The sequence below is a fragment of the Modestobacter versicolor genome, from assembly GCF_041028285.1.
GTDB classification, from domain to species: domain Bacteria; phylum Actinomycetota; class Actinomycetes; order Mycobacteriales; family Geodermatophilaceae; genus Modestobacter; species Modestobacter versicolor_A.
Genome location: NZ_JABGDB010000003.1, coordinates 168166 through 620767, shown reverse-complemented (window position 1 = coordinate 620767; position 452602 = coordinate 168166). Strand labels below are relative to the sequence as shown.

Genomic DNA, 452602 nt, shown 5'->3' with positions numbered 1-452602 from the left:
CGCGGTTGCCCAGCGCGAGGTCGGCGGCGAGCGCCAGGGCGCTCAGCACCGCCAGCGGCACCGTGTACTGCAGCCACCAGGTGCGCCGGTCGATGCGCCCGCGCCGCACGTACCACTGCCAGAAGGTCACGCGCCCAGTCTCCCTGTTCCGTGCCCCCCACGGCGAGAGCGGTCCGTGGCGGGCGGGTCAGCCCCCGACCGTCTCCCGGCAGCCGGTGGCCAGGGCCCGCTGCGCGGCCGCCAGCACCCGGACGACGTCCCGGCCGAAGGCGGCGTCGCAGGGGTGCGCGCCGCCGGTCAGCGCCGCGGCCCGCAGCTCGTCGACGGCCACCCGGTGCGCCTCCACGGCGGTGCCGGACTCCGGCAGCAGCACCAGCCGGCCGGCGTCGCCGTGCACCCAGGTCTCGATGCCGGCGGCCAGGGGGGCGGCGGTCGCGGAGACCGTGACCGTGCTCGCCCGGCCGTCGGGGTGGTCGAGCACCAGGTGGACGGTGTCGCCCCGGCCGCGGCCGGCCTGCACCGCGGTCACCGGGCCCAGCGCCGGCACCAGCAGGGACAGCGCGTGCGGGCCGACGTCCCACAGCGCGCCGTGCTCGTGCCGCCAGGGCGAGTCGTCGAACGGCGAGCCGGCCAGCGAGCCGAGCCAGGTGACCGCACCGCCGGCCAGCGTGGTGCGGGCGGCCTGCTCCAGCCAGGTGGAGGTCGCCGTCCGGAAGCGGTTGGTGAAGAAGACCACCGAGGCGACGCCGGCCGCCTCGACGGCGTCGACCACCCGGTCGGCCGCGGCGGTCGTCAGCGCGACGGGCTTCTCCAGCAGCAGGTGCCGGCCGGCCGCGGCGGCGCGCTCGGCCAGCGGGGCCTGCACGTCGGGCGGCAGCGCGAAGCTGACCGCGTCGACGTCGGCGAGCAGCGCGTCGACGTCGTCGGTGCCCGGGACGTCGAACCGGGCACCGACCGCCTTCGCCTTGGCCAGGTCGCGCCCCCACACGCCGACGAGCTCGGCGTCGGGGTGGCCGGCCAGCGAGGTGGCGTGCACCTCGGCCGCCCAGAAGCCGGTGCCCAGGACGGCGAAGCGCACCGTCAGACCGAGCCGAACTGGCGGTCGCCGGCGTCGCCGAGGCCCGGGACGATGTAGGCGTGGTCGTCGAGCCGCTCGTCGACGCTGGCGGTGAACACCCGCAGCGGCAGGCCGCTCTCCTCCAGCCGCCGCAGCCCCTCCGGCGCGGCCAGCGCGCACAGCACGGTGATGTCGGTGGCGCCGCGGTCGGTGAGCAGGGTGCAGCAGTTCACCAGGGAGCCGCCGGTGGCCAGCATCGGGTCGAGCACGAACACCGCGCGGCCGACCAGTGACGCCGGCAGCGAGGCCATGTAGGGCTCGGGCTCGAAGGTGACCTCGTTGCGGGCCAGGCCGACGAAGCCCATCTGCGACTCCGGCAGCATGCCGTGCGCGGTGTCGGCCATGCCCAGCCCGGCCCGCAGCACCGGCACGATCAGCGGCGGGGACGTGAGCCGGTAGCCGGTCGTGTCGGTGACCGGGGTGGTGATCGGCTCCTCGGTGACCTCCAGGTCCCGGGTGGCCTCGTAGACCAGCATCTGGGTCAGCTCGCGCAGCGCCGCCCGGAAGGCGGCGTTGTCCGTGCGCTCGTCGCGCATCCGGGACAGGCGGGCGCGGGCGATCGGGTGGTCGACGACGGTCAGCTGCACGCCGCACACCGTATCGGCCCCGCCGGCCGGCGCCCCTCCCCCGCGGGACCGGGGCCCGCGGGGCACCCGGACCGGCCCGGGTCAGGGGCGGGCGTCGCCGGCCACGCGCTCGGCGTGGTGGCACCGCTCCTGGTAGGCGAGCAGGTCGGCCAGCTGCACCCGGCGGTGCCGGCGGGGCTGGTCGTAGGGGATGACGCCGGAGTCCAGCAGGCGCACCAGGGTGGGCCGGCTGACCCCGAGCAGGTCGGCGGCCTCCTGGGTGCTGAGCACCGGCTCGTGGCAGGACAGCGCCACCGGCCGCCCCTCGGCGAGGGCGGCCGCGGCCAGCCCGAGCACCTCGAGCAGCTCGGCGGGCAGCGGCAGGCGGCCGCCGGCCCCGTCGTCGACCGTCCAGGGTGCGCCGGCCGGCAGCGCCGCGACCAGCGCCCGCAGCTGCTCGGTGACGGCGGGGTCGGTGGGCGGGTCGACGGCGTGCTCGGCGGCGGCTGCGGAGTGCACGCCGGGAGCATAGGCCGGTTCGCTCACCAAATCGAACAAATCGAAAGGGGCTTGGTAGGGTGGCCGTGTCGCCGCGTCGTCCCCGACGGCCGAGGTGTCCCCCCGAGCCGCTCCTCCGTTCGACCCCGGGAGACGCATGACCGCACTGCTCGCCCTCCACCTGGTGGCCGCGCTGGCCGCACCCCTGCTCGTGCGCTGGCTGGGACGCTCGGCGTTCCTCGCCCTCGCCCTGGTGCCCGGCGCCTCCTTCGGCTGGGCGGTGGCGCAGCTGGGCTCGGTCACCGACGGCCGCGCCGTCACCGAGACGACGCCGTGGGTGCCCACCCTGGACCTGGCCGTCACGCTCCGGCTGGACCAGCTGTCGCTCACCCTGGCCGGGCTGGTCACCGGTGTCGGCGCGCTCGTGCTGGTCTACTGCTCCCGCTACTTCGAGCCCGGCGACGAGGGCCTGGGCCGGTTCGCCGGCAACCTGACCGCCTTCGCCGGCTCCATGCTCGGCTTGGTCCTGGCCGACGACATGCTCCTGCTCTACGTGTTCTGGGAGCTCACCACCGTCTTCTCGTTCCTGCTGATCGGTGGCTCCGGCCGTCGGCTCGCCGGACGACGGGCGGCCAGCCAGGCGTTGATCCTGACCACGGCCGGCGGGCTGGCGATGCTGGTCGGGGTGATCCTGCTGGGCGAGGCCACCGGCAGCTACCTGCTCTCCGAGGTCGTCGCCGACCCGGGCAGCGGACCGCTCGTGGTCACCGGCGCGGTGCTCGTGCTGGTCGGGGCTGTCACCAAGTCGGCGATGGTGCCCTTCCACTTCTGGCTGCCCGCCGCCATGGAGGCCCCGACACCGGTCAGCGCGTACCTGCACGCCGCGGCGATGGTGAAGGCCGGCATCTACCTGGTCGCCCGGCTGGCCCCCGGCCTGGCCGACGTCCCGGGGTGGCGGCCGATCGTGATCGGCCTGGGCCTGGCCACGATGCTGGTCGGCGGCTACCGGGCGCTGCGGCAGAACGACCTGAAGCTGCTGCTGGCCTTCGGCACGGTCAGCCAGCTGGGCTTCCTGATGGTGCTGGTCGGCGCCGGCAGCGCCGAGCTGGCCGCCGCCGGGCTGGCGATGACCATCGCGCACGCGCTGTTCAAGTCCACCCTCTTCCTCACCGTCGGCGTCATCGACCACGCCACCGGCGTCCGCGACCTGCGCCGGTTGTCCGGGCTGGGCCGGCGGCTGCCGGTGCTCGCGGTGATCGGGACGCTGGCCGCCGCCTCGATGGCCGGCCTGCCGCCGCTGCTGGGCTTCGTCGGCAAGGAGGCGGCCTTCACCGCCCTGTGGGACGGCGGGCTGCCCGACCGCACCGCCGCGGTGCTGGTGCTCGCCGGCCTGGTCACCGGCTCCGTGCTCACCGTGGCCTACTCCGCCCGGTTCCTGTGGGGGGCGTTCGCCCGCAAGCCCGGACTGGCCGCCACCGAGCCGGCCGAGCTCGTGCACCCGCCCGGCGCGCTGTTCCTGGCCGCGCCCGCGGTGCTGGCGCTGACCGGTCTGGTCGCCGGACCGGCGAGCCCGCTGCTCGACCCGCTGGTCAGCGGGTACGCCGGGTCGCTGCCGCTGGTCGCGGCGGAGGCCGAGCACCTGGCGCTGTGGCACGGCGTGCAGCCGGCGCTGGCGCTGTCCGCGCTGACCGTGCTCGGCGGCCTCGCGGTGTTCGCGCTGCGCGCCCGGGTCGGCCGGCTGCAGCAGCGGCTGGCCGTGGGCGCCTCCGCCGACGAGGGCTACTGGAACACCATGCAGGCGCTGGACCGCTTCTCGGTCCTGGTCACCGGCACCACCCAGCGCGGCTCGCTGCCGGCCTACCTCGGCACCATCCTCGTCGTCGTGCTGGCCCTGCCCGGCTCGGTGCTGGTGTTCCGGGCGCCGTGGCCGGACGAGTGGCGGGCCTGGGACACCCCGGTGCAGGCGCTGGTCGGTGCCGCCGCGCTGATCGCCGCGGTGCTGGCCATCCGGATCCGCCAGCGGCTGTCCGCGGTGCTGGTCGTCGGGGTCACCGGCTACGCGCTGGGCGTGCTGTTCATCCTGCAGGGCGCGCCCGACCTGGCGCTGACCCAGTTCCTGGTGGAGACCCTCACCCTGGTCACCTTCGTCCTGGTGCTGCGCAAGCTGCCCAAGGACATCACCGAGCGGCACCGCCCGCGGGAGCGCGCCGTCCGCGGGGTCATCGCCGTCTGCGTCGGGGCCTTCATGGCCGCCGTCGGGGCGGTCGCGCTGGCCAGCCGCACCGCCGAACCGGTGTCGGTCGACTACCCCGCCGAGGCCTACGAGTTCGGCGGCGGGCAGAACATCGTCAACGTCACCCTGGTCGACATCCGCGCCTGGGACACCCTCGGCGAGCTCTCGTTGCTGGTCGTGGCCGCTACCGGGGTCGCCAGCCTGGTCTTCCTGCGCCGCCGCACCGGCGCGGTCGAGCGCGCCGGTGACCAGGTCGCGCAGCCGCAGCCGCAGCCCCGGGCCCGCTGGGCGCCGCGCAGCCGCTGGCTCGCGGCCAGCGAGCTGCTGCCGCCGCAGCGCCGGTCGGTGGTGCTCGAGGTCGTCACCCGGATCCTGTTCCACACGATCGTCGTGTTCTCCCTGTACCTGCTGTTCACCGGGCACAACCAGCCCGGCGGCGGCTTCGCCGGCGGGCTGGTGGCCGGGCTGGCCCTGGTGCTGCGCTACCTGGCCGGCGGCCGGTACGAGCTGGGCGAGGCCGCTCCGGTCGACCCCGGGCTGCTGCTGGGCGCCGGGCTGCTGTTCTCCGGTGTCACCGGGGTCGGTGGGCTGGTGCTCGGGGCCGAGGTGCTGCAGACCGCGATCCTGGAGACGACCCTGCCGGTGCTCGGCGACGTCAAGCTCGTCACCTCGCTCTTCTTCGACATCGGGGTCTACCTGATCGTGCTGGGCCTGGTGCTCGACATCCTGCGCAGCCTGGGCGCCGAGCTGGACCGCCAGGTCGACGAGGACGACCCCATCGACTCCACCCCCGAGGAGGTGATCGTCCGATGACCCCCACCGTCGTGCTCCCGGTGGTCATCGGTGGCCTCTACGCCGCCGGCGTCTACCTGCTGCTGGACCGCAGCCTCACCCGGGTGCTGCTCGGCTTCGTGCTGCTGGGCAACGCCACCAACCTGCTGCTCTTGTCCTCCGGCGGGGTCGCGGGCCTCGCCCCGATCCTGGGCGTCGCCGAGCCGGAGGAGATGAGCGACCCGCTGCCGCAGGCCCTCGTGCTCACCGCGATCGTGATCACCTTCGGCATCTCGGCGTTCCTGCTGGCGATGATCTACCGCTCCTGGCGGCTGGTCCGCCAGGAGGTCGTGGGCATCGACGAGGAGGACCGCCGGGTCGCCGCCCGCGAGGCGATGGACGCCGACGACCTCGACCCCGACGACCTGGACCCGGACGACCGGCCGGCCGCGCACGCCGACAGCCTGCACCCCGGCCGCACGGACACCGAGCACGTCGACGCCGCGCTGCGCCGGCGGCACCCCGGCATCGCCTCGGACGACGTCGACCTGCCCCCGACCCAGCGGAGCCGCTCGTGACCAGCGTCCTGACCCCCCTGCCGGTGCTGCTGCCGCTGCTGGGCGCCGCCGGTGCGCTGCTGGTCGGCCGGCACCCCCGCACCCAGCGGACGCTCAGCATCCTGGTGCTGACCGCGGTGCTCGCCGTCTCGGTGGCGCTGCTGCTGCTGGCCGACGAGAACGGCGCCGAGGCGGTGTCCGTCGGCGGCTGGCCGGTGCCGCTGGGCATCGTGCTGGTCGTCGACCGGCTGTCGGCGCTGATGCTGGTGGTCGCCAGCACCGTCGCCCTCGGGGTGCTCGTGTTCGCCGTCGGGCAGGGCTCGGCCGACGGCGACGAGGAGACGCCGCTGTCGATCTTCCACCCCACGTTCCTGGTGCTGATCGCCGGCGTGAGCAACGCCTTCCTGGCCGGCGACCTGTTCAACCTCTACGTCGGCTTCGAGATCCTGCTGACCGCCAGCTACGTGCTGCTGACCCTGGGCGGCTCGGCGCCGCGGATCCGGGCCGGCATCACCTACATCGTGGTCAGCCTGCTCAGCTCGCTGCTCTTCCTGGCCGCGATCGCGCTGGTCTACGCCTCGACCGGCACGGTCAACATGGCGCAGCTCGCCGTCCGGCTGGCCGAGCTGCCCGAGGGCACCCAGCTGCTGCTGCAGTCGATGCTGCTCATCGCCTTCTGCATCAAGGCCGCGGTGTTCCCGCTGTCGGCGTGGCTGCCCGACAGCTACCCGACCGCCCCGGCGCCGGTCACCGCGGTGTTCGCCGGCCTGCTCACCAAGGTCGGTGTCTACGCGGTCATCCGCACCCAGACGCTGCTGTTCCCCAGCGGCGCGCTGGACGACGTGCTGATGTGGGCGGCGCTGGCCACGATGGTCATCGGCATCCTCGGCGCGGTCGCGCAGACCGACATCCGGCGGATCCTGTCGTTCACCCTGGTCAGCCACATCGGCTACATGGTGTTCGGCATCGCCCTCGGGACGACGGCCGGGATGGCCGGGGCGGTCTTCTACGTGGCCCACCACATCGCCATCCAGACGACGCTGTTCCTGGTGGCCGGACTGGTCGAGCGGCAGGGCGGGTCGACGTCGGTCGACCGGCTCGGCGGGCTGGCCAGGTCCGCGCCGCTGCTGGCGCTGCTGTTCTTCGTGCCGGCGATGAACCTCGCCGGCATCCCGCCGCTCTCGGGGTTCATCGGCAAGCTCGGGCTGCTGGAGGCCGGGGTCGACGAGGGCAGCTGGCCGGCGATGGTGCTGGTCGGGGGCGGCGTGCTGACCAGCCTGCTCACCCTGGTCGCCATCTCCCGGGTGTGGACCCGGGCGTTCTGGCGGCCCGCGGCCGCCGAGCCCGCCGCCGACACCGCGCGGGCCGCCGCCTCCGACGCCGGCCCGGACACCACGCCGGACACCACGCCGGACACCACGCCGGAGCCCGCGCCGGAGCCGGTCGGGGTGGCGGCGGCGAACGGGGCGGCGTCCCCGGCCCCGTCGGCCGGCCGGGGACGGCGCACCCGGGCCGCCGCGCGGGAGCGGGCCTGGGCCCGGCACACCGCCGTCGCCACCGCGACCACGCCGAGCGAGGACGGGTTCGGTGACGGCTCCCGGGGCCGCCGTCCCGGCCCGGAGCAGCCGCTCCCCGGGGTGATGCTCGGCGCGACGATGGCCATGGTCGCGGTGACCGCCGCCCTGACCGTCGTCGCCGGCCCGCTCTACGGCTACACCGACCGCGCCGCCGCCGACCTCTGGGACCGCACCCCGTACCTGGAGTCGGTGCTCGGCGAGCGGAACGCGCCGTGACCGCCCCCGAGGTCGCGCTGCGCCGGCTCCGCGACCAGGTGCCGCTGCTGGTCGGCCTGGTGCTGGTCTGGAACCTGCTGTGGGGCACCTGGTCCTGGGCGAACCTGATCTCCGGCACCGTCGTGGCGCTCGCCGTCACCTGGCTGCTGCCGCTGCCCCCGGTCACCGGGGGCGTCTCCTTCCACCCGGCCGGGGTGCTGCGCTACCTGGGCCGGTTCGTGCTCGACCTGGCGGTGTCCAGCGCCCAGGTGTCCTGGGACACGCTGCGGCCCAGCGGGCTCCGGTACGGCGCGATCATCTCGGTCCGGCTGCGCACCGACTCCGACCTGCTGCTCACCATGGTCACCGAGACGCTGTGCCTCACGCCCGGCTCCATCGTCATCGACCTGGACCGGGAGGCCCGCACCATCGCGCTGCACCTGCTGTCCGTGCGGGACGAGGCGGAGGTCGAGGCGCAGCGCGCGGCGGTGCTGGCCACCGAGGACCGCGTGGTGCGCGCCTTCGGCTCGGCCGCCGACATCGCGGCGCTGGACGCTGACCCCGACCCGCAGCCCGACCCGTCGGGACGCCGTCCGGACCGGAGGACCACGTCATGATCGTCGTCTCGGCACTGGTCTTCGCGATGCTGGGCACCGGCGTGCTGCTCGCCCTGGTGCGCCTCGCGCGCGGTCCGTCGCTGCTGGACCGGGTGGTCGCCACCGACGCCCTGCTGGTGATCATCTCCGCGGGGCTGGCGGTCTACGCCGCGCTCACCCGCAACCCCACCGTCGTCCCGGTGCTGGTCGTGGTCGCGCTGCTCGGCTTCGTCGGCTCGGTGTCGGTGGCCCGCTACATCGGCGGCATGCTGCTGGAGTCGGCGGACGACGGCCAGGACGTCGGGCTCCCGCCGGCGGCCGAGACCGCAGTCGAGAGCCGGACGACGTCCGAGGGAGGACCGACGTGAACGACGTGGACTCCGTGGCCGACGTGGTCGCCATGGCCTGCCTGCTGGTCGGGGCCTTCCTCTGCCTCACCGCGGGGCTGGGGCTGGTGCGCTTCCCGGACGTGCTGTCCCGGATGCACGCCGGCACCAAGCCGCAGACCGCCGGCGTGCTGCTGATCATGGTCGGCGCGGCCATCCGGCTGACCGGCGCGTCGGTCACCTGGATGCTGCTGCTGGTCGCCCTGTTCCAGCTGGTCACCGCGCCGGTGAGCGCCCACATGGTCAGCCGGATCGCCTACCGCCGCCGGCACGTCCGCCGCGACCTGCTGCTGGTCGACGAGCTCGGCCTGGTCCCCGACCAGGCCGGCGCCCCGCGCGGCGACGAGCCGGCCGACGGCGACGCCCGGACCGGGCGCTGACGCACGGGTCGTCCGGCCACCGCCGCCGGGAGTGGAGAATGCCGGCATGACCCACGTGCTGGACCCGGGCGCGCTGACCGGTGGGGGCAGCCTGACCGGCCCCCTCCCGGACCCCTTCGCCGACGTGACCCGCTCGAACGACGCCTTCCGCGCCTTCCTGCACGGGCTCCCCGGCGTCGACCAGGTGGGCGCCGAGGCCCGGGTGAAGGTGCTCGCCACCCGCTCGATCAAGACCACCGCCAAGGCCTGGGCGATCGACACCGCCATCTCGATGGTCGACCTGACCACGCTGGAGGGCTCGGACACCCCGGGCAAGGTGCGCTCGCTGGCCGCCAAGGCCCGCCGCCCCGACCCCGAGGACCCCGGCTGCCCGGCCGTCGCCGCGGTCTGCGTCTACGGCGACCTGGCGGGCGTGGCCAAGGAGGCGCTCGCCGGCACCGGCATCAAGGTGGCCGCGGTGGCCACCGCCTTCCCCAGCGGCCGGGCCAGCCGGGCGGTGAAGCTCGCCGACGTCCATGACGCGGTGGGCAACGGCGCGGACGAGATCGACATGGTCATCGACCGCGGCGCGTTCCTCGCCGGCCGCTACCTCGACGTCTTCGACGAGATCGTGGCGGTCAAGGAGGCCTGCGGGTCCGCGCACCTGAAGGTGATCCTGGAGACCGGCGAGCTGGTCACCCTGGACGCCGTCCGCCGCGCGTCCTGGCTGGCCATGCTGGCCGGCGGCGACTTCATCAAGACCTCCACCGGCAAGACCTCCCCCGCCGCGACCCTGCCGGTCTGCCTGGTGATGCTGGAGGCGGTCCGCGACTTCCGCGCCGCGACCGGCCGCCAGGTCGGCCTCAAGCCCGCCGGCGGCATCCGGACGACGAAGGACGCCGTCAAGCACCTGGTGCTGGTCAACGAGACCGCCGGCGCCGACTGGCTGTCCCCCGACTGGTTCCGCATCGGCGCCTCCAGCCTGCTCAACGACCTCCTCCTGCAGCGCCAGAAGCTCCGCACCGGCCACTACAGCGGCCCCGACCACGTGAGCGTGGACTGAGATGAGCACCGTGTTCGAGTACGCCCCCGCGCCCGAGTCGCGTTCCCTCGTCGACATCCGGCCCAGCTACGGCCTGTTCGTCGACGGCGAGTTCACCGACGGCACCGGCACGCCGCTGAAGACGGTCAACCCGGCCACCGAGGAGGTGCTCAGCGAGGTCGCCACCGCCGGCGACGAGGACGTCGACCGCGCCGTCCGGGCCGCCCGCCGCGCCTTCACCCGCGTCTGGGGGCCGATGCGCCCGGCCGACCGCGGCAAGTACCTGTTCCGCATCGCCCGGCTGCTCCAGGAGCGCGCGCGGGAGTTCGCCGTCCTGGAGACGCTGGACAACGGCAAGCCGATCCGGGAGTCCCGCGACGTCGACGTGCCCCTGGCCGCGGCGCACTTCTTCTACCACGCGGGCTGGGCCGACAAGCTCGAGCACGCGGGGCTCGGCCCGGCCCCCCGCCCGCTGGGCGTGGCCGGGCAGGTCATCCCGTGGAACTTCCCGCTGCTGATGCTGGCCTGGAAGGTCGCCCCGGCGCTGGCGGCCGGCAACACCGTCGTCCTCAAGCCGGCCGAGACCACGCCCCTGACCGCGCTGCTGTTCGCCGAGGTGTGCCGGCAGGCCGACCTGCCCCCCGGCGTGGTCAACATCGTCACCGGCGCCGGCGAGACCGGGCGGGCGGTGATCAGCCACCCCGACGTGGACAAGGTCGCGTTCACCGGGTCCACCGAGGTGGGCCGCTCGATCGCCCGGGCGGTCGCCGGCACGAGCAAGCGGCTGACCCTCGAGCTGGGCGGCAAGGCGGCCAACATCGTCTTCGACGACGCCCCGGTCGACCAGGCCGTCGAGGGCATCGTCCGCGGCATCTTCTTCAACCAGGGCCACGTCTGCTGCGCGGGCTCCCGGCTGCTGGTGCAGGAGTCGGTGCACGACGACGTCGTCGCGGCGCTCCAGCGGCGGATCGGCACGCTGCGGGTCGGCGACCCGATGGACAAGAACACCGACCTGGGCGCGATCAACAGCGCCGAGCAGCTGGCCCGGATCCGCGAGCTGACCGCGTTCGGCGAGGCCGAGGGCGCGACCTGCTGGCAGCCCGAGGGCGAGCTGCCCGGCCGCGGGTGGTGGTTCAAGCCGACCGTCTTCACCGGCGTCTCCCCCGCCCACCGGATCGCCCGGGACGAGGTCTTCGGCCCGGTGCTGTCGGTGATGACCTTCCGCACCCCCGACGAGGCGGTCGCCAAGGCCAACAACACCACCTACGGGCTCTCGGCCGGCATCTGGTCGGAGAAGGGCTCCCGCATCCTCGCCGTCACCGACCAGCTGCGGGCCGGCGTGGTCTGGGCCAACACCTTCAACGAGTTCGACCCCACCTCGCCGTTCGGCGGCTACAAGCAGTCCGGCTACGGCCGGGAGGGCGGCCGCCAGGGGCTCGCGGCCTACCTGCAGGGAGACTCCCAGTGACCGACCGCCTGGCCGTGCGCAAGACCTACAAGCTGTACCTGGGCGGGGCCTTCCCGCGCTCGGAGTCCGGCCGCACCTACGAGGTCACCGACGCGAAGGGGCACTTCCTGGCGAACGCCGCCTGGGCCTCCCGCAAGGACGCCCGGGACGCCGTCGTCGCCGCCCGGAAGGCGTTCGGGGGCTGGTCCGGCGCCACCGCCTACAACCGCGGCCAGGTGCTCTACCGGGTCGCCGAGGTGATGGAGGGCCGCGCCGCCCAGTTCGCCGAGGAGGTCGCGGCCGGTGAGGGGCTGTCGTCGTCCAAGGCCCGGGCCGAGGTGGACGCCGCGATCGACCGCTGGGTCTGGTACGCGGGCTGGACCGACAAGCTGGCCGCGGTGCTCGGCAGCACCAACCCGGTGGCCGGCCCGTACTTCGGGTTCTCCGTGCCGGAGCCGACCGGGGTGGTGGCCGTGCTGGCGCCGCAGCGCAGCTCGCTGCTCGGCCTGGTGAGCGTGCTCGCCCCCGTGCTGGCCTCGGGCAACACCGCCGTCGTGGTGAGCTCCAAGGACCGGCCGCTGCCGGCGATCACCCTCGGCGAGGTGCTGGCCACCTCCGACGTCCCGGGCGGGGTGGTCAACCTGCTCACCGGGGACGCCGCCGAGATCGGTCCCTGGCTGGCCGAGCACGCCGACGTCGACGCGGTCGACCTGGCCGGCGTCCCCGCGCCGCTGGCGATGGAGCTGGAGCGCTCGGCGGCCGGCACGATCAAGCGCGTGCTGCGCGGCACCGCCGTCGAGCCGGACTGGACCGCCGACCCCGGCCTCTCCCGCATGCGCCCGTTCCTGGAGACCAAGAGCGTCTGGCACCCGATCGGGTTCTGACGGCGGCCTCCGCCGTCCGGAACCGGCCTGCGGGCTCCCGGGCCCACCGGGCAGGATGGGCGCGTGTCCCGGCCGAGCATCGTCCCCATCGCCCTGACCCTCGACGACCGCACGGGCTACACGCTCTGGGCGCCGCCCTGGGAGGAGGACGGCGAGGAGTGGCAGGCGTTCCTCGGCAGCACCGTCGAGGTGCGCGCCGACCTCAACGACGACGACCCTGAGCCCCCGCGGCCCACGGCCGTCGTCCACCTGTTCCCCTCCCCCGCCGCGCTGGCCGCGTTCTGCCGGACCGGCACCGACCACGACCTGGCCGACCACCCGGTCTGGCCGGTCGTCGCCGGGCTGGCCGCCGCCGACCTCACCCCGGACGAGGACCACCGCTTCGACCTCGACGGCGTCTACGACGTCGTGGCCGAGGACCCCGACCGCTGGGCCGTCGACGAGCTGGCCGCCGTCCTGGACATCGTGGGCCGGCTCGCCGAGTGCTGCGACGCCGCCGGGGACGACGACGAGGACGACGACGAGGACGACGAGGACACCGGCTTCGAGTCCGTCGCCGACCTCGTCTCCCGGCCGGAGGCCGCCGCCCTCGGGCTGGGCATCGACGCCTTCCTCGGCCGCGACGGCGAGGAGTCCTGGGCCCGCCTGGGCACCGCGGTCGACGAGCTGTGGGAGGACGTCCTCGAGGAGCTCGACGAGCACCTGGACTGGACCGGCGCGGGCACCGTCGCGGTCGAGGACTACCCGTCCGCCGCCGAGGAGGCCGAGGCACGGGCCGCCGATCCGGAGGACGACGACCGGGACGCGGACGACGACGAGCTCGTCGATGACGACGTCGAGGTCGTCGCGGCCGGTGGCGCCACGGCCACCACCGCCGCGCCGGCCGCGGGCATCCGGACCATCCGCGGGGACGGCCTCAGCGCCACCCCGGCCGCCGTGGCCGCCGCCCAGGAGTTCTGGGAGGCGGTGGGGATCCTGCCGGTGGAGGTGGTCGTCCCCGAGGGCGCCGGGCTGACCCTGCGCTGCTACGTGGAGGACCGGGCGCGCTTCCTCGGCCGCGAGGGGCAGGTGTTCCTCTTCCCGACCCCCGCCGAGCTGTCCCGCTTCTGCGCCGGCGACGAGGCGCACGACCTCACCGAGATCGCGTCCTGGCCCGAGGTCGCCGACACCGACACCCCGCCGCTGCCGGCCGAGCAGGACCGCTACGACCTGGTGGAGATCTCCGAGGTGCTGGCCGAGGTCGCCCGGGGCGCCGGTGGCCTGGTGGAGCACCGCGCGCTGCTGCAGCCGGTCGAGGGGGTGCTCGACCTCGCCGAGTACGCCCAGCTGCCGCGGGTGCAGCAGCACCTTGCGCCCGCCGCGCCGCTGGGCCGGGCGCTCACCCGCGCCGAGGCCGACCCGCGCGCCCCGCTGGCCGCCGAGGAGGCGCCCGCGCTGGTCACCGCGTGGGAGCAGGTGGTGGAGGACGTCGGCACCGCGCTGGTCTTCCGCAGCGCGGTCGACGCCCGGTAGGCGCTGACCCCCTCCGCGGAGGACACCCCCCGGACGCGACTTCGGCCGGCCCCCGCAGTGCGGGGACCGGCCGAAGTCGTGTGCTGCTGCCTAGAAGCTGCGGGCCGGGCGCGCGGGGCGGGCGCCGGGGCGCTGCCCCTCGCTCGAGCCGCGGTACCCACCGGGACGACGGTCCCGGTCGCCACCGTAGGAGCGATCCCGGTCGCCGTAGGAGCGCTCGCCCGAGGGGCGGTCTCCGTACGAGCGGCTGCGGTCGCCACCGGAGGGGCGGTCACCGGCAGTGCGATCCCGATCGCCGTAGGAGCGCTCGCCCGAGGGGCGGTCTCCGTACGTGCGCTCGCGGTCGCCGGCCGGACGGCGCGGCCCGCTGCGGAACCCACCGGGACGGTCACCGGAGGGGCGACGCCCGTCGCGGCCACCGGACGGCCCACGCGAGGAACGCACGGGACGGACGATCGGCTCGACGAACGTGCCACCGGCGACCAGGTCGACGATGGGCTGGTCGCCCGGACGGATCCGGGAGACCTGCGGGTCCAGCTTGGCCTGGCGGAACCGGCGCTTGGCCTGTCCCACCTGGTCGGGCAGCAGCAGGGAGACCACGACGCCCGCGGCACCGGCGCGCGCGGTGCGGCCGGAGCGGTGCAGGTAGGTCTTGTGGTCTGCCGGCGGGTCGTAGTGCAGCACCAGCGACACGTCGTCGACGTGGATGCCCCGCGCGGCGACGTCGGTGGCCACCAGCACCGGGCTGCGGGCGTCGGTGAACGCCTCCAGCGCGCGGCGGCGGGCCGACTGCGGCAGCCCACCGTGGATGGCCTCGGCCTGGATGCCGACGTGCTGCAGGTTGTCGGCGAGGCGGTCGGCGCCGTGCTGGGTGCGCACGAAGATGATGATCCGGCCCGGGCGGGCGGCCATCGCCTCGGCGATCTTCAGCTTGTCCGGGAAGGACACGCTGTAGGCCAGGTGCTCGGCCTGGGGGCCGCTGTCCTCGGCCTTGGCGACCTCGTGGCGCGCCGGGTCCTTGAGGTAGCGGCGGACCAGGGTGTCGACCTCGCCGTCCAGCGTGGCGGAGAAGAGCAGCCGCTGACCGTCGGACTTGGTCTGGTCGAGCAGCTCCTTGACCACCGGCAGGAAGCCCAGGTCGGACATGAAGTCCGCCTCGTCGATGACCGAGACGACGACCTCGGAGAGGGTCGCCTCGCCCTGGTTGATCAGGTCCTGCAGCCGGCCGGGGGTGGCGATGAGGACGTCGACGCCGCGACGCAGCTGCTGGATCTGGCGGTACATCGAGGCGCCGCCGTAGACGGCGGCCAGCTGCACGCCGTTGCTCTGGCCGAGGGGGGCCAGGTTGTCGTGCACCTGCTGGGCCAGCTCGCGGGTCGGCACCAGGATCAGGCCGCGGGGTGCGCGGCGACCGTGCTGCACGTCGGCGCCGAGGCGGGCCAGCAGCGGCAGCCCGAAGGCCAGCGTCTTGCCCGAGCCGGTGGCGGCCTTGCCGAGCACGTCGCGCCCGGCGAGGGCGTCCGGCAGGGCGGAGGTCTGGATGGCGAACGGGTGGCGGATGCCCTTGCGCTCCAGCGCGGTCACCAGGAGCTGGGGCAGGCCCAGCTCGGCGAACGTCGGGCCGGTCGGCTCGGGGGTCTCCTCGACCACGGGGGCCGTGGTCTCGGGGAGGTCGGACTCAGGTGCGGTGTTCTGGACGTCGACAGAGCCGAACGAGGACAAGCGGGAACTCCGATACAGATCGGTGCGCGTCCCGTGGTGATGCTGACCGCCGGATGCCCGGCGTCCACACTGGTGATCGTCGCCGTCTGCGATGACGCGTGATCTGCACGGATGCGCTGCCCGGACAGGACCGTCCGGGAGGATGACCGGCACTCACCGGCACGTCCAGGTTAGCAGCGCAGCGCCCGGAAAGATTCCCGAGCCCCGGTGACCTGCCTCGCCCAGGTCATCCGGCCAGCGCGGCGAAGCCCGGGCGGACGACGTCGGCCAGCAGCCGGGCCCGCTCGGTGGGGTCGGTGAACGCGCCGCCCAGCGCCTGCTCGGTGACCGCCTGGACGTCGGCCCAGCCCCACCCGAAGGTGGCCGCCACGCCGGTGAGCTCGCTGCTCACCGACACCCCGCTCATCAGCCGGTTGTCGGTGTTGAGGGTCACCGCGAAGCCGGCCCGGTACAGCCGGTCGACCGGGTGGTCGGCCAGCGACGGGTACGCGCCGGTCTGCACGTTGGACGACGGCGCCACCTCCAGCGGCACCTGCGCCTCGAGCACCCGGCGGGCGACCGGGCCGAGCGGGCCGTCCAGCGGCAGTTCGTCGGCGACCCGCACCCCGTGCCCCAGCCGCTCCGCCCGGGCGCCGTCCAGGGCCGCCCGGATCGACTCCGGCCCGGCCGCCTCGCCGGCGTGGATGGTGCGGTGCGCGCCGGCCCGGTCCAGCAGCGCGATGGCCTCCGGGATGCGGTCCGGCGGGAAGCCGTCCTCCGGCCCGGCGAGGTCGAAGCCGACGACGCCCGAGTCCCGGCTCCGGACGACCTGCTCGGCGACCTCGACCCAGCGGTCGGCCTGGCGCATCGCGCACAGCAGCGCGCCGACGACGATCGGCCGGCCGGCGGCCGCGGCCTCGCGGCAGCCCTGCGCGTACCCGTCGAGCATCGCCTCGACCGCGGTCTGCAGGGGCATGGCGGTGAGCAGCTCCGGGGCCATCCGGACCTCGGCGTAGACGACCCCGTCGGCGGCGAGGTCCAGCGCGCACTCCCGGGCGACCCGCTGCACCGCCTCGGGGTGCTGCATCACCGCCACGGTGTGCGCGAAGGTCAGCAGGTAGCGCTCCAGCGAGCCCGAGTCGGCCGCCTCGCGGAACCAGCGGCCCAGCGCCTCGGGCTCGTCGGCGGGCAGCTCGCGGTAGCCGAGCTCGTCGGCCAGCTCCAGGATCGTCCGGGGCCGCAGGCCGCCGTCCAGGTGGTCGTGCAGCAGCACCTTGGGGGCACGGCGCAGGGAGTCGGCGTCCAGTGGTGCGGCGGGCATCCCCGCACGCTACCCAGCGGGGCGCGCGGCGTTCCGGGGAGCTACTTGACCCCGCGGTCCTGCCAGGTGAAGGTGCGCACGCACAGCACCAGGCCGACGACGCACCAGACGGCGAGCACCAGCGCGACCCGGCCGAGCTCCCAGGTGCCGGCGGGCTCCTGGGCGGCCAGCGCGTCGGGCAGGAACACCGAGCGCAGGCCCTGGGCCATCCACTTGAGCGGGAAGACCGCGGCGACGGTCTGCAGCCAGGTGGGCACCTCGCTGAACTGGAAGAAGACGCCGGAGATGAACTGCAGCACCAGCGCCACCGGGGTCACCGTCGCCGACGCCGAGCGGCCGTTGCGGGCCAGGCTGGAGACGGCGATGCCGAGCAGCGTGCACGCCGCGGACCCCAGCGCCGCGACCCAGGCGAAGGTGAGCCAGCCGGTGCCCGAGGGCAGGTCGATGTCGTAGAACACCGACCCGATCGCCAGCAGGATCGCGATGATCAGCACGGTGACGGCGAAGACCTGCACGACCTTGCCGACGAAGTAGGCGCTCTTGGGCATCGGGGTGCCCGCCAGGCCCTTCAGCGTGCCGTCGGAGCGCTCGGTGGCGATGCCGATGGCCATGTTCTGCAGGCTCGCGCCCAGGATCCCGGCGGCGATCACCCCGGCCATGAAGTACTGGGTGAACGAGACGCCGCTGCCCAGGTCGTAGTCGAGGACCGCGCCGAAGACGAGCAGCAAGATCACCGGGAAGAACAGCGTGAAGACGACGGACTCGCGCTGCCGGAAGAACTCCTTGAGCTCCACCCCGGCCCGGGTGCGGCAGACCGACACGATCGAGGGCAGCTGGCGTTCCGTGGTCGTCGTCATGCGGGTTCGCCGATCATCTTCAGGTAGACGTCCTCCAGGGTGGGGCGGGCCACGGCGAGGTCGGGCACCTCGCCGGGGAACCGGGCGGCCAGCTGCGCGACGAAGGCCGTGGGGGTGGCGGTCTCGGCGGCGCGCCGGACGCCGTCCTCGGTCCAGTGGACGACGGCGGGGGCGGTGCCCCGGCCACCCAGCTCGCCGGGGACGGCGACCTCGACCAGCCGGCCGCGGGCGATCACCCCGACCCGGTCGGCCAGCTCCTCGGCCTCGTCCAGGTAGTGCGTGGTGAGCAGCATCGTGGTGCCCAGGTCGCGCAGCGAGCGGATCAGCGACCAGAACTGCCGGCGGGCCTCCGGGTCGAAGCCGGTGGTCGGCTCGTCCAGGAACAGCAACCGCGGCCGGCCGACGATGCCCAGCGCGACGTCCAGCCGGCGCCGCTGGCCCCCCGACAGCGTGCGGCCGCGGGCGCCGGCCTTCTCGGTGAGCCCGACCAGCTCCAGCACCTCGGCCGGGTCGCGGGCGTCGGGGTAGTAGGCGGCCTGCGCCCGGAGCAGCTCCAGGCAGGTCAGCTGGCTGTCGCCGGCCCCGGACTGCAGCACGATGCCGAGGTCGGACTTCCAGCGGCGGCCACCGCGGGCCGGGTCGACGCCGAGCACCCGCACCTCACCGCCGTCGCGCTCGCGGTAGCCCTCGAGCACCTCGACGGTGGTCGTCTTGCCGGCGCCGTTGGGGCCCAGCAGCGCGAAGATCTCACCGCGCGCGATGTCGAGGTCCAGACCGTCGACGGCGTTGCGGTCGCCGTAGCGCTTGACCAGGCCCCGCACCGAGATGGCGGCGTCGGGGTCCAGCGGGCTCAGGACCGGCGCGGACACGGTCGACGGGCGGCTCACGAGCCGACAGTCTCCTCCACCGGCCTGTGGCCCCCTCGCAGGGTCCCGCCGCGAGCGTGCGAGTGGTGGGGGGCGAGGGGGTCCTCCGTCAAGAGATCCGGTCGATGACCAGCGGCAGCGGCTGGTCGTCGGTGTCGACCCCGATGGCCCCCTCCAGCGCCTCCAGCGCCCGCGGGATCCGGGCGGCGTCATCGGTCTGCAGCTCCAGCAGCGGCTGGCCGGCGGTCACCCGGTCCCCCACCCCGGCGGTCCAGACGACCCCGGCAGCGGCGGACACCGGGTCCTCCTTGCGCGCCCGGCCCGCCCCCAGCCGCCAGGCGGCGACGCCGAGCGCGTACGCGTCCAGCCGGGTCAGCGTGCCGGTTGCCGGGGCGGTCACCACGTGCCGCTCGGCGGGCTGCGGCAGCGCGGCGTCGGGGTCCCCGCCCTGGGCGGCGATCATCCGCCGCCACACGTCCATCGCGCGGCCGTCGGCGAGGGCGTCGGCGGGGTCGACGTCGTCCCGCCCGACGCCGGCCAGCATCTCCCGGGCCAGGGCGAGGGTCAGCTCGACGACGTCGGCCGGCCCGCCCCCGGCGAGCACCTCGACGGACTCGGCGACCTCGACCGCGTTGCCCGCGGCCCGGCCCAGCGGCCGGTCCATCGCCGTCACCAGGGCCACGGTGCGCACCCCGGCCGCCTCGCCCAGCCCGACCATCGTGCGGGCCAGGGTCCGGGCGTCGTCCGGGTCGCGCATGAACGCCCCGGAGCCGGTCTTCACGTCCAGCACCAGCGCGTCGGCGCCCTCGGCGATCTTCTTGCTCATGATCGAGCTGGCGATCAGCGGGATGGACTCGACCGTGCCCGTGACGTCGCGCAGCGCGTACAGCACCTTGTCGGCCGGGGCCAGGTCGTTGCCGGCGGCGCAGATGACCGCACCGACGTCCCGCAGCTGGGCGACGTACTCCTCGTCGGTGAGCGACGCCCGCCAGCCCGGCACCGCCTCCAGCTTGTCCAGCGTGCCGCCGGTGTGGCCCAGCCCGCGGCCGGACAGCTGTGGCACCGCCACCCCGCAGGCCGCGACCAGCGGGGCCAGCGGCAGGGTGACCTTGTCGCCGACGCCGCCGGTCGAGTGCTTGTCGGCGGTGGGCCGGCCCAGCGAGGAGAGGTCCTTGCGGACACCGGAGTCGATCATCGCCTGGGTCCACACGGCGAGCTCGTCGGCGGACATGCCGCGGAAGAACACCGCCATCAGCAGCGCGCTCATCTGCTCGTCGGGCACCTCGCGCCGCGTGTAGGCGCCGATGACCCAGCGGATCTGCTCGGCCGACAGCGGGGCGCCGTCGCGCTTGGCCCGGATGACGTCGATGGCGTCGAACGGCGCGGTCACCGGATTACCGGCTCGCTCCCGCGGGGCGCTCCGCTCCTCGCTCGTTCCTCGCTGCGATGCTCACGCCCCTGTCCGCTCGGGCGCTCCGCCGCGGCGACGAGGTCGTCCGGGCCGAAGGCGTCGGGCAGCACCTCGCGCATCGGCACGATGCCCAGCGACACCGTCTCGATGAGCATCTCGGCGCCGCCGTGCTCCCACAGCAGCTGCCGGCACCGCCCGCACGGCATCAGCGGCCGCCCGTCACCCCCGACGCAGGCCACCGCCACCAGCCGGCCGCCACCGGTGCGGGCCAGGTCGCTGACCATGCCGCACTCGGCGCACAGCCCCAGGCCGTAGGAGGCGTTCTCCACGTTGCAGCCGGTGACCACCCGGCCGTCGTCGACCAGGCCGGCCACGCCCACCGGGAACTGCGAGTAGGGCGCGTAGGCGTGGGTCATCGCCTCGCGCGCCGCAACGCGCAGCGCGTCCCAGTCGAGGTCGGGCACCGCGGCCGCCCGCGTGCGCCGGTCGGCTGCCATCAGTGTTCTCCTCGTCGGTAGACCAGGCCGTCGGCCTTGGGCGGGCGCAATCGCTGGGACGCCAGCGACAGGACCAGCAGCGTGATCAGGTGCGGGGTGAAGAAGACGATCCCCTCGGGCAGCCGCTCGATGGTCAGGAAGCCGACCAGGGCAGCCACGCCGAAGGCCGCCGCCAGCACCGCCGGCACCACCTTCCGGCGCATGGCCTGCCAGACCGCGACCGCCGCCAGGAGCAGCGCCACCAGCAGCAGCAGTGCGACCACCGCCGTCCGGCTGCGCAGCTGCAGGGCGTCGGCGAAGCCGAACAGCCCGGCACCGGCGGCCAGGCCACCGGGGCGCCAGTTGCCGAAGATGAGCGCAGCCAGGCCGATGAAGCCGCGGCCGCCGGTCTGCCCCTCGCGGTAGATGTTGGCGATGAACACCAGGAACACCCCGCCGAGCCCGGCCAGCGCGCCGGAGATCACCACGGCGATGTACTTCATCCGGTAGACCGGCACGCCGAGGGAGTCCGCGGCGGCCGGGTTCTCCCCGCAGGACCGCAGCCGGAGACCGAACGCGGTGCGCCACAGCAGCAGGTAGGCCGCCGGGATCATCAGCACGGCCAGCAAGGTCAGCACCCCGACGCCGTTGGTGAGGCCGCGCAGCAGGCCGGCCAGGTCCGACAGCAGGAACCAGTGCCGGGACTCCAGGTCGCCGAGCAGGTCCGGCCCCGAGGACAGCACCGGCAGCGAGAAGCTCGGCGGCCGGGACGACAGCGGCGGGGACTGGGTGACGCCGCCACCGGCCTCGTTGTCGGTGTAGAGCAGCTCGGACAGGAAGCGGACGACGCCGGCGGCGAGGATGTTGATCGCCACACCGGACACCACGTGGTCGACGCCGAAGGTCACCGTGGCGACCGCGTGCAGCAGGCCGCCGAGGGCGCCGCACACCGCCCCGCCGACGAGCGCGCCGGCCCAGCCCCACTGGTAGCCGGCGAACCCGGCGCCCCAGGTGCCCAGGATCATCATGCCCTCGAGGCCGATGTTGACCACGCCGGCGCGTTCGGAGAACAGGCCGCCGAGGGCCACCAGCGCCAGCGGGACGGCGAGCAGCAGCGCCGCGGCGAAGGTCGACGACGAGGTGAGCGCCTCCTCGCCGGACACCACCCGGACCACGGAGAAGACCAGCAGCAGGCCGACGGCGAGCACCAGCAGGCGGCGCGAGCGGTTGCCGCCGAGCAGCCGGTCGGTCAGCGCGCCGCGGCCGGCCGCCGGTGCGATCGCGGTGCTCATGCCTTCGCTCCCTGCGGCTGGTCGGTGCGGCCGGCGTCCCCGGTCGCCGTGCGGAGCCCGGGGCCGGTGCCCGAGCCGGGGCCGTCGTCCGGCGGCGGGCCGCCACCGGGGCCCTGGCCGCCGCCGGTGCTGCCGTCGCCGGTGGTCGGCGGGGCGACCGCGTTGCCCCGCTCGGCCTGGTTGCGGGTCAGCCGGCGGGCGATCTCGTTGGCGACGACCACGGCGAGCACGATCGTGCCCTGGATGATCGTGACCACCGAGGCGGGGATGTCGGCGAACTGCAGCGGGATCGCGGCCCGGTCGAGGAAGGCGAACAGCAGCGCGCCCAGCGCGATGCCGACCGGGGTGTTGCGCCCGAGCAGGGCCACCGCGATGCCGAGGAAGCCCAGCCCCGCGGTGAACTCGGTGCCGTAGCTGTACTGCGCCCCGAGCAGGTCCGGCAGCCCGATCAGCCCGGCGATCGCGCCGGAGATGAGCATGGTCTTGACCACCATGCCGCGGGCGTCGACGCCGCTGGCGGTGGCCGCGGACGGCGACAGGCCGCTGGCCCGCAGGTCGAAGCCGAACCGGGTGCGCTTGATCAGCACCGCGACGACCACGCCGACGACCACCGCGACCAGCAGGAACCCGTACAGCTCGGTGCGCGGCTCGGCGAGCCCGAGCGCACCCAGCACGCCGTTGAGGTCGGGGAACCGGCCGGACTCCGGGACCTCCTCGGTGGTGATGATCGACGAGCCCTCGCGGCTCCCCCGCAGCGGCCCGGTGAGCAGGAACGACGCCGTCCCGAGGGCGATGAAGTTCAGCATGATCGAGCTGATCACCTCGCTGACCCCGCGGGTGACCTTGAGGACGGCGACGATGCCGGCCCAGAACGCGCCGACCAGCATGGCCACCACGACGATCAGCGCGACGTGCAGCGGCGCCGGCAGCGAGACGGCGGCACCGGCCGCGGCGGCCAGGATCGTCGCCAGCCGGTACTGGCCCTCGACGCCGATGTTGAACAGGCCCATCCGGAAGGCCACGGAGACGGCGAGACCGGCCAGGAACAGCGGCACGGCGCGGTTGAGGACGACCACGATGGCCTGGGTCTGCTGGCTCGGGCTGTCACCGAAGTCGACCATCACCCGCAGCGCGGCGAGCGGGTCCTCGCCGATGAGCAGGATGACCAGCGCGGAGATTGCCAGCGCGACGACGATGGCCAGCAGCGGGGCGAGCAGCGCCAGCCGCGCGCGGCGGAGGACGTTCACGCGGCACCCACGGCGTTGTCCCCGGCACCGGTCATGTGGCTGCCCAGCTCCTCCGGGGTCAGGTGGCCGGGGTCCAGCGTCGCCACCAGCGCGCCGCGCAGCATGACGTGCAGCGTGTCCGACAGGCCGATGAGCTCGTCCAGGTCGGCCGAGATCAGCACGATCCCCATCCCCTCCGCACGGGCGTCCTTGAGCAGTTCCCAGATGACCGACTGGGCGCCGACGTCGACCCCCCGGGTCGGGTGGGCGGCGATGAGCAGCCGCGGCCGGGCGCTCATCTCCCGCCCGACGATGAGCTTCTGCTGGTTGCCGCCGGACAGGGCGACGGCCAGGGTGTCCGGCCCGGGGGCGCGGACGTCGTAGTCGCGCATGATCCGCTCGGTGTCCGACCGGGCGGCCTTGCGGTCGATGAAGGCGCCCTTCACCGCCGGCGGCCGGGTCTGGTGGCCGAGGATGCGGTTCTCCCAGAGCGGGGCCTCGAGCAGCATGCCCTGGCGGTGCCGGTCCTCGGGGATGAAGCCGAGCCCCTCCTCGCGGCGGCGCCGGGTGCTCCACGAGGTGATGTCGTCCGTGCCCAGCACGACGGTGCCGGCGGCCAGCGGGCGCAGTCCCATGATCGCGTCGACCAGCTCGGCCTGGCCGTTGCCCTCGACGCCGGCGATGCCCACGACCTCGCCCTCGCGGACGGTCAGCGAGACGTCGTCGACCGCCGGCCGGCCGCCGGGCGTGGCCACGGTGACGCCGGTCAGCTGCAGCACCGCGGTGTCCCGGACGGTGGCGGTGCGGGTCTGCGGGGTGGGCAGCTCGGAGCCGACCATCATCTCGGCCAGCTGCTTGGCCGTCGTCGTCCGCGGGTCGGCCTCGCCGACGGTGGTGCCGCGCCGGATGACGGTGATGGCGTCGGCGACCTTGCGCACCTCGTCGAGCTTGTGCGAGATGAAGATGACGGTGAGGCCCTCGCGCTTGAGCTCGGCGAGGTTGCCGAACAGCTCGTCGACCTCCTGCGGCACCAGCACGGCGGTCGGCTCGTCGAGGATCAGCGTGGTGGCGCCGCGGTAGAGCACCTTGGCGATCTCGACCCGCTGCCGGTCGCCGACGCCGAGGTCCTCGACCAGGTCGTCGGGGTCCAGGCCGAGCGCGTAGCGGTCCGAGATGTCCCGGATGCGGCGACGCGCCTCGGCGCGGTCCAGCCGCATGCCCCTGGTCGGCTCGCTGCCGAGCACGACGTTCTCCAGCACGGTGAAGTTGTCGGCCAGCATGAAGTGTTGGTGCACCATGCCGACGCCGGCGGCGATCGCGTCGGCCGGGCTCCGGAAGCTGACCGGCCGGCCGTCGAGCAGGATCTCGCCCTCGTCGGGGCGGTGCATGCCGTACAGCGTCTTCATCAGCGTCGACTTGCCGGCGCCGTTCTCGCCCACGATGGCGTGCACCTCACCGCGCCGGACGCGCAGCTCGATGTCCTTGTTCGCCACCACGCCGGGGAAGCGCTTGGTGATGCCGCGCAGCTCGACCGCCAGCGGTGCCGACTGGTTCAACGGGTCCTCCTGGGTGCCGGGTGGGTCTCGGGACCGGGGTCGCGGGACCGGAGGTCTTCCTGCCGCGCGGGCGTCGGGCGGTGTGGTCGTCCGACGCGGAGACGGTACACACGGAAAACGGCGGGCCCAGGGGCGTGTACCGCCCCCGGGCCCGCCGCGTCCGTGCTGCTCAGGACGAGCGGGTCACGGGGTCGTGGGGACCTCGATGGAACCGTCGGTGATCTGGGTGGCGTACTCGTCGATCTGGGTCTTGATGTCGTCGATGAAGCCACCTGAGTAGGACAGGCCGACGCCCTCGGTGCTGAGGTCGTTGACGATGTCGGTGCCGCCCTCGACCGAGTCCTCGCTGTAGCTGGTGATGAACGCCTCGACGGCGTTGTCGACCCGCTTGAGCATCGAGGTCATGATCACGGCCTGCAGCGCCGGGTCGCCGACGGTCTCGTACTGGTCGGAGTCGACGCCGATGGCGCGCTTGCCGGCGGCGGCCGCGGCCTCGAACACGCCCTGACCGGAACCACCGGCCGCGTGGTAGACGATGTCGGCGCCGCCGTCGAACATGCCCTGGGCGACGATCTGACCGCGGGCCGGGTCGCTGAAGCCGGAGAAGTCACCGGCGGGCGAGATGTACTGCCGCTGGACGACGATGTCGGGCTTGACCGCCTGCGCACCGGCGACGAAGCCAGCCTCGAACTTCTGGATCAGCGAGGTCTCGACACCGCCGACGAAGCCGACCTGGTTGGTCGTGGTCTTCAGCGCCGCGGCGACGCCGGCCAGGAACGAGCCCTGCTCCTCGGCGAACAGCAGCCCGGTGACGTTGTCGCCCTTGAACTCCGGGGAGTCCACCGAGCCGTCGACCTGCGCGAAGGTGGTGTCCGGGTAGTCGGCCGCCACCTCGGCGATGGTGTCGTCGTAGGCGAACCCGACCGCGATGACCGGGTTGTAGCCGGCCTCGGCGAGCTGGGCGAGGATCTCGGCGCGGTCGGAGCCGTCGTCGTTCGGGCTGACCTCCTCGATGTCCTCCGCGGTGTCGCCACCCAGGGACTCGACGGCCGCCTCGACGCCGGCGTAGGCGGAGTCGTTGAACGACTTGTCGCCGCGGCCGCCGGTGTCGTACGCGAGACCGACCTGCAGGTCGCTGCTGGCGCTGCTGTCGCCGCCGCCGCCGCCGCTCGCGCTGTCGTCCTCGTCGCTGGCGCAGGCCGCCAGGGCCATGCTCCCGGCCAGCAGCAGGGCTGCGGCCTTCATCCCACGCACTCGGCGCAAGACGGTCTCCTCTCTGAGAGGGCGCCGCCGGCCGTCGGCCGGCCGCGCCCCGGTGCGGTGTGTTCCAGGCTTCCCCCGCCGTCCGGCGTTCCCGCTCGGGGCGGGCCGGCCAGGCAGCGGCGACCCCGGCACGCTAACCGCGGCCCCGGCGCCCGCGGCAGCCCCGGAGCGGATAGAGACCCGATCGTTGCCAACGGGCAACACCGCCCACACGCTGCCGGGACACCGCTGAGACCGCCGCCACGCCGCTCCCCGAGAACTCCCCCGTCCGGCGGGTTAGCGTCCGGGGGTGCGCCGACACCTCCCGCTGCGCCGCCCGGCGGCTGCGGTGCTCGTCGCGGCGACCCTGCTGCTCGGCACGCCGGGCCCGGCGCTCGCCGACGGCGCCCGGCCGACCGTCGACCCGTCCGCGCCCACCCCGGCCGCGCCCTACGCCGGGCCACCGCCGCAGGGCAGCGCGCCCGACGGCAGCACGGTCGGTGGCGAGGCGCTGGACACCCGCGGCCTGGTGACCGCCAGCGGCACCCCGGCGCTGCCCGCGGGCATCGACGCGAAGGGCTGGCTGGTGGCCGACCTCGGCACCGGGGCGGTGCTGGCGGCGCAGGACCCGCACGGCCGCTACTACCCGGCCAGCACGCTCAAGACGCTGACCCTGCTCACCCTGGCGCCCACGCTGGACCCGGCCCTGGTGGTGGCGGGCACGGTGGAGGACGAGGCCATCGAGGGCAGCCGGGTGGGCCTGCTGGCCGGCGGGCAGTACTCCGTCGACCTGCTGTTCCGGGCGCTGGTCATGCAGTCGGGCAACGACGCGGCCAACGCGCTGGCCCGCGCCGCCGGCGGGGTCGACGCGACGCTGGCGGCGATGAACGCCACCGCCGAGCGGCTGGGCGCCTACGACACCGTGGCGGGCACGCCGTCCGGGCTGGACGTCGCCGGGCAGTCGTCCTCCCCCTACGACCTGGCGCTGGTGCTCCGTCAGCTGGTGGCCGACCCGTACACCCTCGGGGTGCTGCAGACCCCTTCGGCCTTCGTGCCCGACGTCGCCGGCCGGGCGTGGGGCTACCAGATCCAGAACCACAACACCCTGCTGTCGACCTACCCCGGGACCCTCGGCGGCAAGACCGGTTTCACCGACGCCGCCCGGCACACGTTCGTGGTCGCCGCGGAGCGCGGCGGCCGGCGGCTGGTGGTGAGCCTGATGCAGGCCGAGCGCCGTCCGGTGCACGAGCTGGAGCAGGCGACCCGGCTGCTGGACTGGGGCTTCAGCACCGCGCCCGGGGCCGGCGGCATCGGCCGGCTGGTCGACCCCGGCGAGGTGCCGGCGACCCCCGCACCGACGCCGACCCCCGCCGCCACGACCGCGCCCGCGCCGGCCGACGCCGCCCCGGCCCCCCGGTCGACGGCCCCGGCCGCGGCGCCGCCCGCCGACGACGACGGCCCGGTGCCCCTGCTGCCGGTCGCGCTCGGCGGCGGGGCGGTGCTGGTCGTGGCCGCCACCGTGCTGGGCCGCCGCAGAGCGCTGCGCCCGGTGCCGGTCGACCCGGCGGTCACCGGCCCGCCGTCGGACGGCGGTCGGCCCGCCGGCGCAGCAGCGCCCGCGGCAGCAGCCGGCTCGCCGCCGCACCCGCCAGGGCACCGGCCGCCAGCAGGACCCCCGCCACCCGCAGCGGACCCGGCCCCGCACCCCGCTCCCTGACCAGGGCGACGTCCGGCAGCGGCGTCGGCCCGGCCGGTCCGTGCGGGACCAGGGCGGTGGCGTGCTCGATCGCCGGGATCGTCGCCGTCCACGCCGCCGTGTAGAAGGCGAACCGGGCCACCACGTTGATCCACACGATGAGGCCGACGAAGCCGCCGAGGGTCTGCGCGGTGACGTTCTCCCCGATCCGGGTCAGGTACCAGTTGCCGGCGAGCTTGAGCACCTCGAAGCCCACCGCGCCGAACACCGCCCCGGGCAGCAGCTGACGCACGCCGAAGGGGTTGCCGGGCACGCCCTTGAGCAGCCACAGGAACACCAGGGTGTCCCCGACGAGCGCCAGCGCGATGGCCACCGCGGCGGTGAGCAGGAACGTGCCCGGCGCGTCGGCCAGGCCGAGCAGGTCCAGCACCCGGGACGACGCGCCCGTGGCGCTGGTGGTCAGCGCGATGCTCACCGCCGCCGCGGCACCGAGCCCGAGCAGCGCTCCGAGGTCCTCGACCCGGTCGGCCAGGAAGTCCGGCGGGTCCGGCCGGCCGCGCCAGACGACGTCCATCCCGACCCGCAGCTTGTCCATCGCGCCGAGCCCGACGAACAAGAACCCGGCCAGGCCGATCAGCCCGAAGGTGGTGGCCCGGTCGATCGCCCCGCTGGCCTGCTCGGCGAGGTCGGCGCCGGTCGAGCCGGGGACGGCGTCCCGGATGCCGGTCACCAGCCGCTGCTCCAGCGCCGCGTTCCCCGACAGCACGAACCCGGCGATCGAGGCGACCAGCAGCAGCACCGGGAACAGCGCCAGGAACACGTAGTAGGTGACCCCGGAGGCCAGCAGGTCGCCCTGCACGCGGTTGTAGTGCCCGCCGGCGTGCACGAGGTGGTCCAGCCACGGGCGCCGGTCCCGCTGGGTGCGCAGCCGTCGGCGGGCCGCGGCGACGAGGCGGCCGACCGGGTTGCTCACCGGGTCGAGTCTGGGCGGTCGTGATCGTCCCCGCCCGGCGGGCGGGACGGGGCGCCGACGGCTACGGCCGGGAGGGGGCGCCGGTGAGCGGGTACTCCCGCGCCACCGCCCAGGCCCCGTCGGGCAGCTGCTCGAACTCGGTGAACGAGGCGACCCGGAACTGGGCCTCGAGGTCGGACAGCCCGGCGTGGGCGAGGTCGAGCATGTCCGCGGGGACGTCGTGGGCCACGGTGACGTGCGGGTGGTACGGGAACGCCAGCTCGCGGGCCAGCGGGCCGGTGCGGACGTCGGTGGCTATCCGCGCGCACTCGGTCGTCCCCCCGGCCACCGCGACGTAGACGACCTCGGACACCGGCCGGAACGTGTCGGTGCCGGCCAGGTGCATGTCGAAGGGCGGGTGGCCGGCCGCGACCCGGGCCAGGTGCGCGCTGATCGCCGGCCGGCGGCCGACGGGCACCTCGGTGGGCGGCAGCAGCGTCACGTGCGGCGGGACGAGGGAGGCCTGCGGGTCCCCGCACTTGCCGCGCCACTCCACCAGCAGCTGGGCCCAGGGGTCGGGGATCGACACGACCACGCCGAGGACGGCGGTCTCCGACGGCGTCCGCAGCGCTCCGACGGGGCGGTGGACGAACGTGTCGTCCGCGCGGAGCGGCCGGCCGGTCATGCCCGCGGTCCTCCACCGGCCGGCAGGAAGCCCACCCGGTCGTACACCGCGGCCAGCGTCGGGGCGGCCACCTCGCGGGCGCGCGCGGCGCCGGCGGCCAGCACCCGTCCCAGCTCGGCGGGGTCGGCCAGCAGCTCGGCGGTGCGCGCCTGGACCGGGGCCAGCGCCTCGGTGACCACCTCGGCCAGCTCCTTCTTGAGGTCGCCGTAGCCCCGGCCGGCGAAGTGCTCCTCCAGCTGCGGGACGGTCTGACCGGAGAGCGCGGCGTGGATCGTCAGCAGGTTGGTCACCCCCGGCTTCCCGACCGGGTCGGCGACGACCTCGCGCCCGGTGTCGGTGACCGCCGACCGGATCCGCTTGGCGGTGACCTTCGGGTCGTCGAGCAGGTTGATGCAGCCGGCCGGGGGCAGGCTCTTGCTCATCTTCTTGTCCGGCGACTGGAGGTCCAGGACCTTCGCCGCACCCGGCGGGATGTAGGCCTCGGGCAGGGTCAACGTGTCGCCGTACCGGCTGTTGAACCGGGTGGCCAGGTCGCGGGTCAGCTCCAGGTGCTGGCGCTGGTCCTCTCCCACCGGAACCCGCTGGGCCTGGTACAGCAGGATGTCGGCGGCCTGCAGCACCGGGTACGTGAACAGCCCCACGGACGTCGTGCCGGCGCCCTCCCGCTGGCTCTTGTCCTTGAACTGGGTCATCCGGCTGGCCTCACCGAAGCCGGTCAGGCACTCCAGCACCCAGGACAGCTGGGTGTGCTCGGGGACGTGGCTCTGCACGAAGAGCGCGCTGCGGTCGGGGTCGACGCCCAGGGCCAGCAGCTGGGCCGCCGAGACCAGCGTGCGCTGCCGGAGCACCGCCGGGTCGGGCTGCTCGACGGTGATCGCGTGCAGGTCGACGACGCAGTAGAAGGCCTCGTGGTCGTCCTGCAGGGCCACCCACTGCTTCAGCGCACCCAGGAGGTTGCCGAGGTGGAAGGAGTCCGCCGTCGGCTGGATGCCGGACAGCACGCGGGGAAGTGGCACGTCGGACATCGAACCACGCGCCCCACGCGTCCCGGCTCAGGTGCTCGGCCGTCCTGCAGGCTCGCTGGTCAGGACGGCGTCCAGCGCGCCGAGGAAGACGTCGTCCTCCTCGGGTGTGCCGATCGACACCCGCAGCCCCTCGCCGGCGAAGGGCCGGGTGATCACCGCCCGCGCCTCCAGGGCGGCGGCGACCTCGGCGGTGCGCTCCCCCAGCGGCAGCCAGACGAAGTTGGCCTGGCTGTCGGCCACCGGCAGGCCGCGGCGGCGCAGCTCCTCGGTGAGCCGGCCGCGCTCGGCCACCACGGCGGCGCAGCGCTGGCGGACCTCGTCCTCGCTGGCCAGCGCGGCGACCGCCGCGGCCTGCGCCAGGCTGGAGACGCTGAACGGCACCTGGGTGCGGCGGACCGCGTCGGCCACCGCGGGGTCCTCGGCCAGCAGGTAGCCGACCCGCAGGCCGGCCAGGCCCCAGGCCTTGGAGAACGTGCGGAGCACCGCCACGTTGGGCCGCCCCCGCATCAGCTCCACGCCGTCGGGGACGTCGGGGTCGGTGACGAACTCGCGGTAGGCCTCGTCCAGCACGACCAGCACCGTGTCCGGGACCGAGTCCAGGAACCGCTCGAGCCCGGCCCGCCGCACCGCCGTCCCGGTGGGGTTGTTGGGGTTGCAGACGAACACCAGCCGGGTGTCCTCGTCGACGGCCGCGGCCAGCGCGGTGAGGTCGTGGGTGTCCGGCGAGCCGCCGTCGGCGCCCGGGACGAGCGGCACCGGCCGGGTGCCGGCACCGGCGACCTGAGCGAGCAGCGGGTACATCTCGAAGGACCGCCAGGCGAAGGCGATGCTGGAGCCCGGCTCGGTGTAGGCCTGCGCCAGCTGCTGGCAGACGGTGACCGCGCCGCAGCCGACGGCGACCTGCTCCGGGGCCACCCGGTACCGCTCGGCCAGCGCCGCGGTGAGCACGGTGGCACCGTTGTCGGGGTACCGGTTGGTCTCCCCCGCCGTCGTGGCGACGGCCTGCAGCACGGCGGGCAGCGGCGGGAACGCGACCTCGTTGCTGGCCAGCTTCACCGCCCGGTCGACGCCGATCTCCCGGGCCAGGTCGGCGGGGTTGCGGCCGGGCCGGTACGCCGGCATCGCGGCGACGGCGGGGCGTGCGCTGACCACGGTGATCCCTCCTGCGACCGGTCGGCGGGGGCCTGGACCGGCGTAACTAGGCTGGCGACATGCGCGTTCTCGTCACCGGCGGCGCCGGGTACATCGGCAGCGTAGTCACCGCGGCCCTGCTCGAGGCGGGGCACGAGGTCACCGTGCTCGACGACCTGAGCACCGGCCACCGGGACGCCGTCCCGGCCGGGGCGCACTTCGTGCAGGCCTCGCTGCACGACTCGGCCCCGGTGCTCGCGGAGGTCTCCCCCGAGGCGGTGCTGCACTTCGCGGCCAAGAGCCTGGTCGGGGAGAGCCAGCAGTCCCCGGAGCTGTACTGGCAGAACAACGTCGGCGGGTCGCTGGCGCTGCTGGAGGCGATGCGGGCCGCCGACTGCCGCCGGATCGTCTTCTCCTCCACCGCGGCCACCTACGGCGAGCCCGACGAGGTGCCGATCCCGGAGACCGCGCCGACCCGGCCGACCAACACCTACGGGGCCAGCAAGCTCGCCGTCGACGCGATGCTCACCTCCTACGCGGTGGCGCACGGCTTCGCCGCGGTGAGCCTGCGGTACTTCAACGTCGGCGGGGCCGCGTTCGGCCGCGGCGAGCGGCACGCCACCGAGACCCACCTCATCCCGATCGCGCTGCAGGTCGCCGCCGGCACCCGCGAGGCGCTCACCGTCTACGGCGACGACTACCCGACGCCCGACGGCACCTGCATCCGTGACTACGTGCACGTGTCCGACCTGGCCGCCGCGCACCTGCTGGCGCTGCCCGCGCCGGCCGCCGGCGAGCACCGGGTCTACAACCTGGGCAGCGGCACCGGCTTCTCGGTGCAGGAGATGGTCGACGCCGTCCGCACCGTCACCGGGCACCCGCTGCCGGTGGTCGTCGGCGAGCGGCGGGCCGGCGACCCGGCGCGGCTGGTGGCCAGCTCCGCGCGGATCCACGCCGACCTCGGCTGGGCGCCGGTGCACACCGAGCTGGCGACGATCGTCGCCGACGCCTGGGAGTTCACCCGGCGCTGACGGCGCCCTCCGCAGAGATGGCCATGTTCGCCCCCCACTGGGGGCGAACATGGCCATCTTCGGCGTCCGGGGGTCGTCAGGGGGCGCTGGTGCCTGCGGGGGCGTCGGCGTCGGCGTCCGCCGGCTGGGGGGCGGCGCTGACCGAGATCCGGGCGATCCGCCGGCCGTCGAGCTCGAGCACGGTGAGCGTGCGGCCCTCGACGGCGACCGTGTCGCCGACCACCGGCAGCCGGCCGAGGTGGGCCAGCACGTACCCGGCGACCGTCTCGTAGGGCCCCTCGGTCAGGTGCAGGCCGGTCGCCTCGGCGAAGTCGTCGAGGTTCCACAGGCCGTCGACCTCGTGCGGGCCCTCCGCGGGCTCCTCGTTGTCCGGCGTCACGTCGGCGTCGTACTCGTCGTAGATGTCGCCGATGACCTCCTCGATGAGGTCCTCGAGGGTGACGATCCCGTCGGTGCCGCCGTACTCGTCGACCACGATCGCGAAGTGCCGGTTCTCCTTGCGCATCTGGGACAGCGCGGTGAGCACCCCGGCGGTGCCGGGCAGCTGCTTCACCTCGCGCACCAGGTCGCCGACGGTCGCGGCGCGGCCGGCCGGGTGGTTGGGCAGCAGCAGGTCGCGCACGTGCACGAAGCCGACGACGTCGTCCTCGTTGCGGCCGGCGACCGGGTAGCGCGACCAGTTCGAGTCCGCGACCTGCTTGGCCGCGCGGCTGGCGGTCATGCTCGCCTCGAGGAAGTGCACCTCGGTGCGCGGCGTCATCACTTCGCGCACCTCGCGGTCACCGGCCCGGAACACCTCGTCGATGAGCCGGCGCTCGTCGCTGGACAGCGACTCGTGCGCCGCGACCAGGTCCCGCAGCTCCTCCTGGCTGATCGACTCGCCGCTGGCCTTGGGGTCGCCGCCGAGCAGCCGCACCAGCACGTTGGTCGACTGGGACAGGAACCAGATGATCGGCCGGAACGCCTTGGCGATGGCGTTGAGCGGCGCGGCAACGACCAGCGAGAAGCCCTCGGCCCGCTGCAGGGCCAGCCGCTTGGGCGTCAGCTCGCCGACGACCAGCGACAGGTAGCTGATCGCGATGGTGACGGCGACGAAGGCCAGCGGGTCGGCGAGGTTGCGGGACAGGCCGAGGCCGTCGACGCCCCAGTCGGCCAGCGGCCCGGACAGCGTGCTGGCGCCGAACGCGGCCGAGAAGAAGCCGGCGAGGGTGACGCCGACCTGGACGGCGGCGAGGAACTGGTTGGGGTCGCGCAGCAGCTTGTCCAGCGCCTGCCCGCGGCGGCCGGTCTCGGCCAGCGCGCGGACCTGGGACTCCCGGAGGGACACCAGTGCGATCTCGGCGCCGGAGAAGGCGCCGCCGATCAGCACGAAGGCGACCACCATGACGATGTTGAGCCATACGTCGCTCACGAGCGGCGTGCGCCTCCCAGCTATGGTGCTCCGACGGGACCGTCCCGTGGCGGACAACGGTAGTGGCTGCGGCAGGGCGCAGACCTCGGTGGACCAACCGCAGCCACCCGGCCGGGTGTTCCGCCGCCGGCGCCGCGGTGACCGAACGCACCCGGGCACCCTCGCCGGGCGACCACCGCCGTCCCGCGGGGGGAGGATGACGGGGTGTCCCCCCGCCCCGCCCGGTCGCCCGCACCCGGGCGCCGGTCCTGGGCTCCGCTGGCGCTCTCCGGCACGGTCGCCGCGGTCGCGCTGACCGCCGCGCTCGGTGGGGCCGGGCTGCCTGGCTCGCCCGACCCCGCGTCCGGGCAGGCCGGCGCCGCGTCGACGTCGTCCGGCCCGCTCGCGGCGGTGCCCGCCCCGTCGGTCGTCGTCCCGCCGCCGGTCGTCCCGCCGGTCGTCGTCCCGCCGCCCGTCCCGTCGCCGGTGACCCCGTCGAGCAGCGCGCCGGCCACGACCCCGCCCCCCGCTCCCCCGGCGGCACCGGAGGCCCCGGTCACCGCCCCTGCTCCCGCCCCGGCTCCGCCGGCGTCCCCGGCACCCGCTCCCCCGCCGGCGGCTCCCGCCCTGCCGCCCGCCCCCGGTCCCGGTCCCGAGGGGCAGGTGCTCGCCCTGGTCAACGTCGAGCGGACGGCGGCCGGGTGCGGTCCGCTGGCCGCCGACGCCGCGCTGGCCGCGGTCGCCCGGGCGCACAGCGCCGACATGCGCGACCGCGGCTTCTTCGCGCACACCGACCCGGGCGGCGTGGACCCCTTCGCCCGGGCGCGGGCGGCGGGCATCGGCTACGCGCGGGCGGAGAACATCGCCGCCGGGCAGCCGGACGCCTCGGCGGTGATGGCGGCGTGGATGGCCAGCCCGGGCCACCGGCAGAACGTGCTCGACTGCTCGCTGGGCCGGCTCGGGGTCGGGGTGGCCGAGGGCGCCGGCGGCCCGTGGTGGACCCAGCTCTTCGGCAGCTGACACCCGCGCCGGACGCGCGACGGCCCCCTCGACCAGTGGGTCGAGGGGGCCGCCGGGCCAGGCCCCGTCCAGAGGCTCACCGCGAGCGTGCGAGGGGTGAGGAGGACGGGGTCCTTGATCAGGCCATGGCCTTCTTCAGGTTGCCGTCGATGGCCGCCAGGAAGTCCTGGGTGGTCAGCCACGGGCTGTCCTTGGAGATCAGCAGCGCCAGGTCCTTGGTCATCTGGCCGCTCTCGACGGTGTCGATGCAGACCTTCTCCAGGGTCTCGGCGAACCGGGTGACCTCGGGGGTGCCGTCCAGCTTGCCGCGGTGGGCCAGGCCCCGGGTCCAGGCGAAGATCGACGCGATGGGGTTGGTCGAGGTCTCCTTGCCCTGCTGGTGCTGCCGGTAGTGCCGGGTCACCGTGCCGTGGGCGGCCTCGGCCTCGACCGTGCGGCCGTCCGGGGTGGACAGCACCGAGGTCATCAGGCCGAGCGAGCCGAAGCCCTGGGCCACGGTGTCGGACTGCACGTCACCGTCGTAGTTCTTGCAGGCCCAGACGTAGCCGCCCTCCCACTTGAGCGAGGCGGCGACCATGTCGTCGATGAGCCGGTGCTCGTAGGTGATGCCGGCCTCCTTGAACTTCCCGGCGAACTCGGCCTGGTAGACCTCCTCGAAGATGTCCTTGAACCGGCCGTCGTAGGCCTTGAGGATCGTGTTCTTCGTGGACAGGTACACCGGGTAGCCGCGGTCCAGGCCGTAGTTCAGCGAGGCACGGGCGAAGTCGTAGATCGAGGCGTCGAGGTTGTACATCGACAGCGAGACGCCGGCACCGGGGGCCTGGAAGACCTCGTGCTCGATCGGCTGCGAGCCGTCCTCCGGGGTGAAGGTGACCGTCAGCCGGCCCGCGGACGGGAAGGTGAAGTCGGTGGCCCGGTACTGGTCGCCGTAGGCGTGCCGGCCGACGATGATCGGCTTGGTCCAGCCCGGCACCAGCCGCGGCACGTTCTGCATGATGATCGGCTCGCGGAAGATGACGCCGCCGAGGATGTTGCGGATCGTGCCGTTGGGCGAGCGGTACATGCGCTTGAGGCCGAACTCCTCGACCCGCGCCTCGTCCGGGGTGATCGTGGCGCACTTGACGCCCACGCCGTGCTGCTTGATCGCGTTGGCCGCGTCGACCGTGACCTGGTCGTCGGTGGCGTCGCGGTGCTCGATGCCGAGGTCGTAGTACTCGAGGTCGACGTCGAGGTACGGGAGGATCAGCTGGTCCTTGATGAACTGCCAGATGATCCGGGTCATCTCGTCGCCGTCGAGCTCGACGACCTTGCCCTCGACCTTGATCTTGCTCACAGACTTCTTCTCCTTGTGCTCTCGTGGCCCTGCTGCGGGGTCCCCGTGCGAGCGGTGGGGGGCAGGAGGGTCCTTCTTCAGAGGTCGGCCACGTCGGCCTGCTTGGCGCGCACGGCTTCCGCCGCCTCGCGCAGGCCCGCCAGCTCACTGTCGGACAGGTCGCCCTCGACGACCTTCCGCACACCTGCACGGCCGATCTCGGCCTCCACGCCCAGGTAGACCCCGGAGATGCCGTACTCGCCGTCGACCCAGGCGCAGACGGGCATCACCGCGCCGGAGTCCTCGATCACCGCACGCGCCATCCGGGCCGCCGCCGCCGACGGGGCGTAGTAGGCCGACCCGGTCTTCAGCAGGGCCACGACCTCGGCGCCGCCGTTGCGGGTGCGCTGCACCAGATTCTCGATCCGGTCGGCGGGCAGCACGTCGACCAGCGGCCGGCCGTCGACGGTGCAGCGGGACGGCACCGGCACCATCGTGTCGCCGTGCGAGCCGAGGGTCAGGGTGCGCACCGACGCGACCGGGACGCCGAGCTCGGAGGCGACGTTGTCGGTGAACCGGGCGGTGTCGAGCATCCCGGCCTGGCCCATCACCCGGGCCTTCGGGAAGCCGGTGGCCAGCTGGGCCAGCGCCGTCATCTCGTCCAGCGGGTTGGACACCACGATGACGACGGCGTCCGGGGAGGTCTGCGCGACGTTCTCGGCGACCTGGCGGACGATGCCGGCGTTGGTCTCGATCAGGTCCATCCGGCTCATGCCGGGCTTGCGGGGCAGGCCCGCGGTGATGACGACGACGTCGGAGTCCTCGGTGCCGGCGTAGGAGCCGCCCCCGACCCCGACCACCCGGGTCTCGAAGCCCTCGATCGGCCGCGACTGGTTGATGTCCAGCGCGAGGCCCTCGGGCCTGCCCTCGACGATGTCGGTCAGCACGACGGTGTCGAACACGTCGTACTCCGCCAGCCGCAGCGCGGTGGTCGAGCCGTAGAAACCGGCGCCGACGACGGTCACCTTGCCGTTCCGGGCCCGCTCTGCCATGCCCCTGAACCTAGCCCCGCGCGCCGTCGTCCGGCCATCGGGGGCCCGGCACCGCTGGTCAGTCGGGTGGGATGGCCAGCACGACGAGGGCCAGGGCGAGCCCGGAGCCGAGGCTGAGGGCGACGTCGACCGGCCGGCTGCGGACGGCGAGGAAGCCGATCCGGCGCACCGGCAGGAGCACCCGGAACGCCCCCGCGACGAGCATCCCCAGCGCGACCAGGAGCAGGCCGCTGCGCCACCGCTCGACCGCGACGAGCAGCAGACCGACGCCGACGGTGACGATCACCACCAGCAGCGGCCACTGCCGCAGGAAGCCGGCGAGCAGGGGACGGCGCAGGTACAGCGGCGGGCGCTGGGACGGCAGCGGGCGCGACGGCTGCGACGGGCGGGCCGGTCCGGTCGCACCGTCGGCGCGGCCCGCGCCCAGCTCGCCGTCCGGAGTCCTCGCCGCCACGCGGTGCAGTCTGCCCGACGACCGCCCCGGCCCTAGGCTCGACGGACCGAGAGACGCACGGACCGCCGGTGTCCGTGCGCGGAGGAGGCCCCCGATGAGCGAGCCCGACCGCCGGTCCGACCCCCCGCACGGCAGCACCGCGTACCCCGCCGGCCCGCTGACCGACCAGCCGACCGAGGTGGTGCACACCGGCGCACCGGACCCCCGGCAGGACACGGTGGTCGGACCGACCCTCTACCCGTCGCCCCGGCCGCCGGACGACGGCGGGCGGCCCGGGCCCTGGGACGACGGGCCGGGCGACCGGCAGGTCGACGACGGGACCGCGACCCGGCCGGAGTACCGGGACGCGCCGGTGGTCGTGCGCCGGGCCGACACGCTGGCCGGGCTGCTGCTGCTGCTCGCCGGGATCGCCGCCGGGGTGAGCCTGCTGGTGGTCTGGGTCAACGGCGGGGACACCGGGCTGGACCTGGTGCGGGGTGGGGTCGACGACCTGGGCGAGCCGCAGCGGCTGCTCGACCGCGACAGCTGGCAGCCGCTGGCGGTGGTGTTCGGCGGCGCGGCGCTCTTCCTGCTCGGGCTGCTGCTCTTCGTGCCCGCCCGCGCGCACCGGTTCCTCGGCGCGCTGGCCCTGCTGGTGACCCTGGTGGTCGCCGCGGGCGTGCTGGTGCCGCTCGCAGATGCGGACTGGGACCTGCAGGACTGGGCGGTCGGCGGGTGGTTCACCGCCGCGGTGGCCGGCCTGGGGTTCCTCGGCGCGCTCAAGGCCCTGATGACGCACCCGAGGCCCGGCCGCCGCTGCTGACGGCGGCCTTCCGACCGGTCGAACCGGCAGGACGGGAACGCCACGGAGGACCCCGCTGCCCCCACGCCTCGCGAGCTCGCGAGGGGTGGGGGCAGCGGGGTCCTCCGTCAGTGCGCGAAGTGCCGGGTGCCGGTCAGGTACAGCGTCACCCCGGCGGCCTCCGCGGCAGCGACGACCTCCTCGTCGCGCAGCGAGCCGCCGGGCTGGACGACGGCCTTGACCCCGGCGTCGAGAAGCACCTGCAGGCCGTCGGCGAAGGGGAAGAACGCGTCGGAGGCCGCGACCGAACCGGCCGCCCGCTCCCCTGCCCGGGAGACCGCGAGCCGGGCAGAGTCGACCCGGTTGACCTGGCCCATGCCGACGCCGACGGTGGCCTTGTCGCTGGCCAGCAGGATCGCGTTGCTCTTCACCGCGCGCACCGCCCGCCAGGCGAAGACCAGGTCGTCCAGGCCGGCGGCGTCCACCGGCTGACCGGTGGCCAGCGTCCAGCTGGTCGGGTCGTCGCCGGGGGCGTCGATCCGGTCGGCGGTCTGCAGCAGCAGCCCGCCGCTCACCGGCCGCAGCTCGATCGACAGCCGCGGGGCCTCGGGCATCTGCAGCAGCCGGATGTTCTTCTTCTGGGTCAGCACCCCCAGCGCGTCCTCGGTGAACGACGGTGCCACGACGACCTCGGTGAACACCTCGGAGACCTGCTCGGCGAGGGTGAGGTCGACCTCGCGGTTGGCCGCGATCACGCCGCCGAAGGCCGACACCGGGTCGCAGGCGTGCGCCTTGCGGTGCGCGGCGGCGATGTCGGCGCCCACCGCGATCCCGCACGGGTTGGCGTGCTTGATGATCGCCACGCAGGGGTCGTCGTGATCGTGCGCGGCCCGCCAGGCGGCGTCGGTGTCGATGTAGTTGTTGTAGGACATCGGCTTGCCGTGCAGCTGCTCGGCGTCGGCGAGCCCGGGCTGACCGCTGCGGTACAGCGCGGCGCCCTGGTGCGGGTTCTCCCCGTAGCGCAGCACGTCGGCGCGCTCCCAGCTGCCGCCGACCCACGCCGGGAAGCCGCTCTCGTCGTCCGGGGCCAGCACGTTGCCCATCCAGGAGGCGACGGCCACGTCGTAGGCGGCGGTGTGCCGGAACGCCTCGGCGGCCAGCCCCTGCCGCTGGGCCAGCGAGAACCCGCCGGCGGTGACGGCCTCGACGACCTCGGCGTACCGGCCCGGGTCGACGACGACCGCGACCGAGGGGTGGTTCTTGGCAGCCGCCCGCACCATCGCCGGGCCGCCGATGTCGATCTGCTCGATGCACTCGTCGGGCGAGGCGCCCGAGGCGACCGTGTCGCTGAACGGGTACAGGTTGACCACGACCAGGTCGAACGGCGCGATGCCGAGCCCCTCGAGCTGGCGCAGGTGGTCGGGCTTGCGCCGGTCGGCCAGGATGCCGGCGTGCACCGCCGGGTGCAGGGTCTTCACCCGGCCGTCGAGCGCCTCGGGGAAGCCGGTGACCTGCTCCACCGGGGTCACCGGCAGTCCGGCGGCGGCGATCCGGGCGGCGGTGGCGCCGGTGCTGACCAGCTCGACGCCGGCCGCGGCCAGCCCGCGGGCCAGCTCTTCGACACCGGTCTTGTCGTACACGCCGAGCAGCGCGCGGCGGACGGGGATGCGGTCGGTCATCGGGGGCTCTCCTCGGGAGGGACGACGGTCGGGGGCGGTCCGGCGGCCACCAGGCCGGCCAGGGTGGCGACCAGGAGCTCGCGCTCCACGGTCTTGATCCGCTCGTGCAGGGTCGCCTCGTCGTCGCCGGGCAGCACGGGCACCGGCTGCTGAGCGAGCACCGGGCCGGTGTCGACGCCGGCGTCGACGAGGTGGACGGTGGCGCCGGTGGTGCCCACCCCGGCGGCCAGCGCGTCGCGGACGGCGTGCGCCCCGGGGAAGGCGGGCAGCAGTGCCGGGTGGGTGTTGAGCACCCGCGCGGGGAAGGCGCCGAGGACGGCGGGACCGAGCAGCTTCATGAACCCCGCGGACACCACCCAGTCCGGACGGCGGGCGGTGAGCTCGGCGGCGAGCGCCCGGTCCCAGCCGGCGCGGTCGGGGTGGTCGGCCAGCGCCGTCACGAAGGTCGGCACGCCGAGCCCGCCCGCGGTGGCCAGGCCCGCGGCGTCCCGGCGGTCCGAGCCGACGGCGACGACCTCGAACGGGGCGTCCGGCGCGGCGGCCGCCGCGAGCAGTGCGGCGCAGAGCGAGCCGGTGCCGGACAGCAGGACGACGACCCGCGCCCGGGCGGGGCGGGCCCCGGGGACGGCGGGCGCGTCGACGGGCACGTCCAGGAACCCTAGCCGCGCCCACCCGGCGGCTCGCCGCGCGCCCTCCCGCCGGCTCGCCGCCGCCTCAGCCGCGGTTGCGCCAGCGGGTGACCGCGGCCACCGGGGCGGCGACCAGGCCGGCCTGCGCGGCGACGGCCAGCCCGGTCGCCAGCGCCGGGGCGCCGATCTCCGCGAGCCCGCCGTCACCCAGCCGGCCGCCGGCGACCCAGACCAGGGCGCCGGACAGCACGCCCACCCCGACGCCGCCGACCAGCCCCCACAGGGCCGCGGTCAGCGCACCGCCGTCGGCGTCGCCGAGCCGGCGGCCGACCACCAGGCCGGCGACGAGCCCGGCCAGCGCCGGCAGCGCCTGGGAGAGGAAGGCCAGCAGCGGCACCGCCTGGGTGTCGGGCAGCGCCGCCATCAGCGGGAGGGCGGGGACGCTGCCCAGCGTCACCCCGCCGACCGACACCAGGGTGCCGGCGCCGACCAGGAACCCCGGGCCGGCGGCCAGGCCTACCACGGCGGCCGCCGCGTTGGGCAGCAGCAGCACGCTCAGTCCGACCTGTCCCGCCGCGCCGGCGCTCGCGCCGCCGAGGCCGGTGACCAGCCGGCCGACGCCGTCGACGTCGTCGGCGAGGGCGACCGCGACCACCGCGGTGCAGCAGGCGGCCAGCGCGAGGGTGCCGGCGACGGCGGCGCGGACCAGCACCCGGCCGGGGCCGGGGAAGCGGTCGGCGACCTCGGCGCTGAGCCCGGAGTCGCGCAGCGCCCCCAGCCCGCCGGCGACGAGGGCGAGCACCAGCGCGCCGAGCATCGTGCGGAGCCACCCGACGTCGGCGCCCGGCGTGCGGACGAGCAGGGCCAGGGCGGCGGTGAGCGCGGTGTGCACCGCGACGACGACGGCGAGCACCCGGCCGACCGGCCCGGGGTCCCCGAGCTCCCGGACCGCCACCACCGAGCCGGCCGCCCGGCTCAGCCCCCAGGCGATGCCCGCGGTGAGCAGCAGCGGCGCCAGCCGGAGCGGACCGGAGGGCAGCACCAGCTCCCCGCCCTGGCCGAGCAGCCAGAGCTGACCGGCCAGCCGGGCCGAGGAGCCGACCGGCAGCCCGCCGTCCGGGTCGAGGGTCTGGACGACGACGAGCGCCAGTCCGAGGCCGAGCAGGCCGGTGAGCGTGACGGCCAGCGTGGTGGCCACCGCGAGCACGGGGGCGGCCGGTCCGCGCCGCTCCGTCGACCGTCCCGGCCCGAGGGACGGCAGGCGGGCCAGCAGGGAGGTCACCCCGCCACTCTCCCAAGCGCCGATCGCCAGTGCGCGGCGCACGCGCCGGGCCGGCTCAGGTCACGCCCCGAGCCGCCCGCGGCGGTGCGGTCAGACCGGCGGGGGCCCACCCGGCGTGGGCGGCTGATGACCGTACGGAGGCTGGGCCGGACCGGGGTGCTGCCCCTGACCGGGAGGCGGAGCCCAGCCGGGCGCAGCCTGCCCGGAGGCAGCCTGCCCCGGCCCGGGCTCCGACGCCGCGGCGCTCGCGCTGCCCGCGGACCGGCCGAGCGGCCGGTCGGCCCACCGCGCCACGCCGGCGAGCCCGCCGGGCAGCGTGCCGCCGGGCCGGAGGTCGGGCAGCACGCGGAGCACCGCGACGGCGAGCAGCGCCGCCGAGGTGAGGAAGGTGAGCAGCCCCGCGAACGTGAAGCCCGCCTCGAAGGTGCTGAGCCACTCGACCAGCGTCAGCACGAAGGCCAGCGCGACGAGGCCGGCGGTGAGGTACCACCGCGGGAACGGCACGGCGACGTCGGCGACGGCCGGCAGCAGCGCCCAGGCCGAGGCCAGCAGCAGCAGCACGAAGGCCAGCGTGAGGGCGCCGGAGTCGAAGCCGTTCACCGAGACGCCGGGGATGCTGTAGCCGGACCCGAGGTCGAAGCCGTCGATGCTGAACCACGGGATCACCATGAAGACCAGGTACAGCAACGTGCCGGCGGCGATGGCCACGTCGGCCAGCCGCAGCGCACCCCGGTCCACCCCGCGCGACCCCGGTGCGCCGGTCGGCGGCTGCCCCGGTCCGGTCGGCGTCCCCTCGGTACCGCTGGCTGTCATCGCGACACTCCTCCTCAGTTGATCACTGGGGGGCAGTGTCGGGGTACGCAGCGTCATGCACCAGTCCCCCGAACGTGGCGCAGCGTCCGATTCCGTCCGGCTCCGGGGACGGCACTGCCCGGCCCCCGCGAGGAGGGACCGGGCAGCGGGCTGCCTGCTCAGGCGCCGAGTTGGATGGGCGCCCTCCGGCCCCGTTCCGCTCCTCGGTCGCTGGCGCTCCCTGCGATGCTCGCGGAGCCGTCAGGCGCCGAGTTGGATGGGCGCCTTCCGGCCCCGTTCCGCTCCTCGGTCGCTGGCGCTCCCTGCGATGCTCGCGGAGCCGTCAGGCGCCGAGTTGGATGGGCGCCTTCCGGCCCCGTTCCGCTCCTCGGTCGCTGGCGCTCCCTGCGATGCTCGCGGAGCCGTCAGGCGCCGACGATCTCCCGCATGAGGCGCGCGGCCTCCGACGGGGTCTTGCCCACGCGCACGCCGGCGGCCTCGAGGGCCTCCTGCTTGGCGGCGGCGGTCCCGGCCGAGCCGGAGACGATCGCGCCGGCGTGGCCCATGGTCTTGCCCTCCGGTGCGGTGAAGCCGGCGACGTAGCCGACGACCGGCTTGGTGACGTTGGCCTTGATGAAGTCGGCGGCCCGCTCCTCGGCGTCGCCACCGATCTCGCCGATCATCACGATCGCCTCGGTCTCCGGGTCCTCCTGGAAGGCCTGGAGGCAGTCGATGTGCGTCGTCCCGATGACCGGGTCACCGCCGATGCCGACCGCGGTGGAGAAGCCGATGTCCCGCAGCTCGAACATCATCTGGTAGGTCAGCGTGCCGGACTTGCTGACCAGCCCGATCTTGCCGGCCTGGGTGATGTTGGCCGGGATGATGCCCGCGTTGGACCGCCCGGGGCTGATCAGCCCGGGGCAGTTGGGGCCGATGATCCGGGTCGAGCCGCCCTGGGCGTGCGCCCAGAAGAAGGTCGAGTCGTGCACCGGGATGCCCTCGGTGATGACCACGGCCATCCCGATCTGCGCGTCGACGGCCTCCAGGACGGCGTCCTTGGCGAACTTCGGCGGCACGAAGACGACGCTGACGTCGGCCCCGGTCTCCTTCATGGCGTCGGCGACGGAGCCGAAGACGGGCACCGAGGCGCCGTCGAAGTCCACGCTCTGGCCGGCCTTGCTGGGGTTCACGCCACCGACGACGGCGGTGCCCGAGGCGAGCATGCGCTGGGTGTGCTTGCGCCCCTCGGACCCGGTCATGCCCTGGACGATGACCTTGCTGTTCTCACTGAGGAAGATCGACATGTTGCTCAGTCCGTTCTTGGCTGGCCGCTGGAACGGCCCCCTTCAGGGGCCCGCGCCGAGCTTGCGAGGTGTGGGGGGAAGGGGGTCCTTCGTCTGTTCGCTAGGGCTTAGGCGGCGAGCTCGGCGGCGCGGCGCGCGGCGCCGTCCATGGTGTCCACCACGGTCACCAGGGGGTGGGCGGCCTCGGCGAGGATCCGCCGGCCCTCCTCGACGTTGTTGCCGTCCAGCCGGACGACCAGCGGCTTGGTGGCCTCGTCGCCGAGCTGTCCCAGCGCCGCGACGATGCCGTTGGCGACCTCGTCGCAGGCGGTGATCCCGCCGAAGACGTTGACGAAGACGCTCTTCACGGCCGGGTCGGACAGGATGATGCCCAGGCCGTTGGCCATGACCTCGGCCGAGGCGCCGCCACCGATGTCGAGGAAGTTGGCCGGGCGGACCCCACCGAACTCCTCACCGGCGTAGGCCACGACGTCCAGGGTGCTCATGACCAGGCCGGCACCGTTGCCGATGATCCCGACCTCGCCCTCGAGCTTGACGTAGTTGAGGTCCTTCTCCTTGGCCGCGGCCTCCAGCGGGTCCGCCGACGCGGCGTCCTCGAGGGCGGCGTGGTCCGGGTGCCGGAAGCCGGCGTTCTCGTCCAGCGTGATCTTGGCGTCCAGCGCCAGGACGGTGCCGTCGGGGGCCTTGGCCAGCGGGTTGACCTCGACCAGGGTGGCGTCCTCCTTCGCGAAGACGTCCCACAGCTGCACGGCGATGGCGATCACCTGGTCGCGCACCTCGGCGGGGAAGCCGGCGGCGTCGACGATCTCGGCGGCCTTGACGCTGTCCACGCCGATGCTGGCGTCGACGGGGATGCGGGCCAGCGCCTCGGGGCGCTCGACGGCGAGCTGCTCGATCTCCACGCCGCCCTCGACCGAGGCCATCGCCAGGAACGTGCGGTTGGACCGGTCGAGCAGGTAGGAGAAGTAGTACTCCTCGGCGATGTCGCTGGCCTGGGCCACCATCACGCGGTGGGTGACGTGCCCCTTGATGTCCAGCCCGAGGATGTCCTGGGCGCGAGCCCGGGCGGTCTCGGGGTCGTCGGCGAGCTTCACGCCGCCGGCCTTGCCGCGGCCGCCCACCTTCACCTGCGCCTTCACGACGACGGGCGCAGCGATCTCCCGCGCGATCGCCTCGGCCTGCTCAGGTGTCTCGGCGACGCCGCCGGGGAGCACGGGAACGCCGTGCGAGGCCAACAGGTCACGGGCCTGGTACTCGAAGAGATCCACGAACAGGCACCGTAGCTCTCCGGTGACCCGACCGCCGCACGCGCCTCGGGCAGGGTGGGTCGTATCACACGTCTCTTCCGCTCACCGGCCGCCGGGGCGCCCAGCTCAGACCGGGGTGCCGACGTGCTCGCGCACCCAGCTGACGATCTCCTCGGTGGTGGCGCCGGGGGTGAACACCCGGGCGACGCCCAGCCGGGCCAGCTCGGGCAGGTCGTCGTCCGGGATGATCCCGCCGCCGAAGACCACGACGTCGTCGACCTCGCGCTCCCGCAGCAGCTCGGCCAGCCGGGTGAAGAGCGTCATGTGCGCGCCGGACAGCACCGAGAGGCCGACGGCGTCGGCGTCCTCCTGCACGACGGTCTCCACGATCTGCTCCGGCGTCTGGTGCAGGCCGGTGTAGACGACCTCCATGCCGGCGTCCCGCAGCGCGCGGGCGACCACCTTCGCACCGCGGTCGTGCCCGTCGAGACCGGGCTTGGCGATCACCACCCGGATGCGTTCGGCTGCCACGCCGCCGACCCTAGGCCCGGACGTGGCGCCGGTCACCCCTGGACGGTGCGCACCCCGCGGGCCCGCCACCGCCAGGCGAGCACGGTGAGCCCGGCGAAGGCCAGGGCGACCACCAGCAGGCCGGCCCCGGGCACCGTCCACTCGACGTCGGAGCTCCGGGCGGCGTCCCGCAGCCCGGTGAGCGCGGCGGCCAGCAGGAAGACGGTGACGCCCAGCAGCCCGCCCACCGCGCCGAGCCGGGGCCGCAGCGAGGGGGCGATGACCGCGCAGAGCAGCAGCGCCCCGGCGAGCAGCAGCCCGCCCAGCAGGGCCAGCCCCGGGCGCTCGAGCAGCGCCTGCGGGCCCTCCTGGGCGACCACCGTCTCCAGACCGGTGACCGGGTCGGTGACGATGCGGTCGGGCACGTCGGCGGCCGGCAGCGCCAGGCAGAGCACCGCGCCGACCCCCAGGACGGCGGCGGCGCCGGCCAGCACCGGCCGCAGCGGGTCGAGGGCCCCGCCGTCGTCCATCACCGTGCGGCCCCACGCCACCAGCGCGACGACGCCGGCCAGCACGGTGGCCGCCAGCGAGACGACGCCGAGCACCCAGCCCGCGCCGATGTCCACGGAACTGGTGAGGACCCGCTCCCCGGCGAGCACCTCCACCGCGGGGCGGGCGGTCGACCCGTGGCCCTGGTACAGCTCGATGAGCAGCCGGCCGACCGCGAGCGAGCCGGCCACGGCGGCGTAGCCGAGCCCCAGCCGCGGCACCCGGCCCAGCAGCAGACCGGCGCCCACGGCGGTCGTGGCGAGCGGGGCGACCAGCGCGACCAGGGCGTCGAGGACGCCGCGGACCGGGGACACCCCGGTGCCGCCCACGACCAGGTAGGTGGGGAACACCGCGGCCACCGCGACCAGCCCGGCGAGGACGAGCAGGGCACCGGTGACCCGCGCCGGCGGCGGGACGGGGCCGACGACCAGCACCTCGGCGGGCACCTCCCCCGCGCCCGGGACGCTGCGGCGCCCCGCGCCGGCCGGCTGCGCGGGGCGACCCCGGGAGCCGGACGTCGCGCCTCCTCCGCCCCTGGTCCGGCGGGCGGGAGCACGGTCACGGGCGGGCACGGTCGCCTCCTCCTGGGGTGGTCCTGGTCGGTCGTGGGCCGGGGGCGTGTCGTGTGTCCAGTGTGTGACGTCCAGCACACCGGGGCATTACCGTCCGCACACCGAGCACAGAGGTGTCGGACCCCGCCGCCCGGTGTGGGCGGCGACGGACGGGGAGGGGACCGGCATGAGCACCACCGGCCTGCCCTCCGCACCAGCGTGGCACGCCCCGGCGGCGGAGCCCGGGAGCGACGTCCCGGCGCCGGTCCGTGCCACCGTGCGCGGACTGCGGGCCCTGGTCTCCCCCGCCGCGCTCACCGGCAGCCTCACCGAGCTGGCCTGGGTCGGTGCGCACGCCCTCCTGTACCCGCTGGGCACCCGCACCGAGCGACTGCGGCTCGACGGCCGCTACCGGCCCGGCGCCCAGCCGCCCGTCGTCCGGGCGCTGTTCGCCGACGACCCGCTCGCCGCGCACATCCCGGTGGTGCTGGTGCACGGCATGGTGGACAACCGGTCGATCTTCACCGTGATGCGCCGGGCGCTGCGCCGGCGCGGCTTCGCGCAGGTCTGCACCTGGAACTACAGCCCCTTCCAGCGCGACGTGCAGAGCGCCGCGGAGGCGCTGGGCCGGCACGTCGAGCGGGTCTGCCGGGAGACCGGGCACGACCGGGTGCACGTCGTCGGCCACAGCATGGGCGGACTGGTCGCCCGCTACCTGGTGCAGCGGCTGGGCGGTGACGACCGGGTCGAGTCGCTGGTCACGCTGGGCACCCCGCACGGCGGGAGCCGCTGGGCGCACGTGCTGCCCACCCCCCTGGTCCGGCAGCTGCGGCCCGGCTCGGCGCTGATCCGGGAGCTGGCCCAGCCGGCGCCCGGTTGCCGCACCTCGGTCACCGCCGTCTACAGCGACCTCGACCAGATGGTCGTGCCGTCGGCCGCCGGCCGGTGCGAGCACCCCGATCTCCGGGCCCGCAACGTGCTCGTCCGCGGCGTCGGCCACATGTCGCTGCCGATCCACCGCGCCGTCGTCGACGAGGTCGCGGCGACCCTCGCCGGTCACCGCGGCCGGCTCGAGCCGGCTCCCGTCGCGGCGGCCTGAGCACCACTCCAGACCCCACCCGTCACCCCTCTCCCAGCGGGTGTCGCTACACAGCGCTCATGTCTGCGACACGCGCTGTCAGGTGATTGAACCGCTCCCGGGCCGTGGTTAGCGTCCGGAACGACACCGATGAGATTCGTCGTCATGTCGATCGACACGTAGAGCGCACCCGCCGGCCACCCGGCCGGCAGGTGCCCGCGCCACCCCACGGCTCCCCCCGTGGGTGCCCCGCTCGGAAGGTGCCCGTTGTCCCGTCTCCGCGAACTCGTGGGCCGAACCCGGTCCGAGGACGGCCCCGCTGCCGACCTCGCCGTCGCCCCCGACCCCGCGGAGTGGGACTGGGACGCCGCTTGGGCGGCCAGCCAGGACGACGACACGGACGACGACGACACGGACGACGAGCCGGACGAGCCGCAGGACGACGCGGACGAGGTCCCGGCTGCACGCGCGGGCCGGCTGCGGCTGGCCCGCCCCACGGTGTCCCTCCCCCGCCCGCCCGGCCGCCGCGCCCCGGTGCTGCTGGCCGCCGCCGTCGTCGGTGCGGTGCTGACCGGCCTGCTCGGGAACTGGGGCGGCAGCGAGCCCGCCCCGGTCGCCTCCGGCCTGGACTACGGACTGGGCGTGGCGGACGCCAGCTTCTCCGGCGGCATCGACGTCGCCGGCGCCCGCGGGGAGATCAGCCAGGCCGAGGCGCAGGCCCGGCTGGGCGAGATCGCCGCCTCGCGCGCCGCTCGCGAGCCCGACTTCGTGGTGCCGACCGACGGCCGGCTGACCACCTGCTTCTGCCAGCGCTGGGGCACCATGCACTGGGGCCTCGACCTGGCCGCCCCGCTGGGCACCCCGATCTTCTCGGCCGCCGACGGCGTCGTGCTCCGCGCCGGTCCCGCCTCCGGGTACGGCAACGCCGTCTACATCCAGGACGCCGACGGCAACGTGCAGATCTACGGCCACATGAAGTACTACGACGTGGAGGCCGGCGAGGTCGTCTCCGCCGGCCAGCAGATCGCCAAGGTCGGCAACCAGGGCCAGTCGACCGGGCCGCACCTGCACTTCGAGATCCACGCCGGCGGCATGAACGGCCGGCCGATCGACCCGGAGGACTGGCTCGCCGAGCGCGGCCTCTCCGTCGGCTGACCCACCCCGCGGCCCGGGACCCGGCCCTACGCTCCGGGCGCATGACCGCTCCGACGCCGTACCTGCACCTGCCCGGCACCGCGCGCGACGCGCTGTCGTTCTACGGCAGCGTCTTCGGGTGCGGGGTGACCGCGCACTCCTTCGCCGACTTCGGCCGGCAGGACGGCCCCGCCGACGCGGTGGCCCACGGCCACCTGGTCGAGGGGCCGGTCGCCCTGTTCGCCGCCGACGTGGCCGGTGACCAGCCCCCGCTGCGCAGCGAGGGGCTCATGTTCTCGCTGCTGGGCGCGGCCGACCCGGCCACCCTCGACGCCTGGTTCACCGGCCTGGCCGCCGGCGGGCGGGTCGTCGAGGACCTGCAGCGACGCCCCTGGGGCGCCTCCGACGGCCAGGTCGTCGACCGCTTCGGCGTCCACTGGCTCATCGGCTACGAAGTCGACGCCCCCGCCTGACCCCCGGCCCTGCTGCAGGGGCCCGCACCGAGCTTGCGAGGTGTGGGGGGCAGCAGGGTCCTTCCTCAGAGCTTGACGAGCGGGGCGTAGCGCAGCACCAGGCGCTTGGTGCCGCCGGAGCCGAAGTCGACGGTGGCCTGCGCCTTGTCGCCGATGCCGTTGAGCTCCACCACCGTGCCGAGGCCGAACGCGTCGTGGCTGACCCGGTCGCCGACCTCGACGCTGATCACCGCGCGGTTGCCCGCGCCGCCGCGCAGCCCGCCGGTGGACAGGCCGGTCGCCGCCACCCGCGCCTGCGCCGAGCTCATCGGTGTGGTGTGCGCCGGCTCGGTGCGCGCCCAGTGGACGGCGTCCGTCGGCAGCTCGTCGAGGAACCGGGACGGCGGGTTGTACGCCGGCTGGCCCCAGCTGGTGCGCACGGTCGCCCGGGACAGGAACAGCCGCTTCTGCGCCCGGGTGATGCCCACGTAGGCCAACCGTCGTTCCTCCTCCAGCTCCCTCGGGTCACCCAGCGCCCGCAGGTGCGGGAAGACGCCGTCCTCCAGCGCGGTGAGGAAGACGACCGGGAACTCCAGCCCCTTCGCGGTGTGCAGGGTCATCAGCGTGACCACCCCGGCCTCGTCGCCGGTGACCGGGATCTGGTCGGCGTCGGCGACCAGCGACACCTGCTCGAGGAAGTCGGTGACCGTGCCGCCGGGAGTGCCGGCCTCGAACTCCGCGGCGACCGAGATGAGCTCGTTGAGGTTGTCCACCCGCCCCTCGTCCTGCGGGTCGGTGCTGGCCGACAGCTCGGTGAGGTAGCCGGTGCGGTCGAGGATGCTCTCCAGCAGCGCCGCCGGGCCCGAGCCGGTCTCGACCAGCTGCTCGAACTCCTCCAGCAGCGCCACGAACTCGCCGATCGCCTTCGCCGAGCGGGTGGCCAGCTCACCGATCTCGGTGACCCGCCGCAGCGCGCTGGCGAACGGGATCCGCTCCCGGTCGGCGAACCGCTCGACCGCGGACTCGGCCCGCTCGCCGATCCCCCGCTTGGGGGTGTTCAGCACCCGGCGCAGGCTCACCACGTCGGCCGGGTTGGCGACCACCTTGAGGTAGGCGAGCGCGTCCCGGACCTCGCGCCGCTCGTAGAAGCGCACCCCACCGACGACCTTGTAGGGCATGCCGACCCGGATGAACACCTCCTCGAACACCCGGGAGGCGTTGTTGGTCCGGTAGAAGATCGCGATGTCCTTGGGCTGCGCGAGCCCCTCGTCGGTGAGCGCGTCGATCTGCTCGGCGACCCAGGCCGCCTCGTCGTGCTCGTTGTCGGCGACGTAGCCCTCGATGAGCTCGCCGTCGCCGGCGTCGGACCACAGGTTCTTCGGCCGGCGCGAGGTGTTGCGGGCGATGACCTGGTTGGCCGCCCGCAGGATGCGCTGCGTGGAGCGGTAGTTCTGCTCCAGGACGATCGTGGTCGCCTCGGGGTAGTCGCGCTCGAACTCGTCGATGTTGCGGATCGTCGCGCCGCGGAAGGCGTAGATCGACTGGTCGGCGTCGCCGACGACGCACAGCTCGGCCGGCGGCACCGGGCCGCCTGCCGTGCCGACCAGCTCGCGGACCAGCACGTACTGGGCGTGGTTGGTGTCCTGGTACTCGTCGACCAGCACGTGCCGGAACCGGCGGCGGTAGTGCTCGGCCACGTCGGGGAAGGCCTGCAGCAGGTGCACCGTGGTCATGATCAGGTCGTCGAAGTCCATCGCGTGGGCCTCGCGGAGCCGGCGCTGGTAGAGCGTGTACGCCTCCTTGAGGACCTTCTCCGGCGCCGTGACGGGTGCGAAGGACTCCTCGTCGACCAGCTCGTTCTTCAGGTTCGACACCTGGTTGGCGAGGCTGCGGCCGGGATACCGCTTGGCGTCCAGGTCGAGGTCGCGGGCCACCATCGTCATCAGCCGGACCGAGTCGCCCTGGTCGTAGATGGTGAAGGAGCTCTTCATCCCGAGCTTGGCGGCCTCGGCCCGCAGGATCCGCACGCACATCGAGTGGAACGTCGACACCCACATCGCGCGGGCGCGCGGGCCGACCAGCGCGGCGACCCGCTCCTTCATCTCCCCGGCGGCCTTGTTGGTGAAGGTGATCGCCAGGATCTCGCCGGGCTGCACCCCGCGGGCGCCCAGCAGGTAGGAGATCCGGTGGGTGAGCACCCGGGTCTTGCCCGAGCCGGCGCCGGCCACGATCAGCAGCGGGCTGCCCTCGTGGACGACGGCGTCGCGCTGCGGGCCGTTCAGGCCGGCCAGCATCCGGTCCAGCTCGCGCCCGGTCTGACCGGAGGTGTGCCGGGGGAGCGCGGCGGTGCCGGGGAGGGTGTGCTGCGGGCTGCTCATGACCCCGCCACTCTAGGCCGGGACACCGACAGGCCCGGGTCGCGCGTGTCGTCGCGGCGGGCGGCGCTCCCGCCCGCGGCGGGGATGTGGCAGACTCCCCGACGTGCAGCGACAGCGGGAGTTTTCCTACGGCCACCGGGTTCCGGTGTCCGTACTCGCTGGCTGAACAGCCACCGCACACGACGCCCCGGGCCCACGGCCACGGGGCGTCTTCCGTCTCCGGGGTCCGTCGGCCTCCGACCACCCCGGAGGACACCATGAGCACGACCCTCTCCCCCAGCGCCACGACCGGTGACGCCGCCGACCCGGCCGCGCAGATCGACGCCCTGCGCACCTCGATCGACGAGTGCGACGCGCAGATCATCGAGCTCGTGCAGCGCCGGGTGGCCATCTCCCAGGAGATCGGCGCGCTGCGGACCGCCTCCGGCGGCATGCGGCTCTCCCTCGCCCGCGAGCAGCGGGTGCTGGACCGGTTCCGCGCCGCGCTCGGCCCCGACGGCGCGGCCCTCGGGATGATGCTGCTGCGCCAGGGCCGCGGCCGCCTCTGACGGCCCCCGTGCAGGGACCCGCCGCGAGCGAGCGAGTGGTGGGGGGCACGGGGGTCCTTCTTCTAGGCTGCCCGGCGTGATGCCGCTCCCCTCGCAGCCCGCCGACCACGTCGACCGCGCGCTGTGCGTGCTCGCCCACCCCGACGACGTCGACTTCGGCAGCGCCGGGACGGTGGCCACCTGGACCGCCGCGGGCACCGAGGTCACGTACTGCATCGTCACCGACGGGGACGCCGGCGGCTTCGACGAGACGCCGCGCGAGGAGATGGGACCGCTGCGCCGGGCCGAGCAGCGAGCCGCCGCGGCCGCCGTCGGCGTCACCGACGTCCGGTTCCTGGGGTACCCCGACGGCCGGCTGGAGCTCGGGCTGGACCTGCGCCGCGACATCAGCCGGGTGATCCGGCAGGTCCGCCCGCAGCGGGTGCTGACCAGTTCCCCCGAGCGGTTCTACGAGCGGATCGGCGCGAGCCACCCCGACCACATGACCGTCGGGGAGTCGACCCTGCGGGCGGTCTACCCCGACGCCCGCAACCCCTTCGCGTTCCCCGAGCTGCTGGCCGACGAGGGCCTGGACGCCTGGACGGTGTCCGAGGTCTGGCTCGGGGCCAGCCCGCGCACCGACCACGCCGTCGACGTCACCGACGTGGTGGACCGCAAGTTCGCCGCGCTGCTCAGCCACGTCACCCAGGTCAGCCACCAGCCCGAGGGGCAGCTGCAGGAGTTCGTCACCGGCTGGATGCGGCAGACCGCCCGGGCCCACGGGCTGCCGGACGGCCGGCTCGCCGAGGCGTTCCACGTCGTGCACACCGCGTGACCGCCGCTCCCGCGGAAACCCGCCCGCAACGTCGGGGCAGGACCGCCGCACAGGGGTAACACCGCTCACGTAGACCTCCCCGGGACCGTCCACCCAGGCACCGGGAGAGCGCATGACCGAGGGACCCCACCAGCACCCGCGACCGGACCCGGAGGTGGCCGCCGCCCTGCTGGAGCGCGGCCTGGGCCGGCGGGCGTTCGTGCAGGCGGCGCTCACCACCGGCGCGGTCATGGCCGCCGGCGTCGCCGCCGCGTCGTCGGCGTCCGCGTCGGGCCCGGGCGACGTCCGGATGCCCGGCGAGGTGCTGCAGCCGGGCGTGGGCCCGATCGACGGCGACGTCTACCTGCCCTCCCGCACCGAGGAGGTGCTCTGGGGGTACCTGCCGCGCACCACCGACGCACCGGTCGCCCGGGTGCGCTCGGGGCAGACCATCACCATCGACACGGTGAGCCACGAGGGGCTGCTCGAGGACCAGGGCCGCGACCCGGTGGCCTGGTTCGCCGGGAAGGGCGTGCCGCGCGAGCAGGTGCTCGACGACGCCGTGGCGATCGCGGCCGGCTACGCCCGGCACCTGCGCGACTTCGACGCCGACGGCCCGCACGTGGTCACCGGCCCGGTGTACGTGGAGGGTGCCCGGCCCGGTGACGTGCTGAAGATCGAACCGCTGTCGGCGATGCCCCGTGTCCCGTACGGCGTGATCTCCAGCCGGCACGGCAAGGGCGCGCTCGCCGCCCAGTTCGCGCCGGACGGCGGGATCAGCGCAGCCGAGGCGATGCCGCAGACGCCGGACGGCCGGTCGACCAAGGACCCGCTCCGCTACGGCAACGTCTCCGTCTTCACCCCCGTGCGGGCCGGCCGGCGCGGGGTGCCCACCGCCCACCTCCCGGCGGGCACCAGCGGCGAGGTCAGCTGGCCGCTGGACCCCTTCGCCGGGCTGATGGCGGTCGCCACCGTCGGCGACGCCACCGGGCTGAGCGACCCGCTGGTGAACTCGATCCCGCCGACCCTGGGCGGCGGCAACATCGACGTGAAGCACCTGGCCGTCGGCTCGGCGTTCTACGTCCCGGTGGTCGCCGAGGGCGCGCTGTTCTCCACCGGCGACCCGCACCACTCGATGGGCAACGGCGAGGTGGCCCTGACCGCCATGGAGGGCTCGCTGCGGATCACCTACCGGCTCACCGTGTGCCGGCCGGGCGCCGGTGACGCACCGTCGGTGGCCTTCCGGTACCCCTTCGGCGAGACGCCGGACGCCTGGGTGCCGATCGGGCTCTCCGACCCCGACGGGTCCCGCAACGGCCAGCTCAGCGACCTGGACGTCGCCTCGCGGCGCGCGGTGGTCAACGCGCTGGACTTCCTCGTCACCGACCTCGGCATGGCCCGCGACGTGGCGTACGCCTACCTGTCCGCGGCCGCCGACTTCGAGGTGTCGCAGGTGGTGGACCGCACCGTCGGCGTGCACGGGCTCATCCCGAAGGCGCACTTCCGGTAGTCAGAGCAGGCGGTTGGTGGCCGCCCAGCGGGTGAGCTCGTTGCGGTTGGACAGCTGCAGCTTGCGGAGCACGTTGGAGGCGTGCGACTCCACCGTCTTCACCGAGATGAACAGCCGGCCGCCGATCTCCCGGTAGGTGTAGCCGCGGGCCAGCAGCTGCATCACCTCCCGCTCCCGGGCGGAGAGCAGGTCCAGCCCGGGGTCGGTGGCCGGGTCCTCGGCGGGCGCCGGCGCGACGGGTCCGCCGGCGGCGAAGGCGTCGAGCACGAAGCCGGCCAGCCGGGGGCTGAACACGACGTCGCCCTCGGCGACCCGGCGGACGGCGTCGCGCAGGTCGGCCCCGGAGATGGTCTTGGTGACGTAGCCGCGAGCGCCGGCGCGGATGACGGCGATGACGTCCTCGGCGGCATCGGAGACCGACAGCGCCAGCCAGCGGGTGGCCGGCAGCTCGGTGCGCAGCGTCTCCAGGACGGCGTGCCCGCCACCGCCGGGCAGGTGCACGTCGAGCAGCACGACGTCGGGCTGCGTCGTCCGGATGCCGGTGACGGAGGTGGCCACGTCGGCGGCCTCGCCGACCACCTCGACGTCGTCCCCGAGCTCGGCGCGCACGCCGGCCCGCACCATGGCGTGGTCGTCGACGAGGAACACCCGGACGCGGCCGGTTCCGTCCGCGGTCACGCCCCCGCCTCCACGTGTGCGCCGCGCGGGAGGCAGAGCTCCACCTCGGTCCCCTCTCCTGGTGCCGAACGCACCGTCGCCGTGCCGCCGAGCCTGGTCAGCCGGCCGACCACGGAGTCCCGCAGGCCGCGGCGGTCGGTCGGCACCGCCGCCGGGTCGAAGCCGGTGCCGCGGTCGCGGACGAACACCGTCACCGACCCGTCCCCCACCTCGCTGTAGAGGGAGACGGTGGTCGCGCCGGAGTGCTTGGCCGCGTTGACCACCGCCTCCTTGGCCGCCTGGCCGAGGGTCGCCACCGGTTCGTCGACCGGCAGGTCGCCGACGACGACCGGCTCGACGGCGACCGCGTGGTCGGCCTCGACCTCCGACACCAGCCGGGCGACGAGCCCGGCCCAGGTGCCGCCGGTGGCCACGGTCGGCTCGTAGAGCCAGGCCCGCAGCTCCCGTTCCTGGCTGCGGGCGAGCCGGCCGACCACCGTCGGGTCGTCGGCGTGCCGCTGGATGAGCGCGAGGGTCTGCAGCACCGAGTCGTGCAGGTGGGCGGCGACCGCCGCGCGCTCCTCGGACCGGATCAGGGCGGCGCGCTCGGTGGCCCGGGAGTCCAGCCACCGGCGCCACAGCGGGGCGGTGGCCAGCGTGATCCCGACCAGGATGACCACGGTCGCGGTGAACCCGTTGCGGGCGTTGGCGAGCTGGCCGGTGGTGGCCAGCAGCATGCCGACGCCGGCGACGCCGAGCACGACCCCGGCGGCGAGCCCCCAGCGGCCGGTGCTGCCCAGCGCGGTGGAGTCGGAGTCGAACTGCCGCCAGATGACCGCCATCCCGGCGCCGGCCAGCAGCAGCGGGAGCACGACGTCGCCCCCGCCGAAGGTGGCCAGCCGGGAGACCGCGCCGGCGGCGACGAAGGCCAGCAGCGCCAGGCCCAGGAGCTGGCGGCGGCTGGGTCGCTGCCCGACGACCTCGGTCTCGGCGGTCCCGTCGTCCCGGGCGACCGGCATGGTCAGCCACAGGAGCGCGTAGGCCACCACGCCGATGCCGGTGAGCGAGAGTCCGACGACCACGACCCGCACGACGATGGGGTCCAGCCGGAGGTGCGCCGCGGTCCCGCGGGCCACGCCGGCGAGCAGCCGGCCGGAGCGGGGACGCACCAGCGGCGGTCGGTCCGCCCGGCCCGGAGCCGGGACGGCGCGTCCGTCCGGCGGCGCGGTGCTGGTGGTCACGGCACCGATGGTGTCACCGACGCGTCCTCCGGCACACCGGTGATCACCCGGACTGCTGGACCGGCCGCAGGTCAGGGTCCGGTCCGGGCGTCCCCCGATGCGCCCGGCCCACCGGACGGCGCAGCGTGGTGGCATGACCTCGACGACCGCCCCCGCCGCCCTCCTCCCCGCTCCGTCCCCCGCTGCTGCGGCGGCCGCCCCGTCCCGCCGCCGGCTCACCCGCAGCGCCACCGACCGACGCCTCGGCGGGGTGGCCGGTGGCCTGGCCGACCACACCGGCGTGGACGCCGTCCTGTGGCGGGTGGGCTTCGTGGTGCTCACGCTGGCCGGTGGCTCGGGGATCGCGGCCTACGGGCTGCTCTGGCTGCTGATGCCGCCGGCGGACGCCGCCTGACCGCTCCCCCAGCACCCCCCGGACCGGGGACGGACGCCGCGGCGTCCGTCCCCGGTCCGCTGTCGTGCCCGGTCCGCCGTCGTGAGGGGGCCGGCAGAGATCAGGGTCGGTCCAGGGGGTTCCCTGATACCGCCGGGGCGCCGCGGTGGGCAGGCTCGTGGCATGACCTCAGCACTGCCTCCCGTCCTCCCCCCGGCGCCGCCGTCGGCCGCCGACCAACCGGCGAGCTCGTGGCCGCCGCCTCCCCCGCCGACCGGGCCGGCTCCCCGCCCGCAGCTGCGCCGCAGCCGCAACGACAAGGTGATCGGCGGCGTCGCCGGTGGCCTCGCCGAGTACACCGGTGTCGACGCCCTGCTCTGGCGGGTCGGCGCCATCGCGCTCACCCTCGCCGGGGGCAGCGGCATCGTCATCTACGTGCTGCTGTGGCTGCTCATGCCGTCCGCCCCGGCGGTGCAGCCCGGCGCCGCCCCGGTCGTGGAGCGGGAGCGCGAGCCGCGGTCCCCGGTGCCCGGCGTGACCGTCGCGGCGCTGCTCATCCTGGCCGGCCTGGCGGTGCTGCTCACCCAGTTCACCGACGTCGACCTCACGGCCCGCTCGGTGCTCGGCAGCGCGCTGCTCGTCGTCGGCGTCGGGCTGGTCGTCGCGGCGCTGACCGGGGTGGGGCGCGCCGCCAAGGGCGGGCTGATCACCCTGGGCCTCGTTCTCTCCGTCGCGCTGGTGGCCGCCTCGACCATCGACGTCCCCGAGGGCGAGGTCGGCGACCGCAGCTACCGGCCCACCACCGCGGCCGGGGTCGACCGGGAGTACACCCACTCGATGGGCGACCTGGACGTCGACCTGACCGCCGTCGACCTCACCGGCGCCCGGACCCCGATCGTCACCACGATCGACCACGGCCTGGGGGACGTCGAGGTGCTGGTGCCGTACTCCGCCGACGTGCAGGTCAGGGTGGACGTCGGGATCGGTGAGGTGGAGGTGTTCGGCGACAGCACGGACCGGGGCTTCTTCCCCGGTGTGGGCGAGGCGTGGTCGGGCGACGACGACGCCGAGTTCGAGATCACCATCGACTCCGGTGTCGGCAGCGTGGAGGTGCGTCGTGGCTGAGCCCTTCGAGCGTCAGCAGACCGAGGTGTTCCCCGAGGGCGCACTGCCGGCCGGTTCGTCCGCCGCCGGCGTGCCGGCCGAGGAGGAGACCACGCGCCGCCGCGAGGTGGCCCCCGGGTCCCTGGTCGTCGGCCTGCTCTTCGTCCTGCTGGCGGTGCTGCTGATGACCGGCGTCGACGTCCCGGCCGACTGGTTCGGCCACGGCGTCTCCTGGGTCCTCCTGATCGGCGCCGGCATCGCCCTGCTGGTCAACGAACTCCGCAGGTCCCGCCGCAAGCGCTGACCCCCGGCGCCGGCTGGGTCACCCGGCACCGACAGGGCCCGGAGCACAGCTCTCCGGGCCCTCGCCATGTCAAGACCAGGACCAGCTCACCGCAGGAAGAGGCGAGATCCGAGCTCACCCACGTGGCTCTGGTGCCCGGTCCCGAGCGCCAGCGAGGGCCCGGTCAGGCCCCCTCCAGGGCCCCACCCTGAGCTTGCGAAGGGTGGGTGGGAGGGGGTCCTTACTCCCACTCGATCGTGCCCGGCGGCTTGCTCGTCACGTCGAGCACGACCCGGTTGACCTCGGCCACCTCGTTGGTGATCCGGGTGGAGATCTTCGCCAGCACGTCGTAGGGCAGCCGGGTCCAGTCCGCGGTCATCGCGTCCTCGCTGGACACCGGGCGCAGCACGACCGGGTGGCCGTAGGTGCGGCCGTCGCCCTGGACGCCCACCGACCGGACGCCGGCCAGCAGCACCACCGGGCACTGCCAGATCTCGGTGTCCAGGTGGGCGGCGGTGAGCTCCTCGCGGGCGATGGCGTCGGCCTGGCGGAGCACGTCGAGGCGCTCGCGGGTGACCTCGCCGACGATCCGGATGCCGAGGCCGGGGCCGGGGAAGGGCTGGCGCTGCACCAGGGTGTCGGGCAGGCCGAGCTGGCGGCCGACCTCGCGCACCTCGTCCTTGAACAGCGTGCGCAGCGGCTCGACCAGGGTGAAGGTCAGGTCCTCGGGCAGCCCGCCGACGTTGTGGTGGCTCTTGATGTTCGCCGTCCCGGTGCCGCCACCGGACTCGACGACGTCCGGGTAGAGCGTGCCCTGGACCAGGAAGTCGACGCTCTCGCCGTGCTCCTCGGCCTCGGCGACGACGTCGAGGGCGGCCTGCTCGAAGACCCGGATGAACTCGCGGCCGATGATCTTCCGCTTCTGCTCGGGGTCGCTGACCCCGGCCAGCGCGGCGAGGAACTGCTCGCTGGCGTCGACGACCCGCAGGTCGGCGCCGGTGACGGCGACGAAGTCCCGCTCGATCTGCTCGGTCTCGCCCTGCCGCATGAGGCCGTGGTCGACGTAGACGCAGGTCAGCCGGTCGCCGATGGCCCGCTGGACGAGCGCTGCGGCCACGGCGGAGTCGACCCCGCCGGACAGCCCGCAGATGGCCCGCCGGTCGCCGATCTGCTCGCGGACGAGCGCCACCTGCTCGTCGACGACGTTGGCCATCGTCCAGCTGGGCTCCAGCCCGGCGATGTCGAACAGGAAGTGCTCGAGCACCGTCTGGCCGTGCGGGGTGTTCTTCACCTCGGGGTGGAACTGCACCCCGGCCAGGCGCCGGTCGACGTCCTCGAACGCCGCGACCGGGGCCCCGGTGGAGGTGGCGGTGACGGTGAACCCGGGCGGTGCCGCGCTCACGGCGTCCCCGTGGCTCATCCACACCGACTGCTCCAGGGGCAGCTCGCCGAACAGCTTGGCCTGGGTGGTGACGGTCAGCGGGGTGCCGCCGTACTCCCGGTCGCCGGTGCGGGCCACGGTGCCACCGAGGCTGGCCGCCATCGCCTGGAACCCGTAGCAGATGCCGAAGGCCGGGACGCCGGCCTCGAACACCGCCGGGTCGACCTGCGGGGCGCCCTCGCTGTAGACGCTGGACGGACCGCCGGACAGCACGATCGCCGCGGGCTTGCGGGCCAGCAGGTCGGCCACCGGCACGTCGGAGCCGACGAGCTCGGAGTAGACGCCCGCCTCCCGGATCCGGCGGGCGATCAGCTGGGCGTACTGGGCGCCGAAGTCGACGACCAGGACGGTCGGGAAGTCCATCGTCATCCGACCAGGTGCCCCGGGCCCACGGCGCTCCCGCCGTTCCCACCGAGCACCAGGTCGACCCGCTGGAACTCCTTGAGGTCCCGGTAGCCGGTCTTGGCCATCGTCCGGCGCAGCGCGCCGAACAGGTTGGTGCGCCCGTCCGCGGCCTCGGCGGAGCCGTTCAGCACGTCGGCCAGCGACCCGCGGGGCTCGACGGGCGCGGACGTGCCGCCACGGGGCAGCCGCGGGTGTGCGGCGACCGAGTCCCACCACACGCCACCGGCCGGGGCCTCCTCGGCGACCCGCAACGGCTCCCCGAGCTGGACGGCGTCCGCCCCGCAGGCCAGCGCCCGGGCGATGGCGCCGCTGGTCTCGATCCGGCCGTTGGCGATCACGTGCACGTACCGGCCGCCGGTCTCGTCCAGGTAGTCGCGGCGGGCGGCGGCCGCGTCGGCGATCGCGCTGGCCAGCGGCACCCGGATGCCCATGACGGCGTCCGCGGTCGACCAGCTGTCGGCGCCGACGCCGACGATGACGCCGGCCGCGCCGGTGCGCATCAGGTGCAGCGCGGTCTGGTAGTCCGCGGCCCCGCCGACGATCACCGGGACGTCGAGGTCGGCGATGAACTCCTTGAGGTTCAGCGCGTCCCCGGCCGTGGTGACGTGCTCGGCGGAGACGATCGTGCCCTGGATGACGAGCAGGTCGACCCCGGCGGCGAGCACGGTGGGGGCCAGCGCCACGGTGTGCTGCGGCGACACCCGGACCGCCGTGGTCACCCCGGCGGCGCCCATCTCCTTGATCCGGGCGGCGATCAGGTCGGGCTTCACCGGCTCGCCGTAGACCTGCTGGAGCAGCGCGGTGGGCGGGCCGGAGTCGGTCCCGGCGGCGTCGCGAAGCTGCCGGTAGACCTCGGTCGGGTCCTCGTACCGCGCCCACAGGCCCTCGGCGTTGAGCACGCCCAGGCCACCGGCCTGGCCGACGGCGATCGCCGTCGCCGGGCTGACCACGGCGTCGCTGGGGCTGGTGATCAGCGGGATCTCGAACCGGAACGCGTCGATCTGCCAGGCGGTCGAGACGTCGTCGTGGTCGCGGGTGCGCCGCGAGGGGACGATCGACACCTCGTCGAGGTCATAGCCCCGGCGGGCGAAGCGGTTCAGGCCGATCTCGACGTTGTCGCGTACGGGCAACGGGTCACCGACCTCGGTAGTTGGGGGCTTCGACGGTCATCTGGATGTCGTGCGGGTGGCTCTCGGTGAGCCCGGCGGCGGTGATCCGGGTGAGCTGGCCGCGGTCCTGCAGGTCGGCGACGGTGGCCGTGCCGGCGTAGCCCATCCCGGCCCGCAGGCCACCCACGAGCTGGTGGGCGACCCCGGACAGCGGCCCACGGTAGGGCACCTGGCCCTCGATGCCCTCGGGGACGAGCTTGTCGTCGGAGAGGACGTCGTCGGCGAAGTAGCGGTCGCGGCTGAAGGACTGGTTGCCGCGCTTCTGCATGGCACCCAGCGAGCCCATGCCGCGGTAGGTCTTGTACTGCTTGCCGTTCATGAAGACCAGCTCGCCCGGCGCCTCCTCGACCCCGGCGAACAGGCCACCGATCATCACGGTGTCCGCGCCGGCGACCAGCGCCTTGACGATGTCGCCGGAGTACTGCAGGCCGCCGTCGGCGATGACCGGGATGCCGGCCGGACGGGCGGCCAGCGATGCCTCGTAGACGGCGGTGACCTGCGGGACGCCGACGCCGGCGACGACGCGGGTGGTGCAGATGGAGCCCGGCCCGACGCCGACCTTCACCGCGTCCACCCCGGCGTCGATGAGCGCCTGGGCACCGGCCCGGGTCGCGATGTTGCCGCCGACGACCTGGACGCCGTGGCCGACGGTGGCGAAGTCCTTCTTCACCCGGGCGACCATGTCCAGCACGGCCCGCTGGTGGCCGTGCGCGGTGTCCACGATGAGCACGTCGACGCCGGCGTCCACCAGCAGCCCGGCGCGCTTGTAGGCGTCCTCGCCCACGCCCAGCGCGGCGCCCACGGTCAGCCGGCCGTCGACGTCCTTGGTGGCGTGCGGGTACTGGTCGCGCTTGACGAAGTCCTTGACCGTGATCAGGCCGCGCAGCCGCCCGGCCTCGTCCACCAGCGGCAGCTTCTCGATCTTGTGCTGCTTGAGCAGCGCCAGCGCGCGGTCGGGGTCCACCCCCACCGGGGCGGTGACCAGCGGCATCGGCGTCATCACGTCGCGCACCAGGCGGGTCTGGTCGGTCTCGAAGCGCATGTCGCGGTTGGTCACCATGCCGACCAGCACGCCCTCGGCGTCGACGACGGGGGCGCCGGAGATGCGGTAGCGGGCCGACAGCGCGTCGACCTCGGCCAGGGTGTTGTCCGGCGAGCAGGTCACCGGGTTGGTGACCATGCCGGCCTCGGAGCGCTTCACCAGGTCGACCTGGCCGGCCTGGTCCTCGGCCGAGAGGTTGCGGTGCAGGATGCCGATGCCGCCGGCGCGGGCCATGGCGATCGCCATCCGCGACTCGGTGACGGTGTCCATCGCGGAGGAGACCAGCGGGATGGCCAGCCGGATGCCGGTGGTGAGCCGGGTGCTGGTGTCGACCTCGGTGGGGACGATGTCCGAGGCGCCGGGCACCAGGAGCACGTCGTCGTAGGTCAGCCCCAGCGGGGCGAACTTGGCCGGCAGTTCGGGGACGCGCTCGTCGGGCTGCATGTGCCGCTTCCCTCTCGACTTCTCACCTGGCAGCGCCTCCGAGGCGCACGGGATCCACCACCATGCTAGGCGGAGCACCCGGCGCGCCCTCGCCCCGTTACCGTGGTCCGGTGGACGGGCGTGCCCGTCCTGCTGCTGGCACCAGCAGCGCCGCACCAGGCCGGCCGTGCCGGCGAGGAGGACACGTGGACGCGTGGGACGACGCATTCGGCGCATCCCCGGACCGCGACCCGGACTTCGGGCCGGACGACCGGGTGGCGCAGCCGCCCCTGACCATGGAGGAGCGCGCCGGGGTGCTCGACGACCTCGCCGAGCTCGAGGTCTTCCGCACGCTGCTGGAGCCCACCGGTGTCAAGGGCATCGTCGTCGACTGCCCGGACTGCGACGAGGAGCACCACGTCGACTGGGCGCTGATGCAGGCCAACCTGCGCCAGCTGCTCGACGAGGGCCAGACCGGCCGGCACGAGCCGCCGTTCGACCCGGACCCGGACGACTACGTCAGCTGGGACTACGCCAGCGGGTACGCCGACGGGGTGGCCGCGCTGGCCGAGCGCGAGGAGCCCAGCGGCCGGCACGGCCAGTCCGGCCGGCACGCCCGCGACGAGTAGGCACCCACCCTCACCCCGAGGTCGAGCCGCCTCGCCGCCCGTGAGACCGGGTCACGGCGCGGCTCGACGGACGGCGGGTCGGCTCAAGGTCTGCCTGGCGGCCGCCCGGACCCGTCCCACGTCCCGCGGGACCGCTGTGAACGACCGGTCGACCGGCCCGGGGACGGCGAGCTCCCGCCGGACGCGGGACTCGACCGGGGGCCACCCGCGGCCGAGGTCGTCGTCGACCAGGCGGACGAACCGGACGCCGATCGAGCGCAGCAGGTCCTCGCGCCGCTCCTCGTCGAACAGGACGTCCTCGGGGCGCCCTCCGTAGGCGGGCCGCTCGTACTTCACCCGCCCGTCGAACTCCACGACCAGGGCCGCCTCCTGGTACCAACCGTCGGCCACCTTCACCAGCCGGCCGTCCACCCGGAGTTCGACCTGGGGCACGAAGGGCGGGAGTCCGGCGGCCCGGAAGCGCAGCCGGCCCTTCGTCTCGAGCCAGCTCTCCGACCTCCCGTCCGCGGCAGCGACCGCACGCGCCGCCCGGGGGACCCGCGGGGTGGAACGGTGGCGCGCCAGGGTCGCGGCCAGCTCCTCCGGCGTCACCAGGCCGCGCAGCAGGGCGGCGTCAAGAGCGGCCACGGCCGCGAGCTCGGACCACTCGCGCGCTGCGTCGACCAGCGTCCGGGCCGGGGTGGTCAGCCGGTGACCCCGCAGGGTGGTCACCTCCGGCTCGGGCAGCGCCGCTCTCGTCATCACGTACCCCGGTCCGCTGCGCCACCGGTCCGGGTCGGTCAGCCGGACGTCCCGCGGGAGGTCCCGAGGCACCGGCAGGCCCCACAGCCAGGCGGCCGTGCCGTGGCTCAGCGCCGCCCCGGCCCGGTCCAGGGCCGTGGAGACCACCAGGGCGTCCAGCTCGCGACGACGCCCGGACGCCTCGGTCCGGGCCAGGTCCTCCATGGTGACGAACAGCCCGCGCCGCAGCCGGACCCAGTGCCCGGACCGGACGGCGGTGCGGACCTCCTTCTCTGTCACGCCGGCCGCCGTCAGCTCGGCGGTGGTGAACAGGCCGGCTCTCGACGCGGCGGAGGCCCGGACGGGGCCGGGCGGGGGGACGGGCACCGACCGATCGTCGGGCTCTGGGAGCTCGACGGGGTCCGCGCCGGCGGATCTGTGGACACAGCCGCCGACGTGGAGCCGCCCCGCCGACCGTCGGGCCACGACGTGACGTGGTCCGACGGTCGACGGGGCGGCTCAGCCTCGCCGGAGCGACGAGGTCAGGTCATCATCCCGCGGCGGAAGCCGGTGGCGACGGCCTCGGCCCGGTCCTTGGCGCCGAGCTTGCGGAACAGCCGGCGGGCGTGGGTCTTGATGGTGTCCTCGGACAGGTAGAGCTCCCGGCCGATCTGGGCGTTGCTCTTGCCCTGGCTCATCCCGGTGAGCACCTGCATCTCCCGCATGGACAGGTTCACCTGCGGGGTCTCGGGCACCGTGGAGCGCACCGTCGTGGGGGCCATGCCGGCCAGCGGGCTGGCGCCGTTCCACCCCGAGGGGCCGGACGACGGCCCGGGCGCACCGGCCATCGCGACCGCGTGCTGCGGGCTGCGCGGCGGCGGGGCCATCTGCGGACGGCCGACCTCCGGGCGCATCCCGGTGCGGGACAGGCCGAGGCCGAGCTCGAGGGGGCTGGCGTCCCAGCGGAGGTAGCCGCGGGCGCCGAGGGCCACCGCGGCGCGGACGGTCTCCGCGTCGTCGGGAGCACCGAGCATGAGCACCGGGACCGAGGCGTGCGTGCGCAGCACCTGGGTGGCCACGGACAGCCCGCTGTCGGTGGCGCGCTGGGTGCCGACGAGGAGGACGTCGGGCACCCGGTTGTCCAGCCGCGTCATCAGCGAGGCGGCGTCACCGACGGCCTCGACCCGGCTGACGAAGGGCAGCGCGAGCAGCCGCCCGGCCACGTCGTCACGGACCCGGCGACGCTCGTCGAACACCCAGACCACGGCTCCGCCGCTGCCGGTCCCGCGCATCCTGTCCTCGATCACGAGGTGCTCCCGTCTGCGCCGGCACGGGGCCGGCGGCCTGCTGACCGGGCGTCGCCCGGTCGGGTGTCCTGAGCGGGCTGGTCACCCGCTCTCGGGAGGGTTCGACGCCGTCCGGTCTCCCGGACGGGTGTCGGGTGTCCCCCACACCTCCGTGGTCGGCACTCCCTGTGACCACCTTGAAGCCCCGCGTAGTCATTGGACAGCGGCTGTCACCCCGCCGGGTGAGCCCTCGAGGGGTGGCCACCGACCGTCCCGGTGGGGCAGCACACCCGCGGCGATCTCGCAGCCCGAACGGGGACGGTCGTGTTTGCGCCCGAGCGGCAGCGGGCATCGGCCCGGAAGTGACCGGGCAGACCCCCCGGTGCACCCGAGCCGAGGAGGTCCAATGGCTGACATCCGCCGACTGCCCAACCCCGTCGCCGAAGTCTGGGACTGGCAGTTGCACGGCGCCTGCCGGGGCGAGAGCACGTCGCTCTTCTTCCACCCCGACGGCGAGCGGGGTCCGGCCCGGGCCCGGCGCCAGGCCGCCGCCAAGGCCGTCTGCGGACGTTGCCCCGTCCTCGAGTCCTGCCTGCAGCACGCCCTCTCCGTCCGCGAGCCCTACGGGGTCTGGGGCGGGATGAGCGAGGAGGAGCGGACGCGCCTCATCGCGGCCGAGCCTGCCGCGATCGCCGCCGGGGTCTGAACGGGCGGCGGGAGGACCTCCACCGCCACACCTGCCGAGAGGGCCGGTCCGACGAGTCGTCGGACCGGCCCTCTCGGCGTCTGCGGGGTCAGTCGAGGTCGCCGACGACCCGGTTCCGACCCCGCCGCTTGGCGCGGTACAGGTGCGCGTCGGCGCGGCCGAGCAGGTCCACCGGCGACGGGTGCGGGACGGCGACCGAGCTCGCCGCACCCACGCTGAGGGTGACCGCGAGACCGTCCACCAGCTCCCCCCACGGGTGCGCGGCCACCGCCGCGCGCAGGTCGTCGAGCTGCTGCAGCGCCGCGGCCGGCTCGACGCCCACCAGCACCAGCAGGAACTCCTCGCCGCCCATCCGGGCCGCGAACGAGCCGGCCGCGGCGGCCCCGGCGTCCAGGCCCTGGAGCAGCTCCCCCAGCGTGCGCAGCACCTCGTCGCCGACCTCGTGGGAGAAGGTGTCGTTGACGGCCTTGAAGTGGTCGAGGTCCAGCAGCGCGACGGTGACCGTCGCCGACCGGCCGCCCGCCGTCCCGGGGAGCGCGCCGAGCAGCCGGGGCAGCTGCTCGTCGACGTAGCGCCGGTTGTAGAGGCCGGTGAGCGGGTCGCGCAGGGACAGCTCGCGGTAGCGGCGGCTCTGCCGGCGGGCCTCGGTCGTCTCGTACATCGCCTGCAGCGCCCGCGCCCGGGCGTCGCGCTGCGCGGACTGCTGGTCCAGCGCCTCCTGGCTGTAGAGCTTGTGCTCCTCGAAGGCCGCCCGGAAGTCCTCGGCCGCGGCGTGCAGCTCGGCCTGCTCCCGCCGCGCCCGCACCCGGATCGAGGCCAGCCCGTGCTGGTCGCAGCGCCGGACGCACTCGTCGAGGGTCTCCTGCGCCTGCGCCACCCGGCCCAGGCGGCGCTGGATCTCGGCGAGGGTGAGCAGGAAGTCGGCGCCGGCGTCGCCGTCCGGGGAGGCGTCGAGCACCGCCGGGTCGCGACCGGGCAGCAGCACCTCCTCGGCCTCGGCGAGCCGGCCGAGGCCGATGAGCGCTCGGGCGACGGTGTCCAGCCGGCCGATGCTCAGCGCGATCCCGTGCTCGGTGGCCAGCGCCTGCAGCCGGGTGGCCAGCGCCAGCGCGGTCCCGAACTCGCCGGCCAGGCCCTCGACGTAGGCGCGGTTGTTCAGCACCAGCAGCTGCCGGTCGACGTCCCCGAGCCGTTCGGCGAGCTCCAGCACCTCGGTGTAGCGCTCCCGCGCCCCGAGGTCGCCCTGCAGGCCGAGGCAGTCCGCCATCCGGGCCACGTGGTCGATCCGCAGCGCGGGGTGGGCGTCCTCCCCCAGCAGGTCGACGGCCTGGACGGCGTGCTCGAGGGCGACGGACAGGTCGCCGAGCTCCTGGTAGACGGCGGCGAGCAGGAAGTGGCTGCGGGCCAGCAGGTGGCGGGAGTCGTGGTCGGCAGCCCAGCGGCGCACCTCCTGCGCGACCCGCCCGGCGGCGGCGACGTCACCGCGCCGGCGCACCACCTCGGCCTGCACCAGCCGGGCCCGCAGCTCGAGCTCGGCGAGCCCGAGGTGGGCGGCCGCGGCGACGGCCCGGTCGGCCTGCTCCCCGGCGCGGTCGGAGTCGAAGCGGGAGAGGCGTTCGAGCTCGTCGACCGTCACGCCGAGGAGCGCGGCGTCCGCGTCCTCCGCGACAGCCGCGCGCTGCTCCGGGGTGCCCTGGGCACCGACCTCCACGTCCCCCACACCTGCCCATCGACACCCGGGGCGGCAGCTTGAGCGCCGGCCGCCTGCTCGTGCCCCGCCGGGGGGACCCGGCCATCCTCCCCCGGAGACGGGTCCGCCCCCGTCGCCGGGTGGCGACGGGGGCGGACATCGCCCTGCTCAGCGAGCCGGGGTGAGCCGGCCGGGGGACGCGCTCAGTGCGAGTGACCGTGGCCGTGCGAGTGCCCGTGGGTGTGGTGACCGCCGTCGGCGGACTCCTCCTCGGCGGGCTTCTCCACGATCGCGGAGTCGGTCGTGAGCACCATGGCGGCGATCGACACGGCGTGCGCCAGCGCGGCCTTGGTGACCTTGACCGGGTCGATGACGCCCTGCGCGGCCAGGTCGCCGAACTCGCCGGTGGCGGCGTTGAAGCCCTGCCCGATGCCGAGCTCGCGGACCTTGCCGACGACGACCGGGCCCTCGAAGCCCGCGTTGGACGCGATCAGCGCCAGCGGGGAGTCGATGGCCTTGCGCACCGACCGGGCACCGACCAGCTCGTCACCGCTGAGGTCGAGCGCGTCGATGGCGCCGGCGGCGTGCACCAGCGCGGAGCCGCCACCGGGGACGACGCCCTCCTCCACCGCAGCGCGGGTGGCGGCGATGGCGTCCTCGATCCGGTGCTTCTTCTCCTTCATCTCGACCTCGGTGGCCGCGCCGACCCGGATGACCGCGATGCCGCCGGCCAGCTTGGCCAGCCGCTCCTGCAGCTTCTCGCGGTCCCAGTCGGAGTCGGTCGCCTCGATCTCCTTGCGGATCTGCGCGACCCGGTCGGCGATGCCCTCGGAGGTGCCGCCGCCGTCGACGAGCGTGGTGTCGTCCTTGGTGACGGTGACCCGGCGGGCGGTGCCCAGCACCTCGAGGCCGACGGCGTCCAGGGACAGGCCGACGTCCTCGCTGACCACCTGGCCGCCGGTGACGACGGCGAGGTCGGCCATGAACGCCTTGCGCCGGTCGCCGAAGAACGGCGACTTCACCGCGACGACCTTGATGGTCTTGCGGATGGAGTTGACGACGAGGGTGGACAGCGCCTCGCCCTCGACGTCCTCGGCGACGATCAGCAGCGGGCGGCCGCCGGTCGACAGGACCTTCTCCAGCAGCGGCAGCAGGTCGGCCAGCGCGCTGACCTTGCCCTGCACGAGCAGCACGAGGGCGTCCTCGAGGACGGCCTCCATCGACTCGTTGTCGGTGACGAAGTAGGGCGAGAGGTAGCCCTTGTCGAACTGCACGCCCTCGGTGACGTCGAGGTCGGTGGTCATCCCGTTGGCCTCTTCGACGGTGATGACGCCGTCCTTGCCGACCCGCTCCATGGCCTCGCCGATCAGGTCGCCGACCGTGGCGTCCTGGGCGGAGATGGTGGCGACCTCGGCGATGGCGCTGCGGTCGTCGACCGGGATGGCGACCTTGTCCAGCGCCTCGTGGACGGCGTCCACGGCGGCGCGCATGCCGCGGCCGACGGCCATCGGGTTGGCGCCGGCGGCGACGTTGCGCAGCCCCTCGTGCACGAGCGCCTGGGCGAGCACGGTGGCGGTGGTGGTGCCGTCGCCGGCGACGTCGTTGGTCTTGGTGGCGACGTTCTTGGCGAGCTGGGCGCCGAGGTTCTCGTAGGGGTCCTCGAGCTCGATCTCGCGGGCGATCGTCACGCCGTCGTTGGTGATCGTCGGGGCGCCGAAGTTCTTGTTGATGACGACGTTGCGGCCGCGGGGGCCGAGGGTGACCTTGACGGCGTCGGCGAGCTTGTCGACGCCGCGCTCGAGGGCGCGCCGGGCGTCCTCGTCGAACAGGATGATCTTGGCCATTGCCAGACCTCTCTCAGAGGGTGTTCGAGGGGCGGACGACGACCGCCCCGGGACCCGGTGTCTCGGGTCGCCGGGGCGGTTGAAGGACCCCGTCCTCCTCACCCCGAGCAAGCTCGGGGTGAGCCTCTGGACGGGGCCGTCGTCGCTGAGGTGGGTGCTTCTGTTACTTCTCGACGACGGCGAGCAGGTCGCGCGCGGAGAGGACGAGGTAGTCCTCGCCGCCGTAGCGCACCTCGGTGCCGCCGTACTTCGAGTAGATGACCACGTCGCCGACGTTGACGTCGAGCGGGACACGGTTGCCGTTGTCGTCGACGCGGCCGGGGCCCACGGCGATGACGGTGCCCTCCTGGGGCTTCTCCTTGGCGGTGTCCGGGATGACCAGACCGGAGGCGGTGGTGGTCTCGGCCTCGTTGGCCTGGACCACCACGCGGTCCTCGAGCGGCTTGATGTTGACCTTGGTAGCGGTCGTCACGTGGTGACGCCCCCTTCACTGTCGGACGGGCTCTCGATGGATGGTTCTGGTGGTGCTGATGCAGGTGGCACGGGGGTCGGAGCTGCCGTCGCGGGGGTCAGGCCCGACCCGTGTCGATTGGCACTCTACCCATCCGAGTGCCAGCCGATCAACCGGGTCCCCGGGGTGCTGCCGGCGGGGCATGGGCCAGGCTGTGCGGGTGCCCACCGGGAGCGAGCAGCCGGACCCGCAGCCCGCCGAGACCGTCCGACAGCTGCAGGCGCTGGCGACGACGGCCGGCGCGGCCGCGCTGACCCGGGCCGCCGAGCTGCTGGCGGCCCGCACCGACGCGGTGACGGCGCTGAGCCGGCTGCGGGCCGAGGTCGGCGTCGAGCTGGCCGGCCCGGCGTGGGGCACGGCCCGGCAGCGGGAGAAGGCCCGGCCGGTGTTCGGCGCCGACACCGACCTGCTGCTGTTCACCGGCGACACCCTCGAGCAGGCCGGCCGGCCGGCGCTGGCCGACCGGCGGGCGCAGCGCCTGCTGGCCGGCGGCGCGGGCTCGGTCGCCGACCTGGGGTGCGCCGCGGGCACCGACACGGTGGCGCTGGCCCGGGCCGGTGCGCGGGTGGTCGCCGTGGACCGCGACCCGGTGGCCCGGACGCTCACCCGGCTCAACGCCGCCGCGCTGGGGCTCACCGGTGTGGCGGTCCAGGACGCCGACGTCGTCGACCTGGTGGCCGCCGCGGCCGACGGCCGGGTGGCCGGGTGCGACGCGGCCGTGCTGGACCCCGCCCGCCGCGCCCGTGGCCGCCGGCTGCTCGACCCGGACCGCTGGTCGCCCCCGTGGTCGACGGTGGCGGCGCTGCTGGACCGGGTGCCGCAGTGCGTGGTCAAGGTGGCCCCCGGGCTCGACCACGACCGGGTCCCGCCCGGCGTCGAGGCGGAGTGGGTGTCGGTCGGCGGCTCGGTCGTGGAGGCGCTGCTGTGGGGCCGCGCGCCGTCGGCCACCTGGCGGCGGGCGACGGTGGTCGGCCGGGACGGCGGGGTCGCCGAGCTCACCGCCGACGCCGACCCCGGCACCGCCCCGGACGGCCCGGTGCGCGCCTGGCTGCACGAGCCCGACCCGGCGGTCATCCGCTCCGGCCTGGTCGCGGTGGCCGGCGAGCAGCTCGGCGCCACCCTCGTCGACCCGACGATCGCCTACCTGACCAGCGACGCCCCCGCGACGTCGCCGTGGGTCAGCTCCTACCCGGTCACCGACGTGGTGCCGTTCAACCTGAAGAAGCTCAAGGCGCTGCTGCGCGCGGCCGGCGTCGGCCGGGTGGTCGTCAAGAAGCGCGGCTCGCCGATCGAGCCGGAGGAGCTGGCGCGCCGGCTGCGGGGGCCGGGCGACCGCAGCGCCGTGGTCGTGGTGACCCGGGTGGCCGGCGCCCCGACGGTGCTGGTCTGCGGGCCGATGGCCCCGGCGGGCTAGTCCCGCCGGGGCGACCGCGACGTCAGCTGTCGTGCAGGACGACGCCGCGGATCAGCTTGCCGTCCTCGAGGTCCTGGTAGCCCTGGTTGATCTCGTCGAGGGAGTACCGGCGGGTGATCAGCTCGTCGAGCTTCAGGTGCCCGCTGCGGTAGAGGCCGAGCAGCTTCGGGATGTCGGTGAGCGGGTTGCACATGCCGAAGATGTGGCCCTGGATGTTGCGCTGGTAGCCCACCACGCCGCCGTTGGCGGCCAGCTGGATCTGCACGTCGGTGCTCTTGCCCACCGAGGTGACCGTCACCTGCGCGCCCTTGCCGACGATGTTGGTGGCCTGCGTGACCACCTCCGGCGACAGCACGCCGACGGTGATGATGGCGTGGTCGGCCAGCTGGCCGCGGGTCATGTCGACGACGGCCTCGTGCGCCGAGCCGGCGTCCGGGAAGACGTGCGTGGCCCCGAACTCGAGGGCCTTCTCGCGCTTGAAGGCCACCGGGTCGACGACCACCAGGTTCTTCGCACCGGCGAAGTGGGCGCCCTGCACGGCGTTGCTGCCGACCCCACCGGCGCCGAAGACGACGACCGTGTCGCCCGCGGCGACCTTGGCGGCGTAGACCGACGCCCCCCAGCCGGTCGGCACCCCGCAGCCCACCAGGGCCGCGACCTCGAAGGGGATGTCCTCGTCGATGCGCACGCACGAGGCCTGGGAGACCACGGCGCGCTGGGAGAACGTGCCGAGCATGCAGAAGCCGCCGAGGTCCTCGCCGGCGTCGTCGTGGAAGCGGAAGCTGCCGTCGGCGAGCATGCCGGTGGCCATCTGCGCGCCCTGGTCGCACAGGTTCTGCCGCCCGGTGGAGCAGTAGCGGCAGACGCCGCAGGCCGGGATGAACGAGCAGACGACGTGGTCGCCCACCTCGACGCGGGTGACGCCCTCGCCGACGGCCTCCACGATCCCGGCGCCCTCGTGGCCACCGACCATGGGCAGCCGGGCGACCGAGTCGCCGGTGCGCAGGTGCTCGTCGGAGTGGCACATGCCCGAGGCCACGAACTTGAGCCGGACCTCGCCCGTCCGCGGTTCGTCGAGCTCCAGCTCGGTGAGCTCGAAGGGCTTGCCCGTCTCGCGGATGACCGCCGCCGTCGTCCTCATGTCGGCACTGTGACGCAAGCGACACCGGACGGCAGCACGTTTGCCGTCAGCCGGAAGACCGGCTCAGCGAGACGACGTCGATGGGCAGCGAGCTGTCCGCGCCGAGGTCGGCCCCGGACGGCGCCACCCCGGCCGCCACCAGCCGGGAGCCGAGCGCGGCGACCATGGCGCCGTTGTCGGTGCACAGCCGGCGGCTGGGCACCCGCAGCACGATCCCGGCCGCGTCGCAGCGCTCCTGGGCCAGCGCCCGCAGCCGGGAGTTCGCCGCCACCCCGCCGCCGATCACCAGGTGGTCGACGCCGGCGTCGCGGCAGGCCCGCACCGCCTTGGCGGTGAGCACGTCGACGACCGCCTCCTGGAAGGCGGCGGCGACGTCGGCCACCGGCACCGGCTCCCCCGCCCGCTCGCGGGCCTCGACCCAGCGGGCGACCGCCGTCTTGAGCCCGGAGAAGGAGAAGTCGTAGGCCGCGTCCCGGGGCCCGGTGAGGCCGCGCGGGAAGGCGATCGAGCCGGGGTCGCCGTCGGCGGCGGCCCGGTCGATGGGCGGCCCGCCGGGGAACGGCAGGCCGAGCACCCGGGCGACCTTGTCGAAGGCCTCACCGGCGGCGTCGTCGATGGTCCGGCCCAGCTCCTGCACGTCCTGGGCGAGGTCGGGCACCAGCAGCAGCGAGCTGTGCCCGCCGGAGACCAGCATCGCGACCGACGGCTCGGCCAGCGGCCCGTGCTCCAGCTCGTCCACCGCCACGTGCGCGGCGAGGTGGTTCACGCCGTACAGCGGGACGTCGAGGGCCAGCGCGTAGGCCTTGGCCGCGGCGACGCCCACCAGCAGCGCGCCGGTCAGCCCGGGTCCGGCGGTCACCGCGATCGCGTCGACGTCGCGCAGCCCGACGCCGGCCTCGGCCAGCGCCCGGTGCACCGTGGGGACCATCGCCTCCAGGTGCGCCCGGCTGGCGATCTCCGGGACGACGCCGCCGAACCGCTCGTGCTCGGCCATGCTCGTGGCGAGCGCGTCCGACAGCAGCGTGTGCCCGCGCACCAGGCCGATGCCGGTCTCGTCGCAGGAGGTCTCGAACCCCAGCACCAGCGGCTGCTCAGCCACGTCGCATCACCACCGCGTCCGCACCGCTCAGCGGGTAGTAGCCCGGCCGCACGCCGATCGGCGCGAAGCCCCGGCGGGCGTAGAAGGCCTGCGTGGCCTCGTCGTCCGCACGCACCTCAAGGAGCACCACCGGGCACCGGCGGTCGGCCTCGGCGAGCAGCGCGTCCAGCAGCGTGCCGCCGATCCCCTCGCCCTGCCGGGCGCCGGACACCCCGATGGTTGCGACGTGCGCCTCCTCCGGGTAGACGATCAGTCCGGCGTACCCGACCACCTCGTCCCCGTCGGCGGCGACCAGGTAGTGCCGGGTGTCGCGCATCCCCAGCTCCTCGACGTACATCGACCGGGTCCAGGTGTCGGGGGCGAAGAGCTCCTCCTCCAGCCGCATCACCGCGTCCAGGTCGGCCCGGGCCATCTCCCGCAGCTGCACGGTCACTGGCTCACCGCCTTGCGGGCCGGTGGCGGCACGGCGTCGGGACGGCGCAGGTACAGCGGCTCGAGCGGCGCCGGCGGGGCACCGAACAGCGGCACCGCGGCGCGGAGCAGCCCGGCGGTCGTGACGTCGGCGCCGGCGACGTCACGGCCCAGCCGCTCGGCGAAGCGGACGTCGCCCACCACCGGCTCGACGACCGGGGCGTCCTCGGGGCGGTCGACGCCGGGACCGGCCACCCGCTCCCCCGCGGCGTCGTAGACGGCCCAGTGGACCTCCTTGCGGCGGGCGTCGGTGACCACCGACCGCGCGCCGTCGCCGACCGCGTCCAGCGAGCAGACCCCGTACACCGGTCCGACGACGTCGCCGAGCGCGGCCGCGGTGACGACCCCGACCCGCAGCCCGGTGTACGGCCCGGGCCCCAGCCCGACGACGACCGCGTCGAGGTCCCGCACGCGCACACCGGCCGCGGTGAGCACCTCGTGCGCGGTGGGGGTGAGCAGCTCGGCGTGCCGGTTGCCCGAGGGCAGCGACCGCTCGGCGAGCACCTCGGCGCCCCCGTCGGCCGACCAGCGCGCCACGCCGACGACGAGGGTCGGGGTGGCGGTGTCGAGCGCGAGGACGAGCACGGGAGGCCAGCCTAGTGCGGTGGGCCGTGGCCTTGCGCCGGGCCGCCGGGGTTGATCGACTCCACCGGCCCCGCCCCCTCGTCCCCCGCCCCCTCACGACAGGAACCCGATGCCTCCCACCCTGGTCCTCGTCCACGGCGCCTGGCACGGCCCCTGGTGCTGGCAGCCGCTGGTCGACCAGCTGCCCGGCGTCGACGTCGTGACCGTCGCGCTGCCCAGCTCCGGGACCGATCCCGGTTCGCTGGGCGACCTCACCGCCGACGCGGACGCCGTCCGGGCCGCGCTCACCGGCGTCGAGGGGCCCGTCGTGCTGGTGGGGCACTCCTACGGCGGCATCCCGGTCACCGAGGTGGGCGCGGCCGAACTGGGCGTGGCCCACCTGGTCTACCTGTGCGCCTTCCAGCTGGACGTCGGCGAGTCGCTGGTGAGCAGCCTCGGCGGCGCCGTCCCGGCCTGGCAGGAGCTGCACCCGACGCACATCCGGGTCACCACGCCCGAGGCGGTCTTCTACAACGGGGTGTCCCCCGAGCTCACCGCGCAGGCGGTGGACCGGCTCGGGTGGCAGTCCACCAGCTCGGTCACCCAGCCGCTGAGCCGCGCGGCCTGGCGCGAGCTGCCGAGCACCTACGTGGTGTGCGAGCAGGACCAGGCGATCCCGGTGGCGGCGCAGGAGGCGATGTCCGGCCGGGCCGGGTCGGTGCTGCGGATGGACACCGGCCACTCCCCCTTCCTGGCCGCGCCCGCCGAGCTGGCCGCGCTGCTGCGGGGGGTGCTCGACCGGGTCGGCTGAGGCCTCAGGCCAGCCGCTGCTCCCAGCCGGGGCCGACGGGCACCAGCCGGGCGGTGCGCACGTCGTCGTCCCGGCGGTCGAGCTCGACCACGAGGTGCTCGTCGGCGAGCTGCTCGACCAGGCCGTGGCCCCACTCGACGACGGTCACCGCCTCGTCGGTGGTGGCGTCGAGGTCCAGGTCGTCGACGTCGGCCATGCCGGACAGCCGGTAGGCGTCCACGTGCACCAGCGGCAGCCGGCCGCCGCGGTGCACCCGGGCCAGCACGAACGTGGGCGAGGTGACCGGTCCGCGCACGCCCAGGCCGGCCCCGATGCCCTGGGTCAGCGCGGTCTTGCCGGCCCCGAGCGGCCCGGCCAGCACCACCAGGTCGCCGGCGCGCAGCAGGTCGGCGAGCTCCCGGCCGAGCTGCTGGGTGTCGGCCGGGGTGGGGAGCACGTGCTCGCGCCTCACAGCGCCGCCCGCACCGCGGTCAGGTCGGCCAGCAGGGCGGCGCGGGGGGCGCCGGCCGGGCCGAAGCGGATCGCGGCCGAGGGGTGGTAGGTCGCCCACACGGCCCGACCGCCGACCTCGTGCGGCCGCCCGCGCACCTGCCCCAGCACCGTGCGCGGGCCGAGGAACCACTTGGCCGAGGACAACCCGAGCGCGACGACCACCCGGGCGTCGAGCAGGTCGAGCTGGCGCCGCAGCCAGCCGCTGCACCGGGCGACCTCCGCGGTCTTCGGCGTCCGGTTGCCCGGCGGGCGGCACTTCACGATGTTGAGCACCGCGGTGTCGGCGCGGTCCAGCCCGGCCTCCCCCAGCAGCTGGTCCAGCAGCGCACCGGACCTCCCGACGAACGGCCGGCCGGTCTCGTCCTCGGTGGCCCCGGGCGCCTCCCCCACGAGGACCAGGCGCGGCCGGCCCGACGCGGGGACGTCGCCGACGACGACGTGCTGCCGGGTCGCGGCCAGCTCGGGGCAGGCGACGCAGGAGCGGGCGACGGCGGCCAGCGCGTCCCAGTCGGGGGCCGCGGCGGCGGTGCGGGCCACCTCGTCGGCGGCCGCGTCGGGGCGGGGCGGTCGGAGGGCGGCCACGCCAGCACCCTACGGCGGTCAGCCCGGCCGCACGGACCCCCGCTCGGCGGCGACCCGGCGGAACAGCCCGGCCAGCGCGTCGGTGACCTGCTCGGGCTTCTCCAGCAGCACCAGGTGCCCGGCCCCGGGGACGACGACGAGCTCGGCGTCCGGCAGCTCGCCGGCCAGCTCCTCGCTGTGCGCCCGGGGGATCATCTTGTCCGCGTCACCGGTGAGCACCAGCGTCGGCACCCGGCGCAGCGGCTCGACCGCCCCACCGGCGTCCAGCCCGGCGATGGCGGGGTACAGCTCGGCGATGACGTCGACCGGGGTGCCGCCGATCATCGCGTCGACGTAGCGACCCAGCGCCGGGTCGACGTCGGTCGAGGCGAACGACAGCGACCAGGTGGCCGCCGAGACGATGCCGTGGGCCAGCTTGCGGGTGTGCTCGGCGAACGCCGGGCGGCGGCGCATGGTCCAGGCGGCCACCGGCAGCACCGCCGTCCGGAGCCGGGTGAGCAGCTGGGGCAGGCCGAAGTCCAGCTCGGCGAGGTTGCCGCTGGAGGTGGAGACCAGCGCGACGCCGGCGATCCGGGTGCCGAAGAGCTCGGGCCGCCGCTGGGCCAGGGTGAGCACCGTCATCCCGCCCATCGAGTGGCCGACGAGCACGACCGGCCCGCGGGGCACCCGGGCGTCCAGCACCGTCTCCAGGTCGGTGGCGAGCTGGTCCAGCGTGGCGTGGGCGGCGTCGCCACGGCCGGAGGCGCCGTGCCCGCGGTGGTCGTAGAAGACCAGCCGGGCGCTGGGCCGGTGCCCGTTGGCGGTGGCCAGCTGGGCGGCGAGGTCGCGGCGCTGGAAGGTCCACGACGCCATCGACAGCGCGTAGCCGTGCACGAAGACGGCGGTCAGCGGGGCGTCGGCCGGACCGATCTCCTCGACCGACAGCAGCACCCCGTCGTCGGTGCGGACCAGCGCCGTCCGGTCGGCGGTCCGGCTCGCCGCACCCAGCGGGTCCTCCTGGCGCAGCTCCCCGGCCGGGACGTCGGCGACCTGCCGGCCGTCCCCGACCTCCCCCGCGAGCTGGTTGGCCCGGACGGCGGAGGTGGCCGAGCGGGTGACCGCGACGCCGATCGCCGTGCCCGCGGCGGCCAGGCCGACCGCGGCGCCGATCAGCCCCGCAGTCCGGCCGAGGTGGTGCTGGCCGGAGGGGTGGGCGCTCCGGGCCATCAGGCGACCCCGGCCGAGCCGACGTGGCGGCGGGTGAACCGGCCGCCGACCCGGGTGACCAGCTCGTAGTGGATGGTGTCGAGCACGTCGGCCCACTGCTGGGCGGTCGGCTCGCCGTGCTCGCCGGGGCCCCACAGCACCACCGGGTCGCCGGGCTCGATCGGGTCGTCGCCGACGTCGAGCACGAACTGGTCCATGCACACCCGGCCGGCGATGGTGCGCTGCGCGCCGGCGGCGAGCACCGGGGCGCGGCTGCCGGCGGCGCGCGGCACGCCGTCGGCGTACCCGACCGGCACGAGCGCCAGCGTCGTCTCCGCGCCCGTGGCGTAGGTGTGCCCGTAGGAGACGCCGGTGCCGGCCGGCACCCGCTTGGTGAGCGCGACCCGGGCCCGCACCGTCATCGCCGGGCGCAGCCCGTACTGAGCCGGGTCGCCGCCGAGCGGGTCCAGCCCGTAGACCGCGACCCCCGGCCGGACCAGGTCGTACCAGGTGCCGGGCAGGGCGAGGGTGGCCGCGGAGTTGGCCAGGTGCCGGCGGGCCTCGGTCAGCCCGGCCCGCCGGGCCAGCGCCACGGCGTCCTCGAAGACCGCCACCTGCGCGCCGATCGTCGGGTGGGTGGGGGCGTCGGCGTAGGCCAGGTGGCTCCACAGCCCGGTGACGACGACCTCACCGTCGGCCTGCGCGCGGGCGGCCGCGGCGACCAGCCCGGGCCAGGCCGCCGGCGTGGCGCCCTCCCGGGAGAGCCCGGTGTCGGCGAAGAGCTGGACCCGGGCGGTGCGACCGGTCGCGCGGGCGGCGGCGACCAGCTCGGCCAGCGCCCACTCGGCGTTGACCGAGAGCTCGACGTCGGCGGCGAGCCCGGCCGCGTAGTCCTCCCCCGGCGCGTGCTGCCACGACAGCAGCGGGGCGGTGACGCCCGCCGCCCGCAGCGCCAGCGCCTCCTCCAGCACGGTCACCCCGAGCGCGTCGGCGCCCCCGGCCAGCGCCGCGCGGGCCGCCGGCACGAGGCCGTGCCCGTAGGCGTCCGCCTTGACCACCGCCATCAGCGGCCGGCCGACCCGCTCGCGGAGCGCCGCCACGTTCGCCGCGATCACGTCCAGGTCGACGACCACCTCGGCCCGGCTGTCGAGCCCCTGCTCCACCGTCGTCACGGTCCCACTCTCCCAGGCGGCCGGGGTCAGGCCGCGCCGCCGCGCAGCCGGGCGATCGTCGCGGGCAGGTGCCGCACCAGGTCGCCGGCGACCAGCGGTCCCCCCGCGGCGGCCAGCTGCCCGGCCCGGCCGTGCACGTGGGCGGCCACCGCGGCGGCCTCCGCGGGCGGCGTCCCGGTGGCCAGCACCGCCCCCAGGACGCCGGCCAGCACGTCGCCGGTGCCCGCCGTCGCCAGCCAGGAGGTGCCGGTGCCGTTGACGAAGGCGGTGCCGTCGGCGTCGGCGACCACGGTCGCGTCGCCCTTCAGCAGCACGGTGCAGCGGAGGTCGGCGGCGCCGCGGCGGGCGGCGGCCACCCGGTCGGGGCCGACCTCGCCGAACAGCCGGGCGAACTCGCGGTCGTGCGGGGTGAGCATGGTGGGGGCGGTGCGGTCGCCGACCAGCTGCCGGTGCCGGGACACCAGGGTCAGCGCGTCGGCGTCGACGACCACCGGCAGGTCGGTGGCCAGCACCTCGGCCAGCACGCTGCGGGCGGCGTCGTCGGTGCCCATGCCGGGGCCCACGACCCATGCCTGCACGCGCCCCGCGGCGCCAGGCCGGCCGGCGGTGACGACCGCCTCCGGCCAGGCCGCGCGGACGCCGTCCGCGGCGGTGCCGGCGTACCTGACCAGGCCCGGCCGGGTGCGCAGCGCGGCGCCGGTGCAGAGCACGCCAGCACCGGGGTAGGTGGCCGAACCGGCGATGACGCCGACCACGCCGCGGGAGTACTTGTCGTCGTCCGGGTCGGGGGGTTCGAGGTGCGCCGCGACGTCGGCGTCGGTGAGCTGCCGGACGTCGGGGTCGGGCAGGTGTGCTCCCAGCCCGATGTCGACCAGGTGCACGGTGCCGGCACGGTGCCGCCCCGCGCCGACCAGCAGACCGGTCTTCACGGCGCCGAAGGTCACGGTGTGCTGGGCCGGGAAGGCCTCGCCGGGCACCTCACCGGTGTCGGCGGCGACCCCGCTCGGGACGTCGACGGCGACCAGCAGCCCCGGCCCGGCGGTGGCGGCGCGGACGAGCTGCACGGCGTCGTCCCGCAGGCCGCCGGAGCCGCCGATGCCGACGATCCCGTCGAGCACCAGGTCGGCCCGCTCCAGGCCGGGCTCCCCCGGCGCGGCCACCCGGCCACCGGCCCGGCGCAGCGCGGTGAGGCCGTCGGTGTGGGCGCGGTCCGGGGCGAGCAGGACGGCGGTCACCTGCGCGCCGCGGGAGGCCAGCAGCGCACCGGCGAAGAGCGCGTCCCCGCCGTTGTCGCCGGACCCGACCAGCAGCACGACCCGGACGCCGTGCGCCCGGCCGAGCAGCCCGAGGCAGACGGTCGCCAGCCCGGTGGCGGCCCGCTGCATGAGGACGCCGGGGCGCAGGCCGGTCGTCGCGGCCTGCTCGGCGGCGCGCACCTGGGCGCTGGTGAACCCGCCGATCACGAGTGCTGCCGGCCCTGCGGGTGCACTCCACCCTCGGCGATGACCACGGCGGAGGCGATGCCCCCGTCGTGGCTCAGCGACACGTGCCAGGAGGTGACGCCGAGCTCTGCGGCCCGGGCGGCGACGGTGCCGCGGACCTGCAGGTGCGGGCGGCCCCGCTCCCCCACGGTCACCTCGGCGTCGTGCCAGTGCAGGTCACCTGGCGCGCCGAGGGCCTTGGCCAACGCCTCCTTGGCCGCGAACCGGGCGGCCAGCGACTCCCCGGTGCGCTCGGCGCCGGCGGGGGTCACCTGCTCGGCAGCGGTGAACAGCCGGTCCCGCAGCGCCGGGGTGCGCTCCAGCGACGCCGCGAACCGCTCGACCGGACAGACGTCGATCCCGACCCCGATGATCACGACGCCAGTCTGCCCGGCGCCGCCCCCGCACGACGACGTCCCCCCGCACGACGACGTCCTACCGCACCAATGACCGTCCTACCGCACCAATGCTGGTGCGGGAGGACGGTCTTCGATCAGGTGACCTGATCAAAGCCCCGGCAGCGGGGCGCGTTACTCGACGGTGACGGACTTGGCCAGGTTGCGGGGCTGGTCGACGTCCAGGCCCCGGGTGGCGGCGATCTCGCACGCCAGCACCTGCAGCGGCACGGTGGTGACCACCGGCGCCAGCAGCGTCGGCGTGCGCGGCACCCGGATCAGGTGGTCGGCGTAGGGGACGACGTCGTCGTCGCCCTCCTCGGCGATCACGATCGTGCGCGCCCCGCGGGCCCGCACCTCCTGGATGTTGCTGACCACCTTGCCGTGCACCGACCCGCGGCTGCGCGGCGACGGGACGACCACGACGACCGGCGTCCCCTGGTCGACCAGCGCGATCGAGCCGTGCTTGAGCTCCCCGGCGGCGAAGCCCTCCGCGTGGATGTAGGCGAGCTCCTTGAGCTTGAGGGCGCCCTCCAGGGCCACCGGGTAGCCGACGTGCCGGCCCAGGAACAGCATCGTGTCCTCGCCGGCCAGCGACCGGGCCAGCTCGCGCACCGGCTCCATGTCGGCCAGCACCGTGGCGACGGCCTCGGGCAGCGCGCGGAGGTCCTCGACGATGGCGGCGACCTCGTCGGCGTACTTGACCCCGCGCACCTGGGCGAGGAACAGCCCGACCAGGTAGCAGGCGACGACCTGGGTCAGGAAGCCTTTGGTCGAGGCGACGGCGACCTCCGGGCCGGCGTGGGTGTAGAGGACGGCGTCGGACTCCCGCGGGATCGTCGACCCGTTGGCGTTGCAGATCGCCAGCACCCGGGCCTTCTGCTCCCTGGCGTGCCGCAGCGCCATCAGGGTGTCCATCGTCTCGCCGGACTGGCTGATCACCACGACCAGCGTCGACCGGTCCAGCACCGGGTCGCGGTAGCGGAACTCGCTGGCCAGCTCCACCTCGACCGGGATGCGGGTCCAGTGCTCGATGGCGTACTTGGCGATCAGGCCGGCGTGGTACGCGGTGCCGCAGGCGACGACGAAGACCTTGTCGACGTCGCGCAGCTCCTGGTCGCTGAGCCGCACCTCGTCCAGCACCAGCTCGCCGTCGACGCCGAGCCGGCCGAGCAGGGTGTCGGCGACCGCCTGCGGCTGCTCGGCGATCTCCTTGAGCATGAACCAGTCGTAGCCGCCCTTCTCGGCGGCCTCGGCGTCCCAGTCGACGGTGCGGCGGGTGGGCTCGACCACCTCGCCGTCGAAGGTGGTCACGACGACGCCGCGCTCGCGGTCGAGCAGCACGACCTGGTCCTGGCCGACGTCGAGCGCCTGCCGGGTGTGCGCGATGAACGCGGCGACGTCGGAGCCGAAGAAGTACTCCCCGTCGCCCTCGCCGACCACCAGCGGGCTGTTGCGGCGGGAGGCGACCAGCCGGTCGGGCTCGGCGGCGTGCGAGGCGACCAGGGTGAAGGCGCCCTCGAGCCGGCGGCTGACCACCCGCATCGCCTCGGCGAGCCGGTCGGGGCCCTCCGCGGTGCCGGCGTAGACGGCGGCCAGCAGGTGCGCGACCACCTCGGTGTCGGTCTCGGAGGTGAACTCGACGCCGGTGGCCTCGAGCTCGGCGCGCAGCGGCGCGAAGTTCTCGATGATCCCGTTGTGGATGACCGCGACCGAGCCGTCGGCGGAGACGTGCGGGTGCGCGTTGCGGTCGGTCGGCCCCCCGTGGGTGGCCCAGCGGGTGTGCCCGATGCCGATCGTGGAGGCCGGCAGCGACTGCTCCGCCAGCACCTTCTCCAGGTTGGCCAGCTTGCCGGCCTTCTTGGCGGTGCTCAGGGAGCCGTCCGCGAGGACGGCCACCCCCGCCGAGTCATATCCCCGGTACTCGAGCCGGCGCAGGCCCTCGAGGACGACGTCCAGGGAGTCCTGCGGGCCGACGTACCCCACGATGCCGCACATTCGCCCGACGATACCGGCGCGCGGGCCGGCCCAGCCTCACCACGACGGAGGACACCGGGGTTCAGCTGGTGGCGGCCACCACAGCGGCCAGCCGGGCGGCGACCGCGTCGGCCTGCTCCTGGGTGGGCGCCTCGACCATGACGCGCACCAGCTGCTCGGTGCCCGAGGGGCGCAGCAGCACCCGGCCGGTGTCGCCGAGCTCGGCCTCGACCTCGTTGACCGCCGCGGCGACCTCGTCGCTCTCCGCGACCGCGAGCCGGTCGGTGACCGGCACGTTGACCAGCGTCTGCGGCAGCTTGTGCACCACGGAGGCCAGCTCGGCCAGCGAGGCGCCGGTGGCGCTCATCCGGGAGAGCAGGGCCAGGCCGGTCAGCAGCCCGTCGCCGGTGGTCGCCCAGTCCAGGAAGACGAGGTGCCCGCTCTGCTCACCGCCCAGGGACAGCCCGCGGGTGCGCAGCGCCTCCAGCACGTAGCGGTCGCCGACCGCCGTCGTCTGCACCGCGATGCCGGCCTGGCGCATCGTGTGGTGGAACCCCAGGTTGCTCATCACCGTGGCCACGACGGTGTCGGAGGTGAGGTTGCCGCTCTCGTGCAGCGCGAGGGCGCAGATGGCCAGGATGGCGTCGCCGTCGACGACGTCGCCGTCGGCGGTCACGGCCAGGCAGCGGTCGGCGTCGCCGTCGTGGGCGATGCCGATGTCGGCCCCGTGCTGGGCGACCGCCTCCTTGAGGGGGCCCAGGTGGGTGGAGCCGATGCCGTCGTTGATGTTCCAGCCGTCGGGCTCGCCCCCGATGACGTGCACCTGGGCGCCCGCGCGGCGGTAGACCTCCGGCGCGCAGCGGGAGGCGGCGCCGTGCGCGCAGTCGACGACGACGCGCAGCCCGCGCAGCGGCTCGCGCAGCGCGGACAGCACGTGCGCGGTGTAGTCCTCGGCCGCTCCGGCCAGGTCGCGGACCCGGCCGATCCCGCCGCCGGTGGGCCGGTGGTCGCCCTCGACGTGCCCGACCACCCGGCGCTCGATGGCCGCCTCGACCGCGTCGGGCAGCTTGTGGCCGCCGCGGCTGAACAGCTTGATGCCGTTGTCGGGCATCGGGTTGTGGCTGGCCGAGATCATGACGCCGAGGTCGGCGTCGGTGCGGCCGGTCAGGTGCGCGATCGCCGGCGTCGGGAGCACCCCGACGCGCAGCACCTCGGCACCGGCGCTGGCGAGGCCGGCCACGACCGCGGCCTCCAGCATCTCCCCGCTGGCGCGCGGGTCACGGCCGACGACCGCGACGGGACGCGAGGTCCCGTCGCGGTCGGCGAGCACGCTGGCGGCGGCACGGGCCACCGAGAGCGCCAGCTCCGGCGTCAGGTCGGCGTTGGCACGACCACGGACGCCGTCGGTCCCGAAGAGGCGACCCATGAGCGGACTCGGACGTCCCGGGTCAGCGCTTGGAGTACTGGGGCGCCTTGCGGGCCTTCTTCAGGCCGTACTTCTTGCGCTCGGTGACCCGGGGGTCACGAGTCAGGAAGCCAGCCTTCTTCAGCGCCGGGCGGTCGTCGGGCTCGATCTCGATGAGGGCCCGGGCGATGGCCAGGCGCAGCGCGCCGGCCTGACCGCTGACGCCGCCGCCGTGCAGGATCCCGACGACGTCGTACTGCTCGCCCTTCTCCAGGATCACGAACGGCTCACGGATGAGCTGCTGGTGGACCTTGTTGGGGAAGTACTGCTCGATGGTGCGGCCGTTCAGCTTGAACTGGCCGGTGCCGGGCAGGAGGCGCACCCGGACGATGGCCTCCTTGCGGCGGCCGACGGTCTGGATGGGACGCCCGTCGGCGTCGGTCACGGCGCTGGTCACTGTGCCACCTGCTTGATCTCGAAGGTCTGGGGCTGCTGGGCGGCGTGCGGGTGCTCAGGCCCGGCGTAGACCTTGAGCTTGGAGAGCATCTGCCGGCCCAGCGTGTTGTGCGGCAGCATCCCCTTGACGGCGCGCTCGATGACGCGGTCGGGGCGGGTCTTGAGCTCGTCGCCGACGTTGATCGACCGCAGGCCGCCCGGGTAGCCCGAGTGCCGGTAGGCGGTCTTCGCGTCGCGCTTGGAGCCGGTGAGGGCCACCTTGCCCGCGTTGACGATGACGACGAAGTCGCCGGCGTCGACGTGCGGCGCGAACTGCGGCTTGTGCTTGCCACGCAGCAGGATGGCGGTCTGGCTGGCCAGTCGACCGAGCACCACGTCGGTGGCGTCGATGACGTGCCAGGCCCGGGTGATGTCACCGGGCTTGGGGGAGTACGTGCGCACGAGGCTCACTGTCCTTCGTCAGTCGGGCGGGTGGCTGGTGGGATCGCCTCACCGAGCACGGGAGACTTGGGCGGACCCGACGAGATCGGGGGCCCCGGACACGCGCGCACCAACCGGCATCGCGCACCAACGAACGACGATACCAGCGGACGTCAGCTATTCGGCTCCTGGCCCCGCTTCAGGGGCCCGCCGCGAGCCGGCGAGTGGTGGGGGCAGCGGGGTCCTGCCTCACTCCACCTCGTACAGCCGGCCGGTCGCCACGTCGTAGACGGTGCCGCGGACCTCGTGGGACAGCAGGTAGGGGCTCTCCCGGACCAGGCGCATGGACTCCCGGACGTCGTCGTCGACGTCGGTGAAGGCGCGGGCGGCCCACGGCGGGCGGCGGCCGGTGGCCTTCTCGACGGTCTCGGCGAAGGTGATGTCGTCGGTGGCCAGCAGCCCGCAGTCGGTGTGGTGGACCAGGACGACCTCCCGGGTGCCCAGCGCGTGCTGGCTGATCGTCAGTGACCGGATGACGTCCTCGGTGATGACCCCGCCGGCGTTGCGGATGACGTGCGCGTCCCCGATGTCCAGGCCGAGCACCCCGAACAGCGGGATGCGCGAGTCCATGCACGCCACCACCGCGACCTTGCGTGCAGGGCGCACGGGCTTGCTGCCCGGGAACTGCTGCGCCCACCGCTCGTTCGCCTCGAGCATCCGGTCGATCTCGGCCACGCGTCCTCCTCCGGTGATGGGTTGCCGCCGGAACGCTAACCGCCGTGCCCCCGCCCGTGCCCGTCGGTCAGGATGGGCGGGTGCGCACCGTCGAGGAACACCAGTCCGTCGTGGGCGCGCTGCTGCCTCCGCTCCCCGTCGAGGTGGTGCCGGTGACCGCGGCCGCCGGCCGGGTGGTGGCGCGCGACCTGCCGGCGCTGGTGTCGCTGCCCGGCTTCGACAACTCCGCGATGGACGGCTACGCCGCCCGGTACGCCGAGGTCGGGACGGCGTCGGAGGCGCGTCCCGTGCGGATGCCGGTCGCCGCCGACATCCCGGCCGGCCGCACCGACGTGCCCCCGCTGCAGCCGGGCACGGTGCACCGGATCATGACCGGCGCCCCGCTGCCCGAGGGCGCCGACGTCGTCGTCCCCGTCGAGCGGACCGACGGCGCCACCGACGTCGTCACCCTCACCGGCTGCCCGGACGCCGGCACCCACCTGCGGCACGCCGGCGAGGACATCCGCGCCGGTGACCTGGCGCTGCCCGCCGGCACGGCGCTGGGGGCGGCCCAGCTCGGCCTGGCCGCCGCCGTGGGCCACGCGTCGGTGCCGGTGCGCCGCCGCCCGCGGGTGCTGGTGCTGTCCACCGGCAGCGAGCTGGTCGAGCCGGGCCGGCCGCTGCTGCCCGGCCAGATCTACGAGTCCAACTCGGTGCTGCTCGCCGCCGCGGTCGCCGAGGCCGGCGGCGAGGCCCGCACCCTGCACTTCGTCCCGGACGACGTCGAGCAGTTCCTCGCCACGGTGCGCGCCGAGCTGGCCACCGCCGACCTGCTGGTCACCAGCGGCGGGGTGAGCGCCGGCGCCTACGAGGTGGTCAAGGACGCCTTCCGCGGGCTGGGCACCGTCGAGTTCACCAAGGTCGCCATGCAGCCCGGCGGGCCGCAGGGCGCCGGCACCGTCGACGGCGTGCCGGTGGTCACGCTGCCGGGCAACCCGGTCAGCTCCTTCGTCTCCTTCGAGGTCTTCGTCCGCCCCGCGCTGCGCCGCGCGCTCGGCCACGCCACCCCCGACCGGCTGCGCACCAGCGCCCGGCTGACCGCGGGGCTGCGCTCCCCCGCCGGACGCCGGCAGTTCCTGCGCGGCCGGTTCGACGGCGAGGTCGTCACCCAGGTCGGCGGCCCCGGCTCGCACCTGGTCGCCCACCTCGCCCGTGCCAACTGCCTGGTCGTCGTCCCCGAGGACGTCACGGAGCTGCCCGCGGGCGCCGAGGTGCCCGTCGTCCTGATCGAAGGAGCGTTCCAGTGAGTCGACGCCGGCGCGAGCACCGCAGGGAGCGCCGGCGACCGAGGAGCGGAACGCCGGCCGAGACGAACGGATGTGCACCGTGAGTCGACGCCGGCGCGAGCATCGCAGGGAGCGCCAGCGACCGAGGAGCGGAACGCCGGCCGAGACGAACGGATGTGCACAGTGAGCGATGCCCGCCTGACCCACGTCGACGAGACCGGCGCCGCCCGGATGGTCGACGTCACCGCCAAGACGGTCACCGACCGGGTGGCGACGGCGGCCGGCCGGGTGCTGGTCAGCCCCGAGGTGGTCGCGCTGCTGCGCGGCGCCGGGGTGCCCAAGGGCGACGCGATCGCGGTCGCCCGGATCGCCGGGATCATGGGTGCCAAGCGGACGCCGGACCTCGTCCCGCTCTGCCACCCGATCGCGCTGCACGGGGTGACCGTCGACATCACCGTCGCCGACGACGCCGTGGAGATCACCGCCACCACCCGCACCGCCGACCGCACCGGGGTGGAGATGGAGGCGCTGACCTCGGTCGCCGTTGCGGGGCTCACCGTCATCGACATGGTCAAGGCGGTCGACCCGCGGGCGGTCATCACCGACGTCCGGCTGCTGGCGAAGTCCGGCGGCAAGAAGGGCGACTGGGTCCGATGACCTCCGCCCTGCCGGCCGACGCCCGCGCCGTCGTCGTCACCGCCTCCAACCGGGCCTCCGCCGGGGTCTACCCCGACCGCAGCGGGCAGGCCCTCGCCGAGGGGCTGGCCGACCTCGGCTTCACCGTCGACGGGCCGCACGTCTGCCGCGACGAGGTGGAGTCGCTGGCCGAGGTGCTGCGCGAGGCGGTCGCCTCCGGCGCGGACGTCGTGCTCACCACCGGCGGCACCGGCCTGTCCCCCACCGACGTCACGCCCGAGGCGACCCGCAGCGTGCTCGAGCGGGAGGCCCCCGGCATCGCCGACGCCGTCCGCCGGTACGGCCAGGCCGCGGTGCCGACCTCGGTGCTCTCCCGCGGCATCGCCGGCACCGCCGGCCGGACGCTGATCGTCAACCTGCCCGGCTCCACCGGCGGCGTCCGCGACGGCCTGGCGGTCCTCGGCCCGCTGCTCCCGCACGTGGTCAGCCAGCTCCGCGGCGGCGACCACTCGGCCTAGTCGGGCAGGACCAGCCGCTCGGGGTGGGTGTAGACGTTGCAGCCGTCGCCGCGGAGGAAGCCGATCAGGGTGATGCCGACCTCCTGGGCCAGCTCCACCGCGAGCGAGCTGGGCGCCGAGACCGCCGCGAGCACGGGCACCGCGGCCATCGCCGCCTTCTGCGTCAGCTCGAACGACGAGCGCCCGCTGACCATCAGCACGTGCCCGGCCAGCGGCACCCGGCCCTCGCGGACGGCGTCGCCGACCACCTTGTCCACCGCGTTGTGCCGGCCGACGTCCTCGCGCAGCGCGACCAGCTCGCCGTCGGCGGTGAACAGCCCGGCGGCGTGCAGCCCGCCGGTCTTGTCGAACACCTGCTGGGCCGCCCGCAGCCGGTCGGGCAGCGCGAGCAGCGTCGCCAGGGTCAGCCGGGCGCCGTCCCCGGCCACGTCGTAGGCGGTCTTGGTGCGGATGGCGTCGATGCTCGCCTTGCCGCAGACCCCGCACGAGCTGGTCGTGTAGAAGTTCCGGTCCAGCGCGGTGTCCGGGGCCTCGACGCCGGGCGCGAGGTCGACGTCGACGACGTTGTAGGTGTTGCGCCCCTCGTCGTCCACGGAGTTGCAGTACCGCAGCCCGGCGATGTCGGCGGCCGACCGGATGACCCCCTCGGTGGCCAGGAAGCCGTGCACCAGGTCGAAGTCGTCGCCGGGGGTGCGCATCGTGACGGCCAGCGGCGTGCCCCCCAGCCGGATCTCCAGCGGCTCCTCGGACGCGACGGTGTCCGGACGCCGGGTGTGCACGGACCCTCGGATGCGCAGCACCGGAGTGCGGCTGGTGACTCGACCCACCAGGACGACGGTACTCAGCGTCAGCGCCCTACCGTTCCGGCCATGGACCCGCTCCCGCCCTTCGCCGCGGTCGTGCTGGCCGGGGGGCGGGCGGCCCGGCTGGGTGGGCAGGCCAAGCCGCAGCTGGACGTCGGCGGGCGCAGCATGCTCGACGCCGTGCTCGCCGCCCTGGCCGGCGCCGCCCCCCGGGTCGTCGTCGGGCCGCCCCAGCCGGTGCCCGACGGGGTGCAGCGGGTGCGCGAGGAGCCGCCGGGCGGTGGGCCGGTGCCCGCGCTCGCGGCCGGCATCGCCGCGGTGGGCGGGGCCGGGGTCGTCGCCGTCCTCGCCGCCGACCTGCCGTTCGTGACCGCCGGCCTGGTGACGGCGCTGCGCGAGCGGCTGACCGGTGACGGCGTGCTGGTGGTCGACGACACCGGCCGTGACCAGCTGCTGCTCGGGGTGTGGCGGACCGCGGTGCTGCGGGACGCGCTGGCCGGGGCCCGGCCGCACACGCCGCTGCGCGCGGTGCTGTCCCCGCTCGCGGTGCGCCGGTACCGCCCGCCGGTGCTCCCCGGTGTGCCGGCACCGTGGACCGACTGCGACACCCCCGCCGAGCTGGCCCGCGCCCGCGCGGCCGCCGCCCGACTGCCCGGCCCGGTCACGGGGTAGGCGGGGAGCATGCGCGTCGTCATCGCAGGAGCCCACGGTCAGATCGCCCGTCGCCTCGGCCGGCTGCTCAGCAGCCGCGGGGACACCGTCGCCGGCATCATCCGCAACCCCGACCAGCAGGCCGACCTCGAGGCCGACGGCGTCGAGCCGGTGGTGCTGGACCTCGAGCAGTCGTCGCTGGACGACGTCACCGCGGTGGTCACCGGCGCCGACGCGGTGGTCTTCGCCGCCGGCGGCGGGCCGGGCAGCGGGGTCGCCCGCAAGGACACCGTCGACCGGGGTGCTGCGGTGCTCCTCGCCGACGCGGCCGCGGCCGCCGGCGTCCGCCCCTACCTGCTGGTCTCCTCGATCGGCGTCGAGCAGGTCGCCGGCGGGGCCACGCCGGAGGGGATGGACGAGGTCTTCGTCGCCTACCTGCGGGCGAAGCTGGCCGCGGAGGAGCACGTGCTGTCCCGCGAGGGCCTGGCGCCGATGGTCGTCCGCCCCGGCGGCCTCACCGACGACCCGGGCACCGGCCGGGTGCGGCTGGAGCACACCAGCGACAGCGGGCAGGTGCCCCGGGACGACGTGGCCGCGGTGCTGCTGGCCCTGCTCGACGACCCGAAGGACGGGCTGGTCGTCGAGCTGCTCGCCGGGGACACCCCGGTCACCGACGCGGTCGCCGCGCTGCCCTAGGACCGCCTGGCGCGGGTGACCAGGGCCCGGGCGGCGAGCTCGTCGTCCGGCGGGTAGTCGACCCGGACCAGGGTGAGCCCGCCGGCCGGCGCCACCGGCACGTCGTCGGCCCGGGACGTCCTGGTCAGCAGCGACGCCGGCCACCCCGCCGGACGGCGCCCCTCCCCCACCGCGGTGAGCGCGCCGACGAGGCTGCGCACCATGGAGTGGCAGAAGGCGTCGGCCGAGGCGCGGACCTCGACCACGTCACCGTCCCGGGCCACGTCCAGCTCCAGCAGGGTGCGGATGGTCGTCGCGCCCTCGCGACGGCGGCAGTAGGCGGCGAAGTCCTGCTGGCCGAGCAGCAGGGCGGCGGCGACCCGCATCGGGGGGACGTCGAGCCGCCGCGCCCAGGCGGCGGTGTCGGCGCGGCGCAGCGGCGGCGGTCCCGCGTCGGCGTCGCTCAGCCGGTAGACGTAGTGGCGGGCCAGGGCGCCGAAGCGGGCGTCGAACGCCGCCGGGACGGCGCGGGCACCGGTGACGGCCACGTCCGGCGCCAGGACGCCGCGGAGCCGGCGCAGCAGCCGCCCATCGTGCGCGGCGAACAGCTCGGCCGGCAGGTCGGTGTGCGCGACCTGGCCGGTGGCGTGCACGCCGGCGTCGGTGCGCCCAGCGACGGTGAGGTCGACGTCGTGCCGCAGCACGGTCGACAGCGCGAGCTCCAGTTCGCCCTGGACGGTGCGCAGCCCGGGCTGGCGCGCCCAGCCGTGCAGCGCCGTCCCGTCGTAGGAGATCTCGAGGCGGACGCGGACGAGCCCGCCACCGGTGGCGGTGGCGGGCTCGTCGACGTGCGGGTGCTCCACGGAGCGGACCGTCAGGAGACGGTCGAGGTCACTTGGGGTCGACCTCGGGCTCGCCGCCGGGGGCCTGGACACCCGCGGTCGCGGCGTCGCTCAGCTCGGCGGCCTCGACCTCGGCGGCAGCCGCGGCAGCCACGTCGGGCGAGAGGGTCGGGTCGTCGACGACGGCCAGGTTCTCCGAGCGCGGCTCCGGGGTGACGTCGCCGTCGTCCTGGCGCTCACCGTCGGGGTTGTAGACGTCGGTGACGACCTGCTCGGCCTCCTCGAGGCCCTCGGCGTCGGCGACCACGGCGGGGCTGGTGTCCCCGCCCGGGCCGGTGGTGACGTCCTCGTCGACCAGGCCGGGCTCGGCCGTGTCGGCGTTGACCTCGCCGGAGGCTGCGGAGGCACCGGCGCCCACGGCGGAGGACCCGGTACCCGCGAAGCGGGTGCCACGGGCGCGCTCGGCCTCGCCGACGGCCTCCTGGGCCACCGTCAGGGCCTCGACGAGCTCTATGACGGCCATCGGCGCGTTGTCGCCCTTGCGGGGACCGACCTTGGTGATCCGCGTGTAGCCACCGGGGCGGTTCTCGTAGCGCGGGCCGATCTCGGCGAACAGGTGGTGGACGACGTCCTTGTCGCGGATGACCGTCATCACCTGCCGACGGGCGTGCAGGTCACCGCGCTTGGCGAAGGTGACGAGCTTCTCGGCGTACGGGCGCAGCCGCTTGGCCTTGGTCTCGGTGGTGGTGATCCGCCCGTGCTCGAACAGCGAGGTGGCCAGGTTGGCCAGCATCAGCCGCTCGTGCGCGGGGGACCCGCCGAGACGGGGGCCCTTGGTGGGGGTGGGCATGTCGGTCCTTCCTCAGGCGGCCGGGCGGGCGGTTGCCGGCTGCGTCGTCCATCGCGGTGCTTCGTCGAGCTGGCCACCGTGGGATGGCCGACGTGCGGGGTGTCGGGTGCCGGCGCGGCCGGCGGGGTCTCCCCCACCGGCCGGCTCGGCGAGCCCGAGCAGCCTGTTACAGCTGCTCGGTCTCCTGGAACGCGGTCTCGTCGTACTGGGCCGGGTCACCGTAGGTGGCGTCGCCCTGGTAGGCGTCGGTCTCGTAGCCCTCGTCGTAGCTCTCCACCGAGGTGGGGACGAACCCGGGCGGGCTGTCCTTGAGCGCGAGGCCCATTGCCGCGAGCTTCAGCTTGACCTCGTCGATCGACTTGGCACCGAAGTTGCGGATGTCGAGCAGGTCGGCCTCCGAGCGGGTGACGAGCTCCCCGACGGTGTGCACGCCCTCGCGCTTGAGGCAGTTGTAGGACCGGACGGTGAGGTCCATGTCCTCGATCGGCATCGAGAAGTTCGCGATGTCGGCGGCCTCGGCCGGGCTGGGCCCGACCTCGATGCCCTCGGCGTCGACGTTCAGCTCGCGCAGCAGGCCGAACAGCTCGACCAGGGTCGAACCGGCACTGGCGATGGCGTCGCGGGGCTCCATCGACGGCTTGGTCTCGACGTCGACCACGAGGCGGTCGAAGTCGGTGCGCTGCTCGACGCGGGTGGCCTCGACGGCGTAGGTCACCTTGAGCACCGGGGAGTAGATCGAGTCGACGGGGATGCGACCGATCTCCTGGCCGGGCTGCTTGTTCTGGGTGGCCGGCACGTAGCCGCGGCCGCGCTCGACGACCAGCTCGATCTCGAGCCGGCCCTTCGCGTTCAGCGTCGCGATGTGCAGGTCGGGGTTGTGCACCTCGACACCGGCCGGGGGCGCGATGTCGGCGGCGGTGACCTCACCGGGGCCCTGCTTGCGCAGGTACATGGTGACCGGCTCGTCGGAGTCGGAGCTGACCACGAGGCCCTTGAGGTTCAGGATGATCTCGGTGACGTCCTCCTTGACGCCCGGCACGGTGGTGAACTCGTGCAGGGTGCCCTCGATGCGGATGCTGGTGACAGCAGCGCCGGGGATCGAGGACAGCAGGGTGCGACGCAGCGAGTTGCCGAGGGTGTAACCGAAGCCCGGCTCCAGCGGCTCGATGACGAACCGCGAGCGCTGGGCGTCGATGGTCTCCTCGGTGAGGGTCGGACGCTGTGCGATGAGCATGGTGGTTCTCCTTCGTGTCCTCCGGCACCCGCCATATGACGCCGTGAGGGGGGTGGTGCCGGCGGGGCGGACATCGGTCCACCCGCCCCGCCGTGGAGCGGCCCCCTTGCCGGGTCCCGCGCCGCGCGGAGCGTGGCGTGGGGGGCAAGGGGGTCCTTCTGCCTACTTGGAGTAGAGCTCCACGATCAGCTGCTCCTGGACCGGGGTGTCGATCACCTGACGGGCCGGGATGTTGTGCACCAGGACGCGCAGCTGCGTGCTGATGACCTCGAGCCACGGCGGCACCGGGCGGGAGCCGGCCTTGGCCTGCGCGAGCTGGAACGGGACCATCTCGGTGGACTTCGCGGCCACCTCGACGATGTCGTTCGCGGTCACGCGGTACGAGGGGATGTCCACCTTGCGGCCGTTGACCTTGATGTGGCCGTGGCGCACGAGCTGGCGCGACATGTCGCGGGACTCGGCGAAGCCGGCCCGGTACACGACGTTGTCCAGGCGCGACTCGAGGATCTGCAGCAGGACCTCACCGGTCTTGCCCGACTTCTTGTTGGCCTCTTCGTAGTAGCCGCGGAACTGCTTCTCCAGGACGCCGTAGATGCGGCGGGCCTTCTGCTTCTCGCGCAGCTGGAGGAGGTACTCGCTGTCCTTGGTGCGGCCACGGCCGTGCTCGCCCGGCGGGTAGGGCCGGATCTCGATCGGGCACTTCGGGGACTCGCACTTGCTGCCCTTGAGGAAGAGCTTCATCTTCTCGCGCCGGCAGAGGCGGCAATCGGCTCCGGTGTAACGGGCCACGTCAAATACTCCTGTTTCGTCTCGTCAAGGACCGGTCAGACCCGGCGGCGCTTCTTGGGCCGGCAGCCGTTGTGCGGCTGCGGCGTCACGTCCTGGATCTGCCCGACCTCGAGGCCGGTGGCCTGCAGGGAGCGGATCGCGGTCTCCCGACCAGAACCCGGGCCCTTCACGAAGACGTCGACCTTGCGCATCCCGTGCTCCTGGGCCTTGCGCGCGGCGTTCTCGGCAGCCATCTGCGCCGCGAACGGCGTGGACTTGCGCGAGCCCTTGAACCCGACGTGGCCGGCCGAGGCCCAGCTGATCACGTTGCCCGTGGGGTCGGTGATCGACACGATCGTGTTGTTGAAGGTGCTCTTGATGTGCGCCGCGCCGTGAGCGACGTTCTTCTTCTCCTTGCGGCGCACCTTCTTGGTGCCAGCTGCCGCGCGAGCCCTGGGAGGCATCTCTCTCCGGTCTGAGTCTGTGTTCGTGGCCTGGGTGGTGCAGGGGTGCGCGTCGATGCGCGCTGGCGCTCCGCCGGTCCGGCCCTCTCGGACTCGATGGGCAGCGGGGCGCCGTCGTGCTCAGGTCAGCGGGCCTTCTTCTTGCCCGCGATGGTCTTGCGCGGGCCCTTGCTCGAGCGCGCGTTCGTCTTGGTGCGCTGCCCGTGCACGGGCAGGCCGCGACGGTGGCGGATGCCCTGGTAGCAGCCGATCTCCACCTTGCGGCGGATGTCGGCGGCCACCTCGCGGCGCAGGTCGCCCTCGACGCGGAAGTGCTCGTCGATGTAGTCGCGCAGCTTGAGGAGGTCCTCGTCGGACAGGTCCTTGGCACGCAGGTCCGGGCTGACGCCCGTCGCGGCCAGGGTCGCCTTGGCCGAGGTCGGCCCGATCCCGTAGATGTAAGTGAGTGCGATCTCCATCCGCTTCTCGCGGGGGAGGTCGACGCCAGCCAGACGTGCCATGTTCAGGTACTCCCTCAGCCCTGGCGCTGCTTGTGCCGGGCGTTCTCGCAGATGACCATGACCCGGCCGTGCCGGCGGATCACCTTGCACTTGTCACAGATCTTCTTCACCGACGGCTGGACCTTCACCGGTGCCGCCCTCATTCCTGTAGTTCGTGGCCGGCCCCGGGCGTCCGCGAGGACGCCGAGCCGGCGGGGGTCACTTGTAGCGGTAGACGATGCGGCCGCGGGTCAGGTCGTAGGGCGACAGCTCCACGACCACGCGGTCCTCGGGCAGGATGCGGATGTAGTGCTGCCGCATCTTGCCGCTGATGTGGGCGAGCACCCGGTGCCCGTTCTGCAGTTCGACTCGGAACATCGCGTTGGGCAGTGGTTCGACGACACGACCCTCGACCTCGATGGCCCCGTCCTTCTTCGCCACGCCTACACGGCCTCCTCGTTCGATCGACCTGCATGCGCCCGTGCCGGATCCGGCAGGGCGGTGGTACTGGGGGTCAGCACTGGGACAGTGCTCGATGCGGTGGTGCGGGCGATCTCGCAGAGGGCGCCCGGCTCCCTGCGGCCACAGCAGGACGACGGACGACGCGAACGCCAACGGCCACTGTACTCCCAGGAGCCCCCGCACTCCAACCCGGCCCTGGTGAGCGCCACCACGACGTCCGCAGCGCGGTCCGGGGTCCCGGCGTGCCGCCGGGCGCTGCCGTCAGGGGTGGGCGCGGACGCCGAACGGGGCGAGGCCCGCGAGGCCGCCGTCCTCGGCGGTGAGCACCCACGGCCCCTCGGGGGTGATCGCCACGGTGTGCTCGAAGTGCGCGGCCCGCGACCCGTCCTTGGTCACGACGGTCCAGCCGTCGTCGAGCTCGGCGGTCGCCGGGTCCCCGACGGTGACCATCGGCTCGATGGCGAGCACCAGCCCGGGCACCAGCTTCGGCCCGCGGCCGGCCCGGCCGTAGTTGAGCACGTGCGGGTCCTGGTGCATCTCGGTGCCGATGCCGTGGCCGCCGTAGTGGTCGACGATGCCGTACGGGTGCGCGTGCGCGGTGATCGACTCCTCGACGGCGTGGCTGATGTCGGTCAGCCGCCCGCCGGCGACGGCCCGGGCCAGCCCGGCCCACATCGACCGCTCGGTCACCTCGAGCAGCGCGGCGTCCTCAGGGCTGGGCTCCCCCACGGTCACCGTGACCGCGGAGTCGCTGTGCCAGCCGTCGAGGACGGCGCCGCAGTCGATGGAGATGTTGTCGCCCTCGGCGAGCACGCGGTCGGCAGCCGGGATGCCGTGCACGACCTCGTCGTTGACCGACGCGCAGATCGTGCCGGTGAAGCCGTGGTAACCGAGGAAGTTCGGCACCGCGCCGTGGGCTCGGATGTGGGCCTCGGCGATCGCGTCGAGCTCACCGGTGCTCACCCCGGGGCGGACGGCCGCCTTCACCGCGGCGATCGCGCCGGCGGTGACGAGCCCGGAGGCACGCATCAGCTCGATCTCGTGTGCGGTCTTGATCTGGATCATGCGTCCACTCCACTTCGCCAGCAGCGGCAGCCGGCCCAGCAGGGCGGCTCCGCGTTCGCCGTGCACCGTGACCCCGCGGTCTCAGTCCTCGGTGGGACGGTCGTCGTCCGCGGCACCGAGGGCCTCGAGCGCCCGCCGGGTGACCTCGTCGATCTCGCCGATCGCGTCGATCCGGGTCAGCTGACCGGCCTGCTCGTAGAACCCCGACAGCGGCGCCGTCTGTTCCCGGTAGACCTCCAGCCGGTGCCGGACGGTCTCGGGCTTGTCGTCGTCGCGCTGGACCCAGGCGCCGTCGACGAGCATGCGCCGGCCGGAGAGCCGGCGGACCAGCTCGTCCTCGTCGACGACGAGCTCGAGGCACCGGTCCAGCGAGTGGCCCATCTCGGCCAGCGAGTCACGCAGCTGCTCGGCCTGGGCGATCGTCCGCGGGAACCCGTCGAGCAGGAAGCCGGCCTTGGCGTCCGGGTCGGCCAGCCGGTCGGAGACCATCGCCACGGTGATCGCGTCGGGGACGAGGTCCCCGGCGTCCATGTAGGTCTTCGCCTTCTGGCCCAGCTCGGTCTGCCCGCTGACGTTCGCGCGGAAGATGTCGCCGGTGGAGATCGCGGGCACCCCGAGCCGGCCGGCGATGATCTGCGCCTGGGTCCCCTTGCCCGCTCCGGGGGGGCCCAGCAGGACGATGCGCACTAGCGGAGGAACCCTTCGTAGCTGCGCTGGTTGAGCTGCGTCTCGATCTGCTTCACCGTCTCCAAGCCCACTCCCACCATGATCAGCACCGCGGTCCCGCCGAACGGGAAGTTCTGGTTCTGCCCCTCCTGCGTGACGGACAGGAACAGGTTGGGCAGCACGGCCACCAGACCCAGGTAGATGGCGCCCGGGAGGGTGATCCGGGACAGCACGTACTGCAGGTACTCGGCGGTGGGACGGCCGGGGCGGATGCCGGGGATGAAGCCGCCGTAGCGCTTCATGTCGTCGGCCCGCTCCTCCGGGTTGAACGTGATCGACACGTAGAAGTACGTGAAGAAGACGATCAGCGCGAAGTACACCGCGATGTGCACCGGGCTGCTCTGGTTGACCACGTAGTTCTCGAAGAACCGGCGGACGGGGCCGGTCGAGTCGCCCTGCAGCTGGGTGATCAGCTGCGGCAGGTACAGCAGCGACGAGGCGAAGATGACCGGGATGACGCCGGCCTGGTTGACCTTCAGCGGCAGGTAGGTCGACGTCCCGCCGTACATCCGGCGGCCGACCATGCGCTTGGCGTACTGCACCGGGATGCGGCGCTGGGCCTGTTCGACGTAGACCACCGAGGCGATGATCAGCACCGCGAGCACGCAGATGAGGGCGAAGACGAAGCCGCCGCGGCTCTGCAGGATGGCGCCGCCCTCGGCCGGGATGCGGGCCGCGATCGAGGTGAAGATCAGCACGGACATGCCGTTGCCGATCCCCTTCTCGGTCAGCAGCTCGCCCAGCCACATGATGACGGCGGTGCCGGCGGTCAGCGTGACGACCAGGACGACCGTGGTCCACACCGAGTCCGACGGGATGATCTCCTGCTGGCAGTTCGGGAACAGCTGCCCGCTGCGGGCCAGCGCGATGATGCCGGTGCTCTGCAGCACGGCGAGCGCGATCGTGAGGTAGCGGGTGTACTGGGTCAGCTTCGCCTGACCCGACTGCCCTTCCTTCTTCAGCTGCTCGAACCGCGGGATCACCACGACCAGCAGCTGGACGATGATGCTCGCGGTGATGTACGGCATGATGCCGAGCGCGAACACCGACAGCCGCAGCAGCGCCCCGCCGGAGAACAGGTTCACCAGCGAGTAGACGTCGCGCTGGTCGGAGGCGTTGGCCTGGTCGAGGCAGCTGTTGATCGCCTCGATCGAGACGCCGGGGCCGGGCACGCTGGCGCCCAGCCGGTAGACGGCGATCAGCGCCAGGGAGAACAACAGCTTGCGCCGGAGGTCTGGCGTCCGGAACGCCGCGGCGAACGCCTGCAGCACGTGCCCTCCCCGAGTTGGTCGGTCGACATTAGCAAGACGCGGCCCGGCGGTCTCAGAGGCCGCCGGGCCGCGTCAGGTGCCAGGTGGTCCCTGGCGTCCACCCCCCGGGCCCACGCCGGGCGCGGGCGGGGGGTGGTCCTAGCTCAGAGCTGGGTGGTCGAGCCCCCGGCAGCGCCGATCTTCTCCTCGGCGGAGCGGGAGAAGGCGTGCGCCTGCACGTCGACCTTCACCGCGCCGAGCTCGCCGGTCCCGAGGACCTTGACCGGGTGGCCACGCCGGACGGCGCCGGCGTCGGCCAGCGTGTCCGGGTCGATGCGGCCGCCCTGCGGGAACAGCGAGGCGATCCGGTCCAGGTTCACGACCTGGAAGACCACCTTGTTGTTGTTGGTGAAGCCCGAGAGCTTCGGCAGCCGCATGTGCAGCGGCGTCTGGCCGCCCTCGAAGCGGGCCGAGACCTGCACGCGGGCGCCGGAGCCCTTGGTACCGCGACCAGCCGTCTTGCCGCGCTTGCCGCCCTCACCGCGACCCACCCGGGTCTTCTTGGTGTGGGCGCCGGGAGCCGGACGCAGGTGATGCACCTTGAGAGTCATGTCAGTGTTCCTCCTCGCCCAGTCTCAGACGATCTCTTCGACGGTGACCAGGTGCGGCACCGTCGCGACCATCCCGCGGATCTCGGGACGGTCCTCCTTGACGACCGAGTCGTGGAGCCGCTTCAGCCCGAGCGAACGCAGCGTCTGGCGCTGGTTCGGCTTCGTGCCGATGGCCGACCTGGTCTGGGTGACCTTCAGCTGAGCCATCTCAGACCCCCTGACCGGCCCGCGCGCGCAGCATGGCGGCCGGGGCGACGTCCTCCAGGGGCAGACCGCGGCGAGCCGCGATCTCCTCGGGACGGACGAGGTCCTTGAGCGCCTGCATGGTCGCGTGGACGATGTTGATCGGGTTCGAGGAGCCGAGGCTCTTCGAGAGGATGTCGTGGATCCCCGCGCACTCCAGGACGGCGCGCACCGGACCACCGGCGATGACGCCGGTACCCGGGCTGGCCGGCTTGAGCAGCACGACGCCGGCCGCCGCCTCACCCTGCACGGGGTGCGGGATGGTGCTGGCGATGCGGGGCACCTTGTAGAAGTGCTTCTTGGCCTCCTCGACGCCCTTGGCGATGGCCGCGGGCACCTCCTTGGCCTTGCCGTAGCCGACGCCGACCATGCCGTCGCCGTCACCCACGATCACCAGCGCGGTGAAGCTGAAGCGCCGACCGCCCTTGACGACCTTGGACACGCGGTTGATCGCCACCACGCGCTCGATGAACTGGCTCTTCTCGGCGGGCCCGCCGGGGCCGCGGCCGCCGTCACGACGGTCACGGCGGTCGTTGCCGCCGCCGGCGTTACCGGGGCCACCCGTCCCGCCGGCGCCACCGCCGCGTCGCTGTGGTCCTGGCATCAGACGTCCCTCTCGATCTCGTTCATGGTGGTCATCAGAAGTCCAGCCCGCCCTCGCGGGCGCCGTCCGCCACGGCGGCGATGCGCCCGGCGTACCGGTTGCCGCCCCGGTCGAACACGACCGCGGCGATGCCGGCGGCCTTGGCGCGCTCGGCGACCAGGGCACCGACCTGGCGGGCGAGGGCGGACTTGTCGCCCTCGGCGCCCTTCAGGCTGGCGTCCATGGTCGACGCGCTGGCCAGGGTACGGCCCACGGTGTCGTCGACGACCTGGACGTGGATGTGCCGGGAGCTGCGCTTGACGACCATGCGCGGACGCTCCGGCGTGCCACCCACCCGCTTGCGCAGGCGGTTGTGACGGCGCAGCCGCGAGACGCGGCGCGCAGTGCTGACGTCGGTGCCGACGGGCTTGTGCACCCGTGCACCCTTCTCGGTCTTGGCTGCCTGTGCCATCACTTGCCCGTCTTCCCGACCTTGCGCTTGACGACCTCGCCCTGGTACCGCACGCCCTTGCCCTTGTACGGGTCGGGCTTGCGGATCTTGCGGATCTTGGCGGAGACCTCACCGACCTGCTGCTTGTCGATGCCGCTCACCCGCAGGCGGGTCGGCGCCTCGACGGTGAAGGAGATCCCCTCGGGGGCCTTCACGATGACGGGGTGGCTGAAGCCGAGGGCGAACTCGAGGTCCGACCCGCGGGCCTGCACGCGGTAGCCCACGCCGACGATCTCCAGGGTCTTGTCGTAGCCCTGGGTGACGCCGGTGATCATGTTGGCGATGAGGCTGCGGGAGAGGCCGTGCAGGGCACGGCTCTCGCGCGCGTCGTCGGGCCGCTGCACCAGCAGCGTGCCCTCCTCACCGCGCTCGACGGTGATGGGAGCGGCCACCGTGTGGCTGAGCTTCCCCTTCGGGCCGGAGACGTTGACCGTGCGACCGTCGATCGCTACGTCCACACCGCTCGGCACCGGAATCGGGAGTCGTCCGATCCGTGACATGTCTGCTCGCTCCTCTTACCAGACGTAGGCGAGGACTTCCCCACCCACGCCCTTCTTGTTCGCCTGCTTGTCGGTCAGCAGCCCGGTGGAGGTGGAGATGATCGCCACCCCGAGACCGCCGAGGACCTTGGGCAGGGAGGTCGACTTCGCGTACACGCGCAGGCCGGGCTTGGACACCCGTCGGACGCCGGCGATGCTGCGCTCGCGGTTCGGGCCGTACTTGAGGGTGACCACGAGCTCCTTGCGGACGTGGCCGTCCACCTCGACGTCGTTCACGGTCCAGCCGCCGATGTAACCCTCCTTCTGGAGGATCTCGGCGATGTGGGTCTTGAGCTTCGACGACGGCATGGCAGCTGCGTCGTGGTACGCCTGGTTGGCGTTCCGCAGCCGCGTGAGCATGTCCGCGATCGGGTCGGTCATCGTCATGTGTCGGTGTTGCCTCTCTCACCGCGGTTCCGCACGCGCTGGGTCACGTGGACTTGGCGCAGGGCCTACGGCGATCGGTGGTGCATCGGTGGGTGGTGACGTGCTGGTCCGGGCCTGGACCCGGGGTGGCCCCGGTGCCGCCGACGACGTGTGTCGCGGGTGGCACCGGGGTCCTTCACCAGCTGGACTTGGTCACGCCGGGCAGCTCGCCGGCGTGCGCCATCTCGCGGACGCAGATCCGGCACAGGCCGAACTTGCGGAAGACGGCGTGCGGACGCCCGCAGCGCTGGCAGCGGGTGTAACCCCGCACCTTGAACTTGGGCGTGCGAGCCGCCTTGTTGACAAGAGCCTTCTTGGCCATCTCTGGGTCTCCTCGCCCGCGCTCAGCGGGTCGCGTTCACGACGGTCTGGCCGGCGAAGGGGAAGCCGAGCAGGCTGAGCAGCTCGCGACCCTCCTCGTCGGTGGTGGCGGTGGTCACCAGGGTGATGTCCATGCCGCGCGGCCGGTCGATCTTGTCGACGTCGATCTCGCGGAACATCGACTGCTCGGTCAGACCGAACGTGTAGTTGCCGTGCCCGTCGAACTGCTTCGGGCTCAGACCACGGAAGTCACGGATGCGGGGCAGGGCCAGCGACAGCAGCCGGTCCAGGAACTCCCACATCCGGTCGCCGCGGAGGGTGACCTTCGCGCCGATCGGCATGCCCTCGCGCAGCTTGAACTGCGCGATGGACTTGCGGGCGCGGACGACGGCGGGCTTCTGGCCGGTGATGGCGGTGAGGTCGCGGACCGCGCCGTCCATCAGCTTGGCGTCACGGGTGGCCTCGCCGACGCCCATGTTGACGACGATCTTGACCAGGCCGGGGATCTGCATGACGTTCGGGTAGCCGAACTCCGACTGCAGCGCCGGCGCGATCTCCTCGCGGTAACGGGCCAGCATGCGGGGCAGCTCGCGGGTGGGTGCGCTCATGGTCAGAGGTCCTTACCGGTGCGCCGCGAGACCCGGATGCTGCGGCCTTCCTCGTCCTTGCGGTAACCGACCCGGGTCGGCTTGTCCTCGGAGTCGATGACCATCACGTTGCTCACGTGGACGGCGGCCTCCTGGGTGACGATGCCGCCCGACTGGGCACCGCGCTGGCTGGTGCTGATCCGGGTGTGCTTCTTCACCCGGCCGATGCCCTCGACGAGGACCTTCTGGGTCTTGGGGAAGGCGGCGATGACGCGGCCCTTCGCACCTCTGTCCTTGCCGGACAGGACGACGACCTGGTCGCCCTTCTTGACCTTCATGGACGGGGTCTTCCCGCTCTGCACCTGCTTGGCCGGCCGAGCCATGGTCACAACACCTCCGGGGCGAGCGAGATGATCCGCATGAAGCGCTTGTCGCGGAGCTCCCGGCCCACGGGGCCGAAGATGCGCGTGCCGCGCGGGTCGCCGCTGTCGCGGATGATGACCGCGGCGTTCTCGTCGAAGCGGATGTAGGAACCGTCGGGACGCCGACGCTCCTTGACCGTGCGGACGATGACGGCCTTGACCACGTCGCCCTTCTTCACGCCGGCGCCGGGCAGCGCGTCCTTGACGGTGGCGACGATGACGTCACCGATGCCCGCGTAGCGCCGCCCCGACCCGCCGAGCACGCGGATGCACAAGATCTCCTTGGCCCCGGTGTTGTCGGCGACTCGCAGTCGCGACTCCTGCTGGATCACTTCCTGCTCCTGAATCTCTGTGGCGACAGCCGGACCGGATCGGTGAACCGGCTGTCCGGTGCCCACGTGCGGACGCACCGGCAGCAGAGCCGCCGGTGCGTCCGAGCACGGGAACCGGGATGCGGCGCGCACCCAGGGGGCGCGCCAGTGGTCCAGGGTACTCCTGGACCACCGGCCTCGGGAGGCCGGTGCCGAACTGCTTACTTGGCCTTCTCGACGACCGACACCAGGCGCCAGCGCTTGGTGGCGGAGAGCGGGCGCGTCTCCATGATCTGCACCCGGTCGCCGATGCCGGCGGTGTTGTCCTCGTCGTGCGCCTTGAGCTTGCTCGTGCGGCGCAGGACCTTGCCGTACAGGCCGTGCTTCACGCGGTCCTCGACCTCGACCACGATCGTCTTGTGCATCTTGTCGCTGACCACGAGGCCCTCACGGACCTTGCGGTAGCCACGGCCGGCAAGACCCGGGCCGCTGGCGGTCTGCGTCAGCTCGCTCTCGCTCATGCCACACCCTCGTTCGGGGCGACCGAGAGACCCAGCTCGCGCTCGCGCATGATCGTGTAGATCCGGGCGATGTCACGGCGGACGGTCTGCAGTCGCCGGTTGTTGTCCAGCTGGCCGGTGGCCACCTGGAACCGCAGGTTGAACAGCTCTTCGCGCGACTCACGCAGCCGGGTGGCCAGTTCGTCGGCGGACAGCTCGCGCAGCTCGGGCGCGGACAGGCCGGCGGCCATCACACCTCTCCTTCGCGAGTGATGAAGCGGCACTTCATGGGCAGCTTGTGGATCGCGCGGCGCATGGCCTCGCGGGCCACGGGCTCGGCCACACCGGACAGCTCGAACATGATCCGGCCCGGCTTGACGTTGGCCACCCACCACTCCGGCGAGCCCTTGCCCGAGCCCATGCGGGTCTCGGCCGGCTTCTTGGTCAGCGGACGGTCGGGGTAGATCGAGATCCACACCTTGCCGCCACGCTTGATGTGGCGGGTCATGGCGATACGGGCGGACTCGATCTGGCGGTTCGTGACGTACGCGGGCTCGAGGGCCTGGATCGCGTAGTCACCGAAGTTGATCGCGGTGCCGCCCTTGGCAGCACCCGAGCGGCTCGGGTGGTGCTGCTTGCGGTGCTTGACCCGACGGGGGATCAGCATGATCAGGCCTCCGTGTTCTCGGCACCGGCGGCCTGGGCCGTCGCGGTGCCCTCGGCGCCGACGGCCTCGCCGACGCTCTGCTCGGGAGCGGCCTCACCGGAGGTGGCCGCCACGGCAGCTGCCGTGGCGTCCTCCACCGGACCGGCCGGGACCTCTGCCGCGGCGCGACCGGCCTCGGTCCCACCGGCGGTGGTGCCGGTCGAACCCGACCGGCGCTGCGGGCGCTGGGCCCGCTCACGGCGCTGCTGACGCTGGGCGAGGGCCTCGAGGGCCTCCCGCTCGGCGCGCGAGCCGCTGGCGTCGCCCTTGTAGATCCAGACCTTCACGCCGATGCGGCCGAAGGTCGTGCGGGCCTCGTAGATGCCGTAGTCGATGTTCGCGCGGAGCGTGTGCAGGGGCACCCGGCCCTCGCGGTAGAACTCCGACCGGCTCATCTCCGTGCCGCCGAGGCGACCGGAGCACTGCACCCGGATGCCCTTGACCTGCGGGCTGCGCTGCGCGGACTGCATCGCCTTGCGCATGGCCCGGCGGAAGCTGACCCGGCTGGAGAGCTGCTCGGCGACGCCCTGGGCGACCAGCTGCGCGTCCGACTCGGGGTTCTTGACCTCGAGGATGTTCAGCTGCACCTGCTTGCCGGTGAGCTTCTCCAGCTCGCCGCGGATGCGGTCGGCCTCGGCGCCGCGGCGGCCGATGACGATGCCCGGGCGCGCGGTGTGGATGTCGACACGGACCCGGTCACGGGTGCGCTCGATCTCGACCTTCGAGATGCCGGCGCGCTCCATGCCCTTGCCCATGAGCTTGCGGATGGCCACGTCTTCCTTGACGTAGTCGGCGTACAGCTTGTCCGCGTACCACCGGGACTTGTAGTCGGTGGTGATGCCGAGCCGGAACCCGTGCGGGTTGACCTTCTGACCCACTAGCGGGTCCCTCCCCTCGTGTTGCTCTTCTGCTGCTGGGTGGCGGGGCCGGACTGACCGGTGTCCCGACGTGCCTTGCGCGACCGCTGCGCGAGCTCCGCGCTGGTGGTCACCTCGCTCACCTCGACGGTGATGTGGCTGGTCCGCTTGTTGATGCGGAACGCCCGGCCCTGCGCACGCGGACGGATCCGCTTGAGCGTGGGGCCCTCGTCGACGTAGGCGGCCGAGACGACGAGCGCTGCCGGGTCCAACTGCAGGTTGTGCTCTGCGTTGGCGACGGCGCTCGCGACGACCTTGGCGACCGGCTCGCTCGCGCTCTGCGGCGCGAAGCGCAGCAGGGCGAGTGCCTCGTCGGTCGGCAGGTAGCGGATCAGGTCCACCACTCGGCGTGCCTTCATGGGGGTGACGCGGACGAACCGGGCCGTGGCCCGGGCGACCGGCGTCTCCTGTCCCAACTGGGAAGTCATCAGACTCTCTTCTCTACCTGGTCAGCCGCGCCGCGACCGGCGGTCGTCCTTGACGTGCCCACGGAAGGTGCGCGTGGGCGCGAACTCGCCGAGCTTGTGCCCGACCATCGCCTCGGTGACGAACACCGGGACGTGCTTGCGGCCGTCGTGCACGGCGATCGTGTGCCCGAGCATGTCGGGGATGATCGTCGAGCGACGCGACCAGGTGCGGATGACGTTCTTGGTGCCCTTGTCGTTCTGGGCGTCCACCTTGGCGAGCAGGTGGTCGTCGACGAACGGGCCCTTCTTCAGGCTGCGTGGCATGTCTGTCGGCTCCTCTACCCGCTCAGCGCTTCTTGTTGGTGCGCCGGCGGCGCACGATCAGGGCGTCACTGGCCTTCCGCTTGCGCGTCCGGCCCTCCGGCTTGCCCTTCGGGTTGACCGGGTGCCGGCCACCGGAGGTCTTGCCCTCACCACCACCGTGCGGGTGGTCGACCGGGTTCATGGCGACACCGCGGACGGTCGGGCGCTTGCCCTTCCACCGCATCCGGCCGGCCTTGCCCCAGTTGATGTTGGACTGCTCGGCGTTGCCGACCTCGCCGATGGTGGCGCGGCAGCGGACGTCGACGTTGCGGATCTCGCCGGACGGCATGCGCAGCTGGGCGAAGCGGCCCTCGCGGGCCACCAGCTGGACGCTGGTGCCGGCCGAGCGGGCGATCTTCGCGCCGCCACCGGGCCGCAGCTCGATGGCGTGGATGACCGTACCGACCGGGATGTTGCGCAGCGGCAGGTTGTTGCCCGGCTTGATGTCGGCCGCGGGGCCGCACTCGACGGTGTCGCCCTGCTTCAGCTTCGCCGGGGCGATGATGTAGCGCTTCTCCCCGTCAGCGAAGTGCAGCAGCGCGATGCGCGAGGTGCGGTTCGGGTCGTACTCGATGTGCGCGACCTTGGCCGGCACGCCGTCCTTGTCCGCCCGGCGGAAGTCGATCAGCCGGTAGGCGCGCTTGTGCCCGCCGCCCTGGTGGCGCGCGGTGACGCGGCCGTGGACGTTGCGTCCACCGCGGCCGTGCAGCGGCCGGACCAGCGACTTCTCGGGGTGGTCGCGGGTGACCTCGGCGAAGTCGGCGACGGACGAGCCGCGGCGGCCCGGCGTCGTCGGCTTGTACTTACGGATGGCCATGGTTCCTCAGAGTCCTCTGGTCCGATCGGTGGTCCGGGGCCGTCAGGCGCCCGGGCCCCCGAAGAGCTCGATGCGGTCGCCGGGAGCCACGGAGACGATGGCGCGCTTGGTGTCCTTGCGCTTGCCCATCACGGCGCCCTTGGAGCGCTTCCGCTTGCCCTGACGGTTGATCGTGTTGACGGCGAGGACCTTCACGTTGAAGACCTGCTGCACAGCGATCTTGATCTGCGTCTTGTTGGCGTCGGGCCGGACGATGAACGTGTACTTGTTCTCGTCCAGGAGCCCGTAGCTCTTCTCCGAGATGACCGGGGACAGCAGGACGTCCCGGGGGTCGCGGACGCTCATGCCTTCTCCTCAGTGGTGTCCTCGGTGGTCGCCCCGTCAGCAGGCAGGACGATCGAGGGAGCGGACTCCTCGACCTCGGTGGTGCTGAGGTCGGGCAGCTCGGCCGAGCTGGCCTCGCCGGTGGCACCCGCGCCGGGGCCGGAGACGAACTCGGCCAGCGCGGTCTCGGTGAAGACGACCTCGTCGGCCACCAGCACGTCGTAGGTGTTGAGCTGGCCGGCCTCGATCAGGTGGACCCGCGGCACGTTGCGCAGGCTCACCCAGTTGAGGACGTCGTCCCGGTCGAGGACGACCAGCACGCGCTTGGCGGCGGTGACGGCGTCCAGGACCTTGATGGCGGCCTTGGTCGACGGGGCATCGCCCTCGACGAAGGCGCTGACCACGTGGACGCGGTCCTCGCGGGCCCGGTCGGACAGGGCGCCACGGAGCGCGGCGGCCTTCATCTTCTTGGGGGTCTTCTGGTCGTAGCTGCGCGGCTGCGGCCCGTGCGAGACGCCACCGCCGGCGAACTGCGGCGCACGCAGCGAACCCTGACGGGCGCGGCCGGTGCCCTTCTGCCGGTAGGGCTTGGCGCCCGTACCGCTGACCTGCGCCCGCGTCTTGGTCGAGTGCGTGCCCTGGCGGGCCGCAGCCAGCTGGGCCACGACGACCTGGTGCATCAGCGAGACGTTGGCGTTGGCGTCGAAGAGGTCTCCGGGCAGCGTCACGCTGCCGGTGGTCTCACCGGACGGGGTCCGGACGGAGACCTCACGGTCGGTCCGCGACTGCGCCTTCTGGGCGGCGATCGACTGGCTCACTTGGTGTCACTCCCCACGGGGCCGCCCTTGACCGCGGAACGGACGAGCAGCAGCCCGCCGCGCGGGCCGGGAACGGCGCCCTTGATCAGCACGAGGCCCTTCTCGGCGTCGACCGCGTGCACCTTCAGCGACAGGGTGGTCGTGGTGGCCACGCCCATCCGGCCGGCCATGCGCATGCCCTTGAAGACACGACCCGGGGTCGAGGCCCCGCCGATCGAGCCCGGCGCGCGGTGCTTGCGGTGGGTGCCGTGTCCAGCGCCGAGGCCCTTGAAGCCGTGACGCTTCATGACACCGGCGGTGCCCTTGCCCTTGCTGGTGCCGATGACGTCGACCTTGGTCACGCCCTCGAACACGTCGGTGGTCAGCTCCTGGCCGACCGTGTAGTCGCCGGCGTCCTCGGTGCGCAGCTCGACCACGTGCCGCCGGGGGGTGACGCCCGCCTTGGCGAAGTGCCCGCCTTCGGGCTTGTTCACCTTGCGGGGGTCGATCGCCCCGAACCCGAGCTGGACGGCGGAGTAGCCGTCCTTCTCCGGGGTGCGGACCTGGGTGACCACGCACGGGCCCGCCTTGACGACGGTCACCGGCACGATGCGGTTGTTCTCGTCGAAGACCTGGGTCATCCCCAGCTTCTCGCCGAGGAGACCACGGAATGTGCTCGCCATGTCTGGAACAGCCCTTACTGGATGTTGACGTCGACGGACGCCGGCAGGTCGATGCGCATGAGCGCGTCGACGGTCTTCGGCGTCGGGTCGAGGATGTCGATGAGCCGCTTGTGGGTGCGCATCTCGAAGTGCTCGCGCGAGTCCTTGTACTTGTGCGGCGAACGGATGACGCAGTAGACGTTCTTCTCCGTCGGCAGCGGCACCGGGCCGACGACGCGCGCTCCGGTCTTCGTCACCGTGTCCACGATGCGCCGCGCCGAGGCATCGATCGCCTCGTGGTCGTAGGCCTTCAGCCGGATGCGGATCTTCTGTCCCGCCATCGGTGTCTTCGCTCCTGCCGATCGGTTGTGAAAGTTCAGATGGGTCTGCTGACCCGGGGTCGGCTCTCCCGACCCGGCTGACGGGCGGCGGCCTGGTGAGGCCGCCGCCCGTCAGGGTGTCACTTGTTGATCTTGACGACCCGGCCGGCGCCGACGGTGCGGCCACCCTCACGGATCGCGAAGCGCAGGCCTTCCTCCATGGCGATGGGCTGGATCAGCTCCACCGTCATCTCGGTGTTGTCGCCGGGCATGACCATCTCGGTGCCGGCAGGCAGCGTGACGACGCCGGTGACGTCCGTGGTGCGGAAGTAGAACTGCGGGCGGTAGTTGTTGAAGAACGGCGTGTGCCGGCCACCCTCGTCCTTCGAGAGGATGTAGACCGAGCCCTCGAAGTTCGTGTGCGGGGTGATCGAACCCGGCTTCACGACGACCTGGCCGCGCTCGACGTCCTCGCGCTTGATGCCGCGCAGCAGCAGACCGACGTTGTCACCGGCCTGGCCCTGGTCGAGCAGCTTGCGGAACATCTCGACGCCGGTGACCGTGGTCTTCGACGAGGTCGGGCGGATGCCGACGATCTCGATCTCCTCGGAGACCTTGACGATGCCGCGCTCCACGCGACCGGTGACGACGGTGCCGCGACCGGTGATGGTGAAGACGTCCTCGACGGGCATGAGGAACGGCTTGTCGATCTCACGCTCGGGCTCGGGGATGGCCGAGTCGACGGCGTCCATGAGCTCCATGAGCTTGTCGGCCCACTCGGCGTCGCCCTCGAGGGCCTTCAGCGCGGACACGCGGACCACGGGGAGGTCGTCGCCCGGGAACTCGTACTCGCTGAGCAGCTCGCGGACCTCGAGCTCGACGAGCTCGAGGATCTCCTCGTCGTCGACCATGTCGGACTTGTTGAGCGCCACGACGATGTAGGGGACGCCGACCTGGCGGGCCAGGAGGACGTGCTCCTTGGTCTGCGGCATCGGGCCGTCGGTCGCCGCAACCACCAGGATCGCGCCGTCCATCTGCGCGGCACCGGTGATCATGTTCTTGATGTAGTCGGCGTGCCCGGGGCAGTCGACGTGCGCGTAGTGGCGGTTCTCGGTCTGGTACTCGACGTGGGCGATCGAGATCGTGATGCCGCGGGCCTTCTCCTCGGGCGCCTTGTCGATCTGGTCGAACGCGGACGCCTCGTTGAGGTTCGGGTACTTGTCGTGCAAGACCTTGGTGATCGCCGCGGTCAGCGTCGTCTTACCGTGGTCGATGTGCCCGATGGTGCCGATGTTGACGTGCGGCTTGGTCCGCTCGAACTTGGCCTTGGCCACTGGGATCCTCTCTCCGTGTCTTTTCGCAGTCGTGCGCGAGTCTGGGGAACGGGCGGTGCAGGCCGGTCGCGGGTTGCCCCGCGACCGGCAGGGTGACTATTCGCCGGTCGCCTTGGCGATGATCTCCTTGGCGACGTTGGCCGGGACCTCGGCGTACGAGTCGAACACCATGGTGTAGCTCGCCCGTCCCTGGGTGCGGCTGCGCAGGTCACCCACGTAGCCGAACATCTCCGACAGCGGGACCAGGGCGGTGACGACCCGGGCGCCGGAGCGCTCGGTCATCGCCTGGATGGTGCCGCGGCGGGAGTTGAGGTCGCCGATGACGTCGCCCATGTTCTCTTCCGGGGTGACGACCTCGACGGCCATCAGCGGCTCGAGCAGGGCCGGGCTGGCCTTGCGCGCCGCCTCCTTGAAGGCGATCGAGCCGGCGATCTTGAAGGCCATCTCCGAGGAGTCGACCTCGTGGTACTGGCCGTCCAGCAGCGAGGCCTTGACCCCCACCATCGGGTAGCCGGCGAGGACACCGAACTGCATGGCGTCCTGCATGCCCTGGTCGACCGACGGGATGTACTCCCGCGGGATGCGACCACCGGTGACCTTGTTCTCGAACTCGTAGGTCGCCGAGTCACCGCTCATGGGGAGCGGCTCGAGGGCGATCTGCACCTTCGCGAACTGGCCGGAACCACCGGTCTGCTTCTTGTGCGTGTAGTCGTAGCGCTCGACGGTCTTGCGGATCGTCTCGCGGTAGGCCACCTGCGGCTTGCCGACGTTGGCCTCGACGTTGAACTCACGCCGCATGCGGTCGACCAGGATCTCCAGGTGGAGCTCGCCCATGCCGGAGATGACGGTCTGGCCGGTCTCCTCGTCCAGGCGCACCTGGAAGGTCGGGTCCTCCTCGGCCAGCTTCTGGATGGCCGTGCCCAGCTTCTCCTGGTCGCTCTTCGTCTTCGGCTCGATGGCCACCGAGATGACCGGCGCCGGGAAGGTCATCGACTCGAGGATGACCGGCTTCTGCGGGTCGCAGAGCGTGTCGCCCGTCGTCGTCTGCTTCATGCCGTTGACGGCCACGATCTCGCCGGCACCCACGCCCTGGCGCTCTTCGCGCTTGTTGGCGTGCATCTGGTAGATCTTGCCGACCCGCTCCTTGCGGTCCTTGGTGCTGTTCAGCACCGGGGACCCGGCGTCCAGCTTGCCGGAGTACACGCGGATGTAGGTCAGCTTGCCCAGGTGCTGGTCGGTCTGGATCTTGAAGGCCAGCGCGGAGAACGGCTCGTTCTCGTCGGCGTGCCGCAGGACCTCGGTCTCGCCGTCGAGCGCGGTGCCGACGATCGCCTCGATGTCCAGCGGGCTGGGCAGGTAGTCGGTGACGGCGTCGAGCATGGGCTGGACGCCCTTGTTCTTGAACGCCGAGCCGGTGACGACCGGGTTGACCTGGCCGGCGATGGTCGCCTTGCGGATGGCCGCCTTCAGGCGGTCGATGGCGATGTCCTCGCCACCGAGGTAGTCCTCCATCAGCGAGTCGTCGAAGTCCGCGATGTTCTCGAGCAGCTTCTCGCGGTACTCGGCGGCCTGGTCGGCGAGCTCGGCCGGGATCTCCTCGACCGCGTAGTCCTCGCCCAGCTTGGTCTCGCCGCGCCACGTGAGGGCCTTCATCTGGACCAGGTCGACGACGCCGATGAAGTCGGCCTCGGCACCGATCGGCAGCTGCAGCACCAGCGGGTTGGCGTTCAGCCGCTCGACCATCATGTCGACGCAGCGGAAGAAGTCCGCGCCGGTGCGGTCGAGCTTGTTGACGAAGCACATGCGCGGGACGCCGTACTTCTCGGCCTGCCGCCAGACCTGCTCGGTCTGCGGCTCCACGCCGGCGACACCGTCGTAGACCGCGACGGCACCGTCGAGGACGCGCAGCGAGCGCTCCACCTCGACCGTGAAGTCGACGTGCCCGGGGGTGTCGATGATGTTGATGTCGAAGCCGTTCCAGGAGCACTTCGTCGCGGCGGACGTGATGGTGATGCCGCGCTCCTGCTCCTGCTCCATCCAGTCCATCGTGGCCGCGCCGTCGTGGACTTCACCGATCTTGTAGTTGATACCGGTGTAGAAGAGGATCCGCTCGGTCGTCGTCGTCTTGCCGGCGTCGATGTGCGCCATGATCCCGATGTTGCGGGTCTTGGCGAGTTGGGCCTCGTTCTGGGCCATTCCCTTACTCCTCTTCCTTCTCGTCCGTGCGCGGTGCCCGGGGGTCGCCCGGGTACACCGCGGGCAGCGGCTGCTGGGGGACTGACGTCACCAGCGGTAGTGCGCGAAGGCCTTGTTGGACTCGGCCATCTTGTGGGTGTCCTCGCGGCGCTTGACCGCGGCGCCCAGACCGTTGCTGGCGTCCAGCAGCTCGTTGGTGAGGCGCTCGGTCATCGTCTTCTCGCGACGGGCCCGGCTGTACTGGATGAGCCAGCGCAGGCCGAGGGTCGTGCTGCGGGAGGGACGGACCTCGATCGGCACCTGGTAGGTCGCACCACCGACGCGGCGGCTGCGGACCTCGAGGGCCGGCTTCACGTTGTCCAGCGCACGCTTGAGCGTGACGACGGGGTCGGTGTCGTTCTTGGCGCGCACGCCCTCGAGGGCGCCGTAGACGATCGCCTCGGCGATCGAGCGCTTGCCGTCGACGAGCACCTTGTTCACGAGCTGGGTCACCAGCTGCGACTGGTACACCGGGTCGACGACGAGCGGACGCTTCGGCGCGGGGCCCTTGCGCGGCATTAGCTCTTCTCCTTCTTCGCGCCGTAGCGGCTGCGAGCCTGCTTGCGGCCGCGGACGCCCTGGGTGTCCAGCGAGCCACGGATGATCTTGTAGCGAACGCCGGGGAGGTCCTTCACCCGGCCGCCGCGCACGAGCACCATCGAGTGCTCCTGCAGGTTGTGGCCGACGCCCGGGATGTAGGCGGTCACCTCGATGCCACTGGTCAGCCGGACGCGGGCGACCTTGCGCAGCGCCGAGTTCGGCTTCTTGGGGGTCGTGGTGTACACGCGAGTGCACACCCCGCGGCGCTGGGGGGAACCCTTCAGCGCCGGGGTCTTGGTCTTCTCGACCTTGTCCTCGCGGCCCTTGCGGACCAGCTGGTTGATCGTGGGCATGGGTGGCCTGGATCTCCTACCTGCGCTGGGTCGTGCTGTGGATGTGGTGCGTGCTGTGGTGTGCCCGGTCGCCCGGCCCGTCCGATTCTGACCGTGGACCATCGTCCGGCCCCCGCGTTCGGGCGTGTCGCCCTCCGCGAGAACCGGCCAGCTGGTCGGGCCGGACTCGTCGCCCCTCGCCTCTCGGAGCGGCCACCCCGCCTTGCGGCGGGCCCCGCCGGAGGCGGGAGTGACCCCTGGTCAGCGTCCGGTCCAGAGGACCGGAGGACACCCAGGTGCACCACGAACGGGAGCAGGCCCAGGACACCCTGGGCACAGCTGACCACAGTACCCGGCCCTCTCGACCCGGTCAAAGCCGGGTCGACATGTGGGCCGTGCGCCGGGCCAGCCGGTCTGCTCGGTACCAACCGCGGTCGTGTGGAGGGCATTCCCCGGGGGCCGGGCAACCCTCCGGGAGACGTGTGCCGGGGACGGTACCGGAGCGCGGCACCGATGGGGAGGACCCGCGGGCACGTCGGCGGGACGCGGTCACGTCGCTCCTGTCGGCCCCCCGCCCTACCGTCGGTCCCTGACCGCTCACGTCCCGCTCCCCCGGAGGTACCGCCGTGCTCCCCGACTCAGCTCGCGAACTCAAGGCCCGGTTGTCGCAGCGGCTGACCGAGTCCCCCGGCTCCGCGGCGAGCGCGCTCGGCGTCCCGACGCGCTGGAGCGGGGTGGCCCTCGGCCTGGCGCCCGTCGGCCCCGACCAGGTGCACCTGGCCATCCGGCTGATCGACCGCGCCGACGCTGACGTCGTGCTGGCCGGCCTGGACGACGCGGCCCGCGAGGAGGTCGACGTCCGGGTGATCGGGCCGGTGCGGCCGCTGCGCTCCCCCGGCGGCTGGACGCCGGAGGAGCTGCAGCAGCGGGTGCGGCCGCTGCGCCCCGGGCTGTCGGTGAGCCACCCGGACGTCACCGCGGGCACACTCGGCGGGGTCGTCCGCCGGCGCGGCACCGACGGGCTGCTCGTGCTGTCCAACAACCACGTGCTGGCCGCCAGCGACGCGGCCACCGAGGGCGACCCCGTCCTGCAGCCCGGGGTGGCCGACGGCGGCACCCCCGCCGACCGCGTCGGCACGCTGATCGGCTGGGTCCGGTTCACCGACGCGCCCGGCAACCTCGTCGACGCCGCGGTGGCCGCGCTGGACGCCGGCGTGGACGCCGACCCGGGCGCCCTGCCCGGCGGGCCGCTGGCGGCCGCCGTCGCCGCCGTGGACGACGTGGACCCGGACGAGCTGGTGGAGAAGGTCGGCCGGACGACGGGGCACACCCGCGGCCGGATCACCGCGGTCGAGGTCGACGGCGTGGGCGTCCAGTACGACGACGGCGTGCACACCTTCGACGACCAGGTGGAGATCGAGGGCCTGACCGGTGCGTTCAGCGCCGGCGGCGACAGCGGCTCGGTCATCTGGCGCAGCAGCGACCGGGCACCGCTGGGGCTGCTGTTCGCGGGCTCCACCGAGGGCGGCAGCAACGGTGGCGGCGTCACCTTCGCCAACCCGCTGGCCACGGTGCTGCGCCTGCTCGACCTCGACTGGGTCGCCCGGTAGGGGCGCAGACCCGCCACGGAGCGGCTGTCGGGGGCACCATGGGCCCATGACCGACCGTGCCACCGCCCGGGCCGCCAAGAGCGCGCTGGCCGCGCGCCTCGCCGCCGACCCCGGCATCGCCGCGGTCGGGCTGTCCCGGCAGGACACCGAGTACGTCGTCCGGGTGGACCTCACCGACGCCCGGGCCGGCGTCCGGGTGCCCCACGACGTCGACGGCGTCCGCGTCGTCACGCACGTGATCGGCACCGTCCGCCCGCTCTGAGACGGGCCTCGCGGCGGGCCGGGTGACCGGTAGCCTCCGCGGATGCGCATAGGCATCCAGGCCAGTTACAGCGGGGACTTCAAGCAGACGGCGGCGGAGATCCGCGACCTGGAGTCCGCCGGGCTCGACGTCGCGATGGTCGCCGAGGTCTACACGTTCGACGCGGTGAGCCAGCTGGGGTACCTGGCGGCGGTGACCGAGCGGGTCGAGCTGATGAGCGGGATCTTCCCCATCTACAGCCGCACGCCGGCGCTCATCGCGATGACCGCGGCCGGGCTGGACTTCGTGTCCGACGGCCGGTTCACCCTGGGGCTCGGCGCCTCCGGGCCCCAGGTGATCGAGGGCTGGCACGGAGTCCCCTACGACGCCCCGCTGCAGCGCACCCGGGAGATCGTGGAGATCTGCCGGCAGGTGTGGCGCCGCGAGCGGCTGGTCCACGAGGGCAAGAAGTACACCGTGCCGCTGCCGGCCGAGCAGGGCTCCGGACTCGGCAAGCCGCTCAAGCTCATCAACACCCCCGTGCGCGAGCGGGTGCCGGTGCTGCTGGCCGCGCTGGGGCCGAAGAACGTCGAGCTGGCCGCGGAGATCGCCGAGAAGTGGGAGCCGATCTTCTTCCACCCCGAGCGCGCCGACGACGTGTGGGGCGCCTCGCTCGAGGCCGGCAAGGCCAGGCGCGACCCCGCCCTCGGCGAGCTGGACGTCGTCGTCGGCGTCCCGGTCGCCGTCGGTGAGGACGTCGACCACCTGGTGCAGGCGGTCCGGCCGGGCATCGCGCTGTACGTGGGCGGCATGGGCGCCAAGGGGAAGAACTTCTACAACGACCTGGCCCGCCGCTACGGCTACGAGCAGGAGGCGGAGGCCATCCAGGAGCTGTACCTGGCCGGCCGCAAGGACGAGGCAGCGGCCGCCGTCCCGGAGGACCTGGTGCGCGCCACCTCGCTGATCGGGCCGGAGTCGTACGTGGCAGAGCGGATCGCCGCTTTCGCGGCGGCCGGGGTGACCACGCTCAACCTCCAGCCGCTCGACGACAGCCGCGAGGGCCGCCTCCGCACGGTGGAGACCATGCGCCGCCTCGCCGGCTGACCACCGGGCGCCCAGGCGCCGTCCTGGCTCACCCCCGGTGCTCCTGGCTCACGTCCTGAGGTGAGCTAGGAGCACCCGGGATCAGGTCACCTGATCCCGGGGCAACCCGCATCCTGCCGGCAGTTGCGTCACGTGACGCCAGGTCGGCTCCTGGACACGCAGAAGGGCCCCGCAGGCGACTCGCCTGCGGGGCCCTTCCGTCACTCACTCACCGGCGCCTCAGCGCCAGTCGTACTCCTCGAGCCGCACTGCCTCGCCCGTGCCCTGACCGAAGACGTCGGGGCTGTAGTACTGCCCGTCGTCGTAGCCGGCCATGGTGTAGACGGCGGCACGCGCCTCCTCGGTGGGCTCGACCGTGATGTTCCGGTAGCGGCTGATCCCGGTACCGGCCGGGATGAGCTTGCCGATGATCACGTTCTCCTTGAGCCCGAGCAGGCTGTCGCTCTTGCCCTGGATCGCCGCGTCGGTGAGCACCTTGGTCGTCTCCTGGAACGAGGCCGCGGACAGCCACGATTCCGTCGCCAGCGACGCCTTGGTGATCCCCATCAGCACCGGGCGCGCCGAGGCGGGCTCGCCGCCCTCGGAGACGACCCGACGGTTCTCGGTCTCGAAGATCGTCCGCTCGACCAGCGCACCGGGCAGGAACTCCGTCGCGCCCGAGTCGATGATGGTCACCCGCTTCAGCATCTGGCGGATGATCACCTCGATGTGCTTGTCGTGGATCGACACGCCCTGGCTGCGGTAGACCTCCTGGACCTCGCGCACCAGGTGCAGCTGCACCTCGCGCGGGCCCATGATCCGCAGCACCTCGTGCGGGTCGACCGCACCCTCGGTCAGCTGCTCGCCGACCTCGACGTGGCCGCCGTCCTCGACCCGCAGCCGCGAGCGACGCGACAGCTTCTCGTAGACGACCTCGTCGGAGCCGTCGTCCGGGGTGATGGTCAGCTTGCGGAACTGCTCGCTGTCCTCGATCCGGACCGAACCGGCCAGCTCGGCGATCGGGGCCTTGCCCTTGGGGACACGGGCCTCGAAGAGCTCCACCACACGCGGCAGACCGTGCGTGATGTCGGCACCGGCCACACCACCGGTGTGGAAGGTGCGCATCGTCAGCTGGGTGCCGGGCTCACCGATCGACTGGGCGGCGATGATCCCGACCGCCTCGCCGACGTCGACGAGCTTGCCCGAGGCCAGCGACCGGCCGTAGCAGGTGGCGCAGGTGCCGAGCAGCGACTCGCAGGTGAGCACGCAGCGGACCTTGACCTCGGACACGTTGGCGTCGACCAGCTGGGCGATCAGCACGTCGCCCAGGTCGGCGCCGGCCTCGGCGATGACCGTGCCGTCGGAGGCGACCACGTCAGCGGCCAGCGCACGTGCGTACACGCTGGTCTCGACGTGGGCGTCGCGGGTGACCTTGCCGTCCAGCACGGTGCCGATCGGCATGATGACGCCGCGCTCGGTGCCGCAGTCCTCCTCGCGGATGATGACGTCCTGCGAGACGTCGACCAGCCGTCGGGTGAGGTAGCCGGAGTCGGCGGTCCGCAGCGCGGTGTCCGCCAGGCCCTTGCGGGCACCGTGCGTGGAGATGAAGTACTCCAGCACGGACAGACCCTCCCGGAAGTTGGCCTTGATCGGCCGCGGGATGATCTCGCCCTTCGGGTTGGCCACCAGGCCACGCATGCCGGCGATCTGGCTGATCTGCATCATGTTGCCGCGGGCGCCGGAGTTGACCATGACCCAGACCGGGTTGGTGGTCGGGAAGTTGTCCACCATGGCCTGGCTGACCTCGGCCCGCGCGCGGGTCCAGATCTCGATGAGCTCCGAACGACGCTCGGCGTCGGTGATGACGCCGCGCTCGTACTGGCGCTCGATCTTGCGGGCCTCGTCTTCGTGGCGCTCCAGGATCGCCGCCTTCACGGGCGGGGTCACGACGTCGTCGATGGCGATCGTCACGCCGGAACGGGTCGCCCAGCGGAAACCGGCCGCCTTGAGGGCGTCCAGCGTCGCCGCCACCTGCACCTTGGGGTAGCGCTCGGCGAGGTCGTTGACGATCGCGCCCAGCGCCTTCTTCGGCACCTGGTAGTTGACGAAGCGGTAGTCCTCGGGCAGGGCCTCGTTGAAGAGCACCCGGCCCAGGCTGGTGGAGACGAGCGCCGGCTGACCGGGCTCCCAGCCCTCGGGGGCCTCCCACGGGTCGTTCGGGCCGTTGTCGACGCCGAAGACCTCGTCCATCCGGATGAGCACGCGCTCCTGCAGCCCGAGCACGCCCTTGTCGTAGGCCATGACCGCCTCGGCGGTCGTGGAGTAGGACTTGGGGCGCTCGCCCTCGGGCACCTCGGCCGAACCGGCCAGCGACGTCAGGTGGTACAGGCCCAGCACCATGTCCTGGGTCGGCGCGGTGATCGGACGACCGTCGGCCGGGCTCAGGATGTTGTTGCTGGACAGCATCAGGATGCGGGCCTCGGCCTGGGCCTCGGCCGACAGCGGCAGGTGCACCGCCATCTGGTCACCGTCGAAGTCCGCGTTGAACGCGGTGCAGACCAGCGGGTGGATCTGGATGGCCTTGCCCTCGACCAGCTGGGGCTCGAAGGCCTGGATGCCCAGGCGGTGCAGCGTCGGCGCCCGGTTGAGCAGCACCGGGTGCTCGGTGATGACCTCCTCGAGCACGTCCCACACGACCGGCCGCGCGCGCTCCACCATCCGCTTGGCGGACTTGATGTTCTGCGCGTGGTTGAGGTCGACCAGCCGCTTCATGACGAAGGGCTTGAACAGCTCCAGCGCCATCTGCTTGGGCAGACCGCACTGGTGCAGCTTGAGCTGCGGGCCGACGACGATGACCGAACGGCCGGAGTAGTCGACGCGCTTGCCCAGCAGGTTCTGACGGAAGCGGCCCTGCTTGCCCTTGAGCAGGTCGCTCAGGGACTTCAGCGGGCGGTTGCCCGGACCGGTGACCGGACGGCCGCGACGGCCGTTGTCGAACAGCGCGTCCACGGACTCCTGGAGCATCCGCTTCTCGTTGTTGACGATGATCTCCGGCGCGCCCAGGTCGAGCAGCCGCTTGAGCCGGTTGTTCCGGTTGATCACCCGGCGGTACAGGTCGTTCATGTCGCTGGTGGCGAAGCGGCCACCGTCGAGCTGCACCATCGGGCGCAGGTCCGGCGGGATGACCGGGACGCAGTCCAGCACCATGCCCATGGGCGAGTTCTGGGTCTGCTGGAACGCCGCGACGACCTTGAGGCGCTTGAGGGCCCGCAGCTTGCGCTGGCCCTTGCCGCTGCGGATGGTCTCGCGCAGCGAGACGGCCTCCGCGTCGAGGTCGAAGCCGGCGAGCAGCTTCTGCAGCGCCGCGGCGCCCATGCCGCCCTCGAAGTACTCACCGAAGCGGTCGCGCAGCTCGCGGTAGAGGCCCTCGTCGGCGATGAGCTGCTTCACCTCGAGCTTGCGGAAGGTGTCCATCACCTCGTCGAGGCGGTCGATCTCGCGCTGGGCGCGGTCGCGGAGCTGGCGCATCTCGCGCTCGCCACCCTCGCGGACCTTGCGGCGCACGTCGGACTTGGCACCCTCGGCCTCGAGCTCGGCGAGGTCGGCCTCCAGCTTCTGCTGGCGGGCCTCCACGTCGGCGTCGCGGCGGGACTCGAGGTTGTGCTTCTCGGCGCTGATCTCGGCCTCGACGGTCGGCAGGTCGCGGTGACGCGCCTCGTCGTCGACGGTGGTGATCATGTAGGCCGCGAAGTAGATGATCTTCTCGAGGTCCTTGGGCGCCAGGTCGAGCAGGTAGCCCAGGCGCGACGGGACGCCCTTGAAGAACCAGATGTGGGTGACCGGCGCGGCCAGCTCGATGTGGCCCATCCGCTCACGACGCACCTTGGCGCGGGTCACCTCGACGCCGCAGCGCTCGCAGATGATCCCCTTGAAGCGGACGCGCTTGTACTTGCCGCAGTAGCACTCCCAGTCCCGGGTGGGACCGAAGATCTTCTCGCAGAAGAGACCGTCCTTCTCCGGGCGGAGGGTGCGGTAGTTGATGGTCTCGGGCTTCTTCACCTCACCGTGTGACCACTGGCGGATGTCGTCTCCGCTGGCCAGACCGATGCGCAGTTCGTCGAAGAAGTTGACGTCGAGCACTCGATGTACCCCTTTCCGGGGCTAGTTCTTCGCTTCTTTTCGAAAAGGTGTGGTGCCGGCCGGCCCTGACTGGTCAGGGCCGGCCGGCGACCGGTCAGACGTCTTCGACGGACGACGGCTCGCGGCGGGACAGGTCGATGCCCAGCTCCTCCGCGGCCCGGAAGACCTCGTCGTCGGTGTCACGCAGCTCGATCGCGTTGCCGTCGCTGGAGAGGACCTCCACGTTCAGGCAGAGCGACTGGAGCTCCTTGAGCAGCACCTTGAACGACTCCGGGATGCCCGGCTCGGGGATGTTCTCGCCCTTGACGATGGCCTCGTAGACCTTGACCCGGCCGAGGATGTCGTCGGACTTGATGGTGAGCAGCTCCTGCAGCGCGTAGGCCGCGCCGTAGGCCTGCATCGCCCAGCACTCCATCTCACCGAAGCGCTGACCACCGAACTGCGCCTTACCACCGAGCGGCTGCTGCGTGATCATCGAGTACGGCCCGGTCGAACGGGCGTGGATCTTGTCGTCGACGAGGTGCAGCAGCTTCAGGATGTAGACGTAGCCCACCGAGATCGGCTCGGGGAAGGGCTCCCCGGAGCGGCCGTCGAACAGCCGCGCCTTGCCGGTCTCCTTGACCATCCGGTCACCGTCGCGGTTCGGGATCGTCGAGCCCAGCAGGCCGATGATCTCCTCCTCGCGGGCGCCGTCGAAGACCGGCGTCGCGGTGCGGGTGTCCGGTGCGGCCGAGCGGGCGGCGCCGGGCAGCTTCGCGGCCCAGTCCGGGGACCCCTCGACCTGCCAGCCCTGCTTGGCGATCCACCCGAGGTGGGTCTCCAGCACCTGGCCGACGTTCATCCGGCCGGGCACGCCCAGCGGGTTGAGCACGATGTCGACCGGCGTGCCGTCCTCGAGGAACGGCATGTCCTCCTGGGGGAGGATCTTGGAGATGACGCCCTTGTTGCCGTGCCGACCGGCCAGCTTGTCGCCGTCGCTGATCTTGCGCATCTGGGCCACGTAGACCCGGATGAGCTCGTTCACGCCGGCGGGCAGCTCGTCGCCGTCCTCGCGGGAGAAGACCCGGACGCCGATGACCTTGCCGGACTCGCCGTGCTTGACCTTGAGGCTGGTGTCGCGCACCTCGCGGGCCTTCTCGCCGAAGATCGCCCGCAGCAGCCGCTCCTCGGGGGTCAGCTCGGTCTCGCCCTTGGGCGTGACCTTGCCGACGAGGATGTCGCCGGGGACGACCTCGGCACCGATGCGGATGATCCCGCGCTCGTCGAGGTCGGCGAGGACCTCCTCGGAGACGTTCGGGATGTCCCGGGTGATCTCCTCGGCGCCCAGCTTGGTGTCCCGGGCGTCGACCTCGAACTCCTCGATGTGGATCGAGGACAGGACGTCGTCCTGCACGAGGCGCTGCGACAGGATGATCGCGTCCTCGTAGTTGTGGCCCTCCCAGGGCATGAAGGCGACGAGCAGGTTCTTGCCCAGCGCCATCTCGCCCTCGTCGGTGCACGGGCCGTCGGCGATGACCTGACCGGCCTCGACGCGCTGCCCCTCCTCGACGACCGGGCTCTGGTTGATCGAGGTGCCCTGGTTCGAGCGCTGGAACTTCAGCAGCCGGTAGGTCTGCCGGGTCCCGTCGTCGGCCATGACGGTGACGAAGTCGGCGGTGGAGTCCTCGACCACACCGGCCTTCTCGGCCACCACGACGTCACCGGCGTCGACGGCGGCACGCAGCTCCATGCCGGTGCCGACCAGCGGCGCCTCGCTGCGCAGCAGCGGGACCGCCTGACGCTGCATGTTCGCGCCCATCAGGGCCCGGTTCGCGTCGTCGTGCTCGAGGAACGGGATCATCGCCGTCGCGACCGAGGTCATCTGCCGCGGCGAGACGTCCATGTAGTCGACGTTCTCCGGGGCGAGGTCGGTGGTCTCCCCGCCCTTGGTGCGGACCAGGACCAGGTCCTCGGCGAAGCGGCCCGTCGCGTCCAGCGGCGAGTTGGCCTGGGCGACGACGAAGCGGTCCTCCTCGTCGGCGGTCAGGTAGTCGATCTGGTCGGTGACGGTGCCGTTCTCGACCTTGCGGTACGGCGTCTCGATGAACCCGAAGGGGTTCACCCGGCCGAACGAGGACAGCGACCCGATCAGGCCGATGTTCGGGCCCTCGGGGGTCTCGATCGGGCACATCCGGCCGTAGTGGCTCGGGTGCACGTCGCGGACCTCCATGCCCGCACGCTCACGGGACAGACCACCCGGGCCCAGCGCCGACAGGCGGCGCTTGTGGGTCAGGCCCGCGAGCGGGTTGGTCTGGTCCATGAACTGCGACAGCTGGCTGGTGCCGAAGAACTCCTTGATGGAGGCGACGACCGGCCGGATGTTGATCAGGGTCTGCGGCGTGATCGCCTCGACGTCCTGGGTCGTCATCCGCTCGCGGACCACGCGCTCCATGCGGGAGAGGCCGACCCGGATCTGGTTCTGGATCAGCTCGCCGACGGTGCGCAGGCGACGGTTGCCGAAGTGGTCGATGTCATCGACGCCGTGGTCGGGCTCGCCGGCGTGGAGACGCACGACGTACTCGATGGTGGCGACGATGTCGTCCTCGGTCAGCGTCGAGGTGCCCTTGGGCACGTCGACCATCAGCTTCTTGTTGACCTTGTAGCGGCCGACCTTGGCGAGGTCGTAGCGCTTTGGGTTGAAGAAGAGGTTCTCCAGCAGCGCCTGCGCGGACTCACGCGTCGGCGGCTCGCCCGGGCGCAGCTTGCGGTAGATGTCCAGCAGCGCCTCGTCCTGGCCGGCGATGTGGTCCTTCTCCAGGGTGGCCAGCATGGTGGGCGACCACTGGAAGTGCTCGCGGATCCGGTCCTCGGTCCAGCCGAGGGCCTTCAGCAGCACGCTGACCGGCTGGCGGCGCTTGCGGTCGATGCGGACACCGACGGTGTCGCGCTTGTCGACGTCGAACTCCAGCCACGCACCACGGCTGGGGATGACCTTGGCGCTGTAGACGTCCTTGTCCGACGTCTTGTCCAGGGTCTTGTCGAAGTAGACGCCGGGCGAGCGGACGAGCTGCGAGACGACGACGCGCTCGGTCCCGTTGATGACGAACGTGCCCTTGCTCGTCATGACCGGGAAGTCGCCCATGAACACCGTCTGGCTCTTGATCTCGCCGGTGGTGTTGTTCATGAACTCGGCGGTGACGAACAGCGGCGCCGCGTAGGTCATGTCCTTGTCCTTGCACTCCTCGAGGGACGCCTTGACGTCCTCGAAGCGCGGGTTGGAGAAGGACAGCGACATCGAGCCGCTGAAGTCCTCGATCGGGGAGATCTCCTCGAGGATCTCGGCGAGACCGCCGACCGCGCCGGCCTGGTCCTCGGGGGCGAGGGTGGCCTTCCACTGCGGGGCGCCGACGAGCCAGTCGAACGAGGCGGTCTGCAGCGCGAGCAGGTCCGGCACCTCGAGGGGCTCGCGGATCTTGGCGAACGAGACGCGGAGCGGCGCGCCGGGGATCTTCTGCTGGTCGGTGCCACCGGTGCGGGGACCGGGCTGGACGTCGACCGGGGTGGTGCTGGGATCAGTGGTGGTGGTGCTGGTGGGGCGAGAGCCTGCCAAGATGCGTCCTTCCAAGGACCTCACGACGTGCGGGCGGGTGCTTTTCGTCCTGGGTCGTCGTCGGTATCGGCGAGGCTGACCGCGGATGCCGGCCCCGTCGACGACGTCAACACGGGATGCCCCTGGACCGTTCCCCGGGCACCCCTGGTGACCCGTGTCGGCGGGTTGGCAGTCAGAGGGCAGCGCAACAGGAGACCCTACCCCTGCTCGACGCCGGTGTCCACGTCGGGAGGCCGGAGCGGTCAGGGACACACTCCGACGCGTGGACGGCGCACGTCCGGCACCGAGGGCCCCTGCGCCCGGGGAGGGGCGCCGGACCACCGCGACCGGCTCGAGCGGGGTGGTTCGCAGCACGATGATGCCAGTGACCCGGCTGTGCGGCAGCCGCCACGCCGGTCCTGTGGACGCGTCCGCCCGGGGTGGGGACGCAGCAGGGGCCGCCCTCCCGGAGGAGGACGGCCCCTGCTGTGCGGTGCGGGTGGTGCGGTGCCCGGTCAGCCGACCGGGCGGGGTGTCACTTGACGGTGACGGTGGCGCCGGCGCCCTCGAGAGCGGCCTTGGCCTTCTCGGCGGCGTCCTTGGCGACCTTCTCCAGCACCGGCTTCGGCGCGTTGTCGACCAGGTCCTTGGCCTCCTTGAGGCCGAGCGAGGTCAGGCTGCGCACCTCCTTGATGACCTGGATCTTCTTGTCGCCGGCAGCCTCGAGGACGACGTCGAACTCGTCCTGCTCGACCGGGGCCTCGGCAGCGGCGCCACCGGCGGCGGGGCCGGCAGCGGCAACGGCGACGGGGGCAGCGGCGGTGACCTCGAAGGTCTCCTCGAACTGCTTCACGAAGTCCGACAGCTCCAGGAGGGTCATCTCCTTGAACGCGTCGAGCAGGGCGTCGGTGGACAGCTTGGCCATGTTGGTCTCCTTCTAGGTCAGTCGGTGCCGGCTGCGGAGTCCGCAGCAGCATCCGTGGTCTCGGGGGTGGTGTCAGCAGCAGCGGCGTCGGCCGCGGGAGCCTCGGCGGCGGGCAGGCTCTCGCCGGCCGCCTCCTTCTTCTCCTGCAGCGCGGCAGCCAGCCGGGCGACCTGGGACAGCGGGGCCTGGAACAGCCCGGCGGCCTTGGTCAGGTTGCCCTTCATCGCGCCGGCCAGCTTGGCCAGCAGGACCTCACGGGGCTCGACGTCGGCGAGGCGCGAGACCTCGGCGGCGTCGACCGTGCGGCCTTCGACCACGCCGCCCTTGATGACGAGCAGCGGGTTGGCGCGGGAGAAGTCGCGGATGGCCTTCGCAGCCTCGACCGGGTCGCCCTCGACGAAGGCGATCGCGGTGGGGCCGGTGAGCAGCGGGGCCAGGTCGGTGTGTCCGACCGAGTCCGCCGCCCGCTTCGTCAGGGTGTTCTTGACGACGGCGTAGCTGCTGCCCGCACCGAGGGAACGACGCAGCTGGGTCAGCTGCGCCACGGTCAGCCCGCGGTACTCGGTGAGCACCGCTGCGCTCGAGTCCTGGAAACGCCGGCTGATCTCCTCGATCGCCGCGTTCTTGGCCTGAGTGGGCATGGGCCCTCCTCTCGTGTGTCGGGCGACCGCGGCCGGCGTACGTGCCTGCGATCGGGGCCCGGAGACGAGGAACGCCCCGGCGCAGAGCGCACGGGGCGAAGGACGGGCCGGGTCCGGGTGCAACCCGGGCCACGACGCGTTCGTCGTACCGTCCACCTGCGCGGGTCGCCCGGTGATCCGGGACCTTCGATCGCACGCGGACGTGCGACGACCAGCGGTCTTGGGGGGAACAGGGGCAAGGGTACACGGCCGCGGACGCCGAACGGCGCCGCCCCCGGAGGGGCGACGCCGTTCGATGGTCCGGCCTCGCTGCAGGGGCCCGCGCCGAGCCTGCGAGGCGTGGGGGCAGCGAGGTCCTCCGTCAGGCGGAGGGCTCGTCCACGGTCAGGTTGCGGGTGCGGTTCGGGTCGACCGGGATGCCCGGGCCCATGGTGGTCGAGATGGTGACCTTCTTCAGGTACCGGCCCTTGGCGGCCGACGGCTTGGCGCGGAGCACCTCGTCCAGGGCGGCGGCGTAGTTCTCGACCAGCTTCTCCTGCTCGAAGGAGGTCTTGCCGATCACCAGGTGCAGGTTGGCCTGCTTGTCGACGCGGAAGTTGATCTTCCCGCCCTTGATGTCGTTGACCGCCTTGGTGACGTCGGGGGTCACGGTGCCGGTCTTCGGGTTCGGCATCAGGCCACGGGGGCCGAGGATGCGGGCGATCCGGCCGACCTTGGCCATCTGGTCCGGGGTCGCGATCGCGGCGTCGAAGTCCAGGAAGCCGCCCTGGATGCGCTCGATCAGGTCCTCGGCGCCCACGACGTCGGCGCCGGCGGCCTCGGCCTCGGCGGCCTTGTCACCGGTCGCGAAGACGATGACGCGGGCGGTCTTGCCGGTGCCGTGCGGCAGGTTGACCGTGCCGCGGACCATCTGGTCGGCCTTGCGCGGGTCCACGCCGAGCCGGATGGCGACCTCGACGGTCGCGTCGTAGGACGTGGTGGAGGTCTGCTTGGCCAGACCGGTCGCCTGCAGCGGGCTGTACAGCGTGTCCGCGTCGACCAGTTCGGCGACCTTGCGGTAGTTCTTGCCGTGCTTGGCCATGGTGGTGCTCCTTCCCCCCGGGGAACGGGGGTCATGTGGTGAACGGGCCGGCGAGGCCCTCCCACGGGTGCTGGGTGGTGCTGCTTACTTGACGGTGATGCCCATCGACCGGGCGGTGCCGGCGATGATCTTCTCGGCCTGGTCGAGGTCGTTGGCGTTGAGGTCGGCCATCTTGGTGGTGGCGATCTCGCGGACCTGGTCGCGGGTGATCGTGGCGACCTTGGTCTTGTGCGGCTCGCCCGAGCCCTTCTCGACCCCGGCGGCCTTGAGGATCATCCGCGCCGCCGGCGGCGTCTTGGTGACGAAGGTGAACGACCGGTCCTCGAAGACCGAGATCTCGACCGGGATGACGTTGCCGCGCTGGGACTCCGTCGCGGCGTTGTACGCCTTGCAGAACTCCATGATGTTCACGCCGTGCTGACCGAGGGCGGGGCCCACGGGCGGCGCGGGGGTGGCCGCACCGGCGTTGATCTGGAGCTTGATGACCGCGGTCAACCGCTTCCTGGGGGGCATGACTTCTTCCTTCTGTCTGTACGGGGCGTCGTGTGGTCAGGTCTGGGAGGTCCCGGTGCCGGGCGGCACCCGGACCTCAGATCTTGGCGACCTGGGTGAACGACAGCTCGACCGGCGTCTCGCGGCCGAAGATGGAGACGAGGACCTGGAGCTTCTGCTGCTCGGGGTTGATCTCGTTGATGGTGGCGGGCAGCGTCGCGAACGGGCCGTCCATGACGGTGATGCTCTCGCCGACCTCGAACTCGACGACCGTGCTGGGCCCGGCGGTCGGGGTGGCCTCGTCCGCGGTCGCCGCGGGCTTGGCGGTGGTGGCCGGGACGAGGAGGTTGACCACCTCGTCGATGCTGAGCGGGGAGGGCCGCGAGGTGGCCCCGACGAAGCCGGTGACACCGGGGGTGTTGCGCACCGCGCCCCACGACTCGTCGTTGAGGTCCATCCGGACCAGCAGGTACCCGGGCAGCTTCTTGCGGTTGACCTGGACCCGCTTGCCGTTCTTGATCTCGGTGACCTCCTCGGTGGGCACCTCGATCTGGAAGATGTAGTCCTCCATGTCGAGCGAGGTGATCCGGGACTCGAGGTTGGTCTTCACCTTGTTCTCGTAGCCGGCGTAGGAGTGGATCACGTACCAGTCGCCGAACTGGTTGCGCAGCGTCTTGCGCAGCGCCTCGGCCGGGTCCTCGTCCGCCTCGGCGGCAGCCTCGAGGGTCTCGGTCACCAGCGGGTCGTGGTCGGGCGCCGGCTCGGCGAGCGGGTCGCCGACCAGGACGTCGTCCACGGAGCCGCGGGAGTTCCCGCTGCCGGAGACGGACGCCTCGCCCACCGGGTTGTCGGCGGTCAGGTCCGAGGTGTCGAGGGAACCCTCGGCGGCACCCGTCTCGCGGACACCGGTCTCGACGTCGACGGTGCCGGTGACGGCAGCGGCGTCGTCGAGGTCGGTGTCCTCGACCGCGCTGTCGGTCTCGAACGGCTCGCGGGGGTCAGTCACAGGGTCTCTTCCTTCTCGGGTGTGGTGCAGTCGCAGGGGGCGGTCAGCCGAAGACGGCGAGCACGCCCTGGGCGAAGAGGATGTCCAGGCCGGCGACCAGCGCCACCATGACCGCGACGAAGACGATCACCACGGTGGTGTAGGTGATGAGCTCCTTGCGACCGGGCCAGATCACCTTGCGCAGCTCGGCGACGACCTCGCGGAGGAACCGGCCGATGCTGCGCTTCTCGCGCAGCTCGGCGGCGCGGGCCCGCTCGGCGGCGGCCCGGGTGCGGGTGCCCTCGCCGGGCCGGTCGGCGTCGGCCGCCCGGTTCGCGGGACGGCTGCCGGTGCGACGACGGCGGGGAGGCGTGGCGACGACCTTGTCCTCGTCCGCCGCGGCCTCGTCGGCGACCTGGTCCTCGGCGGCCTCGAGCTCCGCGGCGTCGTCGACGCCCGGGGTCTCGGCGTCGATCTGCTCGGCGGTCAGCTCGTCGTCGGCGGGAGCGCCGTCGGTCGGCTCGCCGTCCTTCTCGCTCACAGCGCCTCGCTCTTCTCGGTCGTCGGACAGGTGGTGGCAGGGGTGACAGGACTTGAACCTGCAGCCTGCGGTTTTGGAGACCGCTGCTCTGCCAATTGAGCTACACCCCTAGGGGACGCCGGGCCGCGCCGCGGCGTGACCGGTCACCTCGAGAGGAGCCCCGGGGCACGCCGGTGGCGGGGTCCCACAGGCCCCAGGGCATCGAGTGTACGGGACCGCCCGCGCCGTCGGCGAACACGGCAGGCGCCGCCCCCGACGGGAGGGTCGCGCGCGGCGGCGACCGCGCCCGCGGGTCTGACACGATCGCCGCCATGACCACCGCTCCCGTGCCGGGCTCGCCGCCCCCCGTCCCGGCACCGCCGCCGGCCGGGCGCCGGGTCTCCCGGCGGGCCGCCGCGGTCCCGCCGTCGCTCGCCGAGGCGGTCGAGGCCCGGGCGGCCGCGCTGCGGGCCGCCGGCACCCCGGTGACCAGCTTCACCGCGGAGCCGGACGGGACGCCGGCGCCGCACGTGCTGGAGGCGGCGCGGGCCGCCGCGGCGGACACCGCGTCGGCCCGGCGGCCACCCGCGGGCGGCCTCCCGGCGCTGCGGGAGGCCGTCGCCCTGGCGACCGCCCGCGACTCGGGTCTCTCGGCCCGCCCGGCCGACGTGCTGGTCACCAACGGCGTCGAGCAGGCCCTGGCCGAGGCGCTGGCCACCCTGCTCGACCCCGGCGACGAGGTGCTGCTGCCGACGCCGTACCGCCCCGCCCACGCCGACGCCGTCCGGCTGGCCGGCGGGGTGCCGGTGCCGGTCGTGGCGGACGAGGCCAGCGGCTACCTGGTCTCGGTCGGCCAGCTCGACGCCGCCCGGACCCCGCAGACCCGGCTGCTGCTGTTCTCCTCCCCCGCCGAGCCGACGGGGGCCGTCCAGCCGGCCGAGGCGGTCGCCGAGATCGGCCGCTGGGCGCTGGACACGGGCCTGTGGGTGCTCACCGACCAGACCCACGAGCAGCTGGTCCACGGCGGGGCCACGGCGCCGTCGCTGCCGGCGCTGGTGCCCGAGCTGCAGTCCCGGTGCGTCGTCGTCCAGGGGGTGGCCGCGGGGCACGGGACGGCCGGCTGGCCGGTCGGCTGGCTGCTCGGCCCGGCCGACGTGGTCGCGGCGGCCACCGCGGTGCACACCCGGTGCAGCGCGGAGGCGGCCACCGTCGCGCAGTGGGCCGCCGTGGCCGCGCTGACCGGCGACCAGTCCGGCGTCGCCGCGCTGCGGGCCGACCTGGACCGGCGGCGGCAGACCGCGGTCGCCCTGCTCCGGCAGGTGCCGGGGGTCGCCTGCCCCGAGCCGCAGGGCGGCTGGTCGCTGTTCCCCTCGGTCGAGGCGCTGCTGGGCCACAGCATCGCCGGGCGCACCGTGCACAGCAGCGCCGAGCTCGCCGAGGTGCTGCTCGACCGGGCGCACGTCGCCGTGGTGCCGGGCGAGGCGTTCGGCATGCCCGGGTACCTGCGGCTGTCCTACGCGCTGACCGACGACGAGCTCGTCGCGGGGCTGACCCGGGTGCAGCAGCTGCTCGGCTCGGCGGGCTGAACCAGCCGGTCGCCCCGGGCAGGTCAGCCCGGCAGGTCCTCGGCGTCCAGGGCGCCGGCCTGCTGCAGCACGGCGAGCGCGGCGGGCAGGTCCGCCAGGGCAGCCGCGACGTCCGCCGGCGTGGCGATGGACCAGGCCGTCGCGTCCACGAAGCACCGCACCGCTGCGTCGAAGGCCTCCGCGCCGGCCTGCTCGCGGGCGGTGAGCAGCATCGCCGCGCCCTTGCCGTAGACGGCGGTGACGTACCGGCGGTCGTCGGCGAAGGAGGCCATCGAGCCGCCGACGTCGCCCTCGGCCGCCAGCAGCCGGGACACCCGGTCGGCGTCCGGCTCGCCGGTCACCGACTCGGCGTAGCTGGCGAAGGACTCGTCCAGCCACGGGTCGCGGAACTGGGAGTCGCCGACCATCCCGTAGAACCACATGTGCGCGACCTCGTGCACCAGCACCACCTCCGCGTCGCTGGCCAGCAGGATCGACGACGGGTACTCGATGCCGCCGCCGAAGTCCGGCAGCCACGGCACGGTGAGCGTGGCGTAGGGGAAGTCGCCGAACCGGGCGCCGAGCTGCTCGATCGCCTCCGCCGTGGCGCGCGCCAGCCGGGCCGGGTCGCGGCCCGAACCGGGCAGCACCCCGGTGGTGACGCGGACGCCGGCCACCTCGGTCTCGGCGGTGGTGAAGCGGCCCACGGCCACGCTGACGTCCCGGGCGACCGGCTCGTGCGACGTCCAGGTCCGCCGGCCCTCCCGGGCACGGGTCGGCTCGTCCTGGTCCCCGGTCATCAGCACGGTCAGGTCCGCCGGCGCCTCGACGGCGATCGTGGTGTCGCTGACCGGGCTGCTGGCCGTCTCGCCGGTCAGCGCGACGAACGGGTCGCGGGCCCAGCCGACACCGGGCTCCCAGGCGAGCAGCGGTGCGCCGCTGGCGAACCAGGACACGTCCGCCGCCGTGCCCAGCCGCTCGAAGCCGCCGTCGCCGAGGGACAGCGTGAAGTCCAGCTCCACCGCGGTGGACTCCCCCGCGGCCAGCTGCTCGGCCAGGGTGAGCACGTAGAGCCCGCCGGGCGCACCCGCGCCGGCCGACTCGTAGCCGCCGGCCACCACGTCGTCGCCGCGCGCCGCGTCGACGGTGAGCCGGTTGCCCACCGCGGTGGCGTCGGGCCCGTTGGGCACCAGGCGGAACACCAGCTCACCGGTGGGCCGGTCGGGGGTGAAGACGACGGACTCGGTGCCGGTGACGGTGCGCAGGTCCTCGGCGAGGGAGAACTCGAGGTCGACGACCGGCCGGTCGGGGTCCGGCGCGGCGCGCTCGGCGGGGCACCCCGCGGCGCCCGTGGCCGGCGCTGCGGCGGACGGAGCCGGTGCGGCGCTGCCGGGGGTGGCGCCGGTGCAGGCCGCGGTCGGCAGCAGCACCAGGCACAGCTCGGCCGCCAGGGCCGCAGGACGGCGACGCACGGAACGGCCCGACCGGCTGGGTCAGCCGAGCGCGACGACGGCGCGGGCGAGGGACAGGACCTTGTCCCCGCCGCTGGTCACGGTCAGGTCGACCCGCACCCGGCCGTCGTCGCCGACGGCGGCGACCCGCCCGCGGACGGTGAGCTCGGCGCCCTCGTCGTCGTCCGGGACGACGACCGGGCGGCTGAACCGCACCTGGTAGTCGACGACCGCGCCGGGGTCGCCCACCCACTGGCTGACGGCGCGGACGGCGATGCCGGCGGTGAGCATGCCGTGCGCGATGACACCGGGCAGGCCGACCTCGCGGGCGACCCGGTCGCTCCAGTGGATGACGTTGAGGTCACCGGACGCGCCGGCGTAGCGGACCAGGTCCGCGCGGGTGACCCGGGAGACCTGCTCGGGCAGGGCGGTGCCGACCTCGACGTCGGTCAGGCGGAGGGTCACGACGCGCCCCGGGCGACGAGCATCGAGCGGGTGGTGCAGACCAGCTCGCCGTCCTCGGTGGCCAGGTCGACCCGGGTGGTGAGCATGTCGTTGCCGGCCACGGTCCGGACCGCGTCGACGGTCGCGGTGGCCACCAGCCGGTCGCCGGCGCGGATCGGCCGGTGGTGGGTGAAGCGCTGCTCGCCGTGCACCACCCGGCTGTAGTCCAGCCCCACGTCGGGGTCCTCCACGACGACGTCGGCCGCCTGCAGGCTGAGGACGACGGCGAAGGTGGGCGGGGCGATCACGTCGGGGTGGCCGGCGGCGCGGGCGGCGGCCGGGTCCAGGTGGACCGGGTCGGGGTCACCGAGCGCCCGGGCGAACTCGGCGATCTTCTCGCGCCCCACCTCGTACACGGCAGAGGGCGGGTAGCCGCGCCCGACCAGTCCTGCGTCCAGCGCCATGCTCCCCGCCCTCTCGCCCTGCCTGTGTCGCGGCGACCGCTCCGGTCAGCGCGTCTCGCGGTGCAGCGTGTGCTTCCGGTCGGTCGGGCAGTACTTCTTCAGCTCGATCCGGTCGGGGTCGTTCCGCCGGTTCTTGCGGGTGATGTAGTTGCGGTTCTTGCACTCCTGGCAGGCCAGGGTGATCTTCGGACGGACGTCTGTGGCTGCCATGAGCGCTGTCCTCGCCTTGTTCTCGACTTCTCGGGTGGTGCACGCGGGTGGCGGGTGCCACACACGCCGACGGACCCCGCGAGCGGGGTCCGTCCGGGGTAGCGGTGACCGGACTTGAACCGGTGACACAGCGATTATGAGCCGCTTGCTCTACCAGGCTGAGCTACACCGCCGGGTGACCGCGCGGCCCGGTCTCTCGACTGGACCGGTGGTCTGTCCTACGAGCCCCTTTACGGAATCGAACCGTAGACCTTCTCCTTACCATGGAGACGCTCTGCCGACTGAGCTAAAGGGGCCTTGCTCGGGAGCAGGAGAGACTCTACCAAGCCGCTGTCGGCGGCCTGCCGACCCCCCTGTCACCGTGCCGGACGACTGTAACAGCCGGCGGGTGACGCCCTGGAACGGCCTCGCGGTCCTTCGTCAGGTGCGGACGAAGAGCCGGCGGTGCCGGGCGCCGGGAGTGGCGCTCCGGACGCCGGTGCGGGCCAGCAGCCAGGCCTCCAGGCGGTCCTCCGGCAGCGGGCGGCTGACCAGGAAGCCCTGCAGCTTGTCGCAGCCCATCTGGGCCAGCAGGTCGCGCGTCACCTCGTCCTCGACGCCCTCGGCGACGACGCGCAGCCCCAGGTTGTGGGCGAGCTCGACGATCGAGCGGGCGATGAAGGACTCGTTCTGGCTGGTCGACATGCCCAGCACGAAGGACTTGTCGATCTTCAGCTCGTCGATCGGCAGCAGCCGGAGCTGGGACAGCGAGGAGTACCCGGTGCCGAAGTCGTCCATCGACAGCCGCAGGCCCAGCGCGTGCAGGTCGGCCAGCACCGTGCTGTTGCGCACCGTGTCGTCGACGACGCTGCCCTCGGTGAGCTCGAGGGTGAGCAGCTCACCGGGCACCCCGTGGTGCCGCAGCGCGTTGCGCACCCGGGCCACCAGGTCCGGCTCGGACAGGCACCGGGCGGACAGGTTCACGGCGACCGACAGCGCGATGTCCTGGTCCAGCCAGCGCCGGCACCGGTCCAGCGCCCGGTCCAGCACGTGGTCGGTCAGCGACCCGATCCGGCCGATCTGCTCGGCCAGGCTGATGAAGTCGTCCGGGGGGATGTCGCCGTACCGCGGGTGCGCCCAGCGGACCAGGGTCTCCACCGAGACGATGTCCGCGGTGCGGGTGTCGATGATCGGCTGGAAGACCACGGTGATCTGGCCCTCGACCATCGCGGTCTCCAGCTCGGTGCCCAGCTGCAGCCGGCGCAGGCTCTGCTGGTCCAGGACCGGGTGGTAGGTGGCCACCCCGCCGGAGCTGTGCGCGGCCAGCAGCGCGACGTCGGCGCGCTGGATGAGCGTCCCGGAGTCCGAGCCGTGCACCGGGGCGGCCGCGACGCCGATGGTCAACGAGACCTCGAGGTCCAGGCCGGCGACCTGGGCGCGGGTGGAGGCGGCCTCGCGGAGCCGCCGGGCGGCGCGCTCGGTGGCCGGCAGCGACAGCCCGGGCAGCAGGACGGCGAACTGACCGCCCTCCATCCGGGCCACGACGGCCTGCGGCGGCGCGTGCTCGCGGAGCAGCCCGGCGGTGACCACCAGCAGCTCGTCGCTGGCCGCGTGGCCGAGGGTGTCGGTGACGTTGGTGTAGCCGTCCAGCGCCGCGAGGACCAGCCCGGCCCGGGCCGTCGACGGCTCGCCGAGCAGCAGCGCGTCGATCTCCGCGGCCAGCCGCTGGCGGTTGGGCAGCCCGGTCAGCCGGTCGTGGTCGGCGTCGTGGCGGATCTGGCTGAGCAGCTGCTGCTGCCGGATGGCGGCGTTGACGTGGGTGAGGACAGACTCCAGCGCGCCGCGGTCGCCCGGGGTGAAGCTGACGATGTCCGACCGCCGGTCGCAGACCTCGAGGTAGCCGGGCTCGCCGGCGGCGGTGGTGACCGGGGCGCCGAGCACCTCGCGGGCGCCGCGCCGCTGCAGCGCGGCGAGCTCCGGCTCGTCGGCGCGGGCGTGGGAGACCAGCACCGGGCCCTCCCCGTCGGCCTGCAGCGCGCGCCGGCGGATCAGGTCGTCCGGGTCGCCGGGGCCCTCGTACCACTGCGGCGAGCCCTCCCCGTCGACGACGAGCTGCGGGCCCTCGTCCAGGTAGGGCGGCAGCCAGAGCGCGACCCGGTCGGCGTTGAGCAGCTCGCGGACGGCGCGGACGATCTCCCGGGTGCCCTCCTCGTCGGGGCTCACCAGCTCCACCCGCCGGGCGAAGTCGTACACCCGCTGGACGGTCCGCCGCTCGCGCGAGGCGCGGCTGGACAACCGGAACAGCGCGACGAAGCCGAGCAGCAGCGGGATGATGAGGGTCCAGGCCCAGGCGTCGTCCTCGATGAGCAGCATGGCGATCACGCCGACGACGACGCTGAGCGGACCGACCACCGTGTTCGGCAGCGCGGCCACCCAGAACGACCAGCCGGGGAAGCCCTGGCTCAGCGTGATGGCGACCCCGACGCCGGCCATGCCCACCACGTGGGTGACCAGCGTGGCGATCGCCAGGGAGATCCAGGTCACCGGGTCGGTGACGTCCAGCGGGGGGAAGAGGGAGAGGACCGCGAGGGCCGCGGCGAGCTCGGCGACGCCGAGGGCGGCGTTGAAGGCCAGCTTCGCGCCCGGGTACCGCTGCCACGACCCGACGGCGACGATCGCGACGACCCGGGCGATGGCGGTCCAGGTGCCGCCGACCTCGACCAGTCCGACGACCACGGCGATCTCGGTCGGCGAGAGGGAGATCGTCTGCTTGCCGACCTCGAGGTCGAGCTGGACGGACTCGGTGAGCACCAGCACGGCCAGCAGGAGCAGGACCATCCACGGCGACGGCGTGGTCCACGCGGAGGGGAAGGTGGGCACCCCCACGGCGACGGTCACGGCGATCGCCAGCGCGGCGATGGTCCATGGCCGTCGGATCAGTGATGCTCCCGGCGGCTCGGGAGCCGCGAGCTGGGCCACGGTCAGCCTGTCTGTCGATTCGGCGTTCACCGAAGGTAACAGTGGCCAGGCACCGTGGACACGCGGCTCACCCTGACGGAGCAGACCGGTCCCGGGACCGCTCCGCCAGGGACACCGCGGTCAGGTCAGCGACCCCACTTCCAGCCCCGGCCCCACTTCCAGCCCCGGGCGGAGGAGTCGGCGGTGGCGAGGACGACGGCGCTGCGTGCGGACATGGGGATTCTCCTCGAGACGTGGCGAACGGATCGCGGCAGCCGCCCTCGCGGGGGCAGAGCGATGTCCGGCACAGACCGCAACCATGAGAGTGCAGGGGGTCACCCACACGGGGCAAGCGTTGACACGGCGTGGTGAAGTGATCTTCGCCGTGTCGTCACTCTCCGTGGCTTTCAGCGGATTCCCGGTATCGATCGAGTGAGCGTTCGCACCCGCACGGTCACCTCAACGCCTCGACCGGTGGGTCAGGTCCGGCAGGTCGACGTCGCCGAGCCGGTCCAGCAGCGTCTCCTCGGGTGCGGCCGGCCCGCCGAGGAGCCGGGTCGTGCGCTCGAACCCGGTGCGGGCGTCCGGGGCGGCGGAGGCGCCCAGGGTGCCGGTGGCGAACGCGACCACGTCGTCCCGGGTGCGCACGACGCCGGTGTCCGGCCCGATCTCCACCTCGCCGTCGGCCCCGAGGGCGTCGGCCAGCACGTCCTCGACCGCGCCGGCCACCTCGCCGGCCCCACGGGGCAGCAGCGCCACCGGCAGGCTGACCCCGAGCGTCCAGACGATCTGCCCGTCCACCGCCGCGCTCTGCGCCCGGGCCCAGTCCACCGCGTACCGGAGCCGCTGGCCGTACTCGAGCACCGCGACGTGCGCGCCGGCCACCGCGCCGGCCGTGACGCCGGCCGTGACGTCGGCCGTGACGTCGGCCGTGACGTCGGCCGTGACGTCGGCCGTGACGTCGGCCGTGACGCCGTCTGCTGCCCCGGCGTCGGCGGCCCGCACCGCGGCCCGGACCGCCCCGGTCAGCTCCTCGGCCGCTCCGGCGTCGGCCACCAGGTACCCGAGCCCGCGCAGCGCCGGGTCCCCGTCGGCGTCCGGCGCCCCACCCGCGACGGCGGCGCCCAGCACCGGCAGCACGACGTCGGGCCGGCCGGCCACCAGGGCGGTGAGCGCGGGCCGCAGCCCGGCCATCGCGCCGCGGTCGTCCACGACCCGGGCGGCGCTGCCCGGTGCCAGCCCCGCCCCCAGCGACACCAGCAGCGAGCGCGCCACCTGACCGGCCGCCGGCGCCGTCGCGGCGAGCTCCACCACCGCGGCGAGCGAGCCGGTGCCGCCGGGCCACGGCCGGCCGAGCAGGGTGGTCCAGGCGCCGGGGTCGGCCAGCAGTCGGGCCGCCCGGCTCGCGTCCCCGGACCGGGCCAGCGTCGCCAGCGCCGCCTCCACCGGGTCGGCGAGCAGGGCGCCCGCGGTGCCGCCCGCCCCCGCCCGGACCCCCTGGACCGCCTCCCGGTCCAGCAGCTGCCGGCCCCAGGTGGCGGCGAGCGCGGCCCCCGCGCCGGGCGCGGCCAGGACCAGCCCCATCGCCACCGCCAGCCCGTCGGCGGCGTCGTCCGGCGCGACGGGGTCGAGCCGGACGGCGGCCAGCACCTCGGCGGTGCTCCCGCCCGGGCTCCCGAGCGCACCGGCGAGCAGGCCGGCGAGCGGCTGGTCGGCCGCCTCCGCGCCTTCCGCGGCCGAGGCAGTCAGCGCCGTCAGCAGCCAGCGGACGCCGTCGGCGCCGAGCCGGTCGACCAGCGCGTCGGCGACGCCCGGGACCGCCGCGTACCGCTGCCACCGCACCGCCGCCGCGTCCAGGGCGGCGGCTGTGCCGGCGCCGGTGAGCTCGTCCGCCGCCCGGCGGCCCAGGTCGGCCAGCGCACCGCTCCCCCACCCGGGCAGCAGCCCGGCCAGCCGGACGGTGACCGCGGCGGCGTCGCCCGGGCGTCCGGTGCCGCCCAGCGGCCGGCCCGCCGCGGCGAGCACGGCCGCGGTGGCCCGGGCGTCGTCGTCCAGCGCGCCGAGCAGCGCCCGGTGCTCGGCGGCCGCGGCGGCCTCCTGCCCGGTGACGTCGGCGACCAGCCGGTCGGCGGCGGCCGACGTCACCGGCCCGCCGGCCTCGACCGCCGTCCCGACGAGCACGCCGAACCGTTCGGCGGCCGCGGCGAACCGGGCGCGCTGCTCCGCGCGCAGCTCCTCGACCCGCGCGGCCACGGCCAGCCACAGCTCCCGGTGACCGGCCAGCCGGCCGGCGGCCACGGTCAGCGCGTCGTGCAGGTCGGCGGCGACGGCGAGCGCCGCGGCGACCTCGCCGGCCGCGACCGTGGCGTCGGCCCCCTGCCACCCCGGGAGCGCGGCCGCCGGCCCGAGCAGGTGGCTGGTCAGGCCGGCGGCGTACCCCGCGGTGGCCAGCTGGTCCAGCACCGCGCCGAGCGCCTCGACCGAGCCCGGCGGGAGGGGTAAGGACGCCGGTGGCGGCAGGGAGGGCGTCACCGGGCGACCCCGCGGCCGGGCACCGGGAGGAGCCCGCCGTCCAACCCGAGCCACGAGTCGGCAGCGGCCGCGACGGCCCCGCCCAGCCAGCGCAGCTCGCCGGCCAGGCAGCGGCCCGCTGCGCCGGCGGCCTCGCCGAAGGCGGTGACCGCCCCGCCGAGCGGCCCGCCGACCGGGTCGCCGGGCAGCGCGGCCGCGACCCGGTCCGCCGGGGTCGACGCGGCGTCCAGCACGCCGGCGAGGGCGTACAGCTGCTCGGGCACCACCTCGATCGCCATGCGCCGAGTCTGTCGGCTCCGGCGGCCCTCCCCGGCCGTCGTCCACAGGGGCGGTGCGCACCGTCCGGGCCCTCACCCGACCGGTGGACGACGCACCCGGAGACCACCGGACGAGCTCTACGCTGCGCGCGTGCGACCGGTCAGCCAGGACACCGCCGACCCCGAGGCCGGGTCGACGCTGCCCTTCGTGCTGGTCTGCTGGCTGGTCGCCGCGCTGATGGCCTTCGGTGCCATCGCCGCCTCCGACGCCTTCCTGGAGCAGCAGGAGGTGCAGTCGATCTGCGACGGCGCGGCCCTGGCGGCGGCCAACGAGGCCGACGAGGCGGCGCTCTACGCACTCGGCGTGGGCGCCCAGCTCCCGCTGACCCGGGCGGCCGCCGAGGCCGCGGTCGCCGACCAGCTGGCCGACGCCGGCGTCCGGCTGGACTCCTGGTCGGCGGAGACAGACGGCGCCGAGGTGACCGTGCGCTGCACCCGGTCGGTGCAGATCGCCTTCGACTGGCTGTTCCTCGCCGGTGAGCCGCTGGAGCGGACCGCGGTGGCCAGCGCACGCGCACCGACGGCCCCGTGACGGACGACGGCCCCCGACCGTGAGGTCGGGGGCCGTCGCACCACGTGTGGCGGGTGAAGGATTCGAACCTTCGTAGGCTAAGCCGACGGATTTACAGTCCGCTCCCATTGGCCACTCGGGCAACCCGCCGCGTGCTGGTGCCGGATGAGCTTACAAGACGGTGGTCGGCGGACCGGGCAGGGCCCGACGAGCCGGTCCACCCGACGAGAGACAGGAGACAGTCATGGCCGATGCGTCCTTCGACGTCGTGAGCAAGGTCGACCGCCAGGAGGTCGACAACGCGCTGAACCAGGCGGGCAAGGAGCTGTCGCAGCGCTTCGACTTCCGCGGGGTCAACGCCACGATCGCCTGGGCCGGCGAGGAGGCGGTGACCCTGCAGGCCGACACCGAGGAGCGGGTGGCCGCGGCACTCGAGGTCTTCAAGGAGAAGCTCGTCAAGCGGGGCATCTCGATGAAGGCGCTGGACGCCGACGACCCGCAGCCCTCCGGCAAGGTCTACAAGATCTCCGCGCGGATCCAGCAGGGCATCGCCTCGGACAAGGCCAAGGAGATCTCCAAGGCCATCCGGGACGAGGGTCCCAAGGGCGTGCAGGCGCAGATCCAGGGCGACCAGCTGCGGGTCAGCGGCAAGAAGCGCGACGACCTGCAGGCGGTGCAGCAGCTGCTCAAGAGCAAGGACTTCGAGATCGCGCTGCAGTTCGACAACTACCGCTGAGCTCCCGCGGACGCGGAGGCGCCCCGGCCGGCCGTCAGCCCGCCGGCCGGGACGCCCGTGCGGTCCGCGGCAGCACCAGCAGCGTCACCAGGGCCGCGGCGGCGTAGAGGCCGGCCTGCACCTCCATCAGCGGCAGCGTGCCGACCACCTCCTGCAGCGCGCCGCCGGCGAGGATGCCCACCGCCTGCCCCAGGGCCTGGCCGAGCCCGAGCGCCGCGAAGACGCTGCCGCGCCGCCCGTCGGGGGCCGCCTGCTGCAGCAGGCTGGTCAGGCCGGCGCCCATGAGCACGGCCGGCGCGCCGATCACCCCGAAGAGCACGGCGTAGACGGTCATGGCCTGGGTCAGGAACGAGGCGTTCCAGGCGATCGCCGTGATCACCGCGAACCCGAGGGCGCCGGCGAGGGTGAGCCGCAGGACGTCGAGTCGCGCGCCGAGCACGCCGAGCACCGCGCCGGCGGCGATCGCACCGACCGCCTGCACCCCGCGCAGCAGGCCGACGTCCGCCTCGTCCCCGCCGAGGACGTCGGTGACGAAGAAGACGAACAGCACCAGGAAGAGCCCCTGCGCCACGGCGGCGAGGACCACGACCGCGATCGGGACGCCGGTGCCCGGGTCGCGGAACGCGCGGACCACACCGCCACCGCGGCGCACCCCCGGTCCGGGGCTGGACCCCGGGCCGCGCACCGCCCGCTGCCGGGGCAGGGTCGCGACGAGGCCGGCGGCCACCAGGTAGGTCGCGACGTCGACGAGGGCCACACCGCCGAGTCCGGAGACGGCGAGCAGGACGCCACCGAGCGGACCTCCGACGACCCGGCCCAGGTCGTTGTTCAACCCGACGAGGGCGTTGGCGGACACCACCCGCTCCGGCCCCACCAGGGTCGGCAGCACGGCGTTCTTGGCCGGTTCGAACACCGTCGCGAAGGTCGCCTGGGCGACGATGACGCCGAAGACCACCGGCAGGTCGGACCGGTCGTGCACCGCGAGCAGCGGCAGCAGCGACCCGGCCTGGGCCAGCAGCGCCCCGACCATGACCCCCCGGGCGGGCAGCCGGTCGACCAGCCGGCCCACCAGCGGGGCGAGGAGGACCGGGGGCACCAGCTCGAGCAGGAAGGCGATCGCGGTGCCGAAGGCGGACCCGGTCAGCTGCAGCACCACCAGCGGCAGCGCGATGAACATCAGCCAGTCCCCGGCGTCGGAGACGATGCCGGCCACCCACAACCGGCGGAACGCGGGCACGGCCAGCGCCGACCCACCCCTCGGGCGGCCGGTCGCCACCTCCTCGGTCGGGGCGCCGGCCCCGCTCACGACCGCGGGCCGAAGGGCAGCCGCGGGAACGCCGTGACCGCCAGGTGCACGTGCTCGGCGTCGGCCGGCGCGTCGGTGCGGGTGGCCTGGATGTAGGGCCGGACGACGTCGTCGATGCGCTGGACCACCTCGGCGAGCTCGGCCGGCGACAGCGCGAGGCCGTAGGTCTCGTGCGCGTCCACCGCCCGCCACTCCGCCGGGGCGTCCTCGCGCCCGCGCAGGTACTCCCGCGAGAGGTGGTGGTCGAGCTCCACCGACGCCGCGAGCATCCGGGTGACCCCCGCCTCCGCGTCCGGGTCGTCGGCGCCGACGGAGAACCCGGTGAGGGTGGCCCGCCACGGCCGGGACCTGCCGTCCCCGGACCCGTCCGGCTCGACCAGGCCGTGCGCGGCGAGCACGCGCAGGTGGTAGCTGCAGTTCGACGGGGTGTCCCCGACGGCGCGGGCGCACTGGGAGGCGGTGGCCGGGCCGGCCGACATGAGGTAGCCCAGCACGTCCAGCCGCACGGGGTGGGCCAGCGCGTCGAGCACGGCGGGGTCGGTGAGGCGGGCGCGACGTCCCTGCACGGTGGGTCCCCCGATCTGAAAGGTCTTTTCAGGACCCTAGGACGGGACGGCGCGACCTGCAAGGCTCTTTCAGGTCCGGGCCGGCGAGATCCGCCGGCTACTGCTCGCGGGCCAGCTGCTGCAGCCGGGCGATCCGCTCCGCCATGGGCGGGTGGGTGGCGAACATCGACGCCATGCCCTGACCTCGGAACGGGTTGGCGATCATCAGGTGGCTCTGGGTCACGAGCCGGTCGTCCTGCGGCAGCGGCCGCGCGGCGACTCCCCGCTCCAGCTTGGCCAGGGCGCTGGCCAGCGCCAGCGGGTCGTGCGACAGCTCCGCACCCGAGGCGTCGGCCTGGTACTCGCGGCTGCGGCTGACCGCCATCTGCACCAGGCCGGCGGCGAGCGGGCCGAGCACGATCAGCAGCAGGCCGCCGACCATGCCACCGCCCTCACGGTCCTCGGAGCGGCCGCCGAACAGCGAGGCGAACACCGCCATGTGCGCCAGGTAGGTGATCACCGTGGCCATCGCGCCGGCCACCGAGCTGATCAGGATGTCCCGGTTGTAGACGTGCGACAGCTCGTGGGCCAGCACCCCGCGCAGCTCGCGGCGGTCCAGCAGCTCGAGGATGCCCTGGGTGCAGCAGACCGCGGCGTTGCGCGGGTTCCGGCCGGTCGCGAAGGCGTTCGGCTGCGTGGTCGGGCTGACGTAGAGCCGCGGCATCGGCTGGCGCGCCTCGGTGGCCAGCTCCCGCACGATCGCGTACAGCTGCGGCGCCTGCGTCTCGGTCACCGGGAAGGCCCGCATCGCACGCAGCGCCAGCCTGTCGGAGTTGAAGTACGCCCAGCCGTTGACGCCCAGGGCGACCACCAGGGCGATCAGCAGGCCACCACGACCGAAGGCGCTGCCGACGAGCAGGATGAGGCCGCCCATGAGGCCGAGCAGCACGGCCGTCTTCAGCCCGTTGGTCCACCGTTGCACGCCGGGTAGAACGTGGCCTGGCCGGTCCCCGTTCCCCGGTCGACGTGCACCACCCCGGCAGGGAAGGGCACCCTGTGTGGGTTGCCTCACGTTCACCGATCGCCGGGTCGGGGCCGGGGGCGCGCACGTAACCTGGCGGGTCGGAGGTACCTCACACAGATGACTGGCACCACAGGCACCGATCCCGGAATCAGCCCCGCCGCAGGCGGCGTTGGCCCCGGCATGGACCGTGCAGCCCACAGCTCCGCCCCCGGCGGCCTCGTCAAGAGCGTCATCGAGCTCGACCGGGTCGTCATCCGGCTGGCCGGTGACTCCGGCGACGGCATGCAGCTGACCGGCGGCCGCTTCACCAGCGAGACCGCGTCGTTCGGCAACGACCTGTCGACGCTGCCCAACTTCCCCGCCGAGATCCGGGCGCCCACGGGCACCCTGCCGGGGGTCAGCTCCTTCCAGCTGCACTTCGCCGACCACGACATCATGACCCCGGGTGACGCACCCGACGTGCTGGTCGTGATGAACCCGGCCGCGCTCAAGGCCAACCTGATGGACCTGCCCGGCGGCGGCCTGCTCATCGCCGACTCCGACGAGTTCACCCCGCGGAACCTGGCCAAGGTCGGGTACGCCGAGAACCCGCTCGAGGACGGCTCGCTGGACAAGTGGCAGCTGGTCAGCGTGCCGCTGACCTCGATGACCACCGACGCGCTCGCGGACTCCGGCCTGGGCAAGAAGGAGGCCGAGCGGAGCAAGAACATGTTCACCCTCGGCCTGCTCAGCTGGATGTACCACCGGCCGACCGAGGGCACCATCCGCTTCCTCGAGCGCCAGTTCCGCCGCAAGCCGCAGATCGCCGCGGCCAACATCGCCGCCTTCCGGGCCGGCTTCAACTACGGCGAGACGACGGAGGCCTTCGCGGTCTCCTACGAGGTCAAGCCCGCGCCGATGGCCCCGGGCAAGTACCGGCACATCTCCGGCAACCAGGCGCTGTCCTACGGGATCGTCGCCGCCGGACAGCGCTCGGGCCTGCCGGTGTTCCTGGGCGCCTACCCGATCACCCCGGCCAGCGACATCCTGCACGAGCTGTCCAAGCACAAGTCCTTCGGCGTCCGCACGTTCCAGGCCGAGGACGAGATCGCCGGCATCGGGGCCGCCCTGGGCGCCTCGTTCGGCGGGGCGCTGGGCGTGACGACGACGTCCGGCCCGGGGGTCGCGCTCAAGGCCGAGACCATCGGCCTGGCCGTGATGACCGAGCTGCCGCTGCTCATCGTCGACGTGCAGCGCGGCGGCCCGTCCACCGGGCTGCCCACCAAGACCGAGCAGAGCGACCTGCTGCAGGCGCTGTTCGGCCGCAACGGCGAGGCGCCGGTCCCGGTGATCGCGCCCCGCTCCCCCGGTGACTGCTTCGACGCGACGCTGGAGGCGGTGCGCATCGCGCTGACCTACCGGACGCCGGTCATCCTGCTGTCCGACGGCTACCTGGCCAACGGCGCCGAGCCCTGGTCCATCCCGGCCGTCGACGAGCTGCCCGACCTCCGGGTCGAGTTCGCCACCGCGCCCAACGGCGACGACGGCGAGTTCCTGCCCTACCTGCGCGACCCCGAGACGCTCGCGCGTCCGTGGGCGGTGCCGGGCACCGCGGGGCTGCAGCACCGCATCGGTGGGCTGGAGAAGGCCGACCGGACCGGCAACATCTCCTACGACGCGGACAACCACGACTTCATGGTCCGCACCCGGCAGGCCAAGATCGACGGCATCGCCGCGTCGATCCCGCCGACCGAGGTCGACGACCCCACCGGGGACGCGTCGGTCGCGGTCATCGGCTGGGGCTCCACCTACGGCCCCATCGGGGCCGCCTGCCGGCGGATCCGCGCCTCGGGCCGCTCCATCGCCCAGGTCCACCTGCGCCACCTCAACCCGCTGCCGGCCGACCTGGGCGAGATCCTCGCCCGGTACGACCGAGTGGTCTGCCCCGAGATGAACCTGGGCCAGCTGGCCATGGTCCTGCGGGCGAAGTACCTGGTGGACGTGCACAGCCACACCCAGGTGCGCGGGCTGCCGTTCCGCGCCGCGGAGCTGGCCGCCGTCTTCCAGGACGTCATCGACGGCACCACCGGGACGGTCGCCACCCTCGACACCGGCTCCGACACCCCTGCACAGACGGGAGCGGCCCTGTGACCGCCATCGAGTCCACGAACGCGCACGTGCACGACCTCGGCATGCCCGGCGGCCCGGACGTCACCACGATCTCCGGCGCCATCGACGCCTCCATCGCGGCCAGCGGTCCCAAGCAGACCGATCTCAAGGCCCGCGACCTCAAGACCGACCAGGAGGTGCGCTGGTGCCCCGGGTGCGGTGACTACGTCATCCTCAACGCGGTCCAGAGCTTCCTGCCCAGCCTCGGCATCGCGCGCGAGGACATGGTCATCATCTCCGGCATCGGGTGCTCGAGCCGTTTCCCGTACTACATGAACACCTACGGGATGCACTCGATCCACGGCCGCGCCCCGGCCATCGCGACCGGCCTGGCGGCGTCCCGGCCGGACCTGTCGGTGTGGGTCGTCACCGGGGACGGCGACGCGCTGTCCATCGGCGGCAACCACCTGATCCACACGCTGCGCCGCAACGTGAACCTGACGATCCTGCTGTTCAACAACCGGATCTACGGGCTCACCAAGGGGCAGTACTCGCCGACCAGCGAGGTCGGGAAGGTCACCAAGTCCACCCCGATGGGCTCGATCGACGCCCCGTTCAACCCGGTGTCACTGGCCCTGGGCGCGGACGCCACCTTCGTGGGCCGGGCCATGGACTCCGACCGCAAGGGGCTCACCGACGTGCTCCGGCAGGCCGCCGAGCACCAGGGCACCTCCCTGGTCGAGATCTACCAGAACTGCAACATCTTCAACGACGGCGCGTTCGAGCTGCTCAAGGACCCGCACACCGGCCCGATGTGGACCATCCCGCTGGTGCACGGCCAGCCGCTGGTCTTCGGTCCCGGTGGCGCGTCGTGCGTCGTCCGGGACGACTTCGGGGGCCTGCGGATCGCCGAGACCAACCAGGTCGACGCGTCCCAGATCGTGGTCCACGACGCGCACCGCGAGGACCCCTCGTACGCGTTCGCGCTGTCCCGGCTGTCCAGCCAGGACCTGCGCTACAGCCCGATGGGCGTCTTCCGGAAGGTCGTCAAGCCCAGCTACGACCGGATGATGGCCGACCAGCTCGAGGACGCCGCGGCGCAGGAGCCGGCCGACCTCGACGCCCTGCTCGCCGGCAACGACAGCTGGACGGTGAGCTGAGCACATCGTGATCCTCCGGATCACACCGCGGCCAGGAGCCGTGCCCGGCCGGCCCTGAGCCCATTCCCGTGCCACCTCGGGAGGGCCTCCGGCCCCCCGCTCGGCGTCACCCGCTGCGCGGTCCGTACCGGCCCGTCCCCGACTCGGGGGCGGGCCGGTCTGCGGTCAGCCCGGCGTGACCCGCAGGATCCTGTCCTCGCCGTCGCCGTTGTCGGTGGTGACGTAGAGGACGCCGTCCTCGCCGGCCTGGGGGGAGCGCAGCCGGCCGAAGGTGTCCTCGAGCTCGGGCACCCGGAACTGCTCCTGCACCGTGCCGTCCTCGGCCAGCCGCAGCGCCAGCAGGCCGGTGTCCTTCTGCACGCCGGCGACGAGCAGCCCGTCGTAGCTGCCCCAGGCCTCCCCGGTGAGCACGCCCAGCCCGGAGACGGCGATGGTCGGGTCGCCGGAGGACCAGACCGCGTCGACCACGTCCGGCCGCTCCAGGTCGGTCATCGGCACGCTCTCGTCGTAGCCGCCGTCGTCGCCGTCCGGGTCGTAACCGTAGTCGCCGCCGGGCACCGACCGGTTGACCTCGTCGTCCCGCTCGGTGCCCTGCTCGGCGGTGTAGACCTCGCCGGTCGCCGGGTGCACGGCGATCCCCTGCACGTTGCGGTGGCCGTAGCTCAGCACCAGCCGGGTCGCGGGGTCCGCGGCGTCGGCGAACGGGTTGCCGGCGGCGGGGGCGCCGGTCGCCGGGTCGACCCGCAGCACCTTCCCGGCCAGGCTGGTGAGGTCCTGCGGGTTGCTGCCGACGGCGTTGTCGCCGGTGCCCACCAGCAGCGCGCCGGTCGGGTCGAACCGCAGCCGGCAGCCGCCGTGCCGGCCGGACTCCCGGTTGACCGGGATGCCGCCGAGCAGCGGGTCGGCCACCCGGGTGGCCGTGGTCCAGTCCTCGTCGACGGTCCAGGCGATGACCTGCACCTCGGCGCCACCGGCCTCCTGCACGCCCTGGCAGCTGAAGAAGCGCCGGCTGTCGGCGAAGTCCGGGGCGAGGACGAGGCCCATCAGCCCGGTCTCACCGCGGGCGAAGAGGTCGTCGAGGTCGGCGCGCACCGGCTGCACGGAGCCGTCGGGCCGGACGGCGGTGAAGCCCCCGGAGCGCTCGTCCAGCAGCAGCGTGCCGTCCGGGGCCACCGCCACGTCCCACGGGCGGTCGAGGCCGTCCAGCACCGTCTCCACGGTCAGCGTGGGCGCCTCCGCCGGGGGCTCGGCGGTCGGGACGGCGGACGACGGGGACGGGTCCGCACCGCAGCCGGCGAGCAGCAGGACGAACGCCGTGCAGGGCCCCAGTGCGCGCGCGCGAGTGCTGGGGGGCATGGGGGTCCTTCCTCAGCTCGTGCGGGTGACCACGTACGTGCAGAGCGCGGACAGCGCCTCGCGCACCGGACCGTCCGGGACGGCGTCCAGCCGGGCGCGGGCCCGGTCGGCGTACTCGCCGAGCACGGCGGTGGCGCGGGCGAGGGACGCGGAGCTGCGCAGCAGCGCGAGCGCCTCGGCGTGGTCGGCCTCGTCGACCACCGGGCCGGCGACCAGCTCGCGCAGCCGGGCCTCGGCCGGGTCGTCCCCGGCGAGGGCGAACAGCACCGGCAGGGTGGCGATGCCCTCGCGCAGGTCGGTGCCGGGCGACTTCCCGGAGGCACCGCCCTCGCTGACGATGTCCAGCAGGTCGTCGGAGAGCTGGAAGGCGACGCCGACCTCCTCGCCGAAGGCGGCCAGGGCGGTGACCAGCGCGGGCTCGGCGCCGGCGAAGGAGGCACCGAACCGGGCCGAGGTGGCGACCAGCGAGCCGGTCTTGTCGGCCAGCACGGCGAGGTAGTGGTCGACCGGGTCCTCCCCCGGGCCGGCGCCCACGGTCTCCCGGAGCTGACCGGTGACCAGCCGCTCGAAGGTCTGCGCCTGCACCCGCACCGCCTCGGGCCCGAGGTCGGCCAGCCGGTCCGACGCCCGGGCGAAGAGGAAGTCGCCGGTCAGGATGGCGACGCTGTTGCTCCAGCGGCTGTTGGCGCTGGGCGCCCCGCGGCGCACGGACGCCTCGTCCATCACGTCGTCGTGGTACAGCGTGGCCAGGTGGGTCAGCTCGCAGACCACGGCGGCCTGGACGACCTCGGGGGCCTCGGCGTCGCCGAGCTGGGCGGCGAGCAGCGCCAGCATCGGGCGGAAGCGCTTGCCGCCGGCGGCCATCAGGTGACCGGCGGCCTCGCTGACGAACGAGTGGTCACTGGCGACCGCGGTGGCGAGCTCCGCCTCGACCCGGGCCAGGCCGTCGGCCAGCGCGCTGCCCAGCTCACCCTCGGGCAGCCAGGGCCCGATCGAGGAGGCCGGGGTGGAAGGCCGGTGCCACAACGGGGACTCCTGGTGGTCTCTGCGTCCACGGGCCCGCGGGCTGGTGGTGCCGGCTCCGGTCATCGCGGCCGAAGATACAGCCCCGCTTGACAGGAGCTCGCCGACGACCTCGCGCGCGGGCCGCTCAGCCGACCAGCACCGCCGCGGACTCGGCCAGGTCGAGCACCGCGCCGGGCAGGATGCCCAGCACCAGGGTCGCCGCGGCGGTGACCGCCAGCACGATGGTGGTCGGCAGGCCGGGGACGCCGACGGTCGGCCCGTCGGGCGCGGGCTCGGAGAAGTACATGAGCACGATGACCCGCAGGTAGAAGAACGCCGCGATCGCGCTGGCGATCAGCGCGACCAGCGCCAGCGGCCAGGCCCCCTCCTCGATCGCCGCCCGGAAGACGGCGAACTTGCCGGTGAAGCCGCTGGTGAGCGGGATGCCGGCGAGGGCGAGCAGGAAGAAGCTCATCAGCGCGGCCACGACCGGCGACCGCCGTGCCAGGCCCGCCCACTGGGACAGGTGGGTGGCCTCGCCGTCGCCGTCCCGGACCAGGGTGACCAGCCCGAAGACGCCGAGCGTGGTGAGCGCGTAGGCGAGCAGGTAGAACATCGTCGCGGCCAGGCCGTAGCCGGTGCCCCCGGGACCGAGGCCGATCACGCCGGTGAGCAGGAAGCCGGCGTGCGCCACCGAGGAGTAGGCGAGCATCCGCTTGACGTCGGTCTGGGTGAGCCCGAGGACGGCGCCGACCACCATCGAGGCGATCGCCAGCGCGTAGACCAGCGGCCGCCAGGTCCAGTCGGCGGTGCCGAAGGCGACGTAGAGCAGCCGCAGCACCGCGCCGAACGCGGCGACCTTGGTGGCGGCGGCCATGAACGCGGTCACCGCGGTCGGGGCGCCCTGGTAGACGTCCGGCGTCCAGGTGTGGAAGGGCGCGACGCTGGCCTTGAACATCAGGCCGACGATCAGCAGGCCGAGGCCGAGGACCACCAGGGTGCTGCCGCCCTCGGTCACCGAGGCGTCCCGGATCGCCGACAGCCGCACGCTGCCGGTGGCGCCGTAGACCAGCGCGAGGCCGTAGAGGAAGAACGCGGAGGCGAAGGCGCCGAGCAGGAAGTACTTGAGCGCCGCCTCCTGGGACAGCAGCCGCCGGCGGCGGGCGAGGCCGGAGAGCAGGTACAGCGGCAGGCTGAGCACCTCGAGCGCCACGAACATGATCAGCAGGTCGTTCGAGGCGGTGAACAGCATCATCCCGCCGACGGCGAAGGTCGCCAGCGGGTAGACCTCGGTCTGCACCCGCTCGGAGGTGGCCAGCTCGCGGTCGCGGACGCTGCCGGCCGGCACCGCCGCCGTGGCGACGAAGGCCGACCGGGCCGGGTCGAGCGCGCGCTCGCTGAACAGCAGCACCGACAGCGCCCCGACGGCGGCGATGGTGCCCTGCAGGAACAGCGCCGGGCCGTCGACGGCCAGCGCACCGCCGGCGGTGACCTCGTCGTCCCTGCCGGCCAGCACCACGGTGCTGACGAGGGCGCCGAGGGTCCCGACCAGCGCCAGCGCCACCTGCACCGGGTGCCGGACGGCGCGGGGCGCGAAGGCCTCCACCAGCACGCCGACCGCGGCGGCGCCGAAGACGAACAGCAGCGGCGCCAGCGCTGCGTAGGACAGGTCGGGAGCGTCGATCGTGCCCATCAGTCGGTGCCCTCGTCTGTGGTGGCCGGGGTCGTGCCGCCCGGGTCGGCGCCGACGTCGGTCATCGTCGCCTCCACCGCCGGGGTGACCAGGTCGATCAGCGGCTGCGGGTGGACGCCCAACCCGATGACCAGCGCCACCAGCGGGGCCACGACGGCGAGCTCGCGCCGGGACAGGTCGCGGACCCGCAGCGAGCGGGTGGCGGCCGGGGCGGTGCGGACCGCGGTCGCGCCACCGCCGTGCGCGTCATCCGCGCCGTGTGCGTCGTCCGGCCCTGAGCCCTCGGCCACCGGGTCGTCCCGCAGCAGCACCCCGCGCGGGGGCCCGTGGAACACGCGCTGGTACATGAGCAGGACGTAGAGCGCGGCCAGCACGATCCCGGTGGTCGCGATGATCGTGAACACCGGCTCCTCCGGGAACGAGCCGAGGAGCACCAGGAACTCGCTGACGAAGCTGTTGGTGCCCGGCAGCGCCAGCGACGCGAGCCCGGCCAGCAGGAAGACCCCGGCCAGCAGCGGCGCCGCGGCCGCCAGCCCGCCGTAGTCGCGGATCTGCCGGGAGCCGCCGCGCACGATGACCATGCCGACGACGAGGAACAGCAGGCCGGTCGCGATGCCGTGGTTGACCATGTAGAGCACCGCGCCGGTGGCCGCCTCGGTGCTGAAGGCGAAGATGCCCAGCGCGATGAAGCCGAAGTGCGCGATGGAGGTGTAGGACACCAGCCGCTTCATGTCGCTCTGACCCATCGCCAGCAGCGCGGCGTAGAGGATGCCGACCACCGCGAGCACGAGCACCCACGGCGCCAGGTCGCGGGAGGCGTCGGGGAACAGCGGCAGGCAGTAGCGCAGGAAGCCGAAGGTGCCGACCTTGTCCAGCACGCCGACCAGCAGCACCGCGCTGCCGATGGGCGCCTCAGCGCCGGCGTCGGGCAGCCAGGTGTGGAACGGCACCAGCGGCGCCTTGATCGCGAAGGCCACGAAGAAGCCGAGGAACAGCAGCTTCTGCACGCCGGGGTCGATGTCCAGCTGCCGCAGCGCGTCGAAGGCGAAGGTGCCCTCGCCGAGCTGGGAGTTGCTGACCACGTAGAGGCCGATGACGGAGGCGAGCATGACCAGCCCGCCCAGCAGGCTGTAGAGGAAGAACTTGACCGCGGCGTACTGCCGGTTCGGGCCGCCGAAGCTCCCGATCAGGAAGTACATCGGGACCAGCATCGCCTCGAAGAAGACGTAGAAGAGGAACACGTCGGTGGCGGCGAAGACGCCGACCATCATCGACTCGAGCACCAGCAGCCAGGCCCAGTAGGTGCGCATGGACCGGGTGCCGGCGGCGGTCTCCCGCCACGAGGCGCCGACGACGACGGGCACCAGCACGCCCACGAGCAGCAGCATCGACAGCGCGATGCCGTCGACGCCGAGGGCGAAGTCGACGCCGAAGTCGGGGATCCAGGCCACCGAGGTGGTGAGCTGGAAGCGGTCGCCGCCGACGTCGAAGGCGACGGTGGCCAGCACGGCGAGCAGCAGCACGACCAGGCTGACGGCGAGGGTCAGCTGCCGGGCCAGCGCCTCCCGCGCGGGCGGCAGGGCGGCGACGACGGCGGCACCCACCAGGGGCACTACGACCATCGCGAGCAGGAACGGGAAGTCAGCCACGGTGCCGCTCCTCCTCGGTCGGTGCGGTGGTCGGGGTGGTGGTCGAGCGGGTGGTCGGGGTGCCGGCGCCGCTCATGCCGACGTCACCGCGAGCAGGGCGCCGGCGATGAGCACGGCACCGCCGAGCATCCCCAGCGCGTAGCTGCGCACGAACCCGGTCTGCGCCCGGCCCAGCCGGGACGACGAGCCGCCGAGCGCCGCCGCCGTCCCGTTGACCACGCCGTCGACCCCGCGGGCGTCCAGCCAGACCAGCGCGCGGGTCAGCCACATGCCGGGCCGCATGAACAGCGACTCGTTGACGGTGTCGGCGTACAGCGCGCGGCGGGCGGCCACCACGACCGGCGACACCCGGGCCGGCGCGGTGACCGGCACCTCGCGGCGTCCGACGAACAGCCAGGCGGCCGCGGCGCCGAGCAGCATCACCACCGTCAGCCCGATGCTGACCACGATCGGCGGGACCACGTGCGCGGCCTCCTCCGGCTCGCCGAACACCGGCTCCAGCCACTCGGTGAGCGGGAACGCCTCGACGAGCAGGAACCCGGCGGCCACCGACCCGATCGCCAGCACGACCATCGGCGCGGTCATCACCGTCGGCGACTCGTGCGGGTGCACGCCGTCCTCCCAGCGGGCCCGGCCGGCGAAGGTCATCAGCATCAGCCGGGTCATGTAGAAGGCGGTGAGCCCCGCACCCAGGACGGCGACCCCGCCGAGCAGCCAGCCCGACGCCCCGCCGCGGTCGAACGCGGCCTCGATGATCGCGTCCTTGGTCCAGTAGCCGGACAGGAACGGGAACCCGATCAGCGCCAGGTAGCCCAGCCCGAAGGTGACGAAGGTGACCGGCAGCCGCTTCGCGAGCCCGCCGTAGCGGCGCATGTCGACCTGGTCGCGCATCGCGTGCATGACCGAGCCGGCGCCGAGGAACAGCCCGGCCTTGAAGAAGCCGTGGGCGAGCAGGTGCGCGATGCCGGCGGCGTAGCCCACCGGGCCGAGGCCGACGGCCAGGAACATGTAGCCGATCTGGCTGACCGTGGAGTAGGCCAGCACCTTCTTGATGTCGTCGTAGGCGCAGCCCACGATCGCGCCGATCATCAGCGTCAGCGCGCCGATGACCAGGACGACGGTGCGCGCCGTCGCCGTCTCGTCGAACACCGGGGCGCTGCGGGCGATCAGGTACACCCCGGCGGTGACCATGGTCGCGGCGTGGATCAGCGCGGAGACCGGGGTCGGGCCCTCCATCGCGTCGGGCAGCCAGGCCTGCAGCGGGAACTGGCCGGACTTGCCGCAGGCGCCGAGCAGCAGCAGCAGCCCGATCGCGGTGACCGTGCCGCCGGCGAGCAGGCCCACCTCGCCGAAGACGCCGGCGTAGGACGTCGTCCCGAGCTGGGCGAACATGAGGAAGATCGCCAGGGCGAGGCCGACGTCGCCGACCCGGTTCATGATGAACGCCTTCTTCGCCGCCGTGGCGGCGGCCGGGCGGGTGTACCAGAACGCGATCAGCAGGTAGGACGCCAGCCCGACGCCCTCCCAGCCGACGTAGAGCGCGACGTAGCTGTTGCCCAGGACCAGCAGCAGCATCGCCGCGACGAACAGGTTCAGGTAGGCGAAGAACCGCCGGCGGGCGGGGTCGTGCGCCATGTAGCCGATCGAGTAGACGTGGATCAGCGCGCCGACCCCGGTGATCAGCAGCACGAACACCGCCGACAGCGGGTCGAACAGCAGGCCGGCCTCGACGTCGAGGTTGCCGGTCCGGATGAAGGTGAACAGGTCGACGCTGGCCGAGGGCTCGTCCAGGCCGCTGAGCTGGAAGGTGCAGAACAGGCCGATCACGAACGCCGCGGCCACCGTGCCGGTGGCCAGCAGGTGGCCCCACCGGTCGGTGCGGCGGCCGCCGAGCAGCAGCACCGCGGCGCCGGCCAGCGGCAGCGCGATGAGCAGCCACGAGGCGCCGAGCAGGCCGGTGGCGGGGATGGTCTCCATCAGTCGGCTCCGGTCAGTACTTCAGCAGGTTGACGTCGTCGACCGAGGCGGAGCGGCGGGTCCGGTAGACGCTCATGATGATCGCCAGCCCGACGACCACCTCGGCCGCCGCGACCACCATCACGAAGAAGGCGATGACCTGGCCGTCGACGGTGCCGGTGGTGCGGGCGAAGGTGACCAGCGTCAGGTTCACCGAGTTGAGCATCAGCTCGACGCACATGAACACGACGATCGCGTTGCGCCGCACCAGCACCCCGACGGCGCCGATGGTGAACAGGACAGCGGCCAGCACCAGGTAGTTGGAGATGTTCACGCGGGGTCCCCTCCGCTCGTGCCGAGTGCGGCGTCCGGTCCGCCGGCGTGGCCGAGCCCCTCGCGCTCGGCGCCGGTCGAGCCCGAGGGCGGCAGCTCGTCGACGACCTGCGGCTCGACCCCCGTGGCGAAGCTGCGCGGCGCGGGGCTGCCGTCGGGCAGCCGGCCGGGGGCGGCGATCGAGTTGGCCCGGGCGTAGACGCCGGGGCCGGGGAGCGTCTGCGGGTGGTCCTCGGCGAGGAACCGCGCCCGGGAGAGCTCCTTCTGGGTCTGCCGGCTGCCGGGCTCCCGCTCGATGTGCGCCAGCACCATCGCACCGACCGCCGCGGTGATCAGCAGGGCGCTGGTGATCTCGAAGGCGAGCAGGTAGCGGGTGAACAGCAGCTCGGCGATCGCCGGGACGTTGCCGTCGGCCGCTCCCCCGGCGCCGCCCTGCACCGCCTCCAGCCCGGTCACCGGGGTGTCCCGGGTGGCCTCGGCGATGCCGGCGCCGACCAGCCCGGCGAACCCGATGCCCAGCACGATCGCCGCGACCCGCTGCCCGCGCAGGGTCTCGACCACCGAGTCGGAGGTGTCCCGGCCGACCAGCATCAGCACGAAGAGGAAGAGGATCATGATCGCGCCGGTGTAGACGATGATCTGCACCGCGCCGAGGAACGGCGCCTCCTGGACGACGTAGAACACGCCGAGCGCCAGCATCGTGTTGATCAGCCAGAGCGCGGAGTGGACGGCGTTCTTCGACAGCACCATGCCCAGCGCGCCGGCGAGCGCGATCGGCCCGAGCACCCAGAAGACGATCGCCTCCCCGGTGCCGATCTCGACCGGGGTCACGCCAGCTCCTCGAGCACCGGCTCGGCCGCCTGCCGGTTCGGGGGAGCCGCCTTCGGGTCGCGCACGTAGTAGTCCTTCTCGTCGTCCCCGAGGCGCATCGGGTGCGGGGGCTGCTCCATCCCGGGCAGCAGCGGGGCCATCAGCTGCTCCTTGGTGTAGATCAGCGCCTGCCGGTCGTCGTCGGCCAGCTCGAAGTCGTTGCTCATGGTCAGCGAGCGGGTCGGGCAGGCCTCGATGCACAGGCCGCAGAAGATGCAGCGCAGGTAGTTGATTTGGTAGACGCGGCCGTACCGCTCACCCGGGGAGAACCGGGCCTCCTCGGTGTTGTCGCCGCCCTCGACGTAGATCGCGTCGGCCGGGCAGGCCCAGGCGCACAGCTCGCAGCCGACGCACTTCTCCAGCCCGTCGGGGTGCCGGTTGAGCACGTGCCGGCCGTGGTAGCGCGGCTTCGTCTGCTTCGGGACCTCGGGGTACTCCTCCGTGGTCACCTTCTTGAACATCGTGGCGAAGGTGACGCCGAAGCCCTGGGCGGGGCCGGGCAGCCAGCTGGTGCGCTTGCCGGCCGGGGTGGGCGGCGCGCCGGTCTGCCGGGCGACCGCGCCGCCCTCGCGGCGGGCCGGGGTGTGCTCAGACATCGTCGTCCTCCTGCTGCTGGACGGGGGTCGGGCTGCGCCGTCCGGTGCCGACGACCGTGCCGGCGCCGACCGCCTCGCGGCTGCGCAACCGGGGGGACGGCGGGACCCGCAGGTCCATCGGCGGCACCGGGAAGCCACCGGCGGCCCGGTCCCGGCTGCGCGAGGTCGGCGGGAGCACCTCGGGCTCGGTCGGGTTGATCGAGCCGGCCGCCGCGGCGCGGGCGGCGACCCGGGTGTCCCGGTTGCGCATCCGCGAGGCGACCAGCAGCCCGGCGAGCACCAGCAGCGCGATCGGCACCCCGACGAACACGGCGACCTCACCGCCGTCGAGGTCGGCCTCGCGGGAGATGGTGCGCATCGTGGCGACGACCAGGATCCAGACCAGCGCCGTCGGCACCAGGACCTTCCAGCCGAAGCGCATGAACTGGTCGTAGCGCAGCCGGGGCAGCGTGCCGCGGAGCCAGATGAAGACGAAGAGCGCGACGACCACCTTGGCGAAGAACCACAGCAGCGGCCACCAGCCGGTGTTGGCGCCGTCCCAGATCGAGATCGGCCACGGCGCCCGCCAGCCCCCGAGGAAGAGGGTCGCGGCCAGCGCGGAGACGGTGACCATGTTGACGTACTCGGCGAGGAAGAAGAGCGCGAACTTCAGCGACGAGTACTCGGTGTGGAAGCCGCCGACCAGCTCGCTCTCGGCCTCGGGGAGGTCGAAGGGCGCCCGGTTCGTCTCGCCGACCACGGCGATGACGTAGATGACGAAGGAGACCGGCAGCAGGACGGCGTACCAGCTGGGGCCGGTGAACTCGATGCCGAAGAAGGACAGGTCGGTGCCGTCGGCCTGCCCGGCGACGATCTCGCTGGTGGACATCGACCCGGCGTAGAGGAACACCGCGACGATCGACAGGCCCATCGCGATCTCGTAGCTGACCATCTGGGCGGCGCTGCGCAGCCCGCCGAGCAGCGGGTACGTGGAGCCGGACGCCCAGCCGCCGAGCACGATGCCGTAGACGCCCATCGCCGAGCAGGCCAGCACGATCAGCACCCCGATGGGGGCGTCGGTGAGCTGCAGCGGGGTGCGCTCGCCGAAGATGCTGACCGTCGGCCCGAGCGGGATCACCGAGAAGGCCAGGAACGCCGGGATGGTGGCGATGACGGGGGCCAGGAAGTACACCGGCCGGTCGGCCAGCGCCGGCATGATGTCCTCCTTGAACGCCAGCTTCAGGCCGTCGGCGAGGCTCTGCAGGTAGCCGCGGGGGCCGACCCGGTTGGGGCCGACCCGCTGCTGCATCCGGGCGACGACCTTGCGCTCGAACACGATGGCGAACAGCGTCATCAGCACCAGCACCGCGAAGATGCCGACGATCTTGACGAGCACGATCCACCAGACGTCGTTGCCGAAGTCCTCCAGCGTGGGCTGGTCGCGCGCCGCGAGGGGGGTCACCGGGCACCGCCTGCGCTGAGCGTGACGACGGTGCCGGGCCCGGTGCCGAGCCCGGTGCGGACCGCGCTGCCGGGTGAGCGCATCGGCAGCCAGACCACCCGGTCCGGCATCTCCACCAGCTGCACCGGCAGGGTGACCGCGCCGGCCGGGCCGGTGACGGTGAGCAGGTCGCCGTCGGCCAGGCCGAGCCGGCCCGCGGCGTCCGTGCCCAGCCGGGCCACCGGCGGGCGGGCGGTGCCGGCCATGGCCGGCTCGTCGCGCTGCAGGGTGCCGTCGTCGAGCAGCTGCCGCCAGGAGGCCAGCACGGCCTGCTCGCCGCGCAGCTCCGGTGCGGCCGCCGGGGCGACGTCCAGCCCGCCGCGGGGAGCGCCGCCGGTCGAGCCGCCGAGGGCGATGAGCTCCCGGCGGGCCTCGACCACGGTCGGCAGGCCGAGCCGGACGCCGAGGTGCTCGGCGATGCCGTGCAGCACCCGGCCGTCGGTCAGCTGGCCGGTGCCGTGCAGGGTCGCGTCGAACGGACGCACCCGGCCCTCCCAGTCCAGGTAGGCGCCGGCCTTCTCCGGTGCCGCGGCGACCGGCAGGACGACGTCGGCGTGCGCGGTGACCGCGCTCGGGAACAGCTCCAGGCTGACCACGAACCCGGCGGTGGCCAGCGCGGCCTCGGCCAGCGCCGGGTCGGGCAGGTCGTGCGGGTCGACGGAGCCGACGAGCAGGCCGCCGAGGGCGCCGTCCCGGGCGGCGGCGAGGATGCCGGTGAGGTCGCGGCCCGGGGTCGCCGGGACCGGGGCACCCCACAGCTGCTCGACCTGGGCGCGGGCGGCGGGGTCGGTGACCAGCCGGCCGCCGGGCAGCAGCCCGGGCAGCGCGCCGACCTCGACCGCGCCCCGCTCCCCCGCCCGCCGCGGCACCCAGCCGACCCGGGCGCCGGTGGACCGGGCGAGCCCGGCGACGGCGGAGAAGCCTCCGGGCACCTCGGCCAGCCGCTCACCGACCAGGACGACGGCACCGGGCAGCCGGAGCGCCTCCACCGCGGGGCCGCCCCAGGTGCCGGCCGCCAGGGCGGTCAGCGAGCGGGCCTCGTCCCCGGGCACGGTGGCCAGCAGCGTCGCCTTCAGCTTCTCCGCGGCGCGGGTGGCGAAGGGGGCGACGTCGAAGACCTGCATCCCCGTGGTCCGGACGGCCCGGCGCAGCCGCAGGAAGACGATCGGCGACTCCTCCTCCGGCTCGAAGCCGACCAGCAGCACGGCCGGGGCCGCGGTCAGCTCGTCGTAGGTGACCGCGCCGGCGCCGGGCGCCGTCCCGGCCACGTGCGAGGCCAGGAACGCCAGCTCCTCGGCGGAGTGCGCGCGGGCCCGGGCGTCGACGTCGTCGGTGCCCAGCACCACGCGGGCGAACTTGGCGTAGGCGTAGGCGTCCTCGACGGTGAGCCGCCCCCCGGGCAGCACCCCGACCCCGCCGGCCTGCTGGGCCGCGCGCAGCCCCTCGGCGGCCGCGGCCCACGCCTCCGGCCAGGAGGCCGGCTGCAGCACGCCGTCCCGGCGGACCAGCGGGGTGGTGAGCCGCTCGTTGCTGCTGGCGTAGCGGAAGCCGTAGCGGCCCTTGTCGCAGTTCCACTCCTCGTTGACCGCGGGGTCCTCCCCGGCCAGCCGGCGCATGACGGAGCCGCGGCGGTAGTCGGTGCGCTGGGCGCAGCCGCTGGCGCAGTGCTCGCAGACGCTGGGCTCGCTGCGCAGGTCGAACGGGCGGGAGCGGAAGCGGTAGGTGGCGCTGGTCAGCGCCCCCACCGGGCAGATCTGGGTGGTGTTGCCGGAGAAGTAGGACTCGAACGGCTCGTCCTCGTAGATCGCCACCTGCTCCAGCGCGCCGCGCTCGAACAGCTCGATGAACGGGTCGCCGGCCACCTGCTGGCTGAACCGGGTGCAGCGGGCGCACAGCACGCAGCGCTCGCGGTCCAGCAGCACCTGGGTGCTGATCGGCAGCGGCTTGGGGTACGTGCGCTTGGTCTCGACGAACCGGGTCTCGGTGCGCCCGTTGCTCATCGCCTGGTTCTGCAGCGGGCACTCGCCGCCCTTGTCGCAGACCGGGCAGTCCAGCGGGTGGTTGACCAGCAGCAGCTCCATCGTGCCCTGCTGCGCCTTGTCGGCGACCTCGCTGGTCAGCTGGGTGTGCACCACCATGTCCGGCGTCACCGGGGTGGTGCAGGAGGCGACCGGCTTGCGCTGGCCCTCCACCTCGACCAGGCACTGCCGGCAGGCGCCGATCGGGTCGAGCAGCGGGTGGTCGCAGAACCGCGGGATCTGGACGCCGATCTGCTCGGCGGCCCGGATGATCAGCGTCCCCTTGGGCACCGCCACCGCGAAGCCGTCGATGGTGCAGTGCACGGCGTCCGGGGGCGTGTGCGGACCGGGGACCGCCGGCGGGGTGGCCGGCGCCGGGGTCGGAGCGGTCGTCGTCATGCCATGGCCCCCACGGGCTCGATGCGGAGCGACCGGCCCAGCCGGCTCTGCTCCTCGGCGGGCAGGAGGGCGACGTAGTCGTCCCGGAAGTACTTCAGCGAGCTGGCGATGCAGCTGGTGGCGCCGTCGCCGAGGGCGCAGAACGACCGGCCCAGGATGTTGTCGCAGGTGTCGGTGAGCAGGTCCAGGTCGGCGGCCCGGCCGTGCCCGTGCACCAGCCGTTCCAGGATCTGGACCAGCCAGTAGGTGCCCTCCCGGCAGGGGGTGCACTTGCCGCAGCTCTCGTGGGCGTAGAACTCGGTGAACCGCAGCGTCGCCTCGACGATCGAGTCGGTCTCGTCGAAGACCATCAGCGCCGTGGTGCCGAGCATCGAGCCGGCCGCGGCGACCGAGTCGAAGTCCAGCGGGACGTCGAGGTGCTCCGCGGTGAAGTACGGCGTCGAGGAGCCGCCCGGCGTCCAGAACTTGAGCTCGTGCCCAGGGCGCACGCCGCCGGCCATGGCCAGCAGCTCGCGCATCGTCGTCCCCATCGGGGCCTCGTACTGGCCTGGCCGGACGACGCGACCGGACAGCGAGTAGATCTTGGGTCCCGGCGACTTCTCCGGGCCCATCGCCTTGAACCAGCCCGACCCGCCGCGGACGACGTACGGGACGCTGGCCAGCGTCTCGACGTTGTTGATCACGGTCGGGGCGCCGTAGAGGCCGGCGACGGCCGGGAACGGCGGCTTGAGCCGGGGCTGCCCGCGGTAGCCCTCCAGGGAGTCCAGCAGGGCGGTCTCCTCGCCGCAGATGTAGGCGCCGGCGCCGGCGTGCACGACGAGCTCCAGGTCGTAGCCCGAGCCCAGCACGTCGGTGCCGAGGTAGCCGGCGGCGTAGGCCTCGGCGACGGCGGCCACCAGCCGGCGGTGGGCGTGCACCGCCTCGCCGCGGACGTAGATGACGGCGAAGTGCGAGCGGATCGCGTACGCGGAGATGATCACGCCCTCGACCAGCGAGTGCGGGTCGGCCATCATCAGCGGCACGTCCTTGCAGGTGCCCGGCTCGCCCTCGTCGGCGTTGACCACCAGGTACTTGGGCGCCGCGGCCGGGCCGGTCGGGGTCTCCCCCGGCTTGGGCTGCGGGATGAAGCTCCACTTCATGCCGGTCGGGAAGCCGGCACCGCCGCGGCCGCGGAGGCCGGAGTCCTTGACCAGGCCGACCAGCTCGTCGGGGGTCATGGCCAGCGCGGTGCGCAGCGCGCGGTAGCCGTCGAGCCGCTCGTAGGTCTCCAGCGTCCAGGAGCGCGGCGCGGCGTACCGCGAGGTCAGCACGGGGGTGAGCGGCACGGCGTCAGACCTCTCGCTCGACGGAGCTGTTCGTCCCGCCGGTGGTGCCGGTGGGTGGGGTGTCGGTGCCCTCGTGGCCGCGCTCGGCCGGCTGCCGGCCGGCGGGCTCGGGGGCGTCGGTGTGCACCTGCTCGGCACCGCTCTTCTCGGCGGGGTTGCCGGCGGCGGCGACGGTGGCGTCGCCGGCCCGCTCGGCACCGGTGCCACCGGACGACGGCGCCTCGGGTGCCGGGGTGCCGGCGTCGGTGTCCGGGCGGCCTCCCGCGTCCATGGCCGGCGCCTGCTCGCCGCGCTCGGCGGCCAGCCGGACGCCGATCAGCGTCGGGGCCCCGGCCGAGGGCCCGTCGACCGCGGCCTGCGCCGCGGCGGCGTCGGTGAACTGCGAGAGGCCGGCGAGCTGGCGGGAGACGCCGCGGAAGTCGGTCAGGGGCGCGCCGCGGGTCGGCGGCGGCTTCTCGCCCCGGCGCAGGGCGGCGACCAGCTCCCGGGCGCTGTCGACGTCCTGCTGGTCGTAGAACTCGTAGTCGACGGTGACCACCGGCGCGTAGTCGCAGGCGGCAAGGCACTCGGCGTGCTCGAGGGTGACCGAGCCGTCGGCCGCCGTCTGGTCGTGGCCGACGCCGAGGTCGGCGGAGACCGCGTCGTAGATGCGCTGCCCGCCCAGCACGGCGCACAGCGTGTTGGTGCAGACGCTGACCAGGTGCCGGCCGGTGGGGTGCCGCTTGTACATCGTGTAGAAGGTCGCGACCGCGCCCACCTCGGCCTTGGTGAGGCCGAGCAGGCGGGCGCAGAAGCCGACGCCCTCCGGGGACACGTAGCCCTGCACCGACTGCACCAGGTGCAGCATCGGCAGCAGCGCGGAGCGGGCCTGCGGGTACCGGGCCATCAGCTCGCGCGCCTCGGCCTCGTGCTGCTCGGTGAGCAGCGGCAGGTCCGGGGCGGCGGGCTCGACCGGGCTGGAGTCCAGCCCGGTGACCGCCGTCCCCTCGAAGGAACCGGGCAGAGCACTCATCGGTCCACGCCTCCCATGACCGGGTCGATGGAGGCGATCGCCGCGATGACGTCGGCGATCATGCCGCCCTCGCTCATGGCCGCGGTCGCCTGCAGGTTGGTGAAGCTGGGGTCGCGGACGTGGACGCGGAACGGGCGGGTGCCGCCGTCGCTGACCACGTGGTAGCCGAGCTCGCCGCGGGGTGACTCGATGGCCGTGTAGACCTGCCCGGCCGGCACCCGGAAGCCCTCGGTGACCAGCTTGAAGTGGTGGATCAGGGCCTCCATCGACTGGCCCATGATGTGCCGGACGTGGTCGAGGGAGTTGCCCATCCCGTCGGCGCCGAGGGACAGCTGCGCGGGCCAGGCGATCTTGGCGTCCTCGACCATCACCGGGCCCGGCTCGAGCTTGTCCAGCGCCTGCTCGACGAGCTTCAGCGACTCACCGATCTCGGCGACCCGGACCAGGTAGCGGCCCCAGGCGTCGGCGGTGTCCGCGGTCGGGACCTCGAAGTCGTAGGTCTCGTAGCCGCAGTAGGGCTCGACCTTGCGCAGGTCCCAGGGCAGGCCGGCGGACCGGAGGACCGGGCCGGTGACGCCGAGGGCGAGGCAGCCGGTGACGTCGAGGAAGCCGACGTCCTTGAGCCGCCGCTGCCAGATCGGCTGGCCGGTGAGCAGCCGGTGCATCCCGGTGATCCGCTCCGGCATCACCTCGAGGAACTCGCGGATCCGGCCCTCGACGCCCTCGGGCAGGTCCTGCGCCAGGCCACCGGGGCGGACGTAGGCGTGGTTCATCCGCAGGCCGGTGATCTCCTCGAGCAGGTCGAGCACCAGCTCGCGCTCGCGGAAGCCGTTGGTCATCCCGGTGAGGGCGCCCATCTCCATGCCGAAGGTGGCCAGCCCCACCAGGTGCGAGGCGATCCGGTTGAGCTCCATGACCAGCACCCGGATGGTCTGGGCGCGCGGCGGGGCCTCGACGCCCAGCAGCTTCTCCACGGCCAGGCAGTAGGCGGTCTCGTTGAACAGCGGGGCCAGGTAGTCCATCCGCGTGACCAGGGTCGTCCCCTGGGTCCAGGTCCGGTACTCCGTCGTCTTCTCGATGCCGGTGTGCAGGTAGCCGATGACGACGCGGGCCTTGGTGACCGTCTCGCCCTCGAGGTCGAGCACCAGCCGGAGCACCCCGTGGGTGGAGGGGTGCTGCGGGCCCATGTTGACGACGAGCCGCTCCTCCTCGTGCGGGTCCGCACCGAAGGTCTGGTCCCAGTCGCCACCGGTGACGGTGTAGACCCGGCCCTCGGTGGTGTCCCGCGAGCCGGCGTAGGGGTCCTGCGTCGTGGTCATGCTGCGCTCCCGGTCATCGGTAGCTCCGGCGCTCGTCGGGCGGGGGGATCTGCGCGCCCTTGTACTCGACCGGGACGCCGCCGAGCGGGTAGTCCTTGCGCTGGGGGTGGCCCTCCCAGTCGTCGGGCATGAGGATCCGGGTCAGCGAGGGGTGGCCGTCGAAGACGACGCCGAACATGTCCCAGGCCTCCCGCTCGTGCCAGTCCGCGGTCGGGTAGACCCGCGTCACCGAGGGGACGTGCGGGTCCTCGGCGGTGACGGCGACCTCGAGCCGGATGCGGCGGCGGTAGGTCATCGACGTCAGGTGGTAGACGACGTGCAGCCGCGGCCGGTCGGGGGTGGCGACCGGGCCGCCGCTGTCCTCGTAGTCGACGCCGGAGACGCTGCTGCACAGCTCGAAGCGGAGCGCGTCGTCGTCCCGCAGGGCCTGGACCAGGGTGAGCAGGTGCTCCCGGACGACGAACCAGGTGATCTCGCCGCGGTCGACGAGCACCCGCAGCACGGCGGCGTCGTAGGTGGCCTGGCCGACGGCGTCGATGAGGGCGTCGGTGACCTCGTCGAACCAGCCGCCGTACGGGCGGTCGGTGGAGTGCAGCGCGACGGCGCCGCCGGGCTCGACGCGCACGAGCCCGCCGAAGCCGGAGGTGTCACCGCTGCCGGTGACGCCGAAGGCACCCTTCCGGAAGCCGCCGGACGGCGCGGCCGCGGCCCCCGGCCCGGCCTCGGTCATCGCGGTGCCCCGGGCAGGACGACGGCGTTGCCCCCGCGCTGCTCGATGGCGAACTGGCCGGTGCGGCCGGCGGCGGCGGCCTGCTCGTAGGCGCGACGGGCGGCCGGGTCGGCCCGGACGCTGGAGGGCATCTCGACGTGCAGGTCAGGGGCGGTGCCGTCGGCGCGGGCGGCGGCCTGCTGGGCGGCGCGCTTGGCGCCGAGGGGCTCGTGCTGGATCTTGTGGTGCAGCTTGAGGATGGCGTCGGTGAGCATCTCCGGCCGCGGCGGGCAGCCGGGCAGGTACATGTCCACCGGGACGATGTGGTCGACGCCCTGGACGATCGCGTAGTTGTTGAACATGCCGCCGGAGCTGGCGCAGACGCCCATGGCGAGCACCCAGCGCGGCTCGGGCATCTGGTCGTAGATCTGGCGGAGGACCGGGGCCATCTTCTGGCTGACCCGGCCGGCGACGATCATCAGGTCGGCCTGGCGCGGCGAGGCGCGGAAGACCTCCATGCCGAAGCGGGCGAGGTCGTAACGGCCGGCGCCGGAGGCCATCATCTCGATCGCGCAGCAGGCCAGCCCGAAGGTGGCCGGCCACAGCGAGGACTTCCGGGTCCAGTTGACCAGCTTCTCGACGCTGGTGAGCAGGACGCCGCTGGGCAGCTTCTCCTCGAGGCCCATCAGGACTCCCCGTCCCTCGGTGCGCGCACGGTCACTCCCACTCCAGCCCGCCGCGGCGCCAGACGTAGGTGTAGGCGATGAAGACGGTGAGGATGAAGACGGCCATCTCGACGAGGCCGAAGACCCCGAGCCGGTCGTTGGCGACGGCCCACGGGTAGAGGAAGACGATCTCGATGTCGAAGACGATGAACAACATCGCGGTCAGGTAGTACTTCACCGGGAAGCGGCCACCGGTGAGCGGCTGGTCGACGGGCTCGATGCCGCACTCGTAGGCCTCGAGCTTGGCGCGGTTGTACCGGCGCGGGCCGATGAACGGCGCAGCGGTGACCGAGAAGAGCGCGAACCCGGCGGCGAGGACGAACAGCCCGACCAGGGGCACGTAGTTCGACAGCATCAGTGCCCGCCCACCGCCCGGGCGGCAGACGCCGGGGCGGCCGGGGACCCGCCGGTGACCGGCGTGCACCTCGTCGCGCAGACCACGGGAGGACCTCCAGACCGACCCGGCGACCCGGGTGTGACGCTTGTGAACAACTTCACAAAGTCGAGCGGTCGAAGCCTATGCCCGAGGGGTGCCAGAAAGCCAGGACCCCCGGTGACCGAGTTCACACAGCGGGTCCTGACGGGCACACGACCTGCGCATTCGGTGCTGCGGGGCGTGCGCCGACGCCGTCGGGGCGGTCGGGTGCGGCAGCCCCCTCAGAAGTCGGCGCCGGTGCGCCAGGCCATCTCCTGCAGGGTCCAGCCGTTGCCGTCGGGGTCCGCCAGGGCCGCGTACCGGACCCCGCCCCCCACGTCGACGACCTCGCCGACCTCGACTCCACGGTCGACGAGCTCGGCGCGGGCCGCCTCGATGTCGGCGACCACCAGGTGCAGGCCGCGGACCGACCCCGGAGCCCCCTCGTAGACCGGCAGCCCGGTGCCGAAGCTGATCGAGCAGGCCGACCCCGGGGGCGTCAGCTGCACCACCCGGACCCCGTCGGCCGGGCGCACGTCCACGTCGGCGTGGAAGCCGAGCAGGTCGGCGTAGAACGCCTTGGCCCGTTCGACGTCGCTGACCGGGATCGGCACGAGTTCGAGCTTCATGTCCATGGCGTGCTCCTCCGGCTGGGGGCGACGACCGCCCGCGGCGCCGACCCTGTCAGAACGGCGGGGTGTCATGCTCGTCGTCGGGCGCCGGTGCGTGGATCTCGGGCAGGCGGGAGCCCGGTGGTCGGGTGGTGCGGGTGACGCCTGAGGGCGTGGTGACGGTCAGCGTGCCGTCGTCGGTCATGGTGAACCGCCAGCCGGGGGCGTGGGTCTTGAGCCGGTGGTGCCGGCGGCACAGCGAGCACAGGTTGCCGCAGTCGGTCGGTCCGCCGTCGGCGTGAGCGGTCACGTGGTCGGTGTCGGTCCACCGCGCCGGCCGTCGGCAGCCGGGATGCCGGCAGGTGCGGTCGCGGGCCTTGACGAAGCGTTGCTGCGCCGGCGTCGGGGTGTACCGGTCCACCGGCGGTGGAGCGGTCAGCACTGCACAGCCGCAGTCACCGGCCGGGTGCACGCGGCAGCCGCGGCGGACCAGCCGTTCCAGCTCCGGACGGCTCACCGTCGCGCGCAGCGCACCGCTGGCCGGGTCGGTCAGGTCGATGCCCAGACTGCCGCCGACCGGAGCCTGCAGGCCACCCGGGCACAGCGCGTCGAGCTGCTCCAGCAGGGCGCGGAGCTGCCCGGCGGTGATCGGGGCGCCCTCGACGCTGGCGGCATCGTCGTCGGTGGGCACCCGGACGTCAGCACCGGGCTCCCGTTGATCTCCGAGCACCGGGAGCGGGGCGATCACCCGCAGGTGCGCGGTCACCGGCTCCCGGCTGGTGTCCCACGGCCGGAGGATGAGGTCAGCCATGATCTGCGTGCGCAGCTGGCCGATCGGCCGGGTGTCCCCGTCGGCCTTGGCCATCCGCGCGTACCCGTCCACCGCCTCGCGGCAGGCGGCGGCGACCGGCATCGGCAGGTCCGCGATGAGCTGCCCCATCCCGTCGGCGGTCGCGCGGGTGACCACGTCGGCGTTGGCCTCGGCCTTCTTCCGCCGCCGATCCGCCGCCGCCTCGTCCAGCGCGATCAACGCCGCTGCCGTCCGCTCCTGCAACCGGCGCGGCGTCTCCCCCGCCAGCGCCCACTCCAGCGCCTGCGCCTCGACCTCCGCGACGACCCCTGGCGCGACCTTGCCGCCGGCCGCGACGGACTGCCCGCCCAGGGCCCGGGCGATCGCCGCCGCCCGCGGCGGGTCGACCAGCCCGTCGGCCAGCGCACCCCAGGTGTCGGGCAGCTCGTGGACCAGCACCAGCGAACGCTCCAGCAGCCGCGACGCCGCCGTCACCGAGATCCCCCGCGCCAGCGCCAGCTCATCGACGAAGAACTCGCTCACCTGCACCGGCGGCGGCTCCCCCGGTGTCCACCCCGCCACCCGATGACCGGGCTGATCCGGGCTCCGGTCCGCCGACGCCGGCCGGCGCGCGGCCATGCTCGCCACCATCGCCGCCTCGTAGGCAGCCAGCTTCGCCGCACCGACCGCCAGCGCCGACATCTCCCGCGCCCACTCGACGTCGTCGAACCCGTCGGGGTCCAGCACGTCGGTCAGCCGCGACCGCCGCCGCGTCACCCCGGCAGGCGGTGGCTCCATGCTCCGGTCCCGCGGCTCCGAGACAGGCGCGACAGTCAGCGCCACCCCGTAACCCGCCGCCTCGAACACACCCCGAACCTAGAGAAGGGGTACGACAGTCCTGCCTGCTCAGCACGGCGATCCGTCGGGCCGGCTCCCGTCCAGCGGGCAACGCGACGACCCCGCCGGCGCGGTGGACGACACCCCTGGCTGGGTGCGCACGCTGCCAAGGTCAGACCGCGTCGCCGACCGTGGAGCCGTGCCACGACGCGGCTCCACGGACGCCGGAGCGGCTCAGGCGGGCGAGGACGCCTACAGCCGGGTGCCGCGGTGCAGCGCCACGACGCCGCCGGTCAGGTCGCGCCAGGCCACGTCGGCCCAGCCGGCCTCCTGCAGCCAGCGCGCCAGCTCCGGCTGGGCCGGCCACGCGCGGATCGACTCCGCCAGGTAGACGTAGGCCTCGGGGTTGCTGCTCACCGCCCGCGCGATCACCGGCAGCGCGCGCATCAGGTACTCGGTGTAGACGGTGCGGAAGGGCCGCCAGACCGGGCTGGAGAACTCGCACACCACGAGCGTGCCGCCGGGGCGGGTGACCCGGGCGAACTCGCGCAGGGCGGCGACGGGGTCGGCGACGTTGCGCAGGCCGAAGGAGATGACGACGCCGTCCACGCTCTGGTCGGCCAGCGGCAGCGCCATCGCGTCGCCGGCGACCTTGGGCACCGGCCGCGACGCCGCGGCGCGCAGCATCCCCTGGGAGAAGTCGCAGGCGATCGCGTGCACTCCCCCGGCGGCCAGCTCGACGGTGGAGACCGCCGTCCCGGCCGCGACGTCGAGCACCGTCGAGCCCGGCCGGGCGCCCAGCGCCTCACGGGTGGCCCGGCGCCAGCCGGCGTCCAGACCGCCGGAGAGCACGGTGTTCGTCACGTCGTAGCGGCCGGCCACCCGGTCGAACATCGCCGCGACGTCGGCCGGGTGCTTGTCCAGCCCCGCCCGCGTCCCCGCTGCCGCACGTCGTCCACCGGTCGCCACGTCGGCGACGCTACCTCCGGGCCTCCTACCCTGGAGCGGTGACCATCGCAGCCGACCCGACGGACGTGGCCGTCGTCACGACCACCCCGTTCGGTCCGCGCCGCACCCCGCTGCTCACCCTGCTTCCCGCCGAGGGCGCCCTCGCCTGGGTCCGCCGGGGCGAGGGCCTGGTCGGCTGGGGCGAGGCCGACCGCCTCGAGGTCACCGGCCCGGACGCCCTCACCGAGGCCGCCGCCTGGTGGGCCGACCGCTGCGCCGCCACGGAGTCCGACGACCCGCTGCGCGTCCCCGGCTCCGGCCCGGTGGTCTTCGCCTCCATCGCCTTCGACCCCGCGGCCGGGACGTCGGTGTTCGTCGTCCCGGAGGTCGTCGTCGGCCGCCGGGACGGGCAGACCTGGGTCACCGTCACCGGCGAGGCCGACGAGGCCCGTGCCGTCGTCGAGAGCTCACCGCAGGAGGCGGCCACCTCGATCGGCCGGCTGGCCTACGCCGACGGGGCGCTCGACCCGGTCGCCTGGTGCGGCGCGGTCGCGGCCGCCGTCGCCCGGATCGACGCCGGTGAGCTGGACAAGGTGGTGCTCGCCCGCGACCTGCTGGTCAGCGCCGACCGCCCGCTCGACCCGCGGCGGCTGCTGCTCCGGCTGGCCGAGCGCTTCCCGGACACCTGGACCTTCGCCGTCGAGGGCATGCTCGGCGCCACCCCTGAGCTGCTGCTGCGCCGCACCGGCCGCCGGCTCGACGCCCGGGTCCTCGCCGGCACCGCCCCGCGGGGCGCGGGCGCGGACGACGACCGGCTCGCCGCCGGGCTCGAGGCGTCGGTCAAGGACCACGCCGAGCACAGCTACGCCGTCACCAGCCTCGCCGACGCGCTGCGCCCGTTCGTCGACGACCTGTTCGTGCCCGACCGGCCCGACGTGCTCACCCTGCCCAACGTCCGGCACCTGGCCAGCGACGTGCACGGCACCCAGCGGGACGGCGACCCGACCGGCCTGCTCGAGCTGATCCGGGCCGTGCACCCCACCGCGGCGGTCTGCGGCAGCCCCACCCCCGCCGCCGCCCGGGTCATCGGCGAGCTCGAGGGCATGGACCGCGGCCGGTACGCCGGTCCGGTGGGCTGGCTGGACTCCCGCGGCGACGGCGAGTTCGGGCTGGCGCTGCGCTGCGCCCAGCTCACCGGCGCCGACGACGGCCGCCAGGCGCGGCTGTTCGCCGGCTGCGGCATCGTCTCCGGCTCCGACCCGATCGCCGAGCTGGCCGAGACCCAGGCGAAGCTGGCCGCCTTCCAGGCCGCCCTGGAGGACTGAGACCGCCCGCGGCGTGGTCTCACCCGTAGGTGTCGATCCGGTCCGGCCGGGTCAAGCCCGCCCACGTCCAGGCCGAAGCTGTCCGGGTGAGCAGGCCCCGCGTGTCCGTCGGCGGGCACCGCCCTCGGACGGACCCGTGGGCGGTCGGCTGCGCGCTGCTCGTCGCCGTCCTGCCGCTGCTGCTGGCGCTGACCGTGCTCCGGCCGCGCACGGTCGTCGGCGGTCTGGCCGCCGTCGGCGTCGCCGTGCTCGCCGCCGTCATCGGCTGGGTCGCGGTCGCCTCCCGCCCGTCGAACCGCGGCTCGGTCCCCTGGGTGCCGCTGGCCCTGACCTGCACCGCCCTGGCCGACGTCGCCGCGCAGGTCGTCGAGCGGGGCACCGGCACCATCCACTCGGTGTCGGTCCCCGACCTGCTCCGGCTGGCCGGCATCGCGGCGCTGGCCGGGATGCTGCTCCTCCCCCGGCTCGGCGGCTCGCGGCTGCCGCGCGCGTCGCTCCAGTCCCTCCTGGACGGCGCCGCCGCGCTCGTCGTCGCCCTGCTGGTGACCTACCAGAGCGGGGTCGCCCGCCTGCTCGAGGAACGCGGTCACGACCTCCTCGACCGGGTGCTGTGGATGGCCTACCCGGTGCTCGACGCGGTCGTCATCGGCCTCGGGGCCTGGCGCGTGGTGGTCGGCGGCCGGGTCCGCGGGCCCGCCCTGCTGGGCCTGCTGGCCGCGTGCTGCTGGCTCGGCGCCGACGTCGGCCGGCTGGTGCTCGTGTCCTCCGGCACCGACAGCCCCTGGCCGCGGGTGGCCCACCTGGTCGGCATGCTGCTGCTCGCCCTCGTCCCGTGGACCCGCGTGGCTCCCGGCGACCGGGACCGCGGACGGCGGTCCGGCCACGGACCGTGGCGGATGACGCTGAACGTGCTGCCGTTCACCGCGCCGGCGCTGGTCGAGCTCGCGGCGTGGCAGCGCGGCGTCGACGTCCACCCGGGCCCGGGGCTGGTGGTCTGGGGCGTGCTGCTGGTGCTCACCACGGTCCGCACCCGCGTCCTGGCCCTGGACGCCGACCGGGCCTGGGCCGCCGTGCGCTCGCAGGCCCGCCGCTCCGAGGCGCTGGCCGTGCACTCCTCCGACGCGGTCGCGGTGGTCGACGGCACCGGGCTGCTCACCTCCGACTCCCGCACGCTCACCGAGCTGCTCGGCCGGCCCGCCACCGGCGGGGTCTCCCTGCCGCACCTGCTGACCGCGATCGGGGTGGCCCCGGACCAGGTCACCGCGGCGCTGCAGCAGGCCCAGCGGGACCCCGGTGCCCCCGTCGAGCTGGAGCTGCTCGGCGGCTCCGGGACCACCGGACCGGTGTGGCTGGGCGGTCGCGCGGTGGACCTCCGGCACGACCCGGACGTGGCCGGCATCGTGGTCAGCGTCTACGACATCACCGCCCGCAAGCTGGCCGAGCGGGAACTGGCCCACCAGGCGTTCTACGACGGGCTGACCGGGCTGGCCAACCGCTCGCTGTTCCTCGCCCACACCGAGCAGGCGCTGCGGCGGGCCGGCCGCACCGGCAGCCCGCCGGTCGTGCTGTGCCTGGACCTCGACGGCTTCAAGGACGTCAACGACAGCATCGGCCACCTGGCCGGTGACGACCTGCTGTGCACCGTCGCCGAGCGGCTGCGCGGCGTCGTCCGGGCCGCCGACACCGTGGCCCGGTTGGGCGGCGACGAGTTCGCCGTGCTGGTCGACGACACCACCGGCGGTGTGCCCGCGGCGGCCGCCCTCGCCCAGCGGCTGCTCGAGGTGATCAGCGCCCCGGTCGACCTGGGCGGGCACACGGTGGCCGTGGCCGCCAGCATCGGCATCGTCGTCGCCGAGCCCGAGGCCACGCCGCTGTCGCTGTTCCGCGACGCCGACATCGCCATGTACCGCGCCAAGGCCGCCGGCCGCGCCCAGTGGGTCGTGTTCGACCTCGGGATGCGCACGGCCGCCCTGCAGCGGATCGAGCTGGAGCGGGAGCTGGCCGGCGCGCTCGCCGCCGGGCAGCTGCGGCTGGCCTACCAGCCGGTCGTCGACCTGCGGACCGAGCAGGTCACCGGCTTCGAGGCGCTGCTCCGCTGGCAGCACCCGACCCTCGGCGCCGTCGGCCCGGAGCGCTTCGTCCCGGTCGCGGAGGACTCCGGCGAGATCGTCGCCATCGGCCGCTGGGTGCTGTCCCAGGCCACCGCCACCGCCGCCCGCTGGCAGCGCGCCCACCCGGGCACCCCGCTGTCGATGGCGGTCAACGTCTCCGCCCGGCAGCTGGTCGGCGGCACGCTGCTGCAGCACGTGGCCGAGGCGCTGGCCACCAGCGGTCTCGCGCCCTCGGCGCTGGTCCTCGAGGTCACCGAGACCGCCCTGGTCACCGACCCCGACGCGGTCGCCGAGCGGCTGGCCGAGCTGCGCGCCCTCGGCGTCCGGCTGGCGCTGGACGACTTCGGCACCGGCTACTCGTCGCTGAGCTACCTGCGGCAGTTCGACGTGGACGTGCTCAAGATCGACCGCTCCTTCGTCACCCTGCTCGACGGCTCACCGGACGACGCCGCGATCGTGCACGGCCTGGTCCAGCTGGGCCGCACGCTGCGGCTGGAGGTCGTCGCCGAGGGCGTGGAGACCACCGGCCAGCGCGACCGGCTGCGCGCCGAGCACTGCGACTCCGCGCAGGGCTGGCTGTTCTCCCCCGCGCTGGAGGAGGCCGACGCCGAGCTGCTGCTGCTCGGCCGGCCGCACCCGGTCGCGCTCCCTCAGGCCTGACCCAGCGCCGCTGCCGCGACCTCGCGCAGCCGCACCGCCAGCGCCGCGTCGGCGGCGGCGTCGGTGCGGACTACGACGACCCGCGGCCCGCCCGCCGCCAGCGCCGCCGGGAGCTGCCCGGGCTCGTCCACCGCCGTCGCGGCCCAGCCCAGCGCCCGGGCGACCGCGACCAGGTCGCGCCCGTGCGGTGTGCCGAACACCCGGCGGTAGGACGACGCGTGCTGCGGCTGCCCCGGCTCCAGCTGGGCGAAGATGCCGCCGCCGTCGTTGTCCGGGACGACGACGGTCAGGTCGGGCACCGCCTCGCCCTCGCCGGTGAGCAGACCGGTGAGGTCGTGCAGGAACGTCAGGTCGCCCATCAGCGCGAACGCCGGCCCGCCGCCGGGGTGGGCCAGGGCGGCGCCCACGGCGGTGGAGATGGTGCCGTCGATGCCCGCCACCCCGCGGTTGGCCAGCACGGTGAGGTCGCCCCGCGGCACCGCGAGCCGGTCGACGTCGCGCACCGGGGTCGACGAGCCGACGACCAGCAGCGCACCGGCGGGCAGCGCCGCCACCACGTCGCGGGCCAGCCGAGCGGCGGTCAGCCCGTGCGCCGGGTCGTCGAGCTCCGCGTCCACGGCTCCCCCGACCCGGGTGGCAGCGGCTGACCAGTCCGCCACCCACGCCTCGTCGCTGGGCCCGGCGTCGTCCGTCCCCGGCCGGCCCGCGCCCACGACGGCGCTGCCCCGGCCCGGGTCGGCCCAGCGCGGGGTCGCGGCGACGGTCTCCACCCGTACCGCCGGGTCGGCCAGCAGCGCCGACACCGGCCGGGACAGCGTGGGCCGGCCGACGACGACGACCCGCTCGGGCCGGTGCGCGGCCAGCCAGTCCGGGGCGGCGAGCAGCAGCGCGGCACCGCGCACCGCACCGGCCGCGCCCCACGCCCCGCTGCTCGGCTCGGCCAGCACCGGCCACCCGTGCCGGTCGGCGGCGGCCGCGGCAGCCCGGCCGAGGGCAGCGGGCGCGTCCCCGGCGACGACGAGCGTGCGGCCGGCCGTGCCCACCAGCGCCGGCGGGGCGCCGGCGCCCGGGGCCGCCACGGTCCACGGCGCGCCGTCCGGGCGGCCGGCGAGGTCGCCCGAGGGCAGCGGCGCGGGCGTGCCGGGCGTGCCGTCGTCGGGCAGCAGCGGCTCGCGCAGGCCGAGGTTGAGGTGCACCGGGCCGGGGTCGCCGGAGACGTCGCCGCGGGCGACCAGCAGCGCCTTGGCCACCACCGACCGCCAGTACCGGTTCTGCGCCGCCTCGCGCCCGGCCTCGGGCACGCCGACGTCGACCGCCCAGCGGACCGCGCCGCCGTAGAGGCCGGGCTGCTCGATGGTCTGGTTCGCCCCGGTCGAGCGCAGCTCCGGCGGCCGGTCGGCGGTGAGCGCCAGCAGCGGCACGCCGCTCGCGGCCGCCTCGAGCACGGCGGCGTGCAGGTGCGCGGTCGCCGTCCCGGAGGTGGTGAGCACCGGCACCGGCCGGCCCGCCGCCCGGGCCAGGCCGAGCGCCAGGAAGGCGGCGGTGCGCTCGTCGATCCGCACGTGCAGCCGCAGCCGGCCGGCGGTCTCCGCGTCGGCCAGCGCGAGGGCCACCGGCGCGGACCGGGACCCGGGCGCGACGACGGCGTCGGTGACCCCGCCCCGGACCATCTCGTCGACGAGCACCCGGGCGAAGGCGGTGGCGGGGTTCACTGGCCCCTCCTGCTCACGGGCCCAGCACGGCGGCGAGCCGCTCGCGCCACCGCCGGTCGGTGGCGGCGTCCGCGGTCACCTCGGCCAGCCGGTCCGGCGCCGGGCGGGCGACCGGCAGCGCGCCGTCCACGGGCAGCAGCGGCTCGCTGGTGACGTCGCCGGTGAACAGCGCCACGGTGGCCAGCCCGCAGGCGAACGGCAGCTCGGGCAGCGCCGCCGCCAGCGCCACCCCGGCGGCGATCCCGACCGAGGACTCCAGCGCCGAGGACACCACGCACGGCAGCCCGTGCGCCTCGGCCACCTCCAGCGCGGCCCGCACCCCGCCCAGCGGCTGCACCTTGAGCACCACGACGTCCGCGGCCCCGGCCAGCGCCACCCGGCGGGGGTCGGCCGCCCGGCGCACGACCTCGTCGGCGGCGACCCGGACGTCGATCCGCCGGCGCACCGCGGCGAGCTCCTCGACCGTGGCGCAGGGCTGCTCGACGTACTCCAGGCCGTAGCGGTCCAGCGCGGTGATCCGGCGGACCGCGGTGTCGACGTCCCAGGCGGTGTTCGCGTCCACCCGGATCGCGCCGGCCGGGCCCAGCGCGTCCCGCACCGCCTCCACCCGGGCGTCGTCGTCGGCCTCGGTCTGCCCGGGCTCGGCCACCTTCACCTTCGCCGTCCGGCACCCCGAGGCGCTGACGATCGCGTGCGCCTGCGCGGGGCCGACCGCGGGCACCGTGACGTTCACCGGCACGCTGCCGCGCACCGGGTCGGGCCAGCCCAGGACGGCGGCCTCGTGGGCGCTCCGCCACCAGCGGCGGCTCTCCGCGACGTCGTAGTCCCAGAACGGCGAGAACTCGCCCCAGCCGGCCGGGCCCTGCACCAGCACGCCGTCCCGGACGTCGAGGCCGCGGAACCGGGTGCGCATCGGCACCGACCAGACGTGCGCCTCCAGCTGCCCGGGGGCGCTGGCCGGGGCGTCCTCCCGGCTGGTCGTCGGCACGGGTGACAGCCTAGGCGTGCTGCTGCGGGAGACTCGGGCCCTGACCTGGTGCGCCCCCGGGGCAGACCCATAGCGTGCACGCGGCGCCGACCGGCGCACCCGAACCCCCGGAGGTCACCGTGGCCCACCAGACGGCACCCCGGCCGGCCGGCGACCTCACCCCGCGCCGGCCCGGCCTGCCCGCCCGGTGCGGCGTGCGCGGCTGCGGCTGCGAGGACCCCCGCCAGCTGCTCAACGCCGCCAACGCGGCCACCGTCGTCCGGACCGTCGCCTCGCTGGTGCTGGTGACCGTCGCCGCCGTCCAGCACTCCTGGCCGTGGCTGCTGGCCGCCTACCTCGTGTACTGGGTCGGGGACTCCGCCGACGGCAACATCGCCCGCTGGCGGCACCAGGAGACCCGGTTCGGCGCGGTGTTCGACGTGGTCTGCGACCGCATCAACTGCATCAGCTGCGCGCTGGTGCTGCTGCTGTTCATCGACGCGCCCTGGCCGGTCGCGGTCTTCCTGTTCCAGTTCGTCGTCGTCGACCTGCCGCTGACCCTGCTGCCGATGCGCTGGCCGGTGCTCTCGCCCAACTACTTCTACCTGATCGACCCGCTGGCCTACACGCTCAACTGGCACGTGGTCGCGAAGGTCACCAACACCACCCTGCTGATCACGCTGCTGGTCTTCGTGCCCGACCAGCGGGTCGCGCTGGTCGCCGCCTCCACGGTGCTGCTGGTCAAGGTCTGGTCGCTGGGCCGGGTGCTCCGGCTGACCGTGCCCACCGACACCCCGCACGTGCCGCAGGGCGCCGCCGCCGCCCGTGCCTGACGCCGGCACGATCGGCCTCGTCGCGCTGGGCCTGCTGGTCGGCGCGGTCTCCGCGGTCACGCCGTTCCTGCCGGTCGAGGCCTACGTCATCGGCGTGGCCGTCACCCGGTCGCCGACCGTCGCGGTGGCCTCCGCGCTCGCCGCCGCGGTCGGGCAGACCGTGGGCAAGGTGCTGCTGTTCTACACCGCCCGCGGCGCGGCCAGCTCCCGCTGGCTGGAGCGGCTGCGCGAGCGCGGCGCCAAGGAGGCCGCCGAGATCACCGCGGCCGAGGAGGCCGGGGTGGAGCCGCCGGGCGGGCCGGTCCGGCGGGCGCTCCGGCCGGTCGGGCGCTGGCTCAAGCGGGTCAACGCGCTGGGCATCGCCCTGCTGTCGGGCCGCTGGGGACCCGCCGTGGTGCTGCTCAGCGGATCGGTGGGCATCCCGCCGCTGCTGGCGATCGCCTTCTACGCCGGGACGTCGAAGATGAGCGTGCGGGCCTTCGTCGTCGCCTGCCTCGTGGGCCGGGCGATCCGGTTCGTCGCCCTGGCCCTGGTGCCCGACCTGTTCTGACCGGCGCCCGCGCCGCGCGCCGTAGCCTGACCCCTTGTGGCCCGGCAGCTGACCCTCGTGCCCGCGCCGCCCCCCGAGGACGCCGCGGGCGTGCTCGGCACCGTCTGGCCCGCCCTTCGGCGCGCCCTGGACGGCGACGCCCCGCTGGCCGTGCTCCCCGCCGGCCCCGGGCCCGCGGACGCCGCCCGTGCGGTGCTCCGGGCCGACGAGCCGCTGGAGCCGGGCACGGACCTGGTCGTCGTCACCTCCGGCTCGACCGGCGGCGGGCGGGGCGTGCTGCTGTCGGCCACCGCGCTGCGCGCCTCGGCCGCCGCCACGCACGACCGGCTCGGCGGGCCGGGCAGCTGGCTGCTGGCGCTGCCCGCGTCGGCGGTCGGCGGCCTGCAGGTGCTGGTGCGCACCGCGCTGGCGGACCGGGAGCCCGTGGTGCTCGGCCGCGGCGAGCCGCTCGCGGCCGGCCTGGCCCGGCTGCCGGCCGGCGACCGCCGGTACCTCTCGCTGGTGCCCACCCAGCTGCGCCGGTCCCTGGCCGCCGAACCCGGGGCGCTCGCCGCCTTCGACGCGGTGCTCGTCGGCGGGGCCGCCACCGACCCCGCGCTGCTCGCCGACGCCCGCGCCGCCGGCGTGCGCGTGCGCACCACCTACGGCATGAGCGAGACCGCCGGCGGCTGCGTGTACGACGGGCGCCCGCTGGACGGCGTCGCGGTCCGGGTGGCCGAGGGGGTCGAGCTCACCGGGCCGCTGCTGGCGCACGGCTACCGGCTCGACCCGGCCGGCACCGCGGACGCCTTCGTGGACGGCTGGTTCCGCACCCGGGACGCCGGCTCGCTCTCCCCCGACGGCACGCTGACCGTGCACGGCCGGCTGGACGACGTGGTCGTCAGCGGCGGCGTCAACGTCTCCCCGCAGGCGGTGGAGGCTGCGCTCCGCGAGCACCCCGCGGTCGTCGACGCCGTCGTCACCGGCCTGCCCGACCCGGAGTGGGGGCAGCGCGTGGTCGCGGTCGTCGTGCCGGCCGCGGGCGCCGTGCCGCACCTGGCCGAGCTGCGGCCCTGGGTCGCCGCGCGGCTCGGCGCCGCCGCCGCCCCGCGCGAGCTGTCGCTGGTCGACGCCGTCCCGACCCTGCACACCGGCAAGCCCGACCGCCGCGCAGTCCTGCGCACCCTTGGAGGACACCCGTGACCACCGCAGCCGAATGGCTGGAGGGTGCCCGCCCCCGCACCCTGCCGGCCGCCGTCGCCCCGGTCCTCGTCGGCACCGGCGTCGCCGCCGCCCTCGACGGCTTCCGGCTCGTCCCGGCGCTGCTGGCGCTGCTCGTCGCGCTCGCCCTGCAGGTGGCGGTGAACTACGCCAACGACTACTCCGACGGCCGGCGCGGCACCGACGCCGACCGGGTCGGGCCGATGCGGCTGGTCGGCTCCGGGGCGGCCACCGCGCGCCAGGTCCTGGTCGCCGCCGGGCTGGCGTTCGCCGTCGCGGCGCTGGCCGGCCTGGCGCTGGCCGCGGTCTCCAGCTGGTGGCTGGTCGCGGTCGGCGCGATCAGCATCCTGGCCGCCTGGACCTACACCGGCGGGCCGATCCCCTACGGCTACCGGGCGCTGGGCGAGGTCTTCGTCTTCGTCTTCTTCGGCCTGGTCGCCGTGGTCGGCACCACCTTCGGCCAGACCGAGTCGCTCGACGGGCTGGCCTTCGCCGCCGCCGTCCCGATCGGGCTGTGCTCGGTGTCGCTGCTCGTGGTCAACAACCTGCGCGACGTGCACGGCGACGCCGCCGTCGGCAAGCGGACGCTGGCCGTGCTGCTCGGCGAGGACCGCACCCGCGTCGCCTACGTCGGGCTGCTCGTCGTCGTCTTCGGCACCATCGCGGCCATCGGCGTCGCCCGGCCCTGGGCCCTGCTCGGCCTGCTGGCGCTGCCGCTGGCGGTGCCGCCGGTGCGCACGGTCACCGGTGGCGGCCGCGGGCCGGTGCTGATCGGCGCCCTCAAGGCGACCGGGCAGCTCACCCTCGCCGTCGGCGTCCTGCTGGGCGCCGGCCTCGCCCTCAGCTGAGGCCGTCGGTCTCGGTGCCGCGCAGCTGGGTGCGCAGCACCTCCTTGCGCTCCTGCCGCGCCACGAGCGCGCTGGTGAGCTGCGTGCGCACCCGGCCGAGCACCAGGAACGACACCGGCATGGACAGCAGCACCCCGAAGAGGAAGCCCGGGGTGCCCGGCAGCCCCAGCACCCACAGCAGGGCGATCAGGGCGGCGGCGATGACCAGCCGCCCGAGCGTGTAGAGCAGGAACCACTTCAGCACCTTCGGCTGGTCGTCCCCGCCCGGCCCGATCGGTTCAACCACGACGGCCCTCCCACTTGGTCGACAGCACGACGGTGGTCCGGGTGCGTGCGACGCCCCGGACCCGGTTCAGCGCGCTGATGGTGTCCTCCAGCGCCCGGATGTCGGGCACCCGGACCTTGAGCACGTACCCCTCGCTGCCGGCGACCCGCCAGCAGTCCTCCACCGACGGGAGCGCCGCGAGGGCCTCCTCCAGGCCGGTGTCGTCGACCTGGTCGCTCTCGATCACACCGACCAGGGCGGTCACGCCCAGGCCCACAGCCGCCGGGTCGACGACCGCCTGGTAGCCGGTGATCACGCCGGCCGCCTCGAGCTTGCCCACCCGCTCGTGCACCGAGGGGGCCGACAGCCCGACCTGCCGGGCGAGCTCGGCCCAGCTGGCCCGCCCGTTGGCCCGCAGCAGGCTGATCAGCTGCTCGTCCACCGCGTCGATGACGCCCCTCCGGTCCTCGCGCCCGCCCGGACACCGGCCCGGACGGCGATCCGACCCCGGTCGGGCGGGATCACCGCCCCCGAGTATCGCCGCGGTCGTACATTGGGGGACGACGAGGGGGGTGGCCTGATGGTCTTCCTGGTGATGATGCTGATCGCGGTGGCCGTGGTCGTGCTCGTGATGCGTGCTGCAGCCGCCCAGAGCGGTGGGCAGGGGGGCATCGGCCGACCTGAGCGCCCGCCGCGGCGCCCGCGGGCACAGCGGCCCACCACCCGGCCGCTGGCGCCCGACGACGACCCGGAGTTCCTGCGCGAGCTGGAGCGCCGCACCCGCCGGGACGACGGCTCCCCCGCGTAAGGCCGCTCACGCCCCCGCTGCCGGGCCCCGCCGCGAGCTCGCCCGTGGTGGGGGGCAGCGGGTCCTCGTTCAGGCGGCTCTGCTCGACCCGCCGAAGAGCCGCCGCCAGCCGGTCCGGCGCGGGGCGGGGCTGCGCACCGACTGCCCGCTGGCCGGCCGGTCGCCGGGCCAGCCCAGGCCGGTGCCGTCGGCCGGGTCACCGGGCCAGCCGAGGCCGCCCTCGGTGCCGGTCGCGGTGAGCGCCCGCGGCTCCCGGCCGTGCCGTGCGGCCCCGGCCGCCGCGGTGGGGAGCCGGTCCAGCGCGGCTGCCACGAGGGGGTCGACAGCCGCGCCGTCGTCCGCCGCGTGCCTACCCACGGTGATCACCACAGGGCTCGGTCATGCGCCCAGGATGCCACGGGCCAGGGCGCGCCGGGCGGCCCCGCGGCTGGCCGGCGGCCGGTGTCACCCGGACGTGACCGACGGTGAGGGCCCCGCCTCACCCGGACGACGTCAGCTGACGCCGCCGTAGCTGTGCAGCCCGGTGGACACGAAGTTCACGTACAGCAGGTTGAAGACCATGACCGCCAGGCCGACGACGTTGACCCACGCCGAGGGCCGGCCGCGCCAGCCGGACGTCGTCCGGGCGTGCAGGTAGGCGGCGTACACGACCCAGGCGATGAAGGCCCAGGTCTCCTTCGGGTCCCAGCCCCAGAACCGGCCCCAGGCGCTCTCGGCCCAGATGGCGCCGGCGATGACCGCGAAGGTCCAGATGGGGAAGCCGAAGACGGCGGTGCGGTGGGCCGTGCGGTCCAGCGCCGCGGCCGACGGCAGCCGGTCCAGCAGGGAGGGCGCGAGCGGGCCCTCGGCGGCGGCGCGGTCCTCGCGGCGGCTCTGCACCAGGTACAGCACCGAGACGATGCCGCTGACGAAGAAGATGCCGAAGCCCAGCGTCGCGGTGCTCACGTGCACCGCGAGCCACCAGGACCGCAGCGCCGCGACGAGCGGGCCGGTCTCGACGTAGAGCACCATCCGGATCAGCGCCATGGAGACCACGACCGGGCCCATGACGAACAGCCCGATGTGCCGCAGCTCCGGTGCCCGGACCGCGAGCACGACGTAGGCGACGACGGCCACGAGCACGACGACCGTCGTGAACTCGTACATGTTGCCCCAGGGCAGCCGGTCGGCGGCGAGCCCGCGGGTGACCACCACGGCGGCGTGGGTGAGCAGGCCGGCGCCGGTCAGCAGCATGGCGACCGCGCCCAGCCGGCGGGCGCGGGGCGGCTCGGGCAGGGCGTCCGCGTCGGCCGGCGACGCGCCGCCGGCGGCGACCAGCTGCCGCTCGCGGGCCGGGCGCCCGAACGCCAGCTCGGCGCAGAACGCGACGACGGCCAGCGAGTAGACGACCACCGTGATCGTGAAGAAGGTGTCGGACAACCGGGCGAGCGACTCGTCGATCACGACGGCGGTGCCTCCTCGTGGGCAGTGGGTGCGGCGGCGGCAGTGGGTGCGGCGGCGGCCGCGGGAGCACGGGCGGCCAGCGCAGCCCGGACGTCGTCGGCCAGCGCGGTGAACCGAGGACCGGTGTCGGCGCTGCCGCGGGTCAACGAGCCGATCGACAGCACCGTACCCCCGCCGTCGGAGGCCGGGCCGGGGCGGGCGAACACCCGCTCGCGGCGGACCATCAGCATGCCGATCAGGCCCAGCAGCACGGCGATCGACGCGGCCAGCACCCACACCTGACCGGGGTCGTGCGACAGCTGCATCGCCGCGAACTCCTGGTAGCCGCTGAAGGTGACGACCGTGCCGTCGGGGAGCGTCAGCGACTCCCCCACCGCCAGGTTGCCCGAGGCCTGCTCGGTCAGCAGGCCTCGGTCGATCTGCCGCTGGTCGAGGGAGTACACCGACTGCGGCAGCCCCGAGTCCAGGCCCAGGTAGCCGGTGTAGACGACGACGGCGACCTGCGGGTCGAGCGGCCGGGGGTCGACGGAGGTGAGCACCCCGCCGCTCTGCAGCACCCCGGTCGGCGCGAAGAAGCCCTCGATCGCCAGCTGGTCGGTGGAGCCCGCCCCGAGGTCGGGCACCTTGAGCACGCCCTGGCTGGCGAGGGTGCCCTGGTCGGCGGGCAGGAACGGCGCGGACAGGTCGGTGAACGCCGTCCCGTCGGGCAGCGTGATGCTGAACTCGGGGCTGTAGCCGTGGCCGGTGACGTAGACCCGCTCGCCGTCGGTGCGCAGCGGGTCGTTGACCCCGATCGTGGTCTCCCGGTCGCTGCCGCCGCCGGCCGGGCCGTAGCCGATGTCGGCGGTGTAGGACGACGCGGTGAGGTCGTCCTCGTAGGTGGCCTGGAAGTCCGTCAGGTCGACGCACAGGTCGGCCATCGAGTCGCTGTCGACCAGCGGCCCCGAGGAGTAGGTGTCGTACTGCTGGAAGGAGTTGCAGAAGCCCTGGCCCTCGGTGACCAGGATGCTGCCCTCGTAGCCCCACAGCTTGCCGCCGGCCAGTCCGAGCAGCAGGGCCAGCAGGGAGAGGTGGAACAGCACGTTGCCGGTCTCGCGCAGGTAGCCCTTCTCCGCCGACACCTCCGGTCCGGCGCGGCCCTCGCGGCGCACCACCCGGAACCGGCGGACCCGCAGCTCCTCCTCGACGACGTCCAGCGCGGTGGCGCCGGGCAGCTCGGTGGGCAGCTCGGCGTGCTCGGGCAGCCGGTGCAGGTGCCGGGGCGCGGCCGGCGGCGGGGTGAACAGCGTGCGGCCGTGCTCGATCGCCCGCGGGACGACGCAGCCGATCAGCGAGAGGAACAGGAGCAGGTAGATGGCGGCGAACCACGGCGAGCTGAAGACGTCGAACAGGTAGAGCCGGTCGAGCCACTCCGCCAGCGTCGGGTTGTCCACGAAGTACTGGGCGACGTTGTTCTGCGACAGCGAGCGCTGCGGCAGCAGCGAGCCGGGGATGGCGGCGACGGCCAGCAGGAACAGCAGCACCAGCGCGGTGCGCATGGCGGTGAGCTGCCGCCACCAGCGGAGCAGCCGGGCGAGCACCCGGCGGCCGGGCGAGGGGCGGGACGGCGGGGTGGCCGGCGCCGCAGGCCGCGGCGGCGCGACGGTGCTCACAGCACCTCCTCGCCGGCGCTCGTCGGCACTGCGAGCAGTGCTGCGGTGCACCTCGGTGATCTCGCGAGCTCGATCACAGCGGCGCCCCCTCTCCGAGCCCGGTCGCGGCCAGCCAGCCGCGCAGCCACTGCATGAGCTCGGTCCAGGCGCCGGTCACCAGCATCAGCCCGACGGCGACCAGCACGACGCCGCCGACCCGGGTGACCGTGCGGGCGTGGGTGCGCAGGAACGAGGTGGCGCCGACGGCCCAGCGGGCGCCGAGGGCGACGAGCACGAACGGCACGCCCAGGCCGAGGCAGTAGGCGACGCCCAGCAGCGCGCCCCGGCCGGCGTTGGCCTCGGTGAAGGCCAGCGAGTTGACCGCAGTGAGCGTCGGCCCGAGGCACGGGGTCCAGCCCAGCCCGAACACGACGCCGAGCAGCGGCGCCCCGGCGAGGCCGACGGCGGGCCGGGCGCTCATCCGGGCGGTGCGCTGCAGCAGCGGCAACCACCCCAGGAAGCCCAGGCCGACGACGATCGTGACCACGCCGAGCACCCGGGTGATCGTGTCGTTGTGCTGCAGCAGCACCCGGCCGAGGCCACCGACGGCGGTGCTCAGCACGACGAAGACCACCGTGAAGCCGAGCACGAACAGCAGCGCCCCGGTGACCATCCGGCCGCGGCTGGGCCGCTCGTCGGTGCGCACGGCGGTGGCGACCGAACCCGCCCCGGCCGGCGCAGGGGCCGTCGTCCGGGTGCCGGCCGGGGCGCCGCTGCCGACGAGGCCGGTGACGTAGGACAGGTAGCCGGGCACCAGCGGCAGCACGCACGGCGAGGCGAAGCTGATCAGCCCGGCCAGCATGGCCACCGCAGCCGCGAGCAGCAGCGGACCGTCGGTCACCAGGTCGGTGATGCCCTCGGCCACGTCACCCCTCCCCGAGCAGCTGGTCGATCGTGGTGCGCAGGTCGTCCTGCCGGACCTCTCCGGTGTACACCGCGGCGACGCGGCCGTCGGGGTCCAGCACGATCGTCGAGGGGATCGCGGTGGCCGGGAACCCCCGGAACGCCAGCGCGACCTCGCCCTTGGGGTCGAACAGCGAGGGGAAGGTGATCGCCTTGCTGTCGAAGAAGGCCACCGCCTGCTGCAGCTGGTCCTTCACGTTCAGCCCGAGGAACTGCACGCCGTCGTCGGCGACCTCGCTGTAGACCTCCTGGAACTGCGGGGTCTCCACCCGGCAGGGCGGGCACCACGAGCCCCAGAAGTTGAGCACGGCCACCTCGCCGGCCAGCTCGGCGGAGGAGAAGTCCGCGCCGTCGAGCAGGGTGCCGGAGAAGTCCGGCGCGGTCTCCCGCTCTCCCGCGGGGATCAGCTCGCCCGCGGGGGTGCCCGCGACGAAGCGGAACTCGCCGCCGTTGTTCACGTCGACGGCCTCGCCCTCACCGCTGGCGCACCCGGCGAGGGCGGCACCGGCGGCGAGCAGCGCGAGCAGCGACCTACGCACCGGGCACCGCGTCCGGGTCGGTGGCCCCGGCTGGCTCGGCGTACTCCAGCCGGACGAGCTGGTCGCCGGAGTAGACCAGCGAGGTGACGCTGGCCAGCCCGCACTCGCGGCGGCGGGGGTCGTGCAGGTAGCGCCGGCCCTCCAGGTGCAGCCGCACGGTCCAGATCGGCAGCTGGTGGCTCACGCAGACCGCCTCGTGCCCGCGGGCGGCGTCCCGGGCGGTGGCGATCGCGCCCAGCATCCGGGCGGCGATCTCCCGGTACGGCTCGCCCCAGGACGGCTTCCACGGGTTGCGCAGCCGCCACCAGTTCTCCGGGTGCTTCATCGAGCCGTCGCCCACACCGAAGGTCTTGCCCTCGAAGGAGTTGCCGGCCTCGATCAGCCGCTCGTCGGTGGCGGTCGTCAGGCCGAGGGCCTCCGCGATGGGCTGCGCCGTCTGCTGCGCCCGCTCGAGCGGACTGGCGACCAGGTGGGTGACGTCGCCCCGGTCGGCGAACCAGGCCGCGGCGGTGCGGGCCATGGCCTCGCCGGCGTCGGAGAGCCGGTAGCCGGGCAGCCGGCCGTAGAGCACGCCGGCCGGGTTGAAGACCTCGCCGTGCCGCATCAGGTGGACGACGGTCGTCTCGCTCACGGCTGCAGCTCCAGGGCGTCTCGTGCGGCGGGCGGGGCCGAGCCGCCGGCGGCGGCCGCGGCGGCCTCGGCGGCGGCGGGCAGGGCGGCGAGCACGTGCGCCACCGCCTCGTCGTCCAGCGCGGCGCTGACGAACCACGCCTCGAACGCCGAGGGCGGCAGGTAGACGCCGCGGGCGAGCATGGCGTGGAAGAAGGCGGTGTGCGCGGCCACGTCCTGGCTGCGGGCGTCGTCGTAGTCGCGCACCTGGCGCTCGTCGGGCACGAAGAAGACCGAGAACATCGAGCCGGCCTGCTGCACCCGGTGCGGGACGCCGGCGGCGAACAGCGCGGCGCTGGCCGCACCGCGCAGGGTGGCGGCGACCTGGTCGCAGTGGGCGTACACGTCGTCGGTGCACAGCCGCAGCGTGGTCAGCCCGGCGGCGACCGCGACCGGGTTCCCGGCCAGCGTGCCGGCCTGGTAGACCGGGCCGGACGGCGCCAGCTGCTCCATCACGTCGGCCCGGCCGCCGAAGGCCGCCGCGGGCATCCCGCCGCCCATGACCTTGCCGAAGGTGAACAGGTCGGCGTCGACCGGGTCGAGGCCGTACCAGCCGGACCGGGACACCCGGAAGCCGGTCATCACCTCGTCGACCAGCAGCAGCGCGCCGGCGGCGGCGGTGATCCGGCGCAGGTGGGCGTTGAAGCCGTCCAGCGGCGGGACGACCCCCATGTTGCCCGCGGCCGCCTCGGTGACGACGCAGGCGATCTGGTCGCCGCGCTCGGCGAACACCGCCTCGACCGCGGCCACGTCGTTGTACGGCACGACGATGGTGTCGGCGGCGGCGCCGGTGGTGACGCCGGGGGTGTCCGGCAGACCCAGGGTGGCCACCCCGGAGCCCGCCGAGGCCAGCAGCGCGTCGACGTGGCCGTGGTAGCAGCCGGCGAACTTCACGACCAGCGGCCGGCCGGTGTACCCGCGGGCCAGCCGGACGGCGGACAGCACCGCCTCGGTGCCGGAGTTGACCAGCCGGACGCGCTCGACCGGGGCGACCCGGCCGGCGATCTCCTCGGCCAGCTCCGCCTCGGCGGCGGTCGGGGTGCCGAAGGTGAAGCCGTTGCGGGCGGCGGCGGTGACCGCGGCGACGACCTCGGGGTGCCCGTGGCCCAGGATCATCGGGCCCCAGGAGGCGACCAGGTCGACGTAGCGGCGCCCGTCGGCGTCGGTGAGCCAGGCGCCGGACCCCGACGCCATGAACCGCGGGGTGCCGCCGACCGCGCGGAAGGCGCGCACCGGGGAGTTCACCCCGCCCGGGGTCACCCGCTGCGCCCGGGCGAAGAGCTCGGCCGACGCAGGGGCCTCGTACGGGTAGGGCTCGGTCACGGTCCCACTCTCCCAGGCGCTGCTGTGCGGCTCGCGCGGTGCTGGACGGCCCCCTTGCAGGGTCCCGCCGCGAGCTTGCGAGTGGTGGGGGGCAAGGGGGTCCTTATCGCACCCACCGGGCGGCCTCGACCGCCCAGTAGGTGAGCACCGAGCCGGCGCCCGCCCGGCGGATGGCGGTCAGCGTCTCCAGCACGGCCCGCCGCCGGTCGATCCAGCCGTTCGCGGCGGCCGCCTCGACCATCGCGTACTCGCCGCTGACCTGGTAGGCGCTCACCGGCACGTCGACGGCGTCGGCGACCTGCCGGACGATGTCCAGGTACGGCAGCGCCGGCTTGACCATGACGGCGTCGGCGCCCTCGGCCAGGTCCTGGGCGACCTCGCGCAGCGCCTCGGCGGCGTTGGGCGGGTCCATCTGGTACGTCGAGCGGTCGCCGAACTGCGGCGCCCCCTCGGCGGCCTCGCGGAACGGGCCGTAGAAGCCCGAGGCGTACTTGGCCGCGTAGGCCAGCACCGGCGTCTCGGTGTACGCCGCGCTGTCCAGCCCGGCCCGGATCGCGGCGACCTGACCGTCCATCATCCCGCTGGGGGCGATGACGTGCGCCCCGGCCCGGGCCTGGGCGATCGCCACCGCGGCGTAGCGGTCCAGCGTCGGGTCGTTGTCCACGACGCCGGCCGGGGTGACCACGCCGCAGTGCCCGTGGTCGGTGTACTCGCACAGGCACAGGTCGGCCATCAGCACCAGCTCGTCGCCGAGGTCGGCCCGCAGCTGCTGCAGCGCGACGTTCACGATCCCGTCGGCGGCGTCGGCCTGGGAGCCGACGGCGTCCTTCTCGGCGGGGATCCCGAACAGCATCAGCCCGCTGATGCCGGCCTCGGCCGCCTCGTGCGCGGCCTTCCGCAGCGAGTCCGTCGTGTGCTGGACGACGCCGGGCATCGAGCTGATCGGGACCGGCTCGGTGATGCCCTCCTTGACGAAGACCGGCAGCACGAAGTCAGCCGGGGACAGCCGGGTCTGCGCGGTCCACCGGCGCATCGCCGGGGTCGAGCGCAGCCGGCGGCCCCGGGCGAAGCCGGGGTCGGCGCCGCCGGTCACTGGCCCTCGCCGCCCTCCGCCTCGGCCCGCCGCGCCTGGGCGAACTCGGCCAGGGCGTCGACCAGCGGGCCGACCGCGGCGACCTCGGGCTGCACGTCGACGCGCAGGCCGAACTCGGTGGCGCTGGCCGCGGTGGCCGGGCCGATCACCGAGACGACGGTGCGCGCGTGCGGCTTGCCGGCGATGCCGACCAGGTTGCGCACGGTGCTGGAGGAGGTGAAGCAGACGGCGTCGAAGCCGCCGCCCTTGATCGCCTCGCGCACCGCGGCCGCCGGCGGCGCCGCCCGGACGGTGCGGTAGGCGGTGACGTCGTCGATCTCCCAGCCGCGCTCCTTGAGGCCGGCGGCGAGGGTCTCGGTGGCGATGTCGGCGCGGGGCAGCAGCACCCGGTCGATCGGGTCGAACACGTCGTCGTAGGGCGGGAAGTCGGCCAGCAGGCCCTCGCTGGTCTGCTCGCCGGTCGGCACCAGCTCCGGCACGATGCCGAACTCGCGCACGGCGTCGGCGGTCTGCTGGCCGACGCAGGCCACCTTGACCCCGGCGAACGCGCGGGCGTCCAGGCCGAGCTCGGTGAACTTCTCCCGGACGGCCCGCACCGCGTTGGTCGAGGTGAAGACGATCCAGCCGTAGCGGCCGGTGACCAGGCCCTTGACCGCGCGGTCCATCTGGGCCGGGCTGCGGGGCGGCTCGACGGCGATGGTCGGCACCTCGACCGGCACGGCGCCGTAGGCGCGCAGCCGGTCGCTCATGTCGCCGGCCTGCTCCTTGGTGCGCGGCACCAGCACGCGCCAGCCGAACAGCGGCCGGCTCTCCCACCAGGAGAGCTTGGCGCGCTTGTCGACGACCGCGCCGACGGTGACCACGACCGGACCGGTGAGGGTGTCCATCCCGGCGGACTTCTCGGCGACGGCGCCGAGCTTGCCGGCCACGCTCTTCTGCGCGGTGCCGGTGCCCTCGGTGGTGACGACGACCGCGGTGTTGCCCGACAGCCCGCCCTCGACCAGCGCGGCCGCCGTGGCGGCCAGCTGGTCGGCGTTGGCCTGCAGCACCAGCGGGCTGCCGGTGCCGGTCACGGCGGCGGCGAGCGCGGCCAGCTGACCGGCGCTGTCCACCGACGCGTCGACCGCACGCAGGTCGGCCTGGATGGAGCCCGCGCCCAGCGGCACGCCGGCGTAGGCGGGCACCGCGGTGCCGATGGCGACGCCGGGGACCACGTCGAAGGCGACGCTGGTGCGGGTGACCGCGAGCGCCTCCTTGACCACGGCGTCGCTGGTGAACGGGTCACCGGCGACCAGCCGGACGACGACGTTGCCGTTCTTCGCCGCGGCCACGGCGCCCTTGGCGACCTCGGCGGGCTCCCCGCTGACGGTGGTCAGCTCGAGGTCGGGGTGCGCCTCGCGCACGGCCTCGACGACGGCGGTCGAGACGTCGGCGTCGACGAGGACCACGTCGGCGCCGGCGATCGCGGCGGTGGCGCGGCCGGTCAGCAGCTCCGGGTCGCCGGGACCGGCGCCGACGAAGACGACCGTGCCCTTGCCGTTGCCGTTCTGCTTGCGTGAGCGCGTCATCGCGTGCTCCTGTTCCTGCCCCGGGTGGGGGTCGCTGCGGGTGGTGCGGGACGGGTGGGGGCGGGCCGGGCGGCCCACCGGGGGGAGCTCACCGGGCACCGGCCATGAGGGCGGCGGCGCCCCGGTCGAGCAGCTCGGCGGCCAGCCGCCGGCCCAGGGACTCGGCCTCGGCGGCCGGTCCGGAGATCGAGTCGCGGACCGCGTCGCTGCCGTCGATCGCGGTCACCGAGGCGCGCAGCCACAGCTCGGCGCTGCCGTCCTCGGCCTCGGCCAGCTCGGCGTAGGCCGCGACCGGCGCGCTGCAGCCGGCCTCCAGCGCCGCGAGCACCGAGCGCTCGGCGGCCACGCACGAGCGGGCGGCGTCGTCGTCGAGGGCGGCGAGCAGCTCCACGACGCGGGGGTCGTCGCTGCGGCACTCCACCGCCAGGGCGCCCTGCGCCGGCGCGGGCAGCACCTGGATCGGGTCGAGCACCTCGGTGACCGCCGACAGCCGGCCCAGCCGGGACAGCCCGGCGCGGGCGAGCACGACGCCGTCCAGCTCGCCGGAGGTGACCTTGCCCATCCGGGTGTCGACGTTGCCGCGGATCGGCACGACCTCCAGGCCCAGCCCGAGGGCCAGCAGCTGGGCCGTGCGCCGCGGGGCGCCGGTGCCGATCCGGGCGCCGCGGGGCAGCTCGCCGAGGGTGAGGCCGTCACGGGCGACCAGCACGTCGCGCGGGTCCTCCCGCGGCGGGACGGCGGCCACGGTCAGCCCGGGGGTGGGCGCGGTCGGCAGGTCCTTGAAGCTGTGCACGGCCAGGTCGACGGTGCCGGCGTGCAGGGCGTCGCGCAGCGCGCTGACGAACACCCCGGTGCCGCCCAGCTGGGCGATCGCCTCGGTCGACCGGTCGCCGTAGGTGCTGACGTGCACCAGCTCGACCGGCAGCCCGCTGGTCGCGGTGAGCGCGTCGGCGACGTGCTGGGACTGGGTGAGCGCGAGCTGGCTGGCCCGGGTGCCCAGGCGCAGCGTCGCCGTCTGCAGGCCGGTCACTCCGGGCTCCCCTCGACCGAGAGGACGTCCAGGGCCGACAGCGTCGTCCCGGCGGGCAGCTCGGGGTCGACGGTGACGGCGCGGGAGAGGCTGGCGGTGTCGCCGTCGAGCCCGAGCCCGAACAGCGCCCGGAGCGCGTCGGCGTAGTCGGTGCCGCCGGGGGCGCCGGCCAGCTCCTTCACCCGCACGGTGGGCTCGTGCAGCAGCTTGTCGACCACCCGGCGGACGGTGCGGGCGATCTCGCTGCGGGCCTTGGCGTCCAGGTCCGGGAGCCGGGTCGACAGCCGCAGCAGCTCCGCGTCCACCACGTCGGCGGCCTGGCTGCGCAGCGCGGAGACCGTCGGGGCCACGGTGGCGGCCTGCCGCTCGGCCCGCAGCAGCGAGGTCTCCAGCTCGACCAGGGCGTGCGCGGCGGCGATGTCGTCGGCGGCGACCGACCCGGCGACCGGGCGGCCGGGGTCGGCGGCGCGCTCCCCCTGCAGCATCGCCAGGTCCACGACGTGCACGCCCGGCAGGCCGGCGACCGCGGCGTCGACGTCGCGGGGCAGGGCCAGGTCGACGATCGCCAGGGGCCGGCCGGCCCGGCCGGCGAGCGCGGTGGTGACGACGTCGGTGCCGATGACCGTGCCGGTGGCACCGGTGCAGGTGACCAGCACGTCGGCGGCGGTGAGCTCCGCGGCCAGGTCGTCGAGGTCGGCCTGGCGCCCACCGACGGACTCGGCGAGGCGGGCCGCGCTGGCCGGCGTCCGGCTGCTGACGGTGACGGCGGCGCCGCGGCGGGCCAGGGTGGTCGCCGCCAGGGCGCCCATCGACCCCGCGCCCACGACGAGGACCGGCCGGCCGGCGAGGTCCCCGAGGGTGCGGGTGACCCGGTCCAGCGCGACGGAGACCAGCGAGGCGCCGGCCTTGTCGATGCCGGTCTCGGCGTGCACCCGCTTGCCGACCCGGAGCGCCCGCTGGGCGATCGGGTGCAGCTCCCGCCCGACGGTGCCCTCCTCCTGGGCCAGCGCGTAGGCGGCCCGGAGCTGGCCGAGCACCTGGGTCTCGCCGACGACCATCGAGTCCAGTCCCGCGGCGACGGTGCACAGGTGCCCGATCGCCTGGTCCTCGTAGTAGACGGTGACGTACGGGGAGAGCTCCTCCACCGTGGCGCCGGCGTGCCGGGCGAGCACCCGGCTGACGTCGGTGATCCCGCCGTGGAACCGGTCGACCTCGGCGAAGACCTCGATCCGGTTGCAGGTGGCGAGCACGAGGGCCTCGGAGACGTGCTCGGAGTCGACCAGCTCGTGCAGCGTCTTCACGGTGTCGTCACCGGACATGCTGACCTGCTCGAGCAGCGCGACCGGCGCGGTCTGGTGGCTGATCCCGACGGCGAGGAGGCTCATCGCGCACCGCCCGTGGCGCGCAGCGCCGCCACCACCGGCGCCGAGCCGTCGCGCTGCTGGTCCAGGAAGGCCAGCACCTGCAGCTCCACCGAGAGGTCGACCTTCCGGACGTCGACGCCCGCAGGCACCGTCAACGCCACCGGCGCGAAGTTCAAGATGCTCCTCACCCCGGCCGCGACCAGCCGGTCGCAGACCGACTGGGCCACCTCGGCCGGTGTCGTGATGACCCCGATGGAGGCCCGGGTCTCGGCGACGACGGCCTCCAGGTCCTCCACGGGGCGGACGGTCAGGCCGCCGACCTCGCTGCCCACCGACCGCGGGTCGCTGTCGAGCAGCCCGGCGAACTGGAAGCCGCGGCTGGCGAACCCGCTGTAGTCGGCCAGCGCCGAGCCGAGCCGGCCGATGCCGACCAGCACGCACGGCCGGGACCGCTCGCCGCCGAGCACCTCGGTCAGCCGGTCCCGCAGGCCGTTGATCGAGTAGCCCACGCCGCGCACGCCGCAGGGGCCCAGGTAGGACAGGTCCTTGCGCAGCCCCGCGGGGTTGACGCCGGCCGCGGAGGCCAGCTCTCCCGACGAGACGTGACTGCGGCCGCCGTCGGCGAGGCCGGCCAGCACCCGCAGGTACACGGCCAACCGGGCAACGGTGGCCTCCGGGACGATCCGGGGCCGCGACTCCGACACGGGCAGACTCCACAGCGATCCGAACGCGCTCCGGCCGGGGCCGGGGACGCTCGGGAGGGACTTCGGGACGCGGGCGCGACGGCGCCCGGCGAACCCCACGGTAACCGCTTGTGAACTCCTGAACAAAGTCGCCGACGCCGTCCGTGCAGGTCGGGGCGCTCTGCTGTGTCCAGGACCACGCTACCCGGCCCCCTCTTGGGGCCCGCAGGGCGGCTCCGGCGGGGTCAGGCCGGGGGGAGCCCGAGGTCGCGCCGCAGCCGGACGACGTCCACGGTGAAGTGGCTGTGCTCGCGCCCGTCGAGCAGCACGACCGGCACCCGGTCGCCGTACTCGGCCTGGAGCTCGGGGTCGGCGTCGACGTCGACCAGCTCGACCGGCGCCCCTGCCTCCGCGGCGACCCGGCCGAGCGTCTCCTCGGCGACCACGCACAGGTGGCAGCCCTGCCGGGTGAGCAGCTGCACGGTGACCGGCTCAGCCACGGGGCGCCTCCTCGTCGGCGGCGGCCGCCGCCGCCCGCTCCAGCCCGAGCTCGCGCAGCCGCGCCCGGCTCACCTTGCCCGCCAGCGAGTGCGGCAGCTCGGGCACGAAGTGGACCGCGACCGGCACCTTGAACCGGGCCAGCGACCGGCCGGCGTGCTCGCGGAGCGCCGCCTCGGTCACCTCCGGGGCGCCGGGGGCGCGGACGACGACGGCGTGCACGGCCTCGCCGGTGCGCGGGTCCGGCACCCCGATGACCGCGCTCTCGGCCACCCCCGGGTGCTCGCCCAGGACGCGCTCGACCTCACCGGGGTACACGTTGAAGCCGCTGACCAGCACCAGGTCGCGGCGCCGGTCGACGAGCTTGAGGTCCCCGTCGGCGTCCCGGTAGGCGATGTCACCGGTGAGCAGCCAGCCGTCGGCGTCCGGCCCGTCGGCGCCGTCGGGCCAGTAGCCGCGGAACAGGTTCGGCCCGCGGGCGCACAGCTCGCCGGCCTCGTCGCCGTCGTGGTCGTCGTCGGCGAACGGGTCGCCGAAGACGTCCTCGCGGACCCGGGTGCCCGGGTCGGGTCCGGCGGTCGGGCCGCCGGCGGTGTCGCGCAGGGTGAGCTCGACGCCGGGCAGCGGGCCGCCGATGCACTCGGGCTTGGCCCGGCCGGTGGCCAGCGTGCTGGCCAGCACCGGTGCGGCCTCGGTGAGCCCGTAGCCCTCCCAGACGGTGACCGCGGCCCGGGTGCGCATCGCCTCGAACAGGGCGCCGGGCATCGGGGCGGCGCCGCAGCTGGCGGTGCGCACGGCGGCGAACCCGCGGCGGAGCACCGCGTCGCTCCCGGCGGCGTCGGCGACCGCCAGCCAGGCGGCGTACATCGGCGGGGCGCCGGGGACGGCGGTGACGTCCTCGGCCGCCATCAGCTGCAGCGTGGCGACCGGGTCGAACTCCTCGACCAGCACGGCGCAGGCGGCGGTCTCGGCCACCAGCCCCCAGCCGCTGTTGAAGCCGTAGACGTGGAAGAGCGGCAGCACCAGCAGCACCCGGTCGCCGGTGCGCACCGGCGGCGGGTCCAGCGCCAGCAGCTGCTGCTGGTTGGCCAGCAGCGCGGCGTGGCTGAGCATCGCCCCGCGCGGCCGTCCGGTGGTGCCGCTGGTGTAGGCCAGCAGCGCCAGGGCGTCGGCGTCGTCCGGGTCGTCGGGCGCGGCGTCAGCGGAGTGCGGCGGGCCGACGCTCACCGGCACCCCGGCCAGCTCGGGGCGCTCGGCGGCGACCACCAGCAGCCGCGCGCCGGAGTCGGTGAGCAGGTGGGTGACCTCGGGGTCGGTGTAGGCGGTGTTGACCGGCACCACGACCAGCCCCGCCCGCAGCGCGCCCATCACCGCGACCACCCAGTCGACGGTGTTGCCCAGCTGCACCGCGGCCCGGTCGCCGGGCGCCAGCCCCCGGGCGCGGTAGCCGGCGGCGGCCCGGTCGACCCGCTCGTCGACGTCGGCCCAGGTCAGCCGGGTGCCGCCGGCGACCAGCGCGGGTGCGTCACCGGCGGCGCGGGCCGCCCGGCGCACCAGCGCGGAGAAGGACCGGACCTCACCGGGACCCGCCGCCGGCAGCCCGTGGGCCGGCACCTCGTCGACCGGCACGGGAGACCTCCGCAGGGAGCAGGACGACCGCCGGAGACGGAGGTCGCGTGGACGCAGCGCCCCGATGTTGTCACCATGGGCCCTGGGCCGCAGCCTCCCCGCGCGCAGTCGCCGGGACGGGCACAGGGACCGGGCCACCGGCTCGGACGGCGTGGAGGAGGTGGGTACCGGCATGACCAGCCCGCGGCTCGACGTCCCTGCTGCGCTGCGCACCGCCGCCGCGCCGGGCCGCGCCGCCGTCCCGCGACCCCGGACCGCCCCGGTGGTCCCCCCGTCGGCTCCCCCGGGTGCCGCCCTCGCCGTGGGACACCTGGACGTCTGGGAGCTCGTCCGCCGCACCCAGGCCGGTGACGCCGAGGCGTTCGGCGAGCTCTACGACCGCTACGCCGAGGTCGTCCTCCGCTACCTGCGCCACCGGGTCGGCGACCGGGCCACGGCCGAGGACCTCACCAGCGAGACCTTCGTCCGCGCGCTGCGCCGGATCGACTCGCTGACCTTCCAGGGCCGCGACGTCGGTGCCTGGCTGGTCACCATCGCCCGGAACCTGGCGCTGGACCACGGCAAGAGCAGCCGCCAGCGGCTGGAGGTCCCCACCGCCGACATGCGGGACGCCGACCGGGCCACCGAGGGGCCGGAGGACGCGGTGCTGCAGCGGCTGGCCGGCGCGGAGCTGCGGGCCGGGGTGCAGCAGCTGTCCCCCGACCAGCGCGAGTGCCTGGAGCTGCGCTTCCTGCAGGACCTCTCGGTCGCCGAGACCGCCGCGGCGATGGGCCGCAAGGACGGCGCGGTCAAGGCGCTGCAGCACCGGGCCGTGCGCCGGCTGGCGGCGCTGCTGCCCGAGGGCCTGCGGTGACCCTGGTCACGGTCGGCTGCTGACCCGGTACGGCGCGTCCGGCCGGCGGCGCTAGGGTCGCGGACGACGGTGCAGCCGACGCCGGGAGGGTGGTGCGGAGTGGTCCGGGTGCCCTTCCGCGGCCGTGCGGCGCGCACGCGGGCCGAGCTCGCCGACCCCGAGACGCGCGCCGTCGTCGCCGGCGAGGCGTCGGCCGCGGCGGCCGAGACCGAGGTGCCGGAGGCGCCCGCGCCCGACCGCACCGCGGCGGCCTTCTTCGACGTCGACAACACGATGATGATGGGCGCCTCGCTGTTCTGGTTCGCCCGCGGGCTGGCCGCCCGCAAGTACTTCACCGGCCGGGACGTCGCCTCGTTCGTCTGGCAGCAGGCAAAGTTCCGGGTCGCCGGCACCGAGAGCAGCATCGACATGCACACGGTGCGGGACAACGCGCTGGCGTTCGTCGCCGGCCGGTCGGTCGTGGAGATTCACGACGCCGGCGAGGAGATCTACGACGAGCTGATGGCCGACCGGATCTGGTCGGGCACCCGGCTGCTCGCCCAGCAGCACCTCGACGCCGGCCAGCGGGTCTGGCTGGTCACCGCCACCCCCGTCGAGCTGGCCTCGATCATCGCCCACCGGCTGGGGCTGACCGGCGCCCTCGGCACGGTCTCGGAGGTGGTGGACGGCAGGTTCACCGGCCGGCTCGTCGGTGAGCTGATGCACGGCGAGGCGAAGGCGCAGGCGGTGCGGGCGCTGGCCGAGCGGGAGGGGCTGGACCTCACCCGCTGCACCGCCTACAGCGACTCGACCAACGACATGCCGATGCTCAGCCTGGTCGGCACCGCGGTCGCGGTGAACCCCGACTCCGAGCTGCGCGCGGTCGCCCGCTCGCGGGGGTGGACGGTCAAGGACTTCCGCACCGGGCGCAAGGCCGCCAAGATCGGCGTCCCGACGCTCGGGGTCGCGGCGCTGTCCGGCGGGGTGGTGGGCGGGCTGGTCTCGCTCCGCCGCCGCAACCGCTGGCCGTTCTGAGCCGCCCGGCCGTGTCCTCCGCCGCCCGGGCGTGGGCGTCCCTGGGGCTGGACCGGGCCCTGCTCGCGCTGCTGCACACCTCCCCCGTGCCGCTGCCCTCCCGGCTGGCGGTCGGGGAGCTGGCCGCGGGCAGCGTCGGGGCCGCGTCGCTGGCCGCCCAGCTGGTGCTGGCCGACCGGCGGGGCACCCGGCCCGGGCCGGTGCGGCTGGACGGCGTCCGGGTCGCCGCCTCCTTCCGCGGCGACCGGCTGCTGCGCATCGACGGGCGTCCGGTGCAGGGCTTCGCCCCGCTGTCCGGGTTCTGGCCGACCGCTGACGGCTGGGTGCGGACCCACGGCAACTACCCGCACCACGCGGCCCGGCTGCGGGACGTGCTGGACCTGGCGGCCGACGCCGGCCCGGACGCGGTGGCCGCGGCGCTGACCGGCGGGACGGCCGCCGAGCTCGAGGAGCGCGCCGCCGAGCGCGGTGCGCTGCTGGTCGCCGTGCGGGAGGCCGACGCCTGGCGGGCGCACCCGCAGGCGCGGGAGCTGGCCGGCTCGCCGCTCGTCGTCCGGGAGGAGCTCGGCGCCGCCCCGGCGCGCGGCTGGACGGCCGGTCCGCAGCGGCCGCTGGACGACGTCCGGGTGCTCGACCTGACCCGGGTGATCGCCGGCCCGGTGGCCGGCCGCGACCTGGCGATCGCGGGCGCCCAGGTGCTCCGGGTCGACCCGCCCGTGCCCGCCGAGATCCCCTGGCAGCACGTGGACGTCGACCAGGACAAGCGCTCCGCGGTGCTCGACCTGGCGCAGCGGCGACCGGAGTTCGAGGAGCTGCTCGCCGGCGCCGACGTGGTCCTGCTCGGCTACCGCCCCGGGGCGCTGGACCGGTTCGGGCTGTCCCCGCGGCAGCTGGCCGAGCGGCACCCGGGCATCGTGGTGGGCAGGGTGAGCGCCTGGGGCGAGTCAGGACCGTGGGCGCACCGGCGCGGCTTCGACAGCCTGGTGCAGGCGGTGTCCGGGATCGCCCGGATGGAGAGCGCGGACGGCCGGACGCCCGGCGCGCTGCCGGCGCAGGCCCTGGACCACGCGACGGGGCACCTGCTGGCCGCCGGGGTGCTGGCCGCGCTGCGGGCGCAGCGGTCCGGCGGCGGCACGCCGGGGGTCGCGGTCTCGCTGGCCCGCACCGCCGGTGCGCTGCTCGACCTGCCGGGCGGGACGGCCGCGCCGGACGCCGAGCCCGACTGGCCGCTGGTGCACCACGGCGCGGTCACCTGCGTGCCGCCGGTGCTCGCCTTCGACGGCGCACCCGCCGACTACACCCGCGTCGGCACCCCCTGGGGAGCGGACCCCGCCACCTGGTGAGCCCTCCCCGGTCTCGGCTCCGCTGCAGGGGCCCGCCCCGAGCGGAGCGAGGGGTGGGCGGCAGCGAGGTCCTTCGTTCAGCTGAAGACGGACCGCCGCTGCAGCAGGAGCCGGTAGAGCGAGTGCTGGATGGTCTCGCGCACCTGGTCGGTCAGGTTGAACACGACCATCGGGTCGTCGGCGGCCGCCGACCCGTAGGACGCCGTCTCGATCGGCTCGCCGAAGGCGATGAACCACTTCGACGGCAGCGGGACCGCGCCCAGCGGGCCCAGCAGCGGGAAGGTCGGGGTGATCGGGAAGTACGGCAGGCCGAGCAGCCGCGCGGCGGTGCGGGCGTTGCCCAGCATCGGGTAGATCTCCTCGGCGCCCACGATGGCGCAGGGCACGATCGGCACCCCGGTGCGCAGCGCAGCGCTGACGAAGCCGCCGCGGCCGAAGCGCTGCAGGGTGTACCGCTCGCTGAACGGCTTGCCGACGCCCTTGAAGCCCTCGGGGAAGACCCCGACCAGCTCACCGGCGGCCAGCAGCCGCTCGGCGTCCTCGTTGCAGGCCAGCGTGGTGCCGAGCTTGCGGGCCAGGGCGCCGATGAACGGCACCTGGAAGACCAGGTCGGCGCCGAGCAGCCGGAGCCGCCGGGACGAGGGGTGCTCGTCGTGCAGCGCGACGGTGGCCATCAGCGCGTCGACCGGCACGGTGCCGGAGTGGTTGGCGACCACCAGCGCGCCGCCGGTGTCCGGGACGTTCTCCAGCCCGAGCGTCTCGACCCGGAACCAGCGCTCGAACCAGGGCCGCAGCAGCGGCAGCAGGACGTGGTCGGTCAGGTCGGGGTCGAAGCCGAACTCGTCGGTGCCGTACTCGCCGGTCAGCCGGCGGCGGAGGAACTCCACCCCACCGGCCAGCTGCTCCTCCCACGTGGGCGCGGGCGGCTGCCGCGGCGGCACCGGGTCGTCGTCCGGGCGCAGCGGGATCACCCGGGCCTCAGGCATCGTGCACCGCCCGCAGTCCGGGTACCGCGGGCGCGGGACGGTGCCGGTCGCCGGCGATCGACCGGACGACGGCTACGCCACCGGCCACCCGGCCCAGGAGGGTGCGGGCCGACGCGGCGGCCTCGTCGACGAGCTCGGGGCGGAGCACCGGGGGCAGGGTGCGGGCGTAGTCGGCGAGCGCCTCCTCGGTGGAGTACTGCGGCGTGTAGCCGAACTCCTCGCGGAGCACCCGGGTGTCGACCACGCGGCCGAAGTTGAGGAACCGCATCTGCTCGGGTGACCAGTCGACGGAGCCGCCGACGAGGCCGGCGCGGCGGGTCAGCCGGCCGACCGCCCCCATCGCCTGCTCGGGCACCGGCAGCGCGACCCGCCCCAGCCGGCGGATCGCCTGGGACAGCAGCACCGTGCCGGTCGAGCCGACGTTGACGGTGCCGACGAAGTCGCCGGTGGTGGCCTGCCGGAGCACGGCCACGGCGTCGTCCTCGTGCAGCAGCTGCACCCGGGCGTCGTAGCCGAGCGCGGTCGGCACCACCGGCATCCGGAGGAAGCCGGACAGCAGCGAGTCGATGCGCGGGCCGATCAGGTTGGTGGAGCGCAGCACCGCGACGCCCACGTCGGGGCGGCGGCGGGCGTAGGAGCGGACGTAGCCCTCGATGTCCAGGCTGTCCTTGGCGAACCCGCCGGAGGGGACACGGCGGGCCTGCATCGTCTCGGTGAAGACGGCGGGGTCGCGGGAGCTGGCGCCGTAGACGGCGCTGGTGGACTTGAGCACCAGCCGCCGCAGCGACGTGGAGCGCTGGCAGGCGGCCAGGAGCTGCATCGTGCCGATGACGTTGAGTTCCTTCATCGACGCCCGCCCGCCGGCCGAGGCCGGGGTGGCGCTGATGTTCATGTGCACGACGGTGTCCACCGACGCCGACTCGATGACCTTCCCGATCAACGGGCTGCGGATGTCGGCGCGGACGAACTCGGTGCGCCCGAGGCGGCGGAGCACCTCGGGGGGCGGGGGGACGGTGTCCACCCCGATGACCCGGTCGATGGCCGGGTCCGCCGCGAGCTCGGCCGCCAGCGCGCCGCCCAGCCACCGGCTGACGCCGGTGACGAGGACGACCGCGGGCGGCACGAGCGTCAGCTCACTTCTTGTTGCGGCGCTGCACGCGGGTCTTCTTGAGGAGCTTGCGGTGCTTCTTCTTCGCCATCCGCTTGCGGCGCTTCTTGATGACCGAACCCATGTCCTGCTCCCGACGTCGAGTCCGCTCGGTGGCCGGGGCGGTGACCGGGTCGGTCACGCCGGGCACCGGGCGAGGTGATCAGCTCGTGCGCGGCCCGCCCCGCGAGGGGCGGCACCGCTCAGCGCCCGAGACTACCTGGGAGGCGAGAGGATGGAACGGCCCCCTTGCAGGGTCCCGCCGCGAGCGACGTGACGGGATGGAACGGCCCCGCTGCAGGGGCCCGCGCCGAGCCTGCGAGGCGTGGGGGGCAGCGGGGTCCTTCCTCAGGCGATGTCGGTGTAGGCGTCGCGCAGGTAGTCGTGCACGGCGCGCTCCGGGACGCGGAACGAGCGGCCGACGCGGACGGCGGAGAGCTCGCCGCCGTGGACCAGGCGGTAGACGGTCATCTTCGAGACCCGCATCAGCGCGGCGACCTCGGCGACGGTCAGGAAGGCGACGGCGGCGCGGGGGGCCGGCACCTGGGCGGGACGACCGACGGGCATCGACGCCGGGTGGGCGGCGGGCACGGGGCGCGACAGCGAGGCAGCCGAGATCGGCCGGCCCACCGGACGCGGTGCCGGGACACCCGGGCGGGAAGTCTGGATGGTGGCGCGCTGGGGCATGGTCACGTCGATCGTCTCCGGTCTCAGCACTGGCGCGGCCACCGGCTTCCCCACCGGCGGGCGTGTCACGTTCGTGCTGGAAAAGACCATATGGGGACCGGAGTGACAGAAGCGATGGGTGAAACGGACAGGCGGACCGGTCCGTCCTGGGCACAAGTGGACATAAGCACCGCGTGACACACCCGTCACGGCGTGTTGTCCCCAAGTCGACTCGGTCCGGGCAGGGCCCGTCCACAGGTTTCTGTGGAAAAACACATGCGTGTGATTCACCTGCGCGCCCTGGGGCACACGGGGCGCCCCCCGCCGCAGGACCGTCCGAGCGGGCCGGTCAGCCTCCTGCGCGGCCGAGCTCGACCGAGCGGTCGTGCGCCGCCTCGATCGCGGCGATCAGCGCAGCGCGCACCCCGTGCCGCTCCAGCTCGCGGATCGCGGCGATCGTCGTCCCCCCGGGGCTGGTGACGGCCTCGCGCAGCTGCACCGGGTGCTCCCCGGACTCGCGCAGCATCACCGCGGAGCCGTAGGCGGTCTGCACGATCAGGTCGGCGGCCACCGCGCGCGGCAGGCCGAGCAGGATGCCGGCGTCGATCATCGCCTCGACCAGGAAGAAGAAGTAGGCCGGACCGCTGCCCGACAGCGCCGTGACGGCGTCCTGCTGGCCCTCCGGCACCCGGCGGACCTCGCCCACCGGCGACAGCAGCGCCTGGGCCTCGTCCAGGTGCGCCTCGGTGGCGTGCGCGCCGGCCGAGATGACGCTCATCCCGGCGTCGACCAGCGCCGGGGTGTTGGGCATGACCCGCACCACCGGGGTGCCGTCGGGCAGCGCCGCCTCGATCCGGCTGGTCGGCACGCCGGCGGCCACGCTGACCACCAGGTGCTCGGTGGTCACGTGCGGGGTGAGCAGGGCCAGCAGCGCGTCGATGTCCTGCGGCTTGACCGCCAGCAGGAGCACCCGCGCCGCGGCCGCGGCGCCGGCCAGGTCGACCGCCGCGACACCGTGCCGTGCCGCCAGCTCGGCCGCCCGCTGCGGGCTCCGTTCGACGACGACCACGCCGTCCCCGGTGCCGGCCTGCCGGACCAGACCGGCGAGCAGCGCCTCACCGATCTTGCCGCCGCCGATGATGGCCAGGCCGGTGCGCCCTGCGGTGGTCATGCCCGCGACCGTAGTGCCCGGCCGTGTGCCCCGCGGCCGGCACCCTCACCGCGTACGACCACGTCGACGAGGGCGGCACCCGGACCGTCGACGACGCGGACCCGGGCGCGTTCGACGCCCTCGTGCTGCCCGGCGGGGTGGTCAACGGCGACGTCGTGCGCGCCGACGCCGGCGCCGGCGCGTTCGTCAGGGCCTGCTCCGACGCCGGCGAGCCGGTGGCGGCGACCTGCCACGCACCGTGGGTGCTGGTGGAGGCCGACGTCGTCCGCGGCCGCCGGCCGACCTCCTGGCCGTCGCTGCAGACCGACCTGCGCAACGCCGGCGCGGCGGTCAGGCGGCGAGCAGGCCCGCCGCCGGGGCGATGACCAGGACGGTGCCGGCCAGCACGAGCAGCCCGAGCAGCCGCACCCCCAGCTCGCCCTGGCCGGTCTTCCGCCGCCAGGCCGCCACCCCGGCCACCAGGCCGGTCACCGCCACCGGCGCCGCCACCAGCGCGACGTAGGGCATCAGCTCCCAGAGCACGGTGAAGCCGAAGTACAGGCCGATGCCGACGGCGAGGGCCACCACCAGCTCACCGGCGAACCGGGCCCAGGCCAGGGCGCTCTCCCGGCCGGTCAGCGGCTCGTCGTCGACGTCCTGGGCCGGCTCGGCCGGGCGTTGCACCGGGATCGGCCCGGTCACCGGGTGGGCCTCCCGGCGGCGGGCCGCCGCGGCCGCGGCCGCTGCCGCCGGGATGGCCGAGGTGGTGGGGCCGCCTGCCGCGGACGGGGTGTCGCCGGTCGGGGTGTCCCGGTCGCTCTTGCGCCGGGTGGGCCGCAGCGGCGCCCGGTCGGTGCGGCCGCCGACGCGGCCGGTGGACGACAGCCGGTCGGCCTGGTCCTCGCGGTCGCCCGGCTCGGCGCGGGCCGGGGCGGCGGGGCGCACCGGCGCCGGGTCCCGGGCCGGCTCCCGCGGCGGGGTGACCGGACCGGCCAGCCCCGCGGCCGGCCGGGAGGCGGCGGGTTCGTCGGCCCAGGACGGCGCCGGGTGCCGGACCTGGGGCGTGGCCGGTGCGGCCGGTGGGGTGCGGGTGCCTCCGGCCGCCGGCGCGGGCCCGCGCGCCGGCGGTGCGTTGCGGGCGGCGGGAGCCGGGGCGGCCGGTGGGGTCGTGCCGGGCCGAGGGGCGCGGACGGCCGGCTCCACCCGCGGCGAGCGGCCGGTGACCTCCGGGTCGTCCGAGGTGCGCCGGCGCCGGCCGGGGCGCGTGCCCAGCTCGGTCTCCAGCCCGTGCTCGCGCAGGATCTCGGCGAGCGAGCGGACGCTGTACTCACCCGAGTCCGGCTCCGACATCACGCTCCCTCCAGCTGGTCCAGGCGACGCAGGATGACTCCTTCGCGGAGCGCCCAGGGACAGATCCGCACGCACGGTACGTCCACGGCGCGCATCGCGGCCTGCGCCACGACGGCACCGGCCGGCACCTGGTGCGCGCGTTGCACCGACACGCCCTGCAGCTCGGCCAGCGCCGCGGACTCGATCCGGGAGACGAAGCCGATCACCTGGGACAGCCCGATGTCCGTCAGCTCCCGCGGCACCCGCAGGCCGGCGGCGTACGGGGCGGCGCCGGCGAGCCGGGCCAGGGTGCGGAAGGTCTTCGACGTCGCCGCCACCAGGTCCGGCGCCCCCGCCCCCCGCAGCTTGCGGCCGGGCGAGGCGAGGACGTCGTCGGCGTGCTCGGCCAGCGCGTCCAGGGCGGCGAGGTCCGGGCGGCCCCCGGTCTGCGCCTGCGGCAGGAACCGGCGGGTCATCCGGCCCGCGCCCAGCGGCACCGACAGCGCGACGTCCGGGTCCTCGTCCACGCCGGTCGCCAGCTCCAGCGAACCGCCGCCGATGTCGAGCACCAGCAGCCGGCCCGCGCTCCACCCGAACCACCGGCGCACCGCCAGGAAGGTCAGCCGTGCCTCGTCCTCGCCGCTGAGCACCTGCAGGTCGACGCCGGTCTGCTCGCGGACCCGCCGGAGCACCGCCGAGCCGTTGTCGGCCTCGCGGATGGCAGAGGTGACGAAGGCCAGCAGCTCGTCGCAGTGGCGGTCGGCGGCCTGGCGCTTGGCCTGCTGGACGGCGTGGAGCAGCGCCTTCTCCCCCGCCTTGGACAGCCGCCCGTCGTCCCCCACGTGCTCGGACAGCCGGAGCAGCCAGCTGTCGTCGTGCATCGGCGTGGGGTGCGCGCCGCGGTGGGCGTCGACCACCAGCAGGTGCAGAGAGTTCGAGCCGACGTCCAGCACCCCGAGTCGCATGGCGGAGAGTCTGCCGTCTCGGAACCGGAGCTGTCTCGGCGCCTACGCTCGCCCGGTGGACCCGAGCACCCCCGCCGGCCCCCCGCCCGAGGTGGAGCTGGACTTCGCCCGCGAGTGGATCGAGTTCTACGACCCCGCCGACCCCGCCCACCTGGTCCGCGCCGACCTCACCTGGCTGACCAGTGCCTGGACGTGCGTCTACGGCCGGGGCTGCGCCGGGGTGGTCGAGGGCCGCGCCGACGACGGCTGCTGCAACCACGGCGCCTTCTTCACCGACGAGGACGACCTGGCCCGGGTGGAGGCTGCCGTGGCCGGCCTGACACCGCAGGACTGGCAGCGCCACCCCGGGACGCCGGTGGGCCGGGCCGACTGGACCGAGCCGGACACCCTGACCGAGCCGGCGCCCGGCGAGGAGGCCGAGCAGGCGCTGCGCACCCGGGTGGTCGACGGCGCCTGCCTGTTCCTCAACCGGCCCGGGCACCCGGCCGGCGCCGGCTGTGCGCTGCACGCGGCCGCCCTCCGGCAGGGCCGGCACCCGCTGGAGACCAAGCCCGACGTCTGCTGGCAGCTCCCGGTGCGGCGGGAGCAGGAGTGGGTGGACCGGCCCGACGACACCCGGGTGCTGGTCTCCTCCATCGGCGAGTTCGACCGGCGCGGCTGGGGCCCGGGCGGGCACGACCTGCACTGGTGGTGCACCGGCTCGCCGGCGGCGCACGTCTCGGCCGAGCCCCTGGTGGAGACCTACGGCCCCGAGCTGACCGCGCTGCTCGGCCCGGCGGCCTACGCCGAGCTACGCCGGCTGACCGAGGCCCGCCTCGACGCCGGTCTCGTCGCCCCGCACCCCGCCAGCCCCCGGCCAGTGCCGGTGCAGCTGCACCGGCGCCGGCCCGGCTGAACCGCCGGTGCGGCCGGCCCGGAAGGTCTGCCGGTAGGTGCGCGGCGACACCCCGCGGCGCCGGGCGAACTGCTCGCGCAGCCCGGCGGCGGTGCCGAAGCCGACCAGCCGGGCGACCTCCTCGACCGGCGCGTCGGTGTCCTCGAGCAGGGCCTCGGCGGCGGCCAGCCGCTGGGCGAGCAGCCAGGCGTGCGGCGTCGTCCCGGTCGTGGCCTTGAACCGGCGGGCGAAGCTGCGCGGGCTCATCAGGGCGCGGCGGGCCAGCAGCTCGACGCTGATGTCCTCCGCCAGGTGCGCGCGGGCCCACTCCAGGACGACGCCGAGCAGGTCGTCCTCGCAGCGGGCCACCGGGGTGTCGATGAACTGCGCCTGGCCACCGTCGCGGTGCGGCGGGACGACCATCTCCCGGGCGAGCGCGTTGGCGGCGGCCGCACCCCACTCGCGCCGCACCAGGTGGAGCATCGTGTCGACGCCGGCGGCCGTGCCGGCCCCGGTGATGACCTGGCCGTTGTCGACGTAGAGGACGGCGGGGTCGACCTGCACCGCGGGGTACCGGGCAGCCAGCTCGCCGGCGTACCGCCAGTGCGTGGAGGCCCGCTTGCCGTCGAGCAGCCCGGCACGCGCCAGCACGAACGCGCCGGTGCAGTGGCTGATGATCACGGCCCCGCGTGCGTGGGCCGCGCGCAGGCCGTCGAGCAGCTCGGCCGGAGGCTCGTGGTCGAACAGCTCCCAGGCGGTGACCAGCACGATGTCGGAGGACGCCAGCCGGTCCAGGCCGTGCTCGACGATCATCGCGATCCCGGTGTCGGTGCGCAGCACGCCGGGGTGCTGGGAGACGAGGGCGAAGTCGAACGGCGGGAGCCCCATGGCGCGCCGGTCGTAGCCGAAGACCTCGGCGGCCACCCCGACGCCGAAGCTGCCCACCAGCCCGTCGGCGACGACGGCGCTGACGACGAGCGGGCGGTCCGGTGTGGTCATGGACACCATGATGGCAGGAAAACTGCGGTAGCGGTCGGTCCTGCCACTCGTCTGATCCAGCGCCGCTGAGCAGGCTCGTCCCATGTTGCTGATCACCTGTCCCGTGACCCGGACCGACGAGCTGGTCGCTGACCGGCGCATCCGATCGGTCGCCAACCACGCCACCCACGTGGCCCTGCACGTCGAGTGCCCGCAGTGCGGGGCGGTGCACGTCTACCGCACCGGCCGCCGCTGGGAGGAGGCCCGGGTGCGCGCCGCCGACCGCGCCGCGGCGCAGAGCGCGGTGGACGCAGCGGTCGTCACCGCTCGAGCTGCACGGGTCGGCATCCCCGCGTAGCTTCGAACACATGAGCGAAGCCAACGTCAACACCGGACAGGCCGGCGACCCCACCGCCGAGAAGGACCCCTCGGACTGGGTGACCGGCGACGAGCCCGCCACCGGCGCGCAGAAGAGCTACCTGAACACCCTCGCCCGCCAGGCGGGGGAAGAGGTGCCCGACGACATCACCAAGGCCGACGCCTCGGTCAAGATCGACGAGCTGCAGGAGGAGACCGGCCGCGGTCAGTGATCCGCTGGGCGGGCCCGCAGGGCCCCCCAGCAGATCACTGGAGGTGACGTGCAAGGACGGACGGCGAAGCCGGTCACGCCGGACGGCGGCCCCGCAGGGGTCACCTCCGGCGTGACGGGAAACGGCTCAGCGCAGCCCAACCACGCTCGTGGTCGCGGTGTCGTCCGGAGGACGACGATCAACTACGCCTCGAACTTGTAGCCCAGGCCGCGGACGGTGACCAGGTAGCGCGGGTTGGCCGGGTCGGGTTCGAGCTTGGCGCGCAGCCGCTTGACGTGGACGTCGAGGGTCTTGGTGTCGCCGACGTAGTCCGCGCCCCACACCCGGTCGATGAGCTGGCCGCGGGTGAGCACCCGGCCGGCGTTGCGCAGCAGCAGCTCGAGCAGGTCGAACTCCTTGAGCGGCAGCGAGACCGGCTGCCCGTCGACGGCCACCACGTGCCGGTCGACGTCCAGCCGGACCGGCCCGGCGGCCAGCGCGGACTCGGCGGACACCTCGGCCTCGGTGCCGCGGCGCAGCACGGCCCGCATCCGGGCGACCAGCTCGCGGGCCGAGTAGGGCTTGGTGACGTAGTCGTCGGCGCCCAGCTCGAGCCCCACGACCTTGTCGATCTCGGTGTCCTTGGCGGTCAGCATGATGATCGGCACGGAGCTCCTGGCGCGCAGTGCCCGGCAGACCTCGGTGCCCGACAGTCCGGGCAGCATGAGGTCGAGCAGGACGATGTCGGCCCCGGCCCGGTCGAACTCGGCGAGCGCGTCCGTCCCGGTGGCGGCCACGACGGTGTCGTAGCCCTCCCGCCGGAGCATGTAGGACAGCGCGTCGGAGAAGGACTCCTCGTCCTCCACCACGAGCACTCGGGTCATGACCGTCCCTTCTCCATGTTCTCGTGCGGTGCCCCGGCGGGGCCCTCGTCGTTCTGCCGGCCGTGCAGCGGCGGCACCGGCGGCCGTTCGGGGAAGTCGTCGTCGGCCGGTTGGTCGGCGTCGACGGCCATCGGGATGCGGAGGGTGAAGGTGGACCCCAGACCCTCCTCGCTCCACACGGTGACCGCGCCGCCGTGGTTGCTGGCGACGTGCTTGACGATCGCCAGGCCCAGGCCGGTGCCCCCGGTGGAGCTGGCCCGGGACTGGTCGACCCGGTAGAAGCGCTCGAAGACCCGGGAGCGGTCCGAGCGCGGGATGCCGATGCCGGAGTCGGTCACGGCGATCTCGGCGAAGCCCGACCGCGCCCGGGCACCGACGGCGATCGTCGTCCCGGGCGGGCTGTAGGCGACGGCGTTGGCGAGCAGGTTGGTGAGCGCGGTGGCCAGCTGCGCCTCCACCCCGCGGACGACGAGGCCCGGCTGGGCGGCGACGGCGAGCTGGATGTCCTTGGCGGCGGCCGCGGCCCGGGTCCGGTCGACCGCTTCGGCGACGACGGTGCCGACGGCGACCGGCACCAGCGCGGGCAGCGGCTCGGCGCCCTGCAGCCGGGAGAGGTCGATGAGCTCGCGGACCAGCCGGGCCAGCCGGTCGGCCTCGTGGCTCATCCGGGCGGCGAAGCGCTGCACGGTCTCCGGGTCGTCGGCGGCGCCCTGCACCGCCTCGGCCAGCAGCGCGAGCGCACCGACCGGCGTCTTGAGCTCGTGCCCGACGTTGGCCACGAAGTCGCGGCGGACGGCCTCCACCCGGCGGGCCTCGGTGACGTCGGTGAGCACCAGCGCCACCGGTCCGGGCGCGACGACGGGGCCGCTGCCCAGCCGGATGCCGTGCACGCCGACCATCCGCGGGCCGGTGCCGACCAGGTCGCCGGGGAGGGCGACGTCGGACCGGCGGCTGCCGCTCACCTGCACGTTGCGGGCCACCTCGAGCAGCCCGGGCACCAGCAGCCGGTCGCCGCGCAGGATGCCCAGCGCGCGCGCCGACGGGTTGGCCAGCAGCACCGCGTCGTCCGGGCCGACCAGCACGACGGCGGGGTCCATCAGGTCGACCAGCCGCCGGCTGAGCGCTGCGTCGGAGTCGGCGCGCGGCTCGAAGGCCGCGGCGCGCAGGCCGGAACCGCCCTCGTCGACGGGCCGGTAGCGGGCGCGGACGACCGTCAACGCCAGCAGCAGGCCGATCACGAGGCCCGCGATCAGCGCGAGCAGGGGTTCCACGGGGTCGATGCTAGGCGGGTCACCCACCCTGACCAGCCGCTCGCGGGCCCCTCACCCCGTCGGGGCAGCACTGTTCACCGCTGCGTGCCCGCTCGTTCACCTGCCAGCCCTCTCGTCCGCAGCCGCGGCTCTCTACCCTCGGACTCATCCGCGTGCCGCGGCCGTCGGCCCGAGACGCCCCGCGCGGTGCAGCGTCGCCCGGCGTCCCCGGGACCGGCGACGTGACGAGGGAGGAACCGTGTTGCGGGAGAGCTACCGCGAGGAACTGGACGACATCAACGCCTGCCTGGTGGAGATGTCCAACTCCGTCGGGTCGGCGATGAGCACCGCGACCACGGCGCTGCTGGACGCCGACGTGGCGCTGGCCGACCTGGTGATCGCCGGCGACGAGCGCATCGACGCCGTCCGGGAGAGCATCGAGGAGCGCTGCTTCACCCTGCTGGCCCGGCAGCAGCCGGTCGCCACCGACCTGCGCGCGATCACCACCGCGATGCGGATCGTCGGTGACCTCGAGCGGATGGGCGACCTGGCCGAGCACATCGCCAAGGTGGCCCGGATGCGCTTCCCCGAGCACGCGGTGCCGCAGGAGGTGCGGCCGGTCTTCCTCGAGATGGGCCACGTCGCGGAGAGCCTGGTGACCAAGGCCGGCACCGTCATCGCCAAGCGCGACATCGAGGCGGCCGCCGAGCTCGAGGCCGAGGACGACGTGATGGACGAGCTGCACAAGCAGCTGTTCCGCGAGCTGCTGCTGCCCACCTGGGGCCACGGCATCGAGGCCGCGATCGACGTCACCCTGCTGGGCCGCTACTACGAGCGGTTCGCCGACCACGCCGTCAGCGTCGCCCGCCGCGTCGTCTACCTGGTCACCGGGGAGAAGGGCTGAGCCCACCGGCAATCCCACGGAGCCCCCGGCAGCCTGGCTGCCGGGGGCTCCGTCGTCCGTCAGGCCTCGTCGCAGGGGCCCGCGCCGAGCGTCAGCGAGGGGTGGGGGGCGACGAGGTCCTTCACTTCTTGCCCTGGTTCTTGACGGCCTCGATGGCCGCGGCCGCAGCGGCAGGGTCGAGGTACTGGCCGCCCGGGTTGGTCGGCCGCAGGTCGGCGTCCAGGTCGTAGCGCAGCGGCACGCCGGTCGGGATGTTGAGCCCGACGACCTCCTCGTCGCCCATGCCGTCGAGGTGCTTCACCAGCGCGCGCAGGCTGTTGCCGTGCGCGGTCACCAGCACGTTCCGGCCGGCGCGGAGGTCCGGGACGATGGCGTCGTACCAGTAGGGCAGCATCCGGACGACGACGTCGGCGAGGCACTCGGTGGCCGGGCGGGCCTCCGGCGGCAGCGCGGCGTAGCGCGGGTCGGCGTCCTGGCTGTACTCGCTGCCGGCCTCGATCGGCGGCGGGGGCGTGGCGTAGCTGCGCCGCCAGGTCATGAACTGCTCCTCGCCGTACTCGGCCAGGGTCTGCGCCTTGTCCTTGCCCTGCAGCGCGCCGTAGTGCCGCTCGTTGAGCCGCCAGGAGCGGCGCACCGGGATCCACTGCCGGTCGGCGGCGGCCAGCGCCAGCTCCGCGGTGCTGATGGCCCGCTTCAGCAGCGAGGTGTGCAGGACGTCGGGCAGCAGGTCCTGCTCGGCCAGCAGCTGCCCGCCGCGGGCCGCCTCGGCCCGGCCCTTCTCGGACAGCTCGACGTCCACCCAGCCGGTGAACAGGTTCGCCTTGTTCCACTCGCTCTCGCCGTGGCGGAGCAGGATGAGGGTGCCGGAGTTGGTCGCGTCGCTCACCCGGCTCATCCTGCCCGACCGGCGCCGCGCGGGTGTCCCCAGGCCGGACCGGGTGCCCGCGGTCAGGCCACGTACCCGGCCAGCTGCGTCGTCTCCGGGCTGCGCACGCTCCGCACCGCGGCGGCGACGACCTCGCCGGCCAGCCGGACCTGCTCCTCGGTGTGGGTGGCCATCACCGCCAGCCGCAGCACCCCCTTGCCGCGCGGTACGGCCGGGTGGCAGACGGCGTTGGTGTAGACGCCGGCCTCGTGCGCGACGGCCCAGGCGGCCCGGGTGACCTCGTCGTCCCCGGTGAGGACGGCGATGACCGCGCCGCGGCCCGGCAGCGGGGCCACGCCGTGCTCGGTCAGCACCCGGCGCAGCAGGTCGCCGTTGGCCTGCAGCCGCTGCCGCCGCTCCGGCTCCCGGCGCAGCACCCGCAGCGAGGCGAGCGCGGCGGCCACGGCCGCGGGGTCGCCGGAGGCGCTGAACACGTAGGGCATGGCGGTGCCGCGGATGCCGTCGGCGACGGCGCGCGAGGTCATCACCGCACCACCCACGCTGGCCAGCGACTTGCTGAAGGCGACGGTGACCGCGTCGACCCGGGCCAGCACGCCGGCGGCCTCGGCGGCGCCCCGGCCGCCCTCGCCGAGCACGCCCAGCCCGTGCGCCTCGTCGACCACCAGCCGGGCCGAGAACCGCCCGCAGAGGCCGGCGATCGCGGCCAGCGGCGCGGACTCCCCGCTCATCGAGTAGACGCCGTCCACGACGACGACCGCACCCGCCTCGGGGTCGAGCCGGCCCAGCCGGCGCTCCAGCGAGGCGGTCGAGTTGTGCGTGAACCGCTGCACCGTGCCGCGGCTGCCGGCGGCCGCGGTGTGCAGGCTGGCGTGGGCGTGCGCGTCGACGAGCAGCACGTCGCCGGGTCGGCAGCTGGTGGAGAGCACCGCGACGTTGGCGTTGACCCCGGAGGAGACGATGACGGCGTCCTCGGTGCCGTAGTGCTCGGCGAGCTCCTGCTCCAGCGTCAGGTGCAGCCGGGTGGTGCCGTTGAGGATCCGGCTGCCCGCGGCGCTGGTGCCGTACTGGCGGAGCGCGGCGACCGCGGCCTCGACCACCTGCGGGTCGCCGGCCAGGCCGAGGTAGTTGTTGCTGCCGAGGTTGACCCGGGCGCGGCCGTCGTCGAACACGGTCACCGGCTGCGGGGCGCCCCCGGTGGGCACCGAGTGGGTGGCCACCCCCTCGCGGACGTGCCGCCGCATCATCTCGGCCCGATCGCTGTCCAGCAGGGGCGCGAAGGGGTCGCGGCGGGTCGGGCGGGTCGGGGGCGTCACCGGGCGGGCGTCGTGCACTGGGGGCTCCTCCTCGTCGGCGCCGGCGTCCGACGTCGCAGTCCCCCGACACTGACGATCAGCACGCTCCGTGGTCAACGGCATCCGCACAGTCCGGTCGAGTGTCGCTCACCCGGGTGTCGGACGCGGTGCTCCTGACCCGGCGTGGCGCACTCGGGCACCGCGGCCGGCGCGTCCGGGCACACCGGCCGCGCGACGGCTCAGCGGGTCCGGCGGCCCGGCAGCCAGACCAGGACGACGACCATCGCGACCAGCGCGCACCCCGCGGTGCCCACCGCGGTCAGGTGCATGGCGCCGATGAACGCCTCCCGGGCGGGGTCGACGACCGCGGCGGCCGCGGTGGCCGCGTCCCCGCCGGCCCGCTCGGCGTCCTCGACGGCCGCCAGCGTGCCGACGATGGACTCGCCGGCCTGCTCCCGCGCCGGGGCCGGCAGCCCGTCGACGGCGTCCCCGAGCCGGCGGGCGTAGGTGGCGGCGAGCACGGAGCCGAGGATGGCCACCCCCAGGGCTCCCCCGACCTGCCGGACGGCGTTGTTGACCGCCGCGCCCGCGCCGGCCTTCTCCCGGGGCACCACCGACATGATCGACTCGGTGGCCGGCGCCAGGATGCAGCCCATGCCGATGCCCTGGAAGGCTAGGTCGACCAGCACCAGCCACACCGGTGCGTCGGCGTCCAGCAGCTGGATGCCCGAGAAGGAGACCGCGATGAGGGCGAACCCGGTCGCGACGACGGCCTTGGCGCCGAACCGGTCGGCCAGCGCCGACGAGCGCGGCGCCATCAGCGCGATGCCCAGCGCGACCGGGATGAGCATGGCGCCGCTCTGCAGCGGCGAGAAGTCCCGGACTCCCTGCAGGTAGTAGACGAGGTAGAACGTCGCCCCCTGCAGGGCGAAGAAGTTCAGCGCGAGCGCCCCCGCGGCGGCGGAGAAGCCGGGGTTGCGGAACAGCGACACGTCCAGCGCGGGGTGCGTCGTCCGGCGCTGCCACCAGACGAAGACCGCCAGCAGGACCAGGCCCGCGGTCAGCGGGCCCCAGGTCTGCGGGGCGCCCCAGCCCTCGGAGCCGCCGCGGATGATCCCGTAGACCAGCGCGACCAGCGCGGCGATGGACAGCAGCACGCCGGGGAGGTCGAGCCTGCCCGGGTCGGGGTCCTTGGACTCAGGGACGACGAGCAGGATCCCGGCGACGCCGACCAGCGCGACCGGGACGCCGATCAGGAAGACCGCGCCCCACCAGAAGTGCTCCAGCACCAGGCCGCCGGCGAGCGGGCCGCCGGCCACGGCCAGCCCGGAGCCGCCCGCCCAGAAGCCGATGGCCCGGCCGCGCTCGCCGGGTGGGAAGACGTTGGTGATCACCGCGAGCGTGGCCGGCTGCACCGCCGCGCCGCCCAGGCCCATCAGCGCCCGCCACCCGATCAGCTCCAGCGCCGACCCGCTGAAGGCCGCGAGCACCGAGGCGACGGCGAAGATGCCCAGCCCGGCGAGCAGCACCTTGCGCCGGCCGATCCGGTCGCCGATCACGCCCCAGCTGAACAGCAGGCCGGCGAACACCAGGATGTAGGAGTCGATCGCCCACTGCAGCTCGCCCTGGGTGGCGTCCAGCTCGCGCTGCAGGGTGGGCAGCGCGACGTTGAGGATCGTGTTGCCGCTGATGACCATCAGCAGGCAGACCATCATCGTCGCCAGCACCCACCAGCGGCGCTCGTAGCCGGCCGGGCGCTCGGTGGTCTCCTCGGCTGCGCGTTCGGTGGTGCTCACGCCGTCCCGCTCACTCCGGCGGCCGGCGGGCCGGGTCGGCGAAGGCGGCGAACGCCTCGAGGTTGCGCAGCGACTCCCCGCGCTTCACCCGCCAGTCCCACTCGCGGCGGATCGAGGTGCCGAAGCCGATCTCCAGGATGGTGTTGAAGTGCTCGTCGGCGTAGGTGAGCACCGTGCCGAGCAGCCGGTCGATCTCCGCCGGGGTCACGGTCTCGTGCGGCAGCCGGCCGGTCAGCCAGACGTCGCCGACGGTGTCGATGGAGTAGCTGACGCCGTACGTGCGCGCGTTGTGCTGCAGCAGCCAGGCCCACAGCTGCTCGCGGTTCTCGTCCGGCTGGCGGCAGACGAAGGCCTCCACCCGGAACGCGTGGTCGCCGACGGTCAGCCCGACGACGGTCTGCAGCTTCTTCACCCCGGGCAGGGTGACCAGCCAGCGCCCGGCAGCGGGGTGGTCGAACTCGAGCTCGGCGGCGCGCAGCGTCTCCCCGATCACGGCGTCGAGCTCGGGGACGGCGCGCCGGCTCATCGAGCGCGGGCCCCCACGGCGCGGAGGGACCGCGCGGCCGGCCGGGCCGACGGCCGCGTCGCGCGCATCTCGGCCATCGCGGCGGCGTAGGCGGACACGAGGGAGTCGGTGGTGCGGTCCCAGCTGAAGGCGGCGGCGTGCCGCCGGGCGCCCGCGGCCAGCAGCTCGCGGCGCTCCAGCACCAGCCGGATCGCCCGGGCGTAGTCGGCCGGGTCGCGGCGGGCGACCAGCAGCCCGGACACGCCGTCGTCCACGGCGGTGCACAGCCCGCCGACGGCGGCGGCCACCACCGGCGTCCCGCAGGCCTGCGCCTCGAGCGCGACCAGCCCGAAGGACTCGTTGTGGCTGGGGACCACGGCGACGTCGGCGGCCCGGTAGTGGTCGGCGAGCTGCTCGCCCGCCTGCGGCGGGACGAACCGGACCACCTCGGCGACGCCGAGGGACGCCGCGAGCTCGTGCAGCCGCTGCGGCTCGGTCAGCCCGGAGCCGCTGGGCGCGCCGACCACCAGCACCTGCAGGCGGGCGCGCAGCGTCGGGTCGTCGGCGAGCATCCGGGCAGCTGCGTGCAGCAGCATGTCCGGCGCCTTGAGCGGCTGGATCCGGCCCACGAACAGCAGGACGACGGCGTCGGCGGGCACCCCCACCCGCTGCCGGGCGCGCAGCCGGTCGCCGGGGCGGAAGCGCTGCAGGTCGACGCCGGGCGGGACGACCAGCGTCCGGCGGGGGTCGGCGTCGTAGAAGTCGACGAGCTGCCGGGCCTCCTCGGCGGTGTTGGCGACCAGCCGGTCGGCCTCCGCGACGACCTGCTGCTCCCCGATCACCCGGGCCCGCGGCTCGGGGACGTCGCCCTCGGCCAGCGCGGCGTTCTTCACCTTGGCCAGGGTGTGCGCCGAGTGCACCAGCGGCACCCCCCAGCGGTCCCGGGCGAGCCAGCCGACCTGGCCGGAGAGCCAGTAGTGGGAGTGCACGACGTCGAAGTGGCCGGGCTCGTGCTGGGCCTCCTCGCGCAGCACCGCCGCGGTGAAGGCGCACATCTGCGCGGGCAGCTCGTTCTTGCCCAGCCCCTCGAACGGGCCGGCGCTGACGTGCCGCACCGTCACCCCCGGCGCCATCTCCACGACCGGCGGCTGCTCGGAGGAGGTGGCCCGGGTGAACACGTCGACGGCGATGCCCCGGGCGGCCAGCCGGCGGGACACCTCGACGACGTAGACGTTCATGCCGCCGGCGTCACCGGCACCGGGCTGCTCCAGCGGGCTGGTGTGCACCGACAGGGTGGCGACCCGGCGCGGGAGCAGCGGGAGGGCCGGCTGGGCGGCGGGCCCGACGCCGGCGCGCCACGGCGTCGGCTGGCGGGGGTGGCGACGGGCGGGCACGTCACTCCTCCCCGTTCGGGCAGCGTCGGCTGGTCCGTCGAGCGCCCGGTCGGGACACCCCTGTCGACTGCCCAGTGTCCTACAGCGCCAGGATGGGCACATGTCCAGCCCTGTGATCCCGCCCTCCACCAGCGAGCCCTCCGCCGGCGCCGGCCGCGTCGCCGTCGTCACCGGGGCCTCCAGCGGGATCGGTGCCGCGACCGCCGAACGGCTGGCCGCCGAGGGGTTCGACGTCGTCCTGGCGGCCCGCCGGCTGGACCGGCTGACCGAGCTCGCCGACCGCATCGGCGGACGCGCGGTGGAGCTCGACGTGACCGATGCCACATCCGTCGCGGCGTTCGCCGCCGGGCTGGACCGGGTCGACGTCCTGGTCAACAACGCCGGCGGGGCCTTCGACGCCAACCCGGTGGCCGACGCCGACCTGGACTCCTGGCAGCGCACCTACGACGTCAACGTGCTGGGCACCGTGCGGGTGACCAAGGCCCTGCTGCCGGCGCTGCGCGCCGCGGGCGGCGGCGACGTGGTCTTCGTCGGCTCCACCGCCGGGCTGGTCAGCTACGAGGGCGGGGCGTCGTACACGGCCGCGAAGCACGGGGTGCACACGCTCGCGGAGACGCTGCGGCTGGAGCTCGTCGCCGAGCCGGTGCGCGTGGTGGAGATCGCGCCGGGCATGGTGAAGACCGAGGAGTTCTCGCTCAACCGAACCCGGTCGCAGGAGAAGGCCGACGCCGTCTACCGCGGGGTGAGCGAGCCGCTGGTCGCCGCCGACGTCGCCGACTGCATCGCCTGGACGGTCACCCGGCCGCGGCACGTCAACGTCGACCTGCTCGTCGTCCGCCCCCGCGCGCAGGCCGCCCAGCACAAGGTGCACCGCGAGCCCTGAGCCCGCCCCTGCCCTGCCCGCCGAGATGCGCCGGGACGCGGTGTCCCACCGTCCCGACACCGCAGTCCGCCGTATCTCGGCGGCCCGGCCGGGAACGGCCTACTCGGCGTGCCGGTGCAAGAGGTCGTAGGCGCGGGCGACGCGGGCCGGGTCGGCGGCGGTGCCGAGCCGGTCGAACAGCGCCTGCGCGTCGGTCACCTCGGCGGTGGTCGCGGTGCCGGAGTGCAGCACCCGGGAGATGAGCCCGCTCAGCGCGGCGTCCGCCTCGACCCGGGCCAGCCAGCCGGTCATCGCGGCGGGGTCGGCCGGCATCGGGGCCGGCGTGCGCAGCGCGTCGTACAGCGAGCCCAGCTGCAGCGACTCGGCCGGGTTCACGGGCGCACCGCGGTCGGCTCGGGCACCAGCGTGACGCCGAACCGCTCGCGGACGGCGGCGACGACCTGCCCGGCGAACGCCATCAGCTCGGCCGCCGTCGCCCCGGGCTCGGTGGTCAGCGCCAGGCTGTGCCGCGAGGAGGTGCCGACCCGGCCCACCCGGGTGCCGCGCCCGAAGCCGGCGTGCTGCACCAGCCAGGCCGCGCTCAGCTTCAGCTGCGCGGCGCCGTCGGCACCGGTGCCGGCGGGCCAGGACGGGCAGCCCTCCACCGCCGCGCCGACCGGGACGACGGGGTTGGTGAAGAACGAGCCGGCGCTGCGCGAGTCGGGGTCGGCCGGGTCCCAGACCATGCCCTTGCCGCGGCGCAGGCCCAGGACGGCGTCCCGGACGGCGGCCAGCGGCGCGGTCTCCCCCAGCTCGACGCCCAGCGCCTTCGCCAGCTCCGCGTAGCCGACCGGGCTGGACTGCTCCGACGGGCGCAGCGCGAAGGTCACGGCCAGGACGACGTGGGCGCCGGGCTGCTGCTTGAGCCGGCTGTCCCGGTAGGCGAAGCCCAGCTCCTCGGGCCCCAGCGTGCGCTCCACCCCGGCCGCCCGGTCGTACACCTGCACGGCGGTGACCAGCGCCGCGACCTCCTGGCCGTACGCGCCGACGTTCTGCACCGGCGTCGCCCCGGTCGAGCCGGGGATGCCCGACAGCGCCTCCATGCCGGCCAGCCCCTGCGCGACGGTGACCGCGACCAGGTCGTCCCACGGCTCGCCGGCCTCGACCTCGAGCTGCACGGCGTCCCCGGCGTCCCGGCGGGCGATGCCCCGGGTGCGCACCAGCACGACGTCGCCCGGCCAGCCGGCGTCCGGCGCCACGACGTTGGACCCGCCGCCCAGCAGCAGCAGCGGCCGCCCGGCGCCGTCGGCGTCCCGTACGGCGGTGACCAGCTCGTCCCGGGTGGTCACCTCGACCAGCCGTTCGATCGGCCCACCGACCCCGAGGGTCGTCAGGTCCGCCAGTCGGGCGTCTCGGCGTTCCTGCACGGCACCACGGTAATCGGCCGCCCGGCTAACCTCGGGGACCGTGAGCGACCACACCCAGCGTGCGTCGCTGCCGCCGTCCCGCAAGGCCCCCCGGCTGGCCGCCGGCCGGGCCCGCGCGCTGGGCCTGCCGACCCGCGGCACCACCAACGCCAACCGGCTGCGGCGGGTCGACCGGTGGCTGGTCGCCACCCAGGTGGCCCGGCTCCGGGACGCCGCCCGGCCGCTGGTGGTCGACCTGGGCTACGGCGCGTCGGCGGTGACCACGCTGGAGCTGGTCGACCGGCTGGCCCCGGAGATCGACCGGCTGGAGGTGGTCGGCCTGGAGATCGACCCGATGCGGGTCGACGCCGTCGCCGAGCACCGGGACCCCCCGCGGGTGGACTTCCGGCTCGGCGGCTTCGAGCTCGCCGGGCTCCGGCCGGTGGTGGTACGGGCCTTCAACGTGCTCCGCCAGTACGACGAGGAGTCCGCCGCCCGCGCCTGGGACACCATGCGCGGCGCGCTGGCCCCGGGCGGCCTGGTCGTGGAGGGCACCTGCGACGAGTGGGGACGCCGGGCGACGTGGGTGGCGCTGGACGAGGACGGGCCGCTGACCCTCACCCTCGCCGCCCGGGTGTCGGACCTGGACCGACCGTCGGACCTGGCCGAGCGGCTGCCCAAGGCGCTGATCCACCACAACGTCCCCGGCCAGCCGGTGCACGCCTTCCTCACCGCGTTCGACGCCGCCTGGGCCTCGGCCGCCGGGCTGTCGACGTTCGGCCCGCGGCAGCGCTGGGCGGCGGCCTGCGAGACGCTGGCCGCCGACGGCTGGCCGCTGGTCGGGCCGACCCGGCGGTGGCGGCACGGCGAGGTCAGCGTCCGCTGGTCGGCCGTCGCCCCGGTGCCCCGGTGAGCCGGCGGGACCGGGCCCACCTGGCGGCGCTGCCGGGCAGGACGGAGGTCGCCGGCGGGACGGCGGAGCTGCTGGCCGACGCCGACCGGGACGGCTCCTGGGAGCTGCAGCTGGACGGCGTCCCGCAGTCGCACGTGGACCTGGTCGACCCCACCCACCTGGAGTTCGAGTACGTCCGCCGGATGGGGCACGTGCTCGACCTCGCCGCCGAGCCCGGGCAGCCGCTGGACGTCGTCCACCTCGGCGGCGGCGCGCTGACCCTGGCCCGCTACGTCGCGGTGACCCGGCCCGGGTCGCGGCAGCGGGTGGTCGAGGTCGACGAGGCGCTCACCGACCTGGTCCGCCGGGAGCTGCCGCTGCCCCGCGGCGCCCGCGTCCGGGTCCGGGCCGCCGACGCCCGGGCCGGCCTGGCGGCCCACCCCGACGCCAGCGCCGACGTCGTCCTGGTCGACGTGTTCGCCGGGGCGCGGACCCCGGCGCACCTGACCACGGTCGAGTTCGCCGCCGACGTCGCCCGGGTGCTCCGGTCCGGCGGGGTGACCGCGTGGAACGTCTCCGACGGGCCGCCGCTGCGGTTCGCCAAGGCCGAGGCCGCGACCCTGCGGGCGGTGTTCGGTCACGTCGCCCTGCTCGCCGAGCCCGGCACCCTGCGCGGCCGCCGGTTCGGCAACACCGTGGCCGTGGCCTCGGCCGCCGAGCTGCCGGTCGCCGGGCTCACCCGCCGCTGCGCGGGCGACCCGATGCCCTCCCGGGTGGTGGCGGGCGACGAGCTGGACCGCTTCGTCGGCCAGGCCGCCCCGGTCGCCGACGCCGACGCCGAGCCGTCGCCGGAGCCACCTGCCGGGATCTTCGGCTGACGGCTAGGTTCGGGCCATGACCTCTCCCGCCGCCGGCCGGCTCACCCGCGACACCCGCCACCGCGTCATCGCGGGGGTCTGCTCGGGCCTCGCCCGCCGCTGGGGCCTGTCCCGCACCGGACTGCGGGTGGCGTTCGTGGTGTCCTGCGTCCTGCCCGGCCCGCAGTTCATCGCCTACGTCGTGCTGTGGGTCGTCATGCCGGCCGACGACCGGTTCTGAGCCCCGACCCGCAGGTCACCAGCTGGAGTTGCCCCGGCGCAGCCCGCGCACGGCCGGCCGGACGTCGACCAGGTAGACGACCGCCGCGATCACCGCGGGCAGGCCCAGGAAGCTGAGCGGCCCGAAGGCGTAGAGGACCAGCGCGGCGATGCCGGTGATGGCCAGCCAGGCCGGCTTGGTGAGCTTGCCGGCGGCCACGAAGGCGGGCGCGGGCCGGATGACCGCGTCGACGAACGCCCACACCACGAGGGCGAGGGTGCCGAAGCGCACCACGTCGAAGACCAGCGAGTCGAAGCCGAACATGCCGCCCACGATAGGCGCGTCGGGCGAGCTCGGGGCCGGACGCGCCCCCGCCCCCCTCATCCGGGGAACGACAGCGCCCCGGCGCCGCTGACGCGGGCCGGGGCGCTGTGCTGCCGGGGACCTACTCGGCGGGGGTGCTGCTCTTCGCCGGGACGGCGGTCGGGTCCGGCACCGGGGTGCTGGCCGGCGCGGTCGCCGGGGTGGACTTCTTCGCGGTCGCCTTCCGGGCCGGCGCCTTGGGCGCCGTGGCCTCGGCCTTGGCGGCCTTCGCAGCCGGGGCCTTCGCAGCCGGGGTCTCCGCGGCCGGGTCGGACCCGGTGGCGGTCTCGGCGACGGCGCGCTTGGCGGAGCGGGCGGCCGCGCGGGTGTCCTTGGTCGCCTGGTCGACGGCCTTCTCGGTGCGCGACTTGGCCTTCTGCGCCACCGAGGTGACCTCGTCCGACGCCTCGGCGACGGTCTCGGCGGTCTCGGCCAGCACGTCCTCGAGGGCGTCCTCGACGGTGTCGACGGCGCGCTCGGTGCGGGCCACGACCCGGCGGAACGCGGGCTGGGTGCGCAGGTCGCCGAGGACCTTCTCGCCCCGGCCGGCCAGCTCCTCGATCGCTGCCTGCGCCTGGGTGCGGGCGGCCTCGACCAGGCCGGTGACGGTGCCGAGCACCGTCTCCGGGCGGACGGTGGAGGCGGCGCTGCTCACCGCGGCGCGGGCCTGGGTGGCGGCGTCCTCGGCCTGGGTGCGGGCCTGGGCGGCCCGAGCACGGGCCTCGGCCGCGGCGCGGGAGGCGCGGGCACGGGCCAGCTCGGCGCGGGTGCGGGCCTCCTTGGCGGCCAGGTCGGCCTGGACCTGCGCCTCGCCGGGCAGCGCCTCGGCCCGGGTGCGCACGGTGCCGAACACCGAGCGGGCGCGGTCGACGGCGGCGTCCACCGCGACGTCGCCGGCGCCGATGGCGGCCAGCAGGCCGGTCCGGCCGGTGTCGACGAGGGTCTCGCCGTAGGACTTCAGGGTGTCGGTGCGGCTCATGCCGTCTCCTCCTGGGTCGTGGGGGTGGGGTGCGGGGTGGTGGCCTGCGCACGCGCCTCGGCGGCTGCGTGTTCGCGGGCGTAGGTCTCGTAGAGCTCCAGCAGCACGGCCTTGTGCCGCTCCGAGATCGCCTCGTCGGCGCGGATCGCGGCGACCGTGCCGGCGGTGCCGGACCGGCGGTCGAGGATCCCGGCCTGCTCGTAGAGCGTCTCGGCGGAGATCTTCAGACCGCGGGCGATCTGGCCCAGGATCTCCGCGGACGGCTTGCGCAGCCCGCGCTCGACCTGGGACAGGTAGGGGTTGCTGACGCCGGCGGCCCGGGCCAGCTCGCGCAGCGACACCTGGGCGGCGCTGCGCTGGTGGCGGATGAACTCGCCGACCTGCGAGCCGACCGCCGGCACGGACGACGCCACGCCGGCCGCCGAGGTGGTCGCGCCGGCGGCCGCGGTGGCCACGGTCTCGCGGACCGCCGTCACCTGCTCCCGGACGAACTCGGTGGGCCGCTGCATGAACCCACCGTAGCCCGTACTGCTAGCTCCTGCAAGCAGACTGCTAGCAGTCCGCCCGCGCGGGCCTCAGCGCAGGACGGCGGCCGCGCGCACCGCACCGACGACGGCGCCACCACCGGAGACCGGGGTGGTCAGCCAGCGCTCGAGGGCCGCGGCCGGGACGCCGAGCCGCAGCAGGCCCGCGGACAGCGCGGGCACCCGGCCCCGGTCGCCGCCGTCGTCCAGCTTGAGCGCGACCGCACCGGCGCCGGGCAGCGCGGCCACGTGCACGCCGTCCGCCCCGCCCTTGACCAGCAGGCCGTCGACCGCCTGCATCAGGTCGGTGTCCTCCCGGCCGGTGCCGGCCACCAGCCAGGGGTGGGCGCGCATCGCGTCGGCCACGAGTCGACCCGGGGTGCCGGGCTCGGCCTGCACCAGCGACAGGACGCCGCGGGCCAGCGCGGTCAGCGACAGTGCGTGCTGCGGGGCACCGCAGCCGTCGACCACGACCGCGGCGACCGGCTCGCCGCCCGCCTCGCCCAGCCGGGCCTCGACCGCCTGCTGCAGCGGGTGCTGCGGGTCGAGGTAACCCTCGGTGGGCCAGCCGGCCGCCACGCAGGCCGACAGCATCGCCGCGTGCTTGCCCGAGCAGTTCATCGCCAGCCGCTCCGGCGCCCGGCCGGACACCAGCCACTGCGCGCGGGTCGCCTCGTGCTGCGGCAGCGCCGGCGGGCACCCGAGGTCGTCCGGGGAGAGCCCGGCGGCGGCCAGCACGGAGCGGACGACCTCGACGTGCCCGTCCTCGCCGTTGTGCGAGGCGGCGCCGATCGCCAGTTCCCGGTCGTCGCCCGGGGTCCAGCCGGCGGCCAGCAGCGCGGTGGCCTGCACCGGCTTGTTCGACGAGCGCGGCAGGACCGGGCGGGTGACGTCACCGACGGCCAGCACCGGCGCACCGGCGGCGTCCAGGACCACGAGCGCGCCGCGGTGCACCGACTCCAGCACGTCCACGCCGAACCCGGCCCGCCAGACCTCGACCAGCACCGGGTCGTCGTCCGGCCACGTCGTGAGCTCCGGCATCAGGCGCGGTGCCGGGACTCGTCGGCGAGCAGCTGCGCCACGTCGGCCAGGCCGTCGCGGTAGCGGCGGGCGAGCTCACCGGCGACGGCGTCCATCACCTGCTGCACCCCGCGGCGGCGCTCGGACAGGCTGCGCTCCCCCGCGCCCAGCGACCGCGCGGCGTCCTCGAGCGCGCCGTCCGGCAGCGAGGGGACGTCGGACAGGTCGACGCCGGGGGACAGCCCGTTCACCCACGTCTCGAACTGCTCCGGCGAGGTGGGCTGCACGGTCTGGTGCCGGCCGAGGCCGTGGGCGGGGCCCCGGCCCTTCTCCGACAGGATCTCCGGCAGCAGGTCGACCAGCGAGCGGCCGTCGTGCTCGGCCCGGCGCTGCAGCTCGCGGCGGACGATGTCCAGCCGGCCCTGCAGCAGCCGCCGGGTGTAGGAGAGGTTGACCTCCTCCTGCTCGGCCCGGTGCCGCAGCGCCCGGACCTCCGCCATCGGCAGCTCCTCCACGCCGTCCAGGAAGGACGGGTCGAGCAGCTCGTCGACGGCCGCGCCGCCGGCGGCAGGGGTGGGGGCAGTCATCGCGGGACCTCCACGGGGGTGGGGACGGGGATGCCCAGCAGCTGCCGGGCCTCGGTCGGGGTGATCGGGGGGCGCTGGGCGATCCGGGCCAGGCCGGCCGCCCTGGCCACCAGCTGCGCGTTGTCGCGCACCGGCTCGCCGGGCGCGTACGTGAGCGTGTCCTCCATGCCGACCCGGAGGTGGCCGCCGGCGGACAGCGCGGCCAGCATCACCGGCAGCGACGTGCGGCCCACCCCGGTCGCGGCGAAGGTGGCGCCCGGCGGCAGGGCGGGCAGGCAGGCGGCCAGCGCGGCCGTGGTGCCGGGCATCCCGCCGGGGACGCCCATCACCAGGTCGACGTGCACGTGCCCACCGTGCGGGAGGCCGTGCCGGTCGAGCAACCGGGCCAGCGTGGCCAGCTGGCCGAGGTCGAAGACCTCGTACTCGGGGACGATCCCCTGCTGCTGCATCCGGGTGTGCAGCTCGACGATGAGGTCCCACGGGTTGTAGAAGACGTCACGGCCGAAGTTGACCGTGCCCAGCGAGAGCGACGCGGCGTCCGGCCCGGCCTCGAGCACGGCCAGCCGGGCCTCGGCCGGGTCGGTGACCGCCCCGCCGGTGGACAGCTGGACGACGAGGTCGGTGGCCTCCCGCACCGCCGCCACGACCTCGCGCACCCGCAGCAGGTCCAGCGTCGGGCGGGTGTCGGTGCCCCGGACGTGCAGGTGCAGCACGGCCGCGCCCAGCGCGGCGCAGTCGCGGGCGGTGGCCACCACCTCGTCGACGGTGACCGGCAGCGCGGGGACGTCGGCCTTCGCCGACTCGGCGCCGGTCGGTGCGAGGGTGATCAGGGTGCCCTCGGCGCCGACCGGTCTGCTCACCCGTGGATCGTCGCAGACCGGACCGCGCGGATGCGGTCGCGGGCCGCCGCCTGGGTGTCGTCCAGGCCGGCGGGGGTGTCGTCGGGGTCGATCGCGGCGGTCGCCTCGCCCACCTTCAGCGGCGTCTCCGGCGTCACCGACTGCTTGACCAGGGCGAGCGCGACGAAGCCGTACTCGTGGTGCCGGACGGCGGTGCCGACCCGGCCGACCTCACGGGTGCCGGAGGTGACCGGCGTGCCGGCGGCGGGCAGCGCCTCGCTCATCCCGTCCAGGTGCAGCAGCACGAGCCGGCGCGGCGGGCGGCCGAGGTTGTGCACCCGGGCGACCGTCTCCTGCCCGCGGTAGCAGCCCTTCTCCAGGTGCACGGCGGTGCGCAGCCACTCCAGCTCGTTGGGGATCGTGCGGTGGTCGGAGTCGACGCCGGCGCGCGGCCGGCGGGCCTCGACCCGCAACGCCTCGTAGGCGTCCAGCCCGGCCAGCACGGCGCCGGCGGCCAGCAGCTCGTCGGCCCGGGCCGCCAGCTCGACGCGCGGCACCAGCAGGTCGACCACGGCCGCCGTCCCGTCGCCGATCGCCGGCATCCGGCGCACCCAGCCGCCGCCGGGCAGCGGCGTGACGGCGTACGGCTCGGCCGGCACCGGCCAGCCCGCCGCGGTCAGCACGGCGTCGCCGCGCGGGCCGACGAGCGACAGCAGCGCCCAGCCGGCGGTGACCAGCTCGGGGTCGACCCGGAGCATGAAGCGCATCCGCTGCAGGAAGCCGACCAGCGCCGCACCCGTACCCGGCTCGACGTCGCCCCAGGTGGTGCCGGCCAGCTCGGTGAGGACGACGTGGTGCTCGACGTGGCCCTGCGGCGACAGCACCAGCGCCTCCGAGCCGGAGGCGTCGCCGAGCCGCTCGAGGTGCTGGCTGGTCAGCGAGTGCAGCCAGCTGAGCCGGTCGGCACCGGGGACGACGAGCACGTCGCGGTCGCTGCGGTCGACCAGCCCGGCGCCCTCGGCCAGCCGGCGCTGCTCGGGGAACGGCTCGCCGTAGTGCGCGGCCACCGTGGGCGAGTGCTCGTGGGCGACGGCACCGGGACGGCCCAGCAGCGGCGAGATCATGTGTTCTCCTTCTCCGTGCAGGCTCGGCAGGTGCCGGACAGCGCCACGTGGCCCACGTCCACGGTGAAACCCAACTCGGCCGCCAGACGTTCCGCCGCCCCGTCGAGCAGCCCCGGGTCGACCGAGTCGATCTGCCCGCAGGCCTGGCAGACGACGTGCAGGTGCGGGTGCTGCGCGGCGTGGTAGACCGGCGCGCCCTTCCCCAGGTGGGTGTGCCAGACCAGCCCGAGCCGTTCCAGCAGCTCCAGGGTGCGGTAGACGGTGGAGGTGTCCGGTGCGGCGCCGTCGGGGCCGGCCTCGTCGCGCAGCCGGGCGTGGATCTCCTCGGGGGTGCCGTGCTCGAGGGCGGCGACCGCGGCGAGCACCCGCTGGCGCTGGCTGGTCAGCCGGAGTCCGCGGGCCCGCAGCTGGGCGGCCAGCGGCGGCGCGTTCTCGGGTCCGGGCACACTGCGAGCCTAGAGCGCCGGTACGGCAGGGTGGTGCCCGTGACAGCTCCGCAGGCAGTGCGACGGGTGGCGGTCTGGGCCGATGGCGACGTCCGGGCGGTCGACCCGGACGAGCCGGTGGTCACCGCCTTCGACCAGGGCCTGGGCCGCGGCGACGGCGTCTTCGAGTCGGTGCTGGTCACCGGCGGACGCACCCCGCGGCTGGAGGCCCACCTGGCCCGGCTGCACCGCTCGGCGCAGCTCACCGCGCTGACCCACCCCGGTGACGACGCGGTGCGCGCCCTGGTCGCCGCGGTGGTCGCCGGCTGGCCGGCCGACGTCGAGGGCGCCTGCCGCGTCTTCCTCACCCGCGGCCTCGGCGACGGCAGCCCGCCCACCCTGCTGGCCCTCCTCGCCGCCGTCCCGGCCGAGACGGTGCGGCAGCGCAGCACGGGCATCGCGGTGGTCACCCTGTCCCTCGGCGTCCCGGCCGACTTCCGGGCCACCGCCCCCTGGCTGCTGGGCGGGGCCAAGACGCTGTCCTACGCGGTCAACATGGCCGCGCAGCGGCACGCCCACGCCGCCGGCGCGGACGACGTCGTCTTCACCTCGCTGGAGGGCCGGCTGCTCGAGGGCCCCACCTCCACCGTGGTCTGGGCGGCCGGCGGCCGGCTGCACACCCCGCCGCCGGGGACCGGCATCCTGGCCGGGACGACCCAGGCCCGGCTGTTCGCGCACGCCGAGGGCGACGGCTGGCCCACCGCGGTCACCCCCGGGACGGTCGAGGACCTGACGGCCGCGGACGCCGTCTGGCTGCTGTCCGGCATCCGCGGCGCGGCGCCGGTGACCCGGCTGGACGGCGTGCCGCGCGGCGACGCCGGGCTCACGCAGCGGGTGCAGGAACTGCTCACCAGGTAGGGTCGCCGCTGGTGCGCCGGGAAGTCTGGTCGGCAGTCCCTGACCCGACCCCGCACCCTGGAGCCGCCCCGTGACCCCTCCCACCCGTCTCTTCAGCCGGGGGTCCTACCTCGAGGCCACCCGGATCACCGAGCTGCTGCGCCGGGAGACCGTCGGCGGCATCCTGCTGATCATCGGTGCGGCGATCGCCCTGGTCTGGGCGAACTCGCCCTGGTCGGCGGCCTACGAGACGCTGCGGGACACCCGGGTCGGGCCGGCGTCGCTGCACCTGGACCTCACCCTGGGCACCTGGGCGGCCGACGGGCTGCTCGCCATCTTCTTCTTCGTCGTCGGCCTCGAGCTCAAGCGCGAGTTCGTCGCCGGCGACCTGCGCGAGCCCCGCCGCGCGGTCCTCCCGGTCGCGGCCGCGGTCGGCGGCATGGTCGTCCCCGCGGTGCTGTTCGTGCTGGTGAACCTGGGCACCGGCGACGGCGCGCTGCGCGGCTGGGCCATCCCCACGGCCACCGACATCGCCTTCGCCCTCGCCGTGCTGGCAGTCATCAGCACCCATCTGCCCACCGCGCTGCGCACGTTCCTGCTCACCCTGGCCGTCGTCGACGACCTGCTGGCGATCACCGTGATCGCGATCTTCTACACCTCGTCGCTGTCGGTGGTGCCGCTGCTGCTGGCCCTCGTCCCGCTGGCGGTGTTCGGCTTCCTGGTGCAGAAGCGCATCCGCTCCTGGTGGTTGCTCCTGCCGCTCGCCGTGCTGACCTGGGTGCTCATGCACGAGTCCGGCGTGCACGCCACCGTCGCCGGGGTGCTGCTGGCCTTCACCGTGCCGGTGGTGCGCAGCCAGGCCGCCGGCGGCCCGGACGCCGGGCCAGGGCTCGCCGAGCACCTCGAGCACCGCATCCGCCCGCTGTCGGCCGGGTTCGCCGTCCCGGTCTTCGCCTTCTTCGCCGCCGGGGTCACCATCGGCGGCTTCTCCGGGCTGGCCGACTCGCTGTCCGACCCGGTGGCGATCGGCATCGTCGTCGGGCTGGTCGCCGGCAAGACGATCGGCATCACGCTGGCCACCTGGCTGGTCTCCCGGTTCACCCGCGCGCAGCTCGACGAGTCGCTGGGCTGGCCCGACGTCGTCGGGCTGGCGATGCTCGCCGGCATCGGCTTCACCGTCTCGCTGCTGATCGGCGCGCTGGCCTACGGCGAGGGCTCGCTGCGCGACGAGCACGTCAAGGTCGGCGTCCTGGTGGGCACGCTGACCGCCGCGCTGCTGGCCTCCGTCCTGCTCCGCCTGCGCGACCGCCGGTACCGGCTGCTGGCCGAGGAGGAGGCCCGGGACGACGACGCGGACGGCGTCCCGGACGTCTACCAGCGGCCGTCCGCCGAGGGCTGAAAAAGGGCGTTGCCGACCTCGCGGAGCCGTCGTACCGTCGTGGCACACGAGAGAGGAGGTGGTCCCGAAGTTGATGACTTACAGGACGCGTGAGGTGGCTGTCCGCTAGCCGCCGTCCAGATGGGCCGCCCGTTCAGGCGTTGTGGAAGACCCACAGCAGCTGAGCGACGGCATCCCGCCCGTCCGTCGATGGCGGCGAGCGAGAACCGGACAGTCACCCGACCCCCGGGCTGCCGACCAATGTCCAGTCGGCCCGTGTGCAGCTCCCCCACTACGGTGGGGTACAGCGCCACGGAGCAGCCCGGGGGTTGTCCGTTGTCTGGGGGGTGATGACCGTGCAGTTCGCCGGCCGGTCGGTCGCCCTGGACACCTCCGCGGGCATCTGGCTCGCCGAGTCCGCGCAGCTCGCCAAGCCCGACACCGTGGCCTCGCTGGTGCCCTCCCGGTTCGAGGCGGTCGCCCGGGTGTTCCACCCCGCCGTCCGCTACGTCGGGGACGACGACGTCGAGGTCCGCTGGTCCTCCGTCGCCGCCGCGAACGGCGCCACCGCGCACCCGCTGATGCAGTGGGGCTCGGTCACCGGGTCGATGGAGTACTTCGAGAACGACGACCAGTCACCGCTGTGGCACGGCGCGCCGGCCCGCGGCCACCTGCCGGCCCCGGTCGCCGAGCGGCTGGTGCAGGTGCTCACCCGGTGGACGACGACGCCCGACGTCTGCTGGTTCGCCGTGGCCGAGGGCGGGGCGGTGATCACCGACCACCCGACGCTCAGCCTGCCCCGCTGCGAGTACTGGGTGATCAACGGCCCGATCCAGCTGGCCGCGGCGAACATGGCCGCAGAGCCGTTCGAGCAGAGCGCCAACCTGTGGTGGCCCGCCGACCGGGCCTGGTGCGTGGCCACCGACGTCGACCTGGTCACCAGCTACGTCGGCGGCAGCGCCGGCTGCATCGCCGAGCTGCTCGCCGCCGAGGACGTGGAGGCCGCCCCCGCCGAGTTCGGGCAGCGGATCACCTGGGACGCCGACCAGGTCAACCCGCACCCCGCCGACGCCCCCGACTGAAGAAGGACCCCCGTCCCCCTCACTCCTCGCACGCTCGGAGCGAGCCTCTGGACGGGGGCCGAACAGCGGGGCCGGGGGCGAACATGGCCATCTTCGCGCCGTTCCGCCCGCCGAAGATGGCCATCTTTGGGAGCGTGGGAACGCCGGAGATGGCCATCTTCGGCGGGCTAGAGGAGGGCGAGCTCGGCGGCCAGGTCGTCGAGGCCGAGGCTGCCCTGGGACAGCGCCGCCATGTGCCAGGCCTTGAGGTCGAAGTCCGCCCCCCGGGCCCGCTGCGCCGCCGCCCGGCCCTCCAGCCAGGCCCGCTCCCCCAGCTTGTAGCTGATCGCCTGCCCGGGCATGCCCAGGTAGCGCACGAGCTCGCTGTCGAGGAAGGCGGCGTCCCGGCCGCAGTTCTCCCCGAAGAAGGCACGGGCCAGCTCCGGCGTCCACGGCTTCCCGCGGTGCGCGGCGACCGCGCCCTCGGCGTCGTCCGGGATCGGCAGCTCCAGGTGCATGCCGATGTCGACGACCACCCGGACGGCGCGCATCTGCTGGGCGTCCAGGTAGCCCAGCCGGGCGCCCTGCGCGGTGAGGTAGCCGAGCTCGTCCATCAGCCGCTCGGCGTAGAGCGCCCAGCCCTCGACGTTGGCGCCCACCGAGCCGAGCGACGTCTGGTACGTCGACAGGTCCGCCGAGACCCAGGCCCACTGGGCCAGCTGCAGGTGGTGGCCGGGGACGCCCTCGTGGTACCAGGTGGAGACCAGGTCCCACAGCGGGAAGCGCTCCTGCCCGAGCGTCGGCAGCCAGGTGCGGCCGGGGCGGGAGAAGTCCTGCGCCGGCCGGGTGTAGTACGGCGCGGCGGCGCTGCCCGGCGGCGCGATCATGGCCTCGACGGTGCGGACCGGGCCGGCGATGTCGAAGTGGGCGCCGTCCAGGGCCTCGATCGCCTCGTCCATCATCGCCTGCAGCCGGAGGCGGATCTGCTCCACGCCCTCGACGGCCTCGCCGTTCGCCTTGAGCCAGGTCATCGCCTCCATCGGCGTCGCCCCCGGCCGCACCCGCTCGGCCTCCGCGCGCTGCTCGGCCAGCAGCCGCTTGTGCTCGGCCCAGCCCCAGGCGTAGGCGTCCTCCAACCCGGTGCCGGTGCCCAGGTCCGAGCCGTTCCAGGAGCGGGCGAAGCGGGCGTACCGCTCGCGGCCCACGGCGTCGGGCGTGCCCTCGGCCTGCGGCCCGTACGTGTCGCGCAGGAAGTCGCGGACCTCGGCGACGGCGGCGTCGGCAGCCGCTGCGGCGGCGTCCAGCTCGGCGCGCACCTCCGGCGGCCCGGCGGCCACCAGGCCGGCGAAGTAGGGCCCGGCCAGCCACTCGTCGAGCTGGCCGACGACGGTCTGCACCTGGCGCGGCGCGGCGAACAGGCCCCGCTCGGCGCCGGCGGTCAGCGTCTCCCGGTAGCCGCGGTAGGCCGCCGGCACGCGGGCCAGCCGGCGGGCCAGCACGGCCCAGTCCTCCGGGCTGCCGGTGGGCATCATCGAGAAGACCTGCCGGATCGAGTGCACCGGGGAGAACAGGTTCGACACCTGGCGCAGGTCCTCACCGGCCTCGTGCAGGTCGAGGGCGGCGGTGAGCCGCTCGCGCAGCAGCCGGGCGCACCGGCGCTCCACCGGGTCGTCGTCCAGCGCGGGGTCGGCGGCCAGCACCCGGTCCAGCTCGGCCAGCGTGGTGCGCAGCAGGGCGGCCTCCGCCGCCAGCCCGGCGGGGCTGGTGTCGGGCAGCCGGTCGTCGCCCGGGCGGGTGCCCAGCGAGGTGGCGACGATCGGGTCCAGGTCGCAGACGGCGTCGACGTAGGCGTCGGCGACCTGCCGGGGCGTGGTGGGGGTGGTCATCGGATCCGTTCCAGTCGGGCGGACATGGTGGGCGCCAGCGGCTGGTCGCCGGCGGCCCGGTCGATCGCGTAGAGCAGCGCGCCGTCGACGATCCCGTAGAGCCGCTTGGCGCGGCTGGTGTCGGGGTGGTCGGGGGTGCGGGCGAGCACGTCGGTGTCCAGCTCCCAGCTGGTCGTCGTCAGCGCCCGGCCGACGTAGATCTCGACCAGCCCGGCCGGCGAGCTGACCAGCAGCTCGACCTCGTCCTCGCCGCGCGGGCGCAGGAAGCCCGACTCGCGCTGGTCGGGGCCCACGACCCGGCCGTCGTCGGACAGCCGCCAGCTGCGGGACTCGTAGGTGAGGAAGTCCCGGCCGTCGTGCGCGAAGCGCACCCACTGGCCGAACCGGTGGTCGCCGCCGGCGCCGGCGGCCTGCCCCTCGCCGTGCCACTCGCCCAGCAGCGGGAGCACCGACAGCAGCTCGTGGGCCACCTCGGGCCCCTCCCGGACGTCGACGGTGTCGACCACCGGCAGCTCGGTCGGGCCGGCGACCGGCCCGGTCGGCAGCCCCGGCGGCACCGGGGCGGTCACCGGGACCGCCCCGGCCGGGCGGGGACGACGTCGCGGCGCGTCAGGCGCCAGGCGGAGGCGGCGAGCCCCAGCGCGGCGAGCGCGGTGAGGGTGACGAGCACCCAGGCGGAGACCAGACCCATGCGGCCACGGTAGTGCGGGCCCCCGGCGGGCACCGGGCGTGGTCCCGGCTCACCCCGCGGAGGGGGCGCTGCGGGCATCCGCCGGGGTCCCGGCTCAAGTCGGGGTCCGGTCCGGCCGACATGGGCAGTGCGCAACGGATCTCCAACCCGGCGGATCCGCTCGTCGGACTGAGGTGCTCGAAGGTGTTGATGGACGCGGCCACCCGGCCGGTCGGCCCCGGCCGAGGAGCCGTCGCGGCACGGCTCAACGTGACCAGCACGGGCCCCGTGGACGCCCCGGTGCTGCTGCTCGCCCACGGCTTCGGCTGCGACCAGGGCATGTGGCGCGGGGTGCTCCCGCACTTCGCCGCGGACCACCGCGTCGTCCGGTACGACCTGATGGGCGCGGGCGGGTCGGACACGACGGCGTACGACCCGGAGCGGTACGCCACGCTCGACGGCCACGCCGGGGACCTGCTGGCCGTCTGCGCCGAGCTCGACCTCCGCGACGTCACCGTCGTGGCGCACAGCGTGAGCACGATGATGGCGGTGCTCGCCGCCGTCCGGGAACCCGGCCGCTTCCGGCAGCTGGTGCTCGTGGCGCCCAACCCGTACTTCCTGGACGACCCCGCCAGCGGGTACTCCGGCGGCTTCTCCGCCGCGGACCTCGCCGAGGTCTCCGCCGCCCTGGACAGCAACTACTTCACCTGGGCCGAGGCCTTCGCACCGCTGATCATGGGCGTGCCGGACGAGCCCGGGCTCGGCGAGGAGCTGACGGCGAGCTTCTGCCGGGTGGACCCCGACATCGCCCGCCAGCTGCTGCGCACGATGTTCACCACCGACTTCCGGCCGCTGCTGCCGGAGGTGACCACCCCGACCCTGGTGCTGCAGTGCCGGGCCGACGCGATGGTCCCGCCGTCGGTCGGTGACCACCTGCACGCCCACCTGGCCGGCTCGACCCTGGTGCAGCTGTCGGCCGTCGGCCACTGCCCGCACATCAGCGCCCCGGCGGAGACGGCCGCCGCGATCCGCGCCCACCTGCTGACCCTGCGGTGAGGGACTACGCGGAGCTCTGGGAGCACGCGCCCAGCGGGCAGCTGCTGCTGGACGACGACGGGCTGATCACCGCGGTCAACGCCACCTTCGCCAGCTGGACCGGGCACGCCGTCGCGGACCTGCTGGGGACGCCGTTCCCGGCGCTGCTGCCGATCGGCGACCGCGTCCTCTACACCACGCACTCGCTGCCCCAGCTGATGGTGACCGGCCGGGTCGCGGAGGCCTCGGTGCAGGTGAACGGGGCCGACGGGCGACGCCACCCGGCCCTGCTCAGCGCCACCCGGGTCACCGCCGGCTCGTCGGGCGCCGAGACGAGGATCGTGCTGGTCGACGCCCGGCAGCGGCGCCGGTACGAGGAGGAGCTGCTGGCGGCGCGGCGGCGGGCCGAGGAGTCCCAGGCCCTCATCGCGCAGGCCGAGGCCGAGCTCACCGCGCTGGTGCACCACGACTCGCTCACCGGGTTGCTCAACCGCGCCGGGCTGCTGCACGCCCTGCTCGGCCGGCTCGGGGAGGGCCGCACCGACCGCGCCGACGGCGCCGTGCCGACGGTCCTCTTCCTCGACCTCGACGGCTTCAAGACCGTCAACGACGCCCTGGGGCACACCAGCGGCGACGAGCTGCTGCAGGTGGTCGCCCGGCGGCTGCGCCGGGCCTCGCGGGCCGGCGCGGACGTGGCGCGCTTCGCCGGGGACGAGTTCGTCGTCCTGGACGACGTCACGCCGTCGGCCGCCGGTGGTGTCGCCGACCGCCTGCTCGACGTGCTCGCCGAGCCGGTCGTGCTGCAGGGGGTGGAGCTGGTCCTCGCGGCGAGCGTCGGCATCTGCTCCGCCGAGGTGCCGGTGGCGCCGGCGGACCTGACCGACGCCGCCGACCTGCTCCTGCGCCGGGCGGACACCGCCATGTACCGCGCCAAGGCCCAGGGCCGGGGGCGCTGGGAGGCGCACCGCCCGGGCACGGCCGACCCGGGTGCCGAGCGGCTGGTGCTGCTCGAGCAGCTGCGTGCCGCGATCCGGGGCGACGAGCTGCGGGTGCACTACCAACCCCGCCAGCACCTGGCCAGCGGAACGATGAGCGGCGTCGAGGCCCTGGTCCGCTGGCAGCACCCCACCCGCGGCCTGCTCCAGCCGGCGGAGTTCATCGACGCCGCCGAGGAGTCCGGGGTGATCCGCGACCTCGGTGCCTGGGTGCTCACCGAGGCGGTCGCGCAGGCCGTCCGCTGGGACGCCGCCGGGGGGCCGCCCGGCCTGCAGGTGGCGGTCAACCTCTCCGCCCGCCAGCTCGCCGACCCGGACCTGGTGCCGCGGGTGGCCGGCGTCCTGGCCCTGGCCGGGCTGCCGGCCTCCCGGCTCGTCCTGGAGATCACCGAGACGGCGCTGATGAGCGACCCGGACGAGGCGTTGGGCACCCTGCAGGAGCTGCGGTCGCTGGGCGTGCTGCTGGCCGTCGACGACTTCGGCACCGGGTACTCCAGCTTCACCTACCTCAAGCAGTTCCCGGTGGACGAGCTCAAGATCGACCGCTCCTTCGTCACCGGCATGACCACCGACGCCGGCGACCGGGCGATCGTTGCCAGCTGCGTCCACCTGGCCCACGCCATGGGCCTGGTCGCCGTCGCCGAGGGCGTGGAGACCGCCGACGAGCGCGACGCCCTGCGCGCACTGGGCTGCGACCAGGCGCAGGGCTACTTCTTCAGCCGGCCGGTGCCGTCGTCCGAGCTCCCGGTACCGGGCGGCGTCGTCCCGACCTGACCTGCCCCGGCGGTGGCCGCGACGACCTCGTCCCAGGGCGTGGGCCGCAGGCCGAAGACCTCCGTGGTCTCGGTCGAGTCCATGACGAAGGGCTGGTCCCACTGGTGCCGGATGCCGACGAGCTCACGCATCTGCGACTGCACCACGCCCAGGGCCCGCAGCGCCGGCCACGGGATGCCGCTCACCGCCGCCGGGGGGGCGCCCATCGCCCGGGCCAGGTCGGTGAGCGCCTGCCGCTGCGTCCGGGGCGGCGTGGTGGGCACCAGCCAGGCGCGCCCCTCGGCGCGGGGGTCGGTGGCCAGCGTGCTGAGCGTCGCGGCGACGTCGGGGACGTAGGACCAGCTGTGCGGGGCGTCCGGGTCCCCGACGACCCAGGCCCGCCCACCGCGGCGCAGCGTGTCCAGCTGGCGCACCAGGTGGGACTGCGGCGCCGGCACCGTCGGGCCGACGAAGTCTGACGCCCGGGCCTCGGTGACCCGGATCCGGCCCGCGGCCCGGGCGGCCAGCGCGTCGGTCCACATCCGGGCCTTGAGGCGGCCCTTGACGTCGGTGGCGGCCAGCGGGGTGGCGGCGGCGATCGGCCCGCTCGGGCGCCCGTGGCCGTAGAGGCTGCCCATCACGACCAGCAGCGCCCCGCTGCGCTCGGCCGCACCGAGCATCGCGGCGGCGATCGGCGGCCAGTCGCGGGTCCACCGGTCGTACAGCGGCGGGTTCACCGCGTTGTAGAGCACGTCGGCCCGGCCGACCGCCGACGCCAGCGCACCGGCGTCGGACGCGTCCACCGCCCGGTGCTCGATCGCGTCGGTGCCCCGGCCGCCGCTGCGGGACAGCACGAGCACCTCGTGCCCCTGCTCCGCCAGCAGCTGGGCCGTCGCCGAGCCGACCGGCCCCTTGCCCACGATCACGTGTCGCGCCATGTCGATCTCCTCGAACGGGGGGTGAGAGCACTGCTCTCGGACGACGCCCACGGTGCGCCGCCGACTGCGACGTTGTCAAGAGCGCTGCTCTCGTTTGCGCGCACCGATCTCGGAGTGCGATCCTGCGGGGGTGCCACCGACCACCGCCCGGGAGCGGGCCCGCGCCGCGCTCACCGCCGAGATCACCGACCTGGCCCGCGCCCAGCTGGCCACGGTGGGGGCGGCCGGGCTGTCGCTGCGCGCCGTCGCCCGCGAGCTGGGGATGGCGTCCTCGGCGATGTACCGCTACTTCCCCAGTCGCGACGACCTGCTGACCCGGCTGATCATCGACGGGTACGACGCGCTGGGCGCCGCCGCGGAGGCCGCCGACGACCCCACCGCGGCCCCGGCGGAGCGCTGGCTCCGCGTCTGCCGGGCGGTGCGCGGCTGGGCGCAGGCGCACCCGCACGAGTACGCCCTGCTCTACGGCTCGCCGGTGCCCGGCTACTCCGCGCCGCGGGACACCGTGCCGGCGGCCGTCCGGGTCGGGGTGGTGCTGGGCCACGTGCTCGGCGACGCCGCCCGGGACGGCGCGCTGCCGGCGGCGGCCGGGGGGACGACCGGGACCGTCGAGCCCGCGCTGGCCGGGATGCTCGGCGGCGACCACCCGGCGATCGACGACCGGGTGCGCGCCCGGGCGCTGCTGGCCTGGAGCGGCCTCTACGGGACGATCAGCTTCGAGCTGTTCGGCCACTTCGCCGGGGTGGTGCTCGACCCGGACGCCTTCTTCGACGACGCGATGCGGGACCTCGCCGGGCTGCTCGGCCTCTGACGCACCCGGGTCGGGTCACCGGTGGCCCGGACACGGCAGCGCCCGCCCCGGGCGGACCGGGACGGGCGCTGTGCTGGGCGTGCTCAGGCGATCGCGAGCGTCGTCTCGTTCAGGCCGACCTCGGCGGCGAGGCTGCGCTCGGCCCGGCCGATCGGGGACAGCGACCGCAGGGTCCAGGTCCCCGGTGCGGCGAAGAACCGGAACTCACCCTCCGGGCTGGTGACCACCTCGGCGGTGAACTCGTCGGTGGCGTCCAGCAGGCGCACGTAGGCGCCGGCGACCGGCGACCCGTCGTGCCAGACCGAACCCTGGATCACCGTCTGCGTCGTCAGGTCGATGCCGGCCAGGCCACCGCCCTGCTTCGGGGCTCCGCACATGTCAGCTCACTTCTCGATCGGGACGCCGACGAGCGAGCCGTACTCGACCCAGCTGCCGTCGTAGTTCTTCACGTCGGGCTTGCCGAGCAGCTCGTGCAGCACGAACCAGGTGTGGCTCGAGCGCTCGCCGATCCGGCAGTAGGCGATGGTCGCCTTGGCGTCGTCGTAGCCCTGCTCGGCGTAGAGCGCGGCGAGCTGCTCGTCGGTCTTGAAGGTGCCGTCCTCGTTGGCCGCCTTGCTCCACGGGATGTTGATGGCGGTCGGGACGTGCCCGCCCTTCTGCGCCATCTCCTGCGGCAGGTGCGCCGGGGCGAGGATCTTGCCGGAGAACTCGTCGGGCGAGCGCACGTCGACGAGGTTCTTGCTGCCGATCGAGGCGACGACCTCGTCGCGGAACGCGCGGATGGAGAGGTCGGGCTCGCTGGCCTCGTAGTCGGTGGCCGGGCGCTCGACGACGTCCTTGGACAGCGGGCGGCCGTCCAGCTCCCACTTCTTCCGGCCGCCGTCGACGAGCTTGACGTCGGAGTGGCCGTAGAGCTTGAAGTACCAGTACGCGTAGGCGGCGAACCAGTTGTTGTTGCCGCCGTAGAGCACCACGGTGTCGTCGTTGCCGATGCCGCGGGAGGACAGCAGCTGCTCGAAGGCCTCGCGGCCGACGAAGTCACGCCGAAGCGGGTCCTGCAGGTCCTTCTTCCAGTCCAGCTTGACGGCACCCTCGAGGTGGCCGCCGTCGTAGGCGCTGGCGTCCTCGTCGACCTCGACGAAGACGATGCCGGGCTGGCCGAGGTGCTCCTGGGCCCAGTCGGCGGTGACGAGCACGTCGTTGCGGCTCATGGGATGGCTCTCCTTGGTGGTCGTGGGCGGGGTCAGGACGTGCGGGCGGTCTGCGCCCGCCGGACGGTGGGGTACAGCTCGCAGCCCAGGCAGGAGCCGGTGGCCGCGTTGAGCAGGGCTGCCACCAGCGCGAGGCCGGTGGCGACGGCGCCGAGGACCGGCGCCCCGGACAGGTACCCGGCCGCGCCCACCGCTGCGAACAGCAGGCCGACCAGCTGGGCGAAGCCCGGGCCCCCGACGTCGACCTGCGGGAGAGCTGCCTCAGCCGGGGCGGCGGGCACGGGACGAGCAGGGGATGTCATGAAGAGCAGGGCCTCCGGACGGCGGACAGGGCGCGTCTGGGCGAACGGTTCTCGCCCTCAGGAGGCCGGACACAGGCAGCTGCCGACGCGGCACAGGTCGACTGTGCGGCGCGAGGTCAGCAGGGTGCCCACGGCGCGAGGGTAGCGGATCACGAGGACACGCCCGCGTGCGCGTCCACCAGGGCGGTCAGCTCGTCCGGGCGGGGGGCGCCGCTGCTGCGCCCGATCAGCGCACCGTCCCGGCCCAGGTAGAACAGCGTCGGGGTGCGCCGGACGTCGAGCGCGCGGACGGCGTCCAGGTGGCTCTCCGCGTCGACGTGCACGTGGCGCAGGCCCGGCCGGGTGGTCTGCAGCTGCTGCAGCCGGGCGCGGGTCGCGCGGCACGGGCCGCAGAAGGCGGTGGAGAACTGCACGACGGTCAGGTCGGCCTCCTCCGGGCGGACACCGAGCCCGCGCAGCACGGCCAGCTCGCCCACGACGTCCTCCTCGGTGCCCGACGGTGCGGCGACCGCCCCGTCCCCGGTGCGCAGCCACCAGGCGGCGACGGCGGTGAGCAGCAGCGCAGCCGCCAGGACCACGAGCCCCGCCGCGTCCACGACCTGGTGAACCCGGCGTCCGGCGGGGGCATTCCGCGGCGGCCGGATCAGCCGGACAGCACCGTGTCCCGGGCCGCGACGTCGATCGTGACGCCGTCGGCGGTGGGGGTCAGGGCGGTCAGCTGGAGGCCGAAGGGGAGCGCCGGCACCGGGTAGCGGAAGTCGAGCAGCTCCTCGGCCTGGCGCACGACGGCGTCCGGGACGTCGACCGCACCGGCGGTGGCGTCCTGGACGTCGACCACGACGTCCCCACCGTCGAGGGCCACGGTGCCGGTCGCGACCAGGTGGAAGTCGAAGCCGAGCACCTCGACGGACTTGGTGAGCCGGATGCCGTCGCCCTCGGGGCTCAGCGTGGTGTCCCCGCCGAGCTGGGCGGCGAGCAGCGACCAGGACAGCGTGGCGGTGCCGTCGACCCGGTCGACCGGGATCTGCTGGACCGACCCGCCCAGCGCGTCCGACAGCGGCACGTGCACGCCGCGCAGCGAGACGTCGGCGGAGGTGCCGGCGGGCTGGCCCAGCTCCTCGGCGGTCAGCCGGATCCGCACGTCCTCGTACTCCCCGGACAGCGCCTGGGTGAGGAACGGGAACCCGGCGATGTCGACGGCCGGCCGGCCGGCCAGGCCGCCGCGGCTGGCGATCTGCTCGGCCACCCGCTCCTCGGCGATCCCGACCCCGACCCGGTCGACGACGACGAGCACCCCGCCGGCGATCAGCAGCAGGACCACCAGCGCGACCAGGCACCCGCTGCGCCGGCGGCTCACCGGAGGCCGTTCAGGGCGAGCGCGTAGGCGATCGGCGCCGCGGCCGCGAGCGGCAGGACCGCCTGCACCACCGGCAGCGCCCAGCTCGCCTGACCCCGCTCGGCGACGACGTAGGAGGCGCCCACGGCCATCAGCGCCGCGACGCCGCCGAGCGCGGCGCCGAAGGTGCTGGCCGACAGCGCGGACACCAGCGTCGTCCCGTCGCGGCGCAGCAGGGCGACCGCGACCGCGGCGGCGACGGCGAGGACCAGGCCGACGAGCCCGCGCGGCACCCCGGGGGCGATCTCCGGGCGCGGCAGCACCAGGTCGACCAGGTGCCCGACGAGCAGCGCGGCGGCGACCGCGAGCACGGCGGTCACCAGGGCCTGCTCGCCGTCGTCGATGCGGCCCAGCCCGAGCAGCACGGCCAGAGCGCAGACCGAGCACAGCAGCAGGACCACGCCGGCCAGCGACGCGACCAGGTACAGCCGGGGCGCCGGCCGGGTCATCTGGTGCACGACGGCGGCGAGGAAGCCCAGGCCCAGCACCGGGAGCAGCCAGTCCAGCTCGGGGCGCTCGGGCAGCAGCATGGCGGCGTCGGCGCCCGCTGCGGCGGCGACGCCGAGGGCCACCGAGCCGACCGCCCCGCGGATGCCGGTGGCGACCACCCAGGCGGCGACCAGCACCACCTGCAGCGCGACGACCGCGGCGAGCCGGCCGGCGTCCCCGGCCTCCACGGTCAGCCCGACGGCCGCGCCGGCGGTCAGCACCACCAGCGCGGCGGCCGGCAGGTGGTGCACCCGCCGGGACAGCTCCTGGTCCAGCGCGGCGGGGGTCACCGGGCGATCGTCCCAGAGCCGGACGCCGGTGCCCGGGTGCCCGGCGCGGCCGTGTCGCCGCCAGCGCCGGCCGGCGCCCCGCCGCCGTGAGCTCGGACACGGATCGTGCGGTGCGTCACGACAGGGGCGGAACGGCCGTGCACGTCGGCTATCCTGCCCTCTCACCTCGACAGCGCGGTCGACGGCCTGGGACACCCCAGTGAGGAGACGACATGCGGCTCGTGCTCATGACCTCGGCCCGGCAGGCCACCACCGAGGTGCTGCCGGCCCTGGGGCTGCTCGCCCACCAGGTGCGCGTGGTCGCCCCGGAGCTGTCCAGCCTGCTCGACGGGGACGCCGGCGACGTCGTCCTGGTCGACGCCCGGCACGACCTGGTCTCCGCCCGCACGCTGTGCTCCCTGCTGTCCTCCACCGGCGTCGCCGCGTCGCTGGTCGCCGTGCTCTCCGAGGGCGGCCTGGTGGCGCTGTCGGCCGACTGGGGCGTGGACGACGTCGTGCTCGACACCTCCGGGCCGGCCGAGGTCGACGCCCGCCTCAAGTGGGCCACCGCCCGGCGGCTCGCCGCGGCCGCCCCGGCCGACGGCGGCGACGGCGGTGTGACCAAGGCCGGCGAGCTGGTCATCGACGAGCACAGCTACTCCGCCAAGCTCCGCGGCCGCCCGCTCGACCTCACCTACAAGGAGTTCGAGCTCCTCAAGTACCTCGCCCAGCACCCGGGCCGGGTCTTCTCCCGCGCCCAGCTGCTGCAGGAGATCTGGGGCTACGACTACTTCGGCGGCACCCGCACCGTCGACGTCCACGTGCGGCGGCTGCGCGCCAAGCTCGGCACCGAGCACGAGGCGCTGATCGGCACCGTCCGCAACGTCGGCTACAAGCTCGACCAGCAGGTCGCCGACGCCACCGCGGCGGCCACCCTGGCCGCCAGCGACGCGGGCTCCCCGCGCTCCTGAGCCCGGTCCGCTGAGCACCGCCCCCGGCGCAGCCTCCCTCGAGGTCACCGACCGGCTGCCGCCCGCCGCTGTCGCGGAGGTCCGCGCGCTGCTGACCGCCGCACTGGCGGCCGACGGCGTGCGGCCGGTCTCCGAGGAGTCCGAGCTGCGGCTGCAGCACGGCGGCCCGCCCGGCGGGACGGACGTGACCGCGCGCGACGCCGACGGCGAACTGGTCGGCTACGCCCGGCTGGAGCTGCCGGCCGGTGAGCCGGAGGCCGAGGCGGAGCTGGTCGTCGCCCCCACCGCCCGCCGGGCCGGCACCGGCACCGCGCTGCTCGCCCGGCTCGAGCAGCTGGCCGGCGGGCGCCCGCTGCGGGTGTGGGCGCACGGGGAGCTCCCCGGCTCGGCCGAGCTGGCGCGGGCCCGCGGCTACGACCGCGCCCGGGTGCTGCTGCAGATGCGCCGTCCGCTGGCCGGGGTCGACCCCGACCCGCAGCCCTCGCTGCCCGACGGGGTGACCGTCGCGACGTTCCGTCCGGGCACCGACGAGGACGCCTGGCTGCGGGTCAACGCCCGCGCCTTCGTCCACCACCCCGAGCAGGGCCGCTGGACGCGCGCCGACCTGACCCTGCGCGAGGCCGAGGAGTGGTTCGACCCGGCCGGCTTCTTCCTGGCCTGGCGCGGCGACCAGCTGCTCGGCTCGCACTGGACCAAGGTCCACCCCGCCGGCGAGGTCGGCGACGACCCGGTCGGCGAGGTGTACGTGCTCGGCATCGACCCCGACGCCCAGGGCATGCGGCTGGGCCGCGCGCTGACCGACCTGGGGCTGGCGCACCTGCGCGCCCGCGGCCTCGCCGAGGTCCTCCTGTACGTCGAGGAGGACAACACCGCCGCCGTCTCGCTCTACGAGCGCAGCGGCTTCACCCGGTACACCGTCGACGTCTCCTGGCGGCGCGCGCCCGCTCGCTGAGCGCACACAGACGGTCACTACGCGCTCACCCCCGCCGTCGTTCACCCGCTGGACGTCGCCCGTCGGCCGAGTCGTGACGCAAGCCTCAGGGTGCGTTCACCTCTCGTTCACCGGTGGAGCCGGATTCGTCCACCTCTCCTCCTTAGCGTCCTCGTCGTTCGATCCCCGCTGCCCGGCTACGACGTCCGGGCACACCAGTCGAAAGGCCCTGAGTTGAAGCTCAGCACCACGACGCGCGCCGCGGCCGTGTCCGCATCGCTCGCCGCCGTACTCGCCCTCGCCGCCTGCGGCGCCTCCAACGAGGGCGGCGGCGACAGCGGCTCCGGTGGCGGTTCAGGCGAGGCCGCCGAGCTCAGCGGCAGCCTCGTCGGCGCCGGCGCCAGCAGCCAGCAGTCCGCCATGGAGGCGTGGCAGGCCGGCTTCGAGGGCGAGTACCCCGACGTGCAGTTCAGCTACGCCCCCGAGGGCTCCGGCGCCGGCCGCGAGCAGTTCCTCAACGGCTCGGCGGACTTCGCCGGCTCCGACGCCGCCCTGGACGACGAGGAGCTCGCCACCGTCGCCGACCGCTGCGCCACCGGCGACGTCTTCGAGCTGCCGAACTACATCTCGCCGATCGCCGTCGCCTTCAACGTCGAGGGGGTCGACGAGCTCAACCTCACGCCGACCACGATCGCGGGCATCTTCGCCGGCACCATCACCACCTGGAACGACCCGGCCATCGCCGCGGACAACCCGGACGCCACGCTGCCGGCCACGGCCATCACGCCGGTCCACCGCGCCGACGACTCGGGCACCACCGAGAACTTCACCGACTACCTGTTCCAGGCCGCCGGTGACGTGTGGACCTCCGAGCCCGACGGTGTCTGGCCGCTCCAGGGCGGCGAGTCCGCGCAGGGCACCTCCGGTGTCATCGAGGTCGTCACCAACACCGACGGCGCGATCACCTACGCCGACGCCAGCCGGGCCAGCGAGCTCGGGGTGGCCAACGTGTCCGTCGGCGGCGACTTCGTCGCCCCGTCCCCGGAGGCCGCTGCCGCCGTCGTCGAGAACTCCCCGGCCGTCGAGGGCCGCGGCGAGTACGACTTCGCCATCGAGGTCAACCGGCTGACCGAGGGCTCCGGCGAGTACCCGATCGTCCTGGTCAGCTACCACATCGGTTGCGTCGAGTACGACGACCAGGAGAAGGCCGACAACGTCAAGGCCTTCATGGAGTACGTGATCAGCGAGGACGGCCAGGCCACGGCCGCCGAGAACGCCGGCAACGCGGAGATCTCCGACACGCTGCGCGAGCAGGCGCAGACCGCGGTCGACGCCATCACCACCGCCGGCTGACACCGGCACACCGCGCCGGCCCGGGACGTCGATCGACGTCCCGGGCCGTCGTACCGCCCGGACCCGGGCACCCGCAATCCACGAACGACCCCCACGGAGCACCGGTGACCGCCACGAAGGCCCCGACCGAACCACCGTCGCCGCGCACCGTCCGCCGGCCCGGTGACCGCATCTTCTCCGGCGCCGCCAGGGGCTCCGGCATCTTCATCCTGCTGGTCCTGGCCGGTGTCGCCGCGTTCCTGATCAGCGAGGCGCTCCCCGCCCTCACCGCGCCCTCGGACGAGATCCCCGGCGGCGAGGGCCTGGCCGGCTACGTCGGCCCCCTCATCCTCGGCACGCTCCTCGGCGCCCTCATCGCACTGATCGTGGCCACGCCGCTGGCGGTCGCCATCGCGCTGTACATCACCTACTACGCGCCCCGGCGGATCGCCGCCACGATGGGCTACGTCATCGACCTGCTGGCCGCGATCCCCAGCGTCGTCTACGGCTTCTGGGGCCTGGCCGTGCTCGCACCGCAGCTGGTGCCCTTCCACACCTGGCTCGCCGACACCCTCGGGTTCATCCCGTTCTTCGCCGGGCCCGCCTCCACCAGCGGCCGCACGATGCTCACCGTCGGCATCGTCCTCGCGGTGATGATCCTGCCGATCATCTCGGCCATCTCCCGCGAGGTGTTCAGCCAGGCCCCGGCGCTGCACCGCGAGGCAGCCCTGGCCCTGGGCGCCACCCGCTGGGAGATGATCAAGATGGCGGTGCTGCCCTACGGCAAGTCCGGCATCATCGCCGGCGCGATGCTGGGGCTGGGTCGCGCCCTCGGCGAGACGATGGCCGTCGCGATCATCCTCTCCGGCGGCGCCGGGGCGACGGTGAACCTGATCAGCAACTCGAACCCCTCGACGATCGCCTCGAACATCGCCCTGTCGTTCCCCGAGGCCACCGGCATCGACGTCAACACGCTGATCGCCAGCGGGCTGGCGCTGTTCCTCATCACGCTCGCCGTCAACATGCTCGCCCGCTGGGTCGTCAACCGGCGCGCCGACTTCTCCGGAGCCAACTGATGAGCACCGAGACCCCTCTCGCCCCGGCCCCCAGCCGCCCGAACCCGGGCCCGGTGCACACCCAGCGCCGGCTGCCCCGCTTCGCCGCCACCGGACTGTTCGTCGGCGGTCTGGCCGTCGGTGCGCTGCTGTCCGCGCTGACCGGTTTCAGCCTCGTCCTGACCGTCGTCTACGGGGTCGTGCTCGGCACCCTGGCCGTCTACGTCGTCTCCCGCGCGGTCGAGGGCCGGCGCAAGGCCACCGACCGGCTGGTGACCAGCCTGGTGACCACGGCGTTCCTGATCGCCATGGTGCCGCTGCTGTCGCTGGTCTACACGGTCCTGGACAACGGCCTGCCCCGGCTGGACGGCGCGTTCTTCACCAACTCGATGTACCGGGTGGTCGGCGAGGGCGGCGGCGCGTACCACGCCATCCTCGGCACGGTGATCATCACGGCGCTGGCCACGATCATCTCGGTGCCGATCGGCCTGCTGACGGCCATCTACCTCGTCGAGTACGGCACCGGCCGGCTGAAGAAGGCGATCACCTTCTTCGTCGACGTGATGACCGGCATCCCCTCGATCGTGGCCGGTCTGTTCTCCTTCGCGCTGTTCACGCTGGTCTTCGGCAACTCCGTGCGGCTCGGCATCATGGGCGCGGTCGCGCTGTCGGTGCTGATGATCCCGGTCGTCGTCCGGTCCTGCGAGGAGGTGCTCAAGCTCGTGCCCAACGAGCTGCGCGAGGCCTCCTACGCCCTGGGCATCCCGAAGTGGCGCACCGTCGTCAAGGTGGTCCTGCCGACCGCCATCGCCGGCCTCGGCACCGGCATCACCCTGTCCGTCGCCCGCGTGGTCGGCGAGACCGCACCGCTGCTGGTGACCGTCGGCCTGATCACCGGCACCAACCTCAACCCCTTCGACGGGCGGATGGCGACGCTGCCGGTGTTCGCCTACTTCCAGCTCACCCAGCCGGGCACCGCGACGCAGGCGTTCATCGACCGGGCCTGGACGGCAGCGCTCGTCCTGATCATCCTGGTCATGGCGCTCAACGTCGTCGCCCGCCTGATCAGCCGATTCTTCGCTCCCAAGACCGGTCGCTGACCGGACCGACCAGGAGGACACAGCGTGGCCAAGCGCATCGAGGTCTCCGACCTCAACATCTACTACGGCAACTTCCGCGCGGTGGAGGGCGTCAACGTCTCCATCGAGCCGCGCAGCATCACCGCGCTGATCGGGCCCTCGGGCTGCGGGAAGTCGACCTTCCTGCGCTCGCTCAACCGGATGCACGAGGTGCTGCCCGGCGCGCGGGTCGAGGGCAAGGTCGTCATGGACGGCCAGGACCTCTACGGCGCCGACGTCGACCCGGTGGACGTCCGGCGGTCGATCGGCATGGTCTTCCAGCGCCCCAACCCGTTCCCGACGATGTCGATCTACGACAACGTCATCGCCGGCAACCGGCTGAACAGCAAGCGCATGCGCAAGGCCGAGTCCGACGAGCTCGTGGAGAAGTCGCTGCGCGGCGCCAACCTCTGGAACGAGGTGAAGGACCGGCTGGACCGCCCCGGTTCGGGCCTGTCCGGTGGCCAGCAGCAGCGTCTCTGCATCGCCCGCGCCATCGCCGTCGAGCCCGACGTGCTGCTGATGGACGAGCCGTGCTCCGCGCTGGACCCGATCTCCACGCTGGCCATCGAGGACCTGATGACCGAGCTCAAGGAGCGGTTCACCATCGTCATCGTCACCCACAACATGCAGCAGGCCGCCCGGGTGAGCGAGTCGACCGGCTTCTTCAACCTCAACGGGGTCGGCCAGCCGGGCCGGCTGATCGAGTTCAACCCGACCGAGAAGATCTTCAGCAACCCGGACGAGAAGGCCACCGAGGACTACATCTCTGGCCGCTTCGGCTGACGAAGGACCCCGACCTCAACTGCAGGACGCGGCCCCGGCCTCCCCTTCGACGGGGGCCGGGGCCGCCGTCGTCGGTACGGCGGTGCCGAGCGCGACCGGGGCGAGCCCGGTGTAGTCCGGGCCGACGACCAGCTGGACGGCGGTGCCGACCTCGTCGGTCTCCAGCAGCAGCGAGCCCGGGACGGCGGCGGCGACGGTGCGGGCCACCTCGAGCGAGGCGGGGGCGTAGCGGACCACGGTCCGGTCGACGGCCGCCGGCTCGACCCCGCGGGCGCGCACCTGGAAGCCCAGCGACGCCAGCCCGTCGGCCACCTCGGCGGTCCGGGCCCCGCCCGTGGCGTCCAGCACGTCGACGGTGACCCCGGCCGGCTCGACGCTCACCACGGTGCCCGCGGGCACCGGTTCGGCGGCCACCGGCTGCGGCAGCGCGTCGGCCGGTGCGTCGGCAGGCGCGGCACCGGCCGCCGGGTCGGGCACCTCGGCGGTGGCGGCGACCGGCAGCCGCCCGCCGTCGATCACCGCGTCGAACAGCTCCCGGGTGGCGGCCACGTCGACCACGACGGCGGCCCGGTCGCTGCCCACCGGGAAGTAGCCGACCTGCGCCACCGGGATCTCCGCGCGGTCCACGGCGGAGCCGGACAGGTCGCCGAGGGTGGCGCCGAGCGCCCGGACGTCGCCCAGCGTGGTGTCGGCGTCGACGGTGAAGGCGTCGGCGGCCCGGGTCAGGAAGCGGGTGAGGGTGAGCGGGTCGGCGAGCGTGCCGCCGGAGAGCGCCGTCCGCAGCGTCGAGGTGAGCACCAGCTGCTCGCGCTGGGCGGACGCCGACCCGGTGACGTCGGAGCCGGTGCCGCGCAGGAAGTCGGTGACGTCGGAGCTGGTGAGCGCGTTCTGCCCGGCCGGCAGGTCCAGCCGTGCGCCGGTGGTGGCCGACGGGCGGGTGAGGCAGACCGGCACCTCGCCCAGCGCGTCCACCATGTCCGGCAGCCGGTCGAGGTCGACGGCCAGGTAGTGGTCGACCCGCAGGCCGGTGAGCTGCTGCACCGAGCGGACCAGGCAGGAGGGGCCGCCGTCGAGCAGGGCCGCGGCGAAGGGCTCGGTGACCGCCGGCCGGACCTCGCCGTCGCCGTCGCGGCAGGTGGGGGTGTCGCTCAGCGCCGTCGGCGGGACGCTGACCAGCACCGCCTGCTCGCCCGCCCCGGACACGTGCGCGATCAGCGTGCTCACCGCGGCCGGGCCGGAGCGGCCCGGCAGGCCGGTGCCGACCACCAGGTAGGTCTGCGCGTCCTCCTGCAGCTGCGCGGCCAGCACCTCCGGGCCGTCGACGACCAGGGCGTCGACCCGGTCGATGGACCGGTCGACGTAGAAGTACAGGCCCACGTAGTAGGCGGCCACCAGGCCGAGCAGGGCGACCAGCGCGAGCGCCGCCCGGGTCAGCCGGCGCCGACGCGGGCTGGCCGGCGCACGGGGCGGCGGAGGTGCCGCGGCCGTCACCGGCGGCGGGAGGTCGCGGCCGGGGATGGGCGGCAGCGGCTGGCTGCGCCGGACCCCGGGCACCGGGACGGAGGCGTACGGCGGCGGCACCGGCGGCGTTCCCGGGAGGGCCGGGGGCCCGCTCGGGGCGGCGGGCGTCACCGACAGCGGCGGGACGACCCGCGGCGCGGGCAGCACGACCGGGGTGAGCACCGGGGCGGCCGCGGCCGGCCGGGGCGGGGCCGGCGGGACGACGGGCGGCGGGACGACGGGCGGCGGGGTGGGGGCCGGGGTCGGTGGGACCGGGGCCACCGGGGCCACCGGGGCAGCCGCGGGCCGGGGCCCGGCGGCAGCAGCGGGGCGGGGCGGCACCGGCGGCGGGCCGGCGGCCGGCGGGGTGGCGGGGGCCTGCTGTGCCGGCCGGGGCCGAGAGGCCGGCGGCTGCGGCCACGGTGGCTGCGCGGCCGGTGGCTGTGCGGTCGGTGGCTGTGCGGCCGGTGCCGGGCGGGCGTCCTCGGGACGGCGGACCGACAGCCCGGTCGGCGGCCCGGCCGGCATCGCGGGCTGATCGGCGGGCTGTTCGGCGGGCATCGCCGGCTGCCAGCCGGTGGCCGGCACCGGGGCGGACCCGCCGGTGGGCGGGCCGACGGAGTCGCGGCGGACCCCGCCCCGCAGCGGTGGCCGGTCGCCGACCGGGCGGCCGTCGGCACCGACGGCCTGCTGGCGACCGGTGGCCTCCGCGGTCTCCCGGCGCTCGGCCCGGCGCCGCGACACCGGGGCCGCACCCGAGCGGGCGAGCAGCTCGGCCACGGTCAGCGGAGCGCTGGGGGTGTCCTCGCCCCCGCTCCGCGTCGGCTCGTCCGCCACCGGTCGATGATCCCGTCGTCGTGGTCCTGGGGCCCCCGGGGAGGCCGCTCGTCTGGTGCCGCGGACCGGCTCGGCCGTCGTCCACGGAGATGTCCACGATACGGGTGGAGCCCGCCCGGGACGGGCAGCCGCGCGGGTCGGCGGGGCGGCAGCCGGGGCGGCCGCGGCGGTCTCGACCGGCAGCAGCGGCCGCCGGACCGTAGCGTCGGGCGGGTGAAGCTGCCCTTCCCCGGTCCGTCCGACGTGCTGTCCGCGGCCGGGGGCCTCCGCGACGGCGTCACCGAGGCGCTGGCCCTGCTCCCCCGGGTGGTGGGCGCGGTGGGTGACGCCGAGCGGCTGCTCGGGCGGCTCACGGTGCTGCTGGACCGGGTGGAGCGGATCGCCGACCGGGCCGAGGTGGCCGTCGCCGGCATCGAGGTCACCCGCGCGCACGCCGACGAGGCGATGGAGCGGATCAAGGGCAGCCAGGCCGCCGCCGACGAGGCCATCACCGCCGTCCAGGCCACCCGGGCCCGGGCCGACGAGGCCATCGGGTCGATCAGCCGCACCCAGGCTGCCGCCGACGAGGCCGTCGAGTCCATCGGCCGCACCCAGGCCCGCGCCGACGAGGCCGTCGGCGCCATCGGCCGCACCCAGGCCCGCGCCGACGAGGCCGTCGGCGCCATCGGCCGCACCCAGGCCCGCGCCGACGAGGCCGTCGGCGCCATCGGCCGCACCCAGGCCCGCGCCGACGAGGCCGTCGGCGCCATCGGCCGCACCCAGGCCCGCGCCGACGAGGCCGTGGACGCGATCGGGCGCACCCAGGCCCGCGCCGACGACGCGGTCGCCCGGATCGGGGCCACGAACGACGCCGCCGACGCGGCGGTCGCGCGGATCGGGACCACCTCCGACGCCGCGGACCAGCTGGTCGGCGCGGTGGCCGGGACGACCGTCGCCGCCGACGGCGCACTGGACCGGGCCGAGGCGATGCTGGCCGCGGTGCAGCCGCTGCTCGACGCCTACCGGCCGGCGCTGGCCGCGCTGGCCCCGGTGGTGGACCGGGTCGTCGCCCACCTCGACGAGGACGAGGTCCAGGCGCTGATCCAGTTGATGGACCGGCTGCCGGTGCTCGTCGTCCACCTGGACGAGGACGTCGTCCCGGTGCTGTCCACCCTCGGCGACGTCGCGCCCGACGTGCACGCCCTGCTGGACACCGTGCAGGACATGCGGCAGGTGGTGAAGGGCTTCCCGGGGTCGAAGCTGTTCCGCCGCCGCGGCGCGGAGGAGATCGCCGAGGAGGAGCAGGACACCGGGGGCGCCGCCCGCTGAACGCGCGACCGGCGCCGTCCCCGCAGGGACGACGCCGGTCGGGAGCCCCGCTCGGGTCCCGCCGCTCAGGTCTCGGTCGGGTACCCCAGCGCCCGGACCACGTCGCCGATCCGCTCGAAGACCTGGCCGTCCGGCAGCCGGGACAGCTCGTCGGCGACGGCGTCCGGGGCGCGGTGGTCGCGGGCGGCCTCGACCAGGTCCGGGCCGGTGCTGGGGAAGTCCGCGCGGTCCAGCCACCGGGCGAGCTCCGCCCGGGCGACCACGGCGTCGGGCGTCATGCCCTGCGGCACGCCGCCGGTGAGGGTGTCCGCGGGCGAGGAGTCGACGTCGGGTTCCCCCTCCGCGGTGGGCTCGGGGTCGTTCCACTCCTCGGCGTGCGTGGAACGGCCGGCGCGGATCATCCCCTCGACCTCGTGGGCCAGGGCGTCGTCCTCACGCGCGGAGTGCTTGGTGCTCCGCGCGGACGTCCCCGCGAAGGTGTCCTCGGTCTCGCTCATCTCTGCCTCCTCCGTCCGCACCTGGCGGCGGGACTCAGTCCTTCTCCAGCGCGCCGGGCTTGTGCACGGCGGTGCCGCCGCTCTTCTCGCTCTTCACCTCGTACTGCGGGTCGTCCGGGCTGGCCCGGACCGTGCGACCGGCCGCCTCGGTGTCCTTCGTGATCTTCTCCTCGACGGTGCCCTCGGCCTCGCCCCCGTGGCTCTTCCAGGTGACGTGGTCGCCCTTGCTGAACTCCTGCGCCATCGCGGGGTCCTCCACTCCGTGGTCGGTCCTGCCTGCCTGCCCGGGCCGGCCGCGTGGCACACATCGGTCCCGCGGGGCGCTCCCGGGACGCCCGCGGCGCCAGCGGTGTCACCCGTAGGGGTCGACTCCGCCCGGATGAGCTGTACCGGCGGGTGACTCGTCACGTAGCGTGCTCACTGCACGGGGGAAGCACGGAGAGCGACCTGGCCAGCGCAACGGGCCGGTGACGCAACGTGAGCACCTCGTCCTGAGACGCCGGCCCGGTCGGCCCCATTCCCCCGGGGCCGGCCGGGTCGGCCCCGTTCAGCACCGGCCCGTCCCGCTGCGCCGCCGCCCGGCCCGGCGGTCGTTACGCTCGGCCCCCGTGGAGCCGACCGAGCACGTCACCGCCGACGCACCCGACGTCCGCCCGGTCGACGTGCTCACCGTGACCGCGGTCCGCGACGTCACCCCCGCCGTCCGCCGGGTGACCCTGACCGCGCCGGCCCCCGTCGTCGCCGCGGCCGGCCCGACCCTCGCGCTGCTGGTCCCGCGCGTCGGCGACCCGGCCCCGCGCTGGCCGCAGGTGGCCCGCGACGGGCGCATCGTCTGGCCGCAGGGCAGCCACGGGGTCGCCCTGCGCAGCTACACCTCCCGGCGGCAGGACCCTGCCGCCGGCGAGCTGGACGTCGACTTCGTGCTGCACGGCGACGGTCCCGCCGCCGCGTGGGCCGCGGCGGCCGCGCCCGGTGCCGTCCTCGGGGTCGCCAGCTCGGCGCCGCTGGGCGACGCGCCGGCGGGCTGGCTGCTGGTGGCCGGGGACGAGACGGCGCTGCCGGCGATCAGCCGGATCCTGGCCGCGGCCGACCCGGCGACCTGCGGGGTCGCGCTGCTGGAGGTCGCCGGGCCCGAGGAGGAGCAGCCGCTGGTCGCCCCGGCCGGCATCGAGGTGCGCTGGCTGCACCGGACCACGGCAGCGCCGGACGCCGACCTGCTCACCGACGCCGTCGCCGCGCTGCCCCGGCCCGACGGGGAGGACCTGTTCGCCTGGGTCGGGGCGGAGTCCGCGACCGTGCGCGCCGTGCGGGCGGACCTGCGCGGCCGGTGGGGGCTCCGCCGCGCCCAGCACCACGCCATCGGCTACTGGCGCCGCGGGCGGGCGATGTCGCCGGCCGGCTGACGGCAGCGCCACACCCAGCGTCCTCACAGGTAGCGTCCAGCCCAGCAGCAGCCCGGTGTCGCAGCCTGACGGCATGACGACGACGGCCGCACAGGGCTCATCGGGAGGGCTCGTGTCCAGCTCCAGCACCCCGGCAGCGGGCACCGGGAAGCCCGAGGCGCGGCTGCTCGTCGTCGACGACGAGCCGAACATCCGCGAGCTGCTGTCGGCCAGCCTCCGCTACGCCGGCTTCGAGGTCGCCACCGCGCCCGACGGCCAGCAGGCGCTCGCGGTGGCCGAGCAGTTCCGCCCCGACCTGCTGGTGCTCGACGTGATGATGCCCGGGCTGGACGGCTTCGGCGTCGTCCGGCGGCTGCGCCAGAACGGCACGCACACGCCGGTGCTGTTCCTCACCGCCCGGGACGCCGCCGACGACAAGGTGACCGGGCTGACGCTGGGCGGCGACGACTACGTCACCAAGCCCTTCAGCCTGGACGAGGTGCTGGCCCGGATCCGGGCGGTGCTGCGCCGCAGCCAGGGCGTGCAGCGGGCCGCCGAGGCCCCGCGGCTGACCTTCGCCGACATCGAGCTGGACGAGGAGTCGCACGAGGTCCTCAAGGCCGGGAAGCTGGTCAGCCTCTCTCCCACCGAGTTCAAGCTGCTGCGCTACCTGATGACCAACGCCGGCCGGGTGCTGTCCAAGGCGCAGATCCTCGACCACGTGTGGAACTACGACTTCAACGGCGAGGCGAACGTCGTGGAGTCCTACATCTCCTACCTGCGACGCAAGGTCGACACCACCGAGCCCCGGCTGCTGCACACCCTGCGCGGCGTGGGGTACTCCCTGCGCCTGCCGCGCGGCACGTGACGACGGCGTCGCCGCCGGTCGACCCGGCGGCCGCGCCGGCACCCGGGTCCGAGCCCGTCCCCGACCGGGCCGACCCGGTGCACCCCGGCCCGCGGGTCCCGCTTCGGGTCACCCTCGTCGCGCTGCTGGTCCTGCTGGTCACCGTCGCGCTGACCTCGACCGGGTTCGCGGCCACCTCGCTGCTGCGCGGCTACCTGCTCGACCAGCAGGACGAGCAGCTCGGCGAGGCGATCTCCGAGGTCGCCTCGCAGGACGCCGCGACGCTCGGCGTGGTCTGCAGCCAGCCCCGGATCGCCATCCCCGGCGCGTACCTGGCCTGCCTCGGGCCGGGCGGGGTGGAGCGCGAGTACGTCGTCCGCGGCTCGTACTCCTCGCTGCCCGACCTCGACGACCTCGACGCCGGCAACGCCGGCGACTACGGCAAGAAGACGTTCACCGTCGGCTCGCAGGACGGCAGCACCAGCTGGCGGCTCGTCGTCGCCCCGGTCAGCGACGACCTCGCCATCGTCGTCGGCAGCGACCTGGGCGAGGACAAGGCCGTCGTCACCCGGCTGGTGCGCATCCAGCTGGTGATCGGGCTCCTGGTGCTGGCCGCGATGGCGCTGGCCGGCCACCTGCTGGTGCGCAACAGCCTGCGGCCGCTGCAGGAGGTGGAGGACACCGCCCGGGCGATCGCCGCCGGTGACCTGTCGCGCCGGGTGCCCGGGGGCGACGAGCGCACCGAGGTCGGCCGGCTGTCCCGCGCGCTCAACGGGATGCTCGGCCGGATCGAGAGCTCCTTCCGCGCCCAGCAGGCCTCCGAGGAGCAGGCCGTCGCCTCCGAGGCCCGGATGCGCCGGTTCGTCGCCGACGCCAGCCACGAGCTGCGCACCCCGCTCACCTCCATCCGCGGGTTCGCCGAGCTGCACCGGCAGGGCGCCGTCCGGGGTGCGGAGGAGACCGGCCGGGTGCTGTCCCGGATCGAGGCCGAGGCGACCCGGATGGGCCTGCTGGTCGAGGACCTGCTGCAGCTGGCCCGGCTGGACCAGCAGCGGCCGCTCACCCTCGGCCCGGTCGACCTCGCCGAGCTCGCCGGGGACGCCGTCCACGACGCCCGGGCCGTGCAGCCCGACCGCCCGGTCTCCCTGCTGCTGGACGAGTCCCTCACCGACGTCCCGGTGGTCAACGGCGACGAGGCGCGGCTGCGCCAGGTCGTCGGCAACCTGGTGACCAACGCGCTCACCCACACCCCGGTCGACGCCCGGGTGACGGTGCGGCTGTCGGAGGACCCCGTGGACCCCGGCGTCGTGGTGCTCGCGGTCAGCGACGAGGGCCCGGGGCTCGCCCCCGGGGACGCCGACCGGGTCTTCGAACGGTTCTACCGGGCGGACGCCTCCCGCACCCGCGCGGCCGGCGGCACCGGGCTGGGGCTGTCCATCGTGGCCTCGCTGGTCGCGGCGCACGGCGGCACCGTCGAGCTGTCCACCGCTCCCGGCGAGGGCGCGACGTTCGCCGTCCGGCTGCCGCGGTCGGGCCCGCCGGCCCCGCCCCCGGAGACCGGGCCGGCAGCCTCCTGACCGGCCCCACACGACGGCCCGCCCGGGGCCATGACGGACACTGGTGCCGGGAATCCCCATCACCCTGATCGGGTTGCCCTGCTCGAACCCGTCGCCGTCCGGCGGCACCTGCCGCCGTCCCCGACTCCCGGGAGCCCCTCAGCGTGACCACCGTCGACCACCGGCTCACCCAGCTGCAGACGCTGGAGGCCGAGTCCATCCACGTGCTGCGCGAGGTGGCCGCCGAGTCCGAGCGGCCGGTGCTGCTCTTCTCCGGCGGCAAGGACTCCATCGTGATGCTGGAGCTCGCCCGCAAGGCCTTCGCGCCCGCCCGCATCCCCTTCCCGGTGATGCACATCGACACCGGGCTGAACTTCCCCGAGGTGCTCGAGTTCCGCGACAAGCGGGTCGCCGAGCTGGGCGTGGAGCTCGTCATCGCCTCGGTGCCCGATGCGATCGCCGCCGGCACGGTGCGCGAGGAGCCCAACGGCTCCCGCAACCGGATCCAGACCCCGGTGCTGCTGGACGCCGTCGAGCAGCACGGCTTCACCGCCCTGTTCGGCGGCGCGCGGCGCGACGAGGACAAGGCGCGGGCCAAGGAGCGGGTGTTCTCCTTCCGCGACGAGTTCGGCCAGTGGGACCCGAAGAACCAGCGCCCGGAGCTGTGGGACCTCTACAACAGCCGCACCCACCTCGGGGAGTCGATCCGGGTGTTCCCGCTGTCGAACTGGACCGAGCTGGACATCTGGGGCTACATCGCCCAGGAGGAGATCGCGATCCCGCAGCTGTACCTGGCGCGCGAGCGGGGCGTGGTCGACCGGCAGGGGATGCTCTACGCGGTCAACGAGTTCATCACGCCCCGGGACGGCGAGCAGGTGCTGCACGAGAGCGTCCGCTACCGCACCGTCGGCGACGCCAACCTGACCGCGGCGGTCCGCTCCACCGCCAGCAACGTCGAGGAGGTCATCGCCGAGATCGCGGTGACCCGGCTGACCGAGCGCGGCGCCACCCGTGGCGACGACAAGGTCAGCGACGCCGCCATGGAGGACCGCAAGAAGGAGGGGTACTTCTGATGGCCGCCCCCATCGACGTCCACTCCGCCGCCGCCGAGGCCGCCGCGGAGATCGCGCACGCCCGCAAGGACATGCTGCGGATCGCCACCGCCGGCTCCGTGGACGACGGCAAGAGCACGCTGATCGGCCGGCTGCTGTTCGACAGCAAGGCCGTGTTCGAGGACCAGTACGCCGCGATCGAGCGGGCCAGCCGCGGCGACTACGTCGACCTGGCGCTGCTCACCGACGGGCTGCGGGCCGAGCGCGAGCAGGGCATCACCATCGACGTCGCGTACCGGTACTTCACCACGCCGCGGCGCACCTTCATCCTCGCCGACACCCCCGGGCACGTGCAGTACACCCGGAACATGGTCACCGGCGCCTCCACCGCCGACCTGGCCATCGTGCTGGTCGACGCGCGCAAGGGCATGGTCGAGCAGAGCCGCCGGCACGCCTTCCTCGCCTCGCTGCTGCGGGTGCCGCACCTGGTCGTCGCGGTCAACAAGATGGACCTCGTCGACTGGTCGGAGGAGGTCTACGAGCGCATCCGCGACGAGTTCTCCGCCTTCGCCGCCAAGCTCGACGTCCCGGACCTCACCGTCGTGCCGATCTCCGCGCTGCAGGGCGACAACGTCGTCACCCGCTCGGCGAACATGCCCTGGTACGAGGGCACGTCGCTGCTGCACCACCTCGAGCACGTGCACGTGGCCAGCGACCGCAACCTCGTCGACACCCGCTTCCCGGTGCAGTACGTCATCCGCCCGCAGTCCGACGCGTTCCACGACTACCGCGGCTACGCCGGCCGGGTCGCCGCCGGCGTCCTGCGCCCCGGCGACGAGGTGCAGGTGCTGCCCAGCGGCCTGACGACGACGATCGCCGCGATCGACGGCCCGGACGGGCCGGTGGACGCCGCCTTCCCGCCGATGTCGGTGACCGTGCGGCTCACCGACGACCTCGACGTGTCCCGCGGCGACCTGATCTGCCGGCCGCACAACGCCCCGCACGTGACCCAGGACCTGGACGCGCTGGTCTGCTGGATGGCCGACACCCCGCTGGTGCCGCGGATGCGGCTCGCGGTGAAGCACACCACCCGCACGGTGCGCGCGATGGTCAAGGAGCTGCAGTACCGGCTCGACGTCAACACCCTGCACCGGGAGACCGACGCCCCGAGCCTGGGGCTCAACGACATCGGCCGGGTGCGGCTGCGCACCACCCAGCCGCTGTTCGTCGACGACTACCACCGCAACCGGGTCACCGGCCGGTTCATCCTCGTCGACGAGGCGACCAACGCCACCGTCGGCGCCGGGATGCTCACCCCCGCCGGCTGACCCCCGACGCGAAGATGGCCATCTCCGCCCCCACGGGGAGGGCGAAGATGGCCATCTTCGCGTTGGAGCGTTGGGTCAAGCGGCGGCGCGCTCCAGGGCGCGGCGGGTGAGCAGCCGGGCCAGGTGCCGGCGGTACTCGGCGTCCCCGTGCATGTCCGACCCCGGGGAGGTGCCCTGGTCGGCCAGCGCGGCGGCCTCGGCGATGGACGCGCCGCGGGCCAGCGCCTCCTCGGTCGCGGTCGCCCGGACGACGGCGCCGGCCATGTTGGCCAGCGCGACCCGGCCCTGGACGGCGGCCGCGGCCACGATCGGCCAGTCGTTCTCCCGGCGGGTGAACTTCTCGTACCCCCAGCCGTCGGCACCGGTCCGCGGGACGCGGACCTCGATGACCAGCTCGTCGGGGGCCAGCGCGGTCTCGAAGAAGCCGAGCCAGAACTCGGTCACCGGGATCTCCCGACGGCCGCCCGGGCCCTGCACGACCACGGTGCCGTCCAGCGCGAGCAGCGCCGTCGGCAGGTCGGAGGCAGGGTCGCTGTGCGCGACCGTGCCGCCGATCGTGCCGCGGTGCCGCACCTGCGGGTCGCCGACCCGGCCGGCGACGTGCGGCAGGATCGACACCTCGGCGCGGGCGACGTCGGAGCGCTCCAGCTCGTGGTGCCGGGTGAGGGCCCCGATCGCCACCTGGTCGCCCTCGACCCGCACGTAGGACAGGTCGGTGATGCCGCTGATGTCGACCAGCGTCGAGGGCACCGAGAGCCGCAGCTTCATGATCGGCAGCAGCGAGTGCCCACCGGCCAGGAACTTGGCGTCCTCACCGTGCTCGGCCAGCGCCGACAGCGCCTCGTCGACCGAGCGCACCTTCACGTACTCGAACGGCGAGGGGATCACTGGCCCTCCTCGCTGACGCTCGTCGGGTCAGCGACCCGGGATGCTGTGTCTTCCCATGACCTCGCGAGCTCGGTCATGCTTCCACCTCCTGGGCCTGCGGGACCTGGCCGGCGGCCGGGCCGGCCTTCGCCGCGGCCTGCACCGCGCGCACGATGTTGTGGTAGCCGGTGCACCGGCAGAGGTTGCCCTCCAGGCCCTCGCGGACCTCGCGGTCGGAGGGGTCCGGGTTGTCGGCGAGCACCCCGATCGCGGCCATCACCATGCCCGGCGTGCAGAACCCGCACTGCAGGCCGTGCTCGGCGCGGAAGGCGGCCTGCATCGGGTGCAGCTCGCCGTCCGGACCGGCCAGGCCCTCCAGCGTGGTCACCTCGCCGCCGTCGGTCGAGGCCGCCAGGACCGTGCACGACTTCACCGACAGCCCGTCGACGACGACCGTGCACGCACCGCACGAGGTGGTGTCGCACCCGATGTTGGTCGCGGTGAGCCCGCAGGTCTCCCGCAGGTAGTGCGCCAGCAACAGCCGCGGCTCCACCTCGTCGGTGCGCTGCTGTCCGTTGACGGTGATCGAGACCTGCATCAGTTGCCTCCCTGGCCTGCGGCCTGCTGGATCGCCCGCCACACCCGCATGGGCGTGGTCGGCATGTCGACGTGCCGGACGCCGAGGTGGGCGACCGCGTCGATGACGGCGTTCTGGGTCGCCGGCGTCGACCCGATGGTGCCTGCCTCGCCGATGCCCTTGGCGCCCAGCGGGTTCATCGGCGTGGGCGTGGCCATGTCGACGAGCTCGAAGCTGGGCAGCTCCGTGGCGGAGATGAACGGGTAGTCGGCCAGCGTCGAGGTGGTGGGGTTGCCGTCCTCGTCGTAGAGGACCTCCTCGAGCAGCGCCTGGGCCACGCCCTGGGCCAGCCCGCCGTGCCGCTGGCCGTCGGCCAGCAGCGGGTTGAGGATCGTCCCGGCGTCGTCGACGGCGACCACGCGGACGACCTCGGCCTTGCCGGACTCCACGTCCACCTCGACGACGACGACGTGCGCCCCGAAGGGGAACGTCGGCGCCGCGGCACTGAAGGTCGTCTGCACGAGCAGCTGCTCGTCGGCGGCCAGCTCGGCGAAGGTGACGCCCACGCCCGGGGTGCCGCGCACCGCCAGCCCGGCCAGGCCCAGGTCGACCACGAGGTCCTCCGGGTTGGCCTCGAGCTTCTCGGCCGCGCGCTTGCGGGCCAGCTCGACGAGCTCGCCGGCGGCCTGGTGCACCGCCGCGCCGCCCTGCTGCAGGCTGCGGGAGCCCATCGTCCCGCCGCCCTTGGGCACCAGGTCGGTGTCGCCGTGCAGCACGGTGATCTTGTCCAGCGGGATGCCCAGCTGGTCGCTGGCGATCATCGCCCAGGCGGTGGCGTGCCCCTGGCCGTGCGGCGAGGTGCCGGTGAGGATCGTCGCCGTCCCGTCGGGGTGGACCTCGACGGTCGCGTCCTCGGTCGGCGCACCGGACTCCCCGCCGGCGCCGGTGATCTCGACGTAGACCGACAGCCCGATGCCCAGCTGGCGGACGTCGCCGGCCTCGCGGCGGCGGGCCTGCTCGGCCCGCAGCTCGTCGTAGCCCGCCGCGGCCAGCGCCTTCTCCAGCGCGGCGGCGTAGTCGCCGTTGTCGTAGGTGGCGCCCATCGACGTGGTGTGCGGGGTGTCGAACGGCGGGATGAGGTTGATCCGGCGCACCTCGGCCGGGTCCATCCCGATCTCGGCGGCGAACAGGTCGACCGCCCGCTCGACCGCCGCGGTGGCCTCCGGCCGGCCGGCGCCGCGGTAGGCGCCGATGGAGGTGGTGTTGGTGGCCAGCACCCGGGCCTGGGCGTGCACCTTGGGGAAGGCGTAGACCCCGGCGGTCATCAGCATCGTCAGCGTCGGCAGCACCACCGCGAACCGCGGGTAGGCCCCGGCGTCCTGGTCGGCGATGAGGCTGTAGGCCTCGATCGTGCCGTCCCGGCGCCCGCCGATGGCGATCTGGTGGTCCTGGCCGCGGCCGTGCAGCATCCCCACCAGGTTCTCCGAGCGGCTCTCCGCCCAGCGCACCGGGCGCTGCACGAGCTTCGAGACCTGGGCGACCAGGGCGAACTCGGGGTCGGCACCGATCTTCGCGCCGAAGCCGCCGCCGACCGCGGGCGTGATCAGGTGCACCAGGGCCGGGTCGAGGCCCAGCCACGCGGCGACCTGCGCCTTGGCCATCTGGGCACCCTGGTTGGAGCACCACAGGGTGACCCGGCCGTCGGCGCCCCAGACCGCGGACGCGGCCCGGGTCTCCAGCGGCACGGGCGCGACGCGCTGGTTGATGATCCGCTGGCGGACCACCACCTCGCAGCCGTCGAAGAAGTCGTCCGGGGCCGGCTCGCCGAAGGAGGCGATCACGTTGGTGCCGACCTCGGGGAAGAGCACCACCTCGTCGCTGGCCGAGGCGACCGTGCCGACGACGGCCGGCAGCGGGTCGATGTCGACCGCGACCATCTCCGCGGCGTCCTCGCCCTGGTAGCGCTCCTCGGTGAGGACGACGGCGATGATGTCGCCGACGAAGCGCACCACGTCCGAGGCCAGCCAGGGGCGGGTGTACTTGGCGTCGACGAACGGGAAGCCCGTGGGGATGGGCGTGAGGTCGGCGAGGTCGGCCGCGGTGACCACCGCGACGACGCCGGGGGCCTCCAGGGCGGCCGACGTGTCCACCGACAGGACCCGACCGTGCGCGACGGTGGAGCGCACCAGCGTGGCGTGCAGCGCCCCGGTGAGCCGTTCGTCGGTGAGGTCGTCGGTGTAGACCGCCCCCTGGGTGAGGAACAGCGGGTCCTCCGTGCGGACCACCCGGGTACCGAGGATGCTCATGCGCTCTCCTGCCTGCGTCGACCGTGACAAGGCAGACTGTGCCAGACGATGTGATCGTGGCCACTCGACCCCCCGTGGGGCGGAAGGCACACCCGTCCGACGGCCTCCACCGGCGCCCTGCGGCGCCGTCCGGACCTCTCGCCGGGCGGTCGGACGGCGTCGCGCCGGGCCAGGTCGAGAGGTCAGGCGGAGGGGTCCGTCGCGGCGCCCGGCTGGGGGGCCTCCGCGGCCTCGCCGTTCCAGTCCTTGCCGGCCTTGTCGGCGTTCTCCGAGGCGCTGTCGGTCGAGCCGGCGACGGCCTCGACCATCTCCCCGTCGGTCAGCTTCTCGCCGGCTGCTTCGACGTCGTGGCTGTCGGGTGCGGTCATCGAGGACTCCTTCGTCGATCGGTGGGTGTCCCCGCGACCGTCCCCGCCGGTCGGACCCGGCAAACCAGACCGGTCAGCCGGGCTCGCCCACCAGCGTCGGCGAGAGCTCGACCCACACCCGCTTGCCGCCCTCGTGGTCCTCGGCACCCCAGCGGTCGGCGATCGCCGCGACCAGCTGCATGCCGCGGCCACGCTCGTGGGCGGTCGACAGCTCGCGGAGCACCGGACGGACCGCGTCGCCGTCGACGACCCCGATCCGCAGCCACGCCCCGGCCAGCGCCAGCTCGAGGGTCAGCACGTCGACCCGGGCGTGGTCGACGACGTTGGCCACCAGCTCGGTCACCAGCAGCTCGGCGTCCAGCCGGTCCTGCGGTGCCGCCCAGGTGTGCAGCACGTTCCTCACCAGCTGCCGTGCCAGCGGCACGCTGCTGGGCACGGGCGGCAGGTCGATGCTCGCGCTGAAGGAGGCCACGTCCTCCTTCTCGGCAGTCGGCGGCGCCGTCGGCACGTCCTCTCAGGCGGTCAGCTGGTCGATCGCCTTGAACACCCGCTGCTCGGACACCGGCCGCGGGGTGCCGATGTGCTGGGCGAACAGGCCCACCCGCAGCTCCTCGATCATCCAGCGCACCCGGGCCACCGGGTCGTCGGGCGCCCCGGTGGGCGGCAGCTGCGCGCGCAGCTGCTCGTACTCCGCGGTGACCGCGGCGACCTGGGCGGTCCACAGCGCGTCGCGGGCGGCGGTGGCCGGCAGCTTCTCCAGCCGGTGCGCCATCGCGGTGAGGTACCGCACCAGGTCGGGGAGCCGCCGGCGGCCGGTGGTGGCCACGAACCCCCGGTGCAGCAGCCCGGTCATCTGCCGGCGCAGGTCCGCGATCGCGGCCTCGGGCACCCGTCGTCCCGGGGCCGCGCCGATGGCGACGGCGACCTCGCGGGCCTGGGTGAGCACCGCCTCCACCCGCCGGACGGCGTCGGCGGTCAGCGGAAGCAGCTGCTCGCGCGCCGCGGCGACGAGCGCGGTCGCGGCCGCCTCGGTGCGCGGCGGACCGCCGGCCGCGGCGACCAGCTCGTCGGCGGCCGCGTCCGCGCAGTCGGCGACCAGGTCGGGGATCTCGCCGTCCGGGTTGAACTGGAGCGCCAGCCGGGAGCGCGGGGACAGGCCCTTGACCACCTGCTTGACCGGCGACGGGGTGGTGACCAGCACCAGCCGGCGGGCGCCCCGCCAGGCCAGCCGGGTCGCCTCCGCCTCGGTCGGGACGACGCGGACGCCGACGGTCTGCCCCTCGTCGACCAGCGCCGGGAAGGCGGTCACCGGGTGCCCGCCGCGGTCGACCTCGACGGTGGCCGGCAGGTCGCCGAAGGTCCAGCCGGTCTGCCCGGTGCGCTCGTAGGTCGAGGCCGCGCGGGCCAGGCTGGCCCGGGCCTGCGGGGCGACCTGGGCCCGCAGCGCGGCGAGGTCCTTGCCCTGGGCGAGCGGCCGCTGCTGGTCGTCGAGCACCCGGTAGGTGGCCCGCAGGTGGGCGGGCACCTCCGCGGGGCGCCAGGCGTCCCGCGGGACGGTGACGGCGGTGGCCCGGCGCAGCTCCCGCTCCAGCGCCGGCAGCAGCGGCTCGGTCGGGTCGATGTGCGGCAGCACCTCGCGCACCCGGTCCGGGATCGGCACCAGCCCGCGGCGCAGCTGCTTGGGCAGCGACCGGAGCAGCTCGGTGACCAGCTCCGCGCGCTGGCCGGGCACGGTGAAGGCCAGCGACTCCCCCGACGTCCGCTCGGCGACGGTGTCCAGCACGCCGAGCGGCACGTCGACGGTGACGCCGTCCTCGGCCGCCCCGGGCGCGAACGCGTAGGACAGCGGCAGGGTCAGGCCCTGGGTCAGGTGCACCTCGTCGGGGTAGTCGGCCTCCTGCACCTGGCCGGCCGCCGCGGCGTTGGTGAGCATCTCCGGGGTGAAGGTGAGCAGGTCCGGCGTGCTCCGCCGGGCCTCCTTCCACCAGCGGTCGAAGTGCCGGGTGGAGACGACGTCGGCGGGGAGCCGGGCGTCGTAGAGCTCGAACAGCGTCTCGTCGTCGACCCGGATGTCCCGGCGGCGGGCGCGCTCCTCCAGCTCGGCGACCCGCTCGATGGCCCGGGCGTTGTCGGCCCAGAAGCGGTGGTGCGTCGTCCACTCGCCCTGCACCAGGGCGTGCCGGATGAACAGCTCGCGGCTCACGACCGGGTCGATCGAGCCGTACTGCACCCGCCGGCCGACGACCAGCGGCAGGCCGTAGAGGGTGACCCGCTCGGTGGCGACCACCGAGCCGCGCTTGGCGTCCCACCGCGGCTCGCTGTACTGGCGCTTGACCAGGTGGTCGGCCAGCCGCTCGACCACCTCGGGGTCGACCCGGGCGACCGTGCGGGCGAACAGCCGGCTCGTCTCGACCAGCTCGGCGGCGACCACCCAGCGCGGCGGCTTCCTCGCCAGCGGGGTGCCCGGGGCGATCACGAACCGGGTGCCGCGGGTGCCCAGGTACTCGCGCACCGGACGGCGGTCGCCCTTCGCCGGCTCGGTCTGGGTGCCGATCTGGGAGAGCAGCCCGGCCAGCAGGGACGCCGTCACGCCGCGTTCGTCCGGCGCCGGGGCGAGCGCGCCGGTGGTCATGCCCAGCCGGCGGGCGGTGCTGCGCAGCTGGCCGTGCAGGTCCTGCCACTCGCGGATCCGCAAGTAGTGCAGGAACTCCCGCTTCACGGTGCGCCGGAACTGGTTCCCCGACAGCTCCCGGGCCTGCTCCTCCAGGTACCGCCACAGGTTGAGCAGCGCCAGGAAGTCGGAGTTCTCGTCGGCGAACCGCTTGTGCAGCTCGTCGGCGGCCTGCTGGTGCTCGGCCGGGCGCTCGCGGACGTCCTGCACGGTGAGCCCGGCGGCGATGACCAGCACCTCCTCGAGCACGCCGCGGCGGTCGGCCTCGACCACCATCCGGGCGATCCGCGGGTCCAGCGGCAGGGCGGCCAGGGACCGGCCGGTGGGGGTGAGCGCCCCCTCGGGCGTCAGCGCGCCGAGCTCCTCCAGCAACGCCACGCCGTCGGCGACCGCGCGCCGGTCCGGCGGGTCGATGAAGGGGAACTCCGCGACGTCGCCCAGCTCGAGGGAGGCCATCTGCAGCAGCACCGACGCGAGGTTGGTGCGCAGGATCTCCGGGTCGGTGTACTCCGGCCGGCCGTCGTGGTCGGCCTCGCTGTACAGCCGGATCGCGATGCCCTCGCTGGTCCGGCCGCACCGGCCGGAGCGCTGCCGCGCCGACGCCTGGCTGATCGGCTCGATCGGCAGGCGCTGGACCTTGGTGCGATGGCTGTACCGGGAGATGCGGGCCGTGCCGGGGTCGACCACGTACTTGATGCCGGGCACGGTGAGCGAGGTCTCGGCGACGTTGGTGGCCAGCACGATCCGCCGCCGGGTGTGGGCCTGGAACACCTTGTGCTGGTCGGCGGCGCTGAGCCGGGAGTACAGCGGGAGCACGTCGATCGGCGCCCCGCCGCGCTCCGTCGTCCCGCCCAGCGCCTCGGCGGTGTCCCGGATCTCGCGCTCGCCGGCGAGGAAGACCAGCACGTCGCCGGGGCCCTCGGCGACCAGTTCGGCGCAGGCGTCGACGATGGCGCTGACCTGGTCCCGGTCGGGGTCGGCGGCCGGGTCCTCGGGGTCGACGACGGGCCGGTAGCGCACCTCGACCGGGTAGGTGCGCCCGCTGACCTCGACCACCGGCACCTCGGCGCCGCCGGTGGAGAAGTGCGCGGCGATCCGGTCGACGTCGATGGTCGCCGAGGTGATGACCAGCTTCAGGTCCGGGCGGCGGGGCAGCAGCCGGGCCAGGTAGCCCAGCAGGAAGTCGATGTTGAGGCTCCGCTCGTGCGCCTCGTCGATGATGATCGTGTCGTACTGGCGGAGCATCCGGTCGCGCTGCACCTCGGCCAGCAGCACGCCGTCGGTCATCAGCTTCACCAGCGTCCGGTCGCCCACCTCGTCGGTGAACCGGACCTTCCAGCCGACGACGTCGCCCAGCGGGCTGTCCAGCTCCTCGGCGATCCGCTCGGCCACCGTGCGGGCCGCGATCCGCCGCGGCTGGGTGTGCCCGATCCGGCCGCGGACGCCGCGGCCCAGCTCCAGCAGGATCTTGGGCAGCTGGGTGGTCTTCCCCGAACCGGTCTCGCCGGCGACCACCACGACCTGAGAGCCGCGCAGCGCGGCGGCGATGTCGTCGCGCCGCTGGCTGACCGGCAGCTCCTCCGGGTAGCGGACGACCGGGACGGCGGCGCGCCGGCGGGCGATGCGCTCCTCGGCGACCGCGACGTCCGCGGCGATGCGCTCCTGCTGCTTGGCGCGGGCCTCGGCGTCCCGGGTGCGGCGGGTGCCGTCCAGCCGCCGGCGGAGCCGGTGCTCGTCGGTGAGGGTCAGCGCGGACAGCCGCGACCGGAGGTCGTCGTGCGGGGTGGTCACGGGGTGCTCGCAGTTCCTTCCACGGGTCAGGCGTCCAGGGTCCCATCCGGGCCGGCGGGAGTCCGTTGCGTGCACGGCGCAACGGGTTGTACCGTGCACGGGTCTCCGGCGCACCGTCGCGCCCGCCGCCGACCTCCGGAGCCCGTCATGCCCGACCGCCCCACCGCCGACCCGCCGTCCGACGTCTCGCTGTCGGACGAGCTGGTCCGGCTGGTCCGGGTGATGCACGTGCTGAAGGCGCAGATGACCGACAGCGGGCAGGGTCCCGAAGCACGGGAACGCGCCGCGCACGTGCTGCTGTTCCCGCTCACCCGGCTGGGCCCGCTGCGGCAGGGCGCCCTGGCCGAGCAGGTGCACGCCGACCCGTCCACCGTCAGCCGGCACGTCACCCTGCTCGTCGAGCGCGGCCTGGTCCGCCGGGTCGCCGACGAGGCCGACGGCCGGGCCAGCCGGCTCGTCGTCACCCCGGCCGGTGAGCGCGAGCTGCAGCAGATGCGGCGCGAGCGGGACGACGTCCTGGCCCGGGTCACCGCCGGCTGGACACCGGAGGAACTGACCACCTTCACCCGTCAGCTGCACCGCTTCGTCAGCGACCTCACCGACCACGTCGCCCCCGCCGGCACCGCCCCGGACGGCGCCGTGGACCTCCCCGAGAAGGACCGATGACCCAGACCACCGACCGCGGGGCAGCCGGACGCCGGGGCCCCCGGGCCGCCGCCGTCCCGGACGCCTCCGGGACGTTCAGCCACCGCCAGATCATGACGATCCTGGTCGGCCTGCTGCTCGGCATGTTCCTGGCCGCGCTCGACCAGACCGTCGTCTCCACCGCGATCCGCACGATCGCCGACGACCTGCAGGGCTACGACCTGCAGGCCTGGGCGACGACGTCGTTCCTGATCACCTCGACGATCGCCACCCCGCTGTACGGGAAGTTGAGCGACATGTACGGCCGGCGGGGTTTCTACCTCTTCGCCATCGCCGTGTTCGTCGTCGGCTCGATGCTCTGCGGGCTCGCCGACTCGATGTACCAGCTGGCCGTCTACCGGGCGATCCAGGGCATCGGCGCCGGTGGCCTGATGTCGCTGGCCCTGGCGATCATCGCCGACATCGTGCCGCCGCGGGAGCGGGCCAAGTACCAGGGGTGGTTCATGGCCGTGTTCGGCACCTCGAGCGTGCTCGGGCCGGTCATCGGCGGCTTCCTGTCCGGCCAGGACTCGATCCTGGGCATCACCGGATGGCGCTGGATCTTCTACGTCAACGTGCCGCTGGGCATCCTCGCCTTCGCCGTCGTGTTCAAGGTGCTGCACCTGCCGCACACCAAGCGGGAGCACCGGATCGACGTCCCCGGTGCGCTGGCCCTGATCACCTTCCTGGTGCCCCTGCTCGTCGTCGCCGAGCAGGGCCGGATCTGGGGCTGGGGCTCCACCGGCGCGGTGGTCTGCTACGTCGTCGCGGCGGTCGGGTTCGTGCTGTTCGTGCTGGCCGAGCGGGCCTACGGGGACGACGCCCTGCTGCCGCTGCGGATGTTCGGCAACCGCACCTTTGCCGTCAGCAGCGTGGCCAGCATCGTGCTGGGCGCCGGCATGTTCGGCGGCATCCTGCTGCTGCCGCAGTACCTGCAGATCGTGCACGGCTCCAGCCCCACCGAGGCGGGCCTGCAGATGATCCCGCTGGTGATGGGCATCATGGCGGGCTCGGTGGTCGCCGGTCAGACCACGTCCCGCACCGGCAAGTACAAGATCTTCCCGCTGGTCGGCACGGTGTTCATCGTCGCCGCCCTGCTCGCGCTGTCCGTCGTCGTCGGGGCCGACACCTCGGTGTGGACGCTCGTGCCGTTCATGCTGCTGATGGGCGTGGGCCTCGGCTTCAACTTCCAGCCGGTGATCCTGGCCGTGCAGAACGCGGTCAGCCCGCGGGAGATCGGCGTCGCCACGTCCTCGGTCACCTTCTTCCGGCAGATGGGCGGCACGCTGGGGACGGCGGTCTTCCTGTCGGTGCTGTTCAGCGCCCTGCCGGGCCGGGTCGAGGGCGCCTACGGCGCCGCGCAGGGCGACCCGGCGTTCCAGCAGGCCGCCGCGGCCGACCCCGGCCAGCTGCAGCAGCTCAGCGACGCCGGCAGCGACCTGGGCGACACGTCGTTCGTGCAGACCATCGACCCGGTGCTGGCCGAGCCGTTCAAGGCCGGCTTCGCCGACACCCTGGACCTGGTCTTCCTCATCGCGGCGTGCGTGGTGGCGATCGGCTTCTTCGTGCTGCTCTTCCTGCCCCAGCTGGCGCTGCGCACCCAGTCCGGCATCCAGGCGGCGCAGGCCGGCGACGGCGAGGCCGGCGACTCCCCGGCGGCGGCCGCGGCGCACGCGGCCGGTGCCGCCGCACCGACCTCGGTGGAGCCGCCGGTCGACGGCGCCGACCGCACCGGCGAGGTGCCGGGCGGCACCGGGCAGCCCGTCGGGACGCCGGCCGACGCCGGTGGCACGCCCGCCGGTGGCACGCCCGCCGGTGGCACGCCCGCCGGTGGGCGGCACGAGGCGGCGGCGCACCAGCCCACGGGCCTCGACAGCGTGCCGGCCGACCACCTGCCCGACGGGGTCCGCCCGCGCGACTGACGGAGCCCCCTCGGGAGGCCGTACGACGCAGGGTCGGGCGGCGGGCCCGCCGTGTCTGGACTCCAGCCAGCCAGGACTGGGGCCGGAGGCGGCGGTGACTCCTGTGCGGCCAACGCCCACGGCCCCGGCGTACACCTCGTGGGTGCGACCGCCGGGGCCGTGGGTCAGGTGGTGCGGGTCAGCCGGTCAGAGCTGCGCGACCTTGCGACGACGGGACGCCACCAGGAGCAGACCACCGCCCAGCAGAGCGCCGCCACCGAGCAGCGCCGGGACCAGCGGCTCAGCGCCGGTGTAGGCCAGCGACCCGTCGGCCGAGGTGGTGTTGACGACGACCGCGCCGACCTGGTCGACGGTCACGTCCAGGCGGACGAACCGCTCGGCACCGCTGGAGTCGACACCGGAGGCCACGAGGGAGTGGTTGCCGGCCGGCAGGTCCGCGGGGATGGTGACCTCGACGGAGAACGAGCCGTTGGCGTCGGTGAGGACGGTGGTCAGGACCCGCGGCTCGGAGTAGATGATCACCGAGACGCTCGTCAGGGGCTTGAAGCCCTCACCGGTGACGCGGACCTTCTCGCCGACGGTGAGCTGGGTGTCCGCACCCTGATCGGTGGTCAGCAGGAACGGCGTGGTCGGGACCGTCTGGGGCACGACCGGCGTGGCCTGCGGGGTGCCACCGTTGTCCGGGACCGTGGTCACCGGGGGGGTCGTCACCGGGACGTCGACCGGAGGCGTGTCGCCGCCCGTGTCGCCACCGGTCTCGCCGCCCGTGTCGCCACCGGTCTCGCCACCGGTCTCGCCGCCCGTGTCGCCACCGGTCTCGCCGCCCGTGTCGCCACCGGTCTCGCCGCCCGTGTCGCCACCGGTCTCGCCACCGGTCTCGCCACCGGTCTCGCCGCCCGTGTCGCCACCGGTCTCGCCACCGGTCTCGCCACCCGTGTCGCCACCCGTGTCGCCACCCGTGTCGCCACCGGTCTCACCGCCCGTGTCGCCACCGGTCTCACCGCCGGTGTCGCCGCCGGTCTCGCCGCCGGTGTCGCAGGCGTCGTCCAGGACGAGGACGGGGTACTCGTTGCTGTCGACGCTGTCGGTGTCCCCGGCGCGCGCCTCGATGGTGATGACGTAGCCCTCGCCGGCTGTCAGGTGACCGATCTGGGCGCGGAGCCCATCCCCGAACGCGACGACGTCCAGCTCCGTCCACTCCTCGGCCGGCGGCTCCTCGGCCGGCGGCTCCTCGGCCGGGGGCTCCTCGGCCGGGGGCTCCTCGGCCGGGGGCTCCTCGGCCGGGGGCTCCTCGGCCGGGGGCTCCTCGGCCGGGGGCTCCTCGGCCGGGGGCTCCTCGGCCGGGGGCTCCTCGGCCGGGGGCTCCTCAGCCGGGGGCTCCTCGGCCGGGGGCTCCTCAGCCGGGGGGTCCTCAGCCGGGGGCTCCTCAGCCGGCGGCTCCTCAGCCGGCGGCTCCTCAGCCGGCGGCTCCTCAGCCGGCGGCTCCTCAGCCGGCGGCTCCTCAGCCGGCGGCTCCTCAGCCGGCGGCTCCTCAGCCGGCGGCTCCTCAGCCGGCGGCTCCTCGGCCGGCGGCTCCTCAGCCGGCGCCAGGACCGGCTCGTCGGCGTCGGGCTCAGCACCGTCCGAGACGGCAGCAGCTGCCTTCACCCAGTAGGTGAGGGCCTCGCCACCGTCGTAGGTCACCGGATCGAAGTCGATTGTGACCGTGGACTCACACGAGAACGCGTCGGTGATGACCGGACCGGCCCAGCTGCCGTCCTCTGCAGCGGCCGCGATGCCCGGCAGGAGCAAGGAACTGCCCAGCGCCAGCGACAGACCAGTCGCTCCTGCGGCGATCTGCCATGTGACCGACCCACGGCCGTCCGTTCCTACCGACATCTTGATCTTCCTCCCCGTTTTCGACCCCCTGTGGGCCCGCTCGTTGTAGATATCTTCGGCATAGCGAGACGGGTGGAGTATGGTACGAAACTGCCATAGTCCTAGCCGGGGATTTGTCATCATTGCCAAACTGATGTCCCGAGCGAGCCTCGACTACCGCTGAAGCTGCCACACACCGCGCACATGTCTCAGCAATGCCACGAGCGTCGGACGGGGTGGGCATCGAAGCCGGCAGCAATGCGACGCGATGAGCTGGGCAGGCGTCCGTCACCCGGTCGGATCGGGACGATCGCCGCCATGTCGCCGCTGGGACAGGCCGTGCCAGGCGGACCGGGTGGAGGCGGTGCACGACGGCGCGGTGCGACCTCAGCCGGGGGCGGGGTCGGGCCGCCGCCCTCTGGTGGACGGCACGAGGCGGCGGGAACCAGCCCACCGGACCGGAGAGCGTTCCCGCCGAACACCTGCCCGACGGCGTCCGCCCCGCGATCGACCGCACGGCGGCCGACCCGGTCGGTCACCGGCAGCGGGCCGCCGTCAGGCAGGCCAGCTGACGATGACCGACAGCGGGGGTCTTCAGCTACCGGGCTCGAAGACGGCGCGCACGCAGCCGTCCTCCTTGTCCTTGAACATCTGGTAGCCCTTCGCCGCCTGCTCCAGCGGCATCACGTGGGTGGCCAGGTGCTCGGTGGTCAGCTCGCCGCGCGCCATGTGGCCGAGGATCCGCGGCATGAAGCGCTGCCCGTGCACCTGGGCGCCGCGGACGGTGAGCCCCTTGTTCATCATCGCGCCGAGCGGGAACTTGTCCACGGCCGCGGCGAAGACCCCGAGGACGAAGACGCTGCCACCCTTGCGGCAGGCCATGATCGCCTCGCGCAGCGCGGTCGGCCGGTCGGTCTGCAGCCGCAGCTGCTGCTTGACCTGGTCGTAGACCCCGGGCACGCCTGGGCTGTGCGCCTCCATGCCGACCGCCTCGATGCAGACGTCGGGCCCCCGCCCACCGGTCACCTCCCGCAGCTCGGCCAGCACGTCGGTCGCCGTGTAGTCGATGGCCTCGGCGCCCACGTGGTCGCGCACCTGGGCCAGCCGCTCGGGGAACCGGTCGATGACGTACACCCGCTCCGCACCGAGCAGCATCGCCGCCCGGGCCGCCATCTGGCCCACTCCACCAGCGCCCCAGACGGCGACGACGTCACCGGGCTTCGTCCCGGCCAGCTCCGCCCCCATCCAGCCGGTCGAGACCGCGTCGGAGGCGAACAGCGCCCGGGTGTCGCTGACCTCCTCGGGCACCACGAACGCACCGACGTCGGCGTAGGGCACCCGGATGTACTCCGCGTGGCTGCCGGCGAACCCGCCGACCGCGTGCGAGTAGCCGAAGCACCCGCCGGGGCTCTGGCCCCACAGGCCCTCGGTGATCCCCGGGTTCGGGTTGCCGTTGTCGCACAGCGAGTACAGCTCCTGCTTGCAGTACCAGCAGTGGCCGCAGGCGATGAACGAGTTGACGACGACGCGCTCGCCGACCTTGCGGTCGCGCACGCCCTTGCCCACCTCGACGACCTCGCCCATGAACTCGTGACCGAGCACGTCGCCGGCCCGCATGAACGGGATGTAGCCGCCGAGCAGGTGCAGGTCCGAGCCGCAGCTGGTGGTCTTGCGCACCCTGATGATCGCGTCGTGGTCGTTGAGCAGCGTCGGGTCGGGCACCGTCTCCACGGACACGTCGTTCACGCCGGTCCAGGTCGCCGCCCTCACGATGCCTCCCTGCTCCCGCGGTCGCTCCGCTCCTCGCTCGCAGACCTCGCTGCGATGCTCACTCCCTGTCCGCTCACAGGACGCCCTCCTTCGGTGCCGCCTCGGTCATGCCCTCCAGCGCCGCGCCCTGCGGTGTCGCCGGGCGGTGGCCGTGCGGCTGCGGGTCGACCCGGAGCACCTCGCCGACCTCGGCGAGCGCCTTCGCCTCGCGCAGGGCCGCCCGCAGGTCGCCGATCTCGTCCTCGGTGACCGGACCGCGGAACCGGGCGGCCAGCTCGGCGCCCCGCTCGCCGGGGGCCTGGGTCACCCGGACCTCCAGCCGGTCGCCGAAGGCGGCCAGCGGCGCGGGCGTCGACGACCGGAGCTGCGCGGGGTCGGTGAGCACCGTGACGGCGCGCCACCGGCGGGCCGCGGTGCGCGGGTCGTCGGTCACCGACGACTGACCGGCGCCGGGCAGGCGCAGGTGCTGGAGCTGCTGGAGGGCCTTGCCGCCGGCGCCGCCCGCCAGCCCGGCGGCGCGGGAGACGATCTTCGGTAGGGGCATGGGCCCGCAGTACCCGCCGGCCCCGCGCCGAACACCGGGCCGGGGTGCGCAGCGCTGCGCGGGCCGGGGGCGGCGTTGGTCGGTCAGCCCCACCGGCACGGCGCCGCCGCGCCTAGCCTGGGACCGACACCGCCGTCCACCGGAGGAACCCCGTGCGCTCGTCGCTGATCCTGTCCCCGCGCGACCTCGAGTTCCTGCTGCACGAGTGGCTGGACGTCGAGACGCTGACCAAGCGGCCGCGCTACGCCGAGCACTCGCGGGAGACCTTCGACGCGGTGCTGGAGCTGGCCGAGCAGATCGCCACCGAGCACTTCGCCCCGCACAACCGCACGGCCGACGAGCACGAGCCGCACGTGGTCGACGGCAAGGTCGTGCTGGTGCCCGAGGTCGCCGCCGCGCTGCGGGTGTTCGCCGAGGCCGGGATGAACGCGGCCATGCTGCCCGAGGAGCTGGGCGGTCTGCAGCTTCCGGCGGTGGTGAACCAGGCGGTGCACGCCTGGTTCCAGGCGGCCAACATCGGCACCTCGGCCTACCCGTTCCTCACCATGGCCAACGCCAACCTGCTGGTCGCCCACGGCACGCCCGAGCAGGTGCAGACCTACGTGCCGCCGATGGCCGAGGGCCGTTGGTTCGGCACGATGGCGCTGTCCGAGCCGCAGGCAGGCTCCTCGCTGGCCGACATCACCACCCGCGCCGTCCCGCAGGACGACGGCAGCTACCGCCTCACCGGCAACAAGATGTGGATCTCCGGCGGCGACCACGAGCTGACCGAGAACATCGTCCACCTGGTGCTCGCCAAGGTCCCCGGCGGTCCGCCCGGCGTGAAGGGCATCTCGCTGTTCGTCGTCCCCAAGTTCCTGGTCGCCGAGGACGGCACCCTCGGCGAGCGCAACGACGTCGTGCTGGCCGGCCTGAACCACAAGATGGGCTACCGCGGGACGACGAACACGCTGCTCAACTTCGGCGAGGGCGGGCACACCCCCGGCGGGCGGCCCGGCGCGGTCGGCTTCCTGGTGGGCGAGCTGCACCGCGGCCTGACCTACATGTTCCACATGATGAACGAGGCCCGGATCGGCGTCGGGATGGGCGCGACGGCGCTGGGTTACACCGGCTGGTTGCACGCCGTCGACTACGCCCGCACCCGCACCCAGGGCCGGGCGCTGGCCGGGAAGGACCCCGCGTCGGCGCCGGTGCCGATCGTCGAGCACCCCGACGTGCGCCGGATGCTGCTGGCCGGGAAGTCCTACGTCGAGGGCGGGCTGGCGCTGGGGCTCTACTGCGCCCGGCTGGTCGACGAGGAGCGGACCGCGGAGACCGAGCAGGAGCGGGCCCGGGCGCACCTGCTGCTGGAGACGCTGACCCCGATCGCGAAGAGCTGGCCCTCGCAGTGGGGCCTGGTCGCCGACGACCTGGCCATCCAGGTGCACGGCGGCTACGGCTACACCCGCGACTACCCCGTCGAGCAGTTCTACCGGGACAACCGGCTCAACCCGATCCACGAGGGCACCCACGGCATCCAGGCGCTGGACCTGCTCGGCCGCAAGGTGGTGCAGCAGGGCGGCGCCGGCCTGGCGCTGCTCGGCGAGACCGTCACCGCCACCACCCGGCAGGCCGCCGGCACCGAGTGGGCCGACCTCGGCGCGACGCTCGAGGACCTGGTGCAGCGGGTCGGCGCGGTGACCGCCGCGGTGTGGGCGCCGGGTGACCCGGAGGCGGCGCTGGCCAACGCCACGGTGTACCTGGAGGCGGTCGGCCACGTCGTGGTCGGCTGGCTGTGGCTGGAGCAGGCGCTGGCCACAGCAGGCCGGGAGGGCGACTTCTACGCCGGCAAGCGGCAGGCGGCGCGGTACTTCCAGCGGTGGGAGCTGCCGAAGGTCGGGCCGCAGCTGGCCCTGCTGGCCTCCCTGGACGACACCGTCCGGGAGATGCGCAGCGACTGGTTCTAGAGGACGGCGGTGGCGGTCGCCGTCGCGCGGGCGGACTCGGCGGCCGTGGCCCGCGGGCGGGTGGTCGACGCCGCCCGCTTCTCGGCCTCGTAGCGCGCGGTGGACGAGGTGCCCATCACGATCACCAGCGCCGTCAGCACCAGGAAACCGAGCAGGGCCACGGTCGGCCACATCACCATCTGCATGCTCCACGTCGTCCTCGGGGTCCGCCGTGAGGAAGCCGGCGGATCTCGTCCGCGACCTCTCCTTCCCGGGGGGTCGCGCGGTCAATCCTGCAGTGACGCAGTCGTTACGTGAACAGCGTGTGACGGTCGTCGCGCCAGCCCGGCAGGCGACCGGACGCCGGCGGCTGGTCGCCCACGCGACCGGTTCGTGACCGGATTGCAGCCGTGGGCAGGCGTGGACCGGACTCGGCCGGGGAACCGGGGAGAGGACCACCTCGCGCCACACCCCCGGAGGCCCCGCATGGCCGGAGCAAGTGCACGCGCCCCCCACGAGGGCGCGAGCAGCGGCACCTCGAAGCACGGGGAGCCCGACGTCACCGGCGACCCCGCACCGGACGACGACAACATCAACGGCAAGCGCGCCGACTACGCCCCCACCGGCGCGGGCGGCAAGGCCAACACCGGCGGCACGATCAAGCGGACCCTCAAGGAGTTCAGCGAGGACGGGCTGACCGACTGGGCCGCCTCGCTGACCTACTACGGCATCCTCGCCCTCTTCCCCGCCCTCACCGCGCTGCTGTCGATCGTCGGTCTGCTGACCGACCCCCAGCAGCTCACCGACGCGATCACCGCCGTGGTGCCGGCGCAGGCCGCCGACACCCTCAACCCGGTGATCGAGCAGATCGCCGGCAACTCGGGCGCGGCCAGCCTGGGTCTGATCATCGGTGTCGCCGCGGCGGTGTGGTCGGCGTCGGGCTACGTCGGCGCCTTCACCCGGGCAGCCAACGTCGTCTACGAGACGCCGGAGGGCCGCAAGGTCTGGAAGCTCAAGCCGCTGCAGCTGCTCATCACGCTGGTGGGCATCCTCTTCGCCGCCCTGATCCTGGCGATGCTGGTGCTCAGCGGCCCGGTCGTGGAGGCCATCGGGCAGTCGATCGGGCTGGGCGACACCGTGCTGTCGGTGTGGAGCTGGGTCAAGTGGCCGGTGATCCTGGTGCTGCTGGCGGCGATGATCGCCGTCCTCTACTACTCCACCCCGAACGTGAAGCTGCGGGGCTTCTCCTTCATCAGCCCCGGTGCCGTCGTCGCCATCCTGGTGGCGGTCGTCGCCTCGGCCGCCTTCGCCTTCTACGTCGGCAACTTCGGCAGCTACAACAAGACCTACGGCGCCCTGGCCGGCGTCGTGATCTTCCTGATCTGGTTCTGGTTGATCAACCTGGCGCTGCTCTTCGGCATCGAGCTCAACGCCGAGATCGAGCGGACCAAGGAGATGAAGGACGGCGTGCCGCGGGCTGACAAGGAGATCCAGCTGGACGCCCGGGCCACCCCCAAGGACCAGCAGACGACCTGACGCACCCCGCTCCACGACGGGCCCGGCTCCGACAGGAGCCGGGCCCGTCGCACGTCCCCCAGCCCTCCCCCACGGTTTCGCGCGTCCCCCGCCCCTTCCCCACGGTTTCGCGCGTCTTCCCACGCGTGGGAAGGCGCGCGAAACCGCATTCGGGTGCGTGGGGTCAGGGGGTGGGGCGGCGCATGGACCACATCTGGGCCGGGCGCTCGAACTGGGTGGCGATCTCCCAGCTCACCCCGGGCGGGCCGGTCTCCTTGCGGAAGTTGACCACCGCGGCACGGGCCAGCGCCGGGTCCGCGGCGACCCGGGCGGCCAGCTCCATCGCCCGGCCCTCGACCGCAGCGTCGTCGTGCGTCTCCCAGGCCAGGCCGAGCCGGACGGCGGTCTCCCCGTCGACCTCCTCGCCGAACAGCGCCATCGCCGCGGCGGCCTCCCGCCCGACCAGCCGGGACAGCAGCACGAAGTGCCCGCCGCCGGGGTGGATGCCGCGCTTGAGGAACCCGCAGATCAGCCGGGCGTCCCGGGCGACGATCCGCAGGTCGGCGGCGAGCAGCATGTTCATCCCGGCACCCACCGCCGAGCCGCGGACGGCGGCGACGGTCGGCACCTGCACCTGGCCGAGCCGGTAGAAGGAGTCGTAGATCGCGCCCATGCCGGCGTAGGCCTCCGGTGCGGCCGGGTCCCGGCCTGCGTCGGTGAGGGTCTGCACGTCCCCGCCCGCGCAGAACGACCGCCCCTCCGCCCGGACGACGAGCGCCCCGACGTCGTCCCGGGCGTCGACCTCGTCGAAGGTGGCGATCAGCTCGCCGGCCATCGCCGGGGTCAGCGCGTTGCGCCGCTGCGGCGCGTTGAGGGTGACGACGGCGACCCCGTCGGCCACCTCGAGCAGGACCTCGGCTGAGCTGCCGGACATGGGGCTCCCTCGCGTCGTCGGCCGGCGACGGTGCCGGCCGGGTCGCAGCGATCAGACCACGGACCGGCCGGCCCGGTCAGGGCGGAGGGGCGACCGGGTGGGCCAGGTCGGCCAGCACGGCGTCCAGGGTCACCCACGGCCCGGCGGCGGCGCCCGCGGCCCGCTCGCGGACGTCGGCCTCCTCCCCCAGCGCGTCCCGGAGCGCGGCGTCGAGCTGGTCGCCGAGGGACTGCAGCAGCGGCCAGACCACCAGCCCGAGGGCCGCCCGGGCGGCGGCCGCAGCGCCGGCGGCGCGGGCCGCGACCACCGGCCGGCCGGACGCCAGCGCCAGCGCCGACAGCCCGTCCAGGCAGTAGGCGGTGCCCTCCTGGTCGTGCAGCCGGCGGTGCAGCCCGGCCGCCGTGGTCAGCCGGGCGTGGGCGGCGTCGAGCTCGCCGGCGAGGAGGTCGTCGAAGGCCAGCTGGTCGAGCACCGTCGCCGTCAGGTGCTCGTCGCCGATCTGCCCGGCCAGCCCGAGCGCCTCGGTGTGCAGGCGCGTCGCGGTGGCCAGGTCGCCGCCGACCAGCGCGACGTCGCCCCGGGGCACCAGTGCGTAGGCCACCGACCAGGCGTCACCGCTGCGGCGGAGCGCGGCGACCCCCTCCTCCAGCAGCCCGGCGAGCTCCGGGTCGGCGGCCGGCCGGGTCATCGCCAGCCCGGTCAGCCCGTGCCCGAGCAGCCAGTGGTCGTCCCGGCCCCGGGCGTCGTCGACCAGCGCGGTCAGGAGCGGCGCACCCTCGGCGACCCGCCCCTGCGCGATCCGGGTGAGGCCGCGCGCCCAGAGCAGCAGCGCCGCGGCGTCCGGCGGCAGGGCGCGTGCCGAGGGCAGGTCGGCGGTCCGGTCGGCGATCTCGGCCATGGTGCTGAGCTGCCCGCGGGCCCACCACCAGCGGGCCAGCGGTGCCGCGAGCCGGACGGCCAGCTCGGCGGCGTCGGTCTCGACGGCCCAGCGCAGCGACCCGACCAGGTCCGCGGACTCCGCGTCGAGCCGGCCCTGCCACAGCAGTCGGTCCACGCCGGAGAGCCCGGCGCCCGCCGCCGCGCTGGTGGCGGCGAGGTGCCGGGCGAGCCGCTCCCGGGTCGCCGCCTCCTCGCCGGCCTCGCGGAGCCGCTCCAGCGCGAACGCCCGCACCAGCTCCAGCATCCGGAAGCGCGGCCCGCCCTCGTCGCCGCCGCCGGGCGCCACCAGGCTCTGCCCGACCAGCGCCGACAGCCCGTCGAGGACGTCGAGGTCGTCGTCGACCGCGCCGACGGCCTCGGCCGTGTCCAGGGTGAACCCGGCCGCGCACACCGCCAGCCGGGCCAGCAGGGTCCGCTCCGCCGGGGCGAGCAGGTCGTGGCTCCAGCCGATCGTCGCGCGCAGCGTGCGCTGCCGATCCGGGGCGTCGACCTCCCCACCGCGGAGGTCGAGCACGGGGTGCCGGCTGCCGGCCAGCGCGTCGCCGAGCCGGCGGAGCAGCGCCTGCGGCGGCAGCGTGCGCACCCGCGCGGCCGCCAGCTCCACGGCCAGCGGCAGCCCGTCCAACCGGCGCACCAGCTCGGCGACCGCCCCGGCGTTGGCCGCGGTCAGCTCGAAGGACGGGTCGGCCGCCCGCGCCCGGTCGACGAACAGCCGTACGGCGTCGGCCGCGCCCACGGTGGCCGGGGACGAGTCGCCGTCCGGCGGGGTGCCCAGCGGCCCGAGCGGGACGTCGTGCTCACCGCGCAGCCGCAGCACCGTGCGGCTGGTGGTCAGCAGCTGGGTGTGCGGGCACCGGGACAGCAGCCGGCCGAGCTCCGGGGCGACGCCGGCCACCTGCTCCAGGTTGTCCAGCACCAGCAGCGCCCGCAGCCCGGCGAGCCGGTCGGCGACCAGGTCGAGCAGCGGCCGGGTGCCCTCCGCGGGCACCCCCACCGCCGCAGCGACCGCCGCGGGCACGTCGGCGGGGTCGCCGACCGGGGCGAGGTCGACGAACCAGACGCCGTCCCGCTCGGCGACCAGCTCGGCGGCCGCCGCCAGCGCCAGCCGGGTCTTGCCCGTGCCGCCCGGACCGGTCAGGGTCACCAGCCGCACCGACTCGTCGGCCAGCAGCCCGGTCAGCGTCGCGAGCTCCGCCCGCCGGCCGACCAGCGGCGCCGGCGGGGTGGGCAGCCAGCCGCCTGCCAGCCCCGGCGGCGCCGCCCGGGGCCGGGTGAACCGCTCGGTCAGCAGCACCGCCAGGTCGTCGGCGACCCGCTCGGCCAGCTCCGCCGGCGTCCGGAACGGCGTCGTCGACGACCCGCTCTCGGCCTGCACCCGCCGGACCAGCCGGTCGAGCTCCGGCTCGCGGTCCGGCGCCGGGGTGCGCACGTACAGCAGCCGCGGCAGGCCCGCCGACAGCTCGAACTCGTCCTCCAGCCCGGAGGTGCCCATCCCGGGGGCCACCCAGCCGTAGCGGTCGCCGTAGACGCCGACGAACACGTCGCTCTGGTCGAGGTAGGCGCGGTACAGGTCGCGCGGCGGGTGCGCCCGGGCCCCGGCCTCGAACATGACCGGGGTGAGCCGCAGCCCGGTCACCGCCGCCCGGACCGCGGCGCGTTCGGGCGCCAGCTCCTCCAGCGTCGAGGAGATGAACACCCGGAGCCGCCGGTCCGGCGTCGCGATGACGGGCGGCCCGTCCGCGGGCTCCTCCGTCGTTGCCGGCACCGGCCACCTCCCGGTCCCCCGGTCACCGTGTCCCGAGAACCCCGCGGCGGAGTCTAGGGACGGCGCCGCCGTGGGGAAAGGCGGTGACAGCCGCCCGCGACCGGTGGTTCGATGAGCGCGCTCGACGTCCGTGCACGGGGGCCAGACCGCACGGGAGGTCCCGTGGACCCCGCTTCTGCCCCTGTGCCGACGCCCCCCGCGCCGGGCCTGCCCCCTGCCGACGACGTCCGCCGGCTGCGACCGGCGATGCGCGCCCTGCTGCTGGCCTTCAGCGCCCTGACCGCGCTGGCGGTCGTCGCGCTGTTCGTGCTCGCCACCGCGACGGACCGGTTCTTCGCCTGGACGATCCAGCCGCCGCTGACCGCGGCCCTCCTCGGCGCCGGGTACGCCGCGGGCTGCGTGCTCGTGGTCCTCTCGCTGCGCGACCCGGTCTGGGCGCACAGCCGACTCGCGGTGCTGACCATCCTGGCGTTCACCCTGCTCACGCTGGCCGCGACGGTGCTGCACCTGGACCGGTTCCACCTGCAGGCGGAGTTCGCCGCGCTGACCTGGCTGGCCCGGGCGGCGGCCTGGTTCTGGCTGGGCGTCTACGTGGTCGTCCCGCTGGCGATGGTCGGCGCCCTGGTGGTCCAGGAGCGGGCACCGGGCCGGGACCCCGCGCCGGGTCACCCGGTGCCGGTGCCGCTGCGGGCGGCGCTGGGCGTCGAGTCCGCGCTGCTGCTGGCCGTCGGCGCCACGCTGTGGGTCGCGCCGTCCACCGCGGCCTCGCTGTGGCCGTGGCCGCTCACCCCGCTGACCGCCCGGGTGGTCGCCGCCTGGCTGGTCGCCTTCGGCGTGGCCACCGCGCTCGCCGCCGTCGGGGGCGACCTGGCCCGGCTGCGCACCTCGGCCATCGCGTACGCCGTCTTCGGGCTGCTGGTGCTGGTCTCGCTGGCCCGCTTCCCGGACACCGTCGACTGGTCCGGTGCGCCGGCCTGGGTGCTGCTGGGCACCGTCCTGGCGATCGTGGCGACCGGCGCCGCCGGCTGGCGGCTGGCGCCGGTGCCGGACGTCGACCACCGTGCCGACCACCGTGCCGACCACCGGACCGCGCACCGGACCGGTGACCGGCGATGACCACCGGACGCCGCGCCGCGGTGGTCGTCGTGACCCGGGACGAGTCGGTCCGCCGGGCCACCACCCGCGAGCTGGACCGCCGCTACGCCGGCGACTACGCCGTGCTCGACTGCCCCGACCCCGACGACGCCGGACGACGGCTGGCCGGGCTCGACCTGCCGGTGGCCCTGCTGCTCGGGGGGCTCGGCGGGGCGGACCCCGAGGGGCTCGCCGAGCTGCGCCGGCTGCACGCCGCGGCGCCCGGGTCGCTGACCGTGGCGCTGGTGCGCTGGGGTGCCTGGGAGACCGCCCGGCCGATCTTCGAGGCGCAGACCGTCGGCGAGCTCGACCGCTGGATGAGCGCCCCGGAGCAGCCCGGCGACGAGGAGTTCCACCGCGTCGTCAGCGAGCTGCTGGAGGAGTGGTCGGCCCGGCAGGGCGGCGGCTTCGAGGCGGTGCGGCTGATCGGCGACCGCTGGTCGCCGCGGGCGCAGCAGCTGCGGGACATGTTCACCCGCAACCGGATCCCGCTGGGCTCCTACGAGGCCGACTCCCCCGACGGCGCGGCCCTGCTCGGCTCCCTCGAGCTCCCCGAGCCCCGGCTGCCGGTGGTGGTGCTCCGCTTCCGGCCCGAGCACCCGGTGCTGCAGGACCCCTCCGACCTCGAGATCGCCGACGCGTTCGGGCTGTTCACCCCGCTGGCCACCGACGCCGAGTTCGACGTCGCGGTGCTGGGTGCGGGGCCGGCCGGGCTGGGCGCCGCCGTGTACGCGGCCTCGGAGGGGCTGTCCACGCTGGTCGTGGAACCCGAGGCGGTCGGCGGCCAGGCCGGCACCAGCTCGCTGATCCGCAACTACGCCGGCTTCCCGAACGGGGTGAGCGGCAACCGGCTGGCCTTCAACGCCTACCAGCAGGCGTGGGGGTTCGGCACGACGTTCCACTTCATGCGCCGGGCCACCGCGCTCACCCGCGCCGACGGGCTGCTGCAGCTCGCCCTCAGCGACGGCGCCACGGTGCGCGCCCGGTCGGTGGTGGTGGCCACCGGCGCGAGCTGGCGGCGGGTCGGCGTCCCCGAGCTCGAGGCGCTCGCCGGCCGCGGCGTGTTCTACGGCGCCGCGGTCAGCGAGGCCCCGGCCATGCGCGGCCGGCACGCGTTCGTCGTCGGTGGCGGGAACTCCGCCGGGCAGGCGGCGGTGCACCTGTCCCGCTACGCCGAGCAGGTGACCGTGCTGGTCCGGCGCGCGTCGCTGGCCGAGACGATGTCGGACTACCTGGTCCGGGAGCTGGCGGCCCTGCCGAACGTCGACGTCCGGCACCGGGTGCAGGTGGTCGGTGGCAGCGGCACCGAGTTCCTCGAGTCCTTCGTGCTCCGCGACCTGGACACCGGGGCGGAGACGACCGAGACCGGCGTGCTCTTCCTGCTCATCGGCAGCGAGCCGAGGACCGAGTGGCTGGCCGGCACGCTGGCCCGTGACCGGTGGGGCTTCCTGCGCACCGGCCCGGACGCCGTCGCCGGCGACCCCGGGGGGTGGCCGCTGGACCGACCACCGGGGCTGCTGGAGACCAGCCTGCCGGGGGTGTTCGCCGCCGGCGACGTGCGGTCCGGGTCGGTCAAGCGGGTCGCCTCCGCGGTGGGCGAGGGAGCCCTCGCGGTCACCCTCGTGCACGCCCACCTGGCCGGGCTGGCGACCGCCCCGGCCTGACCGTCAGCGGCTGGTCGGCCGGTCGTCGTCCCCCCGGCGGGCCAGCGGCACCCGCTCGACCCACCCGGCGAGGGCGGCCAGGCCGCGGCTGACCGTCTGGCCGGCCGGCGCCAGCCGGCCGGGCGCGTGCTGCACGCCGGCGTCGACGAGGTCCCGCGAGCGGTCGAGCAGGCTCAGCGGCAGCCCGGAGACGGCGTTGCCCGGCGGACGGCGGGAGACGGTCGGGTGCGGCCGGGTCGGGGAGACGCGGCGGGCCACCTCCCACTGCAGCCCGAGCCGGCGCAGCGCCTTGCCGTCCAGCGCCTCCTGCAGCCGCGGGAAGAGCACGTCCTCCTCGTCCCGGACGTCCTCGCGCAGCACCTCGACGAGCCGGGCCAGCCGCTGCGCGCGCCGCGGGTCGTCGTGCGGCAGCGTCTCCAGCTCGGCCACCAGCTCGTTGACCTCCTGGTGCTCCTCCTCGACCCGGCCGGTGAGCGCGTCGCCGTCGGGCAGCACCCGGCGCAGCACCGGCCAGAGCACGGTCTCCTCGGCGAAGGCGTGGCTGAACACCAGCCGGTCGATCCTCCGGAGCACCCGCTCCTGCTCGGTGCCGGTGCTGCCGTCGAGCTCGTGCAGCAGCCGGTCGAGCTGGACGTGGTCGTTGCGCTGCCGGACGAGGACGCTGGTCGGGCCGCCGAGCTCCTCGACGGTCTGGTCGGCGATGGAACGGGGCATCGTCGGACTCCTGGGTGGTGCGGAGGTGCGGCGTCCACGGCTCGGACGCCACGACTCCCTGCCCCGGACCGGTCCGTCCCACTCCTCAGCCGGACGACTCGTGCATCGCGAACAGCAGCCGGCGCAGCACCGTCCGCGCCTGGTCCAGCTCGGCACGGCTCACGCCCGCCCGGCGGAGCAGCTCGCCGCGGTCGGCGTCGGACCGGTGGACCAGCCGGTCCAGGGTCGCCGCGCCCGCGCCGGTGAGCCCGACGAGCGGCGCCCGGACGTGGTCGGGGTTGGGCCGGAGCTCCAGCTGCCCGGCGGCGACCAGGTCGTCGACGACCCGCTGCACGCTCTGCCGGGTCAGCCCGAGCCGGCGCGCGGCGCCGGCCACCGTGCGCGGTCCGTCGGAGACGACGCTGAGCACGTGCCAGCGGGCGGCGGAGTGCCCGGCCTCCCGCGCCAGCCCCTCGCTGGTGCGCCGCGACTCCCCGGCCAGCTCGTACACGTCGGCGATGAGCAGCCGGTAACCGGTCAGGTCGTCCATGGTTGACAGCTTACTGTCAACTCGACACCATGCTGTCATCGGCGCACGGAGGCGAGGAGGTCCCGGTGATCCTGCGACTGTGGCGTGGCTGGACCGACCCCGATCGGACAGCGTCGTACCAGGAGCTGCTGACCGGGCGGATCGCCCCGGGCATCCTGGCGCGCGACGTCCCGGGGCTGCACGACCTCGCGGTGCTGCGCCGTGCTGCGGTGGACGGGGGCGCGGGGCCGGGCACGGAGTTCCTCACCGCGATGACCTTCACCGACCTGTCCGCGGTGGCCGCCTTCACCGGTGGTGACCCGAGGACCTCCGTCGTCCCGCCGGAGGCGCGGGCCCTGCTGAGCCGGTTCGACGAGCACTCCCGGCACTACACGACGGTGCAGCGCTTCGGCAGCTGAGCGCTGCGTCAGCCCAGGGCGGCCAGGTGGGCGGCGACCAGCCCGGGGTCGCGCATGACCGGTCCCATCACCGCGACGCCGTACGCCCCGGCGGCGCGGCAGGCCGCGACGTCGTCCGGCGACACCCCGCCCAGGGCGAAGGTGCGCAGGCCCGGCCTGATCAGCGCAGCCAGCCCGGCCGGTCCCAGCGGCGGGCCGTAGCCGGGCTTGGACGACGTCGGGAAGACCGGCGACAGCAACACCCAGTCGCAGCCCTCGGCCTGCGCCTGGTCCAGCTCGGCGGCGGAGTGGCAGGACCGGCCGACCAGCGCCGGTCGCGGCACCGGGAACGGGTCGGCGGCCGCCAGGTGGACGGCGGGCGCGGCCGCCGCCCCGGCCCGCACGAGCAGCCCGCCGACCGGCGCCAGCACGGCGGCCAGCTCCTCAGCCAGCGCGTCCCGTTCGGGCTCGGGGAGGTCCTTCTCCCGCAGCACGACCGCCCGGGCGCCGGCGTCCACCGCCGCGGCCACCGTCCCCACCAGCGGTCCGGCGGCCTGCGTGCGGTCGGTGAGCACCAGCAGGCGGGGCAGGCCGGCCGGCGGCGGCGCGGTCACAGGTCGGGCAGCCCGGCCATGCTGGTGGAGGCCTGCGCGTGCCAGCGGCGCGGGATGCGGCCCGCGCCGTGGGCCAGCCGGCCGCCCTCCACCGCCTGCCGCATCGCCAGCGCCATCTGCACCGGCTTGCGGGCCCGGGTCACCGCCGAGGCCAGCAGCACCGCGTCGCAGCCGAGCTCCATGGCCAGCGCGGCGTCCGAGGCGGTGCCGATGCCGGCGTCCAGCACCACCGGGACGTCGACCTCCTCGCGGAGCAGCGCGATGTTGTACGGGTTCCGGATGCCGAGCCCGCTGCCGATCGGGGAGCCCAGCGGCATCACTGCCGCGCAGCCGACGTCGGCCAGCCGCCGGCCCAGCACCGGGTCGTCGGTGGTGTAGGCGAGCACGGTGAACCCGTCGGCGACCAGCTGCTCGGCGGCGTCCAGCAGCTCGACGGCGTCCGGCAGCAGGGTGCGGTCGTCGCCGATCACCTCGAGCTTGATCCACGGCGTCTCGAACGCCTCGCGGGACAGCTGCGCGGTGAGCACCGCCTCCCGGGCGGTCATGCACCCGGCGGTGTTGGGCAGCAGCCGGACGCCGCAGCGGCGCAGCACCTCCGTCATCGAGCTGCCCGCCGCCGCCTCCACCCGGCGCAGCGCCACGGTGACCAGCTGGGTACCGGAGGCGCGGACGACGTCCTCCAGCACCTCCAGGCTCGGCAGCCCGCCGGTGCCCAGCACCAGCCGGGACGTGAAGGTCTCGCCGCCCAGGGTGAACGGGTCGGCGGCCTCCTCCTGCTCGAGCGCGTGCGACACGTCGGTCGTCGACATCGTCATCCTCCTGCGGTGGGGGCGAGCACCTCGAGGCGGTCGCCGGGGGAGAGCGCGGTCGCCGTCCAGCGGCTGCGCGGGACGACGTCGCCGTTGAGCGCGACCGCCACCCGGTCGTGGCCGCTGCTGCGGTCGGCGACCAGCGTGGCGACGGTGCTCTCCTCGGCGACGTCGGCGGGTGACCCGTTGACGGTCACGGTGATGGTCATCGGTGCGCGGACCTCTCGACGGTGAACGGGGCGGCGAGCTCGGGCAGCTCGCCGGTGGCCAGCAGCTCGGCGACCAGGTCGGCGGTCACCGGGGTGAGCAGCACGCCGTTGCGGTGGTGGCCGGTGGCCAGCACCAGCCCGGGCAGGCCGCTGGGGCCGAGCAGCGGGGCGTTGTCGGCGGTGCCCGGGCGCCAGCGGGCGAGGGTCTCGACCAGCTCCAGCTCGGTGACGCCGGGGACGACCTCGATCGCGTCGTGCAGCAGGTCGTGCACGCCGCCGGCGGTGACGGTGGCGTCGAAGCCGCGGTCCTCGACGGTGGCGCCGACGATCAGCCCGCCGTCGCCGTGCGGCACCAGGTAGACGTGCCGGCCGCGGACCAGGGCGCGCACCGTGCCCGACAGCAGCCCCTGCGCGCCGGCCAGCCGCAGGATCTGCCCCTTCACCGGCCGCAGCGGCAGCGGCGGCACGCCGGGCAGCCCGCCGCTCCAGGCGCCCAGCGCGAGCACCACCGTGCCGGCGTCCACGGTCGTCCCGCCGGCGAGCTGCAGGCCGGTCGCGCGGCCGCCGGTCACCTGCACCGCGGCGACGCGCTCGCGGACGACGCGCACCCCGGCGGCGGCCGCCGCGGCGGCGAGGGCGGCGTGCAGCGCGCGGCCGTCCACCGAGTGGTCGCCGGCGACCGCCAGCCCGCCGCGCACCCGCGGGGTCAAGGACGGCTCGCGCTGCCGGGTGGCCCGGGGGGTGAGCCGTTCGGCGTCCAGCCCGAGCTCGAGCTGGTAGGCCAGCAGCGCGTCCAGCGCCGCGACGTCGTCGGCGTCGAAGCCGACGACCAGCGTGCCGGCGGTGCGCAGCCCGACCGGCAGCCCGCCGGCGGCCTCCAGCTCGGCGACGAAGGCGGGGTAGCGCGCCAGCGACGCCTGGCACAGCCGGAGCAGCGCCTCCTCGCCGTAGCTGGCCTCGGTGACCGGCGCGAGCATCCCGGCGGCGGCGGCAGAGGCGCCGCTGCCGGGGGCGTCGTCGACCACGGTCACCGACAGCCCGCGCTGCGCGGCGCGCCAGGCCACGGCCAGGCCGATCAGCCCGCCGCCGGCGATCGCGACGTCCATCAGCCCAGCGCCTGCAGCAGCTCGCGGGTCGCGGCGCCGGGGTCGGCCGCGCCGGACACCGCACCGACGACGGCGACCCCGGTGGCGCCGGCGGCCAGCAGCTCGGCGACCCGGTCGGCGGTCACCCCGCCGATGGCTATCACCGGGACGTCGACGGCGTCGGCGACCGCCCGGATGCCGGCCGGGCCGAGGGCGTCGGGCAGCCCGGTCTTGGTCGTCGTCGGCCAGGCCGGCCCGACGCCGAGGTAGTCCGCCCCCTCGGCGACCAGCCGGCGGGCCAGCTCCGGCTCGCGCGCCGTGCCGCCGAGCAGGTGCCCCGGGCCGGCCACCCGCCGGGCCGCGGCCAGCGGCAGGTCGCCGGCACCGAGGTGCGTGCCGTGCGCCCCGACCGCCAGCGCGACGTCGACCCGGTCGTTGACCAGGCACGTCGTCCCGGTCGGGGCGCACAGGTCGACGACGGCCCGGGCGAAGTCGTACAGCTCCCGGTCGGTGCAGCCCTTGGCGCGCACCTGGACGACCGGCGCGCCGGCGGCCACCGCGGCGGCGACGGTGTCGAGGGCCGACTGCCCACCACGGGCGTCGGTGAGCACGTGCAGCCGGCCGAGGGCCGTCCTCACGCCGACCGCCGCGCCCGCCGGGCAGCGGGCAGCACGAGCAGCGCGGTGAGCACGGCGGCGACGGCCAGGCTCACCAGCGACGCCGACCACCCGTTGGCCGGGTCGATGCCCAGGTCGGCCTGCCGCGCGGCCCACCACGACGTCCAGCCCGCGCCGACGCCGGAGAAGAACGTGGGCAGGGTGAGCTGGTAGGCGACGAAGCCGGCCAGCCAGGGCAGCAGCAGCGGCAGCCGGGCCGGCGCGCTGTCCGAGGTGTCCCAGCGGCCCTGCGGCAGCAGCCAGTAGGCGACCACGAACACGCCCACCAGCGGCACGAACACCGCGCCGATGAGGAAGAGGAACGGTTCGTAGCTGGCGATGTCGAAGGTCAGCGCCAGCACGGTGGCGACGGTGCCGACGACGACGGCGAGCACCCGGCGGTCCCAGCGGGCGACGACGTTCTGCGCCGACACCGCCGTCGAGTAGAGGTTCGCGAACGCCTCGTCCAGCTCGACGGTGACCAGCACCAGCACGGCGAGGGCGCCCAGCGGCACGGCGAGCAGCGCGTCGACGACGTCCAGCCCGGCGCTGCCGTAGGCGGCCAGCGCCAGCACGCCGAGGGTGAACATGACGAAGGTGGCCAGCCCGTAGCCGACCGTGGCCCCGGTGAAGGCGCCCCTGGCCGAGCGGGCGTGCCGGGTGTAGTCGGCGGCGAGCGGGAACCAGGAGATCGGCAGGGCGATGACGATGTCCGCCGCCGTCCAGAACGACGTCCCGGCGCCGCCGGTGAGCGGCGGCAGCGGCTCGCGGAGCACCTGCACGTACAGGTAGACGATCGCGGCGAGCGCGGCCCACACGGCGTAGCGGGACAGCAGCCGGACGACGCCGAGCGGGCGCAGCGCCATCGCGGTGGCGAGCACCCCGGCGCCCAGCGCGAACGGCCAGCGCGGCGCGTCGAGCACCCGGGAGGCCGCCTCGGCGATGATCACGATCTCGAAGGTGGCCCAGCCGACGCACTGCACCAGGTTGAACGCGGTCGGCAGGTAGGAGGCCCGCCGGCCGAGCAGGCCGCGCAGCAGCACCATCGCCGGCACGCCCTCGCGGGCCCCGGCCGCGGCGCCCAGGCCGAGCAGCACCGCGCCGATGACCGCGCCGACGGCGACGGCACCGAGGGTCACCGCCAGCGGCCGGTCGGGCAGGACGACGAAGACGGCGGCGACCGGCAGCAGCAGGCTGATGCCGAGGTTGCCGAACAGGCCGAGGGTGTCGCGGGTGCCCAGGGTGCGGGCCGGCGGCTCGCCGAGGGTGAGCGGCGCGTCGCCGGCAGGCGTGCGGACGGATTCCGACGTGCTCATCTGCGTTGCTCCCTACGCCGGCATTACCCGGTCAGGTTCCAGCGGTCGGCGGCGTGTCAGCCGCCCTCTCAGCCCGGTCCTCCGAGCTCCCGCACATGGCCTCGAGCCATGACGCGGCCACCATAGGCCCTCTCGTAGAGTCCCGCCCGTGCCGGTCGCCGAGCTGCTCGAACGCCACGCCGAGGCCTGGCGGGGCGCCACCGCCCATCCGTTCCTGGCCGCCGTCCGGGACGGCGGCCTCTCCCCCGCCGCCTTCGACACCTGGCTGGTGCAGGACGCCCGGTTCGTCGCCGACCTGCTGCGCTTCCAGGCCCGGCTGCTGGCCCGCGCGCCGCGGCCGGCCCAGGCGGTGCTCGCCGGCGGGCTGGTCGCGCTGGTCGAGGAGCTGGCCTGGTTCGAGGAGCAGGCCGCCGTCCGCGGGCTCGACCTGACCGCCGCGGCACTGCCGGCCACCGCCGCCTACGCCGACCTGCTGGCCCGGCTGGACGCCGCCGACGTGCCCACCGCGCTGCAGGCGCTGTGGACGATCGAGCGCACCTACCTGGACGCCTGGTCGACGGCCCGCCCCGGCGCGCCGGCGTACCGCGAGTTCGTCGAGCACTGGACCGTGCCGGGCTTCGCCGGGTACGTCGCCGGGCTGGAGCAGGCCGCCGACGCGGTGGGCGGCCCGGTGGACGACGCGGTGTTCGTCGAGCTGGTCGCGGCGGAGACCGCGTTCTGGGACATGGCGACCGAGGCGGCGGCGTGAGCCTGTCGGCGGCGCTGTGGGCGGCGAACGCCGACCTGGCCCAGCGGGCGCTGACGCACCCCTTCGTCAGCGGCCTGGCCGCCGGCACGCTGCCGGTCGACCGGTTCGCCGGGTACGTCGCCCAGGACGCCTTCTTCCTGGAGGCGTTCGCCCGCGCCTACGCCCTCGGGGCCGCGCACAGCGACGACCGGGCCGGCCTGGACGCCTTCGCCGACCTGCTCGTCGGCGTCCGGGAGGAGCTGCGGCTGCACACCACCTACGCCGGGCGCTGGGGCATCGACCTGGCCGAGGTGGAGCCGCTGCCGGCCACGCTGGCCTACACCGACTTCCTGCTCGCCACCGCCTTCCGCGGCGACACCGCGCTCACCTGCGCCGCGATGGTCCCGTGCATGCGCCTCTACGCGTTCCTCGGGCAGTCGCTCGCGCCGGAGGCGGCCGGTGCCGGCGACTACGCCGAGTGGATCACCACCTACGCCGACCCGGCCTTCGAGGAGCTGGCCGGCACGCTGGAGGCGCTGCTGGACGGCGCCCCGGCCCACCCGGAGCTGCACCGGGCCTACCGGCGGGCCATGCAGCTGGAGGTCGGGTTCTTCGACGCGGCGTGGTCGGCGGGCTGACGCCGACCGTCACACCCCTGCCGGACACTGACGCCGTGACGGAACGGCCGGCTGCCCGGGTGCTGGTCGTGCGCCGCCCCGGAGACGTCGTCGAGGTCCGCGAGCTGCCCGACGGCGCGGTGCAGCGGGTGCCGGCCGGCGAGCTGCCCGCCGTCGTCCGCGCCCGGGAGCACGACCGGCCGCGCTGGGTGTGGGACGACACCACCCGCTGGTACCCGCAGCTGCTCGACGCCGGGGTGCGCGTCGAGCGCTGCGTGGACCTGCGGCTGTGCGGCGCGGTGCTGCGCCGGTCGCCGTTCGTCGACCCGTCGCTGCTGCGCGGGCCGGACGCCGCCGGCTGGCTCGGCCTGGAGCCGGTGGTGCCCGGTGAGCCGGCGCTGTTCCCGCTCGCCGACCCCGCCGACGCCCTGGACCCGGCCGCCGAGCACGCTCGGCAGCAGGCGGCCCTGGCCGCGTCGCCGCACCGCGGCCGGCTCGGGCTGCTGCTGGCCGCCGAGTCCTCCGGTGCGCTGGTCGCCGCGGAGATGACCCACGCCGGGCTGCCGTGGCGGGCCGACGTGCACGACCGGCTGCTCACCGAGCTGCTCGGCCCCCGGCCCGCCCCCGGCCAGCGGCCCGCGGTGCTGGAGCAGCTGCTCGCCGCGATCCGCACCGCCCTGCGGGCGCCGGACCTGAACCCCGACTCCCCCACCGGGCTGCTGGGCGCGCTGCAGGCCGCCGGGCTGCCGGTCGCCGACACCCGGTCCTGGACGCTGGAGCAGCTCGACCACCCCGTGATCGGCCCGCTGCTGGAGTACAAGAAGCTGTCCAGGCTGCTGCAGGCCAACGGCTGGAACTGGCTGGAGACCTGGGCCCGCGACGGCCGGTTCCGGTCCTGGTTCCTGCCCGGCGGGGTGGTCACCGGCCGGTGGGCGTCCAACGGCGGCGGGGCGCTGTCGGTGCCGCTGCAGGTGCGCCCCGCGGCGGTCGCCGACGCCGGCTGGCGGTTCGTGGTCGCCGACGTCGCGCAGCTGGAGCCGCGGGTGCTGGCCGGGATGAGCGGCGACACCGCGATGGCCGAGGCGGCCCGGGCCACCGACCTGTACCAGGGGATGGTCGACAGCGGCGCCGTGCCGACCCGGGCGGAGGCCAAGGTCGGGATGCTCGGGGCGATGTACGGGGGCACCCGCGGCGAGAGCGGCCGGATGATGCCGCGGCTGACCCGCCGGTACCCCCGGGCGATCGGCCTGGTCGAGGAGGCCGCCCGGGCCGGGGAGCGCGGCGAGGTGGTGCACACCCTGCTGGGCCGCGGCTCGCCGGTGCCGACCGGCGCGTGGGCCGAACGCGCCGCCGAGCTGGGCGAGCCGCCGGAGCTCGGCGGCTCCCGCGAGGACCACGACCGGCACCGCCGCGCCTGGGGCCGGTTCACCCGCAACTTCGTCGTCCAGGGCACCGGTGCGGAGTGGGCGCTGTGCTGGCTGGCCGACCTGCGCAACCGGCTGTGGCGGCTGGGTGCCGGTGCCCTGGCCGACCGCCCGCACCTGGTCTTCTTCCTGCACGACGAGGTGCTGGTGCACACCCCGGCGGAGCTGGCCGACGAGGTCGGCGAGGCGGTGCGGGCGGCGGCGGCCGAGGCCGGCCGGCTGCTGTTCGGCGGCTTCCCGGTCGACTTCCCGCTGGACGTCGCCGTCGTCGGCTCCTGGGCCGACGCCGGCTGACCAGCGGGCCGGTCAGCCCGGCAGCCGGGCCGGACCGCCCGCCGTGCTCACCACCAGCGCTCGGCGGCGGTGACCAGCGAGCACCCGGAGTCGCCGAACGCCTCGGCCTCGAAGCCCATCTGGCGCAGGCAGGTCGTGATCGCGGCGTTCATCGTCTGCTGCACCGCGCCGTCGGTCTCCGCGCCGCGCACCTGCTCCCGGCTCATCCGGTCGTGCTGGTGCCAGCTGACCAGCACCCCGCCGCGGCCGGGCTCGGGGGTCAGGCACACCCCGCCGGCGACGCCGTCCCCGGCGCAGTCGTGCAGCGTCAGCCCGGCCTCGACCAGCGCGGCCGCGACCTCCACGACCAGCGTGACCAGCTCGTCCTCGTCGGCCAGCGGCCCGTCCCAGTCCTCGGGCAGCCGGTCGAGCTGCTCACCGAGCTCGGCCAGCCAGGCCTGCTCCTGCGGCGACTGCCGGCGCACCAGCCGGCCGTCCAGCCGCAGCACGCCGTAGACGGCGTTCCCGGCCGGCGCTCCGGCCTCCCCGCCCAGGGCGGCCCAGTCGGCCTCCATCCGGTCGTGGAAGGGACCGTCCAGGACGCGGTCGATCCCGCCGTTCGCGTCCTCCTGCACCAGCCACCAGGCCGGCGGCGTCACCGGCTCGGCGACCCGGGTGCCGGCCGGGTGCCCGCTCGGGTGCCCGCTCGTCCCCGCCTGGGCCGGACGCTCCGGCAGTGCCGGGCCCACCGGCACCGGACGCGTCGCCTCGGCCGGCGCGCCGGCCGCGACCAGGGCCGCCTCGGCGGCGGCGGGCACCGCGGCCTGCTGGCGCTGCCCCTGCACCTTGTTGCGCTCGAACTCGTACCGCGCGGTCGAGCTCTGCGCCAGCGCCACCACCAGCGCGGCCAGCACGACGAAGCCCAGCACCGCGACCACCGGCCAGACCAGCATCACTCCGACACCCCCCGGACCGCGCCCCAGCGGGCAGCGCGACGGGTCGAGTCCTGCGCCCACTCGAGCAGCCGGACGCCGGACGCCCGGAGCGACTCGCGCGCCGACGTCTCGCCGTCCTGCGCCGGCTCGAAGAGGTCGAGCAGCTCGTCGAGCCCGAGCTCCTCCTCGGCGGGGACGGGTCGGGGGTGGGGGACCAGGTCAAGAGACGACTTCACGCGGGGGCTCCTCGGTGCTGTCCGTCACGGCGGGGGAAGTACCGCGACACGAGGAAACGTAGGGCCCCGGGGGCCGCCGGCAGGCCGCTGTGACACCGCCGCCGGGGCCCCGTCATCCAATCGTTGTGCAGGCCCGTCCGCCGGTCGACGACCCGCCCCCCGGCTGCCGTCTTGTCGACAACACCACCCGCGCCACCTGGGCTTTCGTCCTCAGCGGACGGTCACCGTGCGTCCGGGGCGGAGATCGTCCGGCGGCGCGGGGCGCGCCGGGTCAGGGCCGCGGGCGGTGGTAGCCGCGCACGTCCGCGGCCGGGGCCGGGTCGACCCAGCGGAACCCCGCGCAGCGGCAGCCCTGGCCGGTGCCGGACCCCGTCCCGGTGGTGCAGGCCGGCCGGTGCGCTGCGTACCCGTGGCCGCAGCGGTGGCAGACCACCGCCTCCAGGGACGTCATCCCGGCGCCTCCCGAGGCTCGACCGGCAGCCCCCGCGGCACCGTCCGGGCCCAGCCTGGCCCACCGTCCCCGGCCGTGCCAGCCGGCGGGCGACCGACCGGGCCGGCCGACCGTGGTTCAGAGGTCCTTGCGGGCGAAGGACAGGGCCGCCAGGCCCCACACCATGGCCACCCAAACGGCGGCCCACAGCAGGTAGGCGGTCGTCAGCGGGGCCTCGCTCAGGAACGGGAAGCCCTCGAACGCCGGGCCGAGCTGCGCCAGCGCCCCCGGGTCCTGGAACGCGTGCATCGCGCCGCGCCACAGCCCGTCGGTCGGCATCACGATCCGCGAGACGGTGCCGACCCGGGCGACGCCCTCGTTGCCCAGCGCGCCGCCGACGCCGCCCACGACGCCGGCGATCCAGGTGGCCCCGAACAGGCCGACCGCGACCACGCCGGACGCCATCGGCGAGATGACCGTCGACAGCAGCAGGCCCAGGGTCAGCAGCACCACGGTCTGCCCGGCGAGCAGCGCCAGCGCGGCCGCCGGCTGCGGCGGCCAGTAGTCGACCACCGCGTAGACGACGAGACACTGGGCGAGACCGGCCAGCACGACGAAGCCGCTGCCGAAGGCCACCAGGCCGAGCCACTTGCCCAGCAGCACCGTCGACCGGCGGACCGGGCGGGCCAGCACCGACAGCGAGATGCCGGACTCGATCTCGCCGGACAGCGTCGGGCCGGCGAGGAAGGCGGTGCCCAGGGCGGCGATCAGGCTGAGGCCGAACATCACCAGGTTGAGCACCTGGGAGGCCACCAGCCGGGCCTGGCCGCTGGTCAGCTCGCCGATGTCGGACTCGGCCGCCAGCCGGGAGAAGCCCCAGCCGCTGAGCACGAGCAGCACCAGGGTGAGCCCGGCCAGCGCCCAGAGCACCCGCCGCCGGGAGGCCTCGCGGAGGGTCAGCGCGGCGATCGTGAGCACGGTGCGGGCCGTCGTCACGACGCGTCCTCATGGCCGGCCCGCAGGATGCCGAGCAGGCGCTCCTCCAGGCTGATCCGGGCGGGCTCGACGGCATGCACGCGGACGCCGAGCGCGACGAGGTCGCCGACCAGGTCGGGGATCGCCGTCCCGGAGTCCTCGGCCAGCGCCACGGTGAACCACTCCCCGGCGCGGTGCACGCTGCCCGAGGCGGCCAGCCGCTGCTCGGCTCCGGCGGGCAGGTCGGTGAGGTGCAGGTGCACCTCGCGCTGGCCGAGCAGCTCCTCCAGCGTGCCGGAGGCGGCGACCCGGCCGCCGTCGAGGATGACCACCCGGTCGCAGACCCGCTCGACCTCACCGATCAGGTGGGAGTTGAGCAGCACCGCCACGCCGCGCTCGCGCAGCGACAGCACGATGTCCCGGACGTCGACCCGGCCCAGCGGGTCCAGGGCGCTGGTCGGCTCGTCGAGGACGACGAGCTCGGGCCGGGCGACCAGCGCGACGGCGAGGCCCAGCCGCTGCTGCATGCCCTTGGAGAAGCCGCCGACCCGGTCGTGCTCGCGGGCGGCCAGCCCGACCAGACCGAGCACCTCCCGCTGGTCGGCCGGGGGGACGGCCATGCCGGCCAGCCGCACGTGCAGGGTCAGCACCTCCCCCGCGGTCAGCCAGGGCTGGTACCGGAAGAGCTCGGGCAGGTAGCCGACCCGGGCCCTGGACGCCGGGTCCGCCGACGGCCGGCCGAGCAGCATGACCTCACCGGCGTCCGGGCGGACCAGGCCGAGCAGCATCTTGATGACGGTGGTCTTGCCGGCGCCGTTGGGGCCGAGCAGGCCGACGACCTGCCCGCGGTCCACCTGCAGCGACACGTCGTGCACCGCCGTCCGCTTGCCGTACCGCTTGCGCAGTCCGGTGCACCAGGCGGCGGGGGTCGGGGGCAGACCGGCCACCAGGTCCGCCGCAGCGCGCACGGCGGACCCGGTGCCGACCTCGGGGGCGTCGGTGCTCACGTCAGCCGAGGTCCCGCGCGATCGACAGCACCTCGTCGGTGTCCAGCGGGCCGGCCACCGCGGTGAGCACGCCCTCGTCCACCCAGACCACGGCGGCCAGCGAGCGGTCGCGGGTCTCCAGCACGGTGGCGGTCACCCCGTCGACGTCCGCCGTCGAGGTGCTGACCTGGTCGGCGGGCACCGGCAGCGGCAGGGTCGAGCCGTCGGCGGTGAAGGTCGCCAGCTGCGCGGCGACGTCGTCGGGCAGGCCCGGCAGCGACAGCAGGTAGTCGCGGACGGTCTCGAACGGCACCCCGGAGGAGTACGCAGTGGGGGCGACGGCCCGGCCCACGACGAGCGCGGGGATGCCGGTGCTCTCCTGGGTCCAGACTGCGGCCACACCCGGCCCGGCGTCCAGCCGCACCTGGCTCCCGTCGAGCCCCGGCGGGGGCGGCGGCAGGGTCTCCCCCGCCTCGGCGGCGGCCTGGGCGGCGCGGTCGGCGGAGAAGGTGAAGGTCGCGCTCAGCGGCCCGGCCACCCGGTAGGCCGGCTCGCCGGTGACGCCCTGCGGCAGCGCGTCGACCTCGGGGACGGCCAGCCCGGACGCCTCGGCCGCGGCATCGGCGTCGGCGACCTCGCGCGGGTCGCCGTCCCCGGTGACGACGACGTCGCCGTAGGCGGTCAGGTCGGGCAGGCCGACCAGGTCGGCGGTGTCGAAGCTGACCGCGGCCACCTGCTCGGTGCGGAAGATCGGCAGCCAGTCGTTGGCCGCTGCGGTGCCGGCGCCGGCCAGCACGACGGCGAAGGCGGCGGCGGCCACGGCGGGACGGCGGAGCAGCCCGCGGGAGCGGCGGGCCCGGCGCGGGGCGGGCGCGACCGCCGGCGCCGGTGCCGTGGCGCGGGCGGCGGCCGAGAGGCGGTGCCACGCGGCGTCGACGTCCGGGCTGGCCGTGCTGGTCAGCGCGGCGCCGACCAGGGTGGCGTCCTCGCGGGCGGCGGCCAGCGCGGTGAGGCACTGCTCGCAGTGGGCGACGTGCCGGCGGTCAGGGTCGGCGACACCGGCCGGCTCGTCGATGAGGCGGCGGAGAACGCCCTCAGTCGGATGACGCATGACGGTCCAACTCCTTGCGCAGTGCGGATTCGGCGCGCCGGACGGTGGTGCCGACGCTCCCGGGGGACAGGTCGAGGGCTGCGGCGACCTCGGCGTAGCTGAGGCCGCTGTGCCGCAGCACGAGGGCGACGGCCTGCTTGTGGGGCAGCTGGGCGAGCGCGGCGCGGACCCGGCCGCGTTCCTCGCGGGTCACCACCGCGTCGGCGACGTCGGGGACGACGACGTCCTCGGCCAGCGCGGCGACCTCCTCCCGCGACGAGCGGCGGCGCCCGGAGCGGAGGAGGTTGAGGGCGGTGTGGGCGGCGGCGACCGAGAGCCAGCCGGGGGCCTCGGCGGCCGGCACCGAGGAGTGCCCGAAGGAGAGGAAGACCTCCTGGGCGACGTCCTCGGCCTGGTCGCGGGAGCCGAGCACCCGGGCGGCGACGCCGACGACCTGCCGGTAGTCGCGGCGGAAGACCTCGGCGAGGTCGGCGCGGACGGCGCCGCCTGCTGAACGCGACACCGCCACGCGCGCCGTCCTCTCGTCCCGCCTCCCGGCGACCCCGACGGGGGCTGCCAGGACGGCCGCGGGTGCGGCCCGTCCGTGCCTGACCAGGTCCATGTCCTTACAGCACCGCCGACCCCGCGGATGTGACATCCCGCTCGGGACGTCCGCTCAGGAGACGTCGACGTCGGTGAGGTCGCGCGCGTGCGGCAGCGGGACGGCGACGCCCTCGCCGGCGAAGACCTCCAGCTCCAGGAGCCGCCCGTGGGCGACGTGCAGGACGACCTGCACCCCCGCAGGTGCACCGGCGGAAACCCGGAACCAGTCCGGCCGGCCGCGTCCGGAGAGCTCGACGACCCGCGCCTCCGGCACCGGCGGCCGGTCGCTGCCCAGCCGGACCGACGGGCACCCGCAGCGGCACACCGCCGTCACCGTCGCCGTGACGACCTGCGCGTGCAGCAGCGGCTCGTCGACCGCCGACCCCAGCCGGCTCAGCAGTCCGCGCTCGCCGTCAGACGGCGCTCGCGGCTCGGGCAGCTCCCGCCAGATCGGCTCACCGATGTCCATCGGCTGATGCTCCCGCACGGACGCCAACGGGTTGCCCTCGCAGGCGGCCGCTACTGGCTCGGCTGCGGGAGGTCGCAGTCGACCTGCGGGTTGACGCCGACGTAGTTCAGCGGCCCGGCCAGGACGGTGACGACGACGGTGACCGCAGTGGCGCAGCTGGCCTCGGAGCCGTCGGAGAAGTACCCGCGCTGCCCGGCCGCGACCGCACCGATGACGAGCCAGACGAGCAGGAGCACTGCCCCGATGCTCGTCCCCCTGCTCCTTCGTGTCCTCATCCACCGAAGCTACGGGTGGCGGGCGTCGCGCGGCCGCTCCCACGCCGCCCCTTCCGCCCGGGTCCTGGTGTCGACATGTCGACGTCAGCCGTCCGAGGCGCGGGGCTCCAGCAAGAGCACCGGGATGCGCCGACCGGCCCGGCTCTGGTAGCCGACGTAGGACGGGAAGACCGTGCAGGCCAGCGACCACCACCGGCTCCGTTCCGCGCCGGTGGCCTCCCGGGCGACCAGCTGCAGCACGCGGTCCCCGTCGCGGAGCTCCACCTCCGGCCGGGCGAGCACGTTGGCGTACCAGTCGGGGTTCCGGTCGCCGCCGCGCGTCGAGGCGACCGCGGCGTAGACGCCCCCGAGCTCGACGCGCATCAGCGGGGTCTTGCGGACCAGCCCGGTGCGCGCGCCGATGGTGGTGAGCAGGACGACGGACCGTCCGCGCAGACCGGTGCCGGTGCGCTCGAGGTGCTCGACCTCCTCGCGCACCCACGGCACCGGGCTGGGCGAGTACTCCCCGGATGCCATGGCCCGAGTCTCCCCGACGGCGGCCGGGTGTCACGTGGGCCCCGTGGGGATCGAACCCACAACCCGCGGATTAAAAGTCCGCTGCTCTGCCAGTTGAGCTAGAGGCCCGGGGCCCGCCGGGGCCCGCGGAGGCGAGCCTACGGGGACCCCGGCGCCGTCCGCCGCGGACGACCGTCAGTCGCCGACGGTGCTGCTGAGCACGGCGAACCCGGCGTCCAGGTCGACGTCCCACTGCTGCCCGTCGGCGCCCCGGACGTCCACCTCGTAGGCCACGTCGCCGTCGTCGCCGGCCTCCACGCCGGTGACCGTCCCGCCGCCGACGGCCTCCAGCGCCGCCTGCTCCGCGGACCCGCGCTCGCCGTCCGCCAGCACCCGGTCGTCGTCGCGGTCGTCGTCACGGGAGTCGTCACGGCGGTCGTCGTCGCGGGCGTCGTCGTCCCGGCCGATCACGGCGAGGTCGGCGTCGAGGGTGAGGTCGACCTCGGTGCCGTCGTCCTGCCGGACCTCGACCTCGTAGGCCTCACCCGGGTCGTCGCTGGAGTCGACGTCGACCACCGTGCCGGGCACCACCTCGGTGGCGGCCTCGGCCACCCGGTCGCGTTCGCTGCCCGAGACGTCGGCGCTGGCTCCCGACGCCCAGACCACCCCACCGATCCCGAGGGCGGCGACGCCGGTGACGGCGGAGACGAGGACGCGCGTGCTGCGGAGCCGGGCGGTGTTCATGGGGTGCCTTCCTCAAGGGGGTGCTGGACGGGACGGGCCCACCCTCCGACGCCCTCGCTGAAGCTCCGCTGAACGCCGCTGAAGGACCGTTCAGCCGGGCAGCCGGACGACGAACCGGGCCCCACCCAGCGCGGACGACGACACCGCGACCGTCCCGCCGTGCGCCGCGACGATCTCCCGGACGATCGCCAGGCCGAGCCCGCTGCCGCCGGCGTCGCGGGCCCGCGCCTCGTCCAGCCGCACGAAGCGCTCGAACACCCGCTCCCGGTCCGCCGCGGGCACGCCGGGTCCGTCGTCCTCGACCACCAGTTCCGCGCCGCTGCCCATCCCCCGGACGGTGACCGCGAGGGCCGCGTCGGCGTGCCGGGCGGCGTTGTCGACGAGGTTGCGCACCACCTGCCCCAGCGCCGCCCGGTCCCCGCGCACCCGCCCGGCCCCGACCGCCGAGGTGTCCACCGCCAGCCCGGACCGGCGGACCCGCCGCGCCTCGGCCAGCGCCAGGTCGTCGAGGTCGACGTCGTGCTCGGTCCGGACGGCGGCGCCCTCGTCCGCCCGGGTGAGCACCAGCAACTGCTCGACCAGCCGCTGCATGCGGTCGGACTCCTCCAGCACCGCCTCGGCCAGCTCGCCCTCGGGCAGTGCGCCGGGGTGCGCCCGGGCCACCTCGGCGGTCTGCCGGATGCTCGCCAGCGGCGACCGGAGCTCGTGCGAGGCGTCGGCGACGAACGCCCGCTGCCGGTCCCGGGAGTCCTGCAGCCGGCCGAGCATCTGGTTCACCGTGCGCGCCAGCCGGTGCACCTCGTCCCGGGCCCGCGGCTCGGGCACCCGCCGGTCCAGCCGGTCGCCGGTGACCCGCTCGGCCTCGCGGCGGATCCGCTCGACCGGCGCCAGCGCCCGGGTGACCACCACCCAGGTGGTGCCGCCCACCAGCAGCAGCACCAGCGGGACGCCGACCAGCAGCGGCGGGAGCAGCGCCGCGGTGGAGTCCTCGACCTCCTCCAGCGAGACGGCGACCGCGACCTCGTAGGAGTCGCCGCCGTCCTCGGTCACCACCAGGTACGGGTGGTCGGCGCCGGGCAGCTCCACCCGGTCCTCGTCCCCGGTGGGCAGGGCTCCGGCGAGGGGCTGGGAGGCCGCCACCACCGTGCCGCCGTCGTCGGTCACCTGCCAGACCAGGTCCTCCGGCTCGTCGTCGGCATCGCCGTCCGGTACCAGCGCCGCCGGGCCGCCGGTCTCCAGCTGGTCGGCCAGCGCCGACGCGCGCTGCTCGGCGGTGGTCGCCAGCCCGTCGCGCAGCGAGCCGCGCACCAGGAGCACCAGGGCGACCGCGCCCAGCACCAGCGCCAGCGCCACGACCAGCACCGCGCCGGCGGTCGTCCGGACCCGCACCGACGCGCGGCCGTCAGCCACCGTCGCTGCCCAGCCGGTACCCTGCGCCGCGCAGCGTCTGGATCGCCGCCCGGCCGAACGGCCGGTCGATCTTGTTGCGCAGGTGCCGGACGTAGACCTCCACGATGTTCGGGTCGCCGTCGAAGTCGACGTCCCAGACCGCCTCGAGGATCTGCCGCTTGGAGACGACCTCGCCCGGGTGCCGCGCCAGGAAGGCCAGCAGCGAGAACTCCCGGGCGGTCAGCTCGACCTCCACCTCACCGCGCCACACCCGGCGCGCCGCCGGGTCCAGCCGCAGGTCACCGGCCACCAGCTCGGTCGGCCGCGCCCGCGCGCCGCGGCGGGCGACCGCGCGCAGCCGGGCCACCAGCACCGGGAAGGAGAACGGCTTGGTCAGGTAGTCGTCGGCGCCGGTGTCCAGCCCCTCGACCTGGTCCCACTCGCCGTCCTTGGCGGTCAGCATCAGGATCGGCGTCCAGTCCTGCTCGGCGCGCAGCGTGGCGCAGACCTGGTAGCCGTTGACCCCCGGCAGCATCAGGTCCAGCACGATCGCGTCGTAGCTGTGCTCCCGGGCCAGCCACAGCCCGTCGGTTCCGTCGGCGGCCACGTCGACCGCGAAGCCCTCGGCCTCCAGCCCGATCCGCAACGACTGGGCGAGCCGCTGCTCGTCGTCGACGACGAGGACGCGCATGGGCTGCCTCCGCACAGGTGGGGAGGTCAGTCTCCCGGACGCCCGCTGAACGCCGACGACGCAGCTCAGAGCACGGTGAACAGCACGAACAGCAGCGCGGTCAGCAGCAGCGACACCAGCAGCGACCCGAGGCAGCCCAGCCGGCTGGTGAAGAGGAACACCTGCGCTGGATGCCCACCCGGGCAGCGGGTGAACCGTGCTCAGCCCGCGCACACGCGGTCCAGCAGCCCCTGCAGCGCGGCGCGCTGCGCGTCGTCCAGCGGCAGGTCGACCGGCACGCCCGCGCGGTCGCCGACGGCGACCGTCAGCGGGAAGACGAACGGCTTCTTGACCTCGGCCAGCGCGTGCGGGTCGCAGCGCTCGGCGTCGAAGGTCACCGGCACCCGCAGCTCCCGCGCCCCGGCCGCCAGCGTCACCGGCAGGTCGCCGTCCGGCACGGGCTCGAGCACCACGCTGCCACCCAGCCGGCTGACCTCGACCGGTTCCTCGCCCGACCGCCGGGTCAGCACCACCTCGCCGGTCACCGTCCGGCCCGCGTCGGCCAGGTCCTCGACCGCGATCCCGACGACGGCCAGCACCTCCTGGGCCGCGCACGCGCCGGCATGCACCCGCGCCATCGTGTCGCCGGTCAGCGGCACCTGGAGGTCCTCGACGGCGCCGTCCGGGCGCAGCACGGTGAGCCGGGCGCCCAGCGGGTCGACGCCGGCCGAGCAGTCCACGTCCCCGAACGGGGTGGGCAGGTCGATCGTCTGCCCGGGCGCGAACCGCGCGGTCACCCCGCGCGGCGGCAGCGGGGCGAAACCGGGTGAGTCCAGCTGCACCGCCGTGACGGTGAACGGCTCCGCGCCGGTGTCGGTGACCCGCACCTGCACCTGCCCGCCGATGGCGGCGTCCGTGCGCTGCTGCACCGCCTCGGCGGTGATGCCCGGCACGTCCGGCAGCACCTCGACCGGCGCCCCGGCCGACGGGACGGCCGACGGGACGGCAGACGACGGGACGGACGACGGCGCGGAGGACGGGGGCGCCGCCGGGCCGCAGCCGGCCAGCACCAGCACCAGCACCGCCGCTGCCCGCCGCACGGTCGCAGCGTAGGAGCGCCGCCCGCCCCCGCGGTTACTTCGAGGTGTGCCGGTCGGGCAGCCGGCCGAAGACGCGCCCGGCCTCGTACTTCACCTCGAGCTTCTCCTGGGCGCTGGCCGTCGGGCCGCGCCGCGGCTGGCCGTCGTCGAGGTCGAAGGCCGACTCGTGCCACGGGCACACCAGGCACTCGGCGCCGCGCACCTCCTCCACCCGGCCGTCGGACAGCGGGCCGCCGACGTGCGCGCAGGCGTTGACGAAGGCGTCGACCCGGGCGCCCCGCCGGACGACGGCCAGGCCGATCTCGGTGCCCTGACCCGCCCCGGTGCGCAGCGTGGGCCGCCCCTCGGGCAGGTCGTCGAGCGGACCGAGGTCGATCCAGTCGGTGGTGAGCTGGCGGGCGTCGACCACCGAGTGGTTGGCGCCGGAGGACTGGGCGTAGGACATGTGCCCGCCGATCGAGGCCGACGCCGTGGCCAGGCCCAGGCCGCTGTAGGCCAGCGCCCGCCCGAGACCGCCGTTGCCCTTGCCGCGGGCGACCAGCGAACCGACGTACAGACCGAGGGCGGCCACGTTGGTGACCGCGTGCACGGCACCCAGCCGGCGCACCGCGTCGTCCTGCTCGGACCAGTCGGCCGCCCCGGCGAGCGCGGCGGGCAGGCTGGCCGCGACCCCGGTGGTGATCAGCGCGGTCGCCGCCGGCCGGGTCGGCGGGGCGATGTCCAGCAGCCCGGCCGACAGCCAGGTGCCGACCGGCACCATGGCCAGGATCGGGTGCAGCGGGTGGCCGAGCCAGCTGCCGTGCAGCAGGTCCTTGAACGCCTGCGGCCGCAGCACCTTGTTCACCGCCGTCCGCGCGGAGTCCAGCGACTTGTCGAAGGACGAGACCTCGGAGAGGCGGTCCAGGACCGCGAGCAGGCTCATGGGAGCGCCCATACCCGTCGCGACCGGCCGACACCCCTCAGCCGGTCGTCCAGTCCGCGCCCTCGGCCAGCACGGCGATCGCCGCGGCGCCCACCTCGTCCAGCTCCCCGGCCAGGTCGCCGACGGCACGGCTGAGCGGGCCGGCCACCCCCTCCTCCGGCGAGCACAGCCGCAGCGCCAGCCGGTCGGCCGCGGTGCGCAGCCGCACGGTCGCCGGGGCCTCCGGGCTCGTCGCCCCCGGCACCGCGCCCGGCCAGTCGACCCCGGCCTCGCGGCACAGCCCGGGCAGCCGGCGCAGCAGCCCGGCCGCCGTGGCAGCGGTGCGCCAGGCGGTGCCGGCGCGCAGCTCGGGCGGGCAGCTCAGCGTCGCGTCGGCCCAGCGGAGCACGCCGAGGACGTCGCTCCACACCACGTCGGAGACGACGATGCCGGCCGCCCCGGCCGTCGGGGACCGGTGCGACCGGACCAGCACACCGCCCAGTGACGGGTCGTAGAGCCAGGGACGGCGGTGCCCGGGTGCGCTCATGCCGTCACCGTGCCGGACGACCCCGACAGTCCCCTGCCCACCGGCTGTGATCATCCTGTGACCACTCTCCGTGATGAAGTTCACGGACAGTGCACACGCCGCGCGGGAATCCAGGTGCGGTACGCGCACTTGGTGCCGGAGCATGGGACCGTCCGTGCACCACTGATGCCCGAGGAGACCGCTGTGACCTGCCCGTCCCTGCTGCGCCGCGCCGCCGTGTGCGGACCGCGCGAGACGGGCGACGTGGTCACCGCCGAGGTCCCCCGGTTCGGCGCGACGCTGTGGCACCGGCTCCGCCAGGACGACGCCGGCGCCCAGTTCGCCCGGTTCGTCGTCGTGGGTGGGGTCTCCAGCGCCCTCTACGCGCTGCTGTTCATCGGACTCGGCGGCTTCGGCGACCAGGCGGCGAACCTGGTGGGTGCGGTCGCCTCCACACTGCTGGCCAACGAGATGCACCGGCGGCTGACGTTCCACGCCGGGCAGCAGGTCTCCTGGTTCACCGCCCAGTGGGAGGGCGGGGGCCTGGCCGTCGTCGGCCTGGTGGCCACCTCGTTCGCGCTGGCCGGCGTGCACATGCTCGTCGGCGACGTCGGCACCATCGCACAGCTGGCCCTGATCGCCGCGGTGACCGGGGCGATCGGCCTGGTCCGGTTCATCGCCCTCCGCAGCTGGGTCTTCTCCCCCGCCGCCGTCCACCGCGACTGACCTCCCGCGTGGCGCGCCCACGGGCGTCGGGGCGCACCTACGCTCGCAGCATGGCCGACCTCCTGCACCGCCGCACCCGCCTGGCTGCCGGCGCCGCCGCCGGCGTCCTGCTCCTGCTGCCGCTGGCCGCCTGCAGCTCCAGCAACGTCGACTGCTCCGGCACCTCGTGCACCGCCTCGCTCAGCGGGGACGACGCGAAGGCCAGCATCCTCGGCAACGACCTGGCCTTCGCCGGCACCCAGGACGGCCGGGCGAGCCTGTCGGTCGGCGACAGCAGCGTGTCCTGCGCCGAGGGTGAGAGCGTCTCCGCCGGCCCGCTGTCGATCACCTGCACGTCGGTCACCGACGACGGCGTGGAGCTCACCGCCACCGTCGGCTGACCCGCCCCGCGCCGCGCCGCTCAGCCGGTGTGGGCGACCTCGACCACGACCCGCGAGGGACCGGTGAGCGCGTAGACCCGGAAGGGCGCGCGCTCGCCGGTGCCCACCCAGGCCACCGAGGTGCCCTCGAAGGTGGCGTCGTAGACGACCCCGGCCACCGTCCGGGTGCCGGAGACGGCGACCGCGCCGCGGGCCAGCTCGGTGGCGCCGGACTCGTACGGGTAGCTCGTGCCCTGCAGCGTCACCTGCAGGGCGACGGCCCCCGGGACGTCGACCGCCTCGCCGCTGCCCTGGGACGACGGGCTGTCCGCGTACTCGGCCGTCCAGCCCGGGGTGCCGCTGCCGGAGAGCTCGAAGACCACCCGGTCGTACCCGTCGTGGGCGGCAGCGCGGACGGTGGTGACCGTCAGCCCGTCCGGCGAGACGGCGTCGGCGACGTCGGTGTTCGTGTCGGCGGGGAACGGGCTCGCCCCGTTGCCGGCGTCGGGGTCGGCGGTGTCCTCGGCCGCGGGCGAGGAGCTCGCCGGGGCCGAGGACGAGCTGGTGGTGGAGGCGTCGCCGGACGAGGAGGCGTCGGCGGTCTCGGTCCGCGAGCCGCAGCCGGCCAGCAGGAGGACGGCGGCGGCGAGGCCCAGGGAACGGGTCATCCGGGTCGGACGGCGGGTGTGCACCCGCCGATGCTGGCACGCGGGAGCCCCCTTCCCGGTGCCCGCCACGCGGGCCCGGAGGACCGGGTGCAGAGGACCCCTGCGGGGCCATGTATCGTTCTCCCTGCCTCCAGCGACCACGAGCCCCCATCGTCTAGCGGTCCAGGACGCCGCCCTTTCAAGGCGGTAGCACGGGTTCGAACCCCGTTGGGGGCACGCAGCACCACAGCAGGCAGCACGACTGCACGACCAAGCAAGGCCCTGTAGCGCAGTTGGTTAGCGCGCCGCCCTGTCACGGCGGAGGTCGCGGGTTCGAGTCCCGTCAGGGTCGCCATCCGGCACCAGCACCCCACTGGTCCGGCGCTGGGGCCAGGTAGCTCAGTCGGTACGAGCGCTCGCCTGAAAAGCGAGAGGTCGGCGGTTCGACCCCGCCCCTGGCCACCCTCACTCTCCTCGCAGGTCCCCGGCCCACGCCCAGCGTGTTCCTGACCGGGGCACAGGGAACTCCCAGGATCGGCTCGCACAGTCGTGTCATGACGTCGACGACCAGCTCCCGCGCCCAGCTCACCCGGCCGGACGGCAGCGCCCTGCGGGTGCTGGTCGTCGACGACGAGCCGTCGATCTGCGAGCTGCTGTCCATGGCGCTGCGCTACGAGGGCTGGGACGTCCGCACCGCCGCCGACGGCGCCGACGCGCTGCGCGCCGCCCGCGAGTTCCGCCCGGACGCCGTCGTCCTCGACGTGATGCTGCCCGACCTGGACGGCTTGGAGGTGCTGCGCCGGCTGCGCGCGGACGCCCCGCTGGTGCCGGTCGTCTTCCTCACCGCGAAGGACGCCCTCGAAGACCGCATCGCCGGGCTCACCGCCGGCGGCGACGACTACGTCACCAAGCCGTTCAGCCTGGAGGAGGTCGCGGCCCGGCTGCGCGGCCTGCTCCGCCGCACCAGCCGCGTCGTCGCCGACGACGGCCTGCTCGTGGTCGGCGACCTGACGCTGGACGAGGAGAGCCACGAGGTGACCCGCGGCGGCGACGACATCCGGCTCACCGCCACCGAGTTCGAGCTGCTCCGCTACCTGATGCGCAACCCCAAGCGGGTGCTGTCCAAGGCGCAGATCCTGGACCGGGTGTGGCAGTACGACTTCGGCGGCCAGGGCAACATCGTCGAGCTCTACATCTCCTACCTGCGCCGCAAGATCGACGCCGGGCGCGCGCCGATGATCCACACGCTGCGCGGCGCCGGGTACGTGATCAAGCCCGCCGCATGACCTCTCTCCCGCCCCGGTGACCCGCCCCGAGGGGCGGCCGGCCGCCGTCCCCCGGTCGCGCCGCTCGCTGCGCACCCGGCTGCTGGTCGCCTTCGTCGTCCCGCTGGTGGTCGTGCTGGCGCTGGTCGGCGTCGTCTCGGTGACCGCGCTGCGCGCCCAGCTCGTCAGCCAGGTCGACACCCGGCTGGACGCGACCACCGACCGCTCCAAGGGCTACGCCGAGCCGTCCTACGGCCCTCCCGGCGGGCCCGGCGGCGACCGCTCCGGCGGCCCCGGCTTCCTCGGCGCCCGCGGTCAGGGCGAGGGCACCCTGGGCGCCAGCGTCGCCGGCGGGGAGGTGACCGACTCGGGCGTGATCGGGGCCGACGGGGAGACCCTCGACCTGACCGACGCGCAGGAGCGGCTGCTGGTGGCGCTGCCGACCGACGGCGAGCCGGTGACCCGCGACCTCGGCGGCGACCTCGGCGACTACCGGCTGGTGGCCAGCACCCTGCCCGGTGGCGACGTGCTGGTCGCCGGGCTGCCGCTGCGCGGAGCGGCCGACGCCGTCCGCCGGCTGGTCGCGGTGGAGCTGGTCGTCGGGCTGCTCGCCCTGCTCGGCGCCGCGCTCGCCGCCGTGCTGGTCATCCGGCGCACGCTGCGCCCGCTGGACCGGGTGGCCGCCACCGCGACCCGGGTGTCCCGGCTCCCGCTGGCGACCGGGGAGGTGCGGCTGGCCGAGCGGGTGCCGCCGGAGGACACCGACCCGGGCACCGAGGTCGGCCAGGTGGGCACCGCCCTGAACGCGATGCTCGACCACGTCGAGACCTCGCTGACCGCGCGCCAGGAGTCCGAGACCCGGGTGCGCCGGTTCGTCGCCGACGCCAGCCACGAGCTGCGCACGCCGCTGGCCTCGATCCGCGGCTACGCCGAGCTGGTCCGCCGGCAGGGCGGGTCGGTGCCCCCGGACGTCGGACACGCCGTGCGCCGGGTGGAGTCCGAGGCGCTGCGGATGTCGGCGCTGGTCGAGGAGCTGCTGCTGCTGGCCCGGCTGGACGCCGGCCGCGAGCTGGCCACGGAGGAGGTCGACCTGACCGCCCTGGTGGTCGACGCGGTCAGCGACGCCCACGTCGCCGGCCCCGCGCACCACTGGCAGGTCGACCTGCCCGACACCCCGGTGCTGGTGCCCGGCGACGCCGCCCGGCTGCACCAGGTGCTGGTCAACCTGCTGGCCAACGTGCGCAGCCACACCCCGGACGGGACGACGGCGACCACCCGGCTGGCGACGGTGGGCGACGAGGCGGTGCTGCAGGTCGTCGACGACGGTCCGGGCATCCCCGCCGAGCTGCGCCCGCACGTCTTCGAGCGGTTCGCCCGCGGCGACGCCTCCCGCTCGCGCACCGCGGGCAGCACCGGGCTGGGGCTGGCGATCGTGCAGGCCGTGGTCGCCGCGCACGGCGGGGTGGTCGAGGTGGCCGCCGAGCCGGGGCGGACGGCGTTCACCGTCCGGCTGCCGCACGCGACCACCGGCGGCTGAGAAGAGCGGTCAGGCGGCGGCGTGGTCGCCGGCGACCTGCCGGTACACCTGCGCGTGCACCCGGCGGACGGCGGCGAGCTGCTCGGCCCGCCAGCGCGGGTCGACCCGGGCCGGGGCGGGCCGGGTGAGCGCGGCGACCACGGCCGAGGTGAGCGAGGCGGCGTCCAGCCCGCCCGCCGCGTCGTTGCCGTAGAGCACCACGTCGGACCACTGCTCCCGCGGGTGCCCACCGCCGGGCACGACGGCCCGGGTGCCGGCGTCGCGGCACAGCTCGATCCACGCCGAGTGGGTGCGGGCGCGCTGCGGGACGACGGAGACGTGCAGCTCTTGCAGCTGCCGCACCCAGTCCGCGGGGTCCGCCGGCCGGCTGCGGACCAGCTCCAGCTCACCGGCCTCGGCCAGCTCGAGCAGCGCCGGCAGCCGGGCGGCCAGGTCGACGTCGGGGTCCACGTCGACCCGCAGCCGGCCACCGCCGGAGACCGCGCCGGACAGTGCGCCACGCACGAGGTCCAGCGGTTCGGCGACCTCGGGACCGAGCGCGGCCAGGTGCAGACCGACCAGCCGGGTCTCCCGGCCGATCCCCGGCGTCGGGGCGGCCAGCGACGGGTGGGCCACCACGATGGCGGTGCGGCCGAAGCGCTCCGCGATGTCGTCGGCGGCGCCCGGCGTGAGGGTGAGCACGACCTCCGCGGTCGCCAGCAGCGCGCGCAGGTGGGCCCGGGCGCGGGTCCTCGCCGCGCCGGGGTGGGTGCCGGTGTCTGCGCCGTCCACGGCGGTGAGGTCGTGCACCGTGACCACCAGCGGGACGTCGCAGCGGCGGACGGCGGCGGTCCAGGCGTCCATCTCCGGCACGGTCAGGTGCGCGTAGCCGCCCTGCAGGTGCAGCACGTCGACCTCACCGGCGTGCGCGGCGAGGTGCCCGACGTCCAGCCACGGGCTCGGGTCGGCGTCCGGACCGACCCGCACGACACCGTCGGGCACGACGGCCTCGCCGTACGGGGTGGCGAACGGGACGGTGGCGACCCGCAGCGGTCGCTCGGTCGCCCCCTCGGGCAGCGCGGTCACGCGGCGGCACACCTCCTGCGGTCGAGCACTGCGACGCGGCAGGGGGCGGTGCTCCGGACGGACGGGCTGCGGGTACGACCACCCGCCGGTCGCCCCTACCCACGGTGTCGGCGCGCGAACCGACGGCCGTCCTGCCCGCTCACCCCGGAGGGGGACACGCCGGGCGGTCCGCCCCGGCCTGCAGCGCCGGGCGGTCCGCTACCGTCCCAGCGCCGGTGCGGAGGCGGGCCGGGGACGGCACGGCAGCGGAGGTCGAGTGGACGGGCAGCCCCTGGACGCGGCGCCCGTCGAGGCCCCTCCGGCTCAAGCCCCACCGGCGGGCCGCCGTCGCCGCCGGCTGCGCGGCCCCTGGCTGGTCAGCGCGGCGCTCGTCGTCGTCCTGCTGGTCGGCGCCGGGCTCTACCTGTCCCGGGGCGAGCCGCTCACCTCCGGCGGCCGGTACGTCCGCGACCCCGGGGCGGTGCTGGCCGCCGCCGACGAGCAGCTGACCGGCTACGTCGAGCAGCGGAACGGGGTCGCCGGCCCGGACAGCCGGTGCTGGTTCGAGCTGGCCGCCGCCGACGGCGTCGAGGTGCGCGATGCCCTGCTGTGCGGGCCGGTCCTCTTCGTCGACGGCGACCCCGGCCGCGCCTGGCTGCGCTTCCCGCTGACCGCCACCGCCGACGGCGGCGACGTGCGGCTGTCGGTCGCGGCGCTCCCGGCCGACCCCGCACCCGACCGGCCGGCCGACCCCGGGCTGCTGCACCGCCCCGACGGGGGCCGTCCACCTGCGGGGTCCGGCGGGCTCGCCGTCCCCGCACCGCCGCCGGCCGAGCCCGGGTGGACGGCGACCGGCCCCTTCCCCGGCGTCCCCTGGTCCGCGCCGGCCGGCCCGGCCCGGCTCTCCGGCCCGGCCGCCGCCGTCACCGTCACCGGGCTGGCCGCGCCCGAACGGGTCGGCACCGGCGACGACGCGCGCCGGGCCGCGGACGGCGAGCGGCTGCTCGCCGTCCGGTACGAGGTCGCCTCCGGCGAGGGGAGGTCCGCCACCCCGCCGTCGCTCAGCTACGTGGTCGACGGCGCGGACCCGGTGCCCGTCGCCCCCGGCCTGGTCGCTCCCGGGAGCACCGTGGAGGTGGTGCTGTCCGTGCCCGCGGACACCGCGGCGGCCGACCTGGTCGTCGACGACGCCGGCGTGCAGCAGCGGTTGTCCCTGCTCACCGGGGCCCCGGGCAGCGGGAACCTGGCGGTGCTGGCCCGCACCAACCGGACGGCGGAGGTGGACGCCTCCCGCCGGCTGGACGGCACGCTGAGCGCCCCCGGCCGGGTCCCCGCGGAGCTCCCGTTCACCGTGGCGGTCACCCGCGGGACGCTGACCTGGTGGGCCGGGCCCGACGGCGCGAGCCGACCGGCCGACCCGAGCCGGGCGCTGCTGGTCCTCGACGCCTCGCTGGCCCTCCCCGGGACGGCGCCCGGCGGCATCCCGGCCGACCTGCTCTCGCTGCGGCTGCCCGACGGGACGGTGCTCCGCGCCCTCGACCTCGCCGACGACCCGGACCGGGTCCTGCTCGCCTTCGACGTCCCCGCCGACCTCACCGCCGCGGTGCTGCGCGTCGGCGGGTCGGCCACCTTCCCCGACGGCGCGGTCGTCGACCTCGGCACCGGCCGGCTGGACGTGCCGATCGCCGTCCCGGCCGGCTGACCCACCACGGTCCGTCGACCCGCGCACAGCGGACTGTGAGCTGGCTCACAGCGGAGCGAGCTGCCCGGACGCCGGAGCGTGACGCCCTGCCCAGGCGCCCTGACCGGGGCACGAGCGGGCACCCTGCCGCCCCCGTCCGCGGTCCTACCGTGCGCCGACCGCCGCAGCGACCAGCCGCGGCGGAAACGGGAGCAGGAGGCAACACCATGCGCAGGTCCGCAGCCCACGCCGGAGTGTCCGTCCTCGTCCTGGGAGCCGCGGGGCTGGCGTTCGCCCCCTCCGCCGCCGCCGGTGAGAGCCCACCGGACGACGGCCCGGTCGTCGTCGCCACCGGCCTGGACAACCCCCGCCAGCTCACCTGGGGGCAGGACGGCGAGCTGCTGGTGGCCGAGGCCGGTTCCGGTGGCGACACCTGCGTGACGCTGCCCGCACCGCCGGGGGCCCCGGCCGAGGAGCTGGCGGAGACCGTCTGCGCGGGGACCACCGGCGGGGTGACCGTGATCGAGCACCCCGGGCACGGCGGCTCGGCGCACCGCGTCGTCGACGGGCTGTTCTCCATCGCCGGGGCCGACGGCTCCTTCGCGGTGGGCTCCAACGGGGCCGACGCCACCGACGTGCCCGGGGAGTACGTCGTCGCGGAGACCTACGTCGCCATGGGCCTCCCGCCGGAGCTCGCCGCCGCCCCGGGCGCGGAGCAGCTCGGGCACCTGCTGGTGGTCGGGACCGGTGGCGGGGAGCAGTTCGTGCTGCCCTACGCCGACATCGCCGCCGCCGAGGCCGCCCAGAACCCGGACGGCGCCCAGGTCGACAGCAACCCCTACGCCGTCCTCTTCGTCGACCCCACCCCCGACAGGGCGACCGGCACCGACGGCTACGCGCTGGTCGCCGACGCGGCGGCCAACGCCGTCTGGAAGGTGCAGCCGGACTTCGCCGGCGTGCCCGCCGACTGCGTCGACGCGGCCTGCATCCCGACCTACGCGATCACCGTCTTCGCGGCCTTCCCGACGCCGCCGGACGACGACCTGACCCCGGAGTTCGTGCCGACCTCGCTGGCGACCGACGACGCCGGCAACGTCTACGTCGGCGGCCTCGGGTCCGAGGTCACCGGCGCCGCCGAGGTGCGCCAGTTCGCCGCCGACGGCACGGAGACCGGCGGCTGGGGCGGCTTCACCGGGATCACCGGCCTCGCGGTCGACGGCTCGGGCGAGCACCTCTACGTGTCGCAGCTGTTCGGGTCGGCCACCCCGGCCGGGCCGCCCAGCGGACCGGTCGGCAACGTGGTCGCCGTCGACGTCGCCGCGGGCACCTACCGCTCGGTCGACGTCCCCTTCCCCGGCGGCGTCGCGGTCGACGACCACGGCCGGGTGTACGTCGCCGCGCTGAGCGTCGCCCCCGCCGAGGGCGTCGCGGCCACGCCGGTGTCCCCGGCCTCCGAGGGCGGGCAGGTCTGGCAGATCAGCTTCGGCGGCAGCGCGGACGTCGGCCTGCCGGTCGCCTTCCCGCTGGACACCGGGGGCGAGTGGGTGACGGCGGAGCCCACCGCGACCCCGCTGCCCGACGTCTGCGGCGGCCTGCTGCTCTCCCCCGGTGACGTGACCGGCGAGTGGCGGGTCACCCGGGACGAGACCGGTGACCGGATCGAGTACCGCGGTGCCTCCACCGTGGACCTCGTCGGGCCCGACGGCACCGTGCTGGTCGACGAGCTCGACATCGGCGGGTCCGGCGAGGAGTTCTACGCCGCCGACGGGTCCGCGGCCTTCACCGTCAACGGCCCGGACCTGATCTGGGCGTTCCCGGAGGAGGTGGCACCGCTGGCCGAGCTGGGCCTGCCGGCCGCCTTCTACTGGACCTCGGGGACCTTCGCGGACACCATCTCCGCCGAGGGGGTCGTCGAGATCACCAGCGTCCCGGCCGACGCGGTCGACCTCTGCAGCCTGCTGCCCTAGGTCGCCCCCGGACCCGGGCCGTCCCGCGACGGCCCGGGTCCTCCGGTCGGTCCGCCGACGGGCTCAGCCCTGGGCGCGCAGCTCGGCCAGGATGGGCTTGGCCACCGCGAGGGCGTGGTTGGCCGCCGGCACCCCGGCGTAGACCGCGGTGTGCAGGCACACCTCGGCGATCTCCTCGTCGGTGAGCCCGTTGTGCACGGCGGCCTTCACGTGCAGCGCGAACTCGTCCCAGTGCCGCAGCGCCGCGGTGATCGCCAGGGTCAGCATGCTGCGCTCGCGCCGCTGCAGGCCGGGCCGCTGCCACAGGTCGCCCCACGCCACCCGGGTGATGAAGTCCTGGAAGTCGGCGGTGAACGGGGTGACCGCCGCGACGGCCCGGTCGACGTGCGCGTCGCCCAGCACCTCGCGGCGCACCCGCATGCCGGCGGTGCGCCGCTGCTCGTCGGTCTCCAGCGGCGTCGCGTCCTCGGTCATGCGGGGCCTCCGGTGGCGTGGGCGATCAGTGCGTCGGTGACCTGGTCGGCCTGCTCCAGGTTGGCCAGGTGGGCCGCCGGGCTCAGGGTCAGCAGCCGGGCGCCGGGGACGCCGTCGGCGATCAGCTGCTGGTGCTCGGGCGGCAGCGCGGGGTCCTCGGCGCCGGACACCACGAGGGTGCGCGGGGTGACCCGGCCCAGGTCCGGGCGCAGGTCCATCCCGGCGATCGCCGCGCAGCAGCCGGCGTAGCCCTCGTCGTCGCTGGCGGTGATCATCGCCCGCAGCCGGGCGACCAGGTCCGGGTGCGCGGCGGCGAAGGCCGGGGTCAGCCAGCGGCCGGCCACCGCCTCGGCGAGCACGCCGGTGCCCTGGGTGCGGGCGGTCTCGGCCCGCTCGCGCCAGGTCTGCTCGTTGCCGGTGTGCGCCGAGCTGCACAGCACGGCGAGGCTGGCCACCCGCTCCGGCTCCCGCACCGCCAGCCGCAGCCCGGTCATCCCGCCGATGGACAGGCCCGCCACGTGCGCCTGAGCCACGCCGAACCGGTCCAGCAGCGCCACGACGTCGTCGGTCAGGTCGTCGATCGTGGCGTCCCCGGCGGGGGCGGGCGAGGAGCCGTGGCCGCGGGTGTCGTAGCGGACCACCCGGAAGCGCTCGGTGAGCCGGGGCAGCTGCGGGTCCCACATGGTGTGGTCGGCGCCCAGCGAGTTGGACAGCAGGAGCACCGGCGCGTCGGCCGGGCCCTCCACGACGGCGTGCACCTCGGTGGCGGTCACGGGTGTCCTCCCTGGACGGCGACGGTGTGGGCGGCCAGCGCCGCGTCGACCTGGGCCCCGGCCTCGCCGACGTCCGGTGCGCTGTCGGCGACCAGCGCGGCGCCGTCGACGTCGCCCCGCGCCAGCACGACGTCGGCCAGCGGCCGGCCCTCCTCGGCGGCGGTGCGGACAGCGGCGGCCGCGGCGTCGTGCGCGGGGCCTGCGCCCAGGGTCGGGGTGAGCGCCTCGGCCAGCGCGCGGGCCAGCTGCGGGTCGCCCGCGCCGGCGACGGCGGCCGCCATCCGGCCGGTGTCCAGCCGCAGGTCGCCCAGCGACTCGGCCAGCCAGGACGCCGCCGAGCCCACCGTGCCCAGCAGGTCGGTGAGCGCCGGCCACTCGACGTGCCAGGTGCCGGCGCCGCGCTCGTGCTCCTGCTCCATGGCGGCGAACAGCGTCGCCACGAGCCCGGGGGCGCGGCGGGCGCAGGCCCGCGCCGAGATCGCCGCGACCGGGTTGTTCTTGTGCGGCATCGCCGACGACCCGCCGCGGCCGGCCGACACCTCGGTGGCCTCGGCCACCTCGCTCTGCGCCAGCAGGACGACGTCGACGGCGATCGTGGCCACCACCCCGGCGGCGGCACCGAGCACCCCGGCGACGTCGGCGATCGGCAGCCGCACGGTGAACCACGGCACCTCGCTGGAGGCCAGGCCCAGCTCGGCGGCGAGCTCGCGGCGCAGGTCGACCCCGGAGCCGGAGCTCGCGGCCAGCGTGCCGACCGCGCCGCCGTACTGCACCGGCAGCCCGGCGCCGACGGCGGCGATCCGCGCCCGGACGCCGTCCAGCCCGGCCAGCCAGGTGGCGGCCTTGAGCCCCACGGTGATCGGCAGCGCCTGCTGCAGGAGGGTGCGGCCCATCAGCACGTCGTCGCGATGCGCGGCGGCCAGCCGGGCGCAGGCCTCGGCGGCGGTCGCGAGGTCGGCGTCGACCAGCTGCAGCCCGCGGCGGGCCAGCAGCACCGCCGCGGTGTCCATGACGTCCTGGCTGGTGGCGCCCACGTGGACGGCCCGCGCGGCGTGCGGGCCGACGGCGTCCTGCAGCACCCGCACCAGCGGTGGCACCGGGTTGCCGGCGTCCGCCGCGCGCTCGTACACCGCGGCCAGGTCCAGTGCGGCCGGGTCGGCGCAGACCCGGCTGACCTCGTCGGCCGCGGTCCCGGCCACCAGCCCCACCCGGGCGGCGGCGCGGGCGAGCGCCCCCTCGACCTCCAGCAGGGCCACCAGCCAGGGGTCGCCCGCCGGGCCGGCGGCGGCGCCGGCCGAGACGGGACCGCGGGCGAACGTCGCGTCGAGGAGTGTCACGCCGGCAGCTCGTCGGGTGTGGTCGTCACACCGCGAAGAAGACGGTCTCGACCATGTCCTTGGCCGTGCAGTCCTGCAGGTGGATGTCGAGCGAGTAGCCGTCGTCGGTGCGCTGGGCGATCAGCGTCTGCCGGGAGGCGTCGTCCGGCAGGCTGGTCAGCACCGGGTCGGCGGCGTTGGCCTCGGCCTCGTCGGCGAAGTAGATCCGGGTGACCACCCGGTCCAGCAGCCCCCGGGCGAAGACCGAGACGTCGACGTGCGGCGCCTGCAGCCCGCCCTCGCCGTCCGGCACGGGGCCGGGCTTGAGGGTGTGCACGGCGTACTGGCCGCCGTCGCGGGTGTCGGAGCGCGCGAAACCGCGGAAGCCCGGGCGGGCCACCGCGCCCCGCGGGTCGTCGGGGTGCGCGAAGCGCCCGTCCGGGTCGGCCTGCCAGGTCTCGACCATGGCGTCGGGCACCAGGTCGCCGTTGCCGTCGAACACCCGCCCGCGCAGCCAGAGCGCGCCCTCGGTGCCCTCGGCGACGGCGTACGGGCCGTCCGGCCAGGTCAGGCCGATCGCCAGGTACGGCCCGACGGTGGCGCTGGGGGTGGTCCCCCAGCGCAGCGGCTCGTCGAGGAAGCCGCTGCCACGACGGGGGATGCCCGGGACGCGGTCGTTGTCCTCGATCGCGGCCTGCACCAGCGGCGAGATGTGGGGGGCGCTCATGCGACATCTCCGTCGTCGTCGGTCTCGAACGGGGTCTGGTCCTGGCCGCGCAGCACGATGTCCCACTGGTAGGCCAGGGCCCAGTTGTCCTGGGTGCGGTCGAGGTCGAACCGGCTGATCGTCCGGTACCGCGCCGCCGGCGGGATCGCGTTGAAGATCGGGTCCTGCTCGAACAGCGGGTCGCCCGGGAAGTACATCTGGGTGACCAGCCGCTGGGTGAAGGCCTGACCGAAGAGGCTGAAGTGGATGTGCGCCGGACGCCAGGCGTTGTGGTGGTTGCCCCACGGGTAGGCGCCGGGCTTGATCGTGGTGAACTCGTAGCGCCCGAGGCTGTCGGTCACGACCCGGCCGAGCCCGTCGAAGTGCGGGTCCAGCGGCGCCGGCCAGTTGTCGACCACGTGCCGGTACCGCCCGCCGGCGTTGGCCTGCCACACCTCCACCAGCGCGTCGGGCACCGGCCGGCCGTCGCTGTCGAGCACCCGCCCGAAGACGATGATCCGCTGGCCCTGGGCCTCGCCGCCCATGCGGAGGGTGAGGTCGGCGTCGGTGGGCACCACCCGGTCCTCGCCGAGCACCGGGCCGGTGACCTCGGTGAGCCGGTGCGGCAGGTCGACCGGGGTGCGCAGCGGTGCGCGCAGCGCGGTGCTCTTGTAGCCGGGGTAGGCCAGCGGCGTGCGCTGCTCCTCCGGGTCGCGGAGGTAGCGCGGCAGCACCAGTGCGCTCTCCGACGCGTCGCGCGGCGGTCGAGATGTGGTCCCGGTCATGCCCCGGACGGTACGACGCAGCACTACTCTCCCCTAGCGGACCTTCCGCTGGACGAAAGGAGCGCCACGGTGGCGGGTGGAGCGGGCACCGCGGGCCGGTCGGTCACCTCCCGGGCCCTCGGCGTGCTGGACGCCTTCGACTCCGGGCACCCCCGGCTCACCCTCTCCGAGGTCGCCGAACGCTCCGGCACCCCGCTGACGACGGCGCACCGGCTGCTCGCCGAGCTCACCGCCTGGGGGGCGCTGTCCCGCCGGTCCGACGGCCGCTACGAGATCGGCCGCAAGCTCTGGGACCTCGGCCTGCTCGCGCCGGTGCAGCTGGAGCTCCGGCAGGTCGCCTCCGCCTTCATGCTCGACGTGCACACCGCCACCCGGGACACCGTGCACCTCGCCGTCCGGGAGGGCCTGCGGGCGCTCTACGTCGAGCGGATCTCCGGCCGCGAGTCCGTGCCGATCGTCAGCACCGTCGGCAGCCGGCTGCCGCTGCACGCCACCGGCGTCGGCAAGGTGCTGCTGGCCTCGGCACCGGACGACGTCGTGGAGCAGGTGCTGCGGCAGATGACCCGGGAGACCCGGCACACCGTCACCGACCCCGGCGTGCTCACCCGCGAGCTCGGCGAGGTCCGCCGCCGGGGCTGGGCCCGCACCGCCGAGGAGATGTCCCCCGGCACGGCGTCGGTCGCCGTCCCGGTCACCGTCGACCGCCCCGCCGGCCCGGTGGTGGTGGCCGCGCTCGGCATCGTCGTCCCCGTCCAGCGGCGGGACCTCGGGCGGCTGGCCCCGGTGCTGCAGGTGGCGGCGCGCGGCATCGGGCGCGAGCTGGCCCGCTCCGACCAGTTCCGCTGAGCGGGAGGAACTGCTGGCGTCCTGAGCGGCCGGCGTCACACTCGGCCCGTGCGCACCCAGGTCGGGATCATCGGCGCCGGCCCTGCCGGCCTCCTGTTGTCACGTCTGCTCCAGCTCCAGGGCGTCGACACCGTGGTGCTCGAGAACCGCTCCCGCGACTACGTCGAGGCACGGATCCGCGCGGGCATCCTCGAGCAGCACACCGTGCAGACCCTCGTGGACGCCGGCGTCGGCGAGCGGCTGCAGCGGCAGGGCCTGCCCCACGACGGCGTGCACCTGCAGTACCCCGGCACCCGGCACCACCTCGACTTCGCCGAGCTGTGCGACCGGAAGGTGTGGCTCTACGGCCAGTCCGAGGTGGTCAAGGACCTCATCGCCGCCCAGCTGGACGACGGCCCGCCGCTGCTCTTCGAGGTGTCCGACGTCGTGCCCGAGGACGTCGACGGCGACTCCCCGCGGATCCGGTTCACCGACGCCGACGGCACCGCCCAGGTGCTCGAGTGCGACGTCATCGCCGGCACCGACGGCTTCCACGGGGTCTCCCGCCCGGTCGTCACGGCCGCCGGCGGCCGCACCTGGGAGCGCACGTACCCCTACGCGTGGCTGGGCATCCTGGCCGACGTCGCACCCTCCAGCGAGGAGCTCGTCTACGCCTGGCACCCCGACGGCTTCGCGCTGCTGTCCATGCGGTCGCCGTCGGTGTCCCGGCTCTACCTGCAGGTCGACCCCACCGAGAAGATCGAGGACTGGTCCGACGACCGGATCTGGGAGGGGCTGTCCACCCGCCTCGCCCTGGACGGCTGGGACCTGGAGACCGGCCCGGTCACCGAGAAGTCCATCCTGCCGATGCGCTCGTTCGTGTCCGCCCCGATGCGCCGCGGCCGGCTCTTCCTCGCCGGCGACGCCGCGCACATCGTCCCGCCGACCGGCGCCAAGGGCCTGAACCTGGCCGTCGCCGACGTCACCCTGCTGGCCGGCGCCCTGGTCCGGCTGCTGCGCGAGGGCCAGGCCGACCTGGTCGACAGCTACTCCGACCGCGCGCTGGCCCGGGTCTGGCGGTGCACCCACTTCTCCTGGTGGATGACCTCGATGCTGCACCGCTCCGGCGACGACTTCGACGCCGAGCTGCAGCTGTCCCAGCTCCGCAGGGTCTGCAGCTCCGAGGCCGCCGCCCGCGAGCTCGCCGAGAACTACACCGGCCTCCCCCTCGACCTGTAGCCCCCGCCCGAGCCGCGCTCCCGCCCCCCACGCTTTCGCGCGCCTTCCCACGCGCGGTTTCGCGCGCCTTCCCACGCCGCGGTTCCGCGCGCCTTCCCACGCCGCGGTCCCGCGCGCCTTCCCACGCGTGGTCCCGCGCGACGTTCCACGCGTGGTCCCGCGCGACGTTCCACGCGTGGTCCCGCGCGACGTTCCACGCGCGGTTTCGCGCGTCTTCCCACGCGCGGTTTCGCGCGCCTTCCCACGCGCGGTTTCGCGCGCCTTCCCACGCGCGGTTTCGCGCGTCTTCCCACGGTGGGCACCGACTGCCGGGCTGGTCGATCGCGGGCAGCGGTGACCAACGGCCTCGCCGGACCGCGGTCCGTACTGGCAGACTCTGCCCACCGGAGAGCGGGTCACCGCGCCCCAGGTCGCCATGTCGACCTCGTCAACGGTCAGAGTCCCCCACTCTGGATGGCCAGCTTCGGTGGAATGTGCCCAAGGGGGCGCCGGACACGGACCGGTCCGCACCACTAACTTCCTGTGCATGGTCTCGACGCTCATGGTCATCGCTGGCGTGTTCGTGGGGCTGCTCGTCCTGCTCTCCCTGATCGTGCACCTCAGTGCCCGTCCGGCGACCCGCGGCCGGACGGCGGCTCCGCGCACGCCGTCCTGGGTGGTGGACGCCGGCCAGCCGCACCCCGACGCGTGGTCGCCGATGTCCACCACGAGCACGCAGATCCGCGCCGTCCGCTGACCCCGGGAGGACAGCTCGCCCCGCCGGCCCGGGACTGCCCGGCCCCCGGCCGGCTCCGGCGTCCCCCGGCTAGGCTCCCGCGGTGACCAGCGACTCGCCCCCGCTGCAGGTCTACCCGATCGGTCAGCTGATCCGGGTCCGGGCGGCGCAGGACGAGTTCCACGTCCGGGTAGCGGCCGAGCTGCAGCGGCTGACCTCCACCGACTTCAGCGTCTGGGCGATGGCGCACGGCCCCGCCGACCACGTGCCGCGCCCGTGGACGGTCGCCGAACTGGCCGCCCAGGCCGCCGGCATCGGCCTGCCGGACGCCCCTGAGCGGCTGGCCCGGCTGGAGCAGCTGGGCCTCGTCGCACTGGCCGCGCCGGGCACCGCGAGCGCGGTCGAGCTGGCCCGCCGGGTGCGGATGGTGCCGCTGGTGCTCGGGCTGGGGAACTCGGCGGACAACCCGGACACCTACTCCGTGGGGCTGCCCGGCCGGCCGCTCGCCGTGCTGTCCGCGGCCGCCTACGACCTGTTCGAGTGGGCGACCATGGAGACCAGCCTCTGGCGCGCCTGCGAGGGCGCGGCCGCCACCGCCGCCCGGGTCGGCATCGACGACCCGCAGGCCAGCGACCCCGGCGCGCTGCTGACCTCGCTGCTGGCCGACCTGCACCGGCTGCTGACGCCCAACGCCGTCTGCCTCGACACCTGGGCGGTGAGCTGATGGCCGCCGCCGAACCTCTGGTCTTCCCCCTGGGCCACGCGATGGGCCCGTTCCACCAGCAGCGGGACGCCCCGCCGGCCTACTGGGTGGTGCGGCTGGGGTGGGACAGCCCGCTGCTGCCCGACCGGGCGACGGCCGACGTCTGGGCGCTGGCCCACGGGCACCCGGAGACGGCCGGTCGCACGCCGTGGACCCGCACCGAGCTCTGCCGGGCCGCCAGCGCGGCCGGCGTCAGCGACCCGGACGCCGTGCTCGGCGGGCTGCTGGAGCGCGGGCTGGTCGCCGAGGTGACGCCGGGCACCGACGACGCCGCCACCTTCGCCGGCACCCACCGCGTGCAGTCGCTGCTGCTCGGCCTCGGCGAGCTGCCCGACCGGCCCGGCGTCGACGGCATCGGCCTGCTCGGCATGCCGGCGCTGGCCCAGGTGCCGCTGGGCACCTACGAGTTCTGGCAGTGGGGGCACCTGTGGCCCACGCTGACCGAGGCCGCCGCCGGGCTGGCCGAGATGGCGGCCCAGGCGCCCGAGCACGCGCCGGAGGAGGCCGACCCGGTGCAGGTGCTGGACCGCGTGCTGCACGAGCTGCACCGGCTGCTGTCCGTGCACGCCGTCTACCTCGACCGCTCGCTCGCCGTCGCCGACGCCCAGCGCTGACCCCCCGTCCCGGAGATGGCCATCTCCGGCGTCCGTCCAGGGGCGAAGATGGCCATCTTCGCCCGGGTGGACGGGCCGTGCCGCGGGTCAGGCGGCGGGCCAGAGCTCGGCGGCGCGCTCGCCGATCATCACCGCGGTCGCCGCGGGGCCGCGCGAGGTCACCTGCGGCATCACGGAGGTGTCCGCCACCCGCAGGCCCTCGACCCCGCGCACCCGCAAGAGCTGGTCGACCACCGCGCCGGCGTCGCCGTCCGGGCCCATCCGGGCGCTGCCGGCCAGGTGGATCGCGGTGGCCAGGTGCCGGCGGGTCCAGCGGTCCAGCTCGCGGTCGTCGGCCAGCACCTCCTCGGGGAGCCCGGTGCGCTCGGCGACCAGCGGGGCGAACGCCGCCGTCCGGAGCAGCTCGGCGGCCAGCCGCACGCCCTCCCGCAGCCGGCGCCGGTCGGCGTCCTCGGTGAGGTAGCGGTGCTCGATGCGGGGCTGGACGAGCGGGTCGGCGCTGGTGAGGGTGAGCCGGCCGCGGCTCTCCTCCTGCTGCAGCGCGACCGCCAGGTAGAGGTCGTCGCGGCGGCGGGCCTGGTCGAGCAGCCGGTGCAGCGAGGCGCCGCGCAGCGCCCGCAGCGTGCCGGCCGACCGGCGCAGCGCCTCCCCCACCCCGGCCAGCGGTGAGCCCGACGACCGGTCCAGCAGCACCTTCCGGAACGGCTTGAGCCAGGGCATGACCTCGAGGTCCGCGACCTCCCCCGACCCGGTGGCCGCGGTGTTGAGCGCGGTGGCCAGGGGCATCAACCCGCGCGGCATCGGCAGCCGGCGGCTCGGCTGCCAGGTGACGTAGAGGTCCGGGTGGTCGCTGAAGTCCGCGCCCACCCCGGGGGCGTCGACGAGCACCGGCACCCCGGCCGCCCGCAGTTGCTCGGCGGGGCCGATGCCGGACAGCATGAGCAGGTGCGGCGAGGCCACCGCGCCGGCGGCCAGCACCACCTCGTCGGCCCGGACGACGCCGTCCGCGGTCTGCACGCCGACGGCCCGGCCGCCCTCGACCACCACCCGGAGGACCCGGGTGCCGCCGCGCACCGTCAGCAGCGGCGAGCCCCGGCGGGGCGACAGGTAGGCCATCGCGGCGTTGACCCGCACCCCGTCGGCCACGTTGACCGGGATCGGGCCGTGCCCGGCCTGGCCGCCGGCGTTCTTGTCCGGCTCGGCCGGGAAGCCCAGCTCGTCGCAGGCGGCGGCGAACGCGTCGGTCACCGGGTGCGCGGTGGAGCTGCGGGTCACCGGCACCGGCCCGTCGGCGCCGTGCCCGGGCAGCTGCCCGAAGTCGGCGTCGGACTCCGACCGGCAGAAGGCCGGCAGCACGGCGGCGGCCGACCACAGGTCGTTGCCGGCGGCGGCCCAGCCGTCGAAGTCGGCGGGCGTGCCGCGGACGAAGTAGCTGCCGTTGATCGCGCTGGAGCCGCCGAGACCGCGCCCGCGGACCACCGGGTAGCTGACGTCCTCGGCCAGCTGCGCCGCGTAGGTCCAGTTCGCCGGGTGCCCGGGGGTGGCAGCGCCGAGGGTCGCGGCGTCCCGCAGGGTGGCGGGGAAGTCGGCCGGCTGCGGGTGGTCCGCGCCGGCCTCCAGCACGAGCACCCGGCGGCCGGCGTCGACCAGCCTGGCGGCCAGCGCGCAGCCGGCGGACCCGGCGCCGACCACCACGACGTCCCAGCTGCTCACCGTGGGTCGGCCAGCGCGACGACGTCGCCGTCCGCGGGCCGCACCCGGCCCTCGGCGGCGAGCTTGGCCAGGGTCGCCCGGGTCGACTGCGCGGCGGCCGGCCACAGCGCGGATGGGACGGCGGCGTAGACCTGCGCCACCAGCTCGTCGACGGTGCGCGGCCCGGCGGCGAGGCCGGCGAGCAGCTGCGCCTCGCGGTGGGCCCGGTGGGCCAGGTAGAAGTCGAGGACCGCCGCGGGGTCGACGGTCAGCTCCGGCCCGTGCCCGCAGTACAGCGCCGCCGGGCCCAGGTCGTGCACCCGGCGCAGCGACTCCAGGTAGGCCACCACGTCGCCCTCCGGGTGGGTGACCACCGAGGTACCGCGGCCGAGCACGTGGTCGCCGACGAGCACCGCGCCGGACTCCAGCCGGAACGCCAGGTGGTCGGCGGTGTGCCCCGGGGTGCCGACCACCCCGATCGTCGTCCCGGCCAGGCGCAGCTGTTCGCCCGGCGCCAGGAGCCGGCCCGCCGGGCCGGCGACGTCCGCCGCCGCGGCCGCGACCGGCGCGCCGAACCGCCGGCCCCACGGCAGCGCCGCCTCGGCGTGGTCGCCGTGGTGGTGGGTGACCAGCACGGCCACCACCCGGGCGTCCCGGGCGGTCAGCACGGCCTCCACGGCGGCCAGGTGGGCCGGGTCGGCCGGACCGGGGTCCACGACGACGGCCTGCCCGCTGCCGGGCTGGCCCACGACGTAGGTGTTCGTGCCGTCCAGCGTCATCCCCGACGCGTTGGGGGCCAGCACCCGGACGACGAGCGGCTCGAGCTCCGCCGTCCGCGGCATCGCGCCGGGGGCGGGCAGGTCCCAGCTCGTCCGCGGGTCCACCGGTGCGTCCACCCCCGGGACGCTAGCGTCCTGGGCATGCGAGCACCCGCGACCCTGCTGAAGGGCGGCATCTCCGCCGCCGCTGCCCTGCTCCTGCTCACCGGCTGCGGCGGCTCCGACGACGAGCAGACCGAGGCCACCCCGAGTTCGTCCGCCGCGTCCGGCTCCGCCGAGTCCGGCGGCACCTCCGACGAGGACGTGCAGGCCTTCTGCACCGAGGCCGAGTCCATCTTCACCGAGCTCAGCAGCGGCCTGGACGCCGCGCAGCCCGAGCAGCTGTCCGCGACCCTGGACCAGGGCGTGAGCGCACTGGGCGAGCTCGAGCCGCCGGCCGAGATCAGCGCGGACTGGGGCGTGCTGCAGCAGGCCTTCACCGGCCTCCGCGACGCCGTCGCCGGCGCCGACCTCACCACCCCCGAGGGCCAGGCCTCGGTGCAGCAGGCCGTCACCGACCTGAGCGCCTCCAGCGGCGAGGCCCAGACCAACCTGGACACCTGGGTCACCGAGAACTGCGACAACGCCTGACCGCTCTCCCCGGACGACGACGGCCCGGCTCCTCCCCCGCGGAGGAGCCGGGCCGTCCGCTCAGCAGCGGCCGATCGAGATGCCGCGGGCGCGCAGCCAGGGCACCGGGTCGACCTGGCCGCTGTACATCGCCCCGTTGGGGTGCACCTCGAAGTGCAGGTGCGGGCCGGTCGACTGGCCGCGGTTGCCCACCTCGGCGATCTGCTCACCGGCCGAGACCCGCTCCCCGGCGCTGACGAAGTACCGGTTGACGTGGCCGTAGACGGTGACCGCCCCGTCGTCGCCGCGGATGTAGACGGCGTAGCCGAAGCCGGTCGCGGTGCCGGCCCGCTGGACCACCCCGGCCGTGGCCGCGTACACCGGCGTCCCGATCGGGGCGGCGATGTCGACGCCGAAGTGGGTCACGCCCCAGCGGGAGCCGTAGCAGCTGCTGGTGACGCCGCGGGCGGGCCGGGCGTAGCCCCAGTCCCCGGTGTCGGCCTGCTGCTCGGCGGCGGCGGCCGCGCGCGCCTGCCGCTCGGCCTCCCGGGCGGCCGCCTCCTCGGCGGCCTTCTGGGCGACCCACGCCTGGTAGGCGTCCCGGGCGCCCTGCAGCTCCAGCAGGCGCACCTGGGCTGCCTGCAGCTGCTGCTCCAGGGCGGCCTTCTGGGCGGTGACCTCGGAGACGGCGACCTCCTGGGCGGCCAGCTGCGCCTCGGCCGTGGCCTTGGCGGTCGCGGCGGCCTCCTCGGTGGCCACCTTCTCGTCCCGGGCGGCCTGGGCGGCGGCGTCGGCGGCCGCCTGCTGCAGCTGCGCGGACTCCAGCGCGCCCAGGACGTCGATCTGGTGGTCGGCGACGTAGTCCAGCAGCGCCGCCTTGCGCACCAGCTCCGCGGGGCCCTCGGCGTCCAGCAGCGCCATCTCGGTGGCCAGCGTGGTGCCGTTCTTGTAGCTGTTGCGGGAGAAGTCGGCCAGCCGCAGCTGCGCGGCGGCGGTGGCGTCGGCGGCCACCTGCAGGTCGCGGGCGGTCTGCTCGGCCGCGGCCTCGGCCGCCAGCCGGGCCTCCTCGGCCAGCAGGTACGCGGTGCCGGCCGCCTCGGCCTGGAACTGCACCTGCTCCAGCTGCCCCTCGGCGGCCGCGACGAGCCCGGCGATCCGGCCGACCTCGGCGGCGGCGGCGTCCTGGGCCACCCGGGCGTCGCCGAGCTGCTGGTCGCTGGGGTTCTCCGGCGCCGCGAGCGCCACGCCGCTGCCGGTCAGCACGGCACCGGCCACCACCGCCGCGAGGGCAGCACGGAACAGGCGCGCGGGCACCGGTGACGAGCGCAGCGGACGCTGCGGCATGGTCGCTCCCTGGGGAAGAGGGACGGGCGGATGAGCCCAGCGAGAGTCGCACCCCGCACCGTGAGTCACAAAGGCAACACGCGGCGCAACCGCAACACGAATGGGTCACCCCCCGGCGGGGCGCTCCAGCTCCTCGGCGAGCTCGGCCAGCTCGTCGCCGCCGGCCATCATGGCGGTCAGCTCCTGCCGGGACAGCTCGCCCTTGGCGAAGTCGCCCATGCTCCGGCCGCGGTTGAGCAGCAGGAACCGGTCGCCGACCGGGTGCGCGTGGTGCGGGTTGTGGGTGATGAAGACGACGCCCAGCCCGCGGTCGCGCGCCTGCGCGATGTAGCGCAGCACCACCCCGGCCTGCTTCACGCCCAGCGCCGAGGTCGGCTCGTCGAGGATGAGCACCCGGGCACCGAAGTGCACCGCCCGGGCGATGGCGACCGACTGCCGCTCGCCGCCGGACAGGGTGCCCACCGGCTGGTCGGCGTCCCGGATGTCGATGCCCATCGCGGCCAGCTCGCGCCGGGTGACGTCCTTGGCCGTGGCGCTGTCGAAGCGCCGGAACGGCCCCCACCCGGTGGTCGGCTCCGAGCCGAGGAAGAAGTTCCGCCAGATCGCCATCAGCGGGATCATCGCCAGGTCCTGGAAGACCGTGGCGATGCCGGCGTCCAGCGCCTCGCGCGGCGCCCCGAAGTCGACCGGCCGGCCGTCCAGCAGCAGCTCCCCGCGGGTCGGCCGGTGCACGCCGGAGAGCACCTTGATCAGCGTGGACTTGCCGGCGCCGTTGTCGCCGAGGACGCAGGTGACCTCGCCGGCCCGCACCGTGGTGGAGATGCCGTCGAGCGCGATGACCGAGCCGAAGTCCTTGCCGATGCCGCGCAGCTCCAGCAGCGGGACGTCGCCGGTGCGGTCCACCGCGGTGCTCATCGCCGGGCCGCCTCGGCGTAGCGCCGGACCAGCCGGTTGGCCAGCACGGCGAGCAGCAGCATGGCCCCGAGGAAGAAGTAGAACCAGTCGGCGTCCCAGCGCAGGTAGACGATCCCCTGCTGGGTCATGCCGAAGACCAGCGCGCCGAGCGCCGCCCCGATCGCCGACCCGAACCCGCCGGTGAGCAGGCAGCCGCCGATGACCGCCGCGACGATGTAGATCAGCTCCTGCCCGGTGCCGGTGTTGGCCTGCACCGAGGTGAGCCGGACGGCGGTGATCGAGCCGACCAGCCAGGCCGCGGCCGCGGTGGTCATGAACAGGGTGATCGTCGTCCGGGCCGCGGGGACGCCGACGTTGCGGCTGGCGACCTCGTCGCCGCCGGTGGCGAAGACCCAGTTGCCGAACCGGGTGCGCAGCAGCACCCAGCTGGCGACGGCGGTGGCCAGCAGCCACCACACCACGGCCACCCGGAACGGCTGCCCGAAGACGCTGATCGTGGAGGCCAGCAGCAGCTCGGCCGAGTGGTAGCCGGGCGCCTCGGCGATCCCCCGGACGACGACCGTGCCGGTGAACAGCTTGGTCAGGCCCAGGTTCAGGCCCTGCAGCATCAGGAAGGTGCCCAGCGTGATGATGAAGCTGGGCAGGCCGGTGCGGGTGACCAGCCAGCCGTTGAGGAAGCCGATCGCCAGGGCCAGCACCAGCGCGGCGGCGATCGCCACCCAGATGTTCTGGCCGAGCTCGGTGGCCACCACGCCGACGGTCAACGCCGTCGTGCCGGTCAGCACGCCGGCGGACAGGTCGAAGTGCCCGCCGATCATCAGCAGCGCCACCGCGACCGCCATGATGCCCAGCGTCGAGGCGACGTCCAGCCAGTTCGCGATCCCGCTCAGCGAGCGGAAGGTCGAGGACTGGACGGAGAAGAACGCCAGGATGACGACGGCGCCGATCAGCGAGCCGAGCTCGGGCTTGACCAGCAGCCGCCGCCACAGACCGACGGCGGCGAGCCGCTCGTCGGCGCGCGCCGGCCCGCTGACCGGCGCCTCCCGGGTGGCACTCATGGGGTCTCCAGCGTGGTCAGCGGGTGCCGGCGGAGGCGAGGTCGGCGATCTCGTCGACGTTGGCGGCGTCGACGATCCCCGGCCCGGTCAGCACCGGCTGGCCACCGCCGACGGTGTTCAGGTTGTCCGCGTACAGCTTGAGCATCACGACCGGCAGGTAGCCCTGCTCGTACTGCTGCTGGTCGACCGCGAAGGAGATCGAGCCGTCCTGGATCGCGGCGATGACGTCGCCGTTGAGGTCGAAGGTGGCGATCTCGGCCTCGGAGCCGGCGTCGGAGGCCGCCTGGGCGGCGACCGAGGCGACCCCGGAGTTCAGGGTGAGCACGGCGTCGATCGACGGGTCGCTCTGCAGCTGCGAGGCGATCGTCGACTGCGCGGCCTGCAGGTCGTTGATGTCGACCTGCAGCAGCCGGACCTCGCTGCCCAGCCCCTGCGAGGCGCCGTCGCAGCGCTGCTCGAGGCCGATGTTGCCGGCCTCGTGCACGACGCAGAGCACGGTGGTGGCGCCGTCCTCGGCCAGCCGCCGGCCCGCACCCTGACCGGCGATCGTCTCGTCCTGGCCGACGTGGCCGATGGCGCCGAACTGGGCGGACTCGGCGGCGCCGGAGTTGATGGTGACGACCGGGATGCCGGCGGCGACCGCGGCCTCGACCGAGTCCTGCAGCGCGTCGGGGTTGGCCATCGAGACGACGATGCCGTCGACGTCCTGGTTCACGGCGGCCTGGATCAGCTGGGACTGGCGCTGCGGGTCGCCGTCGCTCTGGTAGTCCACGGACACGCCGAGGTCCTCCCCGGCAGCCTGGGCGCCCTTCTGCACGACGTCCCAGAAGGCGTCGCCGGCGGAGCCGTGGGTGACCACCGCGAAGCTGAGGTCGCCGTCGGCGGCGGCGCTGCCACCGCTGTCGCCGCCCCCGCCGTCACCGGAGCCGGCGTCGTCGGTGGAACAGGCGCTCAGCAGCAGCGGGGCTGCCAGGGCGAGCGCGAGCAGGCGCGTACGTCGGGCCATCGTGTGCCGTTCCTCCACTGTGGTCACTCCTGGGTCACGGCGCAGGACTGCCTCGCCGGGTCCACCCCCTGGGCAGGCCCTGGACTGAGGCCCCGACGGGGAGTGTGCGGCACCGGTCTGACCCGGCGCCTGTCGTCAGCCCCCGATCATGCCTGGCCCCGGCCCGGACCACGGCATCCGCCTCCGCGTCGGGTCCTTGTCGTCCGGCCCGGTCACCCGTCCGGGGGCTGCCCGGCGCAGCTCGCGCGCACCGGTCGCCGGCGCCGCCGGCGCGCCTAGGCTGCCGACCGTGGACGTGATGGCCTCCGGGCACGAACAGGTCGTCTTCTGCTCCGACCCCGAGTCGGGACTGCGCGCGGTGATCGCGGTCTACTCGACGGCGCTGGGTCCGGCACTGGGCGGCACCCGTTTCTTCCCCTACGCCTCGGAGGAGGCGGCGGTGACCGACGCCCTCGCGCTCTCCCGCGCGATGGCCTACAAGAACAGCCTCGCCGGGCTGGACCTGGGCGGCGGCAAGGCGGTGATCATCGGCGACCCGCGGACGGACAAGACCGAGGCCCTGCTGCGCGCCTACGGCCGCTTCGTCGAGGCGCTCGGCGGCCGCTACCTGACCGCCTGCGACGTCGGCACCTACAACGCCGACCTGGACGTCGTCGCGCGGGAGACCCGGTTCGCGCACGGCCGGTCGGAGGTGCACGGCGGCTGCGGCGACTCCTCGGTGCTCACCGCCTTCGGGGTGTTCCAGGGCATGCGCGCCGCCGCCCGGCACCGCTGGGGCACCCCGACGCTGGCCGGGCGCACGGTCGCCGTCGCCGGTGTGGGCAAGGTCGGCTCACACCTGGTCGACCTGCTGGTCGGGGACGGCGCCGACGTGGTGGTCACCGACGTGGACCGGGCGGCCGTCGACCGGGTGCTCACCCGGCACCCCGCGGCGCGGGCGGTGGCCGACACCGCCGAGCTGGTGCGCACGCCGCACGACGTCTACGCCCCCTGCGCCCTGGGCGGCGCGCTGGACGACGAGACCGTCGCGGTGCTGCCAGCCGAGATCGTCTGCGGCGGGGCGAACAACCAGCTGGCCCACGCCGGCACCGCCCAGCTGCTGGCGGACCGCGGCGTGCTCTACGCCCCCGACTACCTGGTCAACGCCGGCGGCGTCATCCAGGTGGAGGACGAGCGGCACGGGTTCTCCTTCGCCCGGGCGGAGGCCAAGACGACCACCATCTACGACGTCGCCCTCCGGGTCTTCGACGCCGCCGCCGCCGAGGGCGTCTCCCCCGCCGTCGCGGCGGACCGGCTCGCCGAGGAGCGGATGCGCTCGGTGGGCCGGCTGGCGACCATCCGGCTGCCCCGCTGACCCCCTCCGGAGGCCCGCCGGGGTGAGACCCCGGTCACCTGTGGCCTCCGGACGGGTGGCCTGGGGGATGCGACGCGTGCCCGCGCCCCATCCGTGTCGTAAGCTCGCTCCAGGACACAGTCACTCAGTCGGGGTCGCCACACGGGCCGTCCAGCCCAGTGCTGGACGACCCGCACTCCGTCACGAGGGGGTCGAGCCATGGGGCGCGGCCGAGCGAAGGCCAAGCAGACACGCGTGGCCCGTGAGCTCAAGTACAGCTCACCCAACACCGACCTCACGGCCCTCCAGCGCGAACTCGCTGGTCAGCCGTCGTCGTTCCCCAGCCGGGGTCCGAAGGACGACGACGAGGACGACCCGTTGGCCACCTGGTCACAGGACGACGAGGACGACGACTGGGCAGCCAGCCGTTGAGCTGGGCCTGACGGCCCAGTCCTCGTCCACGACGACACCGCCGCTCCCCCGGGAGCGGCGGTGCTGTCGTGCTGTCCGGACACGTCACAGCGGGCACGCCAGCAGCTGGTGACGCGCTGGAGCGGCCCCCTGCAGGGTCCCGCCGCGAGCCTGCGAGCGGTGGGGGGCAGGGGGTCCTTCCGCTAGCGGTAGGTGCCGACCAGCCGGGCCGAGGCCTCGCCGTCGCCCGTGCCGACCGTGCCGGCCACCCAGGCGGGCACCCCGCGGGCGGTGAGCAACGCCACCGCGGCGTCGGCCTGCTCCGGGGCGACGGCGGCGACCATGCCCACGCCGCAGTTGAAGGCGCGCTCGGACTCGGTGCGCGGCACGCCGTGCTCCTCGAGCAGCCGCACGGCGGCCGGGAGCGCCCAGGTGCTGCGGTCCAGCACGGCCGCAAGCCCGGCCGGGACGACCCGCACGGTGTTGCCCGCCAGCCCGCCGCCGGTGATGTGCGCGAAGGCGTGCACCGCCTCCACGCCGAGCTCGCGGACCAGCGCCAGGCAGTCCAGCGCGTAGATGCGGGTCGGCTCGAGCAGCTCCTCGCCCAGCGGGCGGTCCAGCCCGGCCGGCGTCGCGGCCAGGTCGAGCCCGGCCCGGTCGACGACCCGGCGCACCAGGGAGTAGCCGTTGGAGTGGAAGCCGGACGACGCCATGGCGACCACCACGTCGCCCGCCCGCACCCGCTCCGGGCCCAGGACGGCATCGGCCTCCACGACCCCCACCGCGGTGGCTGCCAGGTCGTACTCGTCGGCGCCCATCAGGTCGCCGTGCTCGGCGGTCTCCCCGCCGACCAGCGCGGCACCGGCCTGCGTGCAACCGGCGGCGATGCCGGTGACGATCGCGGCGATCCGCTCGGGCACCACCCGCCCGCAGGCCACGTAGTCCTGCAGGAACAGCGGCTCCGCGCCGCAGGCGACCAGGTCGTCGACGACCATCGCGACCAGGTCGATGCCGACCGTGTCGTGCCGGTCCAGCGCCCGGGCCAGCGCGATCTTGGTGCCCACGCCGTCGGTGGAGGACGCCAGCAGCGGCTTGCTGTACTTCGCCGTGTCCAGCGCGAACAGCCCGGCGAAGCCGCCGAGGCCGCCGACGACCTCGGGGCGGTTGGTCTTCTCCACCGCGGCGCGCATCAGCGTGACCGCGCGCTCCCCGGCGTCGATGTCGACGCCGGCGGCCGCGTAGGTCAGGTCGTCGGTCACGGGCGGGCCAGGGCGTCGGCCGCGCCCCCCGGCACGGTCGCGCTGCCGGCCTGCTGACCGGTCCAGCCGGTGACCGCGGCCTGCTCGTCGGCGATCGTCCGGCGGCCGATGCCCTCCAGCACGTGCTTTCCGAGCACCTCCGGCTCGCCCAGCGGGATCGGGTACTGGCCGGTGAAGCAGGCGGTGCACAGCCGGTTGGCCGGCTGCTCGGTGGCGGCGATCAGCCCCTGCTCGGAGACGTAGCCCAGCGAGTCGGCGTTGATGGAGGCGCGGACGCCGTCGACGTCCAGGCCGTTGGCGACGAGCTCGGCGCGGCTGGCGAAGTCGATGCCGTAGAAGCACGGCCACTTCACCGGCGGCGAGGCGATCCGCACGTGCACCTCGAGCGCGCCGGCCTCGCGGAGCATCCGGATCAGCGCGCGCTGGGTGTTGCCGCGGACGATCGAGTCGTCGACGACGACCAGCCGCTTGCCGCGGATGACGTCGCGCAGCGGGTTGAGCTTCAGCCGGATGCCCAGCTGCCGGATGGTCTGGCTCGGCTGGATGAAGGTGCGCCCCACGTAGGAGTTCTTCACCAGGCCCAGGCCGTAGGGGATGCCGGAGGCCTCCGCGTAGCCGACCGCGGCCGGGGTGCCGGACTCGGGCACCGGGATGACCAGGTCGGCCTCGACCGGCCACTCCTTCGCCAGCCGGCGGCCGATCTCCACCCGCGCGGCGTGCACGGTGCGGCCGGAGATCGTGGTGTCCGGGCGGGCCAGGTAGACGTACTCGAACACGCAGCCCTTGGGCTGGGCGACGGCGAAGTGCTGGCTGCGCAGCCCGTCCTCGTCGATGGCGATCAGCTCGCCGGGCTCGACCTCGCGCACGAACGACGCACCGCAGATGTCCAGCGCGGCCGTCTCGCTGGCGACCACCCAGCCGCGCTCGAGGCGGCCGAGCACCAGCGGGCGCACGCCCTGCGGGTCGCGGGCGGCGTAGAGCGTGTGCTCGTCCATGAAGGTGAGGCTGAAGGCCCCGCGCAGCCGCGGCAGCACCTCCATCGCGGCGGCCTCGACGGACATGTCCGGCTTGGCGGCGATCAGCGAGGTGATCAGGTCGGAGTCGGTGGTCGCGGCGAAGGCCCCGGCCACGCCCTCGTCCGCGGCGGCGCTGGCCAGCTCGGCGGTGTTGACCAGGTTGCCGTTGTGGCACAGCGCCAGCCCGGTGCCGGCCCCGGTGGTGCGGAACGTGGGCTGGGCGTTCTCCCAGATGGAGGCCCCGGTGGTCGAGTACCGGGTGTGGCCCACCGCGATGTGGCCGCGCAGACTGCCCAGCGTCGCCTCGTCGAAGACCTGGCTCACCAGGCCCAGGTCCTTGTAGACCACGACGGAGGAGCCGTCGGACACCGCGATGCCGGCCGCCTCCTGACCGCGGTGCTGGAGGGCGTACAGGCCGAAGTAGGTCAACTTCGCGACCTCTTCACCCGGTGCCCAGACCCCGAAGACGCCACAGGCGTCCTGGGGACCAGGGGACTGGGGATCGAGGTCGTGCGTCAGCCGTCCATCACCGCGAGGCACGGGTCGAGACTACCGGCTCGACGGGTCCTCCCGAGGTGGCACCGCTCACCCCGGGAGGACGACGTCGTCCGGAAACCCCAGCTCAGGAGATGTTCGAGGTCTCCGCGCCGATCGTCGTGTCGTCCCCGTGACCGGTCCGCACCACGGTGTCACCGTGCAGGCTCATCAGCCGCGCGTTGATCGAGCGCAGGATGGTCGGCTTGTCGCTGAAGGACCGGCCGGTCGCCCCCGGACCGCCGCAGAAGAGGGTGTCGCCGGTGAAGACGGTGCGCAGGTCCGGCGCGTGCAGGCAGGTGCTCCCGGGCGAGTGGCCCGGGGTGTGCAGCGCCTCCAACGACGTGCCGGCCACCCGGAAGCGGGCGTGGTCGGCCAGCTCGCCGTCCGGGCTGGCGTCGGGGTGGACGACGTCCCAGAGCATCCGGTCGGCCGGGTGGAACCAGATCGGCGCGTCGACGGCGTCCCGGAGGGCGACCGCGGCGGTGATGTGGTCGTTGTGGCCGTGGGTGAGCACGATGGCGCGCACTTTCCGGCCACCGACGGCCTCGACGATCGGGGCGGCGTCGTGGGGGGCGTCGACCACGAGCACCTCGTCGTCGTCGCCGACCAGCCAGACGTTGTTGTCGACGTCGAAGTCCTGCCCGTCGAGGCTGAAGACGCCGCTGACCACGACCTTGTCGATGCGGGGGCTCATTGCTCGACTCCGAACTCGTTCCGCTCCTCGGTCGCTGGCGCTCCCTGCGATGCTCGCTCGCCCGTCGTCCGCGCGGCGCTCACTTGTCGAACACCACGACCGAGCGCAGCACCTCGCCGTTGTGCATCTTCTCGAAGGCGCTCTCCACCGCGTCCAGGGCGATCGTCTCGGACACGAAGGCGTCCAGGTCGAAGCGGCCCTGCAGGTAGAGGTCGATCAGCATCGGGAAGTCCCGCGACGGCAGGCAGTCGCCGTACCAGGAGGACTTGAGCGCACCACCCCGGCCGAAGACCTCGATCATCGGCAGGGTGACCTCCATGGTCGGGTTCGGCACCCCGACCAGGACCACGGTGCCGGCCAGGTCACGGGCGTAGAAGGCCTGCTCGTAGACCGCCGGGTGCCCGACCGCGTCGATGGCGACGTCGACGCCGAAGCCGCCGGTCAGCCCGCGGATGGCCTCGACCGCGTCGATCTCCTTGGAGTTCACGGTGTGCGTGGCGCCCATCCCGCGGGCCCACTCCAGCTTCCGGTCGTCGATGTCGACGGCGATGATGGTGCTCGCCCCGGCCAGCGCGGAGCCGGCGATCGCGGCGTCACCGACGCCGCCGCAGCCGAACACGGCCACCGACTGCCCGCGGGTGACCCCGCCGGTGTTGATCGCCGCGCCTACCCCGGCCATCACGCCGCAGCCGAGCAGCCCGGCGGCGGTCGCCGGCGCGGCCGGGTCGACCTTGGTGCACTGCCCGGCGTGGACCAGCGTCTTCTCCACGAACGCGCCGATGCCCAGGGCCGCCGAGAGCTCGGTGCCGTCGGCCAGCGTCATCTTCTGCGTGGCGTTGTGGGTCGCGAAGCAGTACCAGGGCTTGCCAGCGGCGCACGCGCGGCACTGCCCGCACACGGCCCGCCAGTTCAGGATCACGAAGTCCCCGACCGCGACGTCGGTGACGCCCTCACCGATCGCGGAGACGGTGCCGGCGGCCTCGTGGCCGAGCAGGAACGGGAACTCGTCGTTGATCCCGCCCTCGCGGTAGTGCAGGTCGGTGTGGCAGACCCCGCAGGCCTGCACGTCCACGACCGCCTCACCCGGACCGGGGTCGGGGACGATGATCGTCTCGATGGTGACCGGAGCACCCTTGCTGAGGGCGACGACGCCCTTGACCTCGTACGGCATGGCCCCACCCTAGGGACCCCGCCCGCCGCCCGCCGCCGCTCCCCGCGGGGCGGTACCGGGCCCGCCGGGCGAGACGAGTCCGTCCCGAAGGCAACGAATTGGTTGCGGAACCACCCCGTGGAGGGGTGGTCGGGCGGCGGGATCCGTCACACCGTCGTACCGTCCCCACCGGCTGCGCCCCGGACGACGGGTCCCGGGACGGCCAGGTGCCGTCCGTCCGGCCGCGCCGTCCCGTTCCCCCGGAGGTCCCGTTCCGTGGCAGTACCCAGCTTCCTGGCTCGGGAGCGCATCGTCGCGCGCCCCGGGTTCAACCGGTGGCTCATCCCACCGGCGGCCCTCGCCGTGCACCTCTGCATCGGCCAGGCCTACGCGACCAGCGTCTACAAGGCCGCGCTCGTCTCGCACTTCGAGTCCAGCCTCACCGCGATCGGCATCGTCTTCTCCATCGCGATCGTCATGCTCGGCCTCTCCGCCGCCCTCTTCGGCACCTGGGTCGACCGCAACGGCCCCCGCGCCGCCATGTTCACCTCGGCCGTCTTCTGGGTCACCGGCTTCCTCGTCGGCTCTCTGGGCATCGCGACCGACCAGCTGTGGCTGCTCTACCTGGGCTACGGCGTCATCGGCGGCATCGGCCTGGGCATCGGCTACATCTCGCCGGTCTCCACGCTGATCAAGTGGTTCCCGGACCGCCCGGGCCTGGCCACCGGCATGGCGATCATGGGCTTCGGTGGCGGCGCGCTCATCGCCTCGCCGCTGTCCCGCCAGCTGATGGGCTGGTACGACCCGGCCTACGACGGCACCGCCGCCACGGTCGCCAGCGGTGACGCCGTCGCGAAGCTGTTCCTGACCCTCGCCCTGCTCTACCTGGTCTTCATGATGTTCGGCGCCTTCATCGTCCGCGTCCCGGCCGAGGGGTGGAAGCCGGACGGCTTCGACCCGGCGTCGGTGAAGGCGAAGGCGCTGGTCACCACGGACAACGTCTCGGCCGCCAACGCGATCAAGACCCCGCAGTTCTGGCTGCTGTGGACCGTGCTGTTCTGCAACGTGACCGCCGGCATCGGCATCCTCGAGCAGGCCAGCCCGATGATCCAGGACTTCTTCCGCGACGGTGACGCCTCCACCGTCGCCGTCACGGCGGCTGCCGGCTTCGTCGGCGTGCTGTCGCTGTTCAACATGGCCGGCCGGTTCGTCTGGTCCTCGACCTCGGACTTCATCGGACGCAAGCCGATCTACATGGTCTACCTCGGTGTCGGCATGGTGCTGTACGTGCTGCTGGCCACCGTGGGCAGCAGCGCGACCTGGCTGTTCGTCCTGCTGGCCGCGATCATCATCAGCTTCTACGGGGGTGGGTTCGCCACCATCCCGGCGTACCTGCGCGACCTGTTCGGCACCTACCAGGTCGGCGCCATCCACGGCCGGCTGCTCACCGCCTGGGCCGCGGCCGGCATCGCCGGACCACTGATCGTCAACGGCGTCCTGGACACCCAGGGCACCCCCGGCCAGCTCGTCGCCGGTAACTACCGGCCGGCGCTGTTCATCATGGTCGGCCTGCTCGCCGTCGGCTTCGTGGCGAACCTGCTGGTCAAGCCGGTGGCGGCCAAGTGGCACGAGCCGAAGTCGAGCACCCCCACCACGACCCCGGAACGGAGCGCAGCCCGATGAGCACCTCGGCCGGCACGACGCACACCCCGCAGGGCAGCACCCACACCCCGGCCGGGCTGATCGGCTTCGCCTGGGCGCTGGTCGGCGTCCCGCTGGCCTACGGGCTGTACCAGACGATCAAGACGGCCAGTTCGCTGTTCGGCGGCTGACCCGCACCGCCCCGGCGCCCCCTCTGCTCACCGAGCAGAGGGGGCGTCGTCGTTCGTGGCGCCCCGCGCGGCGTCGATCATCGGCGAACGGTCGTCCCCACCGGCGTGGCGGGCAGCCACCCGCCGATGATCAACCCCGTAGCGGGCGCAGCGGCAGGTACTCGGACAGGTCGGCACGGTTGCCGCTGGCGACGACCGACCCGGTGGCGACCGCGTCCGCCCAGCTCAGCCGGCCACCGGCAAGCCGCAGCCAGGTCGCCGCGTCGGTCTCCACCACGTTGGGCGGGGTGCCGCGGGTGTGCCGCGGCCCGGGCACGCACTGGACGGCGACGAACGGCGGCACCCGCACCTCCACCGACCGCCCCGGCACCTGCTGGGACAGCCAGCGGGCCGAGGTCTTCACCGCCGCGCCGAGCACCGCACGCGGCGGCTGCTCGGCCTCCCCCGCCAGCCAGGCGGCCGTCGGGGCCAGCGCAGCGCGCAGCTCCTCGGCGGAGATCGGCTGCACGCCGGCCATCAGCTGGTCGGGACGGTGCCCGCGGGGACGGTGCCGACGGCGACCTCGGGGCTGCCGAACAGCGCCGGCAGGGTCGCCGTCCACGCCTCGCGCAGCTCGGTCAGCGGCAGCTCGAGCAGCCCGTCGAGGACCAGGGCGTCGCCGCCCGTCGTCCCCAGCTCGGTGACCGGCACACCCGCCGCCTCGGCCGCGGACCGCACCGCGGCCGGGTCGGCGGTGGTGACGACGACACGGGCGACGGACTCGCCGAACAGCGCGGCGGTCGGGTCGCCGGGCACGGTCAGCCGCGCCCCGACGCCGTACCGCAGCGCCGACTCGGTGAGGGCCTGCGCCAGACCGCCGTCGGCGACGTCGTGCGCGGAGCTGACGGACCCGTCGGCGGCGAACGCGGTGAGCAGCCCGGCCAGTGCCCGCTCGGCGGCCAGGTCCAGCCGGGGCGGGAGCCCGCCCAGGTGGCCGTGGACGACCGACGCCCAGGCGGAGCCGCCGAACTCCGGCCGGGTCTCCCCCAGCAGGAGCACGGTCTCGCCGGCCGACCGCCAGCCGGTCGGCACCCGGCGCCGGACGTCGGCGTGGACGCCGAGCACGCCGATGACCGGGGTGGGGTCGATCGCCGTCTCCCCGGTCTGGTTGTAGAGGCTGACGTTGCCGCCGGTGACCGGCAGGCCGAGCTCGCGGCAGCCGTCGGCCAGGCCGCGGACGGCCTCGGCGAACTGCCACATGACCTCCGGGTTCTCCGGGGAGCCGAAGTTCAGGCAGTTGGTGACCGCCAGCGGGACGGCACCGGTGACGGCGACGTTGCGGTAGGCCTCGGCGAGGTTGAGCTGGGCGCCGGTGTAGGGGTCCAGCCGGGCGTACCGGGCGTTCCCGTCCAGCGCCAGCGCGATGCCGCGGTTGCTGGCCTCGTCGATGCGCAGCACCCCGGCGTCCTCGGGCTGGGCGAGCACGGTGTTGCCCCGCACGTAGCGGTCGTACTGCTCGGTGACCCAGGTCTTGTCCGCGCCGTCCGGGCTGGAGACGACCGCCAGCCAGTCCGCCCGGAGGTCGGCCGAGGACGACGGCGGGGCGTCGGCCTGCAGCGCGTCCAGGTCGGCCGGGCGGCTCATCGGCCGCTCGTAGACCGGGCCCTCCAGGGCGACCGTGCGCGGCGGGACGTCGACGATCCGCTCGCCGTGCCAGTCGATGGTGAGCCGGTCGCCGTCGGTGACCTCACCGATGACGGTGGCCAGCACGTCCCACTTGGCGCAGACGGCCAGGAACTCGGCGACCTTGGCGGGCTCGACGATCGCGCACATCCGCTCCTGCGACTCGCTCATCAGGATCTCGGCGGGGGTGAGCGTGCTGTCGCGCAGCGGGACGGCGTCCAGGTCGATCGCCATGCCGCCGGAGCCGGCCGCGGCCAGCTCGCTGGTGGCGCAGGAGATCCCGGCACCGCCGAGGTCCTGGATGCCGGTGACGAGGTCGGCGGCGAAGATCTCCAGGCACGCCTCGATCAGCAGCTTCTCGGTGAACGGGTCGCCGACCTGCACGGCCGGCCGCTTGGCCGGGCCCTCGGCGTCGAAGGTCTCGCTGGCCAGCACCGAGACCCCGCCGATGCCGTCGCCGCCGGTGCGCGCACCGAACAGCACGACCTTGTTGCCGACGCCCTCGGCCTTGGCCAGCCGGACGTCCTCGTGCCGCATGACCCCCACGCACAGCGCGTTGACCAGCGGGTTGCCCGCGTAGCAGTCGTCGAAGAGCAGCTCGCCGCCGATGTTGGGCAGGCCCAGGCAGTTGCCGTAGCCGCCGACGCCGGCGACCACGCCGGGCAGCACCCGGGCGGTGTCCGGGGCGTCGGCGCGGCCGAAGCGGAGCGAGTCCATGACCGCGATGGGGCGGGCACCCATGGTGAGGATGTCCCGGACGATGCCGCCGACCCCGGTGGCCGCGCCCTGGTAGGGCTCGACGTAGCTGGGGTGGTTGTGCGACTCGACCTTGAAGGTGACCGCGAAGCCGTCGCCGACGTCGACCACGCCGGCGTTCTCGCCCATGCCGACCAGCAGCGCGTCGCTCTTCGGCAGCGAGCCGAACCGGCGCAGGTGCACCTTGGAGGACTTGTAGGAGCAGTGCTCGCTCCACATGACCGAGTACATCGCCAGCTCGGCGGTGGTGGGCCGGCGGCCGAGGATCTCGCGGATCCGGGCGTACTCGTCGTCCTTCAGCCCCAGCTCGGCGAACGGCTGCGCGTCGTCCGGGCTGGTGGTGGCCCGCTCGACGGTGTCCAGCAGCGGCATGGCCCGGACGGCGGCGTCGGCCGGACCGTCGGCGGGGTGCGGGACCGAGGTGACGTCGGCCGTGGTCACGCGGCACCCACCAGGCTGCTCAGCACGGAGGTGAAGAAGCCCAGGCCGTCGGTGCTCGGACCGGTGAGGTCCTCGACCGCGTGCTCCGGGTGCGGCATCAGCCCGACGACCCGGCCGTCGGCGCTGGTGACCCCGGCGATGTCCCGCGAGCTGCCGTTGGGGTTGCCGCCGACGTAGCGGACGACGACCCGCCCCTCGCCCTCGAGCCGGTCCAGCTCGGCGTCGGCGGCGACGTAGCGGCCCTCGCCGTTCTTCACCGGGACGACGATCGTCTGGCCCTGGCGGTACGACGACGTCCAGGCGGTGTCGGCGCGCTCGACCAGCAGCCCCTGGTCGCGGTTGCGGAAGTGCAGGTGGCTGTTGCGGGTCAGCGCCCCGGGCAGCAGCCCGGCCTCGCACAGCACCTGGAAGCCGTTGCAGATACCCAGCACCGGCAGCCCCCGGCCGGCCGCGGCGACGACGTCGGCCATCAGCGGCGACCGGGCGGCGATGGCCCCGGCGCGCAGGTAGTCGCCGTAGGAGAAACCGCCGGGCAGGACGACGGCGTCGACGGCCTGCAGGTCGTGGTCGCCGTGCCAGAGGGAGACGGGCTCGGCGCCGGCGAGCCGCACCGCACGCGCGGCGTCGACGTCGTCCAGGGAGCCCGGGAAGGTGATGACACCGATGCGCACGGGGGACTCTCTCAGTCGGTGGGGAGGTGCAGCTCGACGTCTTCGATGACGGGGTTGGCCAGCAGCGTCGTCGCGATCTCGCGGAGGGCCGCCTCGTCCGGCTCGCCGTCGACCTCGATGACGAAGTGCTTGCCCTGCCGGACACTGCGGATGCCCGCGTGCCCGAGCCGGCCGAGCGCGCCGAGGACGGCCTGCCCCTGCGGATCGGAGATCTCTGGCTTCAGGACGACGTCGACGACCACCTCTGGCACGGCGCCGAGGGTACCGGCACCCCTCCGGCGTCCGGCACGCCGCGGTCGGCGATGGTCGGTCGTGCCCGACCGGCCGACCAGGTCCGGCCTCCTCCGCTCACCCCATCGGGTGCGGCGGCCCCCGTCCCCCGCGCCCCGCCGGGCCCTGCTCCCGATGATGGACCGGACGGGATCGTCCACGACGGCGCGGACGGCGCCGGCAGCAGCGCGGAGGAGGGGACGGCATGGTCGCGGGCACGCCTGACATCGACCACCCGGCCGCCGCCACCGCGCTCAGCGTGCTGCCGCTCGGCTGCGACGTGGCGCTCACCAGCCGGGTCCGCCGGGTGGGCCGCGACTTCCTGTACATCTCCCCGCCGCGCGACGGCGTCGGCGACGGCGTCGCCTTCGTGCCGCGCGACATGCTCGAGCTGTCCTGGCAGGGCGACGACGGGCTCCGCTCGGTCACCGCCGACACCGTCGCCACCACCGACGACGCCACCTGGCAGCTGCGGGTCACCGGCCAGGCCGTCCGGCTGCAGCGCCGGGACGCCGTCCGGGCGCCCATCGGGCTGTCGGCCGCGCTCTGCTGGGACCGCACCACGCTCACCGGCAGCACGGTCGACCTCAGCGAGGGCGGCCTGCTGGCGGTCTTCCGCCCGCACGGCGACCTCGGCGCGACCGTCCCGTTCCCGAAGCCCGGCCAGCCGATGGGCCTGCGGATGGACCTCTACTCCGACGAGCTGGTCACCGAGGTCGCGCTCGTCCGCCGGCGCCCGCGCGAGGACGCCCTGCACGAGTGGTCGCTGCGGTTCCTCGACCTGCCCGAGGCCGCCGCCGACCTGGTCCGCTCGCACGTGTTCACCGCGCTGCGCAACGCCCGGGCCCGCGGCCTGGCCGCCCTGTACTGACCGAGCCCACCCGGACGACGCCGGGTCAGCTGAAGGGCGTCCCGGTCAGCTGCTCGTAGGCCTTCACGTAGCGGTCCCGGGTCGCCGCCACGACGTCGGCGGGGAGCTCCGGCGGCTCCGACACCCGGTCCCAGCCGGAGATCGTCAGCCAGTCGCGGACGAACTGCTTGTCGTAGGACGGCTGCGCCGCACCGGGCGACCAGGTGGTCGCCGGCCAGAACCGCGACGAGTCCGGCGTCAGCACCTCGTCGCCGAGCACCAGCCCGGCGCCGGCCGTGCCGAACTCGAACTTGGTGTCGGCCAGCACGATCCCGGCGTCCTCGGCGATCTCCGCGCCGCGGCGGTACAGCGCGAGGGTGAGCGCCCGCAGCGCCTCGGCCTGCTCGGCGCCCACCGCGTCGACCACCCCGGCGAACGGGATCGCCTCGTCGTGCTCGCCCACCTCGGCCTTGGTCGAGGGGGTGAACACCGGCTCGGGCAGCCGGTCGCCCTCGACCAGGCCGGCCGGCAGCGGGACGTCGACGATCGCGCCGGTGCGCTGGTACTCGACCGTGCCGGAGCCGGACAGGTACCCGCGGGCCACGCACTCCACCGGCAGCATGTCGAGCCGCCGCACCAGCATCGAGCGACCCGCCAGCTCGGCCGGCACGCCCTCGTCGACCAGCGCGGGACCGGCGGCCAGCAGGTGGTGGGTGGCGCCGTGCGCCGCCAGCACCGGGGTGAGCTGCTCGAACCACCACACCGACAGCGCGGTGAGCACCCGGCCCTTGTCCGGGACCGGCGTGGGCAGCACGTGGTCGTAGGCCGAGATCCGGTCGCTGGCGACCAGCAGCAGCCGGTCGGCGTCCACGGCGTAGACCTCGCGGACCTTGCCCCGGGCGACCAGCTCGAACGGCACGGTCACGACAGCGCCGCGAGCCGGTCGAACAGCGGGCCCAGGTTGGCCACGTAGGCCTCCGGCCGGCAGATCTCGTCCAGTTCAGCCTCGTCCAGCGTCACGCCCTCGTCCGCAGCCCGCTCGCGCAGCGTCTGCCGGAACGGCGTCCCGTCCTGCCAGGTGCGCATCGCCGCGGACTGGACCAGCGCGTAGGACTGCTCGCGCCCCATCCCGCCCTCGACCAGCTCGAGCAGGACGGCGGAGGTGTAGATCAGCCCACCGGTCGACTCCAGGTTCGCCCGCATCCGGTCGGCGTCCACCACCAGGTTCTCCACCAGGCCCGCCGTCAGGTCCAGCAGGTAGTCGGTGGTGACGGCCGCGTCGGGCAGGAAGACCCGCTCGGTGGAGGAGTGCGAGATGTCCCGCTCGTGCCACAGCGGGATGCCCTCCATCACCGGCACGATCGCGGCGCGGACGACCCGGGCGAGGCCGGCGATCCGCTCGGAGCGGATCGGGTTCTTCTTGTGCGGCATCGCGCTGGAGCCCTTCTGGCCCGAGCCGAACGCCTCGGCCAGCTCGCGCACCTCGGTGCGCTGGCCGTGCCGCACCTCCAGCGCGACCGCCTCGCAGACGGTGGCGATGATCGCCAGCGCCGAGACCCACTCGCTGATGCCGTCGCGCAGCACCACCTGGGTGGACGCGTCGGCGGCGCGCAGCTGCAGCGCCTCGGCGACCGCGACCTCCACGGACGGGTCGATCAGCGAGTAGGTGCCGACGGCGCCGGAGATGGCGACCACCCCGACCGCCTCGCGGGCGCGGCGCAGCCGGTCGCGCGAGCGGGCCGCGGCGAAGGCCAGGTCGGCCACCCGGTGCCCCCAGACGTCGGGCTCGGCGTGCACGCCGTGGGTGCGGCCGACCTTGATCGTGTCCCGGTGCGCCAGCCCGTGGTCGCGCAGTGCGGCCACCAGCCGGTCGGCCTTGGCCAGCAGCACGTCGGTGGCGTCGGTCAGCTGCACGGCGAGCGCGGTGTCCAGCAGGTCGGAGCTGGTCATGCCGTGGTGGACGTAGGCGGCCGCGGAGCGGGGCTCGGTGTTGTCCGCCCACGCGGTGAGGAAGGCGATGACGTCGTGCTGCGTCGTCTCCTCGATCTCCGCGACCCGCTCGGGGGTCGGCGGCGGCGCGTTGCGCACCGGCTCGACGACGTCGGCGGGCACCCGCCCGGCGGCGGCGTGCGCCTCCAGCACCAGCGTCTCGACGCGGCACCACAGCTCGTACTTGTGCTGGTCGCTCCAGACCCGGCCCATCTCCGGCAGGGTGTACCTGTCGATCATGCGGGTACCGCTTCGGACCGGTCAGCTCGTCGCGCCACGGCCCCATCCTCTCGCACGGCTGCGTGCGGGCGACCATCACCTCGGAGGACGACGATGTCGCTACGGCCCGGGCACGTGCTCGCTCGCGCTCGGGAACGGATCCGGGCGGCCCGGGAACAGGACCCGCACGCCTGGACCGACGGCACCGTGCTGGTGCTGGAGGACGGCAGCCGCGCCGTCGTCGACCACGTCGAGGAGCCGGCCGACGACGCCGGTCCCCCGCCGCCGGCCGAGGACGCGGAGCCACCGCCGGGCAGCCCGGTCCCCGACGCCCCGGACGTGAGCGCCCCGCCGCGCGCGGCCGCCCCCGGGAGCGGCACCGCGCGCCGGGGCCGGGACCGCAGCCGCGGCAGCCTGCTGGCGCCGGAGGCCGCCCCCCGGTCGGTGGAGCTGGACGTGCCGAACGGGCTCCGGATCGCCGCGGCCTGGTCGTGGCGGACCATCGCCGTCGTCCTCGCCCTGTACCTGGTGCTCCGGGCGGCGGGCTACGTCGCCGTGGTCGTCGTCCCGGTGATCGTCGCGCTGCTGCTGGCCGCGCTGCTGCAGCCCGGCGCGGCGGCCCTGCGCCGGCGCGGCTGGCCGGCGGCGCTGGCCGCGTTGACGATGCTGGTGGTCGGCCTGGGCGTGGTCGCCGGCATCGTCACCCTGGTGGTCGAGGAGTTCGCCGCCGGCTACGACGAGCTCGCCTCCCAGGTCGACGAGGGGCTCACCCAGGTGCAGGACTTCGTCACCCGGACCTTCCCGGTGACCGACGGCCAGATCAGCGACGCCGTGGACAGCGCCAACGCCGCCATCGTCGACAACCGCGACGTGCTCACCTCCGGTGCGCTGACCACGGCCGCCACCGTCGGTGAGCTGCTCACCGGGCTGCTGCTGACCCTGTTCACCCTGTTCTTCTTCCTGATGGACGGCCGGCAGATCTGGCTGTGGCTGGTGGGGCTGGCGCCGGCCGCCTCGCAGGCCTACCTGGACGAGGCGGCCCGCCGCTCCTGGCGCACGCTCATCTCCTACGTGCGGGCCACCATCGGGGTGGCGGCCTTCGACGCGGTGTTCATCGGCGTCGGGCTGCTGTTCCTCGGCACGCCGCTGGTGGTGCCGCTGGCCGCGCTGGTCTTCCTGGGTGCGTTCATCCCGATCATCGGCTCGTTCCTGGCCGGCACGGTGTCGGTGCTGGTGACGCTGGTGGCCGTCGGGCCGGTCCGGGCGCTGATCGCGCTGGGCATCATCGTGCTGGTCATGCAGCTGGAGGGGCACGTGCTCCAGCCGCTGCTGCTGGGCCGGGCGGTCTCGGTGCACCCGCTGGCCGTGGTGCTGGGCATCGCCGCCGGGCTGCTCATCGGCGGCATCTTCGGCGCGCTGATCGCCGTCCCGGTGATCGCCTGCGGCAACGTCGCGGGCACGTACCTGTCCCGCCGGCACGAGGGCCCGCGCCCACCCCAGCCGGACACCCGGCGGGCCAAGCGGTTGGTGACCACCTCCTGACCCCCTCGGGAGGGCGAAGATGGCCATGTTCGCCGCGGCGAGGAGGGCGAAGATGGCCATCTCCGCCCTCGCTCTGCCTCAGCCGGCGGTGACGCGGCCCTCGACGGCGGCCAGCGCGATGTCGGTGCGCCAGTGCGCGCCGGCCAGCCGGACGGCGGCCACCCGCTCGTAGGCGGCCTGCCGGGCGGCGGCCAGGTCCGGGCCGACCGCGGTGACCGCGAGCACCCGGCCGCCGGCGGAGTGGACCAGTCCGTCCGGGCCGACCACGGTGCCGGCGTGCAGCACGCCGTCGGCGTCGGCGCCGGTGACCGGGTCGCCGGTGCGCGGCCGCTCCGGGTAGCCCGACGCCGCGACGACCACGGTGACCGCGGCGCCGTCCCGCCAGCGCAGCGGCGGCTGCTCGGCCAGCGTGCCGGTGGCGGCGGCGTGCAGCAGCCCGGCCAGCGGGGTCTCCAGCAGCGGCAGCACAACCTGCGTCTCCGGGTCGCCGAACCGGGCGTTGAACTCCACCACCCGCACCCCGCGCGAGGTCAGCGCGAGCCCGGCGTACAGCAGGCCGCTGAAGGGCTCCCCGCGGCGCGCCATCTCGTCGACGGTCGGCTGCAGGACGGTGGCCAGCACGGTGTCGACCAGGTCGGCCGGCGCCCAGGGCAGCGGGGCGTAGGCGCCCATCCCGCCGGTGTTCGGGCCCTCGTCGCCGTCGTCGCGGCGCTTGTGGTCCTGCGCGGGCAGCAGCGGCACGACCGTCGTCCCGTCGGTCAGCGCGAACAGCGACACCTCCGGGCCGTCGAGGAACTCCTCGATCAGCACCGGGTGACCGGCGTCCAGGACGGCGTGGCCGTGCGCGACCGCCGCAGCCCGGTCGCTGGTGACAAGCACGCCCTTGCCGGCGGCCAGGCCGTCGTCCTTGACCACGTAGGGCGCGCCCGCCTCGTCCAGGGCGGTCTCCAGCTCGGCCGGGCCACCGACGGCCCAGAACCGCGCGGTCGGCACGCCGGCGGCGGTCATCACGTGCTTGGCGAACGCCTTGGAGCCCTCGATCTGCGCGGCCTGCTGCGACGGGCCGAAGCAGGCGGTGCCGGCGTCCCGGACGGCGTCCGCGACCCCGGCGACCAGCGGCACCTCCGGCCCGATGACGACCAGGTCGGCGCGGAAGTCGGCGGCCAGCGCGGTCACCGCCATCGGGTCGGCGGCGTCGACGGGGAAGGCCTGGGCGATGACCGCGGTGCCGGCGTTGCCGGGGGCGCAGGCCAGCGCCGTCACCTCGGGGTCGGACTGCAGAGCCACGCACAGGGCGTGCTCCCGGGCACCGGAGCCGATCACGAGGACGCGCACGGCCCGAACCTACCGACCGCGCGGGCGGTCAGCGGCGCGGGCGGCCGGGCCGGGCGCGCAGCTCGCGGGTCAGCGCCTTGACCCGGGCCTGCTCCGAGGCCCGGGCCCGCGCGTCGGCCCGCCGCTCCTGCCAGGCCGCCTCGGCCTGCAGCTTGCGCCAGGCGGTGAACCGGGCCGGGTCCAGCCGGCCCCGGTCGATGGCGGCGGCGACCGCGCAGCCGGGTTCGGTGCGGTGCGCGCAGTCCCGGAACCGGCAGTCGGCGGCGAGCTCGGTGACGTCGGCGTAGGTGCTGTCCAGGCCGTCGCCGCCGGGCAGCGCCAGCTCGCGCATGCCCGGGGTGTCGATCAGCAGCGCGCCGCCGGGCAGCAGGTGCAGCTCGCGGGCGGTGGTGGTGTGCCGGCCGCGGCCGTCCTCCCGGATCCCGGCGGTCGCCGCGACCGGCCGGCCGGCCAGCGCGTTCGCCAGGCTGGACTTGCCCACCCCGGACGGCCCGACCATCGCGGCGGTGCAGCCCGGTGTGAGCAGCGCCCGCAGCCGGTCCAGCCCCGCCCCGGTCACCGCGCTGACCGCGAGCACGTCGACCCCCACCGCGTCCTCGGCCACCTGGGCCACGGCGGCCGGCACGTCGGGGCAGACGTCGGCCTTGGTCAGGACGACGACCGGCGTCGCCCCGCTGGCCCAGGCGACCGCGAGGTACCGCTCGACGCGGCGCAGCCGGGCCTCCCCCACGAGGGAGTCGACGACCAGCACCAGGTCGACGTTGGCCGCGACCACCTGGGGCGCCGACCCGCGGCCGGCGGCCGTGCGCACGAAGGCGGTGCGCCGCGGCAGCACCCGGACGGCCAGCTCGCCGCGCACGGCCACCCAGTCGCCGACCGCCGGCGCCGCCGCGTCGTGCAGCCCGCCGCCGACCCGGACCCGCTGCTCACCGGTCGCGGTGAGCAGCGTGAGCAGGCCGCGGTCGACCCGGGCCACCCGCGCCACCTCGCACCCGGCAGGCACGTCAGGCGGCGCCGCGCCCGTCGGGACTGAGAGTTCACTCACAGGGGTGATGCTGGACTGCTGGTGAGGCAGCTGTCTTCCGATTTGTGGGCATGCGGACGGCGCGTGTTCACCACTCGGACGTGAGGGCCGGGTTCCCTGGAGTCATGCACGAGACCGGCCTGAAGGCCGTCGACTCGCCCCGCCGGGAGCGCACCCCGCTGGTCATCGGCCACCGGGGCGCCCCCAGCTACCGACCCGAGCACACCCTCGCCAGCTACGAGCTGGCCATCGAACTGGGTGCCGACCTGGTCGAGCCCGACCTCGTCGTGACCCGGGACGGCGAGCTCGTCGCCCGCCACGAGAACGAGCTGTCCCGCTCCACCGACGTCGCCGCCCACCCCGAGTTCGCCGGCCGCCGGCGCACCCAGGAGGTCGACGGCGAGGAGGTGACCGGCTGGTTCACCGAGGACTTCACCCTCGCCGAGCTGCGCACCCTGCGTGCCGTCGAGCGGATGCCCGGGGTGCGGCCGCTGAACACCGCCTACGACGGCCGGTTCGGCGTCCTCACGCTGGCCGAGATCGTCGACCTGGCCCGCCGCCGGTCCACCCCCGGGCACCCGGTGCGGGTCCAGGCCGAGCTCAAGCACCCCGGCTGGTTCGCCGCCCAGGGGCTGCCGATGACCGAGCTGCTCACCGCCGAGCTCGGCCGGCTGGACGCCCTGCGGTCCGACGGCCCCGTCGTCGTCATGGCCTTCGAGCCCGAGGCGCTCCGCCGGCTGCGCGCCGACCTCGGCAGCGGCGGGACCCGGCTGGTGCAGCTGGTCGAGGAGGAGGGCGTGCAGGACGCGCTGGTCACGCCGTCCGGGCTGCGCGAGATCTCCACCTACGCCGACGGCATCGCCCCGCACAAGGGCCGGATCCTGCTGCACGGCGCCGACGGCGCCCTGATCGGCGTCTCGGACCTCATCACCCAGGCACACCGCGCCGGGCTGACCGTCGAGCCGTGGACGCTGCGGCCGGAGAACGTGTTCCTGCCCAGCCACCTGCGCCGGGGAAGCGACCCCAGCGGCATCGGCGACGCGCAGACCGAGGCCCGCCTGCTGCTCGCGCTGGGCGTCGACGGCGTCATCACCGACGCCCCGGAGACCGCGCACCGGGCCCGCGCCGAGCTCACCGCCGAGGCGATGGCCCCGGTCCGCCCCCGCGTCTGACCCACCCCGCCTGGCCCGCCGCAGCTGGCCCTGCCCGCCAGCGTGGATCAGGTCCCCTGATCAGAAGCCGTCCTCCCGCAGCAACGCTGGTGAGGGAGGACGGCCGTTGATCAGGGGACCTGATCGAACGCCGACAGCGGCGGACCGTCAGCCGAGGAGGTCGTTCAGGACGACGTTCTCGTCGCGGCCCGGGCCGACGCCGATCACGCTCACCCGCGCTCCGGAGAGCTCCTCGAGCCGGCGGACGTAGGCCTGCGCGTTGGCCGGCAGGTCCTCGAAGCGGCGGCACCCGGTGATGTCCTCGAACCAGCCGGGCATCTCCTCGTAGACCGGCGTGGCGTGGTGGAAGTCGGTCTGCGTCATCGGCATCTCGTCGTGCCGGACGCCGTCGACCTCGTAGGCCACGCAGATCGGCACCGTCTCCAGGCCGGAGAGCACGTCGAGCTTGGTGAGGAAGAAGTCGGTGATGCCGTTGACCCGGCTGGCGTAGCGGGCGACGACGGCGTCGAACCAGCCGCAGCGCCGGTCCCGGCCGGTGGTCACGCCGACCTCGCCGCCGTGCTTGCGCAGGTACTCGCCCCACTGGTCGTGCAGCTCGGTCGGGAACGGGCCGGAGCCCACCCGCGTCGTGTACGCCTTGAGGATGCCGACGACCCGCTCGATCCGGGTGGGGCCGACGCCGGCGCCGACGGCCGCGCCACCGGCGGTCGGGTTGGACGACGTCACGAACGGATAGGTGCCGTGGTCGACGTCGAGCAGGGTGCCCTGCGAGCCCTCCAGGAGCACCCACTCGCCGGCGTCCAGCGCCTTGCCCAGCAGCAGCCGGGTGTCGACGATCCGGTGCTTGAGCGCCTCGGCGTAGCCGGCGTACTCCTCGACCACCTCGTCCACGTCGATCGCCTTGCGGTTGTAGACCTTGACCAGGACCTGGTTCTTCTCCTGCAGCGTGCCCTCGAGCTTCTGCCGCAGGATCGACAGGTCCAGCAGGTCCTGCACCCGGATGCCGGTGCGGGCGACCTTGTCGCCGTACGCCGGGCCGATGCCGCGACCGGTGGTGCCGATCTTCCGCTTGCCCAGGAAGCGCTCGGTCACCCGGTCCAGGGCGCGGTGGTGCGGCATGATCAGGTGCGCGTCCGAGGAGATGACCAGGCGCGAGGTGTCCACGCCCCGCTCCTCGAGGCCGGCGAGCTCCCCGATCAGCACCTCGGGGTCGATGACGACGCCGTTGCCGATGACCGGCGTGCAGCCCGGGGTCAGGATGCCGCTGGGGATCAGGTGCAGGGCGTAGCGCTCGCCGTCCGGGGTGATGACGGTGTGCCCGGCGTTGTTGCCGCCCTGGTACCGGACGACGTACGGCACCCGGCCACCCAGCAGGTCGGTCGCCTTGCCCTTGCCCTCGTCGCCCCACTGGGCGCCGATCAGCACGACTGCGGGCATGGGGTGGGTCTCCTCGTTCGTCGCACCGGCAGGTCCCGGCTGGCCAGGTGGCAGGGTATCGGCATGCCCGCGGTACAGCTCGACCTGCGCGGTCTGGCGGCCACCCAGCCCCCGTCGCGCCGGCACGTCGCCTCCGTCGTGGACGACGCCGAGGAGGTGCACGTGCTCGGCCCGGTGCCCGCCCTGGCCGCGGTCCTCGCGCGGCTGTGGCGCCGGGACCGGCTGCCGGCCGTGCCGGTGAGCTGGGGGCCGGCCGAGGACCCCGCCTCGACGGGGCTGGCCCGGTCGCTGGGGCTGGGCACCGGCACCGAGCGGGAGCTGCCGCTGGTCCGCGACGACCACGGCGGGGTGCTGCTGGCGTCGGGCCGCGTGACGGCCTTCGGCGAGCAGCGCCGGGTGCTCGGCCGCCGGTTCGGCGCCCAGGCCTACTGCGACGACGCCCGGCTGGCCAACGGCCCGATCGCCCGCATCGACGTGCGGCCGGACTGGACGGCGACCGACCGCGTCGCCGTCACCGTGGTCACCGTGCCGCTGCGGACGCCGGCACGGGCCACCGGGCGCGCGCTGCAGCTGGCCTGCGAACCGGCCCAGGTGGTGTCCGACGGCGTGCCGTTCGACCGCGAGGTGACCCGGTGGACCTGGTACGCCGACGACCGGGTGCGCTGGCGGCTGCGGCCCTGACGCCACGGCCCCGGCCCGCCACCGGGGCCCACCGCGACGCCGGCATCGTGGACACTGGGAGGACGCTGCCGCTCCAGGAGGTCTCGCTGTCGTCGCCCCGTCGCCCGCCCGTCCCCGGCCGGGCGTGCCGGCGATGAGCTCCGCGCGGCTCCCCACCCTCGGCCCACCGGCCCCCGCCGTCTCCGCCGCGGGCGGTCGCCGGCTGCTGCACCGGCTGCTCGCCCGGCCGAGCGTCGGCGCGCTGTTCGGCGTCCTCAGCGTCGGCCTGTTCTTCACCCTGCAGGCCCCCGGGCTGCTCAGCGCCGGCGGCCTGGCCACCGTGCTGGACATCGCCGCGCCGCTGGGCATCGGTGGGGTCGCCGTCGGCCTGCTGCTGGTCGCGGGGCAGTTCGACCTGTCCATCGGCGTGGTCGCGGTGGGCAGCTCGCTGGTGGCCGCGCTGCTGGTGACCGAGGCGGGGCTCGGCATCTGGCCGTCCCTGGTGCTCTCCCTGGCCGCGGCCCTGCTGGTCGGTGCGGTCAACGGGCTGCTCGTGGTCACCACCGGGCTGCCCAGCTTCCTGGTCACGCTGGCCACCTTCCTGGTGCTGCAGGGCAGCACGCTCGCCGTGACGCCGGCCGTCGCCGGCTCCTCCCGGGTGTCCGGGCTGGCCGAGGCGTCGGGCTGGGACTCGGCGCTGGCGGTGTTCGGGTCGACGGCGCAGCTCGGCGACGGCCGGTTCCGCGTCTCGCTGCTGTGGTGGGTGGCGGCGACCGCGGTGGCCAGCTGGCTGCTGTGGCGCACCCGGTTCGGCAACGCGGTGTTCAGCAGCGGCGGCGCGCCGCAGGCGGCCCGCGAGCTCGGCGTCCCGGTGGCCCGCACCACCGTGCTGCTGTTCCTGGGCACCGCCGCGGCCGGCTGGCTGATCGGCACGCTCTCGCTCGTCCGGCTCGGCGGCGTGCAGGTCGACCCGGCGCTGGGCGCGGAGATCGAGTTCATCGTCGTCGCGGTGATCGGCGGCTGCCTGCTCACCGGCGGCTACGGGTCGACCTACGGCGCGGCCCTCGGCGCCCTGCTCTACGGCATCGCGCGGGAGGGCATCGCGCTGTCCGGCTGGGACCCGCGCTGGTTCCAGGCCTTCCTGGGCGGGTGCCTGCTGGTCGCCCTGCTGGCCAACGGAGTCGTCCGGCGCCGGCTGCGGGCGGTGCCGCGGTGGTGAGCGACCCCGTCCCGGACGGCGCCGCGGTGGTGGGCGACCCCGCGCCGGACGACTCCGCCGAGCAGGGTGGGGCCACGGCCGCCCCGCCGCCGGTGCTCGAGCTGCGCGGGGTGACGGTCCGCTTCGGCAGCGAGCCCGCGCTCTCCCGGGTGTCGCTGGCGCTGCGGGCCGGCGAGGTGACCTGCGTGCTCGGCGAGAACGGCTCGGGGAAGTCGACGCTGGTCGCGGTGGTGTCCGGCCTGCAGCGGCCGGCGGAGGGCGAGCTGCTCGTCGACGGCCGGCCGGTCCGGTTCCGGTCGCCCCAGCAGGCCCGCGCCCGCGGCATCGCCACCATCTGGCAGGACCTGGCGGTCGCCCCGCTGATGTCGGTGTGGCGCAACTTCTTCCTCGGCGCGGAGCCCACCCGGGGCGCCTGGCCCGTCCGCCGGCTCGACGTCGGCCGGGCCGAGGAGACCACCGTCCGGGAGATGGCCCGGGTCGGCGTGACCGGCATCGACCCCGGCCAGCCGGCGAGCGCGCTGCAGGCCGGCGAGCGGCAGAGCCTGGCGATCGCCCGGGCGCTGCACTTCGGCGCCCGGGTGCTGGTGATCGACGAGCCGACCGCGCCGATGACGGTCGCCCAGCGGGCGCTGGTGCTGCAGTCGGTGGAGGCCGCTCGGAGCGCCGGGCTGGCGGTGCTGTTCGTGACGCACAGCCCGCAGTACGCCCACCTGGTCGGCGACCGGTTCGTGCTGCTGGGTGGCGGCCGCGTCGCCGGCGACCTCACCCGGGACGACGTCGAGGTCGACGACCTGACCCGGCTCGTGGCCGGCGGGGACGAGCTGTCGCTGCTCACCCGGGGCCTGCGGGCGGCCCACCCCGACCGCTGACGCGCACGGGGTGGGCCGTCGTTCAGTTGAAGACGCTGACCCCGCCCGGGCCGACCAGCAGCCCGACGACGATCAGCACGATGCCCCACAGCAGCTGCTTGCGGAGGATCGCGAAGATTCCCGCGACCACCAGCACGACAGCCAGGATCCACAGCAACGTGACCATGACCCTGCCCCTCTCCTCGAGGCGACACCTGAGGTGGCGTCGACCGGAGGTGGACGCTATCCCCACCTCCGGCCGACGTCACGTCGGAAGATCAATTCGTTACCGGGGGCCGATCCCGCTGGTCACGCGGCCAGTGACGGGTCGCAGTCGCGCAGCAGCTGGGTGCAGCGCTCCTGCTCGTCGACCTCGCCGATGGCCTCGGCCGCCTTGGCCAGCACGGTGACGCAGCGCAGGAAACCCTGGTTGGGCTGGTGCGACCACGGGACCGGGCCGTAGCCCTTCCAACCGTTGCGGCGCAGCGCGTCCAGGCCGCGGTGGTAGCCGGTGCGGGCGTAGGCGTAGGCCTCGATGGTGCGGCCGCCGGTCAGCGCGGCCTCGGCCAGGGCGGCCCAGGCCGCGCTGGACGTCGGGTTCGCCGCCGCCACCTCGGCAGGGTCGGTGCCGGCGGCCAGGGCGTCGTCGGCGGCCGGGATGCCCGGCAGCAGGGTGGCCGGCGGCTCGCCCAGCAGGTTGTGGGAGTGCGTCATGTCAGCCCGCCTGCGACTGGCCGGCGGACAGCAGGTCCTGGCAGGCCTGCACGACGCGGTCGGCCATGTTCGCCTCGGCCAGCTTCATGTAGGTGCGCGGGTCGTAGGTCTTCTTGACCCCGACCTCCCCGTCGACCTTGAGCACGCCGTCGTAGTTGCTGAACATGTGCCCGGCGATCGCGCGGGTCAGCGCGTACTGGGTGTCGGTGTCGACGTTCATCTTCACCACGCCGTAGGAGATCGCCTCGCGGATGTCCGAGAGGTCCGAGCCGGAGCCACCGTGGAACACCAGGTTGAACGGCTTGGCCCCCTCGCCGAGGCCGAACTGCTCGGCGACCACGGCCTGGCCGCGCTCGAGGACGTCGGGGCGCAGCTTGACGTTGCCGGGCTTGTAGACGCCGTGCACGTTGCCGAAGGTCGCGGCCAGCAGGTAGACGCCCTTCTCGCCGAGCCCGAGCGCCTCCGCGGTGCGCACGAAGTCGCCGTCCGCCGTGTAGAGCTTCTCGTTGATCTCGTGGGCGACGCCGTCCTCCTCGCCGCCGACGACGCCGATCTCCACCTCGAGGACGATCTTCGCGGCGGCGCACTTCTCGATGAGCTCCTGGGCGATCTCCAGGTTCTCGGTGAGCTCGACCGCCGAGCCGTCCCACATGTGCGACTGGAACAGCGGCGCCTGGCCGGCGTCGACCCGGTCCTGGGAGAGCGCGATGAGCGGGCGGACGTAGCTGTCCAGCTTGTCCTTGGGGCAGTGGTCGGTGTGCAGCGCGACGTTGACCGGGTACCGCTCGGCGACCACGTGGGTGAACTCCGCCAGCGCCACGGCGCCGGTGACCATGTCCTTGACCCGGGTGCCGGAGCCGAACTCCGCACCGCCGGTGGAGAACTGGATGATCCCGTCACTGCCGGCGTCGGCGAAGCCGCGCAGCGCGGCGTTGACCGTCTCGGACGAGGTGCAGTTGATCGCCGGGTAGGCGAAACCGCCCTCCTTCGCCCGGCTGATCATGTCGGCGTAGACCTCGGGGGTCGCGATGGGCATGCGGTGCTCTCCTGACGTCGGGACCAGCGGCTCTGCTCGCGGTCAGTATCGCGCCAACCTCCGGCCCCGCTGCAGGGGCCCGCGCCGCGCGCAGCGTGGCGTGGGGGGCAGCGGGGTCCTTCATCAGCCCTGCTCGGTGCGGCTGACCCGGCGGGCGGCCACCACCACCGCGTCGTAGGTCGGGGAGAACGGTGGGGCGTAGGACAGGTCGCTGCCGGCGAGGTCCTCGGCGGTCATCCCCGCCCAGATGGCGGTGGCCAGCACGTCGATCCGCTTGCCGGCGCCCGGGCCGCCGACCACCTGGGCGCCCAGCAGCTGCCCGGACCCCCGCTCGGTGACCAGCTTGACCGCCAGCTGCTCGGCCCCCGGGTAGTAGCCGGCCCGGGTGGTGCTCTCGATGGTGTCGGCCCGGTAGGCGAAGCCGGCCTGCTCGGCCTGGGTGGTGCACAGCCCGGTGCGGGCGACCTCCAGGTCCCCGACCTTGGTCAGCGCGGTGCCCAGCACCCCGGCGAACCGCGCCGGCCGGCCGCCGACGACCGAGCCGGCCACCCGGCCCTGCCTGTTGGCGTGGGTGCCCAGCGCCACGTGGGCGACCTCGCCGGTGACCCGGTGGAACGTCTGCGCGCAGTCGCCGGCGGCGAACACCTCCGGGTGGTCCCGGCAGCGCTGGCTGCGGTCGACGTCGACCGCCCCGGTCGGGCCGAGAGCGAGCCCGGCGTCGGCGGCCAGCCTCGCCTCCGGCCCCATGCCCAGCCCCAGGACGACGAGGTCGGCGTCGTAGCGGCCGGCGTCGGTGCGCACGCCGCACGCCCGGCCCGCCTCGTCGACCAGCACCTCGCGGACGGCCTGGTCGGTGTGCACGGTCATGCCCATCGCGGTCATCGCCGCGCAGACCCGCTCGCCCATGTCGGCGTCCAGCAGCTGCATGGGCAGCGGGTCGGCCAGCACGACGGTCACCTCCAGCCCGCGGCGCTGCAGGGCCTCGGCCATCTCCAGCCCGATGTAGCCCCCGCCCAGCACCAGCCCGCGCATCGGCCGGTCCCGCGGGCCGGCGTCGATCGCGGCCCGGATCGCCGCGCCGTCGTCCAGCCGGTGCACGCCGTACACGCCGGGGGCGTCCAGGCCGGGGATCGGCGGGCGGGTGGGGCGGCCCCCGGTGGCCACCACGAGCCGGTCGTAGCCCAGCCGCTCACCGTCCGCGGTGAGCACGTGGCCGGCGGCCAGGTCGATCGCCTCGGCCCGGGTGCCCAGGCGCACGGTGATGTCCTGCGCGGCGAACTCCGCCGGGGTGCGCGCGATGAGGTCGTCCCGCCCGCCGACCTGCCCGCCGACCCAGTACGGGATGCCACACGCGGAGTAGGAGACGTCCCGGCCCTGCTCGAGGACGACGACCTCCAGGTCACCGGCGTCCCGCAGGCGGCGGGCCTGGGCCGCCGCCGACATCCCGGCCGCGTCCCCGCCGACCACCACCAGCCGTTCGCTCATGACCGGCAGCCTGCCACCGTCGGCAGGCTCAGGTCCCCGGCAGCCGGCTGACGGCGGCCAGGTCGCCGACCGCGGCACGGCGGAACATCTTCCCGGGGTTGAGGACCCCGGCCGGGTCGAGGGCGTGCTTGACCGCCTGGTGCACCGACAGCGACACCGGGCCGATCTCCCGCTCCAGCCAGCCGGCCTTCAGCGTGCCCACGCCGTGCTCGCCGGTGATCGTGCCGCCGAGGGACAGGCCGAGCTCGAGGATGGCGTCGAAGGCGGCGAAGGCCCGGGAGCGCTGGTCGGGGTCGGCGCCGTCGAAGACCACGGTGGGGTGCATGTTGCCGTCGCCTGCGTGCCCGACCACGCCGATGACCAGCCCCGACGTGGCGGCGATGGCGTCGCAGCCGTCGATGAAGGTGGCCACCCGGGACCGCGGGACGGCGACGTCGTCGAGCAGCAGGCTGCTGCCCAGCCGCTCCAGGGCCGGCAGCGCCATCCGCCGGGCGGTCATCAGCAGGTCGCCCTCGGCCGGATCGTCGGTGGAGTGGACGAAGTCGGCGCCGGCGGCCTCGCACAGCCGGGTGAGCGCGGCGATCTCCGCGGCCGCCACCTCGCCCCCGCTGTCGGACTGGGCCAGCAGCAGCGCCGCGGCGTCGCGGTCCAGGTCGGCCTTCATCAGGTCGTCGACGGCGCGGATGCAGGTGCGGTCCATCACCTCGAGCATGCTGGGCACCAGCCCGCTGGTGACCACCTGCTCCACGACCTGACCGGTCTGCGCGCTGGTGCCGAAGCTGGCGACCAGGGTGACCGGCGGCTGCGGCGCGGGGCGCAGCGCCAGCGTGGCCTCGGTGATCACCCCGAGCGTGCCCTCGGAGCCGACGAACAGCCGGGCCAGGTCGTAGCCGGCCACGCCCTTGACGGTGCGCCGGCCGGTGCGCAGCACCCGCCCGTCGGCGAGCACGACCTCCAGGCCGAGCACGTAGTCGGTGGTGACGCCGTACTTCACGCAGCACAGGCCGCCGGAGTTCATCGCGATGTTGCCGCCGAGGGTGCACCAGTCGTAGCTGGCCGGGTCCGGCGGGTAGAACAGCGCGTGCTCCCGGACGGCGTCCCGCAGCGTCTTGTTCACCACCCCGGGCTGGACGACGGCCAGCCGATCGGCCGCGGAGACCTCCAGGACGGCGTCCATCCGGGTGAGCACCAGGGTGATGCCGCCGTCGACGGCGTTGGCCGCGCCGACCAGCCCGGAGCCCGCACCGCGGGGCACCACCGGGACGCCGTGCCGGGAGGCCAGCCGCAGCACCGCGGCGACCTCCTCGGTGCTGCGCGGCAGCGCCACCGCGGCGGGCAACCCGGCCTCGGCGAGCATCGCCTGGTCGCGGGCGTAGGCGGCGGTGACGTCGGGATCGGTGAGCACGCTGTCCGGGCCCAGGGCGTCCTGGAGCTCGCGGACCCACGTCGTCGTGAGGGCGGTCACCCCCCGACCGTACGTCCCTCGGCCCCTGCCCGTCCGGCCCTCTCGCAGGGGGCCGCCGCGAGCGTGCGAGCGGTGGGGGGCGAGGGGGTCCTTCAGGCGAGGTCGAGGTCGGCGAGGTCGAACGCCGCCCGGTACTCGAACCCGGCGGCCTCGACGGCGGCCCGCCCGCCGCGGTCGACGATGACGGCGATGCCGACCACCTCGGCACCGGCCTCCTGCAGTGCCTCGGCCGCGGTGAGCGGGCTGCCCCCGGTGGTCGACACGTCCTCGACGACCAGCACCGTGCGGCCGGCGACGTCCGGGCCCTCGATCCGGCGCTGCAGCCCGTGCGCCTTGCCGGCCTTGCGGACGACGCAGGCGTCGAGGAAGCCGGCCCCGTCGGAGGCGGCGTGCAGCATCGCGGTCGCGACCGGGTCGGCGCCGAGGGTGAGGCCGCCGACCACGTCGTAGCGCAGGTCGCCGGTGAGCTGGCGCATCACCCGGCCGACCAGCGGGGCGCCCTCGTGGTGCAGCGTCAGCCGGCGCATGTCGATGTACCAGTCGGCCTCGCGTCCCGAGGACAGCGTGACCTTCCCGTGCACCACGGCGAGCGAGACGATGAGCTCGCGCAGCCGGTCGCGGTCGGGGTGGGCCGGGCCTGCAGCGTCCATGGGCAGGACCCTACTGAGCCGCCGGCCCGGGCTCAGCCGGCCGGGGTGAGCACCTGGTCGACCACGTAGACGGTCGCGTTGACGGTGGGCACGTCGCCGCAGAGCACCGTGCCGGCCGCCGCACCGGCCACGGTCTGCTCGGCCGCGACCGTGGGGGCGTCCGGCGGTCCGGACACGGTCACGGTGTCGCCGTTGAGCGTGGTGTGCTCCCCCACCAGCTCGTCGGGGGCCAGCCGGCCGTTGACCACGTGGTGGGTGAGCAGGGCGGTGAGCCGGGGGGCGTCGGCGAACAGCGCGGGCAGCGCATCGGGCCCGAGCGCGTCGAACGCGGCGTTGGAGGGCGCCAGCACGGTCACCTCGGGCCGGGTGTTCAGCACGTCGACGAGGTTGGCGGCGAGGACCGCCTGGGTGAGCGTGCTCAGGTCCGGCACGCTGCTGACCGCCAGTCCCGCGGGGGCGGCGGCGACCGCGGCCAGGCTGCCGACGCCCTCGGCGGGGAAGATGCCGCAGCCGGGGCCGAATGGTCCCGTGGTCCCCGGGGTGGCGGTGGTGCCGGCGTCCGCGCTGGTCGGCGCGCTGCTCGCGGCGGCGTCGGTCGCACCGTCGTCGTCGGAGCTGCAGGACGTCAGGCCGGCGAGCAGCACCGGGACAGCGGCCGCGACGGCGAGACGGGCGGTGGCGTGGGACAGCCGGGCGGCCTTCACGGTGGGGTCCTCCTGCTCCGGTGGGGGCGGTGCGCTGCGGGCGAGCATGGCATCCGCACGCCCCGCCGCCCGGCGCAACCGCAGGTGCCGGGCGGGTCGTGCCAGGCTGGCCGGGTGAGCGACGAACCGGCTGCCCCCTCCGCGCGCGCCATGCCGACGTCGGCCCGGGTGTCGGTCGGCGTCCTCGCCGCGCTCGCGGCGCTGCTGCTGCTCAGCTCGCTGCTGACCGCCCTCGCCTGGGACGCGGTGGTCGACGCGATCGTCGACGCGCAGACCGACCCGGACCGCGCGGAGGCGGCCACCGTCGTGCGGCTCAACCTGGTGCAGTCGGTCGTCTTCGGGCTGCTGACCGCGGTGTCCGCGGTCTTCCTCGCCCGCCGCCGCAGCTGGGCGCGGTGGACCGGGCTGGTCGCCGCCGGGCTGCTGGGGCTGATCACGCTGGGCGCGACGCTGCTGACCGGCGGCATCGCGGTGACCTCGATGCTGGTGCTGGTGCTCTGCGCCGCGGCGGTCACCAGCCTGCTCGCCCGCACGACGGCTGCGTGGGCCCAGGGGGGCGCACGCAGCCGCAGCGCGGGCTGAGCCGTCGGTCAGCGGCGGAGCTGCCGCTGGCTCTCCGCCCGGTACCACTCGTTGGACGGCTTGAGCGCGAGCAGCACGATGCCGGCGATCACCAGCAGCAGCTGGACCACGCCGAGGAACGCCAGCAGGCCGTTGCCGTTGCCCAGCCCGAACAGGCCGGACAGCACGCTCAGCCCGCCGAGGACCCAGAGCACGATCCGCGCCCAGTTGCGGCCCTTCCACGCGAACCACAGCACCAGCAGGTACAGGGCCAGGAAGACCAGGCCGATGAAGGCGCCGACCAGCAGGCCGGCTCGGACGTCGTCGGTGGCCACGCCGGCGTCGCGGGCGGCGTCGGCGACCAGCGAGTCGAGGTCGGCGAAGGTGACGATCGAGGCGAGCAGGCCCAGCACGGTGTTGGCCAGGAACGCGAAGATGCCGTTGCGCACCGTCGCCGGCCGTGCGGTCGGCGCCGCCGGCGGGGCACCCCAGTCGCCGCCCTGCGGCGCTGCCGGGTACGGGTTCGCGCCGGCCTGGCCGTACCCGGGCTGCTGGCCGTACGCGGGCTGGCCGTACCCCGGCTGCTGCCCGTAGCCGGGCTGCTGGCCGTAGCCGGGCTGGCCGTACTGGCCCTGCTGGCCCTGCTGGCCGGGCTGGCCCGACGGGTCGGGCTGCTGGCCGTAGCCGGGCTGCTGTCCGTAGCCGGGCTGGCCGTACGGGGGCTGGCCCGGCTGACCGGAGGGCGGCTGCTGTCCGTAGCCACCCTGCTGCGGGTCCTGCGGTCCTGACGTCATGACGCTCCTCGACTCACCTCGTCGTGCGGACGGTCATGATCATCCGGCATCGAGCGGGCCGGGGCACCCGGGGACACCCCGGACGGGTGCCCCGGACCGGCCACCCAGTCCCGGCTGTCCGGGTGCAGCAGCAGCCCCAGGACGACGGCCTGCCAGACCACCGGGACGACGTCGAGCGGCGACACCGGTCCGGTCAGCCACGGGGCGAGCACCCCGACGGCGGTGCTGACCACGAGCAGCTGCCAGGCGCCGCGCCGGTGGGCCGCGAAGGCCTCGACGAGGGCGCGGCAGGCCGTGGCGCACCCGGCCAGCAGCCCGGACACCAGGAGCACCCGCGGCGAGCCGACGAAGACCACGGCGACCAGCGTCCAGGCCGCGGCGCACGCGAGCAGCGCCGCCGACAGCCGGCCGAGGGCGATGACCCAGCGGGCGGCCGAGATGCGGGCCGGTCGGTCGTCCATCGTCGTCGTCCTCCGTCCTGCCCGGCACCCGGTGCGCCCGGCGGAGAGGCGACCGTAGGGCGGATCGGCCCACCCGCGCGGGCGCCGTCCACAGGCCCGGGACGCGGCAGCGCCCGCCGTCCGGGGTGCGGACGGCGGGCGCTGGGGAGGGCGGCGGGACCGGTCAGCCGGCGCGGTCGGCCCGGGTGACGCGGAGCCCGGCGTCGGGCTCGGAGACGTCGGTCGGCCAGTCGACGACGACCTCGTCGCCGTCCCGGACCTCACCGGACAGCAGCGCCCGGGCGAGCTGGTCCCCGATCGCGGACTGCACCAGCCGGCGGAGCGGGCGGGCGCCGTAGACCGGGTCGAAGCCGTTGAGCGCCAGCCACTCCCGGGCCGCGTCGGTGACCCGCAGGGTGAGCCGGCGCGCGGCCAGCCGCCGGGCGAGCACGCCGACCTGGATGTCGACGATGCCGGCCAGCTCGTCCGAGCCCAACGCGCGGAAGGTGACGACGTCGTCGAGCCGGTTGAGGAACTCCGGCTTGAAGTGGCCGCGGACGATGTCCTGCACCGCGCTGCGCTTGCGGTCCTCCGGGATCGACTGGTCGGCGATGACCTGCGAGCCCAGGTTGGAGGTCAGCACCAGGATCACGTTGCGGAAGTCGACGGTGCGGCCCTGGCCGTCGGTCAGCCGGCCGTCGTCGAGCACCTGCAGCAGCACGTCGAAGACGTCCGGGTGCCCCTTCTCCACCTCGTCGAGCAGCACCACCGTGTAGGGACGGCGCCGCACGGCCTCGGTGAGCTGGCCACCGGCCTCGTAGCCGACGTAGCCGGGCGGGGCACCGACCAGCCGGGCCACCGAGTGCTTCTCGGAGTACTCGCTCATGTCGATGCGGACCATCGCCCGCTCGTCGTCGAAGAGGAAGTCGGCCAGCGCCTTGGCCAGCTCGGTCTTGCCGACCCCGGTGGGGCCCAGGAACAGGAACGACCCGGTCGGGCGGTCGGGGTCGGAGACGCCGGAGCGGGCCCGGCGGACGGCGTCGGCCACGGCGCGGACCGCCTCGGGCTGGCCGACGACCCGCTTCGCGAGCTCGTCCTCCATCCGCAGCAGCTTCTGCGTCTCGCCCTCCAGCAGCCGGCCGGCCGGGATGCCGGTCCAGGCCTGGACGACCTCGGCGATGTCGTCGGGGCCGACCTCCTCCTTGAGCATCGACTCGCGCCCGGCGGCCGAGGCCTCGGCCGCGGTCAGCTCGCGCTCCAGCTGGGGCAGCCGGCCGTACCGGAGCTCGGCGACGTGCGCCAGGTCGCCGTCCCGCTCGGCCCGCTCGGCCTCCAGGCGCAGCCGCTCGAGCTCCTCCTTGACCTGCTGGATCCGGCCGATGGCGTTCTTGTCCTGCTGCCAGCGCGCGGTCAGCTCGTCGAGCGCCTGCCGCCGGTCGGCCAGGTCGGTGCGCAGCGTGGCCAGCCGGGCCTGGGAGGCGGGGTCCTCCTCCTTGGCCAGCGCCATCTCCTCGATCTCCAGCCGGCGGACCACCCGCTCCACCTCGTCCACCTCGACCGGGCGGCTGTCGATCTCCATCCGCAGCCGGCTGGCGGCCTCGTCGACGAGGTCGATCGCCTTGTCGGGCAGGAAGCGCGCGGTGACGTAGCGGTCGGACAGGGTGGCGGCGGCGACGATCGCGGCGTCGGTGATCCGGACGCCGTGGTGCACCTCGTACCGCTCCTTGAGCCCGCGCAGGATGCCGATGGTGTCCTCGACCGACGGCTCGCCGACGTAGACCTGCTGGAAGCGGCGCTCGAGGGCCGGGTCCTTCTCGATGTGCTCGCGGAACTCGTCGAGGGTGGTGGCCCCGACCATCCGCAGCTCACCGCGGGCCAGCATCGGCTTGATCATGTTGCCGGCGTCCATCGCGGAGTCGCCGCTCGCACCGGCGCCGACGATGGTGTGCAGCTCGTCGATGAAGGTGACGACCTGCCCCTCGGCGTCGGTAATCTCCTGGAGCACGGCCTTGAGCCGCTCCTCGAACTCGCCGCGGTACTTGGCGCCGGCGACCATCGAGCCCAGGTCCAGCGCCATCAGCCGCTTGCCCTTGAGGCTCTCCGGCACGTCGCCGGCGACGATCCGCTGGGCCAGGCCCTCGACGATCGCGGTCTTGCCGACGCCGGGCTCGCCGATGAGCACCGGGTTGTTCTTGGTCCGGCGGGACAGCACCTGCACGACGCGGCGGATCTCGGTGTCCCGGCCGATGACCGGGTCCATCTTCCCCTCGCGGGCCCGCGCGGTGAGGTCGACGGCGTACTTCTCCAGCGCCTGGAAGGTGTTCTCCGGGTCCGGGGTGGTGACCTTGCGGTTGCCGCGCACCGTGCGGAAGGCCGACAGCAGGGCGTCCCGGGTGGCGCCGGAGCTGGTGAGCACCGCGCCGGCCTCGCCGCCGGCGGTGGCCAGCCCGACGAGCAGGTGCTCGGTGGAGACGTACTCGTCGCCCAGCGCGCCGGCCTGCTCGCTGGCGGCGTTGATGACCTGGAGGAGCTCCCGGGACGGCGCGGGGGCCGGGACGGTCGACCCGCTGACGCTGGGCAGCCGGCGCAGCGCGGCATCGGCCTTGGCGCGCACGTCGGCGGGGTCGGCGCCGGTCGCCTGCAGCAGCGGGCCGGCGATGCCGTCGGCCTGCTCGAGCAGCGAGACCAGCAGGTGCAGGGGCTCGAGGGCGGCCTGGCCACGCTCGACGGCGAGCCGCTGGGCTGCCGTCACGGCCTCCTGCGAACGGGTGGTGAGCTTGCTCTGCGCCATGGTCGGTGCGGGTGTCCTCTCCTGTGATGCCGGACTCTTCTGATGGTCCAACGGAGCAGGAGTTGAGTCTGTTCCACTCAACCCGCCGGCGTCCAGTGCAGCCCGGCGCAGGGGTCGGCTACGGTCACTCTCCGGTACCGATCGGCAACGAGACGGACGACACGGCGGCCCGCAGTCGAGTGGCGCCCTATCCTCATGGCATGACGGACACCCCGTCGCCGAGCGTGGCACTCGACGACCAGCTGTGCTTTGCCCTCTACGCGGCCTCCCGCGCGGTCACCGCCCGCTACCGGCCGATGCTGGACGAACTGGGCGTCACCTATCCGCAGTACCTCGTGCTCATGCTGCTGTGGGAGGAGGACGGGCAGACGGTCGGCCAGCTCGGCCAGCGCCTGGCCCTGGACTCCGGCACCCTGTCCCCGCTGCTCAAGCGGCTCACCGCCGCCGGCCTGGTCACCCGGCACCGCCGCGCCGACGACGAGCGCTCGGTCTCGGTGCGGCTGACCGAGGAGGGCCGCGCGCTGCAGGAGCCCGCCTGCGACATCTCCGCCAACATGATCTCGGCGCTGGACCTGGACCGCGAGCAGTTCGCCGACCTCAAGGGCCAGCTGCGCACCATCACCGAGCGCGTGACCGCGCCCCGCCAGGAGACCGCCGCCCGCTGACCGGACGCCGGGTGGCGGGAACACCGCCGCCGGGCAACGGTTGTCCAGGCCAGGTCCGGTCACCGACCGTGTCGCACCCGCGGCACGGCGGCCCGGCCGACGGAGGAGGTCCGATGCCCACCCGCACCGCACGCACCGCCTGGAACGGCTCCCTGCAGGAGGGCTCCGGCCAGGTCGAGCTGTCCAGCTCGAAGGTCGGCACGTTCGACGTCAGCTTCCCCAAGCGGGCCGCCGACGAGGCCGGGGGCACCACCAGCCCCGAGGAGCTCATCGCGGCGGCGCACTCGTCCTGCTACGCCATGGCGCTGTCCAGCGAGATCGGCAAGGCCGGGGGCACCACCGAGTCCCTCGAGGTCACCGCCGAGGTCACGCTGGGCCAGCAGGACGGCGCCCCGACGATCACCGGGATCGCGCTGACCGTCCGCGGTGAGGTCGGCGGGCTCGACGCCGGCGGCTTCGAGAAGGCCGCCCAGGCCGCCAAGGCCGGCTGCCCGGTCAGCAAGGCGCTCGCCGCCGTGGACATCACGCTGGACGCCTCGCTCGTCTCCTGAGCCCCCGCACGACGAAGGCCCGCCTCCCTGACCGGGAGGCGGGCCTTCGTCGTCGTCGTGCCGGCGGCTCAGCTCGCGGCGTGCCGGCCGCTGGTGGCGAGCTCGCCGTCCACCGCGACCGTGCTGCTGGCGCGGGTCTCGGCCCGCAGCTGCTCGTCGCCGGACGACGTCCGCAGCGCGACCTCGCGGATGAACAGGATGGCGACGATCGTGATGATCGACAGCAGCGCTGAGACGAGGAAGATCCGCCCGGTCGCGTCGCCGTAGGACACCTGGATCAGCGCCCGGACCGGAGCCGGCGCGTCGGCCAGCGAGGCCAGCCCGACGTCACCGGAGCCGGCGGCCGCGGCGGCACCCGGGATGTCGGCCAGCCCGGACTGGATGAGCGTGCCGACCCGGGAGGAGAGCACCGCGCCCAGCACCGAGACGCCGATCGTGCCGCCGAGGCTGCGGAAGAAGGCGACCGCGGAGCTGGCGGCGCCCAGGTCGGTGGCGGCCACGGTGTTCTGCACGGCCAGCACCAGGTTCTGCATGGTCATGCCGATGCCGGTCCCGAGCACCGCGAGGAAGACGCCCAGCAGCACCATGTTCGTCGCGTGGTCGATCGTCGCCAGCAGCCCGAAGCCGAGGGCCACCAGCAGCGAGCCCGCCACCAGGTAGCGCTTCCAGAGGCCGGTGCGGGTGATCAGGATGCCGGAGACGGTGGAGGAGACCAGCAGGCCGCCGACCATCGGGATGGTGAGCAGGCCGGCCGCGGTGGGCGAGTAGCCGCGGGAGATCTGCAGGTACTGGCCGAGGAAGACCGTCGAGCCGAACATGGCCACACCGATCGCGACGCTGGCGATGATGGCGAGCGTCGTGGTGCGGTCGCGGAACAGCCGCAGCGGGACGATCGGCTCCTTGGCGCGCAGCTCGGTGACGATGAACGCGGCGATGGCCAGCACGCCGCCGCCGACGAACAGCCCGGTCTCCAGCGACAGCCAGCCGAAGCTGCCCCCGGCGAGGGTGACCCAGATGAGCAGGGCGGAGACGCCGGCGGTGAGGAAGGCCGCGCCCAGGTAGTCGATCGAGACGTCGCGCTTGGTCACCGGCAGGTGCAGCGTGCGCTGCAGCAGCACCAGCGCGGCCACCGCGAACGGGACGCCCACGTAGAAGCACCAGCGCCAGCCGAGCCAGCTGGTGTCGACCAGCACGCCACCGATCAGCGGACCGCCGACGGTCGCCACGGCCATGACCCCGCCGAGCAGGCCGGAGTACCGGCCGCGCTCCCGCGGGCTGATCATCGCGGCCATCGCGATCTGCACGAGCGCCTGCAGCCCGCCGAGGCCGAGGCCCTGCAGCACGCGCCAGCCGATCAGCGTGGGCACCGACTGGGACAGCCCGGCCAGCATCGAGCCGACGATGAAGACCACGATCGCGATCTGGATCAGCAGCTTCTTGCTGAACAGGTCCGAGAGCTTGCCCCAGATCGGGGTCGACGCGGTCGAGGCCAGCAGGGTCGCGGTGACCACCCAGGTGTACTGGCTCTGGGAGCCCCGCAGGTCGGTGATGATCGTGGGCAGCGCGTTGGAGACGACGGTCGAGGACAGGAACGCGACGAACATCGCCAGCAACATCCCCGACAGGGCGGACAGGATCTGCCGGTGCGTCATCCCTCCCTGCTGCTCGGCCGGGGCGACCGACGCGGGGTCGGCGACGGTGCCCGCCGCGGGGCCCGCGACGGCCCGGGTGGGGGTGGACGTGCTCATGGACGGTTCTCCTGGCGAGTGGGACGAGTGGGGGCGGGCGGGCGCGGACGACGTCATCCGGGCACCACCTGGGGGCGGCCGCGGGGGCGGCCGGCGGTCTCCAGACCGTCGGCCAGCTTCTCCAGCAGCACCGTGAACCGGCGGGCGTCGTCCTCGGACCAGTCGGCCAGCGCCTCGGCCGCCCACTGGCCGCGCACCGCGCGGGTGTGGGCGAGCGCCCCGGCACCGGCGGGGCTCAGCGTGATGAGGCTGGCCCGGCCGTCGAGCGGGTCCGGACGGCGGTGCACGTAGCCGGCCCGTTCCAGCGTGGCGACCTGGCGGCTGACCACCGAGACGTCGACGCCGGCCCGGGCGGCCAGCGCGCTGCAGCGGAGGTCGCCGTCACGCTCGAGCGGGACGAGCAGCGCCCAGCCGAAGGACGGCAGGTCGCCGTAGAGGTCGGTGGCGACGCGGTGGCCGAGCTGCCGCGTCGTGCGCACCAGGTGCGCGACGCCCGCGGTGAGCCGCTCCGCGGTCGCCGGGGTGAGCTGCACGTCGTCCTCCGAGGCTGGATCCGGACGACGGGACGCCCGGTACATGTAGACAGCAACCATCTTGCACCGCTTGGTTGCTGTATGCAACGGGACGCGCGCGTGACGTCGGTCGCGCTCCAGGGGACGGTCCAGCTGACCCGGTCCACCGCCGTCCTCCCGCACGAAAGGCCGTCCCCCCGCACCGGCGTCGGTGCGGGGGGACGGCCTTCGATCAGGGGACCTGATCCACGCCGAGGGCGGCGGGGTCGGGCGGCGGGGTCAGGCGAGCGCCTCCAGCACGAGCTCGGCCGGGTGCCACGCCGTCCGCTGGGTGCCGTGGAAGATCTGCTGCCGGCAGGAGACCCCGGTGGCGGCGATGACCGCGTCGGCCGGGGCCGAGCGGACCGCCGGGAACAGCCGGTCCTCCCCCACCTGCAGCGAGACGTCGTAGTGCTCGGACTCGAACCCGAACGAACCGGCCATGCCGCAGCACCCGGCGTCGAGCTCCTGCACCGTCACCCCGGGGATGCGCGCCAGCAGGGCCACGGTCGCCGCCGTCCCGGCCTCGGCCTTCTGGTGGCAGTGGCCGTGGAAGACGACGGTGCGGCCGGCCAGCCAGCTGTCCTCGCGCAGGGTCAGGCGGCCCTCGTCGATCGCCTCGACCAGCAGCTCCTCGGGCAGCTTCACCCGCGAGGCGACGTCGCGGACGTTCGGGTCGTCGGGCAGCAGGTCCACGTGCTCGGAGCGCAGCGTGAGGATGCAGGACGGTTCGCAGCCGACGATCGGCGAGCCGGGCTCGACCCCGTCGCACAGGTTGGCCGCGAGCTTGGCGGCCTTGCCCCGGGCGTCGTCCAGCAGGCCCTTGGAGATGCTGGCGCGGCCGCAGCAGCCCTTGCTCTCCAGCCGCACCGGGTGCCCGGCGGCCTCCAGCAGCCGGACGACGGCCTGCCCGATGCCCGGTTCGGTGTAGCTGGTGAAGGAGTCGGCCAGCATCGTCACCGGCTGCTGGGTGGCGCCGGCCGGTGCCTGGTGCTTGCGGAACCACCGCATCAGCGTCGTCCGGTGGAACACCGGGAGGTCGCGCTGCCGGGCGATGCCCAGCCGGGAGTCCATCAGCGCCCGCAGCGGCTTGATCTTCCCCGGGAGGTTGGACAGCGGCGCGGTCGCCGACCCCAGCCGGTTCAGCGTGCGGATCGCCCCGAACGCCCGCGAGCGCAGCGGGGTGCCGGACACGTCGTGCTTGGCGGCCAGCGCCTCGCTCTTCATCGCCGAGACGTCGACGCCCAGCGGGCACTCGCTCTTGCACGCCTTGCACATCAGGCACAGGTCGAGCACCTCGTGCAGCCGCTCGTCGGCCAGCGCGGTGTGCGGGTCGCCCTCGCTGAGCGCCTTGACCAGCGCGCCGGCCCGACCGCGGGTGGAGTGCTCCTCCATCCGGGTGGCGATGTAGGACGGGCACATCACGCCGGTCGTGGACTTGCGGCACAGCCCGATGTTCATGCAGCGGTCGGCCGCCCCGAACATGCCGCCGACGACGTCGAACTGCAGCCGGGTGCGCAGCGGACCGGGCTGCGGCGGGTGCTCGTCGCGCAGGTGGTCGGTCATCGACGGCGCGTCGACGATCTTGCCCGGGTTGAGGGTGCCCTGCGGGTCGAACAGGCCCTTCACCCGGCGCATCGCCTCGTACAGGTCGTCGCCGAACAGCTCGCGGTTGAACTCGCTGCGGGCCAGCCCGTCGCCGTGCTCGCTGGAGTTGACCCCGCCGTAGGAGCGGACCAGGTCCTTGATCTCCACCGCGACCGCGCGCATCACGTCGACCTGGCCGGGCTTGCTGAGGTCGACGAACGGCCGGACGTGCAGGCAGCCGACCGAGCAGTGCCCGTAGAAGCCGGCCTCGAGCCCGTGCCGGTCCAGCACCTCGGCGAACCGGGCGGTGTACTCGGCCAGGTGCTTCGGGTCGACGGCGGTGTCCTCGACGAAGGCCAGCGGCCGGCGGGCGCCCTCGGAGTTGGCCATCAACAGCCCCAGGGCCGACTTGCGGACCTTCATCAGCGCACCCTGCTGCGCCGGGGTGACCGCCCGCAGGGTGTGGTAGCCGTGGCCGTTGCGCTCCCACAGCTCGACCAGCGCGTCCATCGAGGCCGCCAGGGCGTCGGCGTCGTCGCCGGTGAAGGAGACGAACAGCAGCGCCTCGGGGTCGCCCTCCAGGATCCGGCCCAGCGCGGCGTACTCGATCTTCTGCCGGGACAGGTCGAGGATCGTCCGGTCCAGCAGCTCGACCCCGGCCGGCTCCAGCGACAGCGCGTCCTCGGTGGCGTTGATCGCCCCCTGCACGGTGTCGAAGTGGCCCACCGCGAACGCCTGGCGCGTCGGCTTGGGCACCAGCCCGACCCGGGCCGAGGTGATGACCGCCAGCGTGCCCTCGGAGCCCACCAGGAACTTGGCCAGGTCGAACGGCTGCCCGTCGGCGAGCCGGTCCAGCCGGTACCCGCCGGCCCGCCGCCAGAACTGCGGGAAGCCGGTGGCGATCGCCTCGGCGTTGGCCGCGACCAGCTCGGGGAGCTCCCGGTAGATCGCCGCCTCGAGGGTGTCGCCCTGCGCCCGGCGGGCGCGCTCGGCCTCGTCGACGACGCCGAAGGTGGCGGTGGACCCGTCGGCCAGGACGACGTCGACCTCCTGCACGTGGTCGATCGTCATGCCGAATCGCACCGACCCGCTGCCGGCGGAGTTGTTGCCGATCATCCCGCCGATCGTGGCGCGGTTGGACGTCGAGGTGTCCGGCCCGAACATCAGCCCGTGCGCCGCGGCGGCCCGGTTGAGGTCGTCCTGGACGACGCCCGGCTCGACCCGCGCGGACCGGGCCTCCGGGTCCAGCTCGCTGATCCGGTGCATGTGCCGGGACAGGTCGAGCACCAGCCCGGGGCCCACGGTCTGGCCGGCCAGGCTGGTGCCCGCACCGCGCGCCAGCACCGGGACGCCGGCCTCGCGGGCCAGCCGCACCGCGGCGACGACGTCGGCGGTGTGCGCCGGGTAGACGACGCCCAGCGGCACCATCACGTACATCGAGGCGTCCTGGCTGAACAGGTGCCGGGTGTAGTCGTCGAAGGCGACCTCGCCGTCCAGCGCCCGGGTCAGCTCCCGCTCCAGGTCCCCGGCGAGGTCCTCCGCGCGCACCGCCGTGCGCTCCGGCGCCGCGGTCATGCCTGCTGCAGGCGCTCGAGGGCGGCCTGGATGCCGTTGGTGTCGATCTTCACACCGGCCCGGACCAGGCCCATCTGCACCCCGCCCAGGGTGCCCACCAGCGTCAGGTCGTTGAAGTGGCCGAGGTGGCCGATCCGGAAGACCTTGTCCACCAGCTTGCCCAGGCCCGCGCCGAGGGACATGTCGTACTCGCGCAGGATCACCTCGCGCACCGCGTCCGCCCCGCCGTCGGGCAGCAGGATCGCGGTGAGCGAGCCGGAGTACTCCCGCTCGTCGAGGGCCAGCACCTCCAGCCCCCAGCCGCGCACCGCGGCCCGGGTCGCCTCGGCGTGCCGGGTGTGCCGGGCGTAGACGTTCGCCAGGCCCTCGTCGTCGAGCATCTGCAACGCCTCGCGCAGCGCGTAGAGCAGGTTCGTGGCCGGCGTGTAGGGGAAGAAGCCGCGCTCGTTGGCGGCCAGGATCGGCTGCCAGTCCCAGAACGAGCGGGGCAGGCCGGCGGTCTTCGACGCCTGCAGCGCCTTCTCGCTGACCGCGTTGAAGCTCAGCCCCGGCGGGAGCATGAGCCCCTTTTGCGAGCCCGCGACGGTGACGTCGACGCCCCACTCGTCGTGCCGGTAGTCGATGCTGCCCAGCGAGGAGATCGTGTCGACCAGCAGCAGCGCCGGGTGCTCGGCGGCGTCCAGGGCGGCGCGGATCTCCGGCACCCGGCTGGTGACGCCGGTGGAGGTCTCGTTGTGGACCACCATCACGGCCTTGATCTCGTGCCCGGTGTCGGCGGCGAGCCTCTCCTGGGCGGCCTGCGGGTCGGCGCCGTGCCGCCAGTCCCCGGGGACGAACTCGACGCGGAGGCCCAGCCGGGTGGCCATCTCCTGCCAGAGGGTGGCGAAGTGGCCGGTCTCGAAGGCCAGCACCGTGTCCCCGGGGGACAGCGTGTTGGTCAGCGCGGCCTCCCAGGCCCCGGTGCCGGACGCCGGGTAGACGACCACCGGCTGGGTGGTGCCGAACACCGGCTTGACCGCCTGGAGGACCTCCAGCCCGAGCGCGCCGAACTCCGGGCCGCGGTGGTCGATGGTCGGTGCCGACATCGCCCGCAGGACCCGGTCGGGCACGTTGGTCGGCCCCGGGATCTGCAGGAAGTGGCGTCCGGTCGTCGTCGTCCCTGACATGCCATGACCCTCTCGTCACGCGGCCCCGGGCGCGACACCCGAAGTCCACCATGCGGGAGACTACTACCGGCTGGTGGATGACTGCCGAGACGTCTCGGACGTGCTGTGACGCTTGACACGTCCGGACGGGCAGTGTGCAATCCCCGCAGGTGAAAAGCCGCTTCCGTATCGCGGAATGCGACAGACAGACGGGCGCCGCCCGTCGCGACGACCTCAGGGGACGCCGATGTCCGTACAGCTGGTCCTGATCCTCATCCTGCTGGCGGTGTTCCTGGTCGCCACGGTGCTGCCGGTCCACATGGGGGCCCTCGCACTGGTGGCGGCCTTCGTCGCCGGCTACTTCATCTACGGCACCGACGGCGACCTGCCCTACGACGACGCGGTCTTCGGCTTCTTCCCCGGGTCGCTGTTCGTCGTCCTGGTCGGGGTGACCTACCTCTTCGCCATCGCCAAGAACAACGGCACGGTGGACTGGCTGGTCTTCGCCGCGGTCAAGGCCTCCGGGGGGCGGCTCGCGGCCATCCCGTGGGCCATGTTCGCCGTCACCGGCGCGCTCACCGCCATCGGCGGCGTGGTCCCCGCCGTGGTGGCGATCATCGCCCCGGTCGGCATGTCCTTCGCCCGCCGGTACGGCATCAACCCGGTGCTGATGGGCCTGTTCATCATCAACGGCGCCACAGCCGGCGGGTTCTCCCCGCTGTCGGTCTTCGGCGTCATCACCAACGACGTCGTCGACAGCAACGACCTCGCCGGCAGCCCGCTGTTCCTCTGGGGCGCCTCGATCGTCATCAACGTCCTGCTGTCCATCGGCGTCTTCTTCCTCTTCGGCGGCCGCAAGCTGCTCGGCGGGGAGCGCGTCGACGTCTCCCACCGGGACGACGACTTCGTGGCGGCCACCGTCGCCGGTGACGCCACCGAGGACACCGGCGAGGACATCCCCGGCGGCTCCACCGCAGCCCGCACGGCCGTGGGCAGCACCGGGACCGGCGGCGCGGCGATCAGCGGCGGCCGGGTCACCGAGGCGCGGCACGGGGAGCCCGGCCACCGCCACCCCACGGCCGGCGAGCGGGCCGACCAGCGGTCGCTGCAGACCACCGCGCTGGCACCCGAGGAGCAGGGCCAGGTCACCACGCTGGACCGCGACCGCAAGCTCACCCTGGCCGGGCTGGCGCTGCTGGTCATCGGCGCCCTCGCCTTCGACCTGGACATCGGCCTGATGGCGGTCACCGTCGGCGTGCTGCTCTCGCTGGTCGCCCCGCGGGGCGCCAAGGGCGCCGTGGGCCAGATCGCCTGGCCGACCGTGCTGCTCATCTGCGGCATCGTCACGTTCGTCGGGCTCATGCAGGACCAGGACGTCCCCGGCTGGCTCGGGGACAACGTGGCCAAGCTCGGCGTCCCGCTCATCGCCGCCCTGCTGATCTGCTACATCGGCGGCGTCGTCTCCGCCTTCGCCTCGACCACCGGCATCCTGGGCGCGCTCATCCCGCTCGCCGTCCCCTTCCTGCAGGGCGACGACGCGGTCGGCGCGATCGGCCTGATCACCGCGCTGGCGCTGTCGAGCTCCATCGTCGACTCCAGCCCGTTCTCCACCAGCGGCGCCCTCGTGGTCGCCAACGCCACCGAGGCCGAGCGCGACCGGACCTTCCGGACCCTGATGATCTGGGGCTTCTCGATGGTCGCGATCATCCCGCTGGTGACCTGGTTGGTCCTGGTGGTGCCCGGCTGGCTGTGAGCGGCTGACCAGCACGTGCCAGACCGCGCCCCGGACGGCGACCCGCCCCCGGGGCGCGGTCGTGCCCGGACCACGACGAGACGACGACCCCCGCGGAGGCAGCTGTGAGCGCACCCGACGACCTGGCCGACCAGGCACCCCTGACCGGCGTGACCGTGCTGGAGGTGGGCGTGTTCATGGCCGCCCCCTACGCCTCGATGCAGCTGGCCGACCTGGGCGCGCGGGTGGTGAAGGTGGAGGACCCGCGGGCCGGCGACCCGGTCCGCGCCAGCGGGCCCTTCCTGGACGGCGAGAGCTCGCCCTACCTGCGGCTGAACCGGAACAAGGAGTCGGTCGCGCTGGACCTGAAGTCCGCGGCCGGCAAGCAGGCGTTCCTGGCCCTGGTCGAGACCGCCGACGTGGTGGTCGAGAACCTCCGCCCCGGGGCGATGGCCCGGCTCGGGCTGGACGCCGCGGGCATCTGGGCGGTCAACCCGCGGGTGGTCTGCGCGTCCGGCTCCGGCTGGGGCCAGGACGGGCCGCTCGCGCCGCTGCCCGGGCTGGACATCATGGCCCAGGCCCGCAGCGGGATCATGAGCATCACCGGCACCCCGGGCGGCGAGCCGGTGAAGGTCGGCGTCCCGGTCTGCGACCTGGTGTGCGGGCTGTACCTGGCGCTGGCGGTCACCGCGGCGCTGCGCGAGCGGGACCGCACCGGCCGCGGCCAGGCGATCGACGTCTCGCTGTTCGAGGCCGGCGTCAGCCTGGCGGTGTGGGAGGCCGGCAAGTACTTCGCGACCGGCGAGGTGGGCGGCCCGCTCGGCTCGGCGCACCAGAGCCAGGCGCCCTACCAGGCCTTCCAGACCGCCGACGGCTGGATCACCATCGGCGCGAACACGCCCAACACCTGGGGCGGCCTGTGCCGGACGCTGGACATGGCCGACGAGCTGGCCGACCCCGGCTACGCCGACGCCACCCGCCGGCACGCCCGCCGCGGCGAGCTGCTGGACGTCGTGGAGTCGCGCACCCGCGGCCGCACCACCGACGACCTGCTCGCCGCCCTCGGCGCCGCCGGGGTGCCGTGCGCGCCGATCAACGACTACGGCCAGGTGTTCACCGACGCGCACCTGGCCGCCCGGGACTTCTTCTGGGACGCACCGCACCCCGCGCTGGGACCGGTCCGGCAGCTCGGCTCGCCGATGCGCTTCTCCCGCACGCCCGCCGTCCGCGGGGTCGCCGGGCCCCCGCTGGGCGCCGACACCCGCGCGGTGCTCACCCGGTCCGGCGTGCCCGCCGAGGTCGTCGACGCCGTCAGCCCCGCCGTCAGCCCCGCCGCCAGCCCTCAGGAGGACCGGACATGACCGAGCTCGAGGTCACCCAGGACGGCGCCGTCCTCACCGTGCTGTTCAACCGCCCCGAGGCCCGCAACGCGATGACGTTCGCGATGTACGAGGGGCTGGAGGAGGCCTGCGCCCGCGCGGACGACGACGACTCGGTGCGGGTGCTGGTGCTCCGCGGGGCCGGCGGGCGGGCGTTCGTGGCCGGCACCGACATCGCCCAGTTCCTCGACGTCACGACCGGCGACGACGGCATCGCCTACGAGGCGCGGATCGAACGGGTGGTCAACCGGCTCGAGGACGTCACGGTGCCGACCGTAGCCGCCGTCGAGGGGCCGTGTGTCGGCGGCGGGCTCGCGCTGGCCGCCGCGTGCGACCTGCGGGTGGCCACGGCGTCGTCCCGGTTCGGCGTGCCGATCGCCCGCACCCTGGGCAACTGCCTGTCGATGAACACGTACTCGCTGCTGGTGCACCACCTGGGCCCCGGGCGGACGCTGGACATGCTCCTGCGGGCCCGGCTGCTGTCGGCCGACGACGCGCACGCCGCCGGCTTCGTCGGCGAGGTGGTGCCCGACGGCGAGCTGGACCCGGCGCTGGCGGCGCTGGTGGGGACGCTGCTGGCGCACGCCCCGCTGACGATGAAGGCCAGCAGCCAGGCGCTGGCCCGGCTCCGGCGGGCGGGCCTGCCCGACGGCGACGACCTCGTGCGGGAGGTGTTCGGAAGTGCCGACTTCCAGGCCGGGGTGCGGGCCTTCGTCGACCGGGGTCAGGTCAGCTGGACCGGCCGCTGAGCGCGCGGTGGCCGTCCTCGCGCAGCTCGGCGGCGAGCGCCGCCGCGGTCTCCTGCAGCTGGGCCACGATCGCCGGCACGCTCTCCAGCGGCACCCGGCCCTCCGGCCCGGACACGGAGATCGCGGTCTGCGCCGGCCCGCCCGGCACCGGCACGGCGACGCAGCGGACGCCGATCTCCTGCTCGCCGTCGTCGAGCACGTAGCCCTGCGCGGCGATCTGCGGCAGCAGCGCCAGCAGCTCGTCGGGGTCGGTGATGGTCTTCGCGGTGCGCCGGGGCATGCCGCCGCGGTCGAGCAGCTCGCGCGCCGTGGACGCCGGCAGCTGGGACAGCAGCGCCTTGCCGACGCCGGTGCAGTGCAGGTGCACCCGGCGGCCGACCTCGGTGAACATCCGCATCGAGTGCCGGGAGGGCACCTGGGCGACGTAGACCACCCGGTCGCCGTCGAGCATGGCCAGGTTGGCCGTCTCCCCGGTCGAGTCGACCAGGTCGGTGAGGTGCGGCCGGGCCCAGGTGCCGAGCGTGCGCGAGGAGCTCTCGCCGAGGTGGATCAGCCGCGGCCCGAGCACGTAGCGCCGGGACGGCAGCTGCCGCACGTAGCCGCGGGCCACCAGGGTGCGCACCAGCCGGTGGATGGTGGACAGCGGCAGCCCGCTGTCGACCGCCAGCCGGGACAGCGCGACCTCGCCGCCGTCCTCCGCCATCAGCTCCAGGAGCAGGAAGGCCCGCTCCAGCGACTGCACGCCACCGTCGGCGCTGCTGACGGGGCCGGTGGTCTCGGCCATGCGCGCCACTCTCCTTCGTCCTGCCCGCTGCGGGCCCGGCCGGGCGGGGGCCTGCGGCCCCGGACCTGGGACCCCGGCTCGCCTTGACCCGACTCAGAGCCGAGGATACGTTTTCCACAGCACGGATGGAACCTCCCACATCACGGAAGGTCCCTCGTGGCAGACAGCCCGTCCGCCGGCTCTCCGGGCCGACGTCGGACGGCTCCGACACCCAGGGAGAGCAATGAGCACGGTCGACGGCGTGGAGATCACCGGCCCGATGGGCCCTCGGTTCGACGAGGTCCTGACCCCGCAGGCCCTCGAGCTGATCGCGCTGCTGCACCGCGAGCTCAACGGCCGGCGGCTCGAGCGCCTCGCCGCGCGCACCGAGCGGGTCCAGGCGCTCGCCGCCGGCGGCACGCTGGACTTCCTGCCCGAGACCGCGTCGATCCGCGAGGACGACTCGTGGCGGGTCGCACCGCCGGCGCCCGGCCTGGTCGACCGCCGGGTCGAGATGACCGGCCCGACCGACCGCAAGATGACCATCAACGCGCTCAACTCCGGCGCCAAGTGCTGGCTGGCCGACCAGGAGGACGCGAACTCCCCGCTCTGGGAGAACGTCGTCAACGGCCCGCTGAACCTGATGGACTCGATCGACCGCACGATCGACTTCACCAGCCCGCAGGGGAAGTCCTACGAGCTCAAGCCCGACGACGAGCTGCCCACGATCATCGTGCGCCCCCGCGGCTGGCACCTGCCCGAGAAGCACATCACCGTGGACGGCGAGCAGACCTCCGGCAGCCTGGTCGACTTCGCGCTCTACCTGGTCGCCTGCGGTCGCAAGCAGGTCGACCGCGGCCAGGGGCCGTACTTCTACCTGCCGAAGATGGAGAGCCACCTCGAGGCGCGGCTGTGGAACGACGCGTTCGTCCTCGGCCAGGAGCACGTCGGCATCCCCCGCGGCACCATCCGGGCGACCTGCCTGATCGAGACCTACCCCGCGGCGTTCGAGATGGAGGAGATCCTGTACGAGCTGCGCGAGCACTCCTCCGGGCTCAACGCCGGCCGCTGGGACTACCTGTTCAGCGTGATCAAGACCTTCCGGACCCGCGGCGCGGACTTCACGCTGCCCGACCGGAACTCGATCACCATGACGGTGCCGTTCATGCGGGCCTACACCGAGCTGCTGGTGCGCACCTGCCACAAGCGCGGCGCGCACGCGATGGGCGGCATGTCGGCGTTCATCCCGAGCAAGGACCCGGCGAAGAACGAGTTCGCGTTCAACAAGATCACCGAGGACAAGACCCGCGAGGCCAACGACGGCTTCGACGGCTCGTGGGTGGCCCACCCCGGCATGGTGCAGACCGCGATGGACGCCTTCGACAAGGTGCTCGGGGAGCGGCCCAACCAGCTGGAGAAGCTGCGCGAGGACGTGCACGTCACGGCGGCCGACCTGCTCAACGTGAAGGCCACCCCGGGCGAGGTCACCGAGGCCGGGCTGCGGGCCAACGTGAGCGTCGGCATCCAGTACGTGGAGTCCTGGCTGCGCGGCTCGGGCGCCGCCGGCATCAACGGCCTGATGGAGGACGCGGCCACCGCCGAGATCAGCCGCAGCCAGGTGTGGCAGTGGCTGCACAACGGCGTCACCCTCGCCGACGGCCAGCCGGTGACCACCGAGCTGGTGGAGCGGGTGATCGAGGAGGAGATGGCCGCCATCGCCTCCGCCAAGGGAGATGCGTTCGGCTCCGGCCGGTGGGACGATGCCCGGGCGCTGTTCACCGAGATGGCCCTCGGCGACGACTACAACGACTTCCTCACCGTCCCGGCGTACGAGCGCATGCCCTGAGGCACGGACCCGGCGGGGTGGGGCGGCGTCCCCGCCCCGCCGGGCGCACCACCCCTGCAGGTCCGGCGACGAAGGCGGCACCTCATGAGCGGTACGCACGGCACCGAGACGACGGCCGGCCCGGTCCTGGGCGACACCCCGCCGGAGGCCACCTCGGCCACCGGTGAGGCCGGCGACAACAGCGCGGGCATCGCCGCGGTCGGGCGGGTGGCGCGGGCGCTGATGCCCGCCACCGGCGTCGTCCAGGACCCGACCCAGCTGCGCACCTACGAGTGCGACGGCCTCGCCCACTACCGGGTCACCCCCGCGCTGGTGGTGCTGCCGGAGACCACCGAGCAGCTCGCCGGCGTCGTCCGGGCCTGCGCCGAGCACGGCGTGCCGTTCGTCGCCCGCGGCTCGGGCACCGGCCTGTCCGGCGGGGCGCTCCCCCGGGCCGACGGCGTCCTGGTCGTCACCTCCCGGATGCGGACGATCCGCGAGGTCCGCCGCGCCGACCAGCGCGCCGTGGTGGAGCCCGGCGTGATCAACCTCGACGTCACCCGGGCCGCCACGCCGGAGGGCTACTACTACGCCCCCGACCCGAGCAGCCAGCAGATCTGCTCGATCGGCGGCAACCTCGCGGAGAACTCCGGCGGCGCGCACTGCCTGAAGTACGGCTTCACCAGCAACCACGTGCTCGGCGCCGAGCTCGTCACGCCGCAGGGCGACGTCGTCACCCTCGGCGGCCTGGCCCCGGACGCGCCGGGCTACGACCTGCTCGGCACCGTGGTCGGCTCCGAGGGCACCCTCGGCATCGCGACGACCGCGACGGTGCGGCTGGTCCGGCTGCCCGAGGAGGTGCGCACCCTGCTCGCCGGCTTCCGGACGACGGACGACGCCGGCGCGGCCACCTCGGCGATCATCGGCAGCGGCGTGCTGCCCGCCGCCATCGAGATGATGGACGCCCTCGCCATCGAGGCCGCCGAGGCCGCCGTCCACTGCAACTACCCCGACGGCGCCGGCGCGGTGCTGGTCATCGAGCTGGACGGGCCGGCGACCGAGGTGGAGCACGAGTACGCCGAGGTCGAGCGGCTGTGCACCGAGCACGGCGCCTTCGAGCTGCGGCTGGCCATCGACGCGGCCGAGCGGGCGCTGATCTGGAAGGGCCGGAAGTCGGCGTTCGCCGCGGTCGGCCGGATCAGCCCCGACTACATCGTCCAGGACGGCGTGATCCCGCGGACCGCGCTGCCGGAGGTGCTGCGGGCGATCGCCGAGCTGTCGTCGTCCTCGGGGGTGCGGGTGGCCAACGTCTTCCACGCCGGCGACGGCAACCTGCACCCGCTGGTGCTCTTCGACGACGCGAAGCCCGGGGCCGGCGACGCCGCGGAGCAGGTCAGCGGCGCCATCCTGGACCTGTGCATCTCGCACGGCGGGGCGATCACCGGCGAGCACGGGGTGGGCGTGGACAAGGCCGCGTACATGCCGAAGATGTTCACCGACGACGACCTGGACACCATGCAGCTGGTCCGCTGCGCCTTCGACCCGGACAACATCTCCAACCCGGGCAAGGTCTTCCCCACCCCACGGCTGTGCGGCGAGGTGCCCGGGAAGAAGAAGCACGCGCACCCGCTGGTCGAGGCCGGGCTGGCGGACTCGTTCTGATGACCACCGTCAGCATCGACTCCGCCCGCGCCTCGCTGTCCTCCGCCTGCTCCGACGTCGCCGAGGGCACCCCGGCCGACGCCGTCGACGGGGTGCCCGTCGCGCTGGTCGCCCGGCCGGCCTCCACCGCGGAGACCGGTGAGGTGATGCGGGCCGCCGCCGCGTCCGGGCTCACCGTCGTCGCCCGCGGCCGCGGTACCAAGACGGCCTGGGGCCGCCCGCCCGAGCGCGCCGACCTCGTCGTCGACCTGAGCCGGATGTCGGCGGTGCTGGACCACGCCGCCGGCGACCTGATCGTGGACACCCAGGCCGGCGCGCTGCTCGCCGACGTCCAGCGGACCGTCGGCACCGCCGGCCAGCGGCTGGCCCTGGACGAGGTGGTGCCCGGGTCCTCGATCGGGGGCACGCTGGCCACGAACACCAGCGGCCCCGGCCGGGTCGGCGTCGGCACCGCCCGCGACCTGCTGATCGGCTGCACCGTGGTGCGCGCCGACGGCGTGGTCGCCAAGGCGGGCGGCCGGGTGGTCAAGAACGTCGCCGGCTACGACCTCGGCAAGCTGTTCATCGGCTCCTACGGCACCCTCGCGGTCCTCACCGAGGCGGTCTTCCGGCTGCACCCGGTGCCCCCGGCCCGCCGCGTCGTCACCGTGCCCTTCGACACCGCCGCGGACGCCGGCCGGCTGGTGCAGGCCGTGGTGCACGCCCAGGTGGTGCCCGCGGCGGTCGAGGTCGAGTGGCGGCCCGACGGCCCCGGCACGGTCGGCGTGCAGCTCGGTGGCACCGCCGCCGGGGTGGAGAGCCGGGTCGCGGCCACCCTCCAGCTGCTGGGCGCCGGCGCCACGGCAGCCGAGGAGCCGCCACCGGGCTGGGGCGTGCTGCCCTGGCGCGACACCGCCGAGCGCGGCACCGGGCTGAAGCTGACCTGCGCGCTCTCCGGGCTCACCGCGGTGCTGGACGCGGCCCGCCGCGCGGCAGCGGACGCCGGGGTGCGGCTCACGCTGCGCGGCTCGGGCGGGGCCGGCGTCCTGTACGGCGCGCTGCCCGCCGACGCCCCCGCCGGGGCCGTGGCCGCCGTGGTCGACCGCACCCGGACGGTCTGCGGCGAGCACGGCGGCGCGCTGGTCGTGGTCGAGGCGCCCGCGCCGGTGCTGGCTGCCGTGGACGTGTGGGGGCCGGTGCCCGCGATCGACCTGATGCGCCGCGTGAAGGAACGGTTCGACCCCGAGCGCCGCCTGGCGCCCGGCCGGTTCGTGGGAGGCATCTGATGGCACAGCCCACCCGTGTCCAGTCCGAGGGGCCGGCCGACGACCCGGCGACGGCCGGCGCGCAGGCGCACGGCCCGGTGCCGGTCGGGACGCCGACCGTGCGGCCCGCGTTCGACGACGAGCACCCGCCGTCGGCCGAGCTGATCAGCGACTGCGTGCACTGCGGCTTCTGCCTGCCGACCTGCCCCACGTACACGCTGTGGGGCGAGGAGATGGACTCCCCGCGCGGCCGGATCGACCTGATGAAGGCCGGGCTGGAGGGCGCGCCGCTGACCGACACGATGGTGCAGCACTTCGACGCCTGCCTGGGGTGCATGGCCTGCGTGACCGCCTGCCCGTCGGGCGTGCAGTACGACAAGCTGATCGAGGCCACCCGGGTGCAGGTGGAGCGGCACCACACCCGCAGCCCCGGCGACCGGGCGATCCGTGCGGCCATCTTCGCGCTGTTCCCCTACAAACGGCGGCTCCGCGCGCTGCGCGGTCCGCTGCGCGCCTACCAGGCCAGCGGGCTGCCGGGCGTGGTCCGGAAGAGCGGCCTGCTGGACCGGCTGGCCCCCCGGCTGGCCGCGATGGAGGGGCTGGCGCCGGTCCTGGAGAAGCGCGAGAAGTTGCCGCGGCGGGTGCCGGCCGTGGGCGAGCGGCGGGCGGTCGTCGGGATGCTCACCGGCTGCGTGCAGGGCGAGTTCTTCCCCGGGGTCAACGCCGCGACGGCCCGGGTGCTGGCCGCCGAGGGCTGCGACGTGGTGATCCCGCGCAAGCAGGGCTGCTGCGGGGCGCTGTCGGTGCACAACGGCCGGCAGGAGGAGGCCGAGCGGTTCGCCCGGGCCACCATCGACGCCTTCGAGGCCGCCGGCGTGCAGACCGTCGTCGTCAACGCCGCCGGCTGCGGCTCGAGCATGAAGGAGTACGCCGAGGTGCTCGCCGACGACCCGGCCTACGCCGAGCGCGCGAAGGCCTTCGCCGGGTCGGTCCGGGACGTCTCCGAGCTGCTGGCCGAGCTGGGCACCGTCGCCCCCCGGCACCCGCTGGAGGTGACCATCGCCTACCACGACGCCTGCCACCTCGGGCACGCGCAGGGGATCCGCCAGCAGCCCCGCGCCCTGCTGCGGGAGGTCCCGGGCCTGCAGCTGAAGGAGATCCCGGAGGCGGAGATCTGCTGCGGCTCGGCGGGCATCTGGAACGTGCTCAACCCCGAGCCGGCCCGGGAGCTGGGCGACCGCAAGGCCCGCAACATCGCCGCCACCGGCGCCGAGCTGCTGGTGACGGCCAACCCCGGCTGCCTGATGCAGGTGTCCTCGTCGCTGGAACGGCAGGGCACCCGGATCGGGCTGGCGCACACCATCGAGGTGCTGGACGCCTCCATCCGCGGGCTGCCGGTGAGCACCCTGGGGCCGCAGTCCTGAAGGAGGACCCCGCCTTCCTCACCCCTCGCACGCTCGGGGCGAGGCTCTGGACGGGGCCGACAGCACGTCCGGTTGCAGCCTGACACCAGTTCGACCACCCTCTGCCCACGAACCACCCCTGCTCACAACGAGGTGAGACCGTGTTCGAACAGGTGCTGGACCCCGTCAACGGGTCCCTGGGGCTCTCCGCCCTCTGCGCCGTCCTGCCCCTGCTGACGCTGTTCGTCCTGCTCGGCGCGCTGCGGGTGAAGGCGTGGATCGCGGGCCTCGCCGCCCTGCTCGTCGCGCTGCTGGTGGCGGTGGTGCTCTACTCGATGCCGGTCGACCAGGCGCTGCTCAGCGCCACCGAGGGCGCCGCGTTCGGCTTCTTCCCGATCCTGTGGATCGTCCTCAACGCGATCTGGGTCTACAACCTGACCGTCGAGACCGGGCACTTCGACGTGCTGCGGCGCTCGTTCGAGAAGGTCAGCCCGGACCAGCGGATCCAGGCGATCATCATCGCCTTCTGCTTCGGCGCCCTGCTCGAGGCGCTGGCCGGCTTCGGCACCCCGGTGGCGATCACCGTGGTCATGCTGATGGCGCTCGGCTTCGCCCCGCTCAAGGCGGCCGCGGTCGCGCTGATCGCCAACACCGCCCCGGTCGCGTTCGGCGCGCTGGCGACCCCCATCGTCACGCTGGCGACGGTCACCTCGGGCGTGAACGACGACGCGGGCCTCACCGTGGACAACCTCGGCGCGATGGTCGGCCGGCAGACGCCGATCCTGGCGATCGTCGTCCCGCTGGTGCTGGTGTTCGTCGTCGACGGCATGCGCGGGGTGCGGCAGACCTGGCCGGTGGCCCTGGTGAGCGGGCTGGCGTTCGCCGTCGCCCAGTTCGTGGCGGCCAACTACATCTCCGTGCCGCTGACCGACATCATCGCCGCACTGGTCTCCGCCGCCGCGATCGTCGGGATGCTCCGGGTCTGGACGCCGTCGGAGTCGCCCGACCTGGCCCGCGAGGCGCGGCACACCGTCGCCGCCGGGGGCGGGGCAGGCGGCGGCGGGGGTGCCGGGGTGACCGCCGGCGAGGAGCTGGGCGACCGGCCCGGCAGCCAGGGCCCCCGCGACCCGGGTGCGCCGACCGGCCGCGAGGACGGCCCGGCCCTCCCGGACACCCGCGGCGAGGTGCTCAAGGCCTACTCGCCGTACCTGATCATCATCGTGATCTTCTCGCTGGCCAACATCAGCGCGGTCAAGGAGGCGCTGGCCGCCTCCCCCTGGACGACGGCCTTCGCCTGGCCCGGGCTCGACGTCTTCGGCCCGGGCTCGGACACCGAGCTGGCCTCCACCACCTACTCGTTCAACTGGCTGCCCGCGGCCGGGACGCTGATGATCCTGGCCGGCATCCTGACCGCGATCGTGCTGCGGGTGTCGCCGGGGCGGGCGCTCAAGGCCTACGGGCGCACGTACGCCGAGCTCAAGTGGGCCATCGTCACCGTCATGGCGGTGCTCGCGCTGGCCTACGTGATGAACCAGTCCGGGCAGACGACGACGCTGGGCGCCTGGCTGGCGCAGACCGGCTCGTTCTTCGCCTTCCTCTCCCCGATCCTCGGCTGGATCGGGGTGGCGGTGACCGGCTCGGACACCTCGGCGAACGCGCTGTTCGGGGCGCTGCAGGTGCAGACCGCTGCCGGTGCCGGGCTCGACCCGGTGCTGCTCGCCGCGGCCAACACCTCCGGCGGGGTGCTCGGCAAGATGGTCAGCCCGCAGAACCTGGCGATCGCCGCCGCCGCGGTGGGGATGGCCGGCAAGGAGGGCGAGCTCTTCCGGAAGGTCTTCGGCTGGAGCCTGGTCCTGCTGCTGTTCATGTGCGTGATCGTCGTGCTGCAGTCGACGAGCGTGCTGAGCTGGATGATCCCGTAGTCGAAGGACCCCCCTGCCCCCCACCGCTCGCACGCTCGCGGCGGGCCCCTGCAGGGGGGCCGGGAGGGGCCGTCAGCCCGCGCTGACCTCGGCCTCGCGGGCCTCGCCGAGCCGGTTCAGCCGGCCCAGCAGGGAGGCGAGGGTGGCCACGTCGGTGGTCTCCCAGTCGGACAGGTCCGCCTCCCAGCGGGCCCGCCGGGCGTCCCGCAGCCGGCTCAGCCGCCGGTGGCCCTCCGGCGAGGTGGACAGCACCTGCGCGCGCCCGTCGTCGGGGTCGGCGGCCCGGTCGACGAGGCCGAGGTCGACCAGCGAGGCGACCTGCCGGCTGACGGTGCTCTTGTCCAGGCCCAGCTTGGCCACCACGTCGCTGGCGCGCAGCGGGCCGGCGTCGTCCAGCAGCACGAGCAGCCCGTAGGCGGCGCCGTCGAGGTCCTGGTGCAGCTGGCCGGCGAGCCGGCCCTGGATGGCCCGCGAGCGGCGGAGCAGCAGCGCGACCTCCCGCTCCAGGGCCACGTAGGCCGCGTGGCTGTCCGGCGCGGCACCCGGCGGGGTGGCGCTGTCCACGGTGGCGCGCTCGGCGCTGTCGACGGTCACACCGGTTGAGACGACCGGTGCGGGCCCGACGTTCCCGGTCACGCGGATCCGGCCGGCCGCCAGACGACCAGAGCCGAGCTGGAGGTGCGGGGCACGAGGTCGCGGCGGTAGGCCGCCGAGACCGCGGACTCGGCCGCGATCCGCCGGGTCTCGGACAGCTCGAGCTCGACGAGCAGCTCACCGACCCGGGCCTGCAGCGCCTCCACCCGCGACTCCAGCTCGATGATCCGCTTGATGCCGGCCAGGTTGACGCCGTCCTCCTGGCTGAGCCGCTGCACCTCCCGGAGCAGGGCGACGTCCCGGGGGCTGTACCGCCGGCCGCCGCCGGCGGTGCGGCCGGGGCTCACCAGCCCGAGCCGGTCGTACTGGCGCAGGGTCTGGGCGTGCATGCCCGCCAGCTCGGCGGCGACCGAGATGACGAAGACCGGGGCGTCCTCGGCGAACGACCGGCCGGGGTCCGGCACCGTCATCGGGCACCTCCGTCGCGCAGCGCGGCGGTGACCTCCGGCCGCGGGTCGTCGGGCAGCTCGGCGGCGAGCTTCTCGATCGCCTCCCGGGCGCCCGGTGTCAGCCGGGCCGGGACGGCGACCTCGACGGTCACCAGCAGGTCGCCGGCCGCGCCCTTGGTGTGCACGCCGCGGCCGCGGACCCGGAAGGTGCGCCCGCTGGACGTGCCGGCGGGGACCTTGAGCGAGACGGAGCCGTCGAGGGTGGGCACGGTGAGCGTCGTCCCGAGCGCCGCCTCGGCGAAGGACACCGGGACGGTGAGGGTCAGGTCGTTGCCGCTGCGGCCGAAGAGCTCCGAGCCGGTGACGTGGACGACGACGAACAGGTCGCCGGCCGGTCCACCGCGGCGTCCGGGTGCGCCCTTGCCCGCGAGCCGGATGCGCTGGCCGTCCTTGACCCCGGCCGGGATCCGGACGGTGATCGTGCGGGTCTGGTTGGTGACGCCGCTGCCCTTGCACTCCGGGCAGGGGTCGTCGACCACGGAGCCGGTGCCGCGGCACTCACGGCAGGGCTCGGAGAACGCGAAGGCGCCCTGGCTGCGGCTGGTGACGCCGGCGCCGTTGCACACCGGGCAGGTGTGCGGGCTCGTGCCCGGCTTCGCGCCGTTGCCGTGGCAGGTCGGGCAGGTGCCCGGGCTCTGCATCCGCAGCGGCACCGTCACCCCGAGCACGGCCTCGTCGAAGGCGAGCGTGGCCTCGGTCTCGACGTCCTGGCCGCGGGCCGGCCCGGACGCCGCCTGCTGGCGGCTGCGGGTGCCGGCGCCCGCGGGGGCGCCGGTGAAGAGGCCGCCGAAGATGTCGCCCAGCCCGCCGGCGCGGCCCGCGCCGGGGGCACCGGCGCCGCCGAAGACGTCGCCGAGGTCGAAGGGCTGGCCGCCGGGGGCGCTGCCCGGGAACCCGCCCGGGAAGCCGCCGGGCGCACCGGCGCCGGGGCGGAAGCCGCCGGAGCCGAAGAGCCGGCGGGCGTCGTCGTACTCCGCGCGCCGCTTGGGGTCGGAGAGCACGTCGTAGGCCTCGGAGACGTCCTTGAACCGGGTCTCGGCCTGGGTGTTCCCCGGGTTCTTGTCCGGGTGCAGCTCACGGGCCAGCTGCCGGTAGGCCTTCTTGATCGCCGCGGCGTCGGCGTCCTTGGCGACGCCCAGGGCCGCGTAGTAGTCCTTCTCGATGAAGTCCCGGGTGCTGCTCATCGGGCGCCTCCTCTCTGCTGGGCTGCTGACGGGCCGGTCCACCCACCGCGGTGCGGTGGGTGGACCGGCGGACGGGCTGTGCTCAGCCGGCGGCCGGGCCCGCGCCGGGCCGGCCGTCGGTGGAGCTGTCGGCGGGGGGCGTGGCCGGCTCGGTGGCCGCCGGGGCCGGCGACTCCGGGTCGGTGACGCCCACCATCGCGGTGCGCAGCACCCGGTCGCCGCGGCGGAAGCCGGGCCGCAGCACCGTGCTGGCGGTCGGCTCGGTCACCTCCGGTGAGGTGTCGTGCAGCACCGCCTCGTGCAGCGAGGGGTCGAACGGGTCGCCCGGCGCGCCGAACGAGGTCACGCCCAGACCGTCGAGCAGCCCGAGGACCCGGTCGGCGACCCCCTTGAAGGCACCGGTCAGGTCGCCGTGGTCCCGCGCCCGCTCGATGTCGTCGACGATCGGGAACAGCTGGCCGGCGAACCGCTCGGCGGCCTGGTCGACGACCAGGGTGCGGTCCCGCTCCACCCGCCGCCGGTAGTTGGCGTACTCGGCGGTGACCCGCTGCAGGTCCTCGGTGCGCTCGGCCAGCTGGCGTGCGGCGTCGTCGATGACCACGCCGTCCACCGGCTGGTCGGCGACGTCCGCCGGCATCTCGTTGACGTGCTCGCTCATCTGCTCTCCCTGATGGCTCATCGTCTGGTCGGGTCCACCGGCCCGGTCGCCCGGGCCGGTGGGACCGCCTGCGGACGGTGAGGTCACTTCTTGTCGGGGTCCTCGTCGACGATCTCGGCGTCCACGACGTCGTCGTCGCCGGCGGCGGTGCTGCCGGTGGCACCGGCACCCGGGGCGCCGGTGTCGAACCCGCCGTCACCGGCCGCGGCGCCGCCGTCGGCCTGCGCCTGGGCGTAGAGCGCGCCGCCGACCTCCTGGGAGACGCGGGCGACCTTCTCCTGGGCGGTCTTGATCGCGGCGATGTCCGACCCGCCGAGGGAGGAGCGCAGCTCGGTCAGCGCCTCACCCAGCTCCTCCTTCTTGTCGGCCGGGATCTTGTCGCCGTTCTCGGCCAGGAACTTCTCGGTCTGGTACTGCAGCGACTCGGCGAGGTTGCGGGTCTCCGCCTCGTCGCGGCGCTTCTTGTCCTCCTCGGCGTGCGCCTCGGCGTCGGCCATCATCCGGGCGATGTCGTCCTTGGGCAGGGCCGAACCGCCGGTGATCGTCATCGACTGCTCCTTGCCCGTGCCCAGGTCCTTGGCGGACACGTGCACGATGCCGTTGGCGTCGATGTCGAAGGCGACCTCGATCTGCGGGACGCCCCGGGGCGCCGGCGGCAGGCCGGTCAGCTCGAACATGCCGAGCTTCTTGTTGTAGGACGCCATCTCGCGCTCGCCCTGGAAGACCTGGATCTGCACGCTGGGCTGGTTGTCGTCGGCCGTCGTGAAGATCTCGCTGCGCTTGGTCGGGATCGTGGTGTTCCGCTCGATGAGCTTGGTCATGATCCCGCCCTTGGTCTCGATGCCCAGGGACAGCGGGGTGACGTCGAGGAGCAGGACGTCCTTGACCTCACCGCGGAGGACACCGGCCTGCAGCGCGGCACCCACGGCGACGACCTCGTCGGGGTTGACGCCCTTGTTGGGCTCCTTGCCGCCGGTGAGCTCGCGGACCAGGTCGCTGACGGCCGGCATCCGGGTCGAGCCGCCGACCAGCACGACGTGGTCGATGTCGGCCACGGAGACGCCGGCGTCCCGGATCGCCTGGTTGAACGGCGCCTTGGCGCGGTCGAGCAGGTCCTGGGTCAGCCGCTGGAACTCGGCCCGGGTGATCGTGACGTCCAGGTGCAGCGGGCCGTCGGCGCCGGCGGTGATGTAGGGCAGGTTGACGTTGGTCGACTGCGCGCCGGACAGCTCGATCTTGGCCTTCTCGGCGGCCTCGCGGAGCCGCTGCATGGCCAGCTTGTCCTTGGCCAGGTCGATGCCGCTCTGGGCGTTGAAGGTCTGCACGAGGTGCTTGACCACGCGCTCGTCCCAGTCGTCGCCACCGAGCTTGTTGTCACCGGCGGTGGACTTGACCTCGATGACCCCGTCGCCGATCTCCAGCAGCGACACGTCGAACGTGCCACCACCGAGGTCGAAGACCAGGATCGTCTGCTCGGTCTCGCCCTTGTCCAGGCCGTAGGCCAGCGCGGCCGCGGTGGGCTCGTTGACGATGCGCAGCACGTTCAGGCCGGCGATCTCCCCGGCCTCCTTGGTGGCCTGGCGCTGGGCGTCCTCGAAGTAGGCCGGGACGGTGATGACGGCCTCGGTGACCGGCTCGCCGAGGTAGGTCTCGGCGTCCCGCTTGAGCTTCTGGAGGACCCGCGCGCTGATCTCCTGCGGGGTGTACTGCTTGCCGTCGATGTCGCCGGTCTTCCAGGTGGTGCCGATCTCGCGCTTCACGCTGCGGATGGTCCGGTCGACGTTGGTGACCGCCTGGTTCTTGGCCGACTGGCCGACCAGGACCTCACCGTTCTTGGCGAAGGCCACGACCGACGGGGTGGTGCGGGCACCCTCGGAGTTGGCGATGACGGTGGGCTCGCCGCCCTCGAGGACCGCGACGACGGAGTTCGTCGTGCCGAGGTCGATACCGACTGCTCGTGCCATGGAAGGACTCTCCTGTGCGTTGCTGACGGGGTGGTGCTGGCCTGGTAGCCGAGGGACCGACCGTCTTGCGCGTGGTCCGCTCAACTTTCCTGCCCAGCCTAACGGCAGCCCAGCCGCTGGTGTTCCCGGGGTGCGGAGGCACGGCTCACACCTGTCCACCCCGGGACGGCGGACGGCGGGGCAGCCGTCGTGCTGCTGCCCCGCCGTCCGGACCACCCGCTCAGGTCACGCCGGCTGCGGGCCCCGCCTCCGCGACCGGACCAGCAGCGCCGTCCCGGTCAGCAGCGCCAGCAGGCCCGCCACCAGCGGCAGCCGGACGTCGGAGCCGGTGTACGCCAGCCCGCCACCGGACCCGGCCGCCGACCCCGCACCGGAGCCGGAACCCGTCCCGCCGACCGCGGCGTACCGGAAGGTCAGCGCCGCCGACTCGCCGCCCGCGGTCCGCACCCGCACCTGGGCGTCGCCGGCCGCGTGCGACGGCGTGGTGAAGCGCAGCGTCGTCGGGCTGGTCACCGTCACCTGGTCCGCCGGGAGCTCGCGGCCGTCGACGGTCACCGTGGTGGCGCCGGGGACGAAGCCCGTCCCGGTCACCGTCACCACGGTGCCGCCGCCGGTCGGACCGGTGCCGGGGGTGAGCCCGTCGACCGTCGGCGGCGCCAGGTAGCTGAACGGCTGCGGACCGCTGGTGCCGTCCGCGGTCGCGACCGTCACGGCGACCTGCCCGGCCGCCTGCGCCGGGGTGGTGAACGTCAGCGTGGTCGGGCTGGTGACGGTCACGGCCGCAGCCGGGACGACGGCGCCGCCGACGGTCACGGTCGTGGCACCGGGCAGGAACCCGGTCCCGGTCACCGTCACCACGGTCCCGCCGGCGGTCGGGCCGGCGTCCGGTGCGATCCCGGCGGCCGTGGGGACGACGGCGGTGTAGGTGTACGGCAGCGGCGCCGTCGCACCCCCCGGCGTCTGCACCGTCACGTCCACCGGACCGGAGGCGTGCGGCGGCGTCGGGAACGTGAGCGTGGTCGGCCCGGTGACGGTCACGTCCTCAGCCGGGACGACGACCCCGCCGATGGTCACCGTCGTGGCGCCCGGCACGAAGCCGGTCCCGGTCACCGTCACCTGCGTCCCGCCCACCGAGGGGCCCGACGGCGGCGACAGCACCGCCGCCGTCGGCGCGGGCAGGTAGGTGTAGTCCAGCGGGGCGCTGGTGCCGGCCGCCGTCGCCACGGTCACGTCGACCGGTCCGGCCGCGTGCGCCGGGGTGCTGAAGGTCAGCGTGGTCGGGCCGGTGACGGTCACGTCCGCGGCCGGGACGACGACGCCGCCGATGGTCACCGTGGTGGCGCCGGGCAGGAACCCGGTCCCGGTCACCGTCACCTCGGTCCCGCCCGCCGTGGGGCCGGCGTCGGGGTCGAGGCCGGCGGCCGTCGGCACCACGGGCGTGTAGGTGTAGCCGAGCGGAGCAGAGGTCCCGCCGGGGGTCGTCACCGTGACGTCCGCCGGGCCGGCTGCGTGCGGCGGGGTAGCGAAGGTCAGCGTCGTCGGGTCGAGGACGGTCACGCCCGCGGCCGGGACGACCGTGCCGCCGATGGTCACCGTCGTGGCGCCCGGCACGAACCCGGTGCCGGTCACGGTCACCTGCGTGCCGCCCACCGAGGGACCGGTGGGGGGCGTGAGGCCGGTGCCCGTCGGCGGGGCCACGTAGGTGAAGCCGAGCGGGGCGCTGGTGCCCGCCGCGGTCCCCACGGTCACGTCGACCGGTCCGGCCGCGTGCGGCGGGGTCGGGAACGTCAGCGTCGTGGGACCGGTGACGGTCACGTCCGCGGCCGGGACGACGGTCCCTCCGACGGTGACGGTCGTGGCGCCGGGCACGAAGCCGGTGCCGGTCACCGTCACCACGGTCCCGCCGGCGGTCGGGCCGGAGCCCGGGGTGAGGCCGGTGGCGGTGAGCGCGTCCGGGGTGGTGCAGTCGGCCACGCCGGCCACGATCGAGCCGACCGGGATGGTGACCGGCACGCCGGCGGCCTCACCGGTCAGCGTGAGGTCGATGCGCAGCGCCGTCGCCGACGCGGTCGTCGCGGTCACCGACTCGATCCGGGTGCGCACGGTCGCGGTGAGGACGGCGTCGGTCAGGCCGTCCACCGTCACCGCCGAGGAGACGGTGACCGCCGGCCCGTTGACGGTCGCGGTGACCGCGGTGCCCAGCACCGCCAGGTCGGCCACGACCGTGCTCGCCGTCGGCGCCCCGCCGAGCGGGCACGAGACCGACCCGGACAGCGTGGTCGCGGTGACCGCGGCACCCAGGACGTCGGCCACCAGCCCGTCGACCGAGGACGCGCCGGCGCTGCCGGTGGCGCTCGAGGTCGCCGAGGCCGACGCCGTGCCGTTCGTGGCGCCGACGCCGACCGCGCCGGAGAGGGCCGCGGCGACGTCCAGCAGGGCGGCGGTCTCGTCCGGTGGCGCGTCGACGTCGGCGACGGTCACGCCGGCGTCGGCGATCACCGCCAGCGGGTCGCCACCCGAGGCGGCCAGCGCCACCTGCAGCGCCGTGGCCGAGGCGTCACCCGGCGCGGCCCAGGCGGGGGTCGCCACGCCGACGGCGAGCAGCCCCCCGACCAGGACCGTCGCGGCCCCCCGGGACCAGTTGTGCGATCTCACCCAGCACTCCCCTCGTCGGCCCGTGGCGGCGGAGTGCGGCCGCGGGCGCCGTGCCCGGCGCCCGTGTCGGCGCGCCCGCCGCCGCCTCCGGCGGCGGCACCCCGGCGTCCGGGGCGTCACGGACCCGGGGGCGGACAGCGGGCCCACCGTGGGTGCGGGCGGCCCGGCGCGCGCCGCGGGTCACCCTGCGGGCGCCCCCGCCACCCGGGTGGGGGAACGCGTCCTGACACAGGGTCACCGAATCGGGGGCATCGGTTCCGCAATCTCGTCGGCGGTCCGGGGCGCTCCTGGGTTACCGGTGAGTAGCCTGAGGGCGCCCGGTTAGTGTCCGTCCGGGTGGGGCGATGGCGCCCGCGCACGCACGAGAGGGAGCCCATGGGCCCGTTGCAGATCGTCCTCGGCACGCTGGCCGTGCTCCTCCTGGTCGTCTCGGTGGTCTACGCCACCAAGGCGGTCCGCGCGATGCTGCGGATCTTCCGCACCGGCCAGCCCGACCCGACCCGCTCCGGCCCGGTCGGCCCGCGGCTGAAGACCCTCGCCGTGGAGTCCCTCGGCCACACCCGGATGCTCAAGTGGTCGGCGATCGGCGCGGCCCACTGGTTCGTCTTCATCGGCTTCTACGGGCTGTTCCTCACCCTGGTCGAGGCCTTCGGCGAGGTCTGGGACCCGGCGTTCCACCTCCCGCTCGTCGGCGAGTGGAGCGTGTGGAACCTCTTCGTCGACCTGGTCGGCGCCGCCACGGTGCTCGGCATCCTGTACCTGATCTACCGGCGGCAGAAGGACCACCCGCGCCGGCAGGGCCGGGCCAGCCGCTTCGCCGGCAGCAACGAGGGCCGCGGCTACTTCGTCGAGGCCGTCGTCCTGACCATCGGCATCTGCATCCTGCTGATCCGGGCGATCAAGGTCGCCGCCGGCCTCACCGACGCCCCGTCCTGGTCGCACCCGGTCTCGGGCGCGCTCGCTGACCTCGTCCCGGCGAACCCCGACCTGCTCTCCATCGTCGCGTTCGTCAAGGTCGTCGTCAGCCTGGTCTGGCTGATCACCATCTCCCGGGTGCTCAACATGGGCGTCGCGTGGCACCGGTTCAGCGCCTTCTTCAACATCTACTTCAAGCGCGAGGACGACGGCGGCCAGGCGCTGGGCCCGCTGCAGCCCATGACCTCGGGCGGCAAGCCGATCGACTTCGAGGACCCCGGCGAGGACGACGTCTTCGGCCGCGGCAAGATCGAGGACTTCACCTGGAAGGGGATGCTGGACTTCACCACCTGCACCGAGTGCGGGCGGTGCCAGAGCCAGTGCCCGGCCTGGAACACCGGCAAGCCGCTGTCGCCGAAGATGGTCGTGATGGACCTGCGGGACCACCTCTACGCCAAGGCCCCCTACCTGACCGGCGCGACCAAGGCCTCCGACGCGGCGCCGGACTTCGCCGACTTCACCACCCTGGAGCCCAGCGGGGAGCAGGAGTGGGCCTCGGGCTACGCCCGGATCGAGGGCACCAACGACGCCCAGGCACACCGGCCGCTGGTCGGCACGCTCGAGGAGGGCGGGGTCATCGACCCCGACGTGCTGTGGAGCTGCACCAGCTGCGGCGCCTGCGTCGAGCAGTGCCCGGTCGACATCGAGCACGTCGACCACATCATGGACATGCGTCGCTACCAGGTGCTGATCGAGTCCAGCTTCCCCTCCGAGGCCGGCGTCATGATGCGCAACCTGGAGAACCGCGGGAACCCGTGGGGCGTGGGCGGCAACGTGCGCGAGGAGTGGACCAAGGACCTGGACTTCGAGGTCCGCCGGGTCGAGGGCGCCATCGACGACGACGTCGAGTACCTGTTCTGGGTGGGCTGCGCCGGCGCCATCGACGACCGGGCCAAGAAGACCACCAAGGCCGTCGCCGAGCTGCTGCACATCGCCGGCGTCGAGTTCGCCGTCCTGGGCAACGGGGAGACCTGCTCGGGCGACCCGGCCCGCCGGATGGGCAACGAGTTCCTCTTCCAGCAGCTGGCGGCGGAGAACGTCGAGACGCTCAACGCCGTCTTCGAGGAGCGGCCGGCCGGACGGCGGAAGATCGTCGCCACCTGCCCGCACTGCTTCAACTCGATCAACCGCGAGTACCCGCAGCTGGGCGGCGACTACGACGTCGTGCACCACACCCAGCTGCTGGGCCAGCTGGTCGAGGAGGGCCGGCTCACCCCGGTCACCCCGATCGACCGCAAGGTCACCTACCACGACCCGTGCTTCCTGGGCCGGCACAACAAGGTCTACACACCGCCCCGGGAGATCCTGGACTCGGTGCAGGGCCTGACCACCCAGGAGATGCACCGCTGCAAGGACCGCGGCTTCTGCTGCGGCGCCGGCGGCGCGCGGATGTGGATGGAGGAGAAGATCGGCAAGCGGATCAACGTCGAGCGCACCGAGGAGGCGCTCGAGCTCGATCCCGACGTCATCTCCACCGCCTGCCCGTTCTGCATCACGATGCTCAGCGACGCGGTGACCAGCAAGAAGCAGGCCGGCGAGGCCAAGGAGCACGTCGAGGTGCTCGACGTCAGCCAGATCCTGCTGCGCGCCATGGCGCCGGCCGGGGCACCGGGCGCCGAGGCGGGGCCGGGCGTGGGCACCGAGCCCGACGACCCGGCCGGCACCGGCTCCCCCGCCACCGCCCACGACTGAGGAAGGGCTTGGATCAGGTCACCTGATCAAAGGCCGTCCTCCCGCACCAACGCTGCTGCGGGAGGACGGCCTTTGGTGCAGGAGGACGGGCTGGCGGTAGGGCGCGTGGACGGCGGCCGGCGGGGGACACTGACGGCGTGAGCTTCGTCTTCGGTGGGGTCCGCGGTCGGGAGGACCCCGAGCTGGCGGCCGGCAACCGCCGCACCCGGATGCACTACGCCCGCGACGTCAACGACCAGCGGGCCCTCGCCGACGACCGGCCGACCATCCGCCGCGGCCGCAACTGGACCTGGCTCGGGCTGGCCGTGGTCGTGATGGCGGTGCTCGGCTTCGCGGGCAGCCGCGGCGCCGAGGACGTCCCGCTGACCGCCGACTGCAGCACGGTCGGGATCGGCGTCTCCAGCAGCCAGGTCACCGCCGGTCAGCCGTTGCGCTACCGGCTGACCGGCCCGGACGACGTCGACTACGTCGTCACCCTGGACGGCGTCCCGGTGCGCGGGAACGCCGGCAGCACGGTCTCCTACACCTCGACGGCGGCCGGGCCAGCGCTCCGGCTGCAGCAGTGCCTGAGCCCCACGCTGCTGCTGGCCGCCCCCGCCGGGGACGGGCCGCACGAGCTCACCGTGCTGCGGGTGGCCGCCGACGGGACCACCGAGCAGGTGGCGACGACGACGGTCACCGTCAGCGGCACCCGCTGACCGGGCGGTCCCCCGCGCTGGAGGAACATGAGCGGACGTGACCGTCGCTCCCCCGCCGACCGCCGTGGACCGCCGTGGCCTGCTGCTGGTCGGCGCGGCCATCGTGCTGACCGGCTTCAACCTGCGCACCGCGGTGAACAGCGTCGGCCCGGTGCTGCAAGAGATCGAGGACGGCCTCGGCATCTCCTCGGGCCTGGCGGGCCTGATCACCAGCATGCCGCTGATCTGCTTCGCGCTCATCGGCTTCGCCGGCCCGCCGCTGGCCGCCCGCTACCGAGACGGGCACGTGCTGGCCACCGCCCTGCTGGTGATGACCCTGGGCCTGCTCGTCCGGGTCGCCGTCCCGAACGTGTGGCTGTTCCTCTTCGGCACCGTGCTCGCGATGGTCGGCGGCGCGCTGGGCAACGTGCTGCTGCCGAGCCTGGTCAAGCGGTGGTTCCCCGAGCGCACCGGTCTGCTGGTCGGCGCCTACAGCACCGCGCTGGCCATCGGTGGCGGCGTCGCGGCCATCTCGACCGCACCGATCGCCGAGTCCGTCGGCGCGGAGGGCTGGCGCTGGAGCCTGGGCATCTGGGCGGTCTTCGCGCTGCTCGCCGGCCTGCCGTGGCTGTTCGTGCCGGCCCGCCCCGGCGCCTCCCGGGGCTCGCACTCGGCGGTGCGGCTGCGCGCGCTCGGCCGCAGCCCGCTGGCCTGGACGATGGCGGCCTTCTTCGGGCTGCAGGCGATGCAGGCCTACGTCATCGTCGGCTGGACGGCGCAGTACCTGCGCGACGAGGGCATGTCCGCGCACGCCGCCGGTGCCCTGGTCGGGCTGAACGCGCTGATCGTCATCCCGCTCAACGCCGTCATCCCGATGGGGGCGGTGCGCCAGCGGCTGCAGCGGCCGATGCTGCTGGCCTTCGTCTGCTGCTACCTGGCCGGCTGGACCGGGCTGCTGCTGGCCCCGCTGACGCTGACCTGGCTGTGGGTCTCGCTGCTCGGCATGGGCATGGGCACCTTCGCGATGATCCTGGCGCTGCTGGGCCTGCGGGCCCGCACCCCGGAGTCGGTCGGGGCGCTGTCGACCGTCGTCCAGGGGTGGGGGTACGCCCTGGCCGGGGTCGGCCCGCTGCTGGTCGGCCTGCTGCGGGGGCTCACCGGCGGGTACACCGGCATGTTCGTGCTGGTCTACGCCGGCGTGGGGCTGCTCGCGGTCACCGGCTGGCTGATCTGCCGCGAGCGGTACGTCGACGACGAGGTCCCCGGGCTGGTCGGCGGGGCGCCGGCCCCCGCGGACCGGCCGGTGGTCGAGGTGGCCGGCGCCGAGCCGGCCGTCACCGTGCCCGACCGCCGGGCCCGCGGCTAGGCCGGCAGCTGCAGCGCGCGGAGCAGCTCGGTGGCGCGGTCCCGCTGCACCTGCGGTGACCGGGTGAGCAGCGCGACGGCGACGACGTAGGAGTCGTCGTCGGCCCAGCCGTGGCCTCCTGCGGTGAGCCGGGCGATGTGCTCGGCGACCTTGGGCTCGCGGCTGTAGGCGCCGAACTCCAGGCCCATCGCCAGGAAGTTGGCCACCCGGTAGCCCAGCTCACCGGCGGCGGCCAGGGTGGCGGCCGGGTCGGAGTAGCTGGGCAGGGCGACCAGCAGGTGGTCGAAACCGGCCTTGAGCAGCCGCAGCACCAGGTCGTTGCCGTACCAGCCGCCCCACAGCTCCGGCATCAGGATGTCGCCGTCCGGCGCCGGGATGTAGGGCGGGTTGGCGATGACGGTGGAGGTCCGGCTGCCGGCCGGGGAGTCGGCCCAGGCGAAGAAGTCGCCGAGCTCGACGTCGTAGCGGTCGGTCACGTCGAGGCCGGCGATGGTCTGCCGGGCCCGCTCGACGGACGTGGCGCTGATGTCGGTGCCCTGCACGGTGAGACCGGGCACGGCCCGCACGACGTGCGCGATCGCCCGGGCGTCACCGCTGCCCAGCTCCGCGACGCCCTCGGCCTGCCACGGGACGACGGTGGCGTACTGGGTCAGCAGGAGCTGGACGGAGAAGGCGTAGTGCGCCGACTCCTCGGCGCAGTCGAAGAAGCCGTCGACGACGTGGTTGCCCGACGGCGGGGGCAGCAGCACAGCGGTGTCCCGGGGGTCCATGACGAGCTGCCTACCCCGGTGCACGCAGCGTCACTCCGGTTGGGCGCGACTGTTCACCCGGCGGTGCCGCGCGCGTCAGGCGGGCGGTGCCTCCGCCCCGCGGGTCTCCGCGCGGCTGAAGTTGCGGAACGACCGGGACGGCGTGGGACCGCGCTGGTCCTGGTAGCGGGACCCGTACACCGCCGAGCCGTAGGGGTGCTCCGCGGCCGAGCTGAGCTGGAACAGGCACAGCTGCCCGATCTTCATCCCCGGCCAGAGGGTGATCGGCAGGTTCGCCACGTTCGACAGCTCGAGGGTGATGTGCCCGGAGAAGCCGGGGTCGACGAAGCCGGCCGTCGAGTGGGTGAGCAGGCCCAGCCTGCCCAGCGAGGACTTGCCCTCCAGCCGGGCGGCGAGGTCGTCGGGGATGCTCACCACCTCCAGCGTCGAGCCGAGCACGAACTCGCCGGGGTGCAGCACGAACGGCTCGTCGCCGGTGGGCTCGACCAGCGTGGTCAGGTCGTCCTGCTGCAGCGCCGGGTCGATGTGGGTGTACCGGGCGTTGTTGAAGACCCGGAAGAACCGGTCGAGCCGGACGTCGATGCTCGAGGGCTGCACCATCGCGTCGTCGTAGGGCGCCAGGCCCAGCCGGCCCGCGGCGAGGGCGGCACGGATGTCGCGGTCGGACAGCAGCATGGCGCGGAGTCTAGGGACCCGGTGCGCGGCCGCAGCCCCGGCCGTCGGGTGCCGGGGCGTCCAGGTCCGAGAGGCCCCTCACCCGTCGGCGGCAGCCTGACGACGCAGCTCCGTGTTGAGCCGGGCCGCCTGCCGGGTGAGGTGGTCGCGCTCGCGCACGTCGGCGGCCGCCCGGGCGGCCTCGGCGTACCGGCGGGCCGCGGTCACCGGGTCGCCGTCCCGCTCGGCGAGGTACGCCTGCACCGCGGCGTACCGGGGCAGGGCCGGGTCCAGCCCGGCCAGCGCGGCCAGCCCCGCCCGGGGCCCGTCGGCCTCGCCGACGGCGACGGCCCGGTTCAGCCGGGCGACCGGGCTGCCGGTGAGCCGGACGAGCTCGTCGTACCACCCCACGACCTGCACCCAGTCGGTCTCCGCCGCGGTGCGGGCGTCGGCGTGCAGCGCCGCGACGGCGGCCTGGGCCTGGAACTCGCCCAGCCGGTCGCGGGCCAGCGCCGCCTGCAGCACCGCCACGCCCTCGGCCACCAGCCGGGTGTCCCACCGGCTGCGGTCCTGCTCGGCGAGGGTCACCAGACTGCCGTCGGGACGGGTCCGGGCGGCCCGCCGGGCGTGGTGCAGCAGCATCAGGGCCAGCAGCCCCGCCACCTCCTCGTCGTCGGTGCCGGCCGCGAGCTGCCGGGTCAGCCGGATCGCCTCGGCGGCGAGGTCGACGTCGCCGGAGTAGCCCTCGTTGAAGACCAGGTAGAGCACCCGCAGCACGGTGCCGAGGTCGCCGGGCTGGTCCAGCCGGACGGCGGCGACGGTCCGCTTGGCCCGGCTGATCCGCTGGGCCATCGTCGCCTCCGGCACCAGGTAGGCCCGGGCGATCTGGCGGGTGGTCAGGCCGCCCACCGCCCGCAGCGTCAGCGCCACGGCCGAGGCCGGGGTCAGCGACGGGTGCGCGCAGAGGAAGTACAGCTGCAGGCTGTCGTCCACGTCCTCCGCCGGCCCCGGCACCGGCTCGCCGTCCACCCGCAGCTCGCGGTGCCGCCGGGAGGTGTCGGCGCGGACCGCGTCGAGGAACCTCCGCCAGGCCACCGCGACCAGCCATGCCCGCGGGTCGCGCGGCGGGTCGTCCGGCCACACCCGCACCGCCTCGACCAGCGCCTCCTGGACGGCGTCCTCCGCCGCCGCGAAGTCAGCTCCGCGGCGGCAGAGGGCGCTGATCGCGGTGGGGATGAGCGCCCGGAGCAGCGCCTCGTCCACCGCGGGTCACTCCGTGACGGTCGGCGGCGCGGTGAGGAACGGCCGCACCTCGAGCCACTCGTGGATCGGCTCGCCACCCGCCCCGGGGGCCGCGGAGAGCTCGGCCGCCAGCGTCAGCGCCCGCTCGTGGTCCTCGACGTCGATCACCATCCAGCCGGCGATGAGGTCCTTGGTCTCCGCGAACGGGCCGTCGGTGACCGGCGGCCTGCCGGGGCCGTCGGACCGCACCCAGCTGCCCTCGGGCGAGAGCGCCTGGCCGTCCACGAACTCGCCGGTGCCCTCCAGCCGGTCGGCGAAGTCCTGCATGTACTGCATGTGCGCAGCGACCTCCTCCGGCGTCCACTGGTCCATCGGCACGTCGTTGACCGCCGCCGGCGCGCCCCGGTAGTGCTTGAGCAGCAGGTACCTGGCCATGTCGTCCTCCTCGGTGTGGTGCGACCCGGTGGCCGCGTCCACCCGGGGGACGGAGCCGACCACGGTCCCTCGACATCCGGCTCGGGACCGGTTCGACGATCTCACCGCGGCGGTTGCCGGACGACCTCCCGGGGACGGGGACCGCACCGCCCCGTGTACGATCTGCGAGGCTGCTCGACGAGCCGCGGGACACGTCCCTGCGCCGCTCGGAGTGCTCCCGCGGGTGTAGTTCAATGGTAGAACATCAGCTTCCCAAGCTGACAGTGCGAGTTCGATTCTCGTCACCCGCTCTCCTCGGTCGCCGCCGCAAACGCGGGCCGTCCGATCACCCTGAGCAACGCCACTGATCACCCTCGGTTGCGAACGCGCCATCCGGGACGGGCGTCACAGCTCTTCGAGCGCGTGGCGTCGATCCCACGGGGCGACAGTGAGGTCATGATGACCGTTCCCACTCCCGCCGACAGCCCCGGCGGGAGCCCTGGACCGGGCATCGCCCCGACGGGCCTCCTCGACCGGGACGCGCCGGTGGACCCCCCGCTCCCGCGCTACGCCCTGGGCATCATCCACTTCCGGGCCCCCGAGGCCCTCCAGGCGCTGGTGGACGACGCCGCGTCCTGGTCGTCGCCGCCGGCCGTCGTCCTCGTCGTCGACAACTCCTCCGACCTGCCGCCGGCGCACCCCGCCGGGGCGCAGCGGGCCGGGGCCGCCGCGGTCGTCGTGCACTCCCCCGGCGACAACGTCGGCTACGGGTCCGCGGCCAACCTGATGCTCGAGGAGGCCGGCCGCCACGGGGTGGACTACCTGCTCCTCGCCACGCAGGACTGCCTGTTCGAGCCGACCGCCGCCGCGACGCTGCTCCGCCTGCTGCACGAGGACGACTCGGTGGGGGCGACCGCGCCGCTGCTCACCTTCCGGTCCGCGCCGGGGACGGTGTTCTCGGCCGGCGGACAGCTGAACGCGGACGCCACCACCAAGCACCACCACTTCGGGCAGCCGCTCAGCCGCGCCCTCCGGCCCGACACGGGGTCGGTCAGCTCCGTGGACTGGGCTGACGGCGCAGCGCTCATGCTCCGGCGGAGCGCGGCCGCCGCCACCGGCGGCTTCCGCGAGGACTTCTTCCTGTACGTGGAGGACGTCGAGTTCCTGCTGCGGCTCCGGCTGTCCGGCAGCAGCGTCCTGCTGGCCCGCGACGCCCGGGCGTCCCAGGAGCCCGGCAGCTACCCGACCTACCTGCGGTACCGCAACAACGTCCACTTCGGCTCGCTGCACGAAGGCACGCTGGGCGCCTGGCCGTGGAGCCGCGAGCTGGTCCTGGAGGCCACCCGGGTCGTCCGCCGGAAGCGGCGTACCCGGGACCTCGTCTGGGCGCTGCGCGGCGTCGTCGACGGCAAGCGCGGCCGGATGGGCCACCCCCCGCTGCGGCTGCTGTCCGCCTGACCGGTCGTCCCGACCGTCAGCCGGCGGCCGGCCGCTCGGCGTCCCGGCCCGCGGCCACGCGCTCGGCGAGCCCGGCCCAGTCCCAGCCGGACGCCGCCACCTGGCCCGGCTCGAGGTGCATCGCCAGGTCCTCGGCCGGGGCGACCAGCACCCGGGACGGTCGCGCCACCGCCGCCGCGACGTCCAGCAGCCCGCGCATCACCGGCTTGCCCACCACCTTGGCCGCACCGCGGAGCGAGGGCTCGGGGTGCAGGTCGGACAGCAGGTGGCGCCAGGCGAACGGCCGGAAGCCCTGCAGGGCGTGCCAGCTGCTCACGTCGAAGGGCGCGCCGGCCCGGCTGGCCAGGTCCAGCAGCCAGCGGTCGGCGGCCAGCGCGGCCGACCGGACGGCGAAGGTGGAGGTCGTCGTCGGGATGCGGTCCCACCGGCTGGTGCCCGCGGTCACCGGACCGCCCGGCAGCGACGGGACCTCGCGCTCGGGCTGGCTCGGGTGGGTCGCGTACCACCCCTCGTCGATGGCGGTGTGCAGCGCGAAGTAGTCGGCCTCCGGCACCGCGACCGCGGCCGCGAGCAGGTCGCTGATCGCCTCCGGCCGGTACAGGTAGTCGTCCTCGGCGAGGAGGAACAGCGTGTCGGCGGGCTCCTCGTCGACCAGGCCGGCGGCCACCGCGAGGGCGGACCGGAAGCTGGACGAGGCGCGGCCACCGCTGACCGTCACCTGCCGGTGCCCCGACCCGATCGCGGCCACCAGGTCCGCGGGCAGGTCGCCGTCCACGACGAGGGTGACCGCCGCGTCGGGTACGGCGGCGAGGCTGGCCTGCAACGACTCCCAGGCCGTCAGCCGGTCGTAGAACGGCGGCCGGGGCTTGTCGTTGGAGCCGGCATGGGTCCGATAGAGCACGTGCAGTCGCATCGCCGACCACGGTAGGCGGTGCGCGGCGTCCCGGCTGGGCCCGTCCTCCCTGCGGGGGAACTTCCGAGACCCACCGGTCCGCACGTCACCCGATCGTGGGCGCTACGGTCCGCCCGTGCCGGAGCTGCGGACCGTGCCCACCGCCGACCTCGGCCGCGGCGGGCTGGCAGGGGTGCGTCGGCTGCTGGACACCGCCTTCGCCGGGGACTTCGGCGACGACGACTGGTCGCACGCGCTGGGCGGCGTGCACGTGCTGGCCACCGAGGACGGCCGGCTGGTCGGTCACGCGTCGGTCGTCGTCCGCCAGCTGCTCACCGGGGGCCGCACCCTGCGGACCGGCTACGTGGAGGCGCTCGCCACGGCCGCCGACCGGCGTGGGCACGGGGTGGCCGGCGCGGTGATGACCGAGGTGGAGCGGCTGGTCGACGGCGGGTTCGAGCTCGGGGCGCTGTCGGCGAGCGGGCAGGCGGTGGCCCTCTACGCGGGCCGGGGCTGGACGGCGTGGACCGGGTCGACCGCCGCCCTCACCCCGACCGGCGTCGTCGAGACACCGGACGAGGGCGTGTTCGTCCGGGCCACCCCGTCGACCCCGGCACCGCCGCACACCAGCGGGCGGCTGGTGTGCGACTGGCGCCGGGGCGACCTGTGGTGACCCGCGGGGGCGGGGACGGCTACGCCGCGCGCCTGCCGACCATGCCGTGCGGGTCGATGACGTACTTCTTGGCCGCGCCGGAGTCGAAGTCGGCGTAGCCCTGCGGCGCCTCGTCCAGCGAGATGGTCGTGGCGTTGACCGCCTTCGCGATCTGCACCCGGTCGGCCAGGATCGCCTTCATCAGGCCGAGGTTGTAGCGCATCACCGGGCACTGACCCGTGGTGAAGGAGATGGACTTGGCCCAGCCGGTGCCCAGCGAGAGCGACAACGCGCCGACCTTCGCGGCCTCGTCGATGCCGCCGGGGTCGCCGGTGACGTAGAGCCCCGGGATGCCGATCGACCCACCGGCGGCGGTGATCTCCATCAGCGAGTTCAGCACCGTCGCCGGGGCCTCCTTGCCGGCCCCCTCGCCGTGCCCGCGGGCCTCGAAGCCGACCGCGTCGACACCGGCGTCCACCTCGGGCACACCGAGGATCTGCTCGATCTGGTCCTGCGGGGAGCCCTTGGACACGTCGACGGTCTCGCAGCCGAAGCTGCGCGCCTGGGCCAGCCTCTCCTCGACCAGGTCGGCGACGATCACCACCGACGCCCCCAGCAGCTGGGCGCCGGCCGCTGCGGCCAGCCCGACCGGCCCGGCACCGGCGATGTAGACGGTCGAGCCCGGCTTCACCCCCGCGGTCACCGCACCGTGGAACCCGGTCGGGAAGATGTCCGAGAGCATGGTCAGGTCCAGGATCTTCTCCATCGCCTGGTCCTTGTCCGGGAACTTCAGCAGGTTCCAGTCCGCGTAGGGCACGGTCACGTACTCGGCCTGGCCGCCGACCCAGCCGCCCATGTCGACGTAGCCGTACGCGGCGCCGGGCCGGGCGGGGTTCACGTTCAGGCAGATGCCGGTCTTGCCCTCCTTGCAGTTGCGGCAGCGGCCGCAGGCGATGTTGAACGGCACCGAGCAGAGGTCGCCGACCTCGATGAACTCGACGTCCGGGCCCTTCTCGACCACCTCGCCGAGGATCTCGTGACCGAGCACCAGGTTCGGCGGGGCCGTCGTCCGGCCGCGGACCATGTGCTGGTCGCTGCCGCAGATGTTGGTGGTGACCACCTTGAGGATCACGCCGTGGTTGAGCTTGCGCCCGACGTTCGCCGGGTTGACCCCCGGGCCGTCCTGCAGTTCCAGCTTCGGGTAGTCGGTCTCGTGCACCTCGACCTTGCCGGGCTCGATGTACGCAACGCCTCTGTTGCCGGCCATCTGGCAGCTCCTCGGTTCTAGGGGGCAGTGAGCCGAGTGTGCTCCCGATCACTTCCCATGTGCAGTCCCGGGCATGCGTCCTGCGCTCCCGGGGGCGTGCGTCCGACGATGCGGAACCGACTGCGTTGCTGTGCGACCTGGATCACTCCTACGGTGCTCACGCCCCCACCGACAGGAGCCCCGATGAAGAAGCTCATCAACGACCCGGCCGACGTCGTCAGCGACGCCCTCCGCGGCATCGCCGCCGCCCACCCCGAGCTGCGGGTCGACCACGAGAACCGGGTCGTCTTCCGCGGCGACGCCCCGGTGCGGGGCAAGGTCGGGCTGGTGTCCGGCGGCGGGTCGGGGCACGAGCCGATGCACGGCGGCTTCGTCGGCCCCGGCATGCTCGACGCCGCCTGCGCCGGCGAGGTGTTCACCTCCCCCGTCCCCGACCAGATGGTCGCCGCGACCCAGGGCGTGGACGGCGGCGCCGGGGTGCTCCACATCGTGAAGAACTACACCGGCGACGTGATGAACTTCGAGATGGCCGCGGAGCTGGTGGCCGCCGAGTCCGGCACCGAGGTCGTCTCCGTGGTCGCCGACGACGACGTCGCGGTGCAGGACAGCCTGTACACCGCCGGACGCCGCGGCGTCGGCGTCACGGTGCTGGTGGAGAAGCTGGCCGGCGCGGCCGCCGAGCAGGGCCGCCCGCTCGCCGAGGTGGCCGACGTCGCGCGCCGGGTCAACGCGCAGGGCCGCAGCATGGGCATGGCGCTGACCTCGTGCACCGTCCCGGCCGCCGGCAAGCCCACGTTCGACCTGCCCGAGGGCGAGATGGAGATCGGGGTCGGCATCCACGGCGAGCCCGGCCGGCGCCGGGTACCGGTCGCCCCCGCCCGGGAGATCGCCGAGATGCTGGTCGAGCCGGTGCTGGCCGACCTGGACTTCACCGGGGGCGACGGCGTGCTCGCCTTCGTCAACGGGCTGGGCGGCACCCCGCTGATCGAGCTGTACCTGATGTACGCCGAGGTGACCGCCGTGCTGGAGAAGGCCGGCGTGACGGTGGCCCGGTCGCTGGTGGGCAACTTCATGACCAGCCTGGACATGGCCGGCTGCACGGTGACCCTGCTCAAGGTGGACGACGAGCTGCTGCGGCTGTGGGACGCCCCCGTGCGCACCGCCGGGCTGCGGTGGGGGGTCTGAGCGTGGCCGACCAGCTCGACGTGGCCGCGCTGGGGGCCTGGGTCCAGGAGTTCGCCCGCTCGGTCGCCGAGCACAAGGACGAGCTGACCACGCTGGACTCGGCGATCGGCGACGCCGACCACGGCGCCAACATGGACCGCGGCATGTCCGCGGCCGTGGCCGCGCTGGCGGAGAAGCCCCCGGTCGACCCGGCGGCGCTGCTCAAGCAGGTCGGGATGACGCTGGTCAGCAAGGTGGGCGGGGCCAGCGGGCCGCTCTACGGCACCTTCTTCCTGCGGATGGCCGGCGCGCTGGGTCCCGACCCGGCCGACCCGGAGACCTTCGCCCGGGCCGTCCGGGCCGGTCTGGAGGGCGTGGTGGCCCGCGGCAAGGCCGAGCCGGGTGACAAGACGATGCTCGACGCGCTCGTGCCCGCCTGCGACGCCCTGGACGCCGCGCTCGCCGACGGCCGGCCGCTCGGCGACGCGCTGCAGGCCGCCGCCGAGGCGGCCCGCACCGGCCGGGACGCCACCACGCCGCTGGTGGCGCGCAAGGGCCGGGCCAGCTACCTCGGTGAGCGCAGCGCCGGTCACCAGGACCCGGGGGCCACCTCGACGGCGCTGCTGTTCGACGCCGCGGTCACCGCGCTCGGCGGGCGGTGACCCGGGTGGCGGTGGGGCTGGTCGTCGTCTCTCACAGCCGGGCGCTGGCCGACGCGGCCGTGGAACTGGCCCGGCAGATGCTGCCCGGGCGGGAGCTGGCGATCGAGGTCGCCGCAGGCACCGAGGACGGCGGCCTGGGCACCGACGCGGCCGCGATCTCCGCGGCCATCACGGCGGCCGACTCCGGCGACGGCGTGGTGGTGTTCATGGACCTGGGCAGCGCGGTGATGTCGGCGGAGACCGCGCTGGAGTTCCTGGACGACGACGTCCGGGACCGGGTGCTGCTCAGCCCGGCGGCGCTGGTGGAGGGCCTGGTCGGCGCCACGGTGGTCGCCGCCGGCGGCGCGTCCCGGGACCGCGTCGCCGCCGAGGCCCTCCTCGGCCTGGCCCCCAAGCAGGCCCACCTCGCCTGACCCCGCGCCCCACCCACGCCCACGCCCACGCTTTCGCGCGTCTGTGCGCACGCGCTTTCGCGCGCCTTTGCGCAGGTGGTTTCGCGCGCCTTTGCGCAGGTGGTTTCGCGCGCCTTTGCGTGGGTGGTTTCGCGCGTCTATGCACACGCGGTTTCGCGCGCTTATGCGCTGTGGTTCCGCGCGCCTTGGCGCGGGGTGGGTCCGCGGCTGGGCGTGGGAGGCGGGTCAGGCGGGGAGGAGGAGGGTGGCGTAGAGGGTCAGGCCGGGGCCGAAGGCCATCGCGACCACCGGGCCGTCGACGTCGCCGAGCTCCTCGAGCACCAGCAGCACGGTCGCCGACGAGCAGTTGCCGTGCTCGGCCAGCACCCGCCGCGAGGCGCCCAGCTGCTCCTCGGCCAGTCCCAGCTCGTCCCGGACGACGTCCAGGATCCGCGGGCCGCCCGGGTGCACCGCCCAGCCGGCGACGTCCTCGATCCGCAGCCCCGCCCCGCTGAGCAGCTCGTCGACGACCCCGCCCACGTGCCGGCCCAGCACGTCGGGCACCCGCGGCGACAGCCCCATCCGGAAGCCCAGGTCGGTGACGTCCCAGGTCATGTGGTCGGCGGTGGCGTGGTCGGTGCGGGCGACCATCCCGGCCACCCGCCGGCCACGCCCGGCGCCGGGCTCCAGCACCACCGCGGCGGCGGCGTCGCTGAACAGCGCGTGGGTGACCACCTGCTCCAGGTCGGCGACGGCCGGCTGCACGTGCAGGCTGGTGAGCTCCAGGCACAGCAGGACCGCCGGACGGGACCGGGCCGTCACGAAGTCGCTGACCGCGGCGATGCCGGGCAGCGCGGCGTAGCAGCCCATGTGGCCGATGAGCAGCCGCTGCAGGCCCAGCGGCATGCCCAGGTCGCTGGCCAGCCGGATGTCCAGGCCGGGGGTGGCGTAGCCGGTGCAGGTGGCGACGGCGAACAGCCCGACCTCCCCGGGCGCCAGCCCGGCGGCGTCCAGCGCCCCGGCAACGGCCTGCTTGCCCAGCGGCAGCGCCTCGGTGACGTACCGCTCCATCCGGGCGCCGGTGCCCCAGCCGGAGATGTCCTCGTCGACCGGGTTGACCACGGCGTGCCGCCGCTGCGCCCCGGCGGCCTTGAACACGCGCTCGGCGGCCCGCACCCCGGCGTACTTCTCGGCGAAGTAACCGGCCCAGACGTCGGCCTGCTCGTAGGTGGCCGGGAGCGCGTGCCCCGCACCGGTGACGACCGCCGCCGTCACCAGCCCGTTCCCTGCACGATCGCCCCGCGGGACCTCGAGTCGGTCATGCCCCGACCGTACGTGCGGGGTGCGCGGCGCGCCGCTCGGCGGGGCACCACGGACCTCAGGGGCGCCGGGTCCCGTACCCCGCGAAGACGACGGCGGTCGACCGGGTCGGCAGCATCCGGACGACGTCGCGCCGCCCGCGCCGCCAGGCCAGCAGGTCGCGCACCGAGGGCCGCAGCCCGACCAGCCGCAGGTCCAGCCCGGCGGCGTCGGCGGCCGCGAGCAGGCGGCGCCGGTCGACGAACAGCGCCGGATCGTGGATGCCGGGGGGCGGTCCGCCGGGCACGTGCTCCCCGATGGTCACCATCAGCAGCGCGCACAGCCGGGTGTCGGCCAGCGCGTCGATGACCAGGGTGCCGCCGGGCTTGAGCAGCCGGGCGCACTCGGCGATCACCAGGGTGTCGTCGGCGACGTGCTCGAGCACCTCTCCGGCCACCACGACGTCGGCGCACCGGTCGGCCAGCGGCACCGCCAGCACCGAGCCGCGCACCGGCGTGACCCCGTGCTCACGGGCGACCCGCAGCCCGGCAGCCCCGAGGTCCACCCCGACGTGCCGGTAGCCGAGCCGGGCCACGTGCGGCGCCATCAGCCCGCCGCCGCAGGCCAGGTCGACCAGCAGCGCCCCGGGGCCGGTCGCCGGTGGCACGTGCTCGGCCCGGGAGGCGGCCAGCCAGTGCAGCGCCGCGAACCCGCCCTGCCCCCGCCACCACTCGTCGGCCAGGGCGTCGTACTGCGCCGGGTCGTTGCGCTGCACGGGGCGGACGCTACTTCTTCTTCAGCGGGTCGTGGCCCCAGTTCATCAGCGAGTACCGCCACTTCGACGTCTCGACGTCCTCGTGCTCGGGCTCCTGGGCCAGGTGCCGCTGCACGTACCCGTGCACCTTGCGCATGTGCGCCAGGTCGTCGTCGGTCAGGTCGGCCTTCTTGGTGTGCAGCAGCTCCACGATCCGGCGCCCGGACTCGTGCCCGGTGGACTCGTCGGACCCGCTTCTCTTCTGGCCGACCGCCTGCGACTCGTCGGTGCCCAGCCACTCCTCCAGCTCCCCGGCGGTCATGTTCACCGAGTCGGCGAACTCGCGGCGGGTCGTGTCGGCGTCCTCGGCCATGGGGTCCTCCGGGTGTCGGGTGGTGTCCTGCCCGGGTACCGCAGCGGCATGGTCGGGAAACCGGTGGCCCCCCGCACCACCCGCACGCACCGCGAGCGGGTGGAGCTGAACGCCGCCGCCCGCGGCGAGACGCCGGACCAGGTGCTGGACCGCAACACCAGCGAGCTGCTGCAGGAGCTGCGCGTCGCCATCACCGGCGTGCAGATCCTGTTCGCGTTCCTGCTCACCATGGCCTTCACCGACCGGTTCGCCGACCTCGACGACGTGCAGCTGACCGTCTACACGGTCACCCTGCTGTCGACGGCGCTGGCGACGCTCACCCTGATCGCCCCGGTGTCCTTCCACCGGCTGCTGTTCCGTCGCCGGCAGAAGGCCGCGCTGGTGGCCGTCGCCGACCGGCTGCTGCTGGTCGGGCTGGCCCTGCTGCTGCTGGCGATCACCAGCGCGACGCTGCTGGTGCTGTCCGTCGCGCTGGGCCGTGGCCCGGCCCTCGTCGGCGCGGGGTCCGTCGGGGTGTTCGGCCTCGTGCTCTGGTACGTCGTCCCGCTGCGGCAGCGGCGCCGTGGGGCCGGAGGCGGCGCGGAGCCCGCGCCGTAGGCTCGGCTGCCGTGCCGACCCCCGGGAGCCCGCTGTGTCCGTGACCGTCGTCGGCAGCCTCAACGAGGACGTCGTGGTGACCGTGGACCGGCTGCCCGGGCGCGGGGAGACCGTGATCGGCTCGGCCGTGGCCGTGCTGCCCGGCGGCAAGGGCGCCAACCAGGCCGCCGCCGCCGGCCGGCTGGGCACCGGCGTGCACATGGTCGGCCGGGTGGGCGACGACCCGGCCGCGGGCCGGCAGCTGGCCGCGCTCGCCGACGCCCGGGTCAACGTCGGCCGCGTCCCCCGCACGGCGGGCGTCCCCACCGGGACGGCGACGATCCCGGTGGAGGCCGACGGCGGGGAGAACCTCATCGTGGTGGTGCCCGGCGCCAACGCCGAGCTGACCCCGGACGACGTCGACGTGGACTCGGTGCACCGGGCCGGGGTGCTGCTGCTGCAGCTGGAGACCCCGCTGGGGACCGTGCAGGCCGCGGCCGCCGCGACCCGCGGCACCGTCGTGCTGAACCCGGCGCCGGCCCGGCCGCTGCCGGCCGAGCTGCTCGGCCTGGTCGACGTCCTCGTGCCCAACGAGCACGAGCTGCGCCGGCTGGCCGGCGAGCCGGACGGCGACCCGGCGCCGGCCGCGCTGGCCGCGCTGGCCCGGGGGCTGGCGGCCCGCTCGGTCGTGGTGACCCTGGGCGAGCGCGGCGCGCTGGTCGTGCCGGCCGACGGGCCGGTGCTGCTGCAGGCGCCGCCACCGGTCGAGCCGGTCGACACCACGGGGGCCGGCGACTGCTTCTGCGGCGCGCTGAGCAGCGCGCTGGACCGCGGGGAGCCGCTGGCCGCGGCGGTGCGCTACGCGGTGACCGCGGCGGCGCTGTCGACGACCGGTGCCGGGGCCCGCGGCGCGCTGCCCGACGACGATGCGGTGCAGGCCCTCCTCCCGCGGACCCCGGCGGCCGACCCCGTCGGCTGAGGGTTGCCCGGCCCGCCGTGGGGGCAGGGACCGCCCATGACCGAGAGCGCATCGAGCACACCGCACACCGACGAGCCGGCCGAGGGCGCCGAGGCCCCGGGCCAGGAGGACAGCGGCCGCACCCCGCACACCGACGAGCCCGCCGAGGGCTCGGAGGAAGCGGCCGCGGAGGGCGTGGACCCGGACAACCGGATCAGCGGCGCCTGAGCGTCCTGCGTGCGCCGGGCGGCGCGGGCCGCCCGGCGGCGGGGCTCAGGGGATCGACGCCGCGGCCGGCGTGGCCGCCGGCACCTCGTCGGGTGTCCGGCTGCCCCAGCCGCTGCGCCGCCGGCGGGCCGAGACCACCCGGCAGACCAGGTAGATGGCGAAGCTGATCGTGGTCACGAACGGGCTGATCGGGATGCTGCTGCCCAGCGCGAGCAGGATGCCGCCGACGGCGGAGACCACGGCGAACACCGTGCTCAGCACCGGGGCGAGCACCGGCGAGGCGGTGACCCGGAAGGCCGCGGCGGCCGGGGTGACCAGCAGGGAGAGCACCAGCAGCGCCCCGACCACCTGCACGGCCAGCGACACCGCCAGGCCCAGCAGGAGGGTGAAGGCCACCGACAGCGCGCCGGCCGGCAGCCCGCGGGCAGCGGCGACCTCCGGGTCGACGCTGATGAACATCAGCGGCCGCCAGAGCACGGCCATCCCGACCAGCACGACGACCGAGACCCCGACCAGCCAGCCCAGCCGCACCGTGTCGACGGCAACGATCTGGCCGGTGAGCAGCCCGAACTTGTTCGCCGCCCGGCCGTCGTAGAGGGACAGGAACAGCACGCCCAGGCCGAGGCCGAAGGGCATCAGCACGCCGATCACCGAGTTGCGGTCCCGCGCGCGCACGCCGAGCCCGCCGATCAGGGCCGCCGCCAGCACCGAGCCGAGCACCGAGCCGAGCGCGACGCTGCCGCCCAGCAGGAGGGCCGCGGCGGCGCCGGCGAAGGAGAGCTCGCTGATCCCGTGCACCGCGAACTGCATGTCCCGCACCTGCACGAACACCCCGACCAGCCCGCCGACGACGCCCAGCAGCGCCGCGGCGATCAGCGAGTTCTCGACCAGCCCGAGCAGTGCGCCGTAGTCCTCGAAGTCGAACAGGCCCTCCATCAGGCCGCCCCGCTCGTGCGCTGCTGGGCGGTCTCGGGGGTCAGGTCGTGGTGCGAGCAGCCGCCGGGCTCGTCCGGGGTGCCGACGACGACCACCCGGCCGCGGACGTTGAGCACGTCGACCGGCGTCCGGTAGAGGTCGCTGAGGGTGGCGGAGGTGAGCACCTCCGACGGCGGGCCGATCCGGTGGCCGCCGTTGGCGATGTAGAGCACCCGGTCGACCAGGTCGAGCACCGGGTTGATCTCGTGGGTGACGAAGACGACCGCCGTGTCGTGGTCCCGGCGGCGGCGGTCGATCATGGCCGCGACCGCCCGCTGGTGCCGCAGGTCCAGCGAGAGCAGCGGCTCGTCGCAGAGCAGCAGGTCGGGGTCGGTGGCCAGCGCCTGGGCGATCCGCACGCGCTGCTGCTCGCCACCGGACAGCAGGCCGATCGGGGCGTCGGCGTAGCCGGTGGCGCCCACGGCCTCCAGCGCGTCGGCCACCCGCCGGCGCTCCGCCGCAGTGCGCCGGCGCAGGCCCCAGCGGTGCCCGTCGATGCCCAGCGCCACCAGGTCGCGGGCGCGCAGCGGGGTGGCGGCGTCCAGCGACTTCTGCTGCGGCACGTAACCGACCCGGTCGCTGCCCCGGCCGCTCCCCCGGCCGCCGATGAGCAGCTGGCCGCTGGTCAGCGGCTGCTGCCCCAGCACCGCCTTGAGCAGCGTCGACTTCCCGGCGCCGTTCGGGCCGAGCACCGCGAGGAACTCCCCGGGCTGCAGCTCCAGGTCCAGACCGCTCCACAGCACCCGCGCGCCGAAGGACATGCCGGCGGCACGCAGGGTCAGCACGGGGCCGGAGGCGGGGCTGTTCATCGCCCCCGACGATCTCACGCCCCGGACGGTGGCGACGACCGTGCGGCGTCCCCGGCCGACGGCGGGAGTGACCGACGTCTCGTCGCCCGACCGGGTGTTCATGCGTCCGGGGCTGTTCCTGGGCCTCTGAGCAGGGGGAAGCTGTCCCTCATGCAGGACGACGACCGCCGGCCCCCGTTGGACGACGACAGCGCGCAGCGCCCCGACGGCGCGGGCGCGCGTGAGGAGCAGACCCCGCTGGTCCGGATGCTCGCCAACCCCCGGCGGATCCGCCGCGCCTGACCTGCCCCGGCAGCCCCGCAGCGGCCGCCGGCGGATGCCCCAGGTGCACCACCGACACCCGCCGTCCCGGTGTTCGTCCTGCGTAACGGCCTGGTCGCGATGCACCCCGGCGGACCCGGCGTGCCGCGAACCCCTCCGTCACGGTGTGCTGCACCATCGGCCGCGTGACTGCCGCAGCTCTCTCCCTGCACCTGACCGAGGACGGGTCCGCACCGGCCCGCCGCTCCCGCGCAGAGCGCCAGGAGATCGTCCTGGACACCGCCGAGCGGCTGTTCTCGGCCCGCAGCTCGCGCAGCGTCGGGATGGACGAGCTCGTCCGCGAGACCGGCCTGGGCAAGATGACGGTGTACCGGCTCTTCAAGAGCAAGGACGACCTCGTCGGTGCCTACCTGTCCCGCAAGGCGGCCACCGTGCTCGCCTACATCGACGCCGATCTCGCGCGCCTGCAGGACGACCCGCGCGCCGCGCTGATGTCCGTGGTGGACGCGGTGGAGAAGGACGTCACCCGCACCGGCTTCCGCGGCTGCCCCTTCACCAACGTCAGCAGCGAGTACGACGACCCGCAGCACCCCGCCCGCAGCGCCGCCGCCGACTACAAGTTCGAGCTGCACTCCCGGCTCGAGGGCCTGGCCGACCAGCTGGTCCCCGGCCACGGTGAGGACCTGGCCGCCCAGGTGCACCTGATCATCGACGGCATGTACCTCTCCGGCGGGCTGCTGGGCCCCGACGGCCCCGCCTCGCACGGCCGCCAGCTCGCCGAGCGGCTCATCGACGCGGCGATCGTCGGCGCCCCTGCCGCCGTCCGGGAGCGCGCCTCGGCCTGACCCCGCCCCGACTCCGGCTGCGGGCGGGCGCCGCCCCCCGCAGGATCGACCCGTGACCGACCGCTCCCGCCCCGACCTCGACGACGACACCGTCACCGCCCTCGGCACGCTGTCCGAGGCGCTGGAGACCGTCGAGCAGGCCCGTGGCCTGCTGTACGGCTTCCACCAGCTCACCGGCAAGGCCGACCTGCTGCTCCAGGACGCGGTGCAGCAGTTCCGCGACGCCGGGCACACCCAGCTCGCCGACGACCTCGAACGCGACCTCGTCGGCCGCAACGTCATCGCCGACCGCTGGACCTTCCAGGTCGTCGAGGACTACGACGCGCACTACTGGACGACGTTCCGCGCCTTCGACCAGCGCGCCCGGGACGAGCACGCCGGCGGCGACCGTCACGTCCTGGAGGCCCGGATGAAGCAGCGCGAGCGCACCGCCGGTCACCCCCGCCACGAGGCCGGTCCCGCGCTGTCGGACTGAGCGGCCCGGTCGCCGTCCCGCCCGGTCGTCCGTGGAGGCGTACCGGGGCGGAAGTCGGGCATGCACGGGTCATGAGCGAACCGACCGGCAGCGGCTACCACGACTCCCCCGCCACCTCCGACCCCGACGGCGACCTGGTCGACGGCACGCCCGGGCACGACCGCGGCGACGGTGGTGAGGCCGACACCGTGCTGACCACCGACGACGAGGCCCAGAGCGACGACTCGGTCACCCGCCCCGGCAACGTCTGAGCCGGTCCCCGCCGGGGACCGGCTAGATCCAGCCGTGCCGGCGGGCGACCTCCACGGCCGCGTGCCGGTTGGTCGCGCCGAGCTTGGTGGCGGCGGCGGACAGGTAGTTGCGGACCGTCCCCGGTGAGAGGTGCGCCCGCGCGGCGATCTCCTCCACCGGGGCCCCGCCGGCGGCCAGCTCGAGCACGTCGGCCTCGCGCGGCGTCAGCGGGCTGTCCCCGGCGCTGATCGCCTCGGCGGCGAGCTCCGGGTCGACGTACCGGCCGCCGCGGTGGACGGTGCGCACCACCTCGCTGAGCACCGCGGCGCTCACCGTCTTGGGCAGGAACCCCCGCACCCCGGCCTCCAGCGCCCGCTTGAGGTGACCCGGCCGGCCGTGGCCGGTGACGATGACCAGGCCGCAGCCGGGCAGCACGGTGGCCAGCTCGCCGGCGACGCTGATCCCGTCCCGGTCGGGCATCTGCAGGTCCAGGACGGCGACGTCAGGGGTGTGCGCGCGGGCCATCGCCAGCGCCTCGGCACCGGAGGAGGCCTGGGCCACCACCTCGACGTCGTCCTCGAGGCCCAGCAGGGCGGCGAACGCCGAGCGCACCAGGTTCTCGTCGTCGGCCAGCAGCACCCGGATCACGCCGCACCCCCGGCGGGCAGCGTGGCCGTGACGGAGAACCGGTCGCCGTCCCGGACCGCCAGCAGCGTCCCGCCCGCGCCGGCCAGCCGCTCGCGCAACCCGGCCAGCCCGCTCCCGCCCGTGCCGGCGGCGCCCTCGGGCACCCCGTCGTTGACCACGGTCAGCCGCACCTCTCCCCCAGCCCGGTCCAGCGCGATCGTGCAGTCGGCCGCGTCGCTGTGCCGCAGCACGTTGGTCACCGCCTCGCGCACCACCCAGCCGAGCGCCGTCTGCACCTGCTCGGTCAGCGCGGACGCGCCGTCCTCCCCGCGCACGGTGCACGCCACCCCGGCCGCGCGCAGCACGGACCGCGCCCCGGCCAGCTCGCTGGTGAGGTCGGTGCTGCGGTAGCCGCGGACCACCTCGCGCACCTCGCGGAGCGACTCCTCGGCGATGCGGCTGATGTCGGCGACCTCGCCGGCGGCCTCCGGGCGGTTGCGGCGCACCAGCTCACCGGCCAGCTGGCTCTTCACCGCGATGGCCGACAGGTTGCGGCCCATCACGTCGTGCAGGTCGCGGGCGAACCGCAGCCGCTCCTCGGCCACCGCGAGCTGCAGCTGCACGCCGCGCGTGCGGTCCATCTCCAGCACCACGTCGAGCACCCACACGCTGAAGCGGAAGGCCAGCACGACGGCGTACACCGTGACGGCGATGACGGTGCCGACCACCGCTGCGGTGACCGCCGTCGACCCGTCGACCGCTGCAGCGGCGCCCGCCAGGACGCCCACGAGGAACGAGGGCCCGGCGAGCTGGCGGCTGCTCCAGATCGTCGTGGCCGCGGTGAGCACCATGCCCAGCGGCAGCCCGACCGACCACGAGGTCGCGGGCGCCGGCTCGCCCCCCGCGCTGAACGCCCAGACGCCGAGGGCGGCGGTGACCGCGGCCGCGCCGAACGCGAGCCCCGGCGTCGCGACCGGGATCCGCTGACCGGTCCGGTGCGCCTGCAGCCCGCGCGACGCCAGGAGGACGGCCGCGACGGCGGTGACGACCGAGCCGACGAGGAACGACCGGACGGCCACCGCCCGGACGTCCTCGACGTCCGAGCCGGTGACGGCGAGGGCGATCAGCGGCAGGCCGGCACCCAGGTAGGTGTAGAAGGACCACCGCGTGTACAGGTCGATCCGCTGCGGGGCGCTGCGGCTCTGCCACCAGCGCGAGACGGTCGGCACGGCGGTCATGCTGCCGTACCGACCGTGCAGCGCCGGGATCAGCGCCGGGATCAGCGCCGGGATCAGCGCCGGGGCGCCCACCGGAACCCCCGGGCGGCGACCCCGCCGACCACGAGCCAGCCGGCCAGCACGGCCAGCGGCAGCGGGGCCGCGGACCAGGCCCCGCCGGCGTCCACGACCTCGCCCTCCCAGGTGCGGCCGGCCAGGCCCAGCTGCAGCAGCTCGATGACCGGGGTGACCGGCAGCAGCCGGGCCACGGTGGCCAGCGCGTCGGGGAAGCCGCTGATCGGGTAGAGCAGGCCGGACAGCGACGTGGTCGCGACCATCAGCGGCAGCGTGGTGATCTGCGCGCTCTCCGGCGTCCGGGTGAACAGGGTGCTGGCGGCCGCCAGCACGGTCATCACCGCGGTGCCGGCCAGGACGGCGACCAGCGGCAGCACGTACTCCACCGGTGCGCTCCACTCGCCCAGCACGGCCACGCCCACCGCGACCAGGACCACCTGGCCCAGCGAGATCAGCAGGCTCGGGACGGCCGTGCCCAGCAGCACCTCGGGACCGGTCAGCTCACCGGTGCGCATCCGCTGCAGCACCAGGTCCTCGCGCCGGGCGACGTAGGTCGCCACCAGGTTGTAGTAGGTCAGGAAGACCAGCGTCACGCCGACGGCGGTGGACAGCAGCTGCGGGCCCAGCGGCACCTCGCCGCCCAGGTCCAGCGCCGGGACGGCGGCCACCAGCAGGAGCGGCAGCAGCACGGAGTTGACGACGGCGGTCCGGTTGCGCAGCAGCAACCGGGTCTCGCCGCGGGCCAGCGCGGCGACCCGGCGGGCGCGGCTCGGGCCGGTGGTGGTCGGGGTGGGGAGGGTGGTGGTCATCGGGGGTGTCCTCTCGGTCTGCGGGGTCAGGCGGACGGGCTGGACTCGGTGCCGGCGGCCACGGCGAGGAAGGCCTGCTCCAGCGAGGCGGCCCGGGCCTCCAGGGCGCGGAGGACGACGTGGTGCTCCGCGGCCCAGGCGAGCAGCTCGGCCAGCACCGGCTGGAGCGCGCGGGTGTGCCACTCGACGCGCGGCCGGGAGCTCACGACCTGCGCCGTGGCCGGCCGCGGCGGCTCGGGTGCGTCGTCGTCCAGGGTGAAGCGGATGGTGGCCGGCTGGGTCTCGGCGATCTCGGCCTGGGTGCCGGCGAGCACGATCTGCCCGGCCCGCAGCACGGCGACCCGGTCGGCCAGCTCCTCGGCCTCCTCGAGGTGGTGGGTGGTGAGCACCACCGCCGCGCCGTCGGCGACCAGGTCGCGGACCAGCTGCCAGACCTGCCGCCGGCTCTCCGGGTCCAACCCGGTGGTCGGCTCGTCGAGCACCACGACCTTCGGCCGGCCGAGCAGCGCGAGCGCCAGGTCCAGCCGGCGGCGCTCGCCGCCGGACAGGGCGCGCACCCGGCGGTCGGCCCGGTCGGCGAGCTGCACCTGGGCCAGCGCCTCCGCCACCGGCCGGGGTGCGGTCAGCGTGCCCGCCCACGTCTCCAGCGTCTCGGCCACGGTGAGGTCGCCGGGCAGGCCGCTGGACTGCAGCAGCACGCCCAGGTGCGGCCGGACCCGGGCCCGCTCGCGCACCGGGTCGGCACCGAGCAGCCGCACGCTGCCGCCGCCGGCCGGGGCCAGCCCCTCCAGGACCTCGAGCGCGGACGTCTTGCCGGCGCCGTTGACGCCGAGCAGCGCGAACACCTCGCCGGGCTGGACCTCGAAGGAGATGCCGCGGACCGCCTCGAAGTCCCCGTAGCTGCGGCGCAGGTCGCGGACCTCGACGGCCGGTGCCGGCCGCGTGGGCGGGAGGGCGGTGGGGGCGGTGGGCTGCACGGGGGGCCTCCTCGGTGCGCCGCCGGCCCCGGGTGGGCCGGTCCTGTCGGACGCACTCCCCACGGTGCCGCTGCCGGCGGCCGGGCACAGGTGCGCCGCTGCACCACTTCCGCGGCCGTCGGCACGGGTCGGCGATGACACGTGTCACGGCCCGCGGGTGCCCCCCGCCTACGCTGGTCCGGTGCCGACCCCCGTCTCCACCGCGCCGCGGGTGCTGGCCGCGGAGAGCTGGACGGCGGCGGAGGCCGCGCACCAGCAGCGGGTGGACGCCTGGGTGGTGCCGCACCAGCAGCGCCGGCGGGACGGCGTCCGGCACCCGGTGTGGGACTTCCTGTTCACCTACTACTCCGAGCCGGCCGGCCGGCTCCGCCGCTGGCACCCCGGCGTCGGGCCGGTGCTCGCCGGCGACGCCGCCCGCACCCGGCTGGGCTGGCCGTTCTACACCGAGGTGGCCGGCGGGGTGACCGTCGACGTCGAGGCGTTCCTGACCAGGCGCAGCGTGGCCGTCGGCTGGGTGCACGGCCTGCTGTCGGCGACGGCGTCCCGCCCGGCCCAGTTCGGCTGCTTCGGCCTGCACGAGTGGGCCATGCTCTACCGCCCCGGCGACGGCGAGGTGCGGCACGAGCAGCTCCCGCTGCGGCTGGGCCAGGCCGGCACCGACGCGGTGGTCGAGTCGCACCGGGTGCAGTGCAGCCACGTCGACGCGTATCGCTTCTTCACCGCCGCCGGCGCCCCGCGCAACACCCTGACCCCGACCCGGGACACCCAGCAGCAGCTGGAGCAACCGGGCTGCCTGCACGCCACGATGGACCTCTACAAGTGGGCCTACAAGCTCAGCCCGGCGGTGCCCGGCGAGCTGCTGGCCGACTGCTTCGCCCTCGCCGCCGACGTCCGCGAGCTGGACATGCGCGCCTCGCCCTACGACCTCGGCGGGCTGGGCTGGACGCCGGTGGCGATCGAGACGCCAGAGGGCAAGGCCGAGTACGTGGCCGCGCAGCGCGGTTTCGCCGCCCGAGGCGCGGCCCTGCGCGGCCGGCTGCTCGACGTCTGCCGGGAGCTGCTCGGCGAGCGGTGACGTCGTACGGTCGCGGGGTGACCTCCACCCGCACCGACCGCTGGCTGCACCTGGACGGGACGACGAACACCCGCGACCTGGGCGGCCTGCCCACGGCCGACGGCGGCGTGACGGCGTTCGGCCGCGTCCTGCGCAGCGACAACCTGCAGACCCTCAGCCCGGACGACGTCCGCACGCTGGTGGAGGAGGTCGGGCTGACCGACGTGGTCGACCTGCGCACCACCGCGGAGGTCCTGCTGGAGGGCCGCAGCCCGCTGCGCGACGTCGACGGGGTCACCCACCGGCACTTCACCCTGCTGCCGGAGCGGGGCATGCGCACCGACGTCTTCGCCGCCGAGGAGTCCGACGAGGAGGTCCGCGCCCAGCTGCCGGCCGGCTGGGTGGAGTCGCTGCTGCCCCGCCAGGTGGCGCCGGGCGACGAGGGCGAGTCCCCCGCCGTCCGCTCCTACCTCGGCTACCTGACCGACGGGACCGACAACGTGCTGGGCGCGCTGCGCACGCTGGCGGACGGCGGGCCCGGTGCGGCGGTCGTGCACTGCGCCGCCGGCAAGGACCGCACCGGCGTCGTCTGCGCGCTGGCGCTGGCCGCGGCCGGGGTGGAGCCCGCGGCGATCGTCGCCGACTACGCCCAGACCGCCGAGGTGATCGACGCCCTGGTCGCGAAGCTGGCCGCCAGCCCGACCTACGCCGAGGACATGACCGGCCGCGACGTCGCGGCGCACACGCCCCGGGCGGAGACGATGCGCCGCGTGCTCGACCTGCTCGACGAGCGCTGGGGCGGGCCGGTCGGCTGGCTCGAGGCCCACGGCTTCGGCGCCGACGAGCAGGCCGCCCTCCGCGCCCGGCTGCGCGCCTAGCGTGCGGGACGACTCGACCCCGCCTCCACACAGGGAGGGCGGGGTCGTCGTGGTGCCTGGTGGCCCCCTCAGCGGGGGCCGTCCGTCAACGCAGGACGTTGCCGAACTGGCTGCTGTTGGCCAGGGTCAGCAGGTCGTCGCGCATGGCGGTGCTGCTGCTGCGGGCGACGGCGGCCGCGAGGGCCCGCCGCGTACGCGACGCCTGCCGACGCTGACGCCAGCTGGAGGTCACGCTGCTCATGTCACTGCCTTCTTCCGGTGGTCCCGAGGGGTTGTTACACCTGCATTAAACCAGGCACAGCGACAGGTATTCCATCGGATCGCAGGGCGTGTCGCTCAAGTTGCCGACGGATTCACCACTCGGAGGGGGTGGCGGCCATGGATGCTTCACCTCTTGGACACCCGACGAGTGGTCCACCTCACTCCTCTCCGCGATCACCCGGGCACCCGCCGTCACCCCTGAGGCGAAGATGGCCATGTCGGCCGTCGCGCCGAGGGCGAAGATGGCCATGTTCGCCCTCGTCCGCGGGTCGGGACGGCCGTGGACGTGGCGGAGCCCCGCGGGTCGGGTGACCTGCGGGGCTCCGGGACGACGGGACGGCGGGCTCAGGCGCCGGCGAGGACCTCGCGGACGGCGGCGCGGGCGGACGCCGGGTCGGCGGCGGCGAGCGCCACCTCGGCGGCGCGCTGGCAGGTCGCCAGGTCGACCGTCGCCAGCCGGGCACCGACGCCGGCCACCGAGGAGGCCGCGCAGGACAGCGAGGAGATGCCCATGCCGACCAGCACGCAGGCCAGCACCGGGTCGGCGGCCGCCTCGCCGCACACGCCGACCGGCTTGCCGGCCCGCTGCCCGGCGGCCGCGGTGGCCGCGACCAGCGCCAGCAGCGCCGGCTGCCAGGGGTCGGTCAGGTCGGCCAGGTCGGCGGAGAGCCGGTCGGCGGCCAACGTGTACTGGGACAGGTCGTTGGTGCCGATGGACAGGAAGTCCAGGTGCTCGAGGAAGCGGTCGGCCAGCACCGCCACCGAGGGCACCTCCACCATCACGCCCGGCACCATCCCGCGCTCCCGCACCTGCGCGGCGAACTCGGCGGCCTCGGCCACGGTGGCCACCATCGGCGCCATCACCCAGGGGTGCGCACCGGTGGCCCGGGCGGCCTGCGCGACGGCGTCCAGCTGGTGGGTGAGCAGGCCGGGGTCGCGGCGGGCGGTGCGCAGCCCGCGGACGCCGAGCGCCGGGTTCGCCTCGTCCGGCGGGGTGGCGAAGGGCAGCGGCTTGTCCGACCCGGCGTCCAGCGTGCGCAGCACCACCTTCCCGCCGGGGAAGGCCTCGAACACGGCGGCGTAGATGCCCGCCTGCTCCTCGACCGAGGGCTCCTCGGTGCGGCCGAAGAACGCCAGCTCGGTGCGCAGCAGCCCGACGCCCTCGGCGTGGGCGGCCGCCGCCGCCTGCGCGCCCGGGCCGTCCTGCACGTTGGCCAGCACCTGGACGGCGTGGCCGTCGCGGGTGGCGCCCGGGCCGCGGTAGCCGGCCAGCGAGGCGGCGGCCTCCCGCGAGCTGGCGACCCGGGTCTCCGCGTCGGCCGGGTCCGGGTCGACGGTCACGGTGCCCCGCTCGCCGTCGACGAGCACCAGGGCGCCCTCGGGGACGTCGGACAGCCCGCCCACGCCGACGACGCAGGGCAGGCCGAGCTGGCGGGCGATGATCGCGGTGTGGCTCGTGGCGCCGCCGAGCCGGGTCGCCAGCGCGATGATCCGGGTGGGGTCCAGCCCGGCGGTGTCCGCCGGGGCCAGGTCGTCGGCCAGCAGCACCGACGGCGTCTCCGGGGCCGGGACGCCGGGCTCGCCCTGCCCGGTGAGCTCGGCGACGATCCGGTCGCGGACGTCGCGGACGTCGGTGGCCCGCTCGGCCATCACCCCGCCCAGGCTGGTGAACAGCTCGACGAACTGCTCGGCGGCCCCCACCGTGGCGACCTCCGCCGACGCGCCGTCCCCGATGCGCTGCTCGACGGTGGACAGCAGGCCGCGGTCCCGGGCCAGCTGCGCGGTCGTGGCGAGCACCTCGGCGCTCACGCCGGTGGCCGCGGCGGCCCGGCCGGCGAGCCGCTCGGCGACGGCATCGGCCGCTGCGGTGAACCGGTCCTTCTCGGCCGCCCGCCGGTCCTCTGCGATCCACGGCCCCTGGGTGGCCGGCAGCTCGACCGCGCCGATCGGGCGGACGACGGGCCCCAGGGCCACGCCGGGGACGACGGGGGTCCCGGTCAGCACGGTGGCCCCGGAGAGGCCCTCCGCGGGTAGCCCGGTTCCGGTCGGGGTGGTGGACATGGCTGGCCTCACTGTCTGCTCGTACCCGGCGGGGACCCGTCCGCGGACGGGTGGCGTCGTGGCTGGCTCGTCGGTGGTCGGTCGGGGAGTGCGGAGCGGCGCAGCGACGGTGGTGCGTTCCGGTGACCAGAGTCACGAATGGGCCTTGACTTGTCAACTGATCCCACGTAGAACAACATGAACACAGCCCGAAAGCCACACGATCGGGCATCGCTCGCCGTAGGGCCGCTCCGCGCGGCTCCACCGTGCCACCCAGGAGGTGACCGTGTACGCCGAGGAGCGCCAGCAGGCCATCGCCGGCCTGGTCACCCAGCGGGGCCGGGTCGCCGTCACCGCGGTCGCCGAGCACTTCGGGGTGACCACCGAGACCGTCCGACGCGACCTCGCCGTCCTCGAGCGGGCCGGGATGCTCCGGCGGGTGCACGGCGGCGCCGTCCCGGCGGGCACGCTCACCGTGGTCGAGCCCGCGCTCGGGGAGCGGCGCAGCACCCGGACCGACGCCAAGCGCCGGATCGCCGCCGCCGCCCTGGCACTGCTCCCGGGCGCCTCCGGTTCGGTCATCCTCGACGGGGGCAGCAGCACCGCGGCGCTGGCCGAGCTGCTGCCCGGCGACCGGGCGCTGGTCGCGGCCACCAACTCGGTGCCGATCGCCGCGCGGCTCGCCGGCGCCGCCGGGATCACCCTGCACGTGCTCGGTGGACGGGTCCGCGGGATCACCCAGTCCGCGGTCGGGGAGTCCACCGTCGCGGCACTGACCGACCTGCGGGCCGACGTCGTCTTCCTGGGCACCAACGGGATCAGCGCCGGGCACGGCTTCTCCACCCCCGACGAGGCCGAGGCCGCGGTCAAGCGGGCGATGGCCCGCGCCGGCCAGCGGGTGGTCGTGCTCGGCGACAGCAGCAAGATCGGCCGCGAGCACCTGGTGCGCTTCGCGGCCGTCGAGGACGTCGACGTCCTGGTGACCGACGACGAGGCCGACCCGGCCGTCGTCGCCGAACTCGAAGCGCAGGGGATCGAGGTGCTCGTCGCATGAGGACGCACTCCACCGGGGCCGGTGGACGAGTGGTCACGCTGACCGCCAACCCGAGCCTGGACCGCACGCTGGACCTCCCCGGTCCGCTGGAGCGGGGCGGCGTGACCCGGCTCGGCGTCAGCCACACCGAGCCCGGCGGCAAGGGCGTCAACGTCTCCCGGGCGATCGCCGCCGCGGGCGCCGACGTCGTCTCGGTGCTGCCGGCGGCCGACGACGACCCCGTCGTCCGGGCGCTGCACCGGCTCGGGCTGCGGCTGGCCAGCGTGCCGATCGCCGCCCCGGTGCGCACCAACTACACCCTCACCGAGCCCGACGGGACGACGACCAAGCTCAACGAGCCCGGCGCCCGGCTGGACGCGACGGCGCTGGCCGCGCTGGAGGCCGCCGTGCACGAGCACGCGGTCGGTGCCCGCTGGGTGGTGCTCTCCGGCTCGCTGCCGCCCGGCGCGCCGCCGGACTGGTACGCCACGCTGGTCCGCTCGCTGCGCAGCACCGGCGCCCGGATCGCCGTGGACACCTCCGAGGCCCCGCTGCTGGCGCTGCTCGCCGCCGGCCCGGACGCCGCCCCCGACCTGCTCAAGCCGAACACCGAGGAGCTGGCCCAGCTGGCCGGCCTGCCGGAGGACGCGGTCACCGGTGACCCGGACGTCGCGCTCGCGGCCGTCGCCTCGCTGCACGACCGCGGGGTCGCCGAGGTGCTGCTGACCCTGGGCGGGGACGGCGCCGTGCTGTCCACCGCCGAGGGCGTGTGGTCGGCCCGGCCGCCGCGGACCACCGTCCGCAGCACCGTCGGCGCCGGCGACTCCAGCCTCGCCGGCTACGTGCTCGCCGCCCTGGCCGGCCTCGGCCCGGCGGGCCGGCTGCAGCGCGCGGTCGCCTACGGGTCCGCCAGCGCCGCCCTGCCGGGCTCCGCCGTCCCGACACCGGCCCAGGCCGACCCGTCGGCGGTCCCGGTCACGCCGGGCCTGCCCGGCCGCCCCACCACCCACACCACCACCCACGCCGCCACCCACGCCGCCACCCACGCCGCCACCCACGCCGCCACCCACGCTGCTCCCGCCGAGGCCGTCCCGGCCGCCGGTGCCGACGCCCGCTGACCCGACCCGGGGGAACACCATGTCCGCACTGATCACGACCGAGTTGGTGGCGCTCGACGCCGACCTCGGCCCCGACAAGGGCTCCGTCGTCCACCGGCTCGCCGCGCTGGTCGCCGGGGCCGGGCGGGCCACCGGCGCCGACGCCCTGCACGAGGACGCGATGGCCCGCGAGGCCAAGGCCGCCACCGGCCTGCCCGGCGGCATCGCGATCCCGCACTGCCGCTCGGCCGCGGTGACGCAGGCGTCGCTGGCGTTCGCCCGGCTGCAGCCGAAGGTCGACTTCGGGGCGCCGGACGGCCCCGCCGACCTGGCCTTCCTCATCGCCGCCCCGGAGCACGGGGACGCCGACCACCTCACCCTGCTCACCGCGCTGGCCCGCGCCCTGGTGCGGCCGGAGTTCGTCGCGTCGCTGCGCGCAGCCGGCTCGGCCGAGGAGGTCGTGGCCCTGGTCCAGGAGGTCGTCTCCCCCGCGGAGACCCCGGCCGCCGCCGCACCGGCACCGCAGACCCCGGCCCCGTCGGCGCCGGCGCACGCCGGCCGCAGCCTGGTCGCCGTCAGCGCCTGCCCGACCGGCATCGCGCACACCTACATGGCCGCGGACAAGCTCACCGCCACGGCGGAGGAGATGGGCGTCGAGCTGCACGTGGAGACCCAGGGGTCGTCGGGCTCCACGCCGCTGGACCCGGCGGTCATCGCCCGGGCGGACGCCGTCATCTTCGCCGTCGACGTCGGCGTCAAGGACCGCGAGCGCTTCGCCGGCAAGCCGCTGGTGCAGTCCGGGACCAAGCGGGCGATGAACGAGCCCGAGGTGATGATCCGCGAGGCGCTCGCCGCCGCCGACGACCCCGACGCCCGCCGGGTGCCGGGCACCGCCGCCGACGGGGCCACCGCCGCGGCGAGCGGCGACCGGCCGTCGACCGGCGCGGAGATCCGCCGCTGGCTGCTGACCGGCGTCAGCTACATGATCCCCTTCGTCGCGGCCGGCGGTCTGCTGATCGCGCTGGGGTTCCTGTTCGGCGGGTACCAGATCGTGAACTCCGACCCGAGCGCCGACGGGCTGACCTTCGCCCAGAACTGGGCGTTCAACAACACCTTCTTCAACCTGCCGGACGCCGCGTCGCTGGAGGGCCTGAACGACGGGTTCTGGGGCTACCTCGGCGCGCTGTGCACCGTGCTCGGCCAGGCGGCGTTCACCTTCCTGGTGCCGGCGCTGGCGGGCTACATCGCCTACGCGATCGCCGACCGGCCGGGCATCGTCCCCGGCTTCGTCGTCGGCGCCATCTCCGTGACCCTGAGCGCCGGGTTCCTCGGCGGCCTGGTCGGCGGCATCATCGCCGGGTTCGCGGCGAAGTGGATCGCCGGCTGGAAGCTGCCCACCTTCGCCCGCGGGCTGCAGCCCGTCGTGATCATCCCGCTGCTGGCCACGCTGATCTCCAGCGGCCTGATGGTCGCGGTGCTCGGCCGCCCGCTGGCCAACGTGCTCAGCGGCCTGACCGACTTCCTCAACGGGCTGACCGGCACCTCCGCGCTCCTGCTCGGCCTCATCCTCGGCCTGATGATGTGCTTCGACCTGGGTGGCCCGGTGAACAAGGCTGCCTACCTCTTCGCCACCACCGGCCTCACCGCCGACGCCGGCCGCGGGTCGCTGGTGATCATGGCCACCGTCATGGCCGCGGGCATGGTGCCGCCGCTGGCGATGGCGCTGTCCACCGCGATCCGGCCCCGGCTGTACACCGAGGCCGAGCGCGACCAGGGCAAGGCGGCCTGGCTGCTGGGCGCCTCGTTCATCTCCGAGGGCGCCATCCCGTTCGCCGCGGCCGACCCGCTGCGCGTCATCCCCTCGATGATGCTGGGCGGGGCCACCACCGGTGCGATCGTGGCGACCGCGGGCGTCGAGCTGCGGGCGCCGCACGGCGGGGTGTTCGTCTTCTTCGCGATGAGCAACGCCGTGCTGTTCATCGTGGCGGTCCTGGTCGGGATGGTGGTCGGCGCCCTCGCCGTCACCGTCGCCAAGAGCATCGGCCGGAAGGACGCCGACGTCGCACCCGAGGACGCCGTGGACCTCGCGCACGCGCACAGCCCGGCCAGCCGCACCGCCCCCGCACGCCCGGCAGTCGCCGGACCGGCACACTGACCCCCAGCTCGTCGACCAGAAAGAAGGCATCGATGCCCTCCAAGACCGTGACCGTCGGCTCCGCCGTCGGCCTGCACGCCCGGCCCGCCGCCCTCATCGCCGAAGCGGTGTCGAAGTCCGGGGTGCCGGTCACGCTGGCCGCGCCCGGCGGCAACCCGATCGACGCGGGGTCCCCGCTGATGATCATGACGCTGGGGGCCAAGCAGGGCACCGAGGTCACCGTGAGCAGCGACGACGAGGCCGTGCTGGCCCGGATCGCCGACATGGTGGCCACCGACCTCGACGCCGAGTAGCAGAGGGCCCCTTGCAGGGGGCCGAACCAGCACGTCACCGCGGCGCCCGTCCTCCTCGAGGGCGGGCGCCGTCGGCGTCCCGCAGAGCCCGCTGTGGTGCCATGCTGGGCGCGGTGGAGGGCACGAGCCGGGACCGGGCCGCCCGGGCGCTGCGCCGGCACGCCGGGTCAGCCGGTGGGCTGCAGGAGCTCGGGTCGGGGCTGGACAACACCGCGTTCCTCGCCGGCGACCTGGTGCTGCGGGTCAGCCGCGGACCGGACGTCGTGGGCGAGGCCCGGTTGCTGCGCGCGCTGGTCCCGCGGCTGCCGCTCGCCGTCCCCGAGCCGGTGTTCGCCGACCCGGACGACGGTGTGCTGGCCTACCGGCTGCTGCCGGGCCGGCCGCTGCTCGGGCACGCCGGCACCCCGGCGCAGGCGCGGCAGCTCGGCCGCTTCCTCCGCGAGCTGCACGCCGTCGACCCGGCCGGGCTGGTGCCGGTCGAGGAGGCCGACCCGCACGACTGGCTGACCGGCCTCACCGGCCCTCCGGAGCTGCTCGACGTCCTGCACGCCACGGTGCCCCCGCCCGGCGGACGCCGGGTGCTCGCGCACGCCGACCTGGGTGCCGAGCACCTGCTCGCCGACGGCGACCGGCTGACCGGGGTGCTCGACTGGTCCGACGCCGCGGCCACCGACCCGGCGCTGGACCTGGCCCGCCCCTACCGGGACTTCGGCCCGGACTTCCTCGACCGGCTGCTGGCCACCTACGGGCCGGACGCCCCCGACCACGACCGGGTCGCGTTCTTTGCCCGGTGCGCGGCGCTGGAGGACCTGGCCTGGTCCCGGGAGCCCGGCCACCGGGCCGGCCGGGCGGCCCACGGTGCGGCCGCCCGACGCAGCCTGGGCTGGCTGTTCCCCGCGGGGTGACCGGTCAGGGCGCCGGCGGGTACGGCGCCGCCTTGAGCAGCCGCGCCAGGTGGGCGGTGTTGCGGGCCAGCGTGGCCGTGGTGGTCGCCACGGCCTCCGGCGTCTCGTCGAGGTCCTGGTAGTCGGTGCCGTGCATCGCCTCGCCGTTCCAGTAGGTGGCGCCCTGCGACGGGACGGTGAACCCGACGTCGTCCAGCGCCTGGAACAGGTCGGCGCAGATCTTGTGCGCGCCGTCCTCGTTGCCGACGACGGCGACGATGCCGACCTTGCCGGCGGTGAGCGGGCGGCCCTCGTCGTCGGTCTCGGAGATCTCGGCGTCCAGCCGCTCCACCACCCGGTTGGCGACGCTGCTCATCTGGCCGACCCAGGTGGGGGTGGCGATCAGCAGCACGTCGCTGGCCAGGATCTTGGCCCGGATGGCCGGCCAGGCGTCGCCCTCGCCCATGTCGACCTCGACGCCGGGCTTGACGTCGTGGTCGACCACCCGGACCAGCTCGCCCTCGACCCCGTGCTCGGCCAGGGCGTCGAGCACCTGGCGGGCGATCAGGTCGGTGCTGGACGGCGCGGGGGACGGCTTGAGGCTGCAGGTGAGCGCGAGGGCGCGCAGGGGGGTGGTCGAGGTCATGACCGGCTCCATGCCCCACCCGGTCGTGCACCACTCATCCGCCGCCCCGCAGCCCCGGTCCGGCGGCGGGGCCGTCAGCGGGAGGCGAGCACCGCGCCGGTGACGCTGCCCCGGACGGGGCGGCCGGGCAGCAGCAGCATCTGCACCAGGTGGTAGGCGTCCGGCTTGCCGGCCCAGGTGCCGGTGCCGACAGCGCCCTCGGGGGTCAGCTCGTGGTGCCAGCTGCCCACGGCGGGGTCGAGGAAGCGCCGCTCGCCGTGGTCGGCCCACCGGCGCTGCAGGGTGAGCGCCCGCGGGTCGCCGGTCACCGCGTAGCGCACCGCCGCCGCGGCGACCGCCTCGCAGACCACCCAGTGCATCCGGGCGCCGACCACCGGGCGGTCTTCCCAGTCCAGCGTGTACGGGAAGCCCTCGTGCCCGTCGGCGGCCCATCCCCGCTCGGTGGCGGCGAGGAAGAGCCGGTCGGCGTCGGTGTGCAGCCAGCCGGGGGCGTGCTCGCCCAGCGCCGCGGCCAGGTGCAGGCACAGCCGCGCCCACTCGAACTGGTGGCCGACGGTGACGCCGTAGGGCCGGAACGGGTCGGCCGGGTGGTCGCGGTTGAACTCCGGCAGCGGCTGCCAGCGGGGCGTGAAGTGCTCGGGCAGCCGCCAGTCGCGCTCCCGCGCCCAGCCGTGCACGATCCGCTCGGTCGCCCGCAGCGCGTGGCTGCGCAGCCGCGCCGCGGTGCCCGGGTCGGTCGGGGCCAGGGCGTCGGCCGCGGCCAGCGCCGCCTCGACCCCGTGCATGTTGGCGTTGGCGCCCCGGTAGTCCTCCGACGTCGTCCAGGAGCGGTCGAAGGACTCCCGGGCCAGCCCCTCGTCGTCGTCCCAGAAGCGCTGCTCCCAGACCTCCAGCGCCTCGTCCAGCAGCGGCCGGCCGCCGTCGATGCCGGCCGCGGTGGCGGTGGCGCCGGCCAGCACCACGAACGCGTGCACGTAGGCGGCCTTGGTGTCGTCGTCGGTGGCCGCCCGCCAGCCGCCGTGCCCGGCGTCGTGCAGCGGGCCGTGGCGCAGTTCCGTGACGCCGTGGGCGGCCAGCTCGGCCGCGCCGGCGCGGCCGAGCAGCGTGGCCAGCCCGAACACGTGGGTCATCCGGGCGCTGATCCAGGTCTCGACCGGCCGATCGGGCAGCACGGCGCCGTCGTCGCCGGCGTACCCGAACCCGCCGGCGACGCGGGAGCGGGCGGCGAAGGACAGCAGCCGGTCGAGGTCGGTCACCAGGGCACGCTAGCGCCGCCGACCGGCCGGACGCCTCAGAAGACCAGCGCCGTGCCGGGGTCGTGCAGCAGGGCGCCGACGTCGGCGAGGAAGCGCGAGCCGAGCTCCCCGTCGATGACGCGGTGGTCGAAGGACAGCGCCAGGGTGGTGACCTTGCGCGGCACGACCTTGCCCTTGTGCACCCACGGCGTGTCCCGGACCGCCCCGAAGGCCAGGATCGCCGACTCGCCGGGGTTGAGGATCGGCGTCCCGGTGTCGACGCCGAACACCCCGACGTTGGTGATGGTCAGCGTGCCGCCGGACATGTCTGCGGGCGGGGTCCGCCCGGCGCGGGCGGTGGCGGTGAGGTCGGCCAGCGCCCCGGCCAGCTCCACGAGGGAGAGCCGGCCGGCGTCCTTGACGTTGGGGACGACGAGGCCGCGCGGCGTGGCCGCCGCGATGCCGAGGTTCACCGCGCCGTGGACGACGATCTCCTGCGCCGCCTCGTCCCAGGAGCTGTTGACCATCGGGTGCCGCTGCGCGGCGAGCAGGACGGCCTTGGCCACGAACAGCAGCGGGCTGACCTTGACCCCGGCGAGCTCCGGCCGGGCGGCGAGCCGCTCGCGGAGCTTCATGGTGCGGGTGACGTCGACGGTGAGGAACTCGGTGACGTGCGGCGCGGTGAACGCGCTGGCCACCATCGCCGCGGCGGTGTGCTTGCGGACGCCCTTGACCGGGATCCGGGTGTCCCCGGCTGCGGCCGTCCGCACCACGCTGGGCGCCGGGGCAGGCGCCACCGCGCTGCGCGCCGCGTCGACGTCGGCGCGGGTGATCACCCCGCCCTCGCCGGTGCCGGTGACCGAGGCCAGGTCGATGCCGAGGTCCTTGGCGTACTTGCGCACCGGCGGCTTGGCCAGCGGGCGCAGGGCGCCACGGCCCGGGGCGGCCGGGACGACCGGCGCCGGGGCGGCGTCGGCGCCGGCGAGGTGCGCCTCGGCGGCCCGGCCGGTCTCCAGCCCGCCGTGCCGCACCGGCTTCACCGTCGCGTCCGGGGCGGTGGCCAGCAACGGCGGCCGGTCGGACCCCGAGCCGTAGTCGGCCTCGGGGAGGACCTGCGGTGCGGTGGCGCGGGCGGCCGCGGCCTCGCCCGTGCGCCGGGGCCGGCGCCGCGCCTCGGTGCTGCGCGGGCCGTAGCCGACCAGCACCGCGGTCCGGCCGTTGGCGTTCGTCTCGCCGATCAGCCCGGAGCCGGTGGGCGCGGTGGGCTCGGGTGCAGTGGCCGGTGCGGTCGCACCGCCGGCCGTCGCGCCGTCCCCACCGACGTCGATGGTGATGATCGGGGCGCCGACGTCGACCGTCGTCCCCGGCTCGAAGTGCAGCGCGGTGACCGTGCCGGCGAACGGGCTGGGCAGCTCGACGGCGGCCTTGGCCGTCTCGACCTCGCACAGCGGCTGGTTCACCACGACGGTGTCGCCGACGGCGACCAGCCAGGACAGGATCTCGCCCTCGGTGAGGCCCTCGCCGACGTCGGGCAGCTTGAACTGGCGCAGGTCGGCCATCAGAACCCCAGCGATCGGTCGACGGCGTCGAGCACGCGGTCGAGGTCGGGGAGGTACTCCTCCTCCAACTTGGACGGCGGGTAGGGCGTGTCGTAGCCACCGACCCGCAGCACCGGCGCCTCGAGCGAGTGGAAGCAGGTCTCGGTGACCCGGGCGGCGATCTCCGCACCGAGGCCCAGGGTGGTCGGGGCCTCGTGCACCACGACGCACCGCCCGGTGCGGCGCACCGACTCGTAGACCGGCTCCAGGTCCAGCGGCGAGAGCGTGTGCAGGTCGATGACCTCGAGCGACCGGCCCTCCTCCGCGGCGGCCTCGGCGGCCTGCAGCGCGGTCTTCACCATCGGGCCGTAGGCCAGCACGGTGACGTCGTCGCCACCGCGCACCACCCGGGATGAGAACAGCGCGCCGGGGGTGGCCCCGGTGTCGACCTGCCCCTTCTCCCAGTACCGCCGCTTCGGCTCGAGGAAGACGACCGGGTCGGGGTGGGCGACCGCCTGCTGGATCCCCCAGTAGGCGTCGGCCGGTGAGCTGACCGCGACCACCTTGAGGCCCGCCGTGTGCGCGAAGTACGCCTCGGGGCTCTCGCTGTGGTGCTCGACGGCGCCGATGCCGCCACCGAAGGGGATGCGGATGACGATCGGCATCGGCAGCCGGCCCTTGGACCGGGCGTGGATCTTGGCGACCTGGGTGACGATCTGGTTGTAGGCGGGGAAGACGAACCCGTCGAACTGGATCTCGCAGACCGGCCGGTAGCCGCGCATCGCCAGGCCCACGGCGGTGCCGAGGATGCCGGCCTCCGCGAGCGGGGTGTCGACGACCCGGGCCTCGCCGAAGTCCTTCTGCAGGCCGTCGGTGATCCGGAAGACCCCGCCGAGCCGGCCGATGTCCTCGCCCATCAGCACGACCTTGGCGTCGTCCTCCATCGCCCGGCGCAGGCCGAGGTTGAGCGCCTTGCCGATGGTGAGCGTCTCGGACATCAGTGACCCTCTCCCTCGAAGCTGGCGTGGTAGGCCACGAACTCCGCGCGCTGGCGGGCCAGCTCGGGGGTCTGCTCGGCGTAGACGTGGTCGAAGATCTCGGTGCCGGCCGGGTCGGGCATCTCCAGCGTGCCCTTCCGGATGTGGGCCGCCAGCTCGTCGCCCTCGGCCTCGATCCCGGCGAAGAAGCCGGCGTCGGCGATCCCCGACCGGGACAGGTACGCCTTGAGCCGGGCGATGGGGTCGCGCAGCTTCCACTCCTCCAGCTCGCTGGCGAGCCGGTAGCGGGTGGGGTCGTCGGAGGTGGTGTGCGCGCCCATCCGGTAGGTGAACGCCTCGATGAAGGTCGGCCCCTGGCCCTCGCGGGCGGCGGCGAGCGCGGACCGGGTGACGGCCAGGACGGCGAGGACGTCGTTGCCGTCGACCCGGACGCCGGGGAACCCGAAGCCCGCGGCCCGGCGGAACAGCGGCACCCGCGACTGCCGCTCGATCGGCACGCTGATGGCGTACTGGTTGTTCTGGCAGAAGAAGACGACCGGGGCCGAGAACGTGGCGGCCCAGATCATCGCCTCGTTCACCTCGCCCTGGCTGGTCGCGCCGTCGCCGAGGAACGCCAGCGCGGCGTCCTCCGCGCTGTCGCGCTGCAGGCCCATCGCGTACCCGGTGGCGTGCAGGGTCTGCGCCCCGATGACCACGGTGTAGAGGTTGAACCGCCGCTCCACCGGGTCCCAGCCGCCCTGGTCGACGCCGCGGAACAGGCTGATCACGTCCAGCGGGTCGACGCCCCGGGTCCACGCCACACCGTGCTCGCGGTAGGTGGGGAAGGCCATGTCGTCGGCGGCCAGCGCCCGGCCGGCGCCGACCTGGGCGGCCTCCTGGCCCAGCAGCGACGCCCAGATGCCCAGCTCGCCCTGGCGCTGCAGGGCGGTGGCCTCGACGTCCCAGCGGCGCACGAGCGCGAGGTCGCGGTACAGGGAGCGCAGCTCGTCGTCGGAGACGTCCAGCGGGTGGTCGGGGTGCTCGACCCGCTCGCCCTCCGGGGTGAGCAGCTGCACCAGGTCGGGCTGCCCGGGCAGGTGCGGTGCGCCGGCCCCGGGGACGGGGTCGACCACCTCGGTGGTCTGCGACAGCGTGCTCATGCCGATCTCCTCGCCGTCTCGCGGGTGCCGGGGTCACCGGGCGCCCGTCGGTGGACGTCCTAGCAGCACCGGGATGTGGCGCCACTCACACATCGTGGCACGCCGGAACCGCTTGTGGAGCAGATCACCACGGAGCCGATCTGCGCAACCTCCGCCCCGGTGAGTGCGCACGATGACCGGTACTAGGACGTCCACGCATGTCAGACTGAGCAACGTGCCCGCCAGCCCCGACCGCCTGGACGCCACCGACGCCCGGCTGCTCCTCGCCCTGTCGGAGGACCCGCGGGCCACGGTGCTGTCGCTGGCGCAGCAGCTCGGGCTCGCCCGCAACACCGTGCAGGCCCGGCTGGTGCGACTCGAGTCCACCGGCGTGCTCGCGGCCTTCGAGCGCCGGGTGCGTCCCGAGGCGCTGGGCTACCGGCTGGGCGCGTACGTGACGGTGCAGGTGGTGCAGCGCAGCCTGTCCGACGTCGCCGACGCGCTGGCGGCCATCCCGGAGGTGCTGGAGGTCACCGGCCTGTCCGGGGTCGCCGACCTGCTCGTGCAGGTGGTGGCCGTCGACGCCGACGACCTGTGGCGGATCACCGAGCAGGTGCTGGCCATCCCCGGCGTCCAGCGCACCGACACCAACCTGGCGCTGCGGCGCTTCGTCGACCACCGGATGACGCCGCTGCTGGAGCGCGCCGCCGGGGCGCCCCGCCCCGCGCCGGAGGGCTGAGCTCAGCGCGGACGGCGGATCCGCACCGGGCCGCGGGCGGTCGCGACGTCGACGACCTCCCCGCGCTGGGTCACCTGCACCGCCCCGGCCGCCGCCAGCCGGCCGGCCGCGTCCCGGGCCGCCGGCATCAGCGCCCGCCAGTCCTCGGGGTCGACGGCGCGGGCGGCCTCCGACGGGCAGATCGTGGCGCCGTCCCGGCGCTGGTCGAGCAGCGCGTCGATCGTCCGCTCCAGCTGCCGGTCGACGTCGTCCACCCCTCCAGCGTGCGGCCGGTTTCGGCCCCCGCGCCACCCGGGTAGCCGCGGCCATGGCCCTCACCACCACCCTCGCGCGGACGATCGGCGCCGGCCGGACCCGGACCAGCACCCTCGGGTGGGTGCTGCGCGGCGCCGCCGCCGGCGCGGCCGGGTCGACGGCGCTGAACGCGGTCACCTACCTGGACATGGCCGTCCGCGGCCGCGGCAGCAGCTCCACGCCGGAGCAGACCGTGGAGGCGCTGGCCGGCAAGGCGCACGTCCCGATCCCCGGCGAGGGCGAGGTCCGCGACAACCGGGTGCAGGGGCTCGGACCCCTGACCGGCCTGGTGGCGGGCGTGGGCGTCGGCGTGCTGGCCGGCCTGGCCCGGGCCGCCGGCTTCCGCAGCAGCCCGCTGGTCGGGACCGCGCTCACCACCGTGGGCGTGCTGGTGGCGGCGAACGGCCCGATGACCGCCCTCGGCATCACCGACCCGCGCACCTGGTCGGCCACCGACTGGGTCAGCGACCTCGTGCCGCACCTGGCCTACGCCGTCGTCGTGCGGACGACCATGGACGCCTTCGACCGCTGAGCGGTCGCCGCCTCCGTCCGACCGCTCAGGTCCAGCCGCGCTCGTCCACCCCGCCGGGCACCGGGGCCTCCGGGTCGTAGGGGGTGCGGGTGAGGACGAAGGTCGCCAGGTCCAGGTGGTCCGGTGCGATGCGCAGCGTCTCGCCCGCGTAGTAGCCGTCCAGCCCGACCCAGGTGCCGTCCGCGCGGGGCGCGAAGCGGCTGGCCCGCCCGCCGCGCCCGGGCATCGGCCCGAGGTGCAGCAGCCCGCCGGCCTCGGCCCGCAGCACGTGCGGCGCCGGACCCCAGAACCAGACGCCCAGCAGGTCCAGCGGCACCGGCGGCGGGGACGGCGTCCAGGCCTCGACCACCCTCGGTTCGGCGGCGCGCAGGTCGGCCAGCAGCCCGGGCACGAGCAGGTCCAGCCCGCTGGTCGTGTTGGCCAGCATCAGCCCGCCGGCCTGCTCGGCACGGTCGACGAAGACCCCGGCCAGGAAGCCGGGCATCGAGCCGCCGTGGCCGACGAGCACCTGGCCGTCGACCCGGAGCACCTGCACCCCCAGCCCGTACGCCGACCAGCCCGGGGCCGAGGAGTCCACGCCCGCGGGCACGGTCATCTCCTCCAGCGTCGCCGGGGAGAGCACGTCGCCGGTGTCGCCCAGCAGGAACGAGGCGAACCGGCCGAGGTCGGCGAGGGTGGCCCAGAGCTGGCCGGCCGCGGCCATCACCCCGGCGTCGTGCTCGGGCTCGGGCAGCACGACGTCGGCCCACGGGTGCACCGCCGAGCCCTGCGCCGCCCGGCCGGTGGGCCGCGGGTCGGTGCGGGTCATGCCCAGCGGCGCGAGCACCTCGTCCCGGACGACGTCGGCCCAGGCCCGGCCCCGGTGCCGGGCGACCAGCTCGCCGAGCAGGCCGAACCCGAGGTTGGAGTAGTGGAAGCGGCGGGCGGCGCCGAGCACGACGTCGTCCCCGGTGAGGTGCAGGTCGGCCAGCGGGCCGCCGGGGACCCGCTCCCACCAGCCGCCGGGGCTCTCCGAGGTGGCGCCGGCGAGGTGGGAGAGCAGCTGGCCGACGGTCCGGTCGCCCAGCGGCGTGCCCGGCACGTGCCGCTCGAGCGGGTCGTCGAGGCCCAGCCGGCCCTCGTCGCGCAGCCGCATCACCGCCACCGCGGTGACGGTCTTGCTGATCGAGCCCAGCCGGTACTGGACGTCGGTGTGCGGCTCGCCGACGTCGCCGCGGCCGGCGGACCAGGCCAGCGCGCCGTCCCGGACGATGCCGGCGACCAGGCTGGGCGCCCGGCCGTCCCGCTGGACCCGCGCGGTGCGGGCCAGCAGGGTGCGCGCGGTCGAGGGGAGCACCGGTTCGGCCATGCGCGGAGGCTAGCCAGCCAGCGCGGAGGGCGCCGCCGCGACCGGCAGCCGGCCGGTGCGCTGCGCCCAGCGCTCGAACCACACGGTGCACAGCGGCGGCACCGACGCGGCCAGCGCGAGGACGGCGGTGCCCGGCGACCAGCGGAGCACCCGCCAGGCGACCAGGGTGACGGCCACGTAGGCCACGAAGACCGCACCGTGGACCGGCCCGGCCAGCTGCACGCCGAGCTCCGAGGTGCCCAGCACCCACTTGACGAACATGCCCGCCAGCAGCAGCACCCAGGACACCGCCTCGGCGATCGCGACGACGCGGAACACGCGGGCGACGGTCCGCGGGTCGGTCAGGGCGGCGGGCATGGCGCTCCTCGGGTGGCTCGGGGCGGGTGGCTCCGGGGTCGGGACGGGTGCCATGGTGCCGGGGCGGCCGGTGTGACCGGGCTCGCACCCCGGACAGCACGCTGCCCCGGACAGCACGCTGCCCCGGACAGCACGCTGCCCCGGTCACCAGGGGCGACCGGGGCAGGTGGGGTGCGGTGCGCGGCCTCAGCCGACGCGGCGCATCGCGGTGATCGAGCCCATGTAGTCGATGCTCACGACCTTGACCACGTCACCCGAGGTCGGGGCGTGCACCATCTGGCCGTTGCCGATGTAGATGCCGACGTGGCTGACCGGGCTGTAGAAGGCGATCACGTCGCCCGGCTGCAGCTGGTCGCGGGACACGGCCTGACCGGCACCGGCCTGCGCGCGGCTGGAGTGCGGCAGCGAGATGCCCGCGGCGGCGTAGGCGTACTGCACCAGGCCGGAGCAGTCGAAGCTGCTCGGGCCGGCGGCCGCCCAGACGTAGGGCTTGCCGAGCTGCGCCATCGCGGCGTTCACCGCGGTGGCGCCGGCGCTGCTGCCGGCCACGGGCGCCGCGGGTGCGGCGGGCGCCGCCGGGGCCGAGGTCCCGGTGCGGCCGGCCGCCGGGCGGTCGGCGCGCGAGGCGGCGGGCGTGCGCTCCGCGGCGGCCGAGGCCGCCGCGGCCGACTCTGCGGCGTGCGCGGCGGCGGCGGCGGCCAGGGCCGCCTCCTTCTCCTGCGCGGAGAGCCGGTCGTACTGCGCCTGGTACTCGGCGATCTGGGCGTTCAGGTCGGCCTGCTGGGCAGTGACCTGGTCGACCTGCGCCTGGGCGTCGGTGGCGGACCGGGCCGCGGCGGCCTGCGCGGCCTCGGCGTCCGCGGTCGCCTGCTGCGCGGCGGCGAGCAGCTCGTTGTTGTGGTCGGCGATGGTGTCCAGGGTGCCGACCCGGTCGAGCAGCTCGTCGGCCGAGTCGCTGCTGAGCATCGCCTGCAGGGTGCTCAGGCTCTCGCCGGTGTAGGCGCTGCGCGCCACCTCGACGACGTGGCTGCGGGCGGCGGTGACGGTGGCCTCGGCGGCGGCGGCCTCGGCCCCGGCCTCCTCGGCGGCGGCCTGCGCGCTCTTCAGCGACTCGCGGGCGTCGTTGAACTGCTCGGTCACGACCTCGAGTTGGTGGGCGCGCTCGGCGACGAGCGCGGCGGCCTCCTGGGAGGTGGCGACCTGCTCCGGCGCGGCAGCGGCCGGCAGCGGAGCGAGGACGACGCCGCCGGCGACGACGAGGGTGAGGAGGGCCCGACGGCCGGTGCGGCCACGACGGGCAGTGCGGTGCGAACTCGCCATGTTCGGCGGGTGTGTCCTTTCTTCCACCTGCCGCCTACCGAGTTAGCTGACGGGTTCGGGTGGGAAGACACCCGGCGGCAGACCCTCGGGAGGGTCCGCTGCTTCACCCCAGTGCTGCGGTGGGTCCCCGGTCCACGTGCCCGCTGGTGACGCTGCGGACGGTGTGGTTCGGCGGCGGTCCTGGCGGTCGACACCCGGGTGGGTGACTGCGTTGCCCGTCTGGACCGTCGCCCACCGTAGGTGGGGTGGTGGGAGATGACAAACGGCTGGGCTGGATTTGTGCACAAACTCCTGGCGTGTGCTCCGACACGCTCACACCGAGTCACAGGCTCGCCGCGATGAGGGGGTTGGCACGGCGCGAGTTCTGCCTCGTGCTGCTGCGCCGGATGGCCGACACGCGCCCCGACCTGGTCACCGACGCGCTCCGCCGGCTGGGCGCGAGCCGTGCCGAGGCGCACGCCGCGCACACCCGGTGGCAGTCGCTGCAGCACGCGGCGCGGTCGCCGCGCGGGGTCGCGCTGCGCTCCGCGGTGCTCGGGCCGCCGGATGGACGTGACGAGCGTCGCATCGGCGACGTGGCCCTGGTCGCCCGGCAGTGGGCCCTGCCGCTGTGGCCGCACCTGCGCTGGGAGACCCTCTCCGGCGCCGGCCGGGCGGACGCCCCGGACGGACCGGTCCTGCACGAGCAGCTCGTCCGGGCGCCCGGCTCGCCGGTGCCCGCGGCGACCGGGGGGCTGCGGGTGTGGGAGCACGTCGTCGCGGACGTCGCGTCCCTGCCCGGGGCGGTCGGCGTCGACCCCGGCGTGACGACCCGCTGGGAGGTGCACCTGCCCGACGGGCGCCGGGCCCGCTTCGTCTGGGGCCTGCTGCAGCAGGTGGACACCGGCCCGCGAGGATGACCGCCGTGCCGACCCTCTCCCCCGCCGCCTGGGACGACCCGGACGTCGCCGCGCTCACCACGGCCCAGCAGGCGGAGCTGCGCGTCCGCTACGACGGCGCCGGCGAGCCGGGCGTGCCCCCCTCGGCCGCGGACGTCGCGGTGGTGCTGGTCGCCCGGGACGACGACGGCACGCCGATCGGCTGCGGCGCGCTGCGCCCCCTGGCCGGCGCCGAGGCGGAGGTCAAGCGGATGTACGTCGTCCCGGCGGCGCGCGGACGCGGCGTGTCCAGGCTGCTGCTCGCCGGGCTGGAGGCCGAGGCGCTGCGCCGTGGGTGGACGACCGTGCGGCTGGAGACCGGCGTCCGGCAGCCCGAGGCGGTGGCGCTGTACACCTCGGCGGGTTACCGGCCGGTCGAGGCGTTCGGGCACTACGTCGGCGTCGACGACCCGTACGCGGTCTTCTTCGCGCGGGAGCTGGCGTGACCGCGGCCCGCTACGACGCCGTGGTCGTCGGTGGCGGCCACAACGGGCTGACCGCCGCGGCCTACCTGGCGCGGGCGGGCTGGTCGGTGCTCGTGCTGGAGCGGCGCGACGTCGTCGGCGGCGCGGCGGTCAGCCAGCAGGTGTTCCCGGGGGTCGACGTCCGGCTGTCGGCGTACTCCTACCTGGTCAGCCTGCTGCCCGACCGGATCGTCACCGACCTGGCGCTGCCCGTCCGGCTGCTGGACCGCTCGGTGGCCTCCTTCACGCCACTGGTCCGCGGCGGCCGGCACCGCGGCCTGCTCGTCGAGCGGGACGAGGGCCCGGCGACCGCCGCGTCCTTCCGCGAGCTCACCGGCTCCGGCGCCGAGCTGGCCGGCTGGCAGCGGTTCTACGGCCGGCTCGCCACCCTCGCCGAGGACCTCGCCCCCACGCTGACCGAGCCGCTGCCGGCCGCGGCGGAGCTGGAGGGGCGGCTGCGCGACCCCGGCATCTGGCACGACCTGCGCGAGCGCCCGCTGGCCGACGTGGTCGCCGACCACCTGGCCGACGACGACGTCCGGGGCATCGCGCTGACCGACGGGCTGATCGGCACCTTCGCCGACGTGCACGCCGCCGACGGGCTGGCCGGCCGCTGCTTCCTCTACCACCTGGTGGGCAACGGCACCGGCCGCTGGCGGGTGCCGGTGGGCGGCATGGGCGCGGTGAGCGGCGCACTGGCGACCGCGGCCCGGTCCGCCGGCGCCGAGCTGGTCACCGGGGCGACGGTCACCGCCGTGGAGACCCGGGCGGACGGCGTCACGGTGCACTGGACCGCCGCCGACGGGACGACGTCGGCCGCCGACTGCGCGTACGCGGTGAGCGGCGCGGCGCCGGCGGTGCTCGACGAGCTGCTGGGCGCCGCCCCGGCCGCGCGGCCGTCGGGCTCGCAGCTGAAGGTCAACATGGTGCTGGAGCGGCTGCCCGGGCTGCGGTCGGGCGCCGACCCGCACCGGGTGTTCAGCGGCACCGTGCACGTCGACGAGGCAGCGTCGCAGATCGACGCCGCGTACGCCCGGGCCGCGGCCGGGCAGCTGCCCGACGTCATCCCCTTCGAGGTGTACTGCCACTCCCTCACCGACCCGTCGATCGTCGGCAGCACCGGGCTGCACACGCTGACGCTGTTCGGCCTGCACACCCCCGCCGAGCTCTACGCCGCCGACCCGGTGGGCACCCGCGACGAGGCGGTGCGCCGGGTGGTCGCCCAGCTCGACGAGCACCTGACCGAGCCGCTGGCCGGCTGCCTCGCCCGCGACGCCGGGGGCCGGCCGTGCCTGCAGGCGTCCTCGCCGCTGGACGTCGAGGCCGCGCTGGCCATGCCGGGCGGGCACATCTTCCACGGCGACCTGTCCTGGCCGGTGGCCGCCACGGACGACGAGGTCGGCAGCTGGGGCGTCGCCACCGCGCACCCCCGGGTGGTCGCGGCGTCCTCCGGCGGCACGGTGCGCGGCGGCGCCGTCAGCGGGCTGGGCGGCTTCGCCGCGGCGCAGCACCTGATCGGTCTGCGCTGAACGCCTCGGCGGTCCGACCTGCGCGACCGGGCCGCACCTGGTCACATGGCCGGGTGCAGGTGGCGAGAGAGGTCCGCGGCCTGCTGGACACCATCCGGCAACGGCTGCGCGGCCGGGACACCGCGCTGATCGGTGCCGGGCTCACCTTCTACGCCGGCATCGCCGTCGTGCCGGCGCTGGTGCTGGCGCTGGGGCTGACCAGCTGGCTGACCAGCCCGGCGAGCGTGCGCGACCTCACCGGGCGGCTGGCCGACGTGCTGCCCCCCGAGCTGGGCGCCCCGGACGCGCTGGCCCGGCTGGCCGAGGCCGGCACCGGGCTGAGCCCGCTGGGCGCCGTGCTCACCCTGCTGCCCATCTCGCTCTACGGCGAGGGCATCCGCCGTGCGCTCCTGCGGTTCAGCCCGGCCGCCGACCGGTTCACCGCCTGGCGCGGCCGGCTGCTGTCGCTGCCGCTGCTGCTGCTGGCACCGCTGCTGCTGTACCCGCTGCTGCTGGCCGGCGAGCTGCTGGCCGACCTCGCCGAGCGGCCCGGGTTCGGCGCGGCGCTGGGCGGGTTCGCGGTCGGTTACTACTCGGTGCTGTTCGCGCTGACCGTGCCGCTGATCTGGGTGTTCCGGGTAGTGGCGGCCGGGCGGCTGCGCTGGGGCGCGGTGCTGGCCGGTGCGCTGTTCACCGCGGCGTCGCTGTCGGGCTTCCTGCAGGGGTTCGTGCTGTTCCTGTCCCTGCCGCTGGACCTGGGCGCCCCGTTCGGCGGGCTGACCGTCGTCGGCGGGGTGGTCGCGGTCGGGTTCTGGCTGTTCCTCCTGCACCTGGTGCTGATCGCCGGCTGGCTGTGCACCGAGGCGCTGGACGCCCGGTTGCGCCGGGGGCGGGCGGTCAGCTGATCGGGTGCTCCTCGATCAGCCGGTCGCGCTGCTCGGCGACGTCGTAGGACGGCTCGGGGAGCCGCGGGTCGAGCTCGGTGAGCGTCTCGAGCAGCAGCCGGCCCACCGCCCAGTTGCGGTACCACTTGCGGTCGGCCGGGACGACGTACCAGGGGGCGGCGTCGCTGTCGGTGCGCTCCAGCACGGTCTCGTAGGCGCGCTGGTAGGCCGGCCACAGCTCGCGCTCGTCGATGTCGCCCGGGTTGAACTTCCAGCGCTTGGCCGAGTCGTCGAGCCGGGCCAGCAGCCGCTGCTTCTGCTCCCACGGGGACAGGTGCAGGAAGACCTTGACGATCGTGACGCCGTCCTGGGCCAGCTGGGCCTCGAACCGGACGATCTCCCGGTAGCGCCGTTCGACCACCTCGGGCGCGGCGAGCTCGCGGACGCGACCGATCAGCACGTCCTCGTAGTGCGAGCGGTCGAAGACGCCGACCAGCCCGGGGGCGGGCACGGCCTTGCGCACCCGCCACAGGAAGGAGTGCCGCAGCTCCTCGGGGGTGGGCTTCTTGAAGGCGGTGTACTGCACGCCCTGCGGCTGCACGCTGCCGACCACGTGCCGGACCACACCGCCCTTGCCGCTGGTGTCCATGCCCTGCAGCACGAGCAGCAGGCGGCGGTGCCCGCCGGTGACGCCCTCGGCGTAGAGCCGCTCCTGCAGCTCGGCCAGCCGCTGCCCCTCGGCGATCATCACCTCGCGGGTGCGCTCCTTGGACCCGGGCGCCAGCGGGGTGCCGCGCGGGTCGAGTTCGGGGAGCCGGACCGGGGCCGCCGGGGTGCGCAGCAGGTCACGCAGGGAGTCCGCCATGCCGGGAGCCTAGGGACCGGCTCCGGCGGAGGTCGACTGCACGTCCGGCAGGACCCGCGCCGCGACCAGGTCGGCGGCCACCAGGGCGGCGAAGCCGACGCCCCAGCCGGGGGCGGCCGCCCAGCCGAGCAGCACGGCGGCGGCCCCGAAGACCAGCGCCTGCACCACCCCCCGGCGGAGGGCGGACCCGTGCGCCGCGCGGGGGGCGGCGAACAGCCCCCAGAGCAGGGCGGCCACGAGCGGGAGCGCGCCGGCCAGCAGCACCTCGACGGCGGTCGGACCGCCCAGCTGCCAGCCGCCCCAGCCCAGCACGCCCAGCGCGGCGAGCTCGAGGGCGAAGGCCACCACCGCGGCCACCCAGGCCAGTGCGTGCACGGTCCCTCCCTCAGCCGGCCAGCGGTCCGGGGAGCTCACCGCGGTGCAGGACCACCAGGCTGCTCACCGCGCGGGTCAGGACGACGTACAGCCGGTGCAGCCCGCGGGGTTCGGCGGCGACGATCTCCGCGGGCTCGACCACGACCACGGCGTCGAACTCCAGCCCCTTGGCCAGCGTCGCGGGCACCACCGAGAGGCGGGTGGGTGCCGCCCCGTCGTCGGCCAGCGCCGCGACCTCCAGCCCGGCGGCGGTGAGCACGCGCAGCACCTCGGGCACCGCGGCGTCGGCGCAGACGACGCCGGTCGACCCCTCGGCCGCGGCCAGCTCGCGGACCACCGCCACCAGCGGCTCGGCGAGGGCCGCGACCGGCCGCACCCGGAGCGCACCGGGCTCGCGGCGGACGGCGGTGGCCGCCCCGAGCCCGGGCGCGATCAGCGGCAGCAGCCGGTTGGCGAAGTCGAGCACCTCCGCGGGCACCCGGTAGCCGCGGGTGAGCGGGCGCACCGTGGTGTCCGGCCGGCCGAGCGCAGCGAGGGTCCCCGCCCAGTCGCCCGCCGACCAGGGGCCGGTGGCCTGCGCTAGGTCGCCGAGCACGGTCAGCGACCCGGCGGCCAGCCGGCGGGCGACCGCCCGGCACTCCATCGGCGAGAGGTCCTGGGCCTCGTCGAGCACCACGTGGCCGTACCCGGGGGTGCGCTCCAGCATCCCGGCGACCTCGTCGACCAGCACGGCGTCGGCCGCGGTCCAGCGGGCCGTCCGCACCGACCGGGGCGGCGCCGGCCAGCGCAGCAGCGCCTGCTCCTCCTCGCTCAGCACCCCGCGGGCCGCCCTTGCCAGCAGCGCCGGGTCGGACCAGAGGTCGGCCACCAGCGCGGCGGCGTCCACCGCGGGCCAGACGGCGTCGCAGAAGGCGCGCACCTCGGCGCTGCGCGCGGTCCGGCGGGTCTCGGCGTCCGTCGGGCTGCCCCCGCCGACCTCCTTGAGCCGCCGGGCGTACTCGGCCAGGCTCATCGCCAGCCGCTCCCGGCCGGCGGCGTAGTGCACCCGCTGGGACTCGTCCGCGCTGCCGGTGCCGGCCCGGCGCAGGTCGTCGACGAACCGCTTCAGCGTCTCCTCGCCGATCCGGTACCGCCGGCCCGACAGCGTCACCTGCACGGAGTCCACCGGCTTGCGGATGCCGCCCCACAGCGCCCGGCGGAGCACCTCGGCCATCCGGGGGTCGCCCTTGAGCACGGCGGCCGCGGGTACGTCCTGCGCCCGCACCGGCACCCGGGCGGTCAGGTCGGCGACGGTGGCCTGGTCGACCGCCACCTCGCCCAGCGCCGGCAGCACCTGCTCGATGTAGCGGAGGAAGGCCCGGTTGGGGCCCACCACGAGCACGCCGGTGCGGGAGAGCTGGTCGCCGTGGGTGTAGAGCAGGTAGGCGGCCCGGTGCAGGCCGACCGCCGTCTTGCCGGTGCCCGGGGCGCCCTGCACGCAGATCGACTCGGTCAGCGGCGCCCGCACGATGTCGTCCTGGTCGGGCTGGATGGTGGCCACGATGTCGCGCATCGGGCCGCTGCGCGGCCGCTCGATCTCCTCCCGCAGCAAGGCGCTGTCGCCGGTCTCCTGGCCGGGCGCGAGCACCTCGTCCTCGTAGCTGGTCAGCTCGCCGCCGGCGAAGCCGAACCGGCGCCGCCGGGCGACGCCCTGCGGTTCCGCGGCGCTGGCCTGGTAGAACGCCCGGCTCATCGGCGCCCGCCAGTCGATGACGACCGGGTCGCCGTCGGCGTCGCGCACGTGCCGGCGGCCGATGTGGAAGGTCTCCGCGCCCGCCCGGTCGCCCGGGGCGGTGTCGGTGCGGCCGAAGAAGGCCGGGACGCCGGGGTCGGCGGCCAGGGCGGCGAGCCGTTCGGCGCGCGCGGCCCCCAGCCGTTCGGAGGCCCACGCGTCGACACCGGCGTCGGTGACGGCGACCGCGGCGGTGCGCATCCGGGTCAGGCAGTCGGCCGCGCGGGCGAGGTGCGCCCGCTCGGCGGTGAGGACGGGATCGGGGGCGGTCCCGGTGGTCGCGGAGGTCGGGGACACGGTCGGAGGACGGTACGCGCGGCACCGTTCCGGCTCAACCGAGTTCCCGTGGACCGCCGTCGCGATGTGTAGACCGGCCGGTTCCGGACCATCCACAGGCATGGCCAGTGACTCAGCTCTGCCCCCCGTCATCGGGGCGATCGCCGACGACCGTGACGGCAACGCGCTGGGGACCGTCACCACCGTGTTCCTGGACGACGTGACCGAGCAGCCCACCTGGGTGGGCCTGTCCGCCGGTCTGCACGCCGCCCCGGACGACGTCCCGGTGATCGCACCGCTCGCCGACGCCCGGTACGCCGACGGCCGGCTGCAGCTCGACGTCCCCGCCGAGGCCGTCCGGGCCGCGCCGCGGGTCTCCTCCCCCGACCGGCTCAGCCCGGACGAGGAGGCGACGCTGCTCGCGCACTACCGGTCCCTCGCCCCGCCGGCGGCCGGCGCGCCCCAGCGGACGACGACGCTGCCACCGGTGCCGCCGTCGGCGAACGGCCAGCCCACCGGCCCCACGGTGGGGACGGCGGCCGACACGGCGATGACCGTCACCGAGGAGCGGCTGGCGGTGAGCACCGTCATGGAGCCGTGGACCCGGGCGGTGCTGCGGATCGAGGAGGTCACCGAGGAGGTCATGGTGCCGGTGACGATCACCCGGCAGCAGGCCCGGATCGAGTACCTGCCGGTCGGCCCCTCCGTCGGCGGCCGCGGACCGGAGGACGCCGCCGAGGCCGGTGCCCGCCGGCCGACCAGCGCGTCGGAGTGGGTCACCCTCTACGCCGAGCAGCCGTCGGTGACCCTCGAGCGGCGGCCGGTGGAGCGGGTCCGGCTCGCCACCGCGTGGGCGACGGAGGAGACCACGGTCACCGAGGAGCTGCGCAAGGAGCAGGTCGAGCTGACCACCACCACCACGCCGACCGGCTGACTCCCCACCCTGCTCACCGTGGGTGAGCTGGGTCACACAAGCGGTAGGGACGCTCAGCGTCCGGCGGACTGACGACCGGCTCGGCCGGTGGCGTGGCGGCGTCGGGTGGTCAGCTGCACCCGGCGCCGCACCTGCGGCCACTCCTCCGCGGACGCAGGAGCTGCCCCGTGACCCAGACCGACACCCGCCTCCCGGCCACCGACGACCCGGCCGGGCGGGTCACCGCCTGGCTCGAGGCCTTCGAGGCCGCCCTCACCGCGCGCGACGTCGACCGCGCGGTCGACCTCTTCGCCCCCACCTGCTTCTGGCGGGACCTGGTGGCGTTCAGCTGGAACCTCACCACCGTCGAGGGGCACGACGGCGTCCGCGACCTGCTGCAGGCCACGCTGGAGACGACCGGGCCGCACGGGTTCCGGACCGCCGAGCCCCCCACCGGGGCCGACGGCGTCGACGAGGCCTGGGTCGAGTTCGAGACGGCCGTCGGCCGGGGGCGCGGGCACCTGCGGCTGCAGGACGGCCGCGCCTGGACGCTGCTGACCACGCTGTACGAGCTGACCGGCCACGAGGAGCCGGTCCGCGACCGCCGTCCCAAGGGCGCCGAGCACGGCGTCCACCGCGACCGGGAGACCTGGCTGGACCGCCGGGAGCGGGAGGCCCGCGAGCTCGGCTACGTGACGCAGCCGTACGTCCTGGTCGTGGGCGGCGGCCAGGGCGGCATCGCGCTGGGCGCGCGGCTGCGCCAGCTCGACGTCCCGACCATCGTCATCGACAAGCACCCGCGGCCGGGTGACCAGTGGCGCAGCCGGTACAAGTCGCTGTGCCTGCACGACCCGGTCTGGTACGACCACCTGCCGTACGTCAAGTTCCCGGACAACTGGCCGGTGTTCGCCCCCAAGGACAAGATCGCCGACTGGCTGGAGTCCTACACCCGGGTGATGGAGCTCGACTACTGGGCCAACACCCGGGCGCTGAGCGCCGCCTGGGACGAGGCGACCGGCGAGTGGCGGGTCACCGTCGAGCGCGACGGGAAGCCGGTGGAGCTGCGGCCGAAGCAGCTCGTGCTGGCCACCGGCATGTCCGGGAAGCCGAACGTCCCCGTCCTGCCCGGCCAGGACGTGTTCCGCGGCGACCAGCACCACTCCTCGGCCCACCCGGGCCCGGACGCCTACCGCGGGAAGACGTGCGTCGTCGTCGGCTCGAACAACTCCGCCTTCGACATCTGCGGCGCGCTGTGGGAGAACGGCGCCGACGTGACGATGGTGCAGCGCTCGTCGACGCACATCGTCCGGTCGGACTCGCTGATGGAGATCGGCCTCGGGGCGTTGTACTCCGAGGAGGCGGTCGCCGCCGGGATGACGACGGAGAAGGCGGACCTGGTCTTCGCCTCGCTGCCGTACCGGATCATGCACGAGTTCCAGATCCCGCTGTACGAGCAGATGCGGGAGCGTGACGCCGACTTCTACGAGCGGCTCGCGGCCGCCGGCTTCGACCACGACTGGGGCGACGACGGCTCCGGCCTGTTCATGAAGTACCTGCGCCGCGGCTCCGGCTACTACATCGACGTGGGCGCGGCCGACCTGGTGGCCGACGGGGACGTCGCGCTGGTCAAGGGCCAGGTCGACCACCTCACCGAGCACTCGGTGGTGCTCGCCGACGGCACCGAGCTCCCCGCCGACCTCGTCGTCTACGCCACCGGGTACGGCTCGATGAACGGCTGGGCGGCCGACCTGATCAGCCAGGAGGTCGCCGACCGGGTGGGCAAGGTGTGGGGGCTGGGCTCGGACACCACCAAGGACCCCGGTCCCTGGGAGGGCGAGCAGCGCAACATGTGGAAGCCCACCCAGCAGGAGGCGCTGTGGTTCCACGGCGGCAACCTGCACCAGTCGCGGCACTACTCGCTGTACCTCGCCCTGCAGCTGAAGGCGCGGCAGGCCGGCATCCCCACCCCGGTGTACCGGCTGCAGGAGGTGCACCACACCAGCTGAGGGTCAGCTGCGGTCGCCGGGCTCCACGATGTGCACCCGCACCGCGCGGAACCGCGGCGGGGTCTCCAGCAGCACCGCCTTGGTCGGCTCGCCGACGTCCAGCGGACCGAGCCGGGGCAGGGCCGCCAGCGCCCGCAGCCGGGGGTCGGCGATCACCTCGGCGACCAGCCCCTTGTCGCCACCGGTGGCCAGCGCCCGGGTGCCGCCGGCGTGCGGCAGCAGCACCCGGGCGGCGGTGTCGGCGGCGTGGGTGACGACGGCGTCGGTCTGGTTGCCGCGACGGCGGGCGAACCGCTGCTGCGACCAGCCGCCCGCCGCCGTCCGGCCCTGCACCTGCCGGGCGTCGACCTTGGACACCACCAGCTGCGCACCGTCGAAGACGCCGACCGCCCAGCGGCCGCGGCGCACCAGCAGCACCGCCGTCCGGTGCGGCGCCCGGACCGCAGCTCCGAACGCGGCCAGCGTCGCGCCGGACGGCGGGGTCCAGCCGTAGGGGGCGGTGAGCGCGAGCGTGGTGGTGTCCGTGCAGGTGACGTGCACCACCCCGGCGTCGTCCACCCGGACGTCGGTGAACGACCCGTGCCGGTCGGCGACGCCGTCCAGCCAGCGGCCCAGCCGCTCCGGTGCCACGTCCAGCACCCGGCCACCGCCGGCGGCCGGCCGGCCGCCCCTGCCGGGGGGTGGCGGGTCCGTCAGCACCGGGACAGCGTCGCACCCCCCGTGCCGGGGGTCAGCGCGGCAGCTCCGCCGGCAGCCCGACGGCCACCCAGCCGGAGAAGCCGCCGACGACGTCGGTCGCCCGGTGCAGGCCGAGGGAGCGGAGCGCGTCCGCGGCCAGGCTGGAGGTGCAGCCCTCCGAGCAGCGCACGACCACCTCGACGTCGTGGCCGGACGCCTCGGGCAGCCGGTGGTCGCTGGCCGGGTCGAAGCGCCCGCTCAACCGTGTCGCAGGCGCAGCAGGCGGTCGAGGACGTCGCCGGTGCGCAGGCCGTCGTGCTCGTGCTCGTTGGTGACCCAGGCCCGCAGGTTGCCCACAGCGTCGGCGGTCTCCAGGGACAGGCCGGCGTCGACGTACATGTCGTCGAAGTAGACGACGGCGTCGACCGGCACCTCGTTGGCCGCCAGCACCGCCCGGTCGTACAGCTGCGGGTGCCAGCCCACCGCGGCCAGCGCCCGGGCCGCGGGGCCGAACGGCTTCAGCGACCGGACCTCGTCGAACATCCACGGGAAGACCATCTCGCCGGTGAACGGCAGCGGCCGCCGGTCCGGGTCGGCCTCCGGACCGCGCTCGGCCTCCGCGGCCCACGCCGTCGCACCCGGCCCGGCGGCGTAGATGCTCTCGTGCAGCACCGCGTACAGCGGGTTGTCGGCGTAGGAGGTCCGCTGCGCGACGGCCTCCAGGAACGCGTCGGCCGGGGCACCGTCGTCCTCGAGGGCCTCCTCGAACAGCCAGTGCAGCTGCTCGGCGCCGGTCCCCGTCCCCAGGACGTGCCCCAGCGTCTGCAGCCGGCGGACGGTCAGCCGGTCGCCGTCGGGCAGCCGGACGTCGGTCTCGTCGAGCACGTCGGCCACCGCCGCGACCCGCGCCACGTCGTCCGGGAACCGCTCGTAGAACCGCCGGGTCCGCGCCGCCACCCGGGGGTGGGTGCGGCGGTACACCTCGCGGGCGCCGGGGCGCAGGCTCGGCAGCCCGCCGGTGACCAGGCAGCGCGCCAGCCCCTGCGGCGCCTGCGACAGGTAGGTGAGGGTGACGAAGCCGCCGTAGCTCTGGCCGAGCGTCGTCCACGGCCGGTCGCCGTAGAGCGTGGTGCGCACGTGCTCGACGTCGGCCACGATCGAGTCGGCCCGGAAGGCGAGCAGGTGCTCGGCGGCCGCCCGCGGGTCGGGGAAGGCGCCGATCCGCCGGGCGGTGACCCGGGAGCTGCGGCCGGTGCCCCGCTGGTCGGGCAGCACCACCCGGAAGTCCTGCAGCGCCCGGGCGATCCAGTCCCCGCCGCCGACCGGGCGCGGGGACTTCCCTCCGGGGCCGCCCTGCAGGAAGCAGAGCACCGGCAGGTCGTCGTCCCGGCGGTCGGGGTGCACCAGCTCCCGGACGAAGACCGAGATCGCCTCACCGTCGTCCGCGCCCCAGCGCAGCGGCACCGGGACGGTGTGCTCCCGCACGACCATGCCGGGGAGCTCGTACTGCCGGTCCATGCCCGCTCAGTGCGCCAGGGCCGCGGTGGGGGCGTGCTCGGCCGGGACGTGCAGGCACCGTTGGGCGATCCCCACGGCGACCGCCGCCACCCCGGCCGCCACGGTGGCGACGACGAAGCTGGCGTTGGCCCCGGCGCTGTCGACGATCTTCCCGGTCAGCGACGCCCCGACCGCGACGCCCAGGGCGAGGGAGGTGCCGATCCAGGTGAACGCCTCGGTGACCGCCGACCGGGGCACCAGCACCTCGGCGAGGGTGAACGCGCTGATCAGCGCCGGCGACACGGCGATGCCGGCCAGCAGGACCAGCGGCAGCATGAGCCAGAAGCCCTCGACCAGCATCAGCGGCACGGTCAGCACGGTGAGCACCACGAGCACCCCCACCAGCCGGTGCCGCAGCCGCACCCGCCAGTGCACGGTGCCCCAGCCGATGCCGGCGGCCATCGACCCGGCGGCGAGCGCCGCGATGAGCACGCCGGACAGCGACCGGGCGCCGGCCTCGTCGGCGAAGGCGACCAGCCCGATCTCCAGGGTGCCGAGCACGGCACCGACGGCGGCGCCCACCACGAACAGCACCCGCAGGCCCGGCACCCGGATCGCCGACGGCCCGCGGCGGTGCTCGTGCGGGGCGGGGGGCGGCTCGGTGCGGCCCTGGGCGGCGAAGAGCAGGGTGCCGACGGCGGCCAGGGTGAAGGCGGTGACCACGCCCGAGGTGGTGTGCCCGGTGGTGGACAGGAAGGTGACCAGCACCGGGCCGACGATGAAGACGAACTCGTCGACCACCGACTCCATCGCCAGCGCGGTCGGCAGCCGGGGCGTCCCGCGCAGCAGGTGGGTCCAGCGCACCCGGATCATCGAGGCCACCGGCGGGAGGGTGGCCCCGGTGACGGCGGCGGAGGCGAACACCGTCCACAGCGGCCAGTCCTCGCGCACCGAGGTGAGGAACACGAACCCGGAGACGACGAAGACCGCCAGCACCGCCAGCAGCACCCGGCGCTGGGCGTGGGTGTCGGCCAGCCGCCCGATCACCGGCCCGGCGACCGCGGAGGCGACCGCGCCGGCCGCGGCGACCGCGCCGCCCAGGCCGTAGGAGCCGGTCTGGTCCTGCACGAGCAGCACGCTGCCCAGCCCGATCATCGACAGCGGCAGCCGGCCGATGAAGGCCGCCAGCACCATCGGCAGGGCGTGCGGCGTGCGCAGCACGTGCAGGTACGGATTGGGCACGAGCGGACTGGCCTCCGTCACGGGAAGAGGGGCGCCCCGTCACGCTAACCGACCCCGCTGCGCGGCACCGGGCGGGAGGAACGACCGAGGTCCCGCTCCCGACGACGCTGTCGGGAGCGGGACCTCAGGTGGTGCGGTCCGGCCCCGCTGCAGGGTCCCGGCCTGGACCTGCGGAGGCCGGGGGGCAGCGGGGTCCTTCTTCAGGCGAGGCGGCTCTTGAGGATCTCCAGCTCGTCCCACATGGTGCTGGGCAGCTTGTCGCCGAACTTCTCGAACCACTCGGTGATCTGCGGGACCTCGGCCTGCCACTCGTCGCGGTCCACGCGCAGCGCCTGCTCGACCTGGTCGCGGGTCATGCCCAGGCCGGAGACGTCCAGGGAGTCCGGCGTCGGCACGTGGCCGACCGGGGTCTCCTCGGCGGCGGCGGTGCCCTCCAGGCGCTCGATGACCCACTTGAGCACCCGGCTGTTCTCGCCGAAGCCCGGCCACAGGAAGCCGCCGTCCTCGTCGCGCCGGAACCAGTTCACGTAGAAGATCCGCGGCAGCTTGCTGGCGTCGTGCGCCTTGCCCGTCTCGACCCAGTGCCGGAAGTAGTCGCCGGCGTTGTAGCCGATGAACGGCAGCATCGCGAACGGGTCACGCCGGACGACGCCGACGGCGCCGGTGGCCGCCGCGGTGGTCTCCGAGGAGAGCGTCGCACCCATGAAGACGCCGTGGTTCCAGTCCCGCGCCTCGCTGACCAGCGGGATCGTCGTCTTGCGGCGGCCACCGAAGAGGATCGCCGAGATCGGCACGCCCTTCGGGTCGGTGTACTCCGACGCCAGGATCGGGCACTGGGTGATCGGGGTGCAGAAGCGGCTGTTCGGGTGGCTGGAGGGCTCGTCGCTGTCCGGCGTCCAGTCCCGGCCCTTCCAGTCGGTCAGGTGCGCGGGGGCGTCGTCGGTCATGCCCTCCCACCAGACGTCGCCGTCGTCGGTGAGCGCGACGTTGGTGAACACCGAGTTGCCCTGGTCGATGGTGCGCATCGCGTTGGGGTTGGTGTCCCAGCCGGTGCCCGGCGCGACCCCGAAGAGGCCGAACTCGGGGTTGAGCGCGTAGAGCCGGCCGTCCTCGCCGAAGCGCATCCAGGCGATGTCGTCGCCGAGGGTCTCGACCTTCCACCCGGGGATGGTCGGCTCGAGCATCGCCAGGTTGGTCTTGCCGCAGGCGCTCGGGAAGGCGGCGGCCACGTAGTAGGTCTTCTGCTGCGGGCTGGTCAGCTTGAGGATCAGCATGTGCTCGGCCAGCCAGCCCTCGTCGCGGGCGATCGAGGAGGCGATCCGCAGCGAGTAGCACTTCTTGCCCAGCAGCGCGTTGCCGCCGTAGCCGGAGCCGTAGGACCAGATGGCCCGCTCCTCGGGGAAGTGCACGATGTACTTGGTGTCGCTGCAGGGCCACGCGACGTCGGTCTGGCCGGGCTCGAGCGGGGCGCCGAGGGAGTGCATGGCCGGCACGAACGGGCGGTCGGTGCCCATCGCCTCCAGCACCCGGCTGCCGATGCGGGCCATCACGCGCATCGAGACCACGACGTACTCGGAGTCGGTCAGCTCGACGCCGAACATCGGGTTCTCGGCCTCGACCGGGCCCATGCAGAACGGGATGACGTACATCGTCCGGCCGCGCATGCACCCCCGGTACAGCTCGGTCATGATCGCCTTCATCTCGCCCGGGTCCATCCAGTTGTTGGTGGGTCCGGCGTCGGCCTCGTCGACCGAGCAGATGAAGGTCCGGTCCTCGACGCGGGCGACGTCGCTCGGGTCGGAGGCGCAGTGGAAGGAGTTGGGCTTCTTCGCCAGCCGGGTGAAGGTGCCGGCGTCCACGAGCCGGCCGGTGAGCCGCTCCCACTCCTCGTCGGTGCCGTCGACCCAGACGACCTGGTCGGGCTGGGCCAGCTCGACCATCTCCTGCACCCAGGCGAGGAGTCGGGCGTGCGTGGTGGGGGCGTCTTCGAGACCGGGGGTGGCCACGGGGGTCACGGCGTCTCCTCCTCTGAGTGCGGCAGTGCGGGGTACGACACCGGCACCGGCGCTGGCTGACTGAGCCCACCCCGGCCGCGTCGTTGAGGCCGGGGGGATCGGGTCAGGCTACTCGTATAGGACGTCTACCTGCAGTGTGACGTACGTCCTTGCGGGATGCCGACCGCCGGTGCGGTGGTTGTCGACCGTCGTGACCGCCGCCCCCGCCCCCGCCCGGCCCTCGCTCCTGCAGCCGCTGACCCTGCGCGGCACCACCCTGCCCAACCGGCTGGCCGTGGCGCCGATGTGCCAGTACTCGGTCACCGACGGCCTGGTCGGCGACTACCACCTGGTGCACCTCGGCCGGTTCGCGCTCGGCGGCTTCGGGCTGGTGATGGTGGAGGCCACCGGCGTCACCGCCGACGGCCGGATCAGCCCCGGGGACGTGGGCCTGTGGGACGACGCGCAGGTGCCCGGGCTCGCCCGCATCGCCGCCTTCCTGCGCGCGCACGGCAGCGTGCCGGCCATCCAGCTGGCGCACGCCGGCGGCAAGGCGAACACGCTGCGCCCGTGGGACGGCTCCGGCCAGGTCACCACGGCCAACGCCCGCCCCGGCGACGTCCCGTGGACGCCGGTCTCGCCCAGCGGGGTGCCGATGGGCCAGGGCTGGACGGCGCCGCACGCGCTGACCGTGGCGGAGATGGCCGGGGTGCGCGAGGCCTTCGTGGCCGCCGCCCGCCGCGCGCTCACCGCCGGCTTCGAGGTCGCCGAGGTGCACGCCGCGCACGGGTACCTGCTCAACCAGTTCCTGTCCCCGCTCACCAACCTGCGCACCGACTCCTACGGCGGCTCGCTGGCCGCCCGGATGCGGTTCCCGCTCGAGGTGGTCGAGGCGGTGCGCGCCGTCTGGCCCGCCGAGCTGCCGCTGCTGGTCCGGGTCTCCGCCGTCGACGCCCAGCGCGACGGGACGACGCTCGAGGACACCATCGCCTTCGCCCGCGAGCTGGCGGCCGTGGGCGTGGACGCGCTCGACGTCTCCGGCGGCGGCATCGGGGCCGGCTGGGAGCACCCGATCGGCTACGGCTACCAGGTGCCCTTCGCCGCGGCGATCCGCGAGCAGGCCGGCATCCCGACCATGGCGGTCGGCCTCGTGGTGGACGCCGAGCAGGCCGAGGCGGTCGTCGCGACCGGGCAGGCCGACCTGGTCGCGGTCGCCCGCGAGGCGCAGGACGACCCGAACTTCGCCGTCCACGCCGCCCGTGCGCTGACCGGGGCCTACGACACCTACCCGGTGCAGGCCGGACCGCGGCTGGCGTCCCGGGAGCGGCTGCTCCAGCGGCTCGGCCCGTGGACCGGCCCGGACCCGGTCCGGACCGTGGAGCAGGCCCAGGCCTGACGGCGGACCCCGACCTCCGCGGGTCGGGGTCGGGGCCGGCGGACGGTCTGCGGGTTCAGGGGGCGGTGCGGCCGTAGGCCGGGCCGAGCTGGGCGTAGAAGTCGTCCCAGTGCCCGGGCGGCGTGCCGCCGGACACCTCGGCGTCGAGCTTGTCCAGGTACCAGTGCCAGCCCAGGACGTAGTCGGTGACCTCGGTGCCGGCCGGGAAGAGCTGGCTGAAGACCAGCACCGTCCGGCCGTCCTCCTCGGTCAGGTCCAGCTCGACCCGCCACGCCTGCTCGGACTCCCACTCCACCACCAGCCGGCGGGGGGCGTCGCACTCCACGATCCGCATCGGCTCGCCGACCGGCTGCTCCTCGTGCGTCATGGTGAAGGTGCCCGAGCCACCGGCGCGCCGCTCGCCCTCGTAGCTGCCCATCCAGCGCAGCAGCCGGTCGGGCTCGGTGAGCGCCGCCCACACGTCCTCGACCGGGTCCGGCCAGCTGCGGCGGAACCGCAGCCGCACCCCGTCGGCCACCTCGGTGACCTCGCCCAGCCGCTCGTCCGGTGTGCTCATCGACGGTCCTCCTGCACTCGGGCCCGCCGTCCGCGGGCGATCTCGGTGTCCAGTGCGTCCAGCCGCTGCGCCCAGAGCCGCCGGTAGGGGGCGAGCCAGGCGTCGATCTCCGACA

The 452602-nt window shown here is 74.8% G+C and carries 456 protein-coding genes, 9 tRNA genes, 1 pseudogene and 2 riboswitches (2 of these 468 running past the window's edge); of the genes and pseudogenes, 155 read left to right on the top strand and 311 right to left on the bottom strand.

All coding sequences use genetic code 11. The features are described from left to right. The 4 genes from HL054_RS14375 to HL054_RS14360 all read right to left on the bottom strand — a co-directional run. Window positions 1-130 carry the 5' portion of a DUF805 domain-containing protein gene (locus tag HL054_RS14375; protein ID WP_369139674.1) on the bottom strand. It extends 347 nt beyond the left edge of the window, so 130 of the gene's 477 nt are visible here — the first part of the coding sequence; the start codon lies at window positions 128-130; the stop codon falls past the left edge of the window. A 57-nt stretch (window positions 131-187) separates the two neighbouring features. Next, window positions 188-1078 carry a Gfo/Idh/MocA family protein gene (locus tag HL054_RS14370; protein ID WP_369139673.1) on the bottom strand — a complete coding sequence of 297 codons (891 nt, stop codon included), beginning with the start codon at window positions 1076-1078 and terminating at the stop codon, window positions 188-190. Window positions 1079-1080: 2 nt separating this feature from the next. Continuing rightward, complete coding sequence (upp, locus tag HL054_RS14365) at window positions 1081-1704, bottom strand: uracil phosphoribosyltransferase (protein ID WP_369139672.1); 624 nt, start codon at window positions 1702-1704, stop codon at window positions 1081-1083. Window positions 1705-1785: 81 nt separating this feature from the next. Continuing rightward, window positions 1786-2202: a helix-turn-helix domain-containing protein gene (locus tag HL054_RS14360; RefSeq protein ID WP_369139671.1), complete on the bottom strand. Its 417-nt coding sequence runs from the start codon at window positions 2200-2202 to the stop codon at window positions 1786-1788. A gap of 136 nt (window positions 2203-2338) precedes the next feature. On the opposite strand from HL054_RS14360, the gene HL054_RS14355 reads away from it, so the two are divergent. The 10 genes from HL054_RS14355 to HL054_RS14310 all read left to right on the top strand — a co-directional run bounded on the left by HL054_RS14355 (window position 2339) and on the right by HL054_RS14310 (window position 13740). Then, complete coding sequence (locus HL054_RS14355; RefSeq protein WP_369139670.1) at window positions 2339-5227, top strand: Na+/H+ antiporter subunit A; 2889 nt, start codon at window positions 2339-2341, stop codon at window positions 5225-5227. Beyond that, complete coding sequence (locus tag HL054_RS14350) at window positions 5224-5763, top strand: Na(+)/H(+) antiporter subunit C (RefSeq protein ID WP_369139669.1); 540 nt, start codon at window positions 5224-5226, stop codon at window positions 5761-5763. The genes HL054_RS14355 and HL054_RS14350 overlap by 4 nt, the downstream gene beginning before the upstream one ends. Further along, window positions 5760-7535, top strand: a complete 1776-nt coding sequence (locus HL054_RS14345) for a Na+/H+ antiporter subunit D (protein ID WP_369139668.1) — start codon at window positions 5760-5762, stop codon at window positions 7533-7535. Before HL054_RS14350 ends, HL054_RS14345 begins: the two co-directional genes overlap by 4 nt. Continuing rightward, a complete protein-coding gene (locus HL054_RS14340) occupies window positions 7532-8131 on the top strand; it encodes a Na+/H+ antiporter subunit E (RefSeq protein WP_369139667.1) in 600 nt (199 codons plus the stop codon). The genes HL054_RS14345 and HL054_RS14340 overlap by 4 nt, the downstream gene beginning before the upstream one ends. Next, entirely contained in the window at window positions 8128-8478 is a 351-nt protein-coding gene (locus HL054_RS14335; RefSeq protein WP_369139666.1) for a monovalent cation/H+ antiporter complex subunit F, read from the top strand. Before HL054_RS14340 ends, HL054_RS14335 begins: the two co-directional genes overlap by 4 nt. Next, complete coding sequence (mnhG, locus tag HL054_RS14330) at window positions 8475-8876, top strand: monovalent cation/H(+) antiporter subunit G (protein WP_369139665.1); 402 nt, start codon at window positions 8475-8477, stop codon at window positions 8874-8876. The genes HL054_RS14335 and mnhG overlap by 4 nt, the downstream gene beginning before the upstream one ends. Before the next feature lie 46 nt (window positions 8877-8922). Further along, a complete protein-coding gene (gene deoC / locus HL054_RS14325; protein ID WP_369139664.1) occupies window positions 8923-9918 on the top strand; it encodes a deoxyribose-phosphate aldolase in 996 nt (331 codons plus the stop codon). A 1-nt stretch (window position 9919) separates the two neighbouring features. Next, window positions 9920-11365 (top strand): aldehyde dehydrogenase family protein, encoded by a 1446-nt coding sequence (locus HL054_RS14320; protein ID WP_369139663.1) that lies wholly within the window; start codon window positions 9920-9922, stop codon window positions 11363-11365. After that, window positions 11362-12228 (top strand): aldehyde dehydrogenase family protein, encoded by an 867-nt coding sequence (locus HL054_RS14315; protein ID WP_369139662.1) that lies wholly within the window; start codon window positions 11362-11364, stop codon window positions 12226-12228. Before HL054_RS14320 ends, HL054_RS14315 begins: the two co-directional genes overlap by 4 nt. A 63-nt stretch (window positions 12229-12291) precedes the next feature. Then, a complete protein-coding gene (locus HL054_RS14310; protein ID WP_369139661.1) occupies window positions 12292-13740 on the top strand; it encodes a hypothetical protein in 1449 nt (482 codons plus the stop codon). Window positions 13741-13830: 90 nt separating this feature from the next. Here HL054_RS14310 and HL054_RS14305 read toward each other — a convergent pair whose 3' ends face one another. The 10 genes from HL054_RS14305 to HL054_RS14260 form a co-directional block, all read right to left on the bottom strand. After that, window positions 13831-15390 carry a DEAD/DEAH box helicase gene (locus tag HL054_RS14305; protein WP_369139660.1) on the bottom strand — a complete coding sequence of 520 codons (1560 nt, stop codon included), beginning with the start codon at window positions 15388-15390 and terminating at the stop codon, window positions 13831-13833. A 298-nt stretch (window positions 15391-15688) separates the two neighbouring features. Next, complete coding sequence (locus HL054_RS14300; protein WP_369139659.1) at window positions 15689-16762, bottom strand: adenosine deaminase; 1074 nt, start codon at window positions 16760-16762, stop codon at window positions 15689-15691. Between the two features lie 41 nt (window positions 16763-16803). Next, the gene (locus tag HL054_RS14295) at window positions 16804-17619 is read right to left on the bottom strand and encodes an ABC transporter permease (protein WP_369139658.1); all 816 of its coding nucleotides are present in this window, start codon (window positions 17617-17619) and stop codon (window positions 16804-16806) included. Beyond that, window positions 17616-18506, bottom strand: a complete 891-nt coding sequence (locus HL054_RS14290) for an ABC transporter ATP-binding protein (RefSeq protein ID WP_369139657.1) — start codon at window positions 18504-18506, stop codon at window positions 17616-17618. The genes HL054_RS14295 and HL054_RS14290 overlap by 4 nt, the downstream gene beginning before the upstream one ends. Before the next feature lie 88 nt (window positions 18507-18594). Continuing rightward, the gene (locus HL054_RS14285; protein ID WP_369139656.1) at window positions 18595-19875 is read right to left on the bottom strand and encodes a thymidine phosphorylase; all 1281 of its coding nucleotides are present in this window, start codon (window positions 19873-19875) and stop codon (window positions 18595-18597) included. Continuing rightward, window positions 19872-20393 (bottom strand): cytidine deaminase, encoded by a 522-nt coding sequence (locus tag HL054_RS14280; protein WP_369139655.1) that lies wholly within the window; start codon window positions 20391-20393, stop codon window positions 19872-19874. The genes HL054_RS14285 and HL054_RS14280 overlap by 4 nt, the downstream gene beginning before the upstream one ends. Further along, window positions 20393-21664, bottom strand: coding sequence for an ABC transporter permease (locus HL054_RS14275; RefSeq protein ID WP_369139654.1), 1272 nt, complete (start codon window positions 21662-21664; stop codon window positions 20393-20395). The genes HL054_RS14280 and HL054_RS14275 overlap by 1 nt, the downstream gene beginning before the upstream one ends. Beyond that, window positions 21661-22911 (bottom strand): ABC transporter permease, encoded by a 1251-nt coding sequence (locus HL054_RS14270; RefSeq protein ID WP_369139653.1) that lies wholly within the window; start codon window positions 22909-22911, stop codon window positions 21661-21663. Before HL054_RS14270 ends, HL054_RS14275 begins: the two co-directional genes overlap by 4 nt. Then, entirely contained in the window at window positions 22908-24446 is a 1539-nt protein-coding gene (locus tag HL054_RS14265; RefSeq protein WP_369139652.1) for an ABC transporter ATP-binding protein, read from the bottom strand. Before HL054_RS14265 ends, HL054_RS14270 begins: the two co-directional genes overlap by 4 nt. A gap of 183 nt (window positions 24447-24629) precedes the next feature. After that, entirely contained in the window at window positions 24630-25700 is a 1071-nt protein-coding gene (locus tag HL054_RS14260; RefSeq protein ID WP_369139702.1) for a BMP family lipoprotein, read from the bottom strand. A gap of 298 nt (window positions 25701-25998) precedes the next feature. Here HL054_RS14260 and HL054_RS14255 point away from each other — a divergent pair, with 298 nt between their 5' ends. Further along, window positions 25999-27405 carry a D-alanyl-D-alanine carboxypeptidase family protein gene (locus HL054_RS14255; protein WP_369139651.1) on the top strand — a complete coding sequence of 469 codons (1407 nt, stop codon included), beginning with the start codon at window positions 25999-26001 and terminating at the stop codon, window positions 27403-27405. 88 nt (window positions 27406-27493) lie between these two features. On the opposite strand, the pseudogene HL054_RS14250 reads toward HL054_RS14255, so the two are convergent. The 4 genes and pseudogenes from HL054_RS14250 to hisC form a co-directional block, all read right to left on the bottom strand. After that, window positions 27494-28243 (bottom strand): annotated as a pseudogene (locus HL054_RS14250) (YihY/virulence factor BrkB family protein); the annotation flags it as partial. Window positions 28244-28418: 175 nt separating this feature from the next. Beyond that, the gene (locus tag HL054_RS14245; RefSeq protein WP_369139650.1) at window positions 28419-29021 is read right to left on the bottom strand and encodes a 2'-5' RNA ligase family protein; all 603 of its coding nucleotides are present in this window, start codon (window positions 29019-29021) and stop codon (window positions 28419-28421) included. After that, complete coding sequence (gene trpS / locus HL054_RS14240) at window positions 29018-30046, bottom strand: tryptophan--tRNA ligase (RefSeq protein WP_369139648.1); 1029 nt, start codon at window positions 30044-30046, stop codon at window positions 29018-29020. Before trpS ends, HL054_RS14245 begins: the two co-directional genes overlap by 4 nt. Window positions 30047-30073: 27 nt before the next feature. After that, window positions 30074-31198 (bottom strand): histidinol-phosphate transaminase, encoded by a 1125-nt coding sequence (hisC, locus tag HL054_RS14235; protein WP_369139647.1) that lies wholly within the window; start codon window positions 31196-31198, stop codon window positions 30074-30076. A gap of 59 nt (window positions 31199-31257) precedes the next feature. On the opposite strand from hisC, the gene galE reads away from it, so the two are divergent. After that, on the top strand, window positions 31258-32208 hold the full coding sequence (gene galE, locus HL054_RS14230) for a UDP-glucose 4-epimerase GalE (protein ID WP_369139646.1): 951 nt from the start codon (window positions 31258-31260) through the stop codon (window positions 32206-32208). 76 nt (window positions 32209-32284) lie between these two features. On the opposite strand, the gene HL054_RS14225 is transcribed toward galE, so the two are convergent. After that, window positions 32285-33619: a hemolysin family protein gene (locus tag HL054_RS14225; RefSeq protein ID WP_369139645.1), complete on the bottom strand. Its 1335-nt coding sequence runs from the start codon at window positions 33617-33619 to the stop codon at window positions 32285-32287. Window positions 33620-33823: 204 nt separating this feature from the next. Here HL054_RS14225 and HL054_RS14220 point away from each other — a divergent pair, with 204 nt between their 5' ends. Then, window positions 33824-34618: a CAP domain-containing protein gene (locus HL054_RS14220; RefSeq protein WP_369139644.1), complete on the top strand. Its 795-nt coding sequence runs from the start codon at window positions 33824-33826 to the stop codon at window positions 34616-34618. Window positions 34619-34736: 118 nt separating this feature from the next. Here the strand turns inward: HL054_RS14220 and HL054_RS14215 are convergent, their stop codons facing one another. The 3 genes from HL054_RS14215 to HL054_RS14205 form a co-directional block, all read right to left on the bottom strand. Further along, entirely contained in the window at window positions 34737-35951 is a 1215-nt protein-coding gene (locus HL054_RS14215; RefSeq protein ID WP_369139643.1) for an NADP-dependent isocitrate dehydrogenase, read from the bottom strand. 77 nt (window positions 35952-36028) lie between these two features. Next, a complete protein-coding gene (gene mdh, locus HL054_RS14210; protein ID WP_369139642.1) occupies window positions 36029-36982 on the bottom strand; it encodes a malate dehydrogenase in 954 nt (317 codons plus the stop codon). Window positions 36983-37040: 58 nt separating this feature from the next. After that, window positions 37041-37436 carry a DUF3017 domain-containing protein gene (locus HL054_RS14205; RefSeq protein WP_369139641.1) on the bottom strand — a complete coding sequence of 132 codons (396 nt, stop codon included), beginning with the start codon at window positions 37434-37436 and terminating at the stop codon, window positions 37041-37043. Between the two features lie 94 nt (window positions 37437-37530). Between HL054_RS14205 and HL054_RS14200 the strand changes: the two genes are divergently transcribed. Further along, complete coding sequence (locus HL054_RS14200) at window positions 37531-38238, top strand: hypothetical protein (RefSeq protein WP_369139640.1); 708 nt, start codon at window positions 37531-37533, stop codon at window positions 38236-38238. A 107-nt stretch (window positions 38239-38345) separates the two neighbouring features. Here HL054_RS14200 and purH read toward each other — a convergent pair whose 3' ends face one another. The 8 genes from purH to HL054_RS14160 form a co-directional block, all read right to left on the bottom strand. Continuing rightward, window positions 38346-39896: a bifunctional phosphoribosylaminoimidazolecarboxamide formyltransferase/IMP cyclohydrolase gene (gene purH, locus HL054_RS14195; protein ID WP_369139639.1), complete on the bottom strand. Its 1551-nt coding sequence runs from the start codon at window positions 39894-39896 to the stop codon at window positions 38346-38348. Beyond that, on the bottom strand, window positions 39893-40543 hold the full coding sequence (gene purN, locus HL054_RS14190; protein ID WP_369139638.1) for a phosphoribosylglycinamide formyltransferase: 651 nt from the start codon (window positions 40541-40543) through the stop codon (window positions 39893-39895). The genes purH and purN overlap by 4 nt, the downstream gene beginning before the upstream one ends. A gap of 67 nt (window positions 40544-40610) precedes the next feature. Then, complete coding sequence (locus HL054_RS14185) at window positions 40611-41807, bottom strand: cell division protein PerM (RefSeq protein WP_369139637.1); 1197 nt, start codon at window positions 41805-41807, stop codon at window positions 40611-40613. A gap of 90 nt (window positions 41808-41897) precedes the next feature. Beyond that, entirely contained in the window at window positions 41898-42620 is a 723-nt protein-coding gene (locus HL054_RS14180) for a hypothetical protein (RefSeq protein ID WP_369139636.1), read from the bottom strand. Window positions 42621-43024: 404 nt separating this feature from the next. Next, on the bottom strand, window positions 43025-43903 hold the full coding sequence (gene sucD, locus HL054_RS14175; RefSeq protein WP_369139635.1) for a succinate--CoA ligase subunit alpha: 879 nt from the start codon (window positions 43901-43903) through the stop codon (window positions 43025-43027). 107 nt (window positions 43904-44010) lie between these two features. Continuing rightward, window positions 44011-45171, bottom strand: coding sequence for an ADP-forming succinate--CoA ligase subunit beta (gene sucC / locus HL054_RS14170; RefSeq protein WP_369139634.1), 1161 nt, complete (start codon window positions 45169-45171; stop codon window positions 44011-44013). Window positions 45172-45276: 105 nt separating this feature from the next. Continuing rightward, the gene (locus HL054_RS14165; RefSeq protein ID WP_369139633.1) at window positions 45277-45681 is read right to left on the bottom strand and encodes a cobalamin B12-binding domain-containing protein; all 405 of its coding nucleotides are present in this window, start codon (window positions 45679-45681) and stop codon (window positions 45277-45279) included. A gap of 32 nt (window positions 45682-45713) precedes the next feature. Further along, window positions 45714-46655 carry a hypothetical protein gene (locus tag HL054_RS14160; protein ID WP_369139632.1) on the bottom strand — a complete coding sequence of 314 codons (942 nt, stop codon included), beginning with the start codon at window positions 46653-46655 and terminating at the stop codon, window positions 45714-45716. Between the two features lie 292 nt (window positions 46656-46947). Here HL054_RS14160 and HL054_RS14155 point away from each other — a divergent pair, with 292 nt between their 5' ends. From HL054_RS14155 to HL054_RS14145, 3 genes are all read left to right on the top strand, one after another. Beyond that, window positions 46948-47859, top strand: coding sequence for an esterase/lipase family protein (locus HL054_RS14155; RefSeq protein WP_369139631.1), 912 nt, complete (start codon window positions 46948-46950; stop codon window positions 47857-47859). 267 nt (window positions 47860-48126) lie between these two features. Further along, a complete protein-coding gene (locus HL054_RS14150; protein ID WP_369139630.1) occupies window positions 48127-48993 on the top strand; it encodes a M23 family metallopeptidase in 867 nt (288 codons plus the stop codon). A 41-nt stretch (window positions 48994-49034) separates the two neighbouring features. Further along, window positions 49035-49445 carry a VOC family protein gene (locus tag HL054_RS14145; protein WP_369139629.1) on the top strand — a complete coding sequence of 137 codons (411 nt, stop codon included), beginning with the start codon at window positions 49035-49037 and terminating at the stop codon, window positions 49443-49445. A gap of 65 nt (window positions 49446-49510) precedes the next feature. Here the strand turns inward: HL054_RS14145 and pcrA are convergent, their stop codons facing one another. Continuing rightward, window positions 49511-51802, bottom strand: a complete 2292-nt coding sequence (pcrA, locus tag HL054_RS14140; RefSeq protein WP_369139628.1) for a DNA helicase PcrA — start codon at window positions 51800-51802, stop codon at window positions 49511-49513. A 257-nt stretch (window positions 51803-52059) separates the two neighbouring features. On the opposite strand from pcrA, the gene HL054_RS14135 reads away from it, so the two are divergent. The 3 genes from HL054_RS14135 to HL054_RS14125 all read left to right on the top strand — a co-directional run bounded on the left by HL054_RS14135 (window position 52060) and on the right by HL054_RS14125 (window position 54653). Then, the gene (locus HL054_RS14135) at window positions 52060-52350 is read left to right on the top strand and encodes a chorismate mutase (RefSeq protein ID WP_369139627.1); all 291 of its coding nucleotides are present in this window, start codon (window positions 52060-52062) and stop codon (window positions 52348-52350) included. A 79-nt stretch (window positions 52351-52429) separates the two neighbouring features. Beyond that, window positions 52430-53164, top strand: a complete 735-nt coding sequence (locus HL054_RS14130; protein WP_369139701.1) for a PIG-L deacetylase family protein — start codon at window positions 52430-52432, stop codon at window positions 53162-53164. A 112-nt stretch (window positions 53165-53276) separates the two neighbouring features. Next, on the top strand, window positions 53277-54653 hold the full coding sequence (locus HL054_RS14125) for an acetamidase/formamidase family protein (protein WP_369139626.1): 1377 nt from the start codon (window positions 53277-53279) through the stop codon (window positions 54651-54653). Here HL054_RS14125 and HL054_RS14120 read toward each other — a convergent pair whose 3' ends face one another. Both HL054_RS14120 and HL054_RS14115 read right to left on the bottom strand, forming a co-directional pair. Further along, window positions 54654-55331 (bottom strand): response regulator, encoded by a 678-nt coding sequence (locus HL054_RS14120; protein WP_369139625.1) that lies wholly within the window; start codon window positions 55329-55331, stop codon window positions 54654-54656. Next, complete coding sequence (locus HL054_RS14115) at window positions 55328-56551, bottom strand: ATP-binding protein (protein WP_369139624.1); 1224 nt, start codon at window positions 56549-56551, stop codon at window positions 55328-55330. Before HL054_RS14115 ends, HL054_RS14120 begins: the two co-directional genes overlap by 4 nt. A gap of 133 nt (window positions 56552-56684) precedes the next feature. Here HL054_RS14115 and HL054_RS14110 point away from each other — a divergent pair, with 133 nt between their 5' ends. The 3 genes from HL054_RS14110 to HL054_RS14100 all read left to right on the top strand — a co-directional run bounded on the left by HL054_RS14110 (window position 56685) and on the right by HL054_RS14100 (window position 58332). Beyond that, window positions 56685-56945 carry a PspC domain-containing protein gene (locus tag HL054_RS14110; RefSeq protein ID WP_369139623.1) on the top strand — a complete coding sequence of 87 codons (261 nt, stop codon included), beginning with the start codon at window positions 56685-56687 and terminating at the stop codon, window positions 56943-56945. A gap of 162 nt (window positions 56946-57107) precedes the next feature. Further along, the gene (locus HL054_RS14105) at window positions 57108-58049 is read left to right on the top strand and encodes a PspC domain-containing protein (protein ID WP_369139622.1); all 942 of its coding nucleotides are present in this window, start codon (window positions 57108-57110) and stop codon (window positions 58047-58049) included. Beyond that, window positions 58042-58332: a hypothetical protein gene (locus HL054_RS14100; protein WP_369139621.1), complete on the top strand. Its 291-nt coding sequence runs from the start codon at window positions 58042-58044 to the stop codon at window positions 58330-58332. The genes HL054_RS14105 and HL054_RS14100 overlap by 8 nt, the downstream gene beginning before the upstream one ends. 220 nt (window positions 58333-58552) lie before the next feature. Here the strand turns inward: HL054_RS14100 and guaA are convergent, their stop codons facing one another. From guaA to guaB, 3 genes are read right to left on the bottom strand one after another with little or no spacing between them, the layout of a single operon-like run. Then, window positions 58553-60121, bottom strand: coding sequence for a glutamine-hydrolyzing GMP synthase (gene guaA, locus HL054_RS14095; protein ID WP_440347943.1), 1569 nt, complete (start codon window positions 60119-60121; stop codon window positions 58553-58555). Next, the gene (locus HL054_RS14090) at window positions 60118-61287 is read right to left on the bottom strand and encodes a GuaB3 family IMP dehydrogenase-related protein (RefSeq protein ID WP_369139620.1); all 1170 of its coding nucleotides are present in this window, start codon (window positions 61285-61287) and stop codon (window positions 60118-60120) included. Before HL054_RS14090 ends, guaA begins: the two co-directional genes overlap by 4 nt. Window positions 61288-61291: 4 nt before the next feature. Further along, entirely contained in the window at window positions 61292-62812 is a 1521-nt protein-coding gene (gene guaB / locus HL054_RS14085; RefSeq protein WP_369139619.1) for an IMP dehydrogenase, read from the bottom strand. Between the two features lie 185 nt (window positions 62813-62997). On the opposite strand from guaB, the gene HL054_RS14080 reads away from it, so the two are divergent. Beyond that, window positions 62998-63420: a DUF5319 family protein gene (locus tag HL054_RS14080; RefSeq protein WP_369139618.1), complete on the top strand. Its 423-nt coding sequence runs from the start codon at window positions 62998-63000 to the stop codon at window positions 63418-63420. A gap of 51 nt (window positions 63421-63471) precedes the next feature. Here the strand turns inward: HL054_RS14080 and HL054_RS14075 are convergent, their stop codons facing one another. Together HL054_RS14075 and HL054_RS14070 are read right to left on the bottom strand one after the other, a co-directional pair. After that, a complete protein-coding gene (locus HL054_RS14075) occupies window positions 63472-64527 on the bottom strand; it encodes a type IV toxin-antitoxin system AbiEi family antitoxin domain-containing protein (protein ID WP_369139617.1) in 1056 nt (351 codons plus the stop codon). Between the two features lie 155 nt (window positions 64528-64682). Then, window positions 64683-65447: a response regulator transcription factor gene (locus HL054_RS14070; protein ID WP_369139616.1), complete on the bottom strand. Its 765-nt coding sequence runs from the start codon at window positions 65445-65447 to the stop codon at window positions 64683-64685. Window positions 65448-65832: 385 nt separating this feature from the next. Here HL054_RS14070 and HL054_RS14065 point away from each other — a divergent pair, with 385 nt between their 5' ends. Then, window positions 65833-66132: a WhiB family transcriptional regulator gene (locus HL054_RS14065; protein WP_369139615.1), complete on the top strand. Its 300-nt coding sequence runs from the start codon at window positions 65833-65835 to the stop codon at window positions 66130-66132. 88 nt (window positions 66133-66220) lie between these two features. On the opposite strand, the gene HL054_RS14060 is transcribed toward HL054_RS14065, so the two are convergent. From HL054_RS14060 to groES, 3 genes are all read right to left on the bottom strand, one after another. Beyond that, window positions 66221-67843, bottom strand: coding sequence for a GGDEF domain-containing protein (locus tag HL054_RS14060; protein ID WP_369139614.1), 1623 nt, complete (start codon window positions 67841-67843; stop codon window positions 66221-66223). A 182-nt stretch (window positions 67844-68025) separates the two neighbouring features. Further along, entirely contained in the window at window positions 68026-69666 is a 1641-nt protein-coding gene (gene groL / locus HL054_RS14055; protein WP_369139613.1) for a chaperonin GroEL, read from the bottom strand. 163 nt (window positions 69667-69829) lie between these two features. Beyond that, window positions 69830-70138: a co-chaperone GroES gene (groES, locus tag HL054_RS14050; protein ID WP_014742799.1), complete on the bottom strand. Its 309-nt coding sequence runs from the start codon at window positions 70136-70138 to the stop codon at window positions 69830-69832. A gap of 199 nt (window positions 70139-70337) precedes the next feature. Between groES and HL054_RS14045 the strand changes: the two genes are divergently transcribed. After that, window positions 70338-71591, top strand: a complete 1254-nt coding sequence (locus HL054_RS14045; protein WP_369139612.1) for a THUMP-like domain-containing protein — start codon at window positions 70338-70340, stop codon at window positions 71589-71591. Window positions 71592-71613: 22 nt separating this feature from the next. Here the strand turns inward: HL054_RS14045 and HL054_RS14040 are convergent, their stop codons facing one another. From HL054_RS14040 to tsaB, 4 genes are read right to left on the bottom strand one after another with little or no spacing between them, the layout of a single operon-like run. Beyond that, a complete protein-coding gene (locus HL054_RS14040) occupies window positions 71614-72732 on the bottom strand; it encodes an NDMA-dependent alcohol dehydrogenase (protein ID WP_369139611.1) in 1119 nt (372 codons plus the stop codon). A gap of 46 nt (window positions 72733-72778) precedes the next feature. Further along, window positions 72779-73831: a tRNA (adenosine(37)-N6)-threonylcarbamoyltransferase complex transferase subunit TsaD gene (tsaD, locus tag HL054_RS14035; protein ID WP_369139610.1), complete on the bottom strand. Its 1053-nt coding sequence runs from the start codon at window positions 73829-73831 to the stop codon at window positions 72779-72781. Further along, window positions 73824-74264, bottom strand: coding sequence for a ribosomal protein S18-alanine N-acetyltransferase (gene rimI, locus HL054_RS14030; protein ID WP_369139609.1), 441 nt, complete (start codon window positions 74262-74264; stop codon window positions 73824-73826). Before rimI ends, tsaD begins: the two co-directional genes overlap by 8 nt. Next, window positions 74261-74887 carry a tRNA (adenosine(37)-N6)-threonylcarbamoyltransferase complex dimerization subunit type 1 TsaB gene (gene tsaB / locus HL054_RS14025; protein ID WP_369139608.1) on the bottom strand — a complete coding sequence of 209 codons (627 nt, stop codon included), beginning with the start codon at window positions 74885-74887 and terminating at the stop codon, window positions 74261-74263. Before tsaB ends, rimI begins: the two co-directional genes overlap by 4 nt. Before the next feature lie 109 nt (window positions 74888-74996). Between tsaB and HL054_RS14020 the strand changes: the two genes are divergently transcribed. Beyond that, window positions 74997-75677 (top strand): alpha/beta hydrolase, encoded by a 681-nt coding sequence (locus HL054_RS14020; RefSeq protein ID WP_369139607.1) that lies wholly within the window; start codon window positions 74997-74999, stop codon window positions 75675-75677. A 4-nt stretch (window positions 75678-75681) separates the two neighbouring features. Here the strand turns inward: HL054_RS14020 and tsaE are convergent, their stop codons facing one another. The 11 genes from tsaE to HL054_RS13965 all read right to left on the bottom strand — a co-directional run bounded on the left by tsaE (window position 75682) and on the right by HL054_RS13965 (window position 85977). After that, a complete protein-coding gene (tsaE, locus tag HL054_RS14015; RefSeq protein WP_369139606.1) occupies window positions 75682-76128 on the bottom strand; it encodes a tRNA (adenosine(37)-N6)-threonylcarbamoyltransferase complex ATPase subunit type 1 TsaE in 447 nt (148 codons plus the stop codon). After that, entirely contained in the window at window positions 76125-76751 is a 627-nt protein-coding gene (locus HL054_RS14010) for a uracil-DNA glycosylase (RefSeq protein WP_369139605.1), read from the bottom strand. The genes tsaE and HL054_RS14010 overlap by 4 nt, the downstream gene beginning before the upstream one ends. Before the next feature lie 18 nt (window positions 76752-76769). Then, window positions 76770-77957, bottom strand: coding sequence for an alpha/beta fold hydrolase (locus HL054_RS14005; RefSeq protein WP_369139604.1), 1188 nt, complete (start codon window positions 77955-77957; stop codon window positions 76770-76772). Beyond that, window positions 77957-79108, bottom strand: coding sequence for an alanine racemase (gene alr / locus HL054_RS14000; protein ID WP_369139603.1), 1152 nt, complete (start codon window positions 79106-79108; stop codon window positions 77957-77959). The genes HL054_RS14005 and alr overlap by 1 nt, the downstream gene beginning before the upstream one ends. A gap of 26 nt (window positions 79109-79134) precedes the next feature. Next, window positions 79135-80571, bottom strand: coding sequence for an NAD(P)H-hydrate dehydratase (locus HL054_RS13995; protein WP_369139602.1), 1437 nt, complete (start codon window positions 80569-80571; stop codon window positions 79135-79137). Beyond that, the gene (locus HL054_RS13990) at window positions 80568-80966 is read right to left on the bottom strand and encodes a holo-ACP synthase (RefSeq protein WP_369139601.1); all 399 of its coding nucleotides are present in this window, start codon (window positions 80964-80966) and stop codon (window positions 80568-80570) included. The genes HL054_RS13995 and HL054_RS13990 overlap by 4 nt, the downstream gene beginning before the upstream one ends. A 153-nt stretch (window positions 80967-81119) precedes the next feature. Continuing rightward, window positions 81120-82982: a glutamine--fructose-6-phosphate transaminase (isomerizing) gene (glmS, locus tag HL054_RS13985; RefSeq protein ID WP_369139600.1), complete on the bottom strand. Its 1863-nt coding sequence runs from the start codon at window positions 82980-82982 to the stop codon at window positions 81120-81122. 61 nt (window positions 82983-83043) lie between these two features. Next, window positions 83044-84387 (bottom strand): phosphoglucosamine mutase, encoded by a 1344-nt coding sequence (gene glmM / locus HL054_RS13980; RefSeq protein WP_369139599.1) that lies wholly within the window; start codon window positions 84385-84387, stop codon window positions 83044-83046. Window positions 84388-84409: 22 nt separating this feature from the next. Then, a complete protein-coding gene (rpsI, locus tag HL054_RS13975) occupies window positions 84410-84823 on the bottom strand; it encodes a 30S ribosomal protein S9 (protein ID WP_369139598.1) in 414 nt (137 codons plus the stop codon). Continuing rightward, window positions 84820-85263: a 50S ribosomal protein L13 gene (gene rplM / locus HL054_RS13970; RefSeq protein WP_369139597.1), complete on the bottom strand. Its 444-nt coding sequence runs from the start codon at window positions 85261-85263 to the stop codon at window positions 84820-84822. The genes rpsI and rplM overlap by 4 nt, the downstream gene beginning before the upstream one ends. A gap of 228 nt (window positions 85264-85491) precedes the next feature. Beyond that, window positions 85492-85977, bottom strand: a complete 486-nt coding sequence (locus HL054_RS13965) for a beta-class carbonic anhydrase (protein ID WP_369139596.1) — start codon at window positions 85975-85977, stop codon at window positions 85492-85494. A gap of 80 nt (window positions 85978-86057) precedes the next feature. Between HL054_RS13965 and moeA the strand changes: the two genes are divergently transcribed. From moeA to HL054_RS13950, 3 genes are all read left to right on the top strand, one after another. After that, window positions 86058-87263 (top strand): molybdopterin molybdotransferase MoeA, encoded by a 1206-nt coding sequence (gene moeA, locus HL054_RS13960; protein WP_369139595.1) that lies wholly within the window; start codon window positions 86058-86060, stop codon window positions 87261-87263. A 162-nt stretch (window positions 87264-87425) separates the two neighbouring features. Beyond that, window positions 87426-87899 (top strand): cyclic pyranopterin monophosphate synthase MoaC, encoded by a 474-nt coding sequence (gene moaC, locus HL054_RS13955; protein ID WP_369139594.1) that lies wholly within the window; start codon window positions 87426-87428, stop codon window positions 87897-87899. After that, on the top strand, window positions 87896-88396 hold the full coding sequence (locus HL054_RS13950) for a MogA/MoaB family molybdenum cofactor biosynthesis protein (protein WP_369139593.1): 501 nt from the start codon (window positions 87896-87898) through the stop codon (window positions 88394-88396). Before moaC ends, HL054_RS13950 begins: the two co-directional genes overlap by 4 nt. Here the strand turns inward: HL054_RS13950 and fdhD are convergent. Continuing rightward, the gene (gene fdhD, locus HL054_RS13945) at window positions 88393-89223 is read right to left on the bottom strand and encodes a formate dehydrogenase accessory sulfurtransferase FdhD (RefSeq protein WP_369139592.1); all 831 of its coding nucleotides are present in this window, start codon (window positions 89221-89223) and stop codon (window positions 88393-88395) included. The genes HL054_RS13950 and fdhD overlap by 4 nt on opposite strands. 42 nt (window positions 89224-89265) lie before the next feature. Here fdhD and mobA point away from each other — a divergent pair, with 42 nt between their 5' ends. Beyond that, entirely contained in the window at window positions 89266-89871 is a 606-nt protein-coding gene (gene mobA / locus HL054_RS13940; protein ID WP_369139591.1) for a molybdenum cofactor guanylyltransferase, read from the top strand. A 9-nt stretch (window positions 89872-89880) separates the two neighbouring features. Continuing rightward, window positions 89881-90546, top strand: coding sequence for an NAD(P)H-binding protein (locus tag HL054_RS13935; protein WP_369139590.1), 666 nt, complete (start codon window positions 89881-89883; stop codon window positions 90544-90546). On the opposite strand, the gene truA is transcribed toward HL054_RS13935, so the two are convergent. The 36 genes from truA to rpsL form a co-directional block, all read right to left on the bottom strand. Continuing rightward, a complete protein-coding gene (gene truA, locus HL054_RS13930) occupies window positions 90543-91388 on the bottom strand; it encodes a tRNA pseudouridine(38-40) synthase TruA (protein WP_369139589.1) in 846 nt (281 codons plus the stop codon). The genes HL054_RS13935 and truA overlap by 4 nt on opposite strands. Window positions 91389-91416: 28 nt before the next feature. After that, complete coding sequence (gene rplQ, locus HL054_RS13925; RefSeq protein WP_369139588.1) at window positions 91417-92217, bottom strand: 50S ribosomal protein L17; 801 nt, start codon at window positions 92215-92217, stop codon at window positions 91417-91419. A gap of 166 nt (window positions 92218-92383) precedes the next feature. Continuing rightward, window positions 92384-93451 carry a DNA-directed RNA polymerase subunit alpha gene (locus HL054_RS13920; protein WP_369139587.1) on the bottom strand — a complete coding sequence of 356 codons (1068 nt, stop codon included), beginning with the start codon at window positions 93449-93451 and terminating at the stop codon, window positions 92384-92386. 162 nt (window positions 93452-93613) lie between these two features. Beyond that, window positions 93614-94240 (bottom strand): 30S ribosomal protein S4, encoded by a 627-nt coding sequence (rpsD, locus tag HL054_RS13915; protein WP_369139586.1) that lies wholly within the window; start codon window positions 94238-94240, stop codon window positions 93614-93616. Window positions 94241-94275: 35 nt separating this feature from the next. Further along, window positions 94276-94683, bottom strand: coding sequence for a 30S ribosomal protein S11 (gene rpsK, locus HL054_RS13910; RefSeq protein WP_026844840.1), 408 nt, complete (start codon window positions 94681-94683; stop codon window positions 94276-94278). Window positions 94684-94808: 125 nt separating this feature from the next. After that, the gene (rpsM, locus tag HL054_RS13905) at window positions 94809-95183 is read right to left on the bottom strand and encodes a 30S ribosomal protein S13 (RefSeq protein ID WP_026844841.1); all 375 of its coding nucleotides are present in this window, start codon (window positions 95181-95183) and stop codon (window positions 94809-94811) included. A 14-nt stretch (window positions 95184-95197) separates the two neighbouring features. Continuing rightward, window positions 95198-95311, bottom strand: a complete 114-nt coding sequence (gene rpmJ, locus HL054_RS13900) for a 50S ribosomal protein L36 (protein WP_014742835.1) — start codon at window positions 95309-95311, stop codon at window positions 95198-95200. A 70-nt stretch (window positions 95312-95381) separates the two neighbouring features. Next, entirely contained in the window at window positions 95382-95603 is a 222-nt protein-coding gene (gene infA / locus HL054_RS13895; protein WP_012950459.1) for a translation initiation factor IF-1, read from the bottom strand. Between the two features lie 282 nt (window positions 95604-95885). Next, window positions 95886-96689, bottom strand: coding sequence for a type I methionyl aminopeptidase (gene map, locus HL054_RS13890; protein WP_369139585.1), 804 nt, complete (start codon window positions 96687-96689; stop codon window positions 95886-95888). 81 nt (window positions 96690-96770) lie between these two features. Further along, complete coding sequence (locus HL054_RS13885) at window positions 96771-97376, bottom strand: adenylate kinase (RefSeq protein ID WP_369139584.1); 606 nt, start codon at window positions 97374-97376, stop codon at window positions 96771-96773. Further along, a complete protein-coding gene (gene secY / locus HL054_RS13880; RefSeq protein WP_369139583.1) occupies window positions 97376-98686 on the bottom strand; it encodes a preprotein translocase subunit SecY in 1311 nt (436 codons plus the stop codon). The genes HL054_RS13885 and secY overlap by 1 nt, the downstream gene beginning before the upstream one ends. Window positions 98687-98829: 143 nt before the next feature. After that, window positions 98830-99276, bottom strand: coding sequence for a 50S ribosomal protein L15 (rplO, locus tag HL054_RS13875; protein ID WP_369139582.1), 447 nt, complete (start codon window positions 99274-99276; stop codon window positions 98830-98832). A gap of 24 nt (window positions 99277-99300) precedes the next feature. Next, window positions 99301-99483: a 50S ribosomal protein L30 gene (gene rpmD, locus HL054_RS13870; protein WP_369139581.1), complete on the bottom strand. Its 183-nt coding sequence runs from the start codon at window positions 99481-99483 to the stop codon at window positions 99301-99303. Between the two features lies 1 nt (window position 99484). Further along, on the bottom strand, window positions 99485-100123 hold the full coding sequence (gene rpsE / locus HL054_RS13865; RefSeq protein WP_369139580.1) for a 30S ribosomal protein S5: 639 nt from the start codon (window positions 100121-100123) through the stop codon (window positions 99485-99487). Between the two features lie 34 nt (window positions 100124-100157). Next, window positions 100158-100538, bottom strand: coding sequence for a 50S ribosomal protein L18 (gene rplR, locus HL054_RS13860; RefSeq protein ID WP_440347942.1), 381 nt, complete (start codon window positions 100536-100538; stop codon window positions 100158-100160). A 35-nt stretch (window positions 100539-100573) separates the two neighbouring features. Further along, a complete protein-coding gene (rplF, locus tag HL054_RS13855; RefSeq protein WP_369139578.1) occupies window positions 100574-101113 on the bottom strand; it encodes a 50S ribosomal protein L6 in 540 nt (179 codons plus the stop codon). A 15-nt stretch (window positions 101114-101128) separates the two neighbouring features. Beyond that, complete coding sequence (rpsH, locus tag HL054_RS13850; protein ID WP_369139577.1) at window positions 101129-101539, bottom strand: 30S ribosomal protein S8; 411 nt, start codon at window positions 101537-101539, stop codon at window positions 101129-101131. Window positions 101540-101714: 175 nt separating this feature from the next. After that, complete coding sequence (locus HL054_RS13845) at window positions 101715-101900, bottom strand: type Z 30S ribosomal protein S14 (RefSeq protein WP_014742845.1); 186 nt, start codon at window positions 101898-101900, stop codon at window positions 101715-101717. 22 nt (window positions 101901-101922) lie between these two features. Further along, window positions 101923-102507 carry a 50S ribosomal protein L5 gene (rplE, locus tag HL054_RS13840; RefSeq protein WP_369139576.1) on the bottom strand — a complete coding sequence of 195 codons (585 nt, stop codon included), beginning with the start codon at window positions 102505-102507 and terminating at the stop codon, window positions 101923-101925. 2 nt (window positions 102508-102509) lie between these two features. Next, window positions 102510-102869: a 50S ribosomal protein L24 gene (rplX, locus tag HL054_RS13835; protein WP_440347941.1), complete on the bottom strand. Its 360-nt coding sequence runs from the start codon at window positions 102867-102869 to the stop codon at window positions 102510-102512. 2 nt (window positions 102870-102871) lie between these two features. Continuing rightward, window positions 102872-103240, bottom strand: coding sequence for a 50S ribosomal protein L14 (gene rplN, locus HL054_RS13830; RefSeq protein ID WP_026844850.1), 369 nt, complete (start codon window positions 103238-103240; stop codon window positions 102872-102874). Between the two features lie 200 nt (window positions 103241-103440). Next, on the bottom strand, window positions 103441-103740 hold the full coding sequence (gene rpsQ, locus HL054_RS13825) for a 30S ribosomal protein S17 (protein ID WP_369139575.1): 300 nt from the start codon (window positions 103738-103740) through the stop codon (window positions 103441-103443). Further along, window positions 103737-103970 (bottom strand): 50S ribosomal protein L29, encoded by a 234-nt coding sequence (gene rpmC / locus HL054_RS13820; protein ID WP_091536438.1) that lies wholly within the window; start codon window positions 103968-103970, stop codon window positions 103737-103739. Before rpmC ends, rpsQ begins: the two co-directional genes overlap by 4 nt. Further along, the gene (gene rplP / locus HL054_RS13815) at window positions 103970-104386 is read right to left on the bottom strand and encodes a 50S ribosomal protein L16 (protein WP_138732904.1); all 417 of its coding nucleotides are present in this window, start codon (window positions 104384-104386) and stop codon (window positions 103970-103972) included. Before rplP ends, rpmC begins: the two co-directional genes overlap by 1 nt. A gap of 2 nt (window positions 104387-104388) precedes the next feature. After that, window positions 104389-105303: a 30S ribosomal protein S3 gene (rpsC, locus tag HL054_RS13810; protein WP_369139574.1), complete on the bottom strand. Its 915-nt coding sequence runs from the start codon at window positions 105301-105303 to the stop codon at window positions 104389-104391. Further along, window positions 105303-105770 carry a 50S ribosomal protein L22 gene (rplV, locus tag HL054_RS13805; RefSeq protein WP_440347940.1) on the bottom strand — a complete coding sequence of 156 codons (468 nt, stop codon included), beginning with the start codon at window positions 105768-105770 and terminating at the stop codon, window positions 105303-105305. Before rplV ends, rpsC begins: the two co-directional genes overlap by 1 nt. A 21-nt stretch (window positions 105771-105791) precedes the next feature. Then, window positions 105792-106073 carry a 30S ribosomal protein S19 gene (rpsS, locus tag HL054_RS13800; RefSeq protein WP_153359827.1) on the bottom strand — a complete coding sequence of 94 codons (282 nt, stop codon included), beginning with the start codon at window positions 106071-106073 and terminating at the stop codon, window positions 105792-105794. Window positions 106074-106095: 22 nt separating this feature from the next. After that, window positions 106096-106929: a 50S ribosomal protein L2 gene (gene rplB / locus HL054_RS13795; protein ID WP_036334274.1), complete on the bottom strand. Its 834-nt coding sequence runs from the start codon at window positions 106927-106929 to the stop codon at window positions 106096-106098. A 42-nt stretch (window positions 106930-106971) separates the two neighbouring features. Continuing rightward, complete coding sequence (rplW, locus tag HL054_RS13790; RefSeq protein WP_014742856.1) at window positions 106972-107274, bottom strand: 50S ribosomal protein L23; 303 nt, start codon at window positions 107272-107274, stop codon at window positions 106972-106974. Continuing rightward, on the bottom strand, window positions 107271-108071 hold the full coding sequence (gene rplD, locus HL054_RS13785; RefSeq protein ID WP_369139573.1) for a 50S ribosomal protein L4: 801 nt from the start codon (window positions 108069-108071) through the stop codon (window positions 107271-107273). Before rplD ends, rplW begins: the two co-directional genes overlap by 4 nt. Further along, entirely contained in the window at window positions 108068-108733 is a 666-nt protein-coding gene (gene rplC, locus HL054_RS13780; protein WP_369139572.1) for a 50S ribosomal protein L3, read from the bottom strand. The genes rplD and rplC overlap by 4 nt, the downstream gene beginning before the upstream one ends. 14 nt (window positions 108734-108747) lie before the next feature. Further along, window positions 108748-109053 (bottom strand): 30S ribosomal protein S10, encoded by a 306-nt coding sequence (gene rpsJ / locus HL054_RS13775; protein WP_014742859.1) that lies wholly within the window; start codon window positions 109051-109053, stop codon window positions 108748-108750. A 119-nt stretch (window positions 109054-109172) separates the two neighbouring features. Then, window positions 109173-110366 (bottom strand): elongation factor Tu, encoded by a 1194-nt coding sequence (gene tuf / locus HL054_RS13770; protein WP_369139571.1) that lies wholly within the window; start codon window positions 110364-110366, stop codon window positions 109173-109175. A gap of 96 nt (window positions 110367-110462) precedes the next feature. Next, window positions 110463-112562: an elongation factor G gene (gene fusA / locus HL054_RS13765; protein ID WP_369139570.1), complete on the bottom strand. Its 2100-nt coding sequence runs from the start codon at window positions 112560-112562 to the stop codon at window positions 110463-110465. Between the two features lie 87 nt (window positions 112563-112649). Continuing rightward, window positions 112650-113120: a 30S ribosomal protein S7 gene (rpsG, locus tag HL054_RS13760; RefSeq protein WP_369139569.1), complete on the bottom strand. Its 471-nt coding sequence runs from the start codon at window positions 113118-113120 to the stop codon at window positions 112650-112652. Continuing rightward, window positions 113120-113494, bottom strand: a complete 375-nt coding sequence (gene rpsL, locus HL054_RS13755; RefSeq protein WP_026857010.1) for a 30S ribosomal protein S12 — start codon at window positions 113492-113494, stop codon at window positions 113120-113122. The genes rpsG and rpsL overlap by 1 nt, the downstream gene beginning before the upstream one ends. A 605-nt stretch (window positions 113495-114099) precedes the next feature. On the opposite strand from rpsL, the gene HL054_RS13750 reads away from it, so the two are divergent. The 3 genes from HL054_RS13750 to HL054_RS13740 are packed head-to-tail and all read left to right on the top strand — an operon-like array spanning window position 114100 to window position 116428. Next, complete coding sequence (locus HL054_RS13750) at window positions 114100-115083, top strand: hypothetical protein (RefSeq protein WP_369139568.1); 984 nt, start codon at window positions 114100-114102, stop codon at window positions 115081-115083. A gap of 46 nt (window positions 115084-115129) precedes the next feature. Next, window positions 115130-115345: a hypothetical protein gene (locus tag HL054_RS13745; protein WP_369139567.1), complete on the top strand. Its 216-nt coding sequence runs from the start codon at window positions 115130-115132 to the stop codon at window positions 115343-115345. A gap of 42 nt (window positions 115346-115387) precedes the next feature. Continuing rightward, the gene (locus tag HL054_RS13740) at window positions 115388-116428 is read left to right on the top strand and encodes an LLM class F420-dependent oxidoreductase (protein ID WP_369139566.1); all 1041 of its coding nucleotides are present in this window, start codon (window positions 115388-115390) and stop codon (window positions 116426-116428) included. 219 nt (window positions 116429-116647) lie between these two features. On the opposite strand, the gene HL054_RS13735 is transcribed toward HL054_RS13740, so the two are convergent. The 9 genes from HL054_RS13735 to HL054_RS13695 form a co-directional block, all read right to left on the bottom strand. Beyond that, window positions 116648-120547, bottom strand: coding sequence for a DNA-directed RNA polymerase subunit beta' (locus HL054_RS13735; RefSeq protein ID WP_369139565.1), 3900 nt, complete (start codon window positions 120545-120547; stop codon window positions 116648-116650). A 94-nt stretch (window positions 120548-120641) separates the two neighbouring features. Then, window positions 120642-124136 carry a DNA-directed RNA polymerase subunit beta gene (rpoB, locus tag HL054_RS13730; protein ID WP_440347939.1) on the bottom strand — a complete coding sequence of 1165 codons (3495 nt, stop codon included), beginning with the start codon at window positions 124134-124136 and terminating at the stop codon, window positions 120642-120644. Window positions 124137-124650: 514 nt separating this feature from the next. Further along, the gene (rplL, locus tag HL054_RS13725) at window positions 124651-125040 is read right to left on the bottom strand and encodes a 50S ribosomal protein L7/L12 (RefSeq protein ID WP_440347938.1); all 390 of its coding nucleotides are present in this window, start codon (window positions 125038-125040) and stop codon (window positions 124651-124653) included. Window positions 125041-125057: 17 nt separating this feature from the next. Beyond that, a complete protein-coding gene (gene rplJ, locus HL054_RS13720) occupies window positions 125058-125681 on the bottom strand; it encodes a 50S ribosomal protein L10 (protein WP_440347937.1) in 624 nt (207 codons plus the stop codon). Window positions 125682-126042: 361 nt separating this feature from the next. Next, complete coding sequence (rplA, locus tag HL054_RS13715; RefSeq protein WP_369139564.1) at window positions 126043-126762, bottom strand: 50S ribosomal protein L1; 720 nt, start codon at window positions 126760-126762, stop codon at window positions 126043-126045. Window positions 126763-126846: 84 nt separating this feature from the next. Next, the gene (gene rplK / locus HL054_RS13710) at window positions 126847-127275 is read right to left on the bottom strand and encodes a 50S ribosomal protein L11 (protein ID WP_369139563.1); all 429 of its coding nucleotides are present in this window, start codon (window positions 127273-127275) and stop codon (window positions 126847-126849) included. A gap of 76 nt (window positions 127276-127351) precedes the next feature. Continuing rightward, on the bottom strand, window positions 127352-128260 hold the full coding sequence (gene nusG / locus HL054_RS13705; RefSeq protein ID WP_369139562.1) for a transcription termination/antitermination protein NusG: 909 nt from the start codon (window positions 128258-128260) through the stop codon (window positions 127352-127354). Between the two features lie 43 nt (window positions 128261-128303). After that, the gene (gene secE, locus HL054_RS13700; protein WP_369139561.1) at window positions 128304-128780 is read right to left on the bottom strand and encodes a preprotein translocase subunit SecE; all 477 of its coding nucleotides are present in this window, start codon (window positions 128778-128780) and stop codon (window positions 128304-128306) included. 34 nt (window positions 128781-128814) lie between these two features. After that, window positions 128815-128890, bottom strand: a tRNA-Trp gene (locus tag HL054_RS13695). Window positions 128891-129091: 201 nt separating this feature from the next. On the opposite strand from HL054_RS13695, the gene HL054_RS13690 reads away from it, so the two are divergent. Continuing rightward, entirely contained in the window at window positions 129092-130345 is a 1254-nt protein-coding gene (locus HL054_RS13690) for an aminotransferase class I/II-fold pyridoxal phosphate-dependent enzyme (RefSeq protein WP_369139560.1), read from the top strand. Between the two features lie 23 nt (window positions 130346-130368). Here HL054_RS13690 and HL054_RS13685 read toward each other — a convergent pair whose 3' ends face one another. The 9 genes from HL054_RS13685 to HL054_RS13645 form a co-directional block, all read right to left on the bottom strand. Further along, window positions 130369-131796, bottom strand: coding sequence for a M1 family aminopeptidase (locus HL054_RS13685; RefSeq protein WP_369139559.1), 1428 nt, complete (start codon window positions 131794-131796; stop codon window positions 130369-130371). Window positions 131797-131817: 21 nt separating this feature from the next. Continuing rightward, window positions 131818-132240: a MaoC/PaaZ C-terminal domain-containing protein gene (locus HL054_RS13680; RefSeq protein WP_369139558.1), complete on the bottom strand. Its 423-nt coding sequence runs from the start codon at window positions 132238-132240 to the stop codon at window positions 131818-131820. Beyond that, window positions 132237-132683: an FAS1-like dehydratase domain-containing protein gene (locus HL054_RS13675; protein ID WP_369139557.1), complete on the bottom strand. Its 447-nt coding sequence runs from the start codon at window positions 132681-132683 to the stop codon at window positions 132237-132239. Before HL054_RS13675 ends, HL054_RS13680 begins: the two co-directional genes overlap by 4 nt. Before the next feature lie 45 nt (window positions 132684-132728). Continuing rightward, window positions 132729-132893, bottom strand: coding sequence for a 50S ribosomal protein L33 (gene rpmG, locus HL054_RS13670; RefSeq protein WP_110553396.1), 165 nt, complete (start codon window positions 132891-132893; stop codon window positions 132729-132731). Between the two features lie 99 nt (window positions 132894-132992). After that, window positions 132993-133066 (bottom strand) — tRNA-Met (locus HL054_RS13665). A 50-nt stretch (window positions 133067-133116) separates the two neighbouring features. Continuing rightward, window positions 133117-133189, bottom strand: a tRNA-Thr gene (locus tag HL054_RS13660). Window positions 133190-133313: 124 nt separating this feature from the next. Further along, entirely contained in the window at window positions 133314-135851 is a 2538-nt protein-coding gene (locus tag HL054_RS13655) for a putative bifunctional diguanylate cyclase/phosphodiesterase (protein WP_369139556.1), read from the bottom strand. Window positions 135852-136289: 438 nt separating this feature from the next. Then, window positions 136290-138362, bottom strand: a complete 2073-nt coding sequence (locus tag HL054_RS13650; protein WP_369139555.1) for a hypothetical protein — start codon at window positions 138360-138362, stop codon at window positions 136290-136292. Continuing rightward, window positions 138359-138640 (bottom strand): hypothetical protein, encoded by a 282-nt coding sequence (locus tag HL054_RS13645; protein ID WP_369139554.1) that lies wholly within the window; start codon window positions 138638-138640, stop codon window positions 138359-138361. Before HL054_RS13645 ends, HL054_RS13650 begins: the two co-directional genes overlap by 4 nt. Before the next feature lie 130 nt (window positions 138641-138770). Here HL054_RS13645 and HL054_RS13640 point away from each other — a divergent pair, with 130 nt between their 5' ends. After that, entirely contained in the window at window positions 138771-139211 is a 441-nt protein-coding gene (locus tag HL054_RS13640; RefSeq protein ID WP_369139553.1) for a pilus assembly protein TadG-related protein, read from the top strand. Window positions 139212-139258: 47 nt separating this feature from the next. On the opposite strand, the gene HL054_RS13635 is transcribed toward HL054_RS13640, so the two are convergent. After that, window positions 139259-139340 (bottom strand) — tRNA-Tyr (locus tag HL054_RS13635). Window positions 139341-139434: 94 nt separating this feature from the next. Here HL054_RS13635 and HL054_RS13630 point away from each other — a divergent pair. Beyond that, on the top strand, window positions 139435-139926 hold the full coding sequence (locus HL054_RS13630) for a YajQ family cyclic di-GMP-binding protein (RefSeq protein WP_369139552.1): 492 nt from the start codon (window positions 139435-139437) through the stop codon (window positions 139924-139926). A 34-nt stretch (window positions 139927-139960) separates the two neighbouring features. Here the strand turns inward: HL054_RS13630 and HL054_RS13625 are convergent, their stop codons facing one another. The 3 genes from HL054_RS13625 to htpX form a co-directional block, all read right to left on the bottom strand. Then, the gene (locus HL054_RS13625; protein ID WP_369139551.1) at window positions 139961-141232 is read right to left on the bottom strand and encodes an MFS transporter; all 1272 of its coding nucleotides are present in this window, start codon (window positions 141230-141232) and stop codon (window positions 139961-139963) included. Continuing rightward, window positions 141229-141798: a winged helix-turn-helix domain-containing protein gene (locus tag HL054_RS13620; protein WP_369139550.1), complete on the bottom strand. Its 570-nt coding sequence runs from the start codon at window positions 141796-141798 to the stop codon at window positions 141229-141231. The genes HL054_RS13625 and HL054_RS13620 overlap by 4 nt, the downstream gene beginning before the upstream one ends. Window positions 141799-141895: 97 nt before the next feature. Then, the gene (gene htpX / locus HL054_RS13615) at window positions 141896-142759 is read right to left on the bottom strand and encodes a zinc metalloprotease HtpX (protein ID WP_369139549.1); all 864 of its coding nucleotides are present in this window, start codon (window positions 142757-142759) and stop codon (window positions 141896-141898) included. Window positions 142760-142981: 222 nt separating this feature from the next. Here htpX and HL054_RS13610 point away from each other — a divergent pair, with 222 nt between their 5' ends. Both HL054_RS13610 and HL054_RS13605 read left to right on the top strand, forming a co-directional pair. Beyond that, complete coding sequence (locus tag HL054_RS13610) at window positions 142982-144931, top strand: 2-oxoacid:acceptor oxidoreductase subunit alpha (RefSeq protein WP_369139548.1); 1950 nt, start codon at window positions 142982-142984, stop codon at window positions 144929-144931. Then, on the top strand, window positions 144928-146049 hold the full coding sequence (locus HL054_RS13605) for a 2-oxoacid:ferredoxin oxidoreductase subunit beta (protein ID WP_369139547.1): 1122 nt from the start codon (window positions 144928-144930) through the stop codon (window positions 146047-146049). The genes HL054_RS13610 and HL054_RS13605 overlap by 4 nt, the downstream gene beginning before the upstream one ends. A gap of 165 nt (window positions 146050-146214) precedes the next feature. Here HL054_RS13605 and HL054_RS13600 read toward each other — a convergent pair whose 3' ends face one another. From HL054_RS13600 to HL054_RS13510, 19 genes are all read right to left on the bottom strand, one after another. Next, complete coding sequence (locus HL054_RS13600) at window positions 146215-147405, bottom strand: PQQ-dependent sugar dehydrogenase (RefSeq protein ID WP_369139546.1); 1191 nt, start codon at window positions 147403-147405, stop codon at window positions 146215-146217. 12 nt (window positions 147406-147417) lie between these two features. Next, the gene (locus HL054_RS13595) at window positions 147418-148431 is read right to left on the bottom strand and encodes a polyprenyl synthetase family protein (RefSeq protein WP_369139545.1); all 1014 of its coding nucleotides are present in this window, start codon (window positions 148429-148431) and stop codon (window positions 147418-147420) included. A 124-nt stretch (window positions 148432-148555) separates the two neighbouring features. Continuing rightward, on the bottom strand, window positions 148556-150103 hold the full coding sequence (nuoN, locus tag HL054_RS13590; RefSeq protein WP_369139544.1) for an NADH-quinone oxidoreductase subunit NuoN: 1548 nt from the start codon (window positions 150101-150103) through the stop codon (window positions 148556-148558). After that, the gene (locus HL054_RS13585; protein WP_369139543.1) at window positions 150103-151752 is read right to left on the bottom strand and encodes an NADH-quinone oxidoreductase subunit M; all 1650 of its coding nucleotides are present in this window, start codon (window positions 151750-151752) and stop codon (window positions 150103-150105) included. Before HL054_RS13585 ends, nuoN begins: the two co-directional genes overlap by 1 nt. 72 nt (window positions 151753-151824) lie before the next feature. Next, the gene (gene nuoL, locus HL054_RS13580; protein WP_369139542.1) at window positions 151825-153729 is read right to left on the bottom strand and encodes an NADH-quinone oxidoreductase subunit L; all 1905 of its coding nucleotides are present in this window, start codon (window positions 153727-153729) and stop codon (window positions 151825-151827) included. A 13-nt stretch (window positions 153730-153742) separates the two neighbouring features. Then, entirely contained in the window at window positions 153743-154042 is a 300-nt protein-coding gene (gene nuoK, locus HL054_RS13575; protein WP_369139541.1) for an NADH-quinone oxidoreductase subunit NuoK, read from the bottom strand. Continuing rightward, the gene (locus tag HL054_RS13570; RefSeq protein WP_369139540.1) at window positions 154039-154872 is read right to left on the bottom strand and encodes an NADH-quinone oxidoreductase subunit J; all 834 of its coding nucleotides are present in this window, start codon (window positions 154870-154872) and stop codon (window positions 154039-154041) included. The genes nuoK and HL054_RS13570 overlap by 4 nt, the downstream gene beginning before the upstream one ends. After that, window positions 154869-155507, bottom strand: coding sequence for an NADH-quinone oxidoreductase subunit NuoI (gene nuoI / locus HL054_RS13565; RefSeq protein WP_369139539.1), 639 nt, complete (start codon window positions 155505-155507; stop codon window positions 154869-154871). Before nuoI ends, HL054_RS13570 begins: the two co-directional genes overlap by 4 nt. Then, window positions 155500-156948, bottom strand: coding sequence for an NADH-quinone oxidoreductase subunit NuoH (gene nuoH / locus HL054_RS13560; protein ID WP_369139538.1), 1449 nt, complete (start codon window positions 156946-156948; stop codon window positions 155500-155502). The genes nuoI and nuoH overlap by 8 nt, the downstream gene beginning before the upstream one ends. Next, complete coding sequence (locus HL054_RS13555; protein ID WP_369139537.1) at window positions 156945-159404, bottom strand: NADH-quinone oxidoreductase subunit G; 2460 nt, start codon at window positions 159402-159404, stop codon at window positions 156945-156947. Before HL054_RS13555 ends, nuoH begins: the two co-directional genes overlap by 4 nt. After that, a complete protein-coding gene (gene nuoF / locus HL054_RS13550) occupies window positions 159401-160729 on the bottom strand; it encodes an NADH-quinone oxidoreductase subunit NuoF (RefSeq protein WP_369139536.1) in 1329 nt (442 codons plus the stop codon). Before nuoF ends, HL054_RS13555 begins: the two co-directional genes overlap by 4 nt. 4 nt (window positions 160730-160733) lie before the next feature. Further along, window positions 160734-161741, bottom strand: coding sequence for an NADH-quinone oxidoreductase subunit NuoE (nuoE, locus tag HL054_RS13545; RefSeq protein ID WP_369139535.1), 1008 nt, complete (start codon window positions 161739-161741; stop codon window positions 160734-160736). After that, window positions 161738-163060: an NADH-quinone oxidoreductase subunit D gene (locus tag HL054_RS13540; protein WP_369139534.1), complete on the bottom strand. Its 1323-nt coding sequence runs from the start codon at window positions 163058-163060 to the stop codon at window positions 161738-161740. The genes nuoE and HL054_RS13540 overlap by 4 nt, the downstream gene beginning before the upstream one ends. Window positions 163061-163073: 13 nt before the next feature. Continuing rightward, window positions 163074-163790, bottom strand: coding sequence for an NADH-quinone oxidoreductase subunit C (locus tag HL054_RS13535; RefSeq protein ID WP_369139533.1), 717 nt, complete (start codon window positions 163788-163790; stop codon window positions 163074-163076). After that, on the bottom strand, window positions 163787-164455 hold the full coding sequence (locus HL054_RS13530; RefSeq protein WP_440347936.1) for a NuoB/complex I 20 kDa subunit family protein: 669 nt from the start codon (window positions 164453-164455) through the stop codon (window positions 163787-163789). The genes HL054_RS13535 and HL054_RS13530 overlap by 4 nt, the downstream gene beginning before the upstream one ends. Before the next feature lie 31 nt (window positions 164456-164486). Beyond that, entirely contained in the window at window positions 164487-164849 is a 363-nt protein-coding gene (locus HL054_RS13525; RefSeq protein WP_440347935.1) for an NADH-quinone oxidoreductase subunit A, read from the bottom strand. Between the two features lie 302 nt (window positions 164850-165151). Beyond that, window positions 165152-165544 carry a VOC family protein gene (locus tag HL054_RS13520; protein WP_369139532.1) on the bottom strand — a complete coding sequence of 131 codons (393 nt, stop codon included), beginning with the start codon at window positions 165542-165544 and terminating at the stop codon, window positions 165152-165154. A gap of 49 nt (window positions 165545-165593) precedes the next feature. Continuing rightward, entirely contained in the window at window positions 165594-167108 is a 1515-nt protein-coding gene (locus HL054_RS13515) for an HNH endonuclease (RefSeq protein WP_369139531.1), read from the bottom strand. Window positions 167109-167399: 291 nt separating this feature from the next. Then, window positions 167400-168116: a demethylmenaquinone methyltransferase gene (locus HL054_RS13510; protein ID WP_369139530.1), complete on the bottom strand. Its 717-nt coding sequence runs from the start codon at window positions 168114-168116 to the stop codon at window positions 167400-167402. A gap of 38 nt (window positions 168117-168154) precedes the next feature. Between HL054_RS13510 and HL054_RS13505 the strand changes: the two genes are divergently transcribed. Together HL054_RS13505 and HL054_RS13500 are read left to right on the top strand one after the other, a co-directional pair. Then, entirely contained in the window at window positions 168155-169420 is a 1266-nt protein-coding gene (locus HL054_RS13505) for an isochorismate synthase (RefSeq protein WP_369139529.1), read from the top strand. Window positions 169421-169506: 86 nt separating this feature from the next. After that, on the top strand, window positions 169507-172191 hold the full coding sequence (locus HL054_RS13500) for a putative bifunctional diguanylate cyclase/phosphodiesterase (RefSeq protein ID WP_369139528.1): 2685 nt from the start codon (window positions 169507-169509) through the stop codon (window positions 172189-172191). Here HL054_RS13500 and menD read toward each other — a convergent pair. Both menD and HL054_RS13490 read right to left on the bottom strand, forming a co-directional pair. Beyond that, the gene (gene menD / locus HL054_RS13495) at window positions 172182-173903 is read right to left on the bottom strand and encodes a 2-succinyl-5-enolpyruvyl-6-hydroxy-3-cyclohexene-1-carboxylic-acid synthase (RefSeq protein ID WP_369139527.1); all 1722 of its coding nucleotides are present in this window, start codon (window positions 173901-173903) and stop codon (window positions 172182-172184) included. The genes HL054_RS13500 and menD overlap by 10 nt on opposite strands. A gap of 13 nt (window positions 173904-173916) precedes the next feature. After that, complete coding sequence (locus tag HL054_RS13490; protein WP_369139526.1) at window positions 173917-174891, bottom strand: o-succinylbenzoate synthase; 975 nt, start codon at window positions 174889-174891, stop codon at window positions 173917-173919. A 119-nt stretch (window positions 174892-175010) separates the two neighbouring features. On the opposite strand from HL054_RS13490, the gene HL054_RS13485 reads away from it, so the two are divergent. From HL054_RS13485 to HL054_RS13470, 4 genes are read left to right on the top strand one after another with little or no spacing between them, the layout of a single operon-like run. Next, window positions 175011-175703: a CDP-alcohol phosphatidyltransferase family protein gene (locus HL054_RS13485; RefSeq protein ID WP_369139525.1), complete on the top strand. Its 693-nt coding sequence runs from the start codon at window positions 175011-175013 to the stop codon at window positions 175701-175703. Next, entirely contained in the window at window positions 175696-176253 is a 558-nt protein-coding gene (locus HL054_RS13480) for a hypothetical protein (protein WP_369139524.1), read from the top strand. The genes HL054_RS13485 and HL054_RS13480 overlap by 8 nt, the downstream gene beginning before the upstream one ends. Window positions 176254-176289: 36 nt before the next feature. After that, the gene (gene menE, locus HL054_RS13475; RefSeq protein ID WP_369139523.1) at window positions 176290-177435 is read left to right on the top strand and encodes an o-succinylbenzoate--CoA ligase; all 1146 of its coding nucleotides are present in this window, start codon (window positions 176290-176292) and stop codon (window positions 177433-177435) included. After that, window positions 177432-178301 (top strand): 1,4-dihydroxy-2-naphthoate polyprenyltransferase, encoded by an 870-nt coding sequence (locus HL054_RS13470; RefSeq protein ID WP_369139522.1) that lies wholly within the window; start codon window positions 177432-177434, stop codon window positions 178299-178301. The genes menE and HL054_RS13470 overlap by 4 nt, the downstream gene beginning before the upstream one ends. Here HL054_RS13470 and HL054_RS13465 read toward each other — a convergent pair. Next, a complete protein-coding gene (locus HL054_RS13465) occupies window positions 178294-178587 on the bottom strand; it encodes a DUF4229 domain-containing protein (RefSeq protein WP_369139521.1) in 294 nt (97 codons plus the stop codon). The genes HL054_RS13470 and HL054_RS13465 overlap by 8 nt on opposite strands. Beyond that, window positions 178580-179008, bottom strand: coding sequence for an Lrp/AsnC family transcriptional regulator (locus HL054_RS13460; RefSeq protein WP_369139520.1), 429 nt, complete (start codon window positions 179006-179008; stop codon window positions 178580-178582). Before HL054_RS13460 ends, HL054_RS13465 begins: the two co-directional genes overlap by 8 nt. 138 nt (window positions 179009-179146) lie before the next feature. Between HL054_RS13460 and HL054_RS13455 the strand changes: the two genes are divergently transcribed. Next, on the top strand, window positions 179147-179374 hold the full coding sequence (locus tag HL054_RS13455) for a hypothetical protein (RefSeq protein ID WP_369139519.1): 228 nt from the start codon (window positions 179147-179149) through the stop codon (window positions 179372-179374). A gap of 69 nt (window positions 179375-179443) precedes the next feature. Here HL054_RS13455 and HL054_RS13450 read toward each other — a convergent pair whose 3' ends face one another. From HL054_RS13450 to HL054_RS13385, 14 genes are all read right to left on the bottom strand, one after another. After that, window positions 179444-179686 (bottom strand): hypothetical protein, encoded by a 243-nt coding sequence (locus tag HL054_RS13450; RefSeq protein ID WP_369139518.1) that lies wholly within the window; start codon window positions 179684-179686, stop codon window positions 179444-179446. A 180-nt stretch (window positions 179687-179866) separates the two neighbouring features. After that, window positions 179867-180817, bottom strand: coding sequence for a c-type cytochrome biogenesis protein CcsB (gene ccsB, locus HL054_RS13445; protein ID WP_369139517.1), 951 nt, complete (start codon window positions 180815-180817; stop codon window positions 179867-179869). After that, a complete protein-coding gene (resB, locus tag HL054_RS13440) occupies window positions 180814-182469 on the bottom strand; it encodes a cytochrome c biogenesis protein ResB (RefSeq protein WP_369139516.1) in 1656 nt (551 codons plus the stop codon). The genes ccsB and resB overlap by 4 nt, the downstream gene beginning before the upstream one ends. Window positions 182470-182542: 73 nt before the next feature. Next, window positions 182543-183373, bottom strand: coding sequence for a cytochrome c biogenesis CcdA family protein (locus HL054_RS13435; protein ID WP_369139515.1), 831 nt, complete (start codon window positions 183371-183373; stop codon window positions 182543-182545). 1 nt (window position 183374) lies between these two features. Then, a complete protein-coding gene (locus HL054_RS13430; RefSeq protein WP_369139514.1) occupies window positions 183375-183950 on the bottom strand; it encodes a TlpA family protein disulfide reductase in 576 nt (191 codons plus the stop codon). Then, window positions 183943-184581 carry a histidine phosphatase family protein gene (locus tag HL054_RS13425; protein ID WP_440347934.1) on the bottom strand — a complete coding sequence of 213 codons (639 nt, stop codon included), beginning with the start codon at window positions 184579-184581 and terminating at the stop codon, window positions 183943-183945. Before HL054_RS13425 ends, HL054_RS13430 begins: the two co-directional genes overlap by 8 nt. Further along, window positions 184578-185942, bottom strand: a complete 1365-nt coding sequence (hemL, locus tag HL054_RS13420) for a glutamate-1-semialdehyde 2,1-aminomutase (protein ID WP_369139513.1) — start codon at window positions 185940-185942, stop codon at window positions 184578-184580. Before hemL ends, HL054_RS13425 begins: the two co-directional genes overlap by 4 nt. Window positions 185943-186045: 103 nt before the next feature. Further along, window positions 186046-187035, bottom strand: coding sequence for a porphobilinogen synthase (hemB, locus tag HL054_RS13415; protein WP_369139512.1), 990 nt, complete (start codon window positions 187033-187035; stop codon window positions 186046-186048). Next, a complete protein-coding gene (locus HL054_RS13410) occupies window positions 187032-188603 on the bottom strand; it encodes a uroporphyrinogen-III synthase (protein WP_369139511.1) in 1572 nt (523 codons plus the stop codon). The genes hemB and HL054_RS13410 overlap by 4 nt, the downstream gene beginning before the upstream one ends. Window positions 188604-188691: 88 nt before the next feature. Next, window positions 188692-189633, bottom strand: coding sequence for a hydroxymethylbilane synthase (hemC, locus tag HL054_RS13405; protein WP_369139510.1), 942 nt, complete (start codon window positions 189631-189633; stop codon window positions 188692-188694). Next, on the bottom strand, window positions 189630-191018 hold the full coding sequence (locus HL054_RS13400) for a glutamyl-tRNA reductase (RefSeq protein ID WP_369139509.1): 1389 nt from the start codon (window positions 191016-191018) through the stop codon (window positions 189630-189632). The genes hemC and HL054_RS13400 overlap by 4 nt, the downstream gene beginning before the upstream one ends. Then, complete coding sequence (locus HL054_RS13395; RefSeq protein ID WP_369139508.1) at window positions 191015-191701, bottom strand: redox-sensing transcriptional repressor Rex; 687 nt, start codon at window positions 191699-191701, stop codon at window positions 191015-191017. Before HL054_RS13395 ends, HL054_RS13400 begins: the two co-directional genes overlap by 4 nt. A gap of 224 nt (window positions 191702-191925) precedes the next feature. Then, window positions 191926-192180 (bottom strand): glutaredoxin family protein, encoded by a 255-nt coding sequence (locus tag HL054_RS13390; protein ID WP_369139507.1) that lies wholly within the window; start codon window positions 192178-192180, stop codon window positions 191926-191928. Further along, complete coding sequence (locus tag HL054_RS13385; protein ID WP_369139506.1) at window positions 192173-193807, bottom strand: AMP-binding protein; 1635 nt, start codon at window positions 193805-193807, stop codon at window positions 192173-192175. Before HL054_RS13385 ends, HL054_RS13390 begins: the two co-directional genes overlap by 8 nt. Window positions 193808-193979: 172 nt before the next feature. Between HL054_RS13385 and HL054_RS13380 the strand changes: the two genes are divergently transcribed. The 3 genes from HL054_RS13380 (at window position 193980) to HL054_RS13370 (ending at window position 197017) form a co-directional block, all read left to right on the top strand. Further along, on the top strand, window positions 193980-194660 hold the full coding sequence (locus tag HL054_RS13380; protein WP_369139505.1) for a sigma-70 family RNA polymerase sigma factor: 681 nt from the start codon (window positions 193980-193982) through the stop codon (window positions 194658-194660). Window positions 194661-194759: 99 nt separating this feature from the next. Beyond that, window positions 194760-195674, top strand: a complete 915-nt coding sequence (locus HL054_RS13375) for an HAD family hydrolase (RefSeq protein WP_369139504.1) — start codon at window positions 194760-194762, stop codon at window positions 195672-195674. An 11-nt stretch (window positions 195675-195685) separates the two neighbouring features. Continuing rightward, entirely contained in the window at window positions 195686-197017 is a 1332-nt protein-coding gene (locus HL054_RS13370; protein WP_369139503.1) for a CoA transferase, read from the top strand. Between the two features lie 77 nt (window positions 197018-197094). On the opposite strand, the gene HL054_RS13365 is transcribed toward HL054_RS13370, so the two are convergent. The 5 genes from HL054_RS13365 to proC all read right to left on the bottom strand — a co-directional run bounded on the left by HL054_RS13365 (window position 197095) and on the right by proC (window position 200987). After that, a complete protein-coding gene (locus HL054_RS13365) occupies window positions 197095-198003 on the bottom strand; it encodes a lysophospholipid acyltransferase family protein (RefSeq protein WP_369139502.1) in 909 nt (302 codons plus the stop codon). Further along, complete coding sequence (locus tag HL054_RS13360) at window positions 197996-199126, bottom strand: NAD-dependent epimerase/dehydratase family protein (protein WP_369139501.1); 1131 nt, start codon at window positions 199124-199126, stop codon at window positions 197996-197998. The genes HL054_RS13365 and HL054_RS13360 overlap by 8 nt, the downstream gene beginning before the upstream one ends. A 10-nt stretch (window positions 199127-199136) precedes the next feature. Beyond that, complete coding sequence (locus HL054_RS22335; RefSeq protein WP_440347933.1) at window positions 199137-199292, bottom strand: 30S ribosomal protein bS22; 156 nt, start codon at window positions 199290-199292, stop codon at window positions 199137-199139. A 206-nt stretch (window positions 199293-199498) separates the two neighbouring features. Beyond that, the gene (locus tag HL054_RS13350; protein WP_369139500.1) at window positions 199499-199717 is read right to left on the bottom strand and encodes a helix-turn-helix domain-containing protein; all 219 of its coding nucleotides are present in this window, start codon (window positions 199715-199717) and stop codon (window positions 199499-199501) included. A 448-nt stretch (window positions 199718-200165) separates the two neighbouring features. Then, window positions 200166-200987, bottom strand: coding sequence for a pyrroline-5-carboxylate reductase (proC, locus tag HL054_RS13345; RefSeq protein ID WP_369139499.1), 822 nt, complete (start codon window positions 200985-200987; stop codon window positions 200166-200168). 23 nt (window positions 200988-201010) lie between these two features. Between proC and HL054_RS13340 the strand changes: the two genes are divergently transcribed. Then, window positions 201011-201352, top strand: coding sequence for a DJ-1/PfpI family protein (locus HL054_RS13340; protein WP_369139498.1), 342 nt, complete (start codon window positions 201011-201013; stop codon window positions 201350-201352). Here HL054_RS13340 and HL054_RS13335 read toward each other — a convergent pair. Together HL054_RS13335 and HL054_RS13330 are read right to left on the bottom strand one after the other, a co-directional pair. Further along, window positions 201318-202316: a hypothetical protein gene (locus HL054_RS13335; RefSeq protein WP_369139497.1), complete on the bottom strand. Its 999-nt coding sequence runs from the start codon at window positions 202314-202316 to the stop codon at window positions 201318-201320. The two genes, HL054_RS13340 and HL054_RS13335, sit on opposite strands and share 35 nt — an antisense overlap. Then, on the bottom strand, window positions 202316-203260 hold the full coding sequence (locus tag HL054_RS13330) for a Ppx/GppA phosphatase family protein (RefSeq protein WP_369139496.1): 945 nt from the start codon (window positions 203258-203260) through the stop codon (window positions 202316-202318). Before HL054_RS13330 ends, HL054_RS13335 begins: the two co-directional genes overlap by 1 nt. A 55-nt stretch (window positions 203261-203315) precedes the next feature. Here HL054_RS13330 and HL054_RS13325 point away from each other — a divergent pair, with 55 nt between their 5' ends. Then, window positions 203316-204155: a hypothetical protein gene (locus HL054_RS13325; protein WP_369139495.1), complete on the top strand. Its 840-nt coding sequence runs from the start codon at window positions 203316-203318 to the stop codon at window positions 204153-204155. Here the strand turns inward: HL054_RS13325 and HL054_RS13320 are convergent. Continuing rightward, complete coding sequence (locus tag HL054_RS13320; protein ID WP_369139494.1) at window positions 204051-205133, bottom strand: helix-turn-helix domain-containing protein; 1083 nt, start codon at window positions 205131-205133, stop codon at window positions 204051-204053. The two genes, HL054_RS13325 and HL054_RS13320, sit on opposite strands and share 105 nt — an antisense overlap. Window positions 205134-205236: 103 nt before the next feature. Between HL054_RS13320 and HL054_RS13315 the strand changes: the two genes are divergently transcribed. Next, window positions 205237-205470 (top strand): hypothetical protein, encoded by a 234-nt coding sequence (locus HL054_RS13315; RefSeq protein ID WP_369139493.1) that lies wholly within the window; start codon window positions 205237-205239, stop codon window positions 205468-205470. Window positions 205471-205480: 10 nt separating this feature from the next. Continuing rightward, complete coding sequence (locus tag HL054_RS13310; protein WP_369139492.1) at window positions 205481-205702, top strand: DUF3072 domain-containing protein; 222 nt, start codon at window positions 205481-205483, stop codon at window positions 205700-205702. A gap of 182 nt (window positions 205703-205884) precedes the next feature. Here HL054_RS13310 and HL054_RS13305 read toward each other — a convergent pair whose 3' ends face one another. Continuing rightward, the gene (locus HL054_RS13305; RefSeq protein ID WP_369139491.1) at window positions 205885-206565 is read right to left on the bottom strand and encodes a winged helix-turn-helix domain-containing protein; all 681 of its coding nucleotides are present in this window, start codon (window positions 206563-206565) and stop codon (window positions 205885-205887) included. Next, window positions 206562-207836 (bottom strand): sensor histidine kinase, encoded by a 1275-nt coding sequence (locus tag HL054_RS13300; protein ID WP_369139490.1) that lies wholly within the window; start codon window positions 207834-207836, stop codon window positions 206562-206564. The genes HL054_RS13305 and HL054_RS13300 overlap by 4 nt, the downstream gene beginning before the upstream one ends. Window positions 207837-208074: 238 nt before the next feature. On the opposite strand from HL054_RS13300, the gene phoU reads away from it, so the two are divergent. Next, the gene (gene phoU, locus HL054_RS13295) at window positions 208075-208719 is read left to right on the top strand and encodes a phosphate signaling complex protein PhoU (RefSeq protein ID WP_369139489.1); all 645 of its coding nucleotides are present in this window, start codon (window positions 208075-208077) and stop codon (window positions 208717-208719) included. A 121-nt stretch (window positions 208720-208840) separates the two neighbouring features. Here the strand turns inward: phoU and HL054_RS13290 are convergent, their stop codons facing one another. From HL054_RS13290 to mshA, 5 genes are all read right to left on the bottom strand, one after another. Beyond that, on the bottom strand, window positions 208841-209605 hold the full coding sequence (locus tag HL054_RS13290; RefSeq protein ID WP_369139488.1) for a phosphoglyceromutase: 765 nt from the start codon (window positions 209603-209605) through the stop codon (window positions 208841-208843). 62 nt (window positions 209606-209667) lie between these two features. Then, window positions 209668-210936, bottom strand: a complete 1269-nt coding sequence (locus HL054_RS13285; protein ID WP_369139487.1) for an aminotransferase class I/II-fold pyridoxal phosphate-dependent enzyme — start codon at window positions 210934-210936, stop codon at window positions 209668-209670. 200 nt (window positions 210937-211136) lie between these two features. After that, window positions 211137-212693, bottom strand: coding sequence for an MFS transporter (locus HL054_RS13280; RefSeq protein WP_369139486.1), 1557 nt, complete (start codon window positions 212691-212693; stop codon window positions 211137-211139). Window positions 212694-212703: 10 nt separating this feature from the next. After that, window positions 212704-213219: a YbjN domain-containing protein gene (locus HL054_RS13275; RefSeq protein ID WP_369139485.1), complete on the bottom strand. Its 516-nt coding sequence runs from the start codon at window positions 213217-213219 to the stop codon at window positions 212704-212706. Continuing rightward, window positions 213216-214592: a D-inositol-3-phosphate glycosyltransferase gene (gene mshA / locus HL054_RS13270; protein ID WP_369139484.1), complete on the bottom strand. Its 1377-nt coding sequence runs from the start codon at window positions 214590-214592 to the stop codon at window positions 213216-213218. Before mshA ends, HL054_RS13275 begins: the two co-directional genes overlap by 4 nt. 100 nt (window positions 214593-214692) lie before the next feature. Here mshA and HL054_RS13265 point away from each other — a divergent pair, with 100 nt between their 5' ends. Beyond that, the gene (locus tag HL054_RS13265; protein ID WP_369139483.1) at window positions 214693-215475 is read left to right on the top strand and encodes an SDR family oxidoreductase; all 783 of its coding nucleotides are present in this window, start codon (window positions 214693-214695) and stop codon (window positions 215473-215475) included. Between the two features lie 99 nt (window positions 215476-215574). On the opposite strand, the gene HL054_RS13260 is transcribed toward HL054_RS13265, so the two are convergent. Beyond that, entirely contained in the window at window positions 215575-215850 is a 276-nt protein-coding gene (locus HL054_RS13260) for a hypothetical protein (RefSeq protein ID WP_369139482.1), read from the bottom strand. Then, window positions 215847-216881, bottom strand: coding sequence for a UDP-N-acetylmuramate dehydrogenase (locus tag HL054_RS13255; protein WP_369139481.1), 1035 nt, complete (start codon window positions 216879-216881; stop codon window positions 215847-215849). Before HL054_RS13255 ends, HL054_RS13260 begins: the two co-directional genes overlap by 4 nt. Window positions 216882-216921: 40 nt before the next feature. On the opposite strand from HL054_RS13255, the gene HL054_RS13250 reads away from it, so the two are divergent. Genes HL054_RS13250 through HL054_RS13240 form a run of 3 tightly spaced genes read left to right on the top strand, consistent with a single transcriptional unit; the run spans window position 216922 to window position 218850 of the window. Next, window positions 216922-217773, top strand: coding sequence for a class I SAM-dependent methyltransferase (locus tag HL054_RS13250; RefSeq protein ID WP_369139480.1), 852 nt, complete (start codon window positions 216922-216924; stop codon window positions 217771-217773). Further along, window positions 217770-218630 (top strand): spermidine synthase, encoded by an 861-nt coding sequence (locus HL054_RS13245; protein ID WP_369139479.1) that lies wholly within the window; start codon window positions 217770-217772, stop codon window positions 218628-218630. The genes HL054_RS13250 and HL054_RS13245 overlap by 4 nt, the downstream gene beginning before the upstream one ends. Window positions 218631-218646: 16 nt before the next feature. Continuing rightward, complete coding sequence (locus HL054_RS13240) at window positions 218647-218850, top strand: PspC domain-containing protein (protein ID WP_369139478.1); 204 nt, start codon at window positions 218647-218649, stop codon at window positions 218848-218850. A 15-nt stretch (window positions 218851-218865) separates the two neighbouring features. On the opposite strand, the gene HL054_RS13235 is transcribed toward HL054_RS13240, so the two are convergent. The 8 genes from HL054_RS13235 to HL054_RS13200 form a co-directional block, all read right to left on the bottom strand. Then, complete coding sequence (locus HL054_RS13235) at window positions 218866-219153, bottom strand: DUF2516 family protein (RefSeq protein WP_369139477.1); 288 nt, start codon at window positions 219151-219153, stop codon at window positions 218866-218868. A 121-nt stretch (window positions 219154-219274) separates the two neighbouring features. After that, window positions 219275-220171 (bottom strand): hypothetical protein, encoded by an 897-nt coding sequence (locus HL054_RS13230; RefSeq protein WP_369139476.1) that lies wholly within the window; start codon window positions 220169-220171, stop codon window positions 219275-219277. After that, on the bottom strand, window positions 220168-220680 hold the full coding sequence (locus tag HL054_RS13225; RefSeq protein ID WP_369139475.1) for a helix-turn-helix domain-containing protein: 513 nt from the start codon (window positions 220678-220680) through the stop codon (window positions 220168-220170). The genes HL054_RS13230 and HL054_RS13225 overlap by 4 nt, the downstream gene beginning before the upstream one ends. A gap of 66 nt (window positions 220681-220746) precedes the next feature. Next, window positions 220747-221736, bottom strand: coding sequence for an asparaginase (locus HL054_RS13220; RefSeq protein ID WP_369139474.1), 990 nt, complete (start codon window positions 221734-221736; stop codon window positions 220747-220749). After that, window positions 221736-222302 (bottom strand): RsiG family protein, encoded by a 567-nt coding sequence (locus HL054_RS13215; RefSeq protein WP_369139473.1) that lies wholly within the window; start codon window positions 222300-222302, stop codon window positions 221736-221738. The genes HL054_RS13220 and HL054_RS13215 overlap by 1 nt, the downstream gene beginning before the upstream one ends. Continuing rightward, window positions 222299-223162, bottom strand: coding sequence for a 3-keto-5-aminohexanoate cleavage protein (locus tag HL054_RS13210; protein ID WP_369139472.1), 864 nt, complete (start codon window positions 223160-223162; stop codon window positions 222299-222301). Before HL054_RS13210 ends, HL054_RS13215 begins: the two co-directional genes overlap by 4 nt. Beyond that, the gene (gene ygfZ / locus HL054_RS13205; RefSeq protein ID WP_369139471.1) at window positions 223159-224265 is read right to left on the bottom strand and encodes a CAF17-like 4Fe-4S cluster assembly/insertion protein YgfZ; all 1107 of its coding nucleotides are present in this window, start codon (window positions 224263-224265) and stop codon (window positions 223159-223161) included. The genes HL054_RS13210 and ygfZ overlap by 4 nt, the downstream gene beginning before the upstream one ends. Beyond that, the gene (locus HL054_RS13200) at window positions 224262-224711 is read right to left on the bottom strand and encodes a Fur family transcriptional regulator (protein ID WP_369139470.1); all 450 of its coding nucleotides are present in this window, start codon (window positions 224709-224711) and stop codon (window positions 224262-224264) included. The genes ygfZ and HL054_RS13200 overlap by 4 nt, the downstream gene beginning before the upstream one ends. Window positions 224712-224750: 39 nt before the next feature. Here HL054_RS13200 and HL054_RS13195 point away from each other — a divergent pair, with 39 nt between their 5' ends. The 3 genes from HL054_RS13195 (at window position 224751) to HL054_RS13185 (ending at window position 228047) form a co-directional block, all read left to right on the top strand. Continuing rightward, window positions 224751-225608 carry an aminotransferase class IV gene (locus tag HL054_RS13195; RefSeq protein ID WP_369139469.1) on the top strand — a complete coding sequence of 286 codons (858 nt, stop codon included), beginning with the start codon at window positions 224751-224753 and terminating at the stop codon, window positions 225606-225608. 70 nt (window positions 225609-225678) lie between these two features. Beyond that, on the top strand, window positions 225679-226986 hold the full coding sequence (gene nhaA, locus HL054_RS13190) for a Na+/H+ antiporter NhaA (protein ID WP_369139468.1): 1308 nt from the start codon (window positions 225679-225681) through the stop codon (window positions 226984-226986). Window positions 226987-227315: 329 nt separating this feature from the next. After that, the gene (locus tag HL054_RS13185; protein WP_369139467.1) at window positions 227316-228047 is read left to right on the top strand and encodes a hypothetical protein; all 732 of its coding nucleotides are present in this window, start codon (window positions 227316-227318) and stop codon (window positions 228045-228047) included. A gap of 167 nt (window positions 228048-228214) precedes the next feature. Here the strand turns inward: HL054_RS13185 and HL054_RS13180 are convergent, their stop codons facing one another. The 3 genes from HL054_RS13180 to HL054_RS13170 are packed head-to-tail and all read right to left on the bottom strand — an operon-like array spanning window position 228215 to window position 230603. Next, window positions 228215-229912 (bottom strand): DUF885 domain-containing protein, encoded by a 1698-nt coding sequence (locus HL054_RS13180; RefSeq protein ID WP_369139466.1) that lies wholly within the window; start codon window positions 229910-229912, stop codon window positions 228215-228217. Then, window positions 229909-230481 carry an FABP family protein gene (locus HL054_RS13175; RefSeq protein ID WP_369139465.1) on the bottom strand — a complete coding sequence of 191 codons (573 nt, stop codon included), beginning with the start codon at window positions 230479-230481 and terminating at the stop codon, window positions 229909-229911. The genes HL054_RS13180 and HL054_RS13175 overlap by 4 nt, the downstream gene beginning before the upstream one ends. Next, on the bottom strand, window positions 230478-230603 hold the full coding sequence (locus HL054_RS13170) for a hypothetical protein (RefSeq protein ID WP_369139464.1): 126 nt from the start codon (window positions 230601-230603) through the stop codon (window positions 230478-230480). The genes HL054_RS13175 and HL054_RS13170 overlap by 4 nt, the downstream gene beginning before the upstream one ends. 189 nt (window positions 230604-230792) lie before the next feature. On the opposite strand from HL054_RS13170, the gene HL054_RS13165 reads away from it, so the two are divergent. Beyond that, window positions 230793-231638: an alpha/beta fold hydrolase gene (locus HL054_RS13165; RefSeq protein WP_369139694.1), complete on the top strand. Its 846-nt coding sequence runs from the start codon at window positions 230793-230795 to the stop codon at window positions 231636-231638. After that, entirely contained in the window at window positions 231635-233386 is a 1752-nt protein-coding gene (locus tag HL054_RS13160) for a putative bifunctional diguanylate cyclase/phosphodiesterase (protein ID WP_369139463.1), read from the top strand. Before HL054_RS13165 ends, HL054_RS13160 begins: the two co-directional genes overlap by 4 nt. Here HL054_RS13160 and HL054_RS13155 read toward each other — a convergent pair. Further along, window positions 233320-234303, bottom strand: coding sequence for an NAD-dependent epimerase/dehydratase family protein (locus tag HL054_RS13155; RefSeq protein WP_369139462.1), 984 nt, complete (start codon window positions 234301-234303; stop codon window positions 233320-233322). The genes HL054_RS13160 and HL054_RS13155 overlap by 67 nt on opposite strands. A gap of 130 nt (window positions 234304-234433) precedes the next feature. On the opposite strand from HL054_RS13155, the gene HL054_RS13150 reads away from it, so the two are divergent. Continuing rightward, window positions 234434-235114, top strand: a complete 681-nt coding sequence (locus tag HL054_RS13150; RefSeq protein ID WP_369139461.1) for a TetR/AcrR family transcriptional regulator — start codon at window positions 234434-234436, stop codon at window positions 235112-235114. 83 nt (window positions 235115-235197) lie between these two features. On the opposite strand, the gene HL054_RS13145 is transcribed toward HL054_RS13150, so the two are convergent. From HL054_RS13145 to HL054_RS13120, 6 genes are all read right to left on the bottom strand, one after another. Next, the gene (locus tag HL054_RS13145; RefSeq protein WP_369139460.1) at window positions 235198-235491 is read right to left on the bottom strand and encodes a DUF1416 domain-containing protein; all 294 of its coding nucleotides are present in this window, start codon (window positions 235489-235491) and stop codon (window positions 235198-235200) included. A gap of 6 nt (window positions 235492-235497) precedes the next feature. Next, window positions 235498-236325: a sulfurtransferase gene (locus HL054_RS13140; RefSeq protein ID WP_369139459.1), complete on the bottom strand. Its 828-nt coding sequence runs from the start codon at window positions 236323-236325 to the stop codon at window positions 235498-235500. Between the two features lie 32 nt (window positions 236326-236357). Beyond that, on the bottom strand, window positions 236358-236606 hold the full coding sequence (locus tag HL054_RS13135) for a DUF4395 family protein (RefSeq protein WP_369139458.1): 249 nt from the start codon (window positions 236604-236606) through the stop codon (window positions 236358-236360). Between the two features lie 170 nt (window positions 236607-236776). Next, window positions 236777-237223 (bottom strand): thioredoxin family protein, encoded by a 447-nt coding sequence (locus HL054_RS13130; protein ID WP_369139457.1) that lies wholly within the window; start codon window positions 237221-237223, stop codon window positions 236777-236779. Window positions 237224-237270: 47 nt separating this feature from the next. Then, a complete protein-coding gene (locus HL054_RS13125) occupies window positions 237271-237984 on the bottom strand; it encodes an LmeA family phospholipid-binding protein (protein ID WP_369139456.1) in 714 nt (237 codons plus the stop codon). Beyond that, window positions 237981-238802 (bottom strand): hypothetical protein, encoded by an 822-nt coding sequence (locus HL054_RS13120; RefSeq protein ID WP_369139455.1) that lies wholly within the window; start codon window positions 238800-238802, stop codon window positions 237981-237983. Before HL054_RS13120 ends, HL054_RS13125 begins: the two co-directional genes overlap by 4 nt. Before the next feature lie 212 nt (window positions 238803-239014). Here HL054_RS13120 and HL054_RS13115 point away from each other — a divergent pair, with 212 nt between their 5' ends. From HL054_RS13115 to pstB, 6 genes are all read left to right on the top strand, one after another. Beyond that, the gene (locus tag HL054_RS13115) at window positions 239015-239752 is read left to right on the top strand and encodes a winged helix-turn-helix transcriptional regulator (RefSeq protein ID WP_369139454.1); all 738 of its coding nucleotides are present in this window, start codon (window positions 239015-239017) and stop codon (window positions 239750-239752) included. 10 nt (window positions 239753-239762) lie between these two features. Further along, complete coding sequence (mshD, locus tag HL054_RS13110; RefSeq protein WP_369139693.1) at window positions 239763-240704, top strand: mycothiol synthase; 942 nt, start codon at window positions 239763-239765, stop codon at window positions 240702-240704. A 246-nt stretch (window positions 240705-240950) separates the two neighbouring features. Then, complete coding sequence (gene pstS / locus HL054_RS13105; protein WP_369139453.1) at window positions 240951-242036, top strand: phosphate ABC transporter substrate-binding protein PstS; 1086 nt, start codon at window positions 240951-240953, stop codon at window positions 242034-242036. 104 nt (window positions 242037-242140) lie between these two features. After that, complete coding sequence (gene pstC / locus HL054_RS13100) at window positions 242141-243091, top strand: phosphate ABC transporter permease subunit PstC (RefSeq protein WP_369139452.1); 951 nt, start codon at window positions 242141-242143, stop codon at window positions 243089-243091. Next, window positions 243091-244170, top strand: a complete 1080-nt coding sequence (gene pstA / locus HL054_RS13095; protein WP_369139451.1) for a phosphate ABC transporter permease PstA — start codon at window positions 243091-243093, stop codon at window positions 244168-244170. Before pstC ends, pstA begins: the two co-directional genes overlap by 1 nt. A gap of 24 nt (window positions 244171-244194) precedes the next feature. Beyond that, window positions 244195-244974, top strand: coding sequence for a phosphate ABC transporter ATP-binding protein PstB (pstB, locus tag HL054_RS13090; protein ID WP_369139450.1), 780 nt, complete (start codon window positions 244195-244197; stop codon window positions 244972-244974). A gap of 15 nt (window positions 244975-244989) precedes the next feature. Here the strand turns inward: pstB and HL054_RS13085 are convergent, their stop codons facing one another. After that, entirely contained in the window at window positions 244990-247311 is a 2322-nt protein-coding gene (locus HL054_RS13085; RefSeq protein ID WP_369139449.1) for an LCP family protein, read from the bottom strand. A 213-nt stretch (window positions 247312-247524) separates the two neighbouring features. On the opposite strand from HL054_RS13085, the gene HL054_RS13080 reads away from it, so the two are divergent. Beyond that, window positions 247525-248619 carry a hypothetical protein gene (locus HL054_RS13080; RefSeq protein WP_369139448.1) on the top strand — a complete coding sequence of 365 codons (1095 nt, stop codon included), beginning with the start codon at window positions 247525-247527 and terminating at the stop codon, window positions 248617-248619. Window positions 248620-248684: 65 nt separating this feature from the next. Here HL054_RS13080 and HL054_RS13075 read toward each other — a convergent pair whose 3' ends face one another. Continuing rightward, the gene (locus HL054_RS13075; RefSeq protein ID WP_369139447.1) at window positions 248685-249116 is read right to left on the bottom strand and encodes a DUF2795 domain-containing protein; all 432 of its coding nucleotides are present in this window, start codon (window positions 249114-249116) and stop codon (window positions 248685-248687) included. Between the two features lie 34 nt (window positions 249117-249150). Next, complete coding sequence (locus HL054_RS13070; RefSeq protein WP_369139446.1) at window positions 249151-249360, bottom strand: DUF2945 domain-containing protein; 210 nt, start codon at window positions 249358-249360, stop codon at window positions 249151-249153. A gap of 364 nt (window positions 249361-249724) precedes the next feature. Here HL054_RS13070 and HL054_RS13065 point away from each other — a divergent pair, with 364 nt between their 5' ends. From HL054_RS13065 to HL054_RS13045, 5 genes are all read left to right on the top strand, one after another. Then, the gene (locus HL054_RS13065) at window positions 249725-250519 is read left to right on the top strand and encodes a siderophore-interacting protein (RefSeq protein WP_369139445.1); all 795 of its coding nucleotides are present in this window, start codon (window positions 249725-249727) and stop codon (window positions 250517-250519) included. Window positions 250520-250631: 112 nt separating this feature from the next. Beyond that, a complete protein-coding gene (locus HL054_RS13060) occupies window positions 250632-251366 on the top strand; it encodes a response regulator transcription factor (RefSeq protein ID WP_369139444.1) in 735 nt (244 codons plus the stop codon). Then, window positions 251363-252922 (top strand): sensor histidine kinase, encoded by a 1560-nt coding sequence (locus tag HL054_RS13055; RefSeq protein ID WP_369139443.1) that lies wholly within the window; start codon window positions 251363-251365, stop codon window positions 252920-252922. Before HL054_RS13060 ends, HL054_RS13055 begins: the two co-directional genes overlap by 4 nt. Window positions 252923-253065: 143 nt before the next feature. Continuing rightward, window positions 253066-253974 carry a sulfate adenylyltransferase subunit CysD gene (gene cysD, locus HL054_RS13050; RefSeq protein ID WP_369139442.1) on the top strand — a complete coding sequence of 303 codons (909 nt, stop codon included), beginning with the start codon at window positions 253066-253068 and terminating at the stop codon, window positions 253972-253974. Beyond that, on the top strand, window positions 253974-255281 hold the full coding sequence (locus HL054_RS13045) for a sulfate adenylyltransferase subunit 1 (protein ID WP_369139441.1): 1308 nt from the start codon (window positions 253974-253976) through the stop codon (window positions 255279-255281). The genes cysD and HL054_RS13045 overlap by 1 nt, the downstream gene beginning before the upstream one ends. A 75-nt stretch (window positions 255282-255356) precedes the next feature. On the opposite strand, the gene HL054_RS13040 is transcribed toward HL054_RS13045, so the two are convergent. From HL054_RS13040 to hrpA, 6 genes are all read right to left on the bottom strand, one after another. Next, window positions 255357-256169, bottom strand: a complete 813-nt coding sequence (locus tag HL054_RS13040; protein ID WP_369139440.1) for an FAD binding domain-containing protein — start codon at window positions 256167-256169, stop codon at window positions 255357-255359. 73 nt (window positions 256170-256242) lie between these two features. Then, a complete protein-coding gene (locus tag HL054_RS13035; protein ID WP_369139439.1) occupies window positions 256243-256746 on the bottom strand; it encodes a (2Fe-2S)-binding protein in 504 nt (167 codons plus the stop codon). Then, window positions 256746-259031 (bottom strand): xanthine dehydrogenase family protein molybdopterin-binding subunit, encoded by a 2286-nt coding sequence (locus tag HL054_RS13030; RefSeq protein ID WP_369139438.1) that lies wholly within the window; start codon window positions 259029-259031, stop codon window positions 256746-256748. Before HL054_RS13030 ends, HL054_RS13035 begins: the two co-directional genes overlap by 1 nt. 182 nt (window positions 259032-259213) lie before the next feature. Beyond that, a complete protein-coding gene (locus HL054_RS13025) occupies window positions 259214-259399 on the bottom strand; it encodes a hypothetical protein (protein WP_369139437.1) in 186 nt (61 codons plus the stop codon). Between the two features lie 73 nt (window positions 259400-259472). Then, on the bottom strand, window positions 259473-259871 hold the full coding sequence (locus tag HL054_RS13020) for an ATP-binding protein (protein WP_369139436.1): 399 nt from the start codon (window positions 259869-259871) through the stop codon (window positions 259473-259475). Between the two features lie 42 nt (window positions 259872-259913). Then, window positions 259914-263861 (bottom strand): ATP-dependent RNA helicase HrpA, encoded by a 3948-nt coding sequence (hrpA, locus tag HL054_RS13015; protein WP_369139435.1) that lies wholly within the window; start codon window positions 263859-263861, stop codon window positions 259914-259916. A gap of 147 nt (window positions 263862-264008) precedes the next feature. On the opposite strand from hrpA, the gene HL054_RS13010 reads away from it, so the two are divergent. Both HL054_RS13010 and HL054_RS13005 read left to right on the top strand, forming a co-directional pair. Further along, a complete protein-coding gene (locus HL054_RS13010; RefSeq protein ID WP_369139434.1) occupies window positions 264009-264527 on the top strand; it encodes a MarR family winged helix-turn-helix transcriptional regulator in 519 nt (172 codons plus the stop codon). Further along, window positions 264524-266467 carry an MDR family MFS transporter gene (locus HL054_RS13005; RefSeq protein WP_369139433.1) on the top strand — a complete coding sequence of 648 codons (1944 nt, stop codon included), beginning with the start codon at window positions 264524-264526 and terminating at the stop codon, window positions 266465-266467. The genes HL054_RS13010 and HL054_RS13005 overlap by 4 nt, the downstream gene beginning before the upstream one ends. 186 nt (window positions 266468-266653) lie before the next feature. On the opposite strand, the gene HL054_RS13000 is transcribed toward HL054_RS13005, so the two are convergent. From HL054_RS13000 to HL054_RS12990, 3 genes are all read right to left on the bottom strand, one after another. Beyond that, on the bottom strand, window positions 266654-268150 hold the full coding sequence (locus tag HL054_RS13000; RefSeq protein WP_369139432.1) for a hypothetical protein: 1497 nt from the start codon (window positions 268148-268150) through the stop codon (window positions 266654-266656). Window positions 268151-268918: 768 nt separating this feature from the next. After that, window positions 268919-270094, bottom strand: a complete 1176-nt coding sequence (locus HL054_RS12995) for a zinc-dependent alcohol dehydrogenase (protein ID WP_369139431.1) — start codon at window positions 270092-270094, stop codon at window positions 268919-268921. Between the two features lie 73 nt (window positions 270095-270167). Continuing rightward, a complete protein-coding gene (locus HL054_RS12990) occupies window positions 270168-270638 on the bottom strand; it encodes a hypothetical protein (RefSeq protein ID WP_369139430.1) in 471 nt (156 codons plus the stop codon). 152 nt (window positions 270639-270790) lie between these two features. Here HL054_RS12990 and HL054_RS12985 point away from each other — a divergent pair, with 152 nt between their 5' ends. Next, window positions 270791-272584, top strand: a complete 1794-nt coding sequence (locus tag HL054_RS12985; RefSeq protein WP_369139429.1) for an acyl-CoA dehydrogenase — start codon at window positions 270791-270793, stop codon at window positions 272582-272584. Here the strand turns inward: HL054_RS12985 and HL054_RS12980 are convergent. Continuing rightward, complete coding sequence (locus HL054_RS12980) at window positions 272581-272769, bottom strand: hypothetical protein (RefSeq protein WP_369139428.1); 189 nt, start codon at window positions 272767-272769, stop codon at window positions 272581-272583. The genes HL054_RS12985 and HL054_RS12980 overlap by 4 nt on opposite strands. Before the next feature lie 280 nt (window positions 272770-273049). On the opposite strand from HL054_RS12980, the gene HL054_RS12975 reads away from it, so the two are divergent. Next, complete coding sequence (locus tag HL054_RS12975) at window positions 273050-274099, top strand: YihY/virulence factor BrkB family protein (protein ID WP_369139427.1); 1050 nt, start codon at window positions 273050-273052, stop codon at window positions 274097-274099. Window positions 274100-274262: 163 nt separating this feature from the next. On the opposite strand, the gene HL054_RS12970 is transcribed toward HL054_RS12975, so the two are convergent. Beyond that, window positions 274263-275012: an enoyl-CoA hydratase/isomerase family protein gene (locus tag HL054_RS12970; protein ID WP_369139426.1), complete on the bottom strand. Its 750-nt coding sequence runs from the start codon at window positions 275010-275012 to the stop codon at window positions 274263-274265. Window positions 275013-275088: 76 nt separating this feature from the next. After that, window positions 275089-277716 (bottom strand): ATP-binding protein, encoded by a 2628-nt coding sequence (locus tag HL054_RS12965; protein WP_369139425.1) that lies wholly within the window; start codon window positions 277714-277716, stop codon window positions 275089-275091. A gap of 183 nt (window positions 277717-277899) precedes the next feature. Between HL054_RS12965 and HL054_RS12960 the strand changes: the two genes are divergently transcribed. Both HL054_RS12960 and HL054_RS12955 read left to right on the top strand, forming a co-directional pair. Then, the gene (locus HL054_RS12960; protein ID WP_369139424.1) at window positions 277900-278832 is read left to right on the top strand and encodes a hypothetical protein; all 933 of its coding nucleotides are present in this window, start codon (window positions 277900-277902) and stop codon (window positions 278830-278832) included. Continuing rightward, window positions 278829-280514, top strand: a complete 1686-nt coding sequence (locus HL054_RS12955) for an FAD-dependent oxidoreductase (protein WP_369139423.1) — start codon at window positions 278829-278831, stop codon at window positions 280512-280514. The genes HL054_RS12960 and HL054_RS12955 overlap by 4 nt, the downstream gene beginning before the upstream one ends. 3 nt (window positions 280515-280517) lie before the next feature. On the opposite strand, the gene HL054_RS12950 is transcribed toward HL054_RS12955, so the two are convergent. Continuing rightward, a complete protein-coding gene (locus HL054_RS12950) occupies window positions 280518-281228 on the bottom strand; it encodes a hemerythrin domain-containing protein (RefSeq protein WP_369139422.1) in 711 nt (236 codons plus the stop codon). Between the two features lie 85 nt (window positions 281229-281313). Next, window positions 281314-281757 carry a MarR family winged helix-turn-helix transcriptional regulator gene (locus HL054_RS12945; RefSeq protein WP_369139421.1) on the bottom strand — a complete coding sequence of 148 codons (444 nt, stop codon included), beginning with the start codon at window positions 281755-281757 and terminating at the stop codon, window positions 281314-281316. Window positions 281758-281822: 65 nt separating this feature from the next. On the opposite strand from HL054_RS12945, the gene HL054_RS12940 reads away from it, so the two are divergent. Continuing rightward, a complete protein-coding gene (locus tag HL054_RS12940; protein ID WP_369139420.1) occupies window positions 281823-282155 on the top strand; it encodes an antibiotic biosynthesis monooxygenase in 333 nt (110 codons plus the stop codon). Window positions 282156-282163: 8 nt separating this feature from the next. Here the strand turns inward: HL054_RS12940 and HL054_RS12935 are convergent, their stop codons facing one another. The 6 genes from HL054_RS12935 to HL054_RS12910 all read right to left on the bottom strand — a co-directional run bounded on the left by HL054_RS12935 (window position 282164) and on the right by HL054_RS12910 (window position 286823). Beyond that, entirely contained in the window at window positions 282164-282748 is a 585-nt protein-coding gene (locus HL054_RS12935) for a thiamine phosphate synthase (RefSeq protein WP_369139419.1), read from the bottom strand. Then, window positions 282745-283557: a thiazole synthase gene (locus tag HL054_RS12930; protein ID WP_369139418.1), complete on the bottom strand. Its 813-nt coding sequence runs from the start codon at window positions 283555-283557 to the stop codon at window positions 282745-282747. Before HL054_RS12930 ends, HL054_RS12935 begins: the two co-directional genes overlap by 4 nt. Before the next feature lie 2 nt (window positions 283558-283559). Beyond that, complete coding sequence (gene thiS, locus HL054_RS12925; protein WP_369139417.1) at window positions 283560-283766, bottom strand: sulfur carrier protein ThiS; 207 nt, start codon at window positions 283764-283766, stop codon at window positions 283560-283562. Then, entirely contained in the window at window positions 283763-284872 is a 1110-nt protein-coding gene (gene thiO, locus HL054_RS12920; protein ID WP_369139416.1) for a glycine oxidase ThiO, read from the bottom strand. Before thiO ends, thiS begins: the two co-directional genes overlap by 4 nt. Further along, window positions 284872-285489, bottom strand: a complete 618-nt coding sequence (gene thiE / locus HL054_RS12915) for a thiamine phosphate synthase (protein WP_369139415.1) — start codon at window positions 285487-285489, stop codon at window positions 284872-284874. Before thiE ends, thiO begins: the two co-directional genes overlap by 1 nt. Next, window positions 285486-286823: a purine-cytosine permease family protein gene (locus HL054_RS12910; RefSeq protein WP_369139414.1), complete on the bottom strand. Its 1338-nt coding sequence runs from the start codon at window positions 286821-286823 to the stop codon at window positions 285486-285488. Before HL054_RS12910 ends, thiE begins: the two co-directional genes overlap by 4 nt. After that, a riboswitch (TPP riboswitch) is annotated at window positions 286816-286926 on the bottom strand. (Overlaps the previous gene by 8 nt.) 45 nt (window positions 286927-286971) lie before the next feature. On the opposite strand from HL054_RS12910, the gene HL054_RS12905 reads away from it, so the two are divergent. The 3 genes from HL054_RS12905 to HL054_RS12895 are packed head-to-tail and all read left to right on the top strand — an operon-like array spanning window position 286972 to window position 289885. Beyond that, window positions 286972-287571 (top strand): TenA family transcriptional regulator, encoded by a 600-nt coding sequence (locus tag HL054_RS12905; RefSeq protein WP_369139413.1) that lies wholly within the window; start codon window positions 286972-286974, stop codon window positions 287569-287571. Continuing rightward, window positions 287568-288188, top strand: coding sequence for a TenA family protein (locus tag HL054_RS12900; RefSeq protein WP_369139412.1), 621 nt, complete (start codon window positions 287568-287570; stop codon window positions 288186-288188). Before HL054_RS12905 ends, HL054_RS12900 begins: the two co-directional genes overlap by 4 nt. A 35-nt stretch (window positions 288189-288223) precedes the next feature. Continuing rightward, complete coding sequence (locus tag HL054_RS12895) at window positions 288224-289885, top strand: bifunctional 3'-5' exonuclease/DNA polymerase (protein ID WP_369139411.1); 1662 nt, start codon at window positions 288224-288226, stop codon at window positions 289883-289885. A gap of 47 nt (window positions 289886-289932) precedes the next feature. Here the strand turns inward: HL054_RS12895 and HL054_RS12890 are convergent, their stop codons facing one another. The 17 genes from HL054_RS12890 to HL054_RS12810 all read right to left on the bottom strand — a co-directional run bounded on the left by HL054_RS12890 (window position 289933) and on the right by HL054_RS12810 (window position 301709). Next, on the bottom strand, window positions 289933-290817 hold the full coding sequence (locus tag HL054_RS12890; RefSeq protein WP_369139410.1) for a hypothetical protein: 885 nt from the start codon (window positions 290815-290817) through the stop codon (window positions 289933-289935). Next, window positions 290817-291035: a hypothetical protein gene (locus HL054_RS12885; RefSeq protein WP_369139409.1), complete on the bottom strand. Its 219-nt coding sequence runs from the start codon at window positions 291033-291035 to the stop codon at window positions 290817-290819. The genes HL054_RS12890 and HL054_RS12885 overlap by 1 nt, the downstream gene beginning before the upstream one ends. 271 nt (window positions 291036-291306) lie before the next feature. Beyond that, the gene (locus HL054_RS12880) at window positions 291307-291486 is read right to left on the bottom strand and encodes a hypothetical protein (protein ID WP_369139408.1); all 180 of its coding nucleotides are present in this window, start codon (window positions 291484-291486) and stop codon (window positions 291307-291309) included. Window positions 291487-291603: 117 nt separating this feature from the next. Continuing rightward, window positions 291604-292461, bottom strand: a complete 858-nt coding sequence (locus HL054_RS12875) for an ABC transporter permease (RefSeq protein ID WP_369139407.1) — start codon at window positions 292459-292461, stop codon at window positions 291604-291606. Next, a complete protein-coding gene (locus HL054_RS12870) occupies window positions 292458-293447 on the bottom strand; it encodes an ABC transporter ATP-binding protein (RefSeq protein WP_369139406.1) in 990 nt (329 codons plus the stop codon). The genes HL054_RS12875 and HL054_RS12870 overlap by 4 nt, the downstream gene beginning before the upstream one ends. A gap of 1 nt (window position 293448) precedes the next feature. Beyond that, window positions 293449-294537: a hypothetical protein gene (locus HL054_RS12865; protein ID WP_369139405.1), complete on the bottom strand. Its 1089-nt coding sequence runs from the start codon at window positions 294535-294537 to the stop codon at window positions 293449-293451. Beyond that, window positions 294521-295039: a sigma-70 family RNA polymerase sigma factor gene (locus tag HL054_RS12860; protein WP_369139404.1), complete on the bottom strand. Its 519-nt coding sequence runs from the start codon at window positions 295037-295039 to the stop codon at window positions 294521-294523. The genes HL054_RS12865 and HL054_RS12860 overlap by 17 nt, the downstream gene beginning before the upstream one ends. 153 nt (window positions 295040-295192) lie before the next feature. After that, complete coding sequence (locus tag HL054_RS12855; protein WP_369139403.1) at window positions 295193-295588, bottom strand: hypothetical protein; 396 nt, start codon at window positions 295586-295588, stop codon at window positions 295193-295195. A gap of 50 nt (window positions 295589-295638) precedes the next feature. Then, window positions 295639-295824: a hypothetical protein gene (locus HL054_RS12850; protein WP_369139402.1), complete on the bottom strand. Its 186-nt coding sequence runs from the start codon at window positions 295822-295824 to the stop codon at window positions 295639-295641. A 123-nt stretch (window positions 295825-295947) separates the two neighbouring features. Then, the gene (locus HL054_RS12845) at window positions 295948-296379 is read right to left on the bottom strand and encodes a nitroreductase family deazaflavin-dependent oxidoreductase (RefSeq protein ID WP_369139401.1); all 432 of its coding nucleotides are present in this window, start codon (window positions 296377-296379) and stop codon (window positions 295948-295950) included. 35 nt (window positions 296380-296414) lie between these two features. Then, a tRNA-Lys gene (locus HL054_RS12840) sits at window positions 296415-296487 on the bottom strand. A 66-nt stretch (window positions 296488-296553) separates the two neighbouring features. Beyond that, window positions 296554-297102 carry a PepSY domain-containing protein gene (locus tag HL054_RS12835; RefSeq protein WP_369139400.1) on the bottom strand — a complete coding sequence of 183 codons (549 nt, stop codon included), beginning with the start codon at window positions 297100-297102 and terminating at the stop codon, window positions 296554-296556. Window positions 297103-297192: 90 nt separating this feature from the next. Continuing rightward, window positions 297193-298512, bottom strand: a complete 1320-nt coding sequence (locus HL054_RS12830) for a sensor histidine kinase (RefSeq protein ID WP_369139399.1) — start codon at window positions 298510-298512, stop codon at window positions 297193-297195. Then, window positions 298505-299182, bottom strand: coding sequence for a response regulator transcription factor (locus HL054_RS12825; RefSeq protein WP_369139398.1), 678 nt, complete (start codon window positions 299180-299182; stop codon window positions 298505-298507). The genes HL054_RS12830 and HL054_RS12825 overlap by 8 nt, the downstream gene beginning before the upstream one ends. A 200-nt stretch (window positions 299183-299382) precedes the next feature. Further along, window positions 299383-300261, bottom strand: coding sequence for a hypothetical protein (locus HL054_RS12820; protein ID WP_369139397.1), 879 nt, complete (start codon window positions 300259-300261; stop codon window positions 299383-299385). 34 nt (window positions 300262-300295) lie between these two features. Next, entirely contained in the window at window positions 300296-301183 is an 888-nt protein-coding gene (locus tag HL054_RS12815) for a Rieske 2Fe-2S domain-containing protein (protein ID WP_369139396.1), read from the bottom strand. A gap of 37 nt (window positions 301184-301220) precedes the next feature. Next, window positions 301221-301709, bottom strand: coding sequence for a hypothetical protein (locus tag HL054_RS12810; RefSeq protein ID WP_369139395.1), 489 nt, complete (start codon window positions 301707-301709; stop codon window positions 301221-301223). A gap of 183 nt (window positions 301710-301892) precedes the next feature. On the opposite strand from HL054_RS12810, the gene HL054_RS12805 reads away from it, so the two are divergent. Together HL054_RS12805 and HL054_RS12800 are read left to right on the top strand one after the other, a co-directional pair. After that, window positions 301893-302414, top strand: coding sequence for a GtrA family protein (locus tag HL054_RS12805; protein WP_369139394.1), 522 nt, complete (start codon window positions 301893-301895; stop codon window positions 302412-302414). 50 nt (window positions 302415-302464) lie between these two features. Continuing rightward, a complete protein-coding gene (locus tag HL054_RS12800) occupies window positions 302465-302794 on the top strand; it encodes a hypothetical protein (RefSeq protein ID WP_369139393.1) in 330 nt (109 codons plus the stop codon). Between the two features lie 20 nt (window positions 302795-302814). Here the strand turns inward: HL054_RS12800 and HL054_RS12795 are convergent, their stop codons facing one another. After that, the gene (locus HL054_RS12795) at window positions 302815-303465 is read right to left on the bottom strand and encodes an AMIN-like domain-containing (lipo)protein (protein ID WP_369139392.1); all 651 of its coding nucleotides are present in this window, start codon (window positions 303463-303465) and stop codon (window positions 302815-302817) included. Window positions 303466-303584: 119 nt separating this feature from the next. Between HL054_RS12795 and HL054_RS12790 the strand changes: the two genes are divergently transcribed. The 5 genes from HL054_RS12790 to HL054_RS12770 all read left to right on the top strand — a co-directional run bounded on the left by HL054_RS12790 (window position 303585) and on the right by HL054_RS12770 (window position 306222). Next, window positions 303585-303657: transfer RNA gene (locus HL054_RS12790), tRNA-Glu, on the top strand. Window positions 303658-303698: 41 nt separating this feature from the next. Next, window positions 303699-303775 (top strand) — tRNA-Asp (locus tag HL054_RS12785). A 33-nt stretch (window positions 303776-303808) separates the two neighbouring features. After that, window positions 303809-303882: transfer RNA gene (locus tag HL054_RS12780), tRNA-Phe, on the top strand. A 92-nt stretch (window positions 303883-303974) separates the two neighbouring features. Continuing rightward, window positions 303975-304706, top strand: coding sequence for a response regulator transcription factor (locus tag HL054_RS12775; RefSeq protein ID WP_369139391.1), 732 nt, complete (start codon window positions 303975-303977; stop codon window positions 304704-304706). A gap of 16 nt (window positions 304707-304722) precedes the next feature. Beyond that, on the top strand, window positions 304723-306222 hold the full coding sequence (locus HL054_RS12770; protein WP_369139390.1) for a sensor histidine kinase: 1500 nt from the start codon (window positions 304723-304725) through the stop codon (window positions 306220-306222). Window positions 306223-306231: 9 nt separating this feature from the next. Here the strand turns inward: HL054_RS12770 and HL054_RS12765 are convergent, their stop codons facing one another. After that, complete coding sequence (locus HL054_RS12765) at window positions 306232-307287, bottom strand: glycosyltransferase (protein WP_369139389.1); 1056 nt, start codon at window positions 307285-307287, stop codon at window positions 306232-306234. A gap of 256 nt (window positions 307288-307543) precedes the next feature. Here HL054_RS12765 and HL054_RS12760 point away from each other — a divergent pair, with 256 nt between their 5' ends. Beyond that, window positions 307544-308968 (top strand): hypothetical protein, encoded by a 1425-nt coding sequence (locus HL054_RS12760; RefSeq protein ID WP_369139388.1) that lies wholly within the window; start codon window positions 307544-307546, stop codon window positions 308966-308968. Between the two features lie 206 nt (window positions 308969-309174). Next, the gene (locus HL054_RS12755; protein WP_369139387.1) at window positions 309175-310914 is read left to right on the top strand and encodes a ScyD/ScyE family protein; all 1740 of its coding nucleotides are present in this window, start codon (window positions 309175-309177) and stop codon (window positions 310912-310914) included. Window positions 310915-310977: 63 nt separating this feature from the next. Here the strand turns inward: HL054_RS12755 and pcaC are convergent, their stop codons facing one another. From pcaC to pcaH, 5 genes are read right to left on the bottom strand one after another with little or no spacing between them, the layout of a single operon-like run. Further along, the gene (pcaC, locus tag HL054_RS12750; protein ID WP_369139386.1) at window positions 310978-311388 is read right to left on the bottom strand and encodes a 4-carboxymuconolactone decarboxylase; all 411 of its coding nucleotides are present in this window, start codon (window positions 311386-311388) and stop codon (window positions 310978-310980) included. Continuing rightward, window positions 311385-312161, bottom strand: coding sequence for a 3-oxoadipate enol-lactonase (pcaD, locus tag HL054_RS12745; protein ID WP_369139385.1), 777 nt, complete (start codon window positions 312159-312161; stop codon window positions 311385-311387). Before pcaD ends, pcaC begins: the two co-directional genes overlap by 4 nt. Further along, on the bottom strand, window positions 312158-313498 hold the full coding sequence (locus HL054_RS12740) for a lyase family protein (protein WP_369139384.1): 1341 nt from the start codon (window positions 313496-313498) through the stop codon (window positions 312158-312160). Before HL054_RS12740 ends, pcaD begins: the two co-directional genes overlap by 4 nt. Before the next feature lie 25 nt (window positions 313499-313523). Further along, complete coding sequence (gene pcaG, locus HL054_RS12735) at window positions 313524-314204, bottom strand: protocatechuate 3,4-dioxygenase subunit alpha (RefSeq protein ID WP_369139383.1); 681 nt, start codon at window positions 314202-314204, stop codon at window positions 313524-313526. Beyond that, window positions 314201-314968 (bottom strand): protocatechuate 3,4-dioxygenase subunit beta, encoded by a 768-nt coding sequence (gene pcaH, locus HL054_RS12730; RefSeq protein WP_369139382.1) that lies wholly within the window; start codon window positions 314966-314968, stop codon window positions 314201-314203. The genes pcaG and pcaH overlap by 4 nt, the downstream gene beginning before the upstream one ends. Window positions 314969-315037: 69 nt before the next feature. Between pcaH and HL054_RS12725 the strand changes: the two genes are divergently transcribed. The 5 genes from HL054_RS12725 (at window position 315038) to HL054_RS12705 (ending at window position 319124) form a co-directional block, all read left to right on the top strand. Beyond that, window positions 315038-315814, top strand: coding sequence for an IclR family transcriptional regulator (locus tag HL054_RS12725; RefSeq protein WP_369139381.1), 777 nt, complete (start codon window positions 315038-315040; stop codon window positions 315812-315814). Between the two features lie 48 nt (window positions 315815-315862). Further along, the gene (locus HL054_RS12720) at window positions 315863-317032 is read left to right on the top strand and encodes a 4-hydroxybenzoate 3-monooxygenase (RefSeq protein ID WP_369139380.1); all 1170 of its coding nucleotides are present in this window, start codon (window positions 315863-315865) and stop codon (window positions 317030-317032) included. 526 nt (window positions 317033-317558) lie between these two features. Next, window positions 317559-317768, top strand: coding sequence for a hypothetical protein (locus tag HL054_RS12715; protein WP_369139379.1), 210 nt, complete (start codon window positions 317559-317561; stop codon window positions 317766-317768). Between the two features lie 82 nt (window positions 317769-317850). After that, window positions 317851-318471, top strand: a complete 621-nt coding sequence (locus HL054_RS12710) for a hypothetical protein (RefSeq protein WP_369139378.1) — start codon at window positions 317851-317853, stop codon at window positions 318469-318471. Continuing rightward, window positions 318471-319124: a hypothetical protein gene (locus HL054_RS12705; RefSeq protein WP_369139377.1), complete on the top strand. Its 654-nt coding sequence runs from the start codon at window positions 318471-318473 to the stop codon at window positions 319122-319124. The genes HL054_RS12710 and HL054_RS12705 overlap by 1 nt, the downstream gene beginning before the upstream one ends. Window positions 319125-319211: 87 nt before the next feature. On the opposite strand, the gene HL054_RS12700 is transcribed toward HL054_RS12705, so the two are convergent. Further along, window positions 319212-320837, bottom strand: a complete 1626-nt coding sequence (locus tag HL054_RS12700; protein ID WP_369139376.1) for a GMC family oxidoreductase — start codon at window positions 320835-320837, stop codon at window positions 319212-319214. Continuing rightward, window positions 320834-321712 (bottom strand): MBL fold metallo-hydrolase, encoded by an 879-nt coding sequence (locus HL054_RS12695; RefSeq protein WP_369139375.1) that lies wholly within the window; start codon window positions 321710-321712, stop codon window positions 320834-320836. Before HL054_RS12695 ends, HL054_RS12700 begins: the two co-directional genes overlap by 4 nt. 24 nt (window positions 321713-321736) lie before the next feature. On the opposite strand from HL054_RS12695, the gene HL054_RS12690 reads away from it, so the two are divergent. After that, window positions 321737-322225 carry a hypothetical protein gene (locus tag HL054_RS12690; RefSeq protein ID WP_369139374.1) on the top strand — a complete coding sequence of 163 codons (489 nt, stop codon included), beginning with the start codon at window positions 321737-321739 and terminating at the stop codon, window positions 322223-322225. A gap of 60 nt (window positions 322226-322285) precedes the next feature. Here HL054_RS12690 and HL054_RS12685 read toward each other — a convergent pair whose 3' ends face one another. The 4 genes from HL054_RS12685 to HL054_RS12670 all read right to left on the bottom strand — a co-directional run bounded on the left by HL054_RS12685 (window position 322286) and on the right by HL054_RS12670 (window position 326527). Beyond that, window positions 322286-323548 (bottom strand): M23 family metallopeptidase, encoded by a 1263-nt coding sequence (locus HL054_RS12685; protein ID WP_369139373.1) that lies wholly within the window; start codon window positions 323546-323548, stop codon window positions 322286-322288. 105 nt (window positions 323549-323653) lie between these two features. After that, entirely contained in the window at window positions 323654-324463 is an 810-nt protein-coding gene (locus HL054_RS12680; protein ID WP_369139372.1) for an ATP-binding cassette domain-containing protein, read from the bottom strand. After that, window positions 324460-325521: an ABC transporter permease gene (locus HL054_RS12675; protein ID WP_369139371.1), complete on the bottom strand. Its 1062-nt coding sequence runs from the start codon at window positions 325519-325521 to the stop codon at window positions 324460-324462. Before HL054_RS12675 ends, HL054_RS12680 begins: the two co-directional genes overlap by 4 nt. 16 nt (window positions 325522-325537) lie before the next feature. Continuing rightward, window positions 325538-326527: a sugar ABC transporter substrate-binding protein gene (locus HL054_RS12670; RefSeq protein WP_369139370.1), complete on the bottom strand. Its 990-nt coding sequence runs from the start codon at window positions 326525-326527 to the stop codon at window positions 325538-325540. A gap of 298 nt (window positions 326528-326825) precedes the next feature. Here HL054_RS12670 and HL054_RS12665 point away from each other — a divergent pair, with 298 nt between their 5' ends. Then, the gene (locus HL054_RS12665) at window positions 326826-327881 is read left to right on the top strand and encodes a Glu/Leu/Phe/Val family dehydrogenase (RefSeq protein WP_369139692.1); all 1056 of its coding nucleotides are present in this window, start codon (window positions 326826-326828) and stop codon (window positions 327879-327881) included. 198 nt (window positions 327882-328079) lie between these two features. Further along, a complete protein-coding gene (locus HL054_RS12660; RefSeq protein ID WP_110551083.1) occupies window positions 328080-328292 on the top strand; it encodes a DUF3073 domain-containing protein in 213 nt (70 codons plus the stop codon). A 182-nt stretch (window positions 328293-328474) separates the two neighbouring features. Here the strand turns inward: HL054_RS12660 and purM are convergent, their stop codons facing one another. The 4 genes from purM to HL054_RS12640 form a co-directional block, all read right to left on the bottom strand. Continuing rightward, on the bottom strand, window positions 328475-329530 hold the full coding sequence (purM, locus tag HL054_RS12655) for a phosphoribosylformylglycinamidine cyclo-ligase (protein WP_369139369.1): 1056 nt from the start codon (window positions 329528-329530) through the stop codon (window positions 328475-328477). After that, window positions 329527-331086, bottom strand: coding sequence for an amidophosphoribosyltransferase (gene purF, locus HL054_RS12650; protein WP_369139368.1), 1560 nt, complete (start codon window positions 331084-331086; stop codon window positions 329527-329529). The genes purM and purF overlap by 4 nt, the downstream gene beginning before the upstream one ends. 82 nt (window positions 331087-331168) lie before the next feature. Beyond that, window positions 331169-331777: an MBL fold metallo-hydrolase gene (locus HL054_RS12645; protein ID WP_369139367.1), complete on the bottom strand. Its 609-nt coding sequence runs from the start codon at window positions 331775-331777 to the stop codon at window positions 331169-331171. A gap of 79 nt (window positions 331778-331856) precedes the next feature. Next, window positions 331857-332948, bottom strand: a complete 1092-nt coding sequence (locus HL054_RS12640) for an S-(hydroxymethyl)mycothiol dehydrogenase (protein ID WP_369139366.1) — start codon at window positions 332946-332948, stop codon at window positions 331857-331859. A gap of 255 nt (window positions 332949-333203) precedes the next feature. Here HL054_RS12640 and HL054_RS12635 point away from each other — a divergent pair, with 255 nt between their 5' ends. Further along, window positions 333204-334610, top strand: a complete 1407-nt coding sequence (locus HL054_RS12635; protein WP_369139365.1) for an OFA family MFS transporter — start codon at window positions 333204-333206, stop codon at window positions 334608-334610. After that, entirely contained in the window at window positions 334607-334759 is a 153-nt protein-coding gene (locus HL054_RS12630) for an MFS transporter small subunit (protein ID WP_369139364.1), read from the top strand. Before HL054_RS12635 ends, HL054_RS12630 begins: the two co-directional genes overlap by 4 nt. A gap of 130 nt (window positions 334760-334889) precedes the next feature. On the opposite strand, the gene HL054_RS12625 is transcribed toward HL054_RS12630, so the two are convergent. Genes HL054_RS12625 through purS form a run of 4 tightly spaced genes read right to left on the bottom strand, consistent with a single transcriptional unit; the run spans window position 334890 to window position 338540 of the window. After that, entirely contained in the window at window positions 334890-335276 is a 387-nt protein-coding gene (locus HL054_RS12625) for a sterol carrier family protein (protein ID WP_369139363.1), read from the bottom strand. After that, window positions 335276-337618 (bottom strand): phosphoribosylformylglycinamidine synthase subunit PurL, encoded by a 2343-nt coding sequence (gene purL, locus HL054_RS12620; RefSeq protein ID WP_369139362.1) that lies wholly within the window; start codon window positions 337616-337618, stop codon window positions 335276-335278. Before purL ends, HL054_RS12625 begins: the two co-directional genes overlap by 1 nt. Further along, window positions 337615-338289, bottom strand: a complete 675-nt coding sequence (purQ, locus tag HL054_RS12615) for a phosphoribosylformylglycinamidine synthase subunit PurQ (RefSeq protein WP_369139361.1) — start codon at window positions 338287-338289, stop codon at window positions 337615-337617. Before purQ ends, purL begins: the two co-directional genes overlap by 4 nt. An 11-nt stretch (window positions 338290-338300) precedes the next feature. Beyond that, window positions 338301-338540 (bottom strand): phosphoribosylformylglycinamidine synthase subunit PurS, encoded by a 240-nt coding sequence (gene purS, locus HL054_RS12610; protein ID WP_369139360.1) that lies wholly within the window; start codon window positions 338538-338540, stop codon window positions 338301-338303. Between the two features lie 224 nt (window positions 338541-338764). Here purS and HL054_RS12605 point away from each other — a divergent pair, with 224 nt between their 5' ends. Beyond that, window positions 338765-339430, top strand: coding sequence for a flagellar brake protein (locus HL054_RS12605; RefSeq protein ID WP_369139359.1), 666 nt, complete (start codon window positions 338765-338767; stop codon window positions 339428-339430). A 25-nt stretch (window positions 339431-339455) separates the two neighbouring features. Here HL054_RS12605 and HL054_RS12600 read toward each other — a convergent pair whose 3' ends face one another. Together HL054_RS12600 and purB are read right to left on the bottom strand one after the other, a co-directional pair. Then, window positions 339456-340334, bottom strand: coding sequence for a phosphoribosylaminoimidazolesuccinocarboxamide synthase (locus tag HL054_RS12600; protein ID WP_369139358.1), 879 nt, complete (start codon window positions 340332-340334; stop codon window positions 339456-339458). After that, window positions 340331-341638 carry an adenylosuccinate lyase gene (purB, locus tag HL054_RS12595; RefSeq protein WP_369139357.1) on the bottom strand — a complete coding sequence of 436 codons (1308 nt, stop codon included), beginning with the start codon at window positions 341636-341638 and terminating at the stop codon, window positions 340331-340333. The genes HL054_RS12600 and purB overlap by 4 nt, the downstream gene beginning before the upstream one ends. 114 nt (window positions 341639-341752) lie before the next feature. Here purB and HL054_RS12590 point away from each other — a divergent pair, with 114 nt between their 5' ends. Beyond that, window positions 341753-343159, top strand: coding sequence for an AI-2E family transporter (locus tag HL054_RS12590; protein ID WP_369139356.1), 1407 nt, complete (start codon window positions 341753-341755; stop codon window positions 343157-343159). A 78-nt stretch (window positions 343160-343237) separates the two neighbouring features. Here HL054_RS12590 and purD read toward each other — a convergent pair whose 3' ends face one another. Further along, on the bottom strand, window positions 343238-344494 hold the full coding sequence (gene purD / locus HL054_RS12585; RefSeq protein ID WP_369139355.1) for a phosphoribosylamine--glycine ligase: 1257 nt from the start codon (window positions 344492-344494) through the stop codon (window positions 343238-343240). A 28-nt stretch (window positions 344495-344522) separates the two neighbouring features. Next, a complete protein-coding gene (gene rsgA, locus HL054_RS12580) occupies window positions 344523-345470 on the bottom strand; it encodes a ribosome small subunit-dependent GTPase A (protein WP_369139354.1) in 948 nt (315 codons plus the stop codon). Window positions 345471-345643: 173 nt separating this feature from the next. On the opposite strand from rsgA, the gene HL054_RS12575 reads away from it, so the two are divergent. Beyond that, window positions 345644-346690 (top strand): glycerophosphodiester phosphodiesterase family protein, encoded by a 1047-nt coding sequence (locus HL054_RS12575; protein WP_369139353.1) that lies wholly within the window; start codon window positions 345644-345646, stop codon window positions 346688-346690. Between the two features lie 147 nt (window positions 346691-346837). Here HL054_RS12575 and HL054_RS12570 read toward each other — a convergent pair whose 3' ends face one another. Next, window positions 346838-348127, bottom strand: a complete 1290-nt coding sequence (locus HL054_RS12570) for an adenylosuccinate synthase (RefSeq protein WP_369139352.1) — start codon at window positions 348125-348127, stop codon at window positions 346838-346840. A gap of 63 nt (window positions 348128-348190) precedes the next feature. Here HL054_RS12570 and HL054_RS12565 point away from each other — a divergent pair, with 63 nt between their 5' ends. The 3 genes from HL054_RS12565 to HL054_RS12555 all read left to right on the top strand — a co-directional run bounded on the left by HL054_RS12565 (window position 348191) and on the right by HL054_RS12555 (window position 350875). Next, window positions 348191-348808 carry a hypothetical protein gene (locus tag HL054_RS12565; RefSeq protein ID WP_369139351.1) on the top strand — a complete coding sequence of 206 codons (618 nt, stop codon included), beginning with the start codon at window positions 348191-348193 and terminating at the stop codon, window positions 348806-348808. A gap of 133 nt (window positions 348809-348941) precedes the next feature. After that, window positions 348942-350006, top strand: a complete 1065-nt coding sequence (locus HL054_RS12560; protein WP_369139350.1) for an ABC transporter permease — start codon at window positions 348942-348944, stop codon at window positions 350004-350006. Continuing rightward, on the top strand, window positions 350003-350875 hold the full coding sequence (locus HL054_RS12555) for an ATP-binding cassette domain-containing protein (protein WP_369139349.1): 873 nt from the start codon (window positions 350003-350005) through the stop codon (window positions 350873-350875). The genes HL054_RS12560 and HL054_RS12555 overlap by 4 nt, the downstream gene beginning before the upstream one ends. Window positions 350876-350897: 22 nt before the next feature. Here the strand turns inward: HL054_RS12555 and HL054_RS12550 are convergent, their stop codons facing one another. The 7 genes from HL054_RS12550 to HL054_RS12520 all read right to left on the bottom strand — a co-directional run bounded on the left by HL054_RS12550 (window position 350898) and on the right by HL054_RS12520 (window position 356956). Continuing rightward, window positions 350898-351041, bottom strand: a complete 144-nt coding sequence (locus HL054_RS12550; RefSeq protein WP_369139348.1) for a GPGG-motif small membrane protein — start codon at window positions 351039-351041, stop codon at window positions 350898-350900. A gap of 122 nt (window positions 351042-351163) precedes the next feature. After that, entirely contained in the window at window positions 351164-351568 is a 405-nt protein-coding gene (locus tag HL054_RS12545) for a DUF3151 domain-containing protein (RefSeq protein WP_369139347.1), read from the bottom strand. A gap of 1 nt (window position 351569) precedes the next feature. Beyond that, window positions 351570-352604, bottom strand: coding sequence for a class II fructose-bisphosphate aldolase (fbaA, locus tag HL054_RS12540; protein ID WP_369139346.1), 1035 nt, complete (start codon window positions 352602-352604; stop codon window positions 351570-351572). Between the two features lie 123 nt (window positions 352605-352727). After that, entirely contained in the window at window positions 352728-354089 is a 1362-nt protein-coding gene (locus HL054_RS12535) for an FAD-dependent oxidoreductase (protein ID WP_369139345.1), read from the bottom strand. 28 nt (window positions 354090-354117) lie between these two features. Continuing rightward, window positions 354118-355554, bottom strand: coding sequence for an FAD-binding oxidoreductase (locus HL054_RS12530; protein WP_369139344.1), 1437 nt, complete (start codon window positions 355552-355554; stop codon window positions 354118-354120). 92 nt (window positions 355555-355646) lie between these two features. Beyond that, the gene (gene pyrE, locus HL054_RS12525) at window positions 355647-356204 is read right to left on the bottom strand and encodes an orotate phosphoribosyltransferase (protein ID WP_369139343.1); all 558 of its coding nucleotides are present in this window, start codon (window positions 356202-356204) and stop codon (window positions 355647-355649) included. Window positions 356205-356236: 32 nt separating this feature from the next. Next, entirely contained in the window at window positions 356237-356956 is a 720-nt protein-coding gene (locus HL054_RS12520) for a fasciclin domain-containing protein (RefSeq protein WP_369139342.1), read from the bottom strand. 66 nt (window positions 356957-357022) lie between these two features. On the opposite strand from HL054_RS12520, the gene HL054_RS12515 reads away from it, so the two are divergent. Further along, a complete protein-coding gene (locus HL054_RS12515; RefSeq protein ID WP_369139341.1) occupies window positions 357023-357490 on the top strand; it encodes a hypothetical protein in 468 nt (155 codons plus the stop codon). An 8-nt stretch (window positions 357491-357498) separates the two neighbouring features. Here the strand turns inward: HL054_RS12515 and HL054_RS12510 are convergent, their stop codons facing one another. The 3 genes from HL054_RS12510 to clpB form a co-directional block, all read right to left on the bottom strand. Further along, the gene (locus HL054_RS12510; RefSeq protein ID WP_369139340.1) at window positions 357499-358263 is read right to left on the bottom strand and encodes a hypothetical protein; all 765 of its coding nucleotides are present in this window, start codon (window positions 358261-358263) and stop codon (window positions 357499-357501) included. Beyond that, the gene (locus HL054_RS12505; RefSeq protein ID WP_369139339.1) at window positions 358260-358724 is read right to left on the bottom strand and encodes a hypothetical protein; all 465 of its coding nucleotides are present in this window, start codon (window positions 358722-358724) and stop codon (window positions 358260-358262) included. The genes HL054_RS12510 and HL054_RS12505 overlap by 4 nt, the downstream gene beginning before the upstream one ends. 163 nt (window positions 358725-358887) lie before the next feature. Then, window positions 358888-361494, bottom strand: coding sequence for an ATP-dependent chaperone ClpB (gene clpB / locus HL054_RS12500; RefSeq protein ID WP_369139338.1), 2607 nt, complete (start codon window positions 361492-361494; stop codon window positions 358888-358890). Between the two features lie 200 nt (window positions 361495-361694). Between clpB and HL054_RS12495 the strand changes: the two genes are divergently transcribed. After that, window positions 361695-362159: a MarR family winged helix-turn-helix transcriptional regulator gene (locus tag HL054_RS12495; protein ID WP_369139337.1), complete on the top strand. Its 465-nt coding sequence runs from the start codon at window positions 361695-361697 to the stop codon at window positions 362157-362159. A gap of 113 nt (window positions 362160-362272) precedes the next feature. After that, on the top strand, window positions 362273-362710 hold the full coding sequence (locus HL054_RS12490; RefSeq protein WP_369139336.1) for an OsmC family protein: 438 nt from the start codon (window positions 362273-362275) through the stop codon (window positions 362708-362710). Between the two features lie 68 nt (window positions 362711-362778). Here HL054_RS12490 and HL054_RS12485 read toward each other — a convergent pair whose 3' ends face one another. The 4 genes from HL054_RS12485 to HL054_RS12470 form a co-directional block, all read right to left on the bottom strand. Beyond that, the gene (locus tag HL054_RS12485; RefSeq protein WP_369139335.1) at window positions 362779-364458 is read right to left on the bottom strand and encodes an MFS transporter; all 1680 of its coding nucleotides are present in this window, start codon (window positions 364456-364458) and stop codon (window positions 362779-362781) included. A 53-nt stretch (window positions 364459-364511) separates the two neighbouring features. Next, the gene (locus tag HL054_RS12480) at window positions 364512-364991 is read right to left on the bottom strand and encodes a MarR family winged helix-turn-helix transcriptional regulator (RefSeq protein WP_369139334.1); all 480 of its coding nucleotides are present in this window, start codon (window positions 364989-364991) and stop codon (window positions 364512-364514) included. A gap of 258 nt (window positions 364992-365249) precedes the next feature. Beyond that, entirely contained in the window at window positions 365250-368171 is a 2922-nt protein-coding gene (locus HL054_RS12475; protein WP_369139333.1) for an FAD-binding and (Fe-S)-binding domain-containing protein, read from the bottom strand. Continuing rightward, the gene (locus HL054_RS12470; RefSeq protein WP_369139332.1) at window positions 368168-369337 is read right to left on the bottom strand and encodes a pyridoxal-phosphate-dependent aminotransferase family protein; all 1170 of its coding nucleotides are present in this window, start codon (window positions 369335-369337) and stop codon (window positions 368168-368170) included. The genes HL054_RS12475 and HL054_RS12470 overlap by 4 nt, the downstream gene beginning before the upstream one ends. Window positions 369338-369563: 226 nt before the next feature. Between HL054_RS12470 and HL054_RS12465 the strand changes: the two genes are divergently transcribed. From HL054_RS12465 to HL054_RS12455, 3 genes are all read left to right on the top strand, one after another. Beyond that, window positions 369564-371069 carry an SLC13 family permease gene (locus HL054_RS12465; RefSeq protein WP_369139331.1) on the top strand — a complete coding sequence of 502 codons (1506 nt, stop codon included), beginning with the start codon at window positions 369564-369566 and terminating at the stop codon, window positions 371067-371069. Window positions 371070-371173: 104 nt separating this feature from the next. Further along, on the top strand, window positions 371174-372409 hold the full coding sequence (locus HL054_RS12460; RefSeq protein WP_369139330.1) for a CaiB/BaiF CoA transferase family protein: 1236 nt from the start codon (window positions 371174-371176) through the stop codon (window positions 372407-372409). After that, a complete protein-coding gene (locus tag HL054_RS12455; protein ID WP_369139329.1) occupies window positions 372406-373176 on the top strand; it encodes an enoyl-CoA hydratase/isomerase family protein in 771 nt (256 codons plus the stop codon). Before HL054_RS12460 ends, HL054_RS12455 begins: the two co-directional genes overlap by 4 nt. Here the strand turns inward: HL054_RS12455 and HL054_RS12450 are convergent. After that, a complete protein-coding gene (locus tag HL054_RS12450; protein WP_369139328.1) occupies window positions 373157-373960 on the bottom strand; it encodes an IclR family transcriptional regulator in 804 nt (267 codons plus the stop codon). The two genes, HL054_RS12455 and HL054_RS12450, sit on opposite strands and share 20 nt — an antisense overlap. Window positions 373961-374183: 223 nt before the next feature. Here HL054_RS12450 and aceB point away from each other — a divergent pair, with 223 nt between their 5' ends. The 5 genes from aceB (at window position 374184) to HL054_RS12425 (ending at window position 381995) form a co-directional block, all read left to right on the top strand. Further along, window positions 374184-375785 carry a malate synthase A gene (gene aceB, locus HL054_RS12445; RefSeq protein ID WP_369139327.1) on the top strand — a complete coding sequence of 534 codons (1602 nt, stop codon included), beginning with the start codon at window positions 374184-374186 and terminating at the stop codon, window positions 375783-375785. Window positions 375786-375869: 84 nt separating this feature from the next. Beyond that, on the top strand, window positions 375870-377426 hold the full coding sequence (locus tag HL054_RS12440; protein ID WP_369139326.1) for an FAD-linked oxidase C-terminal domain-containing protein: 1557 nt from the start codon (window positions 375870-375872) through the stop codon (window positions 377424-377426). After that, on the top strand, window positions 377426-378691 hold the full coding sequence (locus HL054_RS12435) for an FAD-binding oxidoreductase (RefSeq protein ID WP_369139325.1): 1266 nt from the start codon (window positions 377426-377428) through the stop codon (window positions 378689-378691). The genes HL054_RS12440 and HL054_RS12435 overlap by 1 nt, the downstream gene beginning before the upstream one ends. Continuing rightward, complete coding sequence (locus tag HL054_RS12430) at window positions 378691-380094, top strand: (Fe-S)-binding protein (RefSeq protein WP_369139324.1); 1404 nt, start codon at window positions 378691-378693, stop codon at window positions 380092-380094. Before HL054_RS12435 ends, HL054_RS12430 begins: the two co-directional genes overlap by 1 nt. Before the next feature lie 140 nt (window positions 380095-380234). Then, complete coding sequence (locus HL054_RS12425; RefSeq protein ID WP_369139323.1) at window positions 380235-381995, top strand: L-lactate permease; 1761 nt, start codon at window positions 380235-380237, stop codon at window positions 381993-381995. A 72-nt stretch (window positions 381996-382067) separates the two neighbouring features. Here the strand turns inward: HL054_RS12425 and HL054_RS12420 are convergent, their stop codons facing one another. From HL054_RS12420 to HL054_RS12395, 6 genes are all read right to left on the bottom strand, one after another. Next, window positions 382068-382589, bottom strand: a complete 522-nt coding sequence (locus HL054_RS12420) for a MarR family winged helix-turn-helix transcriptional regulator (RefSeq protein WP_369139322.1) — start codon at window positions 382587-382589, stop codon at window positions 382068-382070. A 38-nt stretch (window positions 382590-382627) separates the two neighbouring features. Beyond that, the gene (locus tag HL054_RS12415) at window positions 382628-383059 is read right to left on the bottom strand and encodes a heat shock protein transcriptional repressor HspR (RefSeq protein WP_369139321.1); all 432 of its coding nucleotides are present in this window, start codon (window positions 383057-383059) and stop codon (window positions 382628-382630) included. After that, window positions 383056-384282, bottom strand: coding sequence for a molecular chaperone DnaJ (gene dnaJ, locus HL054_RS12410; RefSeq protein ID WP_369139320.1), 1227 nt, complete (start codon window positions 384280-384282; stop codon window positions 383056-383058). The genes HL054_RS12415 and dnaJ overlap by 4 nt, the downstream gene beginning before the upstream one ends. An 82-nt stretch (window positions 384283-384364) precedes the next feature. Continuing rightward, entirely contained in the window at window positions 384365-384940 is a 576-nt protein-coding gene (gene grpE, locus HL054_RS12405) for a nucleotide exchange factor GrpE (protein ID WP_369139319.1), read from the bottom strand. Window positions 384941-385023: 83 nt separating this feature from the next. Continuing rightward, complete coding sequence (gene dnaK, locus HL054_RS12400) at window positions 385024-386904, bottom strand: molecular chaperone DnaK (RefSeq protein WP_369139318.1); 1881 nt, start codon at window positions 386902-386904, stop codon at window positions 385024-385026. Window positions 386905-387129: 225 nt separating this feature from the next. Beyond that, window positions 387130-389559, bottom strand: a complete 2430-nt coding sequence (locus tag HL054_RS12395) for an IPT/TIG domain-containing protein (protein ID WP_369139317.1) — start codon at window positions 389557-389559, stop codon at window positions 387130-387132. Between the two features lie 375 nt (window positions 389560-389934). Here HL054_RS12395 and HL054_RS12390 point away from each other — a divergent pair, with 375 nt between their 5' ends. The 3 genes from HL054_RS12390 (at window position 389935) to HL054_RS12380 (ending at window position 394269) form a co-directional block, all read left to right on the top strand. After that, window positions 389935-392226, top strand: a complete 2292-nt coding sequence (locus HL054_RS12390) for a (Fe-S)-binding protein (protein ID WP_369139316.1) — start codon at window positions 389935-389937, stop codon at window positions 392224-392226. A gap of 137 nt (window positions 392227-392363) precedes the next feature. After that, a complete protein-coding gene (locus HL054_RS12385) occupies window positions 392364-392924 on the top strand; it encodes a hypothetical protein (protein WP_369139315.1) in 561 nt (186 codons plus the stop codon). Window positions 392925-392961: 37 nt separating this feature from the next. Further along, the gene (locus HL054_RS12380) at window positions 392962-394269 is read left to right on the top strand and encodes a CynX/NimT family MFS transporter (protein ID WP_369139314.1); all 1308 of its coding nucleotides are present in this window, start codon (window positions 392962-392964) and stop codon (window positions 394267-394269) included. Here the strand turns inward: HL054_RS12380 and HL054_RS12375 are convergent. From HL054_RS12375 to HL054_RS12360, 4 genes are all read right to left on the bottom strand, one after another. After that, window positions 394266-395039: a methylase gene (locus HL054_RS12375; protein WP_369139313.1), complete on the bottom strand. Its 774-nt coding sequence runs from the start codon at window positions 395037-395039 to the stop codon at window positions 394266-394268. The two genes, HL054_RS12380 and HL054_RS12375, sit on opposite strands and share 4 nt — an antisense overlap. 75 nt (window positions 395040-395114) lie before the next feature. Further along, a complete protein-coding gene (gene dcd / locus HL054_RS12370) occupies window positions 395115-395714 on the bottom strand; it encodes a dCTP deaminase (protein WP_369139312.1) in 600 nt (199 codons plus the stop codon). A 78-nt stretch (window positions 395715-395792) separates the two neighbouring features. Beyond that, window positions 395793-396956, bottom strand: a complete 1164-nt coding sequence (locus HL054_RS12365; RefSeq protein ID WP_369139311.1) for an RNA polymerase sigma factor — start codon at window positions 396954-396956, stop codon at window positions 395793-395795. Between the two features lie 6 nt (window positions 396957-396962). After that, window positions 396963-397433, bottom strand: a complete 471-nt coding sequence (locus tag HL054_RS12360) for a YciI family protein (RefSeq protein WP_369139310.1) — start codon at window positions 397431-397433, stop codon at window positions 396963-396965. A 156-nt stretch (window positions 397434-397589) separates the two neighbouring features. Between HL054_RS12360 and HL054_RS12355 the strand changes: the two genes are divergently transcribed. Together HL054_RS12355 and HL054_RS12350 are read left to right on the top strand one after the other, a co-directional pair. Further along, window positions 397590-397660: transfer RNA gene (locus HL054_RS12355), tRNA-Gly, on the top strand. Window positions 397661-397895: 235 nt separating this feature from the next. After that, window positions 397896-398807, top strand: coding sequence for a glycosyltransferase (locus HL054_RS12350; RefSeq protein WP_369139309.1), 912 nt, complete (start codon window positions 397896-397898; stop codon window positions 398805-398807). Window positions 398808-398823: 16 nt separating this feature from the next. On the opposite strand, the gene HL054_RS12345 is transcribed toward HL054_RS12350, so the two are convergent. Beyond that, the gene (locus HL054_RS12345; protein ID WP_369139308.1) at window positions 398824-399720 is read right to left on the bottom strand and encodes a hypothetical protein; all 897 of its coding nucleotides are present in this window, start codon (window positions 399718-399720) and stop codon (window positions 398824-398826) included. Between the two features lie 115 nt (window positions 399721-399835). On the opposite strand from HL054_RS12345, the gene HL054_RS12340 reads away from it, so the two are divergent. Further along, window positions 399836-400372 carry a GNAT family N-acetyltransferase gene (locus HL054_RS12340; protein ID WP_369139307.1) on the top strand — a complete coding sequence of 179 codons (537 nt, stop codon included), beginning with the start codon at window positions 399836-399838 and terminating at the stop codon, window positions 400370-400372. 19 nt (window positions 400373-400391) lie between these two features. Here the strand turns inward: HL054_RS12340 and fdhA are convergent, their stop codons facing one another. Further along, entirely contained in the window at window positions 400392-401618 is a 1227-nt protein-coding gene (gene fdhA, locus HL054_RS12335; protein ID WP_369139306.1) for a formaldehyde dehydrogenase, glutathione-independent, read from the bottom strand. Window positions 401619-401801: 183 nt separating this feature from the next. On the opposite strand from fdhA, the gene dhaK reads away from it, so the two are divergent. The 3 genes from dhaK to dhaM are packed head-to-tail and all read left to right on the top strand — an operon-like array spanning window position 401802 to window position 403857. Further along, window positions 401802-402803 carry a dihydroxyacetone kinase subunit DhaK gene (gene dhaK, locus HL054_RS12330; RefSeq protein WP_369139305.1) on the top strand — a complete coding sequence of 334 codons (1002 nt, stop codon included), beginning with the start codon at window positions 401802-401804 and terminating at the stop codon, window positions 402801-402803. Window positions 402804-402805: 2 nt separating this feature from the next. After that, entirely contained in the window at window positions 402806-403444 is a 639-nt protein-coding gene (dhaL, locus tag HL054_RS12325; RefSeq protein ID WP_369139304.1) for a dihydroxyacetone kinase subunit DhaL, read from the top strand. 5 nt (window positions 403445-403449) lie between these two features. Beyond that, window positions 403450-403857 carry a dihydroxyacetone kinase phosphoryl donor subunit DhaM gene (gene dhaM / locus HL054_RS12320; RefSeq protein WP_369139303.1) on the top strand — a complete coding sequence of 136 codons (408 nt, stop codon included), beginning with the start codon at window positions 403450-403452 and terminating at the stop codon, window positions 403855-403857. A gap of 225 nt (window positions 403858-404082) precedes the next feature. Here dhaM and HL054_RS12315 read toward each other — a convergent pair whose 3' ends face one another. The 3 genes from HL054_RS12315 to HL054_RS12305 form a co-directional block, all read right to left on the bottom strand. Next, window positions 404083-405111, bottom strand: a complete 1029-nt coding sequence (locus HL054_RS12315) for a type III polyketide synthase (RefSeq protein WP_369139302.1) — start codon at window positions 405109-405111, stop codon at window positions 404083-404085. Between the two features lie 103 nt (window positions 405112-405214). Next, window positions 405215-405910, bottom strand: a complete 696-nt coding sequence (locus HL054_RS12310; protein WP_369139301.1) for a methyltransferase domain-containing protein — start codon at window positions 405908-405910, stop codon at window positions 405215-405217. Between the two features lie 10 nt (window positions 405911-405920). Then, window positions 405921-406262, bottom strand: a complete 342-nt coding sequence (locus HL054_RS12305; protein WP_369139300.1) for a DUF3140 domain-containing protein — start codon at window positions 406260-406262, stop codon at window positions 405921-405923. A 48-nt stretch (window positions 406263-406310) separates the two neighbouring features. Between HL054_RS12305 and HL054_RS12300 the strand changes: the two genes are divergently transcribed. From HL054_RS12300 to HL054_RS12290, 3 genes are read left to right on the top strand one after another with little or no spacing between them, the layout of a single operon-like run. Beyond that, window positions 406311-406859, top strand: a complete 549-nt coding sequence (locus tag HL054_RS12300; RefSeq protein WP_369139299.1) for a DUF6328 family protein — start codon at window positions 406311-406313, stop codon at window positions 406857-406859. A gap of 34 nt (window positions 406860-406893) precedes the next feature. Further along, window positions 406894-407817 (top strand): ribokinase, encoded by a 924-nt coding sequence (locus tag HL054_RS12295; RefSeq protein ID WP_369139298.1) that lies wholly within the window; start codon window positions 406894-406896, stop codon window positions 407815-407817. A 36-nt stretch (window positions 407818-407853) separates the two neighbouring features. Beyond that, on the top strand, window positions 407854-408024 hold the full coding sequence (locus HL054_RS12290; RefSeq protein ID WP_369139297.1) for a hypothetical protein: 171 nt from the start codon (window positions 407854-407856) through the stop codon (window positions 408022-408024). A 45-nt stretch (window positions 408025-408069) separates the two neighbouring features. On the opposite strand, the gene HL054_RS12285 is transcribed toward HL054_RS12290, so the two are convergent. Together HL054_RS12285 and HL054_RS12280 are read right to left on the bottom strand one after the other, a co-directional pair. Beyond that, window positions 408070-408960, bottom strand: a complete 891-nt coding sequence (locus HL054_RS12285; protein ID WP_369139296.1) for a metal ABC transporter permease — start codon at window positions 408958-408960, stop codon at window positions 408070-408072. Then, entirely contained in the window at window positions 408960-409808 is an 849-nt protein-coding gene (locus HL054_RS12280; RefSeq protein ID WP_369139295.1) for a metal ABC transporter ATP-binding protein, read from the bottom strand. The genes HL054_RS12285 and HL054_RS12280 overlap by 1 nt, the downstream gene beginning before the upstream one ends. A 150-nt stretch (window positions 409809-409958) precedes the next feature. Here HL054_RS12280 and HL054_RS12275 point away from each other — a divergent pair, with 150 nt between their 5' ends. The 4 genes from HL054_RS12275 to HL054_RS12260 all read left to right on the top strand — a co-directional run bounded on the left by HL054_RS12275 (window position 409959) and on the right by HL054_RS12260 (window position 411640). After that, a complete protein-coding gene (locus HL054_RS12275) occupies window positions 409959-410090 on the top strand; it encodes a hypothetical protein (RefSeq protein WP_369139294.1) in 132 nt (43 codons plus the stop codon). 164 nt (window positions 410091-410254) lie between these two features. Beyond that, window positions 410255-410914, top strand: coding sequence for a TetR/AcrR family transcriptional regulator (locus HL054_RS12270; RefSeq protein ID WP_369139293.1), 660 nt, complete (start codon window positions 410255-410257; stop codon window positions 410912-410914). 52 nt (window positions 410915-410966) lie between these two features. Continuing rightward, window positions 410967-411389 (top strand): hypothetical protein, encoded by a 423-nt coding sequence (locus HL054_RS12265; RefSeq protein ID WP_369139292.1) that lies wholly within the window; start codon window positions 410967-410969, stop codon window positions 411387-411389. 71 nt (window positions 411390-411460) lie between these two features. Continuing rightward, window positions 411461-411640, top strand: a complete 180-nt coding sequence (locus HL054_RS12260; RefSeq protein WP_369139291.1) for a hypothetical protein — start codon at window positions 411461-411463, stop codon at window positions 411638-411640. A 22-nt stretch (window positions 411641-411662) separates the two neighbouring features. Here HL054_RS12260 and HL054_RS12255 read toward each other — a convergent pair whose 3' ends face one another. The 4 genes from HL054_RS12255 to HL054_RS12240 are packed head-to-tail and all read right to left on the bottom strand — an operon-like array spanning window position 411663 to window position 415325. Next, window positions 411663-412268, bottom strand: coding sequence for a response regulator transcription factor (locus HL054_RS12255; protein ID WP_369139290.1), 606 nt, complete (start codon window positions 412266-412268; stop codon window positions 411663-411665). Further along, window positions 412265-413557 (bottom strand): sensor histidine kinase, encoded by a 1293-nt coding sequence (locus tag HL054_RS12250; protein ID WP_369139289.1) that lies wholly within the window; start codon window positions 413555-413557, stop codon window positions 412265-412267. The genes HL054_RS12255 and HL054_RS12250 overlap by 4 nt, the downstream gene beginning before the upstream one ends. After that, on the bottom strand, window positions 413539-414348 hold the full coding sequence (locus HL054_RS12245; RefSeq protein ID WP_369139288.1) for an ABC transporter permease: 810 nt from the start codon (window positions 414346-414348) through the stop codon (window positions 413539-413541). Before HL054_RS12245 ends, HL054_RS12250 begins: the two co-directional genes overlap by 19 nt. Before the next feature lie 26 nt (window positions 414349-414374). After that, on the bottom strand, window positions 414375-415325 hold the full coding sequence (locus tag HL054_RS12240; protein WP_369139287.1) for an ABC transporter ATP-binding protein: 951 nt from the start codon (window positions 415323-415325) through the stop codon (window positions 414375-414377). A 181-nt stretch (window positions 415326-415506) separates the two neighbouring features. Here HL054_RS12240 and HL054_RS12235 point away from each other — a divergent pair, with 181 nt between their 5' ends. Continuing rightward, on the top strand, window positions 415507-416400 hold the full coding sequence (locus tag HL054_RS12235) for a 3-methyladenine DNA glycosylase (RefSeq protein ID WP_369139286.1): 894 nt from the start codon (window positions 415507-415509) through the stop codon (window positions 416398-416400). Window positions 416401-416417: 17 nt separating this feature from the next. Further along, window positions 416418-417257 (top strand): tyrosine-protein phosphatase, encoded by an 840-nt coding sequence (locus HL054_RS12230; protein ID WP_369139285.1) that lies wholly within the window; start codon window positions 416418-416420, stop codon window positions 417255-417257. 85 nt (window positions 417258-417342) lie between these two features. On the opposite strand, the gene HL054_RS12225 is transcribed toward HL054_RS12230, so the two are convergent. The 3 genes from HL054_RS12225 to HL054_RS12215 form a co-directional block, all read right to left on the bottom strand. Next, window positions 417343-417498: a hypothetical protein gene (locus HL054_RS12225; protein WP_369139284.1), complete on the bottom strand. Its 156-nt coding sequence runs from the start codon at window positions 417496-417498 to the stop codon at window positions 417343-417345. A gap of 45 nt (window positions 417499-417543) precedes the next feature. Continuing rightward, entirely contained in the window at window positions 417544-417768 is a 225-nt protein-coding gene (locus HL054_RS12220; RefSeq protein WP_369139283.1) for a hypothetical protein, read from the bottom strand. 95 nt (window positions 417769-417863) lie between these two features. After that, entirely contained in the window at window positions 417864-419579 is a 1716-nt protein-coding gene (locus HL054_RS12215; RefSeq protein WP_369139282.1) for a phosphoenolpyruvate--protein phosphotransferase, read from the bottom strand. Window positions 419580-419844: 265 nt separating this feature from the next. Between HL054_RS12215 and HL054_RS12210 the strand changes: the two genes are divergently transcribed. The 5 genes from HL054_RS12210 (at window position 419845) to HL054_RS12190 (ending at window position 425041) form a co-directional block, all read left to right on the top strand. Next, window positions 419845-420612, top strand: a complete 768-nt coding sequence (locus HL054_RS12210) for a DeoR/GlpR family DNA-binding transcription regulator (RefSeq protein ID WP_369139281.1) — start codon at window positions 419845-419847, stop codon at window positions 420610-420612. Continuing rightward, window positions 420609-421709, top strand: coding sequence for a 1-phosphofructokinase family hexose kinase (locus HL054_RS12205; RefSeq protein ID WP_369139280.1), 1101 nt, complete (start codon window positions 420609-420611; stop codon window positions 421707-421709). The genes HL054_RS12210 and HL054_RS12205 overlap by 4 nt, the downstream gene beginning before the upstream one ends. Before the next feature lie 19 nt (window positions 421710-421728). Next, window positions 421729-423843, top strand: a complete 2115-nt coding sequence (locus HL054_RS12200; RefSeq protein WP_369139279.1) for a PTS fructose transporter subunit IIABC — start codon at window positions 421729-421731, stop codon at window positions 423841-423843. A 32-nt stretch (window positions 423844-423875) separates the two neighbouring features. Continuing rightward, the gene (locus HL054_RS12195; protein WP_369139278.1) at window positions 423876-424136 is read left to right on the top strand and encodes an HPr family phosphocarrier protein; all 261 of its coding nucleotides are present in this window, start codon (window positions 423876-423878) and stop codon (window positions 424134-424136) included. A gap of 113 nt (window positions 424137-424249) precedes the next feature. Continuing rightward, complete coding sequence (locus tag HL054_RS12190; RefSeq protein WP_369139277.1) at window positions 424250-425041, top strand: phosphotransferase; 792 nt, start codon at window positions 424250-424252, stop codon at window positions 425039-425041. 4 nt (window positions 425042-425045) lie between these two features. Here HL054_RS12190 and HL054_RS12185 read toward each other — a convergent pair whose 3' ends face one another. The 5 genes from HL054_RS12185 to pdhA all read right to left on the bottom strand — a co-directional run bounded on the left by HL054_RS12185 (window position 425046) and on the right by pdhA (window position 430576). Then, a complete protein-coding gene (locus HL054_RS12185) occupies window positions 425046-425666 on the bottom strand; it encodes a flavodoxin family protein (protein ID WP_369139276.1) in 621 nt (206 codons plus the stop codon). Between the two features lie 74 nt (window positions 425667-425740). Beyond that, window positions 425741-426922, bottom strand: a complete 1182-nt coding sequence (locus HL054_RS12180; RefSeq protein ID WP_369139275.1) for an AGE family epimerase/isomerase — start codon at window positions 426920-426922, stop codon at window positions 425741-425743. A 35-nt stretch (window positions 426923-426957) separates the two neighbouring features. Then, the gene (locus HL054_RS12175) at window positions 426958-428460 is read right to left on the bottom strand and encodes a dihydrolipoamide acetyltransferase family protein (protein ID WP_369139274.1); all 1503 of its coding nucleotides are present in this window, start codon (window positions 428458-428460) and stop codon (window positions 426958-426960) included. Further along, entirely contained in the window at window positions 428460-429437 is a 978-nt protein-coding gene (locus HL054_RS12170; RefSeq protein WP_369139273.1) for an alpha-ketoacid dehydrogenase subunit beta, read from the bottom strand. The genes HL054_RS12175 and HL054_RS12170 overlap by 1 nt, the downstream gene beginning before the upstream one ends. Beyond that, window positions 429437-430576 carry a pyruvate dehydrogenase (acetyl-transferring) E1 component subunit alpha gene (pdhA, locus tag HL054_RS12165; protein WP_369139272.1) on the bottom strand — a complete coding sequence of 380 codons (1140 nt, stop codon included), beginning with the start codon at window positions 430574-430576 and terminating at the stop codon, window positions 429437-429439. The genes HL054_RS12170 and pdhA overlap by 1 nt, the downstream gene beginning before the upstream one ends. 214 nt (window positions 430577-430790) lie before the next feature. On the opposite strand from pdhA, the gene HL054_RS12160 reads away from it, so the two are divergent. Next, window positions 430791-431294 (top strand): Lrp/AsnC family transcriptional regulator, encoded by a 504-nt coding sequence (locus HL054_RS12160; protein ID WP_369139271.1) that lies wholly within the window; start codon window positions 430791-430793, stop codon window positions 431292-431294. Between the two features lie 2 nt (window positions 431295-431296). On the opposite strand, the gene HL054_RS12155 is transcribed toward HL054_RS12160, so the two are convergent. Then, on the bottom strand, window positions 431297-431548 hold the full coding sequence (locus HL054_RS12155; RefSeq protein ID WP_369139270.1) for a DUF3253 domain-containing protein: 252 nt from the start codon (window positions 431546-431548) through the stop codon (window positions 431297-431299). A 53-nt stretch (window positions 431549-431601) separates the two neighbouring features. Between HL054_RS12155 and HL054_RS12150 the strand changes: the two genes are divergently transcribed. Beyond that, on the top strand, window positions 431602-432120 hold the full coding sequence (locus HL054_RS12150; protein WP_369139269.1) for a hypothetical protein: 519 nt from the start codon (window positions 431602-431604) through the stop codon (window positions 432118-432120). A 25-nt stretch (window positions 432121-432145) separates the two neighbouring features. On the opposite strand, the gene HL054_RS12145 is transcribed toward HL054_RS12150, so the two are convergent. The 3 genes from HL054_RS12145 to HL054_RS12135 form a co-directional block, all read right to left on the bottom strand. Then, window positions 432146-433468, bottom strand: coding sequence for a serine hydrolase domain-containing protein (locus HL054_RS12145; RefSeq protein WP_369139268.1), 1323 nt, complete (start codon window positions 433466-433468; stop codon window positions 432146-432148). Between the two features lie 9 nt (window positions 433469-433477). Then, window positions 433478-433825: a DUF3817 domain-containing protein gene (locus HL054_RS12140; protein ID WP_369139267.1), complete on the bottom strand. Its 348-nt coding sequence runs from the start codon at window positions 433823-433825 to the stop codon at window positions 433478-433480. 186 nt (window positions 433826-434011) lie between these two features. After that, window positions 434012-435145: a C40 family peptidase gene (locus HL054_RS12135; protein ID WP_369139266.1), complete on the bottom strand. Its 1134-nt coding sequence runs from the start codon at window positions 435143-435145 to the stop codon at window positions 434012-434014. A gap of 16 nt (window positions 435146-435161) precedes the next feature. Next, window positions 435162-435329, bottom strand: a riboswitch (cyclic di-AMP (ydaO/yuaA leader). A 154-nt stretch (window positions 435330-435483) separates the two neighbouring features. Here HL054_RS12135 and HL054_RS12130 point away from each other — a divergent pair. Genes HL054_RS12130 through HL054_RS12115 form a run of 4 tightly spaced genes read left to right on the top strand, consistent with a single transcriptional unit; the run spans window position 435484 to window position 438939 of the window. After that, complete coding sequence (locus HL054_RS12130) at window positions 435484-436044, top strand: hypothetical protein (protein ID WP_369139265.1); 561 nt, start codon at window positions 435484-435486, stop codon at window positions 436042-436044. A gap of 5 nt (window positions 436045-436049) precedes the next feature. Further along, window positions 436050-436508 carry a GNAT family N-acetyltransferase gene (locus HL054_RS12125; protein WP_369139264.1) on the top strand — a complete coding sequence of 153 codons (459 nt, stop codon included), beginning with the start codon at window positions 436050-436052 and terminating at the stop codon, window positions 436506-436508. Next, entirely contained in the window at window positions 436505-438055 is a 1551-nt protein-coding gene (locus HL054_RS12120; RefSeq protein ID WP_369139263.1) for a phytoene desaturase family protein, read from the top strand. The genes HL054_RS12125 and HL054_RS12120 overlap by 4 nt, the downstream gene beginning before the upstream one ends. A 53-nt stretch (window positions 438056-438108) precedes the next feature. Beyond that, complete coding sequence (locus HL054_RS12115) at window positions 438109-438939, top strand: YhjD/YihY/BrkB family envelope integrity protein (protein WP_369139262.1); 831 nt, start codon at window positions 438109-438111, stop codon at window positions 438937-438939. Here HL054_RS12115 and HL054_RS12110 read toward each other — a convergent pair. The 3 genes from HL054_RS12110 to HL054_RS12100 are packed head-to-tail and all read right to left on the bottom strand — an operon-like array spanning window position 438932 to window position 442226. Beyond that, complete coding sequence (locus HL054_RS12110; RefSeq protein ID WP_369139261.1) at window positions 438932-439783, bottom strand: PPK2 family polyphosphate kinase; 852 nt, start codon at window positions 439781-439783, stop codon at window positions 438932-438934. The two genes, HL054_RS12115 and HL054_RS12110, sit on opposite strands and share 8 nt — an antisense overlap. Window positions 439784-439792: 9 nt before the next feature. Beyond that, window positions 439793-440158: a YrdB family protein gene (locus HL054_RS12105; protein WP_369139260.1), complete on the bottom strand. Its 366-nt coding sequence runs from the start codon at window positions 440156-440158 to the stop codon at window positions 439793-439795. Between the two features lie 10 nt (window positions 440159-440168). Continuing rightward, window positions 440169-442226: a HelD family protein gene (locus tag HL054_RS12100; protein ID WP_369139259.1), complete on the bottom strand. Its 2058-nt coding sequence runs from the start codon at window positions 442224-442226 to the stop codon at window positions 440169-440171. A gap of 100 nt (window positions 442227-442326) precedes the next feature. Between HL054_RS12100 and HL054_RS12095 the strand changes: the two genes are divergently transcribed. Both HL054_RS12095 and HL054_RS12090 read left to right on the top strand, forming a co-directional pair. Beyond that, on the top strand, window positions 442327-443139 hold the full coding sequence (locus HL054_RS12095; protein WP_369139258.1) for a YsnF/AvaK domain-containing protein: 813 nt from the start codon (window positions 442327-442329) through the stop codon (window positions 443137-443139). Window positions 443140-443306: 167 nt separating this feature from the next. Then, window positions 443307-445124 carry an NAD(P)-binding domain-containing protein gene (locus HL054_RS12090; protein ID WP_369139257.1) on the top strand — a complete coding sequence of 606 codons (1818 nt, stop codon included), beginning with the start codon at window positions 443307-443309 and terminating at the stop codon, window positions 445122-445124. A gap of 3 nt (window positions 445125-445127) precedes the next feature. Here the strand turns inward: HL054_RS12090 and HL054_RS12085 are convergent, their stop codons facing one another. The 5 genes from HL054_RS12085 to HL054_RS12065 form a co-directional block, all read right to left on the bottom strand. Further along, a complete protein-coding gene (locus tag HL054_RS12085) occupies window positions 445128-445823 on the bottom strand; it encodes an acVLRF1 family peptidyl-tRNA hydrolase (RefSeq protein WP_369139256.1) in 696 nt (231 codons plus the stop codon). Between the two features lie 31 nt (window positions 445824-445854). After that, window positions 445855-446064, bottom strand: a complete 210-nt coding sequence (locus tag HL054_RS12080) for a rhodanese-like domain-containing protein (RefSeq protein WP_369139255.1) — start codon at window positions 446062-446064, stop codon at window positions 445855-445857. Next, window positions 446061-447320, bottom strand: coding sequence for an alpha/beta fold hydrolase (locus HL054_RS12075; RefSeq protein WP_369139254.1), 1260 nt, complete (start codon window positions 447318-447320; stop codon window positions 446061-446063). Before HL054_RS12075 ends, HL054_RS12080 begins: the two co-directional genes overlap by 4 nt. 6 nt (window positions 447321-447326) lie before the next feature. Continuing rightward, complete coding sequence (locus tag HL054_RS12070; RefSeq protein ID WP_369139253.1) at window positions 447327-448562, bottom strand: MFS transporter; 1236 nt, start codon at window positions 448560-448562, stop codon at window positions 447327-447329. A 179-nt stretch (window positions 448563-448741) separates the two neighbouring features. Continuing rightward, window positions 448742-450556 carry a phosphoenolpyruvate carboxykinase (GTP) gene (locus tag HL054_RS12065; protein WP_369139252.1) on the bottom strand — a complete coding sequence of 605 codons (1815 nt, stop codon included), beginning with the start codon at window positions 450554-450556 and terminating at the stop codon, window positions 448742-448744. A 190-nt stretch (window positions 450557-450746) separates the two neighbouring features. On the opposite strand from HL054_RS12065, the gene HL054_RS12060 reads away from it, so the two are divergent. After that, on the top strand, window positions 450747-451931 hold the full coding sequence (locus tag HL054_RS12060; protein WP_369139251.1) for an NADH:flavin oxidoreductase/NADH oxidase: 1185 nt from the start codon (window positions 450747-450749) through the stop codon (window positions 451929-451931). A 55-nt stretch (window positions 451932-451986) separates the two neighbouring features. On the opposite strand, the gene HL054_RS12055 is transcribed toward HL054_RS12060, so the two are convergent. Together HL054_RS12055 and HL054_RS12050 are read right to left on the bottom strand one after the other, a co-directional pair. Continuing rightward, a complete protein-coding gene (locus HL054_RS12055; RefSeq protein ID WP_369139250.1) occupies window positions 451987-452487 on the bottom strand; it encodes an SRPBCC family protein in 501 nt (166 codons plus the stop codon). Then, window positions 452484-452602: the 3' portion of an ArsR/SmtB family transcription factor gene (locus HL054_RS12050; protein WP_369139249.1), read on the bottom strand. Its footprint extends 211 nt past the window's final position; 119 of the gene's 330 nt are visible here — the last part of the coding sequence; its start codon lies off the right edge, out of view — the gene reads right to left on this strand; its stop codon occupies window positions 452484-452486. The genes HL054_RS12055 and HL054_RS12050 overlap by 4 nt, the downstream gene beginning before the upstream one ends.

Coding starts and splice junctions, on each gene's coding strand:
- HL054_RS14355 (WP_369139670.1), top strand. CDS start 2,339: ATGACCGCACTGCTCGCCCTCCACCTGGTGGCCGCGCTGGCCGCACCC.
- HL054_RS13515 (WP_369139531.1), bottom strand. CDS start 167,108: ATGGAGCCACCGCCTGCCGGGGTGACGCGGCGGCGGTCGCGGCTGACC.
- thiO (WP_369139416.1), bottom strand. CDS start 284,872: ATGGACGTCGCGATCGCCGGCGGCGGGCTGATCGGCCTGGCCGTGGCC.
- HL054_RS12640 (WP_369139366.1), bottom strand. CDS start 332,948: ATGCCGTACGAGGTCAAGGGCGTCGTCGCCCTCAGCAAGGGTGCTCCG.
- HL054_RS14005 (WP_369139604.1), bottom strand. CDS start 77,957: ATGGCCCGGAGCGCCCACCCCTCCGGCCAGCACCACCTCGGCCGGACT.
- HL054_RS12890 (WP_369139410.1), bottom strand. CDS start 290,817: ATGCTGGTCTGGCCGGTGGTCGCGGTGCTGGGCTTCGTCGTGCTGGCC.
- rplL (WP_440347938.1), bottom strand. CDS start 125,040: ATGGCCAAGCTGTCCACCGACGCCCTGCTCGACGCGTTCAAGGAGATG.
- HL054_RS12205 (WP_369139280.1), top strand. CDS start 420,609: ATGAGGACGCACTCCACCGGGGCCGGTGGACGAGTGGTCACGCTGACC.
- rplP (WP_138732904.1), bottom strand. CDS start 104,386: ATGCTGATCCCCCGTCGGGTCAAGCACCGCAAGCAGCACCACCCGAGC.
- HL054_RS12465 (WP_369139331.1), top strand. CDS start 369,564: ATGTCCGTACAGCTGGTCCTGATCCTCATCCTGCTGGCGGTGTTCCTG.
- HL054_RS12775 (WP_369139391.1), top strand. CDS start 303,975: ATGACGTCGACGACCAGCTCCCGCGCCCAGCTCACCCGGCCGGACGGC.
- HL054_RS12800 (WP_369139393.1), top strand. CDS start 302,465: ATGGCCGACCTCCTGCACCGCCGCACCCGCCTGGCTGCCGGCGCCGCC.
- HL054_RS12280 (WP_369139295.1), bottom strand. CDS start 409,808: ATGAACAGCCCCGCCTCCGGCCCCGTGCTGACCCTGCGTGCCGCCGGC.
- dnaJ (WP_369139320.1), bottom strand. CDS start 384,282: ATGAGCAGCACCCGGGACTTCATCGAGAAGGACTACTACGCGGCCCTG.
- HL054_RS12570 (WP_369139352.1), bottom strand. CDS start 348,127: ATGCCCGCAGTCGTGCTGATCGGCGCCCAGTGGGGCGACGAGGGCAAG.
- HL054_RS14300 (WP_369139659.1), bottom strand. CDS start 16,762: ATGCCCGCCGCACCACTGGACGCCGACTCCCTGCGCCGTGCCCCCAAG.
- HL054_RS12245 (WP_369139288.1), bottom strand. CDS start 414,348: ATGACCACCACCCTCCCCACCCCGACCACCACCGGCCCGAGCCGCGCC.
- guaA (WP_440347943.1), bottom strand. CDS start 60,121: ATGACGATGGACTTCCCGACCGTCCTGGTCGTCGACTTCGGCGCCCAG.
- groL (WP_369139613.1), bottom strand. CDS start 69,666: ATGGCCAAGATCATCCTGTTCGACGAGGACGCCCGGCGCGCCCTCGAG.
- HL054_RS13305 (WP_369139491.1), bottom strand. CDS start 206,565: ATGACCCGAGTGCTCGTGGTGGAGGACGAGGAGTCCTTCTCCGACGCG.
- HL054_RS13145 (WP_369139460.1), bottom strand. CDS start 235,491: ATGTGCGGAGCCCCGAAGCAGGGCGGTGGCCTGGCCGGCATCGACCTG.
- sucD (WP_369139635.1), bottom strand. CDS start 43,903: ATGTCGATCTTCCTCAGTGAGAACAGCAAGGTCATCGTCCAGGGCATG.
- HL054_RS12185 (WP_369139276.1), bottom strand. CDS start 425,666: ATGACCTCGACCACCCCCCTGCGCGCCCTCGCGCTCACCTGCAGCCTC.
- pcaH (WP_369139382.1), bottom strand. CDS start 314,968: ATGACCGGGACCACATCTCGACCGCCGCGCGACGCGTCGGAGAGCGCA.
- HL054_RS13555 (WP_369139537.1), bottom strand. CDS start 159,404: ATGACGACGACCGCTCCGACCCCGGCGCCGGCCACCCCGCCGGCGGTC.
- HL054_RS12470 (WP_369139332.1), bottom strand. CDS start 369,337: ATGTCAGGGACGACGACGACCGGACGCCACTTCCTGCAGATCCCGGGG.
- HL054_RS12950 (WP_369139422.1), bottom strand. CDS start 281,228: ATGCCCCGTTCCATCGCCGACCAGACCGTCGAGGAGCTCGGCGGCCCG.
- HL054_RS12660 (WP_110551083.1), top strand. CDS start 328,080: ATGGGGCGCGGCCGAGCGAAGGCCAAGCAGACACGCGTGGCCCGTGAG.
- HL054_RS13235 (WP_369139477.1), bottom strand. CDS start 219,153: ATGTTCGGCTTCGACTCGCTGGTCTTCGACGTGGTGCGCTTCGGCACC.
- rplX (WP_440347941.1), bottom strand. CDS start 102,869: ATGGCTCGGCCGGCCAAGCAGGTGCAGAGCGGGAAGACCCCGTCCATG.
- HL054_RS12435 (WP_369139325.1), top strand. CDS start 377,426: ATGACCACCGTCAGCATCGACTCCGCCCGCGCCTCGCTGTCCTCCGCC.
- HL054_RS12865 (WP_369139405.1), bottom strand. CDS start 294,537: ATGCGTCATCCGACTGAGGGCGTTCTCCGCCGCCTCATCGACGAGCCG.
- HL054_RS14320 (WP_369139663.1), top strand. CDS start 9,920: ATGAGCACCGTGTTCGAGTACGCCCCCGCGCCCGAGTCGCGTTCCCTC.
- map (WP_369139585.1), bottom strand. CDS start 96,689: ATGATCCAGATCAAGACCGCACACGAGATCGAGCTGATGCGTGCCTCC.
- HL054_RS14145 (WP_369139629.1), top strand. CDS start 49,035: ATGACCGCTCCGACGCCGTACCTGCACCTGCCCGGCACCGCGCGCGAC.
- HL054_RS12535 (WP_369139345.1), bottom strand. CDS start 354,089: ATGAGCGAACGGCTGGTGGTGGTCGGCGGGGACGCGGCCGGGATGTCG.
- HL054_RS13380 (WP_369139505.1), top strand. CDS start 193,980: ATGACCAGCCCGCGGCTCGACGTCCCTGCTGCGCTGCGCACCGCCGCC.
- HL054_RS13645 (WP_369139554.1), bottom strand. CDS start 138,640: ATGGCGATCGAGGTGGTGCCCGAGCAGCTGTACGCCCTCGCCGGCGTG.
- HL054_RS14105 (WP_369139622.1), top strand. CDS start 57,108: ATGACCTCAGCACTGCCTCCCGTCCTCCCCCCGGCGCCGCCGTCGGCC.
- HL054_RS13005 (WP_369139433.1), top strand. CDS start 264,524: ATGACCCAGACCACCGACCGCGGGGCAGCCGGACGCCGGGGCCCCCGG.
- pdhA (WP_369139272.1), bottom strand. CDS start 430,576: ATGAGCACGCTGTCGCAGACCACCGAGGTGGTCGACCCCGTCCCCGGG.
- rplE (WP_369139576.1), bottom strand. CDS start 102,507: ATGAGCGCACCCACCCGCGAGCTGCCCCGCATGCTGGCCCGTTACCGC.
- HL054_RS13600 (WP_369139546.1), bottom strand. CDS start 147,405: ATGCCCCCCAGCACTCGCGCGCGCGCACTGGGGCCCTGCACGGCGTTC.
- HL054_RS13920 (WP_369139587.1), bottom strand. CDS start 93,451: ATGCTCATCGCACAGCGTCCGACCCTCACCGAGGAGACCATCGACGCC.
- HL054_RS13275 (WP_369139485.1), bottom strand. CDS start 213,219: ATGAGCCGGCGCGCCGTCCCCGAGCTCGACGCCGTGATCGGGGAGACG.
- HL054_RS13950 (WP_369139593.1), top strand. CDS start 87,896: ATGACCTCCGCCCTGCCGGCCGACGCCCGCGCCGTCGTCGTCACCGCC.
- HL054_RS12495 (WP_369139337.1), top strand. CDS start 361,695: ATGACGGACACCCCGTCGCCGAGCGTGGCACTCGACGACCAGCTGTGC.
- HL054_RS12375 (WP_369139313.1), bottom strand. CDS start 395,039: ATGGACCCCCGGGACACCGCTGTGCTGCTGCCCCCGCCGTCGGGCAAC.
- HL054_RS12150 (WP_369139269.1), top strand. CDS start 431,602: ATGGCCCTCACCACCACCCTCGCGCGGACGATCGGCGCCGGCCGGACC.
- HL054_RS13240 (WP_369139478.1), top strand. CDS start 218,647: ATGACCTCTCCCGCCGCCGGCCGGCTCACCCGCGACACCCGCCACCGC.
- HL054_RS12630 (WP_369139364.1), top strand. CDS start 334,607: ATGAGCACCTCGGCCGGCACGACGCACACCCCGCAGGGCAGCACCCAC.
- HL054_RS12455 (WP_369139329.1), top strand. CDS start 372,406: ATGACCGAGCTCGAGGTCACCCAGGACGGCGCCGTCCTCACCGTGCTG.
- HL054_RS14280 (WP_369139655.1), bottom strand. CDS start 20,393: ATGGCAGCCGACCGGCGCACGCGGGCGGCCGCGGTGCCCGACCTCGAC.
- HL054_RS14275 (WP_369139654.1), bottom strand. CDS start 21,664: ATGAGCACCGCGATCGCACCGGCGGCCGGCCGCGGCGCGCTGACCGAC.
- HL054_RS12175 (WP_369139274.1), bottom strand. CDS start 428,460: ATGGCCGACCTGCGCCAGTTCAAGCTGCCCGACGTCGGCGAGGGCCTC.
- HL054_RS12680 (WP_369139372.1), bottom strand. CDS start 324,463: ATGAGCACCGCGGTGGACCGCACCGGCGACGTCCCGCTGCTGGAGCTG.
- HL054_RS12130 (WP_369139265.1), top strand. CDS start 435,484: ATGAGGGGGTTGGCACGGCGCGAGTTCTGCCTCGTGCTGCTGCGCCGG.
- HL054_RS12845 (WP_369139401.1), bottom strand. CDS start 296,379: ATGGCATCCGGGGAGTACTCGCCCAGCCCGGTGCCGTGGGTGCGCGAG.
- HL054_RS12145 (WP_369139268.1), bottom strand. CDS start 433,468: ATGGCCGAACCGGTGCTCCCCTCGACCGCGCGCACCCTGCTGGCCCGC.
- HL054_RS14245 (WP_369139650.1), bottom strand. CDS start 29,021: ATGACCGGCCGGCCGCTCCGCGCGGACGACACGTTCGTCCACCGCCCC.
- HL054_RS12815 (WP_369139396.1), bottom strand. CDS start 301,183: ATGAGCCTGCTCGCGGTCCTGGACCGCCTCTCCGAGGTCTCGTCCTTC.
- HL054_RS12670 (WP_369139370.1), bottom strand. CDS start 326,527: ATGGCCCGACGTACGCGCCTGCTCGCGCTCGCCCTGGCAGCCCCGCTG.
- dhaK (WP_369139305.1), top strand. CDS start 401,802: ATGAAGAAGCTCATCAACGACCCGGCCGACGTCGTCAGCGACGCCCTC.
- pcrA (WP_369139628.1), bottom strand. CDS start 51,802: ATGAGCAGCCCGCAGCACACCCTCCCCGGCACCGCCGCGCTCCCCCGG.
- HL054_RS12605 (WP_369139359.1), top strand. CDS start 338,765: ATGGTCGCGGGCACGCCTGACATCGACCACCCGGCCGCCGCCACCGCG.
- rplB (WP_036334274.1), bottom strand. CDS start 106,929: ATGGCCATCCGTAAGTACAAGCCGACGACGCCGGGCCGCCGCGGCTCG.
- HL054_RS12170 (WP_369139273.1), bottom strand. CDS start 429,437: ATGTCCGAGACGCTCACCATCGGCAAGGCGCTCAACCTCGGCCTGCGC.
- HL054_RS12300 (WP_369139299.1), top strand. CDS start 406,311: ATGGTCGGGAAACCGGTGGCCCCCCGCACCACCCGCACGCACCGCGAG.
- HL054_RS12510 (WP_369139340.1), bottom strand. CDS start 358,263: ATGACGTCAGGACCGCAGGACCCGCAGCAGGGTGGCTACGGACAGCAG.
- HL054_RS13350 (WP_369139500.1), bottom strand. CDS start 199,717: ATGCCCGTCGGTCGTCCCGCCCAGGTGCCGGCCCCCCGCGCCGCCGTC.
- rpsG (WP_369139569.1), bottom strand. CDS start 113,120: ATGCCGCGCAAGGGCCCCGCGCCGAAGCGTCCGCTCGTCGTCGACCCG.
- HL054_RS12675 (WP_369139371.1), bottom strand. CDS start 325,521: ATGAGTGCCACCCGGGAGGCGCCGGTCAGCGGGCCGGCGCGCGCCGAC.
- HL054_RS12075 (WP_369139254.1), bottom strand. CDS start 447,320: ATGGACCGGCAGTACGAGCTCCCCGGCATGGTCGTGCGGGAGCACACC.
- deoC (WP_369139664.1), top strand. CDS start 8,923: ATGACCCACGTGCTGGACCCGGGCGCGCTGACCGGTGGGGGCAGCCTG.
- dcd (WP_369139312.1), bottom strand. CDS start 395,714: ATGCTGCTGTCCGACCGCGACATCCGTGCCGCCCTCGCCGCGGGCCGG.
- HL054_RS12665 (WP_369139692.1), top strand. CDS start 326,826: ATGGCCTCCGGGCACGAACAGGTCGTCTTCTGCTCCGACCCCGAGTCG.
- HL054_RS13745 (WP_369139567.1), top strand. CDS start 115,130: ATGACCGACCGTGCCACCGCCCGGGCCGCCAAGAGCGCGCTGGCCGCG.
- HL054_RS12225 (WP_369139284.1), bottom strand. CDS start 417,498: ATGAGCAGCGTGACCTCCAGCTGGCGTCAGCGTCGGCAGGCGTCGCGT.
- rplF (WP_369139578.1), bottom strand. CDS start 101,113: ATGTCACGGATCGGACGACTCCCGATTCCGGTGCCGAGCGGTGTGGAC.
- HL054_RS12975 (WP_369139427.1), top strand. CDS start 273,050: ATGGCCGGAGCAAGTGCACGCGCCCCCCACGAGGGCGCGAGCAGCGGC.
- HL054_RS12390 (WP_369139316.1), top strand. CDS start 389,935: ATGGGCCCGTTGCAGATCGTCCTCGGCACGCTGGCCGTGCTCCTCCTG.
- HL054_RS12715 (WP_369139379.1), top strand. CDS start 317,559: ATGGTCTCGACGCTCATGGTCATCGCTGGCGTGTTCGTGGGGCTGCTC.
- HL054_RS12520 (WP_369139342.1), bottom strand. CDS start 356,956: ATGCTCGCCCGCAGCGCACCGCCCCCACCGGAGCAGGAGGACCCCACC.
- thiS (WP_369139417.1), bottom strand. CDS start 283,766: ATGACCATCACCGTGACCGTCAACGGGTCACCCGCCGACGTCGCCGAG.
- proC (WP_369139499.1), bottom strand. CDS start 200,987: ATGACCACCGCAGGGCGCACCGGCCTGGCCATCATCGGCGGCGGCAAG.
- dnaK (WP_369139318.1), bottom strand. CDS start 386,904: ATGGCACGAGCAGTCGGTATCGACCTCGGCACGACGAACTCCGTCGTC.
- glmM (WP_369139599.1), bottom strand. CDS start 84,387: ATGGGTCGCCTCTTCGGGACCGACGGCGTCCGTGGTCGTGCCAACGCC.
- HL054_RS13455 (WP_369139519.1), top strand. CDS start 179,147: ATGGTCTTCCTGGTGATGATGCTGATCGCGGTGGCCGTGGTCGTGCTC.
- rpmG (WP_110553396.1), bottom strand. CDS start 132,893: ATGGCAGCCACAGACGTCCGTCCGAAGATCACCCTGGCCTGCCAGGAG.
- HL054_RS13220 (WP_369139474.1), bottom strand. CDS start 221,736: ATGCCGGAGCTCACGACGTGGCCGGACGACGACCCGGTGCTGGTCGAG.
- HL054_RS12285 (WP_369139296.1), bottom strand. CDS start 408,960: ATGGAGGGCCTGTTCGACTTCGAGGACTACGGCGCACTGCTCGGGCTG.
- HL054_RS14110 (WP_369139623.1), top strand. CDS start 56,685: ATGACCTCGACGACCGCCCCCGCCGCCCTCCTCCCCGCTCCGTCCCCC.
- HL054_RS12755 (WP_369139387.1), top strand. CDS start 309,175: ATGCGCAGGTCCGCAGCCCACGCCGGAGTGTCCGTCCTCGTCCTGGGA.
- HL054_RS12945 (WP_369139421.1), bottom strand. CDS start 281,757: ATGGACGACCTGACCGGTTACCGGCTGCTCATCGCCGACGTGTACGAG.
- rpsL (WP_026857010.1), bottom strand. CDS start 113,494: ATGCCCACGATCAACCAGCTGGTCCGCAAGGGCCGCGAGGACAAGGTC.
- HL054_RS12450 (WP_369139328.1), bottom strand. CDS start 373,960: ATGGCCGAGACCACCGGCCCCGTCAGCAGCGCCGACGGTGGCGTGCAG.
- HL054_RS14180 (WP_369139636.1), bottom strand. CDS start 42,620: ATGACAGCCAGCGGTACCGAGGGGACGCCGACCGGACCGGGGCAGCCG.
- HL054_RS13230 (WP_369139476.1), bottom strand. CDS start 220,171: ATGAGCCGCACCGACACCCTGAAGTCCTACGGCGAGACCCTCGTCGAC.
- HL054_RS12690 (WP_369139374.1), top strand. CDS start 321,737: ATGCGAGCACCCGCGACCCTGCTGAAGGGCGGCATCTCCGCCGCCGCT.
- rplA (WP_369139564.1), bottom strand. CDS start 126,762: ATGGCCAAGCACGGCAAGAACTACCGCAAGGTCGCCGAACTGGTCGAC.
- rpsQ (WP_369139575.1), bottom strand. CDS start 103,740: ATGAGCGAGAGCGAGCTGACGCAGACCGCCAGCGGCCCGGGTCTTGCC.
- galE (WP_369139646.1), top strand. CDS start 31,258: ATGCGCGTTCTCGTCACCGGCGGCGCCGGGTACATCGGCAGCGTAGTC.
- HL054_RS13025 (WP_369139437.1), bottom strand. CDS start 259,399: ATGACCGCACCCGACAGCCACGACGTCGAAGCAGCCGGCGAGAAGCTG.
- HL054_RS12545 (WP_369139347.1), bottom strand. CDS start 351,568: ATGACGCACTCCCACAACCTGCTGGGCGAGCCGCCGGCCACCCTGCTG.
- HL054_RS13180 (WP_369139466.1), bottom strand. CDS start 229,912: ATGACCACCCCCACCACGCCCCGGCAGGTCGCCGACGCCTACGTCGAC.
- HL054_RS13030 (WP_369139438.1), bottom strand. CDS start 259,031: ATGAGCATCCTCGGTACCCGGGTGGTCCGCACGGAGGACCCGCTGTTC.
- rplV (WP_440347940.1), bottom strand. CDS start 105,770: ATGACTTCCCAGTTGGGACAGGAGACGCCGGTCGCCCGGGCCACGGCC.
- HL054_RS12565 (WP_369139351.1), top strand. CDS start 348,191: ATGCCCGCGGTACAGCTCGACCTGCGCGGTCTGGCGGCCACCCAGCCC.
- HL054_RS12825 (WP_369139398.1), bottom strand. CDS start 299,182: ATGCGCGTCCTCGTCGTCGACGACGAGCAGCGGCTCGCCCAGTCGTTG.
- HL054_RS13365 (WP_369139502.1), bottom strand. CDS start 198,003: ATGCCTGAGGCCCGGGTGATCCCGCTGCGCCCGGACGACGACCCGGTG.
- clpB (WP_369139338.1), bottom strand. CDS start 361,494: ATGGCGCAGAGCAAGCTCACCACCCGTTCGCAGGAGGCCGTGACGGCA.
- HL054_RS14130 (WP_369139701.1), top strand. CDS start 52,430: ATGCCGCTCCCCTCGCAGCCCGCCGACCACGTCGACCGCGCGCTGTGC.
- rpsE (WP_369139580.1), bottom strand. CDS start 100,123: ATGCCAGGACCACAGCGACGCGGCGGTGGCGCCGGCGGGACGGGTGGC.
- HL054_RS12880 (WP_369139408.1), bottom strand. CDS start 291,486: ATGACGTCCCTGGAGGCGGTGGTCTGCCACCGCTGCGGCCACGGGTAC.
- HL054_RS12930 (WP_369139418.1), bottom strand. CDS start 283,557: ATGTCGACGACCGACGTGTCGCACGCGCTCGAGCAGGAGGAGGCCGCC.
- HL054_RS12095 (WP_369139258.1), top strand. CDS start 442,327: ATGGCCAGTGACTCAGCTCTGCCCCCCGTCATCGGGGCGATCGCCGAC.
- HL054_RS14295 (WP_369139658.1), bottom strand. CDS start 17,619: ATGACGACGACCACGGAACGCCAGCTGCCCTCGATCGTGTCGGTCTGC.
- pyrE (WP_369139343.1), bottom strand. CDS start 356,204: ATGGACGCTGCAGGCCCGGCCCACCCCGACCGCGACCGGCTGCGCGAG.
- aceB (WP_369139327.1), top strand. CDS start 374,184: ATGAGCACGGTCGACGGCGTGGAGATCACCGGCCCGATGGGCCCTCGG.
- ygfZ (WP_369139471.1), bottom strand. CDS start 224,265: ATGATCTCGCCGCTGCTGGGCCGTCCCGGTGCCGTCGCCCACGAGCAC.
- HL054_RS14135 (WP_369139627.1), top strand. CDS start 52,060: ATGAGCACGACCCTCTCCCCCAGCGCCACGACCGGTGACGCCGCCGAC.
- HL054_RS12490 (WP_369139336.1), top strand. CDS start 362,273: ATGCCCACCCGCACCGCACGCACCGCCTGGAACGGCTCCCTGCAGGAG.
- HL054_RS13115 (WP_369139454.1), top strand. CDS start 239,015: ATGCGGCTCGTGCTCATGACCTCGGCCCGGCAGGCCACCACCGAGGTG.
- HL054_RS13520 (WP_369139532.1), bottom strand. CDS start 165,544: ATGGACATGAAGCTCGAACTCGTGCCGATCCCGGTCAGCGACGTCGAA.
- HL054_RS13740 (WP_369139566.1), top strand. CDS start 115,388: ATGCGCATAGGCATCCAGGCCAGTTACAGCGGGGACTTCAAGCAGACG.
- nuoN (WP_369139544.1), bottom strand. CDS start 150,103: ATGGGCACGATCGACGCTCCCGACCTGTCCTACGCAGCGCTGGCGCCG.
- guaB (WP_369139619.1), bottom strand. CDS start 62,812: ATGCAGCCCGACGAGCGCGTCCCCGAACTGCCGGCCAAGTTCGCCCCG.
- HL054_RS13610 (WP_369139548.1), top strand. CDS start 142,982: ATGGACCGTGCAGCCCACAGCTCCGCCCCCGGCGGCCTCGTCAAGAGC.
- fdhA (WP_369139306.1), bottom strand. CDS start 401,618: ATGGCCGGCAACAGAGGCGTTGCGTACATCGAGCCCGGCAAGGTCGAG.
- purH (WP_369139639.1), bottom strand. CDS start 39,896: ATGACCGACCGCATCCCCGTCCGCCGCGCGCTGCTCGGCGTGTACGAC.
- pstA (WP_369139451.1), top strand. CDS start 243,091: ATGAGCACCGAGACCCCTCTCGCCCCGGCCCCCAGCCGCCCGAACCCG.
- HL054_RS12505 (WP_369139339.1), bottom strand. CDS start 358,724: ATGGACGACCGACCGGCCCGCATCTCGGCCGCCCGCTGGGTCATCGCC.
- mobA (WP_369139591.1), top strand. CDS start 89,266: ATGGACCCGCTCCCGCCCTTCGCCGCGGTCGTGCTGGCCGGGGGGCGG.
- rpsM (WP_026844841.1), bottom strand. CDS start 95,183: ATGGCACGTCTGGCTGGCGTCGACCTCCCCCGCGAGAAGCGGATGGAG.
- HL054_RS13845 (WP_014742845.1), bottom strand. CDS start 101,900: ATGGCCAAGAAGGCTCTTGTCAACAAGGCGGCTCGCACGCCCAAGTTC.
- HL054_RS13165 (WP_369139694.1), top strand. CDS start 230,793: ATGGACGCGGCCACCCGGCCGGTCGGCCCCGGCCGAGGAGCCGTCGCG.
- HL054_RS13630 (WP_369139552.1), top strand. CDS start 139,435: ATGGCCGATGCGTCCTTCGACGTCGTGAGCAAGGTCGACCGCCAGGAG.
- pcaG (WP_369139383.1), bottom strand. CDS start 314,204: ATGAGCGCCCCCCACATCTCGCCGCTGGTGCAGGCCGCGATCGAGGAC.
- nuoI (WP_369139539.1), bottom strand. CDS start 155,507: ATGTCTGAGCACACCCCGGCCCGCCGCGAGGGCGGCGCGGTCGCCCGG.
- glmS (WP_369139600.1), bottom strand. CDS start 82,982: ATGTGCGGCATCGTGGGGTACGTCGGCCCGCAGGACTCCCTGGACGTC.
- HL054_RS13525 (WP_440347935.1), bottom strand. CDS start 164,849: ATGCTGTCGAACTACGTGCCCCTGGTCGGGCTGTTCGTCCTCGCCGCC.
- HL054_RS12260 (WP_369139291.1), top strand. CDS start 411,461: ATGAGCGAACCGACCGGCAGCGGCTACCACGACTCCCCCGCCACCTCC.
- pcaC (WP_369139386.1), bottom strand. CDS start 311,388: ATGACCGAGGACGCGACGCCGCTGGAGACCGACGAGCAGCGGCGCACC.
- HL054_RS13310 (WP_369139492.1), top strand. CDS start 205,481: ATGAGCGAAGCCAACGTCAACACCGGACAGGCCGGCGACCCCACCGCC.
- HL054_RS13690 (WP_369139560.1), top strand. CDS start 129,092: ATGACCACCGCTCCCGTGCCGGGCTCGCCGCCCCCCGTCCCGGCACCG.
- HL054_RS13035 (WP_369139439.1), bottom strand. CDS start 256,746: ATGCAGGTCTCGATCACCGTCAACGGACAGCAGCGCACCGACGAGGTG.
- HL054_RS13225 (WP_369139475.1), bottom strand. CDS start 220,680: ATGCAGCGGCCCACCGAGTTCGTCCGGGAGCAGGTGACGGCGGTCCGC.
- HL054_RS14155 (WP_369139631.1), top strand. CDS start 46,948: ATGAGCACCACCGGCCTGCCCTCCGCACCAGCGTGGCACGCCCCGGCG.
- HL054_RS12345 (WP_369139308.1), bottom strand. CDS start 399,720: ATGCGACTGCACGTGCTCTATCGGACCCATGCCGGCTCCAACGACAAG.
- HL054_RS12440 (WP_369139326.1), top strand. CDS start 375,870: ATGAGCGGTACGCACGGCACCGAGACGACGGCCGGCCCGGTCCTGGGC.
- rpsH (WP_369139577.1), bottom strand. CDS start 101,539: ATGACGATGACCGACCCGATCGCGGACATGCTCACGCGGCTGCGGAAC.
- HL054_RS12220 (WP_369139283.1), bottom strand. CDS start 417,768: ATGGCCATCTTCGCCCTCGGCGCGACGGCCGACATGGCCATCTTCGCC.
- rplQ (WP_369139588.1), bottom strand. CDS start 92,217: ATGCCCACCCCCACCAAGGGCCCCCGTCTCGGCGGGTCCCCCGCGCAC.
- HL054_RS12485 (WP_369139335.1), bottom strand. CDS start 364,458: ATGAGCACGTCCACCCCCACCCGGGCCGTCGCGGGCCCCGCGGCGGGC.
- HL054_RS12550 (WP_369139348.1), bottom strand. CDS start 351,041: ATGGTCACGTTGCTGTGGATCCTGGCTGTCGTGCTGGTGGTCGCGGGA.
- HL054_RS12575 (WP_369139353.1), top strand. CDS start 345,644: ATGCACGAGACCGGCCTGAAGGCCGTCGACTCGCCCCGCCGGGAGCGC.
- HL054_RS12140 (WP_369139267.1), bottom strand. CDS start 433,825: ATGCCCGCCGCCCTGACCGACCCGCGGACCGTCGCCCGCGTGTTCCGC.
- grpE (WP_369139319.1), bottom strand. CDS start 384,940: ATGAGCGAGCACGTCAACGAGATGCCGGCGGACGTCGCCGACCAGCCG.
- HL054_RS13155 (WP_369139462.1), bottom strand. CDS start 234,303: ATGGCGCGACACGTGATCGTGGGCAAGGGGCCGGTCGGCTCGGCGACG.
- HL054_RS12305 (WP_369139300.1), bottom strand. CDS start 406,262: ATGGCCGAGGACGCCGACACGACCCGCCGCGAGTTCGCCGACTCGGTG.
- rpmD (WP_369139581.1), bottom strand. CDS start 99,483: ATGGCTCAGCTGAAGGTCACCCAGACCAGGTCGGCCATCGGCACGAAG.
- HL054_RS12195 (WP_369139278.1), top strand. CDS start 423,876: ATGCCCTCCAAGACCGTGACCGTCGGCTCCGCCGTCGGCCTGCACGCC.
- HL054_RS14040 (WP_369139611.1), bottom strand. CDS start 72,732: ATGAGGACGACGGCGGCGGTCATCCGCGAGACGGGCAAGCCCTTCGAG.
- rplC (WP_369139572.1), bottom strand. CDS start 108,733: ATGGCGAGCACATTCCGTGGTCTCCTCGGCGAGAAGCTGGGGATGACC.
- rplJ (WP_440347937.1), bottom strand. CDS start 125,681: ATGCCCACTCAGGCCAAGAACGCGGCGATCGAGGAGATCAGCCGGCGT.
- HL054_RS12910 (WP_369139414.1), bottom strand. CDS start 286,823: ATGAGCACGTCGGAATCCGTCCGCACGCCTGCCGGCGACGCGCCGCTC.
- rplW (WP_014742856.1), bottom strand. CDS start 107,274: ATGAGCGTCCGCGACCCCCGGGACGTCCTGCTGTCCCCGGTCATCTCG.
- HL054_RS14200 (WP_369139640.1), top strand. CDS start 37,531: ATGAGCGAGCCCGACCGCCGGTCCGACCCCCCGCACGGCAGCACCGCG.
- rplO (WP_369139582.1), bottom strand. CDS start 99,276: ATGACTCTCAAGGTGCATCACCTGCGTCCGGCTCCCGGCGCCCACACC.
- HL054_RS13140 (WP_369139459.1), bottom strand. CDS start 236,325: ATGAGCCGCAACGACGTGCTCGTCACCGCCGACTGGGCCCAGGAGCAC.
- HL054_RS13215 (WP_369139473.1), bottom strand. CDS start 222,302: ATGACTGCCCCCACCCCTGCCGCCGGCGGCGCGGCCGTCGACGAGCTG.
- HL054_RS13265 (WP_369139483.1), top strand. CDS start 214,693: ATGTCCAGCCCTGTGATCCCGCCCTCCACCAGCGAGCCCTCCGCCGGC.
- HL054_RS12135 (WP_369139266.1), bottom strand. CDS start 435,145: ATGGCGAGTTCGCACCGCACTGCCCGTCGTGGCCGCACCGGCCGTCGG.
- HL054_RS13410 (WP_369139511.1), bottom strand. CDS start 188,603: ATGACGCGCTCACGCAAGCAGAACGGCAACGGCAAGGGCACGGTCGTC.
- HL054_RS12430 (WP_369139324.1), top strand. CDS start 378,691: ATGGCACAGCCCACCCGTGTCCAGTCCGAGGGGCCGGCCGACGACCCG.
- HL054_RS14350 (WP_369139669.1), top strand. CDS start 5,224: ATGACCCCCACCGTCGTGCTCCCGGTGGTCATCGGTGGCCTCTACGCC.
- HL054_RS12685 (WP_369139373.1), bottom strand. CDS start 323,548: ATGCCGCAGCGTCCGCTGCGCTCGTCACCGGTGCCCGCGCGCCTGTTC.
- nuoE (WP_369139535.1), bottom strand. CDS start 161,741: ATGAGTGCTCTGCCCGGTTCCTTCGAGGGGACGGCGGTCACCGGGCTG.
- HL054_RS12110 (WP_369139261.1), bottom strand. CDS start 439,783: ATGGCGGACTCCCTGCGTGACCTGCTGCGCACCCCGGCGGCCCCGGTC.
- HL054_RS12055 (WP_369139250.1), bottom strand. CDS start 452,487: ATGAGCACACCGGACGAGCGGCTGGGCGAGGTCACCGAGGTGGCCGAC.
- HL054_RS13185 (WP_369139467.1), top strand. CDS start 227,316: ATGACCGTGCAGTTCGCCGGCCGGTCGGTCGCCCTGGACACCTCCGCG.
- mdh (WP_369139642.1), bottom strand. CDS start 36,982: ATGGCAGAGCGGGCCCGGAACGGCAAGGTGACCGTCGTCGGCGCCGGT.
- HL054_RS12560 (WP_369139350.1), top strand. CDS start 348,942: ATGAGCTCCGCGCGGCTCCCCACCCTCGGCCCACCGGCCCCCGCCGTC.
- fbaA (WP_369139346.1), bottom strand. CDS start 352,604: ATGCCCATCGCGACCCCCGAGGTCTACGCCGACATGATCAGCCGGGCG.
- HL054_RS12810 (WP_369139395.1), bottom strand. CDS start 301,709: ATGAGCGCACCCGGGCACCGCCGTCCCTGGCTCTACGACCCGTCACTG.
- HL054_RS13330 (WP_369139496.1), bottom strand. CDS start 203,260: ATGCGACTCGGGGTGCTGGACGTCGGCTCGAACTCTCTGCACCTGCTG.
- HL054_RS12705 (WP_369139377.1), top strand. CDS start 318,471: ATGGCCGCCGCCGAACCTCTGGTCTTCCCCCTGGGCCACGCGATGGGC.
- HL054_RS12990 (WP_369139430.1), bottom strand. CDS start 270,638: ATGCCCCTACCGAAGATCGTCTCCCGCGCCGCCGGGCTGGCGGGCGGC.
- HL054_RS12290 (WP_369139297.1), top strand. CDS start 407,854: ATGACCGAGAGCGCATCGAGCACACCGCACACCGACGAGCCGGCCGAG.
- HL054_RS12955 (WP_369139423.1), top strand. CDS start 278,829: ATGACCACCGGACGCCGCGCCGCGGTGGTCGTCGTGACCCGGGACGAG.
- HL054_RS12835 (WP_369139400.1), bottom strand. CDS start 297,102: ATGAACACCGCCCGGCTCCGCAGCACGCGCGTCCTCGTCTCCGCCGTC.
- HL054_RS14065 (WP_369139615.1), top strand. CDS start 65,833: ATGGCTGACATCCGCCGACTGCCCAACCCCGTCGCCGAAGTCTGGGAC.
- rpsK (WP_026844840.1), bottom strand. CDS start 94,683: ATGCCTCCCAGGGCTCGCGCGGCAGCTGGCACCAAGAAGGTGCGCCGC.
- HL054_RS12980 (WP_369139428.1), bottom strand. CDS start 272,769: ATGCAGATGGTGATGTGGCCGACCGTGGCCCTGCTCGGTTTCCTGGTG.
- HL054_RS12855 (WP_369139403.1), bottom strand. CDS start 295,588: ATGGACATCGGTGAGCCGATCTGGCGGGAGCTGCCCGAGCCGCGAGCG.
- rpsS (WP_153359827.1), bottom strand. CDS start 106,073: ATGCCACGCAGCCTGAAGAAGGGCCCGTTCGTCGACGACCACCTGCTC.
- HL054_RS13070 (WP_369139446.1), bottom strand. CDS start 249,360: ATGGCGCAGGAGTTCAGCAAGGGCGACCACGTCACCTGGAAGAGCCAC.
- HL054_RS13530 (WP_440347936.1), bottom strand. CDS start 164,455: ATGGGCCTCGAGGAGAAGCTGCCCAGCGGCGTCCTGCTCACCAGCGTC.
- trpS (WP_369139648.1), bottom strand. CDS start 30,046: ATGTCCGACGTGCCACTTCCCCGCGTGCTGTCCGGCATCCAGCCGACG.
- HL054_RS12200 (WP_369139279.1), top strand. CDS start 421,729: ATGTCCGCACTGATCACGACCGAGTTGGTGGCGCTCGACGCCGACCTC.
- HL054_RS12275 (WP_369139294.1), top strand. CDS start 409,959: ATGCAGGACGACGACCGCCGGCCCCCGTTGGACGACGACAGCGCGCAG.
- HL054_RS12475 (WP_369139333.1), bottom strand. CDS start 368,171: ATGACCGCGGCGCCGGAGCGCACGGCGGTGCGCGCGGAGGACCTCGCC.
- HL054_RS14020 (WP_369139607.1), top strand. CDS start 74,997: ATGCCTCCCACCCTGGTCCTCGTCCACGGCGCCTGGCACGGCCCCTGG.
- HL054_RS12645 (WP_369139367.1), bottom strand. CDS start 331,777: ATGAGCCCCCGCATCGACAAGGTCGTGGTCAGCGGCGTCTTCAGCCTC.
- rpmC (WP_091536438.1), bottom strand. CDS start 103,970: ATGGCCGCCGGCCTGTCCGCGCCCGAGCTGCGCGAGCTGTCCGCCGAC.
- HL054_RS13320 (WP_369139494.1), bottom strand. CDS start 205,133: ATGACCACACCGGACCGCCCGCTCGTCGTCAGCGCCGTCGTCGCCGAC.
- nuoL (WP_369139542.1), bottom strand. CDS start 153,729: ATGGAGACCATCCCCGCCACCGGCCTGCTCGGCGCCTCGTGGCTGCTC.
- fusA (WP_369139570.1), bottom strand. CDS start 112,562: ATGGCCCAGAACGAGGCCCAACTCGCCAAGACCCGCAACATCGGGATC.
- HL054_RS13400 (WP_369139509.1), bottom strand. CDS start 191,018: ATGAGCCTCCTCGCCGTCGGGATCAGCCACCAGACCGCGCCGGTCGCG.
- HL054_RS13010 (WP_369139434.1), top strand. CDS start 264,009: ATGCCCGACCGCCCCACCGCCGACCCGCCGTCCGACGTCTCGCTGTCG.
- HL054_RS12625 (WP_369139363.1), bottom strand. CDS start 335,276: ATGGCCGGCGTGCAGCCGATCTCCGCCGAGGAGCTGCGCGCTGCGCTG.
- rplK (WP_369139563.1), bottom strand. CDS start 127,275: ATGCCCCCCAGGAAGCGGTTGACCGCGGTCATCAAGCTCCAGATCAAC.
- HL054_RS13935 (WP_369139590.1), top strand. CDS start 89,881: ATGCGCGTCGTCATCGCAGGAGCCCACGGTCAGATCGCCCGTCGCCTC.
- HL054_RS12215 (WP_369139282.1), bottom strand. CDS start 419,579: ATGTCCACCACCCCGACCGGAACCGGGCTACCCGCGGAGGGCCTCTCC.
- HL054_RS14335 (WP_369139666.1), top strand. CDS start 8,128: ATGATCGTCGTCTCGGCACTGGTCTTCGCGATGCTGGGCACCGGCGTG.
- HL054_RS13675 (WP_369139557.1), bottom strand. CDS start 132,683: ATGGCGCTGGACGCAGGACTGGTCGGGCGCGGCTACCCGCCCTCTGCC.
- HL054_RS13170 (WP_369139464.1), bottom strand. CDS start 230,603: ATGGGTCTGGTCTCCGCCTGGGTGCTCGTCACCCTCACCGCGCTCGCC.
- purB (WP_369139357.1), bottom strand. CDS start 341,638: ATGATCGACAGGTACACCCTGCCGGAGATGGGCCGGGTCTGGAGCGAC.
- HL054_RS13540 (WP_369139534.1), bottom strand. CDS start 163,060: ATGACCACGACGCAGGACCCCTACGCCGGCTCGCGGGACACCACCGAG.
- HL054_RS13075 (WP_369139447.1), bottom strand. CDS start 249,116: ATGAGCGAGACCGAGGACACCTTCGCGGGGACGTCCGCGCGGAGCACC.
- HL054_RS13535 (WP_369139533.1), bottom strand. CDS start 163,790: ATGACCGAGGCCGGGCCGGGGGCCGCGGCCGCGCCGTCCGGCGGCTTC.
- HL054_RS13335 (WP_369139497.1), bottom strand. CDS start 202,316: ATGTCGGAGCCGGACTCGGGTGAGTACAGCGTCCGCTCGCTCGCCGAG.
- HL054_RS12415 (WP_369139321.1), bottom strand. CDS start 383,059: ATGACGGTGCCGGACCCCGGCCGGTCGTTCGCCGAGGACGCCCCGGTC.
- HL054_RS14125 (WP_369139626.1), top strand. CDS start 53,277: ATGACCGAGGGACCCCACCAGCACCCGCGACCGGACCCGGAGGTGGCC.
- rpsJ (WP_014742859.1), bottom strand. CDS start 109,053: ATGGCGGGACAGAAGATCCGCATCCGGCTGAAGGCCTACGACCACGAG.
- HL054_RS13045 (WP_369139441.1), top strand. CDS start 253,974: ATGGCCGCCCCCATCGACGTCCACTCCGCCGCCGCCGAGGCCGCCGCG.
- HL054_RS12970 (WP_369139426.1), bottom strand. CDS start 275,012: ATGTCCGGCAGCTCAGCCGAGGTCCTGCTCGAGGTGGCCGACGGGGTC.